This window comes from Microbacterium sufflavum, assembly GCF_023101165.1.
Classification (GTDB): domain Bacteria; phylum Actinomycetota; class Actinomycetes; order Actinomycetales; family Microbacteriaceae; genus Microbacterium; species Microbacterium sufflavum.
The window spans coordinates 2,314,070-2,770,429 of sequence record NZ_CP078076.1 but is presented as its reverse complement, the minus strand read 5'-3'; the positions used below and the strand labels follow the sequence as shown (position 1 = coordinate 2,770,429).

Annotated in this window: 428 protein-coding genes, 7 tRNA genes and 1 other RNA gene (2 of these 436 only partly in view); 156 read left to right on the top strand and 280 right to left on the bottom strand. The window is 70.9% G+C overall.

The features are described from left to right. Nucleotides 1–1,098, top strand: partial view of an FAD-binding dehydrogenase gene (locus tag KV394_RS13430; RefSeq protein ID WP_247981648.1) — the 3' portion only. It extends 570 nt beyond the left edge of the window; only the last 1,098 of its 1,668 coding nucleotides appear in the window; its start codon lies beyond the left edge, outside the window; its stop codon occupies nt 1,096–1,098. 150 nt (nt 1,099–1,248) lie between these two features. On the opposite strand, the gene KV394_RS13425 is transcribed toward KV394_RS13430, so the two are convergent. Next, on the bottom strand, nt 1,249–1,914 hold the full coding sequence (locus KV394_RS13425; RefSeq protein WP_247981647.1) for a hypothetical protein: 666 nt from the start codon (nt 1,912–1,914) through the stop codon (nt 1,249–1,251). Between the two features lie 51 nt (nt 1,915–1,965). On the opposite strand from KV394_RS13425, the gene KV394_RS13420 reads away from it, so the two are divergent. Then, the gene (locus KV394_RS13420) at nt 1,966–2,856 is read left to right on the top strand and encodes an acyl-CoA thioesterase (protein WP_136037377.1); all 891 of its coding nucleotides are present in this window, start codon (nt 1,966–1,968) and stop codon (nt 2,854–2,856) included. A 36-nt stretch (nt 2,857–2,892) separates the two neighbouring features. Here KV394_RS13420 and KV394_RS13415 read toward each other — a convergent pair whose 3' ends face one another. The 4 genes from KV394_RS13415 to KV394_RS13400 all read right to left on the bottom strand — a co-directional run bounded on the left by KV394_RS13415 (nt 2,893) and on the right by KV394_RS13400 (nt 6,293). Beyond that, nucleotides 2,893–3,381 (bottom strand): acyl-CoA thioesterase, encoded by a 489-nt coding sequence (locus tag KV394_RS13415; protein WP_136037378.1) that lies wholly within the window; start codon nt 3,379–3,381, stop codon nt 2,893–2,895. Nucleotides 3,382–3,385: 4 nt separating this feature from the next. Further along, a complete protein-coding gene (ettA, locus tag KV394_RS13410) occupies nt 3,386–5,065 on the bottom strand; it encodes an energy-dependent translational throttle protein EttA (protein WP_247981646.1) in 1,680 nt (559 codons plus the stop codon). Nucleotides 5,066–5,146: 81 nt separating this feature from the next. Next, complete coding sequence (locus KV394_RS13405) at nt 5,147–5,641, bottom strand: DUF6993 domain-containing protein (protein WP_206251289.1); 495 nt, start codon at nt 5,639–5,641, stop codon at nt 5,147–5,149. 73 nt (nt 5,642–5,714) lie between these two features. Continuing rightward, a complete protein-coding gene (locus tag KV394_RS13400) occupies nt 5,715–6,293 on the bottom strand; it encodes a single-stranded DNA-binding protein (protein ID WP_247981645.1) in 579 nt (192 codons plus the stop codon). 205 nt (nt 6,294–6,498) lie between these two features. Between KV394_RS13400 and KV394_RS13395 the strand changes: the two genes are divergently transcribed. Beyond that, a complete protein-coding gene (locus tag KV394_RS13395; protein WP_136031867.1) occupies nt 6,499–6,768 on the top strand; it encodes a hypothetical protein in 270 nt (89 codons plus the stop codon). A 24-nt stretch (nt 6,769–6,792) separates the two neighbouring features. Here KV394_RS13395 and KV394_RS13390 read toward each other — a convergent pair. Further along, a tRNA-Arg gene (locus KV394_RS13390) sits at nt 6,793–6,865 on the bottom strand. Nucleotides 6,866–6,926: 61 nt separating this feature from the next. Between KV394_RS13390 and orn the strand changes: the two genes are divergently transcribed. The 6 genes from orn (at nt 6,927) to KV394_RS13360 (ending at nt 9,533) form a co-directional block, all read left to right on the top strand. Beyond that, a complete protein-coding gene (gene orn, locus KV394_RS13385) occupies nt 6,927–7,553 on the top strand; it encodes an oligoribonuclease (protein ID WP_136031865.1) in 627 nt (208 codons plus the stop codon). A gap of 36 nt (nt 7,554–7,589) precedes the next feature. Next, a tRNA-His gene (locus tag KV394_RS13380) sits at nt 7,590–7,662 on the top strand. Nucleotides 7,663–7,750: 88 nt separating this feature from the next. Further along, nucleotides 7,751–8,380, top strand: coding sequence for a LysE family transporter (locus KV394_RS13375; RefSeq protein ID WP_247981644.1), 630 nt, complete (start codon nt 7,751–7,753; stop codon nt 8,378–8,380). A 33-nt stretch (nt 8,381–8,413) separates the two neighbouring features. Further along, nucleotides 8,414–8,761 (top strand): metallopeptidase family protein, encoded by a 348-nt coding sequence (locus KV394_RS13370; protein ID WP_136031862.1) that lies wholly within the window; start codon nt 8,414–8,416, stop codon nt 8,759–8,761. A 2-nt stretch (nt 8,762–8,763) separates the two neighbouring features. Further along, entirely contained in the window at nt 8,764–9,054 is a 291-nt protein-coding gene (clpS, locus tag KV394_RS13365) for an ATP-dependent Clp protease adapter ClpS (protein ID WP_136031860.1), read from the top strand. Next, nucleotides 9,051–9,533, top strand: coding sequence for a DUF2017 family protein (locus tag KV394_RS13360; protein WP_136037382.1), 483 nt, complete (start codon nt 9,051–9,053; stop codon nt 9,531–9,533). Before clpS ends, KV394_RS13360 begins: the two co-directional genes overlap by 4 nt. 16 nt (nt 9,534–9,549) lie before the next feature. Here the strand turns inward: KV394_RS13360 and KV394_RS13355 are convergent, their stop codons facing one another. Genes KV394_RS13355 through gatC form a run of 6 tightly spaced genes read right to left on the bottom strand, consistent with a single transcriptional unit; the run spans nt 9,550 to nt 15,108 of the window. Beyond that, complete coding sequence (locus KV394_RS13355) at nt 9,550–10,131, bottom strand: nucleoside/nucleotide kinase family protein (RefSeq protein WP_247981643.1); 582 nt, start codon at nt 10,129–10,131, stop codon at nt 9,550–9,552. Beyond that, on the bottom strand, nt 10,115–10,432 hold the full coding sequence (locus KV394_RS13350) for a hypothetical protein (protein ID WP_136031854.1): 318 nt from the start codon (nt 10,430–10,432) through the stop codon (nt 10,115–10,117). Before KV394_RS13350 ends, KV394_RS13355 begins: the two co-directional genes overlap by 17 nt. Nucleotides 10,433–10,470: 38 nt before the next feature. After that, the gene (locus KV394_RS13345; RefSeq protein WP_247981642.1) at nt 10,471–11,730 is read right to left on the bottom strand and encodes a DNA polymerase IV; all 1,260 of its coding nucleotides are present in this window, start codon (nt 11,728–11,730) and stop codon (nt 10,471–10,473) included. Between the two features lie 47 nt (nt 11,731–11,777). Further along, complete coding sequence (gene gatB, locus KV394_RS13340) at nt 11,778–13,295, bottom strand: Asp-tRNA(Asn)/Glu-tRNA(Gln) amidotransferase subunit GatB (RefSeq protein WP_247981641.1); 1,518 nt, start codon at nt 13,293–13,295, stop codon at nt 11,778–11,780. Further along, nucleotides 13,295–14,812 (bottom strand): Asp-tRNA(Asn)/Glu-tRNA(Gln) amidotransferase subunit GatA, encoded by a 1,518-nt coding sequence (gene gatA / locus KV394_RS13335; protein ID WP_136045263.1) that lies wholly within the window; start codon nt 14,810–14,812, stop codon nt 13,295–13,297. The genes gatB and gatA overlap by 1 nt, the downstream gene beginning before the upstream one ends. Next, complete coding sequence (gatC, locus tag KV394_RS13330) at nt 14,809–15,108, bottom strand: Asp-tRNA(Asn)/Glu-tRNA(Gln) amidotransferase subunit GatC (protein ID WP_136031845.1); 300 nt, start codon at nt 15,106–15,108, stop codon at nt 14,809–14,811. Before gatC ends, gatA begins: the two co-directional genes overlap by 4 nt. A 64-nt stretch (nt 15,109–15,172) precedes the next feature. On the opposite strand from gatC, the gene KV394_RS13325 reads away from it, so the two are divergent. Genes KV394_RS13325 through KV394_RS13315 form a run of 3 tightly spaced genes read left to right on the top strand, consistent with a single transcriptional unit; the run spans nt 15,173 to nt 19,237 of the window. Continuing rightward, a complete protein-coding gene (locus KV394_RS13325; protein ID WP_136037386.1) occupies nt 15,173–16,873 on the top strand; it encodes a long-chain-fatty-acid--CoA ligase in 1,701 nt (566 codons plus the stop codon). Nucleotides 16,874–16,919: 46 nt separating this feature from the next. Further along, a complete protein-coding gene (locus tag KV394_RS13320) occupies nt 16,920–18,773 on the top strand; it encodes a DEAD/DEAH box helicase (RefSeq protein ID WP_407665445.1) in 1,854 nt (617 codons plus the stop codon). 2 nt (nt 18,774–18,775) lie between these two features. Then, the gene (locus KV394_RS13315; protein ID WP_247981640.1) at nt 18,776–19,237 is read left to right on the top strand and encodes a GNAT family N-acetyltransferase; all 462 of its coding nucleotides are present in this window, start codon (nt 18,776–18,778) and stop codon (nt 19,235–19,237) included. A 15-nt stretch (nt 19,238–19,252) separates the two neighbouring features. Here KV394_RS13315 and ligA read toward each other — a convergent pair whose 3' ends face one another. The 3 genes from ligA to KV394_RS13300 are packed head-to-tail and all read right to left on the bottom strand — an operon-like array spanning nt 19,253 to nt 23,889. After that, complete coding sequence (gene ligA / locus KV394_RS13310) at nt 19,253–21,568, bottom strand: NAD-dependent DNA ligase LigA (RefSeq protein ID WP_247981639.1); 2,316 nt, start codon at nt 21,566–21,568, stop codon at nt 19,253–19,255. 38 nt (nt 21,569–21,606) lie between these two features. Then, nucleotides 21,607–22,704 (bottom strand): tRNA 2-thiouridine(34) synthase MnmA, encoded by a 1,098-nt coding sequence (gene mnmA, locus KV394_RS13305; protein WP_247981638.1) that lies wholly within the window; start codon nt 22,702–22,704, stop codon nt 21,607–21,609. Nucleotides 22,705–22,713: 9 nt separating this feature from the next. Then, complete coding sequence (locus KV394_RS13300) at nt 22,714–23,889, bottom strand: cysteine desulfurase family protein (RefSeq protein WP_247981637.1); 1,176 nt, start codon at nt 23,887–23,889, stop codon at nt 22,714–22,716. 104 nt (nt 23,890–23,993) lie between these two features. On the opposite strand from KV394_RS13300, the gene glgX reads away from it, so the two are divergent. The 3 genes from glgX (at nt 23,994) to glgB (ending at nt 30,407) form a co-directional block, all read left to right on the top strand. After that, nucleotides 23,994–26,066: a glycogen debranching protein GlgX gene (gene glgX / locus KV394_RS13295; RefSeq protein WP_247981636.1), complete on the top strand. Its 2,073-nt coding sequence runs from the start codon at nt 23,994–23,996 to the stop codon at nt 26,064–26,066. A 64-nt stretch (nt 26,067–26,130) separates the two neighbouring features. Then, the gene (locus KV394_RS13290; protein ID WP_407665444.1) at nt 26,131–28,203 is read left to right on the top strand and encodes an alpha-1,4-glucan--maltose-1-phosphate maltosyltransferase; all 2,073 of its coding nucleotides are present in this window, start codon (nt 26,131–26,133) and stop codon (nt 28,201–28,203) included. After that, entirely contained in the window at nt 28,200–30,407 is a 2,208-nt protein-coding gene (gene glgB, locus KV394_RS13285) for a 1,4-alpha-glucan branching protein GlgB (protein ID WP_247981635.1), read from the top strand. Before KV394_RS13290 ends, glgB begins: the two co-directional genes overlap by 4 nt. A 48-nt stretch (nt 30,408–30,455) precedes the next feature. Here the strand turns inward: glgB and KV394_RS13280 are convergent, their stop codons facing one another. Both KV394_RS13280 and KV394_RS13275 read right to left on the bottom strand, forming a co-directional pair. After that, nucleotides 30,456–31,391 (bottom strand): tetratricopeptide repeat protein, encoded by a 936-nt coding sequence (locus tag KV394_RS13280; RefSeq protein WP_247981634.1) that lies wholly within the window; start codon nt 31,389–31,391, stop codon nt 30,456–30,458. Then, nucleotides 31,388–33,349, bottom strand: coding sequence for a glycosyl transferase (locus KV394_RS13275; RefSeq protein WP_247981633.1), 1,962 nt, complete (start codon nt 33,347–33,349; stop codon nt 31,388–31,390). The genes KV394_RS13280 and KV394_RS13275 overlap by 4 nt, the downstream gene beginning before the upstream one ends. Nucleotides 33,350–33,526: 177 nt before the next feature. Here KV394_RS13275 and KV394_RS13270 point away from each other — a divergent pair, with 177 nt between their 5' ends. Further along, entirely contained in the window at nt 33,527–34,588 is a 1,062-nt protein-coding gene (locus tag KV394_RS13270; RefSeq protein WP_136031823.1) for an AI-2E family transporter, read from the top strand. Nucleotides 34,589–34,615: 27 nt separating this feature from the next. On the opposite strand, the gene KV394_RS13265 is transcribed toward KV394_RS13270, so the two are convergent. The 9 genes from KV394_RS13265 to rpsB form a co-directional block, all read right to left on the bottom strand. Beyond that, on the bottom strand, nt 34,616–35,338 hold the full coding sequence (locus KV394_RS13265; protein ID WP_168442836.1) for an alpha/beta hydrolase: 723 nt from the start codon (nt 35,336–35,338) through the stop codon (nt 34,616–34,618). After that, entirely contained in the window at nt 35,335–35,622 is a 288-nt protein-coding gene (locus KV394_RS13260; RefSeq protein WP_136031821.1) for a hypothetical protein, read from the bottom strand. Before KV394_RS13260 ends, KV394_RS13265 begins: the two co-directional genes overlap by 4 nt. A 9-nt stretch (nt 35,623–35,631) precedes the next feature. After that, nucleotides 35,632–36,306 carry an aggregation-promoting factor C-terminal-like domain-containing protein gene (locus KV394_RS13255; RefSeq protein ID WP_136045734.1) on the bottom strand — a complete coding sequence of 225 codons (675 nt, stop codon included), beginning with the start codon at nt 36,304–36,306 and terminating at the stop codon, nt 35,632–35,634. Between the two features lie 65 nt (nt 36,307–36,371). After that, a complete protein-coding gene (locus KV394_RS13250) occupies nt 36,372–36,953 on the bottom strand; it encodes a DivIVA domain-containing protein (protein WP_247981632.1) in 582 nt (193 codons plus the stop codon). Continuing rightward, nucleotides 36,953–38,095, bottom strand: coding sequence for a phosphatidate cytidylyltransferase (locus KV394_RS13245; RefSeq protein WP_205814445.1), 1,143 nt, complete (start codon nt 38,093–38,095; stop codon nt 36,953–36,955). The genes KV394_RS13250 and KV394_RS13245 overlap by 1 nt, the downstream gene beginning before the upstream one ends. A 6-nt stretch (nt 38,096–38,101) precedes the next feature. Then, nucleotides 38,102–38,656 (bottom strand): ribosome recycling factor, encoded by a 555-nt coding sequence (frr, locus tag KV394_RS13240; protein WP_247981631.1) that lies wholly within the window; start codon nt 38,654–38,656, stop codon nt 38,102–38,104. A 66-nt stretch (nt 38,657–38,722) separates the two neighbouring features. Then, the gene (gene pyrH / locus KV394_RS13235; RefSeq protein ID WP_136031812.1) at nt 38,723–39,439 is read right to left on the bottom strand and encodes a UMP kinase; all 717 of its coding nucleotides are present in this window, start codon (nt 39,437–39,439) and stop codon (nt 38,723–38,725) included. Between the two features lie 90 nt (nt 39,440–39,529). Continuing rightward, complete coding sequence (gene tsf, locus KV394_RS13230) at nt 39,530–40,357, bottom strand: translation elongation factor Ts (protein ID WP_136031810.1); 828 nt, start codon at nt 40,355–40,357, stop codon at nt 39,530–39,532. A 43-nt stretch (nt 40,358–40,400) separates the two neighbouring features. Next, on the bottom strand, nt 40,401–41,342 hold the full coding sequence (rpsB, locus tag KV394_RS13225) for a 30S ribosomal protein S2 (RefSeq protein WP_136031920.1): 942 nt from the start codon (nt 41,340–41,342) through the stop codon (nt 40,401–40,403). A 304-nt stretch (nt 41,343–41,646) separates the two neighbouring features. On the opposite strand from rpsB, the gene KV394_RS13220 reads away from it, so the two are divergent. Continuing rightward, nucleotides 41,647–42,294 carry a murein hydrolase activator EnvC family protein gene (locus KV394_RS13220; protein ID WP_247981630.1) on the top strand — a complete coding sequence of 216 codons (648 nt, stop codon included), beginning with the start codon at nt 41,647–41,649 and terminating at the stop codon, nt 42,292–42,294. Nucleotides 42,295–42,388: 94 nt separating this feature from the next. On the opposite strand, the gene KV394_RS13215 is transcribed toward KV394_RS13220, so the two are convergent. From KV394_RS13215 to KV394_RS13175, 9 genes are all read right to left on the bottom strand, one after another. After that, a complete protein-coding gene (locus KV394_RS13215) occupies nt 42,389–43,291 on the bottom strand; it encodes a tyrosine recombinase (RefSeq protein ID WP_247981629.1) in 903 nt (300 codons plus the stop codon). A gap of 76 nt (nt 43,292–43,367) precedes the next feature. Then, nucleotides 43,368–44,546, bottom strand: coding sequence for a DNA-processing protein DprA (gene dprA, locus KV394_RS13210; protein WP_136031806.1), 1,179 nt, complete (start codon nt 44,544–44,546; stop codon nt 43,368–43,370). After that, nucleotides 44,543–46,072, bottom strand: a complete 1,530-nt coding sequence (locus tag KV394_RS13205; protein ID WP_247981628.1) for a YifB family Mg chelatase-like AAA ATPase — start codon at nt 46,070–46,072, stop codon at nt 44,543–44,545. The genes dprA and KV394_RS13205 overlap by 4 nt, the downstream gene beginning before the upstream one ends. After that, nucleotides 46,069–46,431 (bottom strand): YraN family protein, encoded by a 363-nt coding sequence (locus KV394_RS13200; protein WP_136046066.1) that lies wholly within the window; start codon nt 46,429–46,431, stop codon nt 46,069–46,071. The genes KV394_RS13205 and KV394_RS13200 overlap by 4 nt, the downstream gene beginning before the upstream one ends. A 147-nt stretch (nt 46,432–46,578) precedes the next feature. After that, nucleotides 46,579–46,905, bottom strand: coding sequence for a DUF2469 family protein (locus tag KV394_RS13195; protein WP_017204525.1), 327 nt, complete (start codon nt 46,903–46,905; stop codon nt 46,579–46,581). Nucleotides 46,906–46,958: 53 nt separating this feature from the next. Beyond that, nucleotides 46,959–47,618 (bottom strand): ribonuclease HII, encoded by a 660-nt coding sequence (locus KV394_RS13190; protein WP_136037023.1) that lies wholly within the window; start codon nt 47,616–47,618, stop codon nt 46,959–46,961. Next, nucleotides 47,615–48,340 carry a signal peptidase I gene (gene lepB, locus KV394_RS13185; protein ID WP_136034606.1) on the bottom strand — a complete coding sequence of 242 codons (726 nt, stop codon included), beginning with the start codon at nt 48,338–48,340 and terminating at the stop codon, nt 47,615–47,617. Before lepB ends, KV394_RS13190 begins: the two co-directional genes overlap by 4 nt. A 118-nt stretch (nt 48,341–48,458) precedes the next feature. Beyond that, nucleotides 48,459–48,806, bottom strand: coding sequence for a 50S ribosomal protein L19 (gene rplS / locus KV394_RS13180; RefSeq protein ID WP_136034604.1), 348 nt, complete (start codon nt 48,804–48,806; stop codon nt 48,459–48,461). A 169-nt stretch (nt 48,807–48,975) separates the two neighbouring features. Further along, a complete protein-coding gene (locus KV394_RS13175; protein WP_136034602.1) occupies nt 48,976–49,464 on the bottom strand; it encodes an MFS transporter permease in 489 nt (162 codons plus the stop codon). A 109-nt stretch (nt 49,465–49,573) separates the two neighbouring features. On the opposite strand from KV394_RS13175, the gene map reads away from it, so the two are divergent. Beyond that, nucleotides 49,574–50,356 carry a type I methionyl aminopeptidase gene (gene map, locus KV394_RS13170; RefSeq protein WP_247638738.1) on the top strand — a complete coding sequence of 261 codons (783 nt, stop codon included), beginning with the start codon at nt 49,574–49,576 and terminating at the stop codon, nt 50,354–50,356. 9 nt (nt 50,357–50,365) lie between these two features. Here map and KV394_RS13165 read toward each other — a convergent pair whose 3' ends face one another. From KV394_RS13165 to rpsP, 6 genes are read right to left on the bottom strand one after another with little or no spacing between them, the layout of a single operon-like run. Next, on the bottom strand, nt 50,366–50,797 hold the full coding sequence (locus KV394_RS13165; protein WP_247981627.1) for a pyrimidine dimer DNA glycosylase/endonuclease V: 432 nt from the start codon (nt 50,795–50,797) through the stop codon (nt 50,366–50,368). After that, entirely contained in the window at nt 50,794–51,528 is a 735-nt protein-coding gene (locus KV394_RS13160; RefSeq protein WP_247981626.1) for a class I SAM-dependent methyltransferase, read from the bottom strand. The genes KV394_RS13165 and KV394_RS13160 overlap by 4 nt, the downstream gene beginning before the upstream one ends. A 43-nt stretch (nt 51,529–51,571) precedes the next feature. Next, entirely contained in the window at nt 51,572–52,279 is a 708-nt protein-coding gene (gene trmD / locus KV394_RS13155) for a tRNA (guanosine(37)-N1)-methyltransferase TrmD (RefSeq protein WP_136037019.1), read from the bottom strand. A gap of 12 nt (nt 52,280–52,291) precedes the next feature. Further along, complete coding sequence (gene rimM / locus KV394_RS13150) at nt 52,292–52,900, bottom strand: ribosome maturation factor RimM (protein ID WP_136034591.1); 609 nt, start codon at nt 52,898–52,900, stop codon at nt 52,292–52,294. Between the two features lies 1 nt (nt 52,901). Beyond that, entirely contained in the window at nt 52,902–53,132 is a 231-nt protein-coding gene (locus tag KV394_RS13145; RefSeq protein ID WP_136034588.1) for an RNA-binding protein, read from the bottom strand. 6 nt (nt 53,133–53,138) lie between these two features. Beyond that, nucleotides 53,139–53,573, bottom strand: a complete 435-nt coding sequence (rpsP, locus tag KV394_RS13140; protein ID WP_136037018.1) for a 30S ribosomal protein S16 — start codon at nt 53,571–53,573, stop codon at nt 53,139–53,141. A 207-nt stretch (nt 53,574–53,780) separates the two neighbouring features. Here rpsP and KV394_RS13135 point away from each other — a divergent pair, with 207 nt between their 5' ends. Continuing rightward, complete coding sequence (locus KV394_RS13135; protein WP_136034584.1) at nt 53,781–54,932, top strand: glutamate--cysteine ligase; 1,152 nt, start codon at nt 53,781–53,783, stop codon at nt 54,930–54,932. A 15-nt stretch (nt 54,933–54,947) separates the two neighbouring features. On the opposite strand, the gene KV394_RS13130 is transcribed toward KV394_RS13135, so the two are convergent. Beyond that, a complete protein-coding gene (locus KV394_RS13130; RefSeq protein ID WP_136034582.1) occupies nt 54,948–55,919 on the bottom strand; it encodes a sugar-binding transcriptional regulator in 972 nt (323 codons plus the stop codon). Nucleotides 55,920–56,022: 103 nt separating this feature from the next. Between KV394_RS13130 and KV394_RS13125 the strand changes: the two genes are divergently transcribed. The 3 genes from KV394_RS13125 to glpK all read left to right on the top strand — a co-directional run bounded on the left by KV394_RS13125 (nt 56,023) and on the right by glpK (nt 60,127). Then, nucleotides 56,023–57,732, top strand: a complete 1,710-nt coding sequence (locus tag KV394_RS13125; protein WP_136037017.1) for a glycerol-3-phosphate dehydrogenase/oxidase — start codon at nt 56,023–56,025, stop codon at nt 57,730–57,732. 91 nt (nt 57,733–57,823) lie between these two features. Beyond that, a complete protein-coding gene (locus KV394_RS13120) occupies nt 57,824–58,579 on the top strand; it encodes an MIP/aquaporin family protein (protein ID WP_136034578.1) in 756 nt (251 codons plus the stop codon). 33 nt (nt 58,580–58,612) lie between these two features. Beyond that, the gene (gene glpK / locus KV394_RS13115) at nt 58,613–60,127 is read left to right on the top strand and encodes a glycerol kinase GlpK (RefSeq protein WP_136034574.1); all 1,515 of its coding nucleotides are present in this window, start codon (nt 58,613–58,615) and stop codon (nt 60,125–60,127) included. Between the two features lie 52 nt (nt 60,128–60,179). On the opposite strand, the gene KV394_RS13110 is transcribed toward glpK, so the two are convergent. Then, entirely contained in the window at nt 60,180–61,073 is an 894-nt protein-coding gene (locus KV394_RS13110) for a LysR substrate-binding domain-containing protein (protein ID WP_247981625.1), read from the bottom strand. A gap of 78 nt (nt 61,074–61,151) precedes the next feature. Between KV394_RS13110 and KV394_RS13105 the strand changes: the two genes are divergently transcribed. Next, entirely contained in the window at nt 61,152–62,066 is a 915-nt protein-coding gene (locus KV394_RS13105) for an EamA family transporter (RefSeq protein ID WP_247981624.1), read from the top strand. Between the two features lie 3 nt (nt 62,067–62,069). Here the strand turns inward: KV394_RS13105 and ffh are convergent, their stop codons facing one another. Then, the gene (gene ffh / locus KV394_RS13100) at nt 62,070–63,626 is read right to left on the bottom strand and encodes a signal recognition particle protein (RefSeq protein ID WP_136034568.1); all 1,557 of its coding nucleotides are present in this window, start codon (nt 63,624–63,626) and stop codon (nt 62,070–62,072) included. A gap of 36 nt (nt 63,627–63,662) precedes the next feature. Beyond that, nucleotides 63,663–64,250, bottom strand: coding sequence for a TetR/AcrR family transcriptional regulator (locus KV394_RS13095; RefSeq protein ID WP_247981623.1), 588 nt, complete (start codon nt 64,248–64,250; stop codon nt 63,663–63,665). Nucleotides 64,251–64,343: 93 nt separating this feature from the next. Here KV394_RS13095 and lipB point away from each other — a divergent pair, with 93 nt between their 5' ends. Then, nucleotides 64,344–64,997 carry a lipoyl(octanoyl) transferase LipB gene (gene lipB, locus KV394_RS13090; RefSeq protein ID WP_136034564.1) on the top strand — a complete coding sequence of 218 codons (654 nt, stop codon included), beginning with the start codon at nt 64,344–64,346 and terminating at the stop codon, nt 64,995–64,997. Then, complete coding sequence (gene lipA, locus KV394_RS13085; protein WP_136034562.1) at nt 64,994–65,983, top strand: lipoyl synthase; 990 nt, start codon at nt 64,994–64,996, stop codon at nt 65,981–65,983. Before lipB ends, lipA begins: the two co-directional genes overlap by 4 nt. A gap of 20 nt (nt 65,984–66,003) precedes the next feature. Here the strand turns inward: lipA and KV394_RS13080 are convergent, their stop codons facing one another. From KV394_RS13080 to smc, 3 genes are read right to left on the bottom strand one after another with little or no spacing between them, the layout of a single operon-like run. Continuing rightward, nucleotides 66,004–66,504: a DUF2004 domain-containing protein gene (locus KV394_RS13080; protein ID WP_136034560.1), complete on the bottom strand. Its 501-nt coding sequence runs from the start codon at nt 66,502–66,504 to the stop codon at nt 66,004–66,006. Nucleotides 66,505–66,547: 43 nt separating this feature from the next. Next, entirely contained in the window at nt 66,548–67,420 is an 873-nt protein-coding gene (ftsY, locus tag KV394_RS13075; RefSeq protein WP_136034558.1) for a signal recognition particle-docking protein FtsY, read from the bottom strand. A gap of 35 nt (nt 67,421–67,455) precedes the next feature. Further along, the gene (gene smc / locus KV394_RS13070; RefSeq protein WP_247981622.1) at nt 67,456–71,004 is read right to left on the bottom strand and encodes a chromosome segregation protein SMC; all 3,549 of its coding nucleotides are present in this window, start codon (nt 71,002–71,004) and stop codon (nt 67,456–67,458) included. A 550-nt stretch (nt 71,005–71,554) separates the two neighbouring features. Between smc and KV394_RS13065 the strand changes: the two genes are divergently transcribed. From KV394_RS13065 to KV394_RS13050, 4 genes are all read left to right on the top strand, one after another. Beyond that, nucleotides 71,555–71,839: a hypothetical protein gene (locus KV394_RS13065; RefSeq protein ID WP_136034554.1), complete on the top strand. Its 285-nt coding sequence runs from the start codon at nt 71,555–71,557 to the stop codon at nt 71,837–71,839. 131 nt (nt 71,840–71,970) lie between these two features. Next, a complete protein-coding gene (locus KV394_RS13060; protein ID WP_247981621.1) occupies nt 71,971–73,050 on the top strand; it encodes a GNAT family N-acetyltransferase in 1,080 nt (359 codons plus the stop codon). Nucleotides 73,051–73,148: 98 nt separating this feature from the next. Further along, nucleotides 73,149–73,844: an ABC transporter ATP-binding protein gene (locus KV394_RS13055; RefSeq protein WP_247981620.1), complete on the top strand. Its 696-nt coding sequence runs from the start codon at nt 73,149–73,151 to the stop codon at nt 73,842–73,844. Continuing rightward, on the top strand, nt 73,841–75,163 hold the full coding sequence (locus tag KV394_RS13050; protein ID WP_136037008.1) for an FtsX-like permease family protein: 1,323 nt from the start codon (nt 73,841–73,843) through the stop codon (nt 75,161–75,163). Before KV394_RS13055 ends, KV394_RS13050 begins: the two co-directional genes overlap by 4 nt. A 2-nt stretch (nt 75,164–75,165) precedes the next feature. Here KV394_RS13050 and mutM read toward each other — a convergent pair whose 3' ends face one another. The 6 genes from mutM to KV394_RS13020 form a co-directional block, all read right to left on the bottom strand. Beyond that, nucleotides 75,166–76,032: a bifunctional DNA-formamidopyrimidine glycosylase/DNA-(apurinic or apyrimidinic site) lyase gene (gene mutM, locus KV394_RS13045; protein ID WP_247981619.1), complete on the bottom strand. Its 867-nt coding sequence runs from the start codon at nt 76,030–76,032 to the stop codon at nt 75,166–75,168. Next, nucleotides 76,025–76,717, bottom strand: a complete 693-nt coding sequence (gene rnc / locus KV394_RS13040) for a ribonuclease III (RefSeq protein WP_136034544.1) — start codon at nt 76,715–76,717, stop codon at nt 76,025–76,027. Before rnc ends, mutM begins: the two co-directional genes overlap by 8 nt. Before the next feature lie 10 nt (nt 76,718–76,727). Then, complete coding sequence (gene rpmF, locus KV394_RS13035; protein WP_050721097.1) at nt 76,728–76,937, bottom strand: 50S ribosomal protein L32; 210 nt, start codon at nt 76,935–76,937, stop codon at nt 76,728–76,730. A gap of 2 nt (nt 76,938–76,939) precedes the next feature. Further along, nucleotides 76,940–77,434, bottom strand: coding sequence for a YceD family protein (locus KV394_RS13030; protein ID WP_136034620.1), 495 nt, complete (start codon nt 77,432–77,434; stop codon nt 76,940–76,942). Nucleotides 77,435–77,548: 114 nt separating this feature from the next. After that, the gene (gene coaD / locus KV394_RS13025) at nt 77,549–78,046 is read right to left on the bottom strand and encodes a pantetheine-phosphate adenylyltransferase (RefSeq protein ID WP_136034542.1); all 498 of its coding nucleotides are present in this window, start codon (nt 78,044–78,046) and stop codon (nt 77,549–77,551) included. 30 nt (nt 78,047–78,076) lie between these two features. Next, nucleotides 78,077–80,251, bottom strand: a complete 2,175-nt coding sequence (locus KV394_RS13020) for an ATP-dependent DNA helicase RecG (RefSeq protein ID WP_247981618.1) — start codon at nt 80,249–80,251, stop codon at nt 78,077–78,079. A 61-nt stretch (nt 80,252–80,312) separates the two neighbouring features. On the opposite strand from KV394_RS13020, the gene rsmD reads away from it, so the two are divergent. Beyond that, the gene (rsmD, locus tag KV394_RS13015) at nt 80,313–80,927 is read left to right on the top strand and encodes a 16S rRNA (guanine(966)-N(2))-methyltransferase RsmD (protein ID WP_247981617.1); all 615 of its coding nucleotides are present in this window, start codon (nt 80,313–80,315) and stop codon (nt 80,925–80,927) included. Here the strand turns inward: rsmD and thiL are convergent. Further along, complete coding sequence (thiL, locus tag KV394_RS13010; RefSeq protein WP_247981616.1) at nt 80,897–81,892, bottom strand: thiamine-phosphate kinase; 996 nt, start codon at nt 81,890–81,892, stop codon at nt 80,897–80,899. The genes rsmD and thiL overlap by 31 nt on opposite strands. Before the next feature lie 23 nt (nt 81,893–81,915). On the opposite strand from thiL, the gene KV394_RS13005 reads away from it, so the two are divergent. Beyond that, nucleotides 81,916–82,398, top strand: coding sequence for a DUF3515 family protein (locus KV394_RS13005; RefSeq protein WP_247981615.1), 483 nt, complete (start codon nt 81,916–81,918; stop codon nt 82,396–82,398). 19 nt (nt 82,399–82,417) lie between these two features. Here KV394_RS13005 and KV394_RS13000 read toward each other — a convergent pair whose 3' ends face one another. The 6 genes from KV394_RS13000 to leuC are packed head-to-tail and all read right to left on the bottom strand — an operon-like array spanning nt 82,418 to nt 88,763. Then, nucleotides 82,418–83,500 carry a D-alanine--D-alanine ligase family protein gene (locus KV394_RS13000; RefSeq protein WP_136046049.1) on the bottom strand — a complete coding sequence of 361 codons (1,083 nt, stop codon included), beginning with the start codon at nt 83,498–83,500 and terminating at the stop codon, nt 82,418–82,420. Then, nucleotides 83,406–84,539 carry an NAD(P)H-dependent glycerol-3-phosphate dehydrogenase gene (locus KV394_RS12995; RefSeq protein WP_136034529.1) on the bottom strand — a complete coding sequence of 378 codons (1,134 nt, stop codon included), beginning with the start codon at nt 84,537–84,539 and terminating at the stop codon, nt 83,406–83,408. The genes KV394_RS13000 and KV394_RS12995 overlap by 95 nt, the downstream gene beginning before the upstream one ends. Next, nucleotides 84,529–85,284 (bottom strand): lysophospholipid acyltransferase family protein, encoded by a 756-nt coding sequence (locus KV394_RS12990; protein WP_136034526.1) that lies wholly within the window; start codon nt 85,282–85,284, stop codon nt 84,529–84,531. The genes KV394_RS12995 and KV394_RS12990 overlap by 11 nt, the downstream gene beginning before the upstream one ends. A 5-nt stretch (nt 85,285–85,289) precedes the next feature. Continuing rightward, nucleotides 85,290–86,657 carry a UDP-N-acetylglucosamine 1-carboxyvinyltransferase gene (gene murA, locus KV394_RS12985; RefSeq protein ID WP_136034524.1) on the bottom strand — a complete coding sequence of 456 codons (1,368 nt, stop codon included), beginning with the start codon at nt 86,655–86,657 and terminating at the stop codon, nt 85,290–85,292. A 60-nt stretch (nt 86,658–86,717) separates the two neighbouring features. After that, nucleotides 86,718–87,314 (bottom strand): 3-isopropylmalate dehydratase small subunit, encoded by a 597-nt coding sequence (gene leuD, locus KV394_RS12980; protein ID WP_136037000.1) that lies wholly within the window; start codon nt 87,312–87,314, stop codon nt 86,718–86,720. 3 nt (nt 87,315–87,317) lie between these two features. After that, on the bottom strand, nt 87,318–88,763 hold the full coding sequence (gene leuC / locus KV394_RS12975; protein WP_247981614.1) for a 3-isopropylmalate dehydratase large subunit: 1,446 nt from the start codon (nt 88,761–88,763) through the stop codon (nt 87,318–87,320). Between the two features lie 187 nt (nt 88,764–88,950). On the opposite strand from leuC, the gene KV394_RS12970 reads away from it, so the two are divergent. Then, a complete protein-coding gene (locus KV394_RS12970; protein WP_247981613.1) occupies nt 88,951–90,246 on the top strand; it encodes an O-acetylhomoserine aminocarboxypropyltransferase/cysteine synthase family protein in 1,296 nt (431 codons plus the stop codon). Then, a complete protein-coding gene (locus tag KV394_RS12965) occupies nt 90,243–91,556 on the top strand; it encodes an LLM class flavin-dependent oxidoreductase (RefSeq protein WP_136046048.1) in 1,314 nt (437 codons plus the stop codon). Before KV394_RS12970 ends, KV394_RS12965 begins: the two co-directional genes overlap by 4 nt. Nucleotides 91,557–91,572: 16 nt before the next feature. Here the strand turns inward: KV394_RS12965 and KV394_RS12960 are convergent, their stop codons facing one another. Continuing rightward, nucleotides 91,573–92,580, bottom strand: a complete 1,008-nt coding sequence (locus KV394_RS12960; RefSeq protein ID WP_136046047.1) for a TerC/Alx family metal homeostasis membrane protein — start codon at nt 92,578–92,580, stop codon at nt 91,573–91,575. A 256-nt stretch (nt 92,581–92,836) separates the two neighbouring features. Between KV394_RS12960 and KV394_RS12955 the strand changes: the two genes are divergently transcribed. The 4 genes from KV394_RS12955 (at nt 92,837) to KV394_RS12940 (ending at nt 96,418) form a co-directional block, all read left to right on the top strand. Next, nucleotides 92,837–93,394 carry an RNA polymerase sigma factor gene (locus tag KV394_RS12955; RefSeq protein ID WP_136046046.1) on the top strand — a complete coding sequence of 186 codons (558 nt, stop codon included), beginning with the start codon at nt 92,837–92,839 and terminating at the stop codon, nt 93,392–93,394. Continuing rightward, nucleotides 93,391–94,539, top strand: a complete 1,149-nt coding sequence (locus tag KV394_RS12950; protein WP_247981612.1) for a DUF4349 domain-containing protein — start codon at nt 93,391–93,393, stop codon at nt 94,537–94,539. The genes KV394_RS12955 and KV394_RS12950 overlap by 4 nt, the downstream gene beginning before the upstream one ends. 89 nt (nt 94,540–94,628) lie before the next feature. Beyond that, on the top strand, nt 94,629–95,177 hold the full coding sequence (locus KV394_RS12945) for an ArsR/SmtB family transcription factor (RefSeq protein WP_136034507.1): 549 nt from the start codon (nt 94,629–94,631) through the stop codon (nt 95,175–95,177). Then, nucleotides 95,177–96,418 carry an MFS transporter gene (locus KV394_RS12940; protein ID WP_247981611.1) on the top strand — a complete coding sequence of 414 codons (1,242 nt, stop codon included), beginning with the start codon at nt 95,177–95,179 and terminating at the stop codon, nt 96,416–96,418. Before KV394_RS12945 ends, KV394_RS12940 begins: the two co-directional genes overlap by 1 nt. 60 nt (nt 96,419–96,478) lie before the next feature. Here the strand turns inward: KV394_RS12940 and KV394_RS12935 are convergent. Beyond that, nucleotides 96,479–96,551, bottom strand: a tRNA-Glu gene (locus KV394_RS12935). Between the two features lie 152 nt (nt 96,552–96,703). On the opposite strand from KV394_RS12935, the gene KV394_RS12930 reads away from it, so the two are divergent. Both KV394_RS12930 and KV394_RS12925 read left to right on the top strand, forming a co-directional pair. Further along, entirely contained in the window at nt 96,704–97,342 is a 639-nt protein-coding gene (locus KV394_RS12930; RefSeq protein ID WP_247981610.1) for an MBL fold metallo-hydrolase, read from the top strand. A gap of 68 nt (nt 97,343–97,410) precedes the next feature. After that, a complete protein-coding gene (locus KV394_RS12925) occupies nt 97,411–97,881 on the top strand; it encodes a GNAT family N-acetyltransferase (RefSeq protein WP_247982869.1) in 471 nt (156 codons plus the stop codon). Here KV394_RS12925 and pepN read toward each other — a convergent pair. Next, nucleotides 97,878–100,361 carry an aminopeptidase N gene (gene pepN / locus KV394_RS12920; RefSeq protein WP_247981609.1) on the bottom strand — a complete coding sequence of 828 codons (2,484 nt, stop codon included), beginning with the start codon at nt 100,359–100,361 and terminating at the stop codon, nt 97,878–97,880. The genes KV394_RS12925 and pepN overlap by 4 nt on opposite strands. 48 nt (nt 100,362–100,409) lie before the next feature. Next, entirely contained in the window at nt 100,410–102,839 is a 2,430-nt protein-coding gene (locus KV394_RS12915) for a tetratricopeptide repeat protein (protein WP_247981608.1), read from the bottom strand. A 129-nt stretch (nt 102,840–102,968) separates the two neighbouring features. Here KV394_RS12915 and KV394_RS12910 point away from each other — a divergent pair, with 129 nt between their 5' ends. Both KV394_RS12910 and KV394_RS12905 read left to right on the top strand, forming a co-directional pair. Continuing rightward, entirely contained in the window at nt 102,969–103,466 is a 498-nt protein-coding gene (locus KV394_RS12910; protein WP_247981607.1) for a hypothetical protein, read from the top strand. A 25-nt stretch (nt 103,467–103,491) separates the two neighbouring features. Continuing rightward, on the top strand, nt 103,492–104,475 hold the full coding sequence (locus KV394_RS12905) for a DUF3137 domain-containing protein (protein ID WP_247981606.1): 984 nt from the start codon (nt 103,492–103,494) through the stop codon (nt 104,473–104,475). Here KV394_RS12905 and KV394_RS12900 read toward each other — a convergent pair. From KV394_RS12900 to KV394_RS12890, 3 genes are all read right to left on the bottom strand, one after another. Continuing rightward, nucleotides 104,420–105,454, bottom strand: a complete 1,035-nt coding sequence (locus tag KV394_RS12900; RefSeq protein ID WP_206251339.1) for a DNA topoisomerase IB — start codon at nt 105,452–105,454, stop codon at nt 104,420–104,422. The genes KV394_RS12905 and KV394_RS12900 overlap by 56 nt on opposite strands. 78 nt (nt 105,455–105,532) lie before the next feature. Further along, nucleotides 105,533–106,039, bottom strand: coding sequence for a hypothetical protein (locus tag KV394_RS12895; RefSeq protein WP_136034899.1), 507 nt, complete (start codon nt 106,037–106,039; stop codon nt 105,533–105,535). Nucleotides 106,040–106,049: 10 nt separating this feature from the next. Then, nucleotides 106,050–107,321 carry an MFS transporter gene (locus KV394_RS12890; protein WP_247981605.1) on the bottom strand — a complete coding sequence of 424 codons (1,272 nt, stop codon included), beginning with the start codon at nt 107,319–107,321 and terminating at the stop codon, nt 106,050–106,052. A gap of 85 nt (nt 107,322–107,406) precedes the next feature. Between KV394_RS12890 and KV394_RS12885 the strand changes: the two genes are divergently transcribed. Further along, the gene (locus KV394_RS12885; protein ID WP_247981604.1) at nt 107,407–108,246 is read left to right on the top strand and encodes a hypothetical protein; all 840 of its coding nucleotides are present in this window, start codon (nt 107,407–107,409) and stop codon (nt 108,244–108,246) included. 113 nt (nt 108,247–108,359) lie between these two features. Further along, on the top strand, nt 108,360–108,719 hold the full coding sequence (locus tag KV394_RS12880; protein ID WP_247981603.1) for a hypothetical protein: 360 nt from the start codon (nt 108,360–108,362) through the stop codon (nt 108,717–108,719). Nucleotides 108,720–108,793: 74 nt separating this feature from the next. On the opposite strand, the gene KV394_RS12875 is transcribed toward KV394_RS12880, so the two are convergent. From KV394_RS12875 to KV394_RS12840, 8 genes are all read right to left on the bottom strand, one after another. Continuing rightward, a tRNA-Gln gene (locus KV394_RS12875) sits at nt 108,794–108,865 on the bottom strand. A 99-nt stretch (nt 108,866–108,964) separates the two neighbouring features. Further along, complete coding sequence (gene gltX, locus KV394_RS12870; RefSeq protein WP_206251344.1) at nt 108,965–110,470, bottom strand: glutamate--tRNA ligase; 1,506 nt, start codon at nt 110,468–110,470, stop codon at nt 108,965–108,967. Nucleotides 110,471–110,517: 47 nt separating this feature from the next. Then, entirely contained in the window at nt 110,518–111,078 is a 561-nt protein-coding gene (locus tag KV394_RS12865; protein ID WP_136044578.1) for a hypothetical protein, read from the bottom strand. Between the two features lie 92 nt (nt 111,079–111,170). Beyond that, nucleotides 111,171–112,430 (bottom strand): MFS transporter, encoded by a 1,260-nt coding sequence (locus tag KV394_RS12860; RefSeq protein ID WP_136044577.1) that lies wholly within the window; start codon nt 112,428–112,430, stop codon nt 111,171–111,173. After that, a complete protein-coding gene (locus tag KV394_RS12855) occupies nt 112,427–113,206 on the bottom strand; it encodes a fumarylacetoacetate hydrolase family protein (RefSeq protein ID WP_136044576.1) in 780 nt (259 codons plus the stop codon). The genes KV394_RS12860 and KV394_RS12855 overlap by 4 nt, the downstream gene beginning before the upstream one ends. Nucleotides 113,207–113,274: 68 nt before the next feature. Beyond that, nucleotides 113,275–114,375: a branched-chain amino acid aminotransferase gene (locus tag KV394_RS12850; protein ID WP_247981602.1), complete on the bottom strand. Its 1,101-nt coding sequence runs from the start codon at nt 114,373–114,375 to the stop codon at nt 113,275–113,277. 61 nt (nt 114,376–114,436) lie between these two features. Then, a complete protein-coding gene (locus KV394_RS12845) occupies nt 114,437–115,480 on the bottom strand; it encodes a 3-isopropylmalate dehydrogenase (protein ID WP_136034918.1) in 1,044 nt (347 codons plus the stop codon). An 82-nt stretch (nt 115,481–115,562) separates the two neighbouring features. Further along, nucleotides 115,563–117,098: an MFS transporter gene (locus KV394_RS12840; RefSeq protein ID WP_247981601.1), complete on the bottom strand. Its 1,536-nt coding sequence runs from the start codon at nt 117,096–117,098 to the stop codon at nt 115,563–115,565. A 96-nt stretch (nt 117,099–117,194) separates the two neighbouring features. Here KV394_RS12840 and KV394_RS12835 point away from each other — a divergent pair, with 96 nt between their 5' ends. Further along, entirely contained in the window at nt 117,195–117,737 is a 543-nt protein-coding gene (locus KV394_RS12835) for a TetR/AcrR family transcriptional regulator (protein ID WP_247981600.1), read from the top strand. Nucleotides 117,738–117,798: 61 nt separating this feature from the next. Here the strand turns inward: KV394_RS12835 and serA are convergent, their stop codons facing one another. The 3 genes from serA to KV394_RS12820 form a co-directional block, all read right to left on the bottom strand. Beyond that, a complete protein-coding gene (gene serA, locus KV394_RS12830; RefSeq protein ID WP_136034925.1) occupies nt 117,799–119,403 on the bottom strand; it encodes a phosphoglycerate dehydrogenase in 1,605 nt (534 codons plus the stop codon). A gap of 148 nt (nt 119,404–119,551) precedes the next feature. Beyond that, entirely contained in the window at nt 119,552–119,887 is a 336-nt protein-coding gene (locus KV394_RS12825; protein WP_136034927.1) for a hypothetical protein, read from the bottom strand. Next, entirely contained in the window at nt 119,884–120,432 is a 549-nt protein-coding gene (locus KV394_RS12820; protein WP_240753116.1) for a hypothetical protein, read from the bottom strand. Before KV394_RS12820 ends, KV394_RS12825 begins: the two co-directional genes overlap by 4 nt. An 82-nt stretch (nt 120,433–120,514) precedes the next feature. On the opposite strand from KV394_RS12820, the gene KV394_RS12815 reads away from it, so the two are divergent. Beyond that, complete coding sequence (locus KV394_RS12815; protein ID WP_247981599.1) at nt 120,515–121,456, top strand: hypothetical protein; 942 nt, start codon at nt 120,515–120,517, stop codon at nt 121,454–121,456. Between the two features lie 3 nt (nt 121,457–121,459). Here the strand turns inward: KV394_RS12815 and KV394_RS12810 are convergent, their stop codons facing one another. Further along, nucleotides 121,460–122,122 carry a GntR family transcriptional regulator gene (locus tag KV394_RS12810; protein WP_247981598.1) on the bottom strand — a complete coding sequence of 221 codons (663 nt, stop codon included), beginning with the start codon at nt 122,120–122,122 and terminating at the stop codon, nt 121,460–121,462. Nucleotides 122,123–122,196: 74 nt separating this feature from the next. Between KV394_RS12810 and KV394_RS12805 the strand changes: the two genes are divergently transcribed. Then, nucleotides 122,197–125,031 carry an FAD-binding and (Fe-S)-binding domain-containing protein gene (locus tag KV394_RS12805; protein ID WP_136044569.1) on the top strand — a complete coding sequence of 945 codons (2,835 nt, stop codon included), beginning with the start codon at nt 122,197–122,199 and terminating at the stop codon, nt 125,029–125,031. 83 nt (nt 125,032–125,114) lie between these two features. On the opposite strand, the gene KV394_RS12800 is transcribed toward KV394_RS12805, so the two are convergent. The 6 genes from KV394_RS12800 to KV394_RS12775 form a co-directional block, all read right to left on the bottom strand. Beyond that, the gene (locus tag KV394_RS12800; RefSeq protein ID WP_247981597.1) at nt 125,115–126,464 is read right to left on the bottom strand and encodes an alpha-L-fucosidase; all 1,350 of its coding nucleotides are present in this window, start codon (nt 126,462–126,464) and stop codon (nt 125,115–125,117) included. Beyond that, entirely contained in the window at nt 126,461–128,035 is a 1,575-nt protein-coding gene (locus tag KV394_RS12795) for a M81 family metallopeptidase (protein WP_323131770.1), read from the bottom strand. The genes KV394_RS12800 and KV394_RS12795 overlap by 4 nt, the downstream gene beginning before the upstream one ends. 63 nt (nt 128,036–128,098) lie before the next feature. Next, the gene (locus KV394_RS12790; protein ID WP_247981596.1) at nt 128,099–129,073 is read right to left on the bottom strand and encodes an ROK family protein; all 975 of its coding nucleotides are present in this window, start codon (nt 129,071–129,073) and stop codon (nt 128,099–128,101) included. Nucleotides 129,074–129,075: 2 nt separating this feature from the next. Beyond that, on the bottom strand, nt 129,076–129,996 hold the full coding sequence (locus KV394_RS12785) for a carbohydrate ABC transporter permease (RefSeq protein WP_136034943.1): 921 nt from the start codon (nt 129,994–129,996) through the stop codon (nt 129,076–129,078). Then, nucleotides 129,986–130,891, bottom strand: coding sequence for a carbohydrate ABC transporter permease (locus tag KV394_RS12780; protein ID WP_136034945.1), 906 nt, complete (start codon nt 130,889–130,891; stop codon nt 129,986–129,988). The genes KV394_RS12785 and KV394_RS12780 overlap by 11 nt, the downstream gene beginning before the upstream one ends. Nucleotides 130,892–130,933: 42 nt before the next feature. Beyond that, on the bottom strand, nt 130,934–132,193 hold the full coding sequence (locus KV394_RS12775) for an ABC transporter substrate-binding protein (protein WP_136036744.1): 1,260 nt from the start codon (nt 132,191–132,193) through the stop codon (nt 130,934–130,936). Between the two features lie 199 nt (nt 132,194–132,392). Here KV394_RS12775 and KV394_RS12770 point away from each other — a divergent pair, with 199 nt between their 5' ends. Further along, nucleotides 132,393–133,544: an ROK family transcriptional regulator gene (locus tag KV394_RS12770; RefSeq protein WP_136034949.1), complete on the top strand. Its 1,152-nt coding sequence runs from the start codon at nt 132,393–132,395 to the stop codon at nt 133,542–133,544. A gap of 18 nt (nt 133,545–133,562) precedes the next feature. Here KV394_RS12770 and KV394_RS12765 read toward each other — a convergent pair whose 3' ends face one another. The 8 genes from KV394_RS12765 to KV394_RS12730 form a co-directional block, all read right to left on the bottom strand. Then, nucleotides 133,563–134,837, bottom strand: a complete 1,275-nt coding sequence (locus KV394_RS12765) for an alpha-L-fucosidase (RefSeq protein WP_407665443.1) — start codon at nt 134,835–134,837, stop codon at nt 133,563–133,565. A gap of 94 nt (nt 134,838–134,931) precedes the next feature. Then, the gene (gene ilvC, locus KV394_RS12760; protein ID WP_136046205.1) at nt 134,932–135,960 is read right to left on the bottom strand and encodes a ketol-acid reductoisomerase; all 1,029 of its coding nucleotides are present in this window, start codon (nt 135,958–135,960) and stop codon (nt 134,932–134,934) included. Between the two features lie 43 nt (nt 135,961–136,003). After that, nucleotides 136,004–136,513, bottom strand: coding sequence for an acetolactate synthase small subunit (gene ilvN / locus KV394_RS12755; protein WP_136036742.1), 510 nt, complete (start codon nt 136,511–136,513; stop codon nt 136,004–136,006). Nucleotides 136,514–136,516: 3 nt separating this feature from the next. Further along, nucleotides 136,517–138,316, bottom strand: a complete 1,800-nt coding sequence (locus KV394_RS12750; protein ID WP_136034957.1) for an acetolactate synthase large subunit — start codon at nt 138,314–138,316, stop codon at nt 136,517–136,519. Between the two features lie 51 nt (nt 138,317–138,367). After that, nucleotides 138,368–140,086 carry a dihydroxy-acid dehydratase gene (ilvD, locus tag KV394_RS12745; protein ID WP_136036741.1) on the bottom strand — a complete coding sequence of 573 codons (1,719 nt, stop codon included), beginning with the start codon at nt 140,084–140,086 and terminating at the stop codon, nt 138,368–138,370. A 106-nt stretch (nt 140,087–140,192) separates the two neighbouring features. Further along, complete coding sequence (gene otsB, locus KV394_RS12740) at nt 140,193–140,993, bottom strand: trehalose-phosphatase (protein WP_136034961.1); 801 nt, start codon at nt 140,991–140,993, stop codon at nt 140,193–140,195. Between the two features lie 35 nt (nt 140,994–141,028). Continuing rightward, nucleotides 141,029–142,435: an alpha,alpha-trehalose-phosphate synthase (UDP-forming) gene (locus tag KV394_RS12735; protein ID WP_136046204.1), complete on the bottom strand. Its 1,407-nt coding sequence runs from the start codon at nt 142,433–142,435 to the stop codon at nt 141,029–141,031. A 62-nt stretch (nt 142,436–142,497) separates the two neighbouring features. Continuing rightward, nucleotides 142,498–143,760, bottom strand: coding sequence for an MFS transporter (locus tag KV394_RS12730; RefSeq protein WP_247981594.1), 1,263 nt, complete (start codon nt 143,758–143,760; stop codon nt 142,498–142,500). 206 nt (nt 143,761–143,966) lie between these two features. On the opposite strand from KV394_RS12730, the gene KV394_RS12725 reads away from it, so the two are divergent. Next, on the top strand, nt 143,967–144,266 hold the full coding sequence (locus KV394_RS12725; RefSeq protein ID WP_025103262.1) for a hypothetical protein: 300 nt from the start codon (nt 143,967–143,969) through the stop codon (nt 144,264–144,266). 24 nt (nt 144,267–144,290) lie between these two features. Here KV394_RS12725 and KV394_RS12720 read toward each other — a convergent pair whose 3' ends face one another. Genes KV394_RS12720 through KV394_RS12710 form a run of 3 tightly spaced genes read right to left on the bottom strand, consistent with a single transcriptional unit; the run spans nt 144,291 to nt 146,929 of the window. After that, nucleotides 144,291–145,493, bottom strand: coding sequence for an acetyl-CoA C-acetyltransferase (locus tag KV394_RS12720; RefSeq protein ID WP_247981593.1), 1,203 nt, complete (start codon nt 145,491–145,493; stop codon nt 144,291–144,293). After that, nucleotides 145,486–146,154 (bottom strand): CoA transferase subunit B, encoded by a 669-nt coding sequence (locus tag KV394_RS12715; protein ID WP_247638697.1) that lies wholly within the window; start codon nt 146,152–146,154, stop codon nt 145,486–145,488. The genes KV394_RS12720 and KV394_RS12715 overlap by 8 nt, the downstream gene beginning before the upstream one ends. A 1-nt stretch (nt 146,155) precedes the next feature. Next, entirely contained in the window at nt 146,156–146,929 is a 774-nt protein-coding gene (locus tag KV394_RS12710) for a CoA transferase subunit A (protein ID WP_247981592.1), read from the bottom strand. Nucleotides 146,930–147,055: 126 nt separating this feature from the next. Between KV394_RS12710 and KV394_RS12705 the strand changes: the two genes are divergently transcribed. The 8 genes from KV394_RS12705 to KV394_RS12670 all read left to right on the top strand — a co-directional run bounded on the left by KV394_RS12705 (nt 147,056) and on the right by KV394_RS12670 (nt 151,958). After that, nucleotides 147,056–147,823 (top strand): IclR family transcriptional regulator, encoded by a 768-nt coding sequence (locus KV394_RS12705; protein WP_372490590.1) that lies wholly within the window; start codon nt 147,056–147,058, stop codon nt 147,821–147,823. 35 nt (nt 147,824–147,858) lie between these two features. After that, nucleotides 147,859–148,296: a MarR family winged helix-turn-helix transcriptional regulator gene (locus tag KV394_RS12700; protein ID WP_136034971.1), complete on the top strand. Its 438-nt coding sequence runs from the start codon at nt 147,859–147,861 to the stop codon at nt 148,294–148,296. Next, nucleotides 148,293–149,531 carry an MFS transporter gene (locus KV394_RS12695; RefSeq protein WP_136036736.1) on the top strand — a complete coding sequence of 413 codons (1,239 nt, stop codon included), beginning with the start codon at nt 148,293–148,295 and terminating at the stop codon, nt 149,529–149,531. The genes KV394_RS12700 and KV394_RS12695 overlap by 4 nt, the downstream gene beginning before the upstream one ends. A 22-nt stretch (nt 149,532–149,553) precedes the next feature. Beyond that, a complete protein-coding gene (locus KV394_RS12690; protein ID WP_136036735.1) occupies nt 149,554–150,042 on the top strand; it encodes a YbaK/EbsC family protein in 489 nt (162 codons plus the stop codon). A 111-nt stretch (nt 150,043–150,153) separates the two neighbouring features. Further along, entirely contained in the window at nt 150,154–150,846 is a 693-nt protein-coding gene (locus tag KV394_RS12685; protein WP_136034978.1) for an SOS response-associated peptidase, read from the top strand. 128 nt (nt 150,847–150,974) lie between these two features. After that, nucleotides 150,975–151,313, top strand: coding sequence for a DUF7882 family protein (locus tag KV394_RS12680; protein WP_136036733.1), 339 nt, complete (start codon nt 150,975–150,977; stop codon nt 151,311–151,313). Between the two features lie 74 nt (nt 151,314–151,387). Further along, on the top strand, nt 151,388–151,654 hold the full coding sequence (locus KV394_RS12675) for a hypothetical protein (protein ID WP_136046199.1): 267 nt from the start codon (nt 151,388–151,390) through the stop codon (nt 151,652–151,654). Between the two features lie 28 nt (nt 151,655–151,682). Beyond that, on the top strand, nt 151,683–151,958 hold the full coding sequence (locus tag KV394_RS12670) for a hypothetical protein (RefSeq protein ID WP_247981591.1): 276 nt from the start codon (nt 151,683–151,685) through the stop codon (nt 151,956–151,958). Between the two features lie 75 nt (nt 151,959–152,033). Here KV394_RS12670 and KV394_RS12665 read toward each other — a convergent pair. After that, nucleotides 152,034–152,109: transfer RNA gene (locus KV394_RS12665), tRNA-Lys, on the bottom strand. A gap of 165 nt (nt 152,110–152,274) precedes the next feature. Here KV394_RS12665 and KV394_RS12660 point away from each other — a divergent pair. Further along, complete coding sequence (locus KV394_RS12660) at nt 152,275–153,075, top strand: inositol monophosphatase family protein (protein WP_247981590.1); 801 nt, start codon at nt 152,275–152,277, stop codon at nt 153,073–153,075. A 26-nt stretch (nt 153,076–153,101) separates the two neighbouring features. Beyond that, nucleotides 153,102–153,668 (top strand): hypothetical protein, encoded by a 567-nt coding sequence (locus tag KV394_RS12655; RefSeq protein ID WP_136034988.1) that lies wholly within the window; start codon nt 153,102–153,104, stop codon nt 153,666–153,668. A gap of 15 nt (nt 153,669–153,683) precedes the next feature. On the opposite strand, the gene KV394_RS12650 is transcribed toward KV394_RS12655, so the two are convergent. Continuing rightward, nucleotides 153,684–156,548 (bottom strand): HAD-IC family P-type ATPase, encoded by a 2,865-nt coding sequence (locus tag KV394_RS12650; protein ID WP_323131768.1) that lies wholly within the window; start codon nt 156,546–156,548, stop codon nt 153,684–153,686. Between the two features lie 154 nt (nt 156,549–156,702). On the opposite strand from KV394_RS12650, the gene KV394_RS12645 reads away from it, so the two are divergent. Continuing rightward, nucleotides 156,703–156,864 carry a hypothetical protein gene (locus KV394_RS12645; protein WP_168387320.1) on the top strand — a complete coding sequence of 54 codons (162 nt, stop codon included), beginning with the start codon at nt 156,703–156,705 and terminating at the stop codon, nt 156,862–156,864. 67 nt (nt 156,865–156,931) lie between these two features. Here the strand turns inward: KV394_RS12645 and ssrA are convergent. Continuing rightward, nucleotides 156,932–157,301: a transfer-messenger RNA gene (gene ssrA / locus KV394_RS12640) on the bottom strand. 142 nt (nt 157,302–157,443) lie between these two features. Between ssrA and KV394_RS12635 the strand changes: the two genes are divergently transcribed. Then, entirely contained in the window at nt 157,444–158,109 is a 666-nt protein-coding gene (locus tag KV394_RS12635) for an SIMPL domain-containing protein (RefSeq protein WP_247981589.1), read from the top strand. A gap of 9 nt (nt 158,110–158,118) precedes the next feature. Here the strand turns inward: KV394_RS12635 and hflX are convergent, their stop codons facing one another. Further along, nucleotides 158,119–159,630: a GTPase HflX gene (hflX, locus tag KV394_RS12630; protein WP_136034992.1), complete on the bottom strand. Its 1,512-nt coding sequence runs from the start codon at nt 159,628–159,630 to the stop codon at nt 158,119–158,121. A 66-nt stretch (nt 159,631–159,696) separates the two neighbouring features. On the opposite strand from hflX, the gene KV394_RS12625 reads away from it, so the two are divergent. After that, entirely contained in the window at nt 159,697–160,338 is a 642-nt protein-coding gene (locus KV394_RS12625; RefSeq protein WP_136034994.1) for a class I SAM-dependent methyltransferase, read from the top strand. 8 nt (nt 160,339–160,346) lie between these two features. Here the strand turns inward: KV394_RS12625 and dapF are convergent, their stop codons facing one another. The 13 genes from dapF to dapA form a co-directional block, all read right to left on the bottom strand. Beyond that, nucleotides 160,347–161,219, bottom strand: coding sequence for a diaminopimelate epimerase (gene dapF, locus KV394_RS12620; RefSeq protein WP_136034996.1), 873 nt, complete (start codon nt 161,217–161,219; stop codon nt 160,347–160,349). Nucleotides 161,220–161,228: 9 nt separating this feature from the next. Next, complete coding sequence (locus KV394_RS12615; protein ID WP_136046163.1) at nt 161,229–161,777, bottom strand: dihydrofolate reductase family protein; 549 nt, start codon at nt 161,775–161,777, stop codon at nt 161,229–161,231. A 32-nt stretch (nt 161,778–161,809) separates the two neighbouring features. Continuing rightward, nucleotides 161,810–162,721: a tRNA (adenosine(37)-N6)-dimethylallyltransferase MiaA gene (gene miaA / locus KV394_RS12610; protein ID WP_136046162.1), complete on the bottom strand. Its 912-nt coding sequence runs from the start codon at nt 162,719–162,721 to the stop codon at nt 161,810–161,812. Then, on the bottom strand, nt 162,718–164,262 hold the full coding sequence (miaB, locus tag KV394_RS12605; RefSeq protein ID WP_136035003.1) for a tRNA (N6-isopentenyl adenosine(37)-C2)-methylthiotransferase MiaB: 1,545 nt from the start codon (nt 164,260–164,262) through the stop codon (nt 162,718–162,720). Before miaB ends, miaA begins: the two co-directional genes overlap by 4 nt. A 47-nt stretch (nt 164,263–164,309) precedes the next feature. Then, the gene (locus tag KV394_RS12600) at nt 164,310–165,050 is read right to left on the bottom strand and encodes a regulatory protein RecX (RefSeq protein WP_247981588.1); all 741 of its coding nucleotides are present in this window, start codon (nt 165,048–165,050) and stop codon (nt 164,310–164,312) included. A 113-nt stretch (nt 165,051–165,163) separates the two neighbouring features. Continuing rightward, nucleotides 165,164–166,210, bottom strand: coding sequence for a recombinase RecA (recA, locus tag KV394_RS12595; RefSeq protein WP_136035007.1), 1,047 nt, complete (start codon nt 166,208–166,210; stop codon nt 165,164–165,166). A gap of 271 nt (nt 166,211–166,481) precedes the next feature. Continuing rightward, nucleotides 166,482–166,706, bottom strand: coding sequence for a DUF3046 domain-containing protein (locus KV394_RS12590; protein WP_136035009.1), 225 nt, complete (start codon nt 166,704–166,706; stop codon nt 166,482–166,484). 18 nt (nt 166,707–166,724) lie between these two features. Next, on the bottom strand, nt 166,725–167,033 hold the full coding sequence (locus KV394_RS12585; protein ID WP_136036724.1) for a helix-turn-helix domain-containing protein: 309 nt from the start codon (nt 167,031–167,033) through the stop codon (nt 166,725–166,727). Between the two features lie 120 nt (nt 167,034–167,153). Beyond that, the gene (locus KV394_RS12580) at nt 167,154–167,663 is read right to left on the bottom strand and encodes a CinA family protein (protein ID WP_247981587.1); all 510 of its coding nucleotides are present in this window, start codon (nt 167,661–167,663) and stop codon (nt 167,154–167,156) included. Continuing rightward, entirely contained in the window at nt 167,660–168,235 is a 576-nt protein-coding gene (pgsA, locus tag KV394_RS12575; RefSeq protein ID WP_247981586.1) for a CDP-diacylglycerol--glycerol-3-phosphate 3-phosphatidyltransferase, read from the bottom strand. The genes KV394_RS12580 and pgsA overlap by 4 nt, the downstream gene beginning before the upstream one ends. Next, nucleotides 168,235–170,943: a DNA translocase FtsK gene (locus KV394_RS12570; protein WP_136036721.1), complete on the bottom strand. Its 2,709-nt coding sequence runs from the start codon at nt 170,941–170,943 to the stop codon at nt 168,235–168,237. The genes pgsA and KV394_RS12570 overlap by 1 nt, the downstream gene beginning before the upstream one ends. A 67-nt stretch (nt 170,944–171,010) precedes the next feature. Then, nucleotides 171,011–172,687: a ribonuclease J gene (locus tag KV394_RS12565; RefSeq protein ID WP_136035018.1), complete on the bottom strand. Its 1,677-nt coding sequence runs from the start codon at nt 172,685–172,687 to the stop codon at nt 171,011–171,013. 53 nt (nt 172,688–172,740) lie between these two features. Beyond that, nucleotides 172,741–173,718, bottom strand: a complete 978-nt coding sequence (gene dapA, locus KV394_RS12560; protein ID WP_136035020.1) for a 4-hydroxy-tetrahydrodipicolinate synthase — start codon at nt 173,716–173,718, stop codon at nt 172,741–172,743. Nucleotides 173,719–173,777: 59 nt separating this feature from the next. Here dapA and KV394_RS12555 point away from each other — a divergent pair, with 59 nt between their 5' ends. Further along, the gene (locus KV394_RS12555) at nt 173,778–174,317 is read left to right on the top strand and encodes an NUDIX domain-containing protein (RefSeq protein WP_247981585.1); all 540 of its coding nucleotides are present in this window, start codon (nt 173,778–173,780) and stop codon (nt 174,315–174,317) included. Between the two features lie 5 nt (nt 174,318–174,322). Here KV394_RS12555 and KV394_RS12550 read toward each other — a convergent pair whose 3' ends face one another. From KV394_RS12550 to KV394_RS12540, 3 genes are read right to left on the bottom strand one after another with little or no spacing between them, the layout of a single operon-like run. Further along, nucleotides 174,323–175,084, bottom strand: coding sequence for an SDR family NAD(P)-dependent oxidoreductase (locus KV394_RS12550; protein ID WP_247981584.1), 762 nt, complete (start codon nt 175,082–175,084; stop codon nt 174,323–174,325). Beyond that, on the bottom strand, nt 175,084–175,560 hold the full coding sequence (locus KV394_RS12545) for a dihydrofolate reductase (protein ID WP_136036717.1): 477 nt from the start codon (nt 175,558–175,560) through the stop codon (nt 175,084–175,086). The genes KV394_RS12550 and KV394_RS12545 overlap by 1 nt, the downstream gene beginning before the upstream one ends. Further along, the gene (locus tag KV394_RS12540) at nt 175,557–176,366 is read right to left on the bottom strand and encodes a thymidylate synthase (RefSeq protein ID WP_136036716.1); all 810 of its coding nucleotides are present in this window, start codon (nt 176,364–176,366) and stop codon (nt 175,557–175,559) included. The genes KV394_RS12545 and KV394_RS12540 overlap by 4 nt, the downstream gene beginning before the upstream one ends. 115 nt (nt 176,367–176,481) lie before the next feature. Between KV394_RS12540 and KV394_RS12535 the strand changes: the two genes are divergently transcribed. The 3 genes from KV394_RS12535 (at nt 176,482) to KV394_RS12525 (ending at nt 177,948) form a co-directional block, all read left to right on the top strand. Further along, on the top strand, nt 176,482–176,892 hold the full coding sequence (locus KV394_RS12535) for a thioredoxin family protein (protein WP_136036715.1): 411 nt from the start codon (nt 176,482–176,484) through the stop codon (nt 176,890–176,892). Nucleotides 176,893–176,909: 17 nt separating this feature from the next. After that, a complete protein-coding gene (locus tag KV394_RS12530; protein ID WP_247981583.1) occupies nt 176,910–177,437 on the top strand; it encodes a DUF4395 domain-containing protein in 528 nt (175 codons plus the stop codon). Nucleotides 177,438–177,522: 85 nt separating this feature from the next. Further along, entirely contained in the window at nt 177,523–177,948 is a 426-nt protein-coding gene (locus tag KV394_RS12525; protein ID WP_136035033.1) for an OsmC family peroxiredoxin, read from the top strand. 31 nt (nt 177,949–177,979) lie between these two features. On the opposite strand, the gene KV394_RS12520 is transcribed toward KV394_RS12525, so the two are convergent. The 5 genes from KV394_RS12520 to KV394_RS12500 all read right to left on the bottom strand — a co-directional run bounded on the left by KV394_RS12520 (nt 177,980) and on the right by KV394_RS12500 (nt 183,408). Continuing rightward, nucleotides 177,980–178,414 carry a hypothetical protein gene (locus KV394_RS12520; RefSeq protein WP_247981582.1) on the bottom strand — a complete coding sequence of 145 codons (435 nt, stop codon included), beginning with the start codon at nt 178,412–178,414 and terminating at the stop codon, nt 177,980–177,982. Next, entirely contained in the window at nt 178,414–179,154 is a 741-nt protein-coding gene (gene dapB, locus KV394_RS12515; protein WP_136035037.1) for a 4-hydroxy-tetrahydrodipicolinate reductase, read from the bottom strand. The genes KV394_RS12520 and dapB overlap by 1 nt, the downstream gene beginning before the upstream one ends. Before the next feature lie 56 nt (nt 179,155–179,210). Further along, nucleotides 179,211–179,813: a histidine phosphatase family protein gene (locus tag KV394_RS12510; protein ID WP_136035039.1), complete on the bottom strand. Its 603-nt coding sequence runs from the start codon at nt 179,811–179,813 to the stop codon at nt 179,211–179,213. A 73-nt stretch (nt 179,814–179,886) separates the two neighbouring features. Beyond that, nucleotides 179,887–180,915 (bottom strand): aldo/keto reductase, encoded by a 1,029-nt coding sequence (locus KV394_RS12505; protein WP_136035041.1) that lies wholly within the window; start codon nt 180,913–180,915, stop codon nt 179,887–179,889. 216 nt (nt 180,916–181,131) lie between these two features. Further along, entirely contained in the window at nt 181,132–183,408 is a 2,277-nt protein-coding gene (locus KV394_RS12500) for a polyribonucleotide nucleotidyltransferase (RefSeq protein WP_136046154.1), read from the bottom strand. Nucleotides 183,409–183,770: 362 nt separating this feature from the next. On the opposite strand from KV394_RS12500, the gene KV394_RS12495 reads away from it, so the two are divergent. After that, entirely contained in the window at nt 183,771–185,081 is a 1,311-nt protein-coding gene (locus tag KV394_RS12495; RefSeq protein WP_247981581.1) for a UDP-glucose dehydrogenase family protein, read from the top strand. 15 nt (nt 185,082–185,096) lie between these two features. Here the strand turns inward: KV394_RS12495 and KV394_RS12490 are convergent, their stop codons facing one another. Next, nucleotides 185,097–187,037, bottom strand: a complete 1,941-nt coding sequence (locus tag KV394_RS12490) for a GDSL-type esterase/lipase family protein (RefSeq protein ID WP_247981580.1) — start codon at nt 187,035–187,037, stop codon at nt 185,097–185,099. Between the two features lie 140 nt (nt 187,038–187,177). Here KV394_RS12490 and KV394_RS12485 point away from each other — a divergent pair, with 140 nt between their 5' ends. Then, complete coding sequence (locus KV394_RS12485) at nt 187,178–187,804, top strand: DedA family protein (protein ID WP_240744684.1); 627 nt, start codon at nt 187,178–187,180, stop codon at nt 187,802–187,804. Beyond that, complete coding sequence (locus KV394_RS12480; RefSeq protein ID WP_168387276.1) at nt 187,801–187,977, top strand: DUF5302 domain-containing protein; 177 nt, start codon at nt 187,801–187,803, stop codon at nt 187,975–187,977. The genes KV394_RS12485 and KV394_RS12480 overlap by 4 nt, the downstream gene beginning before the upstream one ends. Before the next feature lie 56 nt (nt 187,978–188,033). On the opposite strand, the gene KV394_RS12475 is transcribed toward KV394_RS12480, so the two are convergent. Further along, the gene (locus tag KV394_RS12475; protein WP_136045653.1) at nt 188,034–189,470 is read right to left on the bottom strand and encodes a cation:dicarboxylate symporter family transporter; all 1,437 of its coding nucleotides are present in this window, start codon (nt 189,468–189,470) and stop codon (nt 188,034–188,036) included. A 142-nt stretch (nt 189,471–189,612) separates the two neighbouring features. Between KV394_RS12475 and KV394_RS12470 the strand changes: the two genes are divergently transcribed. Further along, nucleotides 189,613–190,896: a sensor histidine kinase gene (locus KV394_RS12470; protein ID WP_247981579.1), complete on the top strand. Its 1,284-nt coding sequence runs from the start codon at nt 189,613–189,615 to the stop codon at nt 190,894–190,896. Beyond that, a complete protein-coding gene (locus KV394_RS12465) occupies nt 190,893–191,585 on the top strand; it encodes a response regulator (RefSeq protein ID WP_136037251.1) in 693 nt (230 codons plus the stop codon). Before KV394_RS12470 ends, KV394_RS12465 begins: the two co-directional genes overlap by 4 nt. Nucleotides 191,586–191,640: 55 nt before the next feature. Here KV394_RS12465 and KV394_RS12460 read toward each other — a convergent pair whose 3' ends face one another. Both KV394_RS12460 and KV394_RS12455 read right to left on the bottom strand, forming a co-directional pair. Then, entirely contained in the window at nt 191,641–192,285 is a 645-nt protein-coding gene (locus tag KV394_RS12460; protein WP_247981578.1) for an FMN reductase, read from the bottom strand. Between the two features lies 1 nt (nt 192,286). After that, nucleotides 192,287–193,513 (bottom strand): LLM class flavin-dependent oxidoreductase, encoded by a 1,227-nt coding sequence (locus tag KV394_RS12455; protein WP_136035057.1) that lies wholly within the window; start codon nt 193,511–193,513, stop codon nt 192,287–192,289. Nucleotides 193,514–193,627: 114 nt separating this feature from the next. Here KV394_RS12455 and KV394_RS12450 point away from each other — a divergent pair, with 114 nt between their 5' ends. Both KV394_RS12450 and KV394_RS12445 read left to right on the top strand, forming a co-directional pair. Continuing rightward, the gene (locus KV394_RS12450; RefSeq protein ID WP_136045656.1) at nt 193,628–194,758 is read left to right on the top strand and encodes an acyltransferase family protein; all 1,131 of its coding nucleotides are present in this window, start codon (nt 193,628–193,630) and stop codon (nt 194,756–194,758) included. Next, complete coding sequence (locus KV394_RS12445) at nt 194,755–195,648, top strand: serine hydrolase domain-containing protein (protein ID WP_247981577.1); 894 nt, start codon at nt 194,755–194,757, stop codon at nt 195,646–195,648. The genes KV394_RS12450 and KV394_RS12445 overlap by 4 nt, the downstream gene beginning before the upstream one ends. A 6-nt stretch (nt 195,649–195,654) precedes the next feature. On the opposite strand, the gene efeB is transcribed toward KV394_RS12445, so the two are convergent. From efeB to efeU, 3 genes are read right to left on the bottom strand one after another with little or no spacing between them, the layout of a single operon-like run. Further along, a complete protein-coding gene (gene efeB, locus KV394_RS12440; RefSeq protein WP_247981576.1) occupies nt 195,655–196,962 on the bottom strand; it encodes an iron uptake transporter deferrochelatase/peroxidase subunit in 1,308 nt (435 codons plus the stop codon). 22 nt (nt 196,963–196,984) lie between these two features. Further along, complete coding sequence (gene efeO / locus KV394_RS12435) at nt 196,985–198,217, bottom strand: iron uptake system protein EfeO (RefSeq protein ID WP_247981575.1); 1,233 nt, start codon at nt 198,215–198,217, stop codon at nt 196,985–196,987. Further along, nucleotides 198,214–199,155 carry an iron uptake transporter permease EfeU gene (gene efeU / locus KV394_RS12430; RefSeq protein WP_136035066.1) on the bottom strand — a complete coding sequence of 314 codons (942 nt, stop codon included), beginning with the start codon at nt 199,153–199,155 and terminating at the stop codon, nt 198,214–198,216. The genes efeO and efeU overlap by 4 nt, the downstream gene beginning before the upstream one ends. Nucleotides 199,156–199,328: 173 nt before the next feature. On the opposite strand from efeU, the gene KV394_RS12425 reads away from it, so the two are divergent. Beyond that, entirely contained in the window at nt 199,329–200,327 is a 999-nt protein-coding gene (locus tag KV394_RS12425; RefSeq protein ID WP_206251380.1) for an isopenicillin N synthase family dioxygenase, read from the top strand. A 6-nt stretch (nt 200,328–200,333) separates the two neighbouring features. Here KV394_RS12425 and KV394_RS12420 read toward each other — a convergent pair whose 3' ends face one another. The 3 genes from KV394_RS12420 to rpsO form a co-directional block, all read right to left on the bottom strand. Further along, on the bottom strand, nt 200,334–200,663 hold the full coding sequence (locus KV394_RS12420; RefSeq protein ID WP_282187127.1) for a transcriptional regulator: 330 nt from the start codon (nt 200,661–200,663) through the stop codon (nt 200,334–200,336). Next, nucleotides 200,656–201,525, bottom strand: a complete 870-nt coding sequence (locus tag KV394_RS12415; protein ID WP_247981573.1) for a hypothetical protein — start codon at nt 201,523–201,525, stop codon at nt 200,656–200,658. The genes KV394_RS12420 and KV394_RS12415 overlap by 8 nt, the downstream gene beginning before the upstream one ends. Before the next feature lie 169 nt (nt 201,526–201,694). Beyond that, complete coding sequence (rpsO, locus tag KV394_RS12410; RefSeq protein WP_055993247.1) at nt 201,695–201,964, bottom strand: 30S ribosomal protein S15; 270 nt, start codon at nt 201,962–201,964, stop codon at nt 201,695–201,697. Nucleotides 201,965–202,148: 184 nt separating this feature from the next. Here rpsO and KV394_RS12405 point away from each other — a divergent pair, with 184 nt between their 5' ends. Further along, nucleotides 202,149–203,441: an MFS transporter gene (locus KV394_RS12405; protein ID WP_247981572.1), complete on the top strand. Its 1,293-nt coding sequence runs from the start codon at nt 202,149–202,151 to the stop codon at nt 203,439–203,441. Between the two features lie 31 nt (nt 203,442–203,472). On the opposite strand, the gene KV394_RS12400 is transcribed toward KV394_RS12405, so the two are convergent. From KV394_RS12400 to KV394_RS12390, 3 genes are all read right to left on the bottom strand, one after another. Then, complete coding sequence (locus KV394_RS12400) at nt 203,473–204,027, bottom strand: YceI family protein (protein WP_136035076.1); 555 nt, start codon at nt 204,025–204,027, stop codon at nt 203,473–203,475. 179 nt (nt 204,028–204,206) lie between these two features. Beyond that, nucleotides 204,207–204,575 carry an FKBP-type peptidyl-prolyl cis-trans isomerase gene (locus KV394_RS12395; protein ID WP_136035078.1) on the bottom strand — a complete coding sequence of 123 codons (369 nt, stop codon included), beginning with the start codon at nt 204,573–204,575 and terminating at the stop codon, nt 204,207–204,209. Nucleotides 204,576–204,780: 205 nt separating this feature from the next. Beyond that, nucleotides 204,781–206,082: a PrsW family intramembrane metalloprotease gene (locus KV394_RS12390; RefSeq protein ID WP_247638672.1), complete on the bottom strand. Its 1,302-nt coding sequence runs from the start codon at nt 206,080–206,082 to the stop codon at nt 204,781–204,783. An 89-nt stretch (nt 206,083–206,171) separates the two neighbouring features. Between KV394_RS12390 and KV394_RS12385 the strand changes: the two genes are divergently transcribed. Then, a complete protein-coding gene (locus KV394_RS12385; RefSeq protein WP_247638671.1) occupies nt 206,172–207,041 on the top strand; it encodes a fumarylacetoacetate hydrolase family protein in 870 nt (289 codons plus the stop codon). Nucleotides 207,042–207,110: 69 nt separating this feature from the next. Here KV394_RS12385 and KV394_RS12380 read toward each other — a convergent pair whose 3' ends face one another. From KV394_RS12380 to KV394_RS12365, 4 genes are read right to left on the bottom strand one after another with little or no spacing between them, the layout of a single operon-like run. Then, nucleotides 207,111–208,571, bottom strand: a complete 1,461-nt coding sequence (locus tag KV394_RS12380; RefSeq protein ID WP_136035081.1) for an aspartate ammonia-lyase — start codon at nt 208,569–208,571, stop codon at nt 207,111–207,113. A gap of 51 nt (nt 208,572–208,622) precedes the next feature. Beyond that, nucleotides 208,623–209,552, bottom strand: coding sequence for a phosphodiesterase (locus KV394_RS12375; RefSeq protein ID WP_136035084.1), 930 nt, complete (start codon nt 209,550–209,552; stop codon nt 208,623–208,625). Between the two features lie 59 nt (nt 209,553–209,611). Further along, complete coding sequence (locus KV394_RS12370; protein WP_136035086.1) at nt 209,612–209,947, bottom strand: peptidase; 336 nt, start codon at nt 209,945–209,947, stop codon at nt 209,612–209,614. Continuing rightward, complete coding sequence (locus KV394_RS12365) at nt 209,944–211,350, bottom strand: inorganic phosphate transporter (RefSeq protein ID WP_136045665.1); 1,407 nt, start codon at nt 211,348–211,350, stop codon at nt 209,944–209,946. The genes KV394_RS12370 and KV394_RS12365 overlap by 4 nt, the downstream gene beginning before the upstream one ends. Before the next feature lie 152 nt (nt 211,351–211,502). Between KV394_RS12365 and KV394_RS12360 the strand changes: the two genes are divergently transcribed. Continuing rightward, complete coding sequence (locus KV394_RS12360) at nt 211,503–213,602, top strand: S9 family peptidase (protein WP_247981571.1); 2,100 nt, start codon at nt 211,503–211,505, stop codon at nt 213,600–213,602. A gap of 11 nt (nt 213,603–213,613) precedes the next feature. Here KV394_RS12360 and KV394_RS12355 read toward each other — a convergent pair whose 3' ends face one another. From KV394_RS12355 to truB, 6 genes are all read right to left on the bottom strand, one after another. Next, the gene (locus tag KV394_RS12355) at nt 213,614–214,642 is read right to left on the bottom strand and encodes a 6-phosphofructokinase (protein ID WP_136035092.1); all 1,029 of its coding nucleotides are present in this window, start codon (nt 214,640–214,642) and stop codon (nt 213,614–213,616) included. Between the two features lie 209 nt (nt 214,643–214,851). Next, nucleotides 214,852–216,996: a DEAD/DEAH box helicase gene (locus KV394_RS12350; RefSeq protein ID WP_247981570.1), complete on the bottom strand. Its 2,145-nt coding sequence runs from the start codon at nt 216,994–216,996 to the stop codon at nt 214,852–214,854. Nucleotides 216,997–217,205: 209 nt separating this feature from the next. Further along, nucleotides 217,206–218,156 carry a bifunctional riboflavin kinase/FAD synthetase gene (locus KV394_RS12345; protein ID WP_136035096.1) on the bottom strand — a complete coding sequence of 317 codons (951 nt, stop codon included), beginning with the start codon at nt 218,154–218,156 and terminating at the stop codon, nt 217,206–217,208. Beyond that, nucleotides 218,153–218,590 carry a hypothetical protein gene (locus tag KV394_RS12340; protein WP_205812769.1) on the bottom strand — a complete coding sequence of 146 codons (438 nt, stop codon included), beginning with the start codon at nt 218,588–218,590 and terminating at the stop codon, nt 218,153–218,155. Before KV394_RS12340 ends, KV394_RS12345 begins: the two co-directional genes overlap by 4 nt. Before the next feature lie 56 nt (nt 218,591–218,646). Beyond that, entirely contained in the window at nt 218,647–219,015 is a 369-nt protein-coding gene (locus KV394_RS12335) for a hypothetical protein (RefSeq protein WP_247981569.1), read from the bottom strand. Further along, nucleotides 219,012–219,905, bottom strand: a complete 894-nt coding sequence (gene truB / locus KV394_RS12330) for a tRNA pseudouridine(55) synthase TruB (protein ID WP_247981568.1) — start codon at nt 219,903–219,905, stop codon at nt 219,012–219,014. The genes KV394_RS12335 and truB overlap by 4 nt, the downstream gene beginning before the upstream one ends. A 142-nt stretch (nt 219,906–220,047) precedes the next feature. Here truB and KV394_RS12325 point away from each other — a divergent pair, with 142 nt between their 5' ends. Then, nucleotides 220,048–220,914: an HhH-GPD family protein gene (locus KV394_RS12325; RefSeq protein ID WP_247982867.1), complete on the top strand. Its 867-nt coding sequence runs from the start codon at nt 220,048–220,050 to the stop codon at nt 220,912–220,914. A gap of 7 nt (nt 220,915–220,921) precedes the next feature. Here the strand turns inward: KV394_RS12325 and KV394_RS12320 are convergent, their stop codons facing one another. The 6 genes from KV394_RS12320 to KV394_RS12295 all read right to left on the bottom strand — a co-directional run bounded on the left by KV394_RS12320 (nt 220,922) and on the right by KV394_RS12295 (nt 228,946). Beyond that, nucleotides 220,922–223,057, bottom strand: a complete 2,136-nt coding sequence (locus tag KV394_RS12320) for a helix-turn-helix domain-containing protein (RefSeq protein ID WP_247981567.1) — start codon at nt 223,055–223,057, stop codon at nt 220,922–220,924. 105 nt (nt 223,058–223,162) lie between these two features. Beyond that, nucleotides 223,163–223,588, bottom strand: coding sequence for a 30S ribosome-binding factor RbfA (gene rbfA, locus KV394_RS12315; RefSeq protein ID WP_136044326.1), 426 nt, complete (start codon nt 223,586–223,588; stop codon nt 223,163–223,165). 69 nt (nt 223,589–223,657) lie between these two features. Continuing rightward, entirely contained in the window at nt 223,658–226,405 is a 2,748-nt protein-coding gene (gene infB, locus KV394_RS12310; RefSeq protein WP_206251390.1) for a translation initiation factor IF-2, read from the bottom strand. Between the two features lie 94 nt (nt 226,406–226,499). Further along, the gene (locus KV394_RS12305) at nt 226,500–226,739 is read right to left on the bottom strand and encodes a YlxR family protein (RefSeq protein ID WP_240744613.1); all 240 of its coding nucleotides are present in this window, start codon (nt 226,737–226,739) and stop codon (nt 226,500–226,502) included. Nucleotides 226,740–226,815: 76 nt separating this feature from the next. Continuing rightward, on the bottom strand, nt 226,816–227,799 hold the full coding sequence (gene nusA / locus KV394_RS12300; RefSeq protein WP_247981566.1) for a transcription termination factor NusA: 984 nt from the start codon (nt 227,797–227,799) through the stop codon (nt 226,816–226,818). Between the two features lie 106 nt (nt 227,800–227,905). After that, a complete protein-coding gene (locus tag KV394_RS12295; protein ID WP_247981565.1) occupies nt 227,906–228,946 on the bottom strand; it encodes an LOG family protein in 1,041 nt (346 codons plus the stop codon). 140 nt (nt 228,947–229,086) lie between these two features. Here KV394_RS12295 and KV394_RS12290 point away from each other — a divergent pair, with 140 nt between their 5' ends. Further along, entirely contained in the window at nt 229,087–229,587 is a 501-nt protein-coding gene (locus KV394_RS12290) for a pyridoxamine 5'-phosphate oxidase family protein (protein ID WP_136032881.1), read from the top strand. A gap of 18 nt (nt 229,588–229,605) precedes the next feature. Here KV394_RS12290 and KV394_RS12285 read toward each other — a convergent pair whose 3' ends face one another. From KV394_RS12285 to KV394_RS12275, 3 genes are all read right to left on the bottom strand, one after another. After that, nucleotides 229,606–231,363, bottom strand: a complete 1,758-nt coding sequence (locus KV394_RS12285; protein WP_247981564.1) for a proline--tRNA ligase — start codon at nt 231,361–231,363, stop codon at nt 229,606–229,608. 40 nt (nt 231,364–231,403) lie between these two features. Then, entirely contained in the window at nt 231,404–232,174 is a 771-nt protein-coding gene (locus tag KV394_RS12280; protein WP_247981563.1) for an isocitrate lyase/PEP mutase family protein, read from the bottom strand. Between the two features lie 130 nt (nt 232,175–232,304). Further along, the gene (locus KV394_RS12275; protein ID WP_247981562.1) at nt 232,305–233,360 is read right to left on the bottom strand and encodes a zinc-dependent alcohol dehydrogenase family protein; all 1,056 of its coding nucleotides are present in this window, start codon (nt 233,358–233,360) and stop codon (nt 232,305–232,307) included. Nucleotides 233,361–233,465: 105 nt separating this feature from the next. Between KV394_RS12275 and KV394_RS12270 the strand changes: the two genes are divergently transcribed. Next, entirely contained in the window at nt 233,466–234,923 is a 1,458-nt protein-coding gene (locus tag KV394_RS12270) for an RNB domain-containing ribonuclease (protein WP_247981561.1), read from the top strand. Here KV394_RS12270 and KV394_RS12265 read toward each other — a convergent pair. Both KV394_RS12265 and ispG read right to left on the bottom strand, forming a co-directional pair. Further along, nucleotides 234,892–235,758, bottom strand: a complete 867-nt coding sequence (locus tag KV394_RS12265) for an alanyl-tRNA editing protein (RefSeq protein ID WP_206251393.1) — start codon at nt 235,756–235,758, stop codon at nt 234,892–234,894. The genes KV394_RS12270 and KV394_RS12265 overlap by 32 nt on opposite strands. Nucleotides 235,759–235,808: 50 nt before the next feature. After that, entirely contained in the window at nt 235,809–236,960 is a 1,152-nt protein-coding gene (ispG, locus tag KV394_RS12260) for a flavodoxin-dependent (E)-4-hydroxy-3-methylbut-2-enyl-diphosphate synthase (RefSeq protein ID WP_205812722.1), read from the bottom strand. Nucleotides 236,961–237,175: 215 nt separating this feature from the next. Here ispG and KV394_RS12255 point away from each other — a divergent pair, with 215 nt between their 5' ends. Beyond that, entirely contained in the window at nt 237,176–239,059 is a 1,884-nt protein-coding gene (locus tag KV394_RS12255; RefSeq protein WP_247981560.1) for a chorismate-binding protein, read from the top strand. Between the two features lie 21 nt (nt 239,060–239,080). On the opposite strand, the gene KV394_RS12250 is transcribed toward KV394_RS12255, so the two are convergent. Further along, nucleotides 239,081–240,394, bottom strand: coding sequence for a M50 family metallopeptidase (locus tag KV394_RS12250; RefSeq protein ID WP_136035342.1), 1,314 nt, complete (start codon nt 240,392–240,394; stop codon nt 239,081–239,083). A 62-nt stretch (nt 240,395–240,456) separates the two neighbouring features. On the opposite strand from KV394_RS12250, the gene KV394_RS12245 reads away from it, so the two are divergent. From KV394_RS12245 to KV394_RS12235, 3 genes are all read left to right on the top strand, one after another. After that, nucleotides 240,457–241,044, top strand: a complete 588-nt coding sequence (locus tag KV394_RS12245) for a hypothetical protein (protein ID WP_206251396.1) — start codon at nt 240,457–240,459, stop codon at nt 241,042–241,044. 83 nt (nt 241,045–241,127) lie between these two features. After that, nucleotides 241,128–241,823 carry a YcnI family copper-binding membrane protein gene (locus KV394_RS12240; RefSeq protein WP_247981559.1) on the top strand — a complete coding sequence of 232 codons (696 nt, stop codon included), beginning with the start codon at nt 241,128–241,130 and terminating at the stop codon, nt 241,821–241,823. Between the two features lie 86 nt (nt 241,824–241,909). Then, complete coding sequence (locus KV394_RS12235) at nt 241,910–243,532, top strand: Mur ligase family protein (RefSeq protein WP_205812607.1); 1,623 nt, start codon at nt 241,910–241,912, stop codon at nt 243,530–243,532. A gap of 53 nt (nt 243,533–243,585) precedes the next feature. On the opposite strand, the gene dxr is transcribed toward KV394_RS12235, so the two are convergent. Together dxr and KV394_RS12225 are read right to left on the bottom strand one after the other, a co-directional pair. Beyond that, the gene (gene dxr, locus KV394_RS12230) at nt 243,586–244,668 is read right to left on the bottom strand and encodes a 1-deoxy-D-xylulose-5-phosphate reductoisomerase (RefSeq protein ID WP_247981558.1); all 1,083 of its coding nucleotides are present in this window, start codon (nt 244,666–244,668) and stop codon (nt 243,586–243,588) included. Nucleotides 244,669–244,705: 37 nt separating this feature from the next. Beyond that, nucleotides 244,706–245,668 carry an FKBP-type peptidyl-prolyl cis-trans isomerase gene (locus tag KV394_RS12225; RefSeq protein WP_247981557.1) on the bottom strand — a complete coding sequence of 321 codons (963 nt, stop codon included), beginning with the start codon at nt 245,666–245,668 and terminating at the stop codon, nt 244,706–244,708. 123 nt (nt 245,669–245,791) lie between these two features. Here KV394_RS12225 and KV394_RS12220 point away from each other — a divergent pair, with 123 nt between their 5' ends. Next, nucleotides 245,792–246,571: a lysophospholipid acyltransferase family protein gene (locus tag KV394_RS12220; RefSeq protein WP_205812755.1), complete on the top strand. Its 780-nt coding sequence runs from the start codon at nt 245,792–245,794 to the stop codon at nt 246,569–246,571. A gap of 99 nt (nt 246,572–246,670) precedes the next feature. Here the strand turns inward: KV394_RS12220 and KV394_RS12215 are convergent, their stop codons facing one another. Next, nucleotides 246,671–247,168 (bottom strand): OsmC family protein, encoded by a 498-nt coding sequence (locus KV394_RS12215; protein ID WP_247981556.1) that lies wholly within the window; start codon nt 247,166–247,168, stop codon nt 246,671–246,673. Nucleotides 247,169–247,253: 85 nt separating this feature from the next. Between KV394_RS12215 and KV394_RS12210 the strand changes: the two genes are divergently transcribed. After that, a complete protein-coding gene (locus KV394_RS12210; protein WP_247981555.1) occupies nt 247,254–248,249 on the top strand; it encodes an asparaginase in 996 nt (331 codons plus the stop codon). A gap of 10 nt (nt 248,250–248,259) precedes the next feature. Here the strand turns inward: KV394_RS12210 and KV394_RS12205 are convergent, their stop codons facing one another. The 16 genes from KV394_RS12205 to prmC all read right to left on the bottom strand — a co-directional run bounded on the left by KV394_RS12205 (nt 248,260) and on the right by prmC (nt 264,086). After that, a complete protein-coding gene (locus tag KV394_RS12205) occupies nt 248,260–251,010 on the bottom strand; it encodes an FtsK/SpoIIIE domain-containing protein (protein ID WP_247981554.1) in 2,751 nt (916 codons plus the stop codon). 58 nt (nt 251,011–251,068) lie between these two features. Then, on the bottom strand, nt 251,069–251,863 hold the full coding sequence (locus KV394_RS12200) for a PP2C family protein-serine/threonine phosphatase (RefSeq protein WP_247981553.1): 795 nt from the start codon (nt 251,861–251,863) through the stop codon (nt 251,069–251,071). Nucleotides 251,864–252,098: 235 nt separating this feature from the next. Continuing rightward, nucleotides 252,099–252,923 (bottom strand): DUF5684 domain-containing protein, encoded by an 825-nt coding sequence (locus KV394_RS12195; RefSeq protein WP_206251403.1) that lies wholly within the window; start codon nt 252,921–252,923, stop codon nt 252,099–252,101. A gap of 108 nt (nt 252,924–253,031) precedes the next feature. Then, the gene (locus tag KV394_RS12190; protein WP_247981552.1) at nt 253,032–253,778 is read right to left on the bottom strand and encodes a YaaA family protein; all 747 of its coding nucleotides are present in this window, start codon (nt 253,776–253,778) and stop codon (nt 253,032–253,034) included. Between the two features lie 70 nt (nt 253,779–253,848). Next, nucleotides 253,849–254,109: a F0F1 ATP synthase subunit epsilon gene (locus tag KV394_RS12185; RefSeq protein ID WP_136029295.1), complete on the bottom strand. Its 261-nt coding sequence runs from the start codon at nt 254,107–254,109 to the stop codon at nt 253,849–253,851. 2 nt (nt 254,110–254,111) lie between these two features. After that, nucleotides 254,112–255,566, bottom strand: coding sequence for a F0F1 ATP synthase subunit beta (gene atpD, locus KV394_RS12180; protein WP_136029293.1), 1,455 nt, complete (start codon nt 255,564–255,566; stop codon nt 254,112–254,114). 23 nt (nt 255,567–255,589) lie between these two features. Continuing rightward, nucleotides 255,590–256,489: a F0F1 ATP synthase subunit gamma gene (locus KV394_RS12175; RefSeq protein ID WP_136029291.1), complete on the bottom strand. Its 900-nt coding sequence runs from the start codon at nt 256,487–256,489 to the stop codon at nt 255,590–255,592. 19 nt (nt 256,490–256,508) lie between these two features. Beyond that, nucleotides 256,509–258,149, bottom strand: coding sequence for a F0F1 ATP synthase subunit alpha (gene atpA / locus KV394_RS12170; RefSeq protein WP_247638653.1), 1,641 nt, complete (start codon nt 258,147–258,149; stop codon nt 256,509–256,511). 47 nt (nt 258,150–258,196) lie between these two features. Further along, nucleotides 258,197–258,988 carry a F0F1 ATP synthase subunit delta gene (locus tag KV394_RS12165; RefSeq protein ID WP_136045454.1) on the bottom strand — a complete coding sequence of 264 codons (792 nt, stop codon included), beginning with the start codon at nt 258,986–258,988 and terminating at the stop codon, nt 258,197–258,199. Continuing rightward, the gene (locus KV394_RS12160; protein WP_247638651.1) at nt 258,988–259,545 is read right to left on the bottom strand and encodes a F0F1 ATP synthase subunit B; all 558 of its coding nucleotides are present in this window, start codon (nt 259,543–259,545) and stop codon (nt 258,988–258,990) included. The genes KV394_RS12165 and KV394_RS12160 overlap by 1 nt, the downstream gene beginning before the upstream one ends. 27 nt (nt 259,546–259,572) lie before the next feature. Continuing rightward, the gene (gene atpE, locus KV394_RS12155) at nt 259,573–259,809 is read right to left on the bottom strand and encodes an ATP synthase F0 subunit C (RefSeq protein WP_025103147.1); all 237 of its coding nucleotides are present in this window, start codon (nt 259,807–259,809) and stop codon (nt 259,573–259,575) included. A gap of 43 nt (nt 259,810–259,852) precedes the next feature. After that, nucleotides 259,853–260,641, bottom strand: a complete 789-nt coding sequence (gene atpB / locus KV394_RS12150) for a F0F1 ATP synthase subunit A (RefSeq protein ID WP_205828218.1) — start codon at nt 260,639–260,641, stop codon at nt 259,853–259,855. A gap of 143 nt (nt 260,642–260,784) precedes the next feature. Further along, nucleotides 260,785–261,303 carry a hypothetical protein gene (locus tag KV394_RS12145; RefSeq protein WP_136029281.1) on the bottom strand — a complete coding sequence of 173 codons (519 nt, stop codon included), beginning with the start codon at nt 261,301–261,303 and terminating at the stop codon, nt 260,785–260,787. Next, on the bottom strand, nt 261,300–262,472 hold the full coding sequence (locus KV394_RS12140) for an MraY family glycosyltransferase (RefSeq protein ID WP_136029279.1): 1,173 nt from the start codon (nt 262,470–262,472) through the stop codon (nt 261,300–261,302). The genes KV394_RS12145 and KV394_RS12140 overlap by 4 nt, the downstream gene beginning before the upstream one ends. Then, nucleotides 262,469–263,173 carry an L-threonylcarbamoyladenylate synthase gene (locus KV394_RS12135; protein ID WP_136029277.1) on the bottom strand — a complete coding sequence of 235 codons (705 nt, stop codon included), beginning with the start codon at nt 263,171–263,173 and terminating at the stop codon, nt 262,469–262,471. Before KV394_RS12135 ends, KV394_RS12140 begins: the two co-directional genes overlap by 4 nt. Before the next feature lie 52 nt (nt 263,174–263,225). Continuing rightward, nucleotides 263,226–264,086, bottom strand: coding sequence for a peptide chain release factor N(5)-glutamine methyltransferase (prmC, locus tag KV394_RS12130; RefSeq protein ID WP_136035258.1), 861 nt, complete (start codon nt 264,084–264,086; stop codon nt 263,226–263,228). 100 nt (nt 264,087–264,186) lie between these two features. Between prmC and cysK the strand changes: the two genes are divergently transcribed. Next, nucleotides 264,187–265,125: a cysteine synthase A gene (gene cysK, locus KV394_RS12125; RefSeq protein ID WP_247981551.1), complete on the top strand. Its 939-nt coding sequence runs from the start codon at nt 264,187–264,189 to the stop codon at nt 265,123–265,125. A gap of 8 nt (nt 265,126–265,133) precedes the next feature. After that, a complete protein-coding gene (epsC, locus tag KV394_RS12120) occupies nt 265,134–265,703 on the top strand; it encodes a serine O-acetyltransferase EpsC (RefSeq protein ID WP_136029271.1) in 570 nt (189 codons plus the stop codon). Here epsC and KV394_RS12115 read toward each other — a convergent pair. From KV394_RS12115 to lysA, 6 genes are all read right to left on the bottom strand, one after another. Continuing rightward, on the bottom strand, nt 265,691–266,122 hold the full coding sequence (locus tag KV394_RS12115) for a phage holin family protein (RefSeq protein WP_247981550.1): 432 nt from the start codon (nt 266,120–266,122) through the stop codon (nt 265,691–265,693). The two genes, epsC and KV394_RS12115, sit on opposite strands and share 13 nt — an antisense overlap. 33 nt (nt 266,123–266,155) lie before the next feature. Then, nucleotides 266,156–267,235: a peptide chain release factor 1 gene (gene prfA / locus KV394_RS12110; RefSeq protein ID WP_136029266.1), complete on the bottom strand. Its 1,080-nt coding sequence runs from the start codon at nt 267,233–267,235 to the stop codon at nt 266,156–266,158. 8 nt (nt 267,236–267,243) lie between these two features. After that, nucleotides 267,244–269,223, bottom strand: a complete 1,980-nt coding sequence (rho, locus tag KV394_RS12105) for a transcription termination factor Rho (protein ID WP_247981549.1) — start codon at nt 269,221–269,223, stop codon at nt 267,244–267,246. A 142-nt stretch (nt 269,224–269,365) separates the two neighbouring features. Further along, nucleotides 269,366–270,334, bottom strand: coding sequence for a homoserine kinase (gene thrB, locus KV394_RS12100; protein ID WP_247638649.1), 969 nt, complete (start codon nt 270,332–270,334; stop codon nt 269,366–269,368). Continuing rightward, on the bottom strand, nt 270,331–271,635 hold the full coding sequence (locus KV394_RS12095) for a homoserine dehydrogenase (RefSeq protein ID WP_136029264.1): 1,305 nt from the start codon (nt 271,633–271,635) through the stop codon (nt 270,331–270,333). Before KV394_RS12095 ends, thrB begins: the two co-directional genes overlap by 4 nt. Nucleotides 271,636–271,657: 22 nt before the next feature. Continuing rightward, on the bottom strand, nt 271,658–273,076 hold the full coding sequence (gene lysA, locus KV394_RS12090; RefSeq protein WP_247981548.1) for a diaminopimelate decarboxylase: 1,419 nt from the start codon (nt 273,074–273,076) through the stop codon (nt 271,658–271,660). Between the two features lie 148 nt (nt 273,077–273,224). On the opposite strand from lysA, the gene KV394_RS12085 reads away from it, so the two are divergent. The 4 genes from KV394_RS12085 to KV394_RS12070 are packed head-to-tail and all read left to right on the top strand — an operon-like array spanning nt 273,225 to nt 276,580. Next, nucleotides 273,225–274,307, top strand: a complete 1,083-nt coding sequence (locus KV394_RS12085) for a YihY/virulence factor BrkB family protein (RefSeq protein ID WP_247981547.1) — start codon at nt 273,225–273,227, stop codon at nt 274,305–274,307. A 57-nt stretch (nt 274,308–274,364) separates the two neighbouring features. After that, nucleotides 274,365–275,252 carry an alpha/beta fold hydrolase gene (locus tag KV394_RS12080; RefSeq protein ID WP_247981546.1) on the top strand — a complete coding sequence of 296 codons (888 nt, stop codon included), beginning with the start codon at nt 274,365–274,367 and terminating at the stop codon, nt 275,250–275,252. Beyond that, nucleotides 275,245–275,826: a TetR/AcrR family transcriptional regulator gene (locus KV394_RS12075; protein ID WP_247981545.1), complete on the top strand. Its 582-nt coding sequence runs from the start codon at nt 275,245–275,247 to the stop codon at nt 275,824–275,826. The genes KV394_RS12080 and KV394_RS12075 overlap by 8 nt, the downstream gene beginning before the upstream one ends. Nucleotide 275,827: 1 nt before the next feature. Beyond that, nucleotides 275,828–276,580: an alpha/beta fold hydrolase gene (locus tag KV394_RS12070; RefSeq protein WP_247981544.1), complete on the top strand. Its 753-nt coding sequence runs from the start codon at nt 275,828–275,830 to the stop codon at nt 276,578–276,580. 4 nt (nt 276,581–276,584) lie between these two features. On the opposite strand, the gene KV394_RS12065 is transcribed toward KV394_RS12070, so the two are convergent. Beyond that, nucleotides 276,585–277,427, bottom strand: a complete 843-nt coding sequence (locus KV394_RS12065) for an LmeA family phospholipid-binding protein (RefSeq protein ID WP_247981543.1) — start codon at nt 277,425–277,427, stop codon at nt 276,585–276,587. A 28-nt stretch (nt 277,428–277,455) separates the two neighbouring features. Further along, nucleotides 277,456–279,120, bottom strand: coding sequence for an arginine--tRNA ligase (gene argS / locus KV394_RS12060; protein ID WP_136029249.1), 1,665 nt, complete (start codon nt 279,118–279,120; stop codon nt 277,456–277,458). A gap of 93 nt (nt 279,121–279,213) precedes the next feature. On the opposite strand from argS, the gene KV394_RS12055 reads away from it, so the two are divergent. From KV394_RS12055 to nhaA, 5 genes are all read left to right on the top strand, one after another. Then, a complete protein-coding gene (locus KV394_RS12055) occupies nt 279,214–280,020 on the top strand; it encodes an SGNH/GDSL hydrolase family protein (RefSeq protein WP_247981542.1) in 807 nt (268 codons plus the stop codon). A gap of 16 nt (nt 280,021–280,036) precedes the next feature. Then, a tRNA-Arg gene (locus KV394_RS12050) sits at nt 280,037–280,109 on the top strand. Nucleotides 280,110–280,229: 120 nt separating this feature from the next. Continuing rightward, on the top strand, nt 280,230–280,628 hold the full coding sequence (locus tag KV394_RS12045) for a VOC family protein (protein WP_247981541.1): 399 nt from the start codon (nt 280,230–280,232) through the stop codon (nt 280,626–280,628). Between the two features lie 68 nt (nt 280,629–280,696). After that, the gene (locus tag KV394_RS12040) at nt 280,697–280,870 is read left to right on the top strand and encodes a hypothetical protein (RefSeq protein WP_168387297.1); all 174 of its coding nucleotides are present in this window, start codon (nt 280,697–280,699) and stop codon (nt 280,868–280,870) included. Nucleotides 280,871–280,930: 60 nt separating this feature from the next. Next, on the top strand, nt 280,931–282,214 hold the full coding sequence (nhaA, locus tag KV394_RS12035) for a Na+/H+ antiporter NhaA (RefSeq protein WP_247981540.1): 1,284 nt from the start codon (nt 280,931–280,933) through the stop codon (nt 282,212–282,214). 30 nt (nt 282,215–282,244) lie between these two features. Here the strand turns inward: nhaA and KV394_RS12030 are convergent, their stop codons facing one another. After that, the gene (locus tag KV394_RS12030) at nt 282,245–283,453 is read right to left on the bottom strand and encodes a hypothetical protein (RefSeq protein ID WP_247981539.1); all 1,209 of its coding nucleotides are present in this window, start codon (nt 283,451–283,453) and stop codon (nt 282,245–282,247) included. A 159-nt stretch (nt 283,454–283,612) separates the two neighbouring features. Between KV394_RS12030 and KV394_RS12025 the strand changes: the two genes are divergently transcribed. Further along, complete coding sequence (locus tag KV394_RS12025) at nt 283,613–283,792, top strand: hypothetical protein (RefSeq protein WP_247981538.1); 180 nt, start codon at nt 283,613–283,615, stop codon at nt 283,790–283,792. 33 nt (nt 283,793–283,825) lie between these two features. Here the strand turns inward: KV394_RS12025 and KV394_RS12020 are convergent, their stop codons facing one another. The 4 genes from KV394_RS12020 to KV394_RS12005 all read right to left on the bottom strand — a co-directional run bounded on the left by KV394_RS12020 (nt 283,826) and on the right by KV394_RS12005 (nt 288,883). Further along, nucleotides 283,826–286,057 carry a heavy metal translocating P-type ATPase gene (locus KV394_RS12020; RefSeq protein WP_247981537.1) on the bottom strand — a complete coding sequence of 744 codons (2,232 nt, stop codon included), beginning with the start codon at nt 286,055–286,057 and terminating at the stop codon, nt 283,826–283,828. Nucleotides 286,058–286,125: 68 nt separating this feature from the next. Beyond that, on the bottom strand, nt 286,126–286,386 hold the full coding sequence (locus tag KV394_RS12015; protein ID WP_136032554.1) for a YHS domain-containing protein: 261 nt from the start codon (nt 286,384–286,386) through the stop codon (nt 286,126–286,128). A 23-nt stretch (nt 286,387–286,409) separates the two neighbouring features. Beyond that, nucleotides 286,410–288,677, bottom strand: a complete 2,268-nt coding sequence (locus KV394_RS12010; protein ID WP_247981536.1) for a heavy metal translocating P-type ATPase — start codon at nt 288,675–288,677, stop codon at nt 286,410–286,412. After that, complete coding sequence (locus KV394_RS12005) at nt 288,674–288,883, bottom strand: heavy-metal-associated domain-containing protein (protein ID WP_136032558.1); 210 nt, start codon at nt 288,881–288,883, stop codon at nt 288,674–288,676. Before KV394_RS12005 ends, KV394_RS12010 begins: the two co-directional genes overlap by 4 nt. 168 nt (nt 288,884–289,051) lie before the next feature. On the opposite strand from KV394_RS12005, the gene KV394_RS12000 reads away from it, so the two are divergent. Then, the gene (locus KV394_RS12000; RefSeq protein ID WP_247981535.1) at nt 289,052–289,984 is read left to right on the top strand and encodes an HAD family hydrolase; all 933 of its coding nucleotides are present in this window, start codon (nt 289,052–289,054) and stop codon (nt 289,982–289,984) included. Nucleotides 289,985–290,043: 59 nt separating this feature from the next. On the opposite strand, the gene KV394_RS11995 is transcribed toward KV394_RS12000, so the two are convergent. From KV394_RS11995 to KV394_RS11975, 5 genes are all read right to left on the bottom strand, one after another. After that, nucleotides 290,044–290,928: a formylglycine-generating enzyme family protein gene (locus KV394_RS11995; protein WP_205828285.1), complete on the bottom strand. Its 885-nt coding sequence runs from the start codon at nt 290,926–290,928 to the stop codon at nt 290,044–290,046. 67 nt (nt 290,929–290,995) lie between these two features. After that, the gene (locus KV394_RS11990) at nt 290,996–293,329 is read right to left on the bottom strand and encodes a sulfatase-like hydrolase/transferase (protein WP_247981534.1); all 2,334 of its coding nucleotides are present in this window, start codon (nt 293,327–293,329) and stop codon (nt 290,996–290,998) included. Between the two features lie 14 nt (nt 293,330–293,343). Continuing rightward, nucleotides 293,344–294,645, bottom strand: coding sequence for a hypothetical protein (locus tag KV394_RS11985; RefSeq protein ID WP_247981533.1), 1,302 nt, complete (start codon nt 294,643–294,645; stop codon nt 293,344–293,346). Between the two features lie 36 nt (nt 294,646–294,681). Beyond that, entirely contained in the window at nt 294,682–295,026 is a 345-nt protein-coding gene (locus KV394_RS11980; protein WP_136032569.1) for an SHOCT domain-containing protein, read from the bottom strand. 1 nt (nt 295,027) lies between these two features. Then, nucleotides 295,028–295,462, bottom strand: a complete 435-nt coding sequence (locus KV394_RS11975; RefSeq protein ID WP_136032571.1) for a DUF6325 family protein — start codon at nt 295,460–295,462, stop codon at nt 295,028–295,030. Between the two features lie 192 nt (nt 295,463–295,654). On the opposite strand from KV394_RS11975, the gene KV394_RS11970 reads away from it, so the two are divergent. Beyond that, on the top strand, nt 295,655–296,041 hold the full coding sequence (locus KV394_RS11970; RefSeq protein WP_136032573.1) for an SHOCT domain-containing protein: 387 nt from the start codon (nt 295,655–295,657) through the stop codon (nt 296,039–296,041). Nucleotides 296,042–296,079: 38 nt separating this feature from the next. Here KV394_RS11970 and KV394_RS11965 read toward each other — a convergent pair whose 3' ends face one another. Further along, nucleotides 296,080–298,605 carry a LuxR C-terminal-related transcriptional regulator gene (locus tag KV394_RS11965; protein ID WP_247981532.1) on the bottom strand — a complete coding sequence of 842 codons (2,526 nt, stop codon included), beginning with the start codon at nt 298,603–298,605 and terminating at the stop codon, nt 296,080–296,082. Between the two features lie 111 nt (nt 298,606–298,716). On the opposite strand from KV394_RS11965, the gene KV394_RS11960 reads away from it, so the two are divergent. From KV394_RS11960 to KV394_RS11945, 4 genes are all read left to right on the top strand, one after another. Further along, nucleotides 298,717–299,865 carry an AI-2E family transporter gene (locus KV394_RS11960; protein ID WP_247981531.1) on the top strand — a complete coding sequence of 383 codons (1,149 nt, stop codon included), beginning with the start codon at nt 298,717–298,719 and terminating at the stop codon, nt 299,863–299,865. Between the two features lie 80 nt (nt 299,866–299,945). Then, nucleotides 299,946–301,616 carry a SulP family inorganic anion transporter gene (locus tag KV394_RS11955; RefSeq protein WP_247981530.1) on the top strand — a complete coding sequence of 557 codons (1,671 nt, stop codon included), beginning with the start codon at nt 299,946–299,948 and terminating at the stop codon, nt 301,614–301,616. Nucleotides 301,617–301,620: 4 nt separating this feature from the next. Beyond that, nucleotides 301,621–302,292, top strand: coding sequence for a GAP family protein (locus tag KV394_RS11950; protein ID WP_247981529.1), 672 nt, complete (start codon nt 301,621–301,623; stop codon nt 302,290–302,292). A 56-nt stretch (nt 302,293–302,348) separates the two neighbouring features. Further along, complete coding sequence (locus KV394_RS11945) at nt 302,349–303,044, top strand: GAP family protein (protein ID WP_247981528.1); 696 nt, start codon at nt 302,349–302,351, stop codon at nt 303,042–303,044. Nucleotides 303,045–303,066: 22 nt separating this feature from the next. Here the strand turns inward: KV394_RS11945 and KV394_RS11940 are convergent, their stop codons facing one another. After that, nucleotides 303,067–305,601 carry a LuxR C-terminal-related transcriptional regulator gene (locus tag KV394_RS11940; RefSeq protein ID WP_247981527.1) on the bottom strand — a complete coding sequence of 845 codons (2,535 nt, stop codon included), beginning with the start codon at nt 305,599–305,601 and terminating at the stop codon, nt 303,067–303,069. Between the two features lie 249 nt (nt 305,602–305,850). Beyond that, complete coding sequence (locus KV394_RS11935) at nt 305,851–307,515, bottom strand: SulP family inorganic anion transporter (protein ID WP_247981526.1); 1,665 nt, start codon at nt 307,513–307,515, stop codon at nt 305,851–305,853. A gap of 343 nt (nt 307,516–307,858) precedes the next feature. Here KV394_RS11935 and KV394_RS11930 point away from each other — a divergent pair, with 343 nt between their 5' ends. Further along, on the top strand, nt 307,859–308,260 hold the full coding sequence (locus KV394_RS11930; protein WP_247981525.1) for a RidA family protein: 402 nt from the start codon (nt 307,859–307,861) through the stop codon (nt 308,258–308,260). Nucleotides 308,261–308,262: 2 nt separating this feature from the next. Here the strand turns inward: KV394_RS11930 and KV394_RS11925 are convergent, their stop codons facing one another. Genes KV394_RS11925 through KV394_RS11905 form a run of 5 tightly spaced genes read right to left on the bottom strand, consistent with a single transcriptional unit; the run spans nt 308,263 to nt 312,312 of the window. Continuing rightward, nucleotides 308,263–309,339: a DNA polymerase IV gene (locus KV394_RS11925; protein ID WP_247981524.1), complete on the bottom strand. Its 1,077-nt coding sequence runs from the start codon at nt 309,337–309,339 to the stop codon at nt 308,263–308,265. A 49-nt stretch (nt 309,340–309,388) separates the two neighbouring features. Next, the gene (locus KV394_RS11920; RefSeq protein WP_247981523.1) at nt 309,389–309,781 is read right to left on the bottom strand and encodes a DUF1304 domain-containing protein; all 393 of its coding nucleotides are present in this window, start codon (nt 309,779–309,781) and stop codon (nt 309,389–309,391) included. Between the two features lie 40 nt (nt 309,782–309,821). Then, complete coding sequence (locus tag KV394_RS11915) at nt 309,822–310,706, bottom strand: CPBP family intramembrane glutamic endopeptidase (RefSeq protein WP_168387309.1); 885 nt, start codon at nt 310,704–310,706, stop codon at nt 309,822–309,824. Next, nucleotides 310,703–311,428, bottom strand: a complete 726-nt coding sequence (trmB, locus tag KV394_RS11910; RefSeq protein WP_136032587.1) for a tRNA (guanosine(46)-N7)-methyltransferase TrmB — start codon at nt 311,426–311,428, stop codon at nt 310,703–310,705. Before trmB ends, KV394_RS11915 begins: the two co-directional genes overlap by 4 nt. Nucleotides 311,429–311,472: 44 nt before the next feature. Continuing rightward, complete coding sequence (locus KV394_RS11905) at nt 311,473–312,312, bottom strand: DUF3097 domain-containing protein (RefSeq protein ID WP_247981522.1); 840 nt, start codon at nt 312,310–312,312, stop codon at nt 311,473–311,475. Nucleotides 312,313–312,434: 122 nt separating this feature from the next. On the opposite strand from KV394_RS11905, the gene KV394_RS11900 reads away from it, so the two are divergent. The 4 genes from KV394_RS11900 (at nt 312,435) to KV394_RS11885 (ending at nt 316,572) form a co-directional block, all read left to right on the top strand. Beyond that, nucleotides 312,435–314,456, top strand: a complete 2,022-nt coding sequence (locus KV394_RS11900; protein ID WP_247981521.1) for a TPM domain-containing protein — start codon at nt 312,435–312,437, stop codon at nt 314,454–314,456. 59 nt (nt 314,457–314,515) lie between these two features. Continuing rightward, nucleotides 314,516–315,262: a PspA/IM30 family protein gene (locus KV394_RS11895; RefSeq protein ID WP_136032592.1), complete on the top strand. Its 747-nt coding sequence runs from the start codon at nt 314,516–314,518 to the stop codon at nt 315,260–315,262. A gap of 66 nt (nt 315,263–315,328) precedes the next feature. Next, nucleotides 315,329–316,132, top strand: coding sequence for an arginase family protein (locus KV394_RS11890; protein ID WP_247981520.1), 804 nt, complete (start codon nt 315,329–315,331; stop codon nt 316,130–316,132). Beyond that, complete coding sequence (locus tag KV394_RS11885; protein ID WP_240744603.1) at nt 316,129–316,572, top strand: Fe-S oxidoreductase; 444 nt, start codon at nt 316,129–316,131, stop codon at nt 316,570–316,572. Before KV394_RS11890 ends, KV394_RS11885 begins: the two co-directional genes overlap by 4 nt. 1 nt (nt 316,573) lies before the next feature. On the opposite strand, the gene KV394_RS11880 is transcribed toward KV394_RS11885, so the two are convergent. From KV394_RS11880 to KV394_RS11870, 3 genes are read right to left on the bottom strand one after another with little or no spacing between them, the layout of a single operon-like run. Next, the gene (locus tag KV394_RS11880) at nt 316,574–317,044 is read right to left on the bottom strand and encodes an SIP domain-containing protein (RefSeq protein ID WP_136044548.1); all 471 of its coding nucleotides are present in this window, start codon (nt 317,042–317,044) and stop codon (nt 316,574–316,576) included. 52 nt (nt 317,045–317,096) lie between these two features. Next, nucleotides 317,097–317,810 (bottom strand): tyrosine-protein phosphatase, encoded by a 714-nt coding sequence (locus KV394_RS11875; protein ID WP_247981519.1) that lies wholly within the window; start codon nt 317,808–317,810, stop codon nt 317,097–317,099. Further along, complete coding sequence (locus KV394_RS11870) at nt 317,807–318,283, bottom strand: carboxymuconolactone decarboxylase family protein (RefSeq protein WP_136036868.1); 477 nt, start codon at nt 318,281–318,283, stop codon at nt 317,807–317,809. The genes KV394_RS11875 and KV394_RS11870 overlap by 4 nt, the downstream gene beginning before the upstream one ends. A 177-nt stretch (nt 318,284–318,460) precedes the next feature. On the opposite strand from KV394_RS11870, the gene KV394_RS11865 reads away from it, so the two are divergent. The 6 genes from KV394_RS11865 to KV394_RS11840 all read left to right on the top strand — a co-directional run bounded on the left by KV394_RS11865 (nt 318,461) and on the right by KV394_RS11840 (nt 324,417). Then, nucleotides 318,461–319,387 carry an alpha/beta fold hydrolase gene (locus KV394_RS11865; protein WP_240745409.1) on the top strand — a complete coding sequence of 309 codons (927 nt, stop codon included), beginning with the start codon at nt 318,461–318,463 and terminating at the stop codon, nt 319,385–319,387. A 92-nt stretch (nt 319,388–319,479) separates the two neighbouring features. Next, nucleotides 319,480–321,000, top strand: a complete 1,521-nt coding sequence (locus KV394_RS11860) for an ABC transporter substrate-binding protein (protein ID WP_136036870.1) — start codon at nt 319,480–319,482, stop codon at nt 320,998–321,000. A gap of 18 nt (nt 321,001–321,018) precedes the next feature. Next, a complete protein-coding gene (locus KV394_RS11855; RefSeq protein WP_247981518.1) occupies nt 321,019–321,969 on the top strand; it encodes an ABC transporter permease in 951 nt (316 codons plus the stop codon). Continuing rightward, nucleotides 321,966–322,835 (top strand): ABC transporter permease, encoded by an 870-nt coding sequence (locus KV394_RS11850; RefSeq protein ID WP_136032608.1) that lies wholly within the window; start codon nt 321,966–321,968, stop codon nt 322,833–322,835. Before KV394_RS11855 ends, KV394_RS11850 begins: the two co-directional genes overlap by 4 nt. Further along, on the top strand, nt 322,832–323,623 hold the full coding sequence (locus tag KV394_RS11845) for an ABC transporter ATP-binding protein (RefSeq protein WP_247981517.1): 792 nt from the start codon (nt 322,832–322,834) through the stop codon (nt 323,621–323,623). The genes KV394_RS11850 and KV394_RS11845 overlap by 4 nt, the downstream gene beginning before the upstream one ends. Next, nucleotides 323,620–324,417 carry an ABC transporter ATP-binding protein gene (locus KV394_RS11840; protein ID WP_136032612.1) on the top strand — a complete coding sequence of 266 codons (798 nt, stop codon included), beginning with the start codon at nt 323,620–323,622 and terminating at the stop codon, nt 324,415–324,417. The genes KV394_RS11845 and KV394_RS11840 overlap by 4 nt, the downstream gene beginning before the upstream one ends. A gap of 3 nt (nt 324,418–324,420) precedes the next feature. On the opposite strand, the gene KV394_RS11835 is transcribed toward KV394_RS11840, so the two are convergent. From KV394_RS11835 to KV394_RS11820, 4 genes are all read right to left on the bottom strand, one after another. Then, a complete protein-coding gene (locus tag KV394_RS11835) occupies nt 324,421–325,038 on the bottom strand; it encodes a GNAT family N-acetyltransferase (protein ID WP_136036873.1) in 618 nt (205 codons plus the stop codon). 4 nt (nt 325,039–325,042) lie between these two features. Further along, complete coding sequence (locus KV394_RS11830; RefSeq protein ID WP_136032616.1) at nt 325,043–325,759, bottom strand: uracil-DNA glycosylase; 717 nt, start codon at nt 325,757–325,759, stop codon at nt 325,043–325,045. After that, nucleotides 325,759–326,541: an SDR family oxidoreductase gene (locus KV394_RS11825; protein WP_168442850.1), complete on the bottom strand. Its 783-nt coding sequence runs from the start codon at nt 326,539–326,541 to the stop codon at nt 325,759–325,761. Before KV394_RS11825 ends, KV394_RS11830 begins: the two co-directional genes overlap by 1 nt. Nucleotides 326,542–326,604: 63 nt before the next feature. After that, entirely contained in the window at nt 326,605–327,207 is a 603-nt protein-coding gene (locus KV394_RS11820; protein ID WP_247981516.1) for a hypothetical protein, read from the bottom strand. A 208-nt stretch (nt 327,208–327,415) separates the two neighbouring features. Between KV394_RS11820 and KV394_RS11815 the strand changes: the two genes are divergently transcribed. After that, nucleotides 327,416–328,738, top strand: a complete 1,323-nt coding sequence (locus tag KV394_RS11815; RefSeq protein WP_136036875.1) for a bifunctional o-acetylhomoserine/o-acetylserine sulfhydrylase — start codon at nt 327,416–327,418, stop codon at nt 328,736–328,738. Between the two features lie 106 nt (nt 328,739–328,844). Continuing rightward, nucleotides 328,845–330,050 (top strand): homoserine O-acetyltransferase MetX, encoded by a 1,206-nt coding sequence (gene metX / locus KV394_RS11810; protein ID WP_136044555.1) that lies wholly within the window; start codon nt 328,845–328,847, stop codon nt 330,048–330,050. A gap of 2 nt (nt 330,051–330,052) precedes the next feature. Here the strand turns inward: metX and KV394_RS11805 are convergent, their stop codons facing one another. Genes KV394_RS11805 through KV394_RS11785 form a run of 5 tightly spaced genes read right to left on the bottom strand, consistent with a single transcriptional unit; the run spans nt 330,053 to nt 334,315 of the window. Further along, nucleotides 330,053–330,658: an NUDIX hydrolase gene (locus tag KV394_RS11805; RefSeq protein ID WP_247981515.1), complete on the bottom strand. Its 606-nt coding sequence runs from the start codon at nt 330,656–330,658 to the stop codon at nt 330,053–330,055. A gap of 9 nt (nt 330,659–330,667) precedes the next feature. Further along, on the bottom strand, nt 330,668–331,897 hold the full coding sequence (locus KV394_RS11800; protein WP_136032628.1) for an MFS transporter: 1,230 nt from the start codon (nt 331,895–331,897) through the stop codon (nt 330,668–330,670). A 9-nt stretch (nt 331,898–331,906) separates the two neighbouring features. After that, nucleotides 331,907–332,242 carry a thiamine-binding protein gene (locus KV394_RS11795; protein ID WP_136044556.1) on the bottom strand — a complete coding sequence of 112 codons (336 nt, stop codon included), beginning with the start codon at nt 332,240–332,242 and terminating at the stop codon, nt 331,907–331,909. Nucleotides 332,243–332,246: 4 nt separating this feature from the next. Further along, nucleotides 332,247–333,485: a hypothetical protein gene (locus KV394_RS11790; protein WP_247981513.1), complete on the bottom strand. Its 1,239-nt coding sequence runs from the start codon at nt 333,483–333,485 to the stop codon at nt 332,247–332,249. Further along, nucleotides 333,482–334,315: an NAD(P)H-hydrate dehydratase gene (locus tag KV394_RS11785; RefSeq protein WP_247981512.1), complete on the bottom strand. Its 834-nt coding sequence runs from the start codon at nt 334,313–334,315 to the stop codon at nt 333,482–333,484. The genes KV394_RS11790 and KV394_RS11785 overlap by 4 nt, the downstream gene beginning before the upstream one ends. A gap of 55 nt (nt 334,316–334,370) precedes the next feature. On the opposite strand from KV394_RS11785, the gene KV394_RS11780 reads away from it, so the two are divergent. Then, nucleotides 334,371–335,438: an NADH:flavin oxidoreductase/NADH oxidase gene (locus KV394_RS11780; protein ID WP_206251452.1), complete on the top strand. Its 1,068-nt coding sequence runs from the start codon at nt 334,371–334,373 to the stop codon at nt 335,436–335,438. Nucleotides 335,439–335,507: 69 nt separating this feature from the next. Here the strand turns inward: KV394_RS11780 and KV394_RS11775 are convergent, their stop codons facing one another. From KV394_RS11775 to guaB1, 3 genes are all read right to left on the bottom strand, one after another. Further along, entirely contained in the window at nt 335,508–336,569 is a 1,062-nt protein-coding gene (locus KV394_RS11775; protein WP_136035230.1) for a hemolysin family protein, read from the bottom strand. After that, nucleotides 336,566–337,885, bottom strand: coding sequence for a hemolysin family protein (locus tag KV394_RS11770; RefSeq protein WP_136030868.1), 1,320 nt, complete (start codon nt 337,883–337,885; stop codon nt 336,566–336,568). Before KV394_RS11770 ends, KV394_RS11775 begins: the two co-directional genes overlap by 4 nt. Before the next feature lie 111 nt (nt 337,886–337,996). Then, complete coding sequence (gene guaB1, locus KV394_RS11765) at nt 337,997–339,451, bottom strand: GMP reductase (RefSeq protein ID WP_247981511.1); 1,455 nt, start codon at nt 339,449–339,451, stop codon at nt 337,997–337,999. A 162-nt stretch (nt 339,452–339,613) separates the two neighbouring features. Between guaB1 and KV394_RS11760 the strand changes: the two genes are divergently transcribed. Further along, on the top strand, nt 339,614–343,306 hold the full coding sequence (locus tag KV394_RS11760) for a multifunctional oxoglutarate decarboxylase/oxoglutarate dehydrogenase thiamine pyrophosphate-binding subunit/dihydrolipoyllysine-residue succinyltransferase subunit (protein WP_136030864.1): 3,693 nt from the start codon (nt 339,614–339,616) through the stop codon (nt 343,304–343,306). Between the two features lie 69 nt (nt 343,307–343,375). On the opposite strand, the gene KV394_RS11755 is transcribed toward KV394_RS11760, so the two are convergent. The 3 genes from KV394_RS11755 to KV394_RS11745 are packed head-to-tail and all read right to left on the bottom strand — an operon-like array spanning nt 343,376 to nt 345,624. After that, complete coding sequence (locus tag KV394_RS11755) at nt 343,376–344,677, bottom strand: GNAT family N-acetyltransferase (RefSeq protein WP_247981510.1); 1,302 nt, start codon at nt 344,675–344,677, stop codon at nt 343,376–343,378. A gap of 42 nt (nt 344,678–344,719) precedes the next feature. Beyond that, the gene (locus tag KV394_RS11750) at nt 344,720–344,965 is read right to left on the bottom strand and encodes a zf-HC2 domain-containing protein (protein WP_136032923.1); all 246 of its coding nucleotides are present in this window, start codon (nt 344,963–344,965) and stop codon (nt 344,720–344,722) included. After that, nucleotides 344,962–345,624, bottom strand: coding sequence for a sigma-70 family RNA polymerase sigma factor (locus tag KV394_RS11745; protein ID WP_136032921.1), 663 nt, complete (start codon nt 345,622–345,624; stop codon nt 344,962–344,964). Before KV394_RS11745 ends, KV394_RS11750 begins: the two co-directional genes overlap by 4 nt. Before the next feature lie 71 nt (nt 345,625–345,695). Here KV394_RS11745 and aroA point away from each other — a divergent pair, with 71 nt between their 5' ends. From aroA to bcp, 3 genes are read left to right on the top strand one after another with little or no spacing between them, the layout of a single operon-like run. Further along, nucleotides 345,696–347,012 (top strand): 3-phosphoshikimate 1-carboxyvinyltransferase, encoded by a 1,317-nt coding sequence (gene aroA, locus KV394_RS11740; RefSeq protein WP_136032919.1) that lies wholly within the window; start codon nt 345,696–345,698, stop codon nt 347,010–347,012. A gap of 2 nt (nt 347,013–347,014) precedes the next feature. Then, nucleotides 347,015–348,082 carry a ribosome small subunit-dependent GTPase A gene (gene rsgA / locus KV394_RS11735; RefSeq protein WP_136032917.1) on the top strand — a complete coding sequence of 356 codons (1,068 nt, stop codon included), beginning with the start codon at nt 347,015–347,017 and terminating at the stop codon, nt 348,080–348,082. A gap of 9 nt (nt 348,083–348,091) precedes the next feature. After that, nucleotides 348,092–348,565, top strand: coding sequence for a thioredoxin-dependent thiol peroxidase (gene bcp, locus KV394_RS11730; protein ID WP_206251464.1), 474 nt, complete (start codon nt 348,092–348,094; stop codon nt 348,563–348,565). An 18-nt stretch (nt 348,566–348,583) separates the two neighbouring features. On the opposite strand, the gene KV394_RS11725 is transcribed toward bcp, so the two are convergent. Then, nucleotides 348,584–348,970, bottom strand: a complete 387-nt coding sequence (locus tag KV394_RS11725; RefSeq protein WP_136045625.1) for a hypothetical protein — start codon at nt 348,968–348,970, stop codon at nt 348,584–348,586. Between the two features lie 229 nt (nt 348,971–349,199). Between KV394_RS11725 and KV394_RS11720 the strand changes: the two genes are divergently transcribed. After that, nucleotides 349,200–349,448, top strand: coding sequence for a WhiB family transcriptional regulator (locus KV394_RS11720; protein WP_017203224.1), 249 nt, complete (start codon nt 349,200–349,202; stop codon nt 349,446–349,448). Between the two features lie 60 nt (nt 349,449–349,508). On the opposite strand, the gene KV394_RS11715 is transcribed toward KV394_RS11720, so the two are convergent. Continuing rightward, complete coding sequence (locus KV394_RS11715; protein ID WP_136032911.1) at nt 349,509–350,993, bottom strand: sensor histidine kinase; 1,485 nt, start codon at nt 350,991–350,993, stop codon at nt 349,509–349,511. Between the two features lie 24 nt (nt 350,994–351,017). Then, entirely contained in the window at nt 351,018–351,404 is a 387-nt protein-coding gene (locus tag KV394_RS17415) for an Rv3235 family protein (protein WP_136032908.1), read from the bottom strand. A gap of 127 nt (nt 351,405–351,531) precedes the next feature. On the opposite strand from KV394_RS17415, the gene KV394_RS11705 reads away from it, so the two are divergent. Then, nucleotides 351,532–352,143, top strand: coding sequence for a hypothetical protein (locus tag KV394_RS11705; RefSeq protein ID WP_136032906.1), 612 nt, complete (start codon nt 351,532–351,534; stop codon nt 352,141–352,143). Here the strand turns inward: KV394_RS11705 and KV394_RS11700 are convergent. Next, nucleotides 352,131–352,409, bottom strand: a complete 279-nt coding sequence (locus KV394_RS11700) for a helix-turn-helix domain-containing protein (RefSeq protein ID WP_136032904.1) — start codon at nt 352,407–352,409, stop codon at nt 352,131–352,133. The genes KV394_RS11705 and KV394_RS11700 overlap by 13 nt on opposite strands. 97 nt (nt 352,410–352,506) lie before the next feature. Between KV394_RS11700 and KV394_RS11695 the strand changes: the two genes are divergently transcribed. Further along, the gene (locus KV394_RS11695; protein ID WP_206251465.1) at nt 352,507–353,127 is read left to right on the top strand and encodes an SAF domain-containing protein; all 621 of its coding nucleotides are present in this window, start codon (nt 352,507–352,509) and stop codon (nt 353,125–353,127) included. After that, nucleotides 353,127–354,404 carry an AAA family ATPase gene (locus KV394_RS11690; RefSeq protein ID WP_247981509.1) on the top strand — a complete coding sequence of 426 codons (1,278 nt, stop codon included), beginning with the start codon at nt 353,127–353,129 and terminating at the stop codon, nt 354,402–354,404. The genes KV394_RS11695 and KV394_RS11690 overlap by 1 nt, the downstream gene beginning before the upstream one ends. On the opposite strand, the gene KV394_RS11685 is transcribed toward KV394_RS11690, so the two are convergent. Further along, on the bottom strand, nt 354,295–355,521 hold the full coding sequence (locus KV394_RS11685; RefSeq protein ID WP_136035790.1) for a pyridoxal phosphate-dependent aminotransferase: 1,227 nt from the start codon (nt 355,519–355,521) through the stop codon (nt 354,295–354,297). The genes KV394_RS11690 and KV394_RS11685 overlap by 110 nt on opposite strands. 69 nt (nt 355,522–355,590) lie before the next feature. Then, complete coding sequence (gene secA / locus KV394_RS11680; RefSeq protein WP_136032896.1) at nt 355,591–358,395, bottom strand: preprotein translocase subunit SecA; 2,805 nt, start codon at nt 358,393–358,395, stop codon at nt 355,591–355,593. Nucleotides 358,396–358,580: 185 nt separating this feature from the next. Between secA and KV394_RS11675 the strand changes: the two genes are divergently transcribed. After that, nucleotides 358,581–359,198 (top strand): PadR family transcriptional regulator, encoded by a 618-nt coding sequence (locus KV394_RS11675; protein ID WP_136032894.1) that lies wholly within the window; start codon nt 358,581–358,583, stop codon nt 359,196–359,198. Nucleotides 359,199–359,277: 79 nt separating this feature from the next. Next, nucleotides 359,278–360,606: a coiled-coil domain-containing protein gene (locus KV394_RS11670; RefSeq protein ID WP_136032893.1), complete on the top strand. Its 1,329-nt coding sequence runs from the start codon at nt 359,278–359,280 to the stop codon at nt 360,604–360,606. A 66-nt stretch (nt 360,607–360,672) separates the two neighbouring features. On the opposite strand, the gene hpf is transcribed toward KV394_RS11670, so the two are convergent. The 5 genes from hpf to mtrA form a co-directional block, all read right to left on the bottom strand. Further along, on the bottom strand, nt 360,673–361,329 hold the full coding sequence (hpf, locus tag KV394_RS11665) for a ribosome hibernation-promoting factor, HPF/YfiA family (RefSeq protein WP_136032892.1): 657 nt from the start codon (nt 361,327–361,329) through the stop codon (nt 360,673–360,675). 131 nt (nt 361,330–361,460) lie between these two features. Next, on the bottom strand, nt 361,461–362,108 hold the full coding sequence (locus KV394_RS11660; RefSeq protein ID WP_247981508.1) for a ComF family protein: 648 nt from the start codon (nt 362,106–362,108) through the stop codon (nt 361,461–361,463). Between the two features lie 92 nt (nt 362,109–362,200). After that, a complete protein-coding gene (locus KV394_RS11655) occupies nt 362,201–363,919 on the bottom strand; it encodes an LpqB family beta-propeller domain-containing protein (RefSeq protein WP_136032891.1) in 1,719 nt (572 codons plus the stop codon). Further along, nucleotides 363,916–365,595, bottom strand: coding sequence for an MtrAB system histidine kinase MtrB (gene mtrB, locus KV394_RS11650; RefSeq protein ID WP_247981507.1), 1,680 nt, complete (start codon nt 365,593–365,595; stop codon nt 363,916–363,918). The genes KV394_RS11655 and mtrB overlap by 4 nt, the downstream gene beginning before the upstream one ends. Before the next feature lie 7 nt (nt 365,596–365,602). Continuing rightward, nucleotides 365,603–366,283, bottom strand: coding sequence for an MtrAB system response regulator MtrA (gene mtrA, locus KV394_RS11645; RefSeq protein ID WP_136032889.1), 681 nt, complete (start codon nt 366,281–366,283; stop codon nt 365,603–365,605). A 95-nt stretch (nt 366,284–366,378) separates the two neighbouring features. Here mtrA and KV394_RS11640 point away from each other — a divergent pair, with 95 nt between their 5' ends. The 5 genes from KV394_RS11640 to KV394_RS11620 are packed head-to-tail and all read left to right on the top strand — an operon-like array spanning nt 366,379 to nt 371,942. Beyond that, nucleotides 366,379–367,788: a hypothetical protein gene (locus KV394_RS11640; protein ID WP_247981506.1), complete on the top strand. Its 1,410-nt coding sequence runs from the start codon at nt 366,379–366,381 to the stop codon at nt 367,786–367,788. Next, nucleotides 367,785–368,426 (top strand): DUF4129 domain-containing protein, encoded by a 642-nt coding sequence (locus KV394_RS11635; RefSeq protein ID WP_247981505.1) that lies wholly within the window; start codon nt 367,785–367,787, stop codon nt 368,424–368,426. Before KV394_RS11640 ends, KV394_RS11635 begins: the two co-directional genes overlap by 4 nt. Beyond that, a complete protein-coding gene (locus KV394_RS11630) occupies nt 368,423–369,610 on the top strand; it encodes a DUF4350 domain-containing protein (protein WP_247981504.1) in 1,188 nt (395 codons plus the stop codon). Before KV394_RS11635 ends, KV394_RS11630 begins: the two co-directional genes overlap by 4 nt. Before the next feature lie 52 nt (nt 369,611–369,662). Continuing rightward, on the top strand, nt 369,663–370,634 hold the full coding sequence (locus KV394_RS11625) for an AAA family ATPase (protein ID WP_136035405.1): 972 nt from the start codon (nt 369,663–369,665) through the stop codon (nt 370,632–370,634). Continuing rightward, nucleotides 370,635–371,942 carry a DUF58 domain-containing protein gene (locus KV394_RS11620; protein WP_136035404.1) on the top strand — a complete coding sequence of 436 codons (1,308 nt, stop codon included), beginning with the start codon at nt 370,635–370,637 and terminating at the stop codon, nt 371,940–371,942. It begins immediately after the preceding gene. Nucleotides 371,943–371,955: 13 nt separating this feature from the next. On the opposite strand, the gene KV394_RS11615 is transcribed toward KV394_RS11620, so the two are convergent. Then, nucleotides 371,956–372,948 (bottom strand): stage II sporulation protein M, encoded by a 993-nt coding sequence (locus KV394_RS11615; protein ID WP_136032131.1) that lies wholly within the window; start codon nt 372,946–372,948, stop codon nt 371,956–371,958. A gap of 16 nt (nt 372,949–372,964) precedes the next feature. On the opposite strand from KV394_RS11615, the gene KV394_RS11610 reads away from it, so the two are divergent. Next, entirely contained in the window at nt 372,965–373,774 is an 810-nt protein-coding gene (locus KV394_RS11610; RefSeq protein WP_247981503.1) for an RDD family protein, read from the top strand. 19 nt (nt 373,775–373,793) lie between these two features. Here the strand turns inward: KV394_RS11610 and ahcY are convergent, their stop codons facing one another. The 5 genes from ahcY to KV394_RS11585 all read right to left on the bottom strand — a co-directional run bounded on the left by ahcY (nt 373,794) and on the right by KV394_RS11585 (nt 378,464). Continuing rightward, nucleotides 373,794–375,239: an adenosylhomocysteinase gene (ahcY, locus tag KV394_RS11605; protein WP_247981502.1), complete on the bottom strand. Its 1,446-nt coding sequence runs from the start codon at nt 375,237–375,239 to the stop codon at nt 373,794–373,796. 42 nt (nt 375,240–375,281) lie between these two features. Continuing rightward, on the bottom strand, nt 375,282–376,496 hold the full coding sequence (locus tag KV394_RS11600; protein WP_136032264.1) for an ABC transporter permease: 1,215 nt from the start codon (nt 376,494–376,496) through the stop codon (nt 375,282–375,284). Beyond that, nucleotides 376,493–377,242: an ABC transporter ATP-binding protein gene (locus KV394_RS11595; protein ID WP_136032267.1), complete on the bottom strand. Its 750-nt coding sequence runs from the start codon at nt 377,240–377,242 to the stop codon at nt 376,493–376,495. The genes KV394_RS11600 and KV394_RS11595 overlap by 4 nt, the downstream gene beginning before the upstream one ends. Next, on the bottom strand, nt 377,239–378,165 hold the full coding sequence (locus KV394_RS11590) for an efflux RND transporter periplasmic adaptor subunit (protein ID WP_136036380.1): 927 nt from the start codon (nt 378,163–378,165) through the stop codon (nt 377,239–377,241). Before KV394_RS11590 ends, KV394_RS11595 begins: the two co-directional genes overlap by 4 nt. Nucleotides 378,166–378,257: 92 nt before the next feature. Then, nucleotides 378,258–378,464, bottom strand: a complete 207-nt coding sequence (locus KV394_RS11585; protein WP_136032271.1) for a DUF3499 family protein — start codon at nt 378,462–378,464, stop codon at nt 378,258–378,260. Nucleotides 378,465–378,541: 77 nt separating this feature from the next. Here KV394_RS11585 and KV394_RS11580 point away from each other — a divergent pair, with 77 nt between their 5' ends. After that, nucleotides 378,542–378,964, top strand: coding sequence for a hypothetical protein (locus KV394_RS11580; protein ID WP_240744592.1), 423 nt, complete (start codon nt 378,542–378,544; stop codon nt 378,962–378,964). Between the two features lie 20 nt (nt 378,965–378,984). Here the strand turns inward: KV394_RS11580 and KV394_RS11575 are convergent, their stop codons facing one another. The 4 genes from KV394_RS11575 to manA form a co-directional block, all read right to left on the bottom strand. After that, nucleotides 378,985–380,367 (bottom strand): DUF5719 family protein, encoded by a 1,383-nt coding sequence (locus KV394_RS11575; protein WP_136044240.1) that lies wholly within the window; start codon nt 380,365–380,367, stop codon nt 378,985–378,987. Next, nucleotides 380,364–383,384, bottom strand: a complete 3,021-nt coding sequence (locus tag KV394_RS11570) for a glycosyltransferase (protein ID WP_247981501.1) — start codon at nt 383,382–383,384, stop codon at nt 380,364–380,366. The genes KV394_RS11575 and KV394_RS11570 overlap by 4 nt, the downstream gene beginning before the upstream one ends. A gap of 82 nt (nt 383,385–383,466) precedes the next feature. Continuing rightward, complete coding sequence (locus tag KV394_RS11565; protein WP_136029858.1) at nt 383,467–383,784, bottom strand: WhiB family transcriptional regulator; 318 nt, start codon at nt 383,782–383,784, stop codon at nt 383,467–383,469. Nucleotides 383,785–383,934: 150 nt separating this feature from the next. Further along, nucleotides 383,935–385,062 (bottom strand): mannose-6-phosphate isomerase, class I, encoded by a 1,128-nt coding sequence (gene manA / locus KV394_RS11560; protein ID WP_136045789.1) that lies wholly within the window; start codon nt 385,060–385,062, stop codon nt 383,935–383,937. Between the two features lie 68 nt (nt 385,063–385,130). On the opposite strand from manA, the gene KV394_RS11555 reads away from it, so the two are divergent. Both KV394_RS11555 and KV394_RS11550 read left to right on the top strand, forming a co-directional pair. Further along, a complete protein-coding gene (locus KV394_RS11555) occupies nt 385,131–386,546 on the top strand; it encodes an O-antigen ligase family protein (protein WP_136045788.1) in 1,416 nt (471 codons plus the stop codon). Then, on the top strand, nt 386,543–387,841 hold the full coding sequence (locus KV394_RS11550) for an O-antigen ligase family protein (RefSeq protein WP_247981500.1): 1,299 nt from the start codon (nt 386,543–386,545) through the stop codon (nt 387,839–387,841). Before KV394_RS11555 ends, KV394_RS11550 begins: the two co-directional genes overlap by 4 nt. A gap of 15 nt (nt 387,842–387,856) precedes the next feature. Here KV394_RS11550 and galE read toward each other — a convergent pair whose 3' ends face one another. Beyond that, a complete protein-coding gene (gene galE / locus KV394_RS11545) occupies nt 387,857–388,846 on the bottom strand; it encodes a UDP-glucose 4-epimerase GalE (protein WP_247981499.1) in 990 nt (329 codons plus the stop codon). A 148-nt stretch (nt 388,847–388,994) separates the two neighbouring features. On the opposite strand from galE, the gene KV394_RS11540 reads away from it, so the two are divergent. From KV394_RS11540 to KV394_RS11530, 3 genes are read left to right on the top strand one after another with little or no spacing between them, the layout of a single operon-like run. Beyond that, the gene (locus KV394_RS11540; protein ID WP_136037059.1) at nt 388,995–390,905 is read left to right on the top strand and encodes a glycosyltransferase; all 1,911 of its coding nucleotides are present in this window, start codon (nt 388,995–388,997) and stop codon (nt 390,903–390,905) included. Beyond that, nucleotides 390,902–391,864, top strand: coding sequence for a glycosyltransferase (locus KV394_RS11535; protein ID WP_136029870.1), 963 nt, complete (start codon nt 390,902–390,904; stop codon nt 391,862–391,864). The genes KV394_RS11540 and KV394_RS11535 overlap by 4 nt, the downstream gene beginning before the upstream one ends. Before the next feature lies 1 nt (nt 391,865). Then, nucleotides 391,866–392,474 (top strand): hypothetical protein, encoded by a 609-nt coding sequence (locus KV394_RS11530; RefSeq protein WP_247981498.1) that lies wholly within the window; start codon nt 391,866–391,868, stop codon nt 392,472–392,474. Nucleotides 392,475–392,513: 39 nt separating this feature from the next. Here KV394_RS11530 and KV394_RS11525 read toward each other — a convergent pair whose 3' ends face one another. Genes KV394_RS11525 through KV394_RS11470 form a run of 12 tightly spaced genes read right to left on the bottom strand, consistent with a single transcriptional unit; the run spans nt 392,514 to nt 403,693 of the window. Then, the gene (locus KV394_RS11525; RefSeq protein ID WP_136029875.1) at nt 392,514–393,248 is read right to left on the bottom strand and encodes an ABC transporter ATP-binding protein; all 735 of its coding nucleotides are present in this window, start codon (nt 393,246–393,248) and stop codon (nt 392,514–392,516) included. Then, complete coding sequence (locus KV394_RS11520) at nt 393,248–393,784, bottom strand: NUDIX hydrolase (RefSeq protein ID WP_168387291.1); 537 nt, start codon at nt 393,782–393,784, stop codon at nt 393,248–393,250. The genes KV394_RS11525 and KV394_RS11520 overlap by 1 nt, the downstream gene beginning before the upstream one ends. Then, nucleotides 393,781–394,887: a hypothetical protein gene (locus KV394_RS11515; protein ID WP_168387290.1), complete on the bottom strand. Its 1,107-nt coding sequence runs from the start codon at nt 394,885–394,887 to the stop codon at nt 393,781–393,783. The genes KV394_RS11520 and KV394_RS11515 overlap by 4 nt, the downstream gene beginning before the upstream one ends. Next, complete coding sequence (locus KV394_RS11510; RefSeq protein ID WP_136029877.1) at nt 394,887–395,678, bottom strand: ABC transporter permease; 792 nt, start codon at nt 395,676–395,678, stop codon at nt 394,887–394,889. Before KV394_RS11510 ends, KV394_RS11515 begins: the two co-directional genes overlap by 1 nt. Before the next feature lie 10 nt (nt 395,679–395,688). Next, nucleotides 395,689–396,825: a UDP-galactopyranose mutase gene (glf, locus tag KV394_RS11505; protein ID WP_136029879.1), complete on the bottom strand. Its 1,137-nt coding sequence runs from the start codon at nt 396,823–396,825 to the stop codon at nt 395,689–395,691. A gap of 59 nt (nt 396,826–396,884) precedes the next feature. After that, complete coding sequence (locus KV394_RS11500) at nt 396,885–398,195, bottom strand: nucleotide sugar dehydrogenase (protein ID WP_136037057.1); 1,311 nt, start codon at nt 398,193–398,195, stop codon at nt 396,885–396,887. 49 nt (nt 398,196–398,244) lie between these two features. Continuing rightward, nucleotides 398,245–399,309 carry a non-hydrolyzing UDP-N-acetylglucosamine 2-epimerase gene (gene wecB / locus KV394_RS11495; RefSeq protein WP_136037056.1) on the bottom strand — a complete coding sequence of 355 codons (1,065 nt, stop codon included), beginning with the start codon at nt 399,307–399,309 and terminating at the stop codon, nt 398,245–398,247. A gap of 28 nt (nt 399,310–399,337) precedes the next feature. Then, nucleotides 399,338–400,516: a glycosyltransferase family protein gene (locus tag KV394_RS11490; RefSeq protein ID WP_247981497.1), complete on the bottom strand. Its 1,179-nt coding sequence runs from the start codon at nt 400,514–400,516 to the stop codon at nt 399,338–399,340. Further along, on the bottom strand, nt 400,509–401,681 hold the full coding sequence (locus tag KV394_RS11485; RefSeq protein ID WP_136046072.1) for a glycosyltransferase family 4 protein: 1,173 nt from the start codon (nt 401,679–401,681) through the stop codon (nt 400,509–400,511). The genes KV394_RS11490 and KV394_RS11485 overlap by 8 nt, the downstream gene beginning before the upstream one ends. Then, nucleotides 401,675–402,682: a 3-oxoacyl-ACP synthase III family protein gene (locus tag KV394_RS11480; RefSeq protein ID WP_247981496.1), complete on the bottom strand. Its 1,008-nt coding sequence runs from the start codon at nt 402,680–402,682 to the stop codon at nt 401,675–401,677. The genes KV394_RS11485 and KV394_RS11480 overlap by 7 nt, the downstream gene beginning before the upstream one ends. Nucleotides 402,683–402,708: 26 nt before the next feature. After that, complete coding sequence (locus KV394_RS11475; RefSeq protein WP_247981495.1) at nt 402,709–403,476, bottom strand: SDR family NAD(P)-dependent oxidoreductase; 768 nt, start codon at nt 403,474–403,476, stop codon at nt 402,709–402,711. After that, nucleotides 403,469–403,693, bottom strand: coding sequence for an acyl carrier protein (locus KV394_RS11470; protein WP_136029893.1), 225 nt, complete (start codon nt 403,691–403,693; stop codon nt 403,469–403,471). The genes KV394_RS11475 and KV394_RS11470 overlap by 8 nt, the downstream gene beginning before the upstream one ends. Before the next feature lie 66 nt (nt 403,694–403,759). Between KV394_RS11470 and KV394_RS11465 the strand changes: the two genes are divergently transcribed. Further along, nucleotides 403,760–404,665, top strand: coding sequence for an LpxD N-terminal domain-containing protein (locus KV394_RS11465; RefSeq protein WP_136046075.1), 906 nt, complete (start codon nt 403,760–403,762; stop codon nt 404,663–404,665). A 40-nt stretch (nt 404,666–404,705) separates the two neighbouring features. On the opposite strand, the gene KV394_RS11460 is transcribed toward KV394_RS11465, so the two are convergent. Continuing rightward, nucleotides 404,706–405,380 carry a GCN5 family acetyltransferase gene (locus KV394_RS11460; protein ID WP_136029897.1) on the bottom strand — a complete coding sequence of 225 codons (675 nt, stop codon included), beginning with the start codon at nt 405,378–405,380 and terminating at the stop codon, nt 404,706–404,708. Between the two features lie 148 nt (nt 405,381–405,528). On the opposite strand from KV394_RS11460, the gene KV394_RS11455 reads away from it, so the two are divergent. From KV394_RS11455 to KV394_RS11440, 4 genes are read left to right on the top strand one after another with little or no spacing between them, the layout of a single operon-like run. Next, entirely contained in the window at nt 405,529–406,764 is a 1,236-nt protein-coding gene (locus tag KV394_RS11455) for a glycosyltransferase family protein (protein WP_247981494.1), read from the top strand. After that, nucleotides 406,748–407,923 carry a glycosyltransferase gene (locus KV394_RS11450; protein ID WP_136037049.1) on the top strand — a complete coding sequence of 392 codons (1,176 nt, stop codon included), beginning with the start codon at nt 406,748–406,750 and terminating at the stop codon, nt 407,921–407,923. Before KV394_RS11455 ends, KV394_RS11450 begins: the two co-directional genes overlap by 17 nt. Next, nucleotides 407,920–409,110, top strand: coding sequence for a glycosyltransferase (locus KV394_RS11445; protein WP_247981493.1), 1,191 nt, complete (start codon nt 407,920–407,922; stop codon nt 409,108–409,110). The genes KV394_RS11450 and KV394_RS11445 overlap by 4 nt, the downstream gene beginning before the upstream one ends. 1 nt (nt 409,111) lies before the next feature. Further along, nucleotides 409,112–410,332, top strand: coding sequence for a glycosyltransferase family protein (locus KV394_RS11440; RefSeq protein WP_247981492.1), 1,221 nt, complete (start codon nt 409,112–409,114; stop codon nt 410,330–410,332). Here the strand turns inward: KV394_RS11440 and KV394_RS11435 are convergent. After that, nucleotides 410,324–411,472, bottom strand: coding sequence for an acyltransferase family protein (locus tag KV394_RS11435; RefSeq protein ID WP_136029907.1), 1,149 nt, complete (start codon nt 411,470–411,472; stop codon nt 410,324–410,326). The genes KV394_RS11440 and KV394_RS11435 overlap by 9 nt on opposite strands. A 98-nt stretch (nt 411,473–411,570) precedes the next feature. Here KV394_RS11435 and KV394_RS11430 point away from each other — a divergent pair, with 98 nt between their 5' ends. From KV394_RS11430 to KV394_RS11420, 3 genes are read left to right on the top strand one after another with little or no spacing between them, the layout of a single operon-like run. After that, nucleotides 411,571–412,626: a glycosyltransferase family 2 protein gene (locus tag KV394_RS11430; protein ID WP_247981491.1), complete on the top strand. Its 1,056-nt coding sequence runs from the start codon at nt 411,571–411,573 to the stop codon at nt 412,624–412,626. A gap of 25 nt (nt 412,627–412,651) precedes the next feature. Next, the gene (locus KV394_RS11425) at nt 412,652–413,737 is read left to right on the top strand and encodes a glycosyltransferase (protein ID WP_247981490.1); all 1,086 of its coding nucleotides are present in this window, start codon (nt 412,652–412,654) and stop codon (nt 413,735–413,737) included. Continuing rightward, entirely contained in the window at nt 413,734–414,819 is a 1,086-nt protein-coding gene (locus KV394_RS11420) for a glycosyltransferase (RefSeq protein WP_247981489.1), read from the top strand. Before KV394_RS11425 ends, KV394_RS11420 begins: the two co-directional genes overlap by 4 nt. Before the next feature lie 22 nt (nt 414,820–414,841). Here the strand turns inward: KV394_RS11420 and KV394_RS11415 are convergent, their stop codons facing one another. From KV394_RS11415 to KV394_RS11400, 4 genes are read right to left on the bottom strand one after another with little or no spacing between them, the layout of a single operon-like run. Beyond that, nucleotides 414,842–416,644 (bottom strand): ABC transporter ATP-binding protein, encoded by a 1,803-nt coding sequence (locus KV394_RS11415; protein ID WP_136029914.1) that lies wholly within the window; start codon nt 416,642–416,644, stop codon nt 414,842–414,844. Between the two features lie 10 nt (nt 416,645–416,654). Then, entirely contained in the window at nt 416,655–417,641 is a 987-nt protein-coding gene (locus KV394_RS11410) for a Gfo/Idh/MocA family protein (RefSeq protein WP_247982866.1), read from the bottom strand. A gap of 2 nt (nt 417,642–417,643) precedes the next feature. Further along, on the bottom strand, nt 417,644–418,741 hold the full coding sequence (locus KV394_RS11405) for a DegT/DnrJ/EryC1/StrS family aminotransferase (protein WP_136029917.1): 1,098 nt from the start codon (nt 418,739–418,741) through the stop codon (nt 417,644–417,646). Continuing rightward, complete coding sequence (locus tag KV394_RS11400; RefSeq protein ID WP_136029919.1) at nt 418,738–419,349, bottom strand: acyltransferase; 612 nt, start codon at nt 419,347–419,349, stop codon at nt 418,738–418,740. The genes KV394_RS11405 and KV394_RS11400 overlap by 4 nt, the downstream gene beginning before the upstream one ends. An 80-nt stretch (nt 419,350–419,429) precedes the next feature. Here KV394_RS11400 and KV394_RS11395 point away from each other — a divergent pair, with 80 nt between their 5' ends. Together KV394_RS11395 and KV394_RS11390 are read left to right on the top strand one after the other, a co-directional pair. After that, nucleotides 419,430–420,116 (top strand): glycosyltransferase family 2 protein, encoded by a 687-nt coding sequence (locus KV394_RS11395; protein ID WP_136029921.1) that lies wholly within the window; start codon nt 419,430–419,432, stop codon nt 420,114–420,116. A 5-nt stretch (nt 420,117–420,121) separates the two neighbouring features. Next, nucleotides 420,122–420,502 (top strand): DUF2304 domain-containing protein, encoded by a 381-nt coding sequence (locus tag KV394_RS11390; RefSeq protein WP_247981488.1) that lies wholly within the window; start codon nt 420,122–420,124, stop codon nt 420,500–420,502. Here the strand turns inward: KV394_RS11390 and KV394_RS11385 are convergent. From KV394_RS11385 to KV394_RS11365, 5 genes are all read right to left on the bottom strand, one after another. Further along, nucleotides 420,499–422,454, bottom strand: coding sequence for a DUF6541 family protein (locus tag KV394_RS11385; RefSeq protein ID WP_247981487.1), 1,956 nt, complete (start codon nt 422,452–422,454; stop codon nt 420,499–420,501). The two genes, KV394_RS11390 and KV394_RS11385, sit on opposite strands and share 4 nt — an antisense overlap. After that, nucleotides 422,451–423,188, bottom strand: a complete 738-nt coding sequence (locus KV394_RS11380) for an ABC transporter ATP-binding protein (protein WP_136029927.1) — start codon at nt 423,186–423,188, stop codon at nt 422,451–422,453. Before KV394_RS11380 ends, KV394_RS11385 begins: the two co-directional genes overlap by 4 nt. Beyond that, nucleotides 423,185–424,087 carry an ABC transporter permease gene (locus tag KV394_RS11375; RefSeq protein ID WP_247981486.1) on the bottom strand — a complete coding sequence of 301 codons (903 nt, stop codon included), beginning with the start codon at nt 424,085–424,087 and terminating at the stop codon, nt 423,185–423,187. Before KV394_RS11375 ends, KV394_RS11380 begins: the two co-directional genes overlap by 4 nt. Before the next feature lie 87 nt (nt 424,088–424,174). Next, nucleotides 424,175–426,616 (bottom strand): FG-GAP repeat domain-containing protein, encoded by a 2,442-nt coding sequence (locus KV394_RS11370; RefSeq protein ID WP_136029931.1) that lies wholly within the window; start codon nt 426,614–426,616, stop codon nt 424,175–424,177. 101 nt (nt 426,617–426,717) lie between these two features. After that, a complete protein-coding gene (locus KV394_RS11365; RefSeq protein ID WP_247981485.1) occupies nt 426,718–427,791 on the bottom strand; it encodes a glycosyltransferase in 1,074 nt (357 codons plus the stop codon). A gap of 142 nt (nt 427,792–427,933) precedes the next feature. On the opposite strand from KV394_RS11365, the gene KV394_RS11360 reads away from it, so the two are divergent. Together KV394_RS11360 and KV394_RS11355 are read left to right on the top strand one after the other, a co-directional pair. Further along, nucleotides 427,934–429,697, top strand: coding sequence for a DUF4012 domain-containing protein (locus tag KV394_RS11360; RefSeq protein WP_247981484.1), 1,764 nt, complete (start codon nt 427,934–427,936; stop codon nt 429,695–429,697). A gap of 143 nt (nt 429,698–429,840) precedes the next feature. Then, nucleotides 429,841–430,425, top strand: coding sequence for a hypothetical protein (locus KV394_RS11355; RefSeq protein ID WP_136029937.1), 585 nt, complete (start codon nt 429,841–429,843; stop codon nt 430,423–430,425). Between the two features lie 166 nt (nt 430,426–430,591). Here KV394_RS11355 and KV394_RS11350 read toward each other — a convergent pair whose 3' ends face one another. From KV394_RS11350 to KV394_RS11325, 6 genes are all read right to left on the bottom strand, one after another. Further along, nucleotides 430,592–432,046 carry an LCP family protein gene (locus tag KV394_RS11350; RefSeq protein ID WP_136029939.1) on the bottom strand — a complete coding sequence of 485 codons (1,455 nt, stop codon included), beginning with the start codon at nt 432,044–432,046 and terminating at the stop codon, nt 430,592–430,594. After that, nucleotides 432,043–432,510 carry a 5-(carboxyamino)imidazole ribonucleotide mutase gene (purE, locus tag KV394_RS11345; protein ID WP_136029996.1) on the bottom strand — a complete coding sequence of 156 codons (468 nt, stop codon included), beginning with the start codon at nt 432,508–432,510 and terminating at the stop codon, nt 432,043–432,045. Before purE ends, KV394_RS11350 begins: the two co-directional genes overlap by 4 nt. A 124-nt stretch (nt 432,511–432,634) precedes the next feature. Then, entirely contained in the window at nt 432,635–433,759 is a 1,125-nt protein-coding gene (locus tag KV394_RS11340) for a 5-(carboxyamino)imidazole ribonucleotide synthase (protein ID WP_247981483.1), read from the bottom strand. Between the two features lie 61 nt (nt 433,760–433,820). After that, nucleotides 433,821–434,375: a PH domain-containing protein gene (locus tag KV394_RS11335; protein ID WP_247981482.1), complete on the bottom strand. Its 555-nt coding sequence runs from the start codon at nt 434,373–434,375 to the stop codon at nt 433,821–433,823. 58 nt (nt 434,376–434,433) lie between these two features. Next, a complete protein-coding gene (locus KV394_RS11330) occupies nt 434,434–435,204 on the bottom strand; it encodes a biotin--[acetyl-CoA-carboxylase] ligase (protein ID WP_241115289.1) in 771 nt (256 codons plus the stop codon). After that, nucleotides 435,201–436,484, bottom strand: coding sequence for a CDP-glycerol glycerophosphotransferase family protein (locus KV394_RS11325; protein ID WP_136035935.1), 1,284 nt, complete (start codon nt 436,482–436,484; stop codon nt 435,201–435,203). The genes KV394_RS11330 and KV394_RS11325 overlap by 4 nt, the downstream gene beginning before the upstream one ends. A 148-nt stretch (nt 436,485–436,632) precedes the next feature. On the opposite strand from KV394_RS11325, the gene KV394_RS11320 reads away from it, so the two are divergent. Continuing rightward, nucleotides 436,633–437,658 (top strand): glycosyltransferase family 2 protein, encoded by a 1,026-nt coding sequence (locus KV394_RS11320; protein ID WP_136030000.1) that lies wholly within the window; start codon nt 436,633–436,635, stop codon nt 437,656–437,658. Between the two features lie 12 nt (nt 437,659–437,670). Here KV394_RS11320 and KV394_RS11315 read toward each other — a convergent pair whose 3' ends face one another. Genes KV394_RS11315 through KV394_RS11305 form a run of 3 tightly spaced genes read right to left on the bottom strand, consistent with a single transcriptional unit; the run spans nt 437,671 to nt 441,950 of the window. Next, nucleotides 437,671–439,107: a CDP-glycerol glycerophosphotransferase family protein gene (locus KV394_RS11315; protein WP_247981481.1), complete on the bottom strand. Its 1,437-nt coding sequence runs from the start codon at nt 439,105–439,107 to the stop codon at nt 437,671–437,673. Next, nucleotides 439,104–440,357 carry a CDP-glycerol glycerophosphotransferase family protein gene (locus tag KV394_RS11310; protein WP_247981480.1) on the bottom strand — a complete coding sequence of 418 codons (1,254 nt, stop codon included), beginning with the start codon at nt 440,355–440,357 and terminating at the stop codon, nt 439,104–439,106. Before KV394_RS11310 ends, KV394_RS11315 begins: the two co-directional genes overlap by 4 nt. 51 nt (nt 440,358–440,408) lie before the next feature. Further along, complete coding sequence (locus tag KV394_RS11305; RefSeq protein WP_247981479.1) at nt 440,409–441,950, bottom strand: S1C family serine protease; 1,542 nt, start codon at nt 441,948–441,950, stop codon at nt 440,409–440,411. A gap of 97 nt (nt 441,951–442,047) precedes the next feature. Here KV394_RS11305 and KV394_RS11300 point away from each other — a divergent pair, with 97 nt between their 5' ends. Beyond that, nucleotides 442,048–443,244: an aminotransferase class I/II-fold pyridoxal phosphate-dependent enzyme gene (locus tag KV394_RS11300; RefSeq protein WP_247981478.1), complete on the top strand. Its 1,197-nt coding sequence runs from the start codon at nt 442,048–442,050 to the stop codon at nt 443,242–443,244. 9 nt (nt 443,245–443,253) lie between these two features. Here KV394_RS11300 and KV394_RS11295 read toward each other — a convergent pair whose 3' ends face one another. Then, the gene (locus tag KV394_RS11295; protein ID WP_136044825.1) at nt 443,254–444,060 is read right to left on the bottom strand and encodes a carbon-nitrogen hydrolase family protein; all 807 of its coding nucleotides are present in this window, start codon (nt 444,058–444,060) and stop codon (nt 443,254–443,256) included. Between the two features lie 80 nt (nt 444,061–444,140). Between KV394_RS11295 and KV394_RS11290 the strand changes: the two genes are divergently transcribed. Then, nucleotides 444,141–444,214: transfer RNA gene (locus tag KV394_RS11290), tRNA-Met, on the top strand. Between the two features lie 146 nt (nt 444,215–444,360). Here KV394_RS11290 and KV394_RS11285 read toward each other — a convergent pair. Together KV394_RS11285 and KV394_RS11280 are read right to left on the bottom strand one after the other, a co-directional pair. Beyond that, complete coding sequence (locus KV394_RS11285) at nt 444,361–447,282, bottom strand: UPF0182 family membrane protein (RefSeq protein WP_247981477.1); 2,922 nt, start codon at nt 447,280–447,282, stop codon at nt 444,361–444,363. Between the two features lie 81 nt (nt 447,283–447,363). Then, on the bottom strand, nt 447,364–448,455 hold the full coding sequence (locus KV394_RS11280) for a YlbL family protein (protein ID WP_136035596.1): 1,092 nt from the start codon (nt 448,453–448,455) through the stop codon (nt 447,364–447,366). Between the two features lie 118 nt (nt 448,456–448,573). Here KV394_RS11280 and KV394_RS11275 point away from each other — a divergent pair, with 118 nt between their 5' ends. Continuing rightward, a complete protein-coding gene (locus KV394_RS11275) occupies nt 448,574–450,007 on the top strand; it encodes a zinc-dependent metalloprotease (RefSeq protein WP_247981476.1) in 1,434 nt (477 codons plus the stop codon). A gap of 822 nt (nt 450,008–450,829) precedes the next feature. Here the strand turns inward: KV394_RS11275 and KV394_RS11270 are convergent. Together KV394_RS11270 and nudC are read right to left on the bottom strand one after the other, a co-directional pair. Next, nucleotides 450,830–452,551 carry an ATP-dependent helicase gene (locus KV394_RS11270; protein WP_247981475.1) on the bottom strand — a complete coding sequence of 574 codons (1,722 nt, stop codon included), beginning with the start codon at nt 452,549–452,551 and terminating at the stop codon, nt 450,830–450,832. Beyond that, a complete protein-coding gene (nudC, locus tag KV394_RS11265; protein ID WP_206251503.1) occupies nt 452,548–453,429 on the bottom strand; it encodes an NAD(+) diphosphatase in 882 nt (293 codons plus the stop codon). The genes KV394_RS11270 and nudC overlap by 4 nt, the downstream gene beginning before the upstream one ends. A gap of 97 nt (nt 453,430–453,526) precedes the next feature. Here nudC and KV394_RS11260 point away from each other — a divergent pair, with 97 nt between their 5' ends. After that, nucleotides 453,527–454,873 (top strand): protein kinase family protein, encoded by a 1,347-nt coding sequence (locus KV394_RS11260; RefSeq protein WP_247981474.1) that lies wholly within the window; start codon nt 453,527–453,529, stop codon nt 454,871–454,873. Here KV394_RS11260 and KV394_RS11255 read toward each other — a convergent pair. Then, nucleotides 454,819–456,360: the 3' end of an ATP-dependent DNA helicase gene (locus tag KV394_RS11255; protein WP_247981473.1), read on the bottom strand. It continues 1,983 nt past the right edge of the window; the window shows 1,542 of its 3,525 coding nt (coding positions 1,984–3,525); its start codon lies beyond the right edge, outside the window — the gene reads right to left on this strand; it ends in the stop codon at nt 454,819–454,821. The genes KV394_RS11260 and KV394_RS11255 overlap by 55 nt on opposite strands.

Genomic DNA, 456,360 nt, shown 5'->3' with positions numbered 1-456,360 from the left:
GCCCGCGGCTCCGTCCTCGCCTCCAGCGGTGCGGAACGGGGAGTGCCTTCCTCCCGCGAGGTGATCGGCGCGTTCGAGATCACGGCGAAGGCGACCGTCGTGTCGTCCGGAGGGATCGGCGGCAACCACGAGCTCGTCCGTGCGGCGTGGCCCGAACGGCTGGGAACGCCGCCGGCGCACATGCTCTCCGGCGTCCCGGCGTATGTCGACGGCTCGATGCAGGCCGTCACCGCGGCCGCCGGCGCCCGCCTGATCAACGGCGACCGCATGTGGCATTACGTGGAGGGGATCACGAACTGGGATCCGGTGTGGCCCGCGCACGGCATCCGCATCCTCCCCGGCCCCTCGTCCCTGTGGCTCGACGCGACGGGCGCGCGCCTCCCCGTGCCGCTGTTCCCCGGGTTCGACACGCTCGGGACGCTCGCGCACCTCCGGCGCACCGGTCACGACCACTCCTGGTTCGTCACGTCGCGGCAGATCGTGGAGAAGGAGTTCGCCCTGTCCGGCAGCGAGCAGAACCCCGACCTCACTGGCAAGGATGTGGGGCTGCTGCTGAAGTCGCGGCTCGCCAAGGGACCGACCGGCCCCGTCCAGGCGTTCCTCGACGAGGGACAGGACTTCATCGTCGAGAACGACCTGGAGTCGCTGTTGGAGCAGATGAGCCGGCATGACGGTGGCGAGCTGCTCGACATCGACACCGTGCGGCGCGAGGTGGTCGCGCGCGACCGCGAGATCGAGAACGAGTTCACAAAGGATGCCCAGATCGGCATGCTGCGCTCGATGCGCGGCTACCGCGGTGACAAGCTCATCCGGACGGCAGCGCCGCACCGGCTGCAGGACCCGGCCGCCGGCCCGTTGATCGCGGTCAAGCTGCACGTCCTCACCCGCAAGTCGCTCGGCGGCATCCATACCGACCTCGACGGTCGTGCGCTGGACGCCCAGGGCATCCCGATCCCTGGCCTGTTTGCCGCGGGCGAGGCGAGCGGCTTCGGCGGTGGCGGTGTCCACGGGTACCGGGCGTTGGAGGGCACGTTCCTCGGCGGGTGCCTGTTCTCCGGGCGACGGGCGGGAAGGTCGGCCGCCGCGGCGGCGGACTGACCCCGCGCCACACGGCTCGTGACGAAACCGTCGGATACGCCCCGGCGCGGTCAATCGACGAGCGGGGCTCTCCCCCTCGGGTCACGCCGGCGCTTCGACCGTCCCATCAGGCGCTGGCGCCCGTCCCGTCGCGCCGTGGTGGCGGCGCCGTCAGGCTCGGGTGCCGGTGGCCCGCACGCCCGTGAGCCCGGACGCCACGGGGCCTCGTGCCAGCACATGCCCGCGACGGAAGGCGAGCCGCGACCAGCGACCGGCGCGCGACACCCCGACCTGTTCCTCGCCCGAGATGAAGCCCATGGCGTCGGCGGCGAACGCCACACCGCGCGGCAGCCCGCCGAGATCGTCGTCGGGCTCGCCCCAGATGGCCGCTCGGAGCGCGCGAACCGCTTCCTCGCCCGAGCCGGTGCCCGCCCCCCGCGCCACGGCGGAGATCCCCCACTGTGCGCGCTGCGCGACGACGGACGCCTCCAGCGACGCCTCCACGGTCCAGCCCTGGCGCGGCGGGGACACCCCGGCCCAGGACGGCGACAGGCCGGTGTCCGGCAGCATGAGGCGTTCGGGGGTGTCGGCGGGCGACAGGCTGTCGACGACCAGGTCGCATTCGAGCTCAGGGTCCGCGTGCACGATACGCATCGCGAGGATCGTGGGGGTCTGATCGAACAGGGTCTGCGGCGAGAGCACGGCCGTGGTGAGCGCCAGGACCCCGCGCGAGGCCTGAAGTCGTACTCCCCCGTCACCCGCGCGACCGGCGCGGCCCACGAACGTCAGGACATCCTTCGCCGTGTCGGGATCGGCGAGCAGGAGCGTAGGCGGCACGCGTTCTAAACTACCAAGAGGTGCGGCGCCTGCGGTCGCGGAGAGGAACCCATGAGCGCGGACGACCACGCCATCCAGACCGTCGATCGACTCCTCGAGGTTCTCGACCTCGACGCCACCCAGGCCCGGACGACCGAGGACATCTTCACGGGCTCCTCGCACCCGATGCCGAGCGGCCGCATCTACGGAGGCCAGGTGCTGGCGCAGACGCTCCTCGCGGCGGAGCGCACCCTGCCGGAGGATCGCGCCGTCCATTCGATGCACGGCTATTTCCTGCGGCCCGGTGACGCGAGTCAGGGCATCACGATCGCCGTCGACCGCATCCATGACGGCCGCTCATTCTCGACGCGCCGCACGCAGGCGTACCAGAACGGGGTGCCGATCTTCTCGATGATCGCGTCCTTCCAGGATGCGGATCCCGGAGTCGAGCACGCGGAGCCCATGCCCGAGGGCGTGCCCGACCCGGAGACGCTGTCCCCCGACGAGGATCGCGTTCCCGGACTCACCGGGGGCGCGCGGCGGATGCTCACCGATCGCGCCGCGGACATCCGTCACGTCGAGTCGCCGCTGTACCTCCCCAACGACGATGCCCGGGTCCCGCGTCAGGCCGTCTGGATGCGACTGCGCGCTCCGCTCCCCGACGACCAGCGGCTGCATCGCGCGGCACTTGCGTACCTCAGCGACATGACGATCCAGGAGTCCATCCTGCGCGCGCACGGGGTCTCGTGGGCACACCAGGGACTCAAGGTCGCGAGCCTCGATCACGCGATGTGGTGGCACCGTCCCGCGCGCGTCGACGAGTGGCTGCTGTACGCGCAGGAGTCCCCGAACGCGCGCGGCGGGCGCGGGCTGGCCACCGGGCGGATCTACACGCGCGACGGCTCGCTGGTGGCGAGCGTGGCGCAGGAGATCATGATCCGCGTGCCGTCGGAGGCATCCTGATCCGAGCGTTCGGCGCGGGTCACACGGCCGTCGAGGTCAGCGGTGCGCGTACTCGATGGAGGGGCCGACGTACGGCTCCCAGGCCTCGCGCATCTCGGAGGTGAGTCGCGTGGGGCGACCCGTCGCGGCCTCGACGAGCACGATCACTGCTGTCGACCGCGCGTACAGCACCCGCGGCTCCGCGGCCGGGTCGTTGTGCACCTCGTAGCAGACCTCGACACTGGATCCGCCGAGCTTGCCGAACCACATCTGCACCTCGAGCGGTCGACGCTGATACGGCACCGGCGCGAGGTACTCGATCTCCTGCCGGGCGATCAGCGTCAGGATGCCCTCGTCGATGCCGGAGTCGAGCACCGCGGTGGACGGCGCCTCCTCGCCGGGACCCGCCCGCCAGAACGCGCGGACGCGCGCCTCCTCGAGCAGCTTGAGCATCGAGGTGTTGTTGACGTGGTTGAACGCGTCCAGATCCCCCCAGCGGAGGTGGATCGGGATGTGCAGGCGGGTTCCCGGCGAAGGCGCAGTCATCGGGTCAGTCGCGCGTGAGCTTGCGGTGCGTCGACCGGTGCGGCTTGGCCGCGTCGGGCCCGAGGCGCTCGATCTTGTTCTGCTCGTAGGCCTCGAAGTTGCCCTCGAACCAGTACCACTGGTCGGGTTTCTCGTCGGTGCCCTCGTACGCCAGGATGTGCGTCGCAATGCGGTCGAGGAACCACCGGTCGTGGGTGATGACCACGGCACAGCCGGGGAACTCGAGAAGGGCGTTCTCCAGCGAGCTCAGCGTCTCGACGTCGAGGTCGTTGGTCGGCTCGTCGAGGAGCAGCAGGTTGCCGCCCTCCTTCAGCGTGAGCGCGAGGTTCAGGCGGTTGCGCTCACCGCCCGAGAGCACACCGGCCTTCTTCTGCTGGTCAGGACCCTTGAAGCCGAACTTCGACACGTAGGCCCGCGAGGGGATCTCCGTCTTGCCGACCGTGATGAAGTCGAGCCCGTCGGAGACGACCTCCCACAGCGTCTTGTTCGGGTCGATCGACGAGCGCGACTGGTCGACGTAGCTGATCTTGACCGTCTCGCCGATCTTCAGGTCGCCGCCGTCGAGGGGCTCGAGACCGACGATGGTCTTGAACAGTGTGGTCTTGCCGACGCCGTTCGGACCGATCACGCCGACGATTCCGTTCGGCGGAAGGCTGAAGCTGAGGCCATCGATCAGCGAGCGTCCGTCGAAGCCCTTCTGCAGGTTCCTCGCCTCGATGACCACGTTGCCCAGGCGCGGCCCCGCGGGGATCTGGATCTCCTCGAAGTCGAGCTTCCTCGTCCGCTCCGCCTCCGCGGCCATCTCCTCGTAGCGCGCGAGTCGCGCCTTCGACTTCGTCTGGCGACCCTTGGCACTGGAACGGACCCATTCGAGCTCGTCCTTGAGGCGCTTGGCGAGCTTCGCGTCCTTCTTGCCCTGGATGTCGAGACGCTCGGCCTTCTTCTCCAGGTAGGTCGAGTAGTTGCCCTCGTAGCCGATCAGCCGACCGCGGTCGACCTCCGCGATCCACTCGGCCACGTGGTCGAGGAAGTACCGGTCGTGGGTGATGGCGATGACGGCGCCCTTGTACGACTGCAGGTGCTGTTCGAGCCACAGCACACTCTCCGCGTCCAGGTGGTTGGTCGGCTCGTCGAGGAGCAGCAGATCCGGCTTCTGCAGCAGGAGCTTGGCGAGGGCGACACGTCGCTTCTCTCCACCGGAGAGGGGAGCGATCGCGGCGTCGCCGGGGGGCGTGCGCAGTGCGTCCATGGCCTGCTCGAGCTGGGAGTCGAGGTCCCAGCCGTCGGCCGCGTCGATCTCCTCCTGCAGGGTGCCCATCTCGGCGAGCAGCGCGTCGAAGTCCGCATCGGGATCGGCCATCAGCGCCGAGATCTCATTGAAGCGGTCGAGCTTCGCCTTGATCGCGATGCCGTCCTGGATGTTCTCCAGCACGGTCTTGGACTCGTCCAGCTCCGGCTCCTGCATGAGGATCCCGACCGAATAGCCGGGCGACAGCTTCGCCTCGCCGTTTGATGGCGTGTCGAGCCCGGCCATGATCTTCAGGATCGTCGACTTGCCGGCGCCGTTGGGGCCGACCATGCCGATCTTCGCTCCCGGGAGGAACGCCATCGTGACGTCGTCGAGGATGAGCTTCTCGCCCACCGCCTTGCGCGCACGCACCATCGAGTAGATGTACTCAGCCACCGAAAACCGCTCCTTCTGTTGGCGTCGAAGATCGACACTCCAGCCTACCGGCCGTCGGCGGCAGGGTTCGTGACCGAAGCATCACCAGTCGATCGGACGCGTCGTCCCGACCAGGCAGCGTCCCTCGGCGAGCTGGGGCATGACGACGGCCACCACCTGTCCCGTCGAGGGACCGACCTGTCCCACCAGGCAGGACTCCTCTCCCCAGCGCACCGAGAACTGGAGGCTCTCCACCGGGTTGCCCACGGTGGTCTGGTCGGGCGTGACCTGCATGGCGGTGCGATCGAAGCCCGCGGCCACCAGCGCGTCGATATAGGCCCGACCCTCCGCCCGCTGTTCCGAGGCCCACACACCCTCCGCGATCGCCCGGAAATACGGAAGATTGTCTTCCGCGGTGCCCTCGGGCTGCAGTGCCGGCGACGCCGTCGCCGTATCCGCGGGCGAGGGCGACAGGGAGCTCGGCGGCGTCGGATGCTCGCCGGCAGCGGCCGTGCATCCGACGAGGAGGACGAGGATCGCACCGGCTCCGACGAACGCGCGGGCGGTGCGGGCGAGTGACGGGGCCGTTCGGAGCACGAGCCGAGTCTACGTCGCCCACACCCACAGCCCGGCGTGCTGACGGTGCGTGGCTGACGCTGCGCGCCTGCCCCTACTGCCCCGCCGACACCCTGGCTCCCGCTCCGAGGAAGCCGTCGGGGAACGCCTGGTCCGTCGCCGCACCCCCGTCCCCGGAACCGTCGATGCCCCACAGGTCACCCAGATCGTCTCCGGTTCGGCCACTCGCCGTCGTCCGCGCGCCTCCACTCGCGGAGTCGGCACCGGGAGACTGCTCCCCATCCTTCTCCCCCTCCGCCACGGTCTCCGGAGAGCGTCTCGGCGACGGCCGGAACGCGGTCGTCCCCCACCGCAGGTCGTGCCCGATCGCGTCGGCTTCGATGTCGGCACTCGTGCCCTGCTTCCCATTGCTCTCCCAGGCCCGGATGCGCAGGCGGCCGGTCACGACGATGCTGTCGCCCACCCGCAGCGACGCCCTGGCGTTCTGACCGAGCTGCCGGAACGCCGCCACGGAGAACCAGTTGGTCTCGGAGTCGACCCAGGTCTGGGTCGTCGGTTCGAAGCGGCGGTGCGTGCTCGCCAGCCGGAAGTTGGTGACGGGCACCCCCGCGCCGGTGTGCCCCTGATGCGGATCGGTCGCCACTCGCCCCACGACGGTGATCATCTCGGTCATGCTGTTCTCCTTCTGTCGCCGGAGCCTCTCCGGATGTCTCCAGCCTGCGGTGACGGCAGGAGCATCGACTGACGCATCCACGCGCTGTGGGGACGCATCGCCGACATCGACGAAGCGTGGAGGAAGAGCCCGGTCAGACGCGTGTCCCGGCGCGGCGCGAATGTCGGTGGCCCGTCCTAGCGTTGATGCAGGAAGGGAGAAATCGATGTCTGAACGAACGTCCGCCACGGCCCCCGAGGTGCCCTTCGCCGCACCTCGTCTCTCCTCGGAGAAGGAGCATCTCGTCCGCGCCGCCGACCACCTGTGGCGGGTTCAGGACTCGCGGGAGTATGTCCTCGGTCACCTGAGGATCGTGCCGGACCCGCTCGGTCTGCGCTACCGGGCGGAGCGGCTGCACCTCGCGACCGGCCGCTTCCGGCTGATCGGAGAGTTCTGGCGTGCCGACGATGCCGTGGCCGCGCTTCGCCACTGCTGATGCCATCGCTACGTCGATCGGAAGCGCCCCCGGCAGGATTCGAACCTGCGACCAAGAGATTAGAAGGCTCCTGCTCTATCCCCTGAGCTACGGAGGCGGACAGTCCTACCGTACCGCGGGCAGGCGGGCGATGTCGGTGCCCTCGATAGGATGACGACATGGTAGCTGCCTCCGAGAACGATCGCCTGGTCTGGATCGACTGTGAGATGACGGGCCTCGATCTCTCCGTGGATGAGCTCGTCGAGATCGCGGTCGTCGTCACCGACTTCGAGCTACGTCCCCTCGACCCCGGATTCCAGGTCGTGATCAAGCCGAGCGATCAGGCGCTGTCCCACATGAACGACTTCGTCACGAAGATGCACGAGACCTCCGGGCTGATCGAGGAGATCCCGCGGGGCGTCACGCTCGCGGAGGCCGAGGAGCAGACGCTCGCCTACATCCGTCGTTTCGTCCCGCTCGAGCGCAAGGCACCCCTCGCAGGCAACACGATCGGCACCGACCGCATGTTCCTCGCCAAGTACATGCCGCAGGTCGACCAGTGGCTGCACTACCGCAACGTGGACGTGTCGAGCATCAAGGAGCTCTCCCGGCGCTGGTATCCCCGGGTGTTCTTCCAGGCCCCGGCCAAGGACGGCGGACACCGGGCCCTCGCCGACATCCTCGAGTCCATCCGTGAGCTCCGCTACTACCGGGAGGCCGTGTTCGTCGACGAGCCGGGTCCGTCGAGCGACGACGCCAAGGAGATCGCGACGCGCACCGTGTCGGAGTTCACCTCGAACATGTAATAGACTCGTAGGGTTGCCCGCGCAGGCGGGCGCATGGTGGGTATAGCTCAGTTGGTAGAGCGCCTGGTTGTGGTCCAGGAGGTCGCGGGTTCAAGCCCCGTTACTCACCCGGAGAGAAGAAGCCCGGTTCCTCGGAACCGGGCTTCTTCCGTTTCGAGGCGCGGATCGACGCTGCCCTGCGGCTCTAGACTGGAGCCGTGTCACTGGCGGTCTGGTTCTCGCTCCTCACCGCGTCGGTGGTGATCAGCTTCACGCCCGGCGCCGGCGCGATCAACACGATGTTGAACTCCCTGTCGCAGGGCTGGCGGCGCTCCATCTGGGGCATCATCGGCCAGCAGATCGCTCTGATCGTTCACGTCGTGATCGTCGCCGCGGGCGTCGGTCTGCTCGTCTCCCGCTCCGAGGTGCTGTTCACCCTCATCCGCTACGCGGGCGCCGCCTACCTCGTCTTCCTCGGCCTCCGCCTCATCCTCAGCCGCCCGACACCACCGCTCGACGACGCGCCCATCCCCGCACCGGCGCACGAGAGCCATTGGTCGATGATGCGCCGGGGCTTCTGGGTCAACCTGCTCAACCCCAAGGCGATCGTCTTCTTCCTCGCGTTCATCCCTCAGTTCATCCGGCTCGACCAGCCACAGCTTCCCCAATACCTCGCGCTGATCGCGACGGTCGTCGTGGTCGACGTGCTGGTGATGTGGGGGTTCTTCGCGGTGGCGGCCCGGCCCTTCCGCCGCCTGACGGCCTCGCCGCGCGGGCAGCGCATCCTCAACGGCGTCTTCGGCGGCCTGTTCATCCTCGTGGCAGCGCTGCTGGTCCTGCTGCACTGACCGGTGTCCCGAATGGCCCCTAGGCTGGTCTGGATGGACATGGACGCCGGCGCATTCGAGGCCCTCGTGATCGAGGAGCTGGACCTGCTGCCCGACGACATGGTGGACCGCCTCGACAACGTCGTGTTCGTGGTCGAGGACCGCCCCGAGGACGGCAGTCTCGACCTGCTGGGGATGTACGACGGTCTCGCACTGACGGAACGCACACAGTACGGCATGGGCGAACTCCCGGATCGGATCATCGTCTACCGCGAGCCGCACCTCGCCCAGTGCGAGACCCTCGATGAACTGCGCGACGAGATCCACACGACGCTCGTGCACGAGATCGCGCACTTCCACGGCATCGACGATGCGCACCTGCACGAGCTGGGATGGGCGTGACGATGAGCACGGCACTCCCCGATCTCGACGAGAGCACGGATCTGTCCGCCGCGCCGCTCGAGCCCTGGCAGGTCGTCGTCTGGAACGACCCGGTGAACCTCATGAGCTACGTGGTCCGTGTCTTCCGCACCTACTTCGGCTACACCGAGGAGCACGCCACCGCACTCATGCTCGCCGTGCACAACGAGGGCCACGCGATCGTGGCGACAGGGCCGCGCGAGACGATGGAGGTCCACGCGCAGGCGATGCACGACTACGGGCTCTGGGCGACCGTGCGGAAGGCATCCGCATGACCGCCCCCCTCATCCTCACCGTCGCCGCCATCGAGGGCGCCCAGCTCCTGCGGATCGTCGACGACTTCCTCGCCCTCATCGCCGAGCAGGATCCGAATGACCCCGCGATCGCCCGACTGACGCCCAACCCCTATCCCGACGACGAGGGGGCCGCCGCCGCGTTCGCAGCGGCCACTCGCGACGACGTGACCGACCGGCGTGTCCTGGATGCGCGCACCGTGCGGTCGGCGCTCTCCGCCTTCGACCCGGAGGCGCCGCTCACGCCGGAACAGGCCCGCGAGCCCCGGGAGGTGACGATCCGGCGAAGCGACATCGACGCCTGGCTGCGCACCCTCACCGCCATCCGTCTGGTGATCGCGACGCGGCTCGGCCTCACCGTGGAGGAGCCCGTCGCGGGTGGTGAGGCGATGGCCGTGTACGACTGGCTCGGCTACCGGCTCGAACTGCTCATCGAAGCGGCCGACGACATCGGGGCCTGAGACCGGATACCGGCGGTCACGGCACCGTGACGATGCGCGTCGCCAGCTCGCGCGGGTGGTGCTGCAGGAGGTGCTGACGCTCCTGCGCCGCCCACCGCTCCCAGTGCGGTCGGTACGTGTCGCCGTCCCTCGCGAGCGCGCGCGCCTTTCGCGACTCCTCCCCCGCCTCCACCCAGATGCGGACATCGGCGAGGTCGGCCGTCGGCGGACGGAGGATGCCGCTGCCTTCGACGATCACACCGAGCGATGGGTCGACGGCATGACTCTCCGCCTCCGTGTTCTGCTCCCAGTCCCACCGACGCCAGGAGCCGAGCAGGCCCCGCCCGTGCGGCCGCAGGATTCCGTCCACCGCTCGCTCCACGCCGGACTCCAGGCCGTCCCAGCCCGGGTACAGCGAGTCGAGGGCGATGACCTGCACCCGTCCGACGAGCGGCCAGTTCCGCGCGAGCAGCTCCGCCAGCGAGGTCTTGCCAGCACCGCTCCCGCCGTCGATGACCACCATCGGGTTCGCCGCAGCGAGGCCGCGGATGTCCTGCGCGATCAGTGCCGCGGCCTGGCGAAGCGCCGCCGCGACGGGATCGTCACTTCTTGAGGGCACGGATGATGCGCGTGAGGGCACGACCGGTGACCCACACGAAGGGCACCGCCACGACGAGCAGCGTCACGATGTTCGGCTCGAAGCGGAGCCCCTCCTCGCGGCGCACGTAGACGCCGACGGGAATCGAGACACCGCCCCCACCGCCGCCCTCGGCACCGTCGCCGCTGCCGCCCCCGAAACCGGAGTAGGTGAATGCGACCGGCGTCACGCTCACGCCGTCGACATCCTGCGGCTCACCGTACGCGCTCTTCACGCCGAAGGACGCGACCTGCTTCCCGAGTTCCAGTGCAATGTTCGGCATGCTCCCACGGTAGCCGACCCCGCCCGCGTGCGCGCCCCTCAATCCGCGATGCCGTGGTCTTTCGGATGCCGCGCGGCCCCGCGACCCTCGCCGCGACCGATGTGACGCGCGCGGCTGATCGTCGCCGTCCCGAAGCGGGCGATCGCCTCGTCCACCGCCCCCTCCACGCGGCGCCAGTCCTCGTCGTCGTCCCAGAGCGCCAGGGCGGAGCCGCCCGCCGGCTGCAGTCTCTCGGCCCGCACGCCGACCAGACGGATCGGATCGCGCCGATCGATCTGCTCGAACAGAGTCTGCGCCGCTTCCCCGATGCGCTGGCTCACGGCGGTCGGGTCGCTCAGGGTCTGCGACCGGGTGACCGTGCGGAAGTCGGCGAAGCGGATCTTGATCGACACGGTCGACGTCTCCCACCCGGCACGACGCAACCGCGCGCCCACGCGATCGGCCAGCCGCAACAGCTCCGCACGCAGGAACGCGCGGTCGTCGACATCGACGTCGAACGTCTCCTCGTGTCCGATACTCTTCTCCACGCGCTCGGTGTCCACCGCCCGCGCATCCCGGCCCCACGAGAGCTGCGCCAGCCGCGCACTCAGCGCCGGGCCCACTGCACGGTCGAGCATGTCGGCCGTGGTCGCCCTGATGTCGCCGATCGTACGGATGCCTCGCGCCTCCAGCGCCTCCGCCGCCTTCGGCCCCACACCCCACAACGCGCGCACCGACCGCGGGGCCAGGAAGTCGAGCGTCTCCGCGGCCGATACCACGAGCATGCCGTCGGGTTTCGCGATCGTCGACGCCATCTTGGCGACGTGCTTCGTCTCGGCCACGCCCACAGAGCACGTGATGCCGACCTCCGCCGAGACGCGCTCCCGGATCTGCGCGGCGATCCTCGCCGGGCTCCCCCACAGCCGACGCACGCCCTGCACATCGAGGAACGCCTCATCGACGGACAGGGGCTCCACCAGCGGGGTGAACGACTCGAAGATCGCCATCACCTGGCGCGAGACCGCCTGATAGCGGGGGAAGTGCGGCGGTACCACCCTGGCCGTCGGGCACAGGCGGAGAGCCTGCGAGACGGGCATCGCGGACCGCACGCCGTAGCGCCGCGCCTCGTACGAGGCGCTGGAGACGACGGAACGACCGTCCGGCGAGCCGATGATGAGGGGCAGGCCCCGCAGACTCGGATCGTCGAGCACCTCGACCGCGGCGTAGAACGCGTCCATGTCGACATGCAGGATGCGGGTTCCGGTGTCGTCGGCATCGGCCGCGGACACCATGCGCCCTCTGCCGTCACCGTGTCCCATGCATCCATTCTCTCCCGGGCCCCGGACACGAGGCCCGGGAGAGACGGCTACTGGGCAGCGCGCTCGAGGATGAGCTCGCGCACGCGTGCGGCGTCGGCCTGACCCTTCATGGCCTTCATGACCGCACCGATGATCGCACCGGCGGCCTGCACCTTGCCGTCCTGGATCTTCGCCATCACGTCGGGCTGTGCGGCGAGGGCCTCATCGATCGCCGCGACGAGCGCGCCGTCGTCGGACACCACGGCCAGGCCCCGGGCATCGACCACCTGCTGCGGACTGCCCTCGCCGGCGATGACGCCCTCGAGCACCTGGCGGGCGAGCTTGTCGGTGAGGGTCCCCTCGTCGACGAGCTTCTGCAACGCTGCGACGTTCTCCGGGGTGATTAGTTCCGTAGCGTCCTTCTCCTGCGCGTTCGCCAGGCGGCTGATCTCACCCGTCCACCACTTGCGCGCGGTCGCCGGCGACGCGCCCGCCGCGATCGTCGCCTCGACGGCCTCGAGCAGGCCGCCGTTGCGGACGTCCTGGAACTCGAGCGGCGTGAAACCCCACTCGGCCATGAGCCGGCGGCGCCGGGCGACGGGCTGCTCGGGCAGTGCCGCGCGCAGCTCCTCGATCAGCTCCGGTGCGGGCTGCACTGGGAGGAGGTCCGGCTCGGGGAAGTACCGGTAGTCGTCCGCGTCGGACTTCGGACGGCCCGGCGAGGTGGTGCCGGTGTCCTCGTGCCAGTGGCGGGTCTCCTGGATGATCGTGCCGCCGTCGGCGAGGATCTGCGCCTGGCGCTGGATCTCGTACCGGACGGCGCGTTCCACGGAGCGCATCGAGTTGACGTTCTTCGTCTCGGTACGCGTGCCGAGCTTCTCCTGCCCCCGCGGACGCAGCGACACGTTGGCGTCGCAGCGCAGGTTGCCCCGCTCCAGCCGGGCCTCCGAGATGCCCAGACCGCGCACGATGTCGCGGATCGCCGCCACGTACGCCTTCGCCACCTCCGGCGCCCGGTGCTCGGTGCCGAAGATCGTCTTGGTGACGATCTCCACCAGCGGCACCCCTGCGCGGTTGTAGTCGACCAGCGAGTACTCCGCGCCCTGGATGCGTCCGGTCGCGCCGCCCATGTGGGTGAGCTTGCCCGCGTCCTCCTCCATGTGCGCGCGCTCGATCGGGATGGTCACCATGGTGCCGTCTTCGAGCTCCACCTCGACCGACCCCTCGAACGCGATCGGCTCGTCGTACTGCGAGATCTGGTAGTTCTTGCCGAGGTCGGGGTAGAAGTAGTTCTTTCGCGCGAACCGGCTCGACTCCGCGATCGAGCAGCCCAGTGCGAGTCCGAGGCTGATCGACGAGCGCACGGCCGTCTCGTTCACGACCGGCAGCGACCCGGGCAGACCGAGGTCGACCGGGGCGATGAGCGTGTTGGGCTCGGCGGCGTGATACGCCTCGTTCGCCGGGTTCGGCGCGTCGGAGAACATCTTGGTGTTCGTGTTGAGCTCGACGTGCACCTCGAACCCGAGCACAGGCTCGAACAGCTCGAGAGCCCTGTCGAAGTCCATCAGCTTGGCTGCGGCGGCCATCAGCGGTTCCCTCCTGCGAGCTGCGGTGCGCGGGTGAGGAGCGGTGCCCCCCACGAGTCGACGAGGAGCGTCTCCAGCGCCGCTCCCACGCGGTAGAGACGGGCATCCTCCCTGGCCGGAGCCAGGAACTGGATGCCCACGGGCAGGCCGTCGTCGTCGGACAGGCCGCTCGGGATCGAGATGCCGGGCACACCCGCGAGGTTCGCGGGGATCGTGGTGATGTCGTTGAGATACATCTGCAGCGGATCGTCGATCTTCTCGCCGAGCTTGAACGCCGTGGTCGGCGCCGAAGGCGTGGCGATCACGTCGACCTGGCCGAAGGCGGCGGCGAAGTCCTGCTGGATGAGCGTGCGGACCTTCTGGGCGCTGCCGTAGTACGCGTCGTAGTAGCCCGCGGACAGCGCGTAGGTGCCGAGGATGATGCGTCGCTTCACCTCGTCGCCGAATCCGGCGTCGCGCGTGGCGGACATGACGTCCTCGACCGTGGGGTTGCCCTCCGGCGTCACGCGCAGACCGAAGCGGACCGAGTCGAACTTCGCCAGGTTGCTGGACGCCTCCGCCGGGAGGATCAGGTAGTACGCGGCGACGCCGTACTCGAAGTGCGGCGCGTCGATCTCGACGATCTCGGCGCCCTGAGCCTCCAGGAGCGCGAGGGCGCTGCGGAACGACGCGGCGACCCCCGGCTGGAAGCCGCTGTCGGGAAGCTCGCGGATGACACCGACGCGGAGACCTCTGAGGCCGTCCCCGCTCGCACCTTCACGCGCTGCAGCGGCGAACGACGGCCACCGCTCGTCGAGCGACGTCGAGTCCTTCGAGTCGTGGCCGCCGATCGCATCGTGCAGCAGACCGGCGTCGAGCACCGTGCGGGTGACCGGGCCGACCTGGTCGAGGCTCGACGCGAGGGCGATCGCGCCGTAGCGGCTGACTCCGCCGTACGTGGGCTTCACCCCGACCGTGCCGGTCACGTGAGCAGGCTGACGGATCGAGCCGCCCGTGTCCGAGCCGAGCGCGAGCGGGGCCTCGAACGCGGCCACGGCGGCGGCCGAACCGCCGCCGGATCCACCGGGGATCCGGTCGAGATCCCAGGGGTTCCGCGTCGGGCCGTACGCGGAGTGCTCCGTCGACGAGCCCATGGCGAACTCGTCCATGTTCGTCTTGCCGAGCGGGATGAGACCGGCCGCGCGCGAGCGGGCGACGACGGTCGCGTCGTACGGCGACCGGTAGCCCTCGAGGATGCGCGAGCCGCTGGTGGTCGGCTGGTCGGTGGTGACCAGGACGTCCTTGATGGCGAGCGGGACCCCCGCGATCGGGCCGAGCTCCTCCCCTGCCGCACGGCGTGCGTCGACGGCAGCGGCCGCGTCGAGCGCGTGCTCGTTGATGTGGAGGAACGCGTGCACGTCGCCGTCGACCGCGGCGATACGGTCCAGGTGCGCCTGGGTGGCCTCGACGCTGGAGACCTCACGCGCCGCGAGCTTGTCGGCGAGTTCCGCCGCGGTCAGCCGGATGATGTCGCTCACTGCTCTTCTCCCAGGATCGCGGTCACCCGGAAGCGGCCGTCGGCGGCGTCGGGGGCGTTCTGCAGCACCTGCTCGTGCGTGAGCGTCTGCCCGACGACGTCAGGACGGAAGACGTTGCTCAAGGGGATCGGGTGGCTCGTGGCGGCGACGTCGGCCGTGGCCACCTCCGACACCTTGGCGATGTTGTCGACGATGGCGTCGAGCTGGCCCGTGAGCCGCGTCACCTCGTCGTCGTTCAGCTGGATGCGCGCGAGCACGCCGAGATGGCGCACAAGATCAGGGGTGATTTCAGACACGACCCCAGTCTAGTTGGGGTGCCGTCGCCCGCTCGGCGCGTCGCGGCGCGCATAAGCTGGGCGCGTGAGCACGTTCCAGCCTCCTCGCCCGTGGATCGCCAGCTACGCCGACGGCGTCCCCGAGGATCTCGCCCCCGTCACCGGTTCCCTCGTCGACATCGTCGCCGCGTCCGCCCGCGACTACCCCGACGCTCCCGCGCTGCAGTTCTTCGGCCGTGAGACCACGTACGCCCGACTGCAGGATGCGATCGACCGGGCCGCCACCGGACTCCGCGACCTCGGCGTGCGTGCGGGCGACCCGGTCGCGATCGTGCTGCCGAACTGCCCACAGCACATCATCGCCTTCTACGCCGTGCTGCGTCTGGGCGCCGTCGTCGTCGAGCACAACCCGCTCTACACGCCGCGCGAGCTGCGGAAGCAGTTCGAGGATCACGGCGCCAAGCACGCGATCGTGTGGAACAAGGTCGTCGCCACCGTGCAGGACTTCCCCGCCGACCTCGCCGTGACGAACCTCGTCTCCGTCGACGTGACGCGCGCGATGCCCGCCCTCACCCGCTTCGCTCTGCGGCTGCCCGTCGCGAAGGCGCGCGAGTCCAGGGCAGCGCTGACCGAGCGCGTGCGCGGAACCGTGGTGTGGGACTCGCTCGTGGCCTCCGACCCGCTTCCGGCGTCGCATCCGAGACCGAACACGGACGACCTCGCGATCATCCAGTACACCTCGGGCACCACCGGAACTCCGAAGGGCGCCGCGCTGACGCACCGCAACCTGCTGGCGAACGCGGCGCAGGCGCAGGCATGGGTGCCGTCGATCCAGCGCGGCAAGGGCTGCGTGGTGTACGCCGTGCTGCCGATGTTCCACGCCTACGGGCTGACGCTGTGCCTCACGTTCGCGATGTCGATGGGGGCGCGGCTCGTGCTGTTCCCCAAGTTCGACCCCGACCTCGTGCTCGATGTCGTCAAGAAGCACCCCGCCACCTTCCTCCCGCTCGTGCCCCCGATCGCCGACCGGCTGCTCGCGGCCGCGCAGGCGAAGGGCGTCTCCCTGGACGGCATCGAGGTCGCGATCTCCGGGGCGATGGCCCTGCCGCACGAGCTGGTCGTCCCCTTCGAGGCCGCGACCCACGGGTACCTCGTCGAGGGCTACGGGCTGAGCGAGTGCTCGCCCGTGCTGATGGCGAACCCCGTGGCCGACAACCGCGTGCCGGGCACCGTCGGCCTCCCCCTCCCCGGAACGGAGTGCCGCGTGGTCGACCCCGAGGACCCGACGCAGGACGTACCGGCGGGGTCGGCGGGCGAGCTCGTCGTCCGCGGCCCGCAGGTGTTCTCCGGCTACTACGGCAAGCCGGAGGAGACCGACGCCGTGTTCGTCGACGGCTGGTACCGCACGGGAGACATCGTCACGATCGACGAGGCCGGCTTCGTCCGCATCGTCGACCGCATCAAGGAGCTCATCATCACCGGCGGCTTCAACGTCGCCCCCACCGAGGTCGAGAACGCGCTGCGGCAGCACCCGTCGGTCGTGGACGCCGCCGTCGTCGGACTGCCCAGCGAGCACTCGGGCGAGGAGGTCGTCGCCGCGATCGTCGTCGACGGCGGAGCCGACGTCGACGTCGAAGCGATCCGCGCGTACGCCCGCAGCATCCTCACCCCGTACAAGGTGCCGCGCCGCGTGTTCGTGGTCGACGAGCTGCCGAAGTCGCTCATCGGCAAGGTCCTGCGCCGCCAGGTCAAGGAGAAGCTGCTCGCGCTCACCACCGGCGCCTGAGCCGTCTGCACAGGTGGTGGCGGCCGGCGCGCGCTACCCTTGGGAAGTGACCCCTGAAGACGCAGTGCCCACCGACGCCCCCGACGAGTCCCCCGCAACCCCCGGATTCGAGGAGCTCGGCATCACCGGGCCCGTCCTCAAGGCCATCCGAGACCTCGGCTACGAGACCCCCTCCCCGATCCAGGCCGCGACGATCCCGACCCTGCTGTCGGGTCGCGACGTGGTGGGCATGGCGCAGACCGGTACCGGCAAGACCGCGGCCTTCGCGCTCCCCGTGCTGGAGCGCCTCGACACCGCACAGAAGACCCCGCAGGCCCTCGTGCTCGCCCCCACGCGCGAGCTCGCGCTGCAGGTGTGTGAGGCGTTCGAGTCGTACGCCTCACGCATGAAGGGCATTCACGTGCTGCCCGTGTACGGCGGTCAGGGGTACGGCGTGCAGCTGTCGGCGCTGCGCCGCGGTGTGCACGTGGTCGTCGGAACCCCCGGTCGCATCATGGACCACCTCGCCAAGGGCACGCTCGACCTCTCGGAGCTGCAGTACCTGGTGCTCGACGAGGCGGACGAGATGCTGAAGATGGGCTTCGCGGAGGATGTCGAGCAGATCCTCGCCCAGACGCCGGAGGAGAAGCAGGTCGCGCTGTTCTCCGCCACGATGCCCGCCCAGATCCGGCGCCTCGCGCAGCAGTACCTCCGCGACCCCGAGGAGATCACGGTCAAGTCCAAGACCGCGACCAACACGAACATCACCCAGCGGTACCTCGTGGTGTCGTACGCGCAGAAGGTGGACGCCCTCACGCGCATCCTCGAGGTGGAGAACTTCGACGGGATGATCGTCTTCGTCCGCACCAAGAACGAGACCGAGACGCTCGCGGAGAAGCTCCGCGCTCGCGGCTACTCCGCCGCCGCGATCAACGGCGACGTGCCCCAGGTGCAGCGCGAGCGCAGTGTCAACCAGCTCAAGGACGGCAAGCTCGACATCCTGGTCGCGACCGACGTCGCCGCGCGCGGTCTCGACGTGGAGCGCATCAGCCACGTCATCAACTTCGACATCCCCACCGACACCGAGTCGTACGTGCACCGCATCGGTCGGACCGGGCGCGCCGGGCGGACCGGCGACGCGATCAGCTTCATCACCCCGCGCGAGCGCTACCTGCTGAAGCACATCGAGAAGGCCACGCGTCAGACGCCGACGCAGATGCAGCTGCCGACCACGGAGGACGTCAACACCACGCGCCTCGCGCGCTTCGACGACGCCATCACGACCGCGCTGTCCGAGACCGCCCGCATCGACGCGTTCCGCGACATCATCGCCCACTACGTGCGCCACCACGACGTGCCGGAGAGCGATGTCGCCGCGGCTCTCGCCGTGGTCGCGCAGGGTGAGCGTCCACTCCTCCTCGACCCCGCGGACGACCCGCTCGCCCGAGCTGTCGCCGCCGACAACCGTCCTCCGCGTGAGCGCGCACCGCGCGACGCGCGGGAGACGCGTGAGCCCAGGGAACGCCGGGGCCGTGGCGACTATGCGGCGTACCGCATCGAGGTCGGACGACGGCACCGCGTGGAGCCGCGGCAGATCGTCGGCGCGCTCGCGAACGAGGGCGGCCTCGGTCGCGACGACTTCGGCGCCATCAACATCCGCCCCGACTTCTCGATCGTGGAACTGCCGGCCAACCTCGACCCCGCCGTCCTCGAGAAGCTCCGCGACACCCGCATCTCCGGGCGGCTGATCGAGATCGCGCCCGACCGTGGCCCCGGGGCACGCCGGGGAGCTGCGCGCGACCGCGGGAACGACGACAGCGCGGGCCGCGGCTACCGCGGTGACCGCCATGACCGTGACGATCGCGGACCCCGCGGTCCCCGCGAGGACAAGCCGTTCCGGAAGCCCCGTCACAAGAGCTGATCGTGCGTATCGACCGTGCGGACCGCCGAGACGTCGCGGGGCTCGCGCTGCTCAAGTGGCAGGACGTGCCGGACGAGCTGACGGCGGGACGGTCGTTCGACGAGTTCACGGCGAAGCTCGCCGCCTGGTGGAGCCTCCACGAGGACACGCACTCGGCGTTCGTGGCGAGGGCGGACGACGGCGACCCCGTCGGGGTCGCCTGGGTCGCGATGCTCCCCCGGGTGCCGCGCCCCGGGGCCGCGGACCGGGTCTCGGCCGACGTGCAGAGCGTGTTCGTGCTGCCGGAGCACCGCGGGCGCGGGACCGGGCGAGCACTGGTCGCGGCGGCGTGCGCTCACGCGGTGTCCCTCGGCGCAGGACGCGTCACCGTGCACTCGAGCGAGGAGGCCGTGACGCTGTACCGCGGGCTCGGCTTCGCCGACTCCCCTCGGCTGCTGCAGTTCCTGCCTCCCACGGAAACCTGACCCGCGGGCACCCGTTCAGCCGAGGGCGTCGGGTCCCTCGGTCACCAGCAGGTGGAACTGTGCAGCGTCGAGGATGCGGATGCCCAGTTCCTCGGCCTTCGCGAGCTTGGAGCCGGCGCCCGGACCTGCCGCGACGAAGTCGGTCTTCTTCGACACGCTCGACGCGGCCTTGCCCCCCGCCTTGATGATCGCCTCCTGCGCTCCCTCGCGCGTGTAGCCGTCGAGCGAACCCGTCGCGACGACCGTGAGCCCGTCGAGCACTCCGCCCTCGGCGACCGCAGCCCCGGGCCCCGGGTGCCCCGGCGTCGCCCACTGCACCCCCGCCTCGCTCCAGCGCCGCACGATCTCCTGGTGCCAGTCGACCTCGAACCATGCGAGCAGCGAGTCGGCGATGATCCCGCCGACGCCCTCGACCGCGGCGAGCTCCTCCCGGGAGGCCGCCCGGATCGCGTCCAGCGAACCGAACCACTGCGCGAGGGCTCGAGCCGCCACCGGGCCCACGTGACGGATGTTCAGCGCGACGAGGAGTCGCCACAGGTCTTTCGTCTTGGCCTTCTCGAGCTCGGCGAGGAGCGTGAGCGCCTGCGAGGAGGGCTGGGGGCCCTCGCGCCCCGCCTTCCTCTCGGCCGCCGTCGGGTTCCGGCGGAACGGCGCCCTCGTCTTCACGAGGCCGTCCTCGTCCTCACGCGGCAGCCCGGTCTCGGCATCCCGGACCACGACCTCGATCGGTACGAGCTGGTCGAGCGTCAGCGCGAACAGCCCGGCCTCCGTCTCCAGCGGCGGCACGGCGGGTGACGTCGGCTGCGTGAGGGCCGCGGCCGTGACCTCGCCCAGCGCCTCGACGTCGAGCGCGCCGCGCGACCCGATGTGCTCGACACGCCCGCGAACCTGTGCGGGACACGAGCGCGCGTTCGGGCAGCGCAGGTCGATGTCGCCCTCTTTCATCGGCCGCAGCGGTGTTCCGCACTCCGGACAGTCGGCAGGCATCACGAACTCGCGCTCGGTGCCGTCCCGCTTCTCCACGACCGGCCCGAGCACCTCGGGGATCACGTCACCCGCCTTGCGCAGCACCACGGTGTCGCCGATGAGCACGCCCTTGGCCTTCACGACGTCCTTATTGTGCAGCGTGGCCTGACGCACGACCGACCCCGCGACGTGCGCGGGCGCCATCACCGCGAACGGGGTCGCCCGGCCCGTGCGTCCGACCGACACCACGATGTCGAGGAGCGTCGTCTGCACCTCCTCCGGCGGGTACTTGTAGGCGATCGCCCACCGGGGTGCCCGGCTGGTCGCGCCGAGCTCGTCATGCAGCTCCAGCTCGTCGACCTTCACCACGATCCCGTCGAGCTCGTGCTCGATGTCGTGCCGGTGCTCGCCGTAGTACTCCACGAAGTCGACGACCTCATCGATGCTGCGGCACACCCGCGTGTGCGGGCTCGTCGGCAGGCCCCATTCAGCCAGCAGGTCGTACACCTGGCTCTGCGCGGCCACCGGCGGCTGTGCCCAGGCGCCGATTCCGTGCACGTACAGCGCGAGCGACTCGATCCGCAGAAGCCCCGCCTCCAGTTCGAGCCCGTCCTTCTTGTCGATCTGCTGGCGCAGACCACCGCTGGCGGCGTTGCGCGGATTCGCGAACGCGGGGAACCGACGTGCCGCAGCCGTGCGCGCCTTCTCCTCGTCGAACGGCTTCTTCACGCCGCCGCGCGCCTCCCACCGGGCGAGCGCGTCGCCGTAGGCGCGCTCGCGGAAGGCGGCCTGCGCGGCGTTGAGCCGTTCGAACGCCGCGACCGGGATGAACACCTCGCCGCGGACCTCGACGATCGGCGGATGCCCCTCACCACGCAGTCGCTGCGGGATCTCCGGCAGACGGAGCGCGTTCTCCGTCACGATCTCGCCCACCCGGCCGTCACCGCGTGTGGCGGCGGAGGTGAGCACCCCGTTCTCGTAGCGGAGGTTGATCGCGAGCCCGTCGATCTTGAGCTCGGTGAGCCAGTCGACGTCACGACCGGCCGCCGCGCGGGTCTTGGCCGCCCACTCCCGCAGCTCGTCGACGGAGAACACGTTGTCGAGGCTGAGCATGCGCTCGGCGTGCTCGATCGTGGCGAGACCGGTGGCCTCCGCCGCTCCCACCATCTGCGTCGGCGAGTCCTGACCCTGCAGTTCGGGGTGCAGGCGCTCCAGCTCTTCCAGACGCCGCATCCACCCGTCGTAGGTCGCGTCGTCGACGAGCGAGGTGTCGCGTCCGTAGTAGGCGTCTTTGGCCTCGAGGATGCGGGTCGTCAGCTCCTCGGCCTCGACCCGAGCGTCTTCCAGTGAGATGTTCTCCGCCACCTGCTCAGTCTAGGAGCGGCCGCCGACATCCGCCGGGATCAGACGCCGACCGGAACCGCCGAGACCGTGGTGTCGATCGTGAACTGGCCCAGCACGCGCGTGCCGACGTACAACACCGCGGTCTGCCCCGGTGCGACGCCGTCGAGCGGAACCTCCGGAGCCACACGGACGCCGTCCGCGGTCACGGTGGCCGTGGCGGGAACGGGGTCGGCGTGCGCGCGGATCTGCACGTCGCATGCGAAGGACGACTCCACGGGCGCCGCGCCGGCCCAGCTGAACCGCTCCCCCGCGATCTCGGCGATCGCGAGCGCCTCCTTCGGCCCGACGACCACGGTGTTGGACACCGGCCGGACCTCCAGCACGAACCGGGGCTTGCCGTCCGCGGCCGGCACCCCGAGCTTGAGCCCTCGCCGCTGCCCCACCGTGAAGGCGTGCGCGCCCTCGTGCTCGCCGACCACCGCGCCGCTGCGGTCGACGATCTCCCCGGTCTCCGCACCGACCTTCTCCGCCAGCCACCCGCGCGTGTCGCCGTCCGGGATGAAGCAGATGTCGTGGCTGTCGGGCTTCTGGGCGACGGTCAGGCCCCTGGCTGCCGCCTCAGCGCGCACGACCGCTTTGGAGGGCGTCGTGCCGAGCGGGAAGTAGGTGTGCGCGAGCTGCTCGGCAGTGAGCACACCGAGCACGTACGACTGGTCCTTGGCGTTGTCGGATGCCCGGTGCAGCTCCCGGCCGTCCGGCCCCTCGAACAGGGTGGCGTAGTGCCCCGTGCAGACGGCGTCGAAGCCCAGCTCGATCGCCCGTTCCAGGAGCGCGGCGAACTTGATCTTCTCGTTGCAGCGCATACAGGGGTTCGGGGTGCGCCCGGCGCGGTACTCGGCGATGAAGTCGTCGATCACGTCGTCACGGAACCGCTCCGAGAAGTCCCACACGTAGAAGGGGATCCCGAGCAGGTCGGCGGCGCGGCGCGCGTCGAGCGCGTCCTCGATCGTGCAGCAGCCGCGGCTGCCCGTGCGCAGCGTCCCGCCCGCGCGGGACAGGGCGAGGTGCACGCCGACGACGTCATGCCCGGCCTCGACCGCCCTCGCCGCGGCGACGGCGGAGTCGACGCCGCCGCTCATCGCCGCAAGGATCCGCATGGGTCCAGTCTACGAGCGCGCAGCTGAGCCGGCGCCGGACGCACGCGCATACGCGTCCGCGATCACCGACAGCACGGCGTCCACGTCATCATCGCGGGAGGTGCGCCCCAGAGAGAAGCGCAGCACGCTGCGGGCGTCTCGCTCCGACCGGCCCATCGCCATCACCACGTGGGAGGGCTCCGCGACCCCCGCCTGACAGGCCGAGCCGGTGGACACCGATACCCCGGCGACGTCGAGGAGGAAGAGCAGGCTCTCCCCCACGGCCCCCGGGAACAGCAGCTGCGCATTGCCCGGCAACCGCACGTGCGGGTCGCCCAGGAGCTCGGCGGCGGGCACCCGCGCGCGAACGCCCTCGACGAGGCGGTCACGCAGAGCACGCAGCCGCCGCGCCTCCTCCTCGCGCTCGCTCTCGGCCAGCTCGACCGCGGTGGCCAGCGCCGCCGCGCCCGCCACGTCCTGCGTGCCCGCCCGGAGTCCCCGCTGCTGTCCACCGCCGCGCAGCAGCGGAGCGAGACGAGCCGACCGGGCGACCAGCAGTGCGCCGGCCCCGACCGGAGCACCCACCTTGTGGCCCGCGATGCTCAGCGCGACGAGCCCGCCATGACCCTCCGCCGACCCGCGCAGGCCCCGGAAGGAGAGCGGCACGTGGCCCAGGGCCGCGACCGCGTCGAGGTGCAACGGCACGCGGTTGTCGGCCGCGGCCGCCGCGAGGGCGGCCACATCGTTGATCGTGCCGGCCTCGTTGTTGGCGACCAGAGCCGTCGCGAGCGCGGCACCCGGAAGCGCGGCGGCGAAGCGGGGGTCATCGATGCGCGCCTCCGGCGACACCGGGACCGCGCGGACCTCCGCGCCCTCCGCGGCGAGAGCCGCGACGGTGTCCATCGTGGCGTGATGCTCCCCGTCGGGCAGCACGATCGCGGTGGTGCCCGCGTCCCGTGCGCGCCAGAGCCCCTGCACGGCGAGGTTGATCGACTCCGTGCCCCCCGAGGTGAACACGACCTCGATCGGGTCGGCGTGGAGCACCGCGGCGAGCCGCTCCCTCGACTCCTCCAGCAGGCGCCGCGCGTCCTGTCCGGCGCCGTGCGTCGACGAGGCGTTGCCCACGACGGTCGCCGCCTCGAGCCAGGCGTCGCGGGCCTCCGCGCGCAGAGGCGTGGTCGCCGCGTGATCGAGGTAGTGCCGCATACCTCGATTCTCCCCCGATCCCCGGTCGTGCGGACACTGTCGTGCCTCTGGGACCGGGTCCGCGCCGACATGAGACTGAAATGCAACACGCCTAGGGTGTATTCATGCCTGACTCCCGCGTCCCCGTCGTCCCCGGCGGATCGGCCCTCGACGATCTCGGCGTCCGCCTGCACGACGGCGGCGGCACCCTGCGGGTCTGGTCGGGCAACGCCTCGTCGATGGAGCTGGTCGTCTTCGACGCGACCGACCTCGACTGGGTCACGGACCAGGCCGCGCTCGAGCGTCGGCCGGGCGGCGTGTGGGAGGTCACGTCTGCCCTGCTCCAGCCAGGAACCCGGTACGCGGTCCGCGTGGGAGGGCCGCACGGCCCCGGCAACACGTTCAACCCCGAGACGCTGCTGCTCGACCCCTACGCGAAGGGCCTCGCCCAGGGACACGGCTACCAGGAGTGGCGGTCGGTGGTCATCGTCGACGGCTTCGACTGGGGGAACACGAGCAAGCCGCGCATCCCGCTCGATCGCACCGTGATCTACGAGGGCCATCTCAAGGGCATGACCAAGCGCCACCCCGAGGTGCCGCCCGCGCTGCACGGCACGTACGCGGGTCTCGCACACCCCGCGATGATCGAGCACTTCCACGCGCTCGGCATCACCTCCGTCGAGCTCCTGCCCGTGCACGCCTTCGTGCCGGAGCCGCGCCTGCTCGAGCGCGGCCTCACCAACTACTGGGGCTACAACACCCTCAACTACTTCACGCCTCACGCCGCGTACGCCACCGAGGACGCCCGCAAGCGCGGACCGGAGGCGATCATCGCCGAGTTCAAGGGCATGGTGAAGCTGCTCCACGAGGCCGGGCTCGAGGTCATCCTCGACGTCGTCTACAACCACACCTCGGAGGAGGGCATCGGCGGCCCGCGCTCGAGCCTGCGCGGTATCGACAACGCGAGCTACTACCGGCAGGACGGGAACGGCGTCTACATCGACACCACCGGGTGCGGCAACACGCTGGACACCAGCACCGACGCCGGCGCCCGCCTCGTCCTGGACTCGCTGCGGTACTGGGCGGAGGAGATGCAGATCGACGGTTTCCGCTTCGACCTCGCGACCGCGATCGCCCGAGACGCCGCCCACACATACAACCCGGAGCATCCGCTGCTGCGGGCGATCGCCGCCGACCCCGTGCTCGCCGACACCAAGCTCATCGCCGAGCCGTGGGACGTGGGGCTGGGCGGCTGGCAGACGGGCAACTTCCCCACGGGGTGGCACGAGTGGAACGACCGCTACCGCGACCGGGTGCGCAACTTCTGGCTGAGCGACATCGACTACGCCCGTCGCGCCTCCGCCCCGGTGGGCATCGGCGGCTTCGCCACGCGCCTCGCGGGCTCCTCCAACACCTTCAGCGAGGAGCGCGGTCCGCTCGCCAGCATCAACTTCGTCACGGCGCACGACGGCTTCACGCTCCACGACCTCGTCTCCTACGACGTCAAGCACAACGAGGCGAACGGCGAGAACAACCGCGACGGCGCCGACACCAACCGCGCCTTCAACCACGGCGTCGAGGGCCCCACCGACGATCCTGCGATCCTCGCTGCCCGCCGGAAGGCCATGCGCAACCTCCTGGGCACGGTCCTGCTGTCCGCGGGCATCCCCATGCTCACCGCCGGCGACGAGGTCGGGCGCACTCAGCGCGGGAACAACAACGCCTACGCCCAGGACTCTCCGCTCACGTGGCTCGGATGGGAGCTGGAGCCGTGGCAGCAGGATCTGCGCGCGCACGTCACGCGACTCATCCGGCTGCGCCAGGAGAATCCCGCGCTGCGCCCCAGCCGCTACGCCCGGCTCGGCGAGCACATCCCGAACGCCTCGGTCATGGACTGGTACGACCAGAACGGCGAGACGATGGAACCGGGGCAGTGGAACGATCCCGGCAACCGCACGCTGCAGTACGTCGCCGCCTCCACGCCCGACACCGAGGCGGCGAACCGCATCCTCCTGATCGTGCACGGCACGGAGGCGCCGATCGACGTGCGACTGCCGCTGGAGATCGACGGCGCGAACCGGTTCGTCTCGCTCTGGTCGAGTGCCGACGAGCACCCCTCCGCGCACGCGGAGGTCTTCGAGCCCGGCGACGTCCTGTCCGTTCCCGGCACTTCGATGCGCCTGTTCCGCGTCGAGTGATAGCACGGTTCTGCGCCCGGGTCGAGCGGTAGGCTCCGGCACACCGGAGCGGTAGATTCGCACTGTGACTGCACGTGCTGGTACCCGGCCCCCGGCTCTCCGGAGCCCCGCTCAGATCCCGCCGCGCGAGTTCGACGGCGCCGACCTCCCCGGCGAGCTGCGCACGACGCGGATCCCGCTCCTCGACGGCTCGCCCTCGGTCCCCGGCGGCTTTCCCGCGAAGGCGTTCGCCGGCGAGGTCGTGCCGTTCCGGGTGGTGTCGTTCCGGGAAGGGCACGACCTCATCGGCGTGCACGTGCGCCTCACCGCCCCCACCGGAGAGCAGAGCCTGCACCGTCTGACCGCGCTCGCGGACGGCACCGACACGTGGACGGTCTCGATCGCGCTGGACCTGGAGGGTCCGTGGCGGTATCGCTTCGAGGCCTTCTCCGACGACTACGCCACCTGGGCGCATGCCGCACGGCTCAAGCTCGCCGCCGGCGTCGATGTCCCGGTCGTGGCCGCACTCGGCGCCGAGCTGCTGGCCAGGGCCGCCGCCGAGAAGGACCGGCCAGCGGCCCAGCGTCGCCGCCTGCGCGAGGGCGCCGAGGCGCTGCGCACGGGAGACGCCGCGATCGCCGCCTCCCTCGCGGCAGACCCGGAGCTCGCGGTCGTCTTCGCCGAGCGTCCCCTGATGTCGCTGCGCTCCGCCTCTGCGGACCAGCACCTCCACGTCGATCGCACGCGAGCAGGGGTGGGTGCCTGGTACGAGTTCTTCCCCCGCTCGGAGGGGGCGCGGCGGCTGAAGGACGGCTCGGTGCGGAGCGGCACCTTCCGGACGGCTGCGAAGCGGCTCCCCGACGTGGCGGCCATGGGGTTCGACGTGATCTACCTCGTGCCCATCCACCCCATCGGCTCGACCAACCGCAAGGGACGCAACAACACGCTGGTGGCCGAGCCGGGCGACCCCGGCTCCCCGTACGCGATCGGTGCGGCCGAGGGCGGGCACGACGCCATCCATCCCGACCTCGGTAGCGCCCAGGACTTCCGGGCCTTCGTCCGGGCTGCCGAGAAGGAAGGGCTCGAGGTCGCGCTCGACCTCGCGTTGCAGGCGTCCCCCGACCACCCGTGGGTCCGCGAGCATCCGGAGTGGTTCACGACCCTGCCGGACGGCACGATCGCCTACGCGGAGAACCCGCCCAAGAAGTACCAGGACATCTATCCGCTCAACTTCGACAACGACCCCGAGGGCATCGCCTCGGAGATGCTGCGGGTCGTGCAGCACTGGGTGGCACAGGGCGTGCGCATCTTCCGGGTGGACAACCCGCACACGAAGCCGCTCCGGTTCTGGGAGTGGCTCATCCGCACCGTGAACGAGAGCGATCCGGGGGTCGTGTTCCTCGCGGAGGCCTTCACCCGTCCCGCCGTCATGCGGGCGCTCGCTGCGGTGGGATTCCAGCAGAGCTACAGCTACTTCACCTGGCGCAACACCAAGGCGGAGCTGGAGGAGTTCCTCACCAGCATCTCCCACGACACCGCGGACTACATGCGACCGAATCTGTTCGTGAACACGCACGACATCCTCACCGAGTACCTCCAGTTCGGCGGCCGGGCGGCCTACCGCATCCGGGCCTGCATCGCGGCCACCGCGGGGCCGGTGTACGGGGTGTATGCGGGATACGAGCTCTTCGAGAACGTGGCGCGTCCCGGCTCGGAGGAGAACATCGACAACGAGAAGTACGAGTACAAGTTCCGCGACTGGCGCGGTGCCGAGGAGCGCGGTGAGTCCCTCGCCCCGCTGCTGCGTCGGCTCAACGCGATCCGCGCCGAGCATCCGGCGCTGAGGCAGCTGCGGAACCTGGAGACCCACTGGAGCGACGACGACGCCGTCCTGGTCTACAGCAAGCACCTCGATGCGGCGTTCACCGGCACGGGACAGGCAGACACGATCATCGTGGTCGCGAACGTCGACCCGCACTCGGTCAGGGAGACCACGGTCCACCTCGACACGACCCGCTGGGGTGTCCCCCCGGGCGAACCGTTCGAGGTCGAGGATCTGCTGACCGGCAGTGTCTGGACCTGGAGCGACCACAACTACGTGCGGCTCGACGCCTTCGCCGAGCCGGTGCACATCCTGAAGGTGAGGGAGAGAGCATGAGCTTTGCCGAAGAAGCGATCGCATCCGCCGAGTGGGTCGCCGTCGCCGAGGGACAGCACCACGATCCGCACGCCGTGCTGGGAACCCATCCCGCCGAGGACGCCGCGGGGCGGACGGTCACGATCATCCGCGCCCGCCGCCCGCTGGCCTCCTCCGTCGCCGCCGTGTTCGCCGACGGCACCCGGCTCGAGCTCTCGCACGTGACCCACGGGCTGTGGGAGGGCCGTCACCCCGGGCCGCCCGTCCCCTATCGACTGGCGACGCGCTACCGCGACGTGGACGACGAAGCGATCACCGGCGACCCGTACCGTCACTCCCCCGCGCTCGGCGAGCTCGACCTGCACCTCATCGCGGAGGGACGGCACGAGCGGCTCTGGGAGGTGCTGGGAGCGCATCCCACCACGCACGGCGGCGAGGCGGGTGTCGCGTTCGCGGTCTGGGCGCCGAACGCCAGCGCCGTACGCGTGGTCGGAGACCACAACGGGTGGAACGGCGAGACGCACGCCATGCGGTCGATGGGCGTGAGCGGCGTCTGGGAGTTGTTCATCCCCGACCTGCCGCTCGGCACCCGGTACAAGTACCAGATCCGCACCCGCGCCGGTGCGTGGATCCTCAAGGCCGACCCGATGGCGCTCGCCGCGCAGCTGCCGCCGGAGACCGCGTCGGTCGTCACCGCCTCGACCTATGCGTGGCAGGACGGCGCGTGGATGACCCGGCGCGCCGCGACCCACGCGGTCGCGCAGCCGCTCTCGGTCTACGAGGTGCACCTGGGCTCCTGGCGGGGCGGTCTCGGCTACCGTGAGGTCGCCGATCCCCTCATCGAGCACGTGCAGCAGACGGGGTTCACCCACGTGGAGTTCCTCCCGCTCGCCGAGCACCCGTTCGGCGGCTCCTGGGGCTACCAGGTCAGCGGGTACTACGCGCCGACGAGCCGCTACGGCACGCCGGACGATCTGCGCTACCTCATCGACCGCTTGCACCAGGCGGGCATCGGCGTGATCCTCGACTGGGTCCCCGGCCACTTCCCGAAGGACGAGTTCGCGCTCGCCCGCTTCGACGGCCAGCCCCTCTACGAGCACCCCGATCCCCGCCGCGGCGAGCATCAGGACTGGGGCACGCTCATCTTCGACTACGGTCGCCCCGAGGTCCGCGGCTTCCTCGTCGCGAACGCCCTCTACTGGCTGGAGGAGTTCCATGTGGACGGGCTGCGCGTCGACGCGGTCGCCTCGATGCTGTACCTCGACTACTCGCGCCGCGACGGCGAGTGGGAGCCCAACGTCCACGGGGGTCGCGAGAACCTCGAGGCGATCCGGTTCCTCCAGGAGGTGAACGCCACCGCCTACCGCCTGCACCCCGGGATCCTCATGATCGCGGAGGAGTCGACGAGCTTCCCCGGCGTCACCGCGCCCACGGATCACGCGGGACTCGGGTTCGGGTTCAAGTGGAACATGGGCTGGATGAACGACTCGCTGCAGTACATCGCCCGCGACCCGATGTATCGCGCGCACCATGAGGGCGAGATGACGTTCTCGTTCGTCTACGCCTTCGGCGAGAACTACGTGCTGCCCATCAGTCACGACGAAGTGGTGCACGGGAAGGGCAGCCTGCTCGCGAAGATGCCCGGCGACCACACGCACAAGCTCGCCAACGTCCGCGCCTACCTGGCCTACATGTGGGGACACCCGGGCAAGAAGCTGCTGTTCATGGGCCAGGAGTTCGGGCAGCTCGCCGAGTGGTCGGAGGGGCGCGAACTCGACTGGTGGCTGCGCGAGCAGCCCTCGCACGCCCAGCTGCAGGACTTCGTCGGCGCGCTCAACGGCGTGTACCGCGCCCAGGCGCCGCTGTGGGAGCGTGACAGCGACGGATCGTCGTTCACGCGGCTCGGCGCCCCCAGCTGGGACCCCTCCGTGATCGCCTTCGAGCGGCGCGACGCCCACGGCGGGCGGCTGGTGGTCGTGAGCAACTTCGCCGGGGTCGAGCGCACCGACTACCGACTCGCACTCCCCCGCGAGGGCGTGTGGCAGGAGGTGCTCAACTCGGACGCCGCGGAATACGGAGGACACGGATCGGGCAACCTCGGGATGGTGGTCGCCGTGCGCGACGACAGCGGCACCGCGACGGCGGCGATCACGCTCCCCGCACTGTCGACCCTCTGGCTGCGTTACCAGCCCGAGCCGCACGTCCCCACCGTCAACAACGGCTGAGCTGCGCCGGCCGCGCCCCGCGAGGACGACCTCGCCCGGGGCGCGGACTCAGAACAGCAGCGAGGACAGCCGGTTGCGCGCCGACACGACGCGCGGGTCGGCGGGGCCGATGAGGCCGAACAGCTCCACGAGCCGCTCGCGCACCGGCGCCCGCTGGTCCGACGGGAGCTGAGCGAACAGATCGAGGAGCCGCGCGAACGCGTCATCCACGTGCCCTCCGGCGAGGTCGAGATCCGCCACGTCGAACTGCGCCTGCACGTCGAGCGGTCCGGCGGCGGCCGCGGCCCGCGCCTCCTGCAGATCGAGGCCCTGCACGCGGTGGAGCAGGCGCACCTGCCCGAGCCCGGCGATGGCGTCTTCATCGCGCGGGTTCTCGGCCAGCGCCTTCTCATATGCGCGGATGGCGGCGGCGTAGTCGCCCGCCTCGATCGCGGCGTACGCCTCGGCGTGGAGCGGGGGCAGCTCGGGCTCGACCGGCTCGGGCGCATCCGCTGCAGCATCGCCCGAGATCGAGAGCGTCCCGGACACGCCGTTCTGCGCCGCTAACTGGAGCAGCTGGGCGAACACCTCGCGCACCTGCTGCTCCGGCACGGCACCCGTGAACATCGGCACCGGCTGCCCGGCGATCAGCGCGACCACCATCGGGATCGACTGCGCGCGGAAGCTCTGGGCGAGCTGCGGGTTCGCGTCCACGTCCACCTTCGCCAACAGCACGCGACCGCCCAGCTCGCGGGTGACCTTCTCGATGATCGGGCTCAGCTGCTTGCACGGCCCGCACCACTCGGCCCACAGGTCGACCACGACCGGGACGGTGCGGGAGATCTCCAGGACCTCGCCGAAGGTCTCGTCCGTCGCATCGACGACCACATCGGTGATGCCCTGGCCCTGCGTCGCGGGGCCGCCCCCGGAGGACGGGGTGGGGCGGTTGCGGAGACTCGAGAGGTCGACGGCGCCACGCAGCGCCGCGGGAGAGATGTCGGTCACTTGATCACCTTCACGGAGAGCAGGTCCTGGGTGGAGGCCAGGAGCTTGATCGGCTCGCTCGAACCCTGCGAGGGGACGGCGAAGAACAACTGACTCAGGTACGTCGTCTCGACACCCGTCGACGACTCGGTCACGCCCGTGAGCGCCTTGGCCTGCTCGTTGTTGCCGAAGCGGATGACGACGTCGGAGTTGACCGGGGTGATGGTCTCGACGTCGAGCACCGAGACGGCGACGATCGCGCCGCTGTCGAGGGTGGTCATGGAGACCGGCTCGGTGGTCGTGGGCGCCGCCTTGAACGCCGTCTTCGATGTCTCGGCGGCATTCGCATCCACGAGCCCCTGCACCACGGTCTGCCGCCCATCACGGATCGACTGGGCGACCGCCAACGAGAGATCGTCGAACTGGCCGTAGTACTGGCTCTTCTCCACGTTGTCGACCACGTCGGAGAACGCCGTGGCCACCTGGTCGGGCGGCAGCGTCAGGAACGCGGAGTCGGCCGGCACCATGGAAGTGCCGAGCCAGCTCGCCGCGACCTCCGGGAACTGTGCGTCGGCGGCCATCTGGGCCAGGTTGGTCACCTTGTAGTTCGACCACGGGTCGTCCTGCGTCATCGTGAGCAGCACGGGCGGGACGGTGTCGTCGTCGGCGCTCTGCGAGAGCATGAGAACGGTGCGCGGCCAGCGGTCCGTGGCCTCGGGCAGCACGACCCGCACGTCGTCGGTGGGGATGGCCACGGGAGGCGCGTCGTTGGTGACCTTCGCGCGGATGGCGTAGTCGGCGACGCGCTCCTCGAGCGCGGGGCCGACGAGGCGGGTGGCCGCGAGGTCGGCGTCGAGGGTGCTGTCGGCCTCGGCGACCGTGTCGGCCAGGCTCTTCAGGATGCGCTTCGCCTGGGCCTCGGTGACCGCCGGCGGCTTCTGGTTCTCGGGGGCGATCACGGTCGGCGACGGCGAGGGCGTGGCGGAGGCGTCGCCCAGCTGCGGCCAGGAGTCGGCCGAGCACCCGGCGGCCAGGAGCGCGGTGAGCCCCAGGGCGGGCAGGACCAGCATCCGACGGCGGCGCGTCGCTCCGGCGGCGCGCAGGGAGGACTTCCCCTCCGGCTCTGCGCGAGGCGTCGGCTCGTCCTCCACCACCTCGGCGTCCTCGACACCGGGGTCGGACGTCGGCTTCGCGTCGGCCGCATCGAGAGCCGCGCGCTCGCCCGCGGGCAGTGCGGCGACCTCGATCGGCTCCGTCATCGGGAGCGGCCCGGGGCCTTTCCGGCGCGGCCCACGTCCGCGGCGCTGGTGGCGGATCGCGAGGATGTAGAGCACGAGGCCGATCACGAGCACGATCCCACCCGCGACCATCAACGGTCCGGCGAGCGGGGTGCTGTTGTCGAGGGGCCAGGAGACCACGATGTCGTCCGGAGCGTCTCTCGTGCCGTCGTAGGCGATGAGTACGCTCGTGCCCTCTGGGAGCTGCATGTTGTCGGCCGTGAGCAGGTTCTCCTCGCTGAAGGAGTCCAGCCACAGGTCGGAGCCGACCGGGTCGCGACCTGCGGGCTCCTCGGTCTCGGCGTCGGTGGCCGGCGTCTCTTCGGGTGCCGGCGTCGCTCCCGCCTCGTCGCCGGGCTCCGTCGTCTCCTCCTCAGCAGGAGCCGAGACGTGCTCCACCACGAACTCACCGTCGTCACCGACCGAGACGTGGTTGTAGTCGGAGTCGGCCAGCCAGGCCTGCATGTCGGCGGTCCGGCCGTAGCTGGCGAAGATCTCGCCCTCGCCGCTCACCACGAGCTTCTGCGAGCCCGGGTTGGTCCGCAGCACGTCGCCGTCCATCAGCACGAACGGCGCGGGCTCCTCGATCGAGACGCGCTCCTGCTGGTTCGATGGGCCCATGAAGACGGTCCGCTGAGCGATACCCGCGCCGATCAGCACGGCAGCCAGCACGAAGGCCACCACGGCCCATACGAAACGCACGAATAGTCTCCTCACGCATCGCGAATACCCGCCCGCGACGCCACACTCGACATTTCAGACTAGCGAAGTCACCTGTGTGTTGCCCACGAGCAGTTCGCGTGGGCAACGGACGGCACGTCGTCGCGGCACCGTGCTCCGGGCTCGATAGCCTTGCTGCAGCCGTCTCGAGGAGCACCGATGAAGATCCACAATCCGTTCCGCACCGCCCTCGTGGCGACGCTCGGCGTGGGACTCGGGATCCTGCTGATCAGCAGCGTGCAGACCCTCTCGACCGTGCTGCTCTACATCGGGACGGCGCTCTTCCTGAGCCTGGGCCTCGATCCCCTCGTCTCGTTCCTCGAGCGACGGCGACTCCCCCGGTGGCTCGCCGTGCTCGTCACGATCCTCGCGGTCCTTGCGGTCTTCGTCGGGATCATCCTGATCGTGCTGCCGGTGCTCGTCGACCAGATCTCGCAATTGATCGCGCAGATCACCACGATCGTCCAGCGCGGCACCGCGATCGACGACCTGAAGGACTGGATCCAGGAGACGTTCCCGAACCTTCTGGTCGACGACGTCTTCAACTACATCGAGGACTGGCTGACCACGAACCTGGCGGAGATCGGGGGGTCGATCGGACAGGGAGTGCTGATCGCCAGCGGCGCCGTGCTGAGCGGCGTGTTCGGGGCCTTCATCGTGCTGATCCTCACGATCTACCTCACGGCGTCGACCCCGTCGCTCAAGCGAGCCGTGTACCAGCTGGTGCCGTCGTCGAAGCGCGACCGGTTCATCGACCTGTCCGAGCAGATCACCGATTCGGTCGGCTACTACGTCATGGGCCAGGTGTCCCAGGGCGTCATCAACGGCGTGCTCAGCGCGATCTACCTGACGATCATCGAGGCGCCGTTCCCCGCCGTCCTCGCGGTCATCGCGTTCTTCTTCTCCCTGATCCCGCTGGTGGGCACACTCACCGGTTCCACGATCATCGTGCTGGTCTGCCTGATCCCCGGGCTCGGCTCCCCCGCCACCGCGCTGGCCGCGGGGATCTACTACCTGATCTACATGCAGATCGAGGCGTACGTCATCTCCCCGCGCATCATGAGCCGCGCGGTCTCCGTCCCCGGCGCGGTCGTCGTCGTCGCCGCCCTCGCCGGCGGCAGCCTGCTGGGTCTGCTCGGGGCGCTCATCGCCATCCCCGTCGCGGCGAGCATCCTGATCATCTACCGCCAGGTGCTGATCCCGCGCATGAACGACCTCTGACGCGTCGTCCGACGCGCCGTGCGGTGGTCAGGAGTCGTCGGACCAGTGCGTCGGTAGTGGGAGCGCCGACGGGTTCACGGCAGCGACCACCTCGGTGAGCACGCGTCGCGTCTGCGTCTCCCCCACCCAGAGGTGCTTGCCGCCCTCCACGGGGATCAGACGCGCGTGCGGGATCGAGGCGAAGCGCTTCTCGGCCTCGGCCGGCCGCAGATAGTCGTCGAACTCCGGAACCAGGACCACGACCTCACGATCGGCTTCCGCCCAGGCGGCGACCTCTTCGTCCGTCGCGCGGTGCAGCGGCGGCGACAGCAGGATGATGCCCTCGATCGCGTGGTCGCGGCCGTACTTCAGCGCCAGCTCCGTGCCGAACGACCAGCCCAGCAGCCAGGGGCGCGGCAGCGCGCGAGCGTGCACGAACTCCATGGCCGCGGCGACGTCGAACTGCTCCAGAGCCCCGCCGTCGAACGCACCATCGCTCGTGCCGCGCGGAGACGTGGTGCCACGGGTGTTGAAGCGCAGGACCGCGAGATCGGCGAGGGCGGGCAGACGAGCCGCCGCCTTCCGCAGGATGTGCGAATCCATGAATCCGCCGGCCGTGGGAAGCGGATGCAGCGTGACGAGCGTCGCGACCGGCTCGCTCTCCGCGGGCAGGGCGAGCTCCCCGACCAGGGTCAGGCCGTCCGCCGTCGTCAGCTCGATGTCCTCGCGGCGCGCCGGCAACTGCAGCGGTCCCCGGATCTCGATGGTCATGCGATCCTCCAACAGTGGTTGTGCCAGTGCCGGCGGTCGGCGAGGGCGGCAGCCTCCCCCAGAACCCCGTCCGCCCGCCAGGCGACGACGTGCGCGGTACCGGGCTCGATCACCCGTCCGCACCCCGGGCAGACGTACTCCTTCAGCGCCTGCACCGCGGAGACGGGCTGAACGGTCCACTCGACACCGCGACGGATCTCCGTGCGCTTCCACCCCGCCAGCAGGCGATCGAGCGACGCGTCGGGGTCAGGGCGCGCCGGAGGGCGTCGACGTGAGCGGGGCATGGTGCCTGCTCACCACCAGTGGTTGGTGGTCCAGAAGTTGTACGCGCCCGCCCAGCTGCCGTAGCGACCCGTGGCGTAGCCGGTGGCCCAGCGCAGGTTGTCGACCGGGTTGTAGCCGTTTCCGGGCACCTTGCTGCACGGCAGCGCCTGCACGAGACCGCAGGCACCGGACGACTTGTTCGTCGCGTTGGGGTTCCAGCCGCTCTCGCGCGACACGATGTAGTCGACGTACTGCCAGTCGCTCTGAGCGATGCCCGCCGCAGCCATCCACTCGGCCGGCGCACCGCCACCGCTGTACGGCGGGAGCGATCCACCGCCGGAGGGCTTGCCCTTCGAACCGCTCGTCGCGGTCGGGGCGGGCGGCGGGGGCGGCGGCTTCGGCTTGACGTAGATCTCGAACGTGCCACGGGCGAGCGGAGTGATCTCGGCGCCCTTCACCGTCACCGTCAGGTCCTGCGTATCGGCGAGGGCAGCGGCGTAGACCGACTCCGGCGACTCCTGCGGCGCGGGCTCTGCGAGAGCGACGCCGGTCGGTGCGACCATCGCGGCGGCCAATCCGACGACAGCCAGCCCGCTGAAGGCACCGGCGACGCCACGACGGCGCGTCCACCGGCGGGCCCCTCGGGTCACCGACGTCGCGGTCGCGGCAGGCACCGGCGACGCAGCGGTTCGATCGAGGTTCATGTCGTTTCGGGAGTACACGATGGGAGACAGTTTACGCACAGGAGCCTGGACAGGCCATCCACGACTCAGCGGACCGCCAGGATCACGTCGATCGTCGCGTCCAGGAGCGCGTCCACCTGCTCCTCCCGGTACCCCCCGCGCTGCATGCGGAACGCCGCGGATCGGAGCTGCTCCGCGGTCAGGGGGTCGCCGTCGCGCAGGTAGCGGACGATGCGCGACATCACATGATCGACCTCGTCGACGCGGTAGCCGAAGGTGAGGATGCCGGTCCGGCCGAAACGGTGGCGCGCCGGCCGCGCGAGGTGATCGAGGATGACCTGCGCGTCCGCCCTCGCCTGCTCGACCCAGGCACCCGCACCCAGCGATCGCACGGCGCGCTCCCGCTCGCGTGCAGCGAAGGCGTCCTCCACCCGTCCGAGTGCGGCGTCCACGTCAGCGACGACGTAACCCTCCTTGACGAGGGGGAACGAGGCCGTGCGGACGGCGTCCGCCGTGAGCTCGTCGCTCCCGGTCTCGAACGCGCGGCGCGCCGACGCGAGGAACGTGTCGACGGCTGCACGGTGATATCCGCGCGTGCGCCCCGACGTCACCGCGAACGCAGGGGGCGCCGAAGGCCGGGTCTTCTCGTCGGTCCGGTTGTCGGTCATCACAGCACCACCCAGGGAGAGAGGAGGAAGTAGAGGCACAACGCGGGGATCGTCGAGGGCAGGATGCTGTCGAGTCGATCCAGCAGACCGCCGTGACCGGGCAGCCAGGAGCTCATGTCCTTGATGCCGAGATCGCGTTTGAGCATGGACTCGCCGAGGTCACCCAGCGTCGCGGACAGCAGGATCGCTGCTCCGAAGATCAGCCCGCCCCACCAGGGCAGATCCAGCAGAAGGATCGCGAGGAGCACACCGGCGACGAGCGACGCCACGACAGCACCGCCGAAGCCCTCCCAGGTCTTCTTGGGACTGATCCGCGGTGCCATCGGATGGCGTCCGAACGCGAGACCGGCCGCATAGGCACCGGTATCAGCGGCGACGGCGATGGCGATGAAGCTCAGGACCCACCACTGCCCGCCCTCCTGCTCGAGCAGGATCAGCGCCACTCCCGCCAGGAACGGGACGTACACCTGCACGAAACCGCCGATGACCGCATCGGTGAGCACGTCGCCGTAGGTGCGCCCGTCCTTGGCGATCATCTGGGCCACCAGGCGCCAGACGATGACGAACGCCACCGACACGAACAGCATGACCCACGACAGCCACGGCGCCGCGAAGTAGGCGCCGAGGACGAGGAACGTCGCAGCGATCAGCTGCGGCACGACGTCCACACGGCGTCCTGCCGCCCGCAGCGCGCGGGACAGCTCGTACACACCGAGCAGCGCGGCGGCGAGGGCGAACGGCACGAACAGCGCCTTGATGAAGAGAAGCGAGGCGAGCAGGGCACCGCCGAACGCGAGCCCGATCAGGATCGCCAGCATGAGGTCGCGCCCCGTCCGCTGCTTGATCCGCTCGTTGGCCTGATCGAACTGATCCCGTGCGTGCGACACGTGCGTGCCGAACTCGTCGCGGGCGGCGCGCCACTGCTCGCGGATCGCGTTGTGATCGGCCGTGTCGAGACGTCGCGCCGGACCGGCCGGCGTCTCGGGCTCGGGAAGCGGCGGGCGGGGCGGCACCGCGGCGACGTCGAACCCCGGGAACGCTGCATCGGCGAGCGGGGCGCCGGCCTCGGACACGCCATCGTCACGCGCATCGCGGCGCGTGAGCGGCTTGCCCTCCTCGGCGTCTCGCGTTTCGTCGGTCATGCGGGCTTACACCTCGAGGAGTTCGGCCTCTTTGCGCTTGAGCGCGTCGTCGATCAGATCGACGTGCTGACGCGTCAGCGCGTCCAGCTCCTTCTCGCCGCGGGCGATCTCGTCTTCACCGAGCTCGCTCTTCAGCGCATCGAGCTCGTCCTTCGCCTTGCGACGGATGCCGCGCACGTGCACCTTCGCGTCCTCGGCCTTGGACTTCACGAGCTTGACGTACTCCTTGCGACGCTCAGCCGTGAGCTCCGGCATCGTGACGCGCACGAGGTTGCCGTCGTTGGTGGGGTTCGCACCGAGGTTCGGCATCTCGCGGACGGCCTGCTCGATCGCCTTCAGCGCCGACTTGTCGTACGGGGTGATGATGAGCGTGCGCGCCTCCTGGTTCGCCAGGGAGGCCAGCTGCGCGAGCGGCGTCGGGGTGCCGTAGTAGTCCACGAGCACCTTCTGGAAGAGCTGGGGGTTGGCGCGGCCCGTGCGCACCGTGGAGAAGTCCTCCTTGGCAGCCTCGACGGCGCGAGACATGCGGGTAGTGGTTTCAGCGAGGACATCCGCGATCACGGTGACTCCTATCGTCGGGGTGTTCAGAAATTCTATCGGTCGGGCGTGCTCGAACCGCGCAAGCCGTCAGGCGGTGACGAGCGTGCCGATCGTCTCGCCCAGAAGCGCGCGGGTGACGTTCCCGGCCGGCTCCATCCCGAAGACGCGCATGTCCATGTTGTTGTCCATGCACAGGCTGAAGGCGGTGGAGTCGACGACCTTGAGGCCCTGCTGCAGCGCGTCGCGGTACGTCACGCGTTCGATGCGCTCGGCGTCGGCGTGCTTGTTCGGGTCGGCGGTGTAGATGGCATCGACGCCGTTCTTGGCGACGAGCACCTCCTGCGCACCAATCTCCAGGGCGCGCTGCGCCGCGACGGTGTCGGTCGAGAAGTACGGCAGTCCGGCACCCGCGCCGAAGATCACGACGCGCCCCTTCTCCATGTGTCGCTCCGCCCGCCGCGGGATGTACGGCTCGGCGACCTGCGTCATCGCGATCGCCGACTGGACGCGGGTCGCCGCCCCCGCCTGCTCGAGGAAGTCCTGCAGCGCGAGAGCGTTCATCACGGTGCCGAGCATGCCCATGTAGTCCGCGCGGCCGCGGTCCATGCCGCGCTGACTCAGTTCGGCGCCGCGGAAGAAGTTGCCACCGCCGACGACCACGGCGACCTCGACCCGATCCACCGCCGCCGCGATCTCCCGCGCCATCTGGCTGACGACGTCCGGGTTCACCCCCAACTGCCCCGCTCCGAAGGCCTCTCCGGAGAGCTTGAGCAGGACGCGGCGGCGTCCGGTGCGTTCAGTCATGGGTGGTGTCCTCTCGTCCCGATTCAAGATAGTGCCTCGTGGGCATGAAGAAGGGGTTCGGATCATGCGATCCGAACCCCTTCGACGGTGTTACGCGCCGACCTTGAAGCGCGCGAAGTCCGTCACGGTGATACCGGCGTCCTTCGCCACCTGGGCGACGGAGAGCTTGTTGTCCTTCGCGTAGTCCTGCTCGAGCAGGGCGACCTGCTTGATGAACGCGGCGACACGGCCCTCGACGATCTTCGGCAGGGCGGCCTCGGGCTTGCCCTCGTTGCGGGAGATCTCGGTGACGATCTCACGCTCCTTCTCGACCGCGTCCGCCGGCACGTCCTCGCGGGACAGGTACGACGGGTTCGCGAACGAGATGTGCTGAGCGATGCTGCGCGCGGTCTCGGCGTCGTCACCCGAGTAGGCGACGACAACGCCGATCTGCGGCGGCAGGTCCTTGCTGGTGCGGTGCAGGTAGACCTCGACCTTGTCGCCGGAGATCGTGCGCACGCGACGCAGCTCGACCTTCTCGCCGATGATCGCCGCCTCCTCCGAGATGACCTGCTCGACGCTCTTGTCGCCGGCCTGGGCGGCCAGCGCGGCCTCGACCGAGTCCGCCTTGACCGCGGCCGCGGCGTCGGCGACCTTGTCGGCCAGCGCGATGAATCGGTCGTTCTTCGCGACGAAGTCGGTCTCGCAGGCGAGCTCGATCAGGGTCACGGCGCCGTCCTGCTCGCGAGCGACGACGAGGCCCTCGCTCGTGGAACGGTCAGCGCGCTTGGCGTTGCCCTTCGCACCCTTGAGACGCAGGATCTCGGTGGCCTTCTCGACGTCGCCGTCGGCCTCCTCGAGCGCCTTCTTGGTGTCGACCATTCCGGTGCCGAGCTGCTCGCGCAGCGCCTTGAGGTCCGCGATGGTGAAGTTGGCCATGTGTGGTGGCTCCTTGCTTCGTGATGTGGGTGTGAACGAGGGATTACTTGTTGTCTGCGGCCTCGGCGGCGGCGACCTCAGCGGTCTCCTCACCGGAAGCGGCGGCGATCGCCTCGTCGTGCGCCTCGGCACCGGCCTTGTCGGCGGCGGTCTCGTCGGCAGCGGGCGTCTCGACGACAGCGGCCTCATCGGCGGCGGTGACCACCTCAGCGGCGTCGGCCGACTCCTCGACCGGAGCCTCGAGCAGCTCCTTCTCCCACTCGGCGAGCGGCTCGGCGTCACCCGACTCGGGGTTGTGCTTCTGCTGCAGGCCCTCGGCCGCGGCGTCGGCGATGATGCGGGTCAGCAGCGAGACGGAGCGGATCGCGTCGTCGTTGCCGGGGATCGGGTACTGGAAGTCGTCCGGGTCCGCGTTGGTGTCGAGGATGCCGATCACCGGGATGCCGAGCTTCTTGGCCTCGTCGATCGCGAGGTGCTCGCGCTTGGCGTCGACGACCCACAGGGCCGACGGCGTCTTGGTGAGGTTGCGGATGCCGCCGAGCGACTTGTGCAGCTTGTCGAGCTCGCGCTTCTTGAGCAGCAGCTCCTTCTTGGTGAAGCCCGAAGCGGCCGGGTTCTCGTAGTCGAGCTCCTCGAGCTCCTTCATGCGGGCGAGACGCTTCGCGATCGTGGAGAAGTTGGTGAGGAGTCCACCCAGCCAGCGCTGGTTCACGAACGGCTGGCCGACGCGCGTGGCCTGCTCCGCGAGGATCTCCTGCGCCTGCTTCTTGGTGCCGACGAAGAGGATGGTGCCGCCGTGCGCGACGGTCTCCTTGACGAAGTCGTACGCCTTGTCGATGTAGCCGAGCGACTGCTGGAGGTCGATGATGTGGATGCCGCTGCGCTCCGTGAGGATGAAGCGCTTTACCTTCGGGTTCCACCGACGGGTCTGGTGTCCGAAGTGCACGCCGCTGTCGAGCAGCTGGCGGATGGTGACCACAGCCATGGTCGTCTCCTGGTTCTGGCGCTCGAAGGCGCCGTTGAGGTTGTTCACGCCGACCGGATGATCGGACGCCCTGGTGCCCGGCTCACGCCCACCTGCGGGAAGCAGGACCTGCGGGAGTGGATGCCACGAGAGAATCGCTGTGGGCACGCGTAGTCACCCCGAGATCGAGGTGCTCGTCCAGCATACAGGATCACGGTGCGGCGCTCGCACTGCACAGCCTGGAGCTCGCGCGACTTGTTCCCGGCCGCCGAACCAGCGACTCGCCCGCCCGCCATGCGTCCGCCGCCTCCCTCAGACTCGCCGCATGACCTCAGAACACCGATCGGTCGTCCTCGCTCTCGGGCTGGTCGCAGCCGTGCTCTCGGGCACCCTGAGCGGCGCGGCGGCCACGACCGCTCCCGTCGCGGGCTCGGGCCCGGAGCTGACGAACGTCGCGGCGGTTGATCGCGCGCCGACCGGTCTCTCCCTCGGGGTGTCGCGCGTACGGATGGAGGGTTCGAGCACCGGGAGGCCGCGCGACCGCACGCGCGAACCCGCCGGCGACTGGCACTGGCCCGTGGAGGGCGCGCGCTCCGTCGTGGTCCGCTTCCGTGCTCCGACGCAGCCGTACGGCCCGGGTCATCGCGGTGTGGACATCGCTGCGCCCGTCGGCGCCGCGGTCATGGCTCCGGCGGACGGTGTCGTGGCCTTCCGGGGTGTCGTCGTCGATCGGCCTCTTCTGACCATCACTCACGCCGGCGGTCTGGTCACGACGTTCGAGCCGGTGGACTCTTCGCTCTCGCCGGGCGAACGTGTGACACGTGGACAGCAGGTCGGCACGGTCGCGCGGGGCGGACACGCGTCCGATGGCACCGTCCATCTCGGCGTGCGGCTGCAAAGCCTGTACGTCGATCCACTGACGCTGTTCGGAGAGGTGCGACGCGCGGTGCTCCTCCCCTGCTGTCGCGAGTGATCCGGCGGGTCCGACGACCGGCAGCCTCCTCGCGAGCCCGTCGCACCCCGGGGTGCTGCAACAGGGGTGCGGGACGTGAGCGGCTCGGGCGCCGTCAGGCGCGGGGATGAGCGAGACGATAGGTCGCCGTGAGGCGCTCCGCGGAGACATGCGTGTAGATCTGGGTCGTGCCCAGGCTGGCGTGGCCGAGGATCTCCTGCACGGCACGCAGATCCGCGCCTCCGTCGAGGAGGTGGGTCGCCGCGCTGTGTCGCAGCGCATGCGGGCCGATCGTCTCCGCCCCCACGACCGGCGCCAGCGCTCGGGCCACCAGGGCGTACACGGCTCGCGGTCCCATGCGTCCCCCTCGCGCTCCGAGGAAGACTGCCGTTCCGGGGGACATGGCGCGGGCGAGCAGCGTGGGCCTGGCACGGGTGAGGTACGCACCTGTGGCCACGACCGCCGGAGCCCCGAAGGGCACGACCCGCTCCTTCGCGCCCTTGCCGAGGACGCGGACGGTCCCGCGCTCGAGGTCGACATCGTCGACGTCGAGGCCGCACAACTCGGAGACGCGGATGCCTGCCCCATACAGGAGCTCCAGGATCGCGTGATCTCGCAGTGCCACCGGGTCTCCGTCGCTCGCGGCCGCGCGGTGCGCGTCGAGCAACTGGGTCATCGCGTCCTTCGACGCCACGGTCGGCAGCGTCTTCGCTCGTTTGGGGGCCACGAGGCGGATGCTCGGGTCGGTCGCGATCAGCTCGCGTTCGCGCGCCCAGGCGAAGAAGGATCGTGCGGCGGCCGCGCGTCGTGCCAGGGTGGAGCGGGCGTCGCCACGCTGGGTCGCCTGCCAGAGCCACTCCCGGAGATCTTCCAGATCCACGCTCGCCACCGGCCCGATGCCCACCGTGGACCCGAGGTCTCGCAGGTCTGCACGGTAGGCGCGCACGGTCGCGGGCGAGAGCCGGCGCACCTTCTCCAGGTGGTCGGTGAACGCCTCCACCGCGACTGCGTAATCCACGTCTCCAGCTTGCCCGGATCGTCGGCGAGTTCGTTGCGCCCCGCCGCACCGCGACGTTCGGCAGTACACGGGCAACTCAGCGGCGGCGCCACCCCCGCTCGTCTCGGCGCACGGTGCCCTCCAGATCGAGAAGCCCGAGGATCGCGCGCGCCCGCCCTGCCTCGACCCCCGCTCGTTCCGCGATGTCGGCGATCGTCAGGGAGACCGCCGTGCTCATCGCTGCCTCGACACGACTCCGATCGGGGCCGAGGGAGGAGACGCCAGGAGGCGCCCCCACCGACTCCCCCATGAGCTCTCTGACCTCCGCGGCCGACGTCACGCAGGTCGCGTCGTACTCCCGCAGGAGCCGATGGCACCCGGCCGATGATGCGGACGTCACGGGTCCCGGCACCGCGCCGAGGGGCCGTCCGAGAGTCGCGGCATGGCCCGCGGTGTTCAGGGAGCCGCTTCGCCACCCCGCCTCGACGACGACCGTCGCATGCCCCAGCGCCGCGATGAGTCTGTTTCGAGCGAGGAACCGCCACTTGGTGGGAGCGGCCCCGCACGGGGGCTCGCTCACCACGGCACCGCGCTCCGCGATGCGCGTCAACAGGTCGTGATGACCGGCGGGGTAAAGACGGTCCACGCCGCCGGCGAGCACCGCGACCGTCTCCCCTCCCACCCCGAGAGCAGCGCGGTGTGCCGCTCCGTCGATGCCATACGCACCACCCGACACGATCACCGCGCCGGTCGTCGCCAGGTCTCCCGCCAGCTCCGACGCCACGCGGTCGCCGTACCCGGTCGCAGCCCGCGCGCCGACGACGGCGACCTGGGGCTGCGCAACCAGGAGCTCGCAGCGCCCGCGCACCCAGAGAGCCGCGGGTGCCTGTGTGCCGAGATCGGACAGACGGACCGGCCAGCAGGCGTCACCGGGCACGACGAGGTGAGCCCCGACCGATTCCGCCGCGCGGAACGCACGACACACCGCTGCTGGTGACGCGCGGGGTGCCCAGCGCCTCCGCGCCTCAGCGAGCGCGCGTACAGCTCCGGCACGGCGCACTTCGGGTTTCGTGCGCGCACTCGCGTCGAAGGCGTAGCGGAGCCCACCCACCGCCCCGAACTCCTGCGTCAAGACTCCGGCGACGGCATCTCCGGGTTCGGCGATGACGCTCCAAGCCGCGCGGGCGACGACGTCCGCAAGTCCTTCGGATTGGCCTCCTCGAATCCGACGGGCGACCGCACACGTGCTCTCGTCGGCGAGCAGAGCGTCGATCATGCCGCCACCCCTCGACGCAGGTGCAAGGCGCGACCGATCTCCTCTTCGCCGGGCCGCCCCCGGCCGGCGAGGTCCGCCATCGTCCACGCGACCCTGAGCACACGGTCGTAACCGCGGAGCGTGAGCGCACCGCGCTCGAGGGCACGATCGAGGATCATCCGCTCGGTCTTCTCCACATGGAACGGGGCCCGTCGGAGGACGGGACCTGGCACCTCGGCGTTCTTCTGCCAGGGTGTCCCACGCCAGCGATGCGCCGCGCGCTCCTGTGCTGCCTGCACGCGCTCACGCGCGAACGCCGTCGTCACCCGAGCACGCGCGTCGGAGATGGCTTTCGACGCGGCAACACGGGTGAGCCCGAGATCGATGTCGACTCGGTCACGCAAAGGGCCGGATATCCGAGCGGCATACCGTCGGACGGCGCTCGGCGGACAGGTGCATTCCGCGTTCCGCACACCGAAGTTGCCGCAGGGACACGGGTTCGTGGCGAGCAGGAGTTGGAAGCGGGCAGGGAAACGCGCGGTGAAGCCGGATCGGTGCACGTCCACCACCCCCGATTCCAACGGCTGGCGAAGCGCGTCGAGCGCGACGCGGGAGAACTCGGCCGCCTCGTCGAGGAACAGCACCCCGCGATGCGCACGAGCCACGGCTCCCGGCCTCGCAGAGCGCGATCCTCCGCCGATCAACGCCACGGTGGAGGCCGTATGGTGGGGCGCCTCCAGCGGAGGTCGACGGTCCAGAGAGGTGACGGACTCGCCGCTCAGCGACCGGATCGATGCGACCTCCAGCGCCTTTCGCTCATCGAGCAGCGGCAGGATCCCCGGCATACGTGCGGCGAGCATGGACTTCCCCGCGCCAGGAGGACCGCTGAGGAGCAGGTGATGGCCGCCCGCGGCGGCTGCGATGAGGGCCTCGACCGCCTCGTCCTGTCCGATGACGTCTGCGAGGTCGTGCTCGTCCTCGCGCCGGGAGACGGGGGCCGGAAGCAGGACCGGCTCGACGTCGTCCACGTCCACGGCGGCGCCATGCCAGACGGCGACCTCGGCCAGCGACGCCGCGGACCGCACTTCCACACCGGGAACCAACCGCGCCTCCGGCTCGTTGCCGCGCGGCACCACGACCTGGGTGAACCCCGCACGCACGGCGGCGAAGACCGCCGGCAGGACGCCGGGCACCGGGCGGATCCTCCCGTCGAGCCCGAGTTCGCCGAGATGTACCGTCCGTCGGACCGCTCGCTGGTTCAGAGTGCCGCCCGTGGCGAGGCTGGCGATCGCGATGGCGAGGTCGAAGGCCGAGCCGTGCTTCGGGAGACTGGCCGGCGACAGGTTGACGGTGAGACGGCGCCGTGGGAGATCCAGCCCGGAGTTCTGACAGGCGTTGTGGACTCGCTGTACGGCCTCGCCGAGCGACTTGTCCGGAAGCCCGATGATGCGGAACTCGGGCGTCTGATTGGACAGATCGGCCTCCACCTCGACGAGGTGTCCGACAGCACCGTTGAGGGCGACGGACCAGGTGCGCGCGGTGGTCACGCGATGTCCTCGAGATGGTCGACGACGCCCTGCGCGGCGTCCGGACCGGTGATCCCGATCGCCTCGAGGCGCAGCGCCAGGCCCGCCACCGCATCCGCGTGCGCGGCCCGCCAGGCGTACGCGAGCTGCCAGAGACGACGGCGTTTCCGTGCATCGATCGCCTCGAGCGGATGCCCGAATGCGGCGCTCCGCCGTGTCTTCACCTCGACGATCGCGAGCCATCCGTCCCGCTGGGCGACGATGTCGATCTCGCCCTGCGCACACCGCCAGTTCCGGTCGAGGATGGTGTACCCGCGGTATCGGAGGTACTCCGCCGCACGTCGTTCGCCCGCTCGTCCGAGCTCGTCTTTCGCTGCCATGCGGAGAGGATCCCGCACTCCCGCCCTGCGCCGTGGGGCTGTCGGGCTTTACGAGGGACGCCGCGGAGAAGACCCTCGTTCCTGCGGTCGGTGCAGAACGGGAGTCGCAGCCGACCGGCGCGTCTGGACCTCTACGACGGCGTCAGGTCACTCGCCGTCGAGGGACAGCTCCTGCGGGAGCTCGAACTCGCGTCGCTGCAGTTCCTCGACGTTGACGTCCTTGAAGGTGAGGACCCGCACGGCCTTCACGAAGCGGTCCGCGCGATAGATGTCCCAGACCCAGACATCGCTCATGGAGATCTCGAAGTAGAAGTCGTGCTCGGTGTCGCGTCGCACGACGTTGACCTCGTTGGCGAGGTAGAAGCGCCGCTCGGTCTCGACCACGTACTGGAACTGCGAGACGACGTCACGGTACTCACGGAACAGCGCCAGCTCGAGCTCGCGGTCGTAGTCGTCGAAGGCTTCCTCATCCATGATGACTCCATCCTATGGCGGCGGACCGCACGGAGCGGTATCCGCGGGCGCCCTCAGAAGAGCGTCGGGGCATCGGCGATCGCCCAGGACGACCGGTGGAACGGTGACAGGCCCAGAGCGCGGATGGCGTCCCGATGCTCGGGGCTCGCGTAGCCCTTGTTCCGATCCCACTGATAGCCGCTATGACCCTCGTGCAGCTCGGCCATGTGCCCGTCGCGTGCGACCTTGGCGATCACGGAGGCGGCCGACACGGAGGCGCAGTCGCGGTCGGCCTTGACCACCGGCCGCACACGGAGGGGGACGGGATGGACGCGGGACACGTAGTCGTGATTCCCATCGAGCAGCACCAGCGCATTCTCGAGGGCGGCCCCCTGGTCCACCACGGCCTGAACGGCCCGCGACGCGGCGAGACCGAGCGCCCGCATGATCCCCACCTCGTCGACCTCCCTCGCCGTTGCCCAGCCGACGGCGGAGGCCTGGACCCACGCCGCGGCGCGCGCAGCCACCTCAGGGCGCCGTCGTTCCGTGACGAGTTTCGAATCGCGCAGACCCTCGGGAACCCGCCGGCGCGCTCCCTTGGCGTCCATCACGGCGGCCCCCACGGCGACCGGCCCCGCGAGGGCACCGCGACCGACCTCGTCGAGCGCGATGATCAGCTCGCATTCGCCGAGGAGCCGTCGCTCGAGCGTCAGACGGGGCGCGACGACGGTCATTCCGACTCCGGTACCCCGTTGAAGATCTCGTGATGCCCGTCGATCGTGCCGAACCGATCGAGCGGCCAGGTCGTCAGGAACGCCTTGCCGACGATGTTGCCGACGGGCACGAAGCCGCCGCTCGGGAGATCCTGGTGGGCGCGCGCGTCTCGCGAGCGATCGCGGTTGTCGCCCAGGAGCCACACCGAGTCCTCAGGCACGACCACGTCGAACGGCTCGTTGGAGGCGGCGGTGTCGCCCTGCGGGAGGTTGAGGTATCCGAGCTCGTCGATCGGTGCACCGTTGATCGTAATCTGCCCCAGCGCGTTGCAGCACACCACGTGGTCGCCCGCGACCCCGATCACGCGCTTGACGAGATGGTCCTGCGAGTCCGTCGCCGAGATACCCACGAAGTTCAGCACCCAATCCACAGCCTGGATCAGAGGCGGCTGCGCCGGTGTCTGCACTTGACCGTCGAGCCATCCCCCGGGGTCCTTGAACACGACCACGTCGCCCCGCTCGTAGCCGGTCCAGCGCGGTGTCAGCTCGTCGACGAGGATCCTGTCGTTGATGAGTAGCGTCCGCTCCATCGAGGCCGAGGGGATATAGAACGAGCGGACGACGAACGTCTTGATGACGAACGACACCAGCGCCGCGATCAGGACGATCACCAGCACATCACGGAGGAAGACCAGGAACCCGCGGCGCCTTCTCGTCGGACGTGCGGACGGAGAGTCAGTCATCTGGTTCCTTCTCGAGTGGAGCACCGTTGGCACACGGCAGTAACAAGGGTCGCACACCCCGCGCACGACAAAGCACCCCGGGACATCGTGTCCCGGGGTGCTGTGAGGAAGCTGCGACTCAGTTGTCGCGCTTCTCCTTGATCTTCGCCTTCTTGCCACGCAGCTCGCGCAGGTAGTAGAGCTTCGCACGACGAACGTCACCGCGCGTGACGACCTCGATGTGGTCGATCACCGGGGAGTGCACGGGGAAGGTGCGCTCCACGCCCACCTGGAAGCTGATCTTGCGGACCGTGAAGGTCTCGCGCACGCTGTCGCCCTGGCGGCCGATGACGACGCCCTGGAAGACCTGGATACGGGAGCGGTTGCCCTCGGTGATGTTGACGTGCACCTTGACGGTGTCACCGGGGAAGAACTCGGGGATGTCGGAACGGAGCGAAGCCGCGTCGACGGCGTCGAGGATCTGCATGATCGTCTCTCTCTGCACTCGCCACAGGTCGGATGCATGATGATGGAAGGAACAAGAACGGGTGTGTGCTGAACGGCGCTGACGCGTCCGCGGGCTCCCCTGAGGCAGAGCCGGTCACGGCACAAGAATCCATTCTGCCACGGATGGCAGATGCGACCAAAACGGTCACTCAGTCCCGGGGATCACTCTCGCGCACGACGATGATCTCATGGGGCTCCGCGCGCACGGTCGGCTCGTCCGCGGCGGGGATCGTGGACCACGTGATGGTCTCTCTGATGCGCGCCCCACTGCCACGGGCCTCGTTCCACAGCTGCCACAGCTGCAGCCAGACGAGCGCGATCCCGACGACGATCGCCGCCGCGAGCAACCAGCCGAACGCGCCGTCGATGAAGAACCCGACCGCGATGGTGAGGCCGTGCCACAGCGCGAAGCCGGCGACATCCCACCAGGACACGGCACGCTCAGCGCGGACCGACGGCCGCGAACGCGTGAGCAGTGTGAGCAGGAGCTGCCCGATGAAGACGGACGGCATCGCGATGAGCAACACCCACAGGATGGCCCAGCCGCCCTGGAACACGCCCCAGCCGACGAGGAGCCACAGCGGGAGCACGAAGGCAGACGGCAGGAGCCACCGGAAGAACGCCTGACGCAACCACATGCTCCGATGCTACGTCGATCGCCCCTCGTCGGGTCAGCGTGTTCGCTCTGAGCGCGCGGCTCCCCTGGGCGCTTCGATCAGGGAGAATGGAGGAAACGAGAGGACACCCATGATCGAACTGCGCACCCCTGCAGAGATCGACGAGATGCGCGCGGCAGGCCGGTTCGTCGCCGAGACCCTGGCGACCCTGCGCGACGAGACGAAAGTGGGCACCAACCTTCTGGCGATCGACCGTCGCGCCCACGACATGATCCGCAGAGCGGGCGCGGAGTCCTGCTACATCGACTACCACCCGTCCTTCGGGGCGAGCCCCTTCGGCAAGGTCATCTGCACCTCCGTGAACGACGCGGTCCTGCACGGCCTCCCCCACGACTACACCCTGCGCGACGGCGATCTGGTCACCCTCGACTTCGCGGTGTCCGTCGACGGATGGGTGGCCGACTCTGCCGTCTCGTTCGTGGTCGGCACGCCGCGCGACGAGGACCTGCGCCTGATCGACACCACCGAGCGGGCTCTCACGGCCGCGATCGAGACCTCTGTCGTGGGCAACCGCATCGGCGACATCTCCGCTGCGATCGCCGCCGTCGCCCACCGCGAGGGCTACTCCATCAACACCGACTTCGGCGGGCACGGCGTCGGACGCACCATGCACGGAGACCCGCATGTGGCGAACGACGGCAGAGCGGGCCGCGGCTTCCCGCTCCGCGCCGGCCTGGTCCTGGCTCTCGAACCGTGGTTCCTCGCGACCACCGACGAGCTCGTGACCGACCCCGACGGCTGGACGCTGCGCAGCGTCGACGGCTCCCGCGGTGCGCATTCGGAGCACACCATCGCGATCACGGATGACGGGCCGATCATCCTCACCGACCGTTCCTTCCTCGGCGTCGACTGACCCGCGACGTCACGCCCGTTCCCACGACGCCACGGGGCCCTCGACCACGACGAACAGCGGATGAGGCGCCGGACGGTGCGTGTGCGCATGCAGGGCCAGGCGGTCCGGGCTTCGGGCGGCGAGCTTGGCACGCAGATGGCGCCACTCGAGGTCGAGTTGACCGGTGGTGACCTCGAGGGGCGGCACAGTGGTGCCGAGGGTACGGATGCGCGAGCGATCGAAGCGGTAGCCACGCGCGTCAGCCTCATCCGCAAGATCGCGCAGATAGGCCGACACCGCCGTCGACGGCTCGGGTGCCTCGCGGAAGCGCGCCAGTTGGGGGTGCTCGCGATAGCCCTTCGTCGTTCCGGCGAGCACAGCCTGAGCGAGCAGGGTCTCGCGCCAGCACGCCACGAGGCCCTGCCGGTCGAGGTACACCGGATGCAACGACCAGATCCTCATGCGCGCCGGTAGCGGAAGACGTCAGTCAGATGCGGAAGGTCGAAGGCCGACCTGCCCGCTGTCTCCGGGCTGTCGTCGAGCACGGCCTCGATCGCATCACGCATCGCGCGGCGCCCGGACTCGTTCGCGACGAGATAGCTGCTGACCGTGGCCCACCGGGCGACGTAGCCGGCACGGCTGATCCGTTCCGCCCAGCGGATCTCGTGGTGCCCGACGAAGTCGAAGCCCGGCAGCTCCGCGGCGGTCGCGGTCGTGGCATCGGCGTCGCCCACGGCCGGGTGCGCGATGCGGTGACATGCGACGTCCCACGCGCACGCCGGATCCGCGCGGTTCCAGAGCAGACCCAGCACACCCGTCGGCACCAGCACCCGCGCGATCTCCGCCGCGGCCGTGTCTCGGTCGAACCAGTGGAAGGCCTGCGCAACGCAGACCGCGTCGACGGCGCCGTCGCCCAGGGGGATGCGCTCAGCCGTACCGTCGAGAGCGCTGACCGTTGGCAGCTTGGACCGAAGCACCTCGCGCATCGGCGCGGAAGGCTCGACGGCCACCACCCGATCCGCGCGCTCGAGCAGGAGCTCGGTGAACTTGCCCGTCCCCGCGCCGAGGTCGAGCACCGTAGGAACCGCGACGGGGAGGATCGCTTCGACCGCTGCGACGGGGAATCCCGGCCGATGACGGTCGTACTCCTCGCCGATCGTCTCGAACGACTGCGCGAGTGCCCTGTCCACCATGCTCCGACGCTAACAGGTGCGCGACACGCGTTCGGAGGTCGGTTCAGGCCTCCGCCGGTGGCAGGAGGTCCGGCCGACGGCGCCGAGTCCGTTCGATCTGCTGTTCGCGGCGCCAGGCCGCGATCGCCCCGTGGTTGCCGCTGAGCAGCACCTCCGGCACCGCACGCTCGCGCCAGACCGAGGGCTTCGTGTACGACGGGTACTCCAGCAGCCCGTCCTCGTGCGACTCCTCGACGAGGCTCTCCGGATTGCCGACGACACCGGGGATGAGCCGTCCGACAGCCTCGATCATCGCCATCGCGGCGACCTCGCCGCCGTTCAGCACGTAGTCGCCGAGGCTGATCAACCGGACCTCGCCCAGGCCGGACGCGTACTCGAAGACGCGCTCGTCGATCCCCTCGTAGCGGCCGCAACCGAACACGAGATGTCCCCGCGTCGAGAGATCGCGCGCCGTCGCCTGCGTGAAGACCTCCCCCGCCGGAGACGGGAAGATGAAGGTGGGAGCTTCGGTGCCGGACACGTCGGAACCGGCGATCTCATCGAGGGCGAGCCCCCACGGCTCCGGCTTCATGACCATGCCCGCTCCCCCGCCATACGGGGTGTCGTCGACCGTGCGATGGCGGTCGTGCGTCCAGTCGCGGAGGTCGTGGACGCGCAGATCGAGCAGACCGGTGTGCCGAGCCTTTCCGAGCAGCGACAGCGTCAGGCCGTCGAAGTACGACGGGAAGATGGAGACGACATCGATGCGCACGGGGGAACCGTATCAGCGCGATTCGGAAGCGTCGTCCGCCTCCGTCGACTCGTCCGCCTGGGCATCCTCCGAGTCGGGGAGTTCCTCGAACAGACCGGACGGCGGCGTCACGATGACGCGGCCGCCCGCGACATCGACGGTCGGCACGATCGCCTCGACGAACGGCACCATGATCTCCTGCTCGCCCGCCTTCACGATGAGGAGGTCCTGGGCGGGGAAGTGATCGACGCGGACGACGCGACCGACCACGGTCTCGTCGCGGACGACGTCGAGTCCGACCAGCTGGTGGTCGAACCAGGCGTTCTCCTCGACCTCGTCCTCGTCCTGATCGATCCAGAGGATCGCGCGCACGAGGCTCTCGGCGGCCGTGCGGTCGTCGACGTCGTCGAAGAACACGACCGGGTTCCCGTTCATCACGCGGTACTCGCGGACGGTGATCTCCTTGCCGTGCCACGGAGATGCCTCGGGCACCTGCAACGTGAACACGGCCCCCGGGGTGAATCGGCCCTCGGGGTTGTCGGTGTACAGCTCCAGCTTCAGGGCGCCCTTCAGCCCGTGCGCCTTGACGAGCCGTCCGACGCGAAGCTGGTTCCTGCCCTGGCTGCGGTCCTTCGCCACCACGTCAGTCGTCCGCGACGTCGACACGAACGCGACGCCCGTCCGCGAGAGCGCTGACGAGAGTGCGCAGGGCTTTGGCCGTGCGGCCGCCGCGCCCGATCACGCGTCCACGGTCGTCGGGGTGCACACGCACCTCGAGGAGGTCGCCTCGCGGCGAGGTGGATTCGGTGATGCGCACATCCTCCGGGTGATCGACGATCCCCTTGACGATGTGCTCGAGCGCGGCGGCAAGCACGATGGATTACTCGGCGTCGGCGGCGGGAGCCTCGGCGGCCTCCGCGTCGGCGTCAGCGGCGGGAGCCTCCTCAGCGGGAGCCTCCTTCTTCTCCGCCTTCGGCTTGATGACCGACTTCTTCGAGGAGTCGGCCTCGAACGCCGTCTTCTCCTCGGCGACCTTGAGCGTGGACTTCGCGTCCTTGTCGCCCTTGAAGATGCCCCAGTCGCCCGTGATCTTGAGGATGGCGGTGACCTGCTCGGTCGGCTGAGCGCCGACGGACAGCCAGTACTGCGCACGCTCGGAGTCGACCTCGATGAAGGAGGGCTCCTCGGTGGGGTGGTACTTGCCGATCTCCTCGATCACACGACCGTCGCGCTTGGTGCGCGAGTCGGCGACGACGATGCGGTAGTAAGGCGCGCGGATCTTGCCCAGGCGCTTGAGACGAATCTTGACAGACACGATTCTCCTGAATGGTGTGGAAGGAAACGAACCGATCGCCTGGAGAGTGGGGTGCACACCCGGCGGAAGCTCAATAGGGAGGACGAATGCTGGATAGAGGGTCGAGCACGTCGTCCGACCCTCTATTCTGCCAGATGCACCGGCCCCGCGCGAAACGCGGCGACACGGCGTGGCCGCGTGTCGGCGACGCCGTGACAGACTGTGGTCGTGCAGCTCGACTTCGCCGCTTCGGCCCGCTCCACCGTCGGTCTCGAATGGGAGATCATGCTCGCCGATCCCGCGACCGGCGATCTCGTCGGCCGCGCGCCCGAGCTCCTCGCCGCGCTGGAAGCGGAGAGCGAGGACGAGCGCCACACTGTGACCGGGGAGCTCCTCACGAACACGATCGAGGTCACGAGCGGCATCGGCGACTCGGTGGCCCACGCGGTCGACGACATCGCCAACGCCATCTCCGCGGTCCGGGCCTCCACCGACCCGGCAGGGATCGAGCTCCTCTCCGCCGGCAGCCACCCGTTCGCGCAGTGGTTCGATCAGCAGGTGACGGACAAGACCCGGTATCACACCCTCATCGAGCGCACCCAGTGGTGGGGACGCAACATGATGATCTGGGGCATCCACGTGCACGTCGGGGTGGAGGACCAGCGCAAGGTGTTCCCGATCATCAACGCCCTGTCGGCCTACCTCCCCCACCTGCAGGCTCTGTCGGCGTCGAGCCCGTTCTGGGCCGGGGAGCGCACGGGATACGCCTCCAACCGCGCCCTGGTGTTCCAGCAGCTTCCGACCGCTGGGCTCCCCTGGCCGCTGCGCGACTGGGCACAGTTCGAGCGGTACCTCGACGACATGGTCCGCACGGGCGTCATGGCCGACGCGACGGAGGTGCGCTGGGACATCCGCCCCGCACCGCGCTGGGGCACGATCGAGGTGAGGGCGTGCGACGGGCTGTCCACGCTGTCCGAGATGGCCGCCGTCGCGGCGCTCGTGCAGGTGCTGGTCGAGCACTTCTCGCGGCTGCTGGACGAGGGCGCCGCGCTTCCCGAGCTGCCCGCCTGGTACCACCGGGAGAACAAGTGGCGCGCCGCCCGCTACGGCCTCGACGCGCGCGTGATCGTCGACGCGATCGGAACTCAGCGCCTCGTAGGAGATCATCTGGCGGAGAAGATCGAAGAGCTCGCCCCGGTCGCGGTCGAGCTCGGCTGCGGGCGGGAGTTCGCGAGCATCGGCGGCATCCTCGAGGGAGGCGCGAGCTATGCGCGTCAGTTGGCCGTCGCCGACGCGACGGACGGCGACCTCGCCGCGGTCGTGCAGCACCTGATCCGCGAGTTCCGCTCGGGGCCGGAGTCGTCGATCGACGGCGAGTGACGCCCCGCCGGCGGTTCAGTCCTCGATGAGCCGGCGCGCGAGGCCCTCGTCGAGCACGACGTCGGTGATGAGTTCCGCGGCGATCGCCGCCCGCAGGCTCGCGAGCTTCGGCACCCCGGACACGACGCACACCCGCCGGGGCACGCGCCGCAGACGGTCGAGGCCCGGCCCGGTCGCCCTGGCGTTGACGCGGATGTCGCGCCACGAGCCGTCCGCGCGGAAGAACACGGTCGCGACGTCGCCGATCGCGTGATCCTCGCGGAGGCTCCGGTAGTCCTCACGCCCCAGATACCCGCCGACGTAGACGCGACTGGGGACCTCTGCCGCGGGCGAGCCGAGGCTGAACACCGCGATGTCCATCTTCGCCTGGAGGTCGAGCACCCGCCGTGTGCTGCGCTCCCGCCACATCGCCTCTCGCGTCGCGGGGTCGTCGAAGAACGCCGGGACCGGGAACTGCTGCACCTGCGCGCCGAACGCACTGCCGAAGCGCTGCAGGATGTCGCTGGAGTACTCCACACCGCTGGTCTGCGTGTTGCCGGCGCCGTTGAGCTGCACGAACGTGGTGTTGTGCGTCTCCTTCTGCGTGAGACCACGGCTGACGGCACTGATGGTCGATCCCCACGCCACGCCCACGATCATGTTGGAGTCGACGAACTGAGACAGGAGTCGTCCCGCCGTCAGGGCGACGCGCTCCAGCCGCTCCACCTCGCTCACGATCTCGGCCATCGGCACCACGTGTGCGACGACGCGGTGGCGATCGCGGATGCGCTGTTCGAGCATGCCGAGCCGTTCGAGCGGTGAGTTGATGCGGATGTCGACGAGTCCGCTCTCTCGCGCGAAGCTCAGCAGCCGTGAGACCGAGGACCGCGACGTGCCGAGCTCCGTGGCGATGACCTCCATGGTCTTGTCCTGCATGTAGTAGAGCTGAGCGGCGGTGAGCGCCGCGATCAGCTTGCTGTCGCGGGATTGCGCGCCGGAACCTGCCATGACTTCCTCCTGTCCTTCGATCCTTGCACATATGTGCAGCGGACTTGCGCGCCCACGTCAGACGGGTCGATGCTGGTGGCAAGCAAGGAAGAGAGGGTCGACGATGATCGATTCCACACACGCGTCCCCCGAGCGCGCGGACGTCCGCGCTGTCCGCGAGTCCGGACGCACCACCGTCCTCGTCATCGGCGGTGGCATCAACGGCATCTCCACGTTCCGCGACCTGGCGTTGCAGGGGGTCGATGTCCTCCTGGTCGAGCGCGGCGACTTCGCGTCCGGGGCCTCCGCCGCCTCCAGCCACATGATCCACGGGGGCATCCGCTACCTGGAGAACGGCGAGTTCCGCCTCGTCCGCGAGTCGGTGGAGGAGCGCAACGGTCTGCTCAAGATCGCGCCGCACTACGTCAAGCCGCTGCAGACCACGATCCCGATCTACTCGACGTTCTCGGGCATCCTCTCCGCGCCGCTCCGCTTCCTCACCCACAAGAGCGGCAAGCCGAAGGAGCGCGGAGCGTTCCTGATCAAGGTCGGCCTCACGATCTACGACACCTTCTCGCGCGACGGCGGCACCGTGCCGCGCCACCGCTTCCTCGGACGCAAGAAGTCGCTCGCTGAACTGCCGTCGCTCGACCCGGACATCAAGTACACCGCGACGTACTACGACGCCTCGATGCACGACCCGGAGCGGCTCGCCCTCGACGTGCTGCAGGACGGGCGCGCCGCGCACCCCGGCGCCGTGGCTCTCAACTACGTCGAGGCGGTCGGTCGCGACGGCGACAGCGTGCTGCTGCGCGACCGCGAGAGCGGCACCGAGTTCGCCGTGTCCGCCGACGTGATCGTCAACGCGTCCGGCCCCTGGACCGACCTCACCAACGAGGAGCTCGGCCTCCAGAGCCGCTTCATGGGCGGCACCAAGGGCTCGCACATCGTGCTGGACCACCCGGAGCTGCTGGACGCCACCCGCGGCCGCGAGATCTTCTTCGAGCACTCCGACGGCCGCATCGTGCTGATCTATCCGCTGAAGGGCCGAGTGCTCGTCGGCACCACGGACATCGACGCCGACCCGCGCGAGGTCCCGGTGTGCACCGAGGAGGAGATCGACTACTTCTTCGATCTCATCCACCACGTGTTCCCGACGATCTCGGTGACCCGCGAGCAGATCGTCTACAACTTCTCCGGCATCCGCCCGCTCCCCCGCCACGAGGACACGGCCCCCGGGTTCGTCTCGCGCGACTACCGGGTCGAGGTCGACCGCCAGGGCGCCGTCCCGCTGGTGAGCCTGGTCGGTGGCAAGTGGACCACGTTCCGCGCGCTCGGCGAATCGCTGTCCAACCAGGTGCTCGACCTCCTGGGTCGCACGCGCACGGTGTCGACCGCGGGTCGTGCCATCGGCGGCGGACGCGAGTTCCCGCGCACCGAGAAGGCCAAGCGCATCTGGATCCAGGAGAACCTGCCGGGCGCCGGAGCACGTGCCGAGCAGCTGCTGGCCCGTTACGGCACGCGGGCGGCCGAGGTCTGGGCGCACGTCGAGCAGGGGCCGGACGCGCCCCTCGCCGGCGGCGACCTCTCCACACGGGAGCTCGAGTGGATGGTGCAGAACGAGATGGTCGCACGGCTGGAGGACGTGATCCTGCGCCGCACCAGCATCGCCTTCACGGGCGGCGCCAACGCCGAGGTACTCGACGAGATCGCTGAGGCGCTCGCTCCCCTCCTCGGCTGGGACCGCGAGCGGCACGATGCCGAAGTCGAGCAGACCCGCCTCCTCCTCAACGAACGACACGGACTCCACCTTCCGTCCCGCGCCCGCGGCTGACGGAAGTCCGACCACCGCCCTCCTCGCGGTGCTACCCCCATAGGGGGTCGGGGCAGAGGGGCCCCGACCCGTAAGAAAGGTCAATGAAGACATGACTGACGTCAATCTCGGTCTTTACTTCCTGTCCGAGCTCGTCGGCACGGCGATGCTGGTGCTGCTCGGCTGCGGTGTCGTCGCGAACGTCGCCCTGGCGAAGAACAAGGGCTTCGGTGGCGGCTTCCTGATGGTCAACTGGGGGTGGGGTCTCGCGGTGTTCGCCGGTGTCCTCGTCTCGGCCTACTCGGGCGCCATCCTGAACCCCGCCGTCGGCATCGGCCTGCTCGTCGCCGGCAAGATCGACTTCGCGATGTTCCTGACCGCGACCGGGGCGGAACTGCTCGGTGCGATCCTCGGTGCGATCGTCGTGTGGCTCGCCTACAAGCAGCACTTCGACGAGGAGCCCGAAGCGGCCAACAAGCTCGGCGTGTTCTCGACCGGCCCGGCCATCCGCTCCTACGGCTGGAACCTCGTCACCGAGATCATCGGTACGTTCGTGCTGGTGTTCGTGATCTTCGCGTTCGCCGACTACGGCGACATCGAGATCGGCACCCCCGGTGGCCTCGGCCCGCTCACGGCGCTTCCGGTCGCCCTGCTCGTGGTCGCGATCGGCGCCTCCCTCGGTGGCCCAACCGGCTACGCCATCAACCCCGCCCGTGACCTCGGCCCGCGCATCGCTCACGCCATCCTCCCGATCAAGGGCAAGGGCGCGAGCGACTGGTCCTACTCGTGGGTCCCGGTCGTCGGCCCGCTCATCGGTGGTGTCATCGCCGCCCTCGCGGCACCCGTTCTGCTCGGCCTCGCCGGCTGATCCCTACCCGCAAGCGAATTCAAAGGAGAACACATGGCTGACTACATCATCGCGATCGACCAGGGCACGACGTCGAGCCGCGCGATCATCTTCGACAAGAAGGGCAGCATCGTCGCCACGGGCCAGAAGGAGCACGAGCAGATCCTCCCGAAGGCCGGCTGGGTCGAGCACGACGCGGCGGAGATCTGGCGCAACGTGCAAGAGGTCATCGGACTGGCGCTCGGCCGTGCCGACCTGACCCGGCACGACATCGCCGCGGTCGGCATCACCAACCAGCGCGAGACCGCGGTGGTCTGGGACAAGACCACGGGCAAGCCGGTGTACAACGCGATCGTGTGGCAGGACACCCGTACGCAGGAGATCGTCGACCGTCTCGCAGCCGACGGTGGCGTCGAGCGCTTCAAGCCGGTCGTCGGCCTGCCGCTGGCGACCTACTTCTCCGGCACCAAGATCGCGTGGATCCTGGAGAACGTCGAGGGTGCGCGCGAGAAGGCCGAGGCGGGCGACCTGCTGTTCGGCACGACCGACTGCTGGGTGCTCTGGAACCTGACCGGCGGTGTGGACGGCGGCGTGCACGCCACCGACGTCACCAACGCCTCGCGCACGCTGTTCATGGATCTGGAGACGCTCGAGTGGCGCGACGACATCCTCGAGGTGTTCGGCGTGCCGCGGTCGATGATGCCGGAGATCCGCTCCTCCTCCGAGGTCTACGGCACCGCCGAGAGCTCGTCGCTGCTGCGCGAGACGCCGATCGCCGGGATCCTCGGCGACCAGCAGGCGGCGACCTTCGGTCAGGCGGCGTTCCAGAAGGGCGAGAGCAAGAACACCTACGGGACGGGCTGCTTCCTGATCTTCAACACGGGCGAGGAAGTCGTCCACTCGAAGAACGGGCTGCTCACGACCGTCGGGTACAAGCTCGGGGACCAGCCGACGCACTACGCGCTCGAAGGGTCGATCGCCGTGACGGGCTCGCTGATCCAGTGGCTCCGCGACCAGCTGGGGATCATCTCCTCGGCGCCCGAGGTCGAGAAGCTGGCGGAGCAGGTCGAGGACAACGGCGGCGTGTACATCGTCCCCGCGTTCTCCGGTCTGTTCGCGCCGTACTGGCGTCCGGACGCCCGCGGCGCGATCGTGGGTCTCACCCGCTACGCGAACAAGAACCACATCGCGCGGGCAGCGCTCGAAGCCGTCGCGTTCCAGACCCGCGACGTGCTCGATGCCGTCAACGCGGATGCGGGCGTGGACCTGAGCGAGCTCAAGGTCGACGGCGGCATGGTGGCCAACGACGCGCTCATGCAGTTCCAGGCCGACGTGCTCGGGGTCCCGGTCGTGCGCCCGGTCGTCGCCGAGACCACCGCGCTCGGTGCCGCCTACGCCGCCGGTCTCGCCGTCGGCTTCTGGAACGGGCTGGACGACCTCTCCGCCAACTGGCAGGAGGACAAGCGCTGGGAGCCGACGATGGACGACGCCGAGCGCGAGCGTCAGCTGCGGCTGTGGCGCAAGGCCGTCACCAAGTCGATGGACTGGGTCGACGAGGACGTGAAGTAGTCCGAGGAAGGATGAAGCGGGTCCGGGGTGTCCCCCGGGCCCGCTTCTCGTTTCACCCGCGCTCCGATTCCTGGTTCCGCATCCCATCCAGGACGGCCAGCAGCGCCCGCGCCACGCCCCTCGGAGCCACGGCATCCCACGCGACGTATTCCGTCCGCTCGGGCCCGTCGCTCACCGCCACCGCGACCACACCTTCTGCGCCGTCGACCACCCCCGGGGCCAGAAGGGTCACGGCGAGCCCCGCCCTCACGAGTCCGAGAAGCAGCGGAGCGGTGTCGACCTCGAAGGCCACGTCCCGCTCGAGTCCTGCGGCGGTGAAGGCGGCGTCACTCTGCGCCCGACCCGATGTCCCGGCGGGGAAGTCCGCGAAGGCGCACCCGGCGAGATCGGCGAGCCGGAGCCGCCGCCGCGTCGCGAGCCCGTGGTCATGCGGCAGCACCGCGACCAGTCGCTGATGCTGTACCGCGCGAGACGCGACCCCCGCGGGTTCCAGGTCGCCGCGCAAGCCCAGCAGCGCGATGTCCAGGTCGTCGCGGCGGAGCGCGGCGATGAGCTCGTCGCTGTTGCCGCCGCGCAGCTCCACCCGTGCCGCGGGATGCGCCTCCCGGAACGCGCGCAGAAGCTCCGGCACCGAGATCGCTGTCACGGTGGGGATCGCGCCGAGGCGGAGCGTTCCGGTCACCTCGCCGGCAACCGCAGCGACGGCGTCCTTCGCGTGCTCGGCGGCGCGGACGGCGACGCGTGCATGCTCGAGGAACGCCTCGCCCGCCTCCGTGAGGCGCACGCTGCGGCTCGATCGCGCGAACAGCCGATGGCCGAGCTCGCGCTCGAGCGCCGCCATCTGGTGGCTCAGCGCCGACTGCGTCACGAAGCACTGCTCCGCCGCGCGGGTGAAGCTCCCGGTCGCCGCGACCGCGACCACGTACCGCAGTTGCTGCAGATCCATCCGATCATGATCGCGCCTCATGGATACGATGACAAGCCCGCGTTGGACTCATGCGCGGGAAGCCCCCACGCTGGAGCCATGAACAGATGGCGCACCGTGCTGCTGACCGCTCTGGCCCCGCTGTCGTGGGGCACGACCTACCTCGTCACGACCGAGCTCCTCCCTCCTGGCCACCCGCTGTTCGCGGGGCTGCTCCGCTCGCTCCCGGCGGGTCTCGTGGCCGTGCTTCTCGCTCGTCGCCTGCCGCGCGGCACGTGGTGGCCGAAGATGCTCGTGCTGGGCGCGCTCAACATCGGCGCGTTCTTCCCGTTGCTGTTCCTCGCCGCCGAGCGGCTGCCCGGCGGGGTCGCCGCCGCGGTCGCAGGGGCGCAGCCGCTCATCGTGCTGGTGCTGGGTACCCTGGTGCTCCAGGAGCGGATCAGGGCGGTGTCCGCCGCGGCCGCCGTGACCGGAGCGGGCGGTGTCGCACTGGTCGTCCTCGGTCCGGCGGCGCAGCTCGACCTCTGGGGCGTGCTCGCGGCGCTCGGCGGCGTCACCGCGACGGGCCTCGGCATGATCCTCACCAAGCGCTGGGGCCGTCCGCGGGACATCGGCCCCGTGGTCTACGCCGGATGGCAGCTCACCGCGGGTGGTCTGCTCCTGCTTCCCATGACCCTCGCCGTGGAGGGCGTGCCGTCGTCCATCGACGGGGCCGCAGCGCTGGGCTACCTCTGGCTGGGTACGGTCGGGGGCATCGTCGCCTACACCCTCTGGTTCCGGGGCATCCAGCAGTTGCCGGTGATCGCGCCCGGCCTGCTCGCCCTGCTCTCGCCGCTCGTGGCCGCACTGCTGGGCGTCATCGTCCTCGGGGAGAGCTTCACCGCGGTTCAGGGCGTCGGACTGGCCCTCGCTCTGGGTGCGCTCGTGGTGGGACAGCTGACGGCGCGGCCACGGCGAACACCGACGACGCCGACGATCGGCGAGGAGCCACCGGTGCCGGCGGCACGCGCCTGAGGATCAGCTCTTGCCGAAGAGCTTCTGGATCTCGGCGAGATCCGCCTCGGTGGGCGCAGGAGCTCCGCCGAGACCGAAGCCCGAGCCGTTCGCGGAGGCGGATGCTGCCAGGCCAGCGTTCTCGGCCGCCCGCTTGGCGGGGTTACCCGAGCGCGAGCGTCCCTGAGACCCCTTGCCCTTCTTGCCGCGCTTGGACGACGCTCCCGGCTTGCCCATGCCGGGCACGGGACCCATGCCGGGGATGTTCGGCGTGCCACCGCGCGCGACCGTCTTCATCATCTTCGCCGCCTGGTCGAAACGCTGCACCAGCTGGTTCACGTCGGTCACGGTCATGCCGGAGCCCCGGGCGATGCGCAGACGACGCGACCCGTTCAAGATCTTGGGGTTACGCCGCTCCCCCGGCGTCATCGAGCGGATGATCGCCTCGGTGCGATCGATCTCCCGCTCGTCGAAGTCCTCCAGCTGCTGCTTCATCTGGCCCATGCCCGGCAGCATGCCGAGCATCTTCTTCATCGAGCCCATCTTCTTCATCTGCTGCAGCTGCTCGAGGAAGTCCTCCAGCGTGAAGGCCTCGTTGGCGAGCTTCTCGGCGACCTTCAGCGCCTCTTCCTCGTCGAACGCCTGCTGCGCCTGCTCGATCAGGGTCAGGATGTCGCCGAGGTCGAGGATGCGGCTCGCCATGCGGTCGGGGTGGAACGGCTCGAGGTCTTCGAGGCGCTCACCGGTCGAGGCGAAGATGATCGGCCGGCCGGTGACGGAGGCGACCGAGAGCGCCGCACCACCGCGGGCGTCACCGTCGAGCTTCGACAGGACGACGCCGGTGAAGTCGACGCCCTCCTGGAAGGCCTTCGCCGTGTTGACCGCATCCTGACCGATCATCGCGTCGATGACGAACAGCACCTCGTCCGGGTCGACCGCCTTGCGGATGTCGGCGGCCTGCTTCATCAGCTCGGCGTCGACACCGAGGCGTCCGGCGGTGTCGATGATCACCACGTCATGCTGCTGGCGACGGGCGTGCTCCACGCCGTCGCGCGACACCTTCACCGGATCGCCGACGCCGTTGCCCGGCTCGGGTGCGTACACGGTCGCACCGGCCTGCTCCGCGACGACCTGCAGCTGGTTGACGGCATTCGGACGCTGCAGGTCGGCGGCGACCAGGAGCGGGGTGTGCCCCTCCCCCTCCAGCTGCTTCGCGAGCTTGCCGGCGAACGTCGTCTTTCCGGAGCCCTGGAGCCCGGCGAGCATGATGACGGTCGGCGCCGTCTTGGCGAACTGCAGACGACGCTGTTCCCCGCCGAGGATCTGCACGAGCTCCTCGTTCACGATCTGCACGACCTGCTGGGCGGGGTTCAGCGCCTTGTTGACCTCGTCGCCGAGCGCGCGCTCGCGCACCTTCGCCGTGAAGTCCTTGACGACCGCAAGAGCGACGTCCGCGTCGAGCAGCGCGCGACGGATCTCGCGCACGGTGCCGTCGACGTCGGCGGCGGTGAGCTTCCCCTTCGTGCGGAGGTTGCGGAAGGTCTCGGTGAGACGGTCGGAGAGCGTTCCAAAGGTAGCCATGGTGCTCCCGATTCTACGCGAGCGCCGACGACTCGCTCAGCCGGACCACGGGAGGTCGTGGATCGCGCCGAGGGCGTCGTCGAGCACGGCCTGCGGGGTTCCGCGCCCCGCGCCCTGCTCGGCCCACACGCGCAACGCGGAGAACACGGCGGCCGCGAGGGCTGCGCCGAGGATGTCCGCCCTGATCACGTCGACGCCGGAGCCACGGGCCGCGGTGGCGATCGCCTCCGACAGCCGCGCCAGGCGCACACCGGTGTCGCGGACGAGTTCCTCCTGCAGCCCCATCGCGCCGGCGTTGCGCAGAGCGAGCGCGAGCGGGTCCGGCGCGAAGTCCCGCACGATGCCCCGCAGGATCCCGCGCACGGCGTCGCCGTCCGCCTCGCGCCCGAGACCCTGCAGGCGGTCGACGGCCTCCTCGATGCGCTCGTCCACGGCGGACCACAGCACGTCGCTCTTGGAGGTGAAGTAGTTGAAGAAGCTGGAGCGGCTCACCCCGGCGCGCTGCGTGATGTCGGCGACCGACGTGGCGTCGTACCCGCGCTCCAGGAACAGCTCGCACGCCGCCTCCGCGAGCGTCTCGCGCGACGACGCCTTCGGGCGGCCAGCGCGGCCGGTGGAGTTCATACCCTCACGCTACCGCGCGCGGCGAGTCGCGCTCGGGAGTCACCACAGGGCGTATTCTTAGACGCAATCCAACTATTTCGGAGGCGAGACTCCATGCTCGACATCCTCACCCCCGGGTTCTCCCCGACCCCCGTGCCGTACCTCGACGGCTGGGACCTGCAGCGCCGCGTGCACGCCGATGTGCTCTCCGGCGCGCGTCCGGACACGCTGATCCTGCTCGAACACGAGGCCGTCTACACGGCGGGCAAGCGCACCGAGCCGCACGAGCGACCGCAGGACGGCACCCCCGTGGTCGACGTCGACCGCGGCGGCAAGATCACCTGGCACGGCCCGGGGCAGCTGGTCGGCTACCCGATCGTCCGCCTCCCTGAGCCCATGGATGTCGTCGCGCACGTGCGCCGGCTCGAGCATCTGCTGATCGACGTCCTGCGACCGTTCGGCGTCGACGGCTACCAGGTGCCCGGTCGCAGCGGGGTGTGGGTTCGCCGCCCCCTCTCCGAGGACAAGGTCGCCGCCATCGGGGTGCGCGTGCAGCAGGGCGTGACCATGCACGGCTTCGCCATCAACTGCGCCAACTCGCTCGCACCGTTCCGCGACATCATCCCGTGCGGCATCACCGACGCCGGTGTGACCACGGTCAGCGAGGTCTCCGGAGCCGTCGTCGAACCCCGCGACCTCGTGGACGCCGTCCGCGCCGCCTTCCTCGCCGAATACACCGACATCGCACGGACGGGAGTCCCCGCATGACCGCCGCCCCCGAGGGCCGGAAGCTCCTCCGACTCGAGATCCGCAACGCCGAGACCCCCATCGAGCGCAAGCCCGAGTGGATCCGCACCAAGGCCAAGATGGGGCCGGAGTACACCGCCCTCCACTCGCTCGTGAAGAGCGAAGACCTCCACACCGTGTGCCAGGAAGCGGGCTGTCCCAACATCTTCGAGTGCTGGGAGGACCGCGAGGCGACCTTCCTGATCGGCGGATCCCAGTGCACTCGGCGCTGCGACTTCTGTCAGATCGACACCGGCAAGCCCGCGGACTACGACACCGACGAGCCACGCCGCGTCGCCGAGAGCGTCGTGCGCATGAACCTCCGCTACGCCACCGTCACGTGCGTCGCCCGCGACGACCTTCCCGACGGCGGTGCCTGGCTCAACGCAGAGACCGTCCGCCAGATCCATCGCCTCAACCCGAACACCGGCGTCGAACTGCTCGCCACCGACTTCAACGGCGACCCGGATCAGCTCGGCGTCGTGTTCGAGTCCCGGCCCGAGGTGTTCGCCCACAACGTCGAGACCGTCCCGCGCATCTTCAAGCGCATCCGGCCGGCCTTCCGCTACGAGCGCTCGCTGGGAGTGCTGACCCAGGCGCGCGACGCGGGACTCATCACCAAGTCGAACCTGATCCTGGGCATGGGCGAGGAGCCGGAGGAGGTCGTGCAGGCCCTGCAGGATCTTCACGACGCCGGCTGCGACATCATCACCATCACGCAGTACCTGCGGCCGTCGCCGCGGCACCTCCCCGTCGCCCGCTGGGTGAAGCCGGCCGAGTTCGTCGAGTTCAAGGAGGAGGCGGAGCGGATCGGCTTCCTCGGGGTGCTCGCCGGACCGCTGGTGCGCTCCTCGTACCGTGCCGGACGCCTCTGGGCGCAGTCCATGGTCTCGAAGGGGCGGGAGATCCCGCCGCACCTCGCGCACATCGCCGAGGGCGCCGACCTCGGGTTCGCCCAGGCCGTGTGACCTGCGGGGTGAGCGCCGGGTCAGTCAGCGCTCATCACGGACTGCACGCTTCCGTCCGAGCCGAGGTTCACGAGCAGCACGTCGTCGGTCGCACTGTCGTCGAGCGCGTACTCGAGCACCGCGAAGGGCTCGGACCCGCCATGCTCGTCCGCCAGGATCGTCATGCTCATCAGGCGCAGCGAGCGGATGATGTCCACCGCAGCATCGCCGGACACGTCCACCAGCACGTCCGGCAGGTCGTCGCCGAAGGCCTCCTGCTGCTGAAGGATGTACTCGGTCACCTCGCTCGTCCGGTCATCCACCTCGGACAACATGCCGCGGCGGGCCGTGGCGTCGACGTTCTCCAGTCCCGCGATCAGCGCGGCGGCGATGTCGAGGGCATCAGCGGACACGTCGTCCTGGTCCGGAGCGGTGAGGTCGACCGTCACGCTCTGGTCACCGAGCTCGACGGTCTCCGACCAGAAGATCGAGCCGTCGGGGCCCGACGACAGCAGTCCGAAGTAGTCGTGTTCGATCGCCATAACGCTATGAAACCAGCCTCGTGCTCAGGGCGGTAGCCCTGTGTCAGCCGACCAGCGCCTGCACGAACACGTGCGGGGTGAAACCGGTCAGATCGTCGATGCCCTCGCCCTGTCCGAGCAGCTTCACCGGGATCCCGGTGCGCTCCTGAACCGCGAGAACGAAGCCGCCCTTGGCCGACCCGTCGAGCTTGGTCAGCACGAGCCCGGTGACACCGGCGTGCTGCAGGAACGTCTCCGCCTGCATGACCCCGTTCTGCCCCGTCGTCGCGTCGAGAACCAGCAGAACCTCGCTGATCGGGGCCTGCTTCTCCACGACCCGGCGGATCTTGCCGAGCTCGTCCATCAGCCCGCCCTTGGTGTGCAGACGACCGGCCGTGTCGATGATCGCGATCTCCATGCCCTCGCGCTTGGCGTACTCCACGGTCTGGAACGCCACAGACGCCGGGTCCTGCCCCTCGTGCTGCGGGCGGACGATCGCCGCCCCTCCGCGCTGCGCCCACGTGGCGAGCTGGTCCACGGCGGCGGCACGGAACGTGTCGGCGGCCCCCACCACGACGCTGCGCTGGTAGCCGCGCAGGAACTTGGTGAACTTGCCGATCGTGGTGGTCTTCCCGACCCCGTTGACGCCGACGACGAGCACGACGGCCGGGCGCTCGGTGAGCTTGAGCGTCGTGTCGAACTTCGCGAAGTGCTCCTCGAGCGTCTCGCGCAGCATGCGCTGGAGGTCGCGGGGGTCGGTCGTGCGGTACTTCGCGACCTTGTCGCGGAGCTCGTCGACGATGCGCTCGCTGATGTCCGGCCCGAAGTCGGCCGTGATCAGGGCGGTCTCCAGGTCTTCCCACGTCGTCTCATCGATCGTGGGCTTGACGAACATGCCGCGCAGGGCGCGACCGAGAGACCAGGACTTCTCTGCCATCCCCCCAGCCTACGGGTAGCGGTTCGCTACGCCGGTCAGCTCGCCGCGGCGGCGGCGCGGTCACCGACGCGCTGACCGACGACAGCGGACACACCGTCCTGGCGCATCGAGACGCCGTACAGCGCGTCGGCGATCTCCATCGTGCGCTTCTGGTGCGTGATCACCAGGAGCTGAGATGTCTCCCGCAGCTGCTCGAACACGGTGAGCAGCCGGCCGAGGTTCGCATCGTCGAGAGCCGCCTCCACCTCGTCGAGGATGTAGAACGGGCTGGGACGCGCCTTGAAGATCGCCACCAGCAGCGCGACAGCGGCCAGCGACCGCTCCCCTCCGGAGAGCAGCGACAGGCGCTCGATCTTCTTCCCGACGGGCCGCACCGAGACCTCGATGCCGGTCGTGAGCATGTTGTCCGGGTCGGTCAGGGAGATGCTCCCCGTCCCACCGGGGAACAGCAGCGGGAAGACCTGACCGAACGCCTCCTTGGTGTCCTCGAACGCACTGGCGAAGATGGTCTGCATCCGCTCGTCGAGGTCCGCGATGATCGTCAGCAGATCCTGACGGGTCTGGGTCAGGTCGGCGAGCTGCTCCGTCAGGAAGGCGTGGCGCTGCTCGAGCGCGGCGAACTCCTCCAGCGCGAGCGGATTGACGCGGCCCAGCTGGGCGAGCTTCCGCTCGGCCTCGGCCAGTCGGCGCTGCTGGATACGACGATCGAACGGGATCGCCGTGTCGTCGAGCAGTTCGTCCGCAGGGGGCTCCACTCCGGGATCGCGAGGAACGAGCTGATCAGGTCCATATTCCGCAACGAGAATATCTTCGTCGAGCGACAGCTCGGAGGACACACGCTCCAGCAGGCTGTGCAGGTGGAGCTTCTTCTCGTGGATCTGCAGCTCCAGGCCGTGCACGCTCTCGGTGAGGCCGGCGAGCCGCTCGCGCAGCGACGTCTCCTGCTTCCGGAGCGCCACCAGCTCCTCGTTCTGCGCTGCTCTGGCGGCCTCCGCCTCGGCGAGAGCCACACGGGCCTCGGTCACCGAGCGGTCGAGCGAGTCAAGGATGCGCGGAAGCTCCTCTGCCACCCCGGAGGCGGCCTCCCGCTGTGCCCGACGGATCACTGCACGGCGGGCGGCCTCGGCGGCGGCGTCCCGCTCCTGCTCGCGCTGCCGTTCGAGCGTCGCGACCCTCGCCTGCGCCGCACGCACCCTCTCGCGCAGCGTCTCGACCTCGAGCCGCGCGCGCACCTCTCCCTCGCGGGCGAGCTCGAGAGCCTCGAGCAGACCGTCGCGGGCAGACGCGTCCAGCACGGGACGCGGCGCGGCCACGGCCTCGTCGAGCTCCGCACGGGCCGACTCCGCCTTCGCCTCGGCATCCGCGACTGCAGCCTGGGCCTGCGCGAGCCCCGACTCCAGGCGCTCGCACTCGGCCACGGCGGACTCGTGCCGCACCGTGACGCGGTTGACCTGCTCGGCGTGCGTGGCCAGGGCGGCATCGTGCTCGCGCAGCGCCCGCAACGCGTCCTTGGCCTGACGCCGTGTCGCCTCCACCTGCTCGTCCGCCTCGATCCGCGCCTCCCGGAGCGAGTCGACGACGATCTGGATCTCGGCGAGCCGCTCCGTCGCCGCGTCGCGCTCGGCCGCGAGCTCGAGACGCGACCGCTCACCACCGGAGCCCGTGCGCAGCGTCTGCGCGGTGATCACCTCGCCGCTGGTCGTCACGATCGTCGTCCGCGTGTCGGACAGCGCGTCCAGAGCGGCTCGCGCCGAGCGCGCCGCATCGAGGTCTTCGGCGATCAGGACATGCGACAGGATGCCCAGGACGCCGTCGGGTGCGGTCACCACGTCGATCGCGGACGTGACACCGTCGACGGGATGCGCGGTCGACTCGGGGCGCAGCGCATCCGCCACCACGAAATCCACGACCCCACGGCGCTCCGCCGCGGCCAGGGCAGCCAGCGTGAACGCGGCGTCCGCGCTGTCGATCAGCACGCCCTCCGCGAGCGGACCGAGGACCGCGGCGATCGCCGCCTCGAACCCCGGCCTGACCTGCACCGCGTCGCCGACCAGTCCGCGGACTCCCGCGCCACCGGCCTTCACGATCTCGGCGGCACCACCGGACAGCGACAGCGCGCTGCTCAGCGCCGCCGCCTTCGCCGTGAGCGAGTCGACCTCGCGCTCCGCGGCGTGGAGCCGTTCGCGCAGCGTCTCGCGCTCGGCCTCCGCCGCCGTCGCCGCCCGCTGCGCGCTCTCATAGGCGGCAGCGTGCTCGACGGCTGTGCCCTGCGGTGCCTCGGCGTCCTCGATCGCCTCCAGTGCCTCCGCCGCCTCCCGCCGCCGTTCGTTCGCCGCTTCGAGCGCATTCTCCTGGCGCAGCACGGCACCACGCACCGCGGCAAGGGCCGACGCCGCCGCATCAGCCGTACCGCGCAGGGCCGTCAGGCGCATGTCATACTCCGACACGAGCGCGCTCTGCTCCGCGATGTCGACGTCGAGCGTGTCGAGCTCCGCCCTGGCGTGCACGACCTCACGGCTCGCCGCGACCGCGGCATCCTGCGCATCGCCCAGCCCCGAGGAGATCGTGTCGATGTCGTCCTTCGCCTCGTCGATCGTCGCCTGCGTCACCGTGACCGCGGTCACGGCGGCATCGTCCTCCTCCGAGCCGAGCAGAGCAAGACGCTGATTGGCGAGGGTGTACAGCCCCCGCATGCGCTCCTGGACCTGCTCGAGCCCGAAGGCCACGCCGCGCGCCGCATCGACGGCGACAGAGTTCTGGTCCTTCTCGAGCCGCGCGATGCTCGCACGCACCGCCTCGGCCTGATCCGACAGCACGAGGCGCTCCGTGTGACGCTCCTGCTCCGTGCGGGTGTGGTCAGCCAGGGCCGTGCGCAGGGCGACCACGTCGTCCGCGAACAGCCGGGCCTTCGCATCGCGCACCACGGCCGCGATCGTCTGGGCCTCCCTGGCGATCTCGGCCTGACGGCCCAGCGGCTTCAGCTGCCGCCGGATCTCACCGGCCAGGTCGCTCAGACGCGTCAGGTTGGCCTCCATGGCGTCGAGCTTGCGGAGGGTCTTCTCCTTGCGGCGTCGGTGCTTGAGGATCCCCGCCGCCTCCTCGATGAAGCCACGGCGATCCTCCGGCGACGCCTGCAGCACGGTGTCGAGGCGCCCCTGACCCACGATCACATGCATCTCGCGGCCGAGACCCGAGTCGCTCAGGAGCTCCTGCACGTCGAGCAGTCGGCAGCCCTCGCCGTTGATCGCGTACTCGCTCGATCCGTTGCGGAACAGCGTGCGGCTGATCGTGACCTCGGCGTACTCGATCGGCAGTGCTCCATCGGCGTTGTCGATCGTGAGCTGCACCTCCGCTCGCCCGAGGGGCCCTCGCGTGGAGGTGCCGGCGAAGATGACGTCCTCCATCTTGCCGCCGCGGAGGGTCTTCGCGCCCTGCTCCCCCATGACCCAGGCGAGGGCGTCGACCACGTTGGACTTGCCGGAGCCGTTCGGACCCACGATGCAGGTCACGCCGGGCTCGAAGACGAAGCTCGTCGGCTGGGCGAACGACTTGAACCCCTTGAGCGTCAGGCTCTTCAGATGCATGCGGGCACCGCTCGTCGGGGGAGAATCACGTCGCTACGCTACCGGAATCGCGCGGATTCCCACGGATCCCGCGCGGGTCTCGGAGCGAGCTCCTCCGGCGGCGACACGCCGGCGCTAGCACGAAATGCTTGACGATCGGCTGAGAGTTTCGCTACGGTTGGCCTCCGGATCGCCACACGAAAGGAGGTTACCGATGATGATCACTCAGCACACCGCGAAGGCCAACGGCCGCACCGCGCCCGCGCACAGCGCGCCGAACCGTGCGTACTCGGTAACCGCCGGCGACCGCCTCGGCACGATCTGCTAGAACCGTCGCCCGGGATGTGACGCCTCTCCGAGGCCATCCGTCCTGCCGGTTCCCCCGCGCCACCACCCTCTGACCCGCACCGCGGAGTCATGGATTCCCTGCCACCCTCGGCACGCGCTCTCGCATTCTCGCGTCAGCGCATCCCCGAGCGGTCGCCACCGTCCGCACCGTCTCCGGCCGGATCCTCGGCCTGCGCCGGTGCTTCCGCACCCCCTCCCATCACGCAACCTCGAAGGAATCATCGTGAACACCACGCTGTACCGCAGCACCACCCACCCGCCCGATATCGAGGACCGTGAGGTCCTCCCCCTCCCCCGCGACGACGAACGGCGACAGCTCCGTCTGACCGACCGCCTCTCCCTCCGGATCGGCCTCTGGCTGCTCCAGCGGGCTCAGCGGCCGCGGCGGCCGCGCCGAGGGCTGACCCTCGACCCGGCCGACCTGTTCCTCGTCGGAGAGCAGCGTCACCGCTCCGCAGCGGAGTCGAACGCCATGCTCATGTTCGACATGCAGCGGGGAATGCGCTGATCCGCATGACCGCTTCGCACGCCGTCGACACCGCACCATCGGTCTCCTCCGCCCCGTCCGTGGGCGGAGGAGACCGTGGACGGCCCTTCGCCGTCTCCCCCGCAGCCGCCCGCCACCCCGAAGGAACCGACATGACCATCGCGGAACTGACCATCTCACCGCTGACCGTCCCCGCCGCGCTCGACGCTGACGACGCCGCCGACTTCCGCGCGTACGGCGAACTCAACCGGCAGATCTGCGACGAGCAGGTCGGTATCCCGGATCTCGCGCCGGATGCCGCGCAGATGCTCCCGGGCTGGCAAGACGACACCGACTCCCTCGACCTCGGCTTCGTCGCCCGCGACGGTGCCGACATCGTGGGCATGGTGACGGTGTCCTTCGCGCAGGAGGCGGACGCGAACGCTGCCGAGGTCGACCTGCTCGTGTCTGACGCACACTGGGGCCGAGGCATCGAGGACGCGCTCCTCGCGCGAGCCGAGAGCGAGGCACGGTCCCGCGGGCGCAGCGTGCTGCAGATCTGGAGCCTGCATCGTCCGGAGGAGACATCTCGCATGCTGGTTCCTCGGACCCGATGGGGCCGCATTCCGGCGACGCCGCTGAGCGACCTCCTCGACGCCCACGGGTTCACACTGGAGCAGGTCGAGCGCAACAGTGAATTCGACCTGCGCGCGGACCCCGCTCCTCTGGAGGCCGCTCTGGCCGAGGCCACGCAGGCGGCAGGACCCGACTACCGCGTGGTGGAGTGGCTGCTGCCCACACCGCCCGAGCTCCGCTCCGGGTACGCGGCGGTGCTGGCGCGGCTGTCGACGGACGCTCCGAGCGGCGACATGGACTTCGTCGCGGAGGTCTGGGACGCCGACCGGGTGGCCCGGCGAGATGCGCGGTTGACGGGCGCCGGGCAGACGGTGTCCGTCGTCGCCGTGGAGCACGTACCCACCGGCGACATCGTCGCGTACAACGAGCTGGTCATCGGAGCGGAGCGCACCGGCGTCACGCATCAGTTCGGCACCCTGGTGTCCAAGGACCACCGCGGGCATCGTCTGGGCATGATCGTGAAGTGCGCGAACCTGCTCCGCTGGCGTGAGCTCGTGCCGGATGCCACCGTGGTCTCCACCTTCAACGCGGAGGAGAACCGGCCGATGCTCGACATCAACGAGGCGATCGGGTTCCGCCCGGTCTCGTACGCGGGAGCGTGGCAGAAGAAGCTCTGATCCCGCGGGAGCGGAGTCATCCTCCTGGATGACTCCGCTCCGGGACGGTCATCCGGACGGCCGACGACGTGGGGTCCGCGCGCGGGAAGGCTGGAATCATGAACGCATTCGTGATCGAAGCTCACGCTCTCGCCAAGACCTTCGGGGCCACGCGCGCCCTCGCCGGCATCGACCTCGCCGTGCAGCGGGGAGAAGCCGTGGCCATCATGGGCGCCTCCGGATCGGGCAAGACCACTCTGCTGCACGTGCTCGCGGGCATCACGGCCCCCGACGCCGGCAGCGTCACGTTCCACCCGTCCGCCGGCGGGCCCGTCGAGGTCACCGCACTCGGGGAATCCGCGCGCTCGCGCCTGCGTCGCGAACGATTCGGCTTCGTGTTCCAGCAGGGACTCCTCATCCCCGAGCTCACCGCGGTCGAGAATGTGGCCCTGGCCTCCATGATCAACGGCGTGGCGAAGAAGGATGCCATCCCGCACGCCGCCTCCTGGCTTGCCGCGCTCGGACTGGCGGGAATGGAGGATCGACGCATCGGCGAACTCTCCGGCGGTCAGGCGCAACGTGTCGCGATCGCGCGCGCGCAGGCGACGGGGGCGGAGATCGTCTTCGCGGACGAGCCGACCGGCGCGCTCGACTCGCACACCTCCGCAGAGGTGATGGATGCACTGCTGTGGTCGACCACCGGCCAGGGACGCACTCTGGTGGTGGTCACGCACGACGCCGACGTCGCGGCACGCTGCACCCGCACGGTCGCCGTGCGTGACGGGCGCGTCGTCTCCTCGGCGGTGGACGCATGAACGCCGGCGTGCTGACGCTCCTCCTGCGGCCGGCCCGCGGAGAGAACAGCGTCCTCGTGCTCCCCGTCGTCGCCTTCGGCATCGTCACCACCCTGGTCCTCACAGTGATCGGCGGTGCGCAGTCGTTCTGGCGGTGGTCCGATGACAGTGCTGCCCTCTACCAGGCACTCGCTGGCATCGCTCTCGTCCTCCTCGTCGTGCCGCTCATGTCCCTCGGCGGTGCGGCCGCCCGACTGTCAGCGCGCCGTCGCGACGAGAGGCTGTCGACACTCCGCCTGCTCGGTGTCACACCCGCGGGGGTGACGGTCGCCACCGTGGCCGAGTCGCTGCTCGTGGCAGCCGTCGGCGCCGCGATCGGGGTAGCGGGTCACCTCGCGATCAGTCCGCTCATCGGCTTGATCCCGTTCCGCGGCGCACCGCTCGGGTTCGATGCTGTGCTCCTGCCACCCGTTCCGATCCTCCTCGTGGTCGCCGTGGTGCTGCTGCTGGCCGTGGTGAGTGCCTCCATCGGTCTGCGCCGCGTGGTGATCTCGCCGCTGGGAGTGCGCACTCGCGCCGTCGTCACCAAGATGCACTGGATCCGTGCGGTGATCGCCGTGGGGGGATTGGCGATCGCCTTCGTGCTCATCAAGGCGGTTCCCGCCATCGCCGGCGGGATGATCGCCGTCATCGTGCTGTGCGGCCTCTACGCCGCGGCGCTCGCCGTGCTGAACCTGGTCGGCCCCTGGGCACTGTCGATCTGGGCACGCACGAGCCTGCGCCGGGCACAGGAGCCCGACCGCATGCTCTCGGCCCGCATCGTCCTGGATGCGCCGAAAGCTGCGTGGCGTCAGGTCGGTGGCATCGCGATGGCGAGCTTCATGGCCGTCTTCGCGGGGACCGGTGTCGCGCTCATGGCGGAGATCGACGGTCCTGGTGCATCCGGGGCCGACGCGACGCTCGCCGCCGACATCCGCACCGGACTCATCATCACCCTGATCGGATCGTTCCTCATGGTGGCGGCATCCGTGGGCGTCAATCAGGCTGCGGACGTGATCGATCAGAGAGACCTCCACCGAAGCCTGCACCAGCTGGGGATGCCGATGGAGATGATCGATCGCGCCCGCCGACGCTCCATCGTCGCCCCGGTGCTCGTGACCTCCCTCGGCTCCGCCCTCTGCGCCGCGTTCCTCGTGTTTCCCCTGCTCGGAATCGCACTGATCACGGCGCCCGTCTCGATCGCCACCATCGCCGTGGTTCTCGTCACCGGGATCGGGCTGGTGTGGGCGAGCACCTGGGCGACGCGGCCGCTCCTCGGGCGAGCCTTCCAGCCGGTGTGACCTCAGCGGCGGCGCTGGCAGGTCGGGCAGAAGTGGGACGACCGGTTCATGAACGACACCCGCCGAATGGCGCCGCCGCACCGCGGACACGGCTCCCCGCCGCGGCCGTAGGCATTGAGGGAGTGGGCAAAATAACCCGCCTGGCCGTTCACGTTGACGTACTGCGCATCGAAGCTGGTCCCGCCCTCGGCGAGGGCTTTCGCCAACACGGTGCGGACCTCGGTGAGCAGACGGTGCACGGCCGGAGTCGAGAGTCGATCGGCCGGCGTCTCGGGGTGGATACGCGCGGCCCACAGCGACTCGTCGGCATAGATGTTGCCGATACCGCTCACGACGCCCTGGTCGAGCAGCACCCGCTTGACCGCGCTGTGCCGGCGAGCGAGAGCCCGTCGGAACGCGTCGACGTCGAAGAACGGGTCCATCGGATCGCGCGCGATGTGCGCCACCTGCGTCGGTACGCGCGAGGGCCCGTGCTCCACCAAGGCGTCGACGGCGAGGGAGCCGAACGTGCGCTGATCCGCGAACACGACCGCGAGCTCACCGTGAACGGGATGCTCGATCCCGAGGCGCACGCGTTCATGGCGCTCGGACGGAGCGTCGGGACCCCGCAGCAGCAGCTGTCCGCTCATGCCGAGGTGCGCGATCAGCGCCGACTCCCCGTCGTCATCGAGGGGAAGCCACAGGAACTTGCCGCGACGCATCGCCGCCGTGAAGGCACGCCCCTCGAGGCGCTGCACGAAGTCGGCAGCACCCGCCGTGTGCCTGGTGAGGGCGCGCTCGTCGAAGACGCTCACGGCCGTGATCGTCGCGCCGACCGCGGCCGGGGCGAGGCCCGCGCGGACCACCTCGACCTCGGGAAGCTCAGGCACGCTCGTTGAGCACGCGCCAGGCGCTGAGCGCGGCCGCCATCTCCGCGGTCTTCTTGCTGCTTCCGGTGCCGGTCATCTCGACGTCTCCGACGGCGACCGTGGCCGTGAAGCGACGGTCGTGATCCGGTCCGCTCGCCTCGACCGAGTACTGCGGCGGCGTAGCACCCACCCGGGCGGCAAGCTCCTGCAGGCTGGTCTTCGGGTCCATCGCGGCGCCGTAGCGCTCCGGGTCCGCCAGCAGAGGCTCGGTCAATCGCAGCACCAGCTCGGTCGCCGCCTCCGGCCCCGCGGAGAGGTAGGTGGCGCCGATCACGGCCTCCATGGTGTCGGCCAGGATGGAGTCCTTGTCGCGACCGCCCGTCTGCTCCTCACCGCGACCCAGCAAGAGATGACTTCCGAGGTCGATACCGCGGGCCACCTCGGCCAGGGCCACCGTCGAGACGACGCTTGCCCGCCGCTTGGCCAGTTCGCCCTCGTCGAGGTCGGGGTGCGTGGTGAACAGCATCACCGTCACCGCCTGCCCCAGCACCGAGTCGCCGAGGAACTCCAGGCGCTCGTTGTGCGGGATGCCGCCGTGCTCGTAGGCGTAGGAGCGATGGGTGAGCGCCAACTCCAGAAGCTCCGCGTCGATGTCGACGCGGAGCTTTGCTGGGAGAGGTCTCGTCCCCCCGGGGACCTCCGTCACGGTACGCGACTCAGACGTCGGCGACCTTGCGGCCCTTGTACTCCAGGAAGAGCTCGGTGCCCTGCGAGTCGGTGACGACCTTCGCCTGGTGCGGACGGCTGTAGACGACCTTGCCGTTCTCGACGGTCTTGACGAGCGCCGGAGCCTCCGCCTTCCACTGCGCGCGACGCGAGCGGGTGTTCGAACGGGAGACCTTGCGCTTCGGGGGGTTACCAGCCATGACTAGCTCTCTTCTTTCTCGGCGGCACGGCTCTCTGCCGTGCCGTCTTGGTCTGTGATCTGCTGGAGCGCACTCCATCGAGGATCGATGGGAGCGGCCTGCTCCGTCCCGGTGCTCTCGGTCAGCCTCTCGCCTGTGACCGGGTCGAGCCCGAGGCAATCCGGCTGACACACCGGCTGAAATGGAAGCGACAATACGGCCGCATCCCTGACGAGAGTTTCAAGATCCACGTGGTCGTCTTGAACCTCGAAGTCAGTTTCTTCCTCACCAGGATACGCGAAAAGCTCCTGGAACTCGACTTCGACAGGCTCGGAGATGTCGGTGAGGCAGCGGCCGCAGACGCCGACGTACTCTCCATCCGCGGAACCGGACACGAGAATGCCCTCGTGAACCGACTCCAGACGCACGTCGAGATCCAGCTCGGAGCCTGACTCGAAGGTCACGATGCCCTCCCCCCACTGCTCGGGGAGCGTCACCGTGAAGGTGTGCTCGCGCATCTCCCCCGGACGCCGGACGATGTCACGGACGGGGAGCACGAAGGGGCTGTTGAGTCGGGAACGCACCCCTCAATGCTACCGGGGTCTCCCTGCGACCGGGCCGGACGGGCGGCCTCAGAGGCCGCGCGCACCGGTGTCGAGGAACGACGCGACGGCCGGCGGAACGAACGGCGCGATGTCTCCCCCCAGCGACGCGACCTGGCGCACGAGCGAGCTCGACACCATGGCGTGCGCGGGATCGGGCAGCAGGAAGACGGTCTCGATGTCGGCCAGGTGACGGTTCACGATCGCCATCGGCGACTCGTACGCGACATCGACCTGCGAGCGGATCCCCTTCACCAGCACGCCCGCGTTCACGTCGCGCGCGTAGTCGACGAGGAGACCCATGCTCCAGGAGCCGATCACGATGTTGCCCTGCATGCCGTCTTCGGCGATCGAGCGCTCGAGCAGGGACAGCCGCTGCGCGATCGGCAGCATCGCCTCCTTGCCGGGGTTGTGCACCACCAGCACGTGCAGCTCGTCGTACAGGGCGGCCGCGCGGCGGATCACATCGAGGTGACCCAGGGTCGGCGGATCGAACGAACCCGGGACGACGGCGATCCTGCTGCTCATGCATCCAGCCTAGGGCACGGCCGAACGGCGTCAGTTCTTCGCCAGCGCCGCGCGGTCCTCGTCCGTCACGCGGCGACCGATGGCGTCGCGGAGACCGGGGTGGCGCGCGAGTTCCGGGTCGTCGGACAGGATCCCCTCCGCCAGCTCCCTCGCGCGGGTGATCAGCGCCGCATCCTTCACGACCCTGAGCAGCTTGAGCGACGAGCGCACGCCCGCCTGCGCAGCACCGAGCACGTCGCCCTCCCCCCGCAGCTCCAGATCGACCTCGGCCAGGGCGAACCCATCCAGGGTCGCGGCGACCGCATCGACCCGCTCCCGCGCGACGGAGCCTTCCTCGGCCTCGGTGACCAGCAGGCACAACCCCGGCACGCCGCCACGACCCACACGTCCGCGCAGCTGATGGAGCTGCGACACCCCGAAGCGGTCGGCATCGAGCACGATCATGGTCGAGGCGTTGGGCACGTCGACCCCGACCTCGATCACGGTCGTCGCCAGCAGCAGGTCGATGTCGCCGCGGGCGAAGGACTGCATCACCGCATCCTTCTCCTCCGACGGCATGCGCCCGTGCAGCACCGCGCGCCGGAGGCCGCCGAGCGTCGGATGCGTGGCCAGCGCCTCGTCGAGCTGCACGACGCCCCAGCGCGGCCCCTTCCCGCCCTCCGGGGCCAAAAGCTCCTGCTCGCCCGCCTCCGCCGTCTTCGCCGCCGTGTCGATCGCCGCGCATACCGCGAACACCTGTCGACCCTGCGCGATCTCCTCCGCCGCCCGCTCCCACACGCGGTTGAACCAGCCGGGGTGCTCGGCCAGCGGAGCGACGTACGACTCGATGCCGGCGCGACCGGCGGGCATCGTGCGGATGACCGAGGTGTCGAGGTCGCCGAAGACCGTCATCGCGACCGTGCGCGGGATCGGCGTCGCGGTGAGGACGAGCGCGTGCGGACTGGATCCTTTCGCGCGCAGCGCCTCGCGCTGCTCCACACCGAAGCGGTGCTGCTCGTCGACAACGACGAGCCCGAGATCGGCGAACGTGGTCTTCTCCCCCAGCAGCGCGTGCGTCCCGACCACGATGAGCGACTGCCCGGAGGCGACCCGGAGCGCAGCCCTGCGCCGCTCGGCCGCGGGGAGCTGACCCGTGAGCAGCGTCGGCATCAGCAGCGGGGCGAGCTGCGGGCCCAGCATCTTCGTGATGGAGCGCAGGTGCTGGGCCGCGAGGACCTCGGTCGGGGCGATCAACGCGGCCTGTCCCCCGCTCTCGGCCACCTGCAGCATGGCGCGCAGCGCGACGAGGGTCTTTCCCGAGCCGACCTCGCCCTGTACCAGCCGGTTCATCGGCCACGCACCGACCAGGTCGTGCGCGATCTGCGCGCCCACGGTCTCCTGGTCGGGGGTCAGGGTGTACGGCAGCGCAGCGTCGAACCGTTCGAGGAGCCCACCGGGGTGAGCCGGGCGCGACGTGGCCGCCAGGGCGCGCACCGCCTGGCGCTGCTGCAGCAGCGCCGTCTGCAGGGTCAGCGCCTCGTGCATGCGGAGGGTGCGCACCGCGGGGTCGATGTCGTTGCGCGTGCGGGGGCGGTGGATGCGCTCGAGCGCCTCCCGCGCCGTGAGCAGTTCTTCGCCGCGACGCACCTCTTCGGGCAGCGGCTCAGGCACCTCGGTCAGCCCGTCCAGCACGCGGCCGACCAGGCGGGCGATCTGCCACGTCTGGATCGCCGACGTCGCCGGGTAGATGGGAATGGGCACCGCTGCCCGCGCGTCGGCCCGACGGCGCGCCGCATCCTCATCATCGAACAGCTCGTACTCGGGATGCGCGAACTGCGTGACGCCGTTGAACTCGCCCACTTTGCCGGAGAAGACCCCGCGTCGGCCGACGGCGAGATCGTTCGACCGCCACTCGGCCGCGCCGATGTTCTTCGCGAAGAAGGTCAAGGACATGCGACCCACCCCGTCGCCGATCATCACGTCCACCATCGCGCCGGGTCGGTTGCGCATACGACGGAAGCTCGACGACAGCACCTCGGCGACGATCGTGACCGTCTCGCCGATCGGGAGATCGCGGATCGGCGTGAGCTCCCCCGGATCCGCATAGCGCCGCGGATAGTGGCCCAGCAGATCGCCCACGGTCTTCATGCCGAAGGCGCGACCCAGCGTCTTGGCCGACGCCGCGCCGATGGCCTCCTCCAGCGAGGATTCGAGCGTGAGCGACATGCTCCGAGTCTAGAGAACGCGACCGACACGACGTCGTCGCCCCCTGTCGTATCGTGAACGGGTGACCAGGATCATCGCAGGCCGCGCGCGCGGCATCCGTCTCGAGGTTCCTGGGGCGGGGACGCGGCCCACGAGCGATCGCGTGCGGGAGTCGCTGTTCGCCGCGCTCGAGTCGCTCGATGCGATCGACGGCGCGCGGGTCCTCGACCTGTACGCCGGCTCAGGTGCCCTCGGGCTCGAGGCGCTCAGCCGCGGAGCGTCGACCGCCGACCTGGTCGAGCGGGGTCGCCCCGCCGCGGCCGTCGTGCGCCGTAACGCGGGAGCCGTGGCCAGGGCGAGCAACCGGCCGCCGGCACGGGTGCACGAAGCGAGCGTCCGCTCCTACCTGGCCCGCGCCACGGGGCCCTACGACCTCGTGTTCACGGACCCGCCGTACGACCTCGATGACGCCGCCATGACCGCGGACCTGATCGCCCTCGCGCCGCTCCTGAGCGACGACGCGGTGCTGATCGTCGAACGTGCCCGTCGCTCCACCCGTCCGGACGTCGAGGCGGCGGGACTGCACGTGTTCCGCGAGAAGACCTATGGCGACACCGCGCTCTGGTGGTGCGAACGCGCGGGCGAGGCCGCGCTTGCGGAACAGGATCAGCCCGCCACGGAGTCCCAGTCGCGATAGGGGTCCCAGCCGCTGACGTCGACCGGGAGGTCGTCGCAGAGCAGGTTCTCGTCCGCGCGCTCCCGCACGGTGCCGATCGCCCGGAACCCCGGGGGCAGGATCCCGTCCGGGAAGCTCGCCAGCAGCGCATGATCCTCCCCGCCCGCCAGCGCCCGCTCCGGGAAGTCACCGAGCTCGGCGCGCTCCAGCGCGATCGTCACCCCCGAGGCATCCGCCATCCGCCGCGCGTCGAGCGCCAGCCCGTCGGAGACGTCCATCATCGCGGTCGCCCCGACCGCCGCGGCCACCACGCCCAGCCCGATCGGCGGTGACGGACGCAGCTGCGCAGCCACCGCCGCGCTCTCCCCGGGTCCGAGCAGGGACGGGTCGACCGGAATCGGCGCGTCGCCGTCGCGGAAGCGCCCGAACAACACCGCGAGCCCATGCGCGGCATGACCGAGCTCGCCGGCGACCGCGACCACGTCACCGGGTCGCGCACCCGCCCGCGTGACGGGAGGCCGCCCTTCCAGGTCACCGAGAGCGGTCACCGCCACCGTCAGCACATCGGACACCGTCAGGTCGCCGCCCACCACCGCACACCCCGGCGCCAGCGCCGCGCACGCATCGCGGAATCCGTCGGCCAGCCGTTCCACGAACGACAGCCGCAGATCGCGCGGCACCGCCAGTGCCACCAGCAGCGCGGTCGGACGCGCTCCCATCGCCGCGACGTCCGCGAGGTTCACGGCCGCGGCCTTCCAGCCGAGATCATGCCCGCTGGACCACGCCAGTCGGAAGTCGGGACCGTGCACCAGCGTGTCCGTCGTCGCGACGACCGAGCCCGACGGCGCCGCGATCACGGCCGCATCATCACCCGGCCCGAGGAGCGTGTGCGCGCCCGGGGTCGTGCGGCTCAGGATCGACCGCAGGATGCGTCCCTCCGAGAGCTCTGCCAGGCGCGGGTCGTCGGCATCGGGTCGGGAGTGCATGTCGTCAAAGGTAGCCTGGATGCATGCCCCGTTCTCGTCGTCTCACCGCCGTCGCCGGGGCGATCGCCCTCGCCGCCGTCGTCACCGGATGCTCGACCACCGTCCACCTGGAACCCGCGGACGACGCCAACGATCCGGGCTGCGCCTCCGTCTCCGTGCTGCTCCCCGACAGCGTCGACGGGTTCGACCGGGTGTGGACCGACGCGCAGGCCACGGGCGCCTGGGGCGACCCCACGATCGTGCTGCGCTGCGGCGTGGAGCCCCCCGCGCCATCGGCGCTCGTCTGCACGACGCTCGGCGGCGTCGACTGGCTGGTGCTCGATCAGGAGGAGGAGCGGCAGCGCCTCGTCACCTACGGGCGCGAGCCCGCGGTGGAGGTCATCATCCGCCGCGGCGAGCAGATCGACTTCCAGTCGATCGTGAACACCCTCTCATCGAGCATCCAGTCCGGCCTGGCGCCCGCGACCGCGCAGTGCACGGACCGCGTGGAGTTCCCCGCGGGCTGAGCGCCGCGGGGAACCCGGGTCAGCGGCGCAGACCCGCCTCCACCAGCTCCGTGATCAGGTCGCGGTAGCTCAGCCCGGAGGCCACCCAGCACTTGGGGAACATCGAGATCGGCGTGAACCCGGGCATCGTGTTCAGCTCGTTCACCACGAGCTCGCCCGACGGCGTGAGGAACATGTCGACCCTGGCAAGGCCGCGTCCGTCCACAGCCTCGAACGCGCGGACCCCGGCCTCCTGCACCGCCGACACCTCCGCGTCGCTCAGCTCCGCCGGGCACACGACGTCGACCCCGTCGCCGCCGAGGTACTTGCCCTCGAAGTCGTAGAAGCCGCGCGACGTGAGGACGATCTCGCCCGGGAGCGAGGCGCGGACACCCTCCGCCGCCTCCAGCACCGCGACCTCGATCTCGCGCCCGGTGATCCCCGACTCGATGAGGACCTTGTCGTCTTCCGCGAACGCCACAGCGAGAGCCGCATCGAGCTCCTCCGGGGCGCTCACCTTCGACACCCCCACGCTCGAGCCCGCCCGTGCGGGCTTCACGAACACCGGGAGGCCCAGACCGGCCGCCTGCTCGCGTACCGACGACGGGTCGCCGTCCCACGCCGCGCGCCGCACCGTGACCCACGGCGCGACCGGGATGCCCGCGGCCTGCAGGGCGATCTTCATGAAGTGCTTGTCCATGCACAGCGCCGAATCGAGCACGCCACCGCCCGCGTACGGCACCTCGAGCGTGTCGAAGTACCCCTGGATCGTGCCGTCCTCGCCGTGCGGTCCGTGCAGGATGGGCAGCACCACGTCGATCTCGCCGAGACCGTCGACGGCGCCGCCAGGGTGCACCACGCGGAGCGTGCGGTCGCCGCCCGGCTCCGGCCACAGGATGCGCGTGCCGTTGTCGACCACTTCGGGCAGGTGCGCCGCATCGAGCGGGAACTTCGCCGGGTCGTCGTCCTCCAGCACGAAGGCGCCCTCGCGCGTGATCCCCACCGGGATCACCGCGTAGCGGTCGCGGTCAATCGCGCCGAGCACTCCCCCCGCCGTTGCGGAACTGATCGAATGCTCGCTGGAGCGCCCTCCGAAGAGCACCACCACCGTCTGCTTGTCCATGGTTGGTCCTCTCCCCCTGCGGGGTGTCGTCGTCCGTCGTGAGATGCGGGGCGATATCCCGGGGATCCATCTTGCCGTCGAGCACCATCTTCACCTGCTCGACGATCGGCATGTCGACCCCGGCCTCGCGGGCGAGCTGCAGCACGGGGGCGACCGAGGCCAGCCCCTCCGCGGTCTGCTGCATCTGCTTCACGACGTCCTGGAACGAATAGCCCTGTCCGAGCAGCCGCCCGGCCGTGTTGTTCCGGCTCAGCGGCGACTGGCACGTCGCGATCAGGTCGCCGAGCCCCGCGAGCCCCTGCAGCGTCTCCGGCTGCGCGCCGTTCGCGACCGCGAAGTCGGTCATCTCGACCAGGCCACGCGTGATGATCGAGGCCTTGGTGTTCTCGCCGTAGCCGACGCCGTCGACGATGCCGATCGCGACGGCGATGAGGTTCTTCAGCACCCCGCCGAACTCGGTGCCGATCACGTCGGTGTTCACGAACGTGCGGAAGTAGCCGTTGCGCGCGGCCCGCGCCACGACCTCCGCCGTCTCCTGGCTCAGCGACGAGATGACGGCCGCGGTGGGCTGCTCGCGCGCGATCTCCAGCGCCAGGTTGGGGCCGGACGCCACCGCGATGCGCTCCGGGTCGCAGCGCAGCTCCTGTTCGATCACCTGACTCATGCGCAGACCCGTGCCCCGCTCGACGCCCTTCATGAGGCTGACGATCCGGGCATCGCCGGACGCGATCAGCGGTCGCAGCGCCTTGAGGTTCTCGCGCAGCGATTGGCTCGGCACCGACAGGTACACCTGCTCCGCCCCGTCGAGCGCCGAGGAGAGCTCGTGCGTGGCCGCCATGGTGCGCGGGAGATTGATGCCCGGCAGGTAGCGCGAGTTGCGCTTGGCCTCGTCGATCTCGTGCGCCAGCTCGGCGCGGCGGGCCCACATCGTGACCTGCGCTCCGCCATCGGCCAGGATCTTCCCGAACGTGGTGCCCCAGCTGCCCGCGCCGATCACGGCGACCCGGGGTCCCGCTGGTGTGTTCCTCTTAGGAGTCAAGTCGACCGGTCTCCTTCTGGCCGTGGCTCGCGGGGTTCCACCGCTCCGCTGGCGCCTTCTCCTCGCGCAGCTCCTCGAGCAGCGCCGTGATCGCGTTCATCAGGCGGCTCGTCGCCTCGGTCAGCGCGGCGGGCTCGGTCGCACGCCCGCGCAGATCCTCGACGTCGATCGGGTCGCCCACCAGCACGCGGACCGGCTTGCGCAGCGGCCACAGGCTCAGGCCCTTCTGATAGCGACCCATGATCTCCTGAGTACCCCACTGCGCCATCGGGATCAGCGGGATCCCGTCGGCGAGGGCGAGGCGGACCGCGCCGGACTTGCCGCGCATCGGCCACAGATCCGGGTCGCGCGTGAGCGTGCCCTCCGGGTACACGATCACGCCGCGGCCGTGCTCGACGAGCTCCGCCGACTGCGCCATGGTCTGCTTGGCCGCGGTCGCCGACGACGTCCGCGCGACCGGCACCATACCCGTGCGACGCAGCACCCATCCGAGCACGGGGACACGGAACAGGCTCTCCTTCGCCATGAACCGCGGGGCTCGGCCGATGCGCCACACGGCGACCGCGACGATCAGCGGGTCGAACTCGGAGTAGTGGTTCGGGGCGAGCACGAACGCGCCGTCGCGCGGCAGCTTCTCACCACCGGTGACACGGATCTTGGCGAGCAGCGACACGAGCGGGATGACGATCGCCGCGAGCGGCCAGAACAGACTCGGACGCGTCTTCTCCGGCGACCGGGAAGCCATCGGGCTCACCGGAGGACGTCGAAGTCGGCGCCGAGCGCGTCGAGCTTGGCGAGGAACTTCTCGTACCCGCGGGCCAGGATGTCGACGCCCGACACCTTCGACTCGCCGGAGGCCGTGAGCGCCGCGATCACGTGGCTGTAGCCGCCGCGCAGGTCGGGCACGACGATGTCGGCGCCGTGCAGCGGCGTCGGGCCGGTGATGACGGCGGCCTGCTCCAGGTCACGGCGCGGCACGCGGCGAGGGCCGTCCTGCAGCCCGCGCGGGTGCACGACGATGTCGGCGCCCATCTTCACGAGGGCCTCCGTGAAGCCCATGCGGTTCTCGTACACGGTCTCGTGCACGACCGAGCGTCCGTGCGCCTGGGTCAGCGCGACCACGAGGGGCTGCTGCCAGTCGGTCATGAAGCCGGGGTGCACGTCGGTCTCGATCACGACCGGCTTGATGTCGCCGTCGCGCCGGAACAGGATGCCGTCCTCCTGGATGTCGAACCAGCCGCCCGCCTTGCGGAACACGTTGAGGAACGTCAGCATCTCCTGCTGCTTGGCGCCGCCGACGAAGATCTCGCCGTCCGTCGCCAGAGCGGCCGACGCCCATGAGGCCGCCTCGTTGCGGTCGAAGATCGACCGGTGGTCGTAGCCGCGGAGCTTCTCGACGCCCTCGATGAGGATCACGCGGTTCGGCTCGTAGGAGATGATCGCGCCCATCTTCTGCAGCACGGCGATCAGGTCCATGATCTCGGGCTCGATCGCGGCGTTGCGCAGCTCCGTGACGCCCTCGGCGCGCACCGCCGTCAGCAGTACCTGCTCGGTCGCCCCGACGCTCGGGTACGGCAGGTGGATGTTGGCGCCGTGCAGGCGAGTGCCGCCGGTCGACAGGCGGATGCCGCTCGGCAGCTTCTCGACGATCGCGCCGAACTTGCGCAGCGCGTCCAGGTGGAAGTCGATCGGGCGATCGCCGATGCGGCAGCCGCCCAGGTCGGGGATGAACGCCTGGCCCAGCCGGTGCAGCAGGGGCCCGCAGAACAGGATCGGGATGCGGGACGCGCCCGCGTGGGCGTCGATCTCCTCGAAGTGCGCCGACTCCACGTCGCTCGGGTCGAACACGAGCGAGCCCGGCTCATCGCCCTCCGACACCCGGACACCGTGCACCTCGAGAAGGGAGCGGACCACGGCCACATCGCTGATCGCCGGCACGTCGCGCAGGACGCTCGTCGTCTCTCCCAGGAGCGAGGCCACCATCGCCTTGGTGGCGAGGTTCTTCGCGCCCTTGACGTCGACCCGGCCACGCAGCGGTCGGCCTCCTCGGATGGCGAGGACGTCTCCGGTGAGCGCAGGGACGTCGTCGGGAAGAGCGTCGCGCACGGGTGTCGTCATTGGGGCCTCACTTCGTTCATCGGGGGCGGGGTTACCCCTGGCTCCCCCGCCCCCTCCGTCTCACTGAACGGGGAGGGTCCGCGGCCGCCACGACTCGCGACGGGCCTCGAACTGCGCGATCTTGTCTTCGTTGCGCAGCGTGAGCCCGATGTCGTCGAGCCCTTCGAGGAGCCGCCATCTAGTGTAATCGTCGATGCCGATGTCGGCCTGGATGCCGCCGACCGACGCGGTGCGCGCCTCGAGGTCGACGGTCATCTGCGCCCCGGGATTCCGCTCGATCTCGGCCCAGAACCGCTCGAGGTCGTCCTCCGAGATCGTCGCGGCGAGCAGGCCCTGCTTGCCCGAGTTGCCTCGGAAGATGTCGGCGAATCGCGGGCTGAGCACGACCTTGAAGCCGAAGTCGCGCAGCGCCCATACGGCGTGCTCCCGGCTCGAGCCGGTACCGAAGTCGGGACCGGCGACGAGGATCGACGCGCCCTGGTACACGGGCTGGTTGAGCACGAACTCCGGGTCCTGCCGCCATCCGTGGAACAGCGCGTCCTCGAAGCCGGTCTTGGTGACGCGCTTGAGGAACACCGCGGGGATGATCTGGTCGGTGTCGACGTTCGACCGCTTCAGCGGAGCGGCGATGCCCGTGTGGGTCGTGAACTTCTCCATGGGTCAGGCCTCTTCCGTCAGGTCGCTCGGGCTGGACAGGGTGCCGCGGATCGCCGTGGCCGCCGCCACGAGCGGCGACACGAGGTGCGTCCGACCGCCCTTGCCCTGTCGCCCCTCGAAGTTGCGGTTCGAGGTGGACGCGCACCGCTCCCCGGGGGCGAGCTGGTCGGGGTTCATCCCCAGGCACATCGAGCAACCGGCGAAGCGCCATTCGGCACCGAAGTCGGTGATGACCTTGTCCAGGCCCTCGGCCTCGGCCTCCAGCCGCACGCGCGCGGAGCCCGGCACGACCATCACGCGCACGCCGTCGGCCTTCTTCTTGCCCTGGATGATCGACGCGAACGCGCGCAGATCCTCGATCCGGCTGTTGGTGCAGGAGCCCATGAACACCGCGTCGACCGGAACCTCCTTGAGCGGAGTGCCGGGCGTCAGATCCATGTACTCCAGCGCGCGCTCGGCGGCAGCGCGCTCGTTCGGGTCGGCGATCTGCGCGGGGTCCGGCACCGCGGCGGAGAGGGAGCTCCCCTGTCCCGGGTTCGTACCCCACGTGACGAACGGCTCGAGCTCGTTCGCGTCGATGAAGACCTCCGCGTCGAACTCGGCACCCTCGTCGGTCGGCAGCGTGCGCCAGTACGCGACCGCGTCCTCCCAGTCCTGGCCCTTCGGTGCGTGCGGCCGCCCCTCCAGGTACGCGAAGGTCGTCTCGTCGGGCGCCACCATGCCCGCGCGGGCTCCGGCCTCGATCGACATGTTGCAGATCGTCATGCGGCCCTCCATCGAGAGGGCGCGGATCGCGCTGCCGCGGTACTCGAGCACATAGCCCTGACCGCCGCCCGTGCCGATCTTCGCGATCACCGCGAGGATGATGTCCTTCGCCGTGACACCGGGGCGCAGCGTGCCCTCGACCGTGATGGCCATGGTCTTGAACGGCTTGAGCGGCAGGGTCTGCGTCGCCATGACGTGCTCGACCTCGCTCGTGCCGATGCCGAACGCCATCGCGCCGAACGCGCCGTGGGTCGAGGTGTGCGAGTCGCCGCACACCACCGTGATGCCGGGCATCGTCAGGCCCAGCTGCGGCCCCACCACGTGCACGATGCCCTGCTCGGCATCGCCCAGCGAGTGCAGGCGCACCCCGAACTCGGCGGCGTTGCGGCGCAGCGTCTCGATCTGCGTGCGACTGGTGAGGTCGGCGATCGGCTTGTCGATCTCCCACGTCGGGGTGTTGTGGTCCTCGGTCGCGATCGTCAGGTCGAGGCGGCGCAGTGGGCGGCCCTCGCTGCGCAGACCGTCGAAGGCCTGCGGGCTGGTGACCTCGTGCACGAGGTGCAGGTCGATGTAGATGAGGTCGGGCTGGCCGTCTTGGCCCTTCACGACGAGATGGTCGTCCCAGACCTTCTCGGCGAGGGTCCTGCGGCGTGCGGAAGGGGCTCCGGAATCGGGGCTGGTCATGGCGTGTCTCCTGTGGCTGGCGGTTCGGCCCACGATGGACTCCGCGACGAGGAGGGGCTCAGATCGAGGTCTCGCCGCGGCCGCTAAGAAGGAGCACGGTCCGCATGACGTCAGGTTACCACCGCTCGGACACGCCGCGACGCGCCGTGACACTCTGTTGCTCACCCGCCCGATCGAGAGGCCCCGCATGACCGTCGACACCGCCCGCTTCGCCACCCGTGCCGTCCACGCCGCACGCCGTCGCGAGACCGCTGCGTCGCGCGCGACCCCGATCTACCTCACGGCCGGCTTCGAGTTCGACGACTTCGACCACGCCGCCGACCACTTCGGCACGGGGACGGGATTCGGCTACACCCGCACCGGGAACCCGACGGTGCGCGCGGTCGAGCGCCAGCTCGCCTCGCTCGAGTCGGGGGCGGACGCGGTGCTCGTGGCGAGCGGTCAGGCCGCTGTGACCGCCGCGGTGCTGTCGGTCGTCGGAGCCGGCGACCACATCGTGTCGTCGACCCACATCTACGAGGGCACCCGGGGGCTCTTCATCGACAACCTGGCCCGCCTCGGCATCGAGACCACGTTCGTGGACGACATCGCCGATCCAGACGCCTGGCGCGAGGCCATCCGTCCCACCACCCGCGCGCTGTTCGCCGAATCGCTCGCGAACGCCCGCAACGACGTGCTCGACGTCGCCGCGGTGAGCGCGATCGGCGACGAGTCCGCGATCCCGCTGATCGTGGACAACACCCTCCCCACTCCCGCCCTGCTGCGCCCGCTCGAGCACGGCGCAGCGATCGTCGTGCATTCCGCCTCCAAGTTCCTCGCCGGGCACGGCTCCGTGCTCGGCGGCGTGATCGTCGACGACGGCCGCTTCGACGCCGACCGCGCCGGACACAACGCCCCGCACCTCGTGCTCCCCGGCCGCGGCGGACTGCCGAGCGTGTACGCCCGCCACGGCGGCAACGCCCGCATCGCGTACGTGCGGGAGTCGGTCGCGCCGCGCTTCGGCGCCTCCCCCTCCCCGCTCAACGCCTTCCTCATCGGGCAGGGCACGGAGACGCTGGGGCTGCGGGTCGAGCGGCAGTCGCGCAACGCGCTCGCCGTCGCGCGCTGGCTCGCCGCGCACGACGCCGTGGAGAGCGTGGACTACGCCGGCCTCCCGACCCACCCGCACCATGCGACCGCACGACGCTACCTGGACGGCGGCTTCGGCTCGATCTTCACCGTCACGCTGCGCGGCGGCCTCCCCGCCGCGCGTCGTTTCGTGGAGGAGGTCGAGGTGTTCACGCACATGACCCACATCGGCGACGTGCGCTCGCTCGTGCTGCACCCGGGCACCACGAGCCACGCGCAGCGTACGGACGAGGAGCGCCGCGTGCTCGGCGTCGCACCGGGGACGCTGCGCCTGTCGATCGGCATCGAAGACGTCGACGACCTCGTGGCCGACCTGGCGCGCGTGCTCGAGTCGGTGCGGGAGACGGTGGCATGACCAGGCCGCAGCACTTCGGATGGTTCCTCGCCCGCGGCTTCGGCCCGCAGGGGTGGGGCTACCCGTCCCTCGACTGGGACTACGACTGGACGCGGCCCGAGGTGTACCAGGAGGCCGCCCGCACGCTCGAGCAGGCGGGCTTCGACCTCGTGATCATCGAGGACAGCCCCTCGCTCGGCTCGCCCGAGACCATCGACCTCCGGGTGCGCCACGCGTTCGGCGGCCCGAAGCACGACCCGCTGCTGCTCGCGCCGTACCTCTTCCAGGCCACGCGGCACCTCGGCGTGGTCCCCACCGTGAACCCCGCCGCGTCGCTGCCGTACACGTCCGCGCGGCAGTTCGCCACGCTGCACCACCTGAGCGGCCATCGGCTCGGCCTCAACGTGGTCACCGACACCGGGAGCGCGCGGCACTTCTCCGACGCCCCGCAGCTCGGGCACGACGAGGCGTACGACCGCGCCGAGGAGTGGCTCGACGGCATCCGGTCGCTGTGGCACAGCTGGGACGACGGGGCGCTCGTCGCCGACCGCGCCACCGACGTGTACGCCGACGGCAGTCGTCTGCGACCCGTCGCGCATCGCGGACGCCACTACGCGTTCGACGGACCGCTGAACGCCCTGCCCTTCACGGACGGGGAGCCCGCGATCGTCTCGCCCGGGGGCTCCGGACGCGGCCTGGGCTTCGCGGGAGCGAACTCCGACGTGCAGCTCGCCCTCGCCCCGTTGCACGAGAAGTCCGTGCGCGACTATCGCGCGAGAGTGCACGAGGCCGCGGTCGCGAAGGGCCGACGCCCCGAGGACATCACGATCCTGTTCGCCATCCAGCCCGTCATCACGTCATCGAGCGAGGAGGCCGATCGCATCGTCGCCGCCTCCGCGCGCCCCGACGACGCCGCGCTGCAGCAGATCGCCCGCAAGCAGTCGAGCGACCTGGAGACCGACCTCACCGCGCTCGACCTCGACCGACCGCTCGACCTGTCGATCTTCGGTGCCCACGTGTCGCGCGGCAGCATCCAGCGGCTGATCGGGGACCGCGGCGAGGACGCCCCGCTGCGCGCTCACCTCACCGCTCTCGCGCGGGCGGGACGCCTCTCCGACCGGACGGGATTCGTGGGCACCGCGGACGAGTTCGCCGACCTCGTCGAGGAACTCGGCGACTGGGGCAACGACGGCGTGCTCCTGTGGGGAGACTTCCACCCCGTCACCCTGCACCGCACCCTCGACGAGCTCGTGCCGATCCTGCGCCGACGCGGGCTGCTCCGGCGCGAGTACGCCGACGGCGGGCTGCAGGCGAACCTGCGATCGTTCTGACGGGCCTCCCGGCCGCTCACTCCCCGACGGGGGCGCTGCGCCGCTCCGCGCGCTTCTCCCGCGAGGACGCCACGAGGCTGGCCACCGTGGCGACCGTCATCGACACGAGGATGACGCCCAGGGACACCATGTTGTCGATGTCGGGCACCCACTCCACGTGCTGTCCGCCGTTGATGAACGGCAGCTCGTTCACGTGCAGCGCGTGCAGGATCAGCTTGATGCCGATGAAGCCGAGGATCACGGCGATGCCGTAGTGGAGGTACCGCAGGCGGTCGAGCAGATCGCCGAGGAGGAAGTACAGCTGCCGCAGCCCCATCAGCGCGAAGATGTTCGCTGCGAACACGAGGAAGCCGTTCGTGGTGATCTCGAAGATCGCCGGGATCGAGTCGATCGCGAAGATGAGGTCGGTCACGCCGATCGTGATGAACACGATCACCATGGGCGTCCACATGCGCTTCCCGTCGACGGTCGTGCGGATCTTCGAGCCGTCGTACGTCTCGCTGATGTCGATGCGGCGACGCAGCAGTCGCACGATGAAGTTCTCGCGCTTGACCTCGTCCTCGTGGTCGCCCTCCGGCATGGCCTGGCGGATCGCGGTGTAGACCAGGAAGGCGCCGAACACGTAGAAGATCGGCGAGAAGTTCTCGATCACCGCGACGCCGACCAGGATGAACAGTCCGCGCAGGATCAGCGCGATGATGATGCCGACCATCAGCACCTGCTGCTGCAGCCGACGCGGCACGGCGAACTGCGCCATGATCAGCACGAACACGAACAGGTTGTCGACCGAGAGACTGTATTCGAGCGCCCAGCCCGTGATGAAGTCGCCCGCGTTCTGCCAGCCGCCGACGTTTCCCAGCAGCACCGCGAACAGCAGCGCGAGCCCGACGTAGAACACCACCCAGAGGGTCGACTCCTTCGTCGAGGGGATGTGCGGCCGCAGCCGGATGAGCAGGAGGTCGCCGATCAGGATGATCGTGAGCACGACCATCGAGGTGATCTCGAACCAGACGGGGATGTCCAACGGCGCACTGCACCTTTCGCGAGGGGTCGGTGATGTCCGAAAGTCTCTCCCCCGCACCGAAGTGCGTCGCGCGCCCGGAGCAGCGGTGTCGGTGCTCGTGATGACGTTACGCGCGGGTCCGGGATACTCCCTCTCGCCGGAGCCATGCTACCGGAGCATCCGACCTGCGGCGTGAGCGATCGCGTCGGGAATCCGGGTCTGAGACGATGGGCCCGATCGTGACACTCACCGGTGAGAGACACCGAACGGAAACCCGATGCCTTCCCAGACGACTGATCAGAGGTGGGCGGCCCAGGCCGCAGCCGGCGACGAGGGCGCCTTCCGCGAGCTCTACCGGGCCCATGTGCGGCCCGTGTACTGGATCGCGCAGGGCATCCTCGCCTCCCCCGCCGATGCCGAGGACGTGACCCAGGAGACGTTCGTGGTCGCGTGGCGCAAGCTCCCCGGCCTCGAGCTGCAGGGCGAGTCGATCCTGCCCTGGCTCGCGACGATCTGCCGGTTCCAGGCGGCGAACCGCCTGCGCCAGCGTCGCCGCGACCGGGCGCACACGGCGGACGCGGTCGACGAGGATCTGGCGAGCACGGTCAGCGTGGAGGAGCAGGTCATCACGGCCGCGCTCGCCGCGCGGATCGCTGCCGAGGTGGGCACGCTGAGCGAGCTCGACCGGGAGATCTTCCGGCTGTGCGCGGCGGAGGGCTACGCCTATCAGGCCGCAGCGGAGGAGCTCGGGGTCACGCACGCCGTCGTCCGGAACCGTCTCTCGCGAGTGCGCACGCAGTTGCGCGGCGCCGTGAAGGAAGTGAGAGACGCATGAACGCACAGACTCCCGCCGAGCAGCTCCCCGAGCTGTCGGACGAGGCCATCGCCCGCATCGAGCACGCGGTGTTCGCCGAGATCGCCGGGGAGCGCGCTCCGGCGCGACCGGCGGAGGGGAAGGCCCGTCGGCGCCGCCGCGCCTGGCTCACCGGGGGCGGGATCGCCGCGGCGTTCGTGATCGGCGTGCTCGTCACCCCGCCGATCCTGCACAGCGTCGGGGGCTCCGCCGTGTCGACGGTCGAGGGACTGAGCCTCCCGGGCAACGCGGTGACTGAATCGTCGACCGACTCCGCGCCGGAGGGAACCACCGCGGTCCCGCCCGGTTCGGTGCCCGGCGACGGCGCGCGCTCCGACACGAGCGGCGGGATGCTGCCCGGAGTGGCGCTGCCGGGGGCCGCCACGGCGGACGCCGGCCGCGACATCATCGCGACCGCGCAGGCCACGGTGCAGGTGAAGAGCATCCCCGACGCGGCGGACGCCATCGCCGCGCTGGCCGAGGAGCACGGCGGCTACGTCGAGAGCACCGAGGTGGGCAAGGCGCTCGCGGCGGACGACACCCGCGCGCCCGCGCCCGCCGACTCCGCGTACGGCTGGATCAGCATCCGCGTTCCCTCCACCGACCTCACCGCCGTGATCGCGGCGCTCGGCGACACCGGCGAGGTGCTGTCGTCCTCCACGTCGAAGCAGGATGTGACGTCGACCGCGATCGACCTGCGGGCACGCGTCGACTCGACCAGGGCGTCGGTCGAACGGCTCACGCAGCTCATGGCGCAGTCGGGCAGCGTGTCGGAGCTCATCGAGGCCGAGGTGGCGCTCACCGACCGGCAAGCGCAGCTGGAGTCGTACGAGCAGCAGCTCGCTGCCCTCGACGACCAGGTGGCGATGTCGTCGCTGCAGGTGCAGCTGACGAAGGCCACCGCGCCGAGCACGGCCGACCCCGCTGGTTTCGGCGACGGTCTCCTCGCGGGGTGGAACGGCCTCGTCGTGTCGCTGAACGCACTGGTCATCGCGGTGGGCTTCCTGCTCCCCTGGCTGGCGGTCGCCGCGGTGGTCGCGCTCGTGGTCTGGCTGATCCGTCGGTCGCGTCGCACCCGCCGGAACCGCTCCGAGGCACCGGCCGCGCGCACGGGCGACGCGGGCTGACGGCGAGAGGGACCCGACTCGCAAACCTGATTTTCCGGGGTATACAAGAACTCTTGTGCACCTGGGGACCCCGCCCTAGCGTGATGCCCGTGGAAGACATCTCCGTGATCACCGCCGTGCACCACCCGTTGCGCCGCCGCATCTACGACTACCTCCTGCTCTACGGCACGTGCCAGGTGACCACGCTCGCGCGCGCCCTCGACAGCCAGGTCGGCAGCATCAGCCATCACCTGCGCATGCTCGAACGCGCGGGCGTCGTCGAACGCGCGCCCGATGAGTCGGACGACCGCCGCACCAGCTGGTGGCGGGTGGCCCGACGAGGGCTCACCTGGTCGGTGGACGACTTCGCCGATTCCCCCGCCGATGCGTTGCTCGCCCGCGAGGCGCAACGCCAGGGCATCCGCATGCAGATCGACCGGCTCCAGCGCTGGCACCGGCACCGGGACGACCCCGCCTATGCCGGGTACGACGCATCCAACACCGAGACCACCGCGTGGGCCTCCCCCGACGAGCTGCGGGACCTCTCCGCGCGGCTGCTGCAGACCATCCGCGAGTGGCAGGGCGGCATCGCCCTGGACGACGGCCAGGAGCGCGTGCCGGTTTTCGTGTTCGCCCACGCATTCCCCACGGAGCCCTGATGACCGCGGTCGAGGAGCCGGTCGAGCTCGCGCCGCCTCCGCCGTTCCGGCGCGACCGCCTGGTCCATGCCTGGATCGGCGTGAAGGCCCTCTCCGACGCAGGGGATGCGCTGTGGACCATCGCCCTGGCGTGGACGGCGGTGCAGATCGCGTCCCCCGCGGTCGCCGGGCTCATCGTTGCCGCCGGAACCCTCCCCCGGGCACTGATCCTGCTGTTCGGCGGGGCGCTCGCGGACCGCGTGGACGCCCGCCGCGTGATGCTGCTGTTCACCGTGGCCCGCGTGGCCGTTCTCGTCGCCGTCGCCCTGTGGGTGCTGGCGACGCCCCCCACCGTCGCCATGCTGGTGTTCGCCGCGGTCGCGTTCGGCGTGTGCGACGCGTTCTACGAGCCGTCGGCGGGCACCGTCGCCCGGCAGCTCGTGCGCACGTCCGACCTGCCGTCGTACGGGGCCGCCGCGCAGACGGCCTCGCGACTCGGGACGATGGGCGGTGCCGCCGCCGGTGGCCTGGTGGTCGCGCACACCGGGCTGGTGGGCAGCGCCTCGGTCAACGCGCTCACGTTCACGGTCGTCCTAGCGTTCCTCGCCCTCTGGCTGCGCCCCCGGTTCCGCCTGGCGCGTGCCGCCCGGCAGTCGACTCTGCGCGGCATCGGCTCCGGCTTCGCGCACCTGGCCGCGAACCGCACTACGCGCACCCTGGTGATCGCGCTGTCGGGGCTGAACCTCGCCGTGGGGCCGGCCGTGGGCATCGGTCTGGCGCTGCGTGCGCACGACGAGGGCTGGGGCGCCCAGGCCGTCGGACTGTTCGAGGCGCTGCTGGGCCTCGGCGCCGCGCTCGGGGCGGTCTCGGTCGCGAAGTGGCGTCCGCGGCGCGAGGCCTACGGCGGATTCTGGGCGCTGGTCGTCCAGGGGGCGGGGATCGCGGCACTGGGCGTGGGACCGGCCTGGACGGTGGGAACAGCGGCTTTCGTGATCGGCGCCACCGCAGGGTTCGCCTCGGTGCTGCTGAGCGCGACGTTCTCCGCGACGGTCGACACCGCCTACCTCGGACGGATGGGCGCGCTCACCCGCCTCGGCGATGACTGCCTGATGCCGGCGGCGATGGCCGGATTCGGGGCGCTCGCCTCGGCGACCGCGGTCTGGGTTCCGTTCGCGGTGTTCGGCGGGGCGATGATGGCGCTCATGATCGTCCCCCTTCGCACGGCGGCTTTCCGCATCCTGTCGCTGCGACCCGCGGGATGAGCACCTGCCGCAGACGACGAAAGCCCTCCGGGCAAACCGGAGGGCTTTCGTCGTGTTGTGTGACCCCAGCGGGATTCGAACCCGCGTTACCGCCGTGAGAGGGCGGCGTACTAGGCCGCTATACGATGGGGCCGTCTGGCGGAGCGTTTCCGTCCCGCGACAACCGTTCAAGTATGGCACGGCCGTTCTCTGCGCGCCAAATCGGCGCCGCGTCCGCGCGACTCCCGGGCGTGGCGCGCCGTCGCGGTGATTGCCGCGACCGCCACGGAGCGGTTGACTCGTGTCATGCGCGTCTCCAAGTTCGAACATGCCGCCCTCCGCCTCGACCTCAACGGTCAGACCCTCCTGATCGACCCCGGCTCCTTCACCACACCGCCCGACGACCTCAGCGGACTCGTGGGGGTCGTGCTGACCCACGAACACCCCGACCACTGGACGCCGGAGCAGCTGGACCGGATCCTCCGCGCCGCGCCCGGCATCCCCGTCTACGGCCCGGAGGGGGTCGCCCGCGCGGCAGAGGGGTACGAGATCACGGTGGTCTCCCCCGGCGACACGATCGAGGTCGGACCGTTCACACTGCGGTTCTTCGGCGGCACCCACGCCGTGATCCACTCCTCGATCCCGACCATCGACAACGTCGGCGTGCTCGTGAACGACGAGCTCTACTACCCCGGCGACTCGTACGCGGTGCCCGAGGGCGTGGACGTGCAGACCCTCGCCGCACCGCTCGGCGGCCCGTGGCTCAAGATCGGCGAGGCGATGGACTACGTGCTCGCCGTCAAGCCGCGCCGGGCGTTCGGCACGCACGACATGACGCTGTCCGTGATCGGCAGGAACATGCACCGGCAGCGGCTGCAGTGGGCGACAGAGCAGAACGGCGGCGAGTTCTTCGTGCTCGACCCCGGCGACACGCTCGACCTGTGAGCACCCCGCTGCGGTCGGCCCCGCGACGACTCCTCCCCCGACCCACCGAGCGGCTCGTGTTCCGCGAGATGATCGACGACGACCTCGACGACCTCGCCGCGCTCCTCGGCGACCCCGCGGTGATGACCTACTACCCCGCGCCGAAGACCCGCGCCGAGAGCGCCGCGTGGATCGCTCGGATGCGCGAGCGCTACGCGCAGGACGGTCACGGCCTGTGGACGCTGGAGACCCACGACGGCGCCTTCGTCGGCGACTGCGGCCTCACGTGGCAGTCGTCGAACGGGCAGCCGGTGCTCGAAGTCGGCTACCACGTGCGCGCGGAGCTCCAGGGGCGCGGCTACGCCACCGAGGCGGCACGCGCCTGCGTCGAGCTCGTCGCGCGCGAGCTCGCGCCGACGCTGCTGACCGCGATCATCCACCCCGACAACACCGCGTCCCGCCGGGTCGCCGAGAAGCTCGGCATGCGCCACATCGACGACGACCGTGCGCACCCGTGGATCGTGCGCACGGTCATGGGGATGACCGTCGAGCCGTCCTAGGCCTGGCCGGCACGGACCCGCAGATCCCGCGCCAGGTGGTCGCGCTGCTCCACCACGAGGCGACGCAGCGCCGCCGGGGCGTCCGCGTTCGCGTCGAGCCACGCGTCGACGGGGTCCAGCGTGTCACCGGCTGGGAACAGCCCGATCACGAGGCGTTGCGCCAGCTCGATGCTCCGCTCGCTCCATGCGTCGCGGATGCGGGAGAAGTAGTCCGCATCGAAGCCGGAGATCAGGTCGCGACGGCCGCCCGCGCGGAACCCGGCGATCTCGGCGTCCAGGTGGTCGTTCGTCAGCGAGCGGTCATCCCAGGCAGCCGCCCAGGCCGCGGCGCGCACGGGCGCCTCCGGGCGCGACGCGCGGGCACGGCGGGCGGCCGTGCGTCCGTCGCCGGTGTCGTCCCGCTCCTCCTCCGCCGCGATGTCGGCACCGTCGGCGTGTCCGGTGGTGACGAGCGCGGTCAGCAGCTGCCACCGCAGGTCGGGATCGATCACGAGACCGTCCGGACCCCGGCCGTCGAGCATGTCGCGCAGGTCGGCGTGGTGCACATCGTCGAACGCCGAGGCCGTCGCCAGCGTGCGCGCCCACGACAGCTGCGCGTCACTTCCCGCCTCCGCGGCCTGCAGCGCCGACCAGGCGGCCTCCGTCCAGGCACGCTGCTCCTCGACCCGGCGTTCGTCGGCCACGAAGTGGCGCACGGTGAACGCGGCGTTCTGGATCGCCGCCCCCAGCAGTCCGCCGTTCGGCTCGGCCGGGGCGTGAGCACGGGCGATGCGCAGGAAGCGTCCCGCATCGAGCTCACCGTCGCGGGTCGCGTTCCACAGCGACGACCACACCAGCGCCCGCGCCAGGGGGTCCTCGATGGCCGAGAGCGACTCCTCCGCGGTCGCCAGCGAGCGGTCGTCCATCCTCGCCTTCGCGTAGGTGAGGTCGTCGTCGTTCAGGAGCACGAGGTCCGCTTCGGGGACGTCGAGCTCGACCCGCTCGCCGGGAAGGTCGAGCTCCCGCTGCTCGCGGCGGACGATCCGACCGTCGACCCGGTCGTAGAAGCCGATGCGGAGCCGATGCGGACGGGTCCCGCTCTGCACGAGGGTGCGGCGGCCGTCGTCATCCGCCTCGATCCACAGCGTCGAGACCCCGGTGGTCTGCAACCACGCCGCCGCCCAGTCGCTCATGTCGCGCCCGGACGCCTCGCTCAGCACCACGAGGAAGTCGTCGAGCGTGGTGTTGCCGAAGGCGTTCGCCGCGAAGTAGCGTCGCGCGCCCTCGAAGAACGCCTCGTCGCCGACGTAGGCGACCAGCTGCTTCAGCACCGAGGCGCCCTTGGCGTACGTGATGCCGTCGAAGTTGAGCTTCGCTGCCTCGAGATCGGGGATGTCGGCCACGATCGGGTGCGTCGTCGGCAGCTGATCCTGCTGATAGGCCCACGACTTGCGCCGCATCGCGAACGTGACCCAGGCGTCGTGGAAGCGCGTCGCCACCGCGGACGCGTGCGAGCCCATGTAGTCGGCGAACGACTCCTTGAGCCACAGGTCGTCCCACCAGGTCATGGTCACGAGGTCGCCGAACCACATGTGAGCCATCTCGTGCAGGATCGTGTTGGCCCTGGCCGCCCGCTGTGCGTCGGTGGCGGCACCGCGCGAGAGGTAGGACTCGGTGAAGGTCACCAGCCCGGGGTTCTCCATCGCGCCGAGGTTGTACTCGGGTACGAAGAGCTGGTCGTACTTGCCCCAGGGGTACGGATAGGCGAAGGCGTCGGTGAAGAAGTCGAGCCCCTGCCGCGTGACCTCCAGGATCTCGTCCGACTCGAGGTGCTCGGCCAGCGAGCGTCGCACGAACAGTCCGAGGGCGATGCGCTGCTCGTCGCGCGTCCACTCCCCGTCCACGCGGGTGTACGGTCCCGCGGCCACCGCGGTGATGTAGCTGGAGATCGGCAGCGTGGGGGCGAACTCCACGCGCTGCACGCCCACGCCGAGGTCCACATGGGCGGGCGACTGGTTGGAGAGCACTTCCCACCCCGACGGCGCATCGACCACGAAGGTGTATTCGGCCTTGAGGTCGGGCTGCTCGAAGCACGCCATCACGCGGCGGGCGTCCGCCGGCTCGTACTGCGTGTACAGGTAGGTGCGGTCGTCGGCGGGGTCGTGGAAGCGGTGCAGCCCCTCCCCCGAGCGGCTGTAAGCGCCGACCGCCTCGACCCGCACCACGTTGGACGGTGCCAGACCGGTGATCGCGATCCGTGCTCCGTCGTAGTCGACCTCGCGCTCCTCGCCGTTCACCTCGACGCGGCGCACCTCCTCGCCGATGAAGTCGAGCCAGGTCGCGTCGGTCGTCGCGTCGAACTCCAGCGTGGTCGCGGTGGGGAATCCGGTGCGGGCCCGCTCCGGCGCTCCGGTCAGGTCGAGCTCGACGCGGATGCGGTGGAGGGTGACGGCCGCGGATCGCGCGGCGGTCTCCTCGCGGGTCAGGTTGGCGGTGTCCATCCTTCCATCCTGGCATCCTGGAGCCGTTCGCACGGCCTCGGCCGAGGTTCAGACATGGGCGAGCCGATGCCCCAGTTCCGCGGAGAGCTCCCGGGACGCGGCGTGCCGCGCCGACGCGACGGCCTCGTCGCCGCGCGCCCGTGCCGTCGCGGCCAGGATCGCGTCGCTGCGGGCCACCTCCGCACGATCCCCGGTCGCCTCGGCGATGCTGCGCGCCTCGGCCGCGTGCTGCTCCGCCCGTTCGACGTCAGCAAGGGGCGCCCCCGGCCGAGCCAGGATCTCCGCGAGGGAGTTCGAGGCCTCGGTCGCGATGAGGGGCGAGCCGGCCCGCTCCGCCTCACGCAGCACGCGCTCGGCCTCGCGGCGGGCCCGTTCGGTCCGCCCGGCTCGCCCGTCGATGCGTGCGGCGAGCAGGTCCAGATCCGCTGACGTGCCGAACTCGCCCGCCACCTGCAGCGCGCGACGGGCATCGTCGCACCGGACGACCGCGAGGGCGTCGTCGCCCTGCGCCTCCGCCACCAGCGCGAGCGTGCGATGCACGAACGGCAGGGCCTCCCCGCCGGCGTCGGACAGCAGGGCTTCCAGCTCCGCGGTCGCCTCATCCAGTCGTCCGACCGCGAGGTACAGCAGCGGACGGTTCCCCCGCACGACCGCGACGTTGAGGTCGTCGCCCGCCGCGGTCGCCAGCTCCAGCGCGACGGCGTAGCCGCGCTCGGCCTCGGGGTACCGCGCCAGGATCCGCAGCGTGTCGGCCCGGTTGCCCAGCGCCCGCCCCTCCACGACGCGATCGCCCACAGCACGAGCCCGCTCCACCGCTCGCGCGTACGAGACCAGGGCCTCGTCGAGGTGACTCATCCACCGCTGCACGTTGCCGATCTGGTTCCAGGTGCGTGCGGACGCCGCCCCCGAAGCGATGCGACGCACGCGGTGCAGCGTGACGAGGGCCTCGTCGAGTCGTCCGAGCTTCTCCGCGCAGTGCGCCACCCCGAGCGCGACCTCCGGCACCAGCTCCAACCCGGAGCCGCGGGAGGCGAGGTCGTGCAGCTCCAGCGACTCCGCCCACAGGGACCACCGCGACAGCGCCGGGTGCGACGCGAGCGCGAGACGCTCGACCTCCACGTCCAGGCCGTGCTCGTGGGCGGCCGCCGCGACGGCGAGCACGGTCGCCACCTCCCGCGCGGGATAGTCGCGGTCGGCGGCGGCGCACGCGAGGACGGTACCCGCCGCCGCCCCGACGAACCGCCGCCGCACCGACGTCGGCCGGAGTGCGCGTGAACGGTCAGCAGCGAAGGCGAACACGGTGTCGTGCAGGCGTACCCGCCCGTCATTCCGCTCCACCAGGTGACGCGCGCGCAGTCGTTCCAGACGGGCGGCCGCCCCCGCGCCCGCCGCCGTGAGCAGCACGGTCTCATCGACCTCACGGTCCAGCAGCGCCAGGTCCGCGAGCAGGTCGGCCTCGTGCGCGGGAAGGGAGCGCGTCGCGGCCTCCAGGACCGGACGCATCCGTACGTCCCGCGGCTCATGCTCGAACCGCGAGGCCAGATCCGCGAACGACCACCCCTCGTGTTCCCGCACGATGCCCGCCAGCATCGCGAGGTCGAGGGGAAGTCCGCCCGCGACCGCCACGATCCGGTCGAGCGCCGCCGCATCCATCCCCTCGGCCGGGAACTGCCGTCCGCGGCGCGTGAGCAGCGCCACGAGAAGACGGCGGGCGTCGTCGTCCGCCAGGGGTTCGAGCCGGATCCGCGAGACCGCGATGCTCCGGGCCCGCAATCGCTGCTCCAGGTCGACCTGGTCCACCCGTGAGGTCACGATGAACCGCACGCCGGGGACCAGGAGGGCGCCGAGCCGTCGGGGATCCACGGCGTCTTCCAGGATCACGGTCGTCGAGCCGGCCGCTGCCTGCAGCTGCGCACGCAACCGCGTCAGCTCGTACGGCAGGGAGCGCGACCCCAGCGCGGCGAGCATCCGCCGCAGCACGTCGACCGGATCGGCGAACGGGCGGTCCGGCTCCGACTCGCGCAGCTGCACCGTGAGCGCGGGGGCTGCGCCGGCCAGCGCCGACGCGAACGTGCTCTTGCCCACGCCGGGGAGTCCCGTGACGAGCGTGATGTCGGCGCGCGGCAGCTCCGTGAGCAGGCGTTCGCGACCGATTTCCGCGCCCGCGGTCTCCCGCGGGGCCACGACCACCTCCACGTGCACGCCCGAGCGGTCGCCGTTGAGGGTTCGCGCCAGGGAACGCCATCGATCGGCTTCGGCGTGGTCGGCCCCGAGCGCCTGCACGATGTCGCCCACCAGTGCCTCGTCGACGCGTCGCCGCCCGGGGCGGAAGCAGTCGTACACCGTCACCTTCGCCGGCTCGCTCCCGCGCACGGCACCGATGCGGCGGGCGATCTCCGCATACGACGGCGCTCCGGCGGCGGACCGCAGACGCCCGAGCCCGACGCTCAGCTCGTCGAGGGTCCGCGGGTCGGGCATGTCACGAGCCTAGGGCAGGACCCCATCGAGGCCGCGGGTCGTTCGGGGTCGTTCGGGCACGGACGCCACACGGCGGCGTCTGCCTAGGCTCCCCGGTGGAGCGGCCGTGCGGCCGGAGAAGGAGAGACCATGACCACGCGTGCCGAGATCGCGGCGAAGCTCGACGACTTCGCCTTCCAGAAGGTGAACTTCGGCGGATTCCTGATGAACAAGCGCGCCAAGAACTCGCACGCGCTGTGGATGCGCGCGTCCGACAAGGGCGTGACCGAGCTGACGCTTCTCACCTCCCGCGACTACGGCGAGGGCAACGTGTACGACGTCGCCACGTTCACCCTCGACGGCACCGTGCCCGAGCAGACGCTCGCCGAGCTCCGCCCGCAGGCCGATCGGCTGGCCGACAGCATCAACCTGCGCGAGCACGGCTACGTCTACACCTGCCTCGAGCCGTGGGACGGCGGTGGCGCGATCTGGATCTCGAAGAAGCCCGAGTTCCGGGCGCTGAGCCGGGCCCAGGAGGGGGTGTACGTCGTGCCGATCCAGCGGCTGAGCGGCCTCGGCGAACCCCGGTGGCTCGCGTGGGTGCGCGAGGGCGGGCAGCTGCACATCGCCATCGTCTACAAGCCGTGAGCCGGTGAAGCGAGAGCCCGGAGGGATGGGGGCGGGCGCATCGGGGGGTGCGCCCGTCCTGGCCCTCCTCGCCGGACTGTCCGCCGCCTATCTGGGTGTGGCAGCCGTCCTCGCGCTGTACGTGCTGCCCGTCAGCTTCGGCCTCACGGCGCTGCCGCTGGTGCTCGCACAGGCCGGGGTGATCCTCGGCGGGGGTGCGCTCGTCGCCGTCGCGGCCGTGCGGATCCTGGCGCACCGTCGCCGACGGGAGCGTCTGATCGCCACGGCGCGCGCCCTCGGCTGGGACTACCGCGCTGACGTGGGCGACCGCCTCTGGGGCGGGTCTGTCGACGAGCAGATCGAGCGAGGAAACCGCACCGCGACGGATCTGATCGACGCCAGGGAGAGCGCCGTGCCGTTCGACTCGGTCGAGCGGACGTTCGTCGTAGGCGACGGCGAGGGCTCCACCCTGCACACGGTCCGCGCGGTCCGGATCCCCCTGCCCAGCGAAGCCCCGCGACTGACCCTGCGCTCTCGGCGTGGAGGCGGCGCCCTCAGCGTGCTGCCGCAGCGGGCGCGGCGGGGATCCGTGCTGACGCTGGAGGGCGACTTCAGCGACGTGTTCGAGGTGTCTGTGCCCGCGGGCTACGAGACCGATGCCCTCTACGTGCTCACGCCGGACCTCATGACGGTGCTCCTGGACGAGAGCCCCCACCTCGATCTGGAGATCGTCGACAGCACGCTGCACGTCTACTTCCCCGCGCGCGATCTCACCCAACCCGCCGAGCTGTCCCGGTTCCTCACGACGATCGCGGTGCTGCACGATCGCTTCGGCCGCCGCACGTTCCTCTACCGCGACGACGCGGCCCCCGCGATCGACGCCGCGACCTACCGCCGCGCCGGCGACCGTCTCTCGGCCGCGGCGCGCGGCGTGGAGACGCGCACCCGGTGGTGGCCGGTGGTCGCGGCCGTGCTCACGCCGCTCGTGCCGCTGCTGATCGCCGCCCTCTGGACGTCCCTCGCCGGTTGACCTTGCGGGAGGTCTCGGGACCGCCGAGGAGGCGACGGATCGCGGTCTCGGGGGTCACGTCGAGGTCGAGGGTGCGTCCGCGCGCGTACTGCCGGAACACGCGCGGGTCGATGTAGCTGTTGCGTGCCACGGCGGTCGTGTTCCCGAGCGCGGTCGCGGCGGCCTGCACGGCCAGCCGCTCGGCCTGCGCGCGCTGACCCTTGCGGTCGAGCGCCCCGATGCGGGCGAGGGCGTCGGCGGCGATGATCGTGCCGTGCAGTGTGCGGAAGTCCTTCGCCGTGAAGCTCGCCCCCAACACGTCCTTGAGGTACGCGTTCACCTCCGCGGGCGTGATCTTCACACGCCTCCTCCCCTTGCGGTACGCGAGCAGGAACGCATTCGAGGCTCCCGCCGCGAAGTCCGTGAGCGCCTCCGCGAGGGCCTCGTCGGTGATCTCGATCGAGGCGGTGCGACCGCTCTTGGCAGGGAACGACAGTGCCACGTCGCGGCCGTCGAGGCGCACGTCGCGGCGCCTCAGCGTGGTCAGTCCACGGCTGCCGTGACGCGCGAGGTACCGCTCGGATCCGATGCGCAGGGCGGCGTCGTCGAGCAGTCGGAACGCGATCGCGAGGGCCCTGTCCTTGGTCTGCCCCTCTTCGCGCAGCGCCCTGGTCACCTGCGCCCTCGCGCTCGGGAGCGCGGAGGCCAGATCGAGGGCGCGCACGAACTTCCGGCGGTCGCGGGAGACGCGCCACAGCGGGTGGTAGAGGTACTGCTTGCGGTCGGCCTGGTCGATGCCGACGGCCTGGATGTGCGCGAGCGGGTCCGCCGCGATCCACACGTCGCGCCACGCGGGCGGGATGACCAGGTCGTTGATGCGCTCCCGGTCGGCCTCGGGCGCCGGTGCGCCGGTCGGGTCGACGTAGCGGAACCCGGAGCCGGACCGCTGTCGACGGAACCCCGGGTCGACGCCCGGCACCACCCTGATCAGCCGCGCCATCCCTGCTCCTCCCGCCGTCGTCGTTCCGGTCCCCTGAAGCCTGCCTCGGGCGCGACCGGATGAAAAGGGAGTGGCGCGTCACCCGGCCGAGGTGCTATCCGCTTGCGGATCCTTCGCGAAGACGGAGCGCATGTGGTCGCTCGTGAGGAAGTCGGCGATGCCGATCATGATGAGGCTGAACACGATCTGCTCGGTCACCATCCACACCGGGTACAGCCCGGGGATAGCGGCCATGACGAGCGTGATGACCGGGAAGATCTGCGCGAAGAGGCGCAGGCGCTGGTAGGCCCAGCGCCAACCACGACGGGCCCGCCAGGCGAAGTAGAACAGGGTCGCCGTCATCGCCAGCACGATGAGCGTGCGCATCCACACGGCGAACGGCACCCTCTCGCCGTCGACGGCGAGGATCAGCGCGACGACGACGGCGCCGACCCCGAGCACCAGTTCCGCGACCAGCAGCCAGAGGATCCAGGTGAAGGCGCGCACGGTCTTCGGATGCGTGCGTCCGGCCTCGCTGATCGCGACGCCGGCCTGCCGCCCGCCGGCGATCCGATCGAGGCGGAGGAAGAGCGATTCGAGTGCCATGCTCCGGAGCCTAGACCGCGGCCTCGCCCGCGACCTCCTCCGTTCGATGGAGGGGGACGCCGCTCGCCTCCGAAGGCACCACGCGCTCGAGCACGAGAGCCAGCACGCCCACCGCCAGACTTCCGGCCACCATCACGCCGATGAACCAGCCCTGCGCCCCCGCGCCGAGCAGCAGACCGGCCACCAACGGCCCGGCGATCGCTCCACCCTGGAACGCCGCCGAGTTGATCGCGTTGTAGCGGCCCCGGGTGCGGTCGGTGGCGAGGTCGTTGTAGATCGCGGGCACCGTCGGCTGCAGCATCGTCTCCCCGAATGCGAACACCCCCATGAACGCGATCACCCCGATCGCGGCCGCGAGCGAGTCGGGCAGCAGCCCCGCAGCTCCGAGCGCGACCCAGGACAGGGCCCAGATGAGCGCCATCACCTGCATCACCCGCGTGCGACGCTTGCCGGAGATCAGCCGGAGCACCGCGAACTGCAGCAGCACGATCACCGCGGTGTTCACGGCGAAGGAGATGCCGACCACCTGTGTCGACACCTCTGCCACCTGTCGCGCGAACGCCGGGAAGCCGGCCTCCAGCTGTCCGTAGCCGATGAAGACGGAGAGGAAGGTGAGCAGCGTCAGCCACAGCACCGCGGGCCGGCGCACGATCTCGCGGTAGCCACCCGCCGTCTCGTCGGCCGGGCCGTGGTCGGGCTGCGTGCGCACACGTCGCAGCGGCCCGAGGAGCAGCGCGAGCGGGATGAGACTGGTCGCCGCGTCGATGAGGAAGATCGTGGTGAAGGTCGCGGGATCGTCGACGTTCACGAAGAACCCGCCGACGATGCCGCCGACGCCGATGCCCAGGTTCACGAGCGCGAAGTTCACGCCGAAGTACTGCTGGCGGAGCTCACCCTCGACCACCGAGGCGATCAGGGCGTTGAACCCCGGCCAGGAGACGCCGAAGTTCACGCCGATCAGCACCACGGCCACGGTGGCCACGGCAGGGTGCGTCGCGTACGCCAGGAGCGTGCACCCCGCGATCATCGCCAGCAGTCCCGTGATCAGCACGCGGCGGGCACCGAAGCGGTCGATGAGCGTGCCTCCCGGACCGGTCACGACGAGCCCGGTGATGGCGATCAGGCTCATCAGCGCGCCCGAGAGCCCCAGGTCGAACCCGCGGACCTCGTGCAGGTAGATGATCGTGAACGGCAACGTCATGCCCCGCCCGAGCGTCTGGATGGCGACGGTGGACAGCAGCCAGCGCCCCTCGGTGGGCAGCGCTTTCCAGAAGGAGCTCATTCCGATCACCTCGGTAGTGTTCCAGGGTCTTCCGACATCGGCCGCGCGGCCTGCCGATCCGGCGCCGAACCGATATTCTGCGACCATGCCGCTGTCATACGAGGAGTTCCGATCGTCCCTGCTGAGCGACGAGGGGCTGCAGGCCCTCGGCCTCCCGCTGACCGCCGCCGAGGCCCAGCGCGTGCAGGCCGACGACCAGGCGAGCCGCAGCTGGTACGACTACTGGCTCACCGTCAGCGGCCAGGCCACGCCGCCCGCCGCGACCGTCGCCGCGACGATGCCCCTGGGCGGCCACGACCTCCCCACCTCCGCACCGACCGCGTACCCCGCGGCGTACGGCGCGACCACCGAGGCGTACGCGACCGGCGCGGCTCCGTTCGCCACCCCGCCGCTCGACCCGAACGCCCCGCCCGCCGACGGCACCGGCCGCACGAGTCGTGCGGGGCTCTGGATCGCGCTGTCGATCGTCGGCGCCCTGCTGCTCATCGCCGCGATCGTCACGGTCTACGCCGTGGTCACGGCGCGCCACTGGACCAAGGTCGACGTGCCGGAGAAGCCCGAGACCTTCCACAGCGAGGAGTACGAGACCGGCGCCTACCTCGTCGCCGACGACGGGGTGAGCCCGTGCTACGTCGACCAGGACTGGACCGACTGCATCGCCGCGATGGAGGCCCAGTACGCGGGGGCGTGTGCCGGCGTGGAACTGGTGCCGACCGCGGCCGACCTGTGCGCACAGCACCGCGCCGAGATCGACCGGATGATCGCGGAGGATGTCGACGGCACGTACGTCGCCTCCCTGGGCGACTTCGGACACCTCACCCGCACGCCGGAGACCGCGACCCGCCAGGTATCCAACGACGACTACGAGCCCGCCGTGACCCACGAGGCCGTCTGCTACCTGGGCTTCCTCGGGGAGTGCGAGTAGCCGCGACCCCGGTTCCGTCGCGCTGACGTCCTCATATGTGGACACCCCGACAGATCTGACGTACCCTCACTCCGTCGGGGCGGCCCTCGCTCCCGGGTCACTGAGGAGCACTGATGCACGTCTTCTATCGCGAAACCCGCCGCGTCGCGGCTTCCGTCCTCGCCGGAGCGCAGCTCTACTTCGCGGTCTGGAACGCGGCGAACCACCACGGCGTCGCCGCCGTGCTGACCACCGGGGCACCACTGATCGCCGCGGCGCTGCTCCTGGCCGCCGTCTTCGTCAGGAAGCGCGGCCCCCTCGACATCCTCGCCTTTTTGGTGTCCGCACTTGCCGCCGCGGTGTGCTGGGGCGCCTCGACGGTCACGCCCGACATCCTGACCTATCTCCCCGCCGTCGCCGCATCGATCGCGTTCGCCACCATCGCCCTGGTGCTCCGCGCGGAGCGGACGGGCCCGCCGGCGAAGACGCCGTAGCGTGCCCGCCCTCGCCCGAGAACGACAGAAGCCCGGAGCCGCATTCCTGCGGATTTCCGGGCTTCTGTGAAGTGCTGGGGTACCTGGACTCGAACCAAGAACAACTGAACCAGAATCAGCCGTGTTGCCAATTACACCATACCCCAAGGGCGAAACCGGAGCCTCGCACCGAGAGTCAAGCTTACCCGAGCGGCGACCGATCGCCAAAACCACCGGCGTGTGCCGCCGCTCGGGCGCGTCGCGGCTCAGTCGGCCAGAAACGCGGCCAGGGCGCGCAGTCGCCGCAGCGACTCGTCCTTGCCGAGCAGCTCCATCGACTCGAACAGCGGCGGCGAGACGCGGCGCCCGGTGATGGCGACGCGCGGCGGCCCGTAGGCCACGCGGGGCTTGAGCCCGAGCTCGTCCACGAGCGCCGTCGACAGGGCCTCCTGGACGTTCTCCGGGGTGAAGTCCTGCACGGGCTCGAGCGCGGCGACGCAGGCCTCGAGCACCTCCGCGGCGTTCGCCGGCAGACCCTTGAGGGCGTCCGCGTCGTATGACACCTCGTCGCGGAAGAGGAAACCGAGCATGCCCGGCACCTCGCCCAGCAGCTGCACCCGCTCTTGCACGAGCGGCGCGGCGCGGAACGCCAGCACGAGCTGCTCGTGGGTCGGCTCGTCGAACAGGCCGGCCGCGGCGAGGTACGGCACCGAGCGCTCGGCGAAGTCCTTCACGTCGAGCATGCGGATGTGGTCTCCGTTGATCGACTCCGCCTTCTTCTGGTCGAAGCGGGCCGGGTTCGGGTTCACGTTCTCGATGTCGAACGCGGCGATGAACTCGTCGAGCGAGAACACGTCACGGTCGGGGCCGATCGACCAGCCCAGCAGGGCCAGGTAGTTCAGCAGCCCCTCGTGGATGAAGCCGCGCTCCCGGTGCAGGAAGAGGTCGGCCTGGGGGTCGCGCTTGGAGAGCTTCTTCGTGCCCGTCTCCCCCAGCACCAGCGGCATGTGCGCGAAGCGCGGGACGAACGTGGTGACCCCGGCGTCGATCAGCGCGGCGTAGAGCGACAGCTGACGGGCGGTGGAGGGCATGAGGTCTTCGCCGCGCAGCACGTGCGTGATGCCCATCAGCGCATCATCGACCGGGTTCACGAAGGTGTACAGCGGCACGCCGTTCGGACGCACGACCACGAAGTCGGGGAACGATCCGGCCGGGAAGGTGACCTCGCCGCGGATGAGGTCGACGTACGTGAGGTCCTCGTCCGGCACCCGCAGGCGCAGGGCGGGCTGGCGGCCCTCGGCGCGGAACGCCGCCTTCTGCTCGTCCGTGAGGTCGCGGTCGAAGTTGTCGTAGCCGAGCTGCTTCGCCCGACCGTTGGCCTCGTTGCGGGCGTCGATCTCCTCCGCCGTCGAGTAGCTCTCGTAGAGCGCGCCCGTCGCGAGCAGCTTGTCGATCACCCCGCGATAGATGTCGTGCCGCTCGGACTGGCGGTACGGTGCGTGCGGGCCGCCCACCTCGACGCCCTCGTCCCAGTCGATCTCGAGCCAGGTGAGCGCGTCGACCAGCTGACGGAAGCTCTCCTCGCTGTCCCGCGCGGCGTCGGTGTCCTCGATGCGGAACACCATCTTCCCGCCGTTGTGGCGCGCGTACGCCCAGTTGTACAGAGCCGTGCGGACCATGCCGACGTGCGGCAGCCCTGTCGGAGAGGGGCAGAAGCGGACGCGGATGTCGGCGCCGCTGGCGGTCGTGGTGAGGGGGTGAGGAGTAGCCATAGCCTTTCGATTCTACGGGTGCGCGGGGCTCAGCCCGCGGCGCTCGCTCAGCCTCCTGGGCAGTCGCAGTCGCCTCCGCTGTGGCACTGGCAGATCGGTGGCGGGTAGTCCGCCGCCGTCACCGACTCCCGAACGTCGAGGTCCCTGAATGGGACGACCTCGTCGTACCTGTCCGCGTCCGGGATGTCTCCGCACACGGCATCCTCCGCACGGATCTCGGCGGCGGCCTGCGGGAAGACGAAGTCGACGCACGTCGCGGCGCTCGCCTGCTGATACCAGTGCCCGCCGCCGGTCGTCGCACCGCCGCCCACGACGAGAGTGAGGGTCACGGTGTCCTCGGCGTCGTCGAGGGCCACCAGGGTGTACAGACCGGATCCGTCGTCGGCACCCTCACGCGCGTCGTGGACGAAGCCGAGCCCGGCGACGGCCGCTTCCGGGTCGCTGACGATCTGGTCGCGGTGCTCCCACAACGAGTCCTGCGCGTCTTCCACGGACTCGGCGAGGCTGTCCCTCACCAGCGTCCCGATGCTCGGTGCACATCCGGTGAGAGCGCCGGCGATGACGACGAGCACAGCACCTGCGGCGACTCGTCCGGCCTGGGAGGACATGGCTCGACCGTAGCGCAGCGCACACTGCCTCCGGGTGACCTCAGCGGATGGCGCGCAGGCCAACCGCGGTGTGACGACTCCCCCGCGGTCCGTTACCGCGCATCGGTCCGCGCGAGTGGCGAGAGCACCACGATCGCGAGGACGAGCACCGAAGCGGCGATCCCGAGGCCCGCGTACTGGAAGTTCGACAGCACGATGCCCGCGAGCACGGAACCGGCGGCGGCCGAGAGGCTCATGAGCGAGTCGCTGCGACCCTGGCGGCGCGTGCGCAGCTCGGGAGCGGACGCCTCGGTCAGGAGGGCGGCGCCCGCCACGGTCGCCGCGCTCCAGCCCAGGCCGAGCAGGATGAGCGCGACCATCACACCCCACGCCTCGGTCCCCGTGAACACCGCGAACGCCAGCGCGCCGCCCAGGAGCACCTGCCCCAGCAGCACCACGCGCAGCCGCCCCCACCGGTCGGCCAGCACACCGAACACGGGCGACAGCGCGTACATGCCCCCGACGTGCAGCGCGATCGTGATCCCCACCAGGGCCGAGACGTCGGCCGGAGTCGCCGCAGCGCCGTGCGCGCCGTGCGCCATGTGCGACAGGTGCACCGGGGTCATCGCCATGACCGACGCCATCACCACGTGCGAACCGGCGATGGCGAAGATGGCGTAGCGCGCGACCCGCGGACGGTCCACCGCCGTCGTCCCGGTCGCCGCAGCAGCCTGCGTCGCGAGGCGCTGCGCCGCGAGGAGCGGATCCGGGCGCAGCGCCACGAGGTAGAGCACGAGCGCGGCACACTGCGCCACGAACGAGAACACGTACGACCCGGTCTGCGGCGGCATCCCGATCGCATGGCCGACGACCTCGCCGGGGCCGAGCAGCAGCGGTCCCGCGACGCCGCCGATCGTCGTCGACCACACCACGATGGAGAGGTCGCGGCCGCGGTGCTGCGGGGCGGCGAGGTCGGTCGCGGCGAACCGCGACTGCAAGTTGCCCGCGTTGCCTGCGCCGATCAACAGGATGCCGACGAGGAGCAGCGGGAACACCCGGACCGACGCGGCGAGGATCACCACGGCGATGCCGACCAGGGCGAAGAGGTTGCCGAGCGTGAGCGCGCGGCGTCGACCGAGCCGTGCCGCCAGCCGAGCGAGCGGGATCGCGCACAGTGCCGCGCCGAGCGTGACGGAGGCGGTCGCCAGCCCGGAGAGCGCGTCGCTGCCGGAGATGTCGGCCGCGAGCAGAGCACCGAGCGAGACGGTCGCCCCGAACGCGATGCCCCCGAGGACCTGCCCGAGCGACAGCACGAGGACGGTGCGCCGCTGCACCGCCGTCTGCTGCGCCGCCGTCAGGGCGCCGGAGGTCATGTCGCGGGAACGGCGTCGCGCGCGGTGTTGCGGAGGATGCCGAGGCCGGAGATCTCCACCTCCACGACGTCGCCCGCCGTGAACGTGCCGACACCCGCCGGGGTCCCCGTCATGATCACGTCACCGGGGAGAAGGGTGAAGACGGCCGAGGCGTACGCGATGATGTCCGCCACCGAGTGGATCATGTCGGTGAGCGGCGCGTGCTGCCGCACCTCGCCGTTGACCCTGGTCTCGATGGTCGCCGTCGACGCGTCGAAGTCGGTCTCGATCACGGGGCCGAGCGGGCAGAAGGTGTCGAAGCCCTTCGCCCTGGACCACTGTCCGTCCTTGCGCTGCAGGTCGCGCGCGGTGACGTCGTTGCCGATCGTGTAGCCGAGCACGTAGTCGAGGGCGTTCTCCGCCGTGACGTTCTTGGCGATCTTGCCGATCACGACCACCAGCTCACCCTCGTATTCGGTGCGCTCGGACAGGGCGGTGGGACGCACGATCGCGTCGTCCGGGCCGATGACGGCCGTGTTCGGCTTGAGGAACAGCAGCGGCTCCTCGGGCGCGACCCCACCCATCTCGGCGGCGTGGTCATGGTAGTTCTTGCCGACGCACACGACCTTGGAGCGCGGGATCACGGGGGCGAGGAGCTTCGCCTCGGTGAGCGGCACCCGGTCGCCGGTGGTCTCGTACCCGGCGAACATCGGGTCCCCGGCCAGCACCACGAGCTCGCGCTCGTCGATGATCCCGTACATGATGGCGTCGTCGTGGCTGAACCGGGCGATCTTCATGCGTCCAGCCTAGCGACGACGAAGACCCCGGACCGGGCGAGCCGGCGCGGGGTCTTCGGAGGTGGGGATCAGGCGTCGAGGCGCACGAGCCAGCCGTGCTTGTCCTCGCGGCGGCCGTACTGGATGTCGGTCAGCTCCTCGCGCAGCGACAGCGCCAGCTCGCCGAGCGGCTGCGGCTCGTCGAAGCCGTCGCCGACCAGCGCACCGATCGGGGTGACGACAGCGGCCGTGCCGCATGCGAACACCTCGACGATGTCGCCCGAGGCGACGCCCTGGCGCCACTCGTCGATCGAGATCGGTCGCTTCTCGACCGTGTAGCCGCGGTCTTCCGCGAGCTGAAGCAGCGAGTCGCGCGTGATGCCCTCGAGGATGCTGTCGGACTCCGGGGTGACGACGCGGCCGTCCTTGAAGACGAACACGACGTTCATGCCGCCGAGCTCCTCGACGTCGCGCTTCTCGTTGAGGAACACGACCTGGTCGCAACCCTTGGCGGCGGCCTCGGCCTGCGGGAGGAGGCTCGAGGCGTAGTTGCCGCCGGTCTTCGCCTTCCCGGTGCCGCCCTTGCCCGCGCGAGCGTAGTCCTCCGAGAGCCAGATGCGCACCGGCTTCACCCCGCCGCTGAAGTACGCGCCGGCGGGGCTCGCGATCACGTAGTACGCGACCTTCTGCGCCGCCCGCACCCCGAGGAACGCCTCCTTGGCGAACATGAACGGCCGCAGGTACAGGCTCTGGTCGGCGCCCGACGGCACCCAGCGACCGTCGACGGCGATCAGCTCGCGCAGCGACTGGATGAAGTACTCGGTGGGCAGCTCCGGAAGCGCCAGACGGCGCGCGCTCGCCTGCAGGCGGGCGGCGTTGCGGTCGGGCCGGAAGGTGTGGATGGACCCGTCGGCGTGACGGTAGGCCTTGATGCCCTCGAAGATCTCCTGCGCATAGTGCAGAACCGACGCGGCGGGGTCGAGCGGGATCGGGCCGTAGGGCTGCACGCGCGGACGGTGCCAGCCGCCCTTGGCCGACCAGCAGATGTCGACCATGTGGTCGGTGAAGACGACCCCGAACCCGGGGTTCTCCAGCACCTCGGCGAGCCGTGTCGGGCTCGCGGCGTTCAGGTTCTTCGTCACGGCGAACTCCAGGGGAGCCACGCTCGTCTCGGCGTCGATCGTCGTCATGTCGTCATCCAATCCTCGTGGGTGGGCGCATCCTCGCGCCCTGTCAGCCTACGCCCGCCGTTCAGAGGCGGGCAGTGATCGCGGAGCCGATCTCCGCGGTGGTGCGGGCACCGCTGCGCGCGGCGATGTCCGCCTCGACCGCGGCGCTCACACGCGCCGACTCGGCCGCGAAGCCGAGGTGGTCGAGCAGCAGCGCGATCGAGAGGATCGCGGCGGTCGGGTCGGCCTTCTGCTGACCCGCGATGTCCGGAGCCGAGCCGTGCACGGGCTCGAACATCGACGGGAAGGCGCCGTCGGGGTTGATGTTCCCCGAGGCTGCGAGGCCGATGCCGCCCGTGACGGCGCCGGCGAGGTCGGTGAGGATGTCACCGAAGAGATTGTCCGTCACGATCACGTCGAAACGCGAGGGGTCCGTGACCAGGAAGATGGTGGCGGCATCGACGTGCAGGTAGTCGACGGTCACATCGGGGTGTTCGGCCGCGACCTCGTTCACGATGCGCTGCCAGATCGCCCCGGCGTGCACGAGCACGTTGGTCTTGTGCACGAGGGTGAGCTTCCGGCGCCGACGCTCGGCAAGGTCGAACGCGTAGCGCACGACGCGCTCCACACCGAAGGCGGTGTTGACCGAGGTCTCGTTGGCGACCTCCTGCGGCGTGCCGACGCGGATCGCGCCGCCGTTGCCGACGTAGGGCCCCTCGGTCCCCTCGCGCACCACGACGAAGTCGACCTCCCCCGGGTCGGCGAGCGGACCAGGGGCACCCGGGAAGAGCTTCGACGGGCGGAGGTTCACGTAGTGGTCGAGCGTGAAGCGGAGCTTCAGCAGCAGGCCGCGCTCGATGTTCGCGTTCTTCAGGCGCGGGTCGCCCGGCGTGCCTCCGACCGCGCCGAGCAGGATCGCGTCGTGCGCCGAGATCGCCGCCAGGTCGTCATCGGTGAGCGTGTCGCCGGTCTCGAGGAACCGGCCGGCTCCGAGCGAGAAGCGGGTCTTGTCGAACGTCACGTCGCTGTCTGCGGTGACGGCGTCGAGCACCTTCTCCGCCTCCGCGATGACCTCGGGACCGATGCCGTCACCGGGGATGACGGCCAGCTTCACGACACGCGACATGAGACTCCTTGCGCACTGCACGGGGGTGGACCGGCCGCGGCGCGACCGCGGGTCGTACAGGCCGGTCCCCCCAGCGTAGTGGTCAGTGCGTGGGTGCCTTGCGCAGTGTGACGGCGGCGATCACCGCGGCGACGACCACGAGCCCGGCGCCGATCAGCGAGGTCACCGTCACCCCGGAGCCGAACGCGTCGGCGGCGGCCTGCCACAGCGCGTCTCCGAGCTGCGACGGGAGCTGCTGCGCCGCGGTGTACGCGCCGGCCAGCGTCTCCTGCGCCGCATGCGCGACGTCGGCGGGCAGCCCCTCCGGAAGCACGAGCGCTCCGCGGTAGAACGCCGTGATGAGGCCGCCCAGGATGGCGGTGCCGAGCACGGCGCCGAGCTCGTACGCGGTCTCGGACACGGCGCTGGCCGCGCCGGCCTTCGCGGCCGGAGCGCTGGAGAGGATGAGCTCGTTCGAGATCGTCTCCGCGGCACCGATGCCGGTGCCGAGCACCGCGAACGCGAGGATCAGCGGCACGACACCGTGGTCGTGCGTCGTCATCGCCACGATCAGGTAGCCGACCACGGAGAAGACCAGCGCCGCGGGAATCAGCACGTGCGGCGGCACGCGACGCGAGATCGGCACGACCGTGAGGCCGGCCACGATCATCGCCGCCATGCCGGGCACGAGTGCGAGCCCGGCCATCATCGGCGAGAGCCCGAGCACGAGCTGCACGTGCTGCGACACGAAGTAGAGGAAGCCCACCAGGGCGACCACGCTGAGCAGGTTCACCAGGATCGCCCCGGAGAAGGAGCCCCTTCGGAACAGCGCCATGTCGAGCATCGGGACGTCGGAGCGGAGCTGACGCCGCACGAACAGCGCGCCCATCAGAAGGCCGAGCACGGCCCATCCCCCCGCGTACAGCGAGGGCCCGTCCACCGCGAACGACTTGATCGCGTAGACGACCGGGATCATCGCCGCCATCGACAGGGCGATGCTCAGCGGGTCGATGCGACCGGGGTGCGGGTCGCGGCTCTCGGGAACCAGCAGCGGTGCGCCGATCAGCAGCGGGATCAGCACCGGTACAGCGAGGAGGAACACCGAGCCCCACGCGAAGTGCTCGAGCAGGAACCCGCCGACGATCGGCCCCAGGGCCGCACCGGCGGAGAACGCGGACGCCCAGACCGCGATCGCCATGCGTCGCTGATCGCGGTTCTGGAAGATCGAGCGCAGGAGCGACAGCGTGGAGGGCATGAGCATCGCACCGAAGAAGCCGAGCAGGGCGCGGGCGGCGATGAGGAGACCGGCCGTCGGAGCGAACGCGGCGAGGGCCGAGACCACGGCGAACCCCGTGGCTCCGATGAGCAGCAGCTTCCTCCGCCCGAACCGATCACCGAGCGTGCCCATGGTCACCAGCAGTCCGGCCAGCACGAGCGGGTACACGTCGATGATCCACAGCTGCTCGGCACCGGTAGGTGCGAGCGAGATCGAGATCTCGGGCAGGGCGAAGCTCAGCACCGTGTTGTCGACCGACACCAGCAGCACGGGGAGCATGAGGACGACGAGCGCCGCCCACCCTCTGGCGCCGACGCGCGGGGCTTCCGTCTCTGTCGTCGGGGTCGACGCAGTACGGCTCATGGAACACCTCTCAGACTCTCGGCGGCTCCGTTAGTGAACCGTCCGGCTGGTATAGTAACAGAGACCGGCCTCCCGTTTCCGAACAGAGGATGAACGATGCCCCGACCTCCCCTCGCCCGCGAGAAGGTTCTCGACGCCTTCGAGGCGATCCTCATCGACGAGGGCGAGCGCGCGGCCACGCTCGACGCGACGGCCAAGGCCGCGGGCGTCTCCAAAGGCGGGCTGCTGTACCACTTCCACTCCAAGGACGACCTCGAGGCCGGCCTCGTGGAGCGGCTCGACCACCTCACCACCCTCGACCTGGAGCGCATGAACGCGGCGGAGGAGGGCCCGGTCGCCTACTACGTCCGCACGTCGGTCATGGAGGACGACGCCCTCGACCGCGCACTGATCGCCACGACCCGCCTCGCCCAGGGTGGCTCGACCCGTGCGGCCGACATGCTCCGCGAGACCCGGCGCCGCTGGGCCGACACCATCCGCCCGCACGTGCGCGACACCGCGAGCCTCGACCTGGTGATGCTGGTCAGCGACGGGCTCTACTTCAACAACTCGCTCGACGTGCACGGCCCGGAGCGGCTCGTCCCCCGCAGCGATGAGCTCGCCGACCTGATCGCCCTGGTCCTGCGCGCGACCGCCTGACTCGCGAACCGAAGAGGGGCGGGAGCGTCGCACTCCCGCCCCTCTTCCGTGGTGCTGCGGCTCAGACCTCGGTGATCTCGATCTGCCGGAACAGGTCGGCGTCGATCGCGTCGCGCACGTCGTCGAGCAGTTCCTCCGACACGGGCGAGTCCAGCGTCAGCACGCTGAGCGCCTGGTCGCCGGCCGCGCGGCGCGCGATCTGCATGCCGGCGATGTTGATGCCCGCCTCACCGAACTTCTGGCCGTACACGGCCACGATGCCCGGACGGTCGGTGTAGAGCATGACGACGTGGTGCTTCTCGATCGGCAGCTCCAGCGCGTGGTCGTTGATGCCGACGAGCTTCTCCGCCTGCTTCGGACCGGTCAGCGTGCCGGACACCGAGAGCTGCGAACCGTCGGACAGGGCCCCCGTCAAGGTGATGACGTTGCGGTACTCCTCGCTCACGTCGTCCTTGAGCAGGCGGACCGCGATCCCCCGCTGCTCGGCGAGGAGCGGAGCGTTCACGTACGACACGGTCTCGCTGACGATGTTCGTGAACACGCCCTTGAGCGCCGCGAGCTTGAGCACGCTGACGTCGTAGTCGTTGAGCTCGCCGTGCACCTCGACGTCGAGGCTCGTGAGCGGCGAGGTCGCGAGGGCCGCGAAGATCTGGCCCAGCTTCTCCACGAGCGAGATCCCGGGACGCACATACGGGTCGATCACGCCGCCGGCCACGTTGACCGCGTCGGGCACCAGGTCGCCGCCCAGCGCGAGTCGCACCGAGCGGGCGACCGAGACACCGGCCTTCTCCTGCGCCTCCTCCGTGCTCGCACCGAGGTGCGGCGTGACGACCACGTTCGGCAGGTCGAGCAGCGGACGGGCACTGCCGCCCTCCGCCGGCGGCTCAGACGTGAAGACGTCGAGACCGGCACCGGCGATCTCTCCAGCGACGAGCGCCTCGTGCAGCGCCTCCTCGTCGATCAGCCCGCCGCGCGCGACGTTGACGACGAAGGCGGTCGGCTTCATCGCCGCGAACTGCTCCGCGCCGATCATGCCCGTGGTCTCCGGAGTCTTGGGCATGTGGATCGTCAGGAAGTCGGACTCCGCCACCAGCTCGTCGAGCGACAGGAGCTGCACGCCGAGCTGCTGGGCGCGGGCGGACGTGACGTAGGGGTCGTACGCGACGACGCGCATGTCGAACGCCGCGAGGCGGGCGGCGACGAGCGCGCCGATACGTCCGAGCCCCACGATGCCGACCGTCTTCTCGAAGAGCTCGGCGCCCGTGAACGAGCTGCGCTTCCACTGCCCGGCGGCGAGCGAGGCGTGCGCGGCCGGGATGCGCCGAGCGAGGCTGAGGATGTGACCGACCGTGAGCTCGGCGGCCGAGACGATGTTCGACGTCGGAGCGTTCACGACCATGACGCCCGCCGTGGTCGCGGCCTTGATGTCGACGTTGTCGAGGCCCACGCCCGCACGCGCGACGACCTTCAGCTTCGGCGCGTGCGCCAGCGCCTCCTCGTCGATGCGGGTCGCCGAGCGGATGAGCACCGCGTCGGCCTCGGCCAGCGCGGCGAACAGGGCCTCGCGGTCGGTGCCGTCGACGTGGCGGACGTCGAAGTCGGGGCCGAGCGCCTCGATCGTGGCGGGAGAGAGTACTTCGGCGATGAGCACGACGGGCTTCGGCACAGTGGATCCTTCGGGGCAGCGCGACAGGCGGGAGGGGCCGATGCGCCGCACACCGTCGGGGGCGCGATCGCGACAACTCTACCCGAGCCGCCATGCCGCTCCGTGCCGTGTGACGCCGCGCGGTCCAGCTCGACCGGTGGCGTCCGGGTCAGGCGCTGGGGAGCGTGAGGCTGAGCGCGAGCAGACTCATCCAGAAGACGGCGACGATGCCCAGCCCCGCGAGGAACACGAGGGCGAGCTCGCCCACGCGCCGGCGACGCCCGATCGCAGAGGCGAAGCCGAACACGATCAGGGGGAAGACGACACCGAACAGCAGCACGGCCCAGCCCGCACCCGTCAGACCGGTCTGCGCCATCGTGATCAGATGCGCGACCGCGTTCCACACCGCGTAGGCGTAGAACAGCCCGGCGAGGACGATGACGGTGCCGGCGAGCCAGCGCGGCGATCCGGACGACACCGCCGATGCGTTCTCCGACGAGCTCATGATCCGACCACCCCCACCGTCACGAACGGCCAGGGCACCAGGAGCACGACCCCGGCGAGCAGCAGGGCGACCCGCACCCACGCGGCCCTCCCCCGCGTGAGGACCCACGTCGCGAGGAACCACAGCGCGGGCGCCGCGATCGCGAGCACGAACCAGGGCAGGAACATCGCGTCGGCGACCAGGAACGAGGCGAGCGGTTGCAGCCGCAGCCCACCGACGACCCAACCGACCGAATAGAGGAGATACACCCCGCCGACCACCCCGACGAGCAGGAGCATCGCATTGCTGAGTCCCGCCGGCGCCTCGTCGTCGTCGGCGGCGACGGACGCCGCGGGCGCCGACGGCGGTGCCGCCTCGGTGGGCGGTGGAGACGCGGGGGGTCGCGTCGTGGGCGCGACCGCGGCGCTCTCCGTGGTCGTGGCGTGGTGAAGAGGCGGCTCGACGGGCGGGGCCGCGTTCTCACGTCGCCGCGGGCGACCGGTGCGATGCGACGCCGTGTCGTCGTCGCCCTCCCAGCTCAGGGCGTCGTCGGAGTCGGAGGTCATGCCTCCAGCGTAGGACACCCCGTCCACTAGGATCTTGCGTGCCCTGGCCGGTGCGGTCGGGCCTTCGGGGGAAGGGATCAACGTGGCCGAGAGCGACGACAGGACCGCCGGCACGGACAGGAACACCGCCGCGAGCACGGAGCCACCGGCGGGGTGGACGCCGAGCGCCGCGGCGAAGACGACGGCGATGCGCTTCCGCTGGATCGCGGGCGCGCTGTGGGCCCTCGCGATCATCGGCGAGGGCGTCGGGATCTTCTGGCTGCTCCGCCAGCGCGTCTACGTCGGCGAGGACGGCACGCTCGTGCGCGACCCCGACACGGGTCTGCTCGAGGAGCAGGGCGTCACGGCACAGTTCCCGCAGTGGGCGTTCATCGCCCTGCTCGTGCTGCTCGTCGTGATCGCGGCCCTGTCGATCACGGGCTCCGTGCTCTGGAAGAAGGCGAACCGGCTCGATCCCGCGCGGAAGGCGGACAAGACCCGCTTCTTCGTGCAGAACCAGCTCGGCGCGATCATCGCGATCGTCGCCTTCCTCCCGCTCGTGATCCTGATCTTCCTGAACAAGGACATGGACAAGGGGCAGAAGACGACGGCCGGCATCGTCGGCGTCGTCCTGGCCGCACTGGCCGTGTTCGTCGGCGTGGACTTCGCCCCGCCGTCGGTCGAGCAGTACACGGCCGACCAGTCGACCGTGATCCAGCTGCTCGGCAAGGACGAGGTGGTCTGGGTCGACGGCGGCAAGGTCTATCACGTGTGCGAGGAGGTGCCCGCGATCCAGACGGGCAGTGAGATCCGCACCGGCACGACGGCGCAGGCGATCGAGGCGGGCAAGATCCGCCTCACGCTGCAGTTCGCCTCGGAGCTGCGCACGTGCGGCCTCGCGGTGCCGGAGAACGCGGACGAGATCACGGAGGCGCTGCGCGCGATCCAGGACGGCGCAGTGGACACGCCGCTGCCCGCGCCGGTGTGGGCGGACCCGGCGGATGCGCCCATCCAGATCGAGGACGCCCCGGCGAACGTGGGCTGACGCTCAGTCGCGCCCGAGCGCCTCGACCAGTCGCTCCTCCGCGGACGCGAGGTGCGCCCGCAGCAGCTCGGCTGCTTCGTCCTCCGCACCCGCCGCGACGGCATCGAGCATCTCCCGATGCTGTGCGGCGATCTCCTCCGCGTTCAGCAGGCGCCGCCCCTGCACCTGCGCCATGCACAACCGGACCTCGTCGAGCACGCTCCGGTACATCCGTCCGGTCCGCTCGCTGTGCAGCGCATCGATCAGCGCCGTATGGAAGCGCAGATCGGGGTCCACGGTCGCCGGGTCGGGCCCCGGTCCCATCGCGAGCAGCTCCGCGTTCGCCTCGACCGCGGCGGCGGGCACTCTGCGCGCCCGTGCCAGCTCCCGAAGCGCGGCGCTCTCCAGGCGGGTGCGCGTGCGGTAGACGTCGCGCACCGTCGCCGGGTCGATACCCACCACGCGTGCGGTGCGATGTGCCGTGCGCACGAGCAGGCCGCTCGCGACCAGCTGTTCGATCGCCGCCTTCGCGCTGGGCCTGGCCACACCGAAGGACTGCGACACCGCGGCCTCGGTGAGCGGCTCGCCCGATCGGATCTCACCGCCGAGGATGCGCGCGCGCAGCTGGGCGGTCACCGCATCGACCACGCCGACGACGCCGAGGCCGCGGTCCGTGAGGGTGGTCATGGCCGTCAGCCTAGCGAAGCATCCGGTCGTCGGTACACTTGTCAGACAATCTTGACCCGGAGCAGAGGAGCACCGTGCCGACCACCATCGCCGAACCGCTGGACCACGAGCTGCTCGGGCCGGACACCGAGGTGCATGCCCGGTCGATCGACCGGTTCGCCCGCGCCCACGACGCCTCCCACTATCTGCTCGTCCCCGATGCCGTGCTCTCCCCCGCCGATGCGGCCGGCGTGGCCCGCGCGTTCGGCGCCGTGCGCGCCGCCGGACGCACCCTCACCTTCCGCTCCGGTGGCACGAGTCTCTCCGGACAGGGGGTGAGCGGCGACATCCTCGTCGACACCCGCAGCCACTTCCGCGACATCCGGGTGGAGGACGACGGCGCCGCCGTCCGCGTCGGCCCCGGCGCCACCGTGCGGCAGGTCAACACACGGCTCGCCCGGTACCGCCGCAAGCTCGGGCCCGACCCGGCGAGCGAGATCGCGTGCACGATCGGCGGCGTCGTGGCGAACAACTCCAGCGGCATGGCCTGCGGCATCACCGAGAACTCGTACCAGACGATCACGTCGATGACGCTCGTGCTGCCCAGCGGAACCATCCTCGACACGGGCCGTCCCGACGCGAACGAGGTGCTCCGCGCCGCCGAGCCGGCGATCGCCGACGGCCTGCTCGCCCTGCGCGCGCGGTTGCTCGCCTCCCCCCAGCACGTGGCCTTCCTCCGACAGCAGTTCTCCATGAAGAACACCATGGGCTACGGCCTCAACGCCCTGCTCGACTTCGACGACCCCGTCCGCATCCTGGAGCACCTCGTGATCGGCTCGGAGGGCACGCTCGCCTTCGTCGCCGAGGCGCGCTTCCGCACGATCGAGGTGCGCCCCGCGATCGCGACCGGGCTGCTCGTGTTCGAGACGCTGTCCGCCGCCATGTCCGCACTGCCCGACCTCACCCGTCTCGGTCTCGCCACGATCGAGCTCCTGGATGCGGCGTCGCTGCGCGTGGCCCAGGGGCTGAGCGATGTCCCGGCGGCGATCGCGGAGATCGACGTGCGGGGGCACGCCGCCCTGCTGGTGGAGGTGCACGCGGCCGACACCGACGCCCTGGCACTCGCGAGCGCTGCCGCCCAGTCGCACTTCGACGCCCTCCCCCTCGCCGTCCCGCCGCGACTCACGACCGATGCGGCCGAGCGGGCCGCGCTGTGGCACGTGCGCAAGGGCCTCTACACCGCCGTCGCGGGTGCCCGCCCGTCCGGCACGACCGCGCTGCTGGAGGACATCGTGGTGCCCGTGCCCCGGCTGCTGGCCACGTGCGAGCGCCTGATCGAGCTGTTCGCGGAGCACGGCTACGAGGGCTCGGTCATCTTCGGGCACGCGAAGGACGGCAACGTGCACTTCCTGCTCAACGAGCGCTTCGACGACCCCGACAGCGTGGCCCGCTACCGCCGCTTCACCGACGACCTCGTCGAGCTCGTCCTCTCCCAGCAGGGCTCGCTCAAGGCCGAGCACGGCACGGGTCGCATCATGGCGCCGTTCGTCCGGCGGCAGTATGGCGACGAGCTCACCGACCTGATGTGGGAGCTCAAGCGACTGATCGATCCGGACGGCATCCTCAACCCCGGCGTGGTGCTCTCCGACGACCCCGACTCCTACCTGCACGACCTCAAGCGCGTTCCCACGGTCGAGAGCGAGGTGGACCGCTGCGTGGAGTGCGGGTACTGCGAGCCCACGTGCCCCAGCAAGAGCATCACCCTCACCCCGCGGCAGCGCATCGTGCTGCGCCGCGACATGGCGTGGGCCGAGGAGCAGGGCGACACCGAGCTGCTGCGCGACCTCCGCGCCGACTACGACTACGACGGGGTGCAGACCTGCGCCGTGGACGGCATGTGCGGGGTCGCGTGTCCGGTCGACATCAACACGGGCGACCTCGTGCGGCGGCTGCGGGCCGAGCAGTCGAACGCGGTCGAGGGCGCCGTCTGGGGCACCGCCGCGAAGCACTGGAGCACCGTCACCCGCGCGGGCGGCGTGGCCCTCACGGTCGCGGACGCCCTCCCCGCCCCGCTCGTCCGCGGCGTGACGCAGCTCGGACGCGCCGTGCTCGGCGCCGACACCGTGCCGCTGTACGACGGCGGACTCCCCCGCGGCGGCTCGAAGCCCGATCGACCGGTGTCACCGCCCGACGCGCAGGCCGTGTTCTTCGGCGCGTGCATCGGCACGATGTTCGGCGCGGAGGACGGCGGCCACGGATCCCGTGATGCCCTGCGCCACCTGCTCGACCGGGCGGGGATCGCGGTGGTGATCCCGGAGGAGAACGGCGGGCTGTGCTGCGGCACCCCGTGGAAGTCGAAGGGACACCTCGACGGCTATCGGCTGATGTCCGACCGGGTGCTGGCGTCGCTGTGGGAGGCCAGCCGTCACGGCGAGCTCCCCGTGGTGTGCGACGCCGCGTCGTGCACCGAGGGGCTGGATGTGATGCTCGCCCAGTCCGTCGCGAAGGATCCGCGCTACGCGGGACTGCGCATCGAGGACGCCACGACCTTCGTCGCCCGCGAGGTGCTGCCGCGGTTGAGCGTGCCGGCGAAGCTCCCCTCCATCGCGGTGCACCCCACCTGCTCGACCACGGCGCTCGGGGCGACCGGGGCCCTGACGGAGATCGCTGCCGCCGTGGCCGACGACGTGTTCGTGCCCGAGGGCTGGGGCTGCTGCGCGTTCGCGGGCGACCGCGGCATGCTGCACCCCGAACTCACCGCGAGTGCGACTGCGCAGGAGTCGGCCGAGGTCGCGGCCGCTGACGGGGAGCGCGGGGGCTTCGACGCGTTCGTGTCCGCCAACCGCACGTGTGAGATCGGCATGACCCGCGCCACCGGGCGCCCCTACCGGCACGTGATCGAGGTGCTGGAGGAGCTCACGCGACCCTGAGCCGCGCGGGGCGATGGAAGCGGACGAGGGCTCCGGTGCGCGACACCGGAGCCCTCGTCGTTCGCATCGTGCGGGGTGGCTGCTCAGACGCCCTGGGCGGACAGCACCGCGACCGGAGCGGGCTGCAGCCCCGGCGGGATGGTGGCGACAGCGCCGGAGCCGTCTCGCGACACCTCCGCCTCCGAGCCGTCGCTCCAGCGCAGCGTGGCGTGGTCGAGCTCCGCGGGGAGCTCGATGCGGCCGGCCGCGGGGTCGAGCGCGTGGACGTGCACGGCACCGGCCGAGGTCGTGTAGCGGCGCGGGGCCCCGGCCTGCTCCCCCATCCGGATCCATGGCCGCGTTCCGTAGACGGCGTCGCCGTTCGCGTCGAGCCACGACCCGAGCTCGCGCATGGCCCGGCGCTGCAGCTCGGGGATCGAGCCGTCTGCCGCGGGGCCGACGTTGATGAGCAGATTGCCGTTCTTGGCCACGACGTCGACCAGCAGGCGGATCAGGGCCGCGCCGGACAGGGAGTGGCGCTCGTCCTCGTCCTGGTTGAAGCCGAACGAGTAGCCGAGTCCGCGCGTGGACTCCCACGGCTCGGGGATGATCTCCGGGATGTCCGTGTACTCGCGCGTGAGGAAGCCGTGGTACGGCACACCCCAGCGGTCGTTCACGACGCCCTCGGGCACGGCATCGAAGTAGCGGCGCAGCAGCGCGGCGACCGCGTACTCCTGGTCGCCCTTGCCGCCGTCCGGCCACTCGATGTCGTTCCACAGCACATCCGGCGCGAAGCGCTCGACGAGCTCCTCCAGCTGGGCGGCCGAGTATCGCGCGAAGTGCTCGTCGTTGCGGCGGAACCGGAACAGGTCGGTGTCGGACTCGATCGCCGGGAAGTCGCTGACGTGCCAGTCGAGCGCCCCGGAGTAGTACACGCCGAACTTCGCGCCAGCGCGACGCGTGGCGTCGTGGAACTCGGCGATCAGGTCGCGCCGGGGCGCACGCGCGACGGCGTTGAAGCCGGTCGTCGCGGTGTCCCACAGGCAGAAGCCCTCGTGGTGCTTGGTGGTGGGCACGATGTACCTCGCGCCCGCGCCCACCAGCTCTCCGACGAACGCGTCGGCGTCGAACGCGGCGGCGTCCCAGCGGTCGGCGAGGTCCTCGTAGGAGGTGCCGGGGCCGTACAGGCGCTGGTGCCGCTCCCACGTGGGGCTCCCCGCGATGCGCACCGTGTTGCCGTACCACTCCGCGTACTGGTGCCACGCGTAGGCGTCCTCCGTGGGGATGTTGACGCCCTCGCCGTGCTGCACCGCCCACGCCGGCACCGAGTACAGGCCCCAGTGCACGAAGAAGCCGAGCTTCGCGTCGCGGTACCACTCCGGCACACCGTTCGCGGGGTACACCGGTGCCGCGGAGCCGAGGTCGGGCCCGGTGCGCTTCTCGAAGTTCATCATGCGGGGGTCTCCTCTGCGGGGGTGGAGTCGACGGGCGTCTCCTCGGCGTCGCCGCGGCGGACGACCGTCGCGGTCAGGTCGGGCGTGCCGGTGGTGTCGAAGGGGTAGACGCCAGGGCGCAGACGGTGGTGGCCGAGGCGCAGCAGGTCCTGGTCGACGCCGCCGGGCGTGAGCGCGAGCGTCCAGTCGGCGGCGAGCTCGTACAGCTCCGGCTCCAGGTAGCCGATCTTCACCACGACGATGTCGGCCTCGGTGGGCTCGAGGCCCAGCATCCGGAAGTCCGAGAGGTGGTGGAAGGGCTTGCGGCGCTCGGTCACGATGGCGTGCAGGCCGCCGACCGCGATCACGGCCTGGGTGCCCGCGTCGGGGTCGCCGTGCGTGATCGAGAAGACGGTGCCGCGGATCGTGACGGGCCCGTGCGGACCCGGGTCGACGCGGGCCCCCGCCTCGAGCTCGACCTCGGCGCCGACACCCGCTGCGACCGCCCGCGCGACGGCCTCACTGTCGAAGATCGACGCGACGAGGGTCGTCTGGCTCCCGTCGGTGAGCTCCGGTCGCTCCAGCAGGCGCGCGAGCGTCCAGGTCACGTCGCCCGCTCCCCCGGCGGTGGGGTTGTCGCCCGAGTCCGAGATGACGTACGGCCGGGCGGCTGCGGGCGCGAGCGCGCGGTCCAGCGCCTCGTCGAGCGTGCCGGTCTCGGCCACGAACACGAAGTCCTCGCGCGCGTCCCAGAACCGGCGGGCGACGCGCTCGGCCTCCCGGGCGATGAGCTCACGGTCGTCGCCGGTGACCACGACGTAGGCCTGGCAGCGCGGCTCGTCGGCCCACGCGTACCCGATCCAGACGGACGCGTCGACCACGCCGGGCAGCGCCTCGATCGCGGGCAGCTCGGCGTAGATGCCGCGCGCCGGTTCGAGCCGCGTGCTGGTCTTCTCACCGGGCAGCAGCACGGGGACCGGCACCCAGGCGGTGAAGGGCCGTCGCGCGAGCGGGTCGGCGCCGTGCGGCCCGCGCAGCCGGTCGAGCAGGTTCCACACCGCGCGCTCCTTGGTGTTGAGCCAGTCCTCGTGCGGAGCCATCCGGTAGCAGGTCAGCAGGTCGACCGCATCGCGCAGCACCTCCGACACGTTGCCGTGCAGGTCCATCGACGTGGAGACGAGCGTGTCGGGTCCCAGTGCCTCCCGGACGGCACGGGCCAGGTCGCCCTCGGCGTCGTCCATGCCCACGACGCTCATGGCGCCGTGGATGTCGAAGAAGAAGCCGTCGAAGGGCCCGTGCTCGCGAATGCCGTCGAGGATCGCGTCCTTCATCCGCCGGTACGTCTCGGGGTCCACGGCACCGCCGGGCAGCGAGCGGCCGTGCGTGAGCGGAACCCACTCGGCGGCCTCGGCCAGCTCGCGCCCCTCGTCGAGGAACGGGTAGTAGGCGCGGAGGTCCGCGCCGGTACGGATCGTGAAGGCCTCGTCGCCGGAGATGTGCGGCGAAAACGTGCTGGACTCGATCGAGATGCCGGCGATGCCCACGCGGGGCTTCGGCAGGCCGCCGTCGTCGACGGGCGGCAGCGGGCCCATCCAGATCTCGTGGGCGTCCTGGGGTGCGGTCACCATGCGATACCTCTCATCCGTGGAGTCGATTCAGAGTGGGGGTGCGGGGGCGAGGGCCCGACGGGCGGTCTCGATCGCTCCGAGGGCGACCGCATCGGAGCCCAGCTGCGCCGGGACGATGCGCAGCGGGATGCCCGACACCGGCGAGTCCGTGCGCAGGGTCGCCTGGATCGCGGGTTCCAGCAGGTCCCACGCCGAGGCGACGCCACCGCCCACGATCACGGTCGGCAGGTCGAGCAGGGTCGCGGCGCTCGCACTGGCGAGGGCGACCGCGCGACCGGCGGCGGCGAACACGGCGAGGGCGTCCGCGTCTCCACCCCGAGCGAGGGCGGCGACCGCCCGGGCGTCTGCCGCTTCGCCGCCCGTCCGCTCGCGGTAGCGCAGGGCGATGGAGGTTCCGGAGGCCAGCGTCTCCAGGTGCCCTGTCTGCCCGCAGGTGCACACGAGCTCGCTGTACCCGGGGGTGTGTCCGATCTCGCCCGCCGCACCGTGGGGCCCGTGGTGGAGCGCGCCGTCGATGATGACGGCTCCGCCCACGCCCGTGCCGAGCATCACGCCCAGCACGTCGCGCTCGGTGCGGCTCAGCGCGGCCGCTTCTCCGAGCAGGAACGCGTTGACGTCGTTCTCGACGCTGACCGGCACGCCCAGGCGTCGTCCGAGCTCGTCCGCGAGCGGGAATCCCGCCCAGCCGACGAACGTGGCCGAGGCCGCCCGCACGGTGCCGGTCTCGTGGTCGATGACGCCCGCGGCGCCCACGCCCGCTGCGGCGAGCGGCACCCCGGCCTCGCCGGCGAGTGCCCGGACGAGGCCCGCCGCGGCATCGGCCATGGCCGCTCCGCCCAGGGCGGCCGGGGCCGGCACGCTGCCGCGGGCGACGACGGAGCCGTCCTCCCCCACGACGAGCGCGGCGATCTTGGTGCCGCCGATGTCGATCCCCGCCAGCCCGGTTCGCGGACGCGGTCGACCGTCGATGGGCACAGTGGTGCCCTGTCCCTGACCGATCATGCTCAGCGTCCGCCCAGTCCTGCCATCGCGATGCCCTTGACCAGGTGCTTCTGCAGCACGATCACGAGCACGGTGGTCGGGATCATCGAGATGATCGCCGCCGCCATCTGCAGGTCCCAGCGGGTGCCGGTGAGACCGGCGAAGCTGGCCAGTCCGACCGGCAGCGTGCCGTGGGCGTTGTAGTCGACCGTCACGATCAGCGGCCACAGGTAGCTGTTCCAGAAGGACAGGAACGTGAACACCGCGAGCACGGCGACGGCCGACTTCGACAGCGGGAGGATGATCTGCAGGAACGACCGGACGGGACCGGCGCCGTCGACGCGTGCCGCCTCCTCCAGCTCATAGGGGATCCCGCGGAAGAACTGCCGCATGAGGAAGGTCCCGAAGGCGCCGAACGCGAACGGCAGGATGAGCGCCTGGTATGTGTCGACCCAGTTGAACCACTGCATGACCTGGAACATCGGGATCACGAGCACCTCGGCCGGCACCATGAGCGTGGCGAGGAAGAGCACGAACACGGCGTCGCGCCCCTTCCACCGCAGCCGCCCGAACGCGTACCCGGCGGTGGTCGAGACCACCAGCACGACCAGCGTGCCGCCGACCGCCACGATGAACGAGTTCATGATGTACGTCAGGAACGGCCCGTAGGCGAACACGTCGACGAAGTTGCTCCAGCGGATCTCCGAGCCGACGAGCGTCGGCGGCATGGAGAACATCTCGGAGTTGGGCTTGAGGGCCGAGAAGAACGCGTACACGAGCGGCGCGATGAAGATGAGCGCGGCGATGTAGATGCAGACGTGCGCGAGCACCAGACGGAGGCGGGCACCCGGAGTCGTGGAGGCTCCGCGAGCCTTCTCGCGCTCACGCTCGCGGTCGCGGCGCGGCGCGGGGCCGGCGGGGCGGACGAGGGTCTCAGTGCTCATAGTGCACCCACTTCTTCTGCGCGGCGAACTGGAGGCCGGTGATCGCGATGATGATGGCGAACAGGATCCAGGCGGCGGCGGCTGCGAGGCCGAGGTCGCCGAACGTGAAGCCCTGCTCCCAGATGTACATCACGAGCGGCTTGGTGGCGTTGCCCGGGCCGCCGCCGGTGAGCATCTGCGGCTGCACGAACACCTGCAGCGAGGTGATCATCGTCATGATGGTGGCGAAGAAGATCGACGGCGAGATCATCGGGATGATGATGCTCCACACGCGGCGGAAGCCCTGCGCGCCATCGATGCTGGCCGCCTCGAGCACGCTCTCGGGGAGCTGTTCGAGAGCCGCCGAGAAGATCAGCATGTTGTAGCCGAGGCCCTGCCAGACGCTCATCACGACGACCATGATCATGGCCCAGGAGGGATCGGCGAGGAAGTTCGGCAGCTCGATCCCGAACCAGCTGACCGAGAGGCCGTTGAAGAGGCCCTGCGGCTGCAGCATCATCTTCCACACCAGCACGTTGGCGACCATCGGCGTCACGACCGGGATGAAGAAGAGCACGCGCAGGGCGCCGCGACCGCGGATCCGCGGTCCGAGTCCGAGAGCGAGCACGAGCGAGAGGGCGACGCTCAGCGGCACGTACAGCAGCGTGTACACCGCCGAGTTCCGCAGCGCCGGCCAGAAGTCGGGGCTGCTGGTGAACAGCTTGACGTAGTTGTCCACCCCGTTGAAGGTCCGCTCGCCGAAGGTCGGCCAGTCGAAGACGCTCATCACGATCGACAGCCCGACGGGCACGATCGTGAACAGGGCGAGGCCCACCAGGGCCGGGCTTGCGAAACCCAGCGCCTGGCGGCCCTCGACCTTGGCGAGCGATCCTCGACGTGTCGTCGTGATCGTCATCTCTTGTCTTTCTCTGTTACTGCTGCGGCGGCCGGAGCCGGGTCACTCGCCGAACTGCGCCTGGGCGTTCGACAGCAGCTCCTCCATCGTCATCTGGCCGTTGTAGACGCTGACGAGGTTGGGCTGGATGTAGCTGTCGAGCTTCTGCCAGCTCTTGGTCATGTACAGCGGGACGGTGTCGGCGAACGCGGCCTCGAACACCGACTGCACCTGGTCGCGGTACTGCTCGTCGATCGACTCGAAGTACAGCGGCTGCGAGGAGGTGCGCGCGGGGTACGAGCGGCCGGACGACGCGATGTAGTCCTGCGCGTCCTCACCCACCAGCGAGCCGAGGACCTTCAGCGCGGCCTCCGGGTTCTTGCAGTTGGCGGCGATGCCGTAGCCCGAGCCGAGGATCGGTCCGGGGTTGCCGTCGACGCCCGCGGGCAGCGGCACCATGCCGGCGGCGAAGCCGGACTCGTTGTTGAGGTAGCTGACCGCGTTCCAGGTGCCGTCGACGGCCATGGCCGCGTTGGCGCCGGTGTACTGGTTCTCGCCCCAGCCGGTGTCGGAGGCCGAGGCGACGGGCGCCGCGACCTTCTGCTCCGTGACCAGCCCGGCGTACCAGGTGGCCGCGTCGACGAACGCGTCGTCGTCGATGTGCAGCGTGCCGTCCTCGGAGGCCGGCTGCGTGGCGGAGTACGCGATGGGCATCGACATCCACTGGTAGCCGCCCATGCCCATGCCGAAGCCGTACTTGCCGTCCTTCGTGGCGTCGGCGGCGATCGCGGAGAAGTCGTCGAACGTCCAGCCGATCTCCGGCGTGGCGGCACCGGCGGCGGTCAGCATGTCCTGGTTGTAGTAGACGAGCATGGTGGCCACGTCGAACGGCACGCCGTAGACCTTGCCCTCGAAGCTGAGGATGCCGTCGGCGCTCGGGTTGAACTCCGACCAGTCGATCCCGGCCGTCTCGAGGTCCTTCTCGCTCAGCTCGCGGAAGCCGCCCGTGTAACCGCCGAGCTGCGCGCCGCTCATCCCGGTGATGCACGCCATGTTGCCGCTGGCCATGTTGGTCGTCAGCTTCGTGAAGAAGTCGCTCCAGGGCGACGTCTGCAGCTTGATGGTGATGTCGGGGTTCTGCTTCTGCGCGAACTCGATCTGCGCCTCGAGCGCATCGACGTCGGACTCGCTGCCCGCCCACATGTCGACGACGATGGTGTCGCCGTCGGCGGAGCCTCCAGAGCCGCCCGTGCTGGCACAACCGGTCATCGCCACGGCCACGCCCGTGACAGCGGCGACAGCCCCCACACGCAACTTCTTCATTGAATGCCTCCTGAGAAGGGAAAGGTTATTTCGCGGGTCGAATTAACCTAATAGGATTTCGTATGAAGTGAGGCTTTCATAGTTCGGGGAGTGCCGCAAGCTGAACATCCGATGTTTATCGGACGGTGATACGGCGTCACCTCCCCGAAACACGGCACTCCCCCGCTACGCTGACGATGCTCCGAGACGAAGGGCTCCCATGACGAACCCCGCCGACACCCCCGTCGACGATCCGCACACGCGGCGCATCCTCGACCTCGTCGCGCGCGGTCAGGCCCGCTCGCGCTCGGAGCTGGCGGCGACGATGGGCGTCGCCGCGTCCACGGTCGGACTCCGCGTGCAGGCGCTGCTCGACGCCGGCGTGCTGCAGGAGGCCGGAGCCGGCACCTCGCGCGGCGGTCGCCGGCCCCGCGTGCTGCAGATCGCCTCCGACGGCCTCGTGCTCTCCGCCGACCTGGGCGGAAAGCACGCCCGCGTGGGACGGCACGACCTGAGCGGCGCGCTGCTCGACAGCGAGACGATCGCGATCGACGTCGCCGACGGCCCGGAGGCCACGCTCGCGCGGGTCGCCGAGGTGTTCGACCGCCTCGTGGCAGACACCAGGGTGCACGCGATCGGGGTCAGTCTCCCCGGCCCGGTCGACATCGCCACGGGATCCGTCGACCAGCCCTCGCGCATGCCGGGATGGCCGGGCTTCCGCGTAGGCGAGCACCTCGCCGAACGCTACGGCGTTCCCGTCGTCGTCGACAACGACGCGAACCTCGCGGCGCTCGGCGAGCATCGGGAGCAGCTCGGTCACGGACAGCACAGCATCACCGTGAAGGCGGGGACCGCGATCGGCAGCGGCATCATCGTCGACGGTCACGTGCACCGCGGCGCGACGGCCGCGGCGGGCGACATCACCCACACCCGCATCGACGGCAGCGGCGACATCCCCTGCTCGTGCGGCAACACCGGATGCCTGGAGACCGTGGCCAGCGGTGCCAGCCTCGTGCGACAGATGCACGAGCGCGGCAACACCGCCGTCGCCACGACCGCCGACGTGCTCACGCTCGCGCGCGACGCCGATCCCGTCGCGACCACGCTCGTCCGCACGGCGGGCACGCACCTGGGTCAGGCGCTCTCCGGTGTCGTGAACTTCTTCAACCCGCACGCCGTGTTCCTGACGGGCAGCATGAGCGCCTCGGAGCCGTTCATCGCGGCCGTCCGCAGCCGGGTCTACGAGGCCTGCCACCCCCTGGCCACGCAGCGCCTGCGCATCGAGGCGGCGACCACGGGCGCGGACGCGATCCTGTACGGCGCCGCGCGGCTGGCGCTCGAAGGCGTGGAGATCCCGGTGGCGACGGCCTGAGCCGCCGCCACCGCCCGCTCACTCCGCGCGCAGGCGCAGCTCGATCACCGGCACCAGCACGTCGGGACGACGCACGGGCAGATGCACCGTGAGCGTCCCCTCGGCCTCGCCGGCGGGGGTCATCAGATCCGCCTGCTGCTCGGGGTCGGACACCGAGGTGCGCAGCCACGAGCCGTCGTTCAGCAGGCGCGCGTACGTCACGCGGTCGGCGAGCCCGGGAAGGTGCACGAACCCGAGCGGCCAGCTGAACAGGCTGAGGTAGAGGCGGTCGCCCCGCAGCGTGTACACGCCCTCGCGCGGCGGGGTGAACGGGGCGTGCCCTGCACCGATGACCGCGCGCTCGTGCAGCCGCATCCACTCCCCGATCTCCGCGAGCGTCCCGGCATCCCGCGGCGCGATCGCCCCGCGGCCGTCCGGACCGATGTTGAGCAGCATGTTGCCCCCCATCGAGACCGAGTCGACCAGCATCTGCACCAGCAGCGTCGGCGACTTCTGATCGGTGTTGTCGCGGTGGTATCCCCACGATCCGTTGAGGGTCTGGCAGGCCTCCCACACCAGGGGCTCGCCGTCGCGCAGGAGTGGCGCGGTCGGCTGGTACTGCTCCGGGGTGACGAAGTCGGCGGGGATGCCCAGGCGGTCGTTCACCAGCATCTCCGGCTGCAGCTCGCGGCACAGAGCGAGCAGCGCCTCGGCGTCCCAGTCCTCGGGCCCCTTGCCGGCCCAGCCGTCCTTCTCCTCGGGGTAGGTGAAGTCGAAGAACAGGTAGTCGATGTCGCCGTACGCGGTCAGCAGCTCGCGCACCTGGCCGTGCAGATACGCGCGGTACCGCGACATGTCGCGACCCTCGTTGAGCACGTGCGCGTTCTCGTCGTCGCGGCGGGGGTGGTTCCAGTCCACCGTGAAGTCCGGGTGGTGCCAGTCGATCACCGAGTGGTACAGCCCCACCTTGAGCCCCTCGGCGCGGAGCGCGTCGACGTACTCGCGCACGAGGTCGCGCCCGACGGCCGACACCGACGTGAAATCCGTGAGTGCGGAATCCCACAGGCAGAAGCCGTCGTGGTGCTTGGTCGTGAGCACGACGTAGCCCATCCCGCTCTCCTTGGCCGTCCTGGCCAGGGCGGCCGCATCGAACAGATCGGGGTCGAAGTTGTCGAAGTACGGGCGGTAGTCCTCGTCGGTGAGGCGTTCATAGTTCTGCACCCACTCGTGCCGCGCCGCGCCGCTGTACAGCCCGAAGTGCACGAACATCCCGAAGCGGGCGTGATCAAACCATTCCTGTCGCATGCCTCCCATCCTGGCATAGACATCCGATGTTTGACGGACGAATGAGGTCGGGAAACGCGAGACGGGCGCCCCCGAGGGGACGCCCGTTCCTTCGACGATCGACTCAGCGCGCGGCGCTGCCGTCCACGTAGTCCTCGTCCTGCTGCTTCCAGGCGAACAGCGACCGCAGCTCCTTGCCGGTGGCCTCGATCGGGTGCTGCTCCTCCTTGGCACGCAGTGCGAGGAACTCCTCGGCGCCGTTGTCCTGGTCCTCGATGAAGCGCTTCGCGAACGCGCCGGACTGGATGTCGGACAGCACGCCCTTCATGCTCTCCTTGACGCGCTCGTCGATCACGCGCGGTCCGGAGACGTAGTCGCCGAACTCAGCCGTGTCGGAGATCGACCAGCGCTGCTTGGCGATGCCGCCCTCCCACATCAGGTCGACGATGAGCTTCAGCTCGTGCAGCACCTCGAAGTAGGCGATCTGCGGCTGGTACCCGGCCTCGACGAGCGTCTCGAAGCCCGCCTGCACCAGGTGGCTCATGCCACCGCAGAGCACGGCCTGCTCACCGAAGAGGTCGGTCTCGGTCTCCTCGGTGAACGTGGTCTTGATGACGCCGGCCCGGGTGCCGCCGATCGCCTTGGCGTACGACAGCGCGAGGTCCCAGGCGTGACCCGATGCATCGCGCTCGACGGCGATGATGTCCGGGATGCCGCGACCGGCGACGAACTCGCGGCGCACCGTGTGACCGGGCGCCTTCGGGGCGACCAGGATCACGTCGACACCCTCGGGGGCGTCGATGTAGCCGAAGCGGATGTTGAACCCGTGCGCGAACGCGAGGGTCTTGCCCGCGGTCAGGTTCGGGGCGATCGACTCGCTGTAGATCGTGCGCTGGTGCTGGTCCGGCGCGAGGATCATTATGACGTCGGCCCACTCGGTCGCATCGGCGACGGTCTTGACCGGGAAGCCGGCCTCCTCCGCCTTCGCGGCGGACTTGGAGCCCTCCTTGAGGGCGATCGCGACCTCGACGCCCGAGTCGCGCAGGTTCTGCGCGTGGGCGTGACCCTGCGAGCCGTAGCCGACGATCGCGACCTTCTTGCTCTGGATCAGGGACAGGTCGGCGTCGTCGTCGTAGAAGATCTCGGTGCTCACGGTGTGTTTCTCCTTGATTGTGGTTCGGAAGAGTGGGGAATGGTCAGCCGCGCAGGACGCGCTCGGTGATGCTCTTTCCGCCGCGGCCGATGGCCAGGAGACCGGACTGGGCGATCTCCTTGATGCCGAACGGCTCCAGCGCGCGCAGCAGCGCCTCGACCTTGCCCTTGTCGCCGGTGACCTCGATCACCAGGGCGTCGGAGGCGTAGTCGACGACCGACGCGCGGAACAGGTTCACGACCTCGATCACGTTCGACCGGGTGGCATTGTCGGTGCGCACCTTCACGAGCATGTGCTCGCGCTGCACCGAGGTGGTCGGGTCGAGCTCGACGATCTTTATCACGTTGATCAGCTTGTTCAGCTGCTTGGTGACCTGCTCGAGCGGAAGCTCCTCGACGTCGACGACGACCGTGATGCGGGAGATCCCGGGCACCTCCGTCACGCCGACCGCGAGGGAGTCGATGTTGAAGCCGCGGCGGGCGAAGAGCCCCGCGACACGGGTCAGCAGGCCGGGGGTGTTCTCCACCAGCAGGCTCAGCACGTGGGTTGACATGGCTCAGTCCTCCTCGTCGAAGGCGGGCGCGTGGTCGCGCGCGTACTGGACATAGCTGTTGCTGACGCCCTGCGGCACCATCGGCCACACCATGGAGTCGGCGCTCACCACGAAGTCGATCACCACGGGGCGGTCGTTCGTGTCGAGAGCGAGCTGGATGGCCGCGTCGACCTCCTCCTCCTTCTCCACACGGATCGCGAGGCAGCCGTACGCCTCTGCGAGCTTGACGAAGTCGGGGATGCGGACCGTGCCGTGGCCGGTGTTCAGGTCGGTGTTGGAGTGACGGCCGTCGTAGAACAGCGTCTGCCACTGCCGCACCATGCCCAGCGAGGAGTTGTTGATGATGGCGACCTTGATCGGGATGTTGTTGATCGCGCAGGTCGCGAGCTCCTGGTTGGTCATCTGGAAGCAGCCGTCGCCGTCGATCGCCCAGACCTGGCGTTCCGGCTCGGCGACCTTGGCCCCCATCGCCGCGGGGACCGAGTAGCCCATGGTGCCGGCTCCCCCGGAGTTGAGCCACGCGTTCGGACGCTCGTACTTGATGAACTGCGCGGCCCACATCTGGTGCTGCCCCACGCCCGAGGCGAAGATGCCCTCCGGTCCGGTGAGCTCGCCGATGCGCTGGATCACGTACTGCGGCGCCAGCAGCCCGTCGGTCGTCGGCGCGTAGCCGAGCGGGAACTCGTTGCGGAGGCCGTCGAGGTACGACCACCACTCCTCGATGTCGGGCTTCGCGCCACCCGTCGCACCGCGGAATGCGGCGTCGAGGTCGGTCAGCACGTCACGCACGTCGCCCACGATCGGCACATCGGCCGTGCGGATCTTCGAGATCTCCGCGGGGTCGATGTCCACGTGCACGACCTTGGCGTGCGGAGCGAACAGCGCCGCCTTGCCCGTCACGCGGTCGTCGAAGCGCGCTCCGAGCGACACGATGAGGTCGGCCTCCTGCAGCGCCAGCACCGCCGGGACGGTGCCGTGCATGCCGGGCATGCCCAGGTGCTGCGCGTGGGAGTCGGGGAAGGCGCCGCGGGCCATCAGCGTGGTCACCACGGGGGCGCCGGTGGACTCCGCGAGCTCCAGCAGCTCGGCGGCCGCACGACCGCGCACGACGCCGCCGCCGACGTACAGCACCGGCTTCTTGGCCTCGGCGAGCAGGGCGGCCGCGGCCTGGATCTGCTTGCCGTGCGCCTTGGTGACCGGGCGGTAGCCGGGCAGGTCGATCTTGGGCGGCCACACGAACGGGGCGACCGCCTGCTGCGCATCCTTCGTGATGTCCACGAGCACGGGACCGGGACGACCGGTGCCGGCGATCTCGTAGGCGGCCGCGATCGCGCCGGGGATGTCCGCCGCGTCCTTCACCAGGAACGAGTGCTTCGTGATCGGCATCGTGATGCCCACGATGTCGGCCTCCTGGAACGCGTCCGTCCCCATCAGGGTCGAGAACACCTGGCCGGTGATCGCCAGCAGCGGCACCGAGTCCATGTAGGCGTCGGCGATCGCGGTGACGAGGTTCGTCGCGCCGGGACCGGAGGTGGCGATGCACACGCCGACCTTGCCCGACGCGGACGCGTACCCCTCGGCCGCATGACCGGCGCCCTGCTCGTGGCGCACCAGGATGTGGCGCAGCTGCGACGCGTCCATGAGCGGGTCGTACACCGGCAGGATCGCGCCACCGGGGAGACCGAAGACGTCGGTGACGCCGAGCAGCTCGAGCGAGCGCACGACGGCCTCGGCACCGGTGATCTCCGGGGCGGATGAACGGGCGGGCGGCCTCGGCACGGCCGAGACGGTGTCAGCAGTCATGACTTTCCTTCTGGTGAACTGTGGAGGACGCCGGATGCCGATGCATCCGGGTCAGCCGGTGGTCGCTCCCTCGGCGGCGGACCGCACGAGGCGCGAGTACTTGGCAAGAACGCCTCGGGTGTAGCGCGGGGGAAGCGGCTCCCAGCCAGAGCGGCGGGAGGCGAGCTCCGCCTCGTCGACGAGTAGGTCGAGAGAGCGAGCTGCGATATCGACCCGTATCAGATCACCATCGCGCACGAAGGCGATGGGACCAGCGTCCACCGCTTCGGGTGCTATGTGGCCGATGCACAGGCCGGTTGTGCCGCCTGAGAATCGTCCGTCCGTCAAGAGTAGTACATCTTTTCCGAGCCCAGCGCCCTTGATGGCCGCGGTGATCGCGAGCATCTCCCGCATGCCCGGTCCGCCCTTGGGGCCCTCGTAACGGATGACGATGACACTGCCCGGCTCGATCGAGCCCTCGGCGACCGCGTCCATCGCCGCTCGCTCGCGCTCGAACACACGCGCCGGTCCCTCGAACACGGCCGCGTCGAATCCGGCGGTCTTGACCACGGCACCCTCCGGGGCGAGCGAGCCGTGGAGGATGGTGAGGCCGCCCGTCGCGTGGATGGGGTTGTCGAAGGTGTGGATGACCTCGCCGTCGATCGGCTGCGGGTCGAGGTCGGCGAGGTTCTCGGCGAGCGTCTTGCCCGTCACGGTGAGCGCGTCGCCGTGCAGCAGGCCCTCGTCGAGCATGGCCTTCATGATGACGGGGATGCCGCCGTGACGGTCGACGTCGTTCATCACGTACTTGCCGAACGGCTTCATGTCGGCCACGTGCGGCACGCGGTCGCCGATGCGGTTGAAGTCGTGCAGGCTCAGCTCGACCTCGGCCTCGCGGGCGATCGCGAGCAGGTGGAGCACCACGTTCGTGGAGCCGCCGAGGGCCATCGCGAGCGCGATCGCGTTCTCGAACGCCTCCTTCGTGAGGATGTCGCGGGTCGTGATGCCCTGGCGGAGCAGGTTCACCACGGCCTCGCCGGAGCGGTGCGCGAAGTAGTCGCGACGGCGGTCGGCCGCGGGCGGAGCAGCCGAGCCGGGAAGGCTGAGGCCGAGCGCCTCGGCGACCGACGCCATCGTGTTGGCGGTGTACATGCCGCCGCACGCCCCCTCACCGGGAGCGATCGCGCACTCGATGCGCTTGAGGTCCTCCTCGCTCATGAGACCGGCCCGGCACGCGCCGACCGCCTCGAACGAGTCGATGATCGTGACGTCCTTCTCGGTGCCGTCCGAGAGCTTGACCCACCCCGGCGCGATCGATCCGGCGTAGAGGAACACGCTGGACAGGTCGAGGCGGGCGCTGGCCATGAGCATGCCGGGGATCGACTTGTCGCAGCCCGCGAGGAGCACGGAGCCGTCGAGGCGCTCGGCCATCATCACGGTCTCGACCGAGTCGGCGATGACCTCGCGCGAGACGAGCGAGAAGTGCATGCCCTCGTGGCCCATCGAGATGCCGTCCGACACCGAGATCGTCCCGAACTGCAGCGGGTAGCCGCCGCCGGAGTGCACGCCCTCCTTCGCGCCCTGCGCCAGACGGTCGAGGCTCAGGTTGCACGGCGTGATCTCGTTCCAGCTGGACGCGATGCCGATCTGGGGCTTGTCCCAGTCCTCGTCGCCCATGCCGACGGCACGGAGCATGCCGCGGGAGGTCGTGGCCTCGATGCCGTCGGTGACGACGCGGCTGCGGGGCTTGATGTCGATGGGCGCGCTGGAGGAGGGATCATGCGAGGACATGACGAGAGTCTATTCCTGCGCGAGCACCCGTTCGTCCGCACGCGGGCTCCAGAAGCGCGGCGATCTGTTGTGGGGTGTCCACACGCGCGCAGCGGGAGCCGGAGGGTCAGCCCCCGAGAGCGACCTGCCGCTCGTCGGCGAGCGTCTCCAGCAGGGCGCCCACCTGCTCCGGGGAATCCACCCGCAGGGCCGCGGCGCTCTCCCCCGGGCCGACGCGCACGCCGAGGTCGCCCTCGCCGAGCACGCGCATGGCGTCCTCATCGGTTACGTCGTCGCCCGCGAAGAGGATGCCCGTGGCATCGAAGCGCTCACGCAGCGCGGCCATCGCCGCATCCTTCCCCTCCGCTCGGGACGAGAACTCCAGCACCCGGTGACCCGCCCGGCGACGCCAGTGCGGGAACCGCTCGGCGACCAGCGCGTCGATCTCCGCGAACACGCGCTCCTCGGTCTCGCGGTCGGCGCGGCGCGTGTGCACCCCCATGCCGAACGTCTTCGGCTCCAGCTCCGCCCCCTCGTAGCGGTCGATGATCGGCTGCGCGGCCGCCCACAGCTCCTCGCGCGCACCGTCCGCCGTGGGGGCACCCGGCGCATCCGCCGCGCCTTCGCCGGGGAACCAGTACTGTGCGCCGTGCGACCCCGCGAGCGCGATCACCGAGTCGTCCGTGTGCTCGGTGATCTCACGCAGGTCGTGCATGCTGCGGCCGGAGACGAAGGCCACGACGGTGTCGCGCATCGCGGCGAGCCGGGCGATCTGGGTGGCGACCGCGGGATGGGCCCTGGCGGCCATCGGGTCGACGACGAGCGGCGAGGCCGTGCCGTCGAAGTCGAGGGCCACCACGAGCCGGGGGGTCGCGGCCAGCGCGGTCAGGTCGGCGTCGGCGGTTCCGGGGGTCCAGGGGCGCGTCACGGGTTCTCCGTTCGAGGTGCGGGTATCGGGCGGGCTCAGCGACCGCGTACCGCGGCGAGGGCGTCGAGGAAGGAGGTCGACCAGGCGTTCACGTCGTTGTCGAGCACGCGGCGCCGCAGCGACCTCATGCGGCGCGCCTGCTCGGCGGGCGACATCTCGACGGCCTCCATGATGGCGTCCTTGAGCCCGGCGATGTCGTGCGGGTTGACCCGGACGGCCTGGCGTAGCTCGTCGGCGGCACCCGTGAACTCGCTCAGCACCAGCACGCCGTGGTTGTCGGTCCGCGTCGCGATGTACTCCTTGGCCACGAGGTTCATGCCGTCGCGGAGCGCGGTCACGAGCATCACGTCGGCCGCGAGGTAGAGCGCCACCATCTCCTCGCGGGGATAGCCCTGGTGCAGGTAGCGGATGGCGGAGTGTCCGACCGTGTCGTGGTCGCCGTTGATGCGGGCGACCGCGAGCTCGATCTCGTCGCGCAGGTGGGCGTAGGCGTCCACGCGCTCGCGGCTCGGGCTGGCGACCTGGATGAGCGTGACGTCCTCGACGGCCAGGCGCCCGTCCTCGAGGAGCTCGCCGTAGGCCTTGATCCGGTGACCGATGCCCTTGGTGTAGTCGAGGCGGTCGACCCCGAGCAGGATCCGTTTGGGGTTGCCGAGACTCGCGCGGATCTCGGCCGCCCTCGCCCGGACGTCCGGTCGCGCGGCGAGCTCCAGGTACGGCGCCGTGTCGATGGAGATCGGGAACGCCTTGGCGAGCGCGGTCCTGGTCTCGCCGCCCTCGGGCACGGCGACGTTGGCTCCCTTAACCTCATAGCGCAGCCGACGCCGCACCGCCGTGAGGAAGTAGGTCGCGTCCTGCGCCCGCTGGAAGCCGATGACGTCCGCCCCGAGCAGGCCGCGCAGCACCTGGTCGCGCCAGGGCAGCTGCGCATAGAGGCCGTGCGCGGGGAACGGGATGTGGTGGAAGTAGCCGATGGTCACGTCGGGTCGCAGCTCGCGCACCATCTGCGGTACGAGCTGCAGCTGGTAGTCGTGCACCCAGACGGTGCCGTCCTCCGCCACGGCTGCCGCGGCCGCCTCGGCGAAGCGCCGGTTCACCGTCACGTACGCCTCCCACCACTCACGGTGGTACTGGGGTGGCGCGATCACGTCGTGGTAGAGCGGCCAGATGGTGTCGTTCGCGAAGCCCTCGTAGTAGTCGGCGACCTCCTCCGCGCTCAGAGCGACGGGGATCAGATCGATGCCGTCCGCCTCGAACGGGTCCAGCGCGACGTCGGGCTGCCCCGGCCAGCCGACCCAGGCGCCGTGCACACGGCGCATCATGGGCTCGAGGGCGGCCACGAGACCGCCCGGCGAGGTGCGCCATGTCTCTTCGCCGTCGGGGCCCACCACCCGGTCGACGGGTAGGCGGTTGGCGACGACGACGAAGTCAGCAGCGGTCACGGAGAGCTCCTTGGGGGTTTCATCCAGGCTATCGAGGAACCGCGGCGCTCGCCGATCTGCGCTCAGGGCTTGACGGGCGCGCGTCGATGCGTCACGCCGCTGAGGGCCCAGTTCGCGACACCAGCGCCGAACGTGATGGCCGCGGCGACCATGGGCAGCACCAGCGCGGCCTCGGTTCCCGCGCTCTCCGCGAGCTCGCCCGCCACGGCCGCGCCGATGGACTGACCCACGACGACACCGGATCCGAGCATCGTCATGACCGTCGCGGACCGACCGCGTGGGCTGCGTGCCGCGCCGAAGCTGTACTGCGTGACCAGGGTGGGGCCGATGCCGATGCCCATCACGGCCAGCGCGATCATCATGGCCGCGGGGCTGTCGACCACCCAGAGGAGCAGCGTGCCCGCGAGCAGGATCGCGGAGAACACGAGCCACCGCGCCCGCAGCGTGAAGCGGGCGGGGAGCCACGCGACGCCCAGGGCGAGCGCCGCCGATCCCACGCCCATCACGCCATACAGCAGCCCGGCCTGCTCCGGCGCACCGCGGTCGGCCATGAACGACGTGAGCGAGGTGAGCATCGCGCCGAAGAACAGTCCGACGCCCAGGATGCCGAGCACCACGATCAGCAGTCGCGGGCGGAACAGCTCGGACACGGCCGAGGGAGCACGGCCGTCCGCGTCGCGGTCCTGCGACACCTGGCGCCCGCTGGGGTGCAGGGCGAAGGCTCCCACGAAGACCAGCGTCAGGACCGCCGCACCCACCAGCGGGGCCCAGGGCGCGAGAGCGGATGCGAGGATGCCGACCAGGAACGGCCCGAACACGAACACGGTCTCGTCGGCCGCCGACTCGTACGCCATCGTTCCGGACACGGTCCTGGTGCGGCGCTCCTCCGGCATCCGCTCCACGATCAGCGTGACCAGGCGGGAGCGGGACAGCGGGGCCACCTGGGGCGCCGTCGCCCCGATGCCGACCGCGGCGAGCAGGACGAACCCGTCGGCGGCCTCGCCGTACACGACCGCGGTGAACAGCAGCAGCATGGCGGCGTTGCCGACCGCGAGCACGAGAAGCACAGCGCGCTGACCGAACCGATCGGCCGCGGCGCCCAGGAGCGGCCCGAAGCAGGCGGTCCCCAGGCCGACCGCGGCGGAGGTGAGTCCGCCGAGGGCGAGGGAGCCGCGGGCCGAGACCACCACGGTGAGCACGCCGACGACCATCATGGCGAACGGCAGTCGCGCGATGAACGCGATCAGGAAGTAGGGCAGGCCGGCGAGGCGGAAGAGGCTCGGCTCGTGGGCGCGGGCAGGAGGGGTGACGGTGACGTGTGTCATGGCTCTCGCGCGTCGATGACGCGATGTCGGGTGCCGCCGCTGTCCGCCGGAGAGGCCGGCGGCCGGTAGATACACGGTGTGTGCGGCCGCGGGTGACCCGCGACTCCCCCATGATAACGATCCCGCCTGCATGGGCGCCCTGCCAGCACCGCCCTCGCGTTGTCAAGGCAGGGCGAGGGACGGAGGGCGGCGGGTAGCGTAGGGGCATGCGCTACCTCTTCAGCACCGGACTCGTCGCCGCGATCTCGGCAGGGATCTCGCTGCTGCGCGGCACCCGCAACGAACCCATCACCTGGCGCTCGCTCCTGTCGTGGGTGAGCTGGGGCATCACGATGGCACTCGCGGTGGGCGCCGTGGTCGACATGCGTCGCGAGCGCCACGGCGTCCCGGTCGACGCCGACTCCCCGCAGTCCGTCAAGAAGTCGAAGAAGGCGCAGCGGCTGCAGTTCCGGTCGCAGAAGGCCCTCGCCGACGCGCAGGGGCATGCCCAGGACAAGCGGTCCTGACGCGCCCCCACGGCCCGCGGTCGTTCACCGGGTGAGGATGAGCGCCTCGCCCTGCCCGCCGCCGCCGCACAGCCCGACCGCGGCCGTGCCGCCCCCGCGTCGCACGAGCTCGTGAGCCGCGTGCACGACCAGGCGGTTCCCTGACGCTCCGATCGGGTGGCCGATCGCGATCCCGCCCCCGTGCACGTTGACGATGTCGCTGTCGAGGCCCAGTTCGGTCTGCGACCGGGCGACGACCGCACCGAACGCCTCGTTGATCTCCACGATGTCCAGATCCGCCGGCGTGATGCCCTGCTTCTCGCACGCGCGCTCGATCGCCCGTGCGGGCTGCGCCTGCAGCGAGTTGTCCGGCCCAGCGGTCTGCCCGCTCGCGCCGACGGTCGCCAGCACGGGCCAGCCCTTCGCCTTCGCGATGCGCCGCGTCGCCACGACGACGGCCGAGGCGCCGTCGGAGATCTGCGAGGAGTTTCCCGCGGTGATGCTGCCGCCCTCCGCGAACGCGGCACGCAGCCCGGCCAGCGACTCCACGGTGGTGTCGGGGCGCACGCCCTCGTCCCTCGTGACGCGCAGCGGCTCACCGCGTCGCTGCGGCACCTCGACCGGCACGATCTCCGCGTCGAGCACGCCGGACTCCTGCGCCGCGGCGGCCCGCTGGTGCGAGAGCGCGGCGACCGCGTCCTGAGCCTCGCGCGTGAGGCCGAAGCGCTCGTTGTGCCGCTCGGTGGACGCCCCCATGCTCTCGCGGTCGTACGCGTCGGTCAGGCCGTCGTAGGCCAGGTGGTCGAGCACCTCGACGGTGCCGTAGGCCCAGCCGTCGCGCGACCCCATCAGCAGATGCGGGGCCCTGGTCATGGACTCCATGCCGGCAGCCACGACGACCTCGGCGTCGCCGGTGCGGATCATGCGGGCGGCGTCGATCACGGCCGTCAGCCCGGACAGGCACACCTTGTTCACGGAGTGCGCCGGCACGTCCCAGCCGATCCCCGCGCCGATCGCCGCCTGCCTGGCCGCATTCTGTCCCGAGCCGGCGGCGAGCACCTGTCCGACGATCACGGCATCCACGTCGCCGGGGTCGACGTGTGCCTGCTCCAGAGCGCCGCGGATCGCGAACGAGCCCAGCTGCGGCGCGGTGAACGCGGCAAGCTGACCCTTGAGCCGACCCTGCGGGGTGCGCGCGGCGGCGACGATGACCACGTCGTCGTCCGTCACCATGTGGTTGTCAGTCATGGGTGGGGGTCCTTCCGTTCTGCAGTTCCGGGGAGAGGCTGAGGGGCGGTTCCGTGGCGGCGGCGACCTCGTCGATCGTGACACCGGGGGCGAGTTCGACGAGCACCAGGCCGTCGGGCGTCACGTCGATCACGGCCAGGTCGGTGATGATGCGGTCGACCACTCCGCGGCCGGTGAGCGGGAGGGAGCAGTCGTCGACGATCTTCGCCGACCCGTCCTTCGCCACATGCTCCATCAGCACGATGACCCTGCCCGCGCCGTGCACGAGGTCCATGGCGCCGCCCGGACCCTTGACCATCTTGCCCGGGATCATCCAGTTCGCCAGGTCGCCCGCGGCCGACACCTGCATGGCACCGAGGATCGCGGCGTCGATCTTCCCGCCACGGATCATGCCGAAGCTGAGGGCGGAGTCGAAGAATGCCGCTCCGGGGAGCGTCGTCACGGTCTCCTTGCCCGCGTTGATGAGGTCGGGGTCGACCTCCTCCTCGCGCGGGTAGGGCCCGACCCCCAGGATCCCGTTCTCGGACTGCAGCACCACGGTCACGCCGGGCGGCACGTGGTTGGGCACGAGCGTGGGCAGCCCGATCCCCAGGTTCACGTACGAGCCGTCCTGCAGCTCGGCGGCGGCGCGGGCGGCCATCTGGTCTCGCGTGAGCGCCATGTCAGGCTCCTTCCGCCGCGACGGTGCGTCGCTCGATGCGCTTGGGGATGTCGGTGCCGACCTCCACGATGCGGTGCACGAACACCCCGGGCAGGTGCACCGCGTCGGGGTCCAGGTCGCCGGGCTCCACGAGCCGCTCCACCTGCGCGATGCAGATGCGTCCGGCCATGGCCGCGAGCGGGTTGAAGTTGCGCGCCGCCTTGGTGAAGACGAGGTTGCCGTGACGGTCGCCCAGGGCGGCGTGCACGAGGGCGAAGTCGGTGGTGATGGCCTCCTCCAGCACGAACTCCCTCGGCTCCCCGCCCACCTCGAAGGTGCGCACGTCCTTCGCCGGCGATGCGACCGCGATGGAGCCGTCCGGGTGGTAGCGGCGCGGCAGGCCGCCCTCCGCGACCTGTGTGCCCACACCCGTCTGTGTGAAGAACGCCGCGATACCCGCACCGCCGGCGCGCAGCTTCTCCGCGAGCGTGCCCTGGGGCGTCAGCTCGAGCTCGAGCTCGCCGCTGAGGAACTGGCGCTCGAACTCCCTGTTCTCCCCCACGTACGACGAGGTCATCTTCCGGATGCGCTGCGCCGCGAGGAGGATGCCGAGCCCCCAGTCGTCGACGCCGCAGTTGTTGCTGACGATGCTCAGGTCGGTCGTGCCCTGGGCGAGGAGAGCCTCGATCAGGGCGATCGGATTGCCGGAGAGGCCGAACCCGCCGACCGCGAGAGAGGCGCCGTCGGGGATGTCCGCGACGGCCGCGGCGGCGGACTCCCAGTGTTTGTCGATCACGTCTGCTCCTTCGGTTCCGTGCTCTCCTCCAGGATCCGCCCGGCGGGTGCGACCACGCCAGCACGGTCTTGTGATGTGGCCCGCAGGCCGACTACCGTCCACAATGTGGAATCGACGTCTCGAAGCGTGCCCGGGGCCCAGGCGATCGCGAGGGCGGCCGGGCTCCTGCGCCTGGTCACCGCGTCCGGGGCGGAGGGCGCGACGCTGCAGGAGCTCGCTCGCGCCTCGGGGCTGTCGCGCTCCACGGCGCATCGGCTGCTCACCGCCCTCCGCGTGGAGGGCCTGGTCGACCGGGACACGGACAGCGCGCGCTGGATGCCGGGGCCGGAGCTGTTCCTGATGGGATCCGTGGCGGCGGCGCGCTACGACGTGACCGGCCTCGCGCGCGACATCGTGCGCTCGCTCGCCGTCACGACCGAGGAGAGCGCGTTCTTCTCGGTGCGCCGCGCCGACGAGACCGTCTGCCTGCTGCGCGAGGAGGGCTCGTTCCCGATCCGCTCCTTCGTCCTGAGCGAGGGGGTGCGCTTCCCCCTCGGTGTCGCGAGCGCCGGCCTGGCGATCCTGTCCTTTTTGCCGGACCACGATGTGGATGCCTATCTCGAACGGCACCCCGACCTGGAGACCCGCTGGGGTCGCGCCCACGGGCGGGCTCCCCTGCGTGCGCGACTGGCGGAGACCAAGGAGCGCGGGTACGCCGTGAACCCCGGTCTCATCGTGGAGGGCAGCTGGGGCCTGGGCGCCGCCGTGTTCGATCGCGCGGGGCGCCCGGAATGGGCGCTGAGCCTGACCGGTGTGGCCTTCCGGTTCGGACCGGATCGCCAGGCCGAGCTGGGCCGCATCCTGCTGGCGCACGCCCATCAGCTCTCGGCGCGGATCGCGAACGCCCGCCGCTGACGCGTATACATACCAAGCGATATATACTGGCTGGTATGAATCGCGTGGATGTCATCCCGTCGCTCGTGCTCTCCGGGTACGCGCTCGGCCGGATCGCCGCTCAGGACGCGGGGAACGACGCCCCGGCGGCACAGTGGCGCGTCCTCAGCCTGCTCACCCAGACGGGGCCCCGTCGCGTGGGCGAGCTGGCCGCGGCGGCGCGCACGACCCAGCCCGGCATGACGCGGCTGATCGGCACCCTCGAACGCGAGGGGCTCGTGCACCGCTCCCCCGATCCCGACGACTCCCGGGCGATCACGGTCGCCATCACGGAGGCCGGGACGGCAGCCGTGGACGAGTGGAGGGCGGAGTTCCGCTCCACCATCGCCCCGCGATTCGCAGACCTCGACGACGACGACTGGGCAGCGCTCACCCGCGCGGCCCGGATCCTCGCCGAGCGCACCACCGCCGACAGAGCAGGAGACCACCAGTGACCCAGACCACCGCCGCATCGACCCCGTCCGTCTGGAGGCAGCCCGCGCAGGTGTGGGCGGTCGCGTTCGCCTGCGTCGTCGCGTTCATGGGCATCGGGCTGGTCGACCCCATCCTGCCCGCCATCGCCGAGTCGCTCGAGGCGTCACCGGTCGAGACCGAGCTGCTGTTCACCAGCTACCTCCTCGTCACCGGCCTCGCGATGCTCGTCACCAGCTGGGTCTCCAGCCGTATCGGCGCCAAAGCGACGCTCCTCGTCGGTCTCGCGCTGATCGTGGTGTTCGCTCTCCTCTGCGCCCTGAGCGGCAGCGTCGACGCGGTGATCGGGTTCCGGGCGGGCTGGGGCCTCGGCAACGCGCTGTTCATCTCCACCGCTCTCGCGACCATCGTCGGGGCAGCCTCGGGCGGCAGCGGCGCGGCGATCGTGCTGTACGAGGCAGCCCTCGGTCTGGGCATCGCCGTGGGTCCGCTGCTCGGCGGCATCCTCGGCGAGCAGAGCTGGCGCGGCCCCTTCTTCGGTGTCGTCGTGCTCATGGCGATCGCGTTCATCGCGGTGTCCCTGCTGCTGCGCGGCCCGAGCGAGAAGCGCACGCCCGTTCCGTTCTCCGCGCCGTTCACAGCACTCCGTCGTCCCGCGCTCGCGATCCTCGCCGTCGCCGCGCTGTTCTACAACATCGGCTTCTTCGTGCTGCTGGCGTTCTCGCCGTTCCCCCTGGGCTTCGGCGCGATGGGCATCGGCTTCACCTTCTTCGGCTGGGGCGTCGCGCTCGCGGTGACCAGCGTGTGGGTCGCACCCGTGCTGATGCGGCGCATGCCCCGCACCCGGATCATCCTGGTCGTGCTGCCCCTGCTGGCGATCGACCTCGTGGTCGCCGGACTCGTCGTCGACAGCGCCGCCGCGCTCGTGGCGTGCATCATCGTGGGCGGCCTGCTGCTCGGCATCATGAACACGGTGCTGACCGAGGCCGTGATGGAGGCCACCGATCTGCCCCGCTCGGTCGCATCGTCCGCCTACTCGGCCGTCCGCTTCCTCGGTGGCGCGATGGCTCCGCCGATCGCGGCACTCCTGTGGCACCTGTTCAGCGCGACCGTTCCGTACCTGTTCGCGGCGGTCGCGGTGCTCCTCGCCGCGCTCACCGTGTTCCTCGGCCGTCGTGCCCTCGCGCACATCGACGACGAGCCCGCTGACCCCGCGGCGGAGGACGCCCAGGCCATCGTCGTCGGCGACGCGGCCTGAGCGCCTCCACTACCGTGGTGCCATGACCGACGCGCCCTCGCTTCCCGAACGCAGCCGCCTGGTGCATCAGCACCTCGTCGAGTCGGGTGTCGATGCGGAGATCCGGGTCCTCCCCGACTCCGCTCGAACCGCGACGGAGGCCGCGGCCGCCATCGGCTGCGAGGTCGCCGCGATCGCCAACAGCCTGGTGTTCCTCGCCGACGGTGACCCGGTGCTCGTGATGACGAGCGGCGGACACCGGGTCGACCTCGGCGTCCTGGCGCGCAGCATCGGCGCCACGGACGTCTCGATGGCGCCGGCGTCCGTCGTGCGGGAGGCGACAGGTCAGGCGATCGGCGGCGTGGCACCGGTCGGGCACCCGGCACCGCTGCCGACCTACCTCGACCGCGCACTCACGGCGTTCCCGGAGATCTGGGCTGCCGCAGGGCACCCGCACACGGTGATGCCCCTCACCTTCGCCGAACTGGAGCAGCTCACGCACGGCACCGTGATCGACGTCGCCGGAGCCTGATCCGGGCTCCGTGCATCCAGGGCCGTGCACCCGCGCACCCCGTGCAGCATGATGGGACGATCGAGTCCGGTGCGCGGGGCATCGGCAGACACGGATCTGCTAGGGTGAGACATGTGCGGACGATTCGCGAACGATGCGACCACCGACGAGCTGATCCGCGAGTTCGTCGCCGAGGGCGGCCGTCCCGAGGACTGGTGGAAGTCGTGGCACGGCGCCTACTCGATCGCCCCCACCGAGAACGCTCCGATCGTCCGCGACCGCGGTGAGGGCCGCATCCTCGAGCTCGTCCGCTGGGACTGGCAGAGCCCGCCCAACCGCCCCCAGCGCGCGCCGCTCATCAACGCCAGGATGGAGAAGCTGGCGGCCGGGTTCTGGGCACCCGCGTTCTCCGCGGCCCGGTGCATCGTCCCGATGCGCGGCTACTTCGAGTGGACCGGCGAGAAGGGGCGGAAGACCCCGCACTTCCTGCACGCCGACGGCCTGCTCGCCGCCGCGGGACTGACGTGGTCCATGGAGCACGAGGGAGAGCGGGTGCGATGCTTCGTCGTGGTCACCAGGGAGGCCAGGGACGCGAGCGGCGAGGTCCACGACCGCATGCCGGCCTTCCTGACGCCGGACACGTGGGACACCTGGCTCAGCCCGGACAAGCTGACCGGGCAGGCGAAGCTCGACGCGCTGGCGATGCTGGACCATAGCTCGGCGGATGTCGCCGCCACGATCCGTGGGCGCATCGTGGACCGCAAGGTCAGCAACACCCGCACGCTCGACCCGTCCGACCCCACCCTCCTCGATCCCGTCGCCTGAGACGCCCCTGTCGCCGACCGGGGTATCCGGTTCCTCGAATGTGTGAGACCGTAGAGGAACACCACACCAGTGATCATCTTGGTTGCGCCTCTTGGCACAGGTTTCTGTGGCGGAACAGGAAGCAGGTCATGGGTCGTTTCGTGTACGAGAACAGCGTGAAGGTCGAGATCGAGGATCGGGCGCTCACACACGTCCAGCTCGTCATGACCGCGAAGCTCCGCCGCGGGGAGCCGTTCGGCTTCACCTGGCGAGAAGACGCCAGCATCGGCGGCGGACGCACCACGGTATGGGTGCACGCGGGCAGCTCGCTCGTCTTCAAGTACAGCGGCAGCCGCCAGCCGGCCGTCAACCGGGCCTGGGTCGACGCACTCGCGTTCACGGCCAACGCCCCCACCGGGCTGTACCTGGTGTCAGAGCCCGCAGAGCAGGCACCGACGGATCGCGAAGCGGTCCTCGCCCCGGCGTGACCGCCCGTAACACGATGCGCAGGCTGGTTCAACCCCTCTTGCCGCCTCGGTGAGCCCTGCCTACCGTGGACCGCATGGGGAACACCGAGACGACCACGACGCACATCGAGATCGATGGGCACGACTTCGTGCTCCCGTCCAGCACCGACGTGGCTGACCTCATGACGCGCATCGAGGCTGCGGCCCGTTCCGAGCCGACCTTCGTCGATCTCGCCACCGGCGACAGTCTGACGAGTGTGCTGATCACGGCGCACTCTCGCGTGGCGGTCTACCTGCGGCGGAGCACCACGGATGCGCCTCCTCCCGTCGACCTGCGATCCGCCCTCGACTGGGACCTCTGACGCGTCGCGCGCCTCCTAAGCTGGGAGGATGCTCATCGCCCTCATCCGCCCCCTCGGCAGCGCCACCGCCGACGTCGTCGGCACGTCCCTCGAGGATGTGCGCACACAGCTGGCCGCCCACGCGCAGCCCGGGTTCGACCTGGCATCCGCACCGGTGCGGATGCTGAAGGGCGAGGCGAAGATGGAGGCCACGGGAACGTTCCGCCGGGTCGACGGCGTCGAGCAGATCGAGGCGGAGGACATGGCGTCGCTCGAGGCCAAGGTTCCGGAGGGCTGGCAGATGCTGTCCGTCCGGCGCGCCTGACCGCACGCCGTCGACCGGACGAGCACCGTACGAGAGAAGCCCTCGACCGTGGAGCACGGATCGAGGGCTTCTGCGTGGTGCACCCCCAGGGACTTGAACCCTGAACCCACTGATTAAGAGTCAGTTGCTCTGCCGATTGAGCTAGAGGTGCGTGGCCCGGGATAACCCCGACCGAGGAATTACATTACCAGCCGATCAGCCGCCGACGAAATCGTGTGCCGCCCGGGCGCGCCAAGCACACGCGTACACCTCGGGACGCAGCCACGGTGGCCGATGGTCACTCAGGGCCGCAGGTCACCGCCACTATCCTGGGAGCGTGACTCAGCCCCCTGCCGCGACCGACCTGCGCGCCGACCTCGCCCTCGCCCTCCGGCTCGCCGACGCGGCGGACGCCCAATCTCTGCCGCGCTTCGACGCCGCGGATCTGGAGATCTCCACCAAGGCCGACCGGTCGCATGTCACCGACGCCGACCTGGCGACCGAGCGTGCGGTGCGCAGCATCCTCGAGAGCGAGCGGCCCGATGACGGCATCTTCGGCGAGGAGTTCGGCGCACAGGGGACCACGGACCGACAGTGGATCATCGACCCGATCGACGGGACGGCGAATTTCCTGCGCGGCGTGCCGCTGTGGGGCACCATGATCGCTCTGGCGGTCGACGGGGTGCCCCAGGTCGGGGTGGTGAGCATGCCCGCGCTGGGACGACGCTGGTGGGCGGCCGCCGGCGACGGCGCGTGGACCGCCGTGGACGGCGAGGAACGACGACTGACGGTCTCCGCCGTGTCCTCCCTGGATGACGCGAGCGTGAGCTTCCAAAGCATCGCTCAGTGGCGGGAGGCCGGGCACCTCGACGCCCTCCTGCGACTGTCGGACCGGGTCTGGCGGGACCGCGCCTACGGCGACGTGTACGCCTACATGCTGCTGGCCGAGGGCCGCCTCGACATGGTGGCCGAGTTCGATGTGAAGGAGTATGACCTCGCGGCCGCCGTGGCGATCGTGCGCGAAGCCGGCGGCCGGATGACGTCCTTCGAAGGCAGCGAGACGATCTCCGCCCGCTCGACACTCGCCACCAACGGAGTCCTTCACCAGGACCTCCTCGCGCTCCTGCACGACGACTGACCGCCACCGCGATCCCGAGGACCCCCATGACCGCCCGCAGCCTTCCCGCCGCCACCGGCGCGCTGCTGGTGCTGCTGCTGGCGGGCTGCAGCGGGGCTCCGCACGCCGAGCCCACCCGCTCTCCTCCTGCCACGGCCGACACCACGGTCGAGACGTCCTCCCCCGCCCCCGTTCCGGCGCCCGAACCCACGGGCGAGGAGCTCACGTGCGAGTCGATGATCTCCGACGGCACGGTCGCCGCGCTGACGTCGGCCGGCTGGAGTGCGCAGGGCAAGGAGTTCCGGGCCGGAGGCGTGGAGTTCACCGAGGGACTGCTCTGCTTCTGGGCCGACTTCTCGGTGCCCTCGGACCACGGTCAGCTGTACGGATGGGCCCGCGTCAGCGCCGCGGACGCGGCGGAGGCGCAGGCCGGGCTGCTCGCCGAGGGGTGGCAGCGCGAGGAGTCGGAAGAGGGCGTGTACGTCACCGAGGACCCGGAGTTCTCGATGGGAACCGATGAGGACGGCTACGGCATGACCTACCTCTTCGGCGACGGCTGGGTGAAGTTCGCCGACACCCGCCAGAGCCTGCTGCTCGTCGACTGGGCGGACTGAGGGCACCGCGCCCGCTCAGGGGCGACCGCGCCCCATCGAGCTGTCGCGGATGCGCCCGAACCGGTGCGTCGTCGGCGGCGTCCACAGCAGGGTCACGAGCACGCCCGCGACCAGCCCCGTGATCCCGGCACCCCAGTCCCAGCGATCCCCCGCGAGCAGCACCGCGACGCTGACCGCGATGGCGAGCGTCAGCACGATCGTGAGCAACAGGCGCGACAACCCGCTGCCCCGCCGCACGCCCGCCGCGATCGCGAGCACCAGGAGCCCGAACAGGGCGATCGATGCGCCGAGGAGCGAGAACGCCGTCCGTCCCACCGTCCCCTCGTAGCGCGAGAGGAACACCAGCACACCGAACGCCGTGGCGAGCAGGCCGAAGACATAGGCGAGGGCCGCGACCCCATTCGTGAGGACCCGCCCCACGGTGCTGCCGCGGGCAGCCTGAGCGGCGCGCTCGGGTTCGCCGGTGCGGTCGCCGCTCGGGCGAACACGATCGACGACGACGCGGCGATGGACGAACCGGATGATCTCGATCGCGGCGATCATCACCGCGACGATCCCGGTGAGGGCCAGCGCGAGCTCCTCCCCCGGATCGACCAGGGCGAAGAAGCTGCGCGCCGGCGGCAGGCTGAAGATGCCGACGAGCAGCACGAACATGGCGCCCACCACGAGGACCTTGAAGCGATTGAGGGGCCGCGCCAACACCGCCAGCACCCAGATGCCGACGATCGCGAGGATCACGGTCGCGCCGGTACGCAGCTGCTCCTCGGAGACGCCGAGACCGCGCGCGACAGCGTCGTACCAGGTGAGGCCGCCCGCCACGACGACGCCGGCCGGGATCGCGAAGCTGAGGGATCGCCGCAGGAAGCCGGGGAGGTAGCGCGAGGCGTTCGGCATGAGCGCCAGGAAGAACGCGGGGATCCCGATGGTGAGGCCGTCGGTGATCGACAGCTGGCGCGGGAGGAACGGGAAGGCCAGGATCAGCGCACCGAACACGACGGCGAGGGTCGTCGCATACGCCGTCTTGGTGAGGAACAGCATCGAGACGCGTTCGATGTTCGCGATGACCTGCCGCCCCTCGGCCACGACGTCGGGCAGGTGGGAGAACTGCCCGTCGAGCAGGACGAGGCGCGCGACGGCCTTCGTCGCCGGCGAGCCGGAGTTCATGGCGATCCCGATGTCGGCCGTCTTGATCGCCAGGGCGTCGTTGACCCCGTCTCCGGTCATGGCGACGGTGTGTCCGTGGCTCTGCAGCGCGGTCACCATGCGCTTCTTCTGCTCCGGCGTCACCCGCCCGAACACCTGCTGGCTGTCGAGGAGCCGGGCGAGCTCGGCATCGTCGTCGGGGAGCTCCCGCGCGTCGAACCCCTCCTCCACGTCGAGTCCGACCTCGCGCGCGATCGCCGCCACGGTCCGCGGGTTGTCTCCGGAGATGATGCGGATGGCCACCTCCTGGCGGCGGAAGTACTCCAGCGTCTGCGCGGCGTCAGGACGCACCTGTTCGCGGAAGGTGAGGACGCGGACGGGGGCCAGTCCGGCGGGCAGGCGCTCCTCGGCGATCTCCGACTCGGACAGCGGCTGTTTCGCCCGCGCGAGGACCAGCGTGCGGCGCCCGCTCTCCGCGAGCCTCGTGACCGTGCGGCCGAGCTCGGTGCTGCTCGAGGTGGCCTCGTCGCCGAAGATCATCTCCGGTGCCCCCATCACCCAGGTGCCGTCGACCTCCTCGAACACCGTGGCGCTCCATTTGCGCGCCGAGGAGAACGGGATGTCTCCGCGGACGTGCAGCGGTGCGCGCACCGGGTGGTCGGCGCGCAGGGAACGAGCCGTCGAGTTCGCGTCCGGAGCTGCCGCATACCAGGCCAGCACGGCGGCCACCTCGTCTGCACGGGACGGAGACGCGCCGCCGATCGTGTGCTCGGCGTCGAAGACGATGTCGCCCACCGTGAGCGTGCCGGTCTTGTCGAGGCACACGACGTCGACACGAGCGAGCCCCTCGACCGCCGGCAGCTCGTTCACCAGCACCTGTCGACGCGCGAGCCGCGACGCTCCGACCGCGAACGCGATGCTGGTCATCAAGACGAGGCCGAGCGGAATCATCGCGGTCAACGCGGCGATCGTGTTGACGACCGCCTGCTGCCACGAGCCTGAGCTGAACGCCGTCGCATAGCCACCGGTCACGATGATCTGCGCGTTCAGCACGAGGAGCCCGACGGGACCGATGATCCAGCCCACCCAGGTGAGGACGCGATCGATCGACGACCGGAGCTCGCTCGCCACCAGCGAGAACCGCCGCGCCTCACCCGCGAACCGGTTCGCGTACGAGTCCGCCCCGACGCGGGTGGTGACGGCGAGCCCTTCGCCGGCGACGACGACCGCCCCCGACAGCGCCTCATCGCCCGGGTGCTTCTCGACCGGGTCCGACTCGCCGGTGAGCATCGACTCGTCGATCTGCAGCCCGCGGGACTGCGTGACCGTGGCGTCGGCCGGGACCTGTTCGCCGGCACGCAGCACGAGCACGTCGTCGAGCACCACATCGCCGGGGACCACCTCCGTCTCGGCACCGTCCCGTCGGACGAGCGCACGCGGGGCGTTCATCAGGGCGAGGCGATCGAGGGCCGCTTTCGCTCGGAACTCCTGCACGCAGCCGATGATCGCGTTGGAGAACGCGGCGAGACCGAAAAGGGCATCCTGCCACCGCCCGATCGCGAACAGCACGAAGAAGCACGCGAACACGATCCCGTTGAAGATGGTGAACACGTTCGCGCGGACGATGCTCCAGGCGCTCCGGCTCGTATCGGCCGTGAACGCGTTCGTTCGGCCCGTCGAGACGCGTTCCGCCACCTGGGCGCGCGTGAGTCCGTCGGCGGGCGTGGGCGGGGTCATCGTCACGGCCTCAATATAGGCTGCGCCGGCGTCTCCTGCGGCATGCCCTCCTCCGCGTCTGCTCCCTGGGCCGCGCGTGGTCGCATTGTCAACCGTCTGGCCCCCGATCCTCCGGGAGGAGAGGCTGGAGGAAGTCACCCAGAAAGGAACGCGCATGAGCAGCGACAGCCACCGCAACGACATCAGCACCGAATCCTCCCCCGGGCCCGACGAGAACGACAACCTCGGCGCCGAGGACAACAAGGGCGAACCGCCCACGGTGCCACCCACCGGCGACGACGACGTGGAGGCTCACGACGGCACCGACGCCGACTAGCTGGTCTCGGAACGACGAAGCCCCCGTGTTCATGAGGAACACGGGGGCTTCGTCTGTGACAGCGACCTGGTGGAGCTGGGGGGAATCGAACCCCCGTCCAACGCTGAGTCTCCACGCCTTCTCCGGGCGCAGTCTGTGGAAGCGTTCTGCTCGGCTCCGACCTTTGTCACAGACACCTAAGTCGACGAGCCCAGCCTGGGAAGAGTCCCACGTGACGTCCAGACGCCGTCACGCAGCAAGATTCCTAGATGACGCCAGGATCCGTATCGGAATCACATACGGTCTGACGGACTATCGGGCTCGCTTAGGCAGCGAGGGCGAAGTCGTTGCGCTTGGATTCGGCAACTATTGTTTTGCAGAGAGCGTTTACGAGATAACTCTGCATCCTCGGCCCGCTTCTCGTGGATTCACAGGCGCTGTCGAAACCGATCAGCCCCGTTGTCCTTCTCGCGAAGGAGCCGCTGTCACACTGTGGAATTACCAGGCCGGGCGACATGCACCCGAGCATCACAGGTTACAACGTTCGGAGGCCCTTCGCCATTCCGCCCCTGCCCCGACCGGCTCGCGTAGAGTCGGCGCATGAGCGAGGTCATCGTCACCGTCCGGGGTGAGCACGAAGTGCGGGTCCGCCCCGAGCGTGCCACCGTCCGTGTCTCCGTCCGTGCCGAGGGGCCGGAGCGCGGCCCCGTGGTCGACGAAGCCCTGCGTCTCTCCGAGCCCGTGCGCGAAGACCTCGCCGAGCGCACGAAGACCGGGTCAGCGCTCGACTGGAGCAGCGCCAACCTCAGCGTCCGGGCGGAGCGCCCGTGGAGCAGCGATGGCTCGCGCCTCGCGCCCGTCTACATGGCCGGCGTCGACTTCACCGCGACGTTCGCGGAGGACGGCGAGCTCTCCCTGTGGGTCACCGAGGTCTCAGCGCGGGAGGGAGTCGAGGTCGGTTGGGTGGACTGGCATCTCACCCCCGAGACCCGCACCCGTGTCGAACGCGAGGTCGCGGCCCGCGCCGTGGAGGCCGCCGTGCTGCGCGCCGAGGCGTACGCGGGTGCCGTCGGCCTCCATCAGGTCTCGCCCGTCGAACTGGCCGACGTCGGGCTGATCGCCCCCGGCCACCCCGGCCCCGGTACGCCCCTGATGAAGGCTCGCGGAGCGGTCGCGTTCGCCGCCGACGCCGCACCCTCCATGCAGTACGAGCCGGAGGAGATCGTCATCTCGGCAACCGTCGAGGCGCGTTTCCTCGCCCGCTGAGCGCGGAGCTCACCCCTCCGCGACGAACGGCGCCAGCTCGGCCGCCAGACGTTCGGACACCCGGGCGTGCACGGCGCTTCCCTGCTCCTGATGCTCGACGGAGAGCAGCATGCCCGTCTCGTGGATCGCGGCGACGAGGTCGCCCCGGTCGTACGGGACCACCGCACGAATCTCGACCGCGGGCTGGGGCAGCGCCGCCTCGATCGCGGACCGCAGCTCGTCGATGCCCTCCCCTGAGCGCGACGACACGAAGTGCGCGTGCGGCTCCAGGCCGCGCAGCACGAGACGCTCATCCTCGGGGATCAGGTCGGCCTTGTTGAAGACCACGATCTCCGGCAGGTCGCGCACCCCGACGTCGCCCATCACGTCGCGAACCGTCTGCAGCTGGCCGGCCGGGTCGGGGTGCGACCCGTCGACGACGTGCAGCACGACATCGGCGTCGCCGACCTCTTCCAGCGTGGAGCGGAAAGCCTCGACCAGCTGGTGCGGCAGGTTCCGCACGAAACCCACCGTGTCGGTGAGGGTGTAGACACGGCCGTCCTCGGTCGCCGATCGGCGCACGGTCGCGTCGAGGGTGGCGAAAAGGGCGTTCTCGACGAGCACGCCGGCGCTCGTCAGGGCGTTCAGGAGGCTGGACTTGCCGGCGTTGGTGTAGCCCGCGATCGCGACGGAGGGAATCGTGTTGCGCTTGCGCTCGGCCCGCTTGGCCTCGCGAGCCGGCGCGAAGTCGCGGATCTGCTTGCGCAGCAGCGCCATCTTCGTGCGGATGCGGCGACGATCCAGCTCGATCTTCGTCTCACCCGGGCCGCGCGATCCCATCCCCGCGCCGCCTGCGCCGACCTGCCCACCGGCCTGGCGGCTCATGGACTCACCCCATCCGCGCAGCCGCGGAAGGAGGTACTCGAGCTGCGCGAGCTCGACCTGGGCCTTGCCCTCGCGGCTCTTCGCGTGCTGGCTGAAGATGTCGAGGATCACGGTCGTGCGGTCGATCACCTTGACCTTGACGACGTCTTCGAGGGCGCGACGCTGGCTGGGCGCCAGTTCGGTATCCGCGATGACGGTGTCTGCCCCGACCGCGGCCACGATGTCCTTCAGCTCCTGCGCCTTGCCTCGTCCGAGGTAGGTCGCGGCGTCCGGGTGGGGCCTCCGCTGCAGCACGCCGTCCAGGACCACGGCACCCGCCGTCTCGGCCAGCGCGGCCAGCTCGCGCAGCGAGTTCTCCGCGTCTTCCTGCGCCCCCTGCGGGTACACGCCCACCAGCACGACGTTCTCGAGCCGTAGCTGTCGGTACTCGACCTCGGTGACGTCTTCCAGTTCGGTCGAGAGTCCGGCCACGCGACGCAGCGCATGCCGATCTTCGAGGTCCCACTGCTGACCGTCGGTCTGCGAGTGCGCAGCCGTGGCCTCGTCCTGCAGGGCCTGGGCGGCGCCGAAGACGCGGACCTCCGATCGCTTCTCCGCGTTCGAAAGCACTCGGTCGACCGTCTGGTCGTCGGTGGAGGGGATCTTCGTCTCCGTCATCCGTTCCTGTCTCTGGTTTCCTCGCGAGCCTTAACCTTAGCCCGCACCGTCCGGTACGCTCACCGTATGGGGTCCGACCACTACTTCACTGCGGCCCCGGCAAGCCCCGAGAACCTGCGCACGATCCGTGTATCCCTGGCAGGGCGCGAGCTGGAGATGACCACCGCCGGTGGGGTCTTCAGCCCGGATCGGCTCGATGCCGGAACCGCGGTCCTTCTCGCCAACACTCCGCCCGTTCCACCCGGCGGCCATCTTCTCGACCTCGGCAGCGGCTGGGGACCCATCGCCCTGTCGATGGCTCTGGCTTCACCGCACGCCACCGTCTGGGCGGTGGACGTGAATGAACGTGCGCTCGACCTCGTGCGTCGCAATGCTTCCGCGCTCGGCCTCACCAATGTCAACGCCGCGCTGCCCGGAGATGTTCCCGACGACGTGACCTTCCGCACCATCCGCTCCAACCCGCCGATCCGCGTGGGGAAGAACGAGCTCCACGGGCTCCTCGAACGGTGGATCCCCCGGCTCGACGAGCGCAGCGATGCCTGGCTCGTGGTGCAGCGCAATCTGGGTGCCGACTCCCTGCAGCGGTGGATCGCCAGCACGTTCCACCCCGGCTTCAGCGTCTTCCGCACCGCGACCGGCAAGGGCTACCGCATCCTGAAGGTCCGCAAGCACGGCACGCCACCGACAGAGCCGATCGCGCTGGTCTGATCCGCGCCTCAGAGCAGGTCGATCTCACCCTGGAATACCAGCTGCGCAGGCCCGGAGAGCGCGACGTGCTCGCCGTCCTCCGCCGGGAACATCCGCACGGCCAGTGTGCCACCGGGCACCTCGACCTGCCAGTTGTTCGGCGCCTGCGCACCCGCCCAGTACCGCACGGCGAGGGCCGTCGCCGCGACACCGGTTCCGCAGCTGAGCGTCTCGCCGACGCCGCGCTCGGAGACCCGCATGCGCACATGGCCGATGCCGTCGCGGACCAGGGGTTCACCCGGGACGACGAACTCGACGTTGGCGCCCGCAGGAAGGGCGGGTTCGAGCTCGGGTGCACGCGTGAGCTCGAGCAGCGCGAGTTCGGCCTCGGATGCCAGCGCGACCACGACGTGCGGGTTGCCCAGATCGATGCCGAGGCCGGGGCGGGTCACGGTGAGCCCATCCGCACGGACGAGTGGGTCGTCGCCCGACAGGCGCCACGCCCCGAGGTCGACCTGGTAGCCGTTCGCGCTGCGGGTCACGTCGCGCACTCCGGCCCTGGTACCGATCGGCAGCGTCGCGCCCTGCTCGATACTCGCGAGACCGGAACGCACCAGATAGTGCACGAACACGCGGATCCCGTTGCCGCACATCTCCGCGACCGAGCCGTCGGCGTTGCGATAGTCCATGAACCACTCCGCGGCGGGCTCTTCCGCCAGCGCCGCAGCGCCCTCCGGAAGGGACGCGGAGCGGACGACCCGCAGGACCCCGTCTGCGCCGATGCCGAAGTGGCGGTCGCAGAGCACAGCCACCTGCTCCTGTGACAGAGGCAGCTGCCCATCGGGGTCGGCGATGATGATGAAGTCGTTGCCGGTGCCGTGCCCCTTGGTGAATGCGACCATGCTCCCAGTCTAGGGACGGTTCGTTTCCCCCTCGTCGCGGACGACGCGATAACGCCCGCACAGGAAGCTGCGGTTGCGTGCGACCTCGAGCAACTCCAGATCGAGTCGACGAGGAAGAAGCGGTGCACCTGACCCGAGGGTGACCGGGGCGTATTGCACCCAGACCTCGTCGAGAAGCCCGGCGTCGGCGAACTGCCCGGCGACGTCTCCCCCGCCGACGATCCAGACATCGCGGCCCTCCGCCGCCGCCACCGCGCGGGCGTGCACTTCGCTCACGGAGTCGCTGGTGAGTTCGACGGCCGCCCCCGTGGGCAGCTCGAGGTCGCGGTGCGTGAGCACCCACGTCGGCTGAGTGTACCCCCACTGTCGCTCCTCGTGCCGCATCACCCATTCGTAGGTGGACGCCCCCATCACGAGGGCGCCGACGTTCTTCTCGAACGACGGGTACGCCATCGGCCCCTCCAGATCGATGTCCTGGCTCAGCAGCCAGTCGAGTGAATGGTCGAGCGTGGCGATGAACCCATCGAGACTGGAGGCGGTGTAGAAGTGAGTGGCCATGCGCGCAGTCTTGCACCGGGCACCGACACTCGTCAGTCGGCGAGAAGCTGCTCCGCGGAGGTCGGCACGTCGTGCCACTCGAGCTGCGGGTAACGCTTGAACCACGACACCTGACGGCGGGCGTACCGGCGGGTGAGGGCCTGCGTCTCCGCGATCGCCTCCGCCTCCGTGAGCCGGCCGTCCAACTGTCCCAGCGCCTGGGCGTAGCCGATCGCGCGGGAAGCCGTGGTGCCGCTCTCCAGGCCACGCCCACGGAGACTCTCGGCCTCCGCCACCAGCCCCTGCGCCCACATGCGGTCGACCCGGTCGTTCAGCCGGCGCACGAGCGGCTCGCGGTCCAGGCGCAGGCCGATGATCCGCGTCTGCGGCATCCACAGCGTCGGCGCATCGGGAAGCGCTGCCCCGTGCGTAGCACTCCCCTGTTCCACCACTTCGAGCGCACGGATGACCCGTCGGCTGTTCCTGGGGTCAACGCGCTCCGCCGTGGTCGGATCGAGGAGCCGCAGTCGCTCGAGCAACGGCGTGATCCCCTCGGCCTCGAACTCGAGCTCCAGCCGCCTCCGCACCGCCGGGTCTCGCGGCGGGAAGTCGAAGTCGAAGATCACGCTGGAGACGTACAGACCCGAGCCGCCGACCAGGATGGCGTCTCCGCCGCGCTCCTGGATGTCGCGCACCGCCGCACGCGCCAGCGGCTGATACCAAGCGGCAGCAGCATCCTGCGAGACCTCTCGCACGTCGAGGAGATGATGGGGAATGCCACGACGGTCGGCGGTCGGCAACTTCGCCGTGCCGATGTCCATGCCGCGATACACCTGCATCGCGTCGGCGTTGATGATCTCGGCCGGGTTGCCCTGACGCCGCAGCGCTTCGGCCAGGTCCAGGGCGAGGTCGCTCTTGCCCGTGCCCGTGGCACCGACGATCGCCCAGAGTCGCGGCGCGGTCACACGCCGACGCGCAGCGTCGGAAGCCCGAGCGACACGGCGCTCGACCCGCTCGCACTCGGTGACGGCACCGCGCACGACTCCGCCTGCGAGCGGTCCCAGGCATCTCCGCCCCGTGTCCGGCGGATGCGCAGAGGCGCGCCGGTGGGGTCATCGGCCAGCAGGTGGAACGGCGCGGCGTGCGTGACCGTCACCGTGACGACGTCACCCGGGCGCGGAAGCTCCGACCCCGGCGGGACCTCGAAGTGCACGAGACGGTTGTCCTCGCCTCGGCCCGTCAGGCGGTGGGTCTCGGCGTCCTTCTTGCCCTCCCCGGTCGACACGAGCACCTCGATCTCGCGGCCGACCTGCTTCTGGTTCTCTTCCAGCGAGATGCGCTCCTGCAGTGCGATCAAGCGATCGTAGCGGGCCTGCACCACGGCCTTCGGAACCTGATCCGCCATCGTCGCCGCCGGTGTGCCCTCCCGGATCGAGTACTGGAACGTGAAGGCTCCGGAGAAGCGTGCCTGCTCGACCACCCGCATCGTGTCTTCGAAGTCCTCCTCGGTCTCACCCGGGAACCCGACGATGATGTCGGTCGTGATGGCCGCGTGCGGGATGCGTGCCCGCACCCGGTCGAGGATGCCCAGGAAACGCTCGCTGCGGTACGAACGCCGCATGGCCTTGAGGATGCGGTCGCTGCCCGACTGGAGCGGCATGTGCAGCTGCGGCATCACGCTCGGTGTCTCGGCCATCGCGTCGATCACGTCGTCGGTGAAGGCGGCCGGATGCGGACTCGTGAATCGGATCCGCTCCAGGCCCTCGATCTGCCCGGCCGCGCGCAGCAGCTTGCCGAAGGCCTGGCGGTCTCCGAACTCCACACCATACGAGTTGACGTTCTGGCCGAGCAGGGTGACCTCGATCGCGCCGTCCTCGACCAGCAGCCGGATCTCGTTGAGGATGTCGCCCGGGCGGCGGTCCTTCTCCTTGCCACGAAGGCTCGGAACGATGCAGAACGTGCAGGTGTTGTTGCAGCCGACCGAGATCGACACCCAACCGCTGTGGGCGGAGTCGCGCTTGGTGGGAAGCGTGGACGGGAACACCTCGAGCGACTCGAGGATCTCCAGCTCCGCGTCTCCGTTGTGGCGGGCGCGCTCGAGGAGGCCGGGCAGGGAGCCCATGTTGTGCGTTCCGAAGACGACATCGACCCACGGCGCCTTGTCGAGCACCGCCTGCTTGTCCATCTGTGCGAGACAGCCACCGACGGCGATCTGCATGCCCGCCTTCCGACGCTTCACCGCGGCGAGGTGTCCGAGAGTGCCGTACAACTTGCCCGCCGCATTGTCGCGCACGGCGCAGGTGTTGATGATGACGACGTCGGCTTCACTGCCCGCGGGCGCAGGGACGTAGCCCGCGCTCTCGAGCGAACCGGACAGCCGCTCGGAGTCGTGCACGTTCATCTGGCACCCGAAGGTACGCACCTCATACGATCGCTGTCGCCCGTCGTCGTCGACGGCCGCCGATGAGGCGCTGATGATCGTCGGTTCACTGCGGGGGATAGTCATGATCTGTCCATTGTACGAGCCCCGTCACCGCGCTCAGGGCGGCGCCCTCAGTCGGAATCCACGAAGCGCACGCCGGACCCGGAACCACCGGACGACGCCTCGCGCAGCGCCGTCTTGGCGGCGGTCATCGCGACCGATCCGGCATAACCGCGCCGCGCCAGCTGACCCGTGAGGCGACGAAGCGCCGTGTCGGCGTCGAGCCGGCTGAGAGACCGCGCCTTGGTGCGAGCGAACTCCAGCGCCCGCTCCGCATCGTCGTCAGGGAGTTCCTCCAGCGCCGCATGGATCACCTCTCGCGGGATCCCGCGCTGGGCGAGCGCTCGGGACAGCGCGACACGCCCCTGCCCCTTGCGTTCGGCGCCCGAGGTCACGAGCATCTCGGCGAGCACCGCGTCGTCGAGGTAACCGCGACGGCAGAAATCGTCGATCAGGTCGTCGACGTCGTTCGCCTCCACCCCGTGGCCTCTCAAGACCAGGCGCGCTTCGGAGACGGACAACGAGCGGGTGCGAAGCTTGCGGAGCAGAGATTCTTCGGCCGCGACACGGACCTCCTCCGTGGTGGGACCGTCCTCTTCTCCCCGCTCGGCATCCGCCCCGCCGAGCGTCCCCTCGTCGATCGCGCGCAGCCGAGGGGCCGGGGTGCCCGCTGTCGATCGCCCGCGTCGACCGCGTGCGGGATGCCGTTCGCTCGGCGTGCCCGGGTCGGGTTCCTGCGGGAAGTCGGACGGCGCCTGATGCCAGGTCGAGCGCCACGACGCGGCGCCGTCAGTCGATGCCGGCGCGTCCACCCCTGAATGATCGGGCGGGGTAGGCCGTCGTGAGGGCTGCCGAGACGGCGCCCCTCCGAAGAGCGGGATGATGGGGGCGATCCGTTCCGGATCGCCCCCACGCTGCTTGTTCATCAGGCCGGGCGACGCTCAGCGAGCTCGTCCGCAGACGCGGGCGCGGGCTGCGCACCGATGCCGAGCTTCTGCTTGATCTGCGTCTCGATGGCGAGGGCGATGTCGGGGTTGTTGAGAAGGAACGTGCGCGCGTTCTCCTTGCCCTGCCCCAGCTGGTCGCCGTCGTAGGTGTACCAGGAGCCAGACTTCTTGACGATCCCGTGCTCCACGCCGAAGTCGATCAGGCTGCCCTCGCGAGAGATCCCCACGCCGTAGAGGATGTCAAACTCCGCCTGCTTGAACGGCGGGGCCATCTTGTTCTTGACGATCTTGACCCGCGTACGGTTGCCGACGGCGTCGGTTCCGTCTTTGAGGGTCTCGATCCGTCGGATGTCCATGCGCACGGAGGCGTAGAACTTGAGCGCCTTTCCACCGGCGGTGGTCTCGGGCGATCCGAAGAAGACGCCGATCTTCTCGCGCAGCTGGTTGATGAAGATCATCGTGGTGTTGGTCTGGTTGAGCCCACCCGTCAGCTTGCGCAGCGCCTGCGACATGAGCCGGGCCTGCAGACCCACGTGGGAGTCGCCCATCTCACCCTCGATCTCGGCTCGCGGCACGAGGGCCGCGACCGAGTCGACGACGATGAGATCGATGGCACCGGACCGCACGAGCATGTCGGCGATCTCCAGCGCCTGCTCACCGGTGTCCGGCTGCGACACCAGCAGGGAATCGATGTCGACGCCCAGCTTCGCGGCGTAGTCGGGGTCGAGCGCGTGCTCCGCGTCGATGAACGCCGCGATACCGCCCGCGCGCTGCGCATTGGCGATGGCGTGCAGGGTGAGTGTGGTCTTACCCGAGGACTCCGGGCCGTAGATCTCCACGATGCGGCCACGCGGCAGCCCTCCGACCCCAAGGGCGACGTCGAGGGCGATGGAGCCGGTGGGGATGACTGCCACGGGGGCGCGCTCATCGCTGCCCAGCCGCATGACCGAGCCCTTTCCGAATTGACGGTCGATCTGCGCGAGGGCGGTCTCGAGGGACTTCTCGCGGTCGGCGGGTGATGGCATGGTGTGCTCCTTCTGCGCGTGTGATGCCGCCTGTAGGCTGTCGCGGCTCTTCCGGCTGGAAGGAACTCTCCGACAAGGCGTGTGGCTTCTTCAGCCTGGTCCTCACGCTAGGACGAGCCACCGACATTGCATCGGCCCACCCGAGGTCTGTGATGATCCAGGCATCGAAACCACTTGTGCAGAAGACTACGCCCGGTTCGAACAGATTTTCGACAACAGCGCAACGCGGCGTGTCGGAGTTCCGCACACCCCGGAGCACGAGAGCAGCAACTCAGCGGCTCCGCGGCTCCAGCCGTCCGACGCCATGCCGCCGAGACAGCGGAACATCCATCTCCTCGCACAGGGCGAGCCAGATCTCCCGGGGCGGCACGCCGTCCGCCAGCGCTTCGCTCGCGGTACGGCCGTTGACCGCCGTCAGACTGAGGTCGTTCACCAGTGACGGCCCTCGCGCCTGGAACTCCGCGTCGACGGCGCGAAGGAATTCGCTACGTCGCATCGTCACCCGGCCGAGTGGTCAGTGCAGCGAGAGCTCGGGCTCGACCGAGGCGACCAGATCGTCGGGAACGACGTCGGGGAAGACCTGGATGCCCTCGAGGACGGAGATGCGATCCCCGACCTCGCGCATGATGGTGGAGATGGGAACGTCGAGGGCCTCCGCGACCGAGGCGAGGATCTCGCTCGACGCCTCCTTCTGTCCGCGTTCGACCTCGCTGAGGTAGCCGAGCGCGACGGACGCCTTGCTTGCGACCTGCCGGAGGGTGCGCCCCTTCTGCAAGCGGAAGTCCCTCAGCACATCGCCGATTTCCTGTCGTACAAGAATCATCGGAACCTCCTCCCCATGTGTTCGATCGAGGTTCCCCTCGAAGAGACAGCCAGTCTAGCCCTCCTGGCCTGCACAGAATCTACCCTTGCACTCTGTGGTTTGAATGTGAGCACATCGGTATCAACCTTCGGCTGTCGGCTCGTATTCCCCGACCGCCTCAGCCAGCATTCGCACCAGCATCGCCACCGACTGCGCGCGCACCGCCGCTCGGTCGCCGTCGAAGACGAACGCCTCCGTGCGAGTGCCCTCCGGAGTGACGACGCCCAGATGGACGGTCCCGACCGGCTGACCGTCCGACGACTGCGGCCCGGCGATCCCGGTGGTGGAGATACCGACGTCCGCCGACCGTCCGTCGACGGCGACGGCGTGGCGAACCCCCTCGGCCATCTGCCGCGCCACCTCGGGATGGACGGGTCCCTGTGTCGCGAGCAGCTCGGCGTCCACCCCGAGCAGCGAATGCTTGACCGGCGTCGCATACGCGACCACGCCGCCGAGGAGGACGGCGGAGGCTCCGGGAACGGCGACCAGCGCCGCGCAGACCGCGCCGCCGGTCAGCGACTCGGCGACCCCGAGCGTCCAGCCGCGCGCGCGCAGGGCGCCCACGACCATCTCAGGGGTGAACGACGTCATGACCGCTGTCGCGAACCGCGTACCTGCGCCACGATGTAGTCGATTCCGCTGACCACCGTGAGGACGAGCACGATCAGCATGAGCACGAAGGTGATGGTCGTCCACGGACCGAGACCGATCCACACGTGAAGCGGCAACAACGCCCAGCCGAGGGCCACGCCCTGGAACGCGGTCTTGATCTTGCCCATCCAGGCGGCAGCGACGACATGCTCGCTCGCGACCACCAGACGATGGATCGTGATACCCCACTCGCGGACGAGGATCACGATCACGACCCACCAGTTGACCTCGCCCAGAATGGCCAGCCCGATGAAGCCGGCCCCCGTGAGGAGCTTGTCGGCGATCGGATCCCACAGCTTCCCGAAGTCGCTCACAATGTCGTAGCGACGCGCGAGATACCCGTCGACCCAGTCGGTCGAGATGGCCACGATGAAGAGGATGCCGGCGATCCAACGCACCACTGGATCCGGGATTCCATAGGTGCCACCGAGGAGCAGGAGAACGAAGAAGACCACCGCGAGCGGGATCCGCGCCACCGTGATCGCGTTGGGGAGCTGCCGGGGAATGGCCATCAGTCGCGTCCCGTCAGGCCCCAGGCGTCTTCATCGCCTTCCGCCTCCACGACCGGAAGCCCGTCGTACTGCCCCGCGATCGGGTCGCGCTCGGGCGACGGAGGTGCGGCGGCCGGTGCGCCGGCGCTCGGAGCGGACGCGGGCACGTCCTCGCCGCGAAGGCGAGCCATGACCTGCGGCAGCTGCTCCGGGGTGGCCAGCACGTCGCGGGCCTTCGACCCCTCCGACGGGCCGACGACCTCACGCGACTCGAGCAGATCCATGAGCCGGCCGGCCTTCGCGAACCCGACACGGAGCTTGCGCTGCAGCATCGACGTGGATCCGAACTGCGACGAGATGATGAGCTCGGCCGCGGCGAGGAGGAGCTCGAGGTCGTCGCCGATGTCCTCGTCGACCTCTTTCTTCTTGCTCGGCTCCATCGCCTCCTGCACATCGGCGCGGTACTCCGGTCGAGCCTGACGCGTGACGTGCTTGACGACGGCGTCGATCTCCTTCTCGTCCACCCACGCACCCTGCAGGCGGAAGGGCTTCGACGAGCCCATCGGCGAGAAGAGCGCGTCTCCCTGACCGATCAGCTTGTCGGCGCCGGGGCTGTCGAGGATCACGCGGCTGTCGGTGACGCTCGTGACCGCGAACGCGAGCCGGGACGGCACGTTGGCCTTGATGAGACCGGTGACGACGTCGACGCTCGGACGCTGCGTGGCGAGGACGAGGTGGATCCCGGAGGCACGGGCCAGCTGGGTGATGCGGACGATCGAATCCTCGACGTCACGCGGCGCGACCATCATGAGGTCGGCGAGCTCGTCCACCACGACGAGGAGATACGGATAGGGCTTGAGCACCCGCTCGCTGCCCACCGGCACCTCGACCTCCCCGGCGCGGACCGCCCGGTTGAAGTCGTCGATGTGACGGAAGCCGAACGACGCGAGGTCGTCGTAGCGCATGTCCATCTCCTTCACGACCCACTGCAGCGCCTCAGCCGCCTTCTTGGGGTTCGTGATGATGGGGGTGATGAGGTGCGGCACCCCGGCATAGCTCGTGAGCTCCACGCGCTTCGGGTCGATCAGCACCATGCGCACATCCGCCGGGCGAGCGCGCATCAGCAGACTCGTGATCATCGAGTTCACGAAGCTCGATTTACCCGAGCCGGTGGAGCCGGCCACGAGGAGATGCGGCATCTTGGCGAGGTTCGCGACGACGAAGTTGCCGCCCACGTCCTTGCCGACGCCGATCGTGAGCGGGTGAGTGCTCTTCTGCGCTGCGGCGGAACGCAGCACGTCGCCGAGGGCCACCGTCTCCCGGTCGGTGTTCGGGATCTCGATGCCGATCGCGCTCTTGCCAGGGATCGGAGAGAGGATGCGGACGTCGTTCGAGGCGACGGCGTAGGCGAAGTTGTTGCTGAGCTGCAGGATCTTCTCGACCTTGACGCCGTGACCGACCTCGACCTCGTACTGCGTGACCGTCGGGCCGCGCGAGAAGCCGGTGACCTTCGCGTCGACCTTGAACTGGTCGAGGACGCTGGTGATCTGCTCGACGATGCGGTCGTTCGCGTCGGAACGCGCGACCGAGGGCGGCCCCTCGGAGAGCACGCCGGGCGACGGAAGGATGTACGGAGCGACCGGAGCCTGTGGCCCCCGCTCCCCCGGCCCTTCGGTACCGAAGCCGTCGAGCCCGGGGAGCTCGGGCATCTCGCCCGTGTCGGACTCGTCGTCGAGGAGGGCCGTGGTCTGCTGCTCAGCGAGGGAGTCGGCGATGGACCGGACGTCGGAGAGCACCTCAGTGGCTGCCTCCGAAGGATTGGCGACCGTGATCGCCTGGTCGTACGCGGGCGTCGGCTCGTTCGTGGTGAGCAGTGCCGTGATGTCGTCGGAACCGAGCGTCCCCTCGTCCGGATCCTCCTCGCGGCCCGTCTTGTTTCGGCGCCACCAGGGCAGCACGTCGGGATCGTCGACCTTGTCGGCCTCGTCGATCGCCGCCGCGTCCTTCGTCGGCTTCTCCGGGCGCTCCGCGTCGAACATCCACGCGTAGAGGTCGCCGAGACGCGAACCGATGCGGTTCGGCGGAGTCTTGGTCAGGATCAGGATGCTGAGGACGACCAGCAGCGACAGCAGCACGTAGGCGGGGATGTCGGTGAGGTAGGAGACCGGCTGTCCGAGGAGCCAGCCGAGGAGACCGCCCGATTCGCTCAGAGCCGGCATCCCCTGGTTCGGATGGGGCCGCGGTCCGGCCACATGGAAGATCGCCGACAGCGCCAGCACGAACAGGCCGAAGCCGATCCCGATGCGCCCGTTGTCGTGCACGGAGGAGGGGTGCCGGAAAAGCCAGCCGGCCAGGAGGAGCAACAGCACCGGCATGATGAACGCGACCCGGCCGACGAACAGACCGACCGAATAGGCGCTGATGTTCGCCGCGATCTCGTTGCCGATGAAGAACCACTCGTTGACGGCGCCCAGCACCGCCAGGATCACCAGGAAGAACGGGAAGCCGTCGCGACGGTCGTCCTTCTCGAGCGTCTCCGGCCCGAACGCACGGAAGAGACCGCCGACCGCGTGCGCCAGGCCGTTCCAGGCGCGGACGGCGACCGGAGGCTTGTCCGCTTCGTCGACGTACTTCTTGGGTGCCGGCGCCGCCTTGGAAGCCGACTGCCGCTTGGGGCGCGACGACGCGGTCGTCGACGCGCGCTCGGTCTTCGTGGTGCTCCTGGCCATGCTCCCACGCTACGTCCAACAGCCGACATCTCCGCGCAATGACGCGGCTTTCCGCGGCTATCCGGGGTCAGGCCTCGATGACGAGGGGCACGATCATCGGGCGGCGACGGAGCTTCTGGTTGACCCAGCGGCCGATCGTGCGGCGCACGACCTGGGAGAGGGCGTGCGTGTCGCGCACGCCGTTGCCCGAAGCCTCCTTGAGCGCGGCGACGATCTTCGGCGCGACGTCGTCGAAGACCGAGTCGTCCTCCGCCACGCCGCGGGCGTGGATCTCGGGGCCGGAGATGATGCGACCGGTCGCCGCGTCCACCACGACGATGACCGAGATGAACCCCTCCTCGCCCAGGATGCGCCGGTCCTTCAGATCGGCGTCGGTGATCTCGCCCACCGTCGAACCGTCCACATACACGAACCCGAGGTCGAGCTGTCCGCTCACGCGGGCCACGCCGTCCTTGAGGTCGATCACGGTGCCGTTGGAGGCGATGATCGTGTTCTCCTCCGGGATGCCCGTGTCCTGCGCGAGCTTGGCGTTGGCGATCAGGTGGCGGTACTCCCCGTGCACCGGGAGGACGTTCTTCGGCTTGAGGATGTTGTAGCAGTAGAGCAGCTCACCCGCCGCCGCGTGGCCGGACACGTGCACCCGCGCGTTCGCCTTGTGGACCACGTTCGCGCCGAGCTTCGTGAGGCCGTCGATCACGCGGTAGACCGCGTTCTCGTTGCCGGGGATGAGGCTCGAGGCGAGGATGACCGTGTCACCCTCGCTCACCTCGATCGCGTGGTCGAGGTTCGCCATGCGGCTGAGCACCGCCATCGGCTCGCCCTGCGACCCCGTCGACATGTAGACGATCTGCTCGTCGGGCAGGTCGCGAGCCTTCTTGAAGTCGATCAGCACGCCCGCGGGCACCTTGAGGTAGCCGAGCTGCTCGGCGATGGTCATGTTGCGCACCATGCTGCGACCGAGGAAGGCGACGCGCCGTCCGTGCGCGTGCGCGGCGTCGATCACCTGCTGCACGCGGTGCACGTGGCTGGAAAAGCTGGCGACGATGACGCGGCGCGGAGCCTTGCCGATGACCTGGTCGAGGACCGGCCCGATCGAGCGCTCGGTCGGGGTGAACCCGGGGACGTCGGCGTTCGTGGAGTCGACGAGGAAGAGGTCGACGCCCTCCTCCCCCAGCCGCGAGAACGCGCGCAGGTCGGTGATGCGGCCGTCCAGCGGCAGCTGATCCATCTTGAAGTCGCCCGTCGCGAGCACCATGCCCGCCGGCGTGCGGATCGCGACGGCGAGTGCGTCGGGGATGGAGTGGTTGACGGCCACGAACTCGAGGTCGAACGGCCCGACCCTCTCCTTCTGCCCCTCCTTGACGGTGAGGGTGAACGCCTTGATCCGGTGCTCCTTGAGCTTCGCCTCGACGAGCGCGAGCGTCAGGCCGGAGCCGATCAGGGGGATGTCGCTCTTCAGGCGCAGCAGGTACGGCACGGCGCCGATGTGGTCCTCGTGCCCGTGCGTGAGCACCACGCCGACGATGTCGTCGAGACGGTCGCGGATGGGCTCGAAGTCGGGCAGGATCAGGTCGACGCCGGGCTGGTGCTCCTCGGGGAACAGCACGCCGCAATCGACGATCAGGATCTTGCCGTCGTACTCGAACACGGTCATGTTGCGGCCGACCTCGCCGAGGCCGCCGACCGGGATGACCCGCAGCGTTCCTTCGTCGAGAGCGGACGGTTCGGCCAGGGGAATGGACATGCTGTCTCCTCAGTCGGACACTTCGCGCGTCCGTTCGTTCATGGGGACGCGACTCAGCGCGTCGTGCCGTGCACCTTCGGCAGGGCGCCGCCCGCGGCCGCGTTGCGGTCGGGACGGAAGTTCGAGAAGTCCGCACCGGGAACTCCGGCGACCAGATCGAGCTCGTCCTCGATCAGCGCGGCCTCCCACTCCTCCGGGCCCACCAGCGGCAGCCGGACGCGCGGGCTCGAGATGCGACCGAGCCCGTGCAGGATGTACTTCGCGGCGACCGTGCCGGGGACGTGCGTCATGACGGCGCGCACCAGAGGCTCGAGGCGCTTGTGCTCGGCGGTGGCGGTGGCGAGGTCGCCCCGGTTCACCGCATCCACGATCGTGCGGTAGGGCGTGGCCGTGATGTTGGCCGTGACCCCGATGAGCCCTGTCGCACCGATCGCGAGATGCGGCAGGACGTTCGCGTCATCGCCCGAGAAGTACATCAGATCGGTCTGGTTGAGCACGCGGCTCACCTCGGAGAAGTCTCCCTTGGCGTCCTTCACGGCGAGGATGTTCGGGTGCTTCGCGAGGCGGAGGATCGTCTCGTACTTGATCGGAACGCCCGTACGACCGGGGATGTCGTACAGGATGACCGGAAGGTCCGTGGCGTCCGCGACGAGGCGGAAGTGCGTCAGGATGCCGGCCTGCGTCGGCTTGTTGTAGTACGGCGTGACGATCATGATGCCGTCGGCACCGGCCTTCTCGCTGGCCTTGTAGAGCTCGATCGCGTGCGCGGTCTCGTTCGATCCACCGCCGGTGATGATCTTGGCGCGGCCGGCGGAGACCGACTTGCCGACCTCGACCAGCTTCAGCTTCTCGGGGTCCGTCAGGGTCGAGGTCTCGCCGGTCGTTCCCGTCACGACGATGCCGTCCGCTCCCGCGGTGATCACGTCATCGATGTGCTTCTCGACGGCGGGCCAGTCGACTTCGCCGTCGGCCGTCATCGGAGTGACGAGCGCGACGAGAACCTGTCCGAAAGGGTTGCCCGAGTGCGTCATGACACCAGCGTATCGGGTCACGTGGCGCGGCCGCGGACCGCGCCGCCTAGGCTCACGCCATGGGATGGATCACGCACGCGTCGCGCCTCGCCTACGAGAACCCCTGGATCCGCGTACGCGAGGACCAGGTCACCGGTCCGAGCGGCCGAGGGATCTACGGCGTGGTCGAGATGCAGCACCCCGCCGTGTTCGTGGTCGCGGTCGACGCCGACGACCGCGTGTGCCTCGTCACTCTTGACCGGTACACCGTGGGGCCGTCGCTCGAGATCCCCGCGGGGGGCACCGACGGCGAAGAACCGCTCGTGGCCGCCCGCCGCGAGTTCCTCGAGGAGACCGGTCACACGGCCGACGACTGGACCGAGCTCGGCACCATGAACGCCCTCAACGGGATCGCCGTCGCGACGGAGCACGTGTTCCTGGCACGCGCGATCCGTCGTGTGGACGAAGCGACCGGCACCCGGGCCGAGGAGGGCATCGAGTCGGTCTCGTGGGTGCCGTTCGCCGACGCCCTCGCGATGATCACGGATGGACGGATCACCGATGGAGAGACCATCGCCGCCCTCGCCCTGGCCGGCATCCGGCTCGGACGCTTCCGCTGAGACCCTCAGACGCGCCCGCGCCGCGCCACGGCGGAGGTCAGCGACTGCGGGAGCACGCGGGCGACCGCGACAACGACCTTGTAGCGGAGGGACGGGATCGACACAGGCTTCCCACGGGCGGCATCACGAAGACCGGTGCGCACCACCGACGGGGCGTCGAGCCACAGGAGACCCGGAACCCCCTCCTGCCCCACCGCGAGGCCCATGCGCTCGTGGAAGGACGTGTGCGTGAAGCCGGGGCCGAGCGCCGTGACCGTCACGCCGTCGCGCGCGTACTCCGCGTTCGCCCAGCGGCTGAAGCCGATCAGCCACGCCTTGCATGCCGAGTACGTCGACCGGGAGATGAACCCGGCGACCGACGCGACGTTGATGATGCGTCCTCCGCGGCCGCGCATGCTCTGGAGTGCGGCGTGCATGAGGCGCATCGGTGCCTCCACGTGGACACGCAGGTGCCGCACCTCGTCGTCGATGTCGTTGTCCGCGAACTGCAACGGCAGTCCGAAGCCGGCGTTGTTCACGAGCAGATCGACCGGATCGGACGTGTCCCGCAGGCGCTCGGCGACGCGCGAGACGCCCTCCTCCTCCGACAGGTCGGCGACGAGCACCTCGACCGCGACGCCATACTCGCTGCGCAGCTCCGCCGCGAGGGCCTCGAGCGCGTCGGCCGAGCGGGCGACCAGGATGAGGTCTCCCCGACGTCGGGCGAGCTGACGCGCGAACTCCGCGCCGAGGCCGGCGCTGGCTCCCGTGATGAGTGCGGTGGGCATCAGCGCTCGTATCCCAGGAAGCGATACCGCACGCCCGTGCGCGAGGTCTGCCACTCCCCCTCGTCCACGAGCCGCCACCCCGTCGTCGGAGGCGCGAACGCGTCGCCGTCGACGTCGAGGTCGATCTCGGTGACCTCGAGCCTGTCGGCGTCGCCGATCACCTGGCGGAAGATCTCCGCCCCTCCGATGATCCACACCCTGTCGCGGCCGCGCACGGCCTCGGCCACGGTCGCGGCACGGGAGGCCCCGTCCGCCGCCCAGTCCTGCTGGCGCGTGACGACGAGGTTGTCGCGCCCGGGGAGCGGCCGGAACCGCTCGGGCAGCGAATCCCAGGTCTTGCGCCCCATGATCACGGGCGCTCCGTGCGTGATCTCCTTGAAGTGCGCCAGATCTTCGGGAACGTGCCACGGCATGCCGCCCTCGGCGCCGATCACTCCGCCGTGGGCCTGCGCCCAGATCAGCCCGACCCAGGTCATACCGCCACCGCCGCCCTGATCGGCGCGTGGTGCTGATAGTCCTCCACCACGAAGTCCTCGTAGCGATAGTCGAAGATCGATTCCGGGGTGCGGGCGAAGCGCAGCGTCGGATACGGGAAGGGCTCCCTCGTCAGCTGCTCGCGCACCTGGTCGACGTGGTTGTCGTACACGTGGCAGTCGCCGCCCGTCCAGACGAAGTCGCCCGGTTCCAGCCCGACCTGCTGCGCGATCATCATCGTCAGCAGGGCATAGGACGCGATGTTGAAGGGCACGCCGAGGAACATGTCGGCGCTGCGCTGGTACAGCTGGCAGGAGAGCTTGCCGTCGGCCACGTAGAACTGGAAGAGGGCGTGACACGGCGCGAGAGCCATGTCCGGGATGGCGGCGGGGTTCCACGCCGACACGATCAGGCGTCGCGAGTCCGGGGTGCGACGGATCTGCTCGATCACCTCGGACAGCTGGTCGATGCTGCCCCCGTCCGGGGTGGGCCACGAACGCCATTGCACGCCGTACACGGGTCCGAGGTCACCCTCCGCGTCCGCCCATTCGTCCCAGATCGTCACGCCGTTCTCCTGCAGCCAGCCGACGTTGGAGTCGCCGCGGAGGAACCAGAGCAACTCGTAGGCGATCGACTTGAAGTGCACGCGCTTGGTCGTGATCAGCGGGAAGCCCTGGGAGAGGTCGAACCGGATCTGACGGCCGAAGACGCTGGTGGTCCCGGTGCCGGTGCGATCGCTCTTGTGCGTCCCCGTCTCGAGGACGTCGCGGAGCAGGTCTTCGTACGGGGTCGGGACGGGGGCGCTCATGGGAGTCAGGATACCCGGCCCGCTCGCCCCGAGGGCGGATCTGCGCTGTGCCGCCGGGGCGTCATCCGCGGAAACATGCGGGCCCGCATGACTCGCGCGCGCTTAGTCTCGACGCATGTCGCCCGTGCTCGCCCTCGCCGTCGTGGCGGTGCTGCTCGGCGCCGCGGTCGTCGCGGGCGCCGTGCTGCGCCACCGCGAGGGCGCTCAGCGCCGCGCCGGAGTCGTCCGGTTCGATCCTGCCGACGCGGGGACTCCACTCGGGCAACGCGCGACACTCGTGCAGTTCAGCACCGAGCTGTGCGCGAAGTGCCCACAGGTCCGTCGACTCCTGGGCAGCTACGCCGCGGAACAGGACGGACTGCGCCACGTCGAGATCGACCTCACCACGCGTCCCGACCTCGCCAGCCGCTACCGCGTGCTGCAGACCCCGACCACCCTCGTGGTGGACGGCAGTGGCGAGGTCGTCGCCCGTTTCCACGGCGTGCCGCAGCGGCACGCCCTCACCGACGCCGTCGCTGCGGCGTGACCACACCCGGAGGTCTCATGTCCACTCCCGTCGGCATCGACCCGCGAGGACCACGGTTCGCCGCGACGATCACCAGCGTCCTGCTGCTCATCGCCACGTTCCTGGCGCTGACCGGCGTCTCCACCCACCGGACCGAGCCCGCGGGCGACTGGGCGATCGTCGCCGCCTCACCCCTCGAGCGACTGACCGACCCCGGCTGCCTGCTCGCGCTCGTGATCGCGCTGCTCTTCCTCTGGAGCGTCGTGTCACCGCCGACCGCGCCATGGGGTGCGCTGTTCCGCAGCGTCGTCCGCCCGCGCCTCGCGCCACCCTCCGAGCTGGAGGACCCGCGACCTCCACGGTTCGCGCAGGGGGTCGGACTCGTCGTGGTCGGTGCCGGCCTCGTCCTGCACCTCGCGGGAGTCCCCTGGGCGCTGCCGGTCGCCACCGGTGCGGCCTTCGTCGCTGCGTTCCTGAACGCCGCCTTCTCGTTCTGCCTGGGCTGCCAGCTCTACCTGATCCTCCAGCGCACCGGCCTGCTCGGACGGAACACGAGGCCCGCCTGACCCGGTTCCCCGGGGGACCGGCGGCTCGATAGGCTGGCCCGGAGTGCCGCTGCTCACCCCGCAGCGCGAGAACCGGAGGACCCCCATGCCCGTCACCAGTGAAGCCGCCGCCACGTGGACCGGATCGCTCACCGAGGGATCGGGGACGGTCGCGTTCTCGTCGTCGCACCTCGGCACCTTCCCGCTCGACTGGAAGGCCCGCAGCGAAGGCAGCGACACCACCACCACTCCGGAGGAGCTGATCGCCGCAGCCCACGCCTCCTGCTTCAGCATGGCGCTGTCGCATGCACTCGCCGAGAACGGCACGCCCCCGGAGCGCGTCAACACCAGTGCCTCCGTCACGTTCAAGCCCGGGGTCGGCATCACCGGCAGCCACCTCAACGTCAACGCGGTCGTGCCCGGCCTGACCCCGGCCGCGTTCCAGGAGATCGCCGAGGGCGCCAAGACCGGCTGCCCGGTGTCGCAGGCGCTGGCCGGGATCGACATCACCCTCGAGGCCACTCTCGCCTGATCGTCCAGGCGGCGGGCATCCGACGTCGGATTCAGGCGCGGAAGAGCCTGATCGCCTCGCGGATGCTCGCCCTCGCGTTCTTGCGTCGTCCGGCGGCGTCCTGCACCACGCCGAGACGGTAGCGGGCGCGCCAGTCGCTCGGAGCGGCCGCCGCGGCCTCGGTGTAGCGGGCGATCAGAGGATCCGCGTCCGCCCGGGCCAGGCGGCCGCTGGGCGTGAGCTCGGTCTCTACGGGCGGCATGCCCCCCTCGGCATCGAGGATCCGACCGAGCCGGTCGGCCCCGAATCCGAACAGCATCTCCCTGACCAGCGCCCAGGCTCCGAGCGGGGCGAGCACGAGGAGCGTGATGCCCATGCCGATCGACACCGGGGTGCCGACGGAGATGAACATCACCGCCAGCCACACCGCCACCGCCAGGTAGACCAGGAGCGCCGCCGCCATCAGGCCGACGCCGATCCGCGACATCACGAGCGCAGACCGAGGTCGATCATGTTCTCCAGCCCGACGACCACTCCGGTCGCCGACGCGGCATACGGCACGGCGAGCCGGATGCCCGGGGCGTACGCGAGGGCCGAGTCGGTGGTGTCGTGCGTCAAGGTGAGCGACTCGCCAGGGCCAGACAGGATCACCTCCTGCTTCGCGATCACGCCGGGACGGCGGAGGGAATGGATCGGGACGCTTGCGACCTGCTGGCCGCGGGCCCGCTGATCCGCGTGCGGCGCACTGACCGGACCCTGCTCTGCCCGCGCCGCGGCGATCAGCTCGGCCGTGCGGACCGCCGTGCCGCTGGGCGAATCGATCTTCGTCTCGCGGTGCGCCTCGATGATCTCCGCCGATCCGAAGAACGGTGCCGCAGCGGCGGCCAGCGCCGAGCCGAGCACGGATCCCAGCGAGAAGTTCGGGATGAAGACCGCACCCGTCCCCGCCGCGTCGACCAGCGGACGCACCAGAGCGATGCGCTCGGCCGACCAGCCCGACGTCGCCACCAGCACGTTGCTGCCCTGCTCCACCGCGGTGCGCACCACGTCGACGCTGATCTGCGGCGTGGAGGCATCCACCACGAGGTCGGCCCCCTGCAACTCCGACAGATCGCTCGATGAACCGAGGACCCGGGTCACCGCGAAGCCGTCGAGCTCCGCGATCACCGAGCCGATGATCGTCCCGAGCTTTCCGGTTCCGCCGACGAGGGCTACCTTCGTGGTCATGCGTCCAGCCTATGGCCGGGCGAGCGACCGCAGCCGCGGCGCGCTGAGGCGCGCCGTCACACGAGGAGCGCGTCGGGGATCCCGGTGCGCAGCTCCACGGGCAGGTGTCCGGTGTCGTTGTGAGTGAGCAGCGTCCACGGACGCCCCTGCTTCTGCGCGATCACGGTGAGACCGCAGTGCGACTGGTTCAACGTCATCCAGCGCCACTCCGGCGCCGCCAGCACCTCGCGCACGAACCACGAGATCACGAAGTTGTGCGTGATGAGCACCTCGTGCACCTCGCCGGTCTTGCGGACCAGGAACTCGTTGACCGCATCGGACATCTGCGCGCGGCCGGCCTCGATCTCCGCCTCCGTGACGGAGCCGAAGAACGGCTCGAACACCGAGGGCGTCTCCTCCGTCATGCCCGTGGGCACGCAGTCGAACAGGAGCGCCGTCGGCTCGGGATCGACCGACGGAAGACGTCCGGCGATCGCCCTCGCCGTCTCGTTCGCCCGCAGGAGCGGCGAGTGCCAGACCGCATCGAGCGGAAGCCCGGACAGGCGGTCGGCGATCAGCTCCGCCTGCCGCTGGCCGCGCGGCGACAGGGGTCCGTCGGCGAGGCCGTGCTCGGCATCCTGATGTTCACCGTGTCTGACCAGATATATGTAGTGCGTCACAACTCGCTCGCTCGCTTCATCGCCAGCTCCCGCCGGACCTCTCCTCCACCCTATGTCACGGGTGGGCCGACGTTCAGTTGCCCGCGCGGGAGAGCTCGGCCACCTGACTCCGTGACAGTGCCACACCCGCACCCTGCATGAGCTCGTCCACCTGCTCGGCCGCGAACGTGTTCACGATCGGCGCGGTCACCGTGCGCTGCGCCAGGAGCCAGGCGATCGAGACCGCGGCCACGGGCACCCCGAGCTCCTCGGCCACCTGGTCGAGTGCACGGAGGATCTTGATGCCGCGCCGGTTGAGGTGGCCGCGCAGCTGTTCCCCGCGCACGCCGCGCGAGGTGAGCGCCTTGTTGCGGTGACGCCCCGACAAGAAGCCGTGCTCGAGAGCGTGCGAGGGCGTGACCGCGAGGTTCTGCGCTCCGGCCACCAGCCGCAGGTCACCCTCGAACGGCTGACGCCGCACGAGGTTGTACGGCGCGTCGATGACCGTGATGCGGGGGTATCCGGCCGAGGCCAGGATGCGCGCTTCCACGAGTCGCTCCGGGCTCAGTCCGTAGGCACCGACGGCGCCGATCTTGCCGGCCTCCATCAGCCACTCGACCGTCGCGAGCGTGTCTTCCAGGTTGGTCGTCGCATCGAGCGTCGCGTCGAGGTACAGCACATCGATGCGCTCCACGCCCAACCGCGTCAGCGATCCCTCGACGGCGCGGACGAGGTTGACCGAGCCGAGTCCGGGGTTGTCGGCGTGAGCGCCGATGCGGACGCTCAACACGACCCGGTCCCGCTGGTCTCGCGACCGCAGCCACTGTCCGAGGATGTGCTCGCTGCGACCACCGGAGAAGCCATCGGCCGTGTGGATGGCGTTCCCGCCGATCTCGGCGTAGCGGTCCAGGATGCCGTGGCTCGTCTCCAGGTCGACGTTCCACCCGAACTCGGCGGCGCCGAGCATGAGCGGGAAGGTCTCGAAGCCGGTCTCCCCGAGCGGGAGCCGGATGGCCTCGCCGACGCCGGGGCCGACGATGGGGATGGGGGCGGACGGGTGGTCCTCGTGTTCCTGCGCGGCGCGATCAGCCGCTGTTCCTGCGCCTACGCTGAACAACCGCATACTCTCACCCCCGCATCGATCGGTGCGTGCCGACCTGCCTCGCTGCCTGACTAGCACCCCCCGGTGCGTACTTCGAGGGTATGCGACCGCAGCCGACGTCCCGACCAATCCGGGGAACGGCGCGGAAACTTCCGATAACGTTTTGATCACATCGCCGACGACGAAGCCCGGCCCCCTCCTCGCGGAGAGAGCCGGGCTCCAGACGAACGGGCGGAGTTACTCCGCCACGGCCTCGTCCGACGGCGCCTGCTCAGCGGCCGGGGCGTCGTCGAGCACGGGCTCCAGCGAGAGCTTGCCGCGGTCGTCGATCTTCGTGATCTTGACGAGGATCTTCTGACCGACCGAGAGGACGTCTTCGACGTTCTCCACGCGCTTGCCACCGGCGAGCTTGCGCACCTCGGTGACGTGCAGCAGGCCGTCCTTGCCGGGCAGCAGCGAGATGAAGGCGCCGAACGTGGCGATCTTCACGACGGTGCCGAGGAACTGCTCGCCGACCTCCGGGTTGGTGGGGTTGGCGATCGCGTTCACCTGGGCACGGGCGGCCTCGGCCGAGGGGCCGTCGGTCGCGCCGATGTAGACGGTGCCGTCCTCCTCGATGGAGATCTGCGCACCGGTCTCGTCCTGGATCGCGTTGATCGTCTTGCCCTTCGGGCCGATCAGCTCACCGATCTTGTCCACCGGGATCTGCACGCTGATGACGCGCGGCGCGGTGGGCGCCATCTCGTCGGGAGCGTCGATCGCGGCGTTCAGGACGTTGAGGATCGTCAGACGGGCGTCCTTGGCCTGGGTCAGCGCGCCGGCGAGCACCGACGACGGGATGCCGTCGAGCTTCGTGTCGAGCTGGATGGCGGTGACGAACTCGCTCGTACCGGCGACCTTGAAGTCCATGTCGCCGAGCGCGTCCTCCGCACCCAGGATGTCGGTCAGCGCGGCGTAACGGGTCTCTCCGTTCACCTCGTCGGAGACCAGGCCCATCGCGATGCCGGCGACGGGAGCGCGCAGCGGCACACCCGCGTTCAGCAGCGAGAGGGTCGAGGCGCACACGGAGCCCATCGAGGTCGAGCCGTTGGAGCTCAGCGCCTCGGACACCTGACGGATCGCGTACGGGAACTCCTCGCGGCTCGGCAGCACCGGCACGAGGGCGCGCTCGGCGAGGAAGCCGTGCCCGATCTCGCGACGCTTCGGCGAACCCACGCGGCCGGTCTCACCGGTCGAGTAGGGCGGGAAGTTGTAGTGGTGCATGTAGCGCTTGCTGGTCGTGGGCGACAGCGAGTCGATCTGCTGCTCCATCTTGAGCATGTTCAGCGTGGTGACACCCATGATCTGGGTCTCGCCGCGCTGGAAGATCGCAGAGCCGTGCACGCGCGGGATGACCTGCACCTCGGCGTCGAGCGGGCGGATGTCCGCCAGCCCGCGGCCGTCGATGCGGGTGCCCTCGGTGAGGATGCGCCCGCGGACGATCTTCTTCGTGACCGACTTGTACGCGGCGGAGAACTCCAGCGGGGCCGCGGCCGGGAGCGAGCCCGCCTCGGTGGCCTCGATGAGCTCGGCCTTGACGCGCTCCTTGATGGCGTCGTCGGCGTTCTGGCGCTCGGTCTTGTCGGCGATCTGGTAGACGTCGCTCAGCTCGGCGAACGCGCGCTCGGACACGAAGTCGTAGACCTCATCGCTGTAGGCCGGGAAGACCGGGTAGACGCCCGGCTCCTTCGACGCCGTGGCGGCGAGCTCGGCCTGTGCCTTCACGAGCTGGGCGATGAACGGCTTCGAGGCCTCGAGGCCCTGGGCCACGACGCTCTCGTCGGGCTTGGTGGCGCCCGCCTTGATCAGGTTCCAGCTGCCCTCGGTCGCCTCGGCCTCGACCATCATGATCGCGACGTCTTCGGAGCCGTCGGCCTTGGTGACAACGCGACCGGCGACGATCAGGTCGAACACGGCCTCCGACACCTGCTCGGCCGTCGGGAACGCGACCCACTGGTCGGCGTGCTCGCCGTGGCCGGGGATGAACGCGAGGCGCACACCGGCGACGGGGCCGGAGAACGGCAGGCCCGAGATCTGGGTCGACGCGGACGCGGCGTTGATCGCCAGCGCGTCGTAGAACTCGCCCGGCGCGATCGAGAGGACCGTGATGACGATCTGGACCTCGTTGCGCAGGCCGTCGACGAACGACGGACGCAGCGGACGGTCGATCAGACGGCAGACCAGGATCGCCTCCGTGGAGGGACGACCCTCACGACGGAAGAACGAGCCGGGGATCTTGCCGGCGGCGTAGGACCGCTCCTCGACGTCGACCGTCAGCGGGAAGAAGTCGAAGCCCTCGCGCGGGTGCTTGCCCGCGCTGGTGGCCGAGAGGAGCATGGTCTCGCCGTCGAGGTAGGCGGCGACAGCGCCCTGAGCCTGCTGCGCGAGGCGGCCGGTCTCGAAGCGGATGGTGCGGGTGCCGAAGCGGCCGTTGTCGAGAACGGCCTCGGTGGCGGTGATTTCAGGACCTTCCAAGAGGTCTCTCCTTCTTTGTTTAGCCTCGCGGGCCCGTGTGACGCGCGAGGTGTTCATGAAGGAGCGGATGCGGTGGGGTTCGGGCGCGCGGGGATTCCCCGAGTCTCGCCTGCGCTGGCCACCAGTAGAAAGCCACCCGACAACCACGCCGAGGAACCCACCACAGGGGACCAGCTTCTCCGCCGATCGCTCCATGAGTCGATGTGAAGTTATACAGTCGACCGCAGTCAACCGGATCCACCCTACCAGCGACGTCCTCGGATCCCGCGTGCTCTCGCCGTCGAAAGTGTCGACACCCGCCGGTCATGGTGTGTTCACCCTCCCGTCGACCGTGCGTCCAGGGCGTCGGCTCTGCTGGGGCCATGCGCATGTCAGTGATCGGATGCGGGTATCTCGGGGCCGTGCACGCCGCGGCCATGGCATCGCTCGGACACGAGGTGATCGGCGTCGACGTCGACGAGGGCCGCGTGGCTGCGCTCTCCCGCGGGCAGGCCCCGTTCTTCGAGCCGCAGTTGGACGACCTCCTCGCGTCGGGTCGGGCGACAGGGCGCCTCCGCTTCGGCACCCGCATCGAGGACGCGGCAGGCGCGACCGTGCACTTCCTCGCCGTCGGCACGCCGCAGCAGCCGCACGGCCCGGCCGCCGACCTGCGCTTCGTGGACGCCGCCGTCGACGCGCTGCTCCCCCACCTGCGCCCCGGTGACGTGGTGGCGGGCAAGTCCACGGTTCCCGTCGGCACCGCCGCGCGTCTCGCCGGACTCGTGCACGACCGCGGAGCGACGCTGGCGTGGAACCCCGAGTTCCTCCGGGAGGGCTGGGCCGTGCACGACACCCTGACCCCCGATCGGATCGTGGTGGGGACGGACAGCGGGGCAGCCGGCGAGCGCGCCGTCGCGGTCCTGCGCGACGTGTACCGTGCCGCGATCGAGGCGGGAATCCCCTTCCTCGCGACCGACCTCGCCACCGCCGAGCTGGTGAAGGGAGCGGCCAACGCCTTCCTCGCCACCAAGATCTCGTTCATCAATGCCATGGCCGAGATCGCCGAGGCCGCGGACGCCGACATCGCCCTGCTCGCGGAGGCGCTCGGCCACGACACGCGCATCGGGCCACGCTACCTCGGCTCCGGCATCGGATTCGGCGGCGGCTGCCTGCCCAAGGACATCCGGGCGTTCGCGGCGCGCGCGGAGGAGCTCGGTCGGCGCGAGGCCGTGGGCTTCCTGCACGAGGTGGACGCGATCAACCTCCGCCGCAGAGACCGCGCGGTGCAGCTCGTGGTCGACGCCCTCGCCGGACGGGTGTTCGGCCGCCGGATCGCGGTGCTCGGTGCCGCGTTCAAACCCTTCAGCGACGACGTGCGCGACTCCCCTGCGCTCGATGTCGCCGTGCGCCTGCGCGGCCTCGGCGCCGACGTCGTGGTCACCGACCCCGCGGCGATCGACAACGCCAGGGCCCTGCACCCGCAGCTGGGATACACGAGCGACCGGGACGAGGCCCTCCGCGGGGCCGACGCCGTGGTGGTCGTGACGGAGTGGGACGAGTACCGGCGTGCGCTCTCCCCCGCGCATGCGGGGTCGCTCGTGCGCGGACGAGTCGTGGTCGACGGCCGCAACTGCCTCGACGCCGCGGCGTGGCGTGCGGCCGGTTGGACGTACCGCGGCATGGGTCGTCGCTGAGCGCCACCCCCGCGCTCAGCCCACCGGCGCGCCGCGCTCGACGGACGAGCGACCGAGGTAGACGTAGTCGTCGTGCTTGGCGCGGCGGCCGTCACCCGCGGCCCTCCCGTGCAGGCGACGCCATACCCACGGCAGCGCGTACCGCCGCCACCACGCACCGGCTCCGATCGACTCGTGCTCGTGCAGCACGGCGTCGAGCGCGCCGAGGGCCTCGGCGTGGGGAACCCCGAGCACCTCGCCGACGCGATAGGCGAGGAACCGGTGCCCGCGACTGCTGAGGTGCACGAGATCCTCCCCCCAGTGCGGTCGCTCCGCGAGCGCGGGGTGCAGGTCGGTGTCGATCAGGATGGCGCCGGTCCGCGCGGCCACCCCGGCGAGCGCGGTCGCGAAAGCTGCGAAGCGTCGCGCGTACAGGGCTGCCGCGCGTCGTCCGGGGAGGAAGGGCGTCACCAGCACGACCTCGGCGCCGCCGGCGCGCAGTCGCACGATCGCGCCCTCGACCTGTGCCGCGAGCGTCGGCACGGGGGCACGGTACTTCACCAGGTCGTTCGCGCCCACGAGGATCGAGACCAGGTCGGGTCGGAGCTCCAGCGCGCGCTCGAGCTGCTCCCCGCAGACGTCCTGCACGCGCTTCGACCGGATGGCGAGGTTGGCGTAATGCAACCCGCCCCGCGCTGCGAGCAGCAGCGCCAGTCGGTCGGCCCAGCCCCGCAGCGCCCCATCCGCGCCCGGGTCGCACAGTCCCTCCGTCAGCGAGTCGCCCAGCGCGACGTATCTGCGCCAGCGCGCCGGCGGCACGGGTGGCGTGGGCTCGGGCCGCACGAGCCGACGGGCACGCGCCGCCGCGTCCGTCCTGTGCAGCTCCTCGGCCTCCGCGAAGTGCCCGAGGAGCTGATCCCCGACGGCCGCCCAGCTGCGCGCCTGGACGCTCTCGTGACCGGCGCGGCCGAACGCGCGCCGCGTGTGCGCATCGGCCGCGAGCTCGCCCACGCGCCGGCGCAGCTCCCGCAGGTCACCGGGAGGGTAGAGCCAGCCGTCGACTCCGCTGCGTACGAGGTCGAGCGGTCCCCCGCGCCCCGTCGCGACGACGGGGACGCCGCTCGCGTGCGCTTCCTGCAGGGTCTGCCCGAAGGTCTCGCTCTCCCCCGGGTGCACGAACACGTCGAACGACGCCAGGGCCGCGGCGAGCGCGTCGCCGTCGAGGTGGCCCAGGAACAGGGCGTCAGGGAGAAGGTGCTCCAGGCGCCCACGGCTCGGGCCGTCGCCGACCACGACGAGACGGGTACCGGGGATCCCGGCGAGCACGGCCAGGTCTTCCACCTGCTTCTCCGGGGCCAGACGCCCGACATAGCCGATCACGGTCTGCTCACCCCACCGTGCACGCAGAGCGGGGTCGCGGCGCGTCGGATGGAACCGCTCCGCGTCCACGCCTCTCCCCCAGCGGCGGAGGCGGTCGACGCCGAGCTGAGCGAGCTGTCGGGCGGACTCGGCAGACGGAGCCAGCGTCAGGGTGGCCCGCCGGTGGAGCCGGGTGACGTGCGCCTGCGCGATCCCCGCTGTCGCGGCCACGCGGTAGCGCTCGGCGTAGGACACGACATCGGTCTGGTATGCGGCCACCGCGGCGACTCCCTGCCGCTCCGCCGCGAGCACGCCCCGCCACCCGAGGGCGAACGGCGACGCCAGGTGCACCACGTCCGGTCGGAAGTCGGCCCAGCTCGCGATGATCCGCGCCGGGGCGGACGCGCCCACCCGCACGTCGCGGTAGCCGGGAAGGGGCATGCTCGGCACCGCCGTGATCCGAGCGCCGTGGAGCTCGCGCGGCATGCCCTCCGCCGCCGGCGCGATGACCTGCGCCTCGTGTCCACGGCGCTCGAGATGGCGGAGGATCTGCATTACGGATCCGGTCACGCCGTTCATGTGCGGAAGGAAGGACTCGGTGACGATCGCGACTCTCACACCCACAGGATGGCCGCGGCTCGGGCGGCCACCGCCTGGAAACGGCCCGGTGCACCAGATGTTCACCGGATGCTGGACCGGGGGTCACCGGCCAGCTTCCCGTCGGTTGCCGTTCACCCGCGCCGTGCACGCTGGGCGTCGTGCCGACCGATCTGTTCGCCGACGCCCTCGCGAGCCCGTGGAGCCTCGTGGTCATGAGCCTGCTCGTACTGGGTGACGCGTTCGTCGTCGTGATCCCCGGCGAGATCGCGGTGACGGCACTCGGCGCACTGGCCGTCGCGACGGGCAGTCCTCCGCTCTGGGCCGTGGTTCTGTGCGCCGCCGCGGCCGCCGCCGTCGGTGACGCCTGCTGCTACCTGATCGGCCGGCTCGTCGGGACCCGGCGATGGCGGTGGATGCGCGCGCCGCGCGTGCGGCAGGCGCTGGACGGCGCGAGACGGCGCCTCGACCGCGGCGCGGCCACGGTGCTGTTCACGGCGCGCTTCGTGCCCTTCGCGCGGCTCGCGGTGAACCTCGTCGCCGGAGCCTCGCATGTGCGACCCCTGCGCTACTTCCCCCTGGTGGTCGTCGCGGCGACCGGGTGGGCGGTGTACCAGGCCGCGGTCGGCGCCCTGATCGCCGCGGTGCTCCCCGGGGGGCCGCTGGTCGCGGTGCCGGTGTCGATCGTCGTGGCCGTGGCGCTCGGACTCGCTGTGGACCGGGTCGCCGCGCGACGCCGCGGCCGACTCCCCGCGCGCGACGACGGTGCCCTAGGCTCGGGGGCATGAGCACCGAAGAAGGCGCCTCCTCCTCGGAGGACATGAAGCGCAAGTTCAAGGAAGCGCTCGAGAAGAAGAACGCGCACCACCGGCAGGGCGAGGCCCACCTCGACGGCGACTCCGCCGTCCACGCCGCCAACGCCCCGCAGACGCGACGCGAGTTCCGACGCAAGAGCGGTTGACCGCGGTGATGCGGGAGCCGGTGATCACCGGCTCCCGCATCCCTGTCCCGCCCGTGTCATCCGCCGAGGGCCCGGTTGCGCGCGCGCTCCTCCTTCGCGGACATCTCGGTGACGGCGGCCTCGTGCAGTCCCTGGACGTCGGTGGCCTGCGGGTGCGGCGCCGCGTGGGCGTCCACCCCGTCGAGTCGTGATTCGTCGAACGGCAGCTCGCCGCTCAGGACCCGGCGTACGCGGTCGCGGTCGATCTGCCTGGTCCAGGTGCCGATCAGCAGCGTGGCGACCGCGTTGCCGGTGAAGTTCGTCAGCGCCCGCCCCTCGGACATGAACCGGTCGATGCCGACGATGACGCCGACGCCGTCGACGAGGTCGGGCCGGTACGCCTGCAGCCCGCCGGCCAGCGTCGCCAGGCCCGCTCCCGTGACGCCCGCCGCCCCCTTGCTCGCGATGATCATGAACACCAGCAGGCCGATCTGCTCCCCGATCGACATGGGCTGGCCCATCCCGGTCGCGATGAACAGCGACGCCATCGTGAGGTAGATCGCGGTGCCGTCGAGGTTGAACGAGTAGCCGGTGGGCACGGTGATGCCGACGACGGGCTTGGAGACCCCGACGTGCTCCATCTTCGCGATCAGGCGCGGCAGCGCGGACTCCGACGACGACGTGCCGACGATCAGCAGGTACTCCCTGGCCAGGTACTTCATGAGCGACAGGATGTTGACCCTGGTGACCGCCCACAGGAGCGTCCCCAGCACCACGAGGATGAAGACGATGCAGGTGATGTAGAACGCCACCATCAGGATCCCGAGGCTCCAGATCGCGGCCACCCCCGTCTTGCCCACGACGGCCGCGATCGCCCCGAAGGCGCCGATGGGGGCCAGCCACAGGATCATGCCGAGGATCCGGAACACGAGCTTCTGCAGCTGCTTGACCGCCTCCATGATCGGGGCTCCGCGCTCACCCAGCCCCTGCAGCGCGAACCCGGTGAGCAGGGCGATGAAGAGGACCTGCAGCACGCTCTCGCCCGTGAAGGCGGAGAAGAACGTCGCGGGGATGATTCCGAGCAGGAACTCCTGCGTCGTCGTGGCCTCCGTGGTCTCCGTCTGATAGCTGGCGTTCGCCATGTCGAGCCCGGAGCCGGGGTGGATGATGTTCCCCACGATCAGGCCGATCGCGAGCGCGAAGGTCGACATGACCATGAAGTAGAGCAGCGCGAGACCGCCGATCTTCCCGACCGTCGCCGCCTTCGCGATCGAACCGACACCGACCACGATCGTGCAGAAGATGATCGGCGCGATCATCATCTTGATCAGCGCGACGAATCCCGTGCCCAGCGGCTCGAACCCGCGTCCGACCTCCGGCCAGACCAGCCCGACGACCGCGCCGAGCACCACCGCGATGATCACCGAGACGTACAGCCAGGTGTGGCGGTCCCAGGCCTGCTTGCCTCGCCGCCAGTGGAACCGGGGAAGGGAGAATCCCGTCGTGAGCGCCATGCGTCCTCCTCGTGTCGACGTCGTCGTCCGAGCCGGTGGCCTCTGTGCCCCCGACCCCTTCCACGGTCTCCGCGCTCGCACGACGACGCCATTTGTGGTCGTATTGGTCCCTGCCGGACCCGTCGACGATCGGAGGAACGGGATGGCGCACGCCTCCCCAGGCCGCAGCGCCGCGTCGCGGGTGTTCGCGGCGCTCGTGGTGACCGCCGTGGTCGTCGGCGCGCTCGTCGCGCTGTTCCTCGTGGTGGAGGCGCAGCGTGCCGTCCGCTCCGAGGCCGAACGGCTCACCGCCGCCACAGCCGCCGCCCTCGCCTCCGCACCGGACGTGGTCGCACTGCTCACCCGCGGCGATACGGCGAGCGCCAGCGCGTCGCTCGAACCGTACGCGCTGGAGGTCATCGACAGGGCGGGGTTGGACTTCGTCACGATCATGACGCCGGAGGGTCTGCGCCTCACCCATCCCGATCCGACTCAGATCGGTGCGCCGTACCTCGGGACGGTCCCGTCCACCCCGCGCGTGCTCACCGAGGAGTTCCGCGGCACGCTCGGTCCGTCCGTGCGGACGATCGTCCCTGTTGTCGATGATGACGGCACCCTGGTGGGCTGGGTCGCCACGGGGGTGACGACCGAGACCATCTCCGAGACCCTGGTGCGGCGGTTGCCGCTGTCGCTCGCCATCACGGCGGGACTGGTGCTGCTCGGGGTGGGCGGTGCCCTGCTCGCCCGTCGGGTGACGCGGCGGTTCGCGGGCGACCTGCCGCCCGGGGAGCTGCGCGACGCGGTCTCCTCCTATGAGTCGGTGCGCACCCTCGGCGAAGCGCTGCGGGCGCAGACGCACGAGCACGGCAACCGCATGCACGCGGCGGTGGCGCTGCTCGAACTCGACCGCCGCGACGAGGCGATCGAGATCCTCACGCAGACGTCCCGGCAGAGCCAGTCCCTCGTGGACCAGGTCACGGCGCGGCAGCACGGCGACCCCGCGGTGGGCGCACTGATGCTGGGCAAGGCCGCGCAGGCGCGCGAGCGCGGCATCGACTGGCGGATGGACATCGCCCCGGACACCCCGCGCACCCCGCTGGCGCCCGTCGACGCGGTGGCTGTGCTCGGGAATCTGGTCGACAACGCGATGGATGCCGCGGCGGAATCCGCAGACCGCTGGGTGCGGGTGTCGCTGCGGCGCGGCGATCATGGCGGCATCGTGCTGGAGGTGGCGGACAGCGGCCCGGGGATCCCGGTCGATCAGCGGGAGCGGATCTTCGCCCAGGGGTACACGACGAAGCCCGCGGGGCCGCACGGGCGCGGCATCGGGCTGGCCCTCGTCCGCTCCGTCGTGAGGGAGGCCGGCGGGGACGTGACCGTGGCGGGCCCGCCGACGGTGTTCCGGGTGACCCTTCCGTCGGCATCGTCACGCGGGAGCAGGTCGTGATCCGCGTCCTGCTGGTCGACGACGACCCGCTGACCCTCGAGCTGCATCGCACCTACCTCGCGCGGCTGGACGGCTTCGCGGTGGCCGGTGAGTGCACGGGAGCGCGCGCGGCTCTCACGGCCGTGCGGGAGCGACCCGGCGCTGGCGCGTTCGATCTGATGCTGCTCGACGTGACGATGCCGGACGGATCCGGACTGGAGGTGCTGCGCGCGCTCCGCGCGAGCGGTGCGGCGCTGGACGTGATCGCGATCACCGGCGTGCGCGACGCGGAGACGGTGCGGCAGATGGCGGCACTCGGCGTCTTCCACTACCTCGTGAAGCCGTTCGCGTTTGCGGTGTTCCGGGAGCGGCTGGAGCAGTACCGGGCGTATCGTGCCCAGGCGCACGGGACGACGGGCCCGGCGACGCAGGCGGAGATCGACGCGCTGCTGAGTCGGTCGACCGGAGCCATCGTCCTGCCGAAGGGCCTGTCGGCGACCTCGCTGGAGCGCGTGACGGCGGAGCTGCGCGCCCGCGGACCGCTCTCCGCGCGCGAGGCCGCCGAGCGCCTCGGACTGTCACGCGTGGCCGTGCGCCGCTACCTCGAGCACCTGGTCGTCGAGGGCGTGGCGGTGCGCGGTGCCCGCTACGGGACGCGCGGTCGACCCGAGACCGAGTACACCTGGCGGCGGGGGCCGGCTGGGCGGTGACGCGCGCCCCGTCCCCGTGTCTCCACGGGGACGGGGCGCGGACGTCGGTGCGGGGTCACTCGCCCGCGAGACCGCCGAGCATGTGTCCGAACGATCGGCCCTCACCGAGATAGGTCGCCGGGTCGTACGGGTCGACGACCGTGGCCGCCTCGCGGCGGGCGACCGCCTCGGCCAGCTCCCTGGCACCCTTCTCGACGCGCTTGGCGAGCGGGGCCACGTCGTCGCCCGCGCCGCCCCAGTCGCTGGACGCCGCGAACACGCCGGTCGACACGGCCTCCGCATGCAGGTAGGCGAACAACGGGCGGATCGCGTAGTCGATCGCGAGCGAGTGCTGCGGGGTGCCCGCGTTGGCGCCGATCAGCACGGGCTTCCCGGTCAGCGCGTCCGGGTCGAGCACGTCGATGAACGACTTGAACAGGCCGGAGTAGCTGGTCGAGAAGATCGGGGTCACGGCGATCAGCGCGTCCGCCGAGACGACCGTGTTGATCGCGGTCTCCAGGGCGGGCGGCGCGAAGCCCGTGAGCAGGTTGTTGGTGATGTCGTGCGCGTAGTCACGCAGCTCGATCACGTCGACCGTGGCCTGGATGTCGCGCTCGGCGAGCGCCTTGACGGTCTCAGCGGCGAGCCGGTCGGCCAGCATCCGCGTGGACGAGGGGTTCGACAGGCCGGCCGAGACGACGGCGATGCGACGCGTGGTCATGTCAGGCCTCCTTCCGGCCGAGTCCGAACGCGGCACCCGCGGGTGCCGGGGTGTCCTGGTAGGGCGAGTCGCCCGTGAGGTTGTCGCCCCGGTTGGCGCCGGGTCGCGCCTGACGCGTGGGGCCGTCGCCGAACTCGGCCTTCACGCGCGCCGCGTGCGTCGGGGCGTCGGGCACGCCGGCCGGACGGTCCTTCGCGAGCTCCTTGCGCAGCACCGGCACGACCTCGGAGCCGAGGATGTCGAGCTGCTCGAGCACCGTCTTCAGCGGAAGGCCGGCGTGGTCGATCAGGAACAGCTGGCGCTGGTAGTCACCGAAGTGCTCACGCATGCCCGCGTACCGGTCGATGACCTGCTGCGGCGAACCGACCGTCAGCGGCGTCATCTCGGTGAAGTCCTCCATGCTCGGGCCGTGGCCGTACACGGGGGCGTTGTCGAAGTACGGCCGGAACTGGTTCACGGCGTCCTGCGACTTCGCGGCCATGAACACCTGCCCGCCGAGTCCGACGATGGCCTGCTCGCGCGTGCCGTGGCCGTAGTGCTCGAAGCGCTGGCGGTACAGCTCGATCAGGCGCTGATAGTGCTCCTTCGGCCAGAAGATGTTGTTCGCGAAGAACCCGTCGCCGTAGTAGGCGGCCTGCTCCGCGATCTCCGGGGTGCGGATCGATCCGTGCCAGACGAACGGCGGGATGCCGTCGAGCGGGCGCGGGGTCGACGTGAAGCCCTGCAGCGGGGTGCGGAACTTGCCCTCCCAGTCGACGACGTCCTCGCGCCACAGCTTGTGCAGCAGGGCGTAGTTCTCGATCGCGAGCGGGAGGCCCTGACGGATGTCCTGTCCGAACCACGGGTACACCGGGCCGGTGTTGCCGCGCCCGAGCATCAGGTCCATGCGGCCGTCGGACACGTGCTGCAGCATCGCGTACTCCTCGGCGATGCGCACGGGGTCGTTCGTGGTGATGAGCGTGGTCGACGTCGAGACGATCAGCCGCTCGGTCTGCGCGGCCAGCGCCGCCAGGAACGTGGTGGGGCTGGAGGACCAGAACGGCGGGTTGTGGTGCTCGCCGATCGCGAAGACGTCGAGGCCCACCTCCTCGGCGTGGGTGGCGATGGCCAGCGTGGCCTTGATGCGCTCCTGCTCGCTGGGGGTGACGCCCGTGGTGGGGTCGCGGGTGATGTCGCTGACCGACATGATGCCGAACTGCATCGCCTGCGCGCCTGACTGCTCGCTCATGATTGCTCCGTGTTCTCCGAACCCGATGATCGTGCCACCCGGTTCTATTCATTTGAATGTAATCGTGTCAACGCGTGCACGGCAACTTTATTCCCGCGCCTGTAGCCTCGGAGGATGAGCACCACCGGGGCCGACATCACGGGGCCCGCCACCGGGTCCGTCCCGCGGAAGCGCCGGCGCGTGCCCTTCTGGGACAACGCCCGCTACGCGTGCATCGTCCTCGTCGTGCTCGGCCATGCGATCCAGCGGCTCATCTACGACTCCGACATCGCGTTCGCGTTCTACCTCGCGCTGTACGCGTTCCACATGCCGGCGTTCGCGATCATCTCCGGCTACTTCTCCAAGTCGGGCTCGCCCACCAGGACGCAGATGGCCAGGGTGATCACCGACATCGTCCTGCCCTACGTGATCTTCGAGACGCTGTGGACCCTCACCAAGTGGCTCGTCGAAGGTCAGGCCACTCCGAACTTCACCAAACCGAGCTGGACACTGTGGTTCCTCCTGGCGCTGGCGATCTTCCGCCTCGTCCTCCCCTACCTCGCGCTGCTGCGCTGGCCGCTGCTGTGGACCGTCGTGATCTCGATCGGCGCCGGCTACCTCTCCAACGTCGACAGCACCTTCTCGCTGTCCCGCACGCTGGGCCTCCTCCCCTTCTTCACGCTCGGCTGGTGGCTGCGCGAGCACGACATCGTCAACCGGCTGCGCCTGCTGGACTTCCGCCCCTGGTGGATCCGCGCGGCGGCGATCGGCGTCTTCGCGGCGACCGGGTGGGCCGCCTGGAACTGGCTTCCGCTGTGGCAGGCCGCCGACCTGCGCGAATGGCTGTTCTACGAGGCCTCCTACTCCGACCTGGTCGGCACGCAGTGGTGGGCCGGCGCGATCCGGGTCGCCCTCATGCTGCTCGCCGTCGTCCTGTGCGCGGCGTTCTTCGCGCTGATCCCGCGCGGCTCGTACTGGTGGACGACCTTCGGCCAGTACACGATGTACGTCTACCTGCTGCACTCGTTCGTGCTCTATCCCTTCCGGGAGAGCGGTGTGCTGCGCGACCTCGAGCCGACCTGGTTCTGGCTGCCGCTCGTGACCGCGCTCTCGGTGGTCCTCGCGCTGCTGCTGGCCACCAAGCCCGTGCGACGGCTGTTCCGCCCGCTCGTGGAGCCGCGCCCGCGCTGGCTGTTCTCCGATCCCGAGCTCGCCGCGCGCGAGGGTCGCAGGAACGACCCGACCGGCTCGCGTCGTCCCCGATGAGCGGGGCCCCCGGAGCTGACGCCCTCTCCGTGAAGGACAGCCTGGTCGCGATCATCGAGGACACCGGCTTCCGCGCACACGGCCTCCACGTGCGCGCGGGCGACGGGACCGCCGAGCACCGCTGGACGCCGGACGTGCGAGAGGACATCCAGTCGGTCGCGAAGGGCGTGTGCGTGCTCGCCGTGGCTCTCGCCGCCGACGACGGCGCGGTCTCGCTCGACGAGCCCGTGGCGCACCTCCTCCCCGATCACGAGCTCGGGCCGGGCGTCGACCGGGTGACGCTGCGCCAACTCCTGTCGATGTCGAGCGGGATCGACCTGCCCTGGTCGCCCACGCTTCTGACCGACTGGCCCGACCTCGCCGCGGAGTTCCTGCGGCGACCCTCCCGCGGGCGGGTCTTCCAGTACTCCAATGCCAGCACCTACACCGCCATGACGGCCCTCGCCGCGCGCGTCGGCGACGTGGGCGACTACCTCGACGACCGCCTGCTCGAGCCGCTCGGCATCCACGGCGCGCGGTGGACCCGCTGCCCCCACGGCCGCATCGAGGCGGGCGGCGGTCTCGCGCTGCGCACCGAGGAGATGGCGCGCATCGGGCGGCTGATCCGCGACCGCGGCGCGTGGGAGGGGCGTCGGCTCGTGTCGCCGGAGCACATCGATGCGATGCACCGCGATGGCGTCGTCGCCGGCGTGAACCCGGGCTACGACCGCTACGCCCTCGCCGGGTGGGGCGGACCGGGACGGGCCTGGCGGCTGCACGGCGCCTACGGGCAGCTGATGATCTTCCTCGATGACGCTGTGGTGACGATCAGCGCCGACGACCACGCGGGAGCCGACGCGCTGGCCTCGTCCGTCGTCGAGGTGCTGGAGGCCGCGCGGCTCGGGTCCTAGGGCCAGTCAGGCGAAGAGCTCGGCGCCCACGTAGGAGCCGGGCTTCGCGCCGGCCGGCACCGCCCAGATCCCCGACCCGACGTGGCGGATGTACTCGTTCATGCGGTCGGTCGCCAGCCGGCGCTGCAGCGTGATGAACTGCGCGGGGTCGCGCTGATACGACAGGAAGAAGAGCCCGGCGTCGAGCCGTCCGAGCGTGTTGTTGCCGTCCACGTAGTTGTAGCCGCGGCGGAGGATGCGCACGCCGTCGTTCTGCGTCGGGTGCGCGAGCCGCACGTGGCTGTGGGCGTCGATCGCGCCGCCGTGGAAGTCGGGCTCGGTGAACTCGTCGCCGCCGGAGAGCGGAGCGCCCTCGCCCTTGTCGCGGCCGATGATGGTGGCCTGCTCCGAGAGTCGCACCCGGTCCCACGTCTCGATCAGCATCGCGATGCGCCGGGCGACCAGGTACGAGCCGCCCGCGAGCCAGCCCGGATCGTCCGCGGCGGAGACCCACACGTGCTCGTCGAGCGCGGCGGTGTCGTCGGCGAGGATGTTTGCGGTCCCGTCCTTGAAGCCGAACAGGTTGCGCGGCGTGGCCTGCGCCGCCGTGGTGCGGGACGTCTTGCCGAACCCGAGCTGCGACCACCGCAGTCGCGCGCGCCCGAACGCGATCCGGCTGAGGTTCCTGATCGCATGCACTGCCACCTGCGGGTCGTCGGCGCACGCCTGCACACAGAGGTCGCCGTGGGACATCTCGGGGTCGAGGTCGTCGCCGAGGAAGGCGGGCAGCCGCTCCAGCCCCGCGGGGCGCTGCGCCGCGATGCCGTAGCGGTCGCCGTCTTCGTTCTCGAACAGGCTCGGACCGAACCCGATCGTGATGGTCAGCCCGGCGGACGGCAGACCGAGCGCTTCACCCGTGTCGTCGGGCGGGGCTTCCGGGCTGCCGCCGACGGCACCGCTCGCGCTGACCTCGAGTCCCTGCGTGAGGCGCGAGGCCGCGTAGCTCCAGTCCTGGAGCAGCGAGATCAGGTCGTCGCGGTCGGTGCGCGGCATCATGTCGAAGCTCGCGAAGTGCAGGTGGTCCTGCACGGGCGTCGTGATGCCGGCCTGGTGCACGCCGAAGAAGTCGTAGCTGTTCTGCGCGTCTTCGGCGGCGCGGGCGCGTCCGAGCGCGACGCCGCCGGTCAGTCCCGCCCCCAGGCCGACCGCGAGACCTGCGACCCCGCCGCCGACCGCGAGACCGAGCAGTCCGCGCCTGCTCAGCCCCGCGGGAGCGTCGACGCGTGCGGCCTCCGCCCGGTCCTCCGGTTCGCGGATCGGTTCGCTCTCGGTCATGTCCGGCGCCTCTGCGGTCCCGTCAGTCGAGCACCGTCGCGGTCAGCTGCGACAGCGGCTCGGCCAGGGCGTTGATCAGGTCGGTGAGCTCGCGCTTGTCGTCCGCCGTGAGGGTGGTGTACCCGACGAACCCGTCCGCGAGGGAGCCGTGCGTGGCGAGCGACGACTCGAGCGCGGCGTACCCCGACTCGATCTCGTCGACCAGCGCGGCGCCGTCGTCGCCCTGCGCCGTGGCGAAGTCCTGCACCAGGGAGAACGCCATCTTGGACCCTTCGACGTTCGCCGCGAAGTCGAACAGGTCGGTGCCGGACCACCAGTCCTCCTCGCCGGAGATCTTGCCGGTCGCGACCTCGTCGAGCAGCGCGATCGCCCCATTGGAGACACCGGCGATGCCCTGGTCTTCCAGGGTCGTGGTGAAGTCGTCGGAGTGCACGTAGTCGTACAGCTCCTGCACGTCGGCGAGCAGCAGGTCGCCGTAGTCGGCGCGTTCCTCGGGCGTGGACGGGGCCCAGCCCTGCCACGCGGGCGTCTCCCCGTCGGCGTTGAGGGCGTCCTGCGCCGGCACCCACAGGTCCTTCTCGATGCGGTGGAAGCCGGTCCAGTCGAGCCCGTCGGCCACGGCGTCGACCTCGCGGAAGTCGATGCGCGGATCGAGGTCGCCCAGCGCCTCGGCCACGGGCTCGATGCGCTCGTAGAAGGCGCGGGTCTGCGGGAACAGCGTGCGGGCGGTCGCGTCGTCGCCGGACTGGTAGGCGGCCACGAGCTCTTCCACCGCCGGCACGAGCTGACCGACCTGATCCTTCACGAACGCCGCGTACAGGTCGACCGCCTTCGTCTTCTGCTCGGCGTCCGGCCCGTCGACGGCCACCGGGTCGCCCGTGACGGTGAAGGCGGCCTTGCCCACGCCGTCGCCCACCATGCCCGGCTTGCACAGCGTGAAGTAGTCACCGGGCTGCACCACGACCGTGAGCGTACGCGACGCCGCCGGCGCGATGTTCTCGACCTCGCCGACGATGCGCAGGCCGTCGTCCGCGAGCAGGTAGAACTCCGACACCTGGTCGGTGTCGTTCGAGACGTCGAACGTGAGGGTGCCGCTCTCCGCGGTGGCGGCCGAGACCGCGCAGTCGGAGTCGGTGGACGACACGTCGAAGGCGGCCGTGGCCGCGGTGTCCTCCTTCGCGACGCAGCCGCTCAGGACGAGGACGGCTGCGCCGGTCACGGCCAGCACCCCCAGGGACCGGGACGAGATGGTCATGCTGCTCCTTGCTGTGAGAGAGGGGTCGCCTCGGTGCGAGGGCGCGGCGTCGGTGCCGCGGAGCGACGCCGCGGGCGGAGGCCACGCACGTAGAACGTGCCGACGATGGCGAGGTAGAGGACCCAGGCGGTCACCTGGAGCCAGGTCATGGCCGGCATGAAGCCGATGGTGGCCTGCAGCACGGCGGCGAGAGGGCCGCCGGGGGCGATCGCCGACGACACGTCGAAGGCCCAGCCGAACGGGAAGCCGGCCGCCCCCACGGCGACCGCGCCGGTGGCCGCGTCGATCGGCGCGGCGGCCGTGAACGGACCGGGCAGCGCCCCCGCCTCCTGCAGATCCATGACGGCGTACGCGAGCACGCCGGCGGCGACGATCACGAGGAACCCGCCGGTCCAGGCGAAGAACCGGCGCAGGTCGAGGCGCAGCGCGCCCCGCGAGATCAGCCAGCCGAGGGCCACCGCGGCGAGCAGACCGAGCAGCGCACCCAGCAGCGCGGAGGGCGCGTCGCCGAACGACTGCACCATCGACCACAGCAGCAGGGTGGTCTCGATACCCTCCCTGGCGACGGAGACGAAGCCGATCGCGACGAGCGCCCAGAGTCCGCCCGCGGTGAGCGCACGGTCGACGCCGCCCTCGAGGGTCGCCTTCATCGTGCGTCCGGCCCGCTGCATCCAGAAGATCATCCAGGTGACCATCGCGACCGCGAGCAGGGACAGCCCGCCGCCGATCAGCTCCTGGGCGGTGAACGTGAGCTCGTACGCGCCGAAGGTGAGGACCGCGCCGATGGCCAGAGCGAGACCGACCGCGAGACCGACGCCCGCCCAGAGCTTCGGGAGCGCATCACGCCGGTCGAGACGCCGCAGGTAGGCGACGAGGATGCCGACGACGAGTGCGGCTTCGAGCCCCTCGCGGAGGCCGATGAGGAAGGTGGCGAGCACGGACGGTGTCCCTCTGATGACGACTGAGGTAAGGCATCCCTTACCAACGAGACTCTAGCATCGCGACACCCGTTCCCCCGACCGGATGACATCCGCCGGTGCCGGGACACCCGCCCGAGTAACGCGACGCAACACTCGCCCGCGGCCCGAGAACCTCGACATACCCTCGGTCCATGGCTGAACTCTCGCTCCCGATCCTTGACCTCTCCCAGCTCGACCAGGGCCCCGAGGCCGCGGCGCGGTTCCGCGACGAGCTGCGTGCCGCGACCCACGACGTCGGCTTCTTCTACCTCACCGGCACCGGCGTCTCTCCCGAGCTGGAGGCGCGCCTGCACCGCGCCGCACTCGACTTCTTCGCCCTCCCCGAAGAGGACAAGCTCGCGATCGAGAACGTCAACAGCCCCCACTTCCGCGGCTACACCCGGGTCGGCGGCGAGCGGACCCAGGGCAAGGTCGACTGGCGCGAGCAGATCGACATCGGCCCGGAGCGCGAGCCTGTGAGCGACGGCCCCGCCTTCAACCGCCTGATCGGCCCGAACCTGTGGCCAGCGGCCCAGCCCGAGCTCCAGGCCGTGGTCGCGGAGTGGCACGACTCCCTGACAGAGATCGCACGCAAACTCCTGCGCGCCTGGGCTGTCACTCTCGGCGCGGACGAGACCTACTTCGACGAGACGTTCCGCGATCCGTCGACCCTGATCAAGATCGTGCGATACCCGGGCACGGACGAGCCGGAACCACAGCAGGGCGTCGGAGCGCACAAGGACTCCGGTGTGCTGACGCTGTTGTGGGTCGAGCCCGGAAAGGGGGGCCTCCAGGTCGAGCGTGACGGCGAGTGGGTCTCGGCTCCCCCGGTGTCCAGCGCATTCGTCGTCAACATCGGAGAGTTGCTGGAGTATGCCACCGGCGGCTACCTCAAGGCAACGAACCACCGCGTGATCTCACCGCGGGCACCCGAGGAGCGCATCTCGATCCCGTTCTTCTTCAACCCCGCACTCGATCAGCAGCTCCCGCTGCTCGAGCTCCCCGCCGACCTCGCCGCTCAGGCGACCGGGGTCACCGATGACCCGGGAAATCCGATCCACGCGACCTACGGCGAGAACGCGCTTAAGTCCCGGCTTCGTGCGCACCCCGATGTCGCGGCGATCCATCACCCCGACCTCGTGACCGTCTGACGGGCGTCACAGTTCCTGCCCGGCACCGAGGGCCACGATCTCACGCAGTGCCTGAAGGTGCGCGGCGAAGGCATCGCGCCCTGCCTTCGTCGAACGCACCCAGGTGCGCAAGCGCCCCCCGACCGCGCCCTTGCGCGCGACCACGTACCCGGCGGCCTGCAGGTGCGCGATCGCCTTGCTCAGGGGCGAGTCGCCGCACTGCAGCATCTCCCGCAGGGCCGCGAAGTCGAGTTCCATCCCGTCGCCCAGTCCGGCCATGAGGGAGAACCGGATTGGCGAGGCAAAGTTGTCGTCCAGCCGCGTGCGTGGGTGTGGGACAGACGCGGGCTCACGCACGTTCGCCGTGCCCCGCGACGAAGGAGACCGCCACGAAGGACGCGAGCACGCCGGCGCCCGCGCACACGCCGACGAGTCCTGCGTTGCCGAGCGATCCGGATCCCAGGACGATGCCGACGGGCATGCAGGCGGCGATGAAGAAGACAGCGATGTGCGGCCAGCGCCAGGACGCGCCGACTGCGGGTAGACCGAAGTCTGAGGCGGAGGCGGCGATCCACCCCACGAGGCACAGCATCACGAGCAGGGTGATGATGCTCCTCAGCACGTCGTCCGGCGATCCTGCGAGCATCGTCAGCACGGCGAACGCGACGCCTATGAGGACGGTGCCCCATCGAAGCCGGTGCGGCAACGAACGGGGAGCCGGACGGGGACGACCCAGGTCGCCCGCAGCCCGTATGAGCCGCGCGACGCCATGCCCTCCGACTCCGACGAGCACCGTGACTGCCGGGATGAGCACCACCCCGACAGGAAGTCGCGTATCGAGAGCAGCGAAGCCGAACACCACGAGCGCACCGATGATGATCGCTGCGCCGCCGACCAGCAGCGGCCACCGCGAACGCGTCATCCGCCACTGCATGCCCGTGCGCTGCGCCATCCCCGTGGACAGCTGTCCCCAGACCAGAAGGGTGAACAGCACGATCTGCGACGCCAGCACGTCGTCTCGCCGGAGAACAAGCGCGAAGGCGACGAAATACGCAGCCATGACCACGGCGTTGCCGATCTGCAGCCGGGCGAGAGCACGTCGGTCGACTGCATGTTCGCGGCGGTCCACCACCGCCTCCGCCGCCTCGAGGTACCGCCGGGCCGTCTCCGAGTCCGGGGGCACCAGAGCGTCCTGACCTGCGATCGGTTTCTGCTCCATGGCGACCTCCCCGCTTTCCACTTGGAAAGCTCCAGGACTTTCCTATCGGAAAGTTGCACGGGTGGCAACCAGAGCTACAACACCTCTGCACATGACGAAGGCCGCCCCACACCGTGGGGCGGCCTTCTCAAGAATGTTCTGCGCGATTGAACGCTGGGTTCGCTCTGCCTTATCGGCGGAGTCCGAGACGCTCGATCAGCGAACGGTAACGCTCGATGTCGATGTCCTGGAGGTAGCCGAGCAGACGACGGCGCTGACCCACGAGCAGGAACAGACCACGACGCGAGTGGTGGTCGTGCTTGTGCTCCTTGAGGTGCTCGGTGAGGTCCTTGATGCGCTGCGTCAGCATTGCGACCTGCACCTCGGGGGATCCGGTGTCACCGGGGTGCGTCGCGTACTCTTCGATGATCGCCTTCTTGACGTCTGCTTCCAGTGCCATAGATTCGATCCCCTCTCTGCTTGTTGCGCGGCGCCCGACGCCTGATGCGTGAGCTCTCTTTATCCGCGGCCGATCGAACGGCAACCTGACGAGTCTACCAGCCCGGGCGAGCCCTGAGCGACACGGCCGACCAGCGCTCCCGCGCACTCCACTACGCTCGAGGAGTGCGGGAGAGGTGCGTGGCGTGAACGCGGGACGAGGACATCTGATCGACCTGACGCCGCTGCGGATCAGCCCCGCTTTCGCACGCATGTGGATCGGCTCGACGCTCGCGGGCATCGGCGGCCAGCTCACGATCGTCACGGTGATGCTGCACGTGTTCGCCCTCACCGCGAGCACGTTCGCAGTGTCGATGATCGCGGTGGCCGGGCTCCTGCCGATGGTCCTGGCCGGCCTGTACGGCGGCATGCTCGCCGACGCCTTCGATCGCCGTCGCGTCGCCCTCATCGCCGCCACCGTGACCTTCGCCTCCACCGCTCTCCTCGCGGCGCTCACGTGGACCGGTGCCGAGACGATCTGGTGGCTGTACGCGCTGAGCATGATCAACTCGGCCGCCAACTCGGTGGGCATGGCCACGCGCACGGCGATCGTCCCCCGCCTCATCCCCCGCGAACAGCTCGCCGCGGCGTCCGCGCTCAACGGTGTCGCCTTCGGGCTGACGGTCATGGCCGGTCCGGCCCTGGCCGGCCTGCTGGTCGCCCTCACGGGCTACGGCTGGACGTACTCGATCGACGTCGTGCTGATGCTGTCGATGTTCCTCGGCCTGTGGGCGCTGCCCTCGGTGCGTCCGGAAGGCGAGATCGTCCGCCCCGGTCTCGCCTCGCTCGTCGACGGCTGGCGCTTCCTCCGCCGCGCGAGCAACATCCGGATGCAGTACGTCGTCGACATCATCGCGATGACGTTCGGCCAGCCCCTCGTCCTCTTCCCCGCGCTGGGCACGCTGCTGCTGGGCGGGGGCGCGGTCACCACCGGCATCCTCACCGCAGCCGTGGCGGTGGGCACCTTCGCCTCGAGCCTGTTCTCGGGCCGGGTCGTGCAGTACCGCTGGCACGGTCGCGGGATCGAACGCGCGGTCGAAGCCTATGGCGCATCGATCCTGCTGTTCGGTGTGGTGCTGCTCGTGGGCGCCTTCTCCTCCCCCGCCGACGAGGACACACCCCACGTCGGACTGATCATCGCCGCCTGCGTGGCCCTCGCGCTGTCCGGCGCCTCCGACAACGTCAGCTCGATATACCGCAACACGATGATGCAGGCGGCCGTGCCCGACACCATGCGCGGACGCCTGCAGGGGCTGTTCATCGTGGTGGTCGCCGGCGGCCCGCGCATCGGCGCCCTCTACGCCGGCACGCTCGCCACGCTCACGACGCTGTGGTTCCCTCCCCTGCTCGGCGGGATCCTGGTGATCGCGCTGGTCGCGCTGATCGCCGGGCGCAACCGCCGCTTCCGCTCCTATGACGCAGAGAACCCCGAGCCCTGACGGACCCGGGGTTCCTGAAGCCGTGTGGCGATCAGTCCTGCTGCAGCGCTCCCTGCAGGTCGAGGTTGATCGTGACGTCCTTGCCCACGAGCACGCCGCCGGTCTCGAGCGCCGCGTTCCAGGTGAGGCCGAAGTCCTCGCGGTTGATGACCGTCTTCGCCGAGGCGCCCGCCTTGTAGTTGCCCCACGGGTCGCTGCCGAAGCCGCCGAAGTCGAGCTCGAACGTGACCGGCTTCGTGATGCCGCGGATCGTGAGGTCGCCGTCGACCAGCAGGTCGCCGCCCTCGACGCGCGCACCGGTCGACACGAACTCCATCGTGGGGTAGTTCTCGGTGTCGAAGAAGTCCGCCGAGCGGAGGTGCTGGTCGCGGCCCTCGTCCTTCGTATCCACCGACGTCACGTCGACGCTCGCCTCGACCTTGGCCTCGAGCGGGTTCTCCGGAGCCACGAGCGTCGCGCTCTTCACGCCGAACGTGCCGCGCACCTTCGAGATCATCATGTGACGGACGCTGAAGGTGACCTCGCTGTGCGCGGGGTCGAGGACCCAGGTGCCGGGGCGGTAGCCGGGGATGTCGATGCTGGTCATGGGTTTCTCCTCGGAGACATCGGCCGCGCGGAGGCGGCGTACGGACAGGGCCGCGATCGCGGCGTCCTCCAGCCCAACCTACATTCACGCGAATGTATTCCCGTGAATGCACACGCATTCCGGAAAGACAGAGCGCCCCTCCTGGCGAGAGGAGAGGCGCTCGAGATGTCGCGTCGGTATCAGCCCACGGCGACGAGGTCGATGATGAAGATCAGCGTCTTGCCGGACAGGAAGTGTCCGCCGCCGACCGGACCGTAGGCCAGGTGCGGCGGGATGATCAGCTCGCGGCGTCCGCCGACCTTCATGCCGGGAATGCCGTCCTGCCAGCCCTGGATCAGGCCGCGCAGCGGGAACTGGATGGTCTCGCCACGGCCCCACGAGGAGTCGAACTCCTCGCCGGACTCGAACTCCACACCGGCGTAGTGGACGGTCACCGTGTCACCGGGCTTGGCCTCGGCACCATCACCCTCGATGATGTCGCGGATGACCAGCTCTGCGGGGGCAGGAGCGGTCGGGGCGTCGAACTCGGGCTTCGTGCGATCAGTCATGGCTCCATCCAAGCGGACCCCCGCGCGCCCGGTCAACGCGACGGGACCTGCTCACAGCGAACACCTCGACCGGGCGGGTGGCCTCGCGCCCTGCCCCTTGACACGTCCGAGGGGCCGGGTGCACCCTGGTGGCAGATCAACTCAGCGCCCGGGAGACATGCAGGCATCGCCGCAGCACCGGGCGCTGAGTCTTGCTCAGGGCGGATCAGTAGGCCAGCAGCGCGGCCCTCGTCGCGCGCGTGCGGATCAGCAGCGCCCGCTCGTCCTCGACCGCCAGCGGGTCGCGGCCGGTGATCGCCCGCTGCCGCACCGCCGCCAGCGCCGTCGCGTCCTTGATGAACTCGCGCATGAGCGGCCGACGGTCGCCGCGCAGCTGCGCCGCCCACGTCAATCCCGCCTTGCGACCGGACGGCGTCGCCAGCATCGTGACCTCCTCCGGCGTGAACCATCCTGCGGCGGCGTACTCGGCGAGCCGGGCTCGCGTGAGCCGCGCCTCCTCGCGCCGCAGCGCGATGATGCCCAGGATGAAGCCGATGAACAGCGGGACCTGCAGCGTGAAGTAGAGGCCGAAGAAGTCCGCGAAGGTCGCCGAGCCGTTCCACAGCGCGTGCAGGAAGACCGCGCCGAACCACCCGAGCAGTCCCGCCCCGAGGGCCGCCCCGGCGGAGGCGTGCCGGCGCGCGACGAGGCCGATCGCGAAGCCCGTCAGCGACGTGAACATGGCGTGCGCGAAGGGCGACAGCAGCGCGCGCACCACGAACGTGGCGCCGAGCTGCTCGCCGCCACCCTCGATCAGGCTGACCGCGAAGTACTGGATGTTCTCGGTGAACGCGAACCCGGCCCCCACCAGCGCGCCGTACACCACGCCGTCGACCGGGCCGTCGAACGAACGGCGGGCGAGCAGGAAGACCAGGAACACCCCGAGGCCCTTCCAGAACTCCTCCACGATCGGCGCCTGTACGACCGCCGCCACCGCCTCCGGCACCGGGCCGAGCAGGATCGTCATCCCGACGTCGACCAGGAGAGTGAGGCCGACCGCCGCCACTGCGCCCCACGCGATCGCGAAGATCACGAGACGCTTCGGCTCCGGCTCCCATCGGTCGATCATCCGCACCCCGAGGAACACGATCGCCAGGGGGATCAGCGCGAGAACGAGCCCCACGGCCGACGCCGTCGGCCCCAGCGCCCAGCCGAAGTAGCCGATCAGCGCCAGGAGCAGGAACCCGAGGAAGGCGAACAGCCACAGCGAGACCGTCCTGCCCTTCTTCGTGGTCACCGGCAGGGCGGGCAGCGACTCCGCCGGCGACGGCGCGACCGGCGCCGGCGGGGTGTACGGCGTCGGCTGCGCCAGTGCGGACGCGTAGCCGGGCTGCTGCCCGTAGGCCGCCGGCAGATAGGGCGACTGCGCATACTGGGCCGCGGAGTACGCCGACGGGGTGGGCTGCTGGGCGGGCGGCGGCGTGTATCGCCCGGGCTGCTGGGGGTCGGCCGGTCCTCCGAAAGTCATAGCCAAAGCTTATGGGGCACAAGCAATACCGCCCGGGTCTGGTCGAGTCCTCCATCCGCCCCGCCGCAGCCACCCGGTAGCGTAGAACCATGCGGTTCGCTCATCTGCGCCGTCCCGACTCCCCCCGCGCGGTCCTCGCCGTGGTGGACGACACGGACGCCATCCTCGTCTCCGATCTCCTGTCCGACGCTCCTGCCACACTGCAGCAGCTGATCGAGCGGGGTGACGTCGCCCTCGACGAGCTGCGCACCGCCCTGGCCGACGGCACCGCTCCGCGACACCCGCTGGGCGACTGGAGCTTCGACTCCGCCGTGCTCGCCCCGCCCGCCGTGCTCGCGGTCGGCCTCAACTACGCCGCGCACTCCAGCGAGCTCGGGCTCAAGACCGACGCTGCGCCCACGGTGTTCACACTGTGGCCCAACTCCCTCACCGGGCACGATCACGTCACCTCCTGGCCACGCAGCCTCAGCGAAGCCGTCGACTACGAGGCCGAGCTCGGCGTGCTGATCGGCACCCCCGCGAAAGACGTGAGCGAAGCCGACGCGCTGTCGCACGTGTGGGGATACACCGTGGTGAACGACATCACCGCGCGGAACATCCAGTTCTCCGAGGCGCAGTGGTCGCGCTGCAAGTCGTTCGACGGCTTCACGCCCACCGGTCCCTTCGCGGTCACGGCCGACGAGGTGCCCGATCCGCAGGACCTCCACATCTGGACGGTCGTCGACGGGCACACCGTGCAGGACGCGAGCACCGACCAGATGGTGCGCTCGGTCGCGAAGCTGATCGCGCACCTGTCGCAGTCGCTCACGCTGCTGCCCGGGACGCTCATCTCCACCGGCAGCCCCGGCGGTGCGGGCTACTCGCGCGACCCGCAGATCTTCCTCCGCGACCACTCGACGGTCACGGTCGGCATCGACGGCATCGGCGAGCTCACCACGCACTGCCGCATCCTCGACTGACACCGGACACGCAGAAGGGGACGGGAGCCGCGGCTCCCGTCCCCTTCTGCGTGTTCGGCGTGCAGCGGGTCAGATCTGGATGAGGTCGTCGGGCGTGACGATCGGGATGGCCGCCGTCACGGCCTCCAGGCCCGACAGGCGCGCGGGCGAGAGCTGCTTGGTCACCTCGTCGCGCGACATGAGGCCGGCCTCGACCACCAGATCGGCGACGTTGCGGTTGGTGAGCAGCGCGGTCTTCGCGAGCGCGGCCGCGGCGGCGTAGCCGATGAAGGGGGTGAGCGCCGTGATCACGCCGACCGACGCGCCCACCATCGCACCGAGGCGGTCGCGGTTGGCGGTGATGCCCTCGACGCAGTTCACGCGCAGGGTCCACATGGCCTGACGCATCCAGGTGATGGACTGGAAGATCGAGTGCGCGATGACCGGCTCGAACGCGTTGAGCTGCAGCTGTCCGCCCTCGACCGCCATGGTCACCGTGGTGTCCGCGCCGACGACGGCGAACGCGACCTGGTTCACGACCTCGGGGATCACCGGGTTCACCTTGCCCGGCATGATGCTCGAGCCGGCCTGGCGGGCGGGGAGGTTGATCTCGCCGAGGCCCGCCTGCGGACCCGACGAGAGCAGGCGCAGGTCGTTGCAGATCTTCGAGAGCTTGATGGCGTTGCGCTTGAGCGACGACGAGAACGACATGAAGGCGCCGGTGTCGCTCGTGGACTCCACGAGGTCGGTCGCCGTCTCCAGGTCGAGCCCGGTGATCTCGCGCAGGTGCTTGAGCACGGCCGGCGCGTAGTCGACGTGCGTGGTGATGCCGGTACCGATCGCCGTGGCGCCCATGTTGATCTCGAACATGAGCGAGGCGTTCTCGGTGAGACGGCTGTGGTCCTCCCCCAGCGTCGTGGCGAAGCCGTGGAACTCCTGGCCGAGCGTCATCGGCACCGCGTCCTGCAGCTGGGTGCGCCCGACCTTGAGGATGTCGTGGAACTCGCTCGCCTTGCCCAGGAACGCGATGCGCAGGGCGTCGAGCTCGTCGAGCAGCGACCGCAGCGTGAGCGACAGCCCGATCTTGACCGCCGTCGGGTACACGTCGTTGGTGGACTGGCTGCGGTTGGTGTGGTCGATCGGCGAGAGGAACGCGTAGTCGCCCTTCTCGCGTCCGGCCATCTCGAGCGCGATGTTGGTGATGACCTCGTTCGCGTTCATGTTGGTCGAGGTGCCGGCACCGCCCTGGATGACGCCGACGGTGAACTGCTCGTGGAACTCGCCGTCGATCACCCGCTGCGCCGCGCGGTCGATCAGGTCGGCACGCTCGGCATCGAGCACGCCGATCTCCTTGTTCGCCCGCGCACTGGCCTGCTTGACCATCGCCAGAGCGATCACCAGGTCGGGGTACACGGAGATCGGCCGCTTGGAGATCGGGAAGTTCGCGTCGGCGCGGGCCGTGTGGATCCCCCAGTAGGCGTCGACGGGGATCTCCATGCTCCCCAGCGAATCGGTCTCGGTACGTGTAAGTGCAGGCGCGGCAGAAGCCATGTCACATCCTCGTGGGTCGTGGCGAATGGAAAAGTGGGGGATGCGACCAGTCTACGCCGGTCGGCGCGGCGGTTTCCGGGAGAACGCGTCGAGCCGCTGCTCCGGCGTGAGGGCGGCCATCCGCTCCAGCCACTCGGAGGAGAAGAAGTCGCCCGTGGGAGCGTCGACCACCGGGACGACGGTGTGGGTGATCGTGTCGGGATACACATGCACGAGCTGGAATGACTGCGCCGCGTCCATGCCGTTCACGTCGGGTGCCGGCCGGGCGACGTTCATCGTGTAGCAGGTCGCCGAGGCCACGCTCACCGGGACGCCGGCGAACACCCCGTGCGAGGAGTAGTGCAGGTGTCCCGCGAGGATCCCCCGCACGTCGGTGCCGCGGATCACCTCCGCGAGCTCGTCCTGGTGGCGCAGCTCGAGGATGTCGAACAGCGGCAGGTGGCTCGGCAGCGGCGGGTGGTGCATCGCCAGCAGCGTGCCGTGCGGCGCCGGCTCCGCGAGCAGTCCGGCCAGCCACTCGAGCTGACCGGGGTCGAGGTCTCCGTGGTGCCATCCGGGGACACTCGTGTCGAGCGCGATGAGCCGCAGTCCGTCCAGCTCCCACACGCCCGTCACCGGCTCCTCCGTCGGCTCCCGGTCGAGAAGCTCACGGCGCAGCGCGGGGCGTTCGTCGTGGTTGCCCGCGACCCACACGATCGGTGTGCCCCGGTCCGCGGCGACCGGCTCGAGCGCGGCTCGCAGTCGCCGGTACGCGTCGGGCTCACCGAGGTCTGCGAGGTCGCCCGTGACCACGATGGCTGCGGGCGCCGGATGCACGGCGCGGATCGCCGCGAGGGTGCGGTCGAACGAGGCCTGCACGTCGTAGCTCCCGCCGAGCAGTGCCCCTCCCGCGAGGAAGTGCGGGTCGCTCACGTGGATCAGGACGTGGGAGGCCGGGTCGTGCCTGCCGAAGACGTACGGGGTTCCGGGTGCCGCGGACATGACCTCAGCCTAGGGTCACGCCCCGACGCCGGGTCCGGACGCGCCAGGGCCGCGGGGTCTCAGTGTCCGAGGACGAGGAGGAGGATGCCGCCGATGACCGCCGCACCGCACAGCACGAAGCACACGTAGGCACCCACGAGCGCGAGAGTCTTCTGTCCCTCGGTGAGCGGGCTCTTCTTCGCCGCCTTGGCCGCCTGCTTTGCCGCGCGCTTGAGTTCCTTCTCGGAGATCACGGTGATCGCGTCGGTGAACTCGGCGGGGCTCACGACGGGGGCCCGGCCGCTGCGGACCAGGAGCCGCAGTCCCAGCGCGTAGAAGGTGACGATGGCCGCGGCGCCGATGAGGGCGGCGGCGAACACCTGGAAGAACGCGAGCCAGTCGATCGTGACGCTCATGCCGAGTCCCCGTTCCGCGTGATCGTGGCCTCGTCGGCGGCCGACTCCGGTGCCGGGGCCGGGGGCGGGGCGACGGGTGCAGCGCCGGTCTTCGCCGCCTTGGCACCGGCCTTGGCCTCCGCCTTCTTCTTGGCCTTGTTCTTCGCCTCGGCCTTCGCGCGGTCCTTGGCCTCGGCACGCGCCTTGGCCTCGGCCTTCGCGCGCTCGATGCGCTGCTGACGGCGCGTGGGCGGGGGCGTGTCCGGCAGCTCGATCGCGAGACCCGACTCCGCCACATCGCTCATCGCGTTCGCGTGCGTGACCGCGTTGCGCCGCGACCGCAGGAACAGGCCCAGGATGATCGCGAGCGCAAGGACCGCATCGATCGCGACGCCCCAGGGGCCGAGCCACACGACCAGCAGGGCCGCGAGGGCGCCGACACCGCCGGCGGCCGGCAGCGTCAGCAGCCAGCCGACGCCGATGCGTCCGGCCGTCCGCCACCGCACGGTCGAGCCGCGGCGACCGAGCCCCGAGCCGATGACCGAGCCGGACGCCACCTGGGTCGTGGAGAGCGCGAAGCCCAGCGCGCTGGACGCGAGGATCGTGGCCGCGGTCGAGCTCTCGGCGGAGAAGCCCTGCGCCGGCTTGACATCGGTCAGCCCCTTGCCGAGCGTGCGGATGATGCGCCACCCGCCGAGGTACGTGCCGAGCGCGATCGTGAAGGCGCACGCGACGATCACCCACAGCTCGGGCTCGTGGTGGGCACCCGACTGCCAGCCGATCGTGATCATGGCCAGGGTGATGACACCCATGGTCTTCTGCGCGTCGTTCGTGCCGTGCGCCAGCGCGACCAGCGAGGACGTGAAGATCTGACCCCAGCGGAAGCCGTCGCGTCCGTCCGGCTTGCCGTCGTAGCGGCGCGTGACCGAGTACGCGATCTTGGTGGCCGCGAACGCGATGATGCCCGCCGTGATGGGGGCGATCAGCGCGGGGAGCACGATCTTCGACAGCACTGCGCCGAAGTCGATGCCGCCGAGGCCCGCGCCGACGAGCGTGGCGCCGATCAGGCCGCCGAACAGCGCGTGCGAGGAGCTCGACGGCAGGCCGAGCAGCCAGGTGAGCATGTTCCACGTGATCGCACCGATGAGTCCGGCGAAGATGAGCGACAGGAACAGTTGCGCCCCCGCCTCGAGGATCGCATCCTCGCGGATGATGCCGCCCGAGATGGTCTTCGACACCTCCGTGGACAGGAAGGCGCCGACGAGGTTGAGCACGGCGGCCAGCAGCACCGCGGTCTTGGGCTTCAGGGCACCGGTCGCGATGGGGGTGGCCATCGCGTTGGCGGTGTCGTGAAAGCCGTTCGTGAAGTCGAAGAAGAGTGCCAGCGCGATGACGAGCACAACAATGAGGGCTGCGGTTTCCACCGTTCGCTTTCGGTCTTGAGGAAAGGGAATGTCGACGGGATCGACGTGACGAACGAAGAGTTCACCGTGGGTTTGACTTCCGTTTACCGGCCCCGGTAAATCCTCCCACCGTCCCCCGTGCCGGTCAACTCGACCTGGGATAGCGTGGAGCGGTGACTGACGCCCCGATCGCCGCCCGCCGTCCGACGTTCCGCACGCACCACGGGGACACCGTGGAAGACCCCTACGAATGGCTGCGCGAGAAGGATTCCCCCGAGGTCATCGCTCATCTCGAGGCCGAGAACGCCCACACCGAGGCCGAGACCGCCCACCTGGCCGGACTGCGCGAGACCCTGTTCCAGGAGATCAAGGGCCGCGTGCAGGAGACGGATCTGTCGGTGCCGACCCGCCGCGGCGACTGGTGGTACTACAGCCGCACCGAAGAGGGCGCGCAGTACGCGATCCACTGCCGCGCGGCCGCGGAACCCGACGACTGGACTCCCCCGCGCCTGGAGCCCGGCGTCCCGGTGCCCGGCGAGGTCGTGCTGCTGGACGGCAACGCCGAGGCGGAGGGCCACGAGTTCTTCTCGCTCGGAGCCTTCGACACCACGGATGACGCGACGAAGCTCCTGTGGTCCACCGACTTCGAGGGCGACGAGCTCTACACCGTGCGCGTACGCGATCTCGCGACGGGCACCACGCTCGACGACGAGATCCCGAACACCGGCAGCGCCTTCTTCACCCCCGACGGCACGGGGGTGCTCTACACCACGCGCGACGAGGCCTGGCGCCCGGACACCCTGTGGCTGCACCGCCTCGGCACCCCCGTCGCGGACGACGTGCGGCTGTTCCACGAAACCGACGAGAAGTTCTGGCTCGGCGCCGGGATCACCCGCAGCCGCCGGTACCTCGTGATCGCGGTCGGGTCGAGCATCACGAGCGAGGAGCGCCTGGTCGACCTGTCCGGCGACATCACCGCGGAGCCGCAGCTGGTGTGGCCGCGTCGCGAGGGTGTGGAGTACTCGCTGGAGCACGCCGTGGTCGACGGCGAGGACCGACTGCTGATCCTGCACAACGACGGCGCCCTGGACTTCGAGCTCGTGTCGGTGACCGTCGCGGACCCGCAGGGCGAGCGACGCGTGATCCTCCCCCACGAGCCGGGACGGCGACTCCTCGGGGTCGATGCGTTCCGGGACTTCGCCACCGTGGAGTACCGCAGCGAGGGGCTCGAACGGGTCGGCCTGCTCGACTACGCGACCGATGCGGTCGAGGAACTCCGCTTCGACGAGCCGCTCTACTCCGCCGGCGTGAGCGGCAACCCCGAGTGGCACGCCCCCTTCCTCCGGCTCGGCTACACCTCCTTCGTGACGCCAGGCACGGTGTACGAGCTCGACCTCGCCACGCGCGAGCTCGTGCTGCGCAAGCAGGTGGCCGTCCTGGGCGGCTATGAGCCCTCCGCCTACGGCCAGCGCCGCGAGTGGGCGACCGCGGAAGACGGCACCCGCGTGCCGATCTCGCTCGTCTGGAAGCGGTCGTTCGGGGAGCCGGGTGCCGAGGCGCGCCCCGTGCACCTGTACGGCTACGGCTCGTACGAGCACTCGATCGACCCGGGGTTCTCCGTGGCGCGGCTGTCGGAGCTCGACCGCGGCGTGGTCTTCGCGGTCGCCCACGTGCGCGGCGGCGGCGAGATGGGACGGCAGTGGTACGAGGAGGGGAAGCTGCTGCACAAGCGCAACACCTTCACGGACTTCGTCGCGTGCGCACGGCACCTGGTCGCGGAGGGCACGACGACGCCCGCGCAGCTGGTCGCCGAGGGCGGCAGTGCGGGCGGCCTGCTGATGGGCGCGGTCGCGAACCTGGCCCCCGAGCTGTTCGCCGGAGTGCTCGCCGGGGTGCCGTTCGTCGACGCCCTGACCACGATCCTCGACCCGTCGCTTCCCCTCACCGTGATCGAGTGGGACGAGTGGGGCGACCCGCTGCACGACGCAGAGGTGTACGCCTACATGAAGTCGTACACGCCGTACGAGAACGTGCGCGAGGGTGTGCACTACCCGCGGATCCTCGCCGTGACATCACTCAACGACACGCGAGTGCTGTACGTCGAGCCGGCCAAGTGGGTGGCCCGGCTCCGCGAGGCCGGGGCGACCGACGTGCTCCTCAAGTGCGAGATGGTCGCCGGGCACGGGGGCGTGAGCGGGCGCTACAACTCCTGGCGTGAGCGCGCGTTCGAGCTCGCCTGGCTGCTCGACACGCTCGGCCTCGCCGACGCCTGAGCCGCGGCGGGTCAGCCGAACAGCGCGGCGGCCTCGTCGTAGCGGTAGCGCGGCACCGTGTTCAGCTCGCCCAGCGCATCCGCGAAGGGCACGCGCACGATGTCGGTGCCCTGCATCGCCACCATCTGGCCCCAGGCGCCGTCGACGATCGCGTCGGCGGCGTGCAGGCCCAGGCGCGTTGCCAGCACGCGATCGAACGCCGAGGGCGAGCCGCCGCGCTGGATGTGCCCCAGGATCGTGGCGCGGGTCTCGATGCCGGTGATCCGCTCGATCTCCGGGGCCAGCAGGTCGCCGATCCCGCCGAGGCGCGGGCGGTTGAAGGCGTCGAGGCCCTTGTCGCTGTAGGCCTCCTCCATGCCCGTGAGCGTAAAGCCCTCCGACACCACGACCAGCGGAGCGCGGCCGCGGTCGTGTGCCCGCGTGACCAGCTCGGTGATCTCGTCGATGGACATGGGGACCTCGGGGATGCAGATCACGTGGGCACCGGCGGCCATGCCGGCGTGCAGCGCGATCCAGCCGACGTGACGGCCCATGACCTCGGCGACCATGCACCGCTGGTGAGAGTCGCCGGTCGTCCGCAGACGGTCCATGGCGTCGGTCGCGATGTTCACCGCGGTGTCGAAACCGAACGAGTAGTCGGTGGCGCGCAGGTCGTTGTCGATCGTCTTCGGGACGCCGAGCACCTTGATGCCGTCCTTCGCGAGCCGGTCGGCCGCGGCCAGGGTGCCCTCGCCGCCGATCGCCACGATGCCGTCGATCTTGTGACCGTAGAGCGTCTTGGCGATGTTCTCGGCGCCGCCGCGCTCACCCTCGTACGGGTTGGTGCGGCTCGTGCCGAGGATCGTGCCGCCCACCTTCGACAGACCCTTCACCTCGTGCCGGGTGAGGGGCATGAAGTCGCCCTCGACGACCCCGCGCCAGCCGTCGCGGATGCCGACGAACTCCAGGTCGTAGGTGGTGGTGCCCTTGAGCACGATGCCGCGGATGACCGCGTTGAGTCCGGGGCAGTCGCCGCCGCTCGTCAGGATGCCGATCTTCATGCTGCTGCCTTCGGAGGTTCGAGTGTCGGGAGGGGGAAAGGCGACGGTGCCTGGGATCGACCCTAGCGGCACGCCGCCCTCCGCCGCCATTCGGACGCGTCGAAAAACCAGGATCTTGACGCGTCCGACCCGGGGAATCCGCGAACTTTGAGATCGAAGCCCGATCCGAGGCGAATCCGGCGTTAAGAACTCGCGTTCTTAGCGGAGGCTCAGCTCCCGCCGAGGGCCTCGCGCAGCAGGTGCATGAGGGCCGCCAGCTGCACCGACTCGCTCGCCGCCTCCTCGGTCGCCTCGCCGTCCAGCGCCCTGGCCGCGAGGCCCTGCTTCTGGTCGATGAGCTCCGCGATCTTGGTGTCGATCGTGTGCGCGGCGATGATGCGCCACGCCGTCACCGGCTCGTCCTGCCCGATGCGGTGCACGCGGTCGATGGCCTGCGTCTGCTCGGCCGCCGTCCACGAGAGCTCGGCGAGCACGACGTTCGACGCGGCCTGGAGGTTGAGCCCCACACCGGCAGCCGTCAGCGAGCACACCGCGATGCCCACGTCCGGGTCGCCGTTGAAGTCGTCGATCGCCTGCTGACGCACGGTCGTGGTCTGATCGCCGCGGATCGACACCGCGCGGATCCCCGCGGCGGCGAAGTGCGCCTCCGCCTGGTCCATGACGTCGATGTGCTTCGCGAAGAACACGACCTTGCCGACCGACCGCTGCAGCTGCGCCGCGTAGTCGGCCGCGAGCGGCGCCTTGGCCTGACCGATGCGGCGCACCATCGTGAAGACGTTGTCGCCTCCGGTGCCCGCGGCCTTCGACTCCTCGAGCTCGTTCTGAGCGATCAGGCGCACGATGTCGTCGTCGATCTCGCCGGGAAGGAGCCCGCGATCGCCCCGTGCCTCGATGATGCGGCGGTAGCGCGCGGCCAGCCGCTCCCCCAGCTCGCGCTCGGCCTGACGGATGCTGCGTCCGAACTCGTCGTCGAGCTGCACCGGCAGATCTGCGACGAGCTTGTCCGGGAGGTCGGCCGCGACGTCCTTCTTCTTGCGGCGCACGATACCCATCGAGATCACCGCGTCCCGCGCTTCGGGATAGAACGCCTTGTCGGCGGGCGTGAACCCGGTCGCGTCGAGCTTCTCCATGAGCGCCGGTCCCGGCTTCTCGCCGTTCGTCCACCCGAGGAAGCGCCAGATGGCGTCGAAGTCCTCGACGTCGTTGATCAGCGGGGTACCCGTGAGCGCGAGCATCAGCGGGTCGTGTCCCGGCGTGCGCTCACGCACCTGCGCGGCCAGCGACAGCACGTTCTGGGAGCGCTGCGACGACAGGTTCTTGATGAAGTGCGCCTCGTCGACGACCATGCCCCGCAGACCGATGGTCGCGAGCCACGACAGGTGACGATCGAGGATCTCGTAGTTGACGATGAACACGTCGGCGAACGCGTCGATGTCGTCGCCGTCGCCCTGGATGACGGTCGCGCGGCGCTGCGGCGTCCACCGCTCCACCTCGCGCGCCCAGTTCATCTTCACCACGTTCGGCACCACGGCGAGCAGCGGGTAGGCGCCTGCGACGGATGCCGCCAGCACCGACTGCGCGGTCTTGCCCAGACCCGGCTCATCCGCGAGCAGGAAGCTGCGGTGCCCCGCGCGCACCGCCTCGAGGAAGCGCGACTGGTGCACCATCACGTCGAGGCCCTTGGGCGACACGTGATCGAACTCGGGCGCGGGCGGAAGCTCCATCGAGGCTGCCGCACCGCCGGCGCCGGTCTCGAACGCCTTGTACAGCGGCCCCATCAGCTCCCAGCCGTCGAGGCGGCGCCGGGGCGTGCTGGCCGGGCGCGGCGTGAGGTCGGGCGCGAGGAAGGGGTTGGCGAGCTGTCGCGACTCCACGGACGGCGGCGTCACCTGACGTTCGGCGATCGCGGCCGGCACCACGGGGGCCTGCACGGGCGCCTGGTCCGCGATGATGAGCTCCTCGGGCGGCAGCTCGGCGCCCGACTCCAGCAGCCAGTCGCGGCGCATGCGCTTGGCGACGGGCGACGTGGCCTGGTCGGCCTCCAGCAGCTGGATGAGCGAGGTGTCGCGCGCGGCCGTCTTGGCGAGGATCGTGGCGACGCCGTCCAGACGCTTGAGCAGCTCGGTGCGCGCGGCGTCGGTGATCTCGGTGTCGGCTTTGACCCGCGCGCGCTCCTCACGCACCAGGAACGCGATGACCTGGAACTTCGTGCGGTTCGTCGGGCCCAGCTTGCCGCGCTGGGACTTCGCCTCGATCTCGCGCACCTTGCGCGCGAGGATCGGGATGAGGGGTGCCTCGTCGTCGCGACGGGACGTCTTCTTGCGCCGCGTGGCGGCGGTTGCCGTGGTCGGCATGCTCCTCCTGAGCCTGAAGGGCCCGGCGCCCCCAGGGAGCCGATGGCCGTTCTCGTCGTCCGCGTGTGGCGTGAGCCAGGACCGTGCGGACCGTGGATCGTCTCCCTCCGGCGCTCACGGCGGTGCGCGGGTCGGCGGGAGCCTGCTCCCATTCTATGTCATCGGGCCGACCGCCCGCGGAACCGCGCGCCGGAATCGCGGTGCAGCGGTCAGGACTCCACGCCGAGGATCGCCGCAGCCTGCGCCACATCGGCCGCCATCTGCGACATGAGCTTCTCGATGCCCTCGAACGCCACCATGCCGCGCAACCGCTCCACGAACTCCACCGTCACGTCGTGCCCGTAGAGGTCGAGCCCCGTCTCCCCCAGCACGTGCGCCTCGACCTGGCGGACCAGCACGTCGTCGAACGTGGGGTTCGTGCCGACGGAGATCGCGGACGGATGCCGGATGCCGGTGTCGTGGTCGACCAGCCAGCCGGCGTAGATGCCGTCCGCGGGGACGAACGCGTCGACGATGGTCGAGAGGTTGGCGGTGGGGAAGCCCAGCTCGCGGCCGCGCTTGAGGCCGTGCACGACCTCGCCGCGCACATCAGGAGAGCGCCCCAGCACCCGCGCGGCGCCCGCGACGTCGCCGTCCACGAGCAGCTCGCGGATCCAGCTCGACGACACGCGCCGCGACGACCCCTCGAGGTACACGTCCTCGACCACCTCGACCGTGAAGCCGTAGCGGGGGCCCAGCTCGCGCAGCAGCTCGGGTGTGCCTGCCCCGCGATGCCCGAATCGGAAATCCGCGCCGACGAACACGGTCGACACCTGCAGCGCGCCCACCAGGATGTCCACCACGAAGTCCTCCGCCGAGCGGGCGGCGAGCTCCTCGTCGAAGGTCAGCATCAGGGTCGCGTCGAGGCCCAGCTCGCCGAGCAGCTCGAGCTTGCGCTCCACCGTGACGACGTTCTCGGGGCACCGGTCGGGGCGCAGGACCGCGAGCGGATTGCGGTCGAAGGTGACGGCGACCGCCCGGCTCCCCGTGGCGGCCGCGGTGTCCTTCAGCCGCTGGATCACGGCGCGGTGCCCTCGATGCACCCCGTCGAACTTGCCGATGGCGACCGCGCTGGGTCCGAAGCCGTCCGGAACCTCCTCCGGACTGCGGAACACGATCACGCGACGGCCTCCACCGGGCGTTCCACCGCAACGGGGCGGTGCGTGCGCAGCCACCAGATGCCGAAGACGGGAAGCACCAGCGGCACGAAGAGGTAGCCGCGGCCGAACAGCGACCACACGGTCTCGTGCTGGAACAGCGCGGGAAGCAGGATGCTCAGCACCCCGACGACGAGAACGCCGGTGAGCTCGAACACGATCGCGACCCACGCCACGGTGTACCACCCGCGACGCCGGGCGAAGATCAGCGCCAGTGTCGCGAGGATGTAGACGAGCGCGGCGACGGCGGACAGCGTGTACGCGAGCGGCGCCTCATCGAACCGGCGCACGATCTGCACGAAGCTGCGCCCCGTGGCAGCCAGCGCCATGACGGCGTAGACGATCACGAGGACACGACCGATTCCGGTCATCCGGGTGGAGGGGGCGGTGGAGCTCATAGCGCATTCCATCCTAGAGCCGCGGCGGGACGCCGGACTCCGCGGGGCTCCCGCCGTCAGGCGACCTGGACCGTCCAGATGGCCTGCATGCGCCACAGCATGACCGCGATCGCGAGCGCCGCGACGCCCAGCACGACCGTGCTCCAGCGGCTGCGCTCCATCAGGGCCCACAGCACGGCGCCGATCGGCAGCAGCACGGCGGAGACCAGATACACCCAGTACTCGAGGAGATCGCCCGTGGGCGGGTTCCCCGAGAGCGGGGCGACGATCGCGACGACGACCTGCCCGATCAGCAGCAGCTCGACGAGTGCGAGCGCGCCGACCGAGAAGTCGCTCGGCCGGCGCCCAGCGAGACCGGCCACCAGGCAGAAGACGCCGGCGGCGACCGCCACCGCGATCTGCACGATCGTGAACCACAGGATCATCGGACGGCCTCCGGCATGTTCATGGCGCTCTTGATGTCGGCGCCGCGTCTCTCGACGATGCCGACCAGCACGTCGTCCTGATCGATCGCCGCGACGAGGGCGCCGGAGAGCCGATCGGCCTGGCCCGCGAGGCGTTTGCCGTGCCGCAGGTCCCTCGCCTCATCCGCCGAGACCGCGAGCACCGGGAGGATGCGGGACGCCGCCTGCGCCGGGGTCAGCGTCGGCGCGCCCTCCAGCTCGTCGACGCCCACCGCGTCCGCCGCGTCGAAGGGGCCGACCCTGGTCCGCCGCAGGGCCGTCAGATGGCCCCCGACCCCGAGCGCGGCGCCGAGGTCGCGGGCCAGGGAGCGGATGTAAGTGCCGGACGAGCAGTCCACGATCACGTCCAGGTCGATGTGGTCCTCGCCGCGACGGCTGGCGAGCACGTCGAACCGGCTGACGGAGACCTCGCGGGCCGCGAGCACGACCTCCTCCCCCGCGCGCACCCGGTCGTAGGCGCGACGTCCGTCGACCTTGATGGCCGACACCGCGCTGGGCACCTGGGAGATCTCCCCCGTCAGCGCGGCGACGCCGGCAGCGATCGCGTCGTCGGTGACGGTCGACCACGCCGCAGACTCGGCGACCGTGAGCGTGTCACCCTCGGCGTCGTCCGTGGTCGTGGTGGTGCCGAGCCGGATCGTGGCCAGGTAGGTCTTGTCGGCACCCACGACGTAGGTGAGCAGCCGCGTCGCACCCTCGACGCCGATCACCAGCAGCCCGGTCGCCATCGGGTCGAGCGTGCCGGCGTGACCCACCTTGCGGGTGCCGAAGGCCCGCCGCGTGCGGGCGACCACGTCGTGACTGGTGAGCCCGCCGGGCTTGTCGACGAGGAGGATGCCGGAGGGGACCATCCCTCCAGCCTACCGACGCGTGGTGCGCCGTCCGTGCGTCAGCCGCGCACCTCGTGCGACGGCTCCTGCCCTCGGCCCGGTCGTCCCGATCCCGCTCGCCTAGGCTGGCGGGGTGCCCGTTCCGCCGTCCTCCCCCACGACGATGCCGAACCTGACGTCATGGTATCGATCGGCCGCCCGCGACCTGCCGTGGCGGCGCCGCGAGTTCCACGACGGCTTCGGCGCCTGGGGCGTGCTGGTCAGCGAGTTCATGCTGCAGCAGACCCCCGCCACCCGGGTCATCCCGCATCTGGACGCCTGGCTGACGCGGTGGCCGACCCCCGCGGCGATGGCCGAGGCGACGACCGCCGAGGTCGTGCAGCAGTGGGCCAACCTCGGCTACCCGCGCCGTGCCCTGTGGCTCCACCGCGCCGCGATCGAGGTCGTCGAGCGGCACGGAGGTGTCGTGCCGCGTGACGTCGACGCGCTCCTGGCCCTCTCCGGCATCGGCGACTACACGGCACGAGCGGTCGCGGTGTTCTCGTACGGTGATCGGTACCCGGTCGTCGACACCAACACGCGACGCGTGCTGGCCAGGGCGGTCGAGGGGCGCGCACACCCGGCGCCGCCGTCCCGGCGCGACCTCGCCCTCATGGACGCGCTGCTGCCGGACGACGACGTGGAGGCCGCGCTCTTCAACGCGGCGACCATGGAGCTGGGCGCCACGATCTGCACGGCTCGGGCACCGCGCTGCGAGGTGTGCCCGATCGCCGAGCAGTGCGCCTGGCTGGCGGCCGGTCGACCGGACACCGGCGACGCTCGACGCCGCCAGGCCGCCTACGAGGGATCGGACCGTCAGGCCCGCGGCACGGTGCTGCGCCTCCTCCGCGACGCCGCCCCCGACGCCGTCCCCCTGGCCGCGGTGATCCCGGAGTGGCCCGACGCCCGACAGCGCGACCGGGCGATCGACTCCCTCATCGCGGACGGCCTCGCCGAGACCGACGGCGAAGGGCTCACGCTCCCCCGGTGACCCCGGATCAGAGGTGACGCTCGGTGCGGTGGGCGAGAGCCGTGAGCTCGACACGGTTGCGCACCTCCAGCTTCGCGAACACGCGCCCGAGGTGCACCTCCACGGTCCGCACCGACACGCTCAGCTCTCGACCGATCTCGCGGTTGCCGGCGCCACGAACGGCCAGCATCGCGACGTCGAGCTCACGGGCGGTGAGCCGCCGCCTCCACACGCTGCGGCACACCGAGAGCCGCTCCGGCGCGGGGACGAGCTGCGCCGCCGTCGTGTCGAGCCGATCGATCCTGTCCCTGGCCGCCCGCGCCCACGCGTCCGCACCCGCCGCCTCGAACAGCCGCTCCGCCCGCTGCAGGTGCATCCGTGCGGCGAGATGGTCGTCACGGACCGCGTGCTGCAGACCCAGCACGAGCTCGACGCGCGCCCGCGCGAACGGGGAGCGCAGCGTGCGCGCCGTCTCCCGCACGTCGTCCCGCTCCGACGGCCAGCTCCCGGCCGACGCGGCCAGGAGGCGCACCCGGAGGTCGCGTGCCACCGCGAGATCCGGAGGTGTGACGGGCCCGGACGCCGCGCGCTGCACCTGCGCCGCGACAGCCACCTCCTCGAGCCCGGGAACACCGAGCACCGGCTCCGGAGCCCCGCCGTCGCGCCAGAGCTCCACCGCCGCCCCCGCCGCATCCACCGCGCCCGCCAGGAAGGCCTCGATCGCGCGGTCGACCAACCCGTCGACGCCTCCCCCCACCGGAAGCACGGCCGTGAGGGCGTGGGCGACCGGTCCGATCTCCCCCCGCACGGCGAGATCGAGCCGCCGCGCGAGGACGACCCCCAGTCCCGCGAACGGAAGCGCGACCGGGAGCTCGACCGCGGCGCGGAGCAGCCGCTCCCGCGCCGCGCCGATGTCACCACGCCACACCAGCAGCAGCGTCTCGGCCACCGCCCGATAGGCGCGCACGAGCGGACTGCGCTCGAGCCCCGGCACCAGATGGTCCGGTGCGAGATCGGCCAGGGGCGAGTCGTCGCGCAGCAGGCGCAGCCCCTGCTCGATGTCACCGCGAGCCGCGAGTCGGAGCGCCCGGAGCAGGGTTCCGCACAGCGGCCCCTCACCCTCTCCATCGCCGACCTCGCTGTCCCCCGCGAGAAGCCAGCACAGGGCGACGACGGGCTCCCGCAGGTCGGTCTCGGCCCCGACGACCGCGGCTCCCTCGCGCACCGCGTCGAGCCACAGGCGCATCGGGGCCCGGTCTCCTCGTTCCGCGCACAGCAGCGCCGCGAGCCCGGCCGCTCTCGTCCAGTCGCGCCACGCCGCCCGACCCTTCGCGCTCCGCGGTCGGAACAGCGCGGGATCGACATCCGGCACCGCGCCCAGCACGAACGTCTGCGCCACCAGCAGTCCCCCGAGTGCCCGTCCCCGGAGCCGCGCCGACGCGCGGGGATACAGGCTGCCGAGATCGTGCACGGCATCCCCGGCGAGCCCCGCGCCGACGGCCGCGAGTCCGGCGAGCAGCATCGCCCCGTCCCGCCGGTGGCCCGACACGTGCGCCGCGGCCTCCCGGGCGAGAGCCAGCGCGCGCTCCTCCCGTCCGGCGCTGAGCAGTCTCCGCGCCGCACCGACCAGCGTCCGTGCGGCCGCGGGATCGCCGGTCAACGACGCGCGCGCCCGATGCCACGCCGCTGCGTCCTCATCGCCGAGGGCGGCGTGCAGTCCCGCCAGCCGGGAATGCACCTCCGCCGTCCGCGCCGAGGTCGACAGCGCCTGAATCCACACCGAGTGGCGCGGGTCGGACAGTCGCACCCGGCCCGCATGGATCACGAGCAGTGCGCCGACCGGGGAGGCCGCCAGCTCCCGCACCGACCGGCCGTCGAACGCGACCAGGGTGCCGAGGTCGTCGCCGCTGCGCAGTGTCTGCGCGAGCAGCAGGGTGCGGTCACGCTCCGAGAGCTCGAGCTCCGCGAAGGCACGCTCGACCGCGGGCGTCAGGGGCAGGGGTGAGGGCAGCGCGCGCCGTCCCAGCCGCTGGTCCGGCGTCAGCCGCTCCGCGACCTCGACGACGCTCGGCGGATCGGCGGCGAGACGCGCGGCCAGTCGCGCCACCACGTGCGGCGCGCAGACCAGTTCGCGCGCGAGAAGATCGCGGAGCAGCAGCTCCACGATCGCGGGCGCGACGACACCGCCGTCGCTCGATACCGTCGCTGGAATGCCGATCCCCCAGGTCCATCGGATGTCATCCCCGCGGACCCGAGGGTATCAAACGGATCAGTCCTCGTCGTCCCCCGAACGGTACGGGTCGGCGTCGCCGGCCGGGGAGGCAGAGGAGGCGAGCTTCGCGACCTCGGCGTCCCGCTCCTGCGCCTCACGCAGCAGCGCCGTGATGTGATCGGCGTTCTCCGGGAGCGCGTCCGGGATGAACTCGAGCGTCGGCACGAGACGCGTGCTCAGCTGTCGGCCGACCTCGCTGCGCAGCATGCCCGTCGCCGAGGTCAGGGCGGCACCGCTCGCGATGCGCTCCTCCTCCGAGCCGAGGACCGTGTAGAACACCGAGGCGTGCTGCAGGTCTCCGCTCACGCGGACATCGGTGATGGTCACGAACCCGAGCCGCGGGTCGCGCAGACCCTTCTCGAGACGCTCGGCGAGGATCACACGGATGCGGTCCGCGAGTCGTGCCTGTCGTTCGCCTGCCATAGCTCTTTCCCTTCAGAGGCCTTCGGGCGGGGACGCCTCAGCATCCCCGCCCGAAGGTATCGAACCCGATCAGCCGCGAGGCTTCTCGACCATCTCGGTGGTCTCGATCTCGTCGCCGATCTGGATGTCGTTGTACTTGCCGAGGCCGATACCGGCTTCGTAGTCGGTGCGCACCTCGGTGACGTCGTCCTTGAACCGGCGCAGCGACTCGATGGCCAGGCCATCGGCGATGACGACGCCGTCGCGGATGACGCGGGCCTTCGCGTTGCGCGTGATCGTTCCCGACCGCACGATGACACCGGCGATGTTGCCGAACTTCGAGGAGCGGAACACCTCGCGGATCTCGGCGACACCCGACTGGACCTCTTCGTACTCCGGCTTGAGCATGCCCTTGAGCGAGCTCTCGATCTCGTCGATCGCGTTGTAGATGACGGAGTAGAAGCGGATGTCCACGCCCTCACGGGAGGCGCGCTCGCGCGCCTTCGTGTCGGGGCGGACGTTGAAGCCCACGATGATCGCGTTGTCGATCGTCGCCAGGTTCACGTCGGACTCGGTGATCGCACCGACACCGCGGTGGATGATGCGCAGCTGCACCGAGTCGTCGACCTCGATCTTGAGGAGCGACTCCTCCAGCGCCTCGACGGCACCGGAGACGTCACCCTTGATGATGAGGTTGAGCGACTCGACCTTGCCCTCTTCCAGAGCACGGGTGAAGTCCTCGAGCGAGATGCGCTTGCGGGCCTTGGCCAGCTGGGCGTTGCGCTCGACCGCTTCACGCTTCTCGGCGATCTGACGGGCCATGCGGTCTTCCTCGGTGACGATGAAGACGTCGCCGGCGCGGGGCACGGAGTTGAGTCCCTGCACCTGGACCGGGCGAGACGGCGCGGCCGCCTCGACGGTCTCGCCGTTCTCGTCGATCATCGCGCGCACGCGGCCGTAGGCGGTACCCGCCACGATCGCGTCACCCACCCGCAGGGTTCCGGACTGGATCAGCACCGTCGCGACCGAACCGCGGCCCTTGTCGAGCTTCGCCTCGATGGCGACACCGCGAGCGGCCTTGTTCGGGTTGGCGGTGAGGTCGAGACCGGCGTCCGCGGTGAGCAGCACGGCGTCCAGGAGGTCCTGGATGCCGGTGTTCGCGCGAGCCGACACGTCGACGAACATCACGTCGCCGCCGTACTCCTCGGCCACCAGACCGTATTCGGTCAGCTGCTGACGCACCTTGGCCGGGTTGGCCTCGGGCTTGTCGACCTTGTTGACCGCGACCACGATCGGCACGTTCGCCGCCTGGGCGTGGTTCAGGGCCTCCACCGTCTGCGGCATGATGCCGTCGTCGGCCGCGACCACGAGGATCGCGAGATCGGTCACCTGGGCACCACGGGCACGCATGGCGGTGAACGCCTCGTGACCCGGGGTGTCGATGAAGGTGATGGCCCGCTCGATGCCCTCGTGCTCGGTCCAGACCTGGTACGCACCGATGTGCTGGGTGATGCCGCCGGCCTCGCCCTCGATGACGTTCGTCTGACGGATCGCGTCGAGAAGGCGCGTCTTACCGTGGTCGACGTGACCCATGACGGTGACGACCGGGGGACGGATCTCGAGGTCGTCCTCGCTCTCCTCCGCCAGCTCCTTCTCGAGGTCGAGACCGAAGCCCTCGAGGAGCTCCTTGTCCTCGTCCTCGGGCGAGACCATCTGGACCTTGTAGCCCAGCTCCTCACCCAGGACCTCGAACGTGGCCTCGTCCAGCGACTCGGTGGCCGTGGCCATCTCGCCGAGGTTGAAGAGGATCGTCACGAGCGTGCCCGGCTGCACGGTGTATCCGGTCAGTGCCTCGATCTTGTCGGCGAAGTCCGCGATGGACGCACCGCGGCGCATGCGGATCGTCTCGCCGTTGCCGCGCGTGACGTTGACGCCGCCGACGACCGGGGCGCTCCGCATCTCGAACTCTTGCCGCTTCGCCCGCCGCGACTTGCGCTGCTTGCTCTTGCCGCCGCCCTTACCGAAGGCACCGGCCGTGCCGCCACCGGGGCCGCGACCGCGACCGCCGCCGCCACCGGGACGACCGGCGAAGCCACCACCGGGACGGGGGCCCGCACCGGGACCGCCACCGGCGCCACCCGGACGACCGGGACCGCCCGTGCGCTGCTGGAACGGAGCACCGGGACGACCGCCCTGGCCCCCACGAGGCGCACCCGGACGGGGCGAACCCGGACGGGGCGCTCCGGGACGAGGAGCCCCGGGACGCGGCGCCTGCGGACGCGGGATGTTGCCGGGGGTCGGCCGCTGTCCCATGCCCTGCGCCGAGGCGAAGGGGTTGTTGCCGGGACGGGGACCGGCGGGGCGCTGCCCCATGCCCTGCGCCGACGAGAAGGGGTTGTTGCCGGGGCGCGGAGCACCGGGCTTCGGGGCGTTGCCGTCACCCGACGACGGGGCGGCCGGAGCCGGAGCTGACGGCTTGGCCGGAGCCGCGGGAGCCGGAGCCTTCTCCGCCGGAGCCTGTGCGGCGGCGGGAGCCTCGGCGGGTGCCGGAGCGGCGGGGGCCGCGGGTCCGGGCTTGGGTCCCGGCTTCGGGCCGGGGGTCGGTGCCGAGCTCTTCGCCGCGGGCTTGGGCCCGGGCTTGGCCGCCGCGGGCTCGCCGGACGCCTTGAGCGACGGGTCGGCCTCGATCGCGGCGCGCAGCTTGCGCGCCACCGGCGGCTCGACCGTCGACGACGGGCTCTTCACGAACTCGCCGAGCTCCTTGAGCTTCGCGAGGGCGACCTTGCTGTCGACGCCGAGTTCAGCGGCGATCTCATGTACGCGTGGTTTACCAGCCACAATTCTCCTGTCTGGGTCGGTCTGCCCAGACAGGGCAGACCATTAGTCGCGGACGGGTCTCATTTCGAGCCGTTCACTTTGTTTCCATAGCCGTTCAGCCTTTGGTTCTCAGCGGATGCTGTTCGATGGTCTGCGTGTCCAGAGTGGCGGACACACGGAGTGCACGTCCGAAAGCACGGCGCCGCAGGGCGGCATCCATGCATTCCTGTGTCGGATGCACCCACGCGCCTCGTCCCGGCAGGACAGCACGCTCATCGAGGACGAGGGTGTTGTTCTGGCTCACCACCCTGAGCAGGGCGGAGCGGGGAGCACGCGTGCGACAACCGACGCACATTCGTACGGGATCCATCTTACACCTGCGTTCCGTCCGCGTTCGCCCGCCCCGGGGCGTGGCGGGCCGCGGAGTCCGATCAGTCGAGGACGCTGTCCGGCTGGATGTCGATCTTCGCGCCGGTCAGCTTGGCGGCGAGGCGGGCGTTCTGCCCCTCCTTGCCGATCGCGAGGGACAACTGGTAGTCCGGCACGAGCGCCCTGACCGCCTTGGTGGAGGCGTCGAGCACGAACGAGCTCGTGACCTTCGCCGGTGACAGCGCATGGGCGACGAAGGTCGCGAGGTCGGGGTCGTGGTCGACGATGTCGATCTTCTCGCCGGACAGTTCCTCCGTGACGGCGCGTACGCGGCGCCCGAGCTCGCCGATGCACGCGCCCTTCGCGTTGATCAACGGGTCGTTCGCGCGCACGGCGATCTTCGTACGGTGACCGGCCTCCCGCGCGAGCGAGACGATCTCGACCAGTCCGGCTGCGATCTCCGGCACCTCGAGCGCGAACAGCTTGCGGACGAGGCCCGGGTGGGTGCGCGACACGGTGATCTGCGGCCCCTTGAGCCCCTTGGCGACGCTCGTGACGTACACGCGCAGACGCGAGCCGTGCGTGTACTCCTCGCCGGGCACCTGCTCCTCCGGCGGGAGGATCGCCTCGACCGAGCCGAGGTCGACGTGGATCATCCGCGGGTTGGGCCCCTGCTGGATGACGCCGGCGACGATATCGCCCTCACGCCCCTTGAACTCGCCCAGCACGGCGTCGTCGGCGATGTCCCGGAGGCGCTGGCTGATGACCTGCTTGGCGGCGAAGGCGGCGATGCGCCCGAAGTCGTCGGGGGTCGCGTCCTCCTCGCCGATGACCGCGCCCTCCTCGTCGCGGACGACCTGCAGCACGGCGACGTGCCCGGTCGTACGGTCGAGCTCGACGCGGACGCCCTCGGGCGCCGCCCCCTCGGGCGACACGTGCTTGGAGTACGCGGTCAGGATCGCCTGCTCGATGATCGCGACGAGCTCGTCGAACGGGATCGCCTTCTCCTTCTCGATCCCTCGCAGCAGACTCAGTTCGATGTCCATGACGGCCTCCCTATTCAGCTCTCGTCGCGCCTGATCGCACGCGCGACATCCGTACAACGATACCGTGCGTCGGAGACCCCGGCCGCGCGGCAGGGGCGGGGGCGGGTCAGGCGGTCGGGGCGGACGGCAGCGCGTTGATCGCCCCGATGAGGCGGAACAGGTTTCCGACCTGGCGCTGATCCAGGTGCAGCATCAGACGCGGCAGGTCGAGGCGATCGTCGTCGGCCGCCTCGGGAGGCAGCGGTGGCGTCCGCTCGATGCGACCGTCCGACAGCATCGAGCCGAACGCGTCGTTCAGTTCCGCCACCTCGGCCTCGGTCGGTTCCGCGCGCAGCCGCAGCACCAGCGTGTCACCCACCCAGCGCAATGAGTCGTAGTTGCGCCAGAAGCCCGTGATCTCCGCCCTCGCCGCCTCCACGGAATCGGTGATCACGACCCGATCGAAGTCGCCCTCCGAGATCACGCCCATCGGCGCGAGGTGCTCGTCGACGAAGCGACGCATCCCCTCCCAGAACGACCCGCCCTTCTCGTCGAGCAGGACGATGGGCGTCGGCTCCGCCTTCCCCGTCTGCTGGAGCGTGAGGAGCTCGAACATCTCGTCCAGCGTCCCGAACCCGCCGGGAAGGCAGAGGAACCCGCTCGACTCCTTGATCAGCATCAGCTTGCGCGTGAAGAAGTACTTCATCGCGACCACCTGGTCCTGACCTGCGACGACCGCGTTGGCCTTCTCCTCGAAGGGCAGCCGGATCGAGACACCGAGCGACAGTGCGGGGCCCGCCCCCTCCGCCGCGGCCTGCATGATCCCGGGGCCGGCACCCGTGACCACCATCCAGCCATCGCGGGCGAGCGCGGCGGCCACGTCCCGCGCCTGCACGTACAGCGGGTCGTCCTGGCGCGTGCGGGCGGAGCCGAACACCGTCACCTTCGGCACACCGCGGAACGGTGCGAACAGCCGGAAGGCGTCGCGCATCTCGGCCAGCGCCGCCGAGGCGATCTTGAGGTCGAGGCGATCCGTGCCGTCCTCCCCCAGCTGCAGCGCGGTCCGGAGCATCCGCATCACCAGGCGCCGATCCGCGTGCACGCCCGTCTCGTCCAGCACGGCGTTGATCTCGGACGTGAGCGCGGGAGGAAGGGACTGTTCGGCCATGTCACCAGCGTGTCATGCTCGCACGCGATCGGGCCCCGCAACGCCGTCCGCGCGGCGGAGCACCACGCGCGGCGTCAGCACGCTCGTCCGCCCCTGTCAACGCCCCTGCGGCGGCGACCGGGCGGGGGCATCCTGGCTCCATGACCGAGATCACCGGACCTGAAGCCCTCGCCCGCGTCTCCGAGCTCGTGGAGGACATCGACATCACGATGCTCACCACCGTCGACGAGGACGGCCACCTCGTGAGCCGCCCGATGTCCACCCGGCAGATGGACGACGCGGGAGACATCTGGTTCTTCACCGCGGAGGACACCGAGAAGGTCGATGAGGCACGCCGCAACCACGACGTGGGGCTCGCGTACTGCGACTCCAAGGGCATGCGCTACGTCTCCGTCGCCGGAACCGCGGAGGTCGTGCACGACCGCGCCAAGATGGAAGAGCTCTACTCGCCGTCACTCGACATCTGGTTCGCCGACGGCCTGGAGACGCCGGGCATCGCCCTCCTGCGGGTCACCCCGCGGGTCACCGAGTTCTGGGAACCCGCCAAGGGGAAGATCGCGATGGCCGCCGGGGCGCTGAAAGCCCTCGTGACCCACGACACCCCGGACGACACCATGGATCACGGCCGCATCACCTGCTGAGCCGCGCGGTCACCGAGGTCAGCGCGACGTGAGTCGCGCGACCGCCTCCTCGATGGACAGCGCGTCACGCTCGCCGCTGCGCCGATCCCACAGCTCGACCTGTCCTTCGGCGGCACCGCGACCCACGATCAGGATGCGCGGCACACCGACGAGCTCGGCGTCGCCGAACTTGACGCCGGGCGAGACCTTCGGACGGTCGTCGTAGAGGACATCGAGTCCCGCGCTCTCCAGCCGCTGCGAGATCTCCTCCGCGACGTCGAAGGCCACCTGGTCGCGCCCCGCCGCCACCACCTGGACGTCGAACGGGGAGACGGACGCGGGCCAGATCAGTCCCTTGTCGTCGTTGTTCAGCTCGGCGATGATCGCGAGGATGCGCGTGACACCGATGCCGTACGAGCCCATCGTCACCGTCACGAGCTTGCCGTTCTCGTTCAACACCCTCAGTCCCAGCGCCTCGGCGTACTTGCGACCGAGCTGGAAGACGTGGCCGATCTCCATGCCGCGCGCGAGCTCGACCGGGCCGGAGCCGTCGGGCGCGGGGTCACCCGCGCGCACGTTCGCGATCTCGACGATGCCGTCGGCGGCGAAGTCGCGGCCCATCACGACGGAGTGGGCGTGCTTCTGGTCGATGTTCGCCCCGGTGATCCAGCTGGTGCCCTCGCTCACCCGCGGGTCGACGAGGTACCGGATGCCGGTGGCGGACTCCTCCCCCAGCACCGCGCCCGTGGGTGACCACGGACCGATGTAGCCCTTGACGAGCAGAGGGTTGTTCTCGAAGTCGTCCGCGGTCGCGGTCTCGACCTCGGCGGGAGCGAAGGCGACCTCGGCGCGCTTCTCGTCCACCTCGCGGTCGCCGGGGATTCCCACGATGACGAGTTCGCGGGTGCCGTCGAGGTGCGTCAGCGCGAGCACGACGTTCTTGAGCGTGTCCGCCGCCGTGTACTCGCCCTCCAGCTCACGGTTGCAGTGCGAGACGAGCGTCTCGATGGTGGGGGTGTCGGGCGAGTCGAAGATCACCGGAGTCGCGTCGGCGTCGAACGGCACGGGCGCAGGCACCTCGGTCGTGAACGCTTCCACGTTCGCCGCGTAACCACCGGCGCTGCGCACGAACGTGTCCTCGCCGACGGGGGTGGGGTGGAGGAACTCTTCACTGCGCGAGCCGCCCATCGCGCCCGCATCCGCCTGCACGATCACGTACTCGAGTCCCAGGCGCTGGAAGATCCGCTCGTAGGCGTCGCGCTGAGACTGGTAGCTCACGTCCAACCCCTCGTCCGAGGCGTCGAACGAGTAGGCGTCCTTCATCGTGAACTCGCGGCCGCGGAGCAGGCCGGCGCGGGGCCGCGCCTCGTCGCGGTACTTGTCCTGGATCTGGTAGATCGTCAGCGGCAGGTCCTTGTACGACGAGTACAGGTCCTTCACGAGCAGGGTGAAGGCCTCCTCGTGCGTCGGGGCGAGCAGGTAGTCGCCCCCCTTGCGGTCCTGGAGGCGGAACAGCAGATCGCCGTATTCCTCCCAGCGACCCGTCGCCTCATAAGCCTCCCGCGGCATCAGCGCCGGGAAGTGCACCTCCTGGGCACCCGCGGCGGCCATCTCCTCGCGGATGACCGCCTCGATCTTGGCCTTCACCCGCAGCCCGAGCGGCAGCCACGCGAAGATGCCCGCGGCCTGCGGTCGGATGTACCCGGCGCGGATCAGCAGCTTGTGACTGGCGACCTCTGCACCGGCAGGGTCTTCACGGAGTGTACGGAGGAAGAAGTTCGAGAGACGAGTGACCACGGCTCAAGTGTAGTGAGCCGTGGTCCCCCGTCCCGCCGCGTCAGTTCAGGGCGGGCAGGCCCTGCGGGACGACGCCGCCCGCGTACAGGCTCTCGGCCAGCTCCTGGAGCGCCGTGAGCGCGACCCGCTGCGGCAGCGGACCGTACGAGATGCGGGCGACGCCGAGCTTCTCGTACTCCGAGGCGGCGAGCGCACCGGGGATGCCGATGACGCTCACCTTGCGCTCGCCGATGCCCTCGACGAGCTGCCGCGTCACGTTCGCGTCGAGGATCCCGGGCACGAACACGGCCGTCGCTCCCGCGTCGAGGAAAGCGCGGCCGCGCTGGATCGCATCGGCGACGCTCTCCTGGACGGGACGGTGCCCCGCGCGCACGAACGCGTCGGTGCGGGCGTTGAGCGCGAACGGCACGCCCTCCGCCTCGGCCGCCTTCACGATCGCCTCGACCGCGGCCACCGACTCGTCGAGCGGCTTCAGCCGGTCTTCGACGTTCGCCCCGACGACACCGGCGGCGATCGCGAGCCGCGTGGTCTCCCCCGCGTCGCCGTAGCCGTCGTCGAGGTCGGCGGTGACCGGGACCTGCACGGCGGCGGCGATGCGTCCCACCATGTCGATCATCAGCTCGCGCGGGGTGGAGCCGTCGTCGTAGCCGAAGGTCGCGGCGATGCCGTGTCCGGCGGTCGCGATCGCCTTCGTCTCGGGCAGAGCGGCGACCGCGCGCGCCGACACGATGTCCCACACGTTCACCACGCGGAGGATCTCCGGCGCGTCATAGAGTCCGACAAGGGTCTGAGCCTTCGCAGCAGTGGTCATGTCCCCACGCTAACGCCCGGCACGGACGCGAGGGCCGCAGTGGTGGGGATGATGTCTCGCCCGGTCGCGGGGCGCCGACGGATGCTGAGAGTCGGCATCCCCCCATGCCGACCCTCTGTCCCCTGTGCGTTCAGGCGGTGAGCACCACCTTCAGCGCCTTCGTCTCCGCGGCCCGCTCGAACGTGTCGTACGCCTGTTCGATGGCGTCCAGCGCGAAGCGGTGACTGACGAACACCGCCGGGTCGATCCGACCCTCGGCGACGAGCCGGGTGAGCATGCGCGCCGTGTCGGCGTTCACCAGGCCCGTCGTGATGGTGAGGTTCTGGATCCACAGGCGATCGATCGGGAAGTCGACGGGTGCGCCGTGGACTCCGACGTTGGCGACGTGCCCGCCGGCGCGCACGATGTCCAGCGCCATGCCCCAGGTCGCCGGAACACCCACGGCTTCGATCGCGACGTCGACGCCGAGCCCGTCGGTCAGGGCGAGCACCTGATCGCGCCAGTCCTCGGCGCCGGCGACCACGCCGTGCGTGGCCCCGAAGAGTCTGGACTGCTCGACACGGTTCGCGTCGAGGTCGATCGCGATGATCTTGCTCGGCCCGTAGAGCTGCGCGGTCATGATCGCCGCGAGGCCCACCGGCCCGGTGCCGACGACGGCGACCACGTCGCCCGCCTTCACGCCGCCGTACTGCACCCCGATCTCGTGGCCCGTGGGAAGGATGTCGCTGAGCACGACCGCCGTCTCGGCGGAGACGCCATCCGGAAGCCGGTGCAGCGAGGTCTCGGCGAACGGGATCCGCACCAGCTCCGCCTGCGTGCCGTCGATCAGGTGCCCGAGGATCCAGCCGATCCCCGACGCCCCCTCCTCGGCTCGGCAGTGCGATGCCAGCCCGGCGGTGCAGAAGTCGCACTTTCCACACGAGGTGATGCACGAGATGATCACGCGGTCCCCCACGGCGAGATCGGTCACGGCTCCTCCGACCTCGGTGATCACCCCGACACCCTCGTGACCGAGGATGCGCCCCTCGGTCACGGCCGGGACATCGCCCTTGAGGATGTGCAGGTCGGTGCCGCAGATGGTCGTGGCCTCGATGCGGACGATCGCGTCGGTCGGCGCCAGGATGGTCGGATCCGGAACCTCCTCCCATCGCTTCTCTCCGGCTCCGTGGTAGACGAGTGCTTTCATGGCTGTCCCTTCCGGCGTCACCCTGACGTCGTCGGTGAAATGTTACGCGCCATCACCGACAGAACGCCTCCGGAGACCGGGGCTTCTCGGCCTAGGGTGGGAGCCATGCCTCAGCGCCGGTCCCATGTCGCTCCCTCCGCCGCCCAGACCGAGCTCGCCGCCGCGCTCGCCGACCTCCGCGAAGCGCTCGACGCCCCCACCTCGTTCCCACCCGACGTGCTCGCCGAGGCCGAGCGCGCCAGCGGATCCACACCCGAGCTCGACCTGCGCGACATCCCCTTCGCGACGCTCGACCCGGCGGGCTCGCGCGACCTCGATCAGGCCTTCCACCTGGAGAAGACCTCGTCGGGGTACACCGTGCGCTACGCGATCGCGGACGTCCCCGGTTTCGTCGAGCCCGGCGGGGCGGTCGATGCGGAAGCCCGTCGGCGCGGACAGACCCTGTATGCGGCGGACGGCACGATCCCGCTGCACCCTCCCGTGCTCAGCGAGGACCGCGCCTCCCTCCTCGCCGACGCCGACCGCCCCGCGCTGGTGTGGACCTTCGCGCTGGACGAGACCGGGGAGGTCGGCGACTTCCGGCTCGAACGGGCGCTCATCCGCTCCCGCGCCCAGCTCGACTACGCGGCGACGCAGGCCGCCCTCGATCGCGGCGAGGGTGGACCAGCGGCGCTCCTCCCGGAGATCGGCGCCCTTCGGCTCGAGCGGGAGCGGAAGCGTGGCGGGGCCAGCCTCAACCTTCCCGATGAGGAGGTCGTGCGCGCGGAGGACGGCAGCTACGCGATCGTGCGTCGCCGTCCCCTCCCGATCGAGGAGGCGAACGCTCAGCTGTCGATCATGACGGGGATGGCGGCAGCGCAGCTGATGCTGGGTGCGGGCGTCGGCATCCTGCGCACGATGCCGGAGCCCGACGATGCCGCCTTCGAGACGTTCCGCCTGCAGACGATCGCCCTCGGTCGCCCGTGGACCGACGGCACCTATGGCGAGTTCCTGCGCGGTCTGGACAGGGACGACCCGCTGACGCTGCCCGTGCTCGAAGCCGCGTCGTCACTGTTCCGCGGCGCGGGCTATCTGGTGTTCGACGGCACGGCTCCGGACGACGCCGTCCAGGCCGCCATCGCCGCCCCCTACGCGCATGCGACCGCGCCCCTGCGGCGACTCGTCGACCGGTGGTCGCTGGCGATCTGCCTGGCGGTCTCGAGCGGCGCACCCGTACCGGCATGGGTGCGTGACTCGCTCGCCGATCTGCCAGGCCTGATGCAGGAGTCCGGTCAGCGCGCCTCCCGGCTGGCGTCCGGGACCGTCAACGCCGTGGAGGCGGCGCTGCTGACCCCGCTGGTCGGCACCGAGCTCGACGCCACCGTCGTCGAGGATCGCGGCGAGCGCGTGACCATCCAGATCGCCGAGCCCGCGGTCACGGCGAGCGCCCCCGCTCCCGTCGGCGTGAAGCCGGGCGATCGCCTCCGCGTGCGCGTGGCGCGCGCGGACATCGCGAAGGGCGAGGTGGAGTTCGAGGGCGTCGCCGAAGAGTTCAGGCCGCGGGAGTCGCGGTCGTCGTCATGACGAGCAGCTGAGGATCCGACAGGTCCAACGCCACCCGGATCGCGACGAACTCGTCGAGCGAGTGCGCGTGGGTGCCCCCGCACAGGATCACGGCCTCGCCCTCCGGCAGCTCGCAGTGCCAGCGGCGACGGTCCACGATCGTCGGACCCTCGGTCTCGACGCGGCTCGCGGCGGCGGACTCGACCCACGCCTCGAGCTGTGCGTTGATCCGCTGTTCGCGGTCGGCGAGGGTCGACGCGAAGGTCTCGGTGTCGAAACCCGCGCGGCGCAGGCTCTTGCCCAGGCGGTACTCGTCGACGGCGCCATCCGCGTGGATGCGGCTCGTCTGGTTGGCGCGCCCCTCGAAGTCGGGGGTGCCGAGGGCGTCGGCGCCCGGGTCCTTGCGCCACAGGTCGGCGACCGCGAGGTCGAGGGCGAGGGACGCGAGATGACAGGCGGTGTGCCCGCGGCTCAGGCCAGCGCGACGGTCTGCATCGACGTCCAGCCGCGCGGCGACCCCGGGCACCAGGGCCGCCGGGGCGTCGCCCGTGAGGCGGTGGCCGACCAGCCAGGTCCACCCTTCCGCCCCGCGCTTGACGGGGATGTCGGCACCCACCGCGAACGTGCCGTCGTCGGACACGGCCGCCATGACGGCCTCTGCCACGGCCACGGAGGAGCCGTCGACCGTGAGGGTCCCGGCATCACCCGGCTGGTCGGGCCAGGTGTGGTCGACGGGGTGGAACGGGGTCTCGTCCACCACGACCACCACGCCCTCCGGCGTCCTCTCGACGTGGGTGACGACGCCCTCTCCACTCGTGGAGCCGGTGGCGAAGGTCACGACGGTGGGCGAGGACATGCTTCTCCTGTGCGGTACGGCGGGGATGGCGATCGGGGTGCGGACGACGGTCAGGCCGTGACGACCTGCGCGGTGCCGAGCGGTGCGTCCGGGCCCATCTCGGCGGCGATGCGGTTCGCCTCCTCGATCAGCGTCGCGACGATGTCCTCTTCGGGCACGGTCTTGATGACCTCGCCCTTCACGAAGATCTGCCCCTTGCCGTTGCCGGAGGCGACGCCCAGGTCGGCCTCGCGGGCCTCACCGGGACCGTTCACGACGCAGCCCATGACGGCGACACGCAGTGGCACCGTCATGTCCTTGAGACCCTCGGTCACGTCTTCCGCGAGCGTGTACACGTCGACCTGTGCGCGACCGCACGACGGGCACGACACGATCTCGAGCTTGCGCTCCCGCAGGTTCAGCGACTGCAGGATCTGGTGGCCGACCTTCACCTCTTCGGCGGGCGGCGCCGACAGCGACACGCGGATGGTGTCGCCGATGCCCTCACCGAGCAGGATGCCGAAGGCCGTCGCGCTCTTGATCGTGCCCTGGAACGCCGGCCCGGCCTCGGTCACGCCGAGGTGCAGGGGCCAGTCGCCCCGCTCGGCCAGGAGGCGGTACGCCTTGACCATGACGACCGGGTCGTTGTGCTTGACGGAGATCTTGAAATCGTGGAAGTCGTGCTCCTCGAACAGGGACGCCTCCCAGACCGCGCTCTCGACGAGCGCCTCGGGCGTGGCCTTGCCGTACTTCTCCAGCAGGCGGCGGTCGAGGGACCCGGCGTTCACGCCGATCCGCAGCGAGACACCCGCGTCCTGCGCCGCCTTGGCGATCGCGCCCACCTGGTCGTCGAACTTCCGGATGTTGCCCGGGTTCACCCGCACGGCCGCGCAGCCCGCATCGATCGCCTGGAACACGTACTTCGGCTGGAAGTGGATGTCGGCGATCACCGGGATCTGGCTCTTCTTCGCGATGATGTGCAGCACGTCGGCGTCGTCCTGGGACGGCACGGCGACGCGCACGATCTCGCACCCGGAGGCGGTGAGCTCGGCGATCTGCTGCAGGGTCCCGTTGATGTCGGTCGTCTTGGTGGTCGTCATCGACTGCACGCTGACGGGGGCGTCGCCGCCCACGAGCACCTTGCCGACCTTGATCTGGCGGGACTTGCGGCGCGGGGCGAGGACTTCGGGGATGCGAGGCATCCCAAGGTTCACAGCTGGCACCCCCTCAGCCTACGCCGCCCGGATGCACGCGGGCTGGATGCGCGGCCCGTCATCCGCCCGGGTCGCGGGTGCCGCATGTGGTAGTTTCGCCCCATGCTCGCGAACCTCACCTGGTGGCCCGCCTCCTAGGCGGTGTTCGCGTTCCCACGAATCCAGACCGCCTCCGGGGCGGTCTTTTCGTTGCGCCGAGCCGGAGCCCTGCACAGGAGACATCGATGACCCTCTCACGACTCGCCGAGCTCAGCGCCGATCCGTCCGCATCCTTCGTGCTCATCGCGCGCGACGGCGCCGACTCCGTCGAGCTGCTCACGGGCGAGGTCGTCGACGTCGACCTGCTCGCCGACATCCCGCTCACCGCGGACGGCGTGCCGCGTGAGGTGTTCGCACTGGTGCCCTACCGCCAGGTGCGCGAGCGCGGCTTCGTCGCGCAGGACGACGGCGCTCCCCTGCGCTGCATCGTGGTGGACGAGCACCTGCACCTGCCGACGCCTGCGGTGCTCGATGCGCTGCCGACCTCGTCGGTCCCCCTGCGCGACGGCGGCTTCGACATCGCTGACGAGGAGTACGCGGCCATCGTCGAGACGGTCATCTCCGACGAGATCGGACGCGGCGAGGGCGCGAACTTCGTGATCCGCCGCGACTACACCGCCAGCATCGACACCGACGACCGCACGGCCGCCCTCACGTGGTTCCGTGCCCTGCTCGCGCATGAGCGCGGGGCGTACTGGACGTTCGCGGTGGTCACCCCGGGGCGGATCGCGGTCGGCGCGAGCCCGGAGGCGCACGTCGTCGCGCGTGAGGGCGTCGTCACCATGAACCCCATCTCCGGCACCTTCCGGCATCCGGCCGGGGGCTCGACCAAGGAGACCCTCGCCGACTTCCTCGCCTCCACCAAGGAGACCGAGGAGCTGTTCATGGTGGTGGACGAGGAGCTCAAGATGATGAGCGCCGTCTGCGCCGACGGCGGGCGCATCACCGGCCCGCACCTCAAGGAGATGTCCCGCCTCACCCACACGGAGTACATGCTCCGCGGACGCAGCGGCATGGATCCGCGCGACATCCTCCGCGAGACGATGTTCGCTCCCACGGTCACGGGCTCACCGATGCAGAACGCGTGCGCGGTGATCCGTCGCCACGAGAAGAAGCCCCGCGGCTACTACTCGGGCGTCGCAGCACTGTTCACCCCGAACGCCGACGGCGGGCACGACCTCGACGCACCGATCCTCATCCGGACCGTGTATCTCGCCGACGGCGAGCTCAGCGTCCCCGTCGGCGCAACCCTCGTGCGCCACTCCGACCCGCACGGCGAGGTGTCCGAGACCCACGGCAAGGCGGCGGGCGTGCTCGGCGCCATCGGGGCGATCGACCGCGACCGTGCGGCCGAGGCTCGCAGCGACGCCGATGCCCCCGGTGCACGCCGCTCCCTCGCCGACGACCCGGAGATCGCCGCGCTGCTGTCCTCCCGCAACGCCCGCCTCGCCGAGTTCTGGCTCAACCCGCAGGGCGAGGAGTTCACCGGCCCGTTCACGGGGCGCTCCGCCCTTGTGGTCGATGCCGAGGATCGCTTCACCACGATGCTCGCCCACCAGCTGCGTCACCTCGGCCTGGACGTGACGATCTCCGCCTGGGATGCCGTGACCGACGACGCAGTGGCCGCGGCCGACCTCGTCGTCGCAGGCCCCGGCCCCGGCGACCCCCGCGACACCGGCAGCGCGCGGATCGCCCGGATGCGCGCGGTCGTGGAGCGACGGCTCGGCACCGAGGCCCCCCTGCTCGCCGTGTGCCTGAGCCACCAGATCCTCGCGGACCGTCAGGGCGCAGCGCTGGTCCCGCTGGCCGCCCCGCATCAGGGACTGCAGAAGTCGGTGCCTGTGTTCGGCGAGGACGCCTCGATCGGGTTCTACAACACCTTCACCGCGCGTGTGACACCCGGTGCCACGAGGATCGGGGATGCGGAGGTCTCCGCCGACCCGGGCTCCGGCGACGTGTTCGCACTCCGCGGCCCGCGCTTCGCGTCCGTGCAGGGACACCTGGAGTCGATCCTGTCGCGCGACGGCATCCGCACGCTCGAACGCCTGGTGTCGTACGCCCTCGCGTGACCGGCGCCGGCGCCGGGCCGGTCAGCCGAGCAGCTTGACGGGGTTGAACAGGTCGGCGACGAGGAGCAGCGCGCCCATCCCGATCAGCAGGACGGCCACCACCACCGTCAGCGGCACCAGCCGGGTGGCGTCCACGGGTGCGGGCGGCGGGCGCCGGAAGAGCTTCGCCCATGCCCGCTTGATCCCCTCCCACAGCGCGACCACGATGTGACCGCCGTCGAGCGGCAGCAGCGGGATCAGGTTGAACACGAACAGCGCCACGTTGAGCGACCCCAACAGCCCCAGGAGGACGGCGAACCGGTTGAGGATCGGGGCATCGGTCGCCGCGACCTCGCCGGCCAGGCGCCCGACGCCGACGACGCTCAACGGGCCGTTCGGGTCACGTTCGCCCCCGGTGACCAGGGACACACCCACATCCCACAGCCGCACGGGCAGCGTGACGATGAGCGACGCCACCCTCGCGACGTTCTCGGCGGCCATCTCCGGTCCGGCGCTCAGCGGCTGTTGCACGAAGCCCATCTGCGAGATCATCCCCGCGTACCCGACCTCGCGCACGACCGGGTCGCCCTGATCGTCGAGCACGGGCCGCCCGCTCGCGTCGGTGATGGTGCGCTCCGCCGCGATGGGCGTGAGGCTCAGCGTCTGCTCGGCCCCGTCGCGGCGCACCACCAGCTCGAGCGTCTCGCCGGGCGAGGCCTGGACGATCGTCGTCGCCTGCTCGAAGGTCGACACGGGCTGACCGTCGATCGACACCAGCACGTCACCGGGTCGCACCCCCGCCTCCGCCGCGGGGGACTCCGGGTCGTCCGGGGCGCACTCGGTGGCGGTCGACGACGCGGGCACCACGCACTCGTTCACCGCGGAGATGGTCGTCGTCCCCTGCTGCACGCCGATGCCGCACACGAGCACCGTGAAGATCACCACGGCCAGGACCAGGTTCATCAGCGGACCGCCGAGCATCACGATCACGCGCTTCCACACCGGCAGCTTGTAGAAGACCCGGTCCTCCGCGCCCTCGGCGATCGTCTCGTCGTTGGCCGAGCGGGCGTCCTGGATGAGCGTGCGGAACACCCCGGACGCCGGACGCTCCCCCTTCGACGACGGATACATGCCGGACATCGAGATGAACCCGCCGAGCGGGAGCAGCTTGAAGCCGTACTCGGTCTCGCCGATCCGCTTCGACCACAGCCGCGGGCCGAAGCCGATCATGTACTGGCCGACGCGCACGCCGAAGAGCTTCGCGGGGACGAGATGGCCGACCTCGTGCAGACCGATCGAGAGGCCGAGGCCGATCAGCATGAACAGGATGCCGCCCACATAGAGCAGGATTTCCACCCGCCCACGGTACTGCCCGCAGCTAGGAATCCGCCCCGCCCGCGCCGCTTGGCTAGGCTGGGATGGTGACCACCCGGCAGCTGCGACTCCTGCGCGCCGCCGCCGTGTCCGCCACCGCGACCCTCATCGCCGCGGTGTCCCACACCATCGGAGGCGGCGCGGCACCCCACCCGCTGCTGATCCTCGCGGTCACGGTGCTGTTCCTGGCACCGACCGCCGCCCTCCTCGGGCTCCGTCGGTCGCGCTGGCGCGTCGCGGTCGCCGTGCTCGTGTCTCAAGCCGTGTTCCACCTGGTGTTCCAGCTGCTCGGCTCCCCCACCGCGGACGTCGACGGCGCGATCGGCCCGCACGTCCATCACTTCGACCTGGCAGCGTTGAGCGGCACCGTCTCCGTCGCGCCCGTCGACGCGACGATGCTCCTCGCGCACGCCGGCGCCGCCGTGCTGACAACTCTGCTGGTGTGGCACGCCGAACGCCTCCTGCGGGCCGTCGCCGGCTGGTTCCGCGCTCTCGTGCGTCGCGCGTCGCCGACGGGCTTCTCCGGCCATCGCCGCCCGACCCCGCTGCGTCCGCTGCGCTTCGCTCCCCTCGACCGTGCCGTGGCCGCCGCCGTCTCCCGGCGCGGTCCCCCGGTGTGCGCACGCGGCTGACCCGCCGCCCGAGAATCACGGCCGAACCGTCGGCCACCCTTTGCGCGCCCTCCGGCGCGCCCGCACACCTTTTCTGGAGAATCATGTCCCGTACCACCACGTCCCCCCGTCGTCCGCGCTCCCGCCGGGCCCTCGTCGCCACGACCGGCGCGCTCGGCGGGGTCGCCCTCGCCCTCGCGGTTCCGCTCATGGCGGGAGCCCACGTGTCCGTCAGCCCGGATGAGCTGGCCGCCGGCGACCACGGCGTGCTCACGTTCTCGTTCGCCCACGGCTGCGGCACCTCGCCGACCACGGCACTGCGCATCACCATGCCGGACGGCCTCACCTCCGTCGCCCCGACCCTGGACGGCGACTGGACCATCCAGGTCGAGCGCGGTGACGACGGCCTCGTGAGCGCCGTCACGTACACCGCGCTCACGCCGGTGCCGACCGACCTCCGCGGCGCGGTCAGCATGTCGGTCGGGCTCGACGAGAAGACGCCCGAGACGCTCGCCTTCCCGGTGGTGCAGCAGTGCGTCGACGGTGCGACCGAATGGACGCAGCTCGCCGAGGAGGGTGAGGACCCGCACGCGCTCGATGCCCCCGCTCCCGTCGTCACGGTCACGGATGCGGAGGCGTCGATGCATGGCGCCCACGGCGACGGGGAGGCGGACACCGCGGACGCCGACGCGGCCGCCACGGCCGCCGACCCGCTCGGCATCGCCCTCGGCACGGGCGGGCTCCTCGCCGGGGCGGCGGCTCTCGTGGTCGCCGTGCTGGCCTACCGCCGCCGGGCCTGAGCCCCGGCCCGCCGCGCGTCCGACCCCGGCGCGCGGCGGGCCGTCCGCCCGGCATCCGTGCAGCGCCGTGAGATCATGGATCCGACATGTCGATTGAACAACAACCGAGCCTGCCCCCTGTGCTCCGCCCCGCGAACCCGCCCCGGCGCGAGCTTTCCGAACTGGCCTCCCGATTCGCCGCCACCGTGCGCGGCGACGCCACCGGAGTGTCCCTGAGCGGCATCACTCTCGCCACCGCGGATCTTCGCCCCGGTGAGGCCTTCGTCGCGATCCAGGGCGTGAACCGCCACGGAGCCGACTTCGCGGCGACCGCTGCCGAGAAGGGCGCGGTCGCGGTCATCACCGACGAGCGCGGCGCGGAGATCGCCGCGGATGCCGGCCTGCCCGTCCTCGTGGTGGACGATCCGCGCGCCGTGCTGGGCGATCTGAGCGCCTGGGTCTACGGCACCGGGGCGGACGACCCCCTGCCGCTGCTCTTCGCGACGACGGGCACCAACGGCAAGACGAGCGTCTCCCACCTCCTGGAGGGCATCCTCGAGCAGATGGGCGTGGTCACGGGGCTGTCGTCGACGGCCGAGCGCCACATCGCGGGCGAGGTCATCGTGTCGCGGCTCACCACGCCGGAGGCGTCGGAGATGCACGCGCTCCTGGCGCTGATGCGCGAGCGGCACGTGGAAGCGGTCGCGGTCGAGGTGAGCGCGCAGGCGCTGTCCCGCCACCGCGTCGACGGGATCCGGTTCGATGTCGCCGGCTTCACGAACCTCAGCCACGACCACCTCGACGACTACGCCGACATGGAGGAGTACTTCGAGGCGAAGCTGCCGCTGTTCCGTCCCGATCGCGCGGTCCGCGGCGTGGTCTGCCTCGACTCCCCCTCCGGCGCGCTGGTCGTCGATCGCGCGGAGATCCCCGTCGTCACGGTCGGCACGCCGTCGATCGCCGCCGACCCCGATGCCGCGGCCCGCGCGGACTGGGTGGTCGTGATCGACGAGGAGCGCGCCGCCGGCACCACCTTCACGATGAGCGGCCCTGCCGGAACCCTCACCACCACGGTGCCGGTGATCGGTCCGCACATGGCCGCCAATGCCGCGCTCGCGATCGTCATGCTGCTGGAGGGCGGGTACGCGTGGGAGCGGATCACCGACGCGCTCGGCCGCGACGGCGGCATCCACGCCTACCTGCCCGGCCGTACGCAGCTCGTCTCCGGCGACCGCGGACCGGCGGTGTTCGTAGACTTCGGGCACTCGCCGGACGCCTTCGAGAAGACCCTCGCCGCCGTGCGCCGGGTCACCCCCGGAAAGGTGCTGATGCTGTTCGGCGCGGATGGCGACCGCGACGCCAGCAAGCGCTTCGACATGGCGCGCACGGCCGTGGAGGGCAGCGACATCCTCGTCGTGACCGATCATCACCCGCGCTTCGAAGACCCGGCGTCCATCCGGGCGACCCTCGTGGAGGGCGCGCGCCGGGCACGACCCGACGCGGAGATCCACGAGTACTCCCCACCGGAGGCGGCGATCGTCGCGGCGGTCGGCCTGGTGGGCGACGGCGACGCGATCCTGTGGGCGGGTCCCGGGCATCAGGACTACCGGGACATCCGCGGCGTGCGCACCCCGTACTCGGCGCGTGAGCTGTCCCGCCGCGCGCTGAAGGCCGCCGGATGGCCGGTCCCGGAACCGCGCTGGCCTGTGCCCTACCCGGACGAGGACTGACCGCCGCCCGGTGCAGCGCCGCGCTGCATCGGGCGCCCTCGGCGGCCGCGCCGTCAGCTCGCGGCGATGAGCCGATCGGCCGTGCGCCGTGCCCAGTCCTCGGCCTCTGCGAGCGTCTCGACCGTGAGGGTGCTCGGTGCCTCGTGGTGGTCGACGACCGCGGAGATCGTGTCGACGATGCCGAGGAACGACAGGCGTCCCTCGTGGAACGCGTCCACGGCCTGCTCGTTGGCGGCGTTGTACACGGCCGGGAAGGTGCCGCCCGCGCGGCCGACCGCCTTGGCGAGTGCGACGGCCGGGAAGGCCTCGCCGTCGAGCGGCTCGAAGGTCCACGAGCTCGCGGTCGTCCAGTCCAGCGGACGACCCACGCCGCCGATGCGGTGCGGCCAGTCCAGGCCGAGGGAGATCGGCAGACGCATGTCCGGCGGGGACGCCTGTGCGATGGTGGACCCGTCGATGAACTCGACCATGGAGTGCACGATCGACTGCGGGTGCACGACCACCTCGATGTCGTCGTAGGCCACGTCGAACAGCAGGTGCGCCTCGATCACCTCGAGCCCCTTGTTGACGAGGGTGGCGGAGTTCGTCGTGACCGTCCTGCCCATGTTCCAGGTGGGGTGCGCGAGCGCCTGCCCCGGTGTGACCTCGGTGAGCTCACTGCGCGTGCGTCCGCGGAACGGTCCGCCCGACGCGGTCACCACCAGGCGTCGCACCTCGTCATGCGTCCCGGAGCGGAGCGCCTGTGCGAGGGCGGAGTGCTCGGAGTCGACGGGGACGATCTGCTCGGGGGCGGCCGCCGCCAGCACCAGATCTCCCCCGACGATCAGCGACTCCTTGTTCGCGAGGGCGAGCGTGCGGCCCGCCTGCAGCGCGGCGAGCGTGGAGCCGAGTCCGATCGAGCCGGTGATGGCGTTGAGCACCACATCGGCCTCGACGTCCCGCACGAGCTGTTCCGCTTCGACGGCTCCGAGGGCCGTGTCCTCCACCTGGAACTGCTCCGCCTGCTCTGTCAGCAGCTCGCGGTTGGAGCCCGCGGCGAGCCCGACGAGCTCGAACCGGCGCGGGTTGGCGCGGATCACGTCCAGCGCCTGGGTGCCGATGGAACCGGTGGAGCCGAGGACGATGACGCGACGCATGACGCCAGCCTAGGACACGGCCGCCGTCGCGCCCGCGCTACTGCTGCGCCTGCACCGGGGTCGTGGCGAGGATGTCGACGACGAACACGAGGCTCTCGTTCTGCAGCTCGTTGCCCTCGCTCGCACCGTAGCCGTCGGACGGGGGCATCACGACGAGCACCTGCGAGCCGACCTTCTGACCTTCGAGCGCCTTCTGGAATCCGGTGACCACTCCCGTGGTCTGGAACTGCGCCGGCGCCGCGTCGCGACTCCAGCTCGAGTCGAACTCCTTGCCGTCGGACCACTTGACCCCGAGGTACTGCACGACGACCAGGTCGCCCGAGGCGACCGTCGCTCCGTCACCCTGCTTGAGCACGGCGACCTGGGTCTCGGCCGGCGCATCGCCGTCCGGGATCGTGATGCTGGGCTTGCCGTCGTCGTCCAGCTTCACCTCGGGCATGCCGGGGGTCGGGTCGACCGGCGTGCCGGTGGCGACCTCGGGCAGTTGCTCGACGGCCTCTGCGTACACGACCTTATTCGTCCCGCCCTCGCCGAAGACCTCGCCTGGAAGGGCGAGGACGACCTGCGTTCCGATCGGCTGGCACTCGAGAGCGGCGATGAAGAGAGATGCACTGTTCTGGTCGAGAAGGACGGGAGCCTCACCACCCTCGCTTCGTGCCGAGGAATCGACGACTTCACCTGTCGACGCTTCCACGATCTGGTACTTCACCCCGACGAGGTCATTCGCGACGACTTCGTCACCTGTGCCCTCAGCGATCACCGTTCGCTCCACATCGGCGAAGGCCGCATCAGCTGGCACTTTGACGACGGCATCGAGTCCCTCGCCCTGAACGTCAATGGAATCCGAGGTCTTGCCCGGCTGCGCGTCGAGCAGACACCCACTCGAAGCGGACGGGTCGGGGGTGCCCGAGCTCTCCGGCGCACCGCTGCCAGAGCAGCCGGCGAGCAGGAGGGTCGCCGCGGCGACGGTGGACAGGACGATGAGCGGACGCTTGCGCACAGTGAGACCTCGGGATCGCGGGCGGGACACTCCATCCTGCCCCATCGCCCTTTGCCCTCCCTGGGAGGTGGGGCGCGAGTCTTCATTCCCACGTCGGCATGGGGCCGGGAGTATCCTGCTCTGATGACCTCTGAGCAGTCCGTCGAGCCCGAACCCGCCTCAGAGGACACGCCGAAGCCGCGCCATGCGGGCTTCACGTACGCGCTCGGTCGCAGCCTGATCGCCCCGCTCGCGCGGCTCATCTACCGTCCCCGCATCGAGGGCCGCGAGAACGTCCCCACCACCGGTCCGGTGATCTTCGCGAGCAACCACCTGTCGTTCATCGACTCGATCGCCATCCCGGTCGCGGCACCGCGACCCGTGCACTTCCTTGCGAAGTCGAGCTACTTCGAGGGGACCGGATTCAGCGGCCGCCTCACCAAGACCTTCTTCGAGGCGATCGGCGCGATCCCCGTCCGGCGCGGCGCTGGTCAGGCAGCACTCGACGCGCTCGATCTGCAGCGGCAGCTGCTCGAGGAGGGTCTCGCGGTCGCGCTGTACCCCGAGGGGACCCGTTCCACCGACGGTCGCCTGTACAAGGGCCGGACGGGCGTGGCGTTCCTGGCCCTGCAGACGGGCGCACCGGTGGTCCCGGTGGGACTGATCGGCACCGACAAGGTGATGCCGGTGGGCGCGAAGATGCCGACGCTCTCCGAACGCGTGACGGTGCGGTTCGGCGAGCCGCTCGACCTGTCCCCCCACGGACCCGCTACCAGCGGACGCGCACGGCGGCTCGCGACCGACGAGATCATGGCCGCGATCCATGCCCTGTCCGGTCAGGAGCTGGCGGGCACCTACAACGAGGCTCCGGCCCAGGGCACCATCGAGAAGATCAAGCAGGCGCTCCCGCACGAGCGCCGCTGAGTAGCGCTGAGCGTGAACCCCGGACCCTCCCGGTAGCGGCGACCACGTGTCCCTTCCCGAGCGAGGAGTCCAACAGCGGTTGCTCCTCCGCCGCGGGGGTCACACGCTCGCGGTGACCGTGGCCTCGTGCCGCACCGGGAAGTTGACCGAGTTCGCGATGAAGCACCACTCGTTCGCCTGGGCGTGCGCCCGCTCTGCCGCCTCAATCATGGACGGATCGGCGACCACGACCTCCGGGGAGAGCGTCACCTCGACGAACGATCCCCCTCCTGCGCCGTTCTCGCGCATCAGCCCGCGCGCGCTGTCGCGGTAGGAGACGACCACGACGCCGGCGGTGACGCAGGCGTGCAGATACGACAGCAGGTGGCACTCGGAGAGCGAGGCCAGCAGGAGGTCTTCGGGGTTCCAGCGGGAGGGGTCTCCGCGGAACGGCTTGTCGGACGAGGCCAGCAGCGCGGGCTTGCCCTCGATCTCGATCGTGACGTCGCGGCGATAGTCACGGTATCCGCTCGTTCCGGTGCCGGAGTTGCCCGTCCACGTAGTCGTGAGAGCGTAGCGGTGTTCACCGAGCGGACGCGACGTGGTGTGCTCTGCCATGCGCTCAGTCTGCCAGGTGCCGCCGACGTCGCGACCCTCCGCGGGGACCCCGAGGCCGCGGGACCACCGGCACTAGGCTGGTGGAGTGCTGGAGACACTCACCGTTCAGGATTCCGTCGAGCTCGCCGTCGTCGAACGGAGCGGATTCATCGAGTCACGTCACGCCGGTGCCGCGGTGGTGCTCTCGCCCGACGGCGAGGTGATCGCGCGACACGGCAACGCCGACGCGCTCATCCTCCCGCGGTCGAGTCTCAAGCCGCTGCAGGCGGTGGCGTGCATCACCGCCTGCGCACCGCTGGAGGGCGAACAGCTCGCCCTCGCCACGGCGAGCCACACGGGCACGGACCGGCACGCCGCGGTGGTGCGCGACATCCTCACCGCCGGAGGCCTCACGGAAGACGACCTCGCGTGCCCTCCGGCGTGGCCGGGCGACTCCGCGACCCGCGACGAGCTGGTGCGCGAACACGGCCAGGAGGCGCGCGTCCGCATGAACTGCTCGGGCAAGCACGCCGCGATGCTGCGGGCCTGCGTGGCCACCGGCTGGCCGACCGCCGGCTACCTCGACCCCGCGCATCCGCTGCAGGCTCACATCCGGGAGGTCGTCGAGCGCCTCACCGGGGAGAAGATCGCGCACACCTCCATCGACGGCTGCGGCGCTCCGGTGCATGCGCTCACCCTCACCGGGCTCGCGCGCGCGATTCACCGCATCGGCACCGCGTCCGACCGTTCGCCGTTCGCGCTGCACCGCGTGGCCGGGTCGCTCGTCCGCGCGGTGCGCGAGAACCCCTGGACCGTCGAAGGGCCCGGCCGCCCCGACACCATCGCGACCGAGCGTCTCGGCGTCTTCACCAAGGGCGGCGCGGAGGGCGTCATGGTGATGGTGGCGCCGGACGGGACGACCGCGGCCCTGAAGATGCTCGACGGCGCCGCGCGCGCGTCCACCATCGTCGCCGCCACCCTCCTGGCTCGCGCGGGCTCTCTGAGCGACACCGATGTGGCTGGTCTCGCGGAGGCCCTCCCGCTCGACGTGCTCGGGGGCGGTGCCCGCGTGGGAACGGTCCGCCCCGGCGCCGGCCTCTGACGCACCAGCCTCACCGCGACCCGAGCCCCGGCACGACGACCCGCCGCGGCGCGCGGTCCCCCACCACCGACCACGCGCGCCCCTGATGCAGCAGGGCGAACGGCGGGAGGTCGCGCACACCGACCAGCTGGCGCAGATCGGACGGACGCTCCGCGCGGACCAGGACCTCGCCCTCGGCGCGGATCTGCTGCCACAGGGCCCACTGCCGCTGCCAGCCCTCCGCGTCGGCCACCAGGATGCACGGGCTCGCGGTCGTCGGCACATCGCTCCCGGCCGTCCGCACGTCCCACTCCGGGCGCGCCGCGCGGAGTGCGCCCACCGCGTCCGACGCGCCCGCCGTGACCAGCGCCACGACCGGCCTCGCCGGCGCCCAGATCTCCGTCGAGGAGGCAGCGGACTGCCTCGGCCGCTCGTCCGCCCAGGCGAACTGCACCTCCCGCCCGTCGAGCACCGCGCGTCCCGGCGGTCGGTCCCGCACGAACCCCGACGTCTCGCCACCCGCTGCGAGGTGCTCGACGCGCGACGCCGCGCGTAGAAGCGCTCGACGGGGCAGCGCGTCGAGCACACGGCCCAAGGGCCCCGATGCCCGTGCGGCCGTGAGGATCCAGGTCGTCGAAGGTGACAGGCGCAGCGACTGCTCCCACCGCTGCGCGAACTCCTGTGCGTACTCGACGGGGAGCTCGGCGTGCAGCGCGTCGATGTCGTCGCACAGCACGAGCTCGGGGATCTCCGTGTCACCCCTGACCCATGCCGCGAGCAGGTCCACCGCGCTTTCCGCATCGGAGGGGAACAGCAGGGCATCATGGCGCTGGGCCGCCACCGCGCGCACGAGCGCCGTGCGTCCGCTGCCCGGAGCGCCGACCACGGCGAGCCCGCGCTCCCGCCCCGGACGCAGGAGCTCCCGAGGCTGCCGCTGTCGCTGCGGGTCGTCGGCGAGACCGAGCACCACCGCGTCTCCCCCGGCGTCGTCGCTGCCGTCGTGATCCGCGCCACGAAGGTCTGCGAGATCGATGCGTCGCGGCAACGGCGGGAGCCAGGGGCTGACAGCCGGAGCCGCCTGGCTCCAGCGCGTCGCTGCACGCCGCAGGTCTCCGGGACCGGTCAGCGCGACGCGCACGAGCTGCGGCTCCGCATCCTGCGGTCGACGCACGAGCGCACAGCCGCGCCCCTCCGGCCCCCCATCGAGCAGCGCCGCGCCGTCCGTCCCGATCACGGCCCTGCTGTCCGCGGGATCTGCGACCCGCAGGCTGATCCGCAGCGGGCAGTTCGCCGCCAGGGCGTCACGGATCACGCCGCCCGCACGCTGCGTCCCGAGGACCAGGTGCATCCCCAGGGCGCGGCCGCGCGCAGCGATGTCGATGAACACGTCGCCGAGGTCGGCGTGCTCGAGGAGCAGGGCCGCGAACTCGTCGACCACGATCACCAGGCGTGGCAGGTCGACCTCTGACACGTCTCGAACGCCGGCCGCGGCGAGGGCGGCCTCCCGTCGTCGCATCTCCGCCCGCAGGCTCGAGACACCCCGGCGCGCACCCTCGTCGTCGAGGTCCGTGATCACCGCCGACACCTGGCGGAGAGCGCGAAGCGGCTCGAACGCCGTCCCACCCTTGAAGTCGGCCAGCACGAACGTCACCCGATCCGGTCCGTACGCGGCACACATCGCCGCAACCCAGGTCACGAGCAGTTCGCTCTTTCCCGCCCCGGTCATGCCGGTGACGATCGCGTGCGGTCCGTGCTCCACCAGATCGACCGCGATGTCGGTACCCCGGCCGTCACGGCCCACCACGACCGCGAGACCATCACCTGCCTCTGAGACGATCACGTCGGCCAGCGGCACGCTGAGCGGGAGCTCCGCATGCGTGTCCGACGGCTCGCCCGTTGCCGAGGCGACCAGTTCTGCCTGCGGTCGCGACAGGCACTCGACCGCCACCTCGGTCACGCCCTCCGGCGTGCGCAGCGATGCGGCCCCCGGCTCGACCACGTCGAGCACGGTCGTGATCCCCGACGGCACCTCGGCGTCGGGAGCCGCCGTCCAGATCACCGCATCTGCCGCGACGGGCGCTCCGAGCGTGCCCCACCCCACCCGGAAGGCTCCCCGGCGCGCCCGCACCGCGTGAGCCGCCGTGGTCAGGCCGGACGACGCCAGCTCCTCGCCGACGAGCGCCAGTTGCGCCGGCCCGAAGCGGAGGCAGAGCTGCGCGACCAGAGCTCGTGCCGCCGCGGCTGCGACCGGGGCCTGGCCACGGACGCAGACGCCCCCGCCGAGCCGCACCACGACCGGTGCGTCATCGAGCTCGGCGCATCGCGCGCGGAACGCCTCTGCTCGATCGCCCTCCCCACCCGTCGTGCGCACGGCGCTGACACGCACACCGCGACCCACGGTCAGCTCGGTGTCGGCAGCGATCGGATCCGTCCCACGAAGCGGCGGTTCTGCGACGCACGCGGCGACGTCCGGGTGGCGCGACTCGAGCTGGGCCCGCTCCTCGGCGTGACGACGGGCGAGCGCATCCTCGACCGCGCGCCACTCGGCCTCCACCCTGTCCGCCTCACGCCGTCGATCGTGCCGTCGCGTCCTCGCGGCGTCGGCCACCGAAGCGAGCATCATGAGGGGACCGAGTGCGGCGAACCACAGCGACTGCACCGACCCCGTGGTGAGCCACAGCGCCACCCCCATCCCGACCGGGACGATTCCCGCGAGATAAGGCAGCGAGGTGCGGCGCGGCGGCGCGGGCGCGGAAGGGATGACGAGGGGAGACGGGTCCATCTCCCCAGTGCACCGCTCCGTGACAGCAGAGAGCCTGCTGTCCACAGCGTCGGAGCGACTACTCCGCGGTGTCCCCCTCTGGGGAGGAGGACTGGGGGTCGCTCACCTGCAACACGATGAGCGTCACGTTGTCGCGACCACCGTTGTCGAGAGCCGCAGCGAGCATGGCGTCCACGCACGCGGCCGGATCGGAGTTCTCCCGCAGGAAATGCTGGATGCCGTAGTCGGTCAGCTCCTTGGTGAGTCCGTCGGAGCAGATCACGAACCGGTCGCCCGGACGCAGGTCGATGGTGACATAGTCCGGAGCGGTGAGCTCGCTGGCGCCCACCGCGCGCGTGATGACGTTGCTGTAGGGGTGGCCCTCGGCCTCCTCCGGGCTGAGCTTCCCCGCTGCGATCAGCTCCTGCACCACCGAGTGGTCCGTGGTCACCTGCACGAGCCGGTCATCGCGCAGGAGATAGACCCGCGAGTCGCCGATGTTCAGCGCGACCCACTGCGCCTGGTCTCCGCCGTCGTCCAGGTAGACGCCCGTGAGCGTGGTCCCGGTTCCCTCGTCGGTGGTCTCCGGGTGCTCCGAGATGTCGTCGACGGCGCGGGCGAGAGCCTCTTCGATCGTGCGATGCGAGATGTCGCCCGCGACGACCGCGGCCTGCAGGCGGGACACGGTGCTTTGGCTTGCGATCTCGCCTCCCGCGTGCCCGCCCATTCCGTCGGCGACGATGAAGAGGGGGAACTCCGCGAGGAACGCGTCCTGGTTGGTCTCACGGCGACGGCCCTGATCCGTGACACCCGACCACGAGAGCAGCAGCGGGCGTCCCGCAACCGTGACGGTGTGCGTCTTCGTCTCAGCCACGTGCTGCCTCCGATGGACCTGCGGCGGAAAGGGCGGTCGCAGGATACTCACACATCGTAGTGGAACACGATCCCCTCGCTCGCACCGGGGCCCTTCGAGGGGCAGAGCGGAACGGAGACGCCGATCGGGCGCTGCGACAAGACCATGACCTCCACGTTAGCGGGCGCATCGTCCGCGAGAACACCGTTCACACCACGAAACCCCCGGCGGTGGGCCGGGGGTTTCGCGACGACGGTCACGCAGGGGGCTGCGTGGGATCGTTCGGGGTCGTGGGAGGAGCCGGCGGTGCGGCCGGCGGGGCCGCGGGCGGAGCCGGCGGCGTGGTCGGCGGAGCCGCGGGCGGAGCGGGCGGCGTGGTCGGCGGCACAGGCGCGCTCGTCGAGGGAGCGGCGGAGGGCGCGGCCGGCGGGGCGTAGCCGGGAGCAGGCGGAGCCGTGAACCCGGGCTGCGGCGGCGCATAGCCCTGGGGCTGCTGCGGGTAGCCCTGGGGCTGCTGACCGTAGCCCTGCGGGGCACCGTACCCCTGCGGAGCCGCGGTCGCGGAGGGCTGGACCGGGATGCCGTCCCACACCGTGCGATCGCCGAGGAAGCCGTTCCCGGCCCACGAGGCGGGCTGGATGTTGGGGTTCCACCGCGACTTGTCGAAGGCGTTGATACCCAGCCACACCGGCGGGAGGAAGAAGTACAGGATGACCCAGACCGCATCCTTCTGCAGCTTCAGTCCGACCCGCCACGCGGCGATGAGGTCGAGGACACGGCCGGCGATGCCGACGAGCGGGAGGATGAGGAACCAGCCCAGGACCGGGATGATCGCCCCGACCACGCCGGCGCCGATGAGGTACAGCACGAGCCACGGGCTGAGGTCGCCGAGCTTGTAGAAGATCATCGAGTTGTAGACCGGGACCCAGGCGCGCCACTTGCCCTGGACACCGGCCTTCTCGAAGACCTTCATGTAGAACCAGGCGTAGATCGCGTACACGATGAGCGGCAGGATCGTGTACAGCAGCGTCAGCGCGACGAGTGCGCCGCCTGAGATGCCGTAATCGTAGTAGTCGTCCAAGGTTCCCCTCCAGAAGGCTGATATTCCCGGGTGATGCGCTGCTTACACTAGCGCGTCACCGCCGCCGCGCGCAGGACCCTCGCTGACGTCCCGCGCCGCGAACCGGTCTCACTCCGCGACGACGAGTTCCAGCTCGCCGGGATGGTCGGTCTCGCGCAGCACGATGCCTCGCCCCTCCGCCCACCGCAGCAGTGCCCGGCGGGAGCCGATGCGCGGTCGGTCCTCCGCGAGTGCACGCACCAGGAGGCCCTTCGACTTCTTGTTGAAGTGGTTCAGCGCTCTGCCCTGCTCGGTGACCACGCGCACATACGCCGAGGGCACCGATGCGGGCACGGGTCCGAGACCCACGTACGCCTCGCTGCGCAGGTCGAGGACGAACGACGGCGCCTCGTCCGCGATCGCCGAGGTCGTGGCTTCCGCCCAGTGACGCCGGAGCGGCGGCACCCCGGGAAGCGACGTTCCCGCGGCGAGGCGGTAGGTCGGGATCGGGTCGAGCGCGCCGACCGGACCGAACGGCGCGCTCTGGATCCACACGTGGGCGTCCGCCCACCGCCGTGACGCCGGGGAGAGCGAGGCCGCGTCGAGGGCGTCGAACAGCACGCCGGTGTAGCGGTCGATCGCCGGCATGGTCGGCGCGCTGCGGAGAGCGCGGTTGTGCGCGATGTCGTCGAGCTGCCGCTCGCTCAGCTTGAGGACACGGCGGGCGGCCTCCTCGTCGGCCGCGAGCTCGACCAGGGCGTCGAGCACGGCCGCGCGATGCTCAGCGAGAGACGGCAGCGGCAGGACACCGAGGTCGAGCGGCGCGCCCGTGCCTCCGGGACGCTTGGTCTCGGACGGCGGAAGCAGGATCTTCATGGCACCTCGTAACGCAGACGCGTCCGCCTCGACACCCAGGGTGCCGAGGCGGACGCGATGTTCAGGACTGTCAGGCGATGAGAGCCGCGTTGCCCGCCACGATGGTCAGAACGTCGCCCTCCATGGAGAGGAAGCCGTCCTGCGCGTTGGCGAGCACCTTGGCGCCGTCGGTCTGGGTGATCCGGACCTGGCCCTCGGCGAGGATGGCCAGCACCGGCTCGTGACCGGACATGAAGCCGATCTCGCCCTCGACGGTCTTGGCGACCACGAGGCTCGCCTCACCCGTCCAGACCTCCGCGTCGGCGGAGACGAGGCTGACGTTGAGCGCCATGATCAGGCGTTCTCCTTCTGGATCTGCGCCCAGCGCTCCTCCACGTCGGAGATGCCACCGACGTTGAAGAAGGCCTGCTCGGCGACGTGGTCGAAGTCACCGCGGGTGATCGCGTCGAACGACTCGATGGTCTCCTTGAGCGGAACCGTCGAACCCTCGACACCCGTGAACTTCTTCGCCATGTAGGTGTTCTGCGAGAGGAACTGCTGGATGCGACGTGCGCGCGACACGACGATCTTGTCTTCCTCGGAGAGCTCGTCGACACCGAGGATCGCGATGATCTCCTGCAGCTCCTTGTTCTTCTGGAGAATCTGCTTGACCGTGGTCGCCACGCGGTAGTGGTCCTCGCCCAGGTAGCGGGGGTCCATGATGCGCGACGTCGAGGTCAGCGGGTCGATGGCCGGGTACAGACCCTTCGACGCGATCTCACGGGAGAGCTCGGTCGTCGCGTCGAGGTGCGCGAAGGTCGTGGCCGGAGCCGGGTCGGTGTAGTCGTCGGCCGGCACGTAGATCGCCTGCAGCGAGGTGATCGAGTGACCACGCGTCGAGGTGATGCGCTCCTGCAGGAGGCCCATCTCGTCGGCGAGGTTCGGCTGGTACCCCACGGCGGAGGGCATGCGGCCCAGCAGCGTGGAGACCTCGGAACCGGCCTGCGTGAAGCGGAAGATGTTGTCGATGAAGAGCAGCACGTCCTGCTTCTGCACGTCACGGAAGTACTCCGCCATCGTCAGAGCCGAGAGCGCGACGCGCAGACGCGTCCCCGGCGGCTCGTCCATCTGGCCGAACACGAGCGCGGTCTTGTCGAAGACGCCCGCCTCCTCCATCTCGTGGATGAGGTCGTTGCCCTCACGGGTGCGCTCACCGACACCGGCGAACACCGACACACCACCGTGGTCCTGCGCGACGCGCTGGATCATCTCCTGGATGAGGACGGTCTTGCCGACGCCGGCGCCACCGAACAGACCGATCTTTCCACCCTGCACGTACGGGGTGAGGAGGTCGATCGACTTGATGCCCGTCTCGAACATCGTGGTCTTCGACTCGAGCTGGTCGAAGTTCGGGGCCTTGCGGTGGATGGGCCAGCGCTCCGTGACCTCGATGGTCTCACCGGGCTCGCCGTTGAGGACCTCGCCGATCACGTTGAAGACCTTGCCCTTGGTGATGTCACCGACGGGGACCGAGATGGCCTCACCGGTGTCACGCACCTCCTGACCGCGGACGATGCCGTCGGTCGGCTTGAGGGCGATGGCGCGCACCAGGTCGTCGCCGAGGTGCTGTGCGACCTCGAGCGTGATCTCGGTCGACTCCTCGCCGATCACGATGGTGGTCTTCAGCGCGTTGTAGATGTCGGGGATCGAGTCGTGCGGGAACTCGATGTCGACAACCGGACCGTTGACGCGCGCGACGCGCCCGACGACCGCGGTCGCCGGCTGGTCAGCCGTGGCGGTGGTGGTCATTTCTTCGTCTCTTTCCTGATGGTCTATTTGCTCGACGAGAGGGCGTCGGCGCCGCCGACGATCTCCGCGATCTGCTGCGTGATCTCCGCCTGACGCGCGTTGTTGCGCAGACGGGTGTAGTCGGTGATGAGCTTGTCGGCGTTGTCGCTGGCCGACTTCATCGCCTTCTGCGTGGCCGCCTGCTTGGCGGCGGACGACTGCAGGAGGGCGTTGAAGACGCGGCTCTGGATGTACACCGGCAGGATCGCGTCGAGCACCGTCTCGGCATCCGGCTCGAACTCGTACAGCGGGTAGACCGTGCTGCCCGCCTCCGAGTCGTCGGCCTCCGCGATCTCCAGCGGCAGCAGGCGCACGGACTCCGGCGACTGCGTCATCATGCTGACGAAGCGGTTGTAGACGAGGGTGATCTCGTCGACGCCGCCGTCCTCGCCACCGCGGTTGAAGGCCTCGAGAAGCGTCTGCGAGATCTCCTCCGCGGTGTGGAAGGACGGGGTGTCGGTGTCGCCGGTCCACTCCGCGGCCGCCTCGATGCGACGGAACTGGAAGTAGCCCACCGCCTTGCGTCCGATGAGGTAGAACACCGGCTCCTTGCCCTGCTCGCGCAGCAGCTCCGCCACCTCGAGACCCTCACGGAGGATCTGCGAGTTGAAGGCACCGGCGAGACCGCGATCGGACGAGAAGATCACGACCGCGGAGCGGCGGATCGTCTCGGGCTCACGCGTGAGCGGGTGGTCGACGTTCGAGTGCGTCGCGACGGCGGACACGGCCCTCGTCACGGCTCGCGCGAAGGGGGTGGACGCCTTGACGCGTGCCATCGCCTTCTGGATGCGCGAAGCCGCGATGAGTTCCATCGCCTTCGTGATCTTCTTGGTCGTCTGAGCAGAAGAGATCTTCTGCTTGTAGACCCTGAGTTGAGCGCCCATGAATCAGTACCTCACGCGATTACGCGCGACGACCCTTGACGATCTTCTCCTGGTTGACGTCGTCGGCCTCGGCCGCAGCGTGCTCCTCGTGGCCGGGGGCGCCGATGGCGTGGCCCTTGCCGCCCTGGAACTCCAGGAGGAAGTTGTCGGTCTGCTTGTCGAGCTCGGCGACCGTGTCGTCGTCCAGCACGTTCGTCTCGCGCAGCGTGTCGAGCACCTTGGTGTTGCGGCGCAGGTAGTCGAGCAGCTCGCGCTCGAAGCGCAGCACGTCTTCGACCTCGATCTTGTCGAGCTTGCCGTTCGTGCCGGCCCAGATCGAGACGACCTGCTCCTCCACGGGGTACGGCGAGTACTGCGGCTGCTTGAGCAGCTCGGTCAGACGGGCACCGCGCTCGAGCTGACGACGCGACGCCTGGTCGAGGTCGGACGCGAACATCGCGAACGCCTCGAGGGAACGGTACTGCGACAGCTCCAGCTTCAGCGTTCCGGAGACCTTCTTGATCGACTTGACCTGGGCGTCACCACCGACTCGCGAGACCGAGATACCCACGTCGACCGCCGGACGCTGGTTGGCGTTGAAGAGGTCGGACTGGAGGAAGATCTGGCCGTCGGTGATCGAGATCACGTTGGTCGGGATGTACGCCGAGACGTCGTTGGCCTTCGTCTCGATGATCGGCAGACCCGTCATCGAACCGGCGCCCAGCTCGTCGGACAGCTTCGCGCACCGCTCGAGCAGGCGCGAGTGCAGGTAGAAGACGTCGCCGGGGTACGCCTCGCGGCCCGGCGGACGGCGGAGCAGCAGCGACACGGCGCGGTAGGCCTCGGCCTGCTTCGACAGGTCGTCGAAGATGATCAGGACGTGCTTGCCGCCGTACATCCAGTGCTGGCCGATGGCCGAGCCGGTGTACGGAGCCAGGTACTTGAAGCCGGCGGGGTCGGACGCGGGAGCGGCCACGATCGTGGTGTACTCCAGGGCGCCGGCCTCCTCGAGCGCGCCCTTCACCGAGGCGATCGTCGAGCCCTTCTGGCCGATCGCGACGTAGATGCAGCGCACCTGCTTGGTGACGTCGCCGGACTCCCAGTTGGCCTTCTGGTTGATGATCGTGTCGAGCGCGATCGCCGTCTTGCCGGTCTGGCGGTCGCCGATGATGAGCTGACGCTGACCACGGCCGACCGGGATCATGGCGTCGATCGCCTTGATGCCCGTCTGCATCGGCTCGTGCACCGACTTGCGCTGCATGACGCCGGGGGCCTGGAGCTCGAGCTCGCGGACGCCCTCGGTCGCGATCGCGCCGAGACCGTCGATCGGGTTGCCGAGCGGGTCGACCACGCGGCCGAGGTAGCCGTCACCGACGGGGACCGAGAGGACCTCACCCGTGCGGGTGACCTCCTGGCCGGCCTCGATGCCGGTGAAGTCGCCGAGCACGACCACGCCGATCTCGTGCTCGTCGAGGTTCAGGGCCAGGCCCTTGGTGCCGTCCGCGAACGTGACGAGCTCGTTCGCCATCACGCCGGGCAGACCCTCGACGTGCGCGATGCCGTCGGCGGCGTCGATGACGGTGCCGACCTCGGTCGCAGCGGCGCCGGTGGGCTCGTATGCGGCGGCGAAGTCCTTCAGCGCGTCACGGATGACGTCGGGGCTGATCGATAGTTCTGCCATTGTCTTCCCTTTGTATCTGGGTGCGCGGTTCCCCGCGCGAAGTCGTGTTAGCCCGCGAGCTTCTGGCGAAGGTCGGCGAGTCGTGCGGAGATGCTGCCGTCGATGACGTCATCGGCGATCTGCACGCGCAGACCTCCGACGACAGCGGGGTCGATGACGACGTTGAGCGAGACCTCGCCGTCGTAGCGACGCGAGAGGGCGTCGCTCAGACGGGTGCGCTGCGCATCGCTGAGCGGGGTCGCGGTGTGCACCGTGGCCACGACGAGACCGCGCTGGGCGGACACGAAGCGGATGGCCCTGTTCAGGAGCTGGCGGACGCGCCGCTCGCGCGGACGACGCACGAGGGACGAGACGATCAGCGTGGTGGCCGCACCGGCGGAGGATCCGGCGAGGAGGCGCTCGACGAGCTCCCCCTTCGCGTCCTCTCCCCCGAGGCGGCTGCCCAGAGCGAGTTCGAGCTCCGGGTTCGCGGCGACGAGCCGGGCGAAGGCGAAGAGCTCACCCTCGATGTCGACACCGGGCTCGGCGATCGCGGCGGACCGGATCGCGAGCTCCTCGATGCCGTCGACGAGCTCGTCGGCGCTCGACCAGCGCTGCGCCACGGCTGCGCTCAGAACGCTCTGAGACGCCGCCGAGAGCCCGCCGAACACCGCGGAGACGACGTTCTTCCGCGACTCCACGGACGCCGACGGGTCGGCCAGCGCGCCGCTCAGCTGAGACGAATCGCCCACGGTGCGCGCGGCGACGAACAGCTCCCGCGCGGTGTCGAGGGTGACGTCCTTCGCTGCGGCAAGCGCCTGAGTGGATGCCGCGAGTGCCTGAGCGGTCGCGCTGCCCATTACTGAGCCGCCTTCTCGGATGCTTCGAGATCGGCGAGGAAGCGGTCGACCACGGCGGCCGCGCGAGCGTCGTCGGACAGCGTCTCGCCGACCACGCCACCGGCGAGGTCGAGTGCGAGCGAGCCGACCTCGCTGCGCAGGGAGACGAGAGCCGTCTGGCGCTCGGCCTCGATCTGCGAGTGCGCGGTGGCGGTCAGACGCGCAGCCTCGCTGGCTGCGGTCTCCTTCGCCTCGGCGATGATCTTCTTGCCGTCCTCACGGGCGGCCTCGCGGATCTCCCCGGCCTCGGTGCGCGCCTCGGCGAGCTGGCGGGTGTACTCCTCGAGGGCGGCCTCCGCCTGCTTCTGCGCCTCATCGGCCTTGGCGATGTTGCCCTCGATGGCGGCGGACCGCTCGTCGAGCATCTTCGTCAGACGGGGAAGGGCGACCTTCCACACGACGACGAGGATGATGAGGAACCAGAGGCCCGACCAGATGATGTCGTACCCCGCGGGGAGCAGCGGATTGGGGGACTCCCCCTCCGCTGCCGCGAGGTTCGTGACAAGAGCGTTCAGCATCCTGTCTCCTTCAGAAGTCGGTGGGGATTACGGGAAGGGGATGAATCCGACGGCGATGCCGACGAACGCAAGCGCCTCGGTGAAGGCGATACCGATCCACATGAGGACCTGCAGGCGACCGGCCAGCTCGGGCTGACGGGCGACGCCCTCGATGGTCTTGCCGACGACGATGCCCACACCGATGGCCGGACCGATGGCTGCGAGGCCGTAGCCGACCGCCGCGAGGTGGCCGTTGATTTCAGCGAGAACCGTAGTTGCGTCCACGGGTTTTTCCTTTCGTTGGGTGGGAGGGCTGTTGCCCGCCCGCTCAGTGCTCTTCTGCGACCGCGAGCTGGATGTAGACCGCGGTGAGGACGGTGAAGACGTAGGCCTGCAGGACGGCCACCAGGATCTCGAAGAGAGTGAAGGCGCCGCCGAAGGCGAGGGTTCCGATACCGAGGACGGCCCAGCCGCCACCCGCGGTGAAGAAGAAGAACTGGGTGGCCGCGAAGCACAGCACCAGGATCATGTGGCCGACGACCAGGTTCATCAGCAGTCGCAGGGTGAGGGTCACCGGGCGGATGATGAACGTCGAGATGAGCTCGATCGGCGTGACGATGAAGTAGACCGGCCACGGGACACCCGACGGGAAGAGCGCGTTCTTGAAGAAGTTCTTCGGGCTCTTCTTGATGCCGGCGTAGATGAAGGTGACGTAGCTGACCACGGCGAGGGTGAGCGGGACGGCGATGATCGCGGTGCCCGGCATGTTCAACCCCGGGATGATGCCCGTGACGTTCATGAACAGCACCATGAAGAAGATCGTGGTGAGGATCGGCAGGAACCGATCGCCGTCCTTGCGGCCGAGGAGGTCGTGCGCGATGCCGCCGCGGACGAAGCCGAGGCCCATCTCGACCAGGCTCTGGAACCGCCCCGGCACGACCTTCATGCGGCGCGTGCCCAGCCAGAGGATCAGGACCACGGCGATCACCGAGAGGAGCTGGATCAACTGGATGCGGGTCACCGGCAGAGGCCCGACCTGGAAGAGGATCGGCGGGAAGAACTCGTCGATCGAAGGGCCGTGGAACTCGCCATCCGAGGACGCGAGTCGGGGGGTCAGGGTCGCAGCAAGATTAAACAGCGCGGGCTCCAGCTTCGGGGCACCGGTCAGAACCGGGGCGACGATGGTCGGTGTGCTTCAAGCGCAAGCGCTCGCGGGCGAGCGGCGGGCACTCCCCCACACTATCAGAATCCAAGGGTGCCCTAAGACCGCGGAGCGTCGTCCGCCGGGCCGGTGGAGCCGCCGTTCGCGGCGCCGGGCGCGCGGTCCTCCGGCACCTCGGTCGGCAGCGTGGTGTCGCTCACGTTCGGCAGGCGCATCTGGGTGAGCACCACCACGTCGATCACCAGCGACATCACCACCCCCGCGACGATCGAGAGGAAGAACACCATCGGGTCGAGCCACGGCTGCCCCGACAGCAGGATCATCACCAGCACGAACACGCCGAGCTTGAGCAGCCAGCCGCCCAGGACGATCGCGAAGAACAGCTGCACGTACAGCGGGTCGCCGTACCACCGGTTCGCGATCAGGATGCTGATACCCGTGATCGCGAGGAACAGCGCCGCCAGCAGCACGCCGAGAAGGCCGCTGACCAGCCCCTCCCCCTGGGCGACGGCGAAGCCGATGCCGCCGGCGAGCAGCGCCAGCACGACGGTCGCCACCGCCGACCAGACGAGGGTGCGACGCAGGATCGGCGTGCTGGAAACGGGACTCGGGCTCATCGGGGCTCCACGGGGGTCGGGTCGGGTTCAGCGGCCGCCGGCGCCTTGCGGCGGCGGGTGGGACTCAGGGTGATGACGAGGCAGGCGGCGATGCCGACCACGCCGAAGCCGACACCGGGAAGGTACTGGCCGGGCCAGTCCTCTCGCGCACCGACGTACATGAGGAGGACGGCGAGGGAGATCACAGCCGTCCACGCGTAGAAGATGAGGACGGCGTCGCGGTCGCGGTGGCCGAGGTCGAGCATCCGGTGGTGCAGGTGCTTGCGGTCGGGCGAGAACGGCGACCGGCCCGCGCTCATCCGCCGCAGCACCGCGAGCCCGAAGTCGAGCAGCGGCAGCAGCACGACCAGCAGCGGCAGCAGGATCGGCAGGAACGCGCCGACGAGCTGCGACCGGCCGAGGCGATCCGGCTCCAGCGCCGACGGATCCATCTGCCCGGTGATCGCGATCGCGGACGTCGCCATGAGCAGGCCGAGCACCAGCGCACCGGAGTCGCCCATGAAGAGCTTCGCCGGGCTCCAGTTCAGCGGGAGGAAGCCCAGGCACGCCCCGATCAGCACCGCCGCGAGGAACGTGGAGAGGTTGAAGTAGCTGGAGGCGCCGGAGTCGCGCGTGAAGATGTAGGAGTACGCGAAGAACACGCCGTTCGAGATCAGGCACACGCCCGCGACCAGGCCGTCCAGCCCGTCGATGAAGTTGACCGCGTTCATCACGATCACGATCGCGAACATCGTGATGGTGATGCTCAGCCAGCTCGACACGACGATCAGGTCGCCGAAGGGCAGCGACAGGATCTGCAGTCCCCCGCCGACCGTGATGATGCCTGCGGCCAGGAACTGCGCACCGAGCTTGATCATCCAGTCGAGGTCCCACAGGTCGTCGACGACGCCGATCACCGCGATCAGCAGCGAGGCCGCGAGGATCGCCCACATGGTCTGCGGAGGCGTCCAGATGCTCTGGAAGAACGGGTTGGCGGCCGACACCGCGAACGCCGCGACGATGCCGAGGAAGATGGCCACGCCGCCCAGCCGCGGGGTGGGCGTGGTGTGCACGTCGCGCTCGCGGATGCCCGGGTACAGCTTGAAGCGGAGGCTCAGCCGCCACACCGCCCACGTCAGCACGAAGGTGATGGCGGCGGTGACGATGATCGTGAAGAGGTACTGCTTCACGAATCCCCGTCCTGCTCCTGCTGCTGCTCCGGCTCGAGCAGCTCGCCCAGGACCTCGTGCAGCTGCTCGCGCGTGACGACGCCGTGCCGCAGGATCCGCACGACCCCCTCGCCGTCGTCGGCGCCGCGACGCACGAGCGAGGTCGCGTCGACGATGGTCGAGGCGATGCCGTTCGCGCTCATGCCGTCGGCGAGGTACACCGCCACGCTGTCGCCGAGCATCTTCTCGGCGTCGAGCGCGGAGATCGCCGCGTCCCGTCCCGTGAGGTTCGCACTGGACACGGCGAGCGGCCCGGTCTCGGCCAGCAGCTCCAGGACCACGCGGCCCTCCGGCATGCGCACGGCGACGGTCCCCTGGGTCTCCCCCAGGTCCCACACCAGCGACGGCTGCGCGGGGAGCACGATGGTCAGCCCGCCGGGCCAGAACGCGTCGACGAGGCGCTGCACCGGCTCCGGAACCGACTCGGCCAGGGCCGTCAGGGTCTCCTTGCTGCCGATCAGCACGGGCGGCGGCTGATCGCGCCCTCGACCCTTCGCGTCGAGCAGACGCTGCACCGCCGTCGGCGAGAACGCGTCGGCGGCGACGCCGTACACGGTGTCGGTGGGGATGACGATGAGGTCGCCGCGGCCGATCGCCTGGCGCGCATTGCGCATTCCGGCGAGCAGCTGCGCCTCGTCGCGGCAGTCGAAGATGGGGGACATGACGGTTCGATTCTATGCGGGACGGACGTCGGAGATGCTCGGAGACCCCTGATCAGGGCCGGATCGCGGTGGTCGCACGGTCGCGCAGCGTCAGATCGCGGTGCGTGGCCGCGGCGCGCCAGCCGTCCGCCGTGAGCAGCTCGCGGATCTCCGCGCCCTGCAGCTCCCCGTGCTCGATCACCAGCACGCCCCCCGGGCGGAGCAGACGCAGCGCCCGGTCGCTCAGCACCCGCACGACGTCGAGCCCGTCCGCGCCGCCGTACAGCGCGAGCGCCGGATCGAACAGGCGCACCTCGGGGTCGCGCGGCACCGCGGCATCGGGGACGTACGGCGGATTCGAGATGACCACGCTGGCGGTGCCGTCGAGCTCGGGGAACGCCTCGGCCAGGTCGGACAGCACGAGCGTGAGGTTGCCGGTGCCGGCGACGTTGCGTGCCGCCCAGGCGTGGGCCTCCTCGGACAGCTCCGCGGCGAAGATCCGCGCGTGCGGCACCTCGGTCGCCATCGCCAGGGCGATCGCGCCGCTGCCCGTGCCCAGGTCGACGCCGACCGGGGCGGCCTCGCCCGAGTTCAGCAGGGCGTCGATCGCGAACTGGGCGACGGTCTCGGTCTCCGGCCGCGGGATGAACACCCCGGGGCCCACCGACAGCTCCAGGTGCCGGAACGGCGCGACACCCGTGAGGTGCTGCAGCGGCTCCCGCCCGGCGCGACGGGACACCAGGCGGGTCAGCGCGGCCTGCTGCTCCTCGTCGATGCGGTCGCCCCGCACGATCGCCGCCTGCACCTCGCCCCGCCGCCGGTCGAGCACGTGGGCGGCCAGGAGCTCCGCGTCCACGAGCGGATCGGGGACACCGGCATCGGCGAGGCTCTGCGCGGCGGCGCGCACGACGGCGGCGAGCGAGGAGTCGGGCATGCCTCCAGCGTAGAGCGCCCGTACCCGTCATATTGCCCTCCCCCACAGGCCGCTCCCGTAGGCTGGGAGCCGCAGCGACCCGTGAAGGAAGGCCTCACCCATGCCCGGCATCCACTCCGACATCACCACCGCTTTCGGCAACACCCCGCTCGTGCGCCTGAACCGGGTGACCGACGGACTCGGGGCCACCGTGCTCGCGAAGCTCGAGTTCTACAACCCGGCCTCCAGCGTCAAGGACCGCATCGGCATCGCCATGATCAACGCGGCCGAGGCGTCGGGAGAGCTGAAGCCGGGCGGCACGATCGTCGAGTCCACCAGCGGCAACACCGGCATCGCCCTCGCCATGGTCGGCGCGGCCCGCGGCTACCGCGTGATCCTCACGATGCCCGCGTCGATGTCGAAGGAGCGCCGGGTGCTGCTCAAGGCGTTCGGCGCCGAGATCGTGCTCACCGACCCCACGAAGGGCATGAAGGGGGCGATCGAAGAGGTCAAGCGCATCGTCGACGAGACCCCCGGCGCGATCTGGATCCGCCAGTTCGAGAACCCCGCCAACCCGCAGATCCACCGCGAGACGACGGCGCAGGAGATCCTCCGCGACACCGACGGCGCGGTCGACATCTTCATCGCCGGCGTCGGCACGGGAGGCACGGTGACCGGCACCGGGCAGGCGCTCAAGGCGGCGAAGCCCGGCGTGCAGGTCATCGCCGTCGAGCCCAAGGACTCCCCCGTGCTGACCGAGGGGCACCCCGGCCCCCACAAGATCCAGGGCATCGGCCCGAACTTCGTCCCCGACGTGCTCGACCGCGAGGTGCTCGACGAGGTCATGACGGCGGAGTTCGACGAGTCGCTGCGGGTCGCGCGCGAGCTCGCGGCGAAGGAGGGCCTGCTGGTCGGCATGTCGTCCGGTGCCGCGGTCGCGGCCGCGCTGACGGTCGCCGCGCGACCAGAGAACGCCGGCAAGACGATCGTCGTGATCATCCCCGACACCGGTGAGCGCTACCTCTCCACCGCGCTGTTCGAGGACCTGCGCGAAGACTGAGACCGCCGATGGGACTGATCGCGCGAATGCGCGAGGACATCGCCGCCGCACGCCTCCGCGACCCCGCCGCGCGCACATCGCTCGAAGTGGCCCTGCTCTACCCGGGCCTGCACGCCATCTGGGCGCACCGGGTCTCGCACGCACTGTGGCGTCGACGGCTGCGGCTGCTCGCCCGCGCGGGGTCGCAGCTGTCGCGCTGGCTCACCGGCGTGGAGATCCACCCCGGCGCGCGCATCGGCCGGCGCTTCTTCATCGACCACGGCATGGGCATCGTGATCGGCGAGACCGCGGAGATCGGCGACGACGTGCTGATGTACCACGGGGTCACCCTGGGCGGACGCACCCGCGACGTCGGCAAGCGGCACCCGACGCTCGGCGACGGCGTCGCGGTCGGAGCCGGCGCGAAGATCCTCGGCCCGGTGACGGTCGGCGACCGCTGCGTCATCGGGGCGAACGCGGTCGTCACGAAGGACGCCCCCGCGGACAGCGTGCTGGTGGGTGTGCCGGCAAAGCCGCGCCAGCGCACCGCAGGCGAGGACACCAGGGCCCTGCTGACCGCCCCCGACTACTCCATCTGACGCCCGGCACGGGGCCCACGCCTCGCGCCGCGCGCCTCGAGTCGGCGCCGCAGGAACAGCCACGGGAGCAGCACGCTACCGACGGCCGTGACCAGCCACACGATCACCGACCCCAGCAGCCAGCCGGTCAGGTCGGTGATGCGCAGACCGCCGATCGGGAGCAGCACGACGACCAGGAGCGCGATGAAGGTCGACACGATCCCGATGCCGCCCATCAGCACCGGCGCGTAGCGATCCGCGAGCCTGCTGACCCACGGTGACAGCACCGTCTGCAGCACCGCGAACACGAGGATGCACACCACGAAGCCCCACCACTGGCTCCACTGGATCTGGAAACCGTCGAGCAGCACGTCGGCCGCGAGCAGACCGAGGCCCGCCGACACCAGATACAGGAGAGCGCGGAACAGGAGGGTGATCACGGGGCCGAGCATAGCGGCACCGAGAGGCCGCACTCAGGAATCGGATCCCACCGCGGCGAGCCGCGCCTCCTCATCGGCCGCGATCGCGCTCTCGATGATCGGATCGAGCGCGCCGTCCATCACCTGGTCGAGGTTGTATGCCTTGAAGCCGGTGCGGTGGTCGGCGATCCGGTTCTCCGGGAAGTTGTACGTGCGGATCCGCTCGGAGCGGTCCATGCCGCGGATCTGCGACTTGCGCGCATCCGAGGCCGCCGCGTCGAGCTCCTCCTGCTGCTTCGCCAGCAGCCGCGCACGGAGCACCCGCATCGCGGCCTCGCGGTTCTGCAGCTGCGACTTCTCGTTCTGCATCGACACGACGATGCCGGTCGGCACGTGGGTGATGCGCACCGCCGAGTCGGTCGTGTTGACGGACTGCCCCCCGGGGCCCGAAGAGCGGAACACGTCGATCTTCAGGTCGTTCTGGTCGATGTGGATCTCCTCCGGCTCATCGACCTCCGGGAAGACCAGCACCCCGGTGGTGGAGGTGTGGATGCGGCCCTGGGACTCCGTCGCCGGTACCCGCTGCACGCGGTGCACGCCGCCCTCGTACTTGAGGTGCGCCCACACGCCCTGGGCCGGATCGGACGAGGAGCCCTTGATCGCGACCTGCACATCCTTGTAGCCGCCGAGGTCGGACTCGTTGCGCTCCAGCAGCTCGGTCTTCCAGCCCTTCGACGCGGCGTACTGGATGTACATGCGCAGCAGGTCGGCGGCGAACAGCGCCGACTCGGCACCGCCCTCCCCCGCCTTGATCTCCATGATCACGTCGCGGGCGTCGTCGGGGTCGCGCGGGATGAGCAGTCGGCGCAGGCGTTCCTGCGCGGCCTGCACGCCCTCCTCCAGCGCGGGGACCTCGGCGGCGAACGCCTCGTCCTCGCGCGCCAGCTCCCTCGCCGCCTCCAGGTCGTCGACCGCCGCCGTCCACGCCTCGTGCGCCGCGACGATGCGCGACAGCTCGGCGTAGCGGCGGTTGACGCGCTTGGCGCGGGCGGCGTCGGCGTGCACCGCCGGGTCGGAGAGCTCCTCCTGCACCCGGCGATGCTCGTCGATCAGAGTCTGGACGGACTCGAACACGTCGCGTCTCAGCGGATGTTGTTGTCGTGCCCGTGCGCGCCCGAGGGCAGCGTCGGGATCGACTTCTGCATCTGGACCAGGAACTCCACGTTGGAGTGGGTCTCCTTGAGCTTGCCGAGCACGACCTCGAGAGCCTGCTGCTGGTCGAGGCCGGCGAGGGCGCGACGCAGCTTCCAGGTGATCTTGACCTCGTCGGCCGAGAGCAGCATCTCCTCGCGGCGGGTGCTCGACGCGTTCACGTCGACCGCCGGGAAGATGCGCTTGTCGGCGAGAGCACGCGACAGCCGCAGCTCGCTGTTGCCGGTGCCCTTGAACTCCTCGAAGATGACCTCGTCCATCTTGGAGCCGGTCTCGACGAGAGCGGTGGCGAGGATCGTGAGGGATCCGCCGTTCTCGATGTTGCGCGCGGCGCCGAAGAAGCGCTTCGGCGGGTACAGCGCCGACGCGTCGACCCCACCCGTGAGCACGCGACCCGACGCGGGGGCGGCCAGGTTGTAGGCACGGCCGAGGCGCGTGATGGAGTCGAGCAGCACGACCACGTCGCGGCCCAGCTCGACCAGGCGCTTGGCGCGCTCGATCGCGAGCTCGGCGACCGTGGTGTGGTCTTCCGCGGGGCGGTCGAAGGTCGAGGCGATGACCTCGCCCTTCACGGTGCGCTCCATGTCGGTGACCTCTTCGGGGCGCTCGTCGACGAGCACGACCATCAGGTGCACCTCGGGGTTGTTCTGCGCGATCGCGTTGGCGATCTGCTGGAGGACGATCGTCTTGCCGGCCTTGGGCGGCGCGACGATCAGGCCGCGCTGGCCCTTGCCGATCGGCGCGACGAGGTCGATGATGCGCTGCGTCAGCTTCTCGGGCGCGGTCTCCAGGCGCAGGCGCTCCTGCGGGTAGAGCGGCGTGAGCTTGCCGAACTCCACGCGGGTCGCGGCGTCGTCGACCGAGAGGCCGTTGATCGAGTCGACCTTCACGAGCGCGTTGTACTTCTGACGCCCCTGCTGCTCGCCCTCGCGCGGCTGCTTGATGGAGCCGACGACGGCGTCACCCTTGCGCAGGTTGTACTTCTTGACCTGGCCGAGCGAGACGTAGACGTCGCTCGGGCCGGCGAGGTAGCCGGTGGTGCGCACGAACGCGTAGTTGTCGAGCACGTCGAGGATGCCCGCGATCGGGATCAGGACGTCGTCCTCGCCGATCTCGGTCTCGAACTCGTCGACCGGCGTGCCCCCGCGGCGCTTGTTGCGCTGGCGGTTGCGGCCGTTGCCGTTCGCCTGGTCGTCGTCCGACGCGGCGGGCTGCTGCTCCTGGCCGCCGCCGCCCTGACCGCGGCCACGGTTGCGGTTGCGGCTCCGGCTGCGCCCACGGCCGCCCTGCTCCTCGCCGCCGTCGGCGTCGGAGGAGGAGTCCTTCGACGGCGCGTCCTGGCCGGCGTCGTCGCCACCCTCGGCCGCCTCGGCACGGCGGTTGCCGCGACCGTTGTTCTTGGGGCGCTCGGCGCGGGTGTCGTCTCCCTTGGCGTCGTCAGCCTGCGGAGCGGTCTCCGCGGCGCCGCTCGGGGCGTCGGCGGATGCCGGTGCGGCGGCGCCCTCGCCCTGCTCGGCGGCGGGCGCCTCGGACTCGGTCTTCTTGGTGCGACGACCGCGACCCGTCTTGGGCGCCTCGGCGGGCGCCTCGGCGGCAGCCGGAGCCTCGCTCGCCGCGGGAGCCTCCGTCGCCTCGGCGGCCGGGGCATCGGCATCGGTCTTCTTCGCCCGCGAGCGGCGCGGGGCCTTCGCCTTGGGCGCTGCCTCGCCGGACTCGGCCTCGGCGGGTGCCGCGGCCGACTCCTCGGCCGACTTCTCGGCCTTCGCGGCGGCGGTCGCCGTGGTCGCCCGGCGCGGAGCGCGCTTGCGCACCGGCGCGGACTCCGCGGTCTGGACGGCGTCGGCCACCGGAGCAGCCTGATCGTTCTGGGTCTCGGAGAGGTTCTCCACGAGTACTCCCTTATAGGTCATGGGATATGAGCGTGAACGCGCACAACGGGTGCTGCGCACGATCGCACGGGCTGACGCTCGGCGTCAGCCAGCCTCGGCACTTGTGCCTCAAGGGTTTGCGTGCGGGTCTTGCAAGAGTTGCAATGGGGCCAGATTCACGACGTTACGTGGAGCCCTCCGCTCGATCCCCCACTGTACCACCACGAACGTCGACGGCGAGCAGCAGCGCCTCCCACGGGGTGTCGGTCACACGATCGGCGAGTTCCACCGCGTCCTGACGGCTGCCCGGGCCGTCGGCGAGCACGAGCACGCTGGGGCCCGCGCCCGACACGACCGCGGCGAACCCGGCCGCGCGCAGCGCCTGCACGAGCCGCTGCGTCTCGGGCATCGCCTCGGCGCGGTAGTCCTGGTGCAGCCGGTCGGCCGTCGCATCGAGCAGCAGCTCAGGGCTCTGCATGAGCGCCGCGACCAGCAGGGCGGAGCGCGACAGGTTGAACACCGCATCGGCCGTCGACACGTGCGGCGGCTGCAGCGACCGCGCCTGCGACGTCGACATCGTGTAGGCGGGGACGAGCACGAGCGGCGAGACGCCCCGGTGCACGAGCAGCTTCTTGTGCTGCGGTCCGCGCTCGCCCATCCACGCGATCGTGAGCCCGCCGAACAGCGCGGGGGCGACGTTGTCGGGGTGACCCTCGATCTCGGTCGCCAGACGGAGCAGGTCGGTGTCGGACAGATCCACGTCGCCCGCCAGCAGGCCCTTCGCGGCCAGGACGCCCGCGGCGACAGCGGCACCCGACGAACCGAGTCCGCGGCCGTGCGGCACCCCGTTCTCCGCGACGATGCGCAGCCCGGGGACCGGGCGTCCGACGTCCTGGAACACGTAGGCGACCGTGCGCACGATCAGGTTCGACGCATCGCGCGGGATGTCGTCCGCGCCCGACCCCGTGACCTCGATCTCCAGCTGTCCGGCCGGCAGGGCGGTGACCTCGAGGTGGTCGTACACGCTGAGCGCCAGGCCGAGCGTGTCGAACCCGGGGCCCAGGTTGGCACTGGTCGCGGGCACCGTGACCTCGACCGTGCGGCCGAGGATCGAGCGCTGCTCCTCCGGCGCCAGGGCGGCCACGGTGCTCACTCGCCTTCCACCCGCAGCACGGACACGACGCGGGCGACGACGTCGCTGCCCGCGAGGACCGCGACCGTGTCGCTCAGCGCCTGCTCCGTCGCGCGGTGCGTGCCGATGATGAGGCGGGCGGTCGGCTCGTCCTCACCCTCGACGGTCTGCACGACCGTCGCGACCGAGACGCCGCCGTCGCTGAGGATGCCCGCGACCGTCGCGAGCACGCCCGGCGCGTCGGAGACCTCGAGCGTGATCTGGTAGCGGGTGGTGACGTGGCCGATCGGCACGATGGGGAGGTTCGCCCTGGTCGACTCCCCCACCCCGACGCCGCCGGCGATGTGGCGCCGCGCGGCCGAGACCACGTCGCCCAGCACGGCAGAGGCCGTCTGCACGCCGCCGGCGCCCGCGCCGTAGAACATGAGCGAGCCGGCGGCCTCCGCCTCGACGAACACGGCGTTGTTCGCGCCGTGCACGGAGGCCAGCGGATGGGTCGCGGGGACCAGCGCCGGATACACGCGCACCGAGATCGACTCGGCACCGTTCGCCTCGATGCGCTCGCACACCGCAAGCAGCTTGATCACGAAGCCCGCCGCGCGCGCCTCCTCGATCATCGACGCCGTGATCGAGGTGATGCCCTCGCGGTGCACCGCGTCGAGCGGGACGGCGGTGTGGAAGGCGAGGCTCGCGAGGATCGCGGCCTTCTGCGCCGCGTCGTAGCCCTCGACGTCGGCGGTGGGGTCGGCTTCGGCGTATCCCAGGCGCTGCGCATCGGCGAGCACGTCGGCGAAGTCGGCCCCCTCGGTGTCCATCCGGTCGAGGATGTAGTTCGTGGTGCCGTTCACGATGCCCATGATCCGCACCACGCGGTCGCCCGCGAGCGAGTCGCGCAGCGGCCGGATGATCGGGATGGCACCGGCCGCGGCGGCCTCGTAGTACACCGAGGCGCCCACGCGGTCGGCCGCCTCGAACAGCTCGGGCCCGTGCGTCGCCAGCAGCGCCTTGTTCGCGGTGACGACGTCGGCACCGGAGCCGATCGCCTGCAGGATGTTGGAGCGCGCCGGCTCGATCCCGCCGATCAGCTCGATCACGATGTCGGCGCCGAGGATGAGCGACTCGGCGTCGGTCGTGAACAGCTCCTTCGGCAGCTCCACGTCGCGCGGGGCGTCCACATCGCGCACCGCGATGCCCGCGAGCTCGAGGGCGGCTCCCGCGCGATCGGCGAGCTCGTCGCCGTGACGCAGCAGCAGCGCCGCCACCTGGGAGCCGACCGCTCCGGCGCCCAGCAGCGCCACGCGAAGTCGTCGGTAGTCAGTCATGCGTGCTCCTTCAGGGGGTGGGTCATCGGTCTCCCTCGGGGGCGTCGGCCCCGTCGATGCCCGCATCGCGGGCCAGCAGGTCGTCGACGGTCTCGCCGCGGACGATCACCCGCGAACGGCCGTCGCGCACCGCCACTATCGGCGGTCGCGGGACGTGGTTGTAGTTGCTCGACAGCGAGGCGCAGTAGGCACCCGTCGCCGGAACGGCCAGCAGGTCGCCCGGTGCGAGGTCGGCGGGAAGGTACTCGTGGTCGACCACGATGTCGCCCGACTCGCAGTGCTTGCCGACGACGCGGCTCAGCTGCGGCTCGCCCTCCCCCGTGCGCGATGCCAGCCGCGCCGAGTAGCTGGCGCCGTACAGGGCGGTGCGGGCGTTGTCGCTCATCCCGCCGTCCACGCTGACGTAGCGGCGGGTGGCCCCGGAGGCGATCGTCACGTCCTTCGTGGTGCCGACCTCGTACAGGGTCACTCCGGCCGTGCCGATGATGGCCCTGCCCGGCTCGAACGACAGCGCGGGCACGGGGATGCCCCTGGCCGCGCAGCCCTCGGCGACCGCGGCCACGATGGCCCCAGCGAGCTCATCGATCGGCGTGGGGTCGTCGACCCGGGTGTACGCGATGCCGAAGCCGCCGCCGAGGTTGAGCTGCGGGACGGGTCCGTGCTCCAGGAGCGCCGCATGCAGCTCGAGCACGCGCGACGCCGACTCGCGGAACCCGGCGACGCCGAAGATCTGCGAACCGATGTGACAGTGCAGACCGGCGAACTCCAGCCCGGGGATCTCGCGGATGCGGGCGACGGCGACCTCGGCCTCGGCGAGGGGGAAGCCGAACTTCTGGTCTTCGTGGGCGGTCGCGAGGAAGTCGTGGGTCTCGGCGTGCACGCCACTGATGACGCGCACCATGACCCGCTGCACCGCATCGGTGCGGGCCGTGATCGCGGCCAGCCGCTCGATCTCGATCGCGCTGTCGACCACGATCGTGCCGACGCCCACCTGCACCGCGCGCTCCAGCTCGGCGACCGACTTGTTGTTGCCGTGGAAGCCGAGCGACGCGGGCGCGACACCGGCGGCCAGGGCCACCGCGAGCTCGCCGCCCGTGCACACGTCGACGCGGAGCCCCTCGTCGACGACCCACCGGGCGATGGTCGTGCTCAGGAACGCCTTGCCCGCGTAGTACACCTGCGCCGTGGTGCCGTGCTCCGCCGCGGCCCGGTCGAACGCCACCCGGAAGGCACGGGCCCTGGTGCGGACCTCGTCCTCGTCGAGCACCAGGACCGGGGTGCCGTAGGTGCGGGCGAGCTCGGTGGCGCGCACACCGGCGAGCACGAGGGCTCCGTCGTCGTCACGGCGGGCCGACGCCGGCCACACACCGCTCGCGAGATCGTTCGGGTCATCGGGGACGAGGAGCCATTCCGGGGCGAGCGAGTCGGCAGGAGCAAGCACGGAGCACCAATCGTGGGTCGGGTCTCGGGCGGAGGGCGCACATCGAGTTGCCCCCGATTCTAGGGCAACGCCCCGATCCGCCTGCGCACGGTGACAGCCCGCGTCAAGCCCCTGGGGACCCCCGTCGCGGCTCTCCTAGGGTGGGGGCGTGGCAGACACCGACGCAACAGACGCTCACACCCGATCCGACGGGCCGTCGCGGCCCGGACTCGTCGCGCGCATCACAGGACCCGTCATCGCCTGGGCCCTCGCGCGTCGCCCCGTCCGCGCGGCCCTGCTGTACTCCGAGCGCCGCGGCCCGATGCTGGCCGACAGCGTCACCTACCGTGCACTGTTCAGCGTGTTCGCTGGCGTGCTGCTCGGATTCTCGATCGCGGCACTGTGGCTCGCGGGCAACCCCGACGCGTGGCGCGCGATCATCGACGCGGTGCAGGCCGCCGTGCCCGGACTGATCGGCGACGACGGCGTGATCGATGCGAAGGACCTCCGCGCCCCGGCGTCGCTCTCCGTCGCCGGGCTGGTCTCCCTGGTCGCGCTGATCGGCGCGGCGCTCGGGGCCATCGGCTCGCTGCGCACGGCCATCCGCGTGATCGCCGGGACCGTGCAGTCCGACATCCTGTGGATCTGGGTGATCGTGCGCAACCTGCTCCTCGGACTCGGCGTCGGCGTGGCGTTCGTGCTCGCGGCCGCGCTGACGTTCATCGGGCAGCTCGGCGCCACGTGGGTCGCGGACCTCCTCGGTCTGCCGTCGGACTCCCCCGCGGTCGCCGTGACGGTGCGGCTGCTGTCGCTCGTGGTGGTGTTCGCGCTCGACGCCGCGCTCATCGTCGGCGCGTTCCTCCTGCTGTCCGGGGTGCGCCCCGCGGCGCGGTCGCTGTGGGCGGGGGCGCTGCTCGGGGCATTCGGTCTCATCGTGCTGCAGGAGCTGTCCGGCCTGTTCGTGGGCGGTGCCACGAGCAACCCGCTGCTGGCGTCGTTCGCCTCGCTGCTGGCCCTGCTGATCTGGCTCAACCTGTCGACGCAGGTGATCCTGGTGGCCTGCGCGTACATCGTCACCGCCGAGGAGGAGCGCAAGGACCGGCTGCATGAGCGATTCGGCGCACGGACGTTCGTGCAACGCCGGCTGCAGCGCGCCGAGGTGGACGTGCAGGTGGCGACCGCGGAGCTGCGCGAGGCCCAGCGCGCCGCCGCAGAGGAGGCCGGGACCGGCGCCGCGCACGAGGAGCGCTGACCGCGCGACCCTCGTTGTGACCAGAACTGCTAGTTTGGTCACAACGAGAGGACACGCATGACTCCCACGCGGACGCGCATCAGCCTCCCCGGCGCCGAGGTCTCACTGTGCGAATGGACCCCGACGCACGAATCCGGCTCGCCCCTCCTGCTGCTGCACGGCGGCGGAGCCGACAGCGCCGAGCTCTCCTGGGGCGGAATCGGCCCGCAGCTCGCCGCCGCCGGGCACCGGGTCCTCGCGCCGGACCACCCCGGCTTCGGGCGCAGTCCCCGTCCGGAGTGGAGGCTCACGCAGGAGCGGCTGGTGCAATACGTGGGCGAGCTCGTCGACGCGCTGCGCCTGAGCGACTACGCCGTCGCGGGGCTCTCCCTCGGCGGTGGTCTGACCGTCGGGCACCTCCTCGACCGCCCCGGGCAAGCACGCGCGGCCGCCCTGCTCGGCTGCTACGGGCTGATGCCGCGGCTGGCAGACGGTCCACTCGGCGCCCTCACCCACTTCTCCACCTTCCTGCTGCTGCGCTCCGGCCTGCTCTCCGCGATGACGCGCTCGTACGCGCGCAACGCCACCGCGATGGAGAAGGGTCTCGCCGATCTGGTGCGCGACCCCGAGGCGCGCACGCCCGGGCTCGTCGATGCCGTGCTCGCCGAGGCCGCCACCGGCACCGGGCTCGCGACGTTCGGCGAGTGGCAGCGCGACCAGGTGCGGTGGAACCGACTGCGCACGGTGTACACCGACCGGCTGCCGTCCGTGCACACGCCGACGCTGCTGGTGCACGGCGACCGCGACTCCGGCGTGCCCCTCGACCGCATCCGCACCGCCGCGCGCCTGCTGCCCGACGCCCGTCTGGTCGTGGTCCCCGGCGCCGGTCACTGGGTGCAGCGCGATCGTCCCGACGTCGTCACCGCGGCGCTGCTCGAACACCTCGACGGGCGGGCGGATGCCTAGACCGCTCATCCCCCACCGCCGCGACCGCATCCTCGACGCGGCCGAGCGGCTCGTGCTCGCCCGCGGCTTCGACGCCATGAGCATCGCCGCGGTCGCGGAGGACGCGGGGATCGCGAAGGGCTCCGTGTACCGGGAGTTCACGTCGAAGCGCGACGTGCGCGACGCCCTGCTGCAGCGCGGCAACGCCCGCATCGCCGCGCGCGTGGAGCAGGAGCTCGGCGCGCACCCCTCGCTCGCCGCCGCATATCGTGCGACCGCCCGCGCGCTGCTCGACGACGAGCTGATGACCGCGGCGTTCCTCGACAACACCGGCGTGCTCGGGGCGCACGTCGCGGAGGAGCAGGACGGACGGTACCGGGAACGACACGAGCGCGTGATCGCGTGGGTGCACGACCTGCAGCGACGCGGGGTCGTCGTCGCCGACGTGGCGCCGGAGTCGCTCGCCCTCGCCCTGTCGAGCGCCACGCTCGGCCTGCTGTCGGCCGCGCGGCTGCTCGGCCCCCTCAATCGCGATCGACTGGAGAGCACGATCGACACCATCGGCCGCATGGCGGCCACGTTCGAGAGGCAGTGACGTGCACCACGAGACTTCCGGCCCGGCCGGCACACGACCCCTTCTTCTGCTGCACGGCGGCGGGGTCGCCGGGTGGATGTGGGACCCGGTGCGCGCCCGGCTCGGCGAGCAGCAGCGGGTGATCGTGCCCGACCTGCCCGGCCACGGCGCGAGTGCGAGCGAGCCGTACGAGTCGCACGCCGCGACCGTCGACGCGCTCGCCCGGATCCTGGAGCACGAGTCCGCCCCCGCGACCGTGGTCGGGTTCTCGCTCGGCGCACAGTTGACCGTGCTGCTCGCCGCGCAGCGCCCCGACCTGGTGTCCGACGCGGTGGTGATCAGCGCCCAGGCGGAACCGGCGCGCGCGATCGGCCCGACCCTCGCGCTCCTGCGGGCGACCGCCGGGCTGGCGAAGAACGAGCGCTTCGCCCGGCTGCAGGCGCGGGAGCTGTTCGTGCCCGACGACCTGCTCCCCTCCTACCTGCGCACCTCGGCCGGCATCTCGCGCGAGACCCTGGTGACCGCGGTGGCGGAGAACCTGCGCTTCGCGCCGCCGCCCGCGTGGTCGCAGTTCCCCGGCTCGGCGCTCGTCCTCGTCGGACAGAAAGAGAAGAAGCTCATGCACCGTTCCGCCGCGGCACTGCACCGTGCGCTCCCCGGCAGCACGCTGGTCACGGTCGACGGCTGTGGCCACGGCATCCCGCTGCAGCGGCCGCAGTGGCTCGCCGAGCTCCTGCGGGCCCGGATGGACGGACCGCGCGCCGAGGCGGGGTAGCCGGTCAGCGCGGGCAGGTGCCCTTCTCCTGCAGCGCCTCGTCGGTGACGATCGCGCCGTCGACATCCACGTCGATCACGGCGGCATCACCGGAGATCTGCAGCCCGGTGAGGGTGAGCCCGGCCGGCAGCTGATCCGCGATGCAGACGCGACGCGGCTCCGTGAGGCCCTCGCCCAGTCCGCCCAGGGACGAGCCGACGCGGGACAGGTCGATGTCGATCCCGCCGACGCTCGCCGCCACGGGGGTCAGCTCCAGATCGCCGTCGACCGCGCCCGGGGTGAGCGTGATCGACACCGGCACCGCGGTGCCCAGCACGTCGAAGGAGCCGCCCAGCGTGGCATTCGGCTCGTCCAGCTCGACGGAATCCACCGGGAGGTCGGTCGTGGCCAGCAGCGCCGTGAACTGCTCCTGGTCGATGCGGATCGTGCCGTCGGCGCCGCCGAGCTCGCCGCCGCGCAGGGGCACGCCGGTCGCGGTCACGTCGGCCGCACCGGTGATGCCCTCCAGGGTCACCGCGTCGGTGGACAGGTGCAACGTGTCGAGGCGTCCGCCGATGAGCTGCGGCAGGAGCAGGCCCGTGGTCTCCACGTCGAGCTGCTGATCCGCCGGGAGGTCGAGTTGCTCGATCACGATCGACCGCACCACGCCGGGAAGCACGGCGCGGGCGATGAGCTCCGCCGCCACGACGAGCACCGCGAGCACCACGACCACGATCAGCACGACCCACGGCCACCGCGGCCGTCGCCTGGCCTTCTCCGGCTGCGGCGCCGCCGCGTCGGGGATCACCAGTGTCGGGTGCTCCCGCGACGGCTCGGGGTACGGCAGCGTGTGGTTGTCGTCGCTCATGGTGTCATCCTGCCGCACGGGCGGCCGGTCACATGCGCTCGGGAGCCGAGACGCCCAGCAGCCCGAGGCCGTTGCGGAACACCTGACCGGCGGCGTCGTTCAGCCACAGGCGGGTGCGGTGCACGCTCTCGACCGGGTCGTCGCTGAGCGGGATCACGCGGCAGTTGTCGTACCAGCGGTGGTACAGGCCCGCGAGCTCCTCCAGGTAGCGGGCCACGCGGTGGGGTTCGCGCACCTGAGCGGCGAACGCCACGATGCGCGGGAACTCCTGCAGCGCGCCCAGCAGGGCGGCCTCGCTCTCGTGCGTCAGCGTCTCCGGCGCGAACTCGGAGCGGTCGACACCGGAGTCGGCGGCGTTGCGGGCCACGTTGTGCGTGCGCGCGTGGGCGTACTGCACGTAGAACACCGGGTTGTCGTTGGTGCGCTTCTGCAGCAGCTCGGGGTCGAGGTCGAGCGGCGAGTCGGCGGGCGAGCGCTCCAGCGAGTAGCGCAGCGCGTCGGTGCCGAGCCAGTCGAGCAGGTCGTCCATCTCGATGATGTTGCCCGCGCGCTTGCTCAGGCGGGCGCCGTTGATCGACACCATCTGGCCGATCAGCACCTCGACGTTCTTCTCCGGGTCCTCCCCCGCGGCACCGGCGACCGCCTTGAGGCGGTGCACGTAGCCGTGGTGGTCGGCGCCGAGGAGGTAGATCTTGTCGCGGAAGCCGCGGTCGCCCTTGTCGAGGTAGTACGCGGCATCCGCGGCGAAGTACGTGTACTCGCCGTTCGAGCGGCGGATCACGCGGTCCTTGTCGTCGCCGAAGTCGGTCGTGCGCACCCACACCGCGCCGTCCTGGTCGAACACGTGCCCCTGCTCGCGGAGGCGGTCGACGGCACGGTCGATCAGGCTCAGGCCCGACGCGTCCTTCGCGTGCAGCGTGCGCTCGGAGAACCACACGTCGAACGGCACGTTGAAGCGGTCGAGCGAGTGCGTGATCTCGGCGAGCTGGTACTCGTACGCCAGCTCGCGGGCGACGTCGAGCTGCTCGGCCTCGGGGAGGTCGAGCAGGTCGGGGCGGGCCTCGAGCACGCGGCCGGCGAGCGTGGTGATGTACTCGCCGGGGTAGCCGCCCTCGGGGGTCGGCTCGCCCTTCGCGGCGGCGAGCACCGAGCCCGCGAAGCGGTCCATCTGCACGCCGGCGTCGTTGATGTAGTACTCGCGCACCGCGTGGGCGCCGCTCGCCAGCAGCAGGCGCACGATCGCGTCGCCCAGGGCGGCCCAGCGCGTGTGCGCGATGTGCAGCGGACCCGTGGGGTTGGCCGAGACGAACTCGACGTTGACGCTCACGCCCTCCTGCGAGGAGTTGGTGCCGTACGCGGGACCGGCGTCGACGATGACCTTCGCGAGCGCGCCGGCCGCGGCCGCGTCGAGACGGATGTTGAGGAACCCGGGACCGGCGACCTCGGCGCTCGCGACCCCGTCGACGCGGACGAGTCCGTCGGCGATCTCCTGCGCCAGCTCGCGCGGGTTGGTGCCGAGCGGCTTCGCCAGGCGCATCGCGATGTTGGAGGCCCAGTCGCCGTGGTCGCGGTTGCGCGGACGCTCCAGCACCACGTCGGCGGCGGTGACCCCGAGCGGCTCGCCGGGACGTCGAGCCTCGGCGATCGGTGCGAGGACGGCGAGGATGGCGGAGGCGAGCGTTTCGGGGTTCATAGACTCCCCAGTTTACGGGCGCGGACGGGCGATCTCCGCCCCCGTGCGTCGCGCCGAATTTGCGTTCGGCCGACCGTGATCTACTCTCATGCCATGAAGGCCCCCGCCACCCGCCGCCGACTGCGTGCCGCCGGGGTCGCCACCGCACTGGTGCTCGCCGTCACGGCGGGCGTTCTGGGTGTGTGGCGGCCGTGGACTCCCGCTCCCTCCGCCGCGCCCGTCGCCGCCGGTGACGACACCGCCACCGCGGCCATCGCCCCGGCTCCCCTCACGCTCCCCGACGACCCCACCGTGCTGGTCTTCGGCGACTCGTGGACCTACGGCTCGGCGGCCACGGATCCCACGCTCGGGTACGCGTACGTGCTCGCCGACCTGATCCACGGGCACACGGTCGTCAACGGGGTGCGCGGCAGCGGCTACCTCAAGCCGGGCCTCGACGGCCCCACGTTCGGGGAGCGGATCGCCGCCCTCGACCCCGCGATCCACGCCGACCTGGTGATCGTGCAGGGCTCCATCAATGACCGCGCCCAGGGCGAGGTGGGCTACCGCGACGCCGTGACCGCCGCCTGGGACGCGCTCACCGCGCTGTACCCGGAGGCCGCGATCGTCGTGCTCGGCCCCGCCCCGCACGAGCTCCCCGTCGGCACGCAGACCGCCCGCATCGACCACGACCTGTCCGAGCTCGCGGCCGCCCGCGGCTGGTGGTACATCTCCCCCGTGCAGCAGCACTGGATCACCGAGCAGAACTACCTCTCCGTGATCGACGTGGAGGTCGGACGCAAGCATCCGTCGACCGCGGGCCACCGCTACCTCGCCGAGAAGCTGGCCGCCGCGCTCGACGAGCTGCGGGCCGCCCCGGTCACCGAAGCGGGCGGGTCGGAGACCACCCACGACGAGTGATAAGGTCGATCGGTACGCCTCCGTAGCTCAGTGGATAGAGCGCCGGTTTCCGGTACCGTAGGTCGCAGGTTCGACTCCTGTCGGGGGCACATCAGCAGAAGGCCGCTCTTCGGAGCGGCCTTCGTCGTTGGTCGGCGAGAGCTCGCCGGCCTGCGTCGCGCGGACGTCGGCGATTGCCGTGCCGGCGGTTCGAGAGCACGATGTCTGACATGGGACTAGCGGACTACCCGGTGAGGGCATCCATCGGCGTCACCGATATCGGACGAGCGGCCGCCTTCTACGAAGGGGGGCTGGGCCTCGCCGCCGAGCGGAGCGGACCGAGCGCCGGCATCGCGGAGGGCGCTCGGTTCTACGCCTGCGGCGACGGGACCATGCTCAACGTGTTCGAGACGCCGACCGCGGGGTCGACGCGCTCGACAGTCGCCACGTGGTACGTCGACGACCTCGATGCGGTCGTGGCGGAGCTGACGGCTGCGGGAGCCGAGTTCGTCCGCTACGACGGTTTCGGCCAGAACGCGGACGGCATCGGCCCTCGGGCGGGCGGTGGGCGGATCGCCTGGGTCGAGGACCCGGACGGGAACACGCTCGCCATCGAATCCGACAGCTGAGGCCTTCCGGCGACACCTCCGGCGAGACGTCTCGGGGCAGCACGGATGACAGACGGTAGCCTGGACGGGTGCCCTCCCTCGTCTCCGCCGGTTCGACGCGCGCCCCGCAGCGCCTGTCGTCGGCGACGCCGATGACGGAGTGGATGCGCGTCGTACTGCACCCGGGGACGAACGGGTGGACGAGCGTGTGGGGCACCCTCTCGCACGGTGAGATCGCGGGCTGCCCGCCGCCACGGGGCTAGCCGCGCCGGATGGCGCGGCCTGTTCGCATCGACCGCCCATCTCTCCCGTGAGGTACCCCTGTGTCTTCGTCGTCCCCTGCCCGTTTCCGTCTCGCGCCGCATGAGCTGTGGCGCGGTATCCGCTCGACCGCCCGCAGCGAGGTGCTCGGTGGTGCGCTGCTGCTCGCGGCGACCGTCGCGGCCCTGATCCTCGCCAACTCCCCCGCCGCGCCCTGGTACGAGGCCGTGCGCGACGTGCGCTTCGGCATCCCCGAGCTCCACCTGGAGCTGAGCGTCGGCGCGTGGGCCGCCGACGGGCTGCTCGCCGTGTTCTTCTTCGTCGTCGGGCTGGAGCTCAAGGAGGAGTTCGTCGCCGGGCGACTCCGTGCGCCGCGCCGCGCCGCGCTGCCCATCGCGGCAGCCGTCGGCGGGGTGGTCGTGCCCGCGCTGCTGTTCCTCGCGATCAACGCCGCGGCCGGCCCCGAGGTGCTGCGCGGCTGGGCGATCCCCACCGCGACCGACATCGCGTTCGCGGTGGCCGTGCTCGCCGTCGTCGGCCGGTTCCTCCCTCCGGCGCTGCGCGTGTTCCTGCTGACCCTCGCCATCATCGACGACCTCATCGCCATCACGATCATCGCGACGTTCTACACCGAGACGATCCAGGCGCCGTGGCTCATCCTCGCGCTGCTGCCGCTCGCCGGGTTCGCGCTCGCGGTGCAGAACGGCGTGCGCTCCTGGTGGCTGCTGCTCCCCCTCGCGGTGGCCGTGTGGGTGTGCGTGCACGCGTCGGGGGTGCACGCCACGGTCGCCGGTGTGCTGCTCGGGTTCCTCGTGCCCGTGCGAGCCACCGCACGCACGCGCGTGCAGACCGGTACCGATGCGGACGGCGCCCCGGTGTACGACGGGCTGGCGGCGCACTTCGCCGACCGCTGGGGTGTCGTGGCCACGCTGTTCGCCGTGCCGGTGTTCGCGTTCTTCGCCGCGGGAGTCGACGTCGGTGGAATGGACGGCCTCGTCTCCGCGCTGACCGACCCGATCACGGTCGGCATCGTCGTGGGACTCGTCGTCGGCAAGCCGGTGGGCATCCTGCTGACGACCTTCCTCCTCAGCCGCGTTCGGGCGCTGCGTCTCGACGAGACGTTGCGCTGGCCCGACCTGGCCGGCATGTCGCTGCTCGCCGGGATCGGCTTCACCGTGTCTCTCCTGGTCGGCGAGCTGGCTTACGGCAGCAGCAGCGTCGCCGACGATCACGTGAAGATCGGGGTGCTGGTCGGGTCCCTCGTCGCGGCGGTGCTCGGAGGTGCGGTCCTGGCGCTGCGCGGTCGGCGAGCCCGGAGCGCTGCGCGGGACCGGGCGGAGGCATGACGGCCTCGCGGCGAGCGGAGGTATGACGGCCTAGCGGCGGGCGGAGGTATGTCCGGGGCGTTTCGGCTGCTTCCGCTGACGCTCCTCCGCGCGCCGGAGCACCCGCGCCTCGGACGCGGCGCGGGCCTTCGGGCCCGACAGGATCCGCACCAGGACGTAGGCGACGGCGAGCGAGATCAGCGCTTGCAGCATGCGCGGGATCACGTCCGGATACGACGCGTTGAACGAGATGCCGTAGGAGTACACGAGGCCGATTCCCGCGAGCGCCCACGGGTTGTCCCGGCGGGTGAGGAAGCCCATGACGAGCGTCAGCACCACGGCGAACACGACGATCCCTATCCAGCCCTCGAAGATGTAGACGTTGCCGAGCATGGTGGCCGACTGCGAGCTGGTCGGCGCACCGCCGAGCGCGATGCTCATCTGCGAGCCCGTGTCCAGTGGTGGGCGATCCGGGTCGAGGAACCCAGGAATCAGACCGATGCGGAACAGCGTCGGGATGTCGAGGACCTCAAGACCTGCCGGCCGGGGGACGAATCGGGCGATGAGAGCCATCTGCGTGTCCAGCTGAAGGCGCTCCAGCGGCGCATCCGCACTCACCGCGCCCGGGCCCGAGACGGATGCTCGACGCAGGGAGTCGCGGAAGTCGTAGATCGGCGGCCAGAGGATCGGGATGGCTGCGAGCACGATCACGAGCGTCCGCAGGCGGATCAGCTTGGCGAACAGGGCCAGGATCACCACCGTGAGGATCAGCGCTGCGGACTGCCCGAGGATGGCCCGCATGAGCCCCTCCCACAGGAACACCACCGCGGCGATCGCACACACCCAGAGCGCGGTCGCGCGCGTCACCTGCCCCTGCCGGAAGAGCCAGAGGACGAGAGACACTCCGAACAGCACCCAGAGCGTGAAGGGCGCTGCGATCGAGACGATCGGCGATTCGGAGGCGACACCGATCTGCACCGCATACGAGCCGCGTCCCCCGAGCGTGGAGACCACGGTGGCGGCCACGCCCACGGCGAATACGGTGAACGCCGCGCGAGCGGTGATCGGCTTCGCGGTGGCTTCCGGCATCTTCAGCGGTTGCACCATCAGCTCGATGAACAGGGCGACGGCGATCGTGACGGCACAGATCGCGAGGATCAGCCCGAACGGCTGTGTCCCCTTCAGGGCAGCGGGAATGACCACCATCGCCGCCAGCTGGATACCCAGCAGGATCGTGACGGGGAAGCGCTCGACCCGCATACGGCTCGGGTCGCCGACGACGGGCTTCAGCGTGGGGGCTGCAGAGGCACAAGGGCAACCATACGGGGTTGCGGAACGTCTCCGAGGGCGACGGGCCCGCCGTCCGAGCCGTGAGCCAGGGCGTTCCGCGGGAAGCGACGCCGGAGTAGGGTGCGGGGCATGACGCTGATCGAGGACCTGCGCACGAGCGAGGAACGACTCGGCACCGACGCCGCCGCCATCGCGTATCGCTTCGAGGGACGCCGCGGCGCACAGACCTACACGGCGGACATGGTGTCGACGTACGTGCGCGACGGCGGACGGTGGCTGCTCGCCGTGCACCAGCAGACCCCGGCCTGACCGCACGGGCGTCGGGCCGGGGTCTGCGGGCGGTCAGCGGTCGAGGATCTCGCGGGTCGTGACCTCGGGGCGCAGGTCGAGTCGGCGCAGCAGCTGCGCGTTGAGGGCGACCACGATCGTCGACAGCGACATGAGCACCGCGCCGACCGACATCGGCAGCACGAAGCCGATCGGGGCGAGCACCCCGGCGGCCAGCGGCACCGACAGCAGGTTGTAGCCGGCGGCCCACCACAGGTTCTGCTTCATCTTGCGATACGACGCCCGCGACAGCTCGATCACTGACAGCACCGACCGCGGATCGTCGCCCGCCAGGATCACCCCGGCCGATGCGATCGCGACGTCGGTGCCCGCGCCGATCGCGAGCCCCACGTCGGCCTGCGCCAGGGCGGGGGCATCGTTCACGCCGTCGCCCACCATCGCCACCCGGCGACCCTCGCGCTGCAACTCCTGCACCTTCGCGGCCTTATCCTCGGGTCGCACCCCGGCGAACACCCGGTCGATGCCGAGGTCGGACGCGACGGTCTGCGCCACCGCCTCCGCGTCGCCTGTGATCATCACGACCTGCACCCCGCGGGCGTGCAGCGCGTCGACCGCCTCCCGCGACTCCGGCCGCACCTCGTCGGCGAGCGCCAGCGCACCGATCACGCGGCCGTCGCGCAGCACGTGCAGGATGATCGCGCCGTGCGCGCGCCACCCCTCGGCTGCCGGCAGCTCCTGCGCGCCTTCCTCGGTCAGCAGGTGCGGGCCGCCGACGCGCACCGTGGCACCGTCGACCGTCGCTGTGACGCCCACCGCGGGCGACGAAGAGAAGTCGCGGCTCGCCGGCACCGTCAGCCCGCGGTCGCGCGCGGCCCGCACGATCGCCTTCGCCAGCGGGTGCTCGCTGTCCGCCTCGGCCGCAGCAGCCAGGGCGAGCACCGCACCGGCGTCGTCCCCGCCGACCGTCGACACCTCCGACACCACCGGCTCGCCCTTCGTGAGCGTGCCCGTCTTGTCGAAAAGGACCGTGTCGACCGTGCGCATGCTCTCCAGCGCCAGGCGGTCCTTGACCAGCACGCCGCCGCGGGCCGCGCGCTCGGTGGCGATCGACACCACCAGCGGGATCGCGAGCCCCAGCGCGTGCGGGCAGGCGATCACGAGCACCGTGATGGTGCGGATGACCGCGTCGTCGGGCAGACCGACCAGCGTCCACACGACCGCGGTGATCGCCGCCGCTCCGAGCGCGAACCAGAACAGCCAGCCCGCGGCCGTGTCGGCGAGGCGCTGCGCCCGCGAGGACGAGTTCTGCGCCTCCGTCACGAGCCGCTGGATCCCCGCGAGGGTCGTGTCGTCTCCGGTCGCGGTGATCTCGACGCGCAGCCCCGAGTCGGTCGCCACGGTGCCTGCCGTGACCGGGTCGCCCGCACCGCGCGACACCGTCCGCGACTCCCCCGTCACCATCGACTCGTCCATCGAGGCACGACCGTCGACGATGCGACCATCGGCGGGGATGCTGCCGCCCGGCCGCACCACCACCACGTCGCCCACCCGCAGGTCGGCCGGAGACACCCGCACCACCTGGTCGCCCTCCACGCGCTCGGCCTCGTCCGGCAGCAGGGCCGCCAGCGAGTCGAGCGCGGACGTCGTCTGCGCGAGCGACCGCATCTCGATCCAGTGCCCGAGCAGCATGATCACGATCAGCAGCGCGAGCTCCCACCAGAAGTCGAGCTCGTGGTGCAGCAGTCCCAGGCTCGCACCCCACGACGCCACGAAGGCCACCGTGATCGCGAGCGCGATCAGCAGCATCATCCCGGGCTTGCGCGCCCGCAGCTCGCTGACGGCGCCCACCAGGAACGGCCGCCCGCCCCACACGTACATGACGGTGCCGAGCACGGGAGACACCCACGCCAGACCCGGGACCTCCGGCAGCGAGTAGCCGAGGATCATCGCGAACATGCCGGACAGCGCAACCGTCGGCACCGCCAGCACGAGCATGATCCAGAACAGCCGCCGGAACTGCCCGACGTGGTCCCCGTGACCGCCGTGCGCGCCGTGGCCCGCGTGCGCGTCGTGACCGGCGTGGGCCTCGTGACCCGCGTGCGCATCCTGACCGCCGTGGGCCTCGTGACCCGCATGGGGCTCGTGCGCGTCGTGACCCGCGTGCGCGTCATGACCGCCGTGGGCGTCGTGACCGGTATGGGCCTCGTGAGCCGCGTGCGCGTCGTGAACCGGGTGCGCGTCGTGACGGGCGTCCGCGGGGGCGGGGTCGTGGTGCGGGGTGCTCATGGTGTTCCCTCCAACGTCGATGATGCCGTGCGGGGCCGCCGTCGGGCAGCCCCGCACGGTGCGGCCACTCAGGCGGCCGCGATGTACTTCGCGGGGTCGGCGTCGAACGCCGGACCGCAGCCCGCGCAGCAGAAGTGGTAGCGGGTGCCCTCGTAGTCGCGGAACAGCCCGGCGGCCTCGGCCTGCGCGATGACCACGGGACTCCCGGCCATCACCGGGCACGTGGTCATGCCCTCGGCGTTCGACGCCAGCAGGTCGGGGCGTCCCTCGGCGGCGACACCGCCGGCGGCCGGGACGCTGCAGCAGGATCCTGCGGGGGAATCGGACATGTCGGTACTCCTCTTTCTCGGTGTCACTGGGCGTCCACCGCCGTGCTGCGGAACGACCGCAGGCGGAGGCTGTTGCCGACCACGAAGACGCTGGAGAACGCCATCGCCGCGCCGGCGAGCATGGGGTTGAGCAGGCCGAGCGCCGCGAGCGGGATGGCCGCGACGTTGTACGCGAACGCCCAGAACAGGTTGCCCTTGATGGTGCCGAGCGTGCGTCGGGAGAGACGGATCGCGTCGGCCGCGCTGCGCAGGTCGCCGCGCACGAGGGTGATGTCGCTCGCCTCGATCGCCGCATCGGTCCCCGTTCCCATCGCGAGCCCCAGGTCGGCCTGCGCGAGGGCCGCGGCGTCGTTCACGCCGTCGCCCACCATCGCGACCACCCGGCCCTCGTCCTGCAGCCGGCGCACCACCGCGACCTTGTCGGCCGGGAGCACCTCGGCGATCACCTCGTCGATGCCGACCTCCGCGGCGATCTGCTCCGCGACCGCGCGGTTGTCGCCCGTGAGCAGGACGGGGGTGAGCCCGAGCCCGACGAGCTGGGCCACGGCCTGTGCGCTCGTCGCCTTGACCGTATCGGCCACCACGAGCACGCCACGCGCCGCGCCGTCCCAGCCGACAGCGATCGCGGTCTTGCCCTGGCGCTCCGCCTCCGCCTTCGCCTCGGCGAGCGCGGACGGCAGATGCTGCGACCAGTCCGCGAGCAGGGACGCACGACCCACGATCACGGCGTGACCGTCGACCACGCCCTGCACGCCACGGCCCTCGATGTTCGTGAAGTCCTCCGGCGCGGGCAGCGCGCCCAGCTCCCTCGTCGCCGCGGTGGCGACGGCCTGGGCGATCGGGTGCTCCGAGGCGTCCTCCAGCGCTCCCGCGAGGCGCAGCAGCTCGGCGCGCTCCACGCCCTCCGCCGGGTGCACGGCCGTGAGAGTCATGCGCCCCGTGGTGACGGTGCCGGTCTTGTCGAGCACGACCGTGTCGACCCGGCGCGTGGACTCCAGGATCTCGGGGCCCCTGATGAGGATGCCGAGCTGAGCGCCGCGACCCGTGCCGACGAGCAGCGCGGTGGGCGTGGCGAGTCCGAGCGCGCACGGGCAGGCGATGATGAGCACGGCGACGGCCGCGGTGAAGGCCGCGGCGGCCGGGAACCCCAGGCCGAGCCACACGCCCAGCGTGCCGAGCGCCACCACGATCACGATCGGCACGAAGATGCCGGACACCCGGTCGGCGAGGCGCTGCACCTCGGCCTTCCCCGTCTGTGCCTGCTCCACGAGCCGGGCCATCTGCGCCAGCTGCGTGTCGGAGCCGACGCGGGTCGCCCGCACCACGAGACGTCCGCCCGCGTTCACGGTCGCCCCGGTCACCGCGTCGCCCTCGCGCACCTCCACCGGGACGGACTCGCCCGTGAGCAGGGAGGCGTCGATGGCGGAGGTTCCCGCGACGACGACGCCGTCCGTGGCGATCTTCTCCCCCGGACGGACGACGAACTCGTCGCCCACCGCCAGCTCGGCCGTGGGGATCCGGGTCTCCACGCCGCCGCGCAGCACCGCGACCTCCTTTGCGCCGAGCTCGAGCAGCGCGCGCAGCGCCGCCCCCGCCTGCCGCTTGGAGCGCTTCTCGAAGTAGCGTCCGGCGAGGATGAAGGTCGTCACCCCGGCGCCCACCTCCAGGTAGATGTTGCCCGCCCCGTCGCTCGGTGCCACGGTCAGCTCGAACGGGTGCGTCATGCCCGGCATCCCGGCCGTGCCGAAGAAGAGGGCGTAGAGCGACCAGAGCAGCGCCGCGAGCGTGCCCATCGAGATGAGCGTGTCCATGGTCGCCGCCCCGTGGCGCAGGTTGGTCCACGCGGCACGGTGGAACGGCCACGCCGCCCACACGATCACCGGTCCGGCGAGCGCGAGCGACAGCCACTGCCAGTACGTGAACTGGAGTGCCGGGATCATCGCCATCGCGATCACCGGGACGGTGAGCACGATCGACACGATCAGCCGCTGGCGCAGTGCGGCCAGCCCGTCGTCCGCCTGTTCCGGCGTCGCGTCCTCGGCGGTCGGGGCCGGAGGCGCGGGGACAGCGGCGGTGTAGCCCGTCTTCTCGACCTCGGCGATGAGCACCGCCGTGTCGAGGCCGGCCGGCGCGATGACCGTGGCCTTCTCGGTCGCGTAGTTGACGCTCGCGGTCACGCCGGCGATTCGGTTGAGCTTCTTCTCGATCCGCATCGCGCACGACGCGCAGGTCATGCCCCCGATCTCCAGCTCGACGCTGGTCTCGTCGGGCACGGATCGCGTATCGGTCATGACCGCACCGCCTCGTAGCCCGCCTCGTCGACGGCGGCCAGCACCGCGGCGTCATCGACCGGGGCGGAGCTGTGGACCACGAGGCGTCCGGTCTGCGCGCTGACGTCGACGCCGTCGACCCCGGGAATGCGGGAGACCTCGCCGCGGACGGCCATCTCGCAGTGCCCGCACGTCATCCCGGTCACCTGGTACTCGCTCGTGTTCATCGTCGTTCCTCTCCGCTGTCAGGATACCCCCCTGGGGTACTCCCTGGCCACAACCCTATACCCATCACGGGTATTCCCGACGCCGCCGAACGCCCCGCTCGGACCACGCTCGCCCCGGCGGGGTGAGCGTCCGCCCCCGGCGCCCGGCCCGCCTGGCACCCTGAACAGATGGACGACGCGACGCTCCCCTCCTGGAGGGACACCCCCACCCGACGCGCCATCGAGGCGTTCGTGACGGGCGTGGCGACCGGACCGGATGCGGTGCCCGCGGAGGAGCGCGTCGCCGTGTTCGACAACGACGGAACGCTGTGGACCGAGAAGCCGATGCCCACGCAGCTCCACTACGTGGTGGAGCGTTGGCGGGAGGTGGCCCTGGCGGATCCCTCCCTGGCCGACACGCAGCCCTACCGCGCGGCCGTCACGGGCGACCTGGCGTGGCTCGGCGCGGCCGTCGAGAAGCACTACGCCGGGGACGACTCCGACCTCGGCACCATCATCGCCGCCCTCGTCGGCCTCACCGACGGACTCGACGTCGAGCAGTACGCCGCCGCCGTGTCGGCGTTCTTCCGCACCGCGCGCCACCCCGTGCTCCACCGCCCCTACACCGAGCTCGTGTACCAGCCGATGGTCGAGCTGCTGCGCTACCTCGAACGCCACGGCTTCACGTGCTACATCGTCTCGGGCGGCGAGCGCGACTTCCTGCGCCCCCTGACGCAGTCCATCTACGGCATCCCGCCCGAACGCGTCGTGGGTTCGGCGCTGGGGCTCACGTACGACGAGGCGACCGGATCGGTGCGCTACTCCCCCGCGCTCGCGTTCTTCGACGACGGACCCGAGAAGCCGGTGCGCATCTGGAGCCGCATCGGCCGACGCCCTCTCCTCGCCGCGGGCAACTCCAACGGCGACATGCCGATGCTCGACCACGCACGGCGCGGCCCCCGCCGGGGTCTCGCGCTGCTGATCCACCACGACGACCACGACCGCGACGACGCCCCGTACGACGCGGGCGCCGACAAGGCCCTCGCCGCCGCACGCGAGCGCGGGTATACGGTCGTGAGCGTGCGCGACGACTGGGCGAGCGTGTTCCCCGCACCCTCCTGACCGCTCAGCCCCCGGCGCTCAGCCCCCGGCGCTCAGCCCGCGGCGCTCAGCCCCGGCGCTCAGAGGGCGCAGCGGAAGCCGATGTGGGTCATGGCGGTGTCCTCCGCCTGTGCCGACCGCGCGGCCGGGCGATACCGCAGGCAGTACTCGGGGGCGCACAGGTGTGAGCCGCCCTTGAGCACGCGCCGCGGGATGGGCGAACCCGGCTCGGCCGACAGCAGGCTCGCCCGGCGACCGGGATCCACCGCGACCGTGCCGGGCGGCACGTGCCGGTGCGTCCAGTAGTCCGCCGTCCACTCCCACACGTTGCCGATCATGTCGAACAGGCCGTAGCCGTTGGCGGCGAAGCTGCGCACGGGAGCCGTGCCCACCCAGCCGTCCGCCCCGTCGTTGCGGTAGGGGAAGGCACCCTGCCAGGTGTCGGCCATCAGCACGCCGTCCGGCTTCGTCTCGTCGCCCCAGGCGAAGCGCGCGCCGACCAGTCCGCCGCGCGCCGCCCACTCCCACTCGGCCTCGGTGGGCAGCCGCTTGCCCGCCCACGCGGCGAACGCGGCCGCATCCGGATAGGCGATGTGCACCACCGGGTGGTCGAGACGGTCGTCGATCGACGAGTCCGGCCCGAACGGACGCCGCCAGAACGCACCAGGCTCCCACCGCCACCACTGCCGCCAGTCGCGCAGGTCGACCGGGCCTGACGTCGGTGTGAACACCATGGCGCCGGGAACGAGGTCGTCGGGGTGCACGCCGGGATAGTCGGCCGGATCCATCGGCTGCTCGGCGACCGTCACATAACCGGTCTCGTCGACGAACACCGCATAGTCGCGGTTGGTCACCGGGTGCTCGTCGAGACGGAACGACGCCACCTCGCGCTCGTGAACCGGGCCCTCCTCGGGGTAGAACTCGTCGGAACCCATTCGCAGCGTGCCACCGGGAACCTCGATCATCGCCACCATGCCTTCATCGTAGGGGCCGTCCGCGGGGCCGGGCCGTGCCGGGCGACTCCGGCGGCCGCTACTCGCGGGAGAGCATCGCGGCCGCCTCCAGCTCCAGGTCGAGGTACTGCTCGGCGCTCACGTCGATCCCCACGCCCAGCAGCTTGCCGCCCGTGAACGGGAACGCGCTGCCGTACTGGCGGCTCACCGGGTCGGCGCTGTCCCAGCCGACGCAGAGGCCGTCCCCGCACAGGGTGAACTTGCCCACCTGCGCCCGCATCGGCCCGGACGCCACCGCCCGGTCGTCGACGTACAGCGTCGCGGTGCCCACGGACTCCCCGTGCTCACCCGCCCCCTCCCGCACGAACTCCACGCCGAGCGTGTGCGGACCCGGCGTGAGCGGCTCCGACGTGAAGGTCTGCTCGGGCGGGATGCCCAGGAAGTTGTACACGTAGGTGAGCCGGCCGTCCTTCACGAACAGCGAGTGCCCGCCGAACCGGGAGCCGTGCGCGAACAGCACGCCCTGCGCCCCGTCCTCGAGCACCGCGTCGGCGATGATCTTGAACGACCGGCCGCGCACGTTCACCGCGACGCTCTCGGGCACCGCGGCCGTGCCCGGGTAGTACACGTACCGCTCGCGGGGCCGTTCGGCCTGCGGGCGCTGCACGGTCAGCAGCTCCCTGGCGGACCGGTCGTCCAGCGGCAGCGCGAAGTTCGCCTCGGCCTCCGCGAACCACGCGTCGATGAGCTCGCGGAGCTTCTCCGGATGCGTGGCGGCGAGGTCGTGCGCCTCCGCGCGGTCTTCGGCCACGTGGAACAGCTCCCACGCGTCGTCCTCGAAGTGCCCCGTGCCCGTGAGCGGTGCGTGCACGGCGGCGGCCTTCCACCCGTCCTTCCAGATGCCGCGCGTGCCGAGCATCGCGTAGTACTGGACGTGCTTCTCGCTCGGGCCGTCGGGAGCCGCGTCGAAGCTGTACCTCATCGAGACGCCGTCGAGCGGACGCTGCGTCACCCCGCGGTACGTCTCCGGCATCTCGACGCCGATCACGTCGAGCACGGTCGCCACGATGTCGACCGAGTGGTGGTACTGGTGGCGCAGCTCTCCCTTCGCCGCGATGCCCTTCGGCCAGTGGATCACCATCGGGTCGCACGTGCCGCCCGAGTACTGGGAGTAGCGCTTGAACATCGGGAAGGGCGTCGAGAACGCCGCGGCCCACCCGGTCGGATAGTGGTTGTAGGTGTCCGCGGAGCCGAGGTGGTCGATCATCGCCAGGTTCTCGGCGAGGTCGTCGGGGAAGCCGTTGAAGAACTTGTTCTCGTTGACCGAGCCGTCGGGCGAGCCCTCCCCCGATGCGCCGTTGTCGGCACAGTAGAACACGAGGGTGTTGTCGAGCTGTCCGGTCTCCTCCAGATAGTCGATGATGCGGCCGACCTGCGCATCGGTGTACTCGCTGAACCCGGCGAACACCTCGGCCATGCGGGAGAACAGGCGCCGTTCGTCGTCGTTCAGCTCCGACCACGGCCGCACGCGATCGGCCGGGTTCGCGACGTCGTCCGGCATCGGGTTGAACGGGGTGAGCGCGGTGCCCTCGGGCAGCACGCCCCTGTCGATCATGCGCGCGAGCACCCACTCCCGGTACGCGTCGTAGCCGTCGTCGAACATCCCCCTGTACTTGTCGATGTACTCCTGCGGCGCATGATGCGGGGCGTGGTTCGCACCGGGACAGAACCAGAGGTACCAGGGCTTCGACGGGTTCGACGCCTGCTGGTTGCGGATCATCGTGAGCGCCTGGTCGGCGAGGTCTTTCGACAGGTGGTACCCCTCCTCCGGCGTCGCGGGGGCGTCGATGAAGTGGTTGTCCTCGACGAGATCCGGGTACCAGTTGTTCGTCTCGCCGCCGAGGAAGCCGTAGAACCGGTCGAAGCCGAGCTGCAGCGGCCACATCGAGCGGTTGCCACCCGGGGCGATGTCCTCCTCCGGCACGTTGTGGTTCTTGCCGACCCAGAACGTGGAGTAGCCGTTGTCCTGCAGCACCTGCCCGATCGTCGCGCACTCGGCGGGCAGCCGTCCCGCGAAGCCCGGGAACCCCGTGGTGCCCTCCATGATCACCCCGGCGCGATTGACGTGGTGGTTGCGGCCGGTGAGCATGGTCGACCGCGTCGGCGAGCACAGCGCCGTGGTGTGCCACTGCGTATAGGTGAGTCCGTTCTGCGCGAGCCGGTCCATGGTCGGCATGCTGATGCGTCCGCCGTACGGCGACCAGGACGCGAGGCCCGTGTCGTCGTACAGCACCACCAGCACGTTCGGCGCGCCGTCCGGAGCGGTCCGCAGCTCGTACGGCGACCAGTCCGGCGTCGAGTCCCGCACGTCGAGCCGGATCTCTCCGGTGAAGTCCGCGTTGAAGTCCGACATGTCCACTCCTTCTCTCATGGGTGTTCCTCCGGTGCCATCGGCGCGATGGGCGGGCGACGCAGCAGCTCCACCAGCACGACGAGCACCAGTACGCCCGCCGCGACGCCCACCACGGCACCGAACGACACCGGCCGCAGGACGATCAGCAGGAGGAGCGCGACGACGAGCCCCGCGACCAGGATCGGCCCGCGGTACCGGTCGACCGCCACACCGAACCGCCCCGTGGAGACACCGTGACGCTCCGCGGCGCCCCGGAGCGCGGCGACACCGCTCTCCACGGCCGTCCGCGTGCGCACCGCGGCGCGGGACGACCCGGCGACCCAGGCCCACAGCACCACCAGCACCGCCGACAGGGCGAGCGCCGCGACCGTCGAGGACAGCAGCGCCGTCACCTCATCGAACAGCGACGCCGCCGCCGCAGCGGTCATGATCGACGGGCTCACCGCGCCCAGGAAGAACGAGCGGCCGATGCCCAGGCCGGCAGCCAGCAACAGGAAGGCCGCGGCGAGCGCGACACTCGTCCACAGCAGCGCCCGTGGTCGGTCGCGGGCCAGCAGCACCCCCAGCACCACGAGCCCCGCCAACACCCACGGCAACCAGAAACCCGCCGCGACCGCGACCTGGTACAGCGCCCGGACGAGCACGAGGGCATCGGCCTGGGCGATCGGGATGGAGCGGTCGATCACCGGGATCAGGTCTGCCACGCCGACACCGCGCTCCGCCAGTGCATCTTTCACGCGCTCGATCACCACACCGAGGTCGAGCGACAGCACCCCGTCGTCGGCCAGCTGCAGCGCGGTCCCCGGCTCGTCCTGCAGCACGGCGACCGCACGCTCGTGCGCGACCCGCAGCGACTGCGCCCAGATGTCGGCGAACTGCGCGGACGACACGACGTCGTGCACCACGCCGTCGATCAGGGACGACAGCCCCGACGCCGCCGGAGCCTGGAGGAGCGTGAGCGCGGACTCGGCGCGGGGCGGCAGGTCGAGCGAGCGCAGCCCGTCGAACAGCTCGCCGACGACGGCGTCGAGGTCGACCTGCTCGTCGATCGCGGCGCTCACCTGGTCGGCGACGAAGTCCTGCACGTCGGGGTCGTCTGCGAGCGGCCCGAACGTGGCGACGAAGCGGTCCGCGTCCACGAGCTGGAGGCGGGCCCAGGTTCCGAGCACGGCGACGGGCGCGAGCAGCACCGCCACCGCGAGCACGACCCCGGCGAGGATGCTGCGCGCGGCGGGCCGACGGCGCGGCGTGCGCAGGGCCTCGTTCTCGCGCTCGAGCAGCTCGACCCGCGCCCGTAGCTCGTCGAGCTCGCCCATCGGTCCTCCTCGATCGTCGTCGTGGTGCACCGGCGGCTAGGTGCCGAGCAGCCGCTGCTTCGCCGCCGCGAACTCCTCCGCCGACAGCACGCCCGCCTGCTGCATGGCCGCGAGCTGCTGCAGCTTCGCGATCAGGTCGTCGCCGGCGGGAGCCGTCGGTGGCGCGGGTGGCGTGGCGGGGGCCGTGGCGTCGCGCACGGTCGCCTCGACCTGCGCCTGCTGCTGCGCGGCCTCGTACTGCTGCTGCTCGTACTCCTCCTGCGCCCGGCGGGCCTGGTGCCGCTGCGCCGCCCCGGTGACGGCCGTCGCCGTGCCAGCGACCACGGCCGTGCGCGCGGCGAGGCCCAGCAGTCCCGGCCGTCCGAATCTCCGCAGAGGCATGTCAGTCCCCCTCCTGGTCGAGGATGTCGATGAGCGCATTCACCACGGGTGCGGGGACGCGCTCCGTGCGCAGCACCCGTCCACCCGCGGCCGCGAGGTCGTGCGCGAGCACGCGGGCGAACGCGAGTTCCAGGACCACGACCGCCGCCGAACGACCCGGATCGAGCTCGCCGGCCAACAGCTCCACGTCTTCCTCCCCCGCGAGACCGGAGACGATGGGGGCGAACCCGGCGAGCCCGAGCTGCTCGGCGTCGTCCTCCAGCTCCAGGATCTCGATGTCCCCGTCGGTCGTCTTGCCGACGAGCACGATGTCCAGGATCCGGACGACGCCGCTCTCGGCGACGTCGGCGAGAGCACGGAAGGTGCCGGGGTCGGGTCGATCGCCCTCGAACCCCACCAGATAGAGCTCGACCGGGCCGAACCGGAAATCGTTCATGGCACCGCCTTCCTCGCGCGGATCAACGGCGTCATGCTCGCACCATCGTCGCGTGGCCCTCACGAGGGGATCACCCGGGCGGGGTGAGCTGCGACGACGGCGACTCGCCCGGATCGGGTGACCACCGCCACGCCCGGCACCGTGGTCGCTGCCACGATCACCTCACCTGCTCATCGACGAAAGGGGTCCGACGTGTCGTTCTGGGAAAGCTTCTGGGACATCATCTGGTGGTTCTTCTGGGTGTTCGTATTCGTCTCCTACCTCATGGTGCTGTTCAACATCGTCGCCGACCTGTTCCGCGACCACGCGCTGAACGGCTGGTGGAAGGCCGTGTGGATCATCTTCCTGATCTTCGTGCCCTTCCTCACCGCGCTCATCTACCTGATCGCGCGCGGGCGGGGAATGGCCGAACGTGCGGCCGCCTCCTACCGACAGCAGCAGGACGCCGCCGATACGTACATCCGCAGCGTCGCAGGGACCAGCGCGACCGACGAGATCGAGAAGGCCTCGAAACTGCTCGCGGCCGGCACCATCACCGACGCCGAGTTCGCCGCGATCAAGGCGCGCGCCCTCGCCTGACCCGGGTGGACGGGGGCCGTCGAACGCGGCGCCCCCGTTCACACCGTCGAGCGCACGGCCTCCCGGCGCGACGACACCCCGAGCTTGCGGTAGATCGCCCGCTGATGCGTCTTGACCGTGTTGACGGACACCGACAGCTCCCGTGCGATCTCGGGCAGCGTCCGTGCGGTCTGCAACTGCTGGAACACCTCCCGCTCCCGCTCGGACAGACGATCCGCGAGCGAGCCCGCCGCGTCCATCGCGAGGCAGCGGCCGATGAAGTCCTCGAACTGCGTGCCGAAGTGCACGTGCTCGTGCAGCAGCCGCCGCACGGCCACCTCGCGCGGCCCGAACAGCACGCGGATCCCCTCGCCGGACGCGACAGCGACGGCCGCCTCGCACAGCTCGTGCGCCTCCTCGTGCCGCCCCGCGTGCCGCCGCATCACGGCGGCCGTGATCAGCGTCGACGCCTTGACGTACGACACCTCGGCGTACCCCCGCAGCGAGCGCAGCGACTCCAGCGCCGCGGGGTACTCCTCCGCGCGACGAAGCACGCCGGCGAGCGCGACGTTCACCAGCGGAAGGTCGGGACGCTGCACCGAGCGTGCCGCGATCCGGCGGGCGCGCTCGCCACTGCCTACGGCCTCGTCGAGCAGCGCCACGGCCGATTCCCGCAGCGCCGCCCAGCTGAACCCGCGGATCACCTCCAGCGGGATCTCCTGCACCGCGATCGCCGCGCGACGGCACGCGGCCACGTCGCCGGTCTCGGCAGCCGCGTAGGCGATCATCATCCTCGACAGCCCGGCGACCACCCGATCGGCTTCTCCGCCGTCGAGGACCGCGGAGAACGACTCCGCCGCGTCGGCGCTGTCGCCCGACCAGTAGGCGACGAACCCGGCCGCGGCAGCCTCGGTCCCTCCCCGATGCCGTTCGTCGGAGACGTGCGGGGCGATGCGGGCGAGCGTGTCGCGAGCGTCGACCACGCGACCGGCCCAGACCTGTCCGAACGCGAGTTGGGCGAGCGACCAACGCACGCGCTCGGGGTCGGCCGAGCGCTCGGCCTCCCGCGCCGCGGCGGCGAAGTACTCGACCGGCAGTGCGGGGTCGCCGCGATGACGGATCTCGCTCCAGCCCAGCAGGTAGTCGAGCGCGGTGCGGTCTGCGACCTCCACCGCCGTGGCGTCGTGCAGCAGCGCGTGCACCTGCGCGCTGGCCTCCACCACGTCGGCGCTGTCGTCCGCGAGCAGCAGCCGCGCGACCGGCACGACCGTCGACGTCGGCACCCCGTCGCGGTCCCGCAGCGCGTGCGCCCGCTGGAACAGCTCGCGTGCCACGTGGCGCTCGCCGAGCGCATCGCACGCGCACGCCTGCACGAGGAGGAGGTCGGGGTCGTCGGGGTCGTGCCGCCGTAGCTCCGTCACCGCGTGCTCGACCTCGGCGGCGCTCCCGCCCACGACGAGCCCGAGCCAGTGTCGATCCAGGATGGTGCGCGCGACGTCGGGCTCACCGCCCCGCAGGGCGTGCCCGATCGCGGCGACCGGATCGGACTCGGCCAGTGTCGCGGCCGCTCGACGGTGCACGTCGGCGAGCCGGTCGCGATCGCCCGCCGCGATCTCACCGCAGCGGCGGGCGAACGTGCGGTGCCAGCGATAGACCGGGCCGTGCGGTCCGTCGAACCGGTCGAGGAACAGCCCCAGTCGCACGCACGCCTCCAGCAGCTCCGCGGCGTCCTCGCGCTGCGTCACCTGCGCGGCGAGCTCGGGCGTGAGCTCGGCGCAGACGGTGGCGTCGAGCACGAAACGGGCGACCTCCGGCGGCAGGGCACCCAGCACGTGCTCGCGCACGTACTCGCCGAGGAAGCTCGACGCGCTCGGGGCGCTCCGCTCCGGGCGGGCACCACCGATCATCATGAGCCGGACGGCGATCGGCCACCCGCCCGTCTCCTCCACGATCGCGTCCGCGCCGAGGCCCTCTCGCGCGGCGGGAGCGAGCCGCGCCACCTCCTCGCGCGTGAAGCTCAGCAGGTCGGCCCCGAGGAACCCCTCCGGGGCGGTCACGCGCTGGCGGCTCAGGGTCAGCTCGAGCAGCGTCGTCCCCACCAGCACCAGCCGCAGACCGTCCGGCGGCTGCTCCGCGAGCATGCCGAGAAGGCCGTGGCGCCACCGCTCCCCCGCCCGGTGTGCGTCGTCCACCACCAGGTGCACCCGCGCGTCGCGGTCGCCGAAGACCCGGCAGATCTCCTCGTACGCACGCTCCGGGTTCGTGAGGGCGGGCAGGTCGCGCGCGGAGGCGTCGCCGCTGGTCGCCCGAAGCGCCTCGACGACGCCGCGGGTCAGCCGCGCGGGGTCGACGTCGAACGGGCTCAGCGCGAGCCACGCCACCCGGTCCACGCCCGTCGCCCACTGTGCCACGGCCGTGGTCTTGCCGAAACCGGAGGGAGCACTCACGACGGTGACCGGCGCGCCGGCGACCGCCGCGTGCAGTGCCTCGGTCACCCGGTCGCGTCGCAGCACGCCGGGCTGCGGGCCCGGCGGCCGGAACCGCATGGTCGGCCCTGGACTCGTCTGACGCAGGGGGGACGACATGGCAGTCACCCTAGTGACGGCCGCGCGACCGCATGCGTACCGCGAGGATTCTCACCCGGATGAGAAGGACGGGCCACGGCGCACGCCCCCGCGCGGGGCTACGCTGACCGCGTGACCACCTCCCCCACCTCCCCCGAACGCGTCATCGACGGCTCCCTGTCCCCCTCACTGCGCGTCCTGCTGGCCCTCGCCGCCGGTGCCGTCGCGCTCGCGGGCCTCTCCGTCGCGCGGGACGTGTTCAGCCCCCTCGCCCTCGCCGTCGTCATCGTCGTGGTGTGCGATCCCGTGCGCCGTCCCTTCGGGCGGCGCGGCTGGCCGGCGTGGACGGGATCCACCGCCGTGATCGTGGTGTCGATCGCGATCCTCGTGGCGATGGGCGCCCTGCTGTGGCTCGCCGGGATCCAGTTCGCCGGGCTGATCGGCGACCTCGCGACGGACGGCAGCCTCCGTCGCACGGCCGACGACCTGGTCGCACTGCTGCAGTCGCTCGGGCTCGAGGACGCCGCGACCGACACCGCGGCCTCCGTCCTCGACCCCGAGACGCTCCTCGCCGCCGCGAGCCGGGTGGGCGGCACCGTGGTCGGCGTCGCGACCGCACTGTTCTTCGTGTGCGCGTACATCGTGTTCCTCGCGGTCGACGCGGCCCGATACCAGCGGGCGGGCGAGGTGTTCGGGACGACGCGTCGGGCGTCGATCGAGCGCATCACCCGACTGAACCGCGGCGTGCGCCGCTACTTCGTCGTCAACGCGATCTTCGGCGCGATCGTCGCCGTGATCGACGGGCTCGCCCTGTGGTGGATGGGCGTGCCAGCGCCGCTCGTCTGGGCGATCCTCGCGTTCGTGACGAACTTCGTGCCGAACATCGGGTTTGTGCTCGGCCTCATCCCGCCCGCGGTGCTGGCGCTCGTGGTGGGCGGCTGGCCCCTCCTTCTCGCCGTCGTCGCGGTGTACTGCGTCGTCAACGTCGTGCTGCAGGTTCTCGTGCAGCCGAAGTTCGTGAGCGACGCGGTCGACCTGAGCCTGACGCTGAGCTTCTTCTCGGTGGTGTTCTGGACGTTCGTGATCGGTCCGCTCGGGGCGATCCTCGCCGTGCCGCTCACGCTGGTCGTACGCACCCTGGTGCTGGAGGTCGACCCCGGCAGCACCTGGCTGCGCTGGCTGTCCGGCGACCGCTCGGCCGCTCCGCCCCCGACCGTTCCCGCACGACCGGAGCCCGACCCCGCCGCAGAGCCCGACCGGAAATCACCAGGGGGAGCTTGACCGATCCCGCTGGCGAGGGCACGCGCCGCGGTGGAAGGGTGGACGCGCGGCGCTCGGTGCCGCGGCGAGAGGAGGCGGGGATGCAACGACCGCTCGCCGGTCTGACGGCGCGCAACGCCCTCACGGAGGTGACGGCGGGCGTCACCCTGCTCGCGATCGCCATCCCGTTGAACATCGGATACGCCCAGATCGCCGGGCTGCCCGCGACCGCCGGGCTTTACGCGCTGATCGTCCCCACCGTGCTGTACGCGCTGGTCGTGTCGTCGCGGCAGCTCGTCGCCTCTCCCGACGCGGCGGCGGCCGCGCTCGTCGCCTCGTCCGTCGGCGGGCTGGCCGTGGCCGGGAGCGCCGACTACGCCACGCTCGCACTCGCGCAGGCCGTGCTGTCCGGGCTGATGTTCGTGCTCCTGGCGGTGTTCCGGCTCGGCTTCCTCGCCGACTTCCTGTCGAAGCCGATCCTGGTCGGCTTCGTGGGCGGCCTCGCGCTGGACATCATGGTGAGCCAGATCGCCAAGATGCTGGGCGTGAAGATCGACTCCGGTGCCGAGTTCCCCGAGAAGACAGTTGCGCTGATCGGCGGACTGCCCACGCTCAACGGTTGGTCCCTGCTGATCGCCGCCGGCTCGGTCGCGGTGCTCCTGATCGGGAAGGCCTTCCTGCGCGCGGTCCCGTGGGCACTCGTCGTCCTGATCCTGACGACCGTGCTCGTGCTGCTGGCGGGACTCGACGACCGCGGGGTCGACGTGCTGGGCGCCGTCCCCGCCGGTCCCCCCGCGCTGACGTGGCCCGTGCTGGACTGGGGCACGTGGCTGGCGCTCGTGCCGTCCGCGATCGCGCTCACCCTGGTCACCACGGCCGAGGGCCTGCTGGTGTCGCGGTCGTACGCGGAGAAGCACGGGTACCCGTTTCGGGCCAACCGCGACCTGCTCGCGTTCGGGGTCGCGAACGTCGCAGCCGGCGCGCAGGGCAGCTTCGCGGTCGGCTCGTCCACGTCGCGCACGGCCGCGATGGACCAGGCCGGCTCGCGCACGCAGCTGCCCGCGGTCGTGCTCGCCGTCGGCACCCTCCTCCTGCTGCTGTTCGGGACGGCGCTGCTGGAGGACATCCCCTCGCCGGCGATCGGGGCGATCGTGGGCGTCGCCATCATTCCGCTGCTGGGCGTGCGGGAGTTCATCGACCTGTGGCGCAAAGACCGGTTCGAGTTCCTGATCGGCGCGGTCTGCTTCCTCGTCACTCTCCTGATCGGTTCGATCCCCGGGATCCTCGTCGCGTTCGTGCTGGCCCTCATCAACCTCGCCAAGCGCGCGGCCTCACCCGCGATCGACGTGCTGGAGGCCTCGGGCGATCCGGCGGAGTCGCTGCTGGAGGACGCGCCGTCCGGAGCGACGACGGCACCGGGCATCATCGTGGTGCGCCTGGCCGCGCCGCTCTTCTTCGCCAACGGCACGGTATTCACGTCCGCGGTGAAGGAGGCGATCCGGGCCGCGGGCGACGGCGCGGTGCAGCACCTCGTCGTCGACATGGAGGCCGTGACCGACGTCGACGTCACGGGCGCCGAGTCGTTCGCCGCTCTCAAACGCTGGCTCGCCGACCGCTCGATCTCGCTGTCGTTCAGCCGCGTGCGCGCGAACACCTGGCGGCGGCTGTCCGAGCTGGACCTGCTCGACGGCGAGCCGCTGCACGCCACCAACCGCGCGGCGATCGCCGCCCTGACCGCGTCGGCCCCCGAGCCGGCGCCCGACGAGAGGTAGACCCATGGGAGCCGCCATCGGAAGTGTCCTCCCCCTCGCGCTCGGCATCGCGATCAGCCCGATCCCCATCATCGCGGCGATCCTGATGCTGTTGTCGCCGAAGGCCCGTGTCACGAGCGTCGGCTTCCTGCTGGGCTGGGTCGCGGGCATCGTGGTCGCCGTGAGCGTCTTCACGCTGCTGTCCGCCGTGCTCCCCGAGCAGGACCCCGACGCCTCGCGACCCATCCGCGGCACCGTGCAGCTGCTGCTCGGCGTCGGCCTGCTGCTGCTCGCGGTGGGACAGTGGCGCCGTCGCCCCGGCGCCGGTCGCACCGCCAGCATGCCGGCGTGGATGAAGGCGATCGACACGATGCGGTTCCCGATGGCACTCGGGCTCGGATTCCTGCTCTCCGCCGTGAACCCGAAGAACCTGCTGATGGCGGCGGGAGCGGGGGTGGACATCGGCGCGGCCGGCCTGGACGGCGGGGCCCTGGTCGTGGTGATCGGCGTGTTCACGCTGATCGCCGCGTCGACGGTCCTCGTACCGGTGGTGGGGTACCTGGTCGCGGCCGAGCGGCTGCGGGGCCCGCTCGACGCCCTGCGCGGCTGGCTCGCGCAGGAGAACGCGGTCATCATGGCCGTGCTCCTCCTCGTGATCGGCGTGTCGATGATCGGCAAGGGCATCGCCGCGTTCTGAGTCGCGGCGGGCCCGGTACGGAAGGGGGTGACGCCATAGGACCGCTGATCGTCTCCTTGACCCCCGTCGCGCTCGGGGTCGTGCTGAGCCCGCTCGCGATCATGGCGCTCGTCGCGGTGCTGCTGTCGCGGCGGGCCAGGGCGAACGGCATCGCGTATCTGCTCGGCTGGCTCCTCGGGCTCGGTGGGCTCGTCGCCCTGTTCCTCTGGATCTTCTCCCGGGTCGAGGTGCACAGCCAGCGCGAGCCACCGCTGTGGGTGGCCCTCCTGCGGCTGCTGCTCGGACTGTTCCTGGTGGGCGCTGCCGTGTGGGTCTACCGCAAGGGCCGTGCCCATATCGCCCAGATGGCCGCCGCCTCCTCACCGCGCGATGTCGTCGCCGCATCGCCGCAACTGCCCGGGTGGCTGCACTCGGTGGCGTCCTTCCGCCCCGGCCGCACGTTCCTGCTCGGACTCGGACTGTTCGCGCTCAACCCCGTCGACGCGTCGTGCGCCGTGCTCGCCGCACTCGACATCTCGCTGGCCGATGTGGGCGGCACGGCGGCGTTCTGGACCGCGGTCGTGTTCGTCGTGGTCGGCGCCCTGCCCATCGCGGCTCCGGTGCTCTTCGTGGTCGCGCGCGGCGAGGCCGCCCAGCCGCTGCTCAACCGCGTGCGGTCGTGGATCTCCGGGAACACGCACGTGCTCAACGCCGCGATGCTGCTGGTGATCGGAGTGCTGCAACTCGACAAGGCCCTCGGGACGCTGCTCTGACCACGCCGCGACGAGTCGGGGATCACCCGATGCCGAGCGCGTGGGCGGCCGCCGTCACCCCCTCGCGGTCGGACACGCCGAGCTTGCGGTAGATGTTGCGCACGTGCGTCTTGACCGTGTTCGGGGAGATGTACTCCTGCGCGGCGATCTCCCGCAGCGTGGCGTTGCGGCACAGGGCGGCCAGCACGATGCGCTCGCGGTGCGTCAGCTCCTCCTCCGCCAGGACGCCGGCGGCGGTGAACCGCTCGCGCACGCGGTCGGCGAACCGGGTGCGCGAACCGGGGGTCGCTCGTGCCGCCAGCAGCTGCGTCACGACCGTCCCGGCCTCCGCGACCCGGCGGACGTGGTCCTCCGGCTCGGCGAGCGCCAGCGCGGTGGCGAGGGCGAACTGCGCCCGATCCGGCTCGGCGTCCTCCACGTCGAGGTGCGACTCCACCAGCCAGGCGTCGATCATCGACGCCGGCAGCAGGCAGCGTGCGGCCCCCTCCAGCACCGGGACGAGGGCTCCGCGCGCGACACCGGGCCGTCGGTCGTGCATCGCGGCGAGCGCACGGAGGACCAGCACGTCCCCGGTCTCGCCGAGCGCCGCCTCCACCTCGTCGATGAAGCGGTCGCGGATCGTGGGCTCGTTCAGACGGTGGAACGCGTGCACCACGAACGGCGCCATCATGGCGTACCAGTGCACCGGCAACGGGAGGTCCTCCCGCGGCGCGAGGAAGTCGAACAGCGCCATGGCCGAGGCGTGGGCGTCGTCGACCGCGTCCGCGGCGAGCAGTGCCTGCAACCCGTGCAGCCCCCGCGCGATCGCGGTCTCCCCTCCCGCGTCGAGGACCCGCGCCGACGGCAGCAGCGCTGGACTCGCGTCGAGCAGGTTCATGGCCTCGTACGGCACCCACGATCGCCACACCCGGGCGACCTCGACGAACGCGTTGTCCGGTGCGCCGCGCTCATGCCACCGCTCGTCCAGAGCCGCACTCGCATCCATCACCTCGCGCAGCCGCCCGCGGAACAGGGCTGCCGTGAGGAGCGCGGTCTCCGCCTGCAGCTCCGCCGATACGGCACCGATCGCCCGCGCCAGGTCGGCCGCCCGTCTGGCCGACACCTCGGACTGCTCCAGCCGACCGGTGAAGAGCTGGGCCATCGCGAGCTGCAGCGTCGCGTAGGCGTCGATCCGCTCCTCGCCCGTCGGCGTGCGGAGCTCCGAGCCCACCGCGGCGAGCGCGTCCTCGATCCCCCCTCGGCGCAGTGCCGTGTGCAGCGCGAGCCCCCGCCTCCACGCCCGGTGCACGTCCGACTCGTCCGTCTCCGGCGTCGACGACAGCGCCGCGACCGCCGCGGACGCGTTCCCGCGGGTGAGCTCGGCCGCCGCGATCAGCATCCGCACCCCCGGCTCCGCGCGGCGCTGCGCGGTCAGTTCCCCGGTCGCCGCGACGACCTCGTCGGGGTGGCCGTCGAGCACGAGCTGCATGCCGCTGCGACGGAGGATCGCCGAGACGCAGAACTCCTCTCCGCTGCGCACGGCGTGGACCAGTGCGGGAAGGGCTTCCCCCTGCCCGTCGAACCACGCCGACGCGATGCCCTCGAGCCGGGCGGGCTCGCTGCTGCCCCTGGCGCGCAGGCGCCCGAGCAGGAAAGCGCGCAGCAGCGGGTGGTAGTGGTACCGCGGGGGGTCCGCGCCGTCGGGGCCGGCGAGCACGTTGAGCCGCAGCAACCGCTCGATCAGAGCGCCCGCGCGTGCGCTGCCGCAGAGGACGGTCGCGAGTGCGGTCGTGAACGACTCGGGGACGGCCGTCGTCTCCAGGAAGCCGCGCAGCTCGTCACTGAGGTCTCCGAAGACCTCCTCCACGAAGTAGTCGACCACGTCGGGGTCGTCTCCCCGGAGCGGGTAGGCCCCGACCGGGCCCCCGCCGGGGGCGTTGAGCATCATGAGCTGCAGCGCCGCGGCCCACCCCGCGGTGCGGGCCAGCAGCGCGGCGATCTCGCTCGGGTTCAGGTGCAGGTCGCGGAGCGCGAAGAACGCCTGGATCTCGTGTGGACGGAACGCCAGGGCAGCACCGTCGAGTTCGAGGGCGATGCCGCTGAGCCGACGACGGGCCAGCGGGATCATGCGCGTGCCGCGACCGGACAGCACGACGTGCACGTCGCCGGGGACCGTCTGCACGAACACCGACATCAGGTGGGCGGACTCGTCGTCCTGAAGGTGGTGCACGTCGTCGACGATGATCACGATCCGTCTGCGGGCCGCGTCCAGGGCCCTGGCGAGTCCGCGCATGGTGGCCGCCCCGTGACCGCGCGGCACGCGGGCGAAGCCGCGCTGCAGTGCGGGATCGGGGATCCGTTCGAGACCCGCGATCAGGGTGTCGACGCCGTCGCCGCGCTCCATCGCGACCCACACGACCTCGACGTCGGCGTGCTCGCGCAGCTCACGCGACCACTGCGCGAGCAGCCGCGTCTTGCCGGCGCCGGCCGGCGCGCCCACGAGCGTGAGCGACCACGGCTCCTCCATCGCGGCGCTGAGCCGGGTCAGCAGTCGTTCCCTCCGTACCTCGCCCTTCATCGATGTGGGGATGGGACTGGTCGTCCCACCTCCGTGTCGAGCATCTTCCGTCATCGGTCCCCCCGATCCTGAAGCGGCTCTCCCCCTCGGCGGCAGTATATTCCCCGATGAGAGCGGTTCCGCAAGGGCATGCCCCTGCTCACGGCGGGGCCGACGCCCCGACCCGCCGACGCCCGCGATGAGGGACCGCGGCCCCGCCAGATCAGCGCCGCGCCGTGTCGGCCCGCCGCGGCCTCTCCCTTGCGCGGGTCAGCGGTCGTCGCGGGCGTCGTCCGGGTGCACGTCGCCCTGCACGCCGCCGGCGGTGCCCACCCCGATGTCGACGGTCGCGTGCACCCGTCCCTGCCGTTCCAGTCCCGCGAACCAGGGCACCCGCCCGGCGACCTCCGCCGCCCCGTCAGGCAGGGCCGCGACGTGCATCGTCACCCCCCGCTGCGCAAGCTCGCGATCCAGTTCCTCCAGCGCGTCGAGCACGGTGATGGACACCGCCGTCTGCTGCTGCAGCCCGAGCACCACCGCGGTCACCGGGGGCTGCAGACCCGCGACGGTGTCGAGCACGAGCCGTTCGTTCGCGAGGGCGTTCGCGGTGTACAGTCCCCGCTCCAGCTCGATCGCGACCACGGGGCCCACGCGCGTCGTCACGCGCACCCGCGGCACGTTCAGCTCGCGCAGCACCAGGATCAGCGTCACGACCACCCCGATCGCGACGGCCGGGAGCAGCCCGGCCGTCAGTCCGATCACCGCGACCGCGGTCGCGATCCAGAAGTCCGTGCGGCTGATCCGGAACCAGCGCACGAGCTGCGGCACGTCGACCAGTCCGACGACCGCGATGAACACCAGCGCGGCGAGGGTGGCCTCCGGCAGCAGGCTCAGGACCGGGCCGAGGAACAGCGCCACGAGCACCGCGAGGACCACGGTCACGAGCGTCGCGAGTTGGGTGCGCGCCCCGGCACCCTGGTTCACCGCGCTCTGGGAGAAGCCCCCGGCGGCCGGTATCGCGGCGAAGAACGAGCCGACCGTGTTGGCCGCGCCCGTGGCGAGCAGCTCCTGGTCGCTGTCGATCGGAGGCTCGGCGGGCCGTCGCAGGCTGCGGGCGACCGCCGCCGACTCGAGGAACGCCATCACGGCGATCGCGAGGGCACCGGGAACGAGGGCGGGAGCCTGTGCGAAGTCGGGCACCCCGGGCACGGGAAGGCCGCTGGGGACCGGTTCGATCAGATCGACTCCGAGCCGGTCGATGTGGCCCAGGCCCACCAGGAGGATGCCGCCGAGCACGACCACCAGGGCGCCGGGGACCCGAGGGAGGAAGCGGCGGCACAGCAGCAGCACCGCGATCGATCCGGCCGACAGCAGCACGGTCGCCGGGTTCACACTCGCCGCCGCCTCGCCCACGGCGACGAGCGACCGCAGGAAGCCGTGTCCGGAGAAGTCGAACGTCTCTCCCAGGAGTTTCGGCAGCTGCCCGACGGCCACGGTCGCACCGACCCCGATCTTGAGCCCCAGAACGGTCGCCCCGCTGATGTTCTCCACCAGGCTCCCGAGGCGGCACAGCCGCGCCAGCAGCAGGATCGCGCCCACGAGGAGCGTGAGCATCATGAGCGAGCCGAGGGCGTCGTCCGACCCCGCGGCGACCCCGGCCGAGACCAGGGTCGTGGCGGTCAGCGTGGCGATGGTCGACGTGGTCGACACGCTCATGGCGCGACTGCCGCCCAGCACCGCGTACACCAGCATCGGCACGATGCACGTGTAGAGGCCCACCTGCACGGGGAGGTTGGCGATCGTCGCATAGGCCATCGCCTGCGGCACGACCACGGCTCCCGCGGCGAGACCGGCGACGATGTCGCCCGTCACCCATCCGCGTCGATACCCGTCGAGAGTGCTGAGCAGCCAGGGCGGCCTGCGCCTCGCGCCCATCCGTTCTCCCTCCACCGTGAGGGAAGCGTACTGCGGTGGACCGACGCGCCGCGCGCTTCCGGCCGGGCCGCCCCGCCGATCACCCGGGTGAACTCGCGCGCCACCCGGTGCGGCAGCGCTCCCACCGCGAGTATCGTCCCCCCGTGCCGTCGAAGTCCGACGACACCGACGTGCTCGATCTCGCGATCGTCTGGGGCCCTCTCGAAGGGCACGGTCGTGGGGGCGCGAACCCCGCCGCGCGCCCTCACGGTCCGTGGACCATCCGCACGCTCCACGGTCGGCCGACGTGGCAGCGGACCCGGGTCTGAATGCCGATGTCGGTGGCCGGGAGGAGGATGCGCGCATGCAGATCACACTCACGCAGCCGGCCGGCCTCGTGGCCAGCCCGGCCTTCAGCCATGTCGCGGTCGTGCCTCCCGGGGCGACGACCATCTACGTCGGGGGCCAGAACGGCGTCGACGAGTCCGGTGCCGTCGTCTCGACCGACGTCGGCGAGCAGTCCGTGCGCGCGGTGCAGAACGCGCGGGTGGCGCTCGAGTCGGCGGGCGCGTCGCTCGACGACGTCCTCAGCTGGACGATCCTGATCCATCAGGATGCCGATCTCCGCGCCGCGTACGGTGCCGTGGCGCCCACGCTGACGCGCGAGGGGGCGCCGCCGCTCGTGACCGCCGCCCTCGTGGCAGGGCTCGGCGTCCCCGGCGCCCTGATCGAGGTGAGCGCGGTCGCCGCGGTCATCCGCGACTGAGGTCAGAGGCGGCCGCGCACGGGGGTACGCTCCACCGTGCCCGGGGTGTCCGGCGGCGTCATCTCCGCCCGGACGCCGAGCAGTCGTACCTCGCGTGCGGGGTCGAGCGTGGCGCCGAGCCGCACCGCCTCCGCCACCACCTCGTCGCGACGGGTGGTGGGGGCGGGCAGCTTGTGCCCGAAGGTCCTGGTGTCGAACGGGGCGTAGCGCACCTTGAGGTGCACACGCACGACGGCCCGCCCCTCCTTCGCGCAGTCGTCGAAGGCCTGTCCGGCGAGCTCCCGGAGCGCCGCCTCCACCTGCTCGGGCGTCGTGAGGTTCTGCTGGTAGGTGGTCTCCCGGCTGTGGCTGCGCGCGACCCAGGGCGTGTCGTCGACCTCGGTGGGCCCGAGCCCGGAGCCGAGGCCGTGGTACCACACGCCCATCCGCGGCCCGAATTCGGCGATCAGCTCCTGGTCGTCCGCGTCGGCCAGCTCGCGCACGGTCGTGATGCCGTGCCCGGCCAGACGCTTCTGCACCTTGGGGCCGATCCCCCACAGCTCTCTCGTCCCGCGCTCGCCCATCACCTCGAACCAGTTGTCGGACGTGAGGCGGAACAGCCCCCGCGGCTTTCCGAACTCGGTCGCGATCTTGGCGCGCACCTTGTTGTCCCCGATGCCGACCGAGCAGTGCAGTGCCGTCGCCTCCCGCACCGCCGCCTGCGCCGCCCGCGCGACCCCTTCCGGGTCGTCGGTAGAGACACCGAGGAAGCACTCGTCCCAACCGAGCACCTCCACCACCACGCCCGGCAGCCCCCGCAGCGCCGACATCACCGCGTCCGACGCCCGCTCGTACTCCTCGTGGTCGACGGGCAGGAACACCGCGTCCTCCGGCGCCTTGCGCGCGGCGATCTTCAACGGCATGCCCGAACCGATCCCGTAGGCCCTCGCCTCATAGGAGGCGGTGGAGACGACCGCGCGTTCGGTGGGGTCGCCGCGCCCGCCGACGATCACGGGTCGACCGGCGAGCTCGGGGCGGCGCAGCACCTCGACGGCGGCGATGAACTGGTCCATGTCCACGTGCAGCACCCACTCGGCCATTCACCGAGTGTGGCGGCTGCGCGCGGGAAAGTCACCCCTCGCGCCGGGCTCAGCCCAGGGCGAGCCCGACCGCGGTCGCGAGCACGGCGAGCAGCGGCAGGGTTCCTTGCATCGCCGCGGCGCGTGCCTTCGAGCGATCGGAGAGCACCAGGACGAGGGCCGCGGCCAGCATCATCCCGGTGCCGGCCAGCACGAGCGTCACACCCACCGTGGCGGCGCCGACGATCACGAGACCGATGCCGAGCAGCGTCGTGAGCGCCAGGAACAGGTTGTAGAAGCCCTGGTTGAACGCGAGCTGCTTCATGGTCACGGCGTCGGCCTCGCTCGCGACGCCGAAGATCTTGCGGGTCTCCGGCTCGGTCCAGCGCAGGGATTCGAGCGCGAAGATGAAGACGTGGAAGGCCGCAGCGGCCGCGGCGAGGACGAGTCCGACGATGAGCACACCCGATTGTCCCGTCGCGAGGCGCTGCGGGGCAAGCCGCTCACACGAGGAAGACCGGCAGCAGCCCGGGGTTGTGGGCATGGACGAGGACCGCGAACACGACGGCGTCGAACAGCAGGTGGACGGTCACCACGTAGGCGAGAGAGTGCGTGCGGAGGAAGATGAAGCCCTGCAGCAGCGCGAACGGGATGGTCAGCAGCGGCCCCCACTCGCGATAGCCGAGCTCCCACAGGAACGACACGAACACGATCGACTGGAGCACGTTCGCCAGGGCGTCCGGGAAGTGCCGCCGCAGCAGGGCGAAGACGGTGCAGATGAAGAACAGCTCGTCCCAGATGCCGACCGCGCCGACGCCGACGAACAGGCGGGCGATGAGGTCGGGCGTGTCGACCACCGGCCAGTTCTGGTACACGCCGCTGCTGATGAAGTAGTACGGCAGGATCAGCCAGCCCAGCACGAGCACCGCCACCAGCCAGCCCCACTGGAGCCGCCCCCAGCGCCGCCCCGTGCGCCACGGGAACGAGATCGCCCGGTCGCGGTACACGAAGCGGGAGATCAGGTACGGCACGGCGACCGCGCCGCCCAGCGCGAGGGTGAACCGCAGCATCGCGAGGTTGTCCAGTTCCGCGGCGAGCGGGATGACGCTCACGATCAGCATGCCGACCGCGATGAGCGACAGGTCGCGCGTGAGCGACGGGGTCCGTCGCCGCCCGTCCTCCGGCACCGCGCCCGCCTCCGCAGCGTCCGTCCGTCGGGAGTTCCCCGAGCGCTCCGCGACCCACGCCGCAGCGACGCCGACCGCGAGCAGCAGCCACCCGAGCCAGGGCAGTTCCAGCACGAAGAACGCCGGAGCCGCGGCGCACACGAGCGCGGCCGCCACCACGCCGCCCGCACGGAGGGAGGTGGCCGTCGCGGGCAGGGTCACGCGCGCGCCCGCCGACGGTATACGAGGTCGCGGATGTCGCGTCCCTTCGCGATGCCCTTCCGCTCGAAGGCCGTCATCACGCGCCCGTCGAAGCGCTCCGCCCACTCACCGTCGAACGCGCGCTCGAAGAGCGGATCCTCGTCGAGCACCTCGCGCATCTGGAGCGCATAGTCCTCCCAGTCGGTCGCGAGCCGCAGCAGACCGCCGTCGCGCAGCGCCCTGGCCGCGGTCGCCCCGAAGCCCGCACGGACGAGGCGGCGCTTGGTGTGCCGCTTCTTGTGCCAGGGGTCGGGGAAGAAGATCCACACCTCGCGCGCGGCACCCTCGGGCAGGTACGACGACAGCACCTCCGGTGCGTTGGCCTCGACCACGCGGAGATTGCGCGCGCCCTCCCGGTCGGCATCGAGCATGGTGCGCGCGAGTCCCGCTCGGAACACCTCGACCGCCAGGAAGTCGTCGTCCGGGCGGGAGGTCGCGGCGGCGACGATCGCGTGGCCCTGGCCCGAGCCGATCTCGACGTACAGGTCGGCGTGCCTGCCGTACTCGGCCGCGGGGTCGAGCCGTGCTTCCGGGTGCACCGAGGTCCAGGCCACGTCGCGCGGCACGTCCAGCAGGTACTGCGGGCCGAGCTCGGCGAAGGCGCGCTCCTGCGCGTCGGACATCCGGCCGCTGCGGCGCACGAAAGACACCGGTTCGTCGCGGAAAGTGCGGGGTTCGGGCATGGTTCCAGGGTAGCCGTCGGCGCTCCGCCGCCCGGACCGGAGCGCTAGCCCGCCGGCTCCGTGACGAAGTCGATCAGCTCCTCCACACGGCCGAGCAGCGCGGGTTCGAGGTCGCGATACGTGGTGACCTTGGACAGGATGTGCTGCCAGGCCCGCGCGGTGTCGGCCTGGGTCTCGTGCGGCCATCCGAACGCGCGGCAGATGCCCGTCTTCCAGTCCACGCCGCGCGGGATCTCGGGCCACGCCGCGATGCCCAGCGCCCGCGGGGTGACGCACTGCCACACGTCGACGAACGGGTGGCCGACGATGCGCACGTGCCGGCCGTGGGGTCCGCGGGCCACGGCCTCGGCGATGCGCGACTCCTTCGATCCCGGCACGAGGTGGTCCACCAGCACGCCGTAGCGCCGCTCACGGCTGGGCGGCTCGGCGGCGAGGAGCTCGTCGAGCAGGTCGACGCCCTGCAGATACTCCACCGCGACGCCCTCCACCCGCAGGTCCGCGCCCCACACCTTCTCGACCAGCTCGGCATCGTGGCGTCCCTCGACGAGGATGCGGCTGGGAAGCGCGGTCCTGGCGCGCTGGTCGGCGACCGCGAACGAGCCGGAGGCCGTGCGTCGCGGTCCCTGCTCCTTCACGGCGGGGACGGTCAGCCGCACGGGCGCGCCGTCGATCAGGAAGCCGCCGCCGAGCGGGAAGAGGCGCTTGCGCCCCTTCCAGTCCTCGAGCTCGACGGTGCCGCCCTGCACGCGCGTCACCGCGCCGCAGTAGCCGTCCGCGGCGACCTCGACCACGAGGTCGATCTCGGCCGGGACGATCGGCACCTGCTTCGCTCCGCGTTCGCGCCAGCCCGACGCCAGCACATCCGATCCGTACCTGTCGTCCATGCCCTCCAGCGTATGTGTCTCCGCTGACGGCGAACGGCGATGCGCCCCGCGGCGCTGTCGCGTGTCGTACCCAGTGCATAGACTCGTGACATGGGGCTCGGCTGCCGGTCGGAGGGAACACGATGACGAAACGGTGGCTTGCGCTGGCCGCACTTCTGCTGGCCGCGATGATCGGGACGTTCAGCACGTCCGCCGCCTCCGCCACCGATCCGCTCACGCTCGACGCCGGGTACGTCACCGATCAGGCCGGGGTCCTGAGCCCGTCCGAGAAGAGCACGGTCGAGACCCGCTTGCAGGAGCTCTCGGCCAACTCCTCGGCCGACCTCTTCGTCGTCCTCGTCGACGACTTCACCAACCCCTCCGACAGCGCGGACTGGGCCGACGCGGTGGCGTCGGCGAACAACCTCGGCCCGTCGCAGTACCTGCTCGCGATCGCGGTCGACGGCCGCAGCCTCTACATCTCCGCCGACTCCTCCGGTCCGCTGAGCAACAGCCAGCTCGACGGCATCGAGAACGACATCGCACCGCTCGCGGGAGCCGGGGACTGGGCGGGCGCGATCACCCTCGCGGCCGACCGGATCCAGGGCGACGGCGGCGCGGGTGCCCTGCGGGTGACGCTCATCGTGGTCGCGGTCGTCGTCGTGCTGCTGCTGATCTGGCTCGTGGTCTCGCTCGTCCGCCGTGCGCGGCGCAACGCCGCCACCCGCGAGCGCGGCGCGATGCCCGAGACCCCCGACCCCGCCGACCCGTTCTCCACGCTCACCGACGCGCAGGTCGAGCAGCAGGCCGGTGCCGCGCTCGTGCAGGCCGACGACGCCATCACGTCCAGCCGCGAGGAGCTCGGCTTCGCGGTGGCGCAGTTCGGCGACGGGGCGACGGCCGAGTTCACGCGCGCGGTCGACGAGGCCAAGGCGAAGATCGCGGAGGCGTTCGACCTGCGGCAGAAGCTCGACGACGAGATCGAGGACTCCGTCCATGACCGCCGGGCGTGGCACATCCGCATCATCCAGCTCGCCGACGAGATCGACCGCGTGCTCGACGAGAACACCGAGGCGTTCGACGCACTGCGCCAGCTGGAGCAGAACGCGCCGCAGGAGCTCGAGCGCGTGCGCGGAGAGCGCGCCGCACTGACCCCGCTGCTGCCGACCGCCGCCTCGTCGCTCGCCGCGCTCTCGGCCGCGTACGATCCGGCCGCGTTCGCCACGGTGGCCGACAACCCGACGCAGGCGCAGGAGCGTGCAGCCCTCGCCGACCGCTCGATCCAGGCTGCCGAGCAGGCGATCGCCGCCGGGCGATCGGGCGAGGCGGCGTTCGCGATCCGCACCGCGGAGCAGTCCGTGGCGCAGGCCGGCCAACTGGTGCGGGCGATCGTGGCGCTCGGCACGGAGCTGTCCGCCACGCAGCGGGCCGCCACCGCCCTGGTCGCGGAGCTGCAGTCCGACCTCGCCGCCGCCGCGCAGCTGCCCGACCCGTCCGGCGCGATCGCCGCCGCGGCCTCGGCCACCGCCCAGCAGCTGCAGGTCGCGCAGGCCGATCTGACCGGCACGGCGAAGAATCCGCAGCGCGCACTCGACGCGCTCACGGCCGCGAACACGCAGATCGACGCCGCGCTCGCGCAGGGGCGCGAGGCCGTCGACCGCGCGCGCCGTGCGCAACAGCTGCTCGAGCCCACGCTGGCCCAGGCGAACTCCGAGATCCGCGCGACGAGGGAGTTCATCGAGACCCGCCGCGGCACGGTCGGCTCCGCCGCGCGGACGCGCCTCGCGAGCGCCGAGGCCGCACTCACGCAGGCGCTGAGCCTGCGCACGACCGACGTCGAGCGGGCACTCGCCGAGGCGACCAGGGCGCTCGACCTCGCCAGACAGGCGACCGCGGCGGCCGAGTCCGACGTCCGCTCGTACGGCCCGACCGTGGCCGCCGACGACAGCTGGGGCGGGCTCTTCGGCGGCTCGACCGGCTCGGGCGGCTCCGGCATCGGCGGCGACATCCTCGGCGGGATCATCGGCGGACTGCTGGCGGGCGGCGGGGGCGGGTCCTCGCGTCGCAGCAGCAGCGGCTGGCGCTCCTCCGGCGGCGGCGGTTTCCGCAGCTCCGGCTTCGGAGGCGGAGGCAGCCGCGGACGCTCCGGGGGGCGACGCTTCTGATCCCCCGCACAGACACGTACGACACGCTCTTTACGACGACCCTCTGAAAGGAACCACGCATGACCGCCAAGCAGTCCATCTTCGGACGGATCTCCACCCTCGTCCGCGCGAACATCAACGCCCTCCTGGATTCTGCGGAAGACCCGCAGAAGATGCTCGACCAGCTCGTCCGCGACTACACCAACAGCATCGCCGACGCCGAGTCCGCCATCGCGGAGACCATCGGCAACCTGCGTCTGCTCGAGCGCGATCACGAGGAAGACGTGCAGGCCGCCACCGAGTGGGGCAACAAGGCCCTCGCCGCGAGCCGCAAGGCCGATGAGATGCGCGGTGCCGGCAACACCGCCGACGCCGACAAGTTCGACAACCTCGCCAAGATCGCCCTGCAGCGCCAGATCAGCGCCGAGCGTGAGGCGACCGGCGCCGAGCCGCAGATCGCCGCGCAGACGGAGATCGTCGACAAGCTCAAGACCGGCCTCAACGGCATGAAGGACAAGCTCAACGAGCTCAAGAACAAGCGCAGCGAGCTGCTCGCCCGCGCCAAGGTCGCCGAGGCGCAGACCAAGGTGCAGGACGCGGTGAGCTCGATCAACGTGCTCGACCCGACCAGCGAGCTGGGCCGCTTCGAGGACAAGGTCCGCCGCCAGGAGGCCATCGCGCAGGGCAAGGCCGAGCTGGCCGCGTCGAGCCTCGATGCGCAGTTCGAGAGCCTGGAGGACCTCGGCGAGCTGACCGAGGTCGAGGCGCGCCTGGCCGAGCTCAAGGCCGGGGGCGCTGCTCCCCGTCAGGCACTCGAAGGTTCCTGATCCCTCGCTGATGCCCCGGGCCGCGTGCCCGGGGCATCAGCACTTCCGCTGTCGAGAGGTCTTCCCATGGTCCGCTTCCTCGTCGTGCCGCAGTGGCAGGGTTCGCCCGCCGCGCGGGCGATGCTCCTGGTCGACGGGGCGTCGGCGATCGCCGGCGATCTCCCGCGCGCGGCGACCACCGTGCTGGAGGTGCCCGTCGAGGCGGGCGAGGCCCTCGGGACGGGGGTGCGACGCCTCAGCGCCCTGCAGCGGACGCGCGAGCTGGTGCGCGAGCACCTCACGGCCGACACGGTGCTGATCGGCGGCGACTGCAGCATCACGGTCGCGGCACTCGACGCGCTCCCCGGGGGGACGGACGATGTGGCGGTCGTGTGGTGCGACGCGCATGCCGACCTGCACACGCCGGAGACCTCCCCGTCCGGTGCCTTCTCGGGCATGGCGCTGCGCGCGGTGCTCGGCGAGGGCGAGGAGCAGCTCGCGCTGTCCCCCGGTGTGCCGCGGGAGCGCGTGGTGACCGTCGGTGTCCGCAACGTCGACGACGCCGAGGTCGATCCGCTCGCCGCGCTCACCGGTCTGTCGGTCGCCGATCTCGACGATCCGGACGCACTGGCCGCCGCGGTGCGGGCCACGGGCGCCCGCCGCGTGTGGGTGCACATCGACGTCGACGTGCTCGACCCCGCCGCCTTCGCCGGAGTGTCCTCCGCGGTGCCGTTCGGGGTGTCTCCCGCCGCCCTGAGCGCGGCCATCCGCCGCCTGCGGGAGAGCATCCCGCTGGCCGGGGCGACGATCGCCGGCTTCGCGCCGCGGTCCCCGGCCGACGCGGTCGACGATCTGGGCGCGCTGCTGCGCCTGGTCGGAGCGGTCGCGTGACGCCGCCGGAGGGCTGGCAGGACGAGGCCGCCGAACGGCTGCGCCGCGGGCGGCGTGCGGATCGTCGCATCCCCGCGTTCCTGCTGCGCTCCCCCATCAGCCGCCTGGGCTACGCCTGGGGCACAGCCGTCGGCTGGCTCTGGGGCTCCCTGTGGAGCACGGGGCGGGTCGAGCGACGCAACGGCCTGTGGATCTTCCGCGGCATGCCCTCGTGGACGTTCAACCGTGGCGGTGTGTGCGTCGGTGGCTGCTTCCTCACCGGTGACGAACCGCCGAGCGACGCGGTCCTGCGACACGAGGCGGTGCACAAGGAGCAGTGGCTGCGCTACGGGTTCCTGATGCCGGTGCTGTACCTGTTCGCGGGGCGCGACCCGCTGCGCAACCGCTTCGAGATCGAGGCGGGGCTGGAAGACGGCAACTACGTCCGTCGTCCGCGCTGAGTCAGCGCGCGATCGGCAGGAGGCCGAAGCGCTCCGGTGCGTGGATCAGACCGGGGGCGATGCCGAGGGCGCCGGTGAGGTGCTCGACGATGTCGGCCGTGCCGAGGTAGCCGCCCAGCAGCGTGACGTGGGTCTCCACCTCGTCGTCGCACATCATCTCGTCGGCCCAGGCGCAGGTGGCACGGGCGAGCGCCTGTCCCGCGGCGCAGGCGCGACCGCTGCCCGGGGTTCCCGAGCGCTGTCCACGCGCGAGCCAGGTGACCGTCATGCGACCGGGTGCCTCGATCACGCCGATGTCGGACACCTCGGGCACCTCGATGAAGATGCGACCGGAGGCACACAGGGGCAGCGTGGCCAGGAAGGCCTCGAGCTCCGCGAGGGAGTGCTCATCGGCCGTCACCAGGTGGTGGGCGCGGCGACGCGCGGCACGACGTGCAGCGCGGGCTCCGCGGATCTCGAGCGAGGTGGTCATGATGGCTCCATGCTACACCAAGTGAAGGCTTGCCTAACCTTCCTTCGCGACCTCAGTCGATGGGCTCGACCAGGGCGGCACGCAGGGCGTCGAGCTCGCCCTCGGTCATGCCGTTGGCGCGCAGGTATCCCGCCGCCGAGCCCCAGCGCTCATCGACCTGCGCGAGCAGCCGTCGCATGACGTCGGCGGGCGACTGCGTGGCAAGGGTCACCGCGTGCACCGCCTCCGGGTGCTGTGAGCGCAGATACTCGGCGATGCGCCGCGAGCGCTCCGGCGGCAGCTGAGACTCGGTGAGCGCGTAATCCGCGATCACCGCCTCCCGATCGGCGCCGACGGCCGACAGGGCGAGCGCGACGGTCACCCCGGTGCGGTCCTTGCCCACCGTGCAGTGCACCAGGGTCGGGTCGCCGGCGGCGATGATGCGGACGGCCTCCACCAGCCGGTCGCCGCTCTCCTCCAGCAGGTGAAGGTACAGGTCGTCGAGGCTCACGTCCGACTCGAAGAAGGAGCGGACGGACCCGAGGAAGAGCGGCAGGTGCGTCGTCTCCGGCCCGTCGATCTCGCTCGGCTCCGCGGCGACCTCCTCCCCGTCGCGCAGATCCACGATGCGCGCCACGGCGTCCCGCAGGACAGCGGCCCCGGCGGGCGTCGCGGTGGAGAGCTGACCGGACCGCAGCAGCACACCCGAGCGGATGCGCCCACCTTCCGCCGGCATCCCGCCCACGTCTCGGACGTTCGAGACGCCCTCGACGTCGAGAACGGTCATGACGCGGCCGGTGCGGTGCGCGGCGGCACCGGGTAGCGACCGGCGATGACGATGCGGTTGAACGCGTTGATCGATACGCAGGCCCAGCTCAGCGCGGCGTACTCCTTCTCGGTGAAGACGCTGCCGACCAGGTCGTACACCTCGTCGGAGATGCCGTCCTCCGCGATGAACGTGAACGCCTCGGCGAGCTCGAGCGCCGCCCGCTCCCGGTCGCTGAAGACCCCGCTCTCGCGCCACACGGGGATCTGCGTGAGTGTGTCGGCGTCGATCCCGGCGGCGGCCGCGCGATCGACATGGATGCGCGTGCAATAGCTGCACCCGTTCAATTGCGAGCAGTGGATCATGACGAGCTCCTTGAGCCGGTCATCGATCCCGTTCGCCGCACAGATGGAGCCGACCGTCTTGGAGAACGCGTCGAGGGCCTGATACGCAGCCGGCTCGGTCTTGGAGAGATGCACGCGCTGTTCGGTCATGCCTCCATGATATGGCGCGGTCGAGGCGCAGCGACCGGCGAGCGCGCACACCCGGAAATGCAGAAGGTCAAGCTACTCGCCATGATGTACATCGAAACGAGAAGTAATCGACCGCAGCTTCTTGTCACAATGCTCTCGCATTTCCGCGTCGGCGTGGCAGGGGCGCAGAATAGCCCCGTGGCGATCGACACCAGCGAGTTCACCTATCTTCCCGCACAGGCCGAAGCGCTCGGCGTCCCCCTCCCGGAGGTGCAGCGCCTGACACTACCGCTCGCGGACGGCCGCACCCTCAGCGCCCTCCGGTTCGGCACGGGCGAGCCCCGGATCACGCTCCTGCACGGGGCCGGGCTCAACGCGCACACGTGGGACACGACCGCGCTGGCCCTGCAGCAGCCGGTGCTCGCGATCGACCTCGCCGGTCACGGCGACTCCTCGTGGCGCGACGACGCCGACTACACCCCGCGCGTGCTCGCCGCCGACGTGGCCGCCGCGCTCGACGCCTGGACGACTCAGCCGCAGGTGGTCGTCGGCCAGTCCCTCGGCGGGCTCACCGGCGCCGCCCTCGCCGCGGCCCGCCCCGACCTCGTGGCCGAACTCGTGGTCGTCGACATCACGCCGGGAGTGGACGTGACCGCCGGCCCCGCGGCGCTGCGGGCGTTCTACGAGGGCCCGACCGACTTCGCCACTCGCGACGAGCTGGTCGACAAGGCCATGGCGCTCGGCTTCGGCGGCACCCGCCCCGAGACCGAGCGCGGCGTCTTCCTCAACACGCGTGTGCGCGACGACGGCCGGATCGAGTGGAAGCACCACTTCGCCCACCTCGCGGCGCAGGCGCTGTCGGCGCACGACCCCGGCACCCCGGCCGCCCCGTCCGTCCTGCACGAGACCGGCTGGGACGACCTCGCCGGCGTGCGCTCCCCGCTGACGCTGGTCCGGGCGGAGCGGGGCTTCGTGAGCGCCGAGGACGCCGCCGAGCTGCAGCGCCGCCTCCCCGCCGCCCGCGTGGTGGTGCTCGACGCCACCCACAACGTGCAGGAGACCGCGCCCGCCGAGCTGGCTGCGCTCCTGACCTCGCGCACCACGTCGGCGACCGGCGGAATATGACGTTCCGTTCCGTCGCCGACCCCCGCACCTCCCCGCAACCCTAGGCTCGTCCCACCGGCACACAGCACCTGCCGCACCGAGAGGAAACACCCATGTTCTTTCGTCACCGACGCCTCGCGCTGATCTCCGCACTCGCGGCCACCGCCGTCGTGCTCAGCGCCTGCTCCGGCTCCGCAGAGCCCGGACCCTCCACCGGGACCGGCGAGCCCGATTCGAACGCGACGCTGCACGTGGGGCTCGTGCTCGAGCCCACCAACCTCGACATCCGCCACACGAGCGGCGCCGCCCTCGAGCAGATCCTCATCGACAACATCTACGAGGGCCTCGTCAGCCGCACGCAGGAGAACGAGATCGAGGGGCGTCTGGCCTCGGACTACGAGGTGTCGGACGACGGGCTGACCTACACGTTCACGCTGAACGACGGGGTCGTCTTCCACGACGGCACTCCCCTGACCTCCGCCGACGTCGTGTCGTCGTACGAGACCGTGCGCACCGACGCCACCGTGCAGGGCAACGCCGAGTTCGCGTCGGTCGCCTCGATCACCGCCCCCGACCCGACCACCGTGCAGATCGTGCTGTCCGCGCCGAACCAGAACTTCCTGTTCGCACTCACGGGCCCGGCCGGGCTCGTGTTCAAGACCGGCGACACGACCGATCTGAAGACCGCGGAGAACGGCACCGGCCCGTTCACGCTCTCGCGCTGGAACAAGGGCAGCACCATCACGTTCGCGCGCAACGACGAGTACTGGGGCGACCCGGTGAGCGTCGCCGAGGTCGAGTTCCAGTACATCCCCGACTTCACCGCCGGCGTGAACGCGGCGCTCGCCGGCGACGTCGACGTGCTCACCGCCGTCGACCCGAACCTCGCATCACAGCTGGAGGACTCCGGCGACTTCACCCTCACGAAGGGCCGCACGACCGACAAGGCCACGCTCGCGTTCAACAACAAGAAGGCGCCGCTCGACGACGTGCGCGTGCGTGAGGCGCTGCGCCTGGCGATCGACCACGACGCGCTGATCGAGGCCGTCGGAGCCGGCACCCCGCTGTACGGGCCGATCCCCGAGCTCGACCCGGGCTACGAGGACCTCTCCGACGTGATCTCCTACGACCCGGAGCGCGCGAAGGAGCTGCTGGCCGAGGCGGGGCAGGAGGACCTCGACCTCACGCTCACGATCCCCTCGTTCTACGGCACGACCGTCCCGAAGGTACTCATCTCCGACTTCGACAAGGTCGGCGTGAACCTCGAGGTCGACTCGGTGGAGTTCCCGACCTGGCTCGAAGACGTCTACACCAACAAGGACTACGACCTCAGCTTCGTGCTGCACGTCGAGCCGCGCGACTTCGGCAACTTCGCCAACCCGGACTACTACTTCGGCTACGACAACGCCGAGGTGCAGGACCTGTACGCCCAGGCGCTGGCCGAGGTCGACCCCGACGCGTCGGCGAAGCTGCTCGCCCAGGCCGCCCGCATCGTGTCGGAGGACCACGCGGCCGACTGGCTGTACAACGGCGAGACCATCACCGCGGTCAGCCCGATCGTCTCGGGCTTCCCGGAGGACTCGATCAACTCGCGCATCAACCTGGCGGACGTCACCGTCAGCAGCGCCGACTGAGCGCCCGGTTCCGACCCCGTGCTGCGCTACGCGCTCGTCCGAGGGGTCCTGCTCATCGCAGGGCTCCTCGTGTCGAGCGCGCTCATCTTCCTGACCCTCCGGGTGTTCCCCGGTGACGTCGCCCAGCTCATCGCCGGGACCCAGGCCTCGCCCTCCGAGGTCGAAGCCCTCCGGGAGTCGCTCGGCCTGAACCGTCCCCTGCTCGCGCAGTACACCGACTGGATCGGCGGCATCTTCCGCGGCGACCTCGGCACCTCCCTCCTCTCCGGCGCGTCCGTCGGCGAGGAGCTGCTGCTCAAGGCGCAGGTCACGGTGCCGCTCGGCCTGCTGTCGCTGCTGATCGCGGTGCTCATCGCCGTGCCGTTCGGGATCCTCGCGGCCCTTCTGCGCGGCCGGCGCGGCGGGACGGCGCTCAGCGTCGGTGCGCAGGCGCTCGCGGCCGTTCCGGTGGTCTGGGCGGGCATGATGCTGATCGTGGTGTTCTCCGTGTGGCTCGGCTGGCTCCCGCCGCAGGGCTTTCCGCGCACCGGCTGGTCGACACCGGGCCGGGCCATCGAGGCGCTGCTGCTTCCCGCGCTGACCATCGGGATCGTGGAGGGCGCGATGCTCATGCGGTTCGTGCGCAGCGCCACGCTCCAGGCCGCCGGTCAGGATTTCGTGCGCACCGCCGCGGCCAAAGGGCTCACCCGCACGCGCGCCCTGATCCAGCACGGCATCCCGGCGGTCGGGCTGTCGATCGTGACGGTGCTCGGGCTCCAGGTCGCCGGGATCATCGTCGGCTCCGTCGTGATCGAGCAGCTGTTCACCCTGCCCGGCATCGGCCGGATGCTGGTGGCCGACGTGGGCACGCGCGACCTGATCAAGGTGCAGAGCGAGCTGCTCGTGCTCACCGGGTTCGTCCTGGTCGTGGGCTTCGTGGTCGACCTGCTGCATCGCGCGATCGACCCCAGACAGCGGGAGGCCGCATGACCCCCCGCTGGCTGCACCGGCTGTGGCAGACCGCGACCGGACGCTTCGGCCTGATCGTGGTCGCCGTGATCGCGCTCGCGGCCCTCGTATCGCTGTTCTGGACGCCGTTCGACCCGCGCGCCTCCGACATCGGCGACCGTTGGCTGCCGCCGGGCCTCCCCCACCTGCTGGGCACCGACGACACCGGGCGCGACATCCTCAGTCTGCTGATGGCCGGCGCCCGCACGACCGTGTTCGTCAGTGTCGGCGCCGGCCTCATCGCCACGCTCGTCGGCATCGCGCTCGCGGCCCTCGGAGCGCTCACCACGCGGCTCGTGCGCGAGACCGTGGCCGTGCTCGTCGACATCCTGATCGCCTTCCCGGTGCTGCTCATCGCGATGATGATCTCGTCGGTGTGGGGCGGGTCGCTGTGGGTCGTCATCTGGGCGGTCGGCATCGGGTTCGGCGTGAACATCGCCCGGGTCACGCGCCCCGAGCTGCGCCGCGTGCAGCAGAGCGACTTCATCCTCGCCGCCCGCGCCTCGGGGCTGACACCGGCGCAGACGCTCGTGCGCCACCTGCTGCCGAACGTGGCCCCGGTGTTCATCGTGCAGCTGTCGTGGTCGATGGCGGTGGCCGTGCTCGCCGAGGCCGGCCTGTCCTACCTCGGCTTCGGCGCCTCGGTGGTCGAGCCGAGCTGGGGTCTGCTGCTCGCCGATCTGCAGCGCTACATCGGCGTGCACCCGCTCACGGTCATCTGGCCGGGACTGACCATCACCCTCACGGTGCTGGCGCTCAACCTGCTGGGCGACGGACTGCGCGAGGCGACCGACCCGACCCTGCGGCACCGCGCCGCCGAGACGCACACCCCGGCGGTGGTCGCGTGAGCCTGGTGGTGGAGGACCTGGTCGTCGAGCTCGACGGGCGACGCCTGGTCGACGGCGTGTCGTTCGAGGTGCCCGATGGCGCCAGGGTCGGGCTGATCGGCGAATCCGGCTCCGGAAAGTCGCTCACGGCGCTTGCAGTGCTCGGGCTGCTCCCGGACGGGGCGACCGCGCACGGCAGCATCCGCTGGGACGGCACCGAGCTGATCGGCCTTCCCGACCGGGAGCTCGCGCGGCTGCGCGGCGACGACATCGGCATCGTGTTCCAGGAGCCCCGCACCGCCCTGAACCCGATCCGTACCGTGGGGCGGCAGATCGCCGAGTCGATCCGCATCCACCAGGGTCTCGGGAAGCGCGAGGCCAGGGAGCGCGCGATCGCCCAGGCAGCACGCGTGCGGCTCCCCGCCCCCGAGACCATCGTCGACCGCTACCCGCACCAGCTCTCGGGCGGGCAGCGGCAGCGGGTGGCGATCGCGATGGCCCTCGCCTGCCGCCCTCGGCTGCTCATCGCCGACGAACCCACCACGGCGCTCGACGTGACGATCCAGGCGGAGATCCTGTCCCTGCTGCTGGGGCTCGTGGAAGCCGAGGGCATGTCGCTCGTGTTCATCACGCACGACCTCGCGGTGCTGGCCCAGGTGGCGACCGAGGGCGTGGTGCTCGAACACGGCAGGGTCGTCGAGGCCGCACCCGTGTCGACCCTGCTGAGCACCCCCGCCTCCCCCGTGACGCAGGGGCTGCTGCGCGATGCGACCGCCACCCTGTGGCGGCCGGAAGGCGGTGCGGCATGAGCCTGATCGAGGCGCGCGGACTGCGGCGGGACTTCGTGGTACCGAAGCGCACGACCTTCGAGCGCACGCGGCGGCAGACCGCGCTGGAGCCCACCGACCTCGACGTGGTCGAGGGGTCGTCGGTCGGCATCATCGGCGAGTCGGGGTCGGGCAAGTCCACCCTGGTGCGGCTGCTCCTCGGGCTCGACCGCCCGACCGCCGGAACGGTCGCGGTGGACGGTCGCGCGGTCGACGCCGCGGCCTCCGCCCGGGCGCTGCACTGGCTGCGACGGCAGACCGGGCTCGTGTTCCAGGACCCGTACGCGTCGCTCGACCCCCGCATGACCGCGGGCCAGATCGTGCGGGAGCCCCTGTGGGCCCTGGGCATCGAGGGCGACCACCGGGCACGCGTACGGGAAGTGCTCGCCCAGGTCGGGCTCGAGCCGGACATGGGCGACCGCTACCCGCACGAGTTCTCCGGTGGGCAGCGGCAGCGCATCGCCCTCGCCCGCGCGATCGTGCATCGTCCGCGCATCCTCGTGGGCGACGAGCCGCTGTCCGCCCTCGACGTCACGGTGCGCGCGCAGATCCTCGACCTGCTGCGCGAGCTCAAGGCGACCTCCGAGCTGACGCTGCTGCTCGTCTCGCACGACATCGGCGTGGTGCAGAACCTGTGCGACACGGTCGTGGTGATGAAGGACGGCCGCATCGTCGAGCGCGGTGCGACGGCGGACGTGCTGCTGCACCCCGCGCACGACTACACGCGGGCGCTGCTGGCGGCGATCCCGGTCATCCCCGGGCCTGCGGAGGGCTGAGGTTCAGCGGGAGCGGCCGAACAGCGCGCCGCGACGCGGCCGGGACGGGCGCAGCGCCCGGCGCAGATACACGGTGCCGAGGTCGCGGCCGAACTTGTGTCCGACGCGTCCCATCCGCCCCGCCTCGACGAAGCCGAGCTTCTCGTGCAACCGGATCGACGCCTCGGCCCCGCGGTCGCTGATCACCGCGACCATCTCGCGGATGCCGCGCTGCTCGCACGCCTCGATGAGCGCCTGCAGGAGCGCCGACCCCAGCCCCTTCCCGCCCGCCCCCGGGCCGAGGTAGATCGAGTCCTCGACCGTGTAGCGGTACGCGTTCTTGCCCGCCCACGGCTGCGCCACCGCGTAGCCCAGCACGGCCCCCGATGGCGACACCGCCACCAGGAACGGGAGCCCGAGACGGTCGAGCAGCGCATACTTCTCCCGCCAGGACGGGATCGTGCTGCGGCGCTCGTCGAGCGTGACCGCCGAGTTGCTCACGAAGTGGTTGTAGATCTCGCGCACGTGAGGGAGGTCGGCGGGACGCGCGGGCCGGATGGCGTACGCGAAGACCTCGGGAGCCGGTGCCGGTCGCAGATGGCGCGGCAGCACCCGGCGACGGTCCCCCGGCTCGAACTGCATGCGCTCAGCTTAGGGAGGCCTCCGCCTCGCCCTCCACCCGCCAGTCCACCGGGTCGCCGCCCGCCTCCGCCAGCAGCGCGTTGGCGCGGGAGAAGGGCCGCGAACCGAAGAAGCCGCGGCTCGCCGAGAGCGGCGACGGGTGCGCGGATTCGATCACCGGCGTGTCGCCGAGCAGCGGACGGAGGTTCGCGGCGTCCCTGCCCCACAGCACGGCGACGAGCGGCTGGTCCCGGGCGACGAGCGCACGGATCGCGAGCTCTGTCACCTCCTCCCAGCCCCAGCGGCGGTGCGAGCCCGCCGCGCCCGGCTGCACGGTGAGCACCCGGTTGAGCAGCAGCACGCCCTGGTCGCTCCACGCCGTGAGGTCTCCGTGCGGCGCGGGCGGGAGACCGAGGTCGCTCTCGCGCTCCTTGTAGATGTTCGTCAGACTCCGCGGCAGCGGTCGCACGTGGCGGTCCACCGCGAACGACAGCCCGATCGGATGCCCCGGCGTGGGGTACGGGTCCTGCCCCGTGATGAGCACCCGCACCTCCGACAGCGGCCGCTGGAACGCCCGCAGCACGTTCTCGCCCGCGGGAAGGTAGCCGCGACCGGCCGCCTGTTCCGCACGGAGCCGCTCGCCGAGCGCGGTGATCCGCTCCTGCGCGGGAGCCAGAGCCTCCGCCCAGCCCGGATCGATCAGTCCGTCGCGCGCGAGCTCGGCGAGGCCGCGGCCCGCCATCACTCCGCGGTCCGCACGCGCAGCGGACCCCGCGCGAGCAGGTGCTGGGCGGACTGCGCCACCGGGCGCATCGTGATCAGGTCGAGATTGACGTGTGCGGGAGCCCCCAGCGCGTAGGCGATCACATCGGCGACGTCGTCGGCCAGGAGGGGCGCCTCGACCCCGGCGTACACCGCCTCCGCCGCGACCGCGTCGCCGCCGAGACGGTTGAGCGTGAACTCCTCCGTGTGCACCATCCCCGGTGCGACCTCCACGACCCGGATGGGCTCGCCGTTGAGCTCCTGGCGCAGGGCCCGCACCAGCATGCCCTCGGCCGCCTTCGCCGCGTTGTACCCCGCCCCGCCCGGATACGCCGTCTGCGCGGCGGTCGAGGTCACGAACACCGTGTCGGCGTGCCCGTCCACCTCGGCCGTCGCGCGCAGGAGGGGCAGGAGCCCCGCGACCAGGCGCTGCGTGGCCAGCACGTTCGCGTCGAACATCCACTGCCAGTCGTCGATCGCGGCATCCTCCACGCGGTCCGTCCCGCGCGCGCCCCCGGCGACCTGCACCAGCGCGTGCAGCGGACCCGAACGCTCGAGCTCTCCGACCAGGGCCGACACGGCGGCACCGTCGGTCAGGTCGCACGCGATCACCGAGGCCCCGGTCTCCGCGGCCAGGGCCCGCAGGCGGTCCTCCCGGCGGGCGACGCCGACCACGTCCCATCCCCGCCCCCGCAGCGCGCGCACCGTCGCCGCGCCGATCCCGGAACTCGCCCCTGTCACCACTGCACGTCTGTTCGCCATGCCCTCCACCGTACGATGTCCTCACCCGATTCCCGAGCGACGATCGCCGCGGTGCCGCGAACGTCAGAACAGCGTGGCGGTGCGCGTGTGCACGGTGCCGTCGCTGGGGCTCCCGGTCGAGGTGACCGTCACGGGGATACCCGAGTTCAGCGGCGTCGGACCGAGGATGCCGAACGTGACGTGGGTGACCCCCTGCCCCGCGACGCTGCCCACGTACGCCAGCGTGTACGTTACGGTGCCGTCGCCGTTGTCGGTCACGCCCCCCGCGGTCCAGGTCGGGTCGGTCGCCGGGAGCGCGGGAACGGACGGGCTCGACCCGCCGGCGTTCGCGATGACGACCGGTTGCAGCGCGCCGACGTCGACTCGATTCATGGTGACGGTGACCGTGCCGCTGGTGATGTCCGCCACCGGGATCGTGGCCGCCTGCGTGTCGTCGTTACGCAGCTGGATCGATGCGCCGTAGTACTGCGGGTCCACCCAGGTGCCGCCCTGCATGGTCTCGATCACGAATCGGCCCAGCCCTTCGGCCGACGCCGCCGCGGCCGGCGCGGCGGTCACGAGCGCGATCACCGGCACGGACCAGACCGCGCCCGCCAGCACGGTCCGGCGGGGCAGGCCCCGGGGTGCGTCATCGTGTGCGCCCGCACCGAGATCGTCGACAGTCATGGGGTCTCCTGTCCGCGGGCCCGTCGGCCGCGCCTGGCACGTACGGTAACCGGCACGGCGGCCGAGCGGAAGACCTGCGTCCTCCGCTCGAGGTGAGGAGCGCTGTGTTACGTCACATTTCCCGGCCGCTGTTGACACCGGGGGAAGTTCCGTACTCTCGCTGCAAGGGCACACGCCATCCGACTTCCGACCGTTCCAGGGGGAACACATGTCCGCACCCGAGACCTGGCGTTTCGAGACCAAGCAGATCCACTCGGGCGCCGCACCCGACCCGGTCACGAAGGCGCGTGCGACGCCGATCTACCAGACCACGTCGTACGTGTTCGACAACGCCGACCACGCCGCGAACCTGTTCGCGCTGGCCGAGTTCGGCAACATCTACACCCGCATCCAGAACCCGACCCAGGATGTGCTCGAGCAGCGCCTCGCGGCCCTCGAAGGGGGCACCGGCGCCCTCGTCCTGTCCAGCGGCCAGGCCGCCTCGACCTTCGCGATCCTCAACATCGCCCAGGCCGGCGACCACTTCGTCGCCTCCAGCTCGATCTACGGCGGCACCTACAACCTCTTCAAGTACACGCTCGCCAAGCTCGGCATCGAGGTCACGTTCGTCGAGAACCAGGACGACCCCGAGGAGTGGCGCCGCGCCGTCCGCCCGAACACCAAGCTGTTCTTCGCCGAGACCATCGGCAACCCGCAGATCAACGTGCTCGACATCCGCACGGTCGCCGACATCGCGCACGAGAACGGCGTCCCCCTGATCGTCGACAACACGATCGCGACGCCCTACCTCATCCGCCCGTTCGAGCACGGCGCCGACATCGTCGTCCACTCGATCACCAAGTTCCTCGGTGGCCACGGCACGACCATCGGCGGCGTCGTGATCGACGGCGGCCGTTTCGCGTGGTCGGAGAACGTCGAGAAGTTCCCCGGCCTCACCGAGCCCGACCCCTCGTACCACGGCGCCAGCTACACGGCCGCGGTCGGCGACGCGCTCGCCTACATCATCAAGGCCCGCGTGCAGCTGCTGCGCGACCTCGGCTCCTCCATCTCGCCGCAGAGCGCCTGGAACCTCATCCAGGGCGTGGAGACCCTGTCGCTGCGCATCGAGCGCCACGTGCAGAACGCCCAGGAGATCGCCGAGTGGCTGGACGGCCGCGACGACGTCGCGTCGGTCAACTACTCGGGTCTGCCCTCCTCGCCGTGGTACGCCAAGGCGAATGAGTACGCGCCGAAGGGCGTCGGCGCGGTGCTGTCGTTCGAGCTCAAGGGCGGCGTGGAGGCCGGTCGCGAGTTCGTCAACAGCCTGTCGCTGTTCAGCCACCTCGCCAACATCGGCGACGTGCGCTCGCTCGTCATCCACCCCGCCTCCACGACGCACGCGCAGCTCACGCCCGAGCAGCAGCTCACGGCGGGTGTCACGCCGGGCCTCGTGCGTCTGTCGGTGGGGCTCGAGAACATCGACGACCTGAAGGCCGACCTCGACCAGGCCCTCGCCGCCGCACGCGCCGTCTCGGAGGCCGCCCGCGCCTGAGCGGACCGTCTCACACGGATGCCCCGGACCACGCGGTCCGGGGCATCCGTCGTCCCCGCCGCGTAACCTGCCGCCGGAGCGCCGCCCGCCAGGCGAGAATGGGGGGATGGACTGGCAGACGACCTCCGAGGACACGGTGCCGTCGGCACCCGTGACGGAGGCCGACGTCCGTCTGCTCCGTGCCCGACCGCCCGCGACCGGCGCGTGGCGCGACGGAGACCCCGTGGGCGGGCGCCGCTTCGCCGCCTTCGGGTCGTTCCGCACCGAGAGCGGGGCCGAGCTCCCCGGCATCCGGCTGGCGTACGAGACCTGGGGCGAGCTGAACGCCGCACGCGACAACGCCGTGCTCGTGCTCCACGCGCTCACCGGCGACAGCCACGTGCGCGGCGAGGCAGGAGCCGGACACCCCACGGCCGGCTGGTGGGAGGACATCGTCGGGCCGGGCGCGGCGCTCGACACCGACCGGTGGTTCGTGATCGCGCCGAACATGCTCGGCGGCTGCCAGGGCTCGACCGGACCGGCGAGCATCGCCCCCGACGGCTACGAGTGGGCGTCGCGCTTCCCCTACCTCACGATCCGCGATCAGGTGGCCGCGCAGGTGCGCCTGGCCGACGCGCTCGGCATCGACACCTGGGCGGCGGTGATCGGCGGCTCGATGGGCGGCATGCACGCGCTGGAGTGGGCGGTCACCCATCCCGCCCGCGTCGAGCGGCTCGCCGTGCTGTCCTCGCCACCGGTGACGACGGCCGACCAGATCGCCCTGAACACGGTGCAGCTCGAGACCATCCGCATGGATCCGCGCTTCCAGGGCGGCGAGTACTACGACCTCTCCGACGGCGACGGCCCCCACCGCGGCCTCGCCCTCGCCCGGCGCATGGCCCTGCTGAACTACCGCAGCCCGATCGAGCTCAACCAGCGGTTCCAGCGGTCGTGGCAGTCCGACGTGTCACCGCTCGGGCACGGCGGGCGCTTCGCAGTGGAGTCGTACCTCGACTTCCACGGCAACAAGTTCACGCGCCGGTTCGACGCCAACAGCTACATCACCCTGGTCGAGGCCATGAACTCGCACGACGTGGGGCGCGGTCGCGGTGGTGTGGAGGAGGCACTGCGCGCGGTGACGGCCACGACCCTCGTGCTCGGCATCGACAGCGACCGGCTGTTCCCCGTCGACGGCCAGCAGCGTATCGCCCGCAGCATCCCCACCGTGCTCGACGACGACGCGGTGGTGCTGGCGAGCGACTTCGGCCACGACGGCTTCCTGATCGAGACCGACGCGGTCGGCACGCAGCTGCGACGCCTCCTCGACGCCTGAGCTCACGCCGGGGCGAAGCTCCACGGGCGTGCCGCGGCGTGCAGCGTGCCCTGCTCCCACGCGAAGGCCCGCCCGCCGTCGAGCACACGCGTCTGGAACAGCTCCGCCGCCCCGGCCGACGCGACCGCCGCGGACACCCGGTCGTGCATCGACAGCCGGTGCAGCGTAACCCAGGTGGGCGGGAACAGCGTCCACTCCCCCGACGCGTGTCGGCCGAGGGCCTCCGCCGGGGTGACCCAGGCGAGCTCCGCGACCTCCGCCTCGGACGGCACAGCCTCGGCCCGCGGAGCCTCGGCGAGGAAGAACCAGGTGCGGATGCGGACGGGAGCCTCCGCGGGCGGCCGCCACTCCGACAGGGGCACGAGCCCGTCGATCACGAGGCCCACCTCCTCCGCGGTCTCGCGCACCGCCGCCCGCCGCGCATCGTCCACGCGGTCGGCGCCGTCGCGGCGATCGCCCTGCTCGACCTTGCCGCCGGGGAACACCCAGGCACCGGCGAACGAGCCACGCTCCGGCCGCCGCAGCAGCAGCACGCGGAAGCCCTCGTCGGCGGGTCGCAGCAGCACGGCCGTCCCCGCCAGCGGCAGCTCGTCGTCGGGGATCGTCACCCCGTCACTCTACGACGCGAGTACGACGACCGCTGGGGCGCGACGCGCCTCCACCCGGTACGACAGCAGCGCGATGAGCAGTCCGGCGACCGCGAGCGCGGCACCGGTCCACGCGGGAGCGGTGAAGCCCCAGCCGAGCGCGATCACGACGCCGCCCAGGAACGCGCCGAGGCTGTTGCCGACGTTCAGCGCGGAGTGGTTCATGGCCGCGGCGATCGACTGGTTGTCGCCCGCGACGTCCATGAGCCGCGTCTGGATGGTGGGGCTGAGCACAGACGAGACGAAGCCGACCAGCACCACCAGCAGGCCGAGGCTCACGATCCAGAACGACAGCACCGCGAGCAGCGCGAACACGACGCCCATCGCGGCCAGGCCACCCAGCAGCGTGCGCCGGAGGTCGATGTCGGCGAGGTGCCCGCCGACCAGGTTGCCCGCGGTCATACCCAGCCCCATCAGCACCAGCACGATCGGCACCGCCCACTCGGGCGACCCCGCGACCTCGGTGACCAGCGGCGCGATGTAGCTGTAGACGGCGAAGAATCCGCCGAAGCCGATCGCGCCGACGCCGAGCGTGAACCACACCTGTCCGATGCGGAACACCCCGAGCTCCGCGCGCATCGTGCGACCGGGGTCGCCCGGGTGCGCCGGCACGAACAGGGCGATGCAGAGCGTGGCGAGGGCGAACACCAGCGCGACGACGGCGAACGCGGCACGCCAGCCCCACTGCTGCCCGAGGAACGTGCCCAGCGGCACTCCCACGACGTTCGCGACCGTGAGCCCGGTGAGGATGAAGGCGACGCCCTTCGCACGGTTGCCCGGCCCCATCACCTCCGCGGCCACGAGCGCGCCGATCCCGAAGTAGGCGCCGTGCGGCAGGCCGGCCAGGAACCGCGACGCGCCGACCAGCTCGAACGTGGGCAGCACGACGGTCAGCGCGTTGAACACCGTGAGCGCGAGCGCCAGCACGATCATCACACGGTGGCGCGGGAACCGGGCGACGAAGCCCGCGATCGTCGGCGCGCCGATCACCACGCCGAGCGCGTAGAGCGAAATGAGCCAGCCGGCCTGGCTCAGCGCCTCCTCCTGACTGGTCGCCCAGACGGACGGCAGCAGGTCGGCGGCGATGTTCGGGAGCAGCCCCATCACGACGAATTCGGTCATGCCGATGCCGAAGCTGCCGATGGCGAGAGAGAGGAGCGCCCTCTTCGCCGCACCCCTCGATGCGGTCGAGGGATTCACCGGTTCAGCTTAGCGGGCGTCGGCCTCGTCGATCGCCGCCTCCAGGCGCTCGACCTTCGCGTCGAGCTCGCCCGAGTACCCCGGACGGATGTCGGCCTTGAGCACGAGGGACACGCGGGAGCCGAACGGCATGACCGCCTCGGTCGCACGCTTGACCACGTCCATCACGGTGTCCCAGTCGGGGCCCTCGATCTCGGTGAACATGCTCGTCGTGCGGTGCGGGAGCCCGGAGGCGCGCACCACGCGCACGGCGGCGGCCACCGCGTCGTGGACGGAGGCGTCGGAGCGGTCGACGGCACCGTCGGCCGGTGTGCCGCTGGGGGCGACGGAGAAGGCGATCAGCATGGGTTCACTCCTTGGTTCGAGGGGGACGGACGGCGGGAACGCGCAGGACGGCGCGCAAGCTCACGACGGTCAGGACGATGAGCAGCACGTTGCGCAGCGTGAGCAGCAGCACGGGCACGGGCTCGGCCCGCAGCAGCGCGTCGTAGGTGAGCGGGTAGATCAGGCACGTGACCAGGCACAGCGCCAGCACCAGCACGGCGGGCACCGTCGCGCGCGCCCTGTCCCACACGATCCAGAGGATCACGGGCGCGAGAAGCCAGGTCTGGAACTGCGGCGACCCCACCTTATTGCCGACGATCAGCACCGTCACGAGCGCGAGCGCGAGCGGCGGGAACAACCGGCCGAACACCGCACCGCGCGTGGCCGTGACCGCCCCGAGGGCGGTGACCGCGACGACCGCCACGGCCATCAGCGGCGTGAGGACCGCGGCGACCGCATCGACGCCCGGCGCGGTGATCTGGAACGTGAGGATGTCGAAGCTGTACTCGATGCGGGCGGCACCGGCCACCGCGAGCCACAGGAACGGCGTCGCCGCGACCGCCTCGATCTGCAGGCCGCGACCGGTCTGCGCGGTGAGGAACCCGAGGATCTCCGACCGGGCACCGAGCAGCACGAGCCCCCCGAGCACGACGGCCGTGACCACCAGCGCCGCCAGGAGCTGCCGCCACCGCCGGCGCCCGGCCACCACCGCCGCGAGCAGCAGCGCGCCCGGCCAGATCTTGATCCACGCGCCGACCGTCAGGAGGGCAGCGGCGAGCGCGGGCCGCGACAGCAGCCACAGGCCGGCGACGACCGCGATCGGCACGGTGACCGCGTCGATCCGGTACAGCGCGATGGGTCCGAGCAGCAGGAGCGCGGCGCACCAGAACCACGCCGCGGCCGTGCGCGCCCGGCCCGGACGACGCCCGACCAGCACGGCGAACGCGACAGCATCGAGCACGCCCACCAGCACCGCCCAGGCGACGAGGTACGCGGATGAGACGCCGAGCAGGGGCACGAGCGGGGTGGCCAGGAGCCCGGTGAGCAGCATCGGCAGCAGCGCGAGCTGGGGGTACACCCACGGTTCGGTGACGCCCACGACCGGGCCGCCGCCGAGCGCCGCCGACGACCAGGGCTCGTACACCAGCACGACGTCGCCCATCGGCTGGCTCGGGTAGATCCACCCCGCGAGCGCGGTGAGCAGGTGCACCAGGAGGAAGGCGGCCCACAGCGCGATCGTCCGGGCGGGCACGCGCCGGGTCACGACAGGACGTCCGCGATCGCGAGGGGCAGCGCCTCCGCCACGTCCAGCGCGACGATCGGGTGGCCCGTGCCGCCCCCACCCACCCCCGCGGCGATGCGCGCGGCGTGCCCGTGCAGCCAGGTGCCGGCCGCGGCCACCTCGGCGAGCGGGGCACAGGGGTTGGCCGCGATCACGGCCCCGAGCACGCCGGCCAGCACATCGCCCGTGCCCGCGGTCGCGAGCCACCCGGTGCCCGCGTCCACGGCGATCACCGGGCCGTCGGGCCCCGCGATCAGCGTGCGGGCCCCTTTGCGCAGCACGACGCCGTGCAGCTCGGCGGCCATCCGTCGCACCTCGGCCGCCGTGTCCTGATCCGCGTCGGCGAGACCGAGGCGCTCCCGAAGCCGGGCGAACTCCCCCGCGTGCGGGGTCACGACGACGGGCGCGGTCGCGCCGGACGCCAGGTCGAGTGCGCCGGCGTCGATCACGACCGGGGCCGTGCCCGACACGATCTCGCGCAGCGCCCGCGCCTCGGCGTCCGTCCGCTCCTCGGGGTCGGTGCCGGATCCGATGACCCACGCACCCACCCGGGTGCGCCCGGTGTCGGGCCCGCCCACGGTCTCCGGGCGGCGGGCGAGCACGGCGTCGATCACGCGCTGCTCTCCCGCATACCGCACGAAGCCCGCGCCGGCGCGCCATGCGGCCTCGACCCCGAGCACGGCGGCCCCGGGGTACGCGGGCGAACCGGTGCGCAGGGCCACCACGCCGCGCGAGTACTTGTCGTCGTCGCGCGTCGCGGCGCGGACGAACCGGGCCGTGTCGACGCGTGACCACTCGCGCGCTTCGCTCATGCCTCCACGTTAGCGGGCGGCCCCGCCGCCTCCCGAGCCCCGGTAGCGTCGAACCGTGAGCCTCCTCTTCTCCCCGTTGACCATCCGCTCGACCACGTTCCGCAACCGCCTGTGGGTCTCCCCGATGTGCATGTACAGCGCCCTCGACGGCGTCGCGCAGGAGTGGCACCACGCCCACCTGGCGCAGTTCGCCTCGGGCGGCGCCGGGCTGATCGTCGCCGAGGCCACCGCCGTGGTGCCGGAGGGTCGCATCTCGCCGCGCGACCTCGGGCTGTGGACCGACGAGCAGCGCGACGCCCTCGCCCCCGTCGTCCGGGCGATCCACGACCGGGGCTCGCTCGCCGGCATCCAGCTCGCGCACGCGGGTCGCAAGGCGTCGACATGGTGGCCGTGGGCGCCCGAGCGCGGCTCCGTGCCCGCGACCGAGGGCGGCTGGACCACCGTGGCTCCGTCCGCCGTGGCCTTCGACGGGTTCGCGGATCCGGTCGCCCTCGACGCGGCGGGCATCGACCGCGTGGTCGAGGCGTTCGCCACGTCGGCGCGGCGCGCGCTCGACGCCGGCTTCGACGTGCTGGAGCTGCACGGCGCGCACGGCTACCTGCTGCACCAGTTCCTGTCACCGCTGTCGAACCACCGCGACGACGAGTACGGCGGCTCGCTCCACAACCGTGCCCGGCTGCTGCTGCGGGTGCTCGACGCCGTGCGCGCGACCGCCGGCGACGACGTCCCGGTGTTCGTGCGGATCTCGGCGACCGACCACGCCGAGGGCGGGTTCACGCCCGACGAGGCCGCAGTGGTCGGGGCGTGGGCGACCGAGCACGGCGCCGACCTGATCGATGTGTCCAGCGGCGGGCTCGTCGCGCACCAGCGCATCGCCGTGTCGCCCGGCTACCAGGTGCCGCTCGCGGAGACCGTGCGCCAGGGCGGCCGCATCCCGGTGTCGGCGGTCGGTCTCATCACCGCGGCCGCACAGGCCGAGCAGGTGCTGGCGGACGGCGCGGCGGATGCGATCTTCGCCGGTCGGGAGTGGCTGCGCGACCCGCACTTCGCGCTGCGTGCGGCGCACGAGCTCGGTGCCGAGGTCGCGTGGCCGCCGCAGTACGAGCGCGCCCGCTGGCGCTGAACCGCCTCTCGACGACGAAGGCCGCCGCCCCATCGGGAACGGCGGCCTTCGCGCTGGACGGCTGCGGTGTCAGTGCCCGCGCACGCGCCGCGTCGCGTCCTGCACCTCACCGACGAGCTCCTCCAGGATGTCCTCCAGGAACAGCACCGCCGTCGTCTCGCCCGCCGAGTCGCGCACCTTCGCCAGGTGACGGCCGGCGCGTCGCATCACGGCGAGCGCGTCCTCCAGGTCGGTGTCCTCCTGCACGGGGACCATGTGGTGGATCCGCTTGCCCGGGATCGGCTCGTGCACCTTCGTGTCCGCGTCCGGCCCCTCCGAGGCGCGCAGGATGTCCTTCAGGTGCACGTACCCGATCGGGGTGTCCTCGTCGTCGACGATCACGTAGCGCGAGAACCCGTAGCGGGCCACGGCCTTCTCGATGTCGTCCGGCGTCGTGGTCTGCGGCAGCGTCACGAGGTCGCCCAGCGGCACCGCCACGTCGCGCGCCTTCTTGTCGGTGAACTCGACGGCGGCGGTCACGGTGCCCGCGGTGTCCATCAGCACGCCCTCGCGACGGGACTGGCTCACGATCGTGGCCACCTCGTCGAGCGTGAAGGTCGAGGCCGCCTCGTTCTTCGGCTCGACGCGGAACAGCCGCAGCACGCCGTTGGCTGCCGCGTTGAGCAGCCAGATCACCGGCATGAACACCTTCGAGATCCAGACCAGCGGCGACGCGAGGATCAGCACCGCGCGGTCGGGCACCGAGAACGCCAGGTTCTTCGGCACCATCTCGCCGAACACCACGTGCAGGAACGAGACGACGAGCAGCGCGATCACGAACGAGACCACGTCGACCGCGCCGTCGGCCCAGCCCAGCGCGTGCATCGGCACCGCGAGCAGGTGGTGGATCGCCGGCTCCGACACGTTCAGGATCAGCAGGGAGCAGATCGTGATGCCCAGCTGCGAGGTCGCGAGCATGAGCGTGGCGTGCTCCATCGCGTACAGCGCCGTCTTCGCGGCCCGGGACCCGCGCTCGGCGCGCGGCTCGATCTGCGAGCGCCGCGCGGAGATCACCGCGAACTCCGCGCCGACGAAGAACGCGTTCGCCGCCAGCAGCACGACCAGCCAGGCGAGGCCGACCCAGTCGCTCATCGCGACACCTCCTCGGCCTCGAGGGAGTCCGGTCTGGGCACGTAGCGCACCCGGTCCACCCGGCGGCCGTCCATCCGGACGACGTGCAGCGTGCCGCTCTCCAGCGGCACCTCGTCGCCGACGACCGGCACGCGCTCCAGCACGCTCATGACGTAGCCGCCCACGGTGTCGTACACGTCGCCCTCCGGCACGTCGACGCCCGCACGGCTGCGCAGCTCATCGGGGCGCAGCTCGCCGGGGAACGTGATCCCGTCGCGGTTGCGGATGATGCCGGCCCGCGTGCGGTCGTGCTCGTCGGACACCTCGCCCACGAGCTCCTCCACCAGGTCCTCCAGGGTCACGATGCCCGCCGTGCCCCCGTACTCGTCGACCACGACGGCCAGCTGGTAGCCGCGGCCACGGAGGTCGGAGATCAGCGCGTCGACGTGGGCGGTCTCCGGCACGCGCAGCGGCTCGGTCGCCAGGGCGCCGACGGGCACCTCGGCCCGCCGCTCCCGAGGGACGGCGATCGCGGCCTTCAGGTGCACGACGCCGGTGATGTCGTCGAGGTCCTCGTCGAACACCGGGAAGCGGCTGTGGCCCGTGCGGCGCGCGAGCTGGATCACGTCGTCGACCGAGTCGCCCGCGGCGATCGCGTGCATGCTCGGACGGGCCGTCATGACGTCGGCGGCCGTGAGGCGCGAGAACGTCAGGGTGCGGTCGAGCAGGGTGGCCGTGTCGGCCTCCAGCAGCCCGGCGCTGGCGGAGCGGCGCACGAGAGACGACAGCTCCTCCGCGCTCCTGGCACCGGACAGCTCTTCCTTGGGTTCGATCCCCATGCCGCGCAGCACGCCGTTCGCGCTGCCGTTGAGCACCACGATCGCGGGCTTGAACACGGCCGTGAACGCGGTCTGGAACGGGATCACGAGCTTCGCTGTCGCCAGGGGCAGCGCGAGCGCGAAGTTCTTCGGGACCAGCTCACCGAGGATCATCGACAGCACGGTGGCCACGAACATCGCCACGACGGTCGCGATCGGGGCGACCGCGGCCTCGGGGATGCTCCAGGCGACGAGCGTCGGGCGCAGGAGGTTCGACAGCGCCGGCTCCATCGTGTAACCGGTGAGCAGCGTGGTCAGCGTGATGCCGAGCTGCGCGGACGACAGGTGCGTCGAGGTGTGCTTGAGAGCGCTGATCGTGAGCGAGAGCCGGGATTCGCCCCGGGCCTGTCGCGCCTCCAGTTCGGCCCGGTCGAGATTGACCAGGGCGAACTCGCTCGCGACGAAGAGGCCGGTGCCGACCGTGAGCAGGAGCCCCACGCCCAACATGATGAAATCCATCAGCTATTCCTCTCCGCGGAGAGTTCGGGACGGTGGGGCGATGTTCGGCAACTGGGGGGGTCGTCCATAGTGCGCTCGATTCTACAGAACGCCGCCGTGACCGCGCCCGTGCTACCAGCTCACCGGCAGCGCCTTGCCCTCCTCGTAGCCGGCCGCGGACTGCAGGCCGACCAGCGCGCGCTCGTGGAACTCCGGCACGGTCGCGGCACCCGCGTACGTGAACGACGACCGCACGCCGGACGTGATCATGTCGAGCAGGTCCTCCACACCCGGCCGCAGCGGGTCGAGGTAGATCTTCGAGGAGGAGATGCCCTCGGCGAACAGCTCCTTGCGGGCGCGCTCGTATGCGTCGAGGCGCTCGAACCGCGCCTGCACGGCCTTGGTCGACGCCATCCCCCACGACTCCTTGAACAGGCGGCCCTCCGCGTCGCGCTGCAGCTCGCCCGGCGCCTCGATCGTGCCGGCGAACCACGAGCCGATCATCACCGAGGCCGCGCCGGCTGCCAGTGCGAGAGCGACGTCGCGCGGGTAGCGCACTCCCCCGTCCGCCCACACGTGCGCTCCGGCCTCGCGGGCGGCCTGCGCCGTCTCCAGCACCGCCGAGAACTGCGGGCGCCCCACGGCGGTCATCATGCGCGTCGTGCACATCGCGCCGGGGCCGACGCCGACCTTGAGGATCGTGGCCCCCGCATCGACAAGGTCGCGCACGCCGTCGGCCGTGACGATGTTGCCCGCGACGATCGGGAGGCCGAGGCCGAGCTCGGCCACCGTGCGCAGTGCGCGGAGCATGCCCTCCTGGTGGCCGTGGGCGGTGTCGAGCACCAGCACGTCCACCCCGGCACCGGCGAGCGCGCGGGCCTTCGCGGCGACGTCGCCGTTGATGCCGACCGCCGCGGCCACCGCGAGTCGTCCATCCGCGTCGACGGCGGGGCGGTACAGTGTGGCGCGGAGGGCGCTGCGGGCGCTCAGCGTGCCGACGAGGTGCCCGTGGTGGACCACGGTGACCATGTCGACGTCCGCCTCGGTGATCACGTCGAACGCGTGCCGCTCCGAGCCGATGTCGTCGGCGTCGATCGACGGGCTGCCGCGGTGGACAAGGTCGCCCAGCTGCGCGTCGGGGAGGGCGGTCGCGAGGCGGGTCGCCGGCAGGATGCCGAGGATCCGCTCCACGTCGATCGGGCCGGACCCGTGGGCGACCACGATCCCGTGACCGCTGGTGGCCGGCAGCAGTCGCAGCGCCTCGGCCACCGTGGCGTGCGGGGGCAGCACGATCGGCGTGTCCCACAGCACGGGCTGGCTCTTCACATCGCGGATCGCCGCGTCGAGCTCCTGCAGCGGGAGGTCCTGCGGCAGCACGCCGAGCGCACCGCGCCGGGCGAGCACCGCGGCGAGGCGGGGCCCGGTGACCGAGTTCATGTTCGCGGCCACCAGCGGCAGGGTCGCCGGGGTGCCGTCGTGCGGGGCCAGATCGACCTGGAGCCGACTGGTGACGCCCGACCGGCGCGGCACCAGGAAGACGTCCGAATAGGTCAGATCGACGGTGGGCTGCGCGCCTGAGAACTCCATGCCTCCACGGTACCGAGATCGGGACGGCGCGGGCGGGTGGCTTCGACGATTACCCGGGCGAAACAGGTTAGGCTTGGTGGTCGAGAGTGTGCGCGCCCGAACGCATTCCTGCGTCGTGCCTCCGCACCGAAGATCTTCAGCGATGAAAGAGGGCGATAGAGCGTGTCGAACCAGGTGACCGGCGTCGGTGGCGACGGGGGGTTCGGAGCCAATTCCTGGCTCGTCGAAGAGCTCTACGAGCAGTTCAAGGAGAACCGCGACTCGGTCGACAAGGAGTGGTGGCCCATCCTGGAGCAGTACCACTCCGAGGCCACGGCCGCCGGGACGAGCGCGACCGGATCCGCTCCGGCTGACACCGCAGCCGCACCCGCGCATCCGGTCACCGCGCCCATCCCCGTGATCGGTGCGCAGCCTGTCGCCCGCACCACGGCCAAGCCCGCCGCGGCCGCCCCGATCCCCGCGCAGGCGCCGAAGCCCAAGCCCGAGTCGAAGGAGCCGGTCGAGTCCTCCGAAGAGGACAAGGTCACGCCGCTGCGCGGTCTGCCCAAGACCCTCGCCGCGAACATGGACGAGTCGCTCACCGTCCCCACCGCGACCAGCGTCCGCACCGTCCCCGCCAAGCTGATGATCGACAACCGCATCGTCATCAACAACCACATGGCCCGCACGCGCGGCGGCAAGGTCAGCTTCACGCACCTCATCGGCTGGGCGCTCATCCGCACGCTCGACGAGTTCCGCAGCCAGAACGTGTTCTACGCCGAGGTCGACGGCAAGCCCTCCGTCGTCGCCCCCGCGCACGTCAACCTCGGCATCGCGATCGACCTGCCCAAGCCCGACGGCACGCGCGCCCTCATGGTGCCGAGCATCAAGCGCGCCGACACCATGACCTTCACCGAGTACCTCGCCGCGTACGAGGACCTGGTCACCCGCGCCCGCGGCAACAAGCTCACCGCCACCGACTTCCAGGGCACCACGGTGTCGCTCACCAACCCGGGCGGCATCGGCACGGTGCACTCGGTGCCGCGTCTCATGAAGGGCCAGGGCTGCATCATCGGCGCCGGCGCCCTCGAGTACCCGGCCGAGTTCCAGGGCGCGAGCGAGAAGACGCTCAACGAGCTCGCCATCGGCAAGACCATCACGCTCACCAGCACCTACGACCACCGTGTCATCCAGGGCGCAGGGTCCGGCGAGTTCCTGAAGAAGGTGCACGAGCTGCTGATCGGGCAGCGCGGGTTCTACGACGACATCTTCGCCGCGCTGCGCATCCCGTACGCGCCGATCCGCTGGAACCCCGACATCGCCGTCGACCTGGCCGAGCGCGTCGACAAGCAGTCCCGCGTGCAGGAGCTGATCAACTCCTTCCGCGTGCGCGGCCACCTGATGGCCGACATCGACCCGCTCGAGTACGTGCAGCGCTCGCACCCCGACCTGGAGATCGAGAGCCACGGGCTGACCTTCTGGGACCTCGACCGCGAGTTCGTCACGGGCGGCTTCGGCGGGCGCCGCGTGGCGAAGCTGCGCGACATCCTCGGCGTGCTGCGCGACTCGTACTGCCGCACGCTCGGCATCGAGTACATGCACATCCAGGACCCGGAGCAGCGCCGCTGGTTCCAGGAGAAGGTCGAGGTCAAGTACCAGAAGCCCGGCCACGACGAGCAGCTGCGGGTGCTCCGCAAGCTGAACGAGGCCGAGGCGTTCGAGACCTTCCTGCAGACGAAGTTCGTCGGCCAGAAGCGGTTCTCGCTGGAGGGCGGCGAGTCGCTCATCCCGCTGCTCGACGAGATCCTCCAGGGCGCGGCGACCGCGGGCCTCGAGGGCGCGGCGATCGGCATGGCCCACCGCGGCCGCCTCAACGTGCTGACCAACATCGCAGGCAAGACCTACGGCCAGGTGTTCCGGGAGTTCGAGGGCACGCAGATGCCCGGCAACCAGCGCGGCTCCGGCGACGTGAAGTACCACCTCGGCACGGAGGGCACGTTCGTCGCCGACGACGGCTCCTCGCTCCCGGTGTACCTCGCCGCCAACCCCTCGCACCTCGAGACCGTCGACGGCGTGCTGGAGGGCATCGTCCGCGCCAAGCAGGACCGTAAGCCGATCGGCACGTTCGCCTGGCTGCCCATCCTCGTGCACGGCGACGCGGCCTTCGCCGGTCAGGGCGTCGTCGTGGAGACCCTGCAGATGTCGCAGCTGCGCGGCTACCGCACGGGCGGCACCATCCACGTCGTGGTCAACAACCAGGTGGGCTTCACGACCACCCCGAGCGACGCCCGCACCTCGGTGTACGCGACCGACGTGGCCAAGACGATCCAGGCGCCCATCTTCCACGTGAACGGCGACGACCCCGAGGCCGTCATCCACGTCGCGCAGCTGGCGTTCGAGTACCGCGAGCGCTTCCACCGCGACGTCGTGATCGACCTGGTCTGCTACCGCCGTCGCGGTCACAACGAGGGCGACGACCCGTCGATGACGCAGCCGCTCATGACCGACCTCATCCAGGCCAAGCGGTCGGTGCGCCGCCTGTACACGGAGTCGCTGGTCGGTCGCGGTGACATCACCGAGGAGGAGTACGACGAGGCCAAGGCCGACTTCCAGAACCGCCTGGAGATCGCTTTCGCCGAGACGCACGCCGCCGAGACGGGTGCCACGCCGATCGCGCCCGAGCTCCCGCCGGTCGAGGACCAGGTGGGCGCACCCGAGATCACCGGCGTCCCCGCCGAGGTCATCCAGCTGATCGGTGACGCGTTCGTGAACAAGCCCGAGGGCTTCACGGTGCACCCGAAGATCCAGCAGCTGCTGGAGAAGCGCCTCGACATGAGCCGCAACGGCAACATCGACTGGGGCTTCGGCGAGCTCCTCGCCTTCGGGTCGCTGCTGGTCGAGGGCACCCCGGTGCGGCTCGCCGGACAGGACTCGCGCCGCGGCACGTTCGTCCAGCGCCACGCCGCGCTGCACGACCGCGCGAACGGCCAGGAGTGGCTGCCGCTGTCGAACCTGTCCGACGCGCAGGGCCGCTTCTTCGTCTACGACTCCCTGCTCAGCGAGTACGCCGCGCTCGGGTTCGAGTACGGCTACTCGGTCGAGGCGCCCGAAGCGCTCGTGCTGTGGGAGGCGCAATTCGGTGACTTCGTCAACGGCGCCCAGTCGGTCATCGACGAGTACATCTCCGCCGCCGAGCAGAAGTGGGGTCAGCAGTCCAGCGTCACGCTCCTGCTCCCCCACGGCTACGAGGGCCAGGGACCGGATCACTCCTCCGCCCGCATCGAGCGCTTCCTGCAGCTGTGCGCTCAGGAGAACATGATCGTCGCGCGTCCGTCGACCCCCGCCTCGCACTTCCACCTGCTGCGCCGCCAGGCCTACGCCCGGCCGCGCAAGCCTTTGATCGTGTTCACCCCGAAGGCGATGCTGCGCCTGCGCGGGGCGACGAGCCCGGTCGAGGCCTTCACGCAGGGCCGTTTCGAGCCGGTCATCGACGACGACCGCGGTCTCGACCGTTCGGCCGTCAAGCGCGTGCTCGTGCACTCGGGCAAGGTGCACTGGGATCTGCGCGCCGAGCTGGAGAAGAACCCGAACCCCGAGGTGGCCCTGGTGCGCCTGGAGCAGCTGTACCCGACGCCGATCGACGAGCTCAAGGCCATCACCGACTCCTACCCGAACGCCGAGCTCGTGTGGGTGCAGGAGGAGCCGGAGAACCAGGGTGCCTGGCCGTTCCTCGCGCTCGCATTCGCGGATGTCCCCGGCGACCGCACGTTCCGTCCGATCTCGCGCCCGGCGTCCGCTTCGCCCGCGACCGGATCGTCGAAGGTGCACGCCGCGGAGCAGGCGACGCTGCTGCGCTCGGCCGTCACCCTCGGCTGACCGTTCGGCCGCAACGGGCGCCGCGACCACTCGGTCGCGGCGCCCGTTCCCGTTGCGGCGAGGGCGGTCTCAGTACCAGATGTCGAGCGACGGGGCGGGGAACGCGGCCAGGGCCCGGTCGAGCGCCCCCACGGCCTCCGGGGAGCCGCTGATGCGGCCGGCACCCGCCAGCGAGGCCGCGCGCACGCTGCCCGCGTACAGCGACGACAGCGCCGACACCGAGAGCGTGACGTCCGCCTCCTCGCCCGAGGCCGACTCGACCTCGGCACGCCCCGCGCCGTCCACCCGCATGCGCCACTCCCCATCGGAGAAGCCCAGCGGGTCTTCCACCCGGATCACGACGTCGAGCGGAGACGAGTACCGGCGCCCCACGAGGGCGGCAGGCACATCGAGGATGCGCAGCCAGCCGTGGTCGTGCACGATCTGGGTGACGCCGCGCGGGTCGGCGACCAGCCACGGCAGCGCATCATCGAGCGGGCGCAGGTCGGCGGTCACCTCGTCCACCAGGTCGTGCTGCAGCGCGAACCGCCACAGCATCGCGGTCGACTCCGGAGTCTCGGCGACCAGCAGTCGCACGTGCAGGGCGAACCTGAACGACTCGCCCTTCTCGCTGACCGCGTACACCATCACGCCGCGGACCACGCCGTCGGCGTCGACGTGTCGTACGCCCCGCACGCGGTCACGGTCGGTGTCCGACGACTGCAGACCGGCGAGGCCCGTCCAGCGCGCACGCCACCCCGGCACCTGTCCCGACCGCGCACCGCGCGAGCGCTCGTGCACCGCGCCGAGCTCCTGTGCGAGCTGCTCACGATCAAGGTACTCGATGCGCCCCTGCGGTGCGGGGCCGTCCCAGCCCGCGCGACGCGTATCGACCGTGAACCGCGCGACCGGCACGGCAGACCCGAATCCGTAGCGGCCGTAGATCGTCGCCTCCGACGCCGTGAGCCCGGCGACCGCGACCCCGGCGTCTGCGGCGGCGCGCAGCTCGCCCTCCAGCAGGGCGCGGGCGATACCGCGGCGCCGGTGCGTCCCGGAGACCGTGACCCCGCTGATCGCCCACAGGCCGATCTCGCCGCCGGGCACCGTCATGGGCGTCACCCAGGAGTCGATCGTGGCGACGGGGTGCGGCGCGGTCGCCGCATCGCGCTCATAGACCCCGATGTTGCGGCGGCTGCGCACGGTGGGCAGCCCGTCCGCAAGAGTCTCGGCGGTGGGTTCCGCGCCCAGGAAGCCACGGGCCAGCGCGCGCTGGAACGCTTCGACCGCCGCGGCGTCATCCAGGTCGAGCACCCGGTAGTCGAGCCCCTCCCCTGCCAGACGGTCGACGGAGGTCTGATCGGCGGGGATCCCGCGTGCATCGATGAGGGCCATGCGACCAGCCTATTGGCCGCCGCCGACGCGCGAGCGGGCCAGTCAGTGCTGCGCGGCCTGCACCTCGCGCAGGCGGGCGAACACCTGGTCGCGCAGCTCCTCGGGAGCGGTCTCCTTGCAGGCGCGCGCCACGACCTCGGTGAGGGTGGTGGCCACGAGCGCCTCGTCCCGGCAGGACGGGCAGTTCTCGAGATGCTCGCGGATCTCGGCGTGCTCGGTCTTGCACACCTCGTTGCGGAGGTACTCCTCCAGATCCTGACGGGCCTTGTCGCAGCCGCAGTCGCTCATTTCGTGCTCCTCGGTTCAGCCGCGGCGATGCCTCGCTCGGCGGCATAGTCGGCCAGCAGCTCCCGCAGCATCCGCCTGCCACGGTGCAGACGGCTCATCACGGTGCCGATGGGGGTCTTCATGATGTCGGCGATCTCCTGATACGCGAAGCCCTCGACATCCGCCAGATACACCGCCAGCCGGAAGTCCTCCGGGACGGCCTGCAGCGCATCCTTCACGACCGAGGCCGGCATGCGGTCGATCGCCTCGGCTTCGGCGGAGCGACTGTGCGAGGCGGTGGTCGACTCGGCACCGCCGAGCTGCCAGTCCTCGAGCTCGTCGATGGTGCCCTGGAACGGCTCGCGCTGACGCTTGCGGTAGATGTTGATGTACGTGTTCGTCAGGATGCGGTACAGCCAGGCCTTGAGGTTCGTGCCCTGGGAGAAGGTCGACCACGACCCGTACGCCTTCACGAAGGTCTCCTGCACCAGGTCGGCGGCGTCCGCCGGGTTCCTGGTCATGCGCATGGCCGCCGCGTACAGCTGGTCCATGAAGGGGAGCGCCTGCTCCTCGAACTCGCGTCGAGGGTCGCCGACGGTGTCTGCGGTTGCGGTGTCATCCATCACCGGCCAGTCTAGGCCGCGGAGGTCGATCACCTCGCGCTCCAACGTCGCGGGCATGCCCATCCCTTCCTGCCTCGGGTGCGCCGCTTCTCACGATGACGGCGTCCTGTTTACTAAGGTGAGAACCGATGAGCGCCAAAAGGTATTCCCCCTCCCGTGTGCAGGGCGCCTATCCCGCGCCCACCACCGACGCGCCGGTGCGCGCCGAGCTCACGATCCCCGGATCGAAGTCTCTGACGAACCGTGAGCTCATCATCGCGGCGATCGCCGACGGTCCGGGGCGTCTGATCGCCCCGCTCCACAGCGACGACTCCCAGCGCATGATCGAGGCCCTGCGCGCCCTCGGCGTCGGCGTGGAGGAGGTCGACGGCGGTCACGAGTTCGGTCCCGATCTGGTCGTCACCCCGGCGAAGCTACACGGCGGTGTCACCATCGACTGCGGTCAGGCGGGCACGGTCATGCGTTTCATCTCCCCGCTCGCGGGTCTCGCCGAGAACGACGTGCACCTCACGGCCCACGAGACCGCGCTGCATCGTCCGATGGGCGGCCTGATCAGCGCCCTGCGCGACCTCGGGGTCGACATCGACGACGAGGGCACCTGGGCGCTGCCGTTCACCATCCGCGGGCACGGCCGGATCCGCGGCGGCCGGGTCGAGATCGACGCCTCCGCCTCGAGCCAGTTCGTGTCGGGCCTGCTGCTCGCCGCCCCGCGCTTCGATGTCGGCCTGCACCTCGTGCACACGGGCGAGCGGCTGCCGAGCCTGCCCCACATCGACATGACGATCGAGGCGCTGAGCCGCCGCGGCATCCGCATCGAGCGCCCGGCCGTCGGCGAGTGGCTGGTCGAGGCCGGCGTGCCGCGTGCGAAGGAGATCGCGATCGAGCCGGATCTGTCGAACGCCGCGCCGTTCCTCGCCGCCGCGCTCGTCACGGGCGGAGCGGTGTCGATCACCGGCTGGCCGGCGCACTCGACGCAGCCCGGCGCGCTCCTGCCGGAGATCCTGCAGAGCGCCGGCGCCCACGTGTCCCGCCACGGTGGCACCCTCACGGTGCGCGCGGGCACGAGCATCCGCGGCCTCGACATCGACCTCTCCGCGGCGAGCGAGCTCACGCCCACACTGGTCGGTCTCGCGGCATTCGCAGAGTCCCCGACCACGATCCGCGGCATCGGGCACATCCGCCTGCACGAGACCGACCGCATCGCGGCGCTCGTAGGGAACCTGCGCGCGCTGGGCGGCACCGCCGAGGAGCTTCCCGACGGCCTGCGGATCGTGCCCTCCCCCCTGCGCGGGGGTACGTGGCCCGCGCACCACGATCACCGTATGGCGACGACGGGGGCCCTCATCGGACTGCGGGTGCCCGGCGTCGAGATCGATGACATCGGCACGACCGCGAAGACCCTCCCGGAGTTCACGATGCTCTGGGAGCGGATGCTGCGAGGCTGACGGTGAGCTGGCTCGACGACACCGACCTCGACGACGACTTCGAGGAGTACGACGAGAGCGCGATCCGCACGCGTCCGAACCCGAAGGCGAACCGTCCGCGCACCAAGCGCCGACCAGCGCACGAGGACGCCCAGATCGGCCGCGTGCTCGGCGTCGATCGTGGACGCTATTCCGTCCTCCTCGACGAGGGCACGGCCGAGGAGCACACGATCACGGCCGCGCGCGCTCGCGAACTGCGGCGCACGCCGATCGTGACCGGCGATCAGGCTCGCGTCGTGGGCGACACCTCGGGCGCCGAGGGCACGCTCGGGCGGATCGTGGGCATCCTCGACCGCACGTCCCTGCTGCGCCGCAGCGCCGACGACACCGACCAGGTCGAACGCGTGATCGTGGCCAACGCCGACCAGATGCTCGTGGTCGTCGCCGCCGCCGACCCGGAGCCGAGGGCCCGCCTGGTCGACCGCTACCTCGTCGCGGCGCTCGACGCGGGCATCCGCCCGCTGCTGGTCGTGACGAAGACCGACCTCGCCGACCCCGCGGAGTTCCTCGCCCACTTCGACGGCCTCGACCTGCGCGTCTTCACCAGCGCACGCGACGAGATGCCCGTGGCGGAGATCGGCGAGGCGCTGGTCGGCCACTCGACCGTCTTCGTCGGTCACTCCGGCGTCGGGAAGTCGACGCTCGTCAACGCGCTGGTCCCGTCCGCCGGCCGCGCGACTGGTCACGTCAACCAGGTCACCGGCCGTGGGCGCCACACCTCCTCGTCGACCGTGTCGCTGCGCTACGAGGGTCCGGACGGCACGGGATGGGTCATCGACACTCCCGGTGTGCGCTCGTTCGGCCTCGGACACGTCGATCCCGCCAACATCCTGGCGGCGTTCACGGAACTCGCCGTGATCGCGGAGAACTGCCCCCGAGGCTGCACCCACCTGCCCGATGCGCCGGACTGCGCCCTCATCGAGGCCGCGGAGCGCGGAGAGCTGAGCGAGACGGGCCGCGCGCGCCTCGACTCGCTGCAGCGCCTCCTGCAGACGTTCGCCGACAAGGCGGAGCAGACTCCCGGCCGATAAAGTGGACGGGTGACTGAGCGCCTGGAACCCGGTACTGCCGCCCCCGACTTCACCCTCCTCGACCAGGACGGGAACCCCGTCTCCCTGGCCGACCTGCGCGGCCGCAAGACCGTGCTCTACTTCTACCCCGCTGCGATGACCCCCGGGTGCACGACCGAGGCCTGCGACTTCCGCGACAGCATCTCGTCGCTGCAGGGTGCCGGCTACCAGGTCGTCGGGGTCTCTCGCGACGACCCCGCCACCCTGACCACCTTCCGCGAACGCGACGGTCTCACGTTCCCGCTGCTCAGCGACCCCGACCACGCGGTCCACGAGGCGTACGGCGCCTGGGGCGAGAAGATGAACTACGGCAAGGTGGTCGAGGGCGTGATCCGTTCGACCTTCGTGCTCGACGAGGAGGGCGTGATCACGCTCGCGCAGTACAACGTGAAGGCCACGGGCCACGTGGCGCGACTGCGCAAGCAGCTCGGCATCGACGCGTGAGCATGGCGCCGTGGGGCGTCACTCCGCCCCGCGGCGCTCGCCTTCGCGTCGCGCGCTGGAGATGAGCAGCGCGAAGCCGACGACTCCCGGAACCGCGAGTCCCAGCACGAACGCCCACGGCACCGGCTGCACCGTGAGCGATCCCAGCGCCAGGGCGACCGCGAGCACCTGAGCCACCACCCCGCCGGAGCGCGCCCACGACCGCCCGGAACGCGTCCCCACGGCGAACGCGACGAGGGCCGCTGCGCCGATCAGGGTCAGCACGATGAGCGCGATCGCCGTCGTCGACGACGCCGCGTCCCCCGCACCGAGACCGGCCACCTCGATCGCCGCGAACACGACGAGCGCGGCGGCTTCCAGAGCGAGCACCGCGGACGCGGCGAGGGCGATTCCCGGTGCGCGCACGGGGTCCTCCTGGGGGTGCAAAGCAGAGAAAACCCTTGATTTCAGGGTATCCATGTAACAGAATAGAGAAAGTCATGTGCTCCCACAGCGGCGTGGGGCGAACGTTCGCGTTCGCATCACAATCGGCGGGCATCCGCCCGCATCTCAACAGGGTAGCGGAACCCGAACCGCCGCCCGAATCGAGAAGTCGCATCGCGACATCTCATGAAATCCACACCGAGGAGCCCCCATGGACTGGCGCGATAAGGCCGCCTGCCTGACCGTCGACCCCGAGCTTTTCTTTCCCGTCGGCAACACCGGACCGGCCGTCGACCAGATCGAGAAGGCCAAGACGGTCTGCGCCACGTGCACCGTCACCGAGATCTGCCTGCAGTACGCCCTGGAGACCAGCCAGGACTCGGGCGTCTGGGGCGGCCTGTCCGAGGACGAGCGCCGCGCACTCAAGCGCCGCGCCGCCCGCGCCCGCCGCGCCTCCTGACGACTTCGAAGCGGCCTGAGATCAGATCTCAGGCCGCTTCCGTCTGTCCGGTGTCCGCGTTCAGCGCTCCAGCCATCGCAGCGGGATGTCGATGACCACCTCGGTGCCCTCACCCTCGCTGCCGCGCCACTCGATCGACCCGCCGAGCTCCCCCTGGATGAGCGTGCGGATGATCTGCGTGCCGAGGCCCTGACCGACGCGCCCCTCCGGCAGCCCGTGGCCGGTGTCGCGCACGGTGACGCGGAGGTTGTCCTCGGTGCGCTGGGCGTCGATGGTCACCGAGCCCTCCTGACCCGCGAGCCCGTGCTCCACTGCGTTCGTGACGACCTCCGTCAGCGCGAGGGCGAGCGGCGTGGCATACTCGCTCGGGAGCACCCCGAAGCGCCCCGTCGACTGCGTACGAGCCCGAGTGTTCGGCGCGGACGCCACCTCTGCGACCAGCTTGAGGACCCGATCGAACACCTCGTCGAAGTCGACCTTCTGGGTGAGTCCCTGGGCCAGCGTGTCGTGCACGACGGCGATCGCGTCGACCCGGCGCATGGCCTGCGTGAGCGCGTCTCGGGCCTCGTCGGAGTGCGTGCGACGCGCCTGGATCCGTAGCAGCGACGCCACGGTCTGCAGGTTGTTCTTCACCCGGTGGTGGATCTCCCGGATGGTCGCGTCCTTCGTGATCAGCTCCTGCTCCTGATGCCGCAGTTCCGAGACATCGCGGCAGAGCACGATCGCGCCGATGCGGGTGCCGTGGTCCTTCAGCGGGATCGCGCGCAACGAGACGGTCACACCGCGCGCCTCGATGTCGGTGCGCCACGGTGCGCGGCCGGTGACGACGACCGGCAGCGACTCGTCGACCTGCCGCGAGGGCGGTACCAGCCGGGTCGTGACCTCCGCGAGCGATTCCCCCTCGAGCTCGTCGTCGAATCCCATGCGGTTGAACGCCGAGAGCGCGTTCGGGCTCGCGAAGGTGGTGATCCCGTCGACGTCGATGCGGATCAGGCCGTCGGACGCACGCGGCGCTCCGCGACGGGGTGAGGTCGGTGCGGCCGGGTCGGGGAAGCTGCCGTCCGCGATCATGCGGAACAGGTCGTTCGCGCACTCGTCGAACGTGATCTGCTGCCGCGACGGCGTGCGGACCTCGCCGAGGTTGGTGTGGCGGGTCACGACCCCGATGACGGAGGGCGCCACGTCGTCGCCGCGGCGGGTGATCACGATCGGAACCGCCCGCACGCGCGTGGGCGTCTCCTCGAACCAATCCGGCGAGGAGGAGTCCACGATCTCCGCCGACTCGAAAGCGCCCTGGACCTGCGTGCGCCACTGCGGACGAACACGCTCGCCGACGATGTCCCGGTAGAACAGCGTCGCCGCGCCGCTCGGACGGGCGTGGGCGACGGCGATGAAGGACCCGTCCTCCGTCTGGATCCACAGCACGATGTCCGCGGAGGCCAGGTCGGCGAGGAGCTGACCGTCACCGGCAAGACGGTGCAGCCACTCGATGTCGTCGTCGGTCAGAAGGCCCTGGGTCTGGGCGAGGTCGCTGAGGGTTGACACCTACCCAGCCTAGGCCGCACCGCCTCAGAGGATGGCCAGCGACGTCGCCCGCCATCGTCGATCGAGCCCTTCGAGTCGCACCGCGACCGCCCTGGTCCGTCCGGGACCTGCCACGACGACGACCGCTTCGATCACGCCGTCGACCGGCTCCGTGACCCGGAGCGAACGGATCACGAACGTCGGTCGCGCCGGCGGCACACCCCGCGCGCTCCTCGCCCGTGCCGCCAGGTTCGAACGCACGACCAGACTCCGGTACGCGTCCTCGCTGAACCATCGCGCGAGCTGATCGATCTCCCGCACACCGGCGAGCACTTCCAGGACGCCGTGCGTGAGACGGCGCAGCAGCGGTGCGGGATCGGGAAGCTGACGCGTGGGCGTCGGCTGCGGGGCGAAGTACTCGTGAAGCATCATGGCGAACTCTCCGGTCGGCGGACGAACGGCGACAGTCGAGCACGCGCGAGCACCCGCGCGGGGGCGATCAGCGGAACTATGTGGATAACTCGTACATCCGACCCGCGCTCCCCCTACGCTCTGTCGGGTGCACTGGGACCGCCTCTTCGACGACCTCGAGAGCCAGCTCGCCTCGGAGTGGGAGGCGGAGCGCGCCGCGCTGGATGCGGAGTCCGAGCGGCTCCGCATCTCCCGACTCGACCTGCACTCGCGTCTCCGGCAGCTCTGCGCCGCCGACGCCGACGCGGTCGTCGACCTGGCGGACGGCCACCGGCTTCCGGTGACGCTCCGATCCCTCGGCGTCGACTGGATCGCAGCGGTCTCGCGGGTACCGCAGGAGGCGAGGGCTGCCGCGTCGGCCCTGCTGATTCCCCTCCCCGCGATCACGGGTCTCGCCGTCGACCACGGCGCCATGCTCTCCAGCCTCGACGAGCATCGGCCCGCCGAGCGCACCCTCCGCGAGCGTATGCCGATCGGCTTCGTGCTGCGCGACCTCGCGCGACGACGCGTACCCGTCCACCTGACCACACGGCACGGAGACGACGTGCACGGCACGATCGATCGCGCCGCCGCCGATCACCTTGATCTGGCGCTGCACGACACCGGGGAGTCGCGGCGAGCCGCTGCGGTGCGCGGGTTCCGCATCGTCCCGTACGCGGCGCTCGTCGTCGTGCGCTTCTCCGGCGATCAGCGCGTGTGAGCCGCGGACGTTCCCCACACCTCGGGGAAGCTCGCGGTCTGCGACTGACGCCACAGCGCCATCCTGCGTGCCTCTTCCGACTGCTCGGCGAGGTACCCCTCGATGCTGGCCTCCTCCACGCGCCAGCGCGCGGGCGAACCCAGTTGCGCGCCGCGCAGTCGCCCCTCGTGGATGAGGCCGATCACCTCGGCCACGTCGATGCTCAGGAGCTCCGCGACCTGCGCGGGAGCGAGGAACTGCGGTGCGGGGGTCGGAGCGGGTGTCATACCCACATTCTGGTCGAGGGGCTACCGACGGGGGCGGGTGTCCCGCGTATGTGGATAACTCCGCGAGCCCTCTCCGCGGTTCTGTGACGATATCGCCATGGCTTCCCACTCGCGTCCGCGCCCGGCTTTCCGCGCCGACCTGCGCTTCCTGGTCGGCATCGCCCTCGTCGTCATCTCGATCGCCGGGGTATGGCTGCTCGTCGCGGCATCCGACCGGACCGAACCGCTCCTGCAGGCGCGGCGGACCATCGCGCGCGGCGAGGTTCTCACCGCTGACGACTTCGAGGTTGCCCAGGTCAGCATCGGCGCACTCACGGATCGGTACGTGGGTCCAGGTCGGCTCGAGCCGGGGCAGATCGCGCGGCGCACCCTCACGAAGGGCGAGCTGCTCCCCCGGTCCGCGGTGGCCGACGAGAAGGACGACCGCACCACCACCGTCGTGATCGAGACCACGACCGCGATCCCCGATTCGATCGGCCCCGGCGCCGACGTCGAGGTGTGGCAGGCGCCCGCGAGAGACGACGGCAGGACGTTCGACGCCCCGCGCGTCCTCGTCGGCGACGCGGTGGTGCGGACGGTCCTCGAAGACGACGGCATGCTGGCGGAGAGCGGCACGAAGGTGGAGATCGTCGTCGACCGGACCGACGTCGCCGACGTGCTCGCGGCCGCCACCGGGGGCGCCGCGCTCTCCGTGATCCCTGTCGGTGCCGGATCGTGATGGTCCTGGTCGCGCTCCCGAAGGATCGGGCGGACCAGCTCGCCGCCGAGCTCCTCCTGGAAGGAGTGGACGCGGTCGCCATCGATGGTCCGTCGAGCGTTCGCGAGCATCTTCACGCCGGCGTGGATGCGGTGATCGTTCCCGCCTCGCGAGACGCGCTGACTCCGGACCTGATCGCCGCATGTGACCGGGCGGGTGTCCGTATCGTGGCGCTCGGCGACTCCGACAGTCGTCTCCTGGCACGACTCGGCCTTCCGTCGGCGCTGCGCACGGACGCCCCCGGTTGGGAGGTGGCGGCAGCGCTCCACGCGGAGGCCTCGCCCGCCGTCGCCGAGACGCCTCGGAGCGCCTCCCCGAGGATCATCGCGGTCTGGGGGCCCCAGGGAGCTCCCGGCCGCTCGACGGTCGCGATCCAGTTGGCCGTGGAGCTGGCGCGCACGGGCCGCCGCACAGCGCTGCTGGATGCGGACACGGTCGCTCCCTCGCTCGCGCTTCTCCTCGGGCTCGGCGACGACGCCCCGGGAATCGCCGCTGCCTGCCGCCGCGCGGAGACCGGGGCACTCGACAGCGCCGAGCTCGCCAGGCTGGCGGCACGCGTCGGCGCGGGCGGTGTGGAGTTCGACGTGCTGTGCGGCATCAATCGTCCGACTCGCTGGCCCGAACTCTCGGCGCATCGACTCCACGTCCTCCTCGCGGCCTGCCGGGAGTGGGCGGAGGAGACGGTGGTCGACGTGGCAGCCGCGGTCGACGCCGACGACGAGGCGACCTACGATCTGGTCGGCCCTCGCCGCCACGCGGCAACCGCGGCGACCCTCGCCGAAGCCGACCGGATCGTGGCCGTCGCGGCCGCCGACCCGGTCGGCATCAGCCGCTTCCTCCGAGACCACGCCGAGGTCCGCCGACTCGTCGGCTCCACGCCCATCACGGTGGTGGTCAACGCCGTACGCCCCGGGCCGCTCGGCATCGACGCTCGGGGACAGGTCAGCCGGACTCTCGAACGGTTCGCCGGGATCACCGACATCGTCTTCCTGCCGTTCGACCAGCGCGCGGCAGACGCGGCCCTGCTGCACGCGCGGCCGATGGCCGACCTCACACCGCGTTCCGCCCTCGTCGCGGGGGTGCGTCGACTCGCGCTGTCGCTCTCCCCCGCGCCCGCCGTCGCCGCGCCTACTGGCGGTAGCTCGAGAGGAAGTTCCCCAGTCGCTCGACGGCTTCGCTCAGCACTCGCGGCTCTGGCAGGGTCACCAACCGCAGGTGATCGGGGTTCGGCCAGTTGAATCCGGTGCCCTGCACGACCAGGATGTGCTCCGACACCAGCAGGTCGTACACCAGCTTCGCGTCGTCACGGATCTCATGCACCTCGGGGTCGAGACGCGGGAAGGCGTACAGCGCTCCCTGAGGCTTCACGCACGTCACCCCCGGGATCGCCTCCAGGCCTTCCCATGCGATGTCCCGCTGCTCGTGCAGGCGACCGGTCGGCGCGATCAGCGCATCGATCGACTGCACCCCGGAAAGCGCCGCCTGCACGGCGTGCTGCGCGGGCACGTTCGGGCACAGCCGGGTCGACGCCAGCAGTGTGATGCCCTCGATGAAGCCCTTCGCATGGTCCTGCGGCCCCGTGATCACCATCCACCCCGAGCGGTAGCCCGCCACACGATACGTCTTCGAGAGGCCGTTGAACGTGAGGCACAGCAGGTCGGGCGCGAGGGTCGCCGTGGGGATGTGCACCGCATCGTCGAACAGGATGCGGTCGTAGATCTCGTCCGACAGGATGAGCAGCTGATGCTCCCTGGCGATCTGCACCAGGCCCTCCAGCACCGCGCGCGAGTACACGACACCGGTCGGGTTGTTCGGGTTGATGATGACCATGGCTTTGGTCCGCGGCGTGATCTTGGACCGGAGATCTTCCAGATCGGGCTGCCAGCCGTCGTTCTCATCGCACACGTAGTGCACCGGCGTGCCACCGGCAAGGCTGGTCATGGCGGTCCACAGCGGATAGTCGGGCGTCGGGATCAGCACCTCGTCGCCCTCGTCGAGCAGCGCCTGCATGGTCATGGTGATGAGCTCGGACACGCCGTTGCCGAGGTACACGTCGTCGGGGTCGAACCGCGGGAAGCCCTCGACCTGCTCGTACCGGCTCACCACGGCGCGTCGCGCGGAGATGATGCCCTTGCTGTCGCTGTAGCCGTGCGCCGTGGGGAGGGCTGCCAGCATGTCGTGCACGATCTGATGCGGGGCGTCGAAGCCGAAGATCGCGGGGTTGCCCGTGTTCAGCTTGAGGATCCGGTGGCCCTCTGCCTCCAGTCGCGCCGCCTCGACGAGGGCGTTTCCGCGAATCTCGTACAGGACGTTCTTGAGCTTCGACGACTGGTCGAAGGTGCGCGATGGTGTCATCGATCAAGCCTACAGGGACGAAAGGAGGGCCAATCCGCACGGACTGGCCCTCCTCTCACCCTGCTCGGGTCACTTCTTCTTCTTGCCCTGCGCCCGACGCTGCTCGCGGTTGCCGGCGGCCGGTGCGGGGGCCTCGGTGCGCTGGCCGAACGCGCCGCGCGGCGCCTCCTCCTCGGGGGCGGACGGGGGTGTCTGCGCCCGTGCGGCCGCCTGACGCAGACGGTCGGTCGCCGCCTGCTGCACCTGCCCGCGGTCGTTGCGCACCTCGACCTCGCCGGCGTCGTTCGCGGCGGAGTACTCCAGTCGCTGCTCGCCCCCGTCGGTGGCGAGGCCCTTCGCCTCGACCTCCGCGGTCTGCGCATCGCCGACGCGGCGCACCTCGACCTCGAGGTTGTAGAGGTAGCCGACGGACTCCTCCTTGATCTGCCCCATCATCGACTGGAACATCGCGTACCCCTCGCGCTGGTACTCGATGAGCGGGTCGCGCTGGGCCATGGCGCGCAGGCCGATGCCGTCCTTCAGGTAGTCCATCTCGTAGAGGTGGTCGCGCCAGCGGCGGTCGAGCACCTGCAGCACCACACGGCGCTCCAGCTCACGCGTGGCGGCCTCGCCCAGCGACTCCTCGCGCTTCTCGTACGCGATCTTCGCGTCGGACAGCAGCTCGCGCGTGAGACCCTCCGCGGTAATCCCGCCCTTGCGGCCCGCAGCCTCCGACACGACCTCGTCGATGGTCACTCCGACCGGATAGAGCGTCTTGAGCTCGGTCCACAGCGCGTCGAAGTCCCAGCTCTCGTTGTGACCCTCGCCGGTGTGGTCGCGCACGACGCCGCTGATCGCGTCCTCGATGAAGTGCTGCACCCGGTCGGCGATGTCGTCGCCCTGCAGGATGTGGCGACGGTCGGCGTAGATCGCCTCGCGCTGCCGGTTCAGCACGTCGTCGTACTTGAGGACGTTCTTGCGCATCTCGGCGTTGCGCGCCTCGACCTGCGACTGGGCGCTGCGGATCGCGCGGGAGACCAGGCCGGACTCGATCGGCACGTCGTCGGGGAAGTTGGTGCGGGCCAGGATCGCCTCGGCGGCGCCGGACTGGAACAGGCGCATGAGGTCGTCGGTCAGGCTGAGGTAGAACCGGCTCTCGCCCGGGTCGCCCTGACGACCGGAACGACCGCGGAGCTGGTTGTCGATACGACGGGACTCATGCCGCTCCGTGCCGAGGACGTACAGTCCCCCGGCCTCGATGACCTTGGTGGCCTCCTCCGCGACCACGGCCTTCATGGCCTCGTAGGTCTCGTCCCACGCGACCTCGTACTCGTCGGGGGTCTCGACCGGGTCGAGGCCCTTCGACTTCAGTTCCTGCACCGCGAGGAACTCGGCGTTGCCGCCGAGCATGATGTCGGTACCGCGACCGGCCATGTTCGTGGCGACGGTGACGGCCCCCAGGCGGCCGGCGCGCGCGACGATCTCGGCCTCACGCGCGTGGTTCTTCGCGTTCAGGACCTCGTGCTTGATGCCCTTCTTGGCCAGCAGCCGCGAGAGGTACTCGCTCTTCTCGACGCTGACCGTGCCGACGAGCACGGGCTGGCCGGCGGCGTGCCGCTCCGCGATGTCCTCGACGACCTGGGCGAACTTCGCCGTCTCGTTCTTGTAGACGAGGTCGGACTGGTCCTTACGGATCATCGGCCGGTTGGTCGGGATCGGGATGACGCCGAGCTTGTAGGTGGACATGAACTCCGCGGCCTCGGTCTCGGCCGTACCGGTCATGCCGGCCAGCTTCTCGTAGAGGCGGAAGTAGTTCTGCAGGGTGACCGTCGCGAGCGTCTGGTTCTCGGCCTTGACGGGCACGCCCTCCTTGGCCTCGATCGCCTGGTGGATGCCCTCGTTGTAACGGCGGCCCACGAGGATGCGTCCGGTGTGCTCGTCGACGATCATGACCTCGTCGTTCATCACGACGTAGTCGGTGTCGCGCTTGAACAGGGCGAGCGCCTTGATCGAGTTGTTGAGGAACGAGATCAACGGAGTGTTCGCCGACTCGTAGAGGTTGTCGATGCCGAGGTAGTCCTCGACCTTCTCGATGCCCGGCTCGAGCACACCGACCGTACGCTTCTTCTCGTCGACCTCGTAGTCCACACCGGCCTCGAGCGTGCGGGCGATCTTGGCGAACTCCGCGAACCAGCGGTTCGCCTCGCCCGAGGAGGGACCGGAGATGATGAGCGGCGTCCGGGCCTCGTCGATGAGGATCGAGTCGACCTCGTCGACGATCGCGAAGAAGTGCTCGCGCTGGACGAGATCCTCCTTGCGCCAGGCCATGTTGTCGCGCAGATAGTCGAAGCCGAACTCGTTGTTCGTGCCGTAGGTGATGTCGGCGGCGTACTGCTCGCGACGCACCGCCGGAGTCTGCCCGGAGACGATGATGCCGGTGGTCATGCCGAGGGCGCGGTACACGCGTCCCATCAGCTCGGCCTGGTAGTTCGCGAGGAAGTCGTTCACGGTGATCACGTGCACGCCCTTGCCGGCGATGGCGTTGAGGTAGGCCGGGAAGGTCGCTACCAGGGTCTTGCCCTCACCGGTCTTCATCTCGGCGATGTTGCCGAGATGGAGCGCCGCGCCACCCATGATCTGCACGTCGTAGGCGCGCATGCCCAGGGTCCGCTTGGCCGCCTCGCGCACTGCTGCGAAGGCCTCCGGCATGAGCTGGTCGAGGGTCTCCCCCTTCTCGTACCGCGCGCGGAGCTCCGCCGTCTCGTTGCGGAGCTCGTCGTCCGTGAGCTCCGAGATGTCGTCTTCCAGGGCGTTCACGGCCTTGACCACCTGATTGAGGCGACGGATGATGCGACCTTCACCGGCGCGCAGCAGCTTCTCAAGAGGATTGGCCACGGATGTCTCTCCCTGTCATTGGGTCCTTGCCGGCCGCCGAGAGGCGATCGCCAGGCATACTTTGCCATGTTACCGGTCTGTGACCTGCGCGTCGCCTGCACGGCATATCGTGCCGCGCCGCGGCGGTGTTGCCGAGTATGCATATACTCGGCATGCTTCCGTCCGTCACGCAGAGGAGTCCGGCCATGTCCGTCCGCCACAGCCTGCTCGCCATCCTCGATCAGGGCGCCTGCTACGGGTACCAGCTCCGTCACGAGTTCGCCCGTCGAACGGGGTCGACCTGGACCCTGAACGTGGGACAGATCTACAACACGCTCGAACGACTCGAGCGCGACGGCATGGTGCAGCGGGGCGACGCCGACGAGCACGGCCACGTGTACTGGCGGATCACGCCGGACGGATCGGCCGAGGTGGCCCGCTGGCTGTCCGACCCCGTCGAGCGGATCCAACCGGCGCGCGAAGAGCTCGCCGTCAAGGTCGCGATGGCGGCGACGCTCCCCGGGGTCGACGCCGCCGACGTCATCCGCGCGCAGCGCGCGTCCTCTGAGCGCCGACTCGCGGCTCTGCGCGACGCCGCCTTCACCGGTCACGACGCCGACAGCGCGGAGGCTCTGGCCTGGTCGCTCGTGACCGACTCCATGATCTTCGCGGCCGAGGCCGAGGTGCGGTGGCTGGAGCACACCGAGCGCCGTCTCGCCGCACACCCGCATCCTCAGCTCGCGCTCGGTCTCGCGACCGAGCGACCCAAGCGCGGCCGCCCCGCCGGAGCCGCGCAGCAGCGTCGGCCCGAACCCGTCGCCTGAGACCGCCGCGGTCGTACGGCACGTTCGCCTGGAGCGGATGCTCAGCCCGCGCGGTCACCGGGGAAACTAGGATCGCCTCATGGCTGGATTTTGGGGTAGACGCAAACGCGAACAGGAAGAACTCGCCGCTCAGGACGCCGACCTCGCACGGCGTGCCGAGCAGGCCCTCGTCGGAGCCGACGAGCGCATCCGCACCACCGCCGATGAGCTCGTGTTCGCCGAGGCCGAGCTGGGCGAGTCTCTGACCGCCGACCTCAAGGCCGCCCTGACCTCCGTGCGCACGCACCTGCGCGAGGCGTTCCAGCTTCATCAGCTCAACCACGACGAGATCCCCGACACCGCCGAGGAGCTGCGCACCCGCAACGCGCGCATCCTGCAGCTGTGCGACTGGGCCGAAGACCTTCTGGACGAGAAGACGACCGTCCTCGCGGAGTCGGTCGCGAAGGTGCGCCGCGCACCCCAGATCATCGCCCAGGTGCGCGCCGACGCCGAGGCCCTCGCCGCGCGGATCCCCCAGACGGACGAGACGGTCTCCCGCCTCTCCGCGCGCTACGCCGACTCGGCGATGCACCAGATCACGGCGAGCGCCGCCGAGGCGCAGCAGCTGATCCGCTTCGCCACCCACAGCGCCGACATCTCCGAGCGACGCCGCGAGGCCAAGCAGAACGAGGAAGCCAACCTCGCCCTCGAGACCGCGACCGAGGCGACGCGGCGAGCCGCCGCACTGCTGGACGCGGTCGAGGACTTCGAGATCGAAGCCCTCCGCGCCGAGTCCACCCTCGCCGAGGTCATCGCCGACTCCCGCGGCGACCTGATCGCCGCCCGCAACGCCCCCGCGGTGCCCGCGGTCGCCGAGGCGGTGGCGGCGCTGCAGGCCGCGCTCGCCTCGCTGACCCCGGCCGGCCAGCCGAATGATCCGTTCGCCGAGCTGTCGCGACTGCGCGAGGCCAACTCGGCGCTCGACGACGCCATCGCCAAGGCCAGGCACCGCGCCGAGAATCCGCTGCCGTCGCTCGCCCAGGTACAGCACGCGATCGACGACGCGGACCGTCAGCTGGGCGTGGCACGCGGCCTGATCGCCGGACACCGCGGCTGGATCGGGGCGGATGCGCGCACACGACTCGCCGAGGCCGAGCGCCTGCGCGTCGACCTGAGCGACCTCCTGCCGGCGGAGGACACCAGAGAGGCCGCGCTCGTGCAGGCGCGACGGGTCGCGCACCTCGCCGCCGAGGCGCTGCAGCTCGCGCAGCGCGACATCGACTCCTCGCGCCCGCAGGACCAGGACTGGGGCGGCGGCGGCTGGGGCGGCGGTCCGCGCCGGGGTGGTGGCATGGGCGGCGGCGACCTCGCCTCCGGCATCCTCGGCGGACTCGTCATCGGCAGCATCCTCGACGGCATCTTCGACTGACGCACCCCTGACCACGCGAAACGGCCCGATCCGCGATGGATCGGGCCGTTCGTGCGTCTGCCGAGCTCAGGAGGCGAGTGCCTCCGCCGGCGGTGCCTGCGTGCTCAGCGCGATCACGCCGTAGTCCCAGCCCTTGCGGCGATACACCACGCTGGGATGGTCGGTGCGGGCATCGACGAAGAGGAAGAAGTCGTGCCCGACGAGCTCCATCCGGTCGACCGCCTCCTCCACGGTCATCCACTCCGCATCGAAGCTCTTGGTGCGGATGACGACGGGCGAGTACTCCTCTTCCTCGTCGTTCTGCACGGGGATGCTGCCGGTCGCGACGGCGTGCAGGACCTCGACCGAGGCCGGCTGCACGTCGATACCCTCGAGCGATCCGCTGCCCTTCTCGAAGTGCGGGCCGCGCGGGTGCTGGCGTCCGTCGACGCGCTTCTCCTTCGCGCGGCGCAACTGCTCCGTCATCTTGTCGACCGCGAGATCCAGCGCGACGAACTTGTCGCCGTCGACCGCCTCGGCCCGGACCACGGGACCCTTGCCGATGAGCGTCAGCTCGACCGTCTCATCGGGAACGCGCCCGTTTCGATACACGCGGTGGGTGACCTTGACGTCCAGACGTTGCGCCTTGGCTGCGAGAGTCTCGATCTTGGCGATCTTCTCTTCGACGACGGTGCGGAAGCGATCGGTGATACCCACCCCGACGCCGACGATACTCGTTTCCATTGCTGCCTCCTTGTCCCGGTCCTCCCGGCCAAGGGCGGACCGTGGTCGCCTTGTGACACCCCACCGTAGTCCGACCGGCGACGGAAGTCACGGGTGTCGGCCCTGTGTCTCCGGTGAGTCTCCGATGAACCTCATCCGGATACCGGGTTCGTCGGCGTGGCGGCGAGCGCGACCAGCGCGACCACCTCATACCCGGCCTCCTCGAGCGCCCGCGCGGCCTCGTCCAGGGTCGCTCCGGTGGTGACCACGTCGTCCACCACGACGACCGCCGCGCCGCGCCCGTCCGCGACGGCACGCATCGCGGCGCGGACGTTGTCGCGCCGCTCCATCGCACCGAGGCTGCGCTGGTCGTGCGCCGCCCTGGTCCAGCGCAGGGCCCGCGTGGTGCTCGCCCCGGCCCGCCGCACCAGCAGATCGGGCACCCGGAAGCCGCGGCGCCGGAACGCACGGCGCGACGTCGGCACCGGCACGACGAGGACTCCGTGGCTCACCGCAGGCCCGAGCACGGCAGCCAGCGCGGACCCCAGCGGGCGCGCGAGGAGGGTCTCGCCCTCGTCTTTGAGGCGGCGCAGGCATCGCGCCGCCACGCCCTGATAGGTCAGCGCCACGTGGACGTTCCGGCCCTCGGGCGTGCGCACCGCCCGCGGGTCCGGGATCAGCTCGGCTCGACAGACGTCGCACAGCAGCGTGCCGGGCAGGCCGCACCCGCCGCAGACCGCCGACAGCAGCAGCGCGGCCGCCTCGAGCACGACGGAACGGAGAGCGGAGGGCACGGGCATGCCTTCATGGTGTCGCCGGGCCCGCTCCGCGGCGGTCGTCGCGAGCACGACCCGCGAGCCGCACCGCGAGATCCGTCACCGTGGAGGAGAGGTCACTCCCCCGCCCGGGTCGCCAGGACCGTGATGCCCTCCGTCACCTCGCGCCACGCCGATCCCGCGTGCGCGTACAACTGACCGGCGGCACCGAGGATCCGCACACCCGCGGGCGTGCGCGCGCCGGAGATCGAGATCGCATCGACCGGCGCCGTCTCGGACGACCCCGGCCCGCCCACGGTCTGCAGCACGAGCCGCGGACTGCTGGGAGAGGCCAGCACGGCGAGCCGGTCGGGCCCGAGCCACACGAGCCCGGTGGACGGCTCCGGGAGCTGGAACAGCTGCACGAGGTCGCCGAGCTCGGTCGGCACGCCCGCCGAGTCGCGCACGATCGCCGCCACCACGACCCACCGCTGCCCGCCGACCACGATCACCGCGGCGACCCGGGCACCGTCCGCCGACACTCGCAGGTCGGAGATGGAGGAGGCGCTCGGCCAGGCGTTCGCCACGGCGTGCGGGGCCGCATCACTCCCCGAGGCCTGCACCGCCTGGGGATCACCCTCCGGGACGGACCACGCGTAGCCGAAGGGGTCGAGAGACGGCTCGACCAGACCGGCGCGCGCGTCCAACTCATCGCGTCCGGACTTCGCCACCCGGTACACGTGACCGTCGTCGAGCTGCACGACCGCGTAGGAGTCGTCGATGCCGACGTCGATCGCCAGGATCGGCTGCGGGATCGCGACGATCTGCTCGCTGATGTCCGGGATCGGGGAGATCTCGTCGCCGACGATCCGCCCGAACTCGCCGTTCCGCAGGACCAGCGTCCCGACGTCCGCCGGGGTGCCTGCGAGCTCGACCACCCCCGCGTCGAGGGACCTGCCGTCGACGCTGAAGCGCACCTGCGTGACGTTGACCCCGGCGGCCTTCAGCGTGGACTGCAACTGCGTGCGCATGCGGGCGAGCGTGGTCTGGTCCAGTCCGGACGCCGGACGCGTCAGAGCGACCTGAGCCACCTGTCCCGTGATCGGCACCGCGTCCTGCGCCAGCTGCACGTCGGCGGGGAACGCGGTCTGCACGGCCGGGTCCAGCCACTCCGACGGCGTTCCGCTCACGAGCGCCTGCGTGACGGTCGTCGCCGGGCTCTGGCGTCGGGGGAACCACCGCATGTCCGGCACGAGGCGCGACCACGAGGAGTCGAACCACTGCAGCGGGTACCCCTCGAACACCTTCGGGAACCGCGCCTCGTCGATCACGATGCCGTCGGGCGCCTGGGTGATGCGCCACTCGCCGTCGTCCATGCGCTCCAGCGCGAAGGGGACGCTGGAGTCGCCGGGCGCGCCGCTGTAGGCACCCGCCCCGTCGACGCTCGCCACCAGGTCGAGCTGCACCTGCACCTCGGCGGTGTCCGCCTGTTCCACCTCGTCCTCCGGCACCGTGGACGACAGCGTCCGCGCCTCGGGGCCGACGTCGATCGACACGCCCGCCGACGGTGCCCAGCTGCGCTGCAGCGCCGGGGCGAGGAACTCGCGCGCCGTGTCCCAGTTGTCCGACGTCGTGATCCCGGCCTCCAGGAAGCCCTCGACGATCTCCTCCGGACCGGCTCCGGCGATGGGACCGGAGGCGACGGGGAGGACGTCCACATCCTGCGGCGACTCGCCGAGCTTGAGGCCCACCGCGACATCGCCGCTCGTGGGCAGACCGGCGCAGGCGGGGAGGAGCAGCGCCACGATGCCCAGGGCGGCGGCGAGCGCGAGACGTCGCGACCTGCGTGCACTCACGGTTCCTCCCTCCCCTCGAGCAGCTCCGAGTACATCTCCGCGATCGAGATCGGCTGCGTCGCATCGCCCAGTTCCGCCAACGGTTCCTGGGGCTCCACCGGGACCGGGCTCGGCCCGTCGAGAACACCGTCGTGGCGAGGGATGGTCAGCACGAAGTTCGACCCGACGCCCAACTCGGACCACACCGCGAGCGTACCGCCGTGCAGGGTGGCGTCGCCCAAAGCGATCGACAGTCCGAGCCCCGTGCCACCGATCGTGCGCTGCCGGGAGGGATCGGCGCGCCAGAACCGGTCGAACACGCGCTCGGCGTCGGCCGGGTCCATGCCGAGGCCGAAATCGCGTACACCCGCCGCCACCGCGTGCTGATTGCTGTCGACGGTGACCACGATCGGCCGGCCCTCGCCGTGCTCGATCGCGTTGCCGACCAGGTTGCGCAGCACTCGACGCACCCGGCGCGGATCCATGTCCACCGGCGAGTAGCCGCCCGGTGCGACGAGCCGCAGCTCCGAGCCGCGGCCGTCGGCGAGCGGCCGCACCTGCTCGATGACGTCTTCCGCGAGGTGCGCGAGGCTCGTCGCCTCGAGCTCCAGCTGCACGGACCCCGCGTCGTACCGGCTGATCTCCAGCAGGTCGGACAGCAGAGTCTCGAAGCGCTGCACCTGCGCGTGCAGCAGTTCGGTCGCCCTGGCGGTGGTCGCGTCGAACTCGTCACGGTGGTCGTTGAGCATGTCGGCGGCGAGACGGATCGTCGTCAGCGGCGTGCGGAGCTCGTGGGAGACGTCCGACACGAAGCGCTGCTGCACCATCGACAGCTCCCCGAGCTCCTTGATCTGCGCCTCGATGCTGTCGGCCATGGCGTTGAACGACCGGCCGAGGGTCGCGAGCTCATCCTCGCCGTGCACCTCCAGCCGCACGCCGAGGTCGCCCGCGGCGAGGCGCGCGCTGGTCTCCGCGGCCTGCACGATCGGCGTCGACACCGTGCGCAGCACGATCCACGAGATCGCGGCGACGATCGCCACCAGGCCGATCCCGGCGATCCACAGCGTGCGCTGCACGAACACCAGCGTCTGATCGGCATCGGCCAGGTCGTACGCGAAGTAGATCGCGAACGGGCCGGCCTCCGGCACCTGGAGCTGCTGCCCCACGATGATGCCGGGAACCTCTCCCCCGTCCTCGACCGGCAGCGCGACCGACTGCCACGCCTGGACGTAGTCGAGCTCCTCCACCCTCGTCTTCAGCTCGGGGCTGAGGAGGTTGGCGGTGAGGCCGGCCGTGAAGCCGTTCAGTCGCACCCCTCCCGGCTCGTCCTCGATCTTGAACCCGGCCAGCTGATCGGCGCTGGACGTGCGCGCCAGCGTGTCGGGGATGCTGTTCCACAGGTCGGTGAGCGCCGCGGGGTCGTCGCCCACCTCGGCCACGTCGAGGATGCTCTGCGCCTGGTCGACCGCGCGGCGCGCGTCCTCCAGGGCGACGTTCTTGCGGGAGACGAACAGGTCGTTCTGGATCACGAGCGCCATGGTGACGCACGTGATGAAGATCGCCAGCGAGGTCGCGACCAGGGTGATCGCCAGGGTGCGGAACCGCAGCGACCGCCGCCACAGCGCCGAGATCACGGCCGGCCAGCCACGCCAGTCGCGCAGCACAGCGACGGCCGTGGTCGCTGTCGTCGCGGCCATCGTGCGCCTAGGCGACGCTGCCGGCGCGGTAGCCCACACCGCGCACGGTCATCACGATCTTCGGGTTGTCCGGGTCGAGCTCGACCTTCGCGCGCAGCCGCTGCACGTGCACGTTCACCAGTCTGGTGTCGGCCTTGTAGTGGTAGCCCCACACCTGCTCGAGCAGCATCTCGCGCGAGAACACCTGCTGCGGCTTGGAGGCGAGGGCCACGAGCAGCTGGAACTCCAGCGGCGTCAGGGCGATGGGCGTGGTGCCCCGGCGGACCTCGTGCGCGTCGACGTCGACCGTGAGGTCTCCGATGCGCAGCTGTTCGCTGGTGGTCTGCGGGGTCGGGCGCAGCCGGGTGCGGATGCGGGCGACCAGTTCCTTCGGGTTGAACGGCTTGACCATGTAGTCGTCTGCGCCCACTTCGAGGCCACGCACCACGTCCGCGGTGTCGCTGCGCGCCGTGAGCATGATGATCGGCACCCCGGACTCCGCCCGGATCCGCGTGCAGATCTCGATGCCGTCCATGCCGGGGAGCATGAGGTCCAGCAGCACCAGGTCGGGACGCTGTGCGCGCCACTCGTCGACCGCGCGCGCGCCGTCCGCGCAGAAGACCGGCTCGAAGCCCTCCGTGCGCAGCACGATGCCGATCATCTCGGCGAGCGCCGTGTCGTCGTCGACCACGAGGATGCGTGAGGTCATAACTGTTACCTTATGGCACCGAGTACCGCCCTCCGCAGGTCTGCGCCTCACCGCGAGGATATGACACGATGGGAGCGCACGACGGAGGGAGGCCCGTGAGCGGCCAGACGTGGACCCCAGCCCCCAAGAAGGGGATCATCCCCCTTCATCCGCTGACGTTCGGCATGCTGCTCGGCAAGGCCTTCGCGGCGCTCCGCCACAACCCGAGGGTGCTGTTCGGGTTCGCCGTCGTGATCCAGTTCGTCGTCGTCATCGCGACCGCCGGTGTCATGGGTGTCGTGCTTTTCACCACCTTCACCCGCCTCGAGACGGTGTCTCCCTCGTCGCCCGACTTCGAGGCCGTGCTCGCCGGCACGATCGCCATCAACGTGATCGCCGGGCTGATCGTCGGGCTCGCGTCGATCGCCTTCACCGCGATGATGCAGGGCGTGGTGGCCGCCGACATCGGGTACGCCGCCGTGGGGCGGAAGGCCTCGCTGCGCATGCTCTGGCGCCGCATGCTCCCCGCGTTCTGGCGGCTCGCCGGCTTCGCATCGCTCTCGGTGCTCGCGATGTTCGGCGGCATCGCGATCGTCGTCGCCATCATCGGCGCACTCACCGCCGGCGGTCTGGGCGGCACGCCGGAGCTGATCGGCATCGTGATCATCGTGGTGGTCCTGCTGGCGATCGCCGCGATCCCCCTGACCATCTGGCTGACCACCAAGCTGCTTCTCGTCCCGTCGATCCTGGTACTGGAGCGCGCGCGCTTCCGCGACGCGTTCGTGCGGTCGTGGCGTCTGACGCGCGGCCGGTTCTGGGTCGCGTTCGGAGTGACGTTCCTGATCAGCCTCATCATGGGGCTGGCGATGCAGGTGGTGAGCATCCCCACGGCGCTGGTGTCGTCGTTCCTCGGAACCGTGATCGCGCCGACCGGCGCCAGCGAGCCGAGTGCGGTGATCGGCTACGTCTTCGCCCTCCTCGCCCCGCAGGTGCTGCTGCTGATCCTGCAGGCGATCACGATCGTGGTGCAGAGCACGGGCGGTGTGCTGGTCTACCTCGACTGCCGCATGCGCTACGAGGGCCTGGACCAGACGCTCCTCTCCTATGTGGAGCGCCTCGACCTCGGTGCGAGTGAGGATCAGCTCGGCGACCCGTTCGTGGTGGACACCGCCCGCGCCGTCACCTCCGCCCCGCCGCCGCGTCAGGTTCCGGAGCACGTGATGATGACGCAAGGGTACGGGTACCCCCAGGCCGCGCCGCAGCCGTATCCCTACGGTCCGCCGCCGGCCGGAACGACCCCGGGGTTCGGCGGCGCGCCCTCCCCCGCGTACCCGCCGGCACCCGCGCCCGCGTCTCAGCCCGTGCCCGGGTTCCCGCCGGCACCCGCGTACCCGCCGGCACCCGCGCCGGCCTTCGCCCCCGCGCCCCCGCCCGCCCCGGCCCCGCGTCCCGCGGCTCCGGCGACGCCCGCTCCCGCGCCCGATGGCGACGGCACGGCTCCCGGTGGCGGTGACCGCTCCGCATGATGCTCCGGTTCGACGAGGTCTTCATCCCCGACGGCGATGAAGCGCGCCGGTGGGCCGAGGAGGAGCTCGCCAACCCGCGCTACGCCGACGCCAAGCCGACCTGGTTCGATCTGCTCGCCCGCGACGTCGGACGGTTCCTCGCCGATCTGTTCAGCTCCGGCAACGGTCAGAGCGTCGGCCCCGTCGCACTCATCGCCGTGGTCCTGCTGATCGCCGCCGCCCTGATCACGGCCCTGCTCGTGTGGGGGCGCCCCCGGCGGTCCCGCGCGGTACGTCGCGGCCACGCGCACCTGCTGGGCGCCGACGACGACCGCACCGCCGCGCAGCTGCGCACGGATGCCGAGCGCAGCGCGCGCGACGGCGACTGGGACACGGCCGTGGTGCTGCGCTACCGGGCCATCGCGCGCAGCCTCCTCGAACGCGACCTCATCGACCCCGCGCCCGGCGCGACCGCGCAGGCCATCGCACGATCGGCGAGCCTCGTGTTCACCGAGGAGTCCGACGCGATGCGCCGCGCCGCCGCCGCCTTCGACGATGTGCGCTACCTGCGCCACCCCGCCTCCGAGGAGACCTACCGCGAGCTCGCCGCGACCGACGACCGCCTGCGCGCGCGGCGACCGGAGGCGGTACCCGCATGACCCTCGTCACCCCGCAGGACGCCACGACGGCCGAGCGGCGCCCTCGCCGCACGGGCGCGATCGTGGGCTGGGCGCTCATCGGCATCCTCGTACTCGTCGTGGCCTATGCCGCCTCGCAGTTCGCCGCCAGCAGCCCCGGCGCTCGCGGTGCCCTCGACCCCGAGAGCCGCAGCGACACGGGAGCGCTCGCCCTCGCCGAGATCCTCCGCGACCGGGGCGTCGAGGTCGAGGTCGCCCGCAGCCGCGCCGAGGTCCGCGCGGCACTGGACGACGATGCCACGCTGGCCATGACCAACCCGTACACCCTGAGCGACGACGCGATCGCCGACCTCATCGCGCCGGCCGCACGCGTGGTCTTCCTCTCCACCGGCACGCACCTGCTCGGGGAACTGCGGATCGGCGAGCCCGCGCCGGGCAGCGTCTCCACCGCCGCGGCCGACTGCGCCGTGCCCGAGTTCGCCGAAGTGGGCACGATCCGGCCCGACCGCCTGTTCTCGCCCGCGAGCGGCGTCGACGCCTGCTTCGGCGACGACAGCGGCGCGGCCGTGCTCGTGGACGACCGCGACGGCAACCGTCGCACGATCGTCGACGGCACCAAGCTGTTCAGCAACGCCTTCCTCGCCGAGAACGGCAACGCCGCCCTCGGCCTCGCGCTGCTCGGCCAGTCCGACCGCCTCGTCTGGTACGTCCCCTCCTTCCAGGACTCCGACGTCGAGGGCACCGCCGCACCGGACACGCTCGGCAGCCTCACGCCGGACTGGGTCACCCCGGCCATCCTCCTGCTCCTCGCCGCCGGGCTCGCGGTGGCGGTGGCGAGAGGGCGGCGCTTCGGCCCGCTCGTCGCCGAGACGCTGCCGGTCACCGTCCGGGCCTCGGAGACGATGCTCGGACGCGCCCGGCTCACCGCCAAGGCCGCCGACGCCCCGCACGCGGCCGAAGCGCTGCGCGAAGGGACCCGCCGACGGCTCGCCGTCCGGCTCGGGCTCGCCGTCCAGGCCGGAGCCGACGAGGTCGCCGACGCCGCCGCCGACCGGCTGCGGATCCCCCGCGGCACCCTGCAGGCGCTGCTCGCCGGAGCGCCACCCGCCGACGACGCCACCCTGATCGCCCTCGCGCGCCAGCTCGACGAGCTCGAGACCGCCGTCGAGGACACGGCCCGCACCGCGCGGAGCGACGACGGATGACGCCCCGCCGCCCCGACCGACCCCCGCTCACCCCGGAATCCGAGGAGACCCCGTGACCGACGACAACCGTCCCATCGACGACGCCGCGCTGCGCCAGGCCATGCACCGCGTCCGCACCGAGGTCGACAAGGCCGTGGTCGGCCAGGCGGGCACCGTCACCGGTCTGCTGGTGTCGCTGCTCGCCCGCGGTCACGTGCTCCTGGAGGGCGTGCCCGGCGTCGCGAAGACGCTGGTCGTGCGATCGTTCGCCAGGGCCCTGGGGCTCGACACCAAGCGCGTGCAGTTCACGCCAGACCTCATGCCCGGCGACGTGACCGGCTCACTCGTGTACGACGCCAGGACGGGCGAGTTCGACTTCCGCGCCGGACCCGTGTTCACGCACATCCTGCTGGCGGACGAGATCAACCGCACGCCGCCGAAGACGCAGGCAGCGCTCCTGGAGGCCATGGAGGAGCGTCAGGTGTCGGCCGACGGCGTGAGCCGCACGCTGCCCGATCCGTTCCTGGTCGCCGCGACCCAGAACCCGATCGAGCACGAGGGCACGTACTCGCTCCCCGAGGCGCAGCTCGACCGGTTCCTGATGAAGCTCGTCGTCGGCATGCCAGAGCGCGACGCCGAGGTGTCGGTGCTGCGGCGCCACGCGCAGGGCTTCTCGCCGCGCGAGCTCACGGGCGTCGAGGCCGTGGTGTCCGCCGAGGAGATCCGCGCCGCCCAGCACGCGGCCGCCGCCGTCGAGGTCACGGACGACGTGCTCGGCTACGTCGTCGACCTGGCACGGGCCACCCGCCAGTCCCCCTCCGTGGAGCTCGGCGCGAGCCCGCGCGCCTCGACCGGACTCCTCGCTGCCGCCAAGGCCTGGGCCTGGCTCAACGCGTCGACGGCCGTGACGCCCGACCACGTGCAGACCATGCTCGTCCCCGTCTGGCGCCACCGGCTGCAGCTGCGGCCCGACGCGCAGATGGAGGGCGTGTCCGCCGACGCGGTGCTCACCTCCGTGGTGCAGCAGACCAGGGTGCCGATCTAGGTGTTCGTCACCGGACGCCTCGCCGTCGCCCTCGCCGTCGGCATCGTCCCGCTGGTCCTGACCGGTCTCGCGGGGGTGCCGCCGTACGCCGTGCTCGGAGGCTGGCTCGCGCTGTGCGCCCTGCTCGTGGTGTTCGACGTGGTGCGGGCGGCGAGTCCCCGCGCGGTGACCGTCACCCGCCGGCTGCCCGCGCGGGCGCGCCTCGGCGAACCCGTGCCGGTCAGCGTGGCCCTGCACAACCACGGAACGCGGACGCTCGACGCCGTGATCCGCGACGCCTGGCAGCCCACCGCCGGTGCGCCCCTGGAACGCCAGCGCCTGCGCATCGCGTCGGGTGAGCGCGGACGGGTCGAGCTGCCGCTGCATCCTCGCCGTCGCGGCGAGCTGGTGAGCGAGTTCGTCGTGATCCGCTCGCGCGGGCCCCTCGGCATCGCGGGACGGCAGGCGCGCCACCTCGTCCGCGGCGCCATCCGCGTGCTGCCCGCGTTCAGCTCCCGCAAGCACCTCCCCTCCCGGCTCGCCCGGCTGCGGGAGCTCGACGGCAACACGAGCATCCAGGTGCGCGGTCAGGGCACCGAGTTCGACTCGTTGCGCGAGTATGTCCGGGGCGACGACGTGCGCTCGATCGACTGGCGCGCGACCGCCAGGGCCGGGACCACGATGCTGCGGACCTGGCGCCCGGAACGCGACCGCCACGTCGTCATCCTCGTCGACACGGGTCGCACGGCAGCGGCCCGCGTGGGCGACGGCACCCGCCTGGATGCGAGCCTCGAGGCCGCGCTCTTGCTCGCGGCCCTCGCCTCCCGCGCGGGCGACCACGTGCACCTGCTGATGTTCGACCGGGTCGTCCGGGCCAGGGTCACCGGCGTCGACGGTACCGCGCTCCTTCCCGCGCTCACCGACGCCATGGCCCCCGTGCACGCACGACTCGTGGACACCGACTGGCAGAGCGCGTTCGCGGCGGTGCGCACCCTGACCACGCGCCCCTCGCTGATCGTCGCGCTCACGGCGCAGGACGCGGCGGAGTCCGCACGCGGCTTCCTCGGCGCATTCCCGACCGCGTCGCGGGCGACGACCGTGCTGGTCGGCTCGGTCACCGACGACGGGATCGCCGCGCTGGCGCGCGCCAGGGGCTCGCGCGAGGAGGTGTACGTCGCCGCAGCGGCCGAGCGGACGCTCCGCGACGCGGAGAACGTGGCCGACGCGATCCGGCGGGCGGGCGGCGAGGCCATCGCCGCCGACCCCGAGGCGCTCCCACCCCGGATCGCCGACCGCTACCTGGAGCTCAAGGCCGCCGGACGGCTGTGACCGGGGGCCGTCATCAGCCGGCGACGAGCCGCGGCGTGCCAGCCTCGTACTCGACCAGGTCGCCGCTCTCCCCGCGGCGATACGCCCGTCCGCCGATGGCGAGCATGTAGACGAGGAACACGGCGAGCGCCGCGGCCCCGATGCCGATCTTGACCGGCCACGGCAGCGCCCAGCCCGTGACGAAACCCTCCACCAGGCCGGACAGGAACAGGGCGAAGACAAGCCCGATCGCGACCGTGGCGAGGGCCCGCCCCTCCTCCGCCAGCGCTTCACCGCGCGACCGGCGACCCGGCGCCACCCACGCCCAGAACACGTGCAGCCCGGCGGCGGCCGCGACGAAGATGCAGGTCATCTCGAGCATGCCGTGCGGCAGGATGTAGAGCACCATCAGGTCGGCCTTGTCGTGGGCCGCCATGACCGCGCCCGACGTGCCGAGCCCGATGGCGTTCTGCAGCAGCATGTAGATCGGCCAGATGCCCGTGACGCCGAACAGCACGCACTGCATCGCGATCCAGGCGTTGTTCGTCCACACCATGCCCATGAACACGGCAGCGGGGTTCTCGGTGTAGTACCCGGTGAAGCTCTCGTCGGCGTACTGCTCCAGGGCGTCGGGCGGGCCGAGCGTCGCCACCAGGGCTGGATCGCTCGCGATCCAGCCCGCGACGCCCACGGCGACCGCGATGAACGCGACCGCGATGATCAGGGTGGTCCAGCGCAGCCGGTACAGGGCGGCGGGGAGCTGGAGCCCGAAGAAGCGCCCGACCTGGGTGAGGATGCTGTCGGAGGCGCCGGTGAGCCGCAGTCGCGCGCGCACCAGGATCGTCGAGAGGTAGGCGCCCTGCGGCGAGTCGCCGACGGAGGTCTTGAGCTCGGCGAGGTCGGCGGATGCGGCGCGGTAGCGCACGATGAGCTCGTCGACCCCCGCGCCGTCGAGGCGAGCGCGGCTGAGCTGATCCAGCCGCTCCCACTCGGACCGGCGGACGTCGGTCAGGGCATCGGCATCCACCTGATTTACTGTACTCATGTCCGCGCAGATCGACGTCTCCGACGAGGTGCTCTCCGGTGAGGCGGTCGCGATCGACGTGCAGCCGGTCGGGTTCGTGCTCCGCGCCGCGGGAGCGATCATCGACATGCTCGTGGGCTACGGCGTCTTCGTGCTGTGGATCTTCCTGCGCATCTGGCTGCTCGACGCCGGCGTGCTCGACGAGGCGACCGACCGCATCGCCACCGTCTCCGCGCTCGTGGTGAGCTTCGTCGTCCTGCCGATCACGATGGAGGTCGCCCTGCAGGGACGCAGCCTCGGCAAGCTCGCGGTCGGCGGGCGCATCGTGCGCCTGGACGGCGGCGCCGCCGGGTTCCGGCACGCCTTCATCCGCGCGCTCCTCGGCGTGCTGGAGATCTACCTCACGTTCGGTGGCCTGGCGGTGCTGGTGGGCGCGTTCACCTCCCGCTCGCAGCGACTGGGCGACCTCGTCGCCGGCACGTACAGCCAGCGCGTGCGCACGCCACGGCTGACCGGGCACGCGCCCGTGCTTCCGCCGCAGCTCGCCGGATGGGCGCAGATCGCCGACGTCGCCCGGCTGCCCGATCGCCTGGCGCGCCGCATCTCGCAGTTCCTGGAGAGCGCGCCGCGGATGATGCCCGCCGCGCGCGAGCGGGTGGCGCAGGGACTGCTCGCGGAGGCGGCGCCGTTCGTGTCGCCGGTGCCCGCCGCCCCCGCCGAGCTCGTGCTCGTGGGCATCACGGTGCTGCGGCGGGAGCGCGAGCGGCGGGCCCTGGAGAACGCAGACCGCCGCGCCGAGCGGCTGACGGGTCGCCGCGTCGGCGTCTGACCTCGCCTCTCCGCCGCGCTCAGTAGCGGTAGTGGTCGAGCTTGTACGGCCCCTCGACCGGCACCCCGATGTACGCCGCCTGGCTCTCGGTGAGCGTGGTGAGCCGCACGCCCAGCGCGTCCAGGTGCAGACGCGCGACCTTCTCGTCGAGTGCCTTGGGCAGCACGTGAACCCCGACCGGGTACGCCGCCGCGTTCGTGAACAGCTCGAGCTGCGCGAGGACCTGGTTCGTGAACGACGCGCTCATCACGAACGACGGGTGCCCGGTCGCGTTCCCGAGGTTCATCAGCCGGCCCTCGCTGAGCACGAGCACGCTGCGACCGCTCGGCAGGCGCCACTCGTGCACCTGCGGCTTGATCTCGACCTTCTCCGCACCGTCGAGCGCCTCCAGCCCCGCCATGTCGATCTCGTTGTCGAAGTGGCCGACGTTCGCGACGATCGCGAGGTGCTTGAGCGCCAGCAGGTGCTCCACCGTCACCACGTCGCGGTTGCCGGTCCCGGTCACGACGATGTCGACCCCGCCGGCCACGTCGATCAGACGCGCCACCTCGAAGCCGTCCATCGCGGCCTGCAGCGCGCAGATGGGGTCGACCTCGCTCACGATGACCCGGGCGCCCTGACCACGCAGCGCCTCGGCCGCTCCCTTGCCCACGTCGCCGTAGCCGCACACGAACGCGACCTTGCCGCCGATCAGCACGTCGGTCGCCCGGTTCAGCCCGTCGGGCAGCGAGTGACGGATGCCGTACTTGTTGTCGAACTTGCTCTTCGTGACCGCGTCGTTGACGTTGATGGCCGGGAACAGCAGGTCTCCCGACGCCGCGAGCTCGTACAGGCGGTGCACGCCCGTGGTGGTCTCCTCCGTGACGCCGATCAGCCCGGCGGCCACCCGCGTCCAGCGGTCGGGCGACGCCGTGAGGGTCCGACGCAGCAGGTCGAGGATCACACGGTACTCGTGCGGGTCGCCCTCGGCGGCATCGGGGACGACGCCCGCCCGCTCGAACTCGACGCCCTTGTGCACCAGCAGCGTGGCGTCGCCGCCGTCGTCGAGGATGAGGTTCGGGCCGTCGACGCCCGACGCCGACCAGTCGAAGATCCGCTCGGTGCACGCCCAGTACTCCTCGAGCGTCTCGCCCTTCCACGCGAACACGGGCACACCGGCGGGCGCGTCCACCGTGCCGTGCGGGCCGACCACGACCGCCGCGGCCGCCTCGTCCTGCGTGGAGAAGATGTTGCAGCTGGCCCAGCGCACCTCGGCGCCGAGCGCCACGAGCGTCTCGATCAGCACGGCCGTCTGCACGGTCATGTGCAGCGACCCCGCGATGCGCGCGCCCCTGAGCGGCTGCGCCGCGCCGAACTCCGCGCGCAGGGCCATGAGCCCTGGCATCTCGTTCTCGGCGAGCCGCAGCTGGTGCCGTCCGGCGTCGGCGAGGGACAGATCGGCGATGCGGTACTCGAGCTCAGGCATGGCCCCATTGTTCCATCAGGTCGCGGACGCACCGCCCGTGTGTCAGAACCGGATGGCGTCGATCACCTTGACCCGCAGCGCCACGAGCGCGGGGATGAAGCCCGACACCGCGCCGACCACGACCGAGGCGACGAGACCGACCAGCGCCGCCCGCATGGGGAACGGCGGGATGTCCTGGATACCGGGGAACATCGAGCCGATCAGCCACTCGGAGCGCAGCACCGCTACGACGATCGCGATGCCGATCGCCCCCGCCACGGTCGTCGCCACCAGACTCTCCAGGAACACCGCGAAGAACACCCGGCCGGAACTCGCGCCGAACGCCCGGCGCACCCCGATCTCCCGCACCCGCTGGCGCATCGCGACGAGCTGGATGTTGATCAGGCTGAGCGCGCCGAGCGCGAGGATCAGCGACGCGATGCCGCCCGTGACCATCTCGAACGTGGCCTGAGCGTCGGCGGTGCCGGGTTGCGCCGCCCAGTCCGAGCGGCTCACCGACACCGTCTGCCCCTCCGGCAGCCCGGCGCGGAGGTCCATCGCGAGCACCGGCGCGATCGCGTCGACCTCGTCGGGGCCGAGCCACACCTCGTACTGGGTGAACGTCTCCTCCGGCAGCGCGTCGACGCGGTCACGGTAGGCGTCGTACAGCAGGTCCAGACGGAGCTCCTCGTCGCCGAAGCCCTGCCGCGGAACGACCCCGACCACCTGGTAGGTGCCGCCGGCGTCTCCGGTGACGGTGATCGTGGGGTGCTGGGCGACCGGAACCCGCCCGATGCGCTCCCACAGCGGCTCGCTGATGACCACCGCCGGCGCGAGCGCCTCGAGGTCGCCGTCGTGCAGCCACCGGCCCTCGAGCAGCTTCTCCCGGTGGATCTGCGAGTACGCAGGGTCGACCAGCCGTGTGTTCACCGGGGTCACGCCGTCGGGCAGCGCCACGCCGAGCGAGAGGCCCTGGGCGATCCGGGCGGTGTGACTGAAGCCGAAGCGCTCCGAGGCCCTGCGGAAGCGCTCGTCCACCTCGTCCGCGTCGACCGGGGTGCCGTCGTCGGCCGACACCGCCACGACCACGGTGGCCGCACGGCCGCCCCAGCGGTCCGACTGCTCCTCCTGGAACTGGCGCTGGTACTCCGAGATCGCCACGACCGCGGTGAGCGCGCCCACCGACACGGCGATGCCGATGAGGCTGAGCAGCACACGGAGCTTGTGCACCCGGATCTCGGCCCAGGCGTCGGAGAGCGCTCCGAGGAACCCGGTCACGACGCGACCTCCGCGGCCCCGGGCACCGAGGCGGCGAGCGTGGACGCCTCGAACGCCTTCGTGAGGTCGGCCGGCTCCAGCCGCCCGGCGTCCAGGCGGTAGTGGCGGCGCGCGCGGGCCGCGACGTGCAGGTCGTGCGTGATCGTGACGAGGGCGGCGTCGGTCTCGGTCGCGACCTCGTCGAGCAGGGCCATCACGGTCGCGCCGGTGTCGATGTCGAGGGCGCCGGTCGGCTCGTCGGCGAGGATCAGCACCGGGCGGCGTACGAGCGCGCGGGCGATCGCGACGCGCTGCTGCTCGCCTCCGGAGAGCCGGTCGGCGACCTGGTCGACGCGGTGCCCGAGTCCGACGCGCTCCAGCATGTCGGCGGCGATGCGGCGGCGGTCCCAGAACAGCCGTCCGCGCGCGTGGCCGAGCGGCATCATGACGTTGTCCAGCGCGGTGCGACCGGGCAGCAGGTTGAACTGCTGGAACACGAAGCCCACGTTCTCACCCCGGAGACGGTCGAGGCGACCGGACCGCATCCGGCGGACCTCCCGCCCCTCGAACGACACCGTCCCGGACGTGGGGGCATCGAGCATGCCGAGGATGTTGAGCAGCGTCGACTTGCCCGAACCCGACCGTCCCACGATCGACACGTGGTCGCCCGCGCCGACCTCGAGGTCGACGCTGCGGAGGATCTCCAGGCGCGAGTCGTCGGGCAGGAGGACGCTCTTGGCGACGCCCTCCAGCGCGACCAGCGTCACCAGCTCATCCCGCTGTCGCACTGCTCGACGCCCGGGGAGATCTCGTAGCAGAACTCCTCGACGGGTGCGACGAAGCCCGGCACGAACTGGCGGATGCTGTCGCCCTCCGCGAGCCCGTCGGTCACCTCCACCATCGAGCCGTCGTTGACGCCGAGGGCGACCTCGCGCTCCTCCGGCTCGCCGCCGTCGCCCGCGTCGACCCACACCTTTCCGGTGCCAGCGCCGCCCTGCACCGCCGTGACCGGGATCACCAGCGCATCGTCGACCTGTCCGAGCGCGAGATCCATCGTGGCGGGCAGGCCGGCGAACACGGTCTGATCGGCGGGGATCGCGCAGCGCACGCTCGCGGTGCCCTCCTCGCTCACCTGCACCCGCACGCCCGTGCACGGGAACGGGGCGGGGCCGCCCGTGATGGTCACCGTGGCCTCGGTCGGCGCGTTGACGAGCCGGTACAGCTGCACGGGCTCCACGGTCGCCTGCAGGTGGTAACGGGCCGGGGTGAGCGTGTACGTCTCCGTGCCCACCGTGGTGGCCTGGCCCTTCACGATCGCGAGCTCCGACACGTCGCCGGCCTCGGGCGCCAGCACGTCGATGTCCTTGCGCGGGTCGTCCTGGCGCACGGTGAACAGCTTCTGCCCGGCCGCGACGCTCGCACCGTCGGCCACGTGCACCGCCGTGACCGTGCCGTTGAGCTCGCTGCGCACCGGATAGCTCTCGTCGCGCGCGACCGTGCCGTCCAGGCTGAGCGCGTTGACGACGGCCCCTCGCTCGACTGCGACGACCGGATCGGTGATGCCCGCCTCGGGGCTCACGATCGCCTCAGACCGGTCGGGGAAGAAGGCGATCTTCACGAGTGCGGCGGCGCAGGCGCCGAAGATGACCACGAGCAGCAGGGGCAGGACCCAGCGACGCCAGACGAGCACGGTAGCCTTTCCGGCCGCGCCGCCGTGACACCGCCGCCGTCAGAGTACCCAGGAACCGGCAGGGGCCACGGTGCCTCCGCCCGCGTGTCGGATCAGGCGCGCAGGGCCTCGTGGCGGATCACGAGCCAGCCCGCCGGCACCGAGAGCCGGTCGGCGTGCGGGGCGCACAGGTCGTGCGCCTGCGGGTCGTTCGCCGTTCCGAGCGGTCCGAGAGCGGCCATCTGGTCGCCGTAGTCGTAGGTGAGGGTGGCCACGGCCTCACGCGCGCAGCCGACCTTCGAGCAGAGTCGTCCGTCCATCCCCTTCACGCTACGACCCCCGTCGCGAGCGGAGCGGATGCCGCGCCGAGCGCGCGCGCAGCGCCTAGACTTTCGGCATGCCCCGTCGTCGCGCCCACGCCCCCACCGCCCGACGCGGCGCGAGGCACGGACGCCACGGACGACTCGGGCGCAGCGAGGTGGTCCGCCCGCCGCTCGCACCGCTCGACGGGCGGCTCGACCGGTTCGACCTCACGGTGGGCACTGCGGTGGAGTTCCTCCGCGGCACCTGGCCCGAGCTGCAGGAGGTGCGCTTCGAGATCGGGGCGCTGCCCGCGGCCGAGGGCGACGGGGAGGTGCCGCGCTGGCACCTGGACCGCGAGGGGCGGCGGATCGTGCTGTTCCGCATCCCGATCGAGCGGCTGCTCCCTCCGGGACACGACGACGCCGCGCACCGCCGCATGGCGATCGAGAGCGCGGTGTTCCGGGCCGCCGCCGAGTACGTCGGCCGCGAGCCCTGGGACCTCGGCCACGACCACTGACGGCGCGCCCCGACCCGGGGTCAGGGGTAGACCGTGATCGACTTCTCCACGCCGGGCGACGGCGGCACCGGCAGCACGCCGAGCGCACCGGCCGCGGTCAGGGTCACCGCGGCGTGCACGGGTCCGGTGGTGCGCAGCAGATAGGTCGTCCGCGCGGTCACGTCGATACCGCGGGTCTGCCCCGCCGGCACCGACACCTCCTGCGGCTGACCGCCGTCGATCGGCTCGACCGTGACGGTCGCGTCCTCGTCGCCGGTGTTGGCGAGCTGCAGCCGCGGGGCGGGACCGGCGGGCACGGCGACCGCGGCCTGGTCGTCGAGCTGGGCGGCCGGAGTCACCCACGCGAAGTCGGTGTCGCGTCCGAAGCCGTCCTGCTGGCGGACGGCGGCGACGACCGGGGCCTCCGCCTCGATCTCCACGGTGTAGCGTCCCGGCTCGAGCCCGCTGAGCGCGACCTGCGCGGGGACGTCGGGGTCGAGCGGGACGGAGAACTCGTCCGTCGTCGGCGAGGAGCCCTCGCTGTGCACCGTGACCTTCGCCATGGCGTCGGCGCCGGGTGCCAGCAACCGCAGCACGGTCATGTCGGCCTCGTCGCCGTCGGACGTGAACGTCTGCACCCCCGTGATGACCACGTTCTGCTGCGCGCCGGCCACGGCCTCCTGCAGGTCGATGCCGGCGGGGTCGAGCACGCGCACGAGCGACGACTGCAGGACCGCGCGCACCGGGGCCCCGACCGCACTCACCTTGACGACCGGCGCCTCGTTGCCGGCGGCGATCGAGGTCAGCGGAAGAGCGGTCTGCGTGCGGGCCGGGATGATGACGGTGCGGCCGCCGCGCGTCTCGCCGTACACGGTGAGGGTGACGGTGGATGGCACCTCGGCCGCGTTGGTGAGGATGACGATGTCCTCGGTGCCGGTGCCCACCGCACCGCCGACGAGCCAGGACTCCAGGCGCGGCACCGTGCACGGAGTGGCCGCGAAGCCCGCCAGGTCGTCCGCGGCGAGGGTGAACGACTCGGCGCCCGCGATGAGCGGAGCCGTGCGGCCCTCCACGGCACCGGTGAGCACGGCGATCTCGTCGCCGTCGGCGAGGTCGGGCGTCGCCACTCCCGACGAGGCCGGATCTCCCGACGTACCGCCGGTGGTGAGCGTGGGGGCTGCGGCCGCTGTCATGTCGAGCGGTGCGGACGAGTCGCGTCCGAGCGCCCGGAAGTCGCCGTTGCAGACCAGCACGCTGTCGCCGGGGAGCGGAGTGACCTGCTCCTGCGCGGGCTCGTGTGCGACGGTCGGCCAGGGCGCGTGCACGGCCGCGACGACCCCGATCACGCAGGCGGCGGCGACCGCCACTCCCGTCACGACGCGGGCGCTGGTCGCTGCCACCCGGAATGCGCGGTTGCCGCTCATCGGCGCTCCTCCTCGGGCTGCGGTGCGGGGGTGTCGTCGTCCGATTCCGCGGCGTCCGCGGGCTCGACCTTGGCCTCGGGAACCGGTTCGGCGATGGGCGCCAGGGCCTCGTCCGTCAGAGCCGGTTCGTCCTGCGGATCCTCGACCGCGCCGACGGGCGGGTCCTCCACGACCGCGGCCGGGAGATCCTCGGCGTGACGCGGCAGCACCATCGGCTCCTCCGGCGCCCGCCCGACGATGCGCGACTGCGCCCTGGCGGCACGCCGCGACGCCCTGGTCGGGATGGACAGCAGCAGCGCGGCCAGCACCACGAGCAGCTGCAGGGTGATCACGAGCCGCGCCGTGCCCTCCTGCGCCGCGGTGAGCGACGCCGGAGCCGCGGCCTCGCCCTCGAGCCGCCACAGCACTCCGCGCTCGGTGGTGCCCGCGTGGACGAGACCCGGGCGCTGGTCGATCGCGGCGATCGAGGCCGTGCGCAGCGCACGGGCCCGGTCGCCCTCGCCCGCGACCTGGGCGATCAGCACGTAGCTGATGCCCTCAGCGGCGAGTTCGGCCGGTGCATCGAAGTCGCGGGCGGAGATCAGGTCGACCGCGAGCGTGCCGGTGTCGGTGCCCTGGGGCTCGACGGCGGTCGAGAGCATGGTGGTCTGGGCCCCGAGGGTCTCGCTGGCTCCGCGGACCACCTCGACCGCGAGTCCGCCGTCGTTCTGCGGGGTGAGGATGAGCGTCGAGATCGCGCGGTCGCCCGCCGCCTGCGCGGCCACGTAGGCGGGCAGCGTCGACTCCGGCCCGTTGGTGAGCACGGATCGATCGGTGTGGAACGCGGTGAGGGCGGGCAGGGCACACACCAGGAGGGCGGCCGCCGTGACGGTGGTCGCCACGGTGCGCAGCCGTGGCAGCGGGAGCGCCGTGTCGAGCGTGACGGTCGCCGCGCCGAGCACTCCGATCCACGCGAGGCTCAGCCCCGTGCCCGGCCAGATCGGCACGGGGGTGCCCTGCGCGAACGAGACGCTGACGCCGACCGCGAGGAAGGCCGTCGCGACACCGGCGACGGCGACCACCAGCAGCGTGATGCCCGCGCGCCACCGCGGCGAGACGGCCGAGGCGAGGGCGAGCAGCGCGAGCGGTGCGCACAGGAGGGCCGCCCACGTGCCGAGACCGCCGGGCGCGACGGTCGCCCAGCCCGCGAGGTCGGTCGTCGGGAAGCCGAGGGCGATCGCGAGGCGGCCGACCGCGTCTGCTCCCGCCTGCGGTCCCGCCCACGTGAGTCCCGGGTCGGCGAGCAGTGCCAGGGGCGTGCCGTGCAGAAGCTGCCAGGAGATCAACGGCCCGAACAGCACGGCCGTGGGCAGCGGGAGCCACAGCAGACGACCGGCGCCGCGGAACTGCGCCGTGCCGATCACGATGCCCAGCGTCACGAGCCACAGCAGAGCGAGCGCGGGGGCGAGCGAGGGCGCACAGGCGAGCACAGCGGCCAGCAGCAGCGAGGCGCTGCCGGCGGCACCCCACGAGCGGTGCGCGACGACCGCGGAGTGGAACAGCCACGGCAGCAGGAGGTGGGCGAGCACCGCGGCGGGGCGGCCGTCGACGAGCGCGGTGAGGAACGTGGGTGCCAGCGCCCAGGCGATCCCGGCGAAGATCCGCAGTCCGGCGCGATCGGTCACACGGGTCGCGGCGAACCACCCGCCGAGCACCGCCAGGGGCAGCGCCAGGATCCACAGCAGCACGAGGGTGAACGAGGGGCCGGCCGGCCACAGCGAGCCGAGCACCGCGACCACGGCGGCGAAGGGATCGGCGGGGCCGACCACGTCGAGGCCCAGGCCGCGGGTGCCCCAGGCCGCGTCGCCCCACAGCGCGGCGACGGTCTGGCGCAGCGGCAGCAGGCCACCGCCCCCGATGGTCGGCCAGGCGAGCAGCGTGGTGAAGGAGGCGATGCCCACGACCAGGGCGGCCAGCACGACCCATGCGCCGCCGCCGGAGAAGAAGCGCAGCTCGCTCACCGCGCCGTGCTCGCTGCCGTGCCCGTCGTCGAGCCGTCGGCGCAGTTGCGCCGAGGTCACCCGGAGCGGGGCGATGCTGGCCCAGGAGGACGTGCGGAAGGCCCGGATGCGTGCGCGCGAGCGGGCGACGGCCCCGAATCGCAGCATCGCGGCCAGCGCGGCGCCCCACTCGGGCAGCACGGCCTCGGGTCGCTTGCCGATCAGGTGCGTGATCGACCGCCACAGCGCGAGCGGCAGCAGCGACAGCCAGTGCAGCGGCACGGCCGGAAGGGGCGCATAGGCCAGACGGCGGTGCAGCTGCGCGAGGCGCGTGACGTACGCGCGGCGGGAGCGCCCGGAGGGCAGGGCGGCAGGGCCGTCCGGCGCGGCGGAGACCCGGGCGCTCGGCGCGAGCACGACGCGCCCGCCGCCCAGGCGCGCGCGCACCCCGAGGTCGAGTCCTTCGTCGGCGCCCGCGAGTGCCGGGTCGGGCCGCAGCGCGTCGCGCACCTCCCCGCGGATCAGCAGGCCGCGGATGTCGGCGCCGAGCGCATCGTCCATGCGGTCGTGCTGGCCCTGGTCGAGCTCCCCGGCGGCGAGCTCGACCGATCGGCCGAGCGCGGTCATGCTCACACCGAGAGACACGATCTCCCGGTCGTTGTCGGTGGCCACGACCTTGGGGGCGACGATCGCGGCGGACGGCGAGCGCTCCAGCGTGCCGACGAGTCGTTCGAGCGCCCGCGGGTGGGGGGCGGTGTCCTGGGCCAGCAGCCAGATCGCAGACCCCTCCGGCACCCGAGGCCTGGCGAGATCGATCGCCTCCGCGAACGAGGTCGACGGCCGCGCCTCGATGATGCCCTCCACCGTGTTCGCGACGGCTTCGCTCTCGCGAGCGGTCGCCGCATCACCGCACAGGACGAGCGTGACGGCGTCGGGGGCGAGCGTCTGGGATCGCACGGCGTCGAGTGTGCGGAGCAGCTGCGCGCGGGCCGAGGGGCCGGGGCGCGCGACGATGATGGCGTGAACTCGGGCTGGCATGACGTGGTCAGCCTATGCGCGCGATCGTCGGCGTCGGGTCAGGGACCCCGGCGCGCCCGCGAAGCCGCGCGGCGTGGTCGCCTCAGCTGGCGCGGCGCTTGAGCTTGCGGCGCTCGCGCTCGGAGAGACCGCCCCAGATGCCGAAGCGCTCGTCGTTGCTCAGCGCGTATTCGAGGCATTCGCCACGGACGTCGCACGCGGTGCAGATGCGCTTGGCGTCGCGCGTCGAGCCGCCCTTCTCGGGGAAGAAGGCCTCCGGGTCGGTCTGCGAGCAGAGCGCGTCGCTCTGCCAGGCGAGGGCGTTGTCGTCGTCCGGGTCGGACCGGCGAACCCCGGGAACACCGAGGTTGACCGGATCGACGAACCAGTTCTCCGGCACATCGGAACGGTAACCCGTCATGTCGACCTCCAACCCTTCAAAAACCGCCCCCCTGGCGGGCCGTGCTCACCTAATTACACCGGTGTGATTCGCTCGGGTCAAGTCGCGGATCGTAAACCCTCAACGGATTCTTGAAGGTTCATGGACGCCCGTCGGCGTGTCGCGGTCGTGTCAGCGCCCGGGCGTCGCCACGAACGCCTCGCCCGCACCACCGAGGGTGAGCGTGCGCTCCTCGGCGTCCGCGAACACCGCCGTGCCGACCGCCGCCGTGAGCTCCTCCCCCGTCGCCGTGGCCACCCGCACCGCCCCCGAGGTCGCGAGCACCATCGTCGGGCCGTCCACCGCGAGCGTCACCGGCTCGCCGTCCAGCGCGACCCGCCGCAGCGCGAAGTCCGGCACGGGCACCGGGTACTCGGTGATCGCCTGGCCGTCCTGCGGACGCAGCACCGGCACCTCGCCCGTCGTCGTGTCGAGGATGTGCAGCAGCTCGGCGACGTCGATGCGCTTCGGGGTCAGTCCGCCGCGCAGCACGTTGTCGCTCGCCGCCATGATCTCCACACCGAGACCGGAGAGATAGGCGTGCAGCAGCCCGGCCCGCAGGAACACGCCCTCACCGCGGCGCAGCACGACGTGGTTCATCAGCAGCGCCACCACCACGCCGGGGTCGCCGGGGTAGTGCCCCGCGATGCCGGCGACCGCTCGCACCGTCTCGGTCCACTCCCCCGCCTCGCCCGCGGCCGCGGCGATCACGGCGGCCGTGATCTCGTCGACCTCCGCCTGGGCGTCGCCGCCGAGCAGCCAGCCGATCGCGGAGCCCAGCGGGTCGGACTCCTGCTGGAGGAGCTCCCGGAGCCGGGAAACCCCCGGTCCCGGCGCGAGCGTGTCGAGGAGCCGGAGCGACTCGGCGACGGGGCGCAGTCCGCTCAGCGACTCGAAGCGCTCGCTCAGCGCGACGATGAGCTCGGGCTTGTGGTTGTCGTCCCGGTAGTTGCGCTCGGGGTCGTCGAGGGGCCGTGCGCTCTCCTTCGCCCACCCGGCCTTCGCCTGCTCGATCGTCGGGTGCACCTGGATCGACAGCGGGCTCCCGGCTGCGAGCAGCTTCAGCAGGTAGGGAAGGGTGCCGCCCGTGACGCGGTCGAGCGTGCCGTCGCCCACGACCTCCGCCGGGTCGCCGGGGTGGTCGCCGAACCACACCTCGGCCTCCGGTGCGCCCGTCGGGGTGCGCCCCTCCAGATCGGCCAGCAGGGTCTCGGATCCCCAGGCGTAGTCGCGGGGGGCGTTCGTGAGCTCGAGCAGCATGCCCCCAGCGTAGAGCCCCGCTGCGGCGCTCAGGATCGCCGCGCGTCCCTCGCGGTAGCCTGAACGCGATGGCCCAGTACACCAAGCACCCGGTGGCCCCCCTTCCCACCGCGCCGGAGCGCGAGTCGACGGGGCACCTGCTGCTGCGCGGGTACGTCATCCTCGTGCTCTTCGTGGCCTTCGCGCACTCCGCCGTCTACAACCTGCTCGGCGTGGTCGGCGCCGCCGCCGTGCTGGCGCTGTTCACCGTCGCGACCCTCGCGATCGGCATCCCGATGCTCGCGCGTCGTCGCCCGCAGCCCTTCCGCTGGCGACGCCTGCCGTGGGCCGCGCTGGGCTACACCGCACTCGCGCTGGTGTCCGTGGCATGGTCGCAGTGGCGCGGGCCGACGATCGCGACCGGGCTGCTGCTCGCCGCGGTCACCGTGAACGGCCTGTTCATCGCGCACGTGCTCACCTGGCACGAGATCGTGCGCGCGCTGTCCTCCGCCTTCAAGTGGATCCTCGGACTGTCGCTCGCCCTAGAGCTGTGGGTGTCCCTCGTGCTGCACGGCCCCCTGCTGCCGAACTTCGTCGACGTGCCGGACGGCGAGATCGACCCGCAGTGGTACTGGGTGCGCGACAACCTCTTCGACGGTGGCCGCATCCAGGGCATCGTGGGCAACGCGAACCTGCTCGCGATCGTGTCCCTGTTCGCTCTCATCACGTTCGGCGTGCTGTTCGCGGCACGGGCACGGTGGCGCACGACCCTCGCGCTGTGGATGATCCTCGCGGCCTACTTCCTGCTGCGCACCTCCTCCGCCACGGCGCTGGTGTGCGCGGGCGCCGCTGTCGTGGTGCTGGTGGTGGCACTGGTCATGCGGCGGGCGTCGACCCCGAGCGCCCGCACGCGCGTGTACGTCGTCGCCATCGGCTCGACCGTGATCGTCGGGGCCGCCGTCTGGCTGCTGCGCGGGCCCCTGCTGTCGCTCCTCGGCCGCAGCGCCGACCTGACCGGGCGCTCGGAGAAGATCTGGACCAAGGTCCTGGAGCGCGCGGGCGAGCACCCCCTGTTCGGCAACGGCTTCTCCAGCCCATGGGTGCCGAGCGATCCCGCGTTCGACCACTGGATCGTCGACCACGGCATCACCGTGTTCCACGCGCACAACATGTGGCTCGACGTGCTGCTGCAGCTGGGCGTGCTCGGCGTCGTGCTGATGGCCGTCGCCTACGGCAGCCTGCTGTGGCGCTCCTGGTTCTTCGCGGTCGACCGTCCGCGGTGGGACCTCGACGCGCACCGACCGTTCTCGCCGATCACCCTGCTGCCGAGCCTCTACACCGTCGTGCTGCTCGTGCAGGGCCTGACCGAGTCCACGCCGATCATGCTGTGGGGCTGGCTGCTGCTGGTCCTGTTGTCGTTCAAGCTGAAGTCCGTGCCGCTCGTGGGCGTGGGTGAGCGCGACCTCGTGTTCGAGCGCGGGACGACGCAGCGGCGGGTGCCGTGACGCCGGGTCGCACGATCACCCGGCTCCTCGGGTCGGCGGAGTTCGCGCGGGCCTTCACGCTCGCGGTGCTGCTGGCGGTGTTCGGCTCGTTCCTGATCGAGCGGATGACGTCTCCCGTCACCCTCGCCACGATCGTCACGCTGCTCTGCGTGCTGGGGGCCGCGATCCTCTGGGTGCGCCGCGAGGAGCTGTCGCTGCTGCGCCTCGCGCCCTCGTCGCTGATCGCGTTCCTCGGCTGGGCACTGGTGAGCCTGGTGTGGACGACCGATCGTTCGGACACGTTCTTCGGCTGGCTCTCCCTGCTGGGCTTCGCGTTCCTCGCCATCACGGTCGGCCACATCCGCGACACCCTCCAGACCGTGCGGGCGCTCGGCGACGCGCTGCGGGTGCTCCTGACCCTCTCGCTGGGCGTGGAGATCCTGTCCGGCGTGCTGCTCGACATCCCGTTCTCGTTCCTCGGCGTGCAGGGCGACCTCGCGCTCGGCGGACCGGTGCAGGGCGTCTTCGGCAGCCGCAACATGCTCGGGTTCATCGCCGTGATCGCGCTGATCACCTTCGTGATCGAGTGGCGCACGCAGTCGGTGGACCCGCCGCTCGCGGTCGTGTCGATCGCCCTCGCCGGCGGGCTGGCGTTCCTGTCCTCCTCGCCGACGGTGCTCGTCCTGGCGGTGGCGGTCGGCATCGTGACGGTGGCGCTCACGATCGTGCGGCACACCTCCCCCGCGCGTCGCACCATCGTCCAGTGGGGCCTCGGGGCGCTGGTCGCCCTCGCCCTGGCGGTGGCGTTCGCGCTGCGGCACCAGATCATCGCGCTGCTGGACGCCGGCTCCGATTTCTCGATGCGGGCGACCCTGTGGAACATGATCCTCGACTTCGTGTCCATCAAGCCGATCACGGGGTGGGGCTGGTTCGGCGACTGGGCTCGCGGAGAGTATCCGTTCACGTTCATCAACTTCCAGCTGGGCGAGCACCACCAGAGCGCGCTGAACGCGTTCTTCGATGTGCTGCTGCAGCTCGGCACGGCCGGCCTCGTGCTGTTCCTGCTGCTGGGAGGAGTCGCCCTCATCCGCTCCTGGCTGGTGGCGAGCGTGCGCCGATCCGTGGTCTACGCGTGGACGCCAATCACGCTCGTAACGCTCGCCGTCGATTCGATGTTCGAGAGCTTCACGCTGGTGGGTGCCGGCTGGTTCCTGCTCGTGCTGTGCGCCCTGCGCGCCGGGCAGTCCCGCTCGTGGCGCGAGAACATCGACGCCGCGCACACCGGGGCCATCCCGACCCTCCGCCCCCAGGGCTAGGGTCCGCGCCGGAGGTCAGCGCAGCGAGCGGAGCTTCTCCGACCAGGCCAGTGCGTCGCGCACACCGTCGTCGACCGAGCGCTCGGCGCGCCAGTCCAGCACCTCGGCGGCACGGTCGACGATCGCGTACGCGCCCGCCTGGTCGCCCGGGCGTCGGCCGGTCTCGACCACCGGCAGCACCTCGCCCGTGACCCGCTCGAACGCCTGCACGAGCTCGCGCACCGTGACGCCGTCGCCCGTGCCCAGGTTGATCACCTGGTACGGCTCGTCGGGCGTGGCCACGCGGTCGAACCGCTGCACCGCGGCGACGTGCGCGAGAGCCAGGTCCCAGACGTGCACGTAGTCGCGCAGCCCGGAGCCGTCGCGCGTAGCCCAGTCGGTGCCGGTGATGGTGAAGGGCTCGCCCGAGGCGTGCGCCTGCATGATCTTGCCCAGCGCGTGCGAGGGCGTGGGGTTCTGAAGCCCCGTGCGCAGGCGGGGGTCGGCGCCGATCGGGTTGAAGTAGCGCAGCGCGATCGCCCGGAAGTCGCCGGCGGCCGCTGCGTCGGCGAGGATCTGCTCCACCATGGCCTTGGTGGTCGCGTAGGGGCTCGCGGGCGCCAGGGCACCGCTCTCGTCGACGCCGTCACCCGACTCCCCTGCGTACACCGAGGCCGAGGAGCTGAACACGACGCGCGGGACACCCGCGTCGCGCAGCCGCTGCAGCAGCACGATCGTCTTGCCCACGTTGCTGTCGTAGTAGCCCAGGGGGTCGGCGACCGACTCCGGCACGACCACGCGCGCCGCGCAGTGGACGACGGCGTCGATGTCGGGGTGGTCGGCCAGCAGCCGGTCCAGCACCGCGTGATCGGCGATGTCGCCGACGTAGAGGTTGCGTCCGTCGCCGAACACCTCGAGCCCCTTGGAGAGGTCGTCGAGCACGACGACCTCGATCCCGGCCTCGATGCATGCCGTCGCCACGGTCGATCCGATGTAGCCGGCGCCGCCGGTGATCAGTACCTTCATCGCGGTCAGTCTAACCAGGCGGGCTGGGCGCGACCGGGGAGGCTCTCCGCGGATCCCGAGGTGACGAACGGTAGGCTACTCACTGCTCGTCGAGTCGCGCGCTGCCCACCGGCGGCGTCCCGCGACACCAACATCGGAGAACCTCCCTGTGGCCCACGTCCTTCAGAATGTCGTCTTCCCGCTCGATCGCGACCCCGACCTGCTCCCGCTCTACGCCGACCCCGAGACCTGGTCCGTGATCGAGAACGAGCCCGTCCGGGTGTCCAACAGGGCGCACCTGGGCAACATCCTCGGCCGTCACCGTGCGCGCATCGTCGCCGGCCGCCGCGTCTCCCTCGGCACCTACTTCAACGCCTTCCCCGCGTCGTACTGGCAGCACTGGACGAGCGTGCGCGAGGTGCAGCTCACGGTCCGCACGACCGGACCCGCCACGATCCTCGTCTACCGCTCGAACGGCAGCGGCGTGCGCCAGCGGGTCGCCACACGCGAGGTCACCGGAGAGGCCACGACGTCGTTCGACCTGGCGCTGACGCAGTACAGCGACGGCGGATGGATCTGGTTCGACGTGGTCGCCGACGAGAAGCCTGCCGTGCTGGAGGGCGCTGAGTGGACCACCGAGCACGAGCCGGCCCGCACCGGCAAGGCCTCGCTCGGGATCACCACGTTCAACAAGCCCGACTACTGCGTCGAGACGCTGCGCGCCCTGGCCGCCTCGCCCGATGCCCTCGAGTTCGTCGACCGCATCTTCCTCGTCGACCAGGGCACGCAGCTGGTCCAGGAGCAGGACGGCTACGACGACGTCGCCGAACGCCTCGGCGAGACCCTGCAGGTGATCCGGCAGCCGAACCTGGGCGGCTCCGGCGGCTTCGCCAGGGCGATGCACGAGACGCTGCAGCGCCCGGAGAGCGACTTCGTGCAGCTGCTCGACGACGACGTGCGCCTGGAGCCGGAGTCGCTGCGCCGGTCGATCGTGTTCGGACAGTACGCGACCACGCCCGTGCTGGTGGGCGGCCACATGTTCGATCTGCTCGACCGGCCCAAGCTGCACGGGTGGGCCGAGGTGGTCGACCAGGCGCCGTTCATGTGGCGCAACCTGTACCAGGAGCAGATGCCGCACGACTTCGGGGTGTCGAACCTGCGCCAGTCGACGCTGCTGCACATGCGCATGGACGCCGACTACAACGGCTGGTGGATGTGCCTCATCCCGGTCGAGGCGGTCCGCGCGGTCGGCCTCGCCCTCCCCGCGTTCATCAAATGGGACGACGCGGAGTTCTGCCTGCGCGCCGGGGAGGCCGGATTCCCCACCGTCTCGATGCCGGGCGTCGCCCTGTGGCACGTCTCCTGGGTGAACAAGGACGACACGATCGACTGGCAGGCCTACTTCCATGCCAGGAACCGCATCGTCGCCGGGCTCCTGCACTCGGAGGTCCCGCGCGGAGGTCGCCTGCTCCGGCACAGCCGGCGCGTCGACCTCAAGCACCTGATGATGATGCAGTACTACCCGGTCGCCCTCCGTGCCAGGGCGCTGCGCGACGTGCTGTCGGGGCCGGAGCACATGCGCCGGAACATCCGTACCGCGATGCCCGCCGCGCGGGCCCTCGCCGCCGAGTTCCCCGAGACCGTGGTGCACCGCGACCCGTCGCGCGTGCTCTACTCGCGTCGCGGGCGCCAGGTGTACAAGCAGGTGTCGAAGAACGACCTCGACAACCCGACCGGTCTGCGGCTGCGCTGGTTCACGCTGACCACGCTGGTGTCGCACTGGATGCACCGTCCACACCCGGCGAACGTCGTGCAGCCGGAGGCCGAGTTCGGCAAGGAGGACGCCCAGTGGTGGCGCGTCCCCTCCTTCGACAGCGTGCTGGTGAGCACGGCCGACGGCTCCGGAAAGAACATCTACACGCGCGACCGCCGCCAGTACCGCCGCATGCTGCGCGAGAGCGTCCGGCTGCACGCCGAGCTCCGGCGCCGGTGGCCGGAGCTGCGGGCGCGCTACCGCGAGGCGATGCCCGATCTCGTCTCCCCCCAGTCCTGGCAGCAGATCTTCGAGGAGAAGGCATGACCGCGGCCCCCGCTGCATTCGACCCCACCGCAGCGACCATCGTCATCGTCACCTTCAACCGTTCGCACCTGTTGTCCGGGCTGCTCACCAGCATCACCGCGATGGACCCGAAGCCGGGCCGCGTGGTCATCATCGACAACGCGTCGGCCGACGACACCACCGACGTGGTCGAGTCGTTCCGCGACGACATCGGCACCGAGATCGTGTACCGGCGCCTGCAGACGAACACGGGCGGGTCCGGAGGCTTCAGCGAGGGCATGCGCACCGCGTACGAGCTCGGGTCCGAGTGGATCTGGATGATGGACGACGACGTGGAGGTGCTGCCGGACGGCCTGGCCAGGATGGGCCGCTGGGCGCCGCGCTTCAAGAGCATCCAGGGCCGCCGGTACGACTACGACGGCAGCGAGTTCTACTGGCAGTACCGCATCGCGGAGCGCATGGGCATCCCGATCCCGTTCGCCCCGGCCGGCTTCGACGAGTCGGGCTACAAGCACATGAACAGCGGCTGCTTCGAGGGCATGTTCATCCACCGCTCGATCGTGCAGCAGATCGGGCTCCCCGACCCGCGGTTCTTCATCTACTGGGACGACCAGATGTACGGCTGGCTGGCTTCGCGCCTGACCACGGCGGTCATCGTGGACGAGTTCGTGCTGCGTCGCACGCGCGAGATCAAGCAGTGGGACATGGGCATCCGGCACATGAACGCGTCGAGCAACGCCTACCGGTACTACATCATGCGCAACCGCGGCTTCATCAAGCAGTACTACCGCGTCCACGGCGTGTACAACCCTGTGCTGTTCGGCCTCGGCACCGCGGCGACGTTCGCGAAGGAGCTCATCCGGCTCGTCTTCGTCGAGCGCACGGTGCGGGGCACGAGCAACCTGTTCCGCGGGATCCGCGACGGCGGCCGCGTGGGCCGCGACCGGTCGTGGCAGCCGATGACCCCTCTGGAGGCATGACGTGACCGATCCGCAGGAACCGCAGCCGGAGCTCCGCTGGGCCCCGCTTCCGCCCACCCCCGAGCGCAAGGGGCGGGTGTGGCTGATCGTCGGCCTCTCGGTGCTCGCCCTCGCGATCATCGGTGCCCTGCTGTTCTTCCTCCTGCCTCGCGGAGACGGCCCGACGCCCGGACCGAGCGCCTCGCCCTCGCCGAGCTCGACCCCCACGCCGACCGCGACGCCGACGCCCACGGCCACGCCGACGGCGGGCCCGCAGCCGAGCCAGACGCCGATCGTGACGCAGCCGCCGGTCGTCGACCCCACCGTGGAGGCTTTCCGCGGACAGGTCTCCGGGCCGCTGGCCGACGCGCTGCGCGGGCTCGACATCGTCGCGGGCGCGAGTGGTCAGGACGCGCTGCCCGTGGTGGACACGCTGCAGGAAGACGCGCGACGCCTGTCCGACCTCCCGGCACCGTCGTCGATCGCGGACAGCTGGCGCGACGGCACCGCCTCGTACACGCAGCGGCTCAGCGAGCTGCGGACGGCGATCACCGACGGCGGGAACACCGCCGGCGCGGTCGATGCCGCGCGCACGGCGGCGCAGAGCCTGCGGAGCCTCGTCGGCCTCTGAGCCCCGGCGACCTCGCCCCGACCGTGCGGGCGTGGCGGCTCAGACCGCGTAGTCGGCGTTGTAGCGGTCGAGCACCTCGCCGATCGGTGCGTCCAGCGCGAGCGCGCCCTTGTCGAGGTACAGCCCGCGCGTGCAGAACCGGCGCAGGTCGCGCTCGTTGTGGCTCACGAAGAACAGCGTGCGCCCCTCCGCGAGCAGCTCGTCGATGCGCTTGTAGCACTTGTCGCGGAACGCCTTGTCACCGACGGCGAGGACCTCGTCGACAAGGAGGATCGGCTCGTCGAGCTGCGATACGACAGAGAACGCCAGCCGCACCTTCATGCCGTTGGAGAGGTGCTTGTAGGGCGTCTCCTCGAAGCCGGCGAGCTCGGCGAACGCGATGATGTCGTCGTAGCGGCGCGAGACCTCGTCGCGCGACATGCCGTGGAGACCCGCGGTGAGACGCACGTTCTCCCGCACCGTCAGATCGCCGACGAAACCGCCGGTGATCTCGATGAGCGGCGCCACGCCTCCGTTGACATGCACCGACCCCTCATCGGGGAGCAGCACGCCGGCGACCAGGCGCAGCAGCGTCGACTTCCCCTGTCCGTTGCGGCCGACCACACCGATCGACTCCCCCGGCTGCACCGTGAACGAGACGTCGCGCAACGCCCAGAACTCGCCGGGGCGCGAACGGCGCGATGCCCCGCTGAACAGGTCCTTGAAGCTGCGCCGCCCCCTCCGGTTGCGGCGGAAACGGACGCCGAGCCCCTGTACCTCGATTGCCGCGGACATCACAGCTCCCCCCTCGATGAGAGGACGGCGATGGCCGCGAGCGTGTGGGCATCACGGATCGTCCCGTCCTGCACGGCATGCGCCAGTTCCGCGAGCGGCAGCCAGCGCCGGTCGGAGACTTCCCCGTCCGGCACGGTCGCCGGCGCGTCCTGGTCGATGCGGCACTCCACGACAGCGACCTCCTGAGGGAAGATCGACGAGTCGGTCACGTACGTTCCCAGCACCTGCGGGTCGCGGCCGCGCAGGCCGGTCTCCTCCCGCAGCTCTCTGAGGGCGGTCTCGACGGCCGTCTCACCGGCTTCGCCGGCCCCGCGAGGGAGCTCCCAGAGCTCGGCCCCCGCGGCTTCCCGGGCGCTCAGCACGAGCAGCAGCCGATCCGCGTCGCGGGCCACGATCACCGCTCCTGCTCGCCCGTCGGAGACGACGAGGCGGTGGTGCGTGTAGGCGGACCCGTCGGCGGCGCGCCGCGCGGCGGCCTCGAGCCGCACCGGGAGCCCGTCGGAGCTCGCGTACACCGGGGTGAATCCATCGGTCATGAGCGCGCTCCCCTGTGCAGGACGAACCGTGCCTGCGGATCGCGGACGAGAAGCTCCCGGAGGGCACCGAGCGAGTCGAAGGGCACGGTCGTGGCGATGGCGCCGACGAAGGCCACCCAGGTCCAGACGTTGTCCACGGAGCCGAGCCCGAGGCCGGGCACGGCGAGGGCGACCACGCAGAGCGCGATGACGAGCTTCGCGATCGACGTCAGCAGCACGAAGCCCCGCGACGACACGGCCGTCACCTGGGTGGCCGCAAAAGCGAGCCCGCGCATGCGCGACCACGTCGGCCGCTCGCGCAGGCGGTGCCGCTGACGATGAGAGGCGTCCCAGGCGACCGCGATCGTGGCGGGGGTGGACTCCCGCGCCCACGCGACCAGCGTCGTCGACAGCGGCAGCTCCACGTCGTGCGCGGCGCGAGCGAGGTGCCCGTCGGCCTCGGCGCCGAACGTCACCCAGTCCGCTCCCGCGTTCTCCGCGATCATGCGCAGGTACGCGTCGCCCCACCAGCGACGCACCGCCTCCCGATCGGCCTCCGCGAGCGGGAGCGCCTCGATGCGCTGCCACGCCACGCTGCGGAACCGTACCTCGTCGAGTCGCGCGTCGGCGATCACGCGCAGCGCCTCCGGCGACGAGGCCGGCGGGGTGCCCGTGCGCAAGGGTGCGTCGCCACCCGTCTGCTGCTCGTACCGGATGATCCCCGTCTCGACGAACCGCAGCCATTCGTCCCACCCGCGGCGGACCTCCGCCGGAATCCCGACCGCACCGCGCAGAGCGGGAAGCGACCAGTGGAACGCGTCGTTCGCGAGCCGAGCATCCAGACCTTCGCGCAGCGTCGGGTGCACGCCCGTGATCGTGAGGGGATACCGTCCCGGCGTCGCGCCGAGCTCCCGCATGACACCGTCCGGACCCAGCGTCAGGAAGTACGCCCCGTCGAGCAGCATGGCGTCGGTCACCAGGATCTCGCTGGAGACGAGCATGCCGATCCGGAGCATCCCCGTCAGCTCGGTGATCGCCTCCCGCGCATCGGCAGCCCCGTCGAAGAGCGCCGCCTGGGCGGGCGCGTCGAGCTCAGCGATGAGCACGCGTGCAGCCGCAGACATCACAGTTCCTTCAGCACCGGGCGCTCGAGGCTCCGGAACGTCCACACGCCGAGCGCCAGGATGACCACGCACATCACGACGCTCACGATCACCGGCATCGGGTCCCACAGATCGGGGAAGAAGCCCACGCGGTAGAGCGTGAAGATCCCGGCGAGCGGGTTGAACGCCCCGATCACGTCGAAGGGCGCCGGGAGGTCTTCGAAGCTGTAGATGACGGGCGAGGCGTAGAACAGCGCGCGGAGGATCAGCGCCGTCGTCCGCTCCAGATCCGTGTACAGCACGCACAGCGGCGCGACCAGCAGACCGAGCCCGACCAGCAGCATGATCTGCAGGAGGAGCGCGACCGGGAACCACAGCAGCATCACGTTCACCGTGGCTCCGCTGAACACCGCGAACAGCACCAGCACGGGGATCGAGAACAGGAACTCGATGCCCTTGCTCAGCACGATGCGGTTGACCCAGATCGATCGCGGGATCGCCGTCGAGCGCACGAGACGCGAATCCTTCTTGAACGCCCTCGTGAAATCCGACACCGAGGTGTTGAACCACACCCACGGCAGCAGCGCCACGATGAGGAACACGATGTACGGGTCCTCGCCCACGCTCCGATGGAACACCTGCGTGAACACGAACCAGTAGATGGCGCTCATCACCAGCGGATCGAGCACCGACCACAGGTAGCCGAGGGCGCTCGTCGCGTACCGCACCTTCAGGTCGCGGGCGGACAGCAGCCACAGCGAATGCAGATAGCGCCGGGGCGTCCCGGGCGCCCCGACAGCAGCGTGACTCACGGTTCCGAGTCTAGGAGAGAGTGTTGTTCCAGAGCGACAGCGCCGACCCGATGGCCATGTGCATGTCGAGGTACTGGTACGTTCCCAGACGCCCGCCGAAGTGCACGTCCTTCTCGCCCTTCGCCAGCTCGCGGTAGGCCAGCAGCCCCTCGCGGTCGGTCGGCGTGTTCACCGGGTAGTACGGCTCGTCCTCGCGCTCGGCGAAGCGGGAGAACTCGCGCATGATGACGGTCTTGTCGGAGTCGTAGACGTCTTTGCGCTCCGGGTGGAAGTGCTTGAACTCGTGGATGCGCGTGTAGGGCACGTCCATGTCGGGGTAGTTCATGACGCTGGTGCCCTGGAAGTCGCGGACGTTCAGCACCTCCTGCTCGAAGTCGAGCGTGCGCCAGCTCAGGGCGCCCTCCGCGTAGTCGAAGTAGCGGTCGACCGGCCCCGTGTAGACCACGGGCACCTGGCCGACGGTCGCCCTCTTGTTCAGCGGCTGCGCCTCGTCGAAGTAGTCGACGCCGAGCTTCACCTCGATGCGGGGGTGGTCCGCCATGCGCTCGAGCCACGCGGTGTACCCGTCGGTCGGCAGGCCCTCCCACGTGTCGTTGAAGTAGCGGTTGTCGTACGTGTAGCGCACGGGCAGGCGGCTGATGATGTCGCCGGACAGCTTCTGCGGGTCGGTCTGCCACTGCTTGGCGGTGTAGTCGCGGAAGAACGCCTCGAACAGCGGACGGCCGACGAGCGCGATGCCCTTCTCCTCGAAGTTCGCGGCGGACTTCACGTCGAACTCCCCCGCCTGCTCCTTCACCAGAGCCCGCGCCTGGTCCGGCGTGTAGGCCGCCTGGAAGAACTGGTTGATCGTGCCCAGGTTCACCGGCATCGGGAACACCGTTCCCTTGTGGGTCGTGTAGACCCGGTGCACGTAGTTCGTGAAGGTGGTGAAGCGGTTGACGTACTCCCACACGGTCGCGTTCGACGTGTGGAACAGGTGCGCCCCGTAGCGGTGCACCTCGATCCCCGTCTCGGGTTCCGCCTCACTGTAGGCGTTGCCGCCGATGTGGGGGCGGCGGTCGATGACGGTCACCTTGCGGCCGGCTTCCGCGGCACGCTCAGCGATGGTGAGGCCGAAGAAACCCGACCCGACGACGAGAAGATCCATGCCTCAATCGTATCGGCGCGCGGCTGGGAGCTTCAGCCGCAGCGCCCGGTCGCGGGTCGTCAGACCGTGGCGGAGGCGCGGCCGGCGCCGACGACCATGCGCGGCGTGCCGGCCCAGGCCTCCGCGTCGGTCACGGCGCGGCCGTCGACCAGGAGCCGCACGCCCGGCAGCTGGACGGGACGGAGCGTGCGGTACTCGGCGTGATCGGTCTGCACGATCGCGAGGTCGACGCCCTCCCCGAGCGCGTAGGGCTCGAGTCCCAGGGCGCGCAGCTCGTCGTCCGTGTACAGGGGGTCGTGCACGCGCACCTCGGCGCCGCGGCGTCGCAGTGCCTCGACGGTGGGGAAGACACCGGAGAACGCGGTCTCCTTCACCCCGCCGCGGTACGCCGCGCCCAGCACGACCGCCCGGAGTCCGGACAGGTCGCCGAGCATGCCCTCGGCCTGAGCCACCAGGCGCTCTGGCATCGACTCGTTGAACTCGCGCGCCGTGCGCACGATGTCGGCGTCGGGGTCGGTCGACAGGTACAGCTTGGGGTAGACCGGGATGCAGTGGCCGCCCACCGCGATGCCGGGGCGGTGGATGTGACTGAAGACCTGCGAGTTGCACGCCTCGATCACCTGGTACACGTCGATGCCGTTGGCACCCGCGAAGAGGGCGAACTGGTTCGCCAGGCCGATGTTCACGTCGCGGTAGGTGGTCTCGGCGAGCTTGGCCATCTCGGCCGCCTCGGCGCTCTGCAGGTCCCACACCCCGTTCGTGCGCGGCAGGTCGGGACGCTCGTCGAAGTCGAGCACCGACTCGTAGAACGCGACGGCCCGGCGGGCCCCCTCGTCGGAGAGCGCGCCGATCAGCTTGGGGTACTTGCGCAGGTCGGCGAAGATCCGCCCCGAGAACACCCGCTCCGGGGAGAACACCACGTGGAAGTCCTCCCCCTCGCGCAGCCCCGAGACCTCCTCGAGCAGGGGCTTCCAGCGGCCGCGCGTCACCCCGACCGGCAGCGTGGTCTCGTACGACACCAGCGTGCCGGGGGTCAGGTGCTCGGCGAGCGAGCGGGTGGCCGCGTCCATCCACCCGAACTCGGGCTCCGCGGTCTCCTCGTTCACGAACAGCGGCACGACCACGACCACGGCATCAGCCCCGGGGATCGCCTCCGCGTAGTCGGTCGTCGCCCGCAGCCGTCCGGCCTCGAGCGCCGCCGTCAGCTTCTCCTGCAGCTGCGCCTCGCCGGGGAACGGCTCGACGCCCCGGTTGACGCTGTCGACGAGGGCCGCATTGACGTCGACCCCGACCACGTCGTGTCCCTTGCTGGCGAACTGGACGGCGAGGGGCAGGCCGATCTTTCCGAGGGCCACGACGGCGATACGCATGGGTTCGAGTATATTCCGGCGCGGGTACCCGGCTCCTCGCGGGTGAGCCTCAGCGACGCTCGGACAGCACCGCGATCACGCGCTCGGCGGCGTGCCCGTCGCCGTACGGTGCCGCGTCCGTGGCCGCCGGTCGAGGACGCGTCACGGCCGCCGCGATCTCCTCGCGCGTGTTCGCGAGCACGTTCCAGCCCAGCTCCACCGTCTCGACCCACTCCGTCTCGGTGCGCACGGTCGTGCACGGCACGCGCAGCAGGAACGCCTCCTTCTGCAGGCCGCCCGAGTCGGTCACCACACCGGCACTCGCGGCCGCGGCCGCGATCAGGTCGGGGTAGGCGAGCGGCGGGCGGGAGGTGAGCGAGCCGCGGTCGAGGTCGATGCCGTGCGCGGCCGCCTTGGCCACCACGCGCGGGTGGGCCAGCAGCACGACGGGACGGTCGAGCCCCGCCAGGGCCTCGACCACCTGCCGCAGCCGCGCCGGGTCGTCGGTGTTCTCGGCGCGGTGGATCGTCGCCAGGTAGTACTCCCCCTCGGCGGCGTCCAGGCGCTCCCCCTCGTCGGCGGCACGCCGGGCGACACGGTCGCGCACGTCGAACAGCACATCGGTCATCACATCGCCCACCAGCACGGTGCGCTCGGCCAGCCCTTCGCGCGTGAGGTGGTCGACGGCGACCTGCGTCGGTGCGAGAAGAAGGTCGGCGGCATGGTCGGTCAGCACGCGGTTGTGCTCCTCCGGCATGCGACGGTTGAAGCTGCGCAGCCCCGCCTCCAGGTGCGCCACCGGGATGTGCAGTTTGACCGCGCTCAGCGCCGCCGCCACCGTCGAGTTCGTGTCGCCGTACACCAGCACCCAGTCGGGGCGGTGCTCGTCGAACACCGCGTCGAGGGCGCCCAGCATCGCACCGGTCTGCACGCCGTGCGAGCCGCTGCCCACGCCGAGGTGCACGTCGGGGGCGCCGATCCCCAGATCCTCGAAGAACACGTCAGACAGCAGCGGGTCGTAGTGCTGTCCGGTGTGCACGATCACGTGCTCCACCCCGGCCGCGCGGGCGGCATGGTGGATCGGGGCGAGCTTGACGAACTGGGGGCGCGCGCCGACGACGCTGACGATCTTCACGAGCATCTACTCTACGGAGCCCGGCGGCTCACGCGTCGAGGAACGGCCGCAGCGTCTCCGCCGACATCGTCCCGTCGTGCACCGCGCGCACGAACGCCGGCCCCTCGGCGGCTCGCGTCGCAGAGCGCGCGCGATTCGCGGCGACCTCGCGCAGCACGCCCTCCAGTTCCGTTGCCCTGGCCTGCACCACGGGCAGCTCGTGTCCGCTGGCCGCGCGCACCGCCTCACGGGTGTCGTCCGACACATGGCTGACCACCAGGCGACCGGCCGCCAGCGCCTCGCAGACCGCGACGCCGTAGGCCCCGGCGAGGAACTGGTCGAGGACGACGTCGGCGCCGCCGTACAGCTCCGGCATCCGCTCGGCGGGGACGCCCCTGACCTCGGTGTACTCGATGAGCCCCTCGGCCTCGAGCCGCTGCACGGCTGCGGCGATGCGGTCGCTGCCCTTCAGGCCGGCGCTCGACGGGGCATGCACGACGCGCAGTGGCCCGTCGCCGGAGAGCGCAGGGCGGTCCCCCGCCGCGGCCCAGGATCGCGGATCCACCACGACGGGGAGCCAGGTGGCACCCGGCGCGAACGGCAGCAGATCCGGAGTCGAGACGAACACGGGCACCCCGGCGGCCTCTGCGAAGCGCGCGTGCCGCTCGGCGATCTCCTCGAGCACGGCTGTCCCGGCATAGCGATCACCGTGGAAGGGCGAGTCCGGCTCGCGCGCGGCGTGCGCACTCGGGAGACGGATGTCGCTCCCGTGCCACACGAGCGCCACGCGGACCCCCGCCGTCTGCAGCTCTCGCACCAGCTCCAGCGGGTCGCCGTCGAGCTCGGAGAGGTGCCGCCCGGATTCGATCAGCACGTGCGTGAAGCCGTGGAGGATCGCGTGGTGCTGCGCCCGGCGCCAGCGAGCGTTGCCGACCAGTGCCGTCGCGGGGATGAGGTGATCGGCGTGGAACCCGAACACGTCGTCGCCCCCGCGGAACATGGCGCTGGCTGCGGCGACGCCGGGCAGCGTCTCGGCCGCCCGCGCCCACGCGTACCCCTGCCCCGCCGAGTTCACCGGCGCGATGAGCAGTCGCCGCGGGGCGTCGCTGGCCACGGTGACACCGGTCTCGCGGAACTGGCGCACGTGCCCGGGGAGCACATACCCCGCGATCGACGAGGGCACCAGCTTCTGCGCGAGGCGATACGCCCGCGCCCCGAGGTCAGGCACGGCCCGCCGAGCCGGCGACGATCTCCTCCACGGCCCGCGCCCACACCTCGACCTGCCGCTCCGCGGAGAGCGCATCGGCCGCCCGCATCGCGGCCTGCTTGAACCCGTCGACGCGCTCGGGGGTGAGCGCGTCGATGGTCGCGGCGATCGATGCCTCGTCGAAGCCGTCCGTGACGACGCCGAGGCCATGGTCGCGCACGATGCGCGCCATCTCGACCGACGGGCCGACCACGATGCCGAGGCGCGCCTGGACGTAGTCGAAGAACTTGTTCGGCAGTGCCATCACGTTGTTGGTGCTCACCGGCTGCAGGATGTGGATGCCGAGGTCGTACTCGTTGAGCGTCTCGATGAGCACGGACTGCGGCACGGGGTCGTGCACCGTGATCCGCGGCCCCAGCTCCTCGGCGAGCGCCACGAACTCGGAGCGCGTCTTCTCGGGCTGCCACGTGAGGTAGAGGTCGAAGGTGACCTCGACCGGGGACGCCGCCACCGCACGCATGATCTCGCCGAGGCTGCGCTCGTGGAATGGGTTGCCGCTGTGCACGAGCCGGATCGCGGAACCCACGGGACGGTACGGGAGGTCGCGCAGGTGTGTCGAGTTCGTCACCACCCCGGGCTGGAGGCCGTACTCGTGGTACCGCTTGGCGATCTCGCCGCCGACCGTCGTGGACGAGTGCGCCTGCGACACCAGGTGCTTCGTCATCCACGACCAGTAGCGCTGGTGCCGACGGCCGAGCGGCGTGTCCTCGAAGCCCATGTCCGGGAAGAACTCGTGCAGGTCGGCGTGCACGCGGTCGGCGCCGAAGAGCCGGCACGCGACGCCCACGGTCTCGGCGTCGTTGGCGATCACCGCGTCGAAACGCCGCCCGCGCAACAGGTGGATGGTCTCGAGCACACCGGGCGACTGGAAGTACATCCGGCGGAACCCCTCGGTCCGCCGCGCGAACTCGTCGCGCACCCTGGTCACGATGTCCTGCTTGGGCGGGAGGTCGCCACGGATCTCGACGTGCGTGACGCCGGGGTGCGGCGACGGGCCGGGCGAGCACGTCGTCACGTCGTACTCGTCGACGAAGCGGCGGACCTGCTTGATGACGCGCGGGTCACCGTCGATCGGCACGAAGGACAGGATGAGGAGCGTCGGGCGCGGGGCGGAGGCGCTCACCACGTCGCGACCAGCCCACCCCAGGAGAGACCGACACCGAAGCCGAGGAGCATCACGCGCATGCCGGGCACCAGGGCGCCCTGGCGTTCGGCGTCGGCGAGCGCGATCGGGATGGTGGACGACACCGTGTTGCCGGACTCGGCGAGCGACACGAAGAACTTCTCGGCGGGCACCTTGAGCTTCTTGCGCAGGTGCTCGAGCATGAAGGCGTTCGCCTGGTGGAACACGAACAGGTCGATGTCGTTCTGCTCCAGCTGCGCCTTGGCGAGGATCTCCTCGACCGTCTCCGGCACCACGCGGAGGGTGAAGTTGAAGATGTCGGGGCCGTCCATGTACAGGTCGTAGCCCGAGGCGACGAGCTCCCGCACGGCCGTGTCGGCCTTCGGCTGGAGTGCGGCGCCCGCGCGCAGCCCGCCGTTCGGGACGATGAGGCTCTTGCCGCCCGAGCCGTCCGTGCCGTAGGTCATGGCGGTGAGCGAGGTGTCGGAGCCGTCCGCGGTCACGAGGGTCGCTGCCGCGCCGTCGCCGAAGATCGTGCGCACGGACTTGTCGGCCGGGTTGATGAACTTCGTGTACGTGTCGGCCGTGACGACCAGGACCTTCGCCGCCTGGCCCGACTCGATCAGGCCCTTGGCGAGGCCCAGGGCGTAGATGTAGCCGGAGCAGCCGAGCGTGATGTCGGTCGCGCCCGCCGAGGTCGGGATGCCCAGGGCGTCCTGCACGATGCAGGCGGTCGAGGGGAGGTAGTAGTCGGGGCTCTGCGTGCAGAGGATCACGTAGTCGATCGACTGGGGGTCGATGCCGTCGCGCTCGAACAGACGTCGTGCTGCCGCGATGGCCAGGTCGGACGAGAACTCGTCGGGACCGGAGATGTGGCGGCGGTCGATCCCGGTCTTGCCGGAGATCTTCTCGACGCTCCACTCCGGGAACTCTCGGGAGAGATCCTCATTGCTGAGGACGGCCTCGGGCAGGTAGTAGTCGACGGCAGCGATGCGGGCACCCATGCCCCCAGTCTACGGGCCGGGAGCGGTCACCTCGCGGTGTACCCGCCGTCCACCACCATCACCGAACCGGTGACCCAGCGCGAGACCGGGGAGAGCAGATACAGCGCCGCCCCCGCCACGTCTTCCACGGTGCCGAGGCCGAGCGGGTGCGCCGCCTCGATCTCGTCCCAGGCCGCGGCACCCACCGAGGCGCGCAGCCGTTCGGTCAGCGCGGTCTCGACGATCCCGGCGGCGATGCTGTTGACGCGCACACCCTCCCGCGCCAGCTCGAGCGCGAGCGACTTGCCGAGGGATGCGACGGCGGCCTTGCTCGCCGCGTACGCGCTCACTCCTGCTTCCCCGACCAGGCCGACCGCCGACGACAGCAGGACGATGCTCGACGACTCGGCGCGCACCTTGGGGTGACGGAACGCCTTGGCGAGCATCAGCGCGCTCGTGACGTTGATGTCGAACACGGCCGAGGTCTGATCGGCCGTCGCGATCCGCAGCGGAGCGGTCACGTGGACGCCCGCCGCGTGCACCAGGCCGTCGAGCGGTCCGAGCTCGGCGGCGATCCCGCGCAGCAGCGCCGCGACGCCCGCGTGGTCGGTCAGGTCGAACGGCGCCAGCAGGTGCCCCTCGCCCGCGAGCAGGCCGCGGGTCTCCTCCAGCTCGGCCTCGCGGCGTCCGATCAGCGCGACCCGGGCGCCCTGACGCGAGAGGTCGATCGCGGTCTGCCGACCGATGCCCGAGGTTGCGCCGGTGACGACGACCGCGCGGCCGTCGAGGTGCAGGTAGTCGGAGGTCTCAGGCACCGGCACGGGTGAGTGCGTGCAGGTCGGAGACGGTCTTCGCGTTCGCGAGCTCGTCCGCATCGATCGTCACGCCGATCGCCTCGTCGACCTCCGCGATGAAGCTGATGTTCGCGAGCGAGTCCCAGCCCACCGCGTCCAGCTCATCGGTCAGTGCGACCTCGTCCACCTCGACCTCGAGGATCTCCGCCACCAGCTCCAGAAGCGCCTTCTCATCCATGCGTCGATCATATCCGCCGCCCCTCGCACCGCCGGGGCGCCCCGCCGTTCGCAGTAGGGTCGGAGCATGAACGCGCCCCACGTCACCGCCTCCGCCCTCGCCCAGCAGCTGTCGGGCGAACTCGTCGGCACGGATCGCTCCGTCACGGGTCTCGCCCCGCTCGGCGAGGCCGGCGAGGGAGACCTGACGTTCGTGGTCGATCCGGTGGCGGCGGCGGCCGCTGCCGCGAAGGCGCTGGAGGCCGGAGCCGTGCTCCTCGCCCCCGCGACCCTCCCCGACGACGCCCGTTCGGGGACGGCGGTGCTGGTGGAGAACCCGCGTGCCGCCTTCGCCCTGGCCGTCGCCGAGCACTTCGCCCGCAAGCCCGTTCCCGGGATCGCACCGACCGCCCGCGTCGACCCGACCGCCGAGGTGCACCCCGGCGCCCATATCGGGGAGTACACCGTCGTCCGCGCCGGCGCCGTGATCGCCGACGGCGCCGAGATCCGCGATCACGTGGTGATCGGGCACGACGTCCGCATCGGGGCGCACGCTCTCATCAAGAGCCACGCCGTGATCGGCGAGGAGGGCTTCGGCATGGAGCGCGACGCCGACGGCGACAACATCCGCATCCCGCACCTCGGCTCGGTCGTCATCGAGGACCACGTCGAGGTCGGCAACTTCACCACGGTCTGCTCCGGCACCATCGCCCCGACCCGCGTCGGCGATCACACCAAGATCGACGACCACGTGCACGTGGCCCACAACTGCCGAATCGGCCGCAACGTGATCATCACGGCCTGCGCGGAGATCTCCGGCAGCGTCGTGATCGAGGACGACGCCTGGATCGGCCCCAACGCCTCCGTCATCCAGGGCGTCACGCTCGGCCGCAACTCCCTGCTCGGCATCGGTGCGGTCGCGGTGAAGTCGGTGCCCGACGACGAGATCCGCATCGGCAACCCCGCCCGGCGGCTCGGCGACAACAAGCGCTGAGCCGGGGCGGCCGGCTGCGGACTCCGTCGTTCCGGCCGGATCAGTAGTTCTCGGCCGGAACCTTCTCGAACCACCAGAACGGGTGGGTGAGCACCTGCACCACGGGCACCTTGCCGACCCACTCGGCGAAGTGACCCTCACGCCAGTTGCCGCTGCTGTCGCTCAGATACTTCATGTTCGGCATCATGAACCGCGGCTCGTAGGCGTGGTAGCGCACCGTGTCGGACCAGCGGTCGAGGAGCTCCGCCGCGAACTCGAATCCGCCCAGTCGCGCCGGCTCGTGCAGGCTGAACCCGCCGACCGGTCGGCCGACCGCCGTCTCGAAGACCGTGCGCTGACGCTCGGCCCACTCGAAGTTGTCACCGCCGAGCACCTCGCCGATGCCGCCCTCGAGGTGCAGCTGGACCTCGTGCCCCAGCTCCTCCATCTCGCGGATCATCATGAGCGACGGCAGACTCATCAGGCTGTAGCCGCGGGCGTGCACGCGCAGGAAGATGCTCGACGAGCACCCGGCCTCCGCGTCGACCCGCGCGACGCGCATGGCCTGCTCGATGCTGTTGTCGATGTCGTGCCGGAGGATGAGGTGCTTCTCCTGCGGGGCATCGAGGTACTTGTCGAAGCTCGTGACGGCGTACCCGTCGTCGAGATAGGCGTGAAGCGTCTCCGCATAGTCCTTGAGCGAGAAGCCCTTCTTGCCCGGCTCTGACGAGGCCATCGATCCCACCGTTCCATTCGGTCCCGGTCCACCGGAACGGGACCGCGGCAACCCCGCCCATGATAGTCGCCCGCCGTCGGACCGCCGTTGCGCCCCCTCGGTATACTGACGGGATGAGTTCCTGTCCCCCGGAGAATGCACGCACGACGTGAACCGGAACAGACTCCCCCGGTGGGTCAACGCCACGATCGACCGCATCGCCGACTCCCCCACCAGCCCCCTCGGGCGGATCGCCGCCCGCCGCTACGGGAAGCCCGTCCCCGCAGCCGTCGGCACGACCGCGTTCGACGACCGACCCGTCCGCGTCCTCATCGCGCCGGTCAACTACTCCGGCCAGGCGTTCGCGTGGAGCAGGGCCCTGGAGCGCCGCTCGCCGCGCATCTCGGCGCGCACCATGGCCATCGAGGTCCCCGGCGGCTTCGACTACCCGTCCGACCTGCTCGTGCCGATCCCGACCTACCACAACGACACCGCGTGGCAGCGTGACCAGTTCGCCGCGGCGACCACGGCCACGCACGTGCTGATCGAGGCGGAGGAGCCACCCTTCGGTCGCCTCCTCGGTCGCTCGGTGGCCGCGCAGGCGGCAGCGCTCGGCACGCGCGGCGTGGACGTGGCCTACCTCGCCCACGGCACCGACGTGCGGCTGCCGTCGCGGCACATGCGCGACCACCCGTGGTCGCACTACGCCGACCCCGAGATCTACGCCGCGCGAGACGAGGTGGTCGCGGCGCGCAACATCGCATTCCTGGAGCGCAGCGGACGCCCCGTGTTCGTCTCCACCCCCGACCTGCGCGAAGACCTCCCCACCGCACGGTGGCTCCCGGTGGCCGTCGACGTCGCCCGCTGGGAGCGACCGCGGACGGCGCGCACGCCCGGCGCGCGTCTCCGGGTCGCCCACGCCCCGTCGGTGTCCGTGATCAAGGGCACGCACCTCATCCGCGACACGCTCGAGCGGCTGCAGGCGGAGGGGGTCATCGAGCTCGATCTGATCCAGGGCGTGCCGACCGCGCAGATGCCCGACCGCTTCGCCGCGGCCGACGTGGTGATCGATCAGCTGCGCATCGGCTCCTACGGCGTGGCGGCGTGCGAGGCCCTCGCGTCCGGCTGCATCGTCGTCGGGCACCTGAGCGAGCGGGTGCGCGCGACCGTCCGTGAGGAGACCGGGCTGGAGCCGCCCATCGTCGAGGCCACGCCCGACACGATCGAGGGCGTCCTGCGCGAGCTCGCCGCACACGACGGCCTCGACGCCCTCCGCGCCACCGGCGACACGTTCGTCCGCGCCGTCCACGACGGCCGTCGCTCCGCCGCCGTGCTCGACGAAGCCTGGCTGCATGCCACCGCCCCTGATCCGCACGAGGAGGACACCGATGCATCCCCGCGTTGAAGCCGCCTGGAAGCTCGTCCCGAAGCCGGTGCAGGACGCGATCGCGTCGACCGTCGACCGGGCGAAGGGCGTGACCCCGCCCCCGCCGCCGCTGCCCGACCTCTCCCGTCCGATCCGGATGCTGGTGGGACCGGTGAACTACGCCGGCCAGGGGTACCGGTGGTCGCGCGCGGCCGAGTCGACGGGCGAGGTGTCCGCGGTCAACTACGTGCACGCGGGCAACAACCTCCTGCAGTACCCCGCCGACTACACCGTGACCTGGCGCACCGCCGAACACTCCCGCGCATGGCAGCGCTCGATGCTCGACGCGATCGCGACGAACTACACGCACGTGCTCATCGAGGCGTGCTTCCCCATCCTCGGCGGGATGTTCTCCGGCGACCTGCGCCGTCAGACCGCACTGCTGCAGGAGCGTGGTGTGCGCGTGGGCATCGTCGGCCACGGCACCGACGTGCGACTGCCGTCGACCCACCTGGAGTCGACGCCGTGGTCGCTGTTCGTCGACAGCGAGGACTGGGTGCCCTTCGACCTCGCGGAGAAGGCCGTGGCCGACAACCTCGCGGCGATCGCCGACCTCGACGTGCCCACGTTCGTCTCGACCGCCGGCCTGCTCGTCGACCTTCCCCGCGCGCACTTCCTCGGCGTGGTGATCGACCAGGAGCAGTGGATCAACGACGAGCCGCTCCTGGAGCGCGAGCGCATCCGCGTCATCCACGCGCCCACCAACGCGCACGTCAAGGGCACGCCGCTCATCGTCCCCGTGGCGCAGAAGCTGCACGACGAGGGGCTCATCGAGTTCATCCAGCTGGACCGCGTCCCCAACCACGAGATGCCGGCCGTGGTCGCGTCCGCCGACGTCGTGCTCGACCAGTTCCGGGTCGGCGACTACGGTGTCGCGGCGTGCGAGAGCATGACCGCCGGGCGGGTGGTGCTCGCCCACGTCACGGAGCAGGCCCGGCGTGAGGTGGAGGGGCACGCGGGCATGACCCTGCCGATCCCGGAGACCACACCGGACACGCTCGAACACATGCTGCGCGACATCGCCGTGCGACGGGACCACTACCGCGGGATCGCCGCAACCGGGAGGGAGTTCGTCCGACGCGTGCACAACGGCGACTTCTCCCGCGCGCAGCTGATGACGCACTTCCTCTCCGCATGAGCATGCGCCTCGCGATCGTCTCGCGCATCTACCGCCCCGAGCCCTCCGCGGCGTCGTCGTTCCTCGGCGCCGTCGCCGACGAGGCGGTGGCCCGCGGGCACCGCGTCACCGTGCTCACCGTGCGACCGCCGCGCGGCCTCGACGAGGGAGCACCCGTCGAAGACGTGCGCATGGCCCCCGTGCTGCGCGACCGCAGCGGCTACGTGCGCGGCTACCTCCCGTACGCCAGCTTCGACGTCCCCCTGTTCTTCCGGCTGCTGTTCCTGCGGCGCCCCGACGTGGTCTTCATGGAGCCGCCGCCCACCACGGGGTTCGTGGTGCGGCTCGTGTGCGCGCTGCGGCGCATCCCCTACGTGTACGACGCCGCCGACGTCTGGTCCGATGCCGCGGAGCAGGTGACCTCGTCGCGCCTGGTGATCCGCGTGCTGCGCGCGACCGAGCGTTTCGCGATGCGGGGAGCGCGGCGCATCGTCACGATCTCCCAGGGCGTGCTCGACCGGATCGCCGCGCTCGGCGTGGGCCGACCGGCCGTCGTGACCGGGTTCGGGGCGGACACCGGTGCCTTCCTCCCCCCGGCCGACGCCGAGGCGGAGGCGCCGACCGAACCCGTGTTCCTGTACGCCGGCACCTACTCGCACTGGCACGGCGCCGACATCGCCGTCGACGGGTTCGCCGCGTTCAGCCGCAGCACCCCCGGGTACACCCTGCGCTTCATCGGCAACGGCAGCGAGCGCGCCTTCCTGGAGCAGCGGGCCCGCGAGCTCGGGGTCGCCGACTCCGTGGAGTTCGTCGAGACCATGCCCAGCAGCGAGCTGGTCCCGCATCTGCACCGCGCCGTCGCGACCATCGCCACCCAGCGCCCCGGCACCGGCTACGAGTACGCGTTCGCCACGAAGGCATACTCGTCGATGGCCGCCGGATGCCCCGTCATCTTCGCCGGCCCGCCGAACGGACCCACCGGCGCCTACCTCGACCAGGCGAACCTGGAGGTGCGCGGCGGCATCGTCAGCGGCTACGCCGCCGAGTCGGTCGCGGTGGCCATGGCGGCCCTCGCGGCCCGCCCGCTGAGCGCGGCGGAGCGGCGGAGCGTCGCCGACTGGACGGCGGAACGGCACTCGATGGCCGCGGTCGCCGGCCGCGTCGTCGACGTGATCGAGTCGGTCGGCCAGACGAGGGACGGACGCTGAGATGCGCGCGCGGCTGAACGCGATCGCCGGCTGGATCATCCGGCACCGCTCCCGACTGCCCCGCTGGGTCAACCGCGCCCTCGACTCGGCGGCGCGCGACCCGGACGGCCTGATCGGTCGGCTGGCGCATCGCGCGCTCGGCGGCGGCGACGCCCCGGTGGCCGACGTGCCGGATGCCGCGGTGCGGGTCTTCATCGGCCCGACGAACTACTCGGGCCAGGGGTATCGCTGGGCGCGCGCGCTGGAGCAGGCGGACCCGGAGCTCGCCGCCCGCAACATGGAGGAGGTCCTGCCCGGCGGGCTCTCCTTCCCCGCGGACGTCCCGGTCCCGATCTCCTCCACCTCGTCCACCGAATGGCAGCAGTCCGAGTGGGAGGCCGTCAGCCGGTTCTCGCACGTGCTGATCGAGGCGGAGCGCCCGCTGTTCGGCCGCCTGTTCGACCGGCAAGTCCGCGCGGAGGTCGCGGCGCTGGAGGAGGCGGGGGTGTCCGTCGCGTACCTGTGCCACGGCACCGACATCCGCAGCCCCCGCGACCATGCGCTGCGCACCCCGTGGTCGCCGTACCCCGACGATCCGCGCACCGCCGTGCTGCAGGCCGATGCGGACGCCAACCTCGCACTGCTGACGGAACTGCGTCGCCCGACGTTCGTGTCCACACCCGACCTGCTGCACGATGTTCCGTGGGCGACGTGGTGTCCCGTGGTCGTCGACACCGCGCGGTTCCGGGCGCGGCGCCCCGCCATGGACCGCGACCGGGTGCGGGTGATCCACTCCTCCACCTCCTTCGTGCAGAAGGGCAGTCACCTGATCGAGCCCGCCCTCGCCTCCCTCATCGCGAGCGGTGACATCGACTACGAGCTCGTGACCGGCGTCGCCGCCGACCGGATGCCCGAGGTGCTGAGCGACGCCGACATCGTGCTCGACCAGTTCCGCGCCGGCTCCTACGGAGTCGCGGCCTGCGAGGCCATGGCGACGGGTCGCGTGGTGGTCGGACACGTGCTGCCCGAGGTGCGCCGCGCCATCGAGGCGGAGGTGGGACTGCCGCTGCCGATCGTCGAGGCCACGCCGGACACCCTCGGCGAGGTGGTCGCCGGACTGATCTCCGACCGTGAGGCAGCGGCCGCCGCAGCCGCGGCGGGGCCGGTGTTCGTCGAGGCCGTGCACTCCGGGCGCCGGAGCGCCGCGGTCCTGCTCGACGGCTGGATCCGCGCCTCAGGCTGACGCGACCGCCTCTCGCGTGCGGCGGCGCGCGTCCCGGTCGTCCTTCCAGCGGCGCATGCGCTTCTCCAGCGTGCGCTCGACGAACGTGTGGAGGGCCCATGCGGCCACCAGGTCGACCACGAACAGGGCGGCGAACCAGAGCAGGTTGCTCCACGACGCGGGCTGGTAGCCGAAGACGCGCAGCGCCACGTAGATGAACGTCGCGTGCACGAGGTAGAAGGCGAACGACCACTCACCCAGCCGCACCTGCCACTTCGACGCGAACCACAGCCGTCCGCCGCGCAGTGCATGCACGGCGAGCGAGACGATCGCGATGCCGCACGCGACCGTGAACAGCTCGTTGAGCATGCCACTGATCGCCGGGGTCACGCTCCAGGTCGGGATGAACCGCCCGGAGGCGTAGTGCGCCAGAATCACCGCCACGGGAGCGGCCACGCCGATGAGCGGGTGGATGCGCGGTCGCCAGCCGGAGCGGATGGCCCACGCGAGCGCCATGCCCAGCACGAACTCCGGAAGCCGCTGCACGGGCACCGGGAGCGCGGCGAGTCCGAGGTCCGGGGCGAACAGGACCACCGCGCGGTACACGAACGCGTAGGCGACGACACCGACCGCCAGCAGCAGGGCCCCGCGCTTGGCCATCGGCACCAGTACCCGGGAGATCCACGGGTGCAGCGCATAGAAGAAGGCCTCGCAGGTGAGCGTCCACGCGGCCGGGTTGCCGGAGAAGAGGATGGCGGGGTTGGACCACCAGGCCTGGATCACGACGACCGACAGCAGGAGGATGCCGAGGTCGAACGGCTTCAGAAAGCTCCCCTCCGGAACCGGCGCCAACGTGTAGAACACGGGGATCGCGATCAGGAGCGCCACCATGTGCGATGGCCAGATGCGTGCGAAGCGACGCCAGTAGAACGTCGAGGTGGGCACGTTCGGCCGCGCCGACCACGTGAGCACGAAACCGGAGAGCACGAAGAAGAACGTCACGCCGAGATAGCCGTTCAGCAGCACCGACTGCACCGAACCCGGCAGGGGTGCGAACACATTCATGTGGTACAGGAAGACCGCGAACGCTGCCCACCAGCGCAGCCCGGTGAGCGAGTCCAGCCGCTGCGTGGGCTGAGCGAGGGTGGAGGCGGAGTGCACGCGACGAGACTCTCTGATCGAGGACAGGGCTCCGGAAAGGATACAGTGCCGACCCCCGCGCCCCGTCCGTCCGCAACGCCCGCGATAGGATCGACGACATGCCGTCGCCCGACGTGGACGTGGTCATCCCCGTGCACACGCCCGCTCGTCCCATCCGCCGCGCGGTCTCCTCCGTGCTCGACACGACCGCCGCCGTGCGGGTCACCGTGGTCGCGCACAACACCGATCCCGAGGCGATCTCCGCCAACCTCGGCGACCTGGGCACGCGGCCCGAGGTGCGCGTCGTGTCCCTGCAGGACGGCATCCCCTCCCCCGCCGGGCCGATGAACCACGGCATCGCGCTGGCCGAGGCCCCGTACTTCTCGGTCATGGGCTCGGACGACGAGCTGGAGCCGGGGGCACTCGACTCCTGGCTCGCGGTCGCCCGCTCGACCGGCGCGACCACCGTCATCCCGCGCGTGCGCGTGGACGAGGCGGCCGAGCCGACACCGCCGCGACGTCGCGGACGGGTGCGGGAGCTCGACGTCGACAAGGACCGCCTCAGCTACCGCTGCATGCCGCTCGGCCTCATCGACCGGACGCGCTTCCCCGACCTGCGCTTCACCCCGGGCCTCGAGTCCGGCGAGGACCTCGAGTTCACCGCGGAGCTGTGGTTCACCGGCGCGCACATCGCCTACGACCGTACGGGCCCGGCGTACGTCGGCCACGACGATGCGGTCGACCGTGTGACCCGCACCGTCCGACCCCTGTCGGCCGACTTCGCGTTTCTCGACATCGTCGCCGCCAAGCCCTGGTACCGGGCTGCCTCGCGCTCGGCGCGCCGGGGGTTCGGCGTGAAGAACCTCCGCGTGCACCTCATGGATGCCGTCGCCTCCCGGCTGGACGCCCCGGGCGGGATCGCCGCCTACCGCGCCGAACTGCTCGACACCGCCGCGGCGATCGAGCGGATGTCCCCCGGCGCGACCGCGCTGCTGTGCCGCGCGGACCGGAAGGTGCTCCGAGAGCTCGAGACGAGCGCGCCGTCGGCCGACCGGATCCGCGCCCTCCTCTCGACCCGCTGGGGCGGCGGGCTCGATGCGCGGCTCACGGCGAACCCGTTCCTCGCCCTGCACCGGCACGCCCCGTACCGGACCCTGCGCGACATGATGGCGTAGGCCTCCGCGGTAGCATCGATCCGGTATGGAATCCCCACTTGTCGACGTCACGATCGCCGTCCACTCCGCCACCCGGCCCATCGCGCGCGCCGTCGCCTCGGTCATCGAAGGCACGACCGCTCCGGTGCGCGTGAACGTGGTGGCACACAACATCGACCAGGAGATCATCCGCACGAACCTCGGCACCTGGGCGGAGCACCCGGCCGTCCGGCTGCTCTCCCTCCGCGACGGCATCCCGTCGCCCGCCGGCCCGATGAACCTCGGCATGGCGGAGGCCACGGCGCGTTTCCACACCCTGCTCGGCTCCGACGACGAGTTCGCCCCTGGCGCGATCGACTCGTGGCTGGCGCTGCAGCGCGCGACGGACGCCGACGTCGTGATCGGTCGCATCCGCCTGGTGACCGGAGGCCCCGACCCGTACCCGCCCGTGCGCCGCGGACGCCGCACGACCGGCCTGAGCGCCGACCGCGACCGCCTGCACTACCGCAGCGCGCCCCTCGGCCTCATCGACCGCGAGCGCTTCGGCGACCTGCGCTTCACCGAGGGCCTCACGTCCGGCGAGGACCTGCCGTACACCTCTGAGCTGTGGATCACGGCGACGAGCATCGCCTACGACCTCTACGGCCCCCCGTACGTGGGCCACGACGACGCGGACGACCGCGTCACCTCCGCTCCGCGCGACGTGGCGGCCGACTTCGCGTTCCTCCGCGTGATCGAGGAGGCGGACTGGTTCGCGGCCGCCTCGACCGCCGACCGCCGCGCCCTGGCCGTCAAGCTGCTCCGCATCCACTTCTTCGACGCCGTGGCCGCGCGCCTGGAGACCCCGGGCATCGCCGCGGTCGCCGCCGAGCTCCTCGCCGTGGTCGACCGCGTCAGCGCCTGGGCCCCCGGAGTGCTGTCGGTGCTGTCGATCGCCGACCGCCGGGTCATGGACGAGCTGCGCCGCGGGACGCCCGATCCCGAGCGCACCCGCGCGCTGCTCGGCCGTCGGTGGATCTACCTCTCCCCCGCCGCTCAGCTCCCCCGGAACCCGTTCCTGGCGCTGCACCGGCACGCCCCCTTCCGCACGCTCGCCGCGGGCGCCCGATCGCAGCGGGTGGGGCAGCTGTGACCGCGTCGCCCCTAGTCGACGTCACGATCGCCGTCCACTCCGCCACCCGACCGATCCGTCGTGCGGTGGCCTCGGTGCTCGACGCCACCGCCGCTCCGGTGCGCGTGCTGGTGGTGGCGCACAACATCGATCCCGCCGTGATCCGCGGCAACCTCGGCGAGTACGCGGAGGACGAGCGCGTGGCCCTGCTCGAGCTGCAGGACGGCATCCGCTCGCCGGCCGGACCGATGAACCTCGGCTTCGCGTCGTCCACCGCCCCGTTCATCGCGCTGCTCGGTTCCGACGACGAGTTCGCGCCCGGCGCGCTGGACTCCTGGCTGCGCATCCAGCGCGAGACCGGGGCGAGCGCCGTGATCCCGAAGATCACGCTCGTCGGGCGCCACAACAACCCGCTTCCTCCCGTGCGGAACGGACGCCGCTCGCGGCGGCTCGACGCCGCGAAGGACCGCCTCTTCTACCGCAGCGCGCCGCTCGGCCTCATCGACCGCGAACGGTTCGGGCACCTGCGCTTCACCGAGGGCCTGTCGTCCGGAGAGGACATCGCCCTGACCGGAGAGCTGTGGTTCCGCGGGCGCGACCTCGCCGTCGACATCGACGGCCCCGCGTACGTCGGGCACGAGGACGAGGGCGACCGCGTCACGTTCACAGCGCGCCCGGTGCGCGAGGACTTCGCCTTCCTCGAAGGCCTCGAAGCCGCGCCCTGGTTCCGCGCCCTCGGCCGCCGCGCCCGCACCGCAGCGGTCGTCAAGCTGCTGCGCATCCAGTTCCTCAGCGCGATCGGCGTCCGGGCGACGACGACGCCGGAGCTGGTCACGCACCAGGCCGAGCTGCGGGAGACCCTGGACCGACTCGTGGCCCTGGCCCCCGGGGCCCTGCGGCTGCTCTCGCGGGTCGACCACCGCATCATCGACGAGACCTTCTCGGCAGCGCCCGACGTGGAGCGGATCCGCATCCTCGCGAACGACCGCTGGAACCAGCGGTCACTGGGGGCGCTGCTCACGCCCAACCCGCTGTTCTCCCTGCACCCGCAGGCGATGGCACGGCTGTTCTACGCCGCGAACCGCACCGACCGGATCGTCTGACCGACCCGGTCGGGCGGCGGAGTCACGCCCGGCGCTCGAGCTCTCCGGAGAGTCCGGCCAGCAGCACCTGCTCGGCGAACGCGGGCAGCGAGGAGGCGACCTCCACGAAGGTGCCCTGCGCGGCGATCACGCCCTCGTCCATGTAGCAGATCCGGTCGTAGTCCTTGATGGTCGACAGGCGGTGCGCCACCGAGATCAGCGTGACCTCGCCCTGCAGCGACCGGATCGCCTTGGTGACCTCGTCCTCGGTCTTCGTGTCGAGAGAGCTCGTGGCCTCGTCGAGCACCAGCACCAGCGGATCGGTGTACAGCGCGCGGGCGATGCCCAGACGCTGCTGCTGACCGCCGGACAGGGACACGCCCCGCTCGCCGATGCGCTCGTCGATGCCGTTCGCCCGCGACGCGACGAGCGAGCTGAGCTGCGCGCGTTCCAGGGCGTACTCCACGCGGTCCCGGTCGATCTCATCCGTCCAGGTCAGGGCGACGTTCTGCGCGATCGAGGCGTCGAACAGCGCCACCCGCTGCGGCACGTAGCCGACGCGCCCGCGCCACTGACGGAGCACGCTCGAGAGCGGGTGCCCGTCGATCTCGATGTCGCCGGTCGTGGCCTGGCTGAGGCCGAGGAGCAGGTCGATCAGCGTCGACTTGCCGGCTCCGGACGGCCCGACGATGCCCAGCGAGCTGCCGAGGGGGATGTCGAGCGAGAGCCCGCGGATGACGTCCTCGTCGGCTCCCGGGTACCGGAAGTGCACGTCCGACAGGCTGAGCAGCCGAGGGTTCTCCGCCAGCTCCGCGGTGTCGGCGGGCGTCTGCGACACCTCCATGTCCTTCTCCGCGGCGGTGAGGTCACCGATGACGTCCTGTGCCGAGGGGATGCTCGCGACACCCTGCACGATGCCGCCCTGGATGCCGCTGATCGCCGGAATCAGGCGGAAGCCGGTCGCGGTGAACAGTGCGACGGACGACAACGCGGCCGCCAGACCGCCCTGCCAGTACGAGACGCCGCCGATGATCACGACGCCGCCGATGAGGGCGGACTCGAACGCGAACGACGGGACGACACCGAGGAACGACGCGTTCGCCCTGGCGCGGACCGAGTGGTGGCGGCTGTCCGTCACCAGCTGTGCGACGTCGGCGAGCCGGTTGCGGAGGCTGAGCTCCTTCAGCGCTTCCATCATCTCGGTCATCAGGATCGCGACGCGGTAGCTGTAGTTGCGGTTGACGGTGGCGGCCTCCAGCGAGCGCTTCGTCACCACCTGGTGCACGATGAGCGCCACGAGGATCAGGTACACCATGGCGATGAGCGCGGTGATCGGGTCGACCACCAGCAGCACGACGATGATCAGCACGAACGTGAAGATCGAGCTGGGGACGCGCATGAGCGGAAGGAGGAAGCCCGACATCGTGTTCGCGATGCCGCCGTCCGCGATTCGCGTGATCTCGGCGACCGTGCGCTTCGAGCGCTCCTCCCAGCTGGAGTTGATGTACGCCTTGAACATCCGGTCGCCGATCTCGAGCTCGTAGCGCGCGAACCGGCGCGTGGCGAACCAGTGCAGCGTGACCGAGAGCACCGACTTCAGGATGATGAGCGCGCAGGCGCCGAGCACCAGAAGCGGCGTCATGTCGGGTGAGACCTCGCCGATCAGCGGGAGCCGAAGCGCCCCGCCGGTGAGTGCCGGGCCGATGATCACGGCCAGCAGCGACATCGCCACCACGTCGAGTGCGGTGATGAGCGTCGTGGCGATCATGTACCCGACGAAGTACCGCTGCGCGCCGGTCGGCAGCAGCGGGAGGAGATCCTTGAGGACCGGCCAGATGCGTTTCATGTTCTCGCGTTCAGAGGGCGACGGATGCGCCGTTGGCGGCGGAGGAGAGAGCGCCCTCGACGACCTCGAGCGTGCGCAGGCCCTGCTCCATCGTGACGACGTCGTTCGGCTTGCCGAGGACGGCGTCGCGGAAGGCTTCGTGCTCGACCCGCAGCGGCTCGCGCTTGGCGAAGGAGAACCGGGTGATGTCGCCCTCGGACACGCCGCGGAACGCGAGCATCGACTCCCACTCGAGCGGGATGGTGCCGTTGGCGTAGAACGTCAGGTCGCCGGTCGCGGTGTCGGCGATGAAGGTGCCGCGGTCGCCGGTGACGACCGTGATGCGCTCCTTCATGGGCGAGAGCCAGTTGACGAGGTGGTTGACGATCACGCCGTTGGCCAGCCGGCCGGTGACCGTGATCATGTCCTCGTAGTCGCGTCCGCTCTTGTGCGCGGTCTGCGCGAACACCGTGGTGTACTCGCTCTGCGCGACCCAGCTCGTGAGGTCGATGTCGTGGGACGCGAGGTCCTTCGCCACGCCCACGTCGGCGATGCGGGCGGGGAACGTGCTCTGGCGGCGGGTCGCGATCTGGTACACGTCACCGAGCTCCCCCGCCTCCAGGCGGCGTCGCATCTCCTGCAGCGCGGGGTTGAAGCGCTCGACGTGGCCGACGGCTCCGACCAGGCCCCGGGCGGCGAAGGCGTCCGTCATCCGGCGCCCCGCCTCGAGCGAGTGCGCGATCGGCTTCTCGACGAGGGTGTGCACCCCGGCGTCGGCCAGCTTGAGCGCCGCGTCCTCGTGGAACGCGGTCGGCACGGCGACCACGGCGATGTCGATACCGGCGGCGATGAGCGCCTCGATGTCGGGGAGGATCTCGAGCTCGCCCGCGACCTTGTGCGGGTCACCGCCCGGGTCGGCGATCGCGACAAGGTCGATGCCCTCCACGTCACGCAGCACGCGGGCGTGGTTGCGGCCCATCATCCCGACGCCGAGCAGTCCGGCGCGCAGATTCGCCACCATCAGGCGCCTGCCCCCGCGACGGCGTTCACCGCGGTGACGATGCGCTCGAGGTCGTCCTGGCTGAGCGACGGGTGCACCGGCAGCGAGGCGACCTCGCGGGCGGCACGCTCGGTCTCGGGGAGGTCGAGGCCCGGGGCGAAGCGCGTGAGCGAGGGCAGCCGGTGGTTCGGGATCGGGTAGTACACGCCGGCGCCGACGTTGTGCTCGTTCTTGAGCGCCGCCACGAAGCCGTCGCGGTCCTCCGGCACCCGGACCGTGTACTGGTGGTACACGTGCACGGCACCGTCGGCGACCGGGGGCACGACCACGCCGCGCAGGTTCGCGTCCAGGAAGGCCGCGTTCTGCTGACGGGTCTTCGTCCAGGCGTCGACCTTGTGCAGCTGCACCCGGCCGATCGCGGCGTGGATGTCGGTCATGCGGGCGTTGAAGCCGATGATCTCGTTCTCGTACTGCCGCTCCATGCCCTGGTTGCGCAGGAGCTTGACCTGACGGGCGATCTCGTCCGTGGCCGTGGTGACCATGCCGCCTTCGCCGCTGGTCATGTTCTTGGTCGGGTAGAGGCTGAACATCGCGAAGTCGCCGAACGAGCCGACCGGGCGGCCGTCGAGCGAGGCGCCGTGCGCCTGCGCGGCGTCCTCGTACAGGGCCACGCCGCGCTCGGCGGCCAGGGCCTCCAGCTCGCGCATGCGGGCGGGGTGACCGTACAGGTGCACCGGGAGGATGCCCTTGGTCTTGGGCGTGATCGCGGCCGCGACGGCCTCGGGGTCGAGCGTGAAGGTCTCCGGCTCGATGTCGACGAACACCGGGGTGCCGCCGGTGAGGGCCACGGAGTTGCCCGTCGCCGCGAACGTGAACGACGGCACGATGACCTCGTCGCCGGGACCGACGCCCGCGGCGAGCAGACCCAGGTGCAGACCGGCGGTGCCGGAGTTCACGGCCACGGAGGGCCGCCCCGGCACGAAGTGCGCCGAGAACTCCTGCTCGAACGCGGCGACCTCGGGGCCCTGCGCGACCATGCCGCTGCGCAGCACCCGATCGACGGCCTCGCGCTCTTCGTCGCCGATGATCGGCTTGGCGGGGGGAATGAACTCGCTCACACGGTCTCCTTGGTCAGTGTTCCGTCTGTCTCGGTGTACCGTCCGCCGGTCGCGGGGCACACCCAGGTCTTGTCGTCGTCGGCGCGCGTGAGGGGAACGCCCGCTTCGCCCACCCAGCCGATGCGGCGCGCCGGCACCCCGGCCACGAGCGCATAGGAGGGGACGTCCTTCACCACGACGGCCCCGGCCGCCACCGTCGCCCAGGCGCCGATGGTCACGGGCGCGACGCAGGTCGCCCTGGCACCGATCGAGGCGCCACGCTCGATCGTGACGCCGACGGGCTCCCAGTCGTGCGCGCTCTTCTGCGTGCCGTCGGCGTTGATCGCCCGCGGGTACGTGTCGTTCGTGAGCACGACGGCCGGTCCGATGAACACGCCGTCGCCGAGTCGAGCGGGCTCGTACACGAGCGCGTAGTTCTGCACCTTGCAGTTGTCGCCCATGACGACACCGGTGCCGATGTAGGCGCCGCGGCCGACGATGCAGTTCTCACCGAGCTGCGCGTCTTCCCTCACCTGGGCCAGATGCCAGATCGAGCTCCCTGCTCCGATCTTCGCCTCGGGGGACACATCGGCCGAATCGACGATCCGGACGTCGGTCGGTGAGGGCATGCGGGATTCTCCTCGCGGCTCGGGAAGGGGACTCGGTCATCCTATCTGCTCGCACAGGCGTTTCCTGAGAGGATAGGGGTGTGACCAACCCAGCCACTCCCGACCCGCATACCTGGGTTGTCGTACCGCTGTACAACGAAGCAAGCGTCATCGCCGGCGTCATCGCGGGGGTCCTCCCCCACTTCCCGAACATCGTGTGCATCGACGACGGCTCCACCGACGGCTCCCTGGAGGTGGCACGACGCGCCGGAGCCCACATCGTCGAGCACCCGATCAACCTCGGTCAGGGTGCGGCCCTGCAGACGGGCATCGAGTACGCCCTGTCCCAGCCGGGCTGCGAGTACATCGTGACCTTCGATGCCGACGGCCAGCACCGCATCGACGACGCGGTGGCGATGGTCGCCGCGGCGCGTGCCAGCGGCGCGGCGATCGTGTTCGGCTCGCGCTTCCTCGACGACCGGACGAACCCGGGCTGGATGAAGCGCGTGATCCTGAAGACCGCGGTGTGGGTGACCAACATGACCACGAGCGTCAAGCTCACCGACGCGCACAACGGCCTTCGCGTCATCCGCGCCGACGCCGCCGCGCGCCTGCAGCTCAAGCAGGACCGGATGGCGCACGCCACCGAGATCGTGCTGCAGCTCGGCGACACGGGGCTGCCGTGGATCGAGCACCCGGTCGAGCTCCTCTACACCGACTACTCCAAATCGAAGGGCCAATCGGTGCTCAACTCCGTCAACATCCTCGTCGACCTGATCGTGCGGTGAACGCCATGTGGATCCAGATCCTTCTCATCGCGGCCGTCATCGCCATCGGCGCCGTGTTCATGCGCCGGACCGGTGCGGACAGCCACCTGGCGATCCGCCGTCTCCTGTACGGCGGCTTCGTGCTCGTGGCGATCGTGTCGATCCTGTTCCCGCAGTGGCTCACCTGGGTCGCGAACCTCGTGGGCGTCGGGCGCGGTACCGACCTGCTGCTGTACGCGCTGGTGGTCATCTTCATGGTCTTCGTCTACACGCAGTCGAGGAAGAACGCCGCGCAGCAGCGCAGCCTCACCCTGCTCGCGCGCAAGCTCGCGCTGCTGCAGGCGTCGCAGGACCCGCAGGATCGCGCGCGTCGTGCCGCCCCGGACGACGGCCAGCCCGAGGATTAGCCGCAGGCGGTGATCCGCCAGAGGCTCGCGTCACCCTCCGAGGCGACCTCCTCGAATCCCGGCCGGTCCTCGAAGTCGGTCATGCCGGGCATGAGGTACTCGCCGGGACCGGTGCCGCCGATGCCGAAGTCGAGTACGTACTCCGGGTCGCCGTAGGCGGCGAGGGCCTCGCACACCGCGGGGTCCTCCGCAGCGTCACGCAGGTGCGCGGCGATCACGTCCCACGCGGCGGACTGCGGCGGCGCCCACGTGCGGGGGACGATGTCGCGCTCCCCGAGCACGTAGGCGAAGCCGGCTCCCGTGGAGGGGTTCGCGATGATCAGCGAATCCCGCGACACGAGGTCGGGAAGCTCGGTGAGCAGGCGGTACTCGTCGTCGGAGAGGTAGCTGTCGGCGTTCATCGCGTAGCGGGACTGCTCGTCCGTCTCGTCCGCGACGCGCAGCAGCACCACCGGGGAGAGCGCGACGTTGACGATCCCGACCACGGCGACGACCACCAGCGAGACCAGCGCGACCGCGTCGCGACGCGCTCCCGTGAGCCTCGGGACCGCGGCGGACACCATCCGCACGATCATGGCGAGGCCGAAGGCGGCGAGGGGGACGACGACGATCGGCACCATCGCCGCGAGCCGGAAGGAGTCGCCGTACCAGGGACCGGTGAGGGCCCTCTTGATGAAGGGAAGGTCGGTGCCGACGCTCACGATGTAGAGCAGCGAGAACCCGGCCCATCCCACCGCCAGCCACCGCAGTCGCCGGTCGCGCACGGCGGCGATCAATCCGGCCAGCAGCAGCACGCTCATCCCCCACGCCGCGGGCAGCAGCGAGTGGCTGTTCACCAGCACGTCGGCGATCGCGCCGAACACGCCGCGGTACGACCGCCACAGCACCGGTCCGGCGAGGTAGGCCAGGACGAGCCACACGACGCCCACCGCGGCCCAGCCGATCACGATCACGCTCCACCGCAGCACAGGGCGCGCGCCGGGGCGGCGGATGCCGAGCAGCAGGCTCCCGGAGAACCACAGCATGACCAGCGCACCCCACGTGAGCACGGACGACGGCTGCGACAGCGTGGCCGCCGTCACCGCCAGGAGCGCGGCGACGCCCGGACCCGCAGCGGCCATAAGGCGTTCACCGCGCCGTGCGCCCCGCCACGACCGCACCGCGACGATCGTGAGGGCGACCGCGGCGGGGACGACGGCGAGCGAGAGGGCGTAGGGGTACAGGACACCCCACTCGAACATGAGCTGCGGGAACGCCATCAGGCCCGCCGACAACCCGGCCGCCAGCGCCGTGACCAGTGCATCCCCGCGGCTGACGACGTGGGCGAGCAGCGACACGCTCAGCGGCCACACCACGGCGGCGATCACCAGCGCGACGATGTTGGCCGCGACCGGGATCGAGCCGATGTCCAGAGCCACCAGCGAGGTCATGGCGTGCCAGGCCGCGGGATAGAAGGTGGATCCGCCCAGCAGCCCGGAGAGGTCGAGCGACGAGACCGTGCCGGACTCGGCGGCCCAGCGCAGCGCGTTCAGGTGGAAGACGGCGTCGTTCGTCTGGGAGATCGCGGTCGGGGTGCCGACGTACGCCATCAATCGCGCCGCGTTGAGGCCGCCGCCGACGATGAGGCCGACGGCCAGGAGCGCGAGGTGCCGCGGCTGCCGTCGTGGCACGTCGGCCACGCTGCGACCGCGACGAAGCAGCAGCGACACCGCGAACACCACCGCCGCGACGACCGCGACCGCGATGCCGACAGAAGCGAGACCCCAGTGCACCCCGAGGAACGGGAAGACGATGGCCAGCACCGCGAGCGTGCCGACCGAGAGGCTCGGCGCCGACGCCCAGAGCGTCAACCCGCGCAGACGGAGAGCGGCGCCCAGCAGAAGACCGGGGACGAAGAAGACGAGGAGCGTCAGGGCGATCAGCCCCGACTGCGCGACCCAGTCGCCGATCATTCGTCGACCAACGCGATCGCGCCCTCGATCTCGCCGTCGTACACGACCTCGCCCTTGTTGATCACCACGCCTCGGGTGCAGAGCTCACGCACCATCTCCATGTCGTGGCTCACGACGACGAGGGTCTTCTTCTGCGCGATCAGCTCGCCGAACTTCTGCCGGCACTTCTCCCGGAAGGGCGCGTCGCCGACCGACAGGATCTCGTCGACGAGCAGCACGTCCAGCTCGACGTGGATCGCCACGGAGAACGCGAGCCGCATGAACATGCCGGAGGAGTAGTGCTTGACCTCCTGGTCGATGAACTGCTCGATCTCGCTGAACGCGACGATCTCGTCGTAGCGCTCCTCGATCTCCTTGCGCTGCATGCCCAGGATCGCCGCGTTGAGGAACACGTTCTCGCGCCCGGACAGCTCGGGGTGGAAGCCGGCACCGACCTCGATGAGACCCGCGACCCTGCCGCGCGTGAGCACCTCGCCCGCGTCGGGTTCCATGACCCCCGAGATGAGCTTGAGGAGAGTGGACTTGCCCGAGCCGTTGAGCCCGAGGATCGCGACCGACTCCCCCTCGTTGATGACGAGGTCGAGCCCCTTGAGCGCCTCGAAGGTGCTGGAGGTCTTGCGACGTCGGATCCACGCGACCACGGTGTCCTTGAGCGACAGCGCGTGGTTCAGCGTGAAGTTCTTCCGCACACCGTCGACGACGATGCTCGGGCGGGGGGCGATGGCGGTACTCATAGGTCCTGCGCGAACCTTCCCTCAAGTCGGCGGAAGACGAGCTGCCCGATCAGCAGCGTGCCCAGGGCGATCAGGAACGTCCACAGCGTGTTCCAGCCGAGGCCGGGCGGCAGCGGCATGGTCGTCTCGGTGACCGGACGCCAGAAGGCGTAGTGGAACAGCTCGACGCCCTGCGTGATCGGGTTGAGCATGTAGAGCTCGAGGATCCAGTCCGGCCAGCCGAGCGTGCGGACGGCCTCCTGCACCATCGTCCACGCGTAGAGCACGGGCGAGGCCCAGGTCGCGAGCAGGAGCAGCAGCTCGACGATGTTCTCCGCGTCACGGAACCGCACGTTGATCGCGCCGAAGAACAGGCCGAGCCCCAGCGCGAACAGCGTGACGATGACGATGCCCGCCAGCACGGCGAGCACCGAGATCACGGTGATCCCGGGGATCCAGCCGAGGAAGAGGCACACGATCAGCAGCAGAGCCAGCTGCGGGAGGAAGTGGATGAACGCCACCAGCACAGCGGAGACGGCGAAGAGCTGCCGCGGCAGGAACACCTTCCGCACGAGCGGGGCGTTGTTCACGATCGACGTCGTCGCGTTCTTGAACGCCTCGGAGAAGAGGTTGATGACGACGATGCCCGAGAACAGGTAGACGGGGTAGCTCTCGATGTTCCTGTTCAGGCTGAGGAACAGTCCGAGGACCACCCAGAACACCAGGAACTGCGCCCCGGGTCGCACGTACGACCAGGTCCAGCCGAGCACCGAGTTGCGGTAGCGGGTGGTGACGCCGGTCCGCACGAGCAGGTACAGCAGATACCGCCAGCGCACCACATCGATCAGACCGCGACTCGTGCCGGGGGTGTCGAAGGAGGAACGCGGGACGACGGCGAAAAGATCTCGGGTATCTGTCACGGCCCCACTCATTCAGCTGCGGCGGCGGTCGCCGCGGCGCACTCCAGTATCCTATGGCACCCGTCCGGACGCCTTCACGGCACGCGCTCAGCCGAGGGCGGTGAGCGTGTTCCAGCCGTTCCCGATCACGCCGCTCGCGCCCCAGCCGCCACGGCCGTCACCGCGGAACAGGTAGAGGTTGCCGTTCGTGTGCCGCCCGAGGAGGTCGGAGGTGCCGTCGCCGTCGAAGTCGCCGGGGCTGAACAGGGCGTTGAAGCCGCCCCACCCGACACCGATCTGACGCGGGGTGCCCCAGCCGCCCGTGCCGTTGGTCGGGTACACCCACAGGCGCGCGTCGGTCGTGCGCATGATGAGGTCCGCCCGACCGTCGCCGTCGAAGTCGCCGCCGTTGACGGCCATGTCGAAGCCGCCCCAGCCGTAGCCGATCTGGATGGCCTGGCTCGCCCAGCCGCCCCTGCCGTCACCGCGGTAGTACACGAGGTGGCCGGCGGAGTTGCGCGCGATCATGTCGGTGTTGCGGTCGCCGTCGAAGTCGATGCCGCCCACGAGGAGCGTGTGGTTCTGCCAGCCGTTGCCGATCACGACGGGCTGCCCGTAGCCGCCCGCGACACCGGGGATCAGCCAGAGCCGTCCGTCGGGGGTCACCCGACCGAGGTCGCGGTACCCGTCGCCGTTGAAGTCGCCCATGGGGATCAGTCGGTCGCCCGCCGTCCACCCCGAGCCGATCTGCTGGGAGCCGCGCCAGGCACCGGCGCCGTTCCCGCGGTAGAGGTTGAGGTTCCCCTGCGCCGTGAGCCCGAGCACGTCGGGTCCGCCGTCACGGTCGACGTCGCCCACGCCCGATGGCATGGCCCGCGGCTTGGTGACGAGGTCGCCCGAACCGGTCAGCGCCGACAGGATCTGCCAGCCGTTGCCGATCTTGCCGCTCGACGTGATCGCTCCCCGTCCGTCGCCGGGGTACATGTAGAGGTCGCCGTTCGCGGTGCGCGCCGCCACGTCGTTGACGCCGTCGCCCGTGAAGTCGCCCGGGACGAAGATCGCGGTCATGCCGCCCCAGCCCTGCCCGAGCTGACGGGAGCCGGTCCAGCCGCCGCCGCCGTCTCCGTAGTAGGCGAACAGTCGACCGGCGGCGTCCCTGCCGATGAGGTCGGGGTTGCCGTCGCCGTTGAGGTCGATGTTGCCGACGAGCATGTTCATGCCTGCCCACCCCCAGCCGACGCGGATCGCAGGCAGGAGGCCGCCCTTGTCGTTGCCGCGCCACAGCATGAGGTCGCCGTTCTTGGCGGTGGTGAGCACGTCGGGGATGCCGTCGCCGTCGAGGTCGCCCGCGGCGGTGGAGAGCACCACGCCGCTCCAGTCCAGGTTCAGCGACTGCGGTGCCGAGAAGCTGGCGCCGCTGCCGCGCATCACCGAGACGCCGTTGCCCTGGCGGATGATGAGGTCGCGCGTGCCGCTGCCGTCGAGATCGCCGACCACCATGGCCGCGCTGACCCCGGTCAGGCCGCTCGCGAGCTGCTTGCGGTTGCCCCACACGTTCTTCGCGAACGGGTATCCCCACAGCACGCCGGCACTGTCGACGCCGACCATGTACGACGAGGAGCTGACCGAGGCGAGCGAGGGCACCTGGGGCGCCTGGGTGGAGCCGAACCAGTCGGTGAAGTAGTTGTAGAAGTTGCGGTTGCCGTAGGCCGAGCAGGTGTCGCCGTCGCCGTATCCGGCGCGCAGCGCCGCGGCGTTCGGCTGATACGGCGTGTAGTAGTAGAGGGCCGAGGTCGCCTTGTTGGCGATGTACACCGGCGAGGAGCCGCACGCGCGGTTCGGGTTGAAGAGGATGTTCCAGGTGCGGCCGGGCGCGTAGTACTGGAACCACTTGCCCTCCATGTAGATCTGCATCTGGCGGGCGGCGCCGTAGATCTGGTGGAAGAAGCCGACGTACTGCGGGTCGCAGGGCGCGTCGTCCGGGCAGCCCTGTCCGAGCGCGATGTCGTAGCGCCAGGCGCTGGGCCACGTGTGGTTGACCAGGCTCTGCTCCTTCTGGAGCATCACGATGAGCACCTGCGGGTTAATCCCGCACGACTGCGCTGCACGGTAGATGATGCGCGCGGCACTCTCGTTCGCGGCACCGGTGTATCCATCGCAGTACTGGTCGGCGGCCCGAGTGACCGTGGTCATCTTGAAGTCCTTGATGCACACGATGGGACGACCGTCTTCGTCGGTGCCGCCGAGGCACCGCGAGACGCGCGCGTTGAAGAAAGCCTGGATCTGCGCCTCCGTCATCGTGTCCTTGTTGGTGAAGACGGCGTCGCTGATGATGTTGCCGGGCGTGAAGCCGGCGAGCGTGCTCTTCGCGATCCCCGACGCCGCGGGGGCGCCGACCGCGCGGGCGACGGGCGCGGAAGCGGAAGCGGCGGCCGTCGCGGCGGTGGCCGGCACGACGGTGCCGACGAGGAGGGCGGAGACGGCGAGGAAACAGGTGAGGAGTCGGGAGGTCCTCAGGGTGTTTCGCGAGCGTGGGGCACGTCGAGACATGTGACCAGTGTGACGGAAGTTGCGGGATGATGCCACTGTTGCGACGTTTCCACCAGGGGAATTCGGCGTGTCGCCCGATTGTGCAGCGTCTTCTCAGCCGTTCACAGGTCGGCGTGCAGGCTCCACACCCTCTCCGCCGCGCCCGCCCAGGAGAACGCGCGCGAGCGGTCCGATGCGAGCACCCGCAAGCGCGCAGAACCGTTGCCCGCCGCATCGGCGAGCGCGTCGGGCAGGTCGTCCGGCGCGGCGAACATCCCGCCGTCCGCGATCACGTCACGGTGGCACCCGGTATCGCTCGCCACGACGGGCACCCCGACGGTGAGCGCCTCGACGGCGCGCCACGGCCACCCCGCGACCGTCCTCGTCGCCGTATAGGCGGACGCCCCCGAGAGCACGGCAGCGCGGTCCGCTGCCGACAGCGCACCGCGCACGTGCGCGCGCCGTTCGGGCAGGCCTGCGGCGGAGGCGACCTCGGCCAGCCGCGGCTCCGAGCCCTCCGGGGCGTCGAGCACCACGGCATCGACGCCGGCGGCGACGGCTCCACGGAACCCCGCCGCGAGGGTGTCCGCCGATCCGGTCAGGACGATGTACTCCGACGGCAGGGACAGCGCGCCCCGCCGGGACTCGGCGTCGGCAGGCACGGCGAAATCGTGCGGCGGTGCGCCGGCGATGACGCGGATCCGGTCGCCGAGTCGGGCGATCTCGGCCAGACGCTCCCCCACGGCGTGGGTCGGCACGACCACGGCGTCCGCGTGCCGCGCGGCACGGCGGAGCATGCCGCGCTGCCAGGCCACGGCCGACTTCGACAGGGCGCCCGGGTCGTCCCAGGCGCACAGGTCCCACACCGTCACGGTGGTCTGATCGTGGTCGTGCACCCTGTCGTGGCGCACGAGCGGCGCCATCAGCGTGGGCGCGTGGATCATCCCGCCGCCCACACCCGGAGCGATGCCCAGCTGCCACGAGGCCGCCAGTTCCCGGCGACCGAGACCGAGAGTGCGCACCTCGTCGACCCCGGCGACGTCCACCTGCGCGCCCGCCGGTACGATCGCGTCGACCGCGCAGCCGGACGGGGCCGTCGCGACGAGCCCCGCCGTCAGCTCACGTGCCGCCGTGGCCTGGTCCTGGTCCACGACGTGCACCAGTTGATCCAGAACCACACGCAGCCGAGCACCCATGGGTTCAGGCTAACCGCGGCATGCTGCGGAGCCGTGGAGCGCACCGCCCGCCGGTCCGCAATTTCAGCGTTCCCACAGCAACGCATGACCTCACGTGCGCGCTCCATGGCCTCGCGCGTACCCACCGTGCTTGAATGCTCGAGTGAGCGATGGCCGACTTCCTGCCCGACGCCGATGGATCGGATGGACCATCGGCATCCTCCTGACGCTGCTCGTGATCGCCATCGGCTGGGTCACGGTCCGCGGCATCGGCGCGGTGGACGATCTGCGTCAGGTCGCGAAGGGCGCGACCCAGCTGAAGCAGGCGATCGCGGAGGGCGATCTCGACGGCGCGGAGCCCATCTCCGATGCCATCGCCCGCAACGCGGCCTCCGCCCATGACCTCACCTCCGATCCGATCTGGCACGCGTTCGGCGTCCTGCCGTGGGTCGGTCCGAACTTCCAGGCGGTCAGCGAGATCGCCGAGATCGCGGATGACGTATCGACCGAGGCGCTGCGACCCCTGCTGCAGGTCGGCGCCGATCTCGACCTGTCGAGCCTGGGCTTCACCGACGGCGCGATCAACCTCGCGCCGTTCGCCCAGGTCGAGGAGCCCCTGGCCGCCGCCGCGGCGTCGCTCACCTCCGCCGACGACCGAGCCAAGCGCATCGACGCCGATGCGACGCTGCCCCCTCTCGCCGATGCCATCCGTCAGATGCGAGGATCCGTCACGCAGGCGGCGACGGTCGTGGGCTCGCTGCACGGCGCTGCCGTGCTCCTGCCCACGATGCTGGGCGGCGACGGGCCGCGCACGTACGTGCTCGCGATGCAGAACAACGCCGAGCTGCGCTCCTCGGGCGGCATCATCGGCTCGATCGCCCTGCTGCACGCCGAGAACGGGCGGGTGACCCTGCAGAGCCAGGCATCCACGCGCGACTTCCCCGCCCTCGATGTCCCCCTCCCGGTGAGCGAGTCCACCACGGCGCTGTTCGAGGATCGCCCAGGACGGTTCCTGCAGAACATCACCAGCATCCCCGACTTCCGCGAGGCCGGCGAGACGATCGCGGCACGGTGGGTCGGGCGTTTCGGCGGCCAGGTCGACGGGGTGATCGCCGTGGACGCCCTGGTCGCCGAGCATCTGATGGAGGTCACGGGCGACCTGACGTTCGGGCCCTTCACGGCGACGTCCGACACGATCACGAGCATTCTGCTGTCGGAGATCTACGCCGCCGTCCCCGACCCTGTGGCACAGGATGACATCTTCGCTCTTGCAGCCGGCGGCCTGTTCGGAGCAGCCCTGTCGGGCGGCGATCCCCAGGCTCTGATCGGCGCGCTGGCCGATGCCGCGGGCGAGGGTCGGATCCGCATCTGGAGCGCGCACGAGGACGAGGAGACCCTGCTCGCCGCGAGCGCCCTCGGCGGCACGATCCCCCCGGACTCGGCCGACACGAGTCACGTGGGCGTGCTTTTCAACGACGGCACCGGCGCGAAGATGGACTACTACACGCGCGCCACGATCGCGACCGCCGTCGGGCGCTGCGACGGAGAGCCGACCACGCAGATCACCGTCACCTGGACGAACACCGCACCCGCCGACGCGGCGACCTCCCTGCCGCCGTACGTGACGGGCGACGGCTTCTACGGCGTGCCGCCCGGCACCGTGCGCACGCTCATCGCGGTGTACGGCCCTGAGGGCGCCACCCCGTCCCATGTGGACAGGGACGGGGACGACGACGGCGTGCAGACGGCGATGCTCGGCGACCGGTCCGTCGTGCAGCACGAGGTGCAGCTGGCGCCCGGCGAGTCGACCACCATCACCGTCGAGTTCCAGGGCACGGGTGCCGGTCAGCGGCTCACCGAGGTGCTGCACACCCCCCTGATCACGGGGCCGGAGCTGACCAAGGACACACTCCGCTGCGGTTCGTGACAATCTCCCTCGAATGGGGTACTGTCATCTCACTGGGGAATAACTGGGGTCTGTGAACCTGCCGTGGGGGCAGGAGACCTCACGCAGTCGGACGCAGGGGTGTGTCCGGAGGCGATTCCGCGTGACATTTCTGGGGAGAGATCATGCTGAAGAAACTGGCTGCCATCAGCCTTACCGCTGGCGCGCTGGTACTCGTCGCGCCGACCATCGCAACCGCTGCGCCGACGATTCCGGACGCATCGAGCGATTCGTACCCCTCGCCTCCCGGTGTGAAGGTCGGCGACCCGATCATCGACGTGTGCGAGGTCTCCACCATCGTCTTCGGCCCCGGGTACTTCCTGCCGTCCGAGAACGTGGCGGTCTCCGTTTCCGGCAAGAACGCGGGCAAGGCCGCGACCTCCGGCAACACCGCCGGCGCCGACGGCAGCATGACGCTGACGTTCCGCCCGCCGGCCGACGGTGAGGGCTCCTACGCCGTCGCCTTCGGGGGCTCGCGTCCGTACACCGCCACGATCACCGTGTCGCACGGCCACGACGCCGCGTCCAGCTGCGATCACGACCCTGCCGTCGCACCCGCGGGTACCGAGCTGCCCCTGACCGGCGGCGGCATGGAGCTCGCGCTCACCGGCGGCTCGGTCTCGCCGTGGGTGCTCGGCGGTGGAGCTGCCGCCCTGGTCGCCGGTGGGGCGCTCGTCGCCACCGGGATCGTTCGCCGCAAGCGCGCCTGAGCCTGGCTGCCGCCTCGCGCGGTGGTCGGCTGGACGACGGTGATCCCTCCCCCTCCGATCACCGTCGTCTGGCGAATCCGGTGCTGCACCGGACGCCCACGGGCGACGACCCTCGGGAGCGTCGCCCGTGGGCTGCGCCATGCCCACGCGGAGCGGGCCCCCTCCGTCAGGGGCTGGGCGTGGGGGTCGACGTCGGCGGGTGCAGCGCCTGCTGGATCATCTGGTGGATGTACCCGTAGTCGGGGTTGTGCTCGTCCACGCCCGAATCCGGGGTCAGCTCGATCGTCGTGACCTGCTGCTCCTTCGCCTTGAGCATCAGATCGAAGAACTCCGGAAGCTTGTCCTGGGGCAGATCGGTGCTGATCAACGCCGTGCCGGCCGCGGCGACCTCGTTGAACCGCGTCAGCACGGTCTGCGGCGTGAACTGAGCCAGGATCGCCTCCTGAAGTTCCCGCTGCCGCTTCATGCGGTCCCAGTCGCTGGTCGTGTAGCGCGAGCGGGCGTACCACTGCGCCGTGTCGCCGTCCATGTGCTGCTGGCCCGGCTCGATCCAGCCGATCGCCCACTCGTTCACGTCCGTCCCGGTCCATCCCTCGGGCGGACCGCCCTTCGGGAGACGCTCGGTGACGTTGATATCGACCCCGCCCAGCGCGTCGACCAGGTCGGCGAAGCCGTGCATGTCGACGAACACGTAGTACGGGATCTCGATCCCGAGGACGCCCTCGGCGGCATCCTTCGTCGCTTCGATGCCCGGCTCGGAGCCCTGGGCGACCGCCTTCGGGTACAGCTCCGCTCCTCCGTCGTCCCGGCACACCTCTGCGGCGTAACGCACGTGGTTCATCCAGCCGTTCCACCCGCAGGTCGACGAGCTGTGCCCCTCGAATCCGTTCGGGTACTGCGCCTGCATGGGACTGCCGTCGCTGAACGGCGCATTCGGGAGCTCACGCGGAATGCCCGTGATCGTGACCGCACCGGTCTCGGCGTTCACCGACACGACCGAGATGCTGTCGAAACGCATGGAGTCGCGGCCGTCCCCGCTGTCCGCACCGAGCAGGAGGATGTTGTAGTAGCCGTCGCTCGGCGGGAGGCTCGGTCCACTCTGCCCGAAGATCGCCCCGACGGTTCCCCGCACGGATCCCACCGATGTCGCGGCGTAGCCGGCGGCGCCGCCGACCAGACCGAGGAGCACGAGCGCCACCACGGGGATCGCCAGCCGCGAGGGGTTGGGGACCTTGACCAGCCGCACGAGGCGCAGGGTGTCGAGGGTCAGCACGATCCACAGCACCACGTACGCCACCAGCAGCACCTGGACGATCGTCAGCACCACGGCGGAGAAGAACCCGCCGGCGACCGTGAGCCACAGGAGGACCGGTCGGGCGAACAGGGCGAGACCGACGGTCACGATCACCAGCAGCCAGGCCGTGAGCGTGGCGCCGAGACCGAACCGACCGAGACGGCGGTTGCCCGCCAGCACCTGAGCGGACCCCGGAAGAAGAAGGTTCATCGCGATGAGCCACCACCCGCGTTTCGACATCATCCCGGGGTCGGTGGAGTCCGGGTGCCGCAGCGGCCGGGTCTCGATGATCGGGCGCTGTCGTGCGCGCGGAGGCGCAAGGGTCACAGCGAGTCCTTCAGCCGTTCGTTCTTCGCCGCGACCTGCGACTCGAGATCGGCGGCGTAGGCCTCGACCCGGTCGGCGAGCTCCGCGTCGGCGGCGCCGAGGATGCGGGCGGCCAGGAGGCCGGCGTTGCGGGCCCCGCCGATCGAGACGGTCGCCACGGGGATCCCCGCCGGCATCTGCACGATCGACAGCAACGAGTCCATGCCGTCGAGGTACGCGAGCGGCACGGGAACACCGACCACGGGCAGCGGCGTCATCGACGCGAGCATCCCGGGCAGGTGAGCCGCTCCGCCGGCCCCCGCGATGATCACGCGGAGCCCTCGCGCGCGGGCCTCCCGCGCATACGACATGAGCTTGTCGGGGGTGCGGTGCGCCGAGACCACCTCGACCTCGTGCGGGATCCCGAAGTCCGTCAGGGCCTGCGAGGCGTCACTCATGACGCGCCAGTCGGAGTCGGACCCCATGACGACGCCGACCACGGGCGCAGCGGAGGAGTGAAGTGGCTCTGTCACCAGAACAGGCTACGGGCTCGCGCTGGGAGAACACCCCAGCGGCACGCGGCTGCGTCCAGGTCCCGTCCGCCTCGCGTCACGCGAAGTGCGCGGCGGCCGCCCGAGCGACGTACACCGCGTCGTCCAGGTCCTCCCCGGCGACGTTGACGTGTCCGACCTTGCGACCCGGACGCGGCGCCTTGCCGTACGTGTGGATCTTGGCGCCGGGGTGCTCCGCCATCGCCGACGCGAACCGCTCGTCGAGCGTGGCACCGATCGGGCCGCCGAGGATGTTCACCATCACCGACCACGACGCGCGAGGAGCGGTGCTGCCCAGCGGCAGGTCGGCGACCGCGCGCAGGTGCTGCTCGAACTGTCCGGTCACGGCGCCGTCCTGGCTCCAGTGCCCGCTGTTGTGCGGACGCATGGCCAGTTCGTTGACGAGGATGCGCTCGTCGTCGGTCTCGAACAGCTCGACCGCGAGCATGCCGGTGACGCCGAGACCCTCCGCGATGGTGCGTCCGATCCCCTCCGCCACCTCGACCAGCCGATCGCCGGCGGCCGGGGCGGGCGCGATGACCTCGGCGCACACCCCATCGCGCTGGACGGTCTCGACCACGGGGTACGCGATCATCTCTCCCCCGCTGCGCCGGGCGACCTGCTGGGCGAGCTCGCGGACGAACGGCACGAGCTCCTCGGCGAGCAGTGCCTCCCCCTCACCGAGGGCGCCCAGCCAGTCCCGTGCGTCGTCGGCGGAGCGGACGACGCGCACGCCCTTGCCGTCGTAGCCGCCCCGCGGGGTCTTGACCACGGCCGCGCCACCCTGGGCGTCGAGGAAGGACTGCAGCTCGGCGACGCTCCGCACCGCTGCCCACTCGGGCTGCGGCACCCCGAGGTCGGCGAGACGGGCACGCATCGCGAGCTTGTCCTGGGCGAACTGGAGCGCATCGGGCCCCGGGTGCACCGCAACGCCGTCGGCGACGAGGGCCCGCAGCACGTCCTGCGGCACGTGCTCGTGATCGAAGGTGATGACGTCGACGCCCTCGGCGAACGCGCGGACCGTCGCGAGGTCGCGGTAGTCGCCGACGGCCGTGGCCGCGAGCCCGGCGGACATGCCCTCGTCCTCCGCGAGCACCCGCAGGTCGATCCCGAGTTCGACCGCCGGAGCGATCATCATCCGTGCCAGCTGTCCTCCGCCGATCACGCCAACGCGCAACGCCATGTGCCGCCTCCATTCGTTGGTCCCATTCTTCCGCACTCGAGGGCGCGCGAGGGACCGCGGGTCAGAGGGCGTCGGTGTCGTCGGCGGTGGCCTGTGCGTCGCGGTGCGCGAGGATCTGCCCGACCTCGATCTGGTCCGCCAGCGTCTCGTGCACCAGGGTCACGTTCGGGACGTTCGGCAGCCGCAGCGGAGCGTCGACGCCGTTGGACAGCGTCACGGTGCCGCACCCCCACAGGCGCTGGAGCGGTCCGCGGCGCACCCCGATCGTGTACCCACGCGCGTGCGACATCTCCCTGCGCTGCCGGGAACCGATGCCCTGATGCGCGATCACCCGTCGCGTCGTGATGGTGGTGGCGCGCGAGTACCAGACGACGAAGGGGACCACGACCGCGAGCAGGACCACGGCGCCGGCTGCGGCGAGCAGCATCCAGTTCTCGAACCCGGCCGGCAGGTTGTCGTACAGGTAGGCAGTGAGCCCGAACGTCGCGATGAGCACCACTGCGGACCAGAACAGGCGTCGCGCGTGGCTGCGGAAGCGCGCAATCAGCAGCTCTTCGGCGGGGGCCCCGGGCGGCGGCATCAGCGGCCGCCCGCCGAGCGTCACGGGCTGGGTCACCCCACCATTGTGCCCCGGGAGACCGACAACGCCGGTCGCCGGGCGGCGTGTCCCCGCGTCACGCGGGCCGCACGTGCACCACGTCGCCCGCGGAGACCGCGCGCGTCGCGCCGTCGGCGACCACGAGCAGCCGCCCGTCCGGGTCGAGGGCGCCGGCGGTTCCTTCGAGCGAGCTGCCGTCGGGCAACGAGACGCGCACCGCCTGGCCGACGGTCGCACAGCGCGCCGTCACCGCGGCGTGCAGGCCACTGGTGAGGGCGTCCTCCCCCGCGGCGAGCGCCGTCAGCCACTGGTCGAGCCCCGTGAGGTAGGTGACGAGCAGCAGGTCCTCGTCGACGGCGGCGTCCTGCGCTGCGAACGAGGTGGCTGTCGGCACCGGCAGCTGCTCCCGCGACATGCGCGTGTTCACCCCTGCGCCGACCACCACGGCGTCGGCCGTCGCCTCCGCCAGGATCCCGGAGATCTTCGCACCGTCGACCAGCACGTCATTGGGCCACTTCACGGCGACCTCGCAGGCGGGCAGCTGTGCGGCGACCGCATCGGCCAGTGCGAGCCCGGCGGCGAGCGGGATCCAGCCGCGAACAGCCGGATCACGGGGAAGGTCACGGAGGAGCACCGAGACCGCGAGCGCGGTACCGGCCGGCGCGACCCAGGTGCGATCCAGGCGTCCGCGCCCCGCCGTCTGATCCTCCGTGACGAGCACGGACAGGTGCGGCCAGGCCCGCTGATCGGCCGCGGAAGCGCGCAGGTCGGCATTCGTCGAGCCGGTGGCCTCGACGACCACGAGTCGGGAGGCGACTGCGGCGGTGCGCGGCAGATCGAGGCTCATGCGTCCTCGTCCTCGGCTTCCTCGTCGTCGTCGTTCTGATCGTCGCGCACGGTTCCCACCTCGTGGGCGCGCCAGCGATCCCACTCCTGCATGAGCTGTTCGATCGCCCCGTGGAACTTCGCGGTCGCGACTCCGGGGGTGGTGTCGCCGAAGTAGTGCTGCACCCACATGCGCAGCCGCGCGACGGCCGCCTCGTCGGCCCGCACCCGGTCGACCTCGGAGACGATGTCAGTCGCACCCTCGACCGTCAGCCACTCGCAATCGGAGAGGTAGCCGGTGGTGTCGACGGCGGCCTCCGGGTCGACGGGGCGGGTGATCATCAGCGGCTTGCCGGCTGCGAGCCGGTCGTAGACCATCGCGGAGATGTCGACCACCGCGACATCGGCCGCCGCGAGCTGCCACCCCAGCTCGGGACCGTCGTCGTACACGTGCTGCGCGGCTGGATCGGCCGCGTTGGCGGCGGCGATCGCCGCGAGGATCCGGCGGTGCGCGGCACCGTAGGCCTCGTCCACTACACCGCTGCGCGGATGGGGCCGGTAGATCACACGATGACGGCCGCTCGCGAGCAGCGCCGACACGAGCGCCTCGCCGTGGGAGGCGATCGACCCGTAGTGGGCGCTCGGCCGGTCGCCCTCCCACGTCGGCGCGTAGAGCACCACGATCCTGTCGTCGGGTGCGTAGGGCAGCACGCCCGAGTAGTGGTCGGCCTGCGGGCGGCCGATCTCGATCGTGCGACGGTCCACGTCGTAGTCCCACAGCGTGCGCGACAGCCGGTCGCGGGCGGCCTGCCCTGCCACGAACGCCCAGTCGTACGCCTTGTATTGATTCGTGGTCATGTACATCTTGTCGGACTCGCCGTGGTTGATGAACACGTGCCAGCGGCGACCGTAGCGGAACATCTGGAAGTTCCGGGTGTTCTGGTTGACGTACAGCACGATGCGGATGTCCTGCGTCGCGATGAAACGCTCCAGATCGCGCACCTTCGGGACGAACGCGACGGGAGGCGCATCTTCGTCGAGCAGCTTCTCGGCTCCTGTCGCCTGGCGCGAGAGCACCACGACGGGCCAGCGCTTCGAGAGCTCCGCGAGGGGTCGGTACCACTGGCGCATCTGGTACATGTTGACCGCACCGTCGGCGAAGTACACCGCGATCTGGAAGTGCTCGGGCGGGTAGGGTTCCCGTTCGGCGAGCCGACGGCGCACGCGCTGCACGGCAGAGCGGGACTCGAGTGCCCGTCGCAGCAGACGGTAGGCCTTCTTCGCATCAGACAGTGCACCCATCCCTCCAGGATAGTTCGTCGCTCGCGCCCCTCCCGGCGGAGGGACGCGAGCGGTGGACAGCCCTCAGCCAGCGAGGGAGCCGCCGTGACATGATCGACGTGTGCCCCCAGAGAAGACGACCGACCCCGCGACCGGAGTGTCGTTCGTGATGCCGGTGCTCAACGAGCGCGCCTACCTTCGGCACGCGGTCGAGTCCGTCCTCGCGCAGGAGGTCGGGGGTCCGACCGAGCTGGTCCTCGCTCTCGGGCCCTCCTCCGACGGCACGACCGAGCTTGCACGCGGTCTGGCCGCCGCCGACGACCGCATCCGGCTCGTCGAGAACCCCGCCGCCCACATCCCGGTCGGGCTCAACGCCGCCATCCGCGCAAGCCGCTACCCCACGATCGTTCGGGTCGACGCGCACTCCGAACTCGCCCCCGGCTACGCGGCCCACGCCCTGCAGACGCTCGCACGCACGGGAGCGGCGAACGTGGGCGGCGTCATGCACGCGGAGGGCCGCACGCCGTTCCAGAAGGCCGTCGCCCGGCTCTACAACTCCCCCGTCGGACTCGGCGGAGGCGCGTACCACGGAGGCCGCACCGAGGGCGAGGCCGAGTCGGCCTACCTCGGGGTGATGCGCCGCGCGGTGCTCGACGAGGTCGGCCTGTTCGACGAGACCATCCGCCGCGGCGAGGACTGGGAGCTCAACCTGCGCATCCGGCAGGCGGGCCACGCGGTCTGGTTCGACCCGGAGCTGTCCGTCACCTACTGGCCGCGCGAGAACTGGCTGCGCCTGGCGCGACAGTTCCGGGCGACCGGGGCGTGGCGTGGGGAGCTCGTCCGGCGGTTCGGCCGCAGCAACGGCCTCCGCTACTTCGCGCCGCCCGCCCTCGTGCTGCTCGTGGTGCTGGCGGTGGTCGTCGGCGTGCTGCAGCTCACGGGCGTGCTCGGCGGGGTGGCGTCGATCCTGGCGTCCGTGCTCGTCTACGGTCCGATCGTCCTGTACGTCCTGCTCGTGGTGGCCGTCGCCTGTGCGCGCGGCGGCGGAGACCTGCGGCAACGGCTGTGGACTCTCGCGGTGCTGCCCACCATGCACCTGTCCTGGGGGCTCGGGTTCCTGACCGGCGTGCTGCGCGGTGCCAGAGACACGGTGGACGCCTCGCGCCTGGGCAGCCGCAACACGCCGCTGCCCTGACCTGCGGGGTGATCAGCGGGTCACGAACCCCAGGTCGAGGATGCGGTCGACGACCCGTCGCGCCGCGTGCCCGTCGTCGCGCGTGTTGAACTGCCGACGCCACGCCGCATAGCGCTCCGCGTACCTCTGCTCGTGCTCGGGATCGTCGAGCGCAGCCACCAGCTCGTCCTGCGTGCGCACCAGCGGACCGGGAGCCCGCTCGGCGAGGTCGAAGTAGAACCCGCGCAGCTGCCCGCGGTAGTGGTCGAGGTCGGGGACCAGGAAGTAGAGCGGCTTGCCGGTCACGCTGAAGTCGAACATCACGGACGAGTAGTCGGTAACGAGGGCGTCGGCGGCGAGCAGCAACTGGGATGTCTCCGGGTAGCCCGTGACATCGATCACACGGGCCCCTGCCCTGTCCCTCCCCTGCTCGAGCGTGCGGGAGTGCCCGCGGACGAGCACCACCGCGTTCGCCTGACGGGCGAGGAGCTCGGGGTCGACGAAGTCGACCATCTCCGCGCGGTCGTCACGCCAGGTGGGCGCGTACAGCAGCACGCGCTCCTCGTCGCCGATGCCGAGCGCCGCACGCACCGCCGCAGGGTCGCCCGTGATCAGCGCGTCGTTGCGGGGGTAGCCGTCGACCCAGATCGGACGACCGAAGAACGCGTAGGCCTTGCGGAGGATGCGCTCGGCGTAGGTGTTCTGCGCCAGCAGCACGTCCCACCGCCTGGACTCCTTCACCACGGCCGCCATGCGGCGCGGGTCGAAGCCGGGGCGGTGCAGGGCGAGCCGCTTGAGCGGGGTGCCGTGCCACGTCTGCAGCACCTTCTGTCCCGGCTTGCGCGCGAACCGTCGGCGCAGCCAGTCGTTCACGATCAGCAGACGTGCGGCACCGCGGGCACGCCACCACTCCGGGCTGCCCTCCACCACCGCGATCGCACCATCGGGCACGGCGACCGACAGATCGACCACGCTCCAGTAGCGCCGCACCTCCGGTGCCCGCTGCGCGAGCTCGCGGTCGATGGCCCGCGGGTTGCAGCCGACGCTGCGGCCGTAGAAGCTCTCGAAGAACACCGCGTTCTCGGTGCCGCCGGCCTGCGACACGTAGCGCTCCTCGAGCGTCGATCGCCCCTCCGGGGTGTCGTACACCGGATCGACCGGCGCCGCGATGCGCACCGTGGCGCCGTCGACCGCGATCCGCACGCCGCGCAGGACGACGGGAGCGATGCGGAGTTCCGTCACATCCACGCCCTCGATCGACAGCGCGTACTCGCCCGACGGCAGCGGCAGCTCGGGCCCGCCCCACCGCGACGCCCGCAGCGGGAACGTCGCCTTCCACGTCTTGCCGCCACCGGTCAGGCGGGCGGACACCCGCGCCCGCGGTCCTGCGAGCTCGGCGATACCGGGTCGCTGGCCGGGCCCGGCGATGATCAGCGCCTCCGCCTCGACATCGATGCGGGCCGTCGTCATGCTGCTCCCTTCGGCGCGGGCACACCCCGCGAGCGGATCGCCCGGTAGACGCGACGGGTGTTCTCCCCGTCGCGGAACGCGTGCATCTCCGCGCTGAGCGTAGCGGACCGCGTCGCGGCATCGGCGAAGGCGGCGGGATCCCCCAGGAGCGCGTCGAGCTCCGACAGCAGCGCCTGCCATCCCTCGGCCGCACCGGTCGTGGCGACATCCGCGTAGCGTCCATAGAAGCCCCGGGTGCGGGCGTACTCCTCCGCGTCGGGCGCCAGGAACGCGACCGGCATGCGCAGCAGTCCGACGTCGTACGCCAGCGACGAGTAGTCCGTGACCAGCACGTCGACCGCGGCGAGAGCCGGTGTCACATCGGGGAGCACCGCGCTCGGCAACATCCGGACCCTGGCGGTCGGCAGGGGCGGCGCGTAGGAGCCGGCGCCCAGGGGGTGCGACCGCACCAGGAGCACAGCATCGTGGCGCTCCAGCAGCCGCACGACCTCGATCCACTCTTGAGCGGTCGGGACGGACGGATCGGGAGCGCCGTCACGCCACGTCGGCGCATACAGCAGCATCCGCGCGGCGGGCGGCAACTCCCCCGCGGCACCGACCAGCACGGCGCGCGCCGCCGCGCGGCGTTCCGCCTCGGTGCCGGCGGACAGCACGTCCACGCGCGGCTCGCCGGTCACCACGACCCGGTCGTCGCCCAGTCCGAATGCCGACTCCAGGCGCCCGCGGGCCCGGTCGGACGCCGCGGGCAGCACACGGATGCGCTGCGCCGTTGCGCGGTAGAGCACCCCGATGAGGCGCCGCAGCAGCGGGGCACCCGGAACCGGCGGAACCTGTGTCGTCGCGGGCGAGTCGAGCCCGATGCGCTTGAGCGGGATGCCGTGCCACAGCTGCACCACGAACGCACCGCCGTTCGCGTACCGGTTCACATCACCGAGTCCGTGCGTGACCACGACGACTCCGGCCCGCGCGGTCGCCCACCAGCCGCGCAGCCCCGAGCGGGGAACGGTGCGGATGCCCAGCGCAGCGGCGTCGCGCGCCTCGCGGTCGTCGGCCGTGAGCCAGAGCGTGTCGTGACCGAGAGCGGCGGCGTGACGTTGGAGCGCAAGAGCTCCGTCGCCGATCCCGGCGCCGCAGCCGAAGACCCAGCGCCGGCCCCGGGGGACGAGCAGTGTGCCGAGGCGTCCGAGGGCGTACAGCGGGATGCGGAGCAACTTGGCCGCATTGCCGGTGCCGAAAGAGAAGGACGCCACCCCGCGAGCCTATCGCGCGAGGTGGCGTCCCTCCGTCCGGAGCAGGGTGCCTCAGCCGGCGAGCGTCCCGAGCGTCAGGTCGACGTCGTACTCCTTGCCGCCGCGCACGTACGTGACGGTGGCCTTGCTGCCCGCAGCCGCCGCGCGCACCTGCGCGGTGAGGTCGGTGGCGCCCGTGATGGGGACGCCGTTGAACTCGGTGACCACGTCATCGGCCTTCAGACCGGCGTCCGCCGCGGCGCCCCCGGGCGTGACGTCGGCGATGTACGCCCCGGACACCGTGGCTCCCTCAACACCCGAGGCGTCGCGGACCGAGGCGCCGAGCAGCCCGTGCGTGGCGGCACCGTCGGCGATGATCTCCTCGGACACGCGCTTGGCGATGTTCGAGGGGATCGCGAAGCCGATGCCGATCGATCCCGAGTCCTCGGAGTTGCCCGAGCTGGCGATCGCGACGTTGATCCCGATCAGCTCGCCCTTGCTGTTGACGAGCGCACCGCCGGAGTTGCCGTGGTTGATCGCGGCGTCCGTCTGGATCACGGCCACCGAGATGGAGTCCGTCGTCTGCTGGCCGCCGCTGCCCGGGATGTCGAACTGGAACGGGCCCTGGCCCTCCTGCGGCGACTGCTGCTCCGGCGCATCCTCGGACGAGGAGTCCGGCAGCGCCGACGAGGCGATCTGGATGCTGCGGTTCAGCGCGCTCACGATACCGGTCGTGACCGAGTTCGCCAGGCCGAGCGGGGCGCCGAGCGCGACCGCGGTGTCTCCGACGTTGAGCTTCGACGAGTCGGCGAACTCGATCGGGGTGAGGTCCTTCGCGTCGGTGAGCTTGATGACCGCGAGGTCGTAGATCGGGTCGGTGCCCACGACGGTGGCGTCGTAGATGCGGCCGTCCGATGCGGTCACCCGGATGGTCGGGTCGGCCACGGCACCGCCGAGCGTCACGACGTGCGTGTTGGTGAGCACGTAGCCGTCCTTGCTGATGATCACACCGGAGCCGCTGCCGGCCTCCTGCGATCCCGCGACCTCGATCGTGACGACGGAGGGGAGGGCGGCGGTGGCGACGGCCGTGGTCTCGTTGACCGATCCGGGGTTGTTCACGGTGACGGTCTGCGGGCCCTGCGCGGTGCCGGACGACGGGCGATCCTGCAGGCCCGTGAGAAGCGCACCGCCGCCGAACCCGGCGACACCTCCCACGAGGGCGGCCGCGACGACGAACGCGGCGATGCGCGTTCCTCCGCGGGACTTCTCCTTCGTCGCCGCGGGGGCGTTGCCGTCGGACGGCGCGTGGGCGCCGGAGGGTGCGGTGGCCGGGACGCCGAATGCGGCGCCCGGAGCGTTCGGGGTCGAGCCCGGCGCAGCGAGGCCGTGCGGAACCGGCGCGACGATCGGGGCGACCGGGGCGTGCGACGCGAACGTCGACGGCACCTCGTGTCCCTGCGCGGGCGCGGGCCCCGACGTGTGGTTCGCGTTCGGTGCGGTCGGGCCGGCGGCGGTCGAGTGCCCGTCGCCGGACGGGATCGGCGGGACGGGCGGGGTGGGCACGGCATCGTTCGACGCGGGTGCGGTGTGGTCCTGGGGGTTGTCTTCGTTCATGGTGTCTGCTCCTTCGACGCCCCTTCAGGATGGCGCGTGTGCCTGTGCGTTTCGTATGTCGAGCGTGAGTTTCGGCTATGGCCTTAGCCTGTTCTTCATGAGTGTCATACCTGGCGCATGGCAGCGCACGGCGGCCGGTGCGGGCCTGCTGTCCGCAGACGGGACCGTCGCGCCCACCATCTTCGCAGAGATGTCCGCCGCGGCGGCCAGAACCGGCGCGATCAACCTCGGCCAGGGCTTCCCCGACGAGGACGGGCCCGCGGAGGTGCTCGAGGCAGCGAGGGCGGCGATCGCCTCCGGCGCCAATCAGTACCCGCCGGGACGAGGCCTCCCCGACCTGCTCACCGCGATCTCCGAGCACCAGCGGCGGTTCTACGGTCTCGAGGTCGACCCGGACACCGAGGTCATCGTCACAGCAGGCGCGACCGAGGCGCTCACCGCGACGCTCTTGGCACTGATCGACGGCCCCGACGACGAGGTCGTGGTGTTCGAGCCGTACTACGACTCCTACGCCGCAGCGGTCGCCCTGGCCGGGGCCCGGCTGCGGACCGTCCCCCTGCGCGCGCCGGACTTCCAGCCCGATCTCGCACAGCTCGCCGCGACCGTCACCGACCGCACGCGCCTCATCCTCGTCAACGACCCTCACAATCCGACCGGAGCGGTGTTCGGCCCCGAGGTGCTGGCCGAGATCGTCCGGCTGGCTGAGCTCCACGACGCCGTCATCGTCACCGACGAGGTGTACGAGCATCTGACCTTCGACGGCCCCCACACGCCGATCGCGACCCTGCCCGGCGCGGCCGAGCGCACGCTGACCATCTCGTCCGCGGGCAAGACCTTCTCGGCCACGGGATGGAAGATCGGCTGGGTGCACGGACCTGCGGCGCTCATCACCGCCGTCCTGACCGTGAAGCAATACCTCACGTATGTGAACGGCTCACCGTTCCAGCCGGCTGTGGCACGGGGACTCCGCCTCGACGACGCGTTCTTCCGCGACGCCACCACCACGCTGGCCCACAAGCACGAGATCCTCGGGGACGGCCTGCGCGCCGCGGGCTTCGTGGTGCACGCGCCCCGCGGCGGCTACTTCACGGTGGCCGACGCCAGCGCACTAGGCGGGTCGGATGCCGCGGCGTTCTGCCGCACCCTCCCGGAGCGGGCGGGCGTCGTCGCGATTCCTCTCACGGCCTTCGTGTCGGCCGAGCATCGGGCCGACTACGCCGGACTCGTGCGTTTCGCCGCCTGCAAACGCACCGAGGTGCTCGAGGAGGCCGCCCGCCGCCTCGCCTCCGCCTGACGCGGGTCCTCAGCGCGGCACGACGTCGTAGCGGCGCAGGCGCAGCGCCGGGTTCACCTGCCGCACCCGCTCGACGGCCGAGCGCTCCACCACGCCGACCGCCATGCCGGGCGCGCTGCCCACTCCGGCCAGGACGACCCCCTGCGGATCCACGATCTGCGAATGCCCGACCCCGATCGGTGCCGGGTGATCGGCCGCCACCGCATAGACCGTGTTCTCGATCGCGCGCGCCGCGAGCAGCGTCGTCCAGTGATGCTCCTTGAGTGGACCGCGCACCCACTCCGCCGGGACGACCAGTGCGTCGACGCCCGCGACCGCCAGGAGCCGGGCGACCTCGGGGAACCGGAGGTCGTAACAGGTGAGCAGCCCGAAGCGCAGCCCCGCGACCTCGAACACCGCGGGCTCCGTCAGCTCGCCGGCCTCGATCCAGTCGGACTCGGTCTGACCGAAGGCGTCGTACAGGTGCTGCTTCCGGTAGACCGCGAGCACGCCGCTCCCGTCCACGGCCACGACGGCGTTGCGCACGTGCCCCTCGGTGGACGCCCGCTCCACGAGCCCGGCGACGATCACGACCGCGTACTCCCCCGCGAGAGCGGTGAGCGTGGACACGAAGTCGCCGTCGAGTGTCTCCGCGTGCGTGGCGAGACTCTCGTCGAGCGGGTCGACGAAGTAGCTCGCGTACTCGGGGAACACGACGAGCTTCGCACCACGCGCCGCCGCCTCGGCGGTGAGCGCCGCGATCGTGTCGCGGTTGTCCTCGCGGGAGGCGGTCGGGGCGAACTGGCACACGGCGACGGCGACGGCGGTCTCGGACATGGCCCCATCCTCTCGCACCCCCGGGACTCCCGCGCTCGATTCGACGACCCTCGGAATCCGTGATAAGTTACTTCTTGTGCCGCGGGGTGGAGCAGTTCGGTAGCTCGCCGGGCTCATAACCCGGAGGTCGCAGGTTCAAATCCTGTCCCCGCAACAAGAGAAGGCCCCTGATCAGGAGAAATCCGATCAGGGGCCTTCGCCTTTCCCTGCGCGCGCTGGCCCCGCCCGCCCTCTGTCCGTCCGGCGGATACGCGAATGGGCGCCCCCGCAGGGACGCCCATTCGTCTCAGCCTCTCAGGATCACTGCCCTGCGGCGCCCTCCAGCTCCAGAAGCTTCTCGACGGCCGCCGTGAGGCGCTTGTCGGCCTCACCGAACTTCTCGAGGTCACCCTCGGCCAGCGCCGCCTGCCGGTCGAGCAGGGCCTGCTGCGCAGCAGCCAGCGCGTCGGCCTGGGCGTCCGTCGGCGCGGTCGGCTCGGTCGGGGTCTCCCCCGTGTCCGGATCCGTCGTGCCCGGATCGGTGCCCGGATCCGTCGGTTCGACCTCGTCATCACCACCGGTGGCACCGGAGTCACCGCCGAACAGCGTGTCGAGCGCCTCGGTGAGCGTGTTCTCGAACGCGACCCGGTCGCCGAACGCGACCAGCACCTTCTGCAGACGCGGCAGCTGCGTGCCCTCCGACGACTGCACGTACACCGGCTGCACGTAGAGCAGACCGCCGCCGACGGGCAGCGTGAGCAGGTTGCCGTAGATCACCTCGGACTCCCCCTGCTGGAGGAGGTTCAGCTGGGGCACCACGGCGGTGTCCGAGTTGTAGGTGTTCTGCACCTGACCGGGGCCGGGCACCGTGGTGTCGGTGTCGATCTCGAGCATGCGCAACTGCCCGTACCCGTCGGCCTTCACGCCCTTCTCCGACCCGGCGTCCGAGTCCACCGCGAGGTAGCCCATCAGCACGTCTCGGCTGCCTCCCGCGCCCTGCGACGCCGGGATGAAGGTCGAGAACATCGAGAACCGGGGCTGGTCCTGACCGGGCATCTGCATCGTCAGGTAGTACGGCGGCTGCAGCATCGCCTCGCTGCGCGGGTCGTTCGGCGTCTGCCAGCGGTTGTCCTGCTGCGCGAACGAGCCGGCCTTGTCGACGTGGTAAATGCCGAGGATGTCGCGCTGCACCTTGAACAGGTCGGTCGGGTAGCGCACGTGGCTCATGAGCTCGCCCGACATGTCGCTGATCGGCTTGAGCGTCGACGGGTACACCTTCTGCCACGTCTGCAGCACCGGGTCCTCCTCGTCCCACGCGTAGAGCGTGACCGAGCCGTCGTAGGCGTCGACGGTGGCCTTGACCGAGTTGCGGATGTAGTTGATGTCGTCGATCGCGAGCGAGGGCGAGGTGACGTTCGAGTCGGCGATCGCGTCGGACAGGCTCACGCTCGTCGAGTAGGGGTACGTGGAGCTGGTGGTGTAGCCATCCACGATCCAGACGATGCGACCGTCCACGACGCTCGGGTACGGGTCGCTGTCGAGCTCGAGGTACGGAGCGACCTTCTGCACGCGCGTCTTCGGGTCGCGGTCGTACAGGATCTGCGACTCGTCGTTCACCAGGTTCGAGAACAGGATCTGCTCCGACTGGAACTTCAGCGCGTAGAGCAGCTTCGTGAACGTGTCGCCGATCTTCGGACCGCCGTCGCCGTCGAAGGTCGTCTTCGTCTCGCTCGAGCCGTCCTTGCCGCGCGGGTAATCGATCTCCGCCGGCTCGGAGCCCTCCGGGGCGCCGACGATGGAGTACTCCGGGGAGTTCTCGCCGAAGTAGACGCGCGGCTCGAAGTTCTCGCGGTCGGTCAGGAAGCCCGAGCTCGGGATGCCGCGCTCGAGGAACACCGGCTCACCGTCGCTCGTGCGCTGGTTGCCCGCCGCGGCCACGAGGCCGTAGCCGTGGGTGTAGACCGCGACGCGGTTGTTCCAGTTGTCGCCGTCGCCGAGGCCCGACATGTCGAGGTCGCGCACCGAGACCACCGTGTCCTGCATGACGCCGTCGATCTCATAGCGGTCGACGTCCATCGTGGTCTGGAACTGGTAGTAGCCGCGGTACTGCTCGAGCTGACGCACGGTCGGCGGGATGACCTTCGGGTCCATGATGCGGATCGACGCCGTGGTCTCGGCGTCGGCCCGCAGCTGGCCGGCCGCCGCATCGGTCTCGGCCTCGAAGGCGGTGGTCTCGAGGTTCGCGACCCCGTAGGCCTCCTTCGTGCCGTCGATGTTCCGCTGGTAGTACTCCGCCTGGTACGCGTTCTGGTTCGGCTTCACCTGGAAGGTGGTGACCACCCAGGGGTAGCCGACGCCCACGACCAGCGAGGCCACGATGAGCAGCGCCGTCGCGGCGAGCGGGAACCGCCAGCGCCCGATGACGGCCGTGACGAAGAAGAGGATCGCGACCACGGCGGCGATGATCGCGAGGATCGCCAGGCCGGGGATCGTCGCGTTCACACCGGTGTACGCGGCACCCGTGATGCGGTCGTCCGGCGTGACGAGGGTCTTGAAGCGGTCGAGCCAGAGGCTCGCGGCCTGCACCAGGAGATAGAGGCCGGCGATCACGGCGAGCTGGATGCGCGCCGGCTTGGAGATGCGCAGCTCGCCCTGGCCGATGCGCACGGAGCCGTACAGGTACGACACGAGCGCGGTGACCAGCAAGCTCAGCAGCAGCACGGCCGACACGAACGCGAGCAGGATCGAGTAGAACGGCATCGCGAACATGTAGAAGCCCGTGTCGACGCCGAACTGCGGGTCGACCGTGTCGGTGGCGACACCGTTCGCCCAGAGCCACACCGTCTTCCAGTTGCCCGCCGCCGCGAAGCCCGCGAACAGTCCGAAGAAGATAGGCATGCCCCACATGGCCAGGCGGCGCAGCGGCTCGATGACCTCCTGATAGCGGTCGAGCTGCGAGCTCAGACGCACGTAGACCGGGCGCAGACGGTAGGCCAGCTGGATGACGACGAACAGCGGGACCGCCATGCCGAGGAAGCCGACGACGAACATCACCGCCGTCGCGATCCACTGCGTGGTCAGCACGCCGGTGAACCCGACCTGGTCGAACCAGAGGAATTCGGTGTAGAGCGAAGCGAAGACGAAGAACGCCGCGATCAGCGCGGCGATGATCACCAGCGAGATGCCGAGGATTCGTCGAGAGGTTCGTGGCGTGGCCGGGTTCGGGGCTGAGGTCGAGGTCACCCCTCCATCCTAGGCACGGGCGGCTGTGCGCAGGCTGTCACGCCGGTCACGGCGACGTCACGGCGCGGAAGGCCACCCGGCTCAGGTGGCCGGGATCTCGCACGTCGGGAGTCCGCTCGTGTCCCCGCCGTCCGCGATGACGTCCAACGCCGCCAGCGACTCCTCCAGCGTCGCCGTCCGGATCACCTGCAGGCCATCGGGCACGTGCCCGACCACCTCGTCGCAGTTCGACGCCGGAGCCAGGAAGTAGTCGGCACCCGCGTCGCGCGCACCGTAGAGCTTCTGCCGGATGCCGCCGATGGGGCCGACGTCGCCCTCCGCGTCGATCGTGCCCGTTCCCGCGACGTCCTTGCCGCCGTTGAGCTCGCCGGGCGTGAGCGTGTCGATGATGCCCAGCGCGAACATCATGCCGGCGCTCGGGCCGCCCACGTTGTCGAGCTGGATGGTCACGTCGATCTCGAAGTCGTAGTCGGTGCGCAGGGTGATGCCGACCAGCCAGGTCGTGGTCCCGCCCTCCTCGTGCTTCTCGGGCGTCACCTCCACCACCTGCTCCGCGCCATCGCGCTGCACGGTGAGGGCGACGGGGTCGCCACCCGCATCCTGGATCGCCTCGCGCAACCGGGTGGCCGAGGTGACGGGCGTGCCGTCGACCGCGGTGATCACATCGTCGGGTTCCAGCAGCCCGTCGGCCGGCGAGTCCTCGACCGCGTCCACGACGACCACCTGCGCGCCGGTGTCGTAGCCGAGCTCGTTGAGCGCTGCAGCCGTGGCCTCGTGCTGCGAGTCGACCATGAGCGTCGCGTTGCGCTCGTCGCGCTGCTCCGTGGTCACCCCCTCCGGGAACACGGAGTCGAGCGGGACGACCGCCCGCGAGGAGTCGAGCCAGGCCAGCGCGAGCTCGAACCAACTGGGCGTGCGCTCGCGGTTGCCGACCACCTGCACCGTCGTGAGGTCCAGCGTGCCACCCGTCTCGTACGTCTCCGCACCCTCGACGCTGATCAGCGGCACCTGCTCGCCGTCGGCGTTCTTGGCGGTGCCGAGGGTGTCGTACACGGGACCGGGACGCTGGATCACGTACGGCGACGGCAGGAAGGTGAGCACCGCCAGGGCGGCGAGCGCGACGATCAGCGCCCAGACACCGAGTCCGAGCTTTCCTGCGCGCGGTCGTTCCACAGCATTCCTCCGTCGTTCGCGAGCGGCGTACAGCGATCTGCCCGCTCCGGGGTCACGCACTGAAACCTGTGACTAGCGTAGATGCCACGGCTACAGACGTGCTGAGAGGGCGAGCGACATGGCAGACAACGACCCGAACCCGGAGGACTTCCAGGAGTTCCTGCGCCGGATGCTCTCGAACCAGGGCGGCGGCGACATCGACCCGGAAGCGCTGCGGGACGCCTTCCAGGGCATGGACGGGTTCACGCTCGACCCCGCGATGATGCAGACGATCATGGCGCAGCTCCAGGGTGCGTTCGGCGGCGACCCGTGGGAGAACGCGCTGCGGCAGGCGCTGCACATCGCCAACCGCGAGGGCCAGGGCATCTCCGACGGCTCGCGCACCTCGATCGCGGATTCCTTCGCGCTCGCCACCCTCTGGCTCGGCGAGGCGACCACGATCTCCGAGCTCGCCGAGGCGCCCACCGCCATGACCCGCGGCGAGTGGGTCGAGAAGACGTTGCCGGTGTGGAAGGAGATCGCCGGCCCCGTGTCGACCAGCATCGCCGACGCGCTGACCTCGGCCCTGGACACGCAGGTGCCGGAGGAGATGCGCGGCGTGGTGCAGGGCGCGGGGCGGCTGATGCGCGGACTCGGCGGCTCGGTGTTCGCCGCGCAGTTCGGTCAGGTGCTGGGCAACCTGTCGCTCGAGGTCGTCTCGGGCGGTGACGTGGGGATCCCGGTGCTCCCCGCCGGCACCGCGGCCGTGATCCCGCAGAACCTGACCGCGTTCGGCGAGGGCCTGGAGATCCCGGAGGACCAGATCGCGCTGTACCTCGCGACGAGGGAGCTGGCGTACGCCCGGCTGTACCGGCACGCCAAGTGGCTGCACCTGCACGTGATGGCGCAGATCACCGACTTCGCCCGCGGCGTGACGGTGGACGTCGACGCCCTGGAGGACGTGGCGAGCCGGCTCGACCCCTCCGACCCGGAGGAGCTGCGCGCCGCGATCGAGGGCGGCGCGCTGCTGCCCACCCAGACCGAGGCCCAGCGCGAGGCGCTCGCGCGGCTGGAGAACCTCATCGCGACGATCGACGGATGGGTCGACGTGGTCACCGCGCAGGCGACCTCTCGGCTGCCGGACGGCGCGCGGATCGCGGAGGCCGCGCGACGTCGCCGCGCGGTCGGCGGCCCGGCGGAGGACGCCCTCGGCGCCCTGGTCGGGCTGAAGCTCCGCCCCCGGCGGATGAGGGAGGCCTCGGCGATGTGGCAGGCCGTGACTGACGCGGTCGGCGTGGCCGCGCGCGACTCCCTGTGGGACTACCCCGACCTCATGCCGAGCGCCGAGGACATCGACGACCCCACGGCTCTCATCGGGCGGCTCCAGGCCGCCGAGCGCGGCGAGCAGCCCGTGGCCGACGAGTTCGATGAGGCGCTCGCCCGTCTGCTCGACGGCGACGACTTCTCCGGCGAGGAGGAGGGGCGCGACTCGACCTCCGCCGACGGCACGGAGGAGCGCGACGACCGCGATCAGGACGGCGATGCGGCACCGGAGGGCGACCGCCCGGTCTGAGCCCGCCCGCCGTGGCGCGACCGTCGCGGCACTCCTCCTCCCCGAGCGCGGGCACCCGCCCGAGTTGTCCACCGATACGCACGCGTGCTCTCCGCGCACGGACGGTCCGCACGAGAATCGGACGGATGCCACTCACCCCGCCCACCCTCACCCGCCTCGACCCGGCGCGACCGCTGCTGTGGCGCGACGCCACCACGCTCCAACTCGGCGACGACGGGACCCTCCGCCTTCCCGCGGAGCAGTTCTGGGTGGAGCCGCTCCTCAGCCGTATGCGCCGCGGATTCCGGCGCAGCGCGTTCGACGTGATCGCCCATGCGGCGGGCGCCCCCTGGGACGACGCCCGCCGGCTGCTCGCCCTCGTCGACCCCGCACTCACCGACGACCCGTCCCCCCTCCGGGCCGCCTGGACGAGCAGCCTCGGTCTCACGGATCCGCGGGCCGAAGGACGACTGCGGGAGGCCCTGGCCGACGAAGGCGTTCCGGCGGGCGCTCCGGATCAGGCGGATGCCGTCGCGGTCGTGCTGGTACCGGGAGCGGCAGCGGCCGTGCAGTTCGCCGTGCACCTGCGCGAGGACCGCCCGCACCTGCCCCTGGCCTTCGAGCCGGGACGTGTGACCGTGGGCCCGCTGGTGATTCCTGGCGAGACGCCGTGTCTCAGCTGCCGCGACATCGAGGACACCGAGCGCGACCCCGCGTGGCCCCTCGTGCACAGTCAGCTGATCGGGCGCGACCCCGGGCGCATCCCCGCGTCGCGAGTCGGCGAAGCCGCTCGACTCACGGCCGTCCTGCTCGCCTCGTCCGACCCCGCCCGGCTCGTGCGGGTCAGCGCCGACGGGCGGCGCGTGTGGCGTTCGGTGTCGTTTCGCGCAGAATGCCTGTGCCGCGAGCCGTCGTCCCCATCTCGGCCAGGAACCGCGACGGTGCCCGCTCCCCTCGACCTGCCGATCGCGACCAGGAGATCTCCAGCGTTCGCGCGGCCCGCGTGACGCCCACATACGCCAGCCGCCTCTCCTCGTCGATCGCCTCGAACGTCGTGGCGTAGGAGATCGGCAGCGCGCCCTCCGCCCAGCCCGCGAGGTATACGTGCGGCCACTCGAGGCCCTTCGCCGCGTGCAGCGTGGACAGGGTCACGGTGCGCAGCGTCGGCTCGTGCTGGTCCTTCGCCCGCGCCATCAGCGCGTCACTGAACGACCGCAGCGTCTCGTCCGGTCCCGCCTCCTCCGCCAGGCGCAGGATCGCCCGGCGCGCCTCCCAGCCGTCGCGCTGCGCACCACCCGCGGCGGGCGGCTCCTGCGTCAGACCCAACTCCTTCAGCACGCGGCGGACACCGGGCAGGAAGCCATGCTCGGTCGGGGCCACGGCCGCGGCCCGCAGTGCGAGGATCGCCTGCCGCACCTCCGGCATCGCGAAGAACCGGGTGCCGCCGAGCACCGAGGTGGCGATACCCTCCGCGGCGAGCGCCTGCTGCAGCACGGCCGACTGGGCGTGGGCGCGGTACAGCACCGCGATCTCGGCGGGCGATGCTCCGGCCGCGATCCGGGCAGCGACACCGGCCGCGATGCCCGCCGCCTCGTCGGACTCCGAGTCGTACGCCGTGACGGTCGGGGCGTCCGCAGTGAACTGCTCGCGGGCCGGGACGAGCTCGAGTGCGCCGGGTCGACCCCGCATCAACGCATTGGCCGCCGTCAGGATGGGCTCCTGCGAGCGGTAGTTGGTCTCCAGTCGCACGACCGTGGCATCCGGGTGGCGGCGCTCGAACTCGAGCAGGAACCGCTGCTCGGCGCCCGCGAAGGAGTAGATCGTCTGGCTTGCGTCGCCCACCACGCAGATATCGCGGCGGTCGCCCAGCCACAGCTCGAGCAGTCGGTTCTGCAACGGGGAGACGTCCTGGAACTCGTCGACCGTGAAGTGGCGGTACTGCTCGTGCACCGAGGCCGCGACCCGCGGCTCCGCCTCGAGCATCCCGGCGCACGCGAGCAGCACATCCTCGAAGTCGAGCTGATGCCGCTCGTCCTTCAGCGCCTCGTAGCCGCGCATCAGCTCGACGAGCTGTCCCGCGTCGATCCCGCTGACGGGTCGGCCGAGCTCCGCGTACCGGTCGATCGACAGCATCGACACCTTGCGCCACTCGATCTCGGAGGCGATGTCACGCAGGGTCGCCGTGCTCGGTCGCAGGCGCAGCGCGTCGGCCGCCTGCCCGAGCATGCGCACCTTGTTGTCGATGATCGACGGCGCGGGCGAGCCAGCCAGCGTGGGCCAGAAGAAGTTCAACTGCGCGAGCGCCGCCGCATGGAACGTGCGAGCAGCGACACCCTCCACCCCCAGGGCACGAAGGCGTCCGCGCAGCTCGCCGGCCGCCTTCGCCGTGAACGTCACCGCCATCACGCGCGACGGCGAGTACGCGCCGGTGTCGACGCCGTGGGCGATGCGGTGCGTGATCACACGGGTCTTACCCGTCCCGGCCCCCGCGAGCACGGCGACGGGGCCCCGCAGGACGGAGGCCGCTGCCCGCTGCCGCTCGTCCAGGGCGTCGAGTGCGCTCACGCGCGCTCCTCGTACCACTGCACGATCAGGGCGCGCGCGATCGACGCGGGGCCGGGGAGACCGACCGGCCCCTCCCCCGCGAGCGCGGAACCGATCTCGTCGCGCGTGAACCAGCGCACGTCGATGATCTCCTCGCCGTCCGCGCGGGCGGCCGCCTCGTCCTCGACGACGGCCCGGAATCCGACCATGAGCGAGCGGGGGAACGGCCACGCCTGCGAGGAGACGTACCGCACGTCGGAGAGACGCACCCCCGACTCCTCCTCGATCTCCCGGTGCACCGTGGACTCGAGCGACTCGCCCGCCTCCGTGAAGCCCGCGAAGCACGAGTACATGCGGCCGCCCCAGTTGGCGTTTGCCCCGAGCAGCAGCCGTTCACCGTCGGCGCTCTCGACCGCGACGATCACCGCGGGATCCGTCCGGGGGAAGTGCTCGCGCCCGCACACCAGGCAGCGGCGCGACCAGCCGGCCTGACGCAGCTCGGTACCGCCGCCGCAGGTCGGGCAGAACGGCGCGTCGCGCAACCAGCCGGCGAGCGCGACGGCTCCCACCAGCACCTCCGACTCCCCGGCGTCGATGCGGCCCCCCAGGTCGCGCAGCCCGAGCCAGATCTCGTCCGGAGCAGCGTCGAGGGCGTCGGTCTCCGGCGGCGCGGCGGCCAGGAGCAGCACCGCGCCGTCGGCGTCGCGGCCGAGCAGCGCCCAGGTCGCCTCCCCCACGGCGTCGGGAGCGACGCGGACGAGGGCGGAGTCGAGCACGCGCACGCGGCCCTCGCGCACCACGATCACCCGTGACCGGGGATCGTCGCGCAGACGGTCGATCACGCCCGGCTCCTCACGGAGCTCCGCTGCGCGGTCGAAGAACGGACGCGGAATGCTCATCGACTCCCCCTTTCACGGGCGTGGCGGAGGCGGGACCGCCCCTGAGCCCACCTACCCTGGGGGCATGGGACGCTCTCCATTCACTCTAGCCGCGGCGGTGACGGCCGCACTTCCCGGCGCTGAGGTCACGGGCACCCGAGCGCTCACCGCCGACGGCGACGGCCGCTTCGACTCCGCCGTCGCCTCTCTCGCCGACGGCAGGGAACTGGCGATCCGCGTGGCCGACGACGACGATGCGGCGCGCGAGCTCGCGGCCGAGGCCATCGCGTTGCGCGCGCTCACCGACGGCGCCCGCGCCATGCTGCCCTTCCGCGCCCCGGCATACGTGGGCGAGACGCGCCTGGGCGACGGACGCGCACTGGTGACCGAGCTGCTGCCCGGCTTCCAGATCGAGGCGCCGATGGTGCCCGCCGGCCGCGGTGCCGCCGAGTCGATGGGCGCCGCGATCGCCGCCGTGCACGGCATGCCCACCTCCGTCGTCCGCGGCGCGGGGCTCCCCACGCGCAGCGCCGACGAGAGCCGCGCCGAGCTCGAACGACTCGTCGACACCGCCGCCGCCACCGGCCGCGTCCCCGCGCGGCTCACCGTGCGCTGGCGCGACGCGATCGCGGACGACGAGCTGTGGCGCTTCGAGTCCACCGTCGTCCTCGGCGGGGTGCAGGCGACCTCCTTCCTGTTCGACGACGACCCGCACGAGGGCCCCCGGGTCACCGGGCTGGTGGGCTGGCACGGGCTCGCGGTGGGCGACCCCGCGGTCGACCTCTCCTGGCTGTCGGCCGCGCCGGATGCCGCCACCGATGTGCAGGCCGCCTATGCCCGCACCGTCGACCGTGGCCCCGACGCCGGGCTCGACGCCCGTGCCCGGCTGCTCGCCGAGCTCGAGTTCGCGCGCTGGCTGGTTCACGGCGACGCGCTGCACCGCCCCGACATCGTCGACGACGCCGCCGCACTGCTCACCGCTCTCGCGGAGGGCCTGAACGACCGCGGGATCGCGACCGCCGAGCGCCGCAGCGGCGTGGACTCCGCGATGGAGGCACTCGACCGGGTCCCGGTCGCCCGCGCGCCCGAGGTCGACACGTCCATGCAGACCGACGCCTACAACCCCGACGACCTGTGGGTCGCGGACGCCGAGGCGCGGGACGACGCGGAGCCCGGCTCCACTCCGGTAGAAGCGGACGCGCCCAGGCCGTGGAGTCGTGCGACGCGGAGCGACGCCGAGGCTCCGGCGGGCGACGCCCCGCGCTTCAGCGCGGTCGAGCTCGACACCGAGGACCTCTCCGGCGTGCGCTCCGGGTTCGCGGGGACGCACGGCTCGCGTGACGCCGACGCGGCGCCCACCCCGGGCGGCCACGACGGAGGCGCGGACGACGGGGACGACTCCGAAGAGGCTCAGCGGGCGGCGCGCGCGGCACTCCAGCGCTGGAAGAGCTCCTCCTCCGAATAGACCCGGTCCCCGCGGATGACGAGGTCGTCTGCGACGTAGTACAGCGCCACGTCGATCTCGTCGAGCGGCACCCCGAAGCGCCGGTGGTACGCGAGGCGGTACAGCGCGAGCTGCAGCATCCGCTCCTCCCGCTCCTCGGCCGTCCGGGGCGCGCGGCCGGTCTTCCAGTCGACGATCTCGATGCGGCCGCCACGGTCCGCGCGGCGGTACACGGCATCGAGTTTGCAGATCACGATGTGTCCGCGCTCGTCCTCGTACCCTTCCCCGCCCGCACCAAGCGCGAAGTCGATCTCGATCTCGACCGCCAGGGGCTGCAACGACCCCCACTCGCTCTGCTCGAACGTGCGCTGCAGCACCGCGAGGTCGGCGGCGTCGGCCACCGCGCCGGGGCCGGCGCCGTCGAACACGGCCTCGGCGAACGGCTCGTCCTCGTCCTGCTCCCACAGCGCCTCATCGACGCGGGAGCCGACCCCCACCAGTTCGGAGCGCTGCTCGACCCAGGCGTGGAACAGCGTGCCCAGGCGCGTCTGCCGATAGGGACGCTCCGGCATGGGGCGCACGATCGACGCGAGCGTTCCCGCGTAGTCGGTGACGTAGTCCTTGAAGCGCGACGCAGGGACACGGGTCGGAGCGTCCGCCGCAGTGCCCCGCTGGCGGGCCTCGCGCTCCGCCAGCATTCGCTGCAGCTCGGGCGTGGGGGTCGCGGTGCCCGATCGCAGCTCCTCCTCGACCGCCGCCGCGGCAGGCATCACCACGGGTCGCCGTGCGCCGAGCGGGTCGAGCGGCCAGTGCAAGGTCGCACCCGGACCGTCGTACGGGTTCTCGTCGGGGTCCACGCCATCGATCGGCGCGAGGCCCCGCACCTCGATCGCCTCCAGCAGATACGGGCTCGGAGTGCGCGGCGCCTTCTGCCCCGCCCAGTGCGCCCCGGTCAGCAGCAGGTCGCTCCGGGCGCGGGTGATCGCGACATACGCCAGGCGCCGCTCCTCCTGGCGCTGGTACTCGCGGTAGGCGTCCTTGAAGCGCTTGAGTGCGCCGCCCTGAGGGTTCGCCTGGGTGGCGCCGCCCGACAGCGACGCCTGCGCGAGCTTCTGCCGCTTGACCGGATCGGTCTCGGCACCCACCGCATCCTCCGGGTCCCACGTGAACCTCGGCAGCGCGTCACGATCGCCGCGCAGCTCGAACGGCACCACGCCGAACCCGAACCAGCCCGACGTGTCGGCGATGCGACCGGGCAGTTCGTCCACCACGAGTCGCACCACCGCCACCGCATCCCATTCGAGCCCCTTGGAGCCGTGGATCGTGAGCAGCTGCACCACGCCCGGCTCCGGCGGCTCGGGACGCGGCATCAGTTCGTCCGTGCTCTCCGCCTTGTCGAGCCACGCGAGGAGGCTGCCGATCGTGCCGCGGTCGTCGGCGGCGAGGAACGCACGGACCTCGTCGGCGAAGGCTCGCAACTGCGTCGCCGCGATCCGCGCCGGTCCGCG

Excerpts from the sequence above, each read along its gene's own strand:
- KV394_RS12615 (WP_136046163.1), bottom strand. The coding sequence starts at position 161,777 with ATGGCCACTCACTTCTACACCGCCTCCAGTCTCGATGGGTTCATCGCC.
- lipB (WP_136034564.1), top strand. The coding sequence starts at position 64,344 with ATGCTCGACATCCTCACCCCCGGGTTCTCCCCGACCCCCGTGCCGTAC.
- KV394_RS12765 (WP_407665443.1), bottom strand. The coding sequence starts at position 134,837 with ATGGGAGGCATGCGACAGGAATGGTTTGATCACGCCCGCTTCGGGATG.
- KV394_RS12835 (WP_247981600.1), top strand. The coding sequence starts at position 117,195 with ATGCCCCGACCTCCCCTCGCCCGCGAGAAGGTTCTCGACGCCTTCGAG.
- KV394_RS12335 (WP_247981569.1), bottom strand. The coding sequence starts at position 219,015 with ATGATCCTGTGGTTCACGATCGTGCAGATCGCGGTGGCGGTCGCCGCC.
- rplS (WP_136034604.1), bottom strand. The coding sequence starts at position 48,806 with ATGCAGATCCTCGACGCCGTCGACGCGGCTTCGCTCCGTTCCGACATC.
- KV394_RS13400 (WP_247981645.1), bottom strand. The coding sequence starts at position 6,293 with ATGACCGAGATGATCACCGTCGTGGGGCGAGTGGCGACCGATCCGCAT.
- KV394_RS11770 (WP_136030868.1), bottom strand. The coding sequence starts at position 337,885 with ATGGATTTCATCATGTTGGGCGTGGGGCTCCTGCTCACGGTCGGCACC.
- KV394_RS11815 (WP_136036875.1), top strand. The coding sequence starts at position 327,416 with ATGTCCGCACCCGAGACCTGGCGTTTCGAGACCAAGCAGATCCACTCG.
- KV394_RS13300 (WP_247981637.1), bottom strand. The coding sequence starts at position 23,889 with ATGCGGCACTACCTCGATCACGCGGCGACCACGCCTCTGCGCGCGGAG.
- KV394_RS12725 (WP_025103262.1), top strand. The coding sequence starts at position 143,967 with ATGCGCTACCTCTTCAGCACCGGACTCGTCGCCGCGATCTCGGCAGGG.
- KV394_RS13005 (WP_247981615.1), top strand. The coding sequence starts at position 81,916 with ATGCCCCGTTCTCGTCGTCTCACCGCCGTCGCCGGGGCGATCGCCCTC.
- KV394_RS12685 (WP_136034978.1), top strand. The coding sequence starts at position 150,154 with ATGTGCGGACGATTCGCGAACGATGCGACCACCGACGAGCTGATCCGC.
- KV394_RS12000 (WP_247981535.1), top strand. The coding sequence starts at position 289,052 with ATGGACGACGCGACGCTCCCCTCCTGGAGGGACACCCCCACCCGACGC.
- KV394_RS11940 (WP_247981527.1), bottom strand. The coding sequence starts at position 305,601 with ATGAAGGGCGAGGTACGGAGGGAACGACTGCTGACCCGGCTCAGCGCC.
- KV394_RS12455 (WP_136035057.1), bottom strand. The coding sequence starts at position 193,513 with ATGAGCGAGCAGTCAGGCGCGCAGGCGATGCAGTTCGGCATCATGTCG.
- KV394_RS12495 (WP_247981581.1), top strand. The coding sequence starts at position 183,771 with ATGCGCATGTCAGTGATCGGATGCGGGTATCTCGGGGCCGTGCACGCC.
- KV394_RS11320 (WP_136030000.1), top strand. The coding sequence starts at position 436,633 with ATGCCGGTGCTCAACGAGCGCGCCTACCTTCGGCACGCGGTCGAGTCC.
- KV394_RS11935 (WP_247981526.1), bottom strand. The coding sequence starts at position 307,515 with ATGGGCGCGAGGCGCAGGCCGCCCTGGCTGCTCAGCACTCTCGACGGG.
- KV394_RS13345 (WP_247981642.1), bottom strand. The coding sequence starts at position 11,730 with ATGGGACACGGTGACGGCAGAGGGCGCATGGTGTCCGCGGCCGATGCC.
- KV394_RS12030 (WP_247981539.1), bottom strand. The coding sequence starts at position 283,453 with ATGCGGGTCGAGCGCTTCCCCGTCACGATCCTGCTGGGTATCCAGCTG.
- KV394_RS12065 (WP_247981543.1), bottom strand. The coding sequence starts at position 277,427 with ATGAGCGACGACAACCACACGCTGCCGTACCCCGAGCCGTCGCGGGAG.
- KV394_RS12025 (WP_247981538.1), top strand. The coding sequence starts at position 283,613 with ATGACGCTGATCGAGGACCTGCGCACGAGCGAGGAACGACTCGGCACC.
- KV394_RS12095 (WP_136029264.1), bottom strand. The coding sequence starts at position 271,635 with ATGACTGACTACCGACGACTTCGCGTGGCGCTGCTGGGCGCCGGAGCG.
- KV394_RS12400 (WP_136035076.1), bottom strand. The coding sequence starts at position 204,027 with ATGACCAGCATCGACATCCCCGGCTACCGCCCCGGCACCTGGGTCCTC.
- KV394_RS11385 (WP_247981487.1), bottom strand. The coding sequence starts at position 422,454 with ATGATCGGCGACTGGGTCGCGCAGTCGGGGCTGATCGCCCTGACGCTC.
- KV394_RS12970 (WP_247981613.1), top strand. The coding sequence starts at position 88,951 with ATGACCGTCGACACCGCCCGCTTCGCCACCCGTGCCGTCCACGCCGCA.
- efeO (WP_247981575.1), bottom strand. The coding sequence starts at position 198,217 with ATGACCATCTCGTCCCGGTCCCTGGGGGTGCTGGCCGTGACCGGCGCA.
- KV394_RS11425 (WP_247981490.1), top strand. The coding sequence starts at position 412,652 with ATGGAATCCCCACTTGTCGACGTCACGATCGCCGTCCACTCCGCCACC.
- KV394_RS13080 (WP_136034560.1), bottom strand. The coding sequence starts at position 66,504 with ATGGCGATCGAACACGACTACTTCGGACTGCTGTCGTCGGGCCCCGAC.
- KV394_RS11305 (WP_247981479.1), bottom strand. The coding sequence starts at position 441,950 with ATGAACGAAGACAACCCCCAGGACCACACCGCACCCGCGTCGAACGAT.
- KV394_RS11325 (WP_136035935.1), bottom strand. The coding sequence starts at position 436,484 with ATGGGTGCACTGTCTGATGCGAAGAAGGCCTACCGTCTGCTGCGACGG.
- KV394_RS11965 (WP_247981532.1), bottom strand. The coding sequence starts at position 298,605 with ATGTCGTCCCCCCTGCGTCAGACGAGTCCAGGGCCGACCATGCGGTTC.
- KV394_RS12265 (WP_206251393.1), bottom strand. The coding sequence starts at position 235,758 with ATGTCCTCGCCCACCGTCGTGACCTTCGCCACCGGCTCCACGAGTGGA.
- metX (WP_136044555.1), top strand. The coding sequence starts at position 328,845 with ATGGACTGGCAGACGACCTCCGAGGACACGGTGCCGTCGGCACCCGTG.
- KV394_RS11415 (WP_136029914.1), bottom strand. The coding sequence starts at position 416,644 with ATGAAACGCATCTGGCCGGTCCTCAAGGATCTCCTCCCGCTGCTGCCG.
- KV394_RS11900 (WP_247981521.1), top strand. The coding sequence starts at position 312,435 with ATGACGAAACGGTGGCTTGCGCTGGCCGCACTTCTGCTGGCCGCGATG.
- tsf (WP_136031810.1), bottom strand. The coding sequence starts at position 40,357 with ATGGCCAACTTCACCATCGCGGACCTCAAGGCGCTGCGCGAGCAGCTC.
- KV394_RS12240 (WP_247981559.1), top strand. The coding sequence starts at position 241,128 with ATGTCCCGTACCACCACGTCCCCCCGTCGTCCGCGCTCCCGCCGGGCC.
- KV394_RS12680 (WP_136036733.1), top strand. The coding sequence starts at position 150,975 with ATGGGTCGTTTCGTGTACGAGAACAGCGTGAAGGTCGAGATCGAGGAT.
- KV394_RS12950 (WP_247981612.1), top strand. The coding sequence starts at position 93,391 with ATGAACGCACAGACTCCCGCCGAGCAGCTCCCCGAGCTGTCGGACGAG.
- KV394_RS12730 (WP_247981594.1), bottom strand. The coding sequence starts at position 143,760 with ATGACACACGTCACCGTCACCCCTCCTGCCCGCGCCCACGAGCCGAGC.
- KV394_RS13420 (WP_136037377.1), top strand. The coding sequence starts at position 1,966 with ATGAGCGCGGACGACCACGCCATCCAGACCGTCGATCGACTCCTCGAG.
- KV394_RS11565 (WP_136029858.1), bottom strand. The coding sequence starts at position 383,784 with ATGACGGGTTACCGTTCCGATGTGCCGGAGAACTGGTTCGTCGATCCG.
- KV394_RS11465 (WP_136046075.1), top strand. The coding sequence starts at position 403,760 with ATGAACGCGCCCCACGTCACCGCCTCCGCCCTCGCCCAGCAGCTGTCG.
- KV394_RS12540 (WP_136036716.1), bottom strand. The coding sequence starts at position 176,366 with ATGAGCGCCCCCGTCCCGACCCCGTACGAAGACCTGCTCCGCGACGTC.
- KV394_RS12855 (WP_136044576.1), bottom strand. The coding sequence starts at position 113,206 with ATGAAGATCGCCCGGTTCAGCCACGACGACGCCATCATGTACGGGATC.
- KV394_RS12915 (WP_247981608.1), bottom strand. The coding sequence starts at position 102,839 with ATGCCCGACCCGCGGACCCTCGACGAGCTGAGCGTCGGGCTCGGGCGT.
- KV394_RS11440 (WP_247981492.1), top strand. The coding sequence starts at position 409,112 with ATGCGCGCGCGGCTGAACGCGATCGCCGGCTGGATCATCCGGCACCGC.
- KV394_RS12850 (WP_247981602.1), bottom strand. The coding sequence starts at position 114,375 with ATGACGACGATCGACGCCGAGACGAGCGTGGCTCCCCTGGAGTTCGCC.
- KV394_RS13370 (WP_136031862.1), top strand. The coding sequence starts at position 8,414 with ATGGACATGGACGCCGGCGCATTCGAGGCCCTCGTGATCGAGGAGCTG.
- KV394_RS12325 (WP_247982867.1), top strand. The coding sequence starts at position 220,048 with ATGCCGAACCTGACGTCATGGTATCGATCGGCCGCCCGCGACCTGCCG.
- KV394_RS13200 (WP_136046066.1), bottom strand. The coding sequence starts at position 46,431 with ATGGCAGCGAAAGACGAGCTCGGACGAGCGGGCGAACGACGTGCGGCG.
- KV394_RS12015 (WP_136032554.1), bottom strand. The coding sequence starts at position 286,386 with ATGTCCGATTCCCCCGCAGGATCCTGCTGCAGCGTCCCGGCCGCCGGC.
- KV394_RS11860 (WP_136036870.1), top strand. The coding sequence starts at position 319,480 with ATGTTCTTTCGTCACCGACGCCTCGCGCTGATCTCCGCACTCGCGGCC.
- mtrB (WP_247981507.1), bottom strand. The coding sequence starts at position 365,595 with ATGGCCGCGACGACAGCGACCACGGCCGTCGCTGTGCTGCGCGACTGG.
- KV394_RS12845 (WP_136034918.1), bottom strand. The coding sequence starts at position 115,480 with ATGTCGCGTGTCGTGAAGCTGGCCGTCATCCCCGGTGACGGCATCGGT.
- KV394_RS12380 (WP_136035081.1), bottom strand. The coding sequence starts at position 208,571 with ATGGCTTCTGCCGCGCCTGCACTTACACGTACCGAGACCGATTCGCTG.
- KV394_RS12650 (WP_323131768.1), bottom strand. The coding sequence starts at position 156,548 with ATGACCCCGCCCACGCCCGCCGACGGACTCACGCGCGCCCAGGTGGCG.
- KV394_RS13255 (WP_136045734.1), bottom strand. The coding sequence starts at position 36,306 with ATGAACCTCGATCGAACCGCTGCGTCGCCGGTGCCTGCCGCGACCGCG.
- KV394_RS11925 (WP_247981524.1), bottom strand. The coding sequence starts at position 309,339 with ATGGCCGAGTGGGTGCTGCACGTGGACATGGACCAGTTCATCGCCGCC.
- KV394_RS12010 (WP_247981536.1), bottom strand. The coding sequence starts at position 288,677 with ATGACCGATACGCGATCCGTGCCCGACGAGACCAGCGTCGAGCTGGAG.
- KV394_RS11370 (WP_136029931.1), bottom strand. The coding sequence starts at position 426,616 with ATGTCTCGACGTGCCCCACGCTCGCGAAACACCCTGAGGACCTCCCGA.
- thiL (WP_247981616.1), bottom strand. The coding sequence starts at position 81,892 with ATGCACTCCCGACCCGATGCCGACGACCCGCGCCTGGCAGAGCTCTCG.
- KV394_RS11445 (WP_247981493.1), top strand. The coding sequence starts at position 407,920 with ATGAGCATGCGCCTCGCGATCGTCTCGCGCATCTACCGCCCCGAGCCC.
- KV394_RS13120 (WP_136034578.1), top strand. The coding sequence starts at position 57,824 with ATGACTGACGTCAATCTCGGTCTTTACTTCCTGTCCGAGCTCGTCGGC.
- KV394_RS13265 (WP_168442836.1), bottom strand. The coding sequence starts at position 35,338 with ATGACCATCGAGATCCGGGGACCGCTGCAGTTGCCGGCGCGCCGCGAG.
- glgB (WP_247981635.1), top strand. The coding sequence starts at position 28,200 with ATGAGCTTTGCCGAAGAAGCGATCGCATCCGCCGAGTGGGTCGCCGTC.
- KV394_RS12020 (WP_247981537.1), bottom strand. The coding sequence starts at position 286,057 with ATGAGCACCCCGCACCACGACCCCGCCCCCGCGGACGCCCGTCACGAC.
- KV394_RS13245 (WP_205814445.1), bottom strand. The coding sequence starts at position 38,095 with ATGACCGACGAAACGCGAGACGCCGAGGAGGGCAAGCCGCTCACGCGC.
- KV394_RS12190 (WP_247981552.1), bottom strand. The coding sequence starts at position 253,778 with ATGAAGATCCTGCTTCCGCCGTCCGAGACCAAGCGTCCCGGAGGCACG.
- KV394_RS11525 (WP_136029875.1), bottom strand. The coding sequence starts at position 393,248 with ATGTCCGCGGCAATCGAGGTACAGGGGCTCGGCGTCCGTTTCCGCCGC.
- KV394_RS12475 (WP_136045653.1), bottom strand. The coding sequence starts at position 189,470 with ATGGCGCTCACGACGGGATTCTCCCTTCCCCGGTTCCACTGGCGGCGA.
- KV394_RS11400 (WP_136029919.1), bottom strand. The coding sequence starts at position 419,349 with ATGCCCTCACCGACCGACGTCCGGATCGTCGATTCGGCCGATGTGTCC.
- KV394_RS12340 (WP_205812769.1), bottom strand. The coding sequence starts at position 218,590 with ATGAGCTCCACCGCCCCCTCCACCCGGATGACCGGAATCGGTCGTGTC.
- rho (WP_247981549.1), bottom strand. The coding sequence starts at position 269,223 with ATGACCTATAAGGGAGTACTCGTGGAGAACCTCTCCGAGACCCAGAAC.
- KV394_RS11875 (WP_247981519.1), bottom strand. The coding sequence starts at position 317,810 with ATGACCGTTCTCGACGTCGAGGGCGTCTCGAACGTCCGAGACGTGGGC.
- ftsY (WP_136034558.1), bottom strand. The coding sequence starts at position 67,420 with ATGGCAGAGAAGTCCTGGTCTCTCGGTCGCGCCCTGCGCGGCATGTTC.
- KV394_RS11430 (WP_247981491.1), top strand. The coding sequence starts at position 411,571 with ATGCCGTCGCCCGACGTGGACGTGGTCATCCCCGTGCACACGCCCGCT.
- purE (WP_136029996.1), bottom strand. The coding sequence starts at position 432,510 with ATGGGGTCCGACTCCGACTGGCGCGTCATGAGTGACGCCTCGCAGGCC.
- KV394_RS12785 (WP_136034943.1), bottom strand. The coding sequence starts at position 129,996 with ATGAGCACTGAGACCCTCGTCCGCCCCGCCGGCCCCGCGCCGCGCCGC.
- nudC (WP_206251503.1), bottom strand. The coding sequence starts at position 453,429 with ATGAGCATTCCGCGTCCGTTCTTCGACCGCGCAGCGGAGCTCCGTGAG.
- KV394_RS12890 (WP_247981605.1), bottom strand. The coding sequence starts at position 107,321 with ATGAGCTCCTTCTGGAAAGCGCTGCCCACCGAGGGGCGCTGGCTGCTG.
- KV394_RS11670 (WP_136032893.1), top strand. The coding sequence starts at position 359,278 with ATGGCTGGATTTTGGGGTAGACGCAAACGCGAACAGGAAGAACTCGCC.
- KV394_RS12175 (WP_136029291.1), bottom strand. The coding sequence starts at position 256,489 with ATGGGCGCTCAACTCAGGGTCTACAAGCAGAAGATCTCTTCTGCTCAG.
- KV394_RS12990 (WP_136034526.1), bottom strand. The coding sequence starts at position 85,284 with ATGGCTTCCCGGTCGCCGGAGAAGACGCGTCCGAGTCTGTTCTGGCCG.
- KV394_RS13000 (WP_136046049.1), bottom strand. The coding sequence starts at position 83,500 with ATGGACAAGCAGACGGTGGTGGTGCTCTTCGGAGGGCGCTCCAGCGAG.
- KV394_RS11570 (WP_247981501.1), bottom strand. The coding sequence starts at position 383,384 with ATGCCAGCCCGAGTTCACGCCATCATCGTCGCGCGCCCCGGCCCCTCG.
- KV394_RS11880 (WP_136044548.1), bottom strand. The coding sequence starts at position 317,044 with ATGACCACCTCGCTCGAGATCCGCGGAGCCCGCGCTGCACGTCGTGCC.
- KV394_RS11990 (WP_247981534.1), bottom strand. The coding sequence starts at position 293,329 with ATGTCGGACTTCAACGCGGACTTCACCGGAGAGATCCGGCTCGACGTG.
- KV394_RS11835 (WP_136036873.1), bottom strand. The coding sequence starts at position 325,038 with ATGCAGTTCGAGCCGGGGGACCGTCGCCGGGTGCTGCCGCGCCATCTG.
- KV394_RS12165 (WP_136045454.1), bottom strand. The coding sequence starts at position 258,988 with ATGGGCAGCGCGACCGCTCAGGCACTCGCGGCATCCACTCAGGCGCTT.
- KV394_RS13165 (WP_247981627.1), bottom strand. The coding sequence starts at position 50,797 with ATGAGGATCTGGTCGTTGCATCCGGTGTACCTCGACCGGCAGGGCCTC.
- KV394_RS11775 (WP_136035230.1), bottom strand. The coding sequence starts at position 336,569 with ATGAGCGACTGGGTCGGCCTCGCCTGGCTGGTCGTGCTGCTGGCGGCG.
- KV394_RS11930 (WP_247981525.1), top strand. The coding sequence starts at position 307,859 with ATGCAGATCACACTCACGCAGCCGGCCGGCCTCGTGGCCAGCCCGGCC.
- KV394_RS13160 (WP_247981626.1), bottom strand. The coding sequence starts at position 51,528 with ATGGTGGACAGGGCACTCGCGCAGTCGTTCGAGACGATCGGCGAGGAG.
- KV394_RS13250 (WP_247981632.1), bottom strand. The coding sequence starts at position 36,953 with ATGACCGACAACCGGACCGACGAGAAGACCCGGCCTTCGGCGCCCCCT.
- KV394_RS11340 (WP_247981483.1), bottom strand. The coding sequence starts at position 433,759 with ATGGCGTTGCGCGTTGGCGTGATCGGCGGAGGACAGCTGGCACGGATG.
- KV394_RS12820 (WP_240753116.1), bottom strand. The coding sequence starts at position 120,432 with ATGACCTCCGACTCCGACGACGCCCTGAGCTGGGAGGGCGACGACGAC.
- KV394_RS12245 (WP_206251396.1), top strand. The coding sequence starts at position 240,457 with ATGGTGACCACCCGGCAGCTGCGACTCCTGCGCGCCGCCGCCGTGTCC.
- hpf (WP_136032892.1), bottom strand. The coding sequence starts at position 361,329 with ATGGAAACGAGTATCGTCGGCGTCGGGGTGGGTATCACCGATCGCTTC.
- KV394_RS11660 (WP_247981508.1), bottom strand. The coding sequence starts at position 362,108 with ATGCCCGTGCCCTCCGCTCTCCGTTCCGTCGTGCTCGAGGCGGCCGCG.
- KV394_RS13055 (WP_247981620.1), top strand. The coding sequence starts at position 73,149 with ATGAACGCATTCGTGATCGAAGCTCACGCTCTCGCCAAGACCTTCGGG.
- KV394_RS12135 (WP_136029277.1), bottom strand. The coding sequence starts at position 263,173 with ATGTCCCCCATCTTCGACTGCCGCGACGAGGCGCAGCTGCTCGCCGGA.
- KV394_RS12220 (WP_205812755.1), top strand. The coding sequence starts at position 245,792 with ATGACCTCTGAGCAGTCCGTCGAGCCCGAACCCGCCTCAGAGGACACG.
- KV394_RS12530 (WP_247981583.1), top strand. The coding sequence starts at position 176,910 with ATGTCCACTCCCGTCGGCATCGACCCGCGAGGACCACGGTTCGCCGCG.
- KV394_RS11470 (WP_136029893.1), bottom strand. The coding sequence starts at position 403,693 with ATGGATGAGAAGGCGCTTCTGGAGCTGGTGGCGGAGATCCTCGAGGTC.
- KV394_RS12940 (WP_247981611.1), top strand. The coding sequence starts at position 95,177 with ATGACCGCGGTCGAGGAGCCGGTCGAGCTCGCGCCGCCTCCGCCGTTC.
- KV394_RS12290 (WP_136032881.1), top strand. The coding sequence starts at position 229,087 with ATGACCGAGATCACCGGACCTGAAGCCCTCGCCCGCGTCTCCGAGCTC.
- dapA (WP_136035020.1), bottom strand. The coding sequence starts at position 173,718 with ATGACGCACTCGGGCAACCCTTTCGGACAGGTTCTCGTCGCGCTCGTC.
- pyrH (WP_136031812.1), bottom strand. The coding sequence starts at position 39,439 with ATGACTGAACGCACCGGACGCCGCCGCGTCCTGCTCAAGCTCTCCGGA.
- KV394_RS11840 (WP_136032612.1), top strand. The coding sequence starts at position 323,620 with ATGAGCCTGATCGAGGCGCGCGGACTGCGGCGGGACTTCGTGGTACCG.
- KV394_RS13395 (WP_136031867.1), top strand. The coding sequence starts at position 6,499 with ATGTCTGAACGAACGTCCGCCACGGCCCCCGAGGTGCCCTTCGCCGCA.
- ilvN (WP_136036742.1), bottom strand. The coding sequence starts at position 136,513 with ATGTCAACCCACGTGCTGAGCCTGCTGGTGGAGAACACCCCCGGCCTG.
- murA (WP_136034524.1), bottom strand. The coding sequence starts at position 86,657 with ATGACGACACCCGTGCGCGACGCTCTTCCCGACGACGTCCCTGCGCTC.
- KV394_RS11950 (WP_247981529.1), top strand. The coding sequence starts at position 301,621 with ATGGGAGCCGCCATCGGAAGTGTCCTCCCCCTCGCGCTCGGCATCGCG.
- KV394_RS12160 (WP_247638651.1), bottom strand. The coding sequence starts at position 259,545 with ATGCTGAACGCTCTTGTCACGAACCTCGCGGCAGCGGAGGGGGAGTCC.
- KV394_RS12585 (WP_136036724.1), bottom strand. The coding sequence starts at position 167,033 with ATGATTCTTGTACGACAGGAAATCGGCGATGTGCTGAGGGACTTCCGC.
- KV394_RS12880 (WP_247981603.1), top strand. The coding sequence starts at position 108,360 with ATGCACGTCTTCTATCGCGAAACCCGCCGCGTCGCGGCTTCCGTCCTC.
- KV394_RS11300 (WP_247981478.1), top strand. The coding sequence starts at position 442,048 with ATGAGTGTCATACCTGGCGCATGGCAGCGCACGGCGGCCGGTGCGGGC.
- leuC (WP_247981614.1), bottom strand. The coding sequence starts at position 88,763 with ATGACCAGCCCCGATTCCGGAGCCCCTTCCGCACGCCGCAGGACCCTC.
- KV394_RS12900 (WP_206251339.1), bottom strand. The coding sequence starts at position 105,454 with ATGGCGCGGCTGATCAGGGTGGTGCCGGGCGTCGACCCGGGGTTCCGT.
- KV394_RS11785 (WP_247981512.1), bottom strand. The coding sequence starts at position 334,315 with ATGAGCGAAGCGCGCGAGTGGTCACGCGTCGACACGGCCCGGTTCGTC.
- KV394_RS11745 (WP_136032921.1), bottom strand. The coding sequence starts at position 345,624 with ATGCCCGCGACGTTGGAGCGCGAGGTGATCGACCTCCGCGGCCTAGAC.
- KV394_RS11365 (WP_247981485.1), bottom strand. The coding sequence starts at position 427,791 with ATGGGTGCTCGGCTGCGTGTGGTTCTGGATCAACTGGTGCACGTCGTG.
- KV394_RS12005 (WP_136032558.1), bottom strand. The coding sequence starts at position 288,883 with ATGAACACGAGCGAGTACCAGGTGACCGGGATGACGTGCGGGCACTGC.
- KV394_RS11315 (WP_247981481.1), bottom strand. The coding sequence starts at position 439,107 with ATGACGACGGCCCGCATCGATGTCGAGGCGGAGGCGCTGATCATCGCC.
- KV394_RS12275 (WP_247981562.1), bottom strand. The coding sequence starts at position 233,360 with ATGAAAGCACTCGTCTACCACGGAGCCGGAGAGAAGCGATGGGAGGAG.
- KV394_RS11380 (WP_136029927.1), bottom strand. The coding sequence starts at position 423,188 with ATGAGTACCGCCATCGCCCCCCGCCCGAGCATCGTCGTCGACGGTGTG.
- KV394_RS11695 (WP_206251465.1), top strand. The coding sequence starts at position 352,507 with ATGGCTTCCCACTCGCGTCCGCGCCCGGCTTTCCGCGCCGACCTGCGC.
- nusA (WP_247981566.1), bottom strand. The coding sequence starts at position 227,799 with ATGGACATCGAACTGAGTCTGCTGCGAGGGATCGAGAAGGAGAAGGCG.
- KV394_RS11795 (WP_136044556.1), bottom strand. The coding sequence starts at position 332,242 with ATGCTGATCGCCTTCTCCGTCGCCCCCAGCGGCACACCGGCCGACGGT.
- trmB (WP_136032587.1), bottom strand. The coding sequence starts at position 311,428 with ATGCCCGAACCCCGCACTTTCCGCGACGAACCGGTGTCTTTCGTGCGC.
- KV394_RS12720 (WP_247981593.1), bottom strand. The coding sequence starts at position 145,493 with ATGACTGACAACCACATGGTGACGGACGACGACGTGGTCATCGTCGCC.
- miaB (WP_136035003.1), bottom strand. The coding sequence starts at position 164,262 with ATGACTATCCCCCGCAGTGAACCGACGATCATCAGCGCCTCATCGGCG.
- KV394_RS13220 (WP_247981630.1), top strand. The coding sequence starts at position 41,647 with ATGACCTCAGAACACCGATCGGTCGTCCTCGCTCTCGGGCTGGTCGCA.
- KV394_RS12385 (WP_247638671.1), top strand. The coding sequence starts at position 206,172 with ATGCGGTTCGCTCATCTGCGCCGTCCCGACTCCCCCCGCGCGGTCCTC.
- KV394_RS12350 (WP_247981570.1), bottom strand. The coding sequence starts at position 216,996 with ATGCCGACCACGGCAACCGCCGCCACGCGGCGCAAGAAGACGTCCCGT.
- KV394_RS12865 (WP_136044578.1), bottom strand. The coding sequence starts at position 111,078 with ATGTCCTCCCAGGCCGGACGAGTCGCCGCAGGTGCTGTGCTCGTCGTC.
- KV394_RS11330 (WP_241115289.1), bottom strand. The coding sequence starts at position 435,204 with ATGAGCCTCGATCTGCCGCGCACCGCCGCAGTCGCCTCCCGACTCGTG.
- map (WP_247638738.1), top strand. The coding sequence starts at position 49,574 with ATGATCGAACTGCGCACCCCTGCAGAGATCGACGAGATGCGCGCGGCA.
- KV394_RS11985 (WP_247981533.1), bottom strand. The coding sequence starts at position 294,645 with ATGGGCGAGCTCGACGAGCTACGGGCGCGGGTCGAGCTGCTCGAGCGC.
- KV394_RS12075 (WP_247981545.1), top strand. The coding sequence starts at position 275,245 with ATGCCTAGACCGCTCATCCCCCACCGCCGCGACCGCATCCTCGACGCG.
- pepN (WP_247981609.1), bottom strand. The coding sequence starts at position 100,361 with ATGGACACCGCCAACCTGACCCGCGAGGAGACCGCCGCGCGATCCGCG.
- KV394_RS12045 (WP_247981541.1), top strand. The coding sequence starts at position 280,230 with ATGGGACTAGCGGACTACCCGGTGAGGGCATCCATCGGCGTCACCGAT.
- KV394_RS12625 (WP_136034994.1), top strand. The coding sequence starts at position 159,697 with ATGGGGTCCGACCACTACTTCACTGCGGCCCCGGCAAGCCCCGAGAAC.
- KV394_RS12635 (WP_247981589.1), top strand. The coding sequence starts at position 157,444 with ATGAGCGAGGTCATCGTCACCGTCCGGGGTGAGCACGAAGTGCGGGTC.
- KV394_RS13190 (WP_136037023.1), bottom strand. The coding sequence starts at position 47,618 with ATGACCGTCGTCGCGCCCCGTCTGACGCTCGAGCGACGGCTCCTCGGC.
- KV394_RS12415 (WP_247981573.1), bottom strand. The coding sequence starts at position 201,525 with ATGGAGCAGAAACCGATCGCAGGTCAGGACGCTCTGGTGCCCCCGGAC.
- KV394_RS12645 (WP_168387320.1), top strand. The coding sequence starts at position 156,703 with ATGAGCAGCGACAGCCACCGCAACGACATCAGCACCGAATCCTCCCCC.
- clpS (WP_136031860.1), top strand. The coding sequence starts at position 8,764 with ATGAGCACGGCACTCCCCGATCTCGACGAGAGCACGGATCTGTCCGCC.
- KV394_RS12480 (WP_168387276.1), top strand. The coding sequence starts at position 187,801 with ATGAGCACCGAAGAAGGCGCCTCCTCCTCGGAGGACATGAAGCGCAAG.
- mnmA (WP_247981638.1), bottom strand. The coding sequence starts at position 22,704 with ATGCGGATCCTTGCGGCGATGAGCGGCGGCGTCGACTCCGCCGTCGCC.
- KV394_RS11975 (WP_136032571.1), bottom strand. The coding sequence starts at position 295,462 with ATGAACGATTTCCGGTTCGGCCCGGTCGAGCTCTATCTGGTGGGGTTC.
- KV394_RS11575 (WP_136044240.1), bottom strand. The coding sequence starts at position 380,367 with ATGAGCGGCAACCGCGCATTCCGGGTGGCAGCGACCAGCGCCCGCGTC.
- lepB (WP_136034606.1), bottom strand. The coding sequence starts at position 48,340 with ATGACTGACTCTCCGTCCGCACGTCCGACGAGAAGGCGCCGCGGGTTC.
- KV394_RS12715 (WP_247638697.1), bottom strand. The coding sequence starts at position 146,154 with ATGGCGCTCACGCGAGACCAGATGGCCGCCCGCGCCGCCGCCGAGCTG.
- gatB (WP_247981641.1), bottom strand. The coding sequence starts at position 13,295 with ATGGCCGCCGCAGCCAAGCTGATGGACTTCGACAGGGCTCTCGAGCTG.
- KV394_RS12535 (WP_136036715.1), top strand. The coding sequence starts at position 176,482 with ATGTCGCCCGTGCTCGCCCTCGCCGTCGTGGCGGTGCTGCTCGGCGCC.
- efeB (WP_247981576.1), bottom strand. The coding sequence starts at position 196,962 with ATGACCGAGAGCGAACCGATCCGCGAACCGGAGGACCGGGCGGAGGCC.
- KV394_RS11955 (WP_247981530.1), top strand. The coding sequence starts at position 299,946 with ATGCAACGACCGCTCGCCGGTCTGACGGCGCGCAACGCCCTCACGGAG.
- KV394_RS12860 (WP_136044577.1), bottom strand. The coding sequence starts at position 112,430 with ATGACCTCCGGCGCCCTGACGGCGGCGCAGCAGACGGCGGTGCAGCGG.
- KV394_RS11390 (WP_247981488.1), top strand. The coding sequence starts at position 420,122 with ATGTGGATCCAGATCCTTCTCATCGCGGCCGTCATCGCCATCGGCGCC.
- KV394_RS13350 (WP_136031854.1), bottom strand. The coding sequence starts at position 10,432 with ATGCCGAACATTGCACTGGAACTCGGGAAGCAGGTCGCGTCCTTCGGC.
- KV394_RS12770 (WP_136034949.1), top strand. The coding sequence starts at position 132,393 with ATGACGAACCCCGCCGACACCCCCGTCGACGATCCGCACACGCGGCGC.
- KV394_RS11995 (WP_205828285.1), bottom strand. The coding sequence starts at position 290,928 with ATGATCGAGGTTCCCGGTGGCACGCTGCGAATGGGTTCCGACGAGTTC.
- KV394_RS11850 (WP_136032608.1), top strand. The coding sequence starts at position 321,966 with ATGACCCCCCGCTGGCTGCACCGGCTGTGGCAGACCGCGACCGGACGC.
- KV394_RS12280 (WP_247981563.1), bottom strand. The coding sequence starts at position 232,174 with ATGACCACTGCTGCGAAGGCTCAGACCCTTGTCGGACTCTATGACGCG.
- KV394_RS12295 (WP_247981565.1), bottom strand. The coding sequence starts at position 228,946 with ATGGCCGAACAGTCCCTTCCTCCCGCGCTCACGTCCGAGATCAACGCC.
- coaD (WP_136034542.1), bottom strand. The coding sequence starts at position 78,046 with ATGAGCAGCAGGATCGCCGTCGTCCCGGGTTCGTTCGATCCGCCGACC.
- KV394_RS11275 (WP_247981476.1), top strand. The coding sequence starts at position 448,574 with ATGGCAGACAACGACCCGAACCCGGAGGACTTCCAGGAGTTCCTGCGC.
- KV394_RS13195 (WP_017204525.1), bottom strand. The coding sequence starts at position 46,905 with ATGGATGAGGAAGCCTTCGACGACTACGACCGCGAGCTCGAGCTGGCG.
- cysK (WP_247981551.1), top strand. The coding sequence starts at position 264,187 with ATGCCCGGCATCCACTCCGACATCACCACCGCTTTCGGCAACACCCCG.
- KV394_RS11750 (WP_136032923.1), bottom strand. The coding sequence starts at position 344,965 with ATGAGCGACTGCGGCTGCGACAAGGCCCGTCAGGATCTGGAGGAGTAC.
- KV394_RS11890 (WP_247981520.1), top strand. The coding sequence starts at position 315,329 with ATGGTCCGCTTCCTCGTCGTGCCGCAGTGGCAGGGTTCGCCCGCCGCG.
- KV394_RS13130 (WP_136034582.1), bottom strand. The coding sequence starts at position 55,919 with ATGGCAGGTTCCGGCGCGCAATCCCGCGACAGCAAGCTGATCGCGGCG.
- KV394_RS11820 (WP_247981516.1), bottom strand. The coding sequence starts at position 327,207 with ATGACTGTCGACGATCTCGGTGCGGGCGCACACGATGACGCACCCCGG.
- KV394_RS11480 (WP_247981496.1), bottom strand. The coding sequence starts at position 402,682 with ATGGGTGCCCGCATCGCTGCCGTCGACTACTACCTGCCCGAGGCCGTC.
- KV394_RS12825 (WP_136034927.1), bottom strand. The coding sequence starts at position 119,887 with ATGAGCTCGTCGGAGAACGCATCGGCGGTGTCGTCCGGATCGCCGCGC.
- KV394_RS12965 (WP_136046048.1), top strand. The coding sequence starts at position 90,243 with ATGACCAGGCCGCAGCACTTCGGATGGTTCCTCGCCCGCGGCTTCGGC.
- KV394_RS12750 (WP_136034957.1), bottom strand. The coding sequence starts at position 138,316 with ATGACTGCTGACACCGTCTCGGCCGTGCCGAGGCCGCCCGCCCGTTCA.
- epsC (WP_136029271.1), top strand. The coding sequence starts at position 265,134 with ATGGGACTGATCGCGCGAATGCGCGAGGACATCGCCGCCGCACGCCTC.
- KV394_RS11520 (WP_168387291.1), bottom strand. The coding sequence starts at position 393,784 with ATGACCGATGGATTCACCCCGGTGTACGCGAGCTCCGACGGGCTCCCG.
- KV394_RS12555 (WP_247981585.1), top strand. The coding sequence starts at position 173,778 with ATGGGATGGATCACGCACGCGTCGCGCCTCGCCTACGAGAACCCCTGG.
- rbfA (WP_136044326.1), bottom strand. The coding sequence starts at position 223,588 with ATGGCAGGCGAACGACAGGCACGACTCGCGGACCGCATCCGTGTGATC.
- KV394_RS11515 (WP_168387290.1), bottom strand. The coding sequence starts at position 394,887 with ATGTCTGCGGCTGCACGCGTGCTCATCGCTGAGCTCGACGCGCCCGCC.
- KV394_RS12445 (WP_247981577.1), top strand. The coding sequence starts at position 194,755 with ATGAGCGGGGCCCCCGGAGCTGACGCCCTCTCCGTGAAGGACAGCCTG.
- KV394_RS12780 (WP_136034945.1), bottom strand. The coding sequence starts at position 130,891 with ATGACGATCACGACGACACGTCGAGGATCGCTCGCCAAGGTCGAGGGC.
- dprA (WP_136031806.1), bottom strand. The coding sequence starts at position 44,546 with ATGATCGACGCTCTGCTCGCCGACGAGAGCACGTGTGCGGTCGCCCGT.
- KV394_RS11500 (WP_136037057.1), bottom strand. The coding sequence starts at position 398,195 with ATGCGTATCGCCGTCGTGGCCCTCGGAAAGATCGGCCTGCCCCTCGCC.
- KV394_RS11980 (WP_136032569.1), bottom strand. The coding sequence starts at position 295,026 with ATGCCTCTGCGGAGATTCGGACGGCCGGGACTGCTGGGCCTCGCCGCG.
- KV394_RS12570 (WP_136036721.1), bottom strand. The coding sequence starts at position 170,943 with ATGGCCAGGAGCACCACGAAGACCGAGCGCGCGTCGACGACCGCGTCG.
- KV394_RS11700 (WP_136032904.1), bottom strand. The coding sequence starts at position 352,409 with ATGACACCCGCTCCGACCCCCGCACCGCAGTTCCTCGCTCCCGCGCAG.
- KV394_RS13020 (WP_247981618.1), bottom strand. The coding sequence starts at position 80,251 with ATGTCGCTCACGCTCGAATCCTCGCTGGAGGAGGCCATCGGCGCGGCG.
- rpsO (WP_055993247.1), bottom strand. The coding sequence starts at position 201,964 with ATGGCACTGGAAGCAGACGTCAAGAAGGCGATCATCGAAGAGTACGCG.
- KV394_RS12375 (WP_136035084.1), bottom strand. The coding sequence starts at position 209,552 with ATGTCCGCGGCACCCGGAACCCCGTACGTCTTCGGCAGGCACGACCCG.
- recA (WP_136035007.1), bottom strand. The coding sequence starts at position 166,210 with ATGCCATCACCCGCCGACCGCGAGAAGTCCCTCGAGACCGCCCTCGCG.
- KV394_RS12055 (WP_247981542.1), top strand. The coding sequence starts at position 279,214 with ATGAAGGCCCCCGCCACCCGCCGCCGACTGCGTGCCGCCGGGGTCGCC.
- dxr (WP_247981558.1), bottom strand. The coding sequence starts at position 244,668 with ATGCGTCGCGTCATCGTCCTCGGCTCCACCGGTTCCATCGGCACCCAG.
- gltX (WP_206251344.1), bottom strand. The coding sequence starts at position 110,470 with ATGGCTACTCCTCACCCCCTCACCACGACCGCCAGCGGCGCCGACATC.
- rpsB (WP_136031920.1), bottom strand. The coding sequence starts at position 41,342 with ATGGCTGTGGTCACCATCCGCCAGCTGCTCGACAGCGGCGTGCACTTC.
- KV394_RS11450 (WP_136037049.1), top strand. The coding sequence starts at position 406,748 with ATGCATCCCCGCGTTGAAGCCGCCTGGAAGCTCGTCCCGAAGCCGGTG.
- KV394_RS12080 (WP_247981546.1), top strand. The coding sequence starts at position 274,365 with ATGACTCCCACGCGGACGCGCATCAGCCTCCCCGGCGCCGAGGTCTCA.
- ffh (WP_136034568.1), bottom strand. The coding sequence starts at position 63,626 with ATGGCTACCTTTGGAACGCTCTCCGACCGTCTCACCGAGACCTTCCGC.
- KV394_RS13415 (WP_136037378.1), bottom strand. The coding sequence starts at position 3,381 with ATGACTGCGCCTTCGCCGGGAACCCGCCTGCACATCCCGATCCACCTC.
- KV394_RS13175 (WP_136034602.1), bottom strand. The coding sequence starts at position 49,464 with ATGTGGTTGCGTCAGGCGTTCTTCCGGTGGCTCCTGCCGTCTGCCTTC.
- KV394_RS12215 (WP_247981556.1), bottom strand. The coding sequence starts at position 247,168 with ATGGCAGAGCACACCACGTCGCGTCCGCTCGGTGAACACCGCTACGCT.
- leuD (WP_136037000.1), bottom strand. The coding sequence starts at position 87,314 with ATGGAGAAGTTCACGACCCACACGGGCATCGCCGCTCCGCTGAAGCGG.
- KV394_RS12145 (WP_136029281.1), bottom strand. The coding sequence starts at position 261,303 with ATGAGCCCGAGTCCCGTTTCCAGCACGCCGATCCTGCGTCGCACCCTC.
- KV394_RS12550 (WP_247981584.1), bottom strand. The coding sequence starts at position 175,084 with ATGCCCACCGCACTCATCACGGGAGCCAGCGCCGGCCTCGGCGCGGAG.
- KV394_RS12205 (WP_247981554.1), bottom strand. The coding sequence starts at position 251,010 with ATGGACCCGTCTCCCCTCGTCATCCCTTCCGCGCCCGCGCCGCCGCGC.
- argS (WP_136029249.1), bottom strand. The coding sequence starts at position 279,120 with ATGAACCCCGAAACGCTCGCCTCCGCCATCCTCGCCGTCCTCGCACCG.
- KV394_RS11755 (WP_247981510.1), bottom strand. The coding sequence starts at position 344,677 with ATGGCCCTCATCGATGCACGCGGGATCCCCGCCGATCAGACCTCCGTC.
- KV394_RS11870 (WP_136036868.1), bottom strand. The coding sequence starts at position 318,283 with ATGACCGAACAGCGCGTGCATCTCTCCAAGACCGAGCCGGCTGCGTAT.
- KV394_RS11830 (WP_136032616.1), bottom strand. The coding sequence starts at position 325,759 with ATGGCGGGCCGCGGCCTCGCCGAGCTCGCGCGCGACGGACTGATCGAT.
- KV394_RS12690 (WP_136036735.1), top strand. The coding sequence starts at position 149,554 with ATGACCGACGCGCCCTCGCTTCCCGAACGCAGCCGCCTGGTGCATCAG.
- KV394_RS12655 (WP_136034988.1), top strand. The coding sequence starts at position 153,102 with ATGACCGCCCGCAGCCTTCCCGCCGCCACCGGCGCGCTGCTGGTGCTG.
- KV394_RS12460 (WP_247981578.1), bottom strand. The coding sequence starts at position 192,285 with ATGACCACGCGTCGCATCGCCGTCGTCTCGGCCGGCCTGTCGAACCCC.
- manA (WP_136045789.1), bottom strand. The coding sequence starts at position 385,062 with ATGCTGCTCGAGCTCACGAACGCCCCCCGCGACTACGCCTGGGGATCC.
- KV394_RS12675 (WP_136046199.1), top strand. The coding sequence starts at position 151,388 with ATGGGGAACACCGAGACGACCACGACGCACATCGAGATCGATGGGCAC.
- KV394_RS12525 (WP_136035033.1), top strand. The coding sequence starts at position 177,523 with ATGCCCGTCACCAGTGAAGCCGCCGCCACGTGGACCGGATCGCTCACC.
- KV394_RS12905 (WP_247981606.1), top strand. The coding sequence starts at position 103,492 with ATGGGGGCGGGCGCATCGGGGGGTGCGCCCGTCCTGGCCCTCCTCGCC.
- KV394_RS13105 (WP_247981624.1), top strand. The coding sequence starts at position 61,152 with ATGAACAGATGGCGCACCGTGCTGCTGACCGCTCTGGCCCCGCTGTCG.
- KV394_RS12800 (WP_247981597.1), bottom strand. The coding sequence starts at position 126,464 with ATGATGAACTTCGAGAAGCGCACCGGGCCCGACCTCGGCTCCGCGGCA.
- KV394_RS12235 (WP_205812607.1), top strand. The coding sequence starts at position 241,910 with ATGTCGATTGAACAACAACCGAGCCTGCCCCCTGTGCTCCGCCCCGCG.
- lipA (WP_136034562.1), top strand. The coding sequence starts at position 64,994 with ATGACCGCCGCCCCCGAGGGCCGGAAGCTCCTCCGACTCGAGATCCGC.
- KV394_RS12355 (WP_136035092.1), bottom strand. The coding sequence starts at position 214,642 with ATGAAGATCGGCATCCTGACGAGCGGCGGCGACTGCCCCGGACTCAAC.
- KV394_RS13050 (WP_136037008.1), top strand. The coding sequence starts at position 73,841 with ATGAACGCCGGCGTGCTGACGCTCCTCCTGCGGCCGGCCCGCGGAGAG.
- KV394_RS17415 (WP_136032908.1), bottom strand. The coding sequence starts at position 351,404 with ATGATGCTTCACGAGTACTTCGCCCCGCAGCCGACGCCCACGCGTCAG.
- smc (WP_247981622.1), bottom strand. The coding sequence starts at position 71,004 with ATGCATCTGAAGAGCCTGACGCTCAAGGGGTTCAAGTCGTTCGCCCAG.
- mtrA (WP_136032889.1), bottom strand. The coding sequence starts at position 366,283 with ATGACCTCACGCATCCTCGTGGTCGACGACGACACGGCGCTCGCCGAG.
- KV394_RS12795 (WP_323131770.1), bottom strand. The coding sequence starts at position 128,035 with ATGGGCCCGCTGCCGCCCGTCGACGACGGCGGCCTGCCGAAGCCCCGC.
- KV394_RS11580 (WP_240744592.1), top strand. The coding sequence starts at position 378,542 with ATGCCCCGTCGTCGCGCCCACGCCCCCACCGCCCGACGCGGCGCGAGG.
- KV394_RS13110 (WP_247981625.1), bottom strand. The coding sequence starts at position 61,073 with ATGGATCTGCAGCAACTGCGGTACGTGGTCGCGGTCGCGGCGACCGGG.
- KV394_RS12450 (WP_136045656.1), top strand. The coding sequence starts at position 193,628 with ATGAGCACCACCGGGGCCGACATCACGGGGCCCGCCACCGGGTCCGTC.
- KV394_RS13260 (WP_136031821.1), bottom strand. The coding sequence starts at position 35,622 with ATGCCCCGCTCACGTCGACGCCCTCCGGCGCGCCCTGACCCCGACGCG.
- orn (WP_136031865.1), top strand. The coding sequence starts at position 6,927 with ATGGTAGCTGCCTCCGAGAACGATCGCCTGGTCTGGATCGACTGTGAG.
- KV394_RS11535 (WP_136029870.1), top strand. The coding sequence starts at position 390,902 with ATGACCGCGGCCCCCGCTGCATTCGACCCCACCGCAGCGACCATCGTC.
- KV394_RS12305 (WP_240744613.1), bottom strand. The coding sequence starts at position 226,739 with ATGTGCGTCGGTTGTCGCACGCGTGCTCCCCGCTCCGCCCTGCTCAGG.
- KV394_RS13095 (WP_247981623.1), bottom strand. The coding sequence starts at position 64,250 with ATGAACTCCACCGGCCGCGCTGGCCGCCCGAAGGCGTCGTCGCGCGAG.
- KV394_RS12955 (WP_136046046.1), top strand. The coding sequence starts at position 92,837 with ATGCCTTCCCAGACGACTGATCAGAGGTGGGCGGCCCAGGCCGCAGCC.
- KV394_RS12255 (WP_247981560.1), top strand. The coding sequence starts at position 237,176 with ATGACCCTCTCACGACTCGCCGAGCTCAGCGCCGATCCGTCCGCATCC.
- KV394_RS12470 (WP_247981579.1), top strand. The coding sequence starts at position 189,613 with ATGGCGCACGCCTCCCCAGGCCGCAGCGCCGCGTCGCGGGTGTTCGCG.
- KV394_RS13125 (WP_136037017.1), top strand. The coding sequence starts at position 56,023 with ATGATCGATTCCACACACGCGTCCCCCGAGCGCGCGGACGTCCGCGCT.
- ilvD (WP_136036741.1), bottom strand. The coding sequence starts at position 140,086 with ATGTCCTCGCATGATCCCTCCTCCAGCGCGCCCATCGACATCAAGCCC.
- prmC (WP_136035258.1), bottom strand. The coding sequence starts at position 264,086 with ATGCCCGACTCCTCGCTCGCCGCCGTCGTGCGCGCCGCCGCGCAGAGC.
- atpA (WP_247638653.1), bottom strand. The coding sequence starts at position 258,149 with ATGGCAGAACTATCGATCAGCCCCGACGTCATCCGTGACGCGCTGAAG.
- KV394_RS11585 (WP_136032271.1), bottom strand. The coding sequence starts at position 378,464 with ATGGACGGACGACTCTGCTCGAAGGTCGGCTGCGCGCGTGAGGCCGTG.
- KV394_RS13270 (WP_136031823.1), top strand. The coding sequence starts at position 33,527 with ATGAAGATCCACAATCCGTTCCGCACCGCCCTCGTGGCGACGCTCGGC.
- KV394_RS11690 (WP_247981509.1), top strand. The coding sequence starts at position 353,127 with ATGGTCCTGGTCGCGCTCCCGAAGGATCGGGCGGACCAGCTCGCCGCC.
- KV394_RS12370 (WP_136035086.1), bottom strand. The coding sequence starts at position 209,947 with ATGAGCGTCACGATCGACTGGCTCGCGTTCTTCCAGGTGTTCGCCGCC.
- KV394_RS12775 (WP_136036744.1), bottom strand. The coding sequence starts at position 132,193 with ATGAAGAAGTTGCGTGTGGGGGCTGTCGCCGCTGTCACGGGCGTGGCC.
- KV394_RS12840 (WP_247981601.1), bottom strand. The coding sequence starts at position 117,098 with ATGAGCCGTACTGCGTCGACCCCGACGACAGAGACGGAAGCCCCGCGC.
- KV394_RS12895 (WP_136034899.1), bottom strand. The coding sequence starts at position 106,039 with ATGGCACTCGAATCGCTCTTCCTCCGCCTCGATCGGATCGCCGGCGGG.
- KV394_RS12700 (WP_136034971.1), top strand. The coding sequence starts at position 147,859 with ATGAATCGCGTGGATGTCATCCCGTCGCTCGTGCTCTCCGGGTACGCG.
- KV394_RS11635 (WP_247981505.1), top strand. The coding sequence starts at position 367,785 with ATGATGCTCCGGTTCGACGAGGTCTTCATCCCCGACGGCGATGAAGCG.
- aroA (WP_136032919.1), top strand. The coding sequence starts at position 345,696 with ATGAGCGCCAAAAGGTATTCCCCCTCCCGTGTGCAGGGCGCCTATCCC.
- KV394_RS12580 (WP_247981587.1), bottom strand. The coding sequence starts at position 167,663 with ATGACGTCGTTCACCCCTGAGATGGTCGTGGGCGCCCTGCGCGCGCGC.
- galE (WP_247981499.1), bottom strand. The coding sequence starts at position 388,846 with ATGAAGGTACTGATCACCGGCGGCGCCGGCTACATCGGATCGACCGTG.
- KV394_RS11460 (WP_136029897.1), bottom strand. The coding sequence starts at position 405,380 with ATGGCCTCGTCAGAGCCGGGCAAGAAGGGCTTCTCGCTCAAGGACTAT.
- glgX (WP_247981636.1), top strand. The coding sequence starts at position 23,994 with ATGCCTGACTCCCGCGTCCCCGTCGTCCCCGGCGGATCGGCCCTCGAC.
- truB (WP_247981568.1), bottom strand. The coding sequence starts at position 219,905 with ATGGTCCCCTCCGGCATCCTCCTCGTCGACAAGCCCGGCGGGCTCACC.
- KV394_RS11355 (WP_136029937.1), top strand. The coding sequence starts at position 429,841 with ATGCTGAAGAAACTGGCTGCCATCAGCCTTACCGCTGGCGCGCTGGTA.
- KV394_RS12425 (WP_206251380.1), top strand. The coding sequence starts at position 199,329 with ATGGCTGAACTCTCGCTCCCGATCCTTGACCTCTCCCAGCTCGACCAG.
- KV394_RS12545 (WP_136036717.1), bottom strand. The coding sequence starts at position 175,560 with ATGACCTGGGTCGGGCTGATCTGGGCGCAGGCCCACGGCGGAGTGATC.
- KV394_RS12810 (WP_247981598.1), bottom strand. The coding sequence starts at position 122,122 with ATGACCACCCTCACGGACCGCGGCCTCGGCGTCGTCGGCGTGGTCGAT.
- KV394_RS12885 (WP_247981604.1), top strand. The coding sequence starts at position 107,407 with ATGCCGCTGTCATACGAGGAGTTCCGATCGTCCCTGCTGAGCGACGAG.
- KV394_RS12505 (WP_136035041.1), bottom strand. The coding sequence starts at position 180,915 with ATGCGGTTGTTCAGCGTAGGCGCAGGAACAGCGGCTGATCGCGCCGCG.
- KV394_RS12395 (WP_136035078.1), bottom strand. The coding sequence starts at position 204,575 with ATGACTGATCGCACGAAGCCCGAGTTCGACGCCCCGACCGCTCCTGCC.
- KV394_RS12930 (WP_247981610.1), top strand. The coding sequence starts at position 96,704 with ATGCGCGTCTCCAAGTTCGAACATGCCGCCCTCCGCCTCGACCTCAAC.
- hflX (WP_136034992.1), bottom strand. The coding sequence starts at position 159,630 with ATGACGGAGACGAAGATCCCCTCCACCGACGACCAGACGGTCGACCGA.
- KV394_RS12910 (WP_247981607.1), top strand. The coding sequence starts at position 102,969 with ATGACCACGCGTGCCGAGATCGCGGCGAAGCTCGACGACTTCGCCTTC.
- KV394_RS11895 (WP_136032592.1), top strand. The coding sequence starts at position 314,516 with ATGACCGCCAAGCAGTCCATCTTCGGACGGATCTCCACCCTCGTCCGC.
- KV394_RS12925 (WP_247982869.1), top strand. The coding sequence starts at position 97,411 with ATGATCGACGACGACCTCGACGACCTCGCCGCGCTCCTCGGCGACCCC.
- KV394_RS11685 (WP_136035790.1), bottom strand. The coding sequence starts at position 355,521 with ATGACACCATCGCGCACCTTCGACCAGTCGTCGAAGCTCAAGAACGTC.
- KV394_RS12670 (WP_247981591.1), top strand. The coding sequence starts at position 151,683 with ATGCTCATCGCCCTCATCCGCCCCCTCGGCAGCGCCACCGCCGACGTC.
- KV394_RS11295 (WP_136044825.1), bottom strand. The coding sequence starts at position 444,060 with ATGTCCGAGACCGCCGTCGCCGTCGCCGTGTGCCAGTTCGCCCCGACC.
- KV394_RS12185 (WP_136029295.1), bottom strand. The coding sequence starts at position 254,109 with ATGGCGCTCAACGTCAGCCTCGTCTCCGCCGACGCGGAGGTCTGGACG.
- KV394_RS11555 (WP_136045788.1), top strand. The coding sequence starts at position 385,131 with ATGGCCCAGTACACCAAGCACCCGGTGGCCCCCCTTCCCACCGCGCCG.
- KV394_RS11720 (WP_017203224.1), top strand. The coding sequence starts at position 349,200 with ATGGACTGGCGCGATAAGGCCGCCTGCCTGACCGTCGACCCCGAGCTT.
- KV394_RS13060 (WP_247981621.1), top strand. The coding sequence starts at position 71,971 with ATGACCATCGCGGAACTGACCATCTCACCGCTGACCGTCCCCGCCGCG.
- KV394_RS11630 (WP_247981504.1), top strand. The coding sequence starts at position 368,423 with ATGACCCTCGTCACCCCGCAGGACGCCACGACGGCCGAGCGGCGCCCT.
- KV394_RS13360 (WP_136037382.1), top strand. The coding sequence starts at position 9,051 with ATGACCGCCCCCCTCATCCTCACCGTCGCCGCCATCGAGGGCGCCCAG.
- KV394_RS12590 (WP_136035009.1), bottom strand. The coding sequence starts at position 166,706 with ATGCGACGTAGCGAATTCCTTCGCGCCGTCGACGCGGAGTTCCAGGCG.
- KV394_RS12390 (WP_247638672.1), bottom strand. The coding sequence starts at position 206,082 with ATGACTTTCGGAGGACCGGCCGACCCCCAGCAGCCCGGGCGATACACG.
- KV394_RS11825 (WP_168442850.1), bottom strand. The coding sequence starts at position 326,541 with ATGGCGAACAGACGTGCAGTGGTGACAGGGGCGAGTTCCGGGATCGGC.
- glf (WP_136029879.1), bottom strand. The coding sequence starts at position 396,825 with ATGGATCTTCTCGTCGTCGGGTCGGGTTTCTTCGGCCTCACCATCGCT.
- KV394_RS12520 (WP_247981582.1), bottom strand. The coding sequence starts at position 178,414 with ATGTCGCGGATCGGCGTCGGCCTGATGGCGGCGGCGCTCCTGGTCTAC.
- KV394_RS12565 (WP_136035018.1), bottom strand. The coding sequence starts at position 172,687 with ATGTCCATTCCCCTGGCCGAACCGTCCGCTCTCGACGAAGGAACGCTG.
- dapF (WP_136034996.1), bottom strand. The coding sequence starts at position 161,219 with ATGGTCGCATTCACCAAGGGGCACGGCACCGGCAACGACTTCATCATC.
- KV394_RS12790 (WP_247981596.1), bottom strand. The coding sequence starts at position 129,073 with ATGATCGGTCAGGGACAGGGCACCACTGTGCCCATCGACGGTCGACCG.
- KV394_RS12270 (WP_247981561.1), top strand. The coding sequence starts at position 233,466 with ATGCCTCAGCGCCGGTCCCATGTCGCTCCCTCCGCCGCCCAGACCGAG.
- KV394_RS11905 (WP_247981522.1), bottom strand. The coding sequence starts at position 312,312 with ATGGACGACAGGTACGGATCGGATGTGCTGGCGTCGGGCTGGCGCGAA.
- KV394_RS13030 (WP_136034620.1), bottom strand. The coding sequence starts at position 77,434 with ATGCGCGAGCACACCTTCACGGTGACGCTCCCCGAGCAGTGGGGGGAG.
- KV394_RS11610 (WP_247981503.1), top strand. The coding sequence starts at position 372,965 with ATGTCCGCGCAGATCGACGTCTCCGACGAGGTGCTCTCCGGTGAGGCG.
- guaB1 (WP_247981511.1), bottom strand. The coding sequence starts at position 339,451 with ATGGAGTTCTCAGGCGCGCAGCCCACCGTCGATCTGACCTATTCGGAC.
- pgsA (WP_247981586.1), bottom strand. The coding sequence starts at position 168,235 with ATGGCCATTCCCCGGCAGCTCCCCAACGCGATCACGGTGGCGCGGATC.
- glpK (WP_136034574.1), top strand. The coding sequence starts at position 58,613 with ATGGCTGACTACATCATCGCGATCGACCAGGGCACGACGTCGAGCCGC.
- atpD (WP_136029293.1), bottom strand. The coding sequence starts at position 255,566 with ATGACCACCACCGCCACGGCTGACCAGCCGGCGACCGCGGTCGTCGGG.
- rpmF (WP_050721097.1), bottom strand. The coding sequence starts at position 76,937 with ATGGCTGGTAACCCCCCGAAGCGCAAGGTCTCCCGTTCGAACACCCGC.
- dapB (WP_136035037.1), bottom strand. The coding sequence starts at position 179,154 with ATGACCACGAAGGTAGCCCTCGTCGGCGGAACCGGAAAGCTCGGGACG.
- KV394_RS11675 (WP_136032894.1), top strand. The coding sequence starts at position 358,581 with ATGTCCGTCCGCCACAGCCTGCTCGCCATCCTCGATCAGGGCGCCTGC.
- ahcY (WP_247981502.1), bottom strand. The coding sequence starts at position 375,239 with ATGCCTGAGCTCGAGTACCGCATCGCCGATCTGTCCCTCGCCGACGCC.